The sequence below is a fragment of the Streptomyces chromofuscus genome (genome assembly GCF_015160875.1).
In the GTDB taxonomy this organism is placed as follows: domain Bacteria; phylum Actinomycetota; class Actinomycetes; order Streptomycetales; family Streptomycetaceae; genus Streptomyces; species Streptomyces chromofuscus.
The window spans coordinates 6,484,661-6,946,033 of the sequence record NZ_CP063374.1 but is presented as its reverse complement, the minus strand read 5'-3'; the positions used below and the strand labels follow the sequence as shown (position 1 = coordinate 6,946,033).

At 71.7% G+C, this 461,373-nt stretch carries 374 protein-coding genes, 1 tRNA gene and 29 pseudogenes (2 of these 404 only partly in view); 179 read left to right on the top strand and 225 right to left on the bottom strand.

The genetic code is table 11. From position 1 onward, the window contains the following. From IPT68_RS31080 to IPT68_RS31070, 3 genes are all read right to left on the bottom strand, one after another. Positions 1-700: the 5' portion of a glycosyltransferase family 4 protein gene (locus IPT68_RS31080; protein ID WP_189698127.1), read on the bottom strand. Its footprint begins 473 nt before the window's first position; the window shows 700 of its 1,173 coding nt (coding positions 1-700); it begins with the start codon at positions 698-700; its stop codon lies beyond the left edge, outside the window. Beyond that, positions 697-1,095: a 6-pyruvoyl trahydropterin synthase family protein gene (locus IPT68_RS31075; protein WP_189698128.1), complete on the bottom strand. Its 399-nt coding sequence runs from the start codon at positions 1,093-1,095 to the stop codon at positions 697-699. Before IPT68_RS31075 ends, IPT68_RS31080 begins: the two co-directional genes overlap by 4 nt. A gap of 89 nt (positions 1,096-1,184) precedes the next feature. Then, the gene (locus IPT68_RS31070; protein WP_189698129.1) at positions 1,185-2,180 is read right to left on the bottom strand and encodes a zinc-dependent alcohol dehydrogenase; all 996 of its coding nucleotides are present in this window, start codon (positions 2,178-2,180) and stop codon (positions 1,185-1,187) included. 107 nt (positions 2,181-2,287) lie between these two features. On the opposite strand from IPT68_RS31070, the gene IPT68_RS31065 reads away from it, so the two are divergent. The 5 genes and pseudogenes from IPT68_RS31065 (at position 2,288) to IPT68_RS31050 (ending at position 9,876) form a co-directional block, all read left to right on the top strand. Next, positions 2,288-3,079, top strand: coding sequence for a CDP-alcohol phosphatidyltransferase family protein (locus tag IPT68_RS31065; RefSeq protein ID WP_189698260.1), 792 nt, complete (start codon positions 2,288-2,290; stop codon positions 3,077-3,079). A 492-nt stretch (positions 3,080-3,571) separates the two neighbouring features. After that, positions 3,572-6,436, top strand: a complete 2,865-nt coding sequence (locus tag IPT68_RS31060; protein ID WP_189698130.1) for an ABC transporter substrate-binding protein — start codon at positions 3,572-3,574, stop codon at positions 6,434-6,436. A 34-nt stretch (positions 6,437-6,470) separates the two neighbouring features. Further along, positions 6,471-6,623 (top strand): annotated as a pseudogene (locus IPT68_RS35260) (hypothetical protein); the annotation flags it as partial. 185 nt (positions 6,624-6,808) lie between these two features. Next, positions 6,809-6,955, top strand: a complete 147-nt coding sequence (locus tag IPT68_RS31055; protein WP_189698131.1) for a hypothetical protein — start codon at positions 6,809-6,811, stop codon at positions 6,953-6,955. 374 nt (positions 6,956-7,329) lie between these two features. Further along, the gene (locus IPT68_RS31050; RefSeq protein ID WP_228040048.1) at positions 7,330-9,876 is read left to right on the top strand and encodes a glucosidase family protein; all 2,547 of its coding nucleotides are present in this window, start codon (positions 7,330-7,332) and stop codon (positions 9,874-9,876) included. 162 nt (positions 9,877-10,038) lie between these two features. Here the strand turns inward: IPT68_RS31050 and IPT68_RS31045 are convergent, their stop codons facing one another. The 5 genes from IPT68_RS31045 to IPT68_RS31025 all read right to left on the bottom strand — a co-directional run bounded on the left by IPT68_RS31045 (position 10,039) and on the right by IPT68_RS31025 (position 16,047). Then, a complete protein-coding gene (locus tag IPT68_RS31045; protein ID WP_373300560.1) occupies positions 10,039-11,088 on the bottom strand; it encodes an alpha/beta hydrolase in 1,050 nt (349 codons plus the stop codon). 391 nt (positions 11,089-11,479) lie between these two features. Further along, a complete protein-coding gene (locus IPT68_RS31040; RefSeq protein ID WP_189698132.1) occupies positions 11,480-12,838 on the bottom strand; it encodes a GH1 family beta-glucosidase in 1,359 nt (452 codons plus the stop codon). Between the two features lie 29 nt (positions 12,839-12,867). Then, positions 12,868-13,707, bottom strand: coding sequence for a carbohydrate ABC transporter permease (locus tag IPT68_RS31035; RefSeq protein ID WP_189698263.1), 840 nt, complete (start codon positions 13,705-13,707; stop codon positions 12,868-12,870). A gap of 7 nt (positions 13,708-13,714) precedes the next feature. Continuing rightward, entirely contained in the window at positions 13,715-14,716 is a 1,002-nt protein-coding gene (locus IPT68_RS31030; RefSeq protein WP_189698133.1) for a carbohydrate ABC transporter permease, read from the bottom strand. Positions 14,717-14,730: 14 nt separating this feature from the next. After that, positions 14,731-16,047 carry an extracellular solute-binding protein gene (locus tag IPT68_RS31025; RefSeq protein WP_189698134.1) on the bottom strand — a complete coding sequence of 439 codons (1,317 nt, stop codon included), beginning with the start codon at positions 16,045-16,047 and terminating at the stop codon, positions 14,731-14,733. A gap of 477 nt (positions 16,048-16,524) precedes the next feature. Between IPT68_RS31025 and IPT68_RS31020 the strand changes: the two are divergent. Continuing rightward, positions 16,525-16,922: pseudogene (locus IPT68_RS31020) on the top strand (coagulation factor 5/8 type domain-containing protein); the annotation flags it as partial. Between the two features lie 113 nt (positions 16,923-17,035). Here IPT68_RS31020 and fusA read toward each other — a convergent pair. Together fusA and IPT68_RS31010 are read right to left on the bottom strand one after the other, a co-directional pair. After that, the gene (gene fusA / locus IPT68_RS31015) at positions 17,036-19,063 is read right to left on the bottom strand and encodes an elongation factor G (RefSeq protein ID WP_189698136.1); all 2,028 of its coding nucleotides are present in this window, start codon (positions 19,061-19,063) and stop codon (positions 17,036-17,038) included. A gap of 429 nt (positions 19,064-19,492) precedes the next feature. After that, entirely contained in the window at positions 19,493-20,197 is a 705-nt protein-coding gene (locus IPT68_RS31010; protein WP_189698137.1) for a nucleotidyltransferase domain-containing protein, read from the bottom strand. Between the two features lie 235 nt (positions 20,198-20,432). Here IPT68_RS31010 and IPT68_RS31005 point away from each other — a divergent pair, with 235 nt between their 5' ends. From IPT68_RS31005 to IPT68_RS30990, 4 genes are all read left to right on the top strand, one after another. Further along, a complete protein-coding gene (locus IPT68_RS31005; protein WP_189698138.1) occupies positions 20,433-21,500 on the top strand; it encodes a glycerophosphodiester phosphodiesterase family protein in 1,068 nt (355 codons plus the stop codon). Between the two features lie 46 nt (positions 21,501-21,546). Beyond that, positions 21,547-21,798, top strand: coding sequence for a hypothetical protein (locus IPT68_RS31000; protein WP_194074028.1), 252 nt, complete (start codon positions 21,547-21,549; stop codon positions 21,796-21,798). 40 nt (positions 21,799-21,838) lie between these two features. Beyond that, on the top strand, positions 21,839-22,846 hold the full coding sequence (locus IPT68_RS30995; protein WP_228040047.1) for an endonuclease/exonuclease/phosphatase family protein: 1,008 nt from the start codon (positions 21,839-21,841) through the stop codon (positions 22,844-22,846). A 337-nt stretch (positions 22,847-23,183) separates the two neighbouring features. Further along, positions 23,184-23,774: a flavodoxin family protein gene (locus tag IPT68_RS30990; protein ID WP_189698140.1), complete on the top strand. Its 591-nt coding sequence runs from the start codon at positions 23,184-23,186 to the stop codon at positions 23,772-23,774. A gap of 788 nt (positions 23,775-24,562) precedes the next feature. Here IPT68_RS30990 and IPT68_RS30985 read toward each other — a convergent pair. The 9 genes from IPT68_RS30985 to IPT68_RS30945 form a co-directional block, all read right to left on the bottom strand. Further along, positions 24,563-26,323 (bottom strand): Hsp70 family protein, encoded by a 1,761-nt coding sequence (locus IPT68_RS30985; protein ID WP_189698141.1) that lies wholly within the window; start codon positions 26,321-26,323, stop codon positions 24,563-24,565. Further along, positions 26,320-27,129: a hypothetical protein gene (locus tag IPT68_RS30980; protein WP_189698142.1), complete on the bottom strand. Its 810-nt coding sequence runs from the start codon at positions 27,127-27,129 to the stop codon at positions 26,320-26,322. The genes IPT68_RS30985 and IPT68_RS30980 overlap by 4 nt, the downstream gene beginning before the upstream one ends. Continuing rightward, positions 27,126-28,868 (bottom strand): hypothetical protein, encoded by a 1,743-nt coding sequence (locus IPT68_RS30975; RefSeq protein ID WP_189698143.1) that lies wholly within the window; start codon positions 28,866-28,868, stop codon positions 27,126-27,128. Before IPT68_RS30975 ends, IPT68_RS30980 begins: the two co-directional genes overlap by 4 nt. After that, complete coding sequence (locus IPT68_RS30970) at positions 28,868-34,333, bottom strand: DEAD/DEAH box helicase (RefSeq protein ID WP_228040045.1); 5,466 nt, start codon at positions 34,331-34,333, stop codon at positions 28,868-28,870. The genes IPT68_RS30975 and IPT68_RS30970 overlap by 1 nt, the downstream gene beginning before the upstream one ends. Then, on the bottom strand, positions 34,330-35,322 hold the full coding sequence (locus tag IPT68_RS30965; RefSeq protein WP_189698144.1) for a hypothetical protein: 993 nt from the start codon (positions 35,320-35,322) through the stop codon (positions 34,330-34,332). The genes IPT68_RS30970 and IPT68_RS30965 overlap by 4 nt, the downstream gene beginning before the upstream one ends. Next, positions 35,319-37,379, bottom strand: a complete 2,061-nt coding sequence (locus IPT68_RS30960) for a hypothetical protein (RefSeq protein ID WP_189698145.1) — start codon at positions 37,377-37,379, stop codon at positions 35,319-35,321. Before IPT68_RS30960 ends, IPT68_RS30965 begins: the two co-directional genes overlap by 4 nt. A gap of 508 nt (positions 37,380-37,887) precedes the next feature. After that, positions 37,888-38,931: a DUF3644 domain-containing protein gene (locus IPT68_RS30955; protein WP_228040043.1), complete on the bottom strand. Its 1,044-nt coding sequence runs from the start codon at positions 38,929-38,931 to the stop codon at positions 37,888-37,890. Positions 38,932-39,086: 155 nt separating this feature from the next. Next, positions 39,087-40,709, bottom strand: coding sequence for an RNase H family protein (locus IPT68_RS30950; RefSeq protein WP_189698147.1), 1,623 nt, complete (start codon positions 40,707-40,709; stop codon positions 39,087-39,089). Between the two features lie 178 nt (positions 40,710-40,887). Next, entirely contained in the window at positions 40,888-41,715 is an 828-nt protein-coding gene (locus IPT68_RS30945) for a hypothetical protein (RefSeq protein ID WP_189698148.1), read from the bottom strand. A 309-nt stretch (positions 41,716-42,024) separates the two neighbouring features. On the opposite strand from IPT68_RS30945, the gene IPT68_RS30940 reads away from it, so the two are divergent. From IPT68_RS30940 to IPT68_RS30925, 4 genes are read left to right on the top strand one after another with little or no spacing between them, the layout of a single operon-like run. Beyond that, complete coding sequence (locus IPT68_RS30940) at positions 42,025-44,232, top strand: N-6 DNA methylase (protein WP_228040040.1); 2,208 nt, start codon at positions 42,025-42,027, stop codon at positions 44,230-44,232. Then, positions 44,229-46,220, top strand: a complete 1,992-nt coding sequence (locus IPT68_RS30935; RefSeq protein WP_189698150.1) for a type I restriction-modification system subunit M — start codon at positions 44,229-44,231, stop codon at positions 46,218-46,220. Before IPT68_RS30940 ends, IPT68_RS30935 begins: the two co-directional genes overlap by 4 nt. Next, complete coding sequence (locus IPT68_RS30930; RefSeq protein ID WP_189698151.1) at positions 46,217-47,518, top strand: restriction endonuclease subunit S; 1,302 nt, start codon at positions 46,217-46,219, stop codon at positions 47,516-47,518. The genes IPT68_RS30935 and IPT68_RS30930 overlap by 4 nt, the downstream gene beginning before the upstream one ends. After that, positions 47,515-50,697 (top strand): type I restriction endonuclease subunit R, encoded by a 3,183-nt coding sequence (locus IPT68_RS30925; protein WP_189698152.1) that lies wholly within the window; start codon positions 47,515-47,517, stop codon positions 50,695-50,697. The genes IPT68_RS30930 and IPT68_RS30925 overlap by 4 nt, the downstream gene beginning before the upstream one ends. A 57-nt stretch (positions 50,698-50,754) precedes the next feature. Here the strand turns inward: IPT68_RS30925 and IPT68_RS30920 are convergent, their stop codons facing one another. Together IPT68_RS30920 and IPT68_RS30915 are read right to left on the bottom strand one after the other, a co-directional pair. Next, the gene (locus IPT68_RS30920; protein WP_189698153.1) at positions 50,755-50,961 is read right to left on the bottom strand and encodes a DUF397 domain-containing protein; all 207 of its coding nucleotides are present in this window, start codon (positions 50,959-50,961) and stop codon (positions 50,755-50,757) included. After that, positions 50,958-51,821 carry a helix-turn-helix domain-containing protein gene (locus tag IPT68_RS30915; RefSeq protein WP_189698154.1) on the bottom strand — a complete coding sequence of 288 codons (864 nt, stop codon included), beginning with the start codon at positions 51,819-51,821 and terminating at the stop codon, positions 50,958-50,960. Before IPT68_RS30915 ends, IPT68_RS30920 begins: the two co-directional genes overlap by 4 nt. Positions 51,822-51,940: 119 nt before the next feature. On the opposite strand from IPT68_RS30915, the gene IPT68_RS30910 reads away from it, so the two are divergent. The 6 genes from IPT68_RS30910 to IPT68_RS30885 all read left to right on the top strand — a co-directional run bounded on the left by IPT68_RS30910 (position 51,941) and on the right by IPT68_RS30885 (position 63,553). Then, on the top strand, positions 51,941-52,432 hold the full coding sequence (locus IPT68_RS30910) for an ATP-binding protein (protein ID WP_189698155.1): 492 nt from the start codon (positions 51,941-51,943) through the stop codon (positions 52,430-52,432). Between the two features lie 102 nt (positions 52,433-52,534). Next, positions 52,535-54,127, top strand: coding sequence for a serine/threonine-protein kinase (locus IPT68_RS30905; protein WP_189698156.1), 1,593 nt, complete (start codon positions 52,535-52,537; stop codon positions 54,125-54,127). A gap of 80 nt (positions 54,128-54,207) precedes the next feature. Beyond that, on the top strand, positions 54,208-56,349 hold the full coding sequence (locus tag IPT68_RS30900; RefSeq protein ID WP_189698157.1) for a UvrD-helicase domain-containing protein: 2,142 nt from the start codon (positions 54,208-54,210) through the stop codon (positions 56,347-56,349). 454 nt (positions 56,350-56,803) lie between these two features. Then, entirely contained in the window at positions 56,804-57,340 is a 537-nt protein-coding gene (locus IPT68_RS30895; RefSeq protein WP_189698158.1) for an EcsC family protein, read from the top strand. A gap of 542 nt (positions 57,341-57,882) precedes the next feature. After that, positions 57,883-61,410 (top strand): HelD family protein, encoded by a 3,528-nt coding sequence (locus IPT68_RS30890; protein ID WP_189698159.1) that lies wholly within the window; start codon positions 57,883-57,885, stop codon positions 61,408-61,410. Positions 61,411-61,603: 193 nt separating this feature from the next. Further along, entirely contained in the window at positions 61,604-63,553 is a 1,950-nt protein-coding gene (locus IPT68_RS30885) for a GmrSD restriction endonuclease domain-containing protein (protein WP_189698160.1), read from the top strand. A 1,069-nt stretch (positions 63,554-64,622) separates the two neighbouring features. Here IPT68_RS30885 and IPT68_RS30880 read toward each other — a convergent pair. From IPT68_RS30880 to sucC, 4 genes are all read right to left on the bottom strand, one after another. Continuing rightward, positions 64,623-64,707: transfer RNA gene (locus IPT68_RS30880), tRNA-Leu, on the bottom strand. A gap of 173 nt (positions 64,708-64,880) precedes the next feature. Beyond that, positions 64,881-66,458, bottom strand: a complete 1,578-nt coding sequence (locus IPT68_RS30875) for an aldehyde dehydrogenase family protein (RefSeq protein WP_189698161.1) — start codon at positions 66,456-66,458, stop codon at positions 64,881-64,883. A gap of 163 nt (positions 66,459-66,621) precedes the next feature. After that, complete coding sequence (gene sucD, locus IPT68_RS30870; RefSeq protein WP_189698162.1) at positions 66,622-67,506, bottom strand: succinate--CoA ligase subunit alpha; 885 nt, start codon at positions 67,504-67,506, stop codon at positions 66,622-66,624. A 10-nt stretch (positions 67,507-67,516) separates the two neighbouring features. Further along, entirely contained in the window at positions 67,517-68,647 is a 1,131-nt protein-coding gene (gene sucC / locus IPT68_RS30865; protein WP_189698163.1) for an ADP-forming succinate--CoA ligase subunit beta, read from the bottom strand. Positions 68,648-68,823: 176 nt separating this feature from the next. Between sucC and IPT68_RS30860 the strand changes: the two genes are divergently transcribed. From IPT68_RS30860 to IPT68_RS30845, 4 genes are all read left to right on the top strand, one after another. Next, positions 68,824-70,506, top strand: a complete 1,683-nt coding sequence (locus IPT68_RS30860; protein WP_189698164.1) for a thiamine pyrophosphate-binding protein — start codon at positions 68,824-68,826, stop codon at positions 70,504-70,506. A 48-nt stretch (positions 70,507-70,554) separates the two neighbouring features. Beyond that, a complete protein-coding gene (gene frc, locus IPT68_RS30855; RefSeq protein WP_229818422.1) occupies positions 70,555-71,748 on the top strand; it encodes a formyl-CoA transferase in 1,194 nt (397 codons plus the stop codon). 4 nt (positions 71,749-71,752) lie between these two features. Further along, entirely contained in the window at positions 71,753-73,897 is a 2,145-nt protein-coding gene (locus IPT68_RS30850) for an acetate--CoA ligase family protein (protein ID WP_189698266.1), read from the top strand. Positions 73,898-74,020: 123 nt separating this feature from the next. Then, a complete protein-coding gene (locus IPT68_RS30845) occupies positions 74,021-75,406 on the top strand; it encodes an OFA family MFS transporter (RefSeq protein WP_189698166.1) in 1,386 nt (461 codons plus the stop codon). A gap of 126 nt (positions 75,407-75,532) precedes the next feature. Here the strand turns inward: IPT68_RS30845 and IPT68_RS30840 are convergent, their stop codons facing one another. From IPT68_RS30840 to IPT68_RS30755, 19 genes and pseudogenes are all read right to left on the bottom strand, one after another. Next, complete coding sequence (locus tag IPT68_RS30840; protein WP_194074027.1) at positions 75,533-76,723, bottom strand: sugar phosphate isomerase/epimerase family protein; 1,191 nt, start codon at positions 76,721-76,723, stop codon at positions 75,533-75,535. A 114-nt stretch (positions 76,724-76,837) separates the two neighbouring features. Next, on the bottom strand, positions 76,838-78,232 hold the full coding sequence (locus IPT68_RS30835; protein WP_189698168.1) for a nucleotide pyrophosphatase/phosphodiesterase family protein: 1,395 nt from the start codon (positions 78,230-78,232) through the stop codon (positions 76,838-76,840). Then, positions 78,229-79,398 carry a metabolite traffic protein EboE gene (gene eboE, locus IPT68_RS30830; protein WP_189698169.1) on the bottom strand — a complete coding sequence of 390 codons (1,170 nt, stop codon included), beginning with the start codon at positions 79,396-79,398 and terminating at the stop codon, positions 78,229-78,231. The genes IPT68_RS30835 and eboE overlap by 4 nt, the downstream gene beginning before the upstream one ends. Before the next feature lie 3 nt (positions 79,399-79,401). Continuing rightward, complete coding sequence (locus IPT68_RS30825; protein WP_189698170.1) at positions 79,402-80,250, bottom strand: TatD family hydrolase; 849 nt, start codon at positions 80,248-80,250, stop codon at positions 79,402-79,404. Next, positions 80,250-80,996 (bottom strand): EboA domain-containing protein, encoded by a 747-nt coding sequence (locus IPT68_RS30820; RefSeq protein WP_189698171.1) that lies wholly within the window; start codon positions 80,994-80,996, stop codon positions 80,250-80,252. Before IPT68_RS30820 ends, IPT68_RS30825 begins: the two co-directional genes overlap by 1 nt. Continuing rightward, complete coding sequence (locus IPT68_RS30815; RefSeq protein WP_189698172.1) at positions 80,993-82,021, bottom strand: sugar phosphate isomerase/epimerase family protein; 1,029 nt, start codon at positions 82,019-82,021, stop codon at positions 80,993-80,995. Before IPT68_RS30815 ends, IPT68_RS30820 begins: the two co-directional genes overlap by 4 nt. Continuing rightward, positions 82,018-82,983 (bottom strand): SCO3242 family prenyltransferase, encoded by a 966-nt coding sequence (locus IPT68_RS30810; protein ID WP_189698173.1) that lies wholly within the window; start codon positions 82,981-82,983, stop codon positions 82,018-82,020. The genes IPT68_RS30815 and IPT68_RS30810 overlap by 4 nt, the downstream gene beginning before the upstream one ends. Positions 82,984-83,435: 452 nt before the next feature. Continuing rightward, a pseudogene (locus IPT68_RS30805) lies at positions 83,436-84,551 on the bottom strand (inositol-3-phosphate synthase); the annotation flags it as partial. Positions 84,552-84,635: 84 nt separating this feature from the next. After that, positions 84,636-88,357, bottom strand: a pseudogene (locus IPT68_RS30800) (ThuA domain-containing protein). A 267-nt stretch (positions 88,358-88,624) separates the two neighbouring features. Then, a complete protein-coding gene (locus IPT68_RS30795) occupies positions 88,625-89,623 on the bottom strand; it encodes a sugar phosphate isomerase/epimerase family protein (protein ID WP_189698175.1) in 999 nt (332 codons plus the stop codon). Between the two features lie 12 nt (positions 89,624-89,635). Then, entirely contained in the window at positions 89,636-90,841 is a 1,206-nt protein-coding gene (locus IPT68_RS30790; RefSeq protein ID WP_189698176.1) for a Gfo/Idh/MocA family protein, read from the bottom strand. A gap of 85 nt (positions 90,842-90,926) precedes the next feature. Next, a complete protein-coding gene (locus IPT68_RS30785) occupies positions 90,927-91,967 on the bottom strand; it encodes a substrate-binding domain-containing protein (protein WP_189698177.1) in 1,041 nt (346 codons plus the stop codon). 17 nt (positions 91,968-91,984) lie between these two features. Further along, complete coding sequence (locus IPT68_RS30780; protein WP_189698178.1) at positions 91,985-93,004, bottom strand: ABC transporter permease; 1,020 nt, start codon at positions 93,002-93,004, stop codon at positions 91,985-91,987. After that, on the bottom strand, positions 93,001-94,518 hold the full coding sequence (locus IPT68_RS30775; protein ID WP_189698179.1) for a sugar ABC transporter ATP-binding protein: 1,518 nt from the start codon (positions 94,516-94,518) through the stop codon (positions 93,001-93,003). Before IPT68_RS30775 ends, IPT68_RS30780 begins: the two co-directional genes overlap by 4 nt. A gap of 259 nt (positions 94,519-94,777) precedes the next feature. Further along, positions 94,778-95,959, bottom strand: a complete 1,182-nt coding sequence (locus tag IPT68_RS30770; protein ID WP_189698180.1) for an ROK family transcriptional regulator — start codon at positions 95,957-95,959, stop codon at positions 94,778-94,780. Positions 95,960-96,301: 342 nt separating this feature from the next. Continuing rightward, entirely contained in the window at positions 96,302-96,979 is a 678-nt protein-coding gene (locus IPT68_RS30765; protein WP_189698181.1) for a GntR family transcriptional regulator, read from the bottom strand. Positions 96,980-97,149: 170 nt separating this feature from the next. Continuing rightward, entirely contained in the window at positions 97,150-98,088 is a 939-nt protein-coding gene (locus IPT68_RS30760) for a beta-ketoacyl-ACP synthase III (RefSeq protein ID WP_189698182.1), read from the bottom strand. A 197-nt stretch (positions 98,089-98,285) separates the two neighbouring features. Beyond that, a complete protein-coding gene (locus IPT68_RS34685) occupies positions 98,286-98,420 on the bottom strand; it encodes an MFS transporter small subunit (protein WP_265583851.1) in 135 nt (44 codons plus the stop codon). After that, the gene (locus IPT68_RS30755) at positions 98,389-99,729 is read right to left on the bottom strand and encodes an OFA family MFS transporter (protein WP_189698183.1); all 1,341 of its coding nucleotides are present in this window, start codon (positions 99,727-99,729) and stop codon (positions 98,389-98,391) included. Before IPT68_RS30755 ends, IPT68_RS34685 begins: the two co-directional genes overlap by 32 nt. Positions 99,730-99,932: 203 nt before the next feature. Between IPT68_RS30755 and IPT68_RS30750 the strand changes: the two genes are divergently transcribed. From IPT68_RS30750 to fdhD, 5 genes are read left to right on the top strand one after another with little or no spacing between them, the layout of a single operon-like run. Continuing rightward, positions 99,933-100,904: a 2-dehydropantoate 2-reductase gene (locus IPT68_RS30750; protein WP_189698184.1), complete on the top strand. Its 972-nt coding sequence runs from the start codon at positions 99,933-99,935 to the stop codon at positions 100,902-100,904. Next, the gene (locus tag IPT68_RS30745) at positions 100,901-102,823 is read left to right on the top strand and encodes a molybdopterin oxidoreductase family protein (RefSeq protein WP_189698185.1); all 1,923 of its coding nucleotides are present in this window, start codon (positions 100,901-100,903) and stop codon (positions 102,821-102,823) included. The genes IPT68_RS30750 and IPT68_RS30745 overlap by 4 nt, the downstream gene beginning before the upstream one ends. A gap of 5 nt (positions 102,824-102,828) precedes the next feature. Further along, on the top strand, positions 102,829-104,646 hold the full coding sequence (locus tag IPT68_RS30740; protein WP_189698186.1) for an NADH-ubiquinone oxidoreductase-F iron-sulfur binding region domain-containing protein: 1,818 nt from the start codon (positions 102,829-102,831) through the stop codon (positions 104,644-104,646). Further along, positions 104,643-105,503, top strand: coding sequence for a 2Fe-2S iron-sulfur cluster-binding protein (locus tag IPT68_RS30735; protein ID WP_189698187.1), 861 nt, complete (start codon positions 104,643-104,645; stop codon positions 105,501-105,503). The genes IPT68_RS30740 and IPT68_RS30735 overlap by 4 nt, the downstream gene beginning before the upstream one ends. A 7-nt stretch (positions 105,504-105,510) precedes the next feature. Then, complete coding sequence (fdhD, locus tag IPT68_RS30730; protein WP_189698188.1) at positions 105,511-106,359, top strand: formate dehydrogenase accessory sulfurtransferase FdhD; 849 nt, start codon at positions 105,511-105,513, stop codon at positions 106,357-106,359. An 87-nt stretch (positions 106,360-106,446) separates the two neighbouring features. Here fdhD and IPT68_RS30725 read toward each other — a convergent pair. Beyond that, positions 106,447-106,810: pseudogene (locus IPT68_RS30725) on the bottom strand (MarR family transcriptional regulator). A gap of 239 nt (positions 106,811-107,049) precedes the next feature. Between IPT68_RS30725 and IPT68_RS30720 the strand changes: the two are divergent. Further along, positions 107,050-108,927: a sialidase family protein gene (locus IPT68_RS30720; protein WP_189698189.1), complete on the top strand. Its 1,878-nt coding sequence runs from the start codon at positions 107,050-107,052 to the stop codon at positions 108,925-108,927. 11 nt (positions 108,928-108,938) lie between these two features. Continuing rightward, positions 108,939-110,165 (top strand): DUF4185 domain-containing protein, encoded by a 1,227-nt coding sequence (locus IPT68_RS30715; RefSeq protein ID WP_189698190.1) that lies wholly within the window; start codon positions 108,939-108,941, stop codon positions 110,163-110,165. Here IPT68_RS30715 and IPT68_RS30710 read toward each other — a convergent pair. Further along, the gene (locus IPT68_RS30710) at positions 110,101-111,141 is read right to left on the bottom strand and encodes a bile acid:sodium symporter family protein (RefSeq protein WP_189698191.1); all 1,041 of its coding nucleotides are present in this window, start codon (positions 111,139-111,141) and stop codon (positions 110,101-110,103) included. The genes IPT68_RS30715 and IPT68_RS30710 overlap by 65 nt on opposite strands. A 146-nt stretch (positions 111,142-111,287) precedes the next feature. Here IPT68_RS30710 and IPT68_RS30705 point away from each other — a divergent pair, with 146 nt between their 5' ends. From IPT68_RS30705 to IPT68_RS30695, 3 genes are all read left to right on the top strand, one after another. Continuing rightward, positions 111,288-112,166, top strand: a complete 879-nt coding sequence (locus IPT68_RS30705; protein WP_194074026.1) for a LysR substrate-binding domain-containing protein — start codon at positions 111,288-111,290, stop codon at positions 112,164-112,166. A 254-nt stretch (positions 112,167-112,420) separates the two neighbouring features. Beyond that, complete coding sequence (locus IPT68_RS30700; RefSeq protein ID WP_189698193.1) at positions 112,421-114,247, top strand: AMP-dependent synthetase/ligase; 1,827 nt, start codon at positions 112,421-112,423, stop codon at positions 114,245-114,247. 96 nt (positions 114,248-114,343) lie between these two features. Further along, positions 114,344-115,177 carry an aldo/keto reductase gene (locus IPT68_RS30695; protein WP_189698194.1) on the top strand — a complete coding sequence of 278 codons (834 nt, stop codon included), beginning with the start codon at positions 114,344-114,346 and terminating at the stop codon, positions 115,175-115,177. Between the two features lie 64 nt (positions 115,178-115,241). Here the strand turns inward: IPT68_RS30695 and IPT68_RS30690 are convergent, their stop codons facing one another. From IPT68_RS30690 to IPT68_RS30680, 3 genes are all read right to left on the bottom strand, one after another. Beyond that, the gene (locus IPT68_RS30690; RefSeq protein ID WP_189698195.1) at positions 115,242-115,943 is read right to left on the bottom strand and encodes an SDR family oxidoreductase; all 702 of its coding nucleotides are present in this window, start codon (positions 115,941-115,943) and stop codon (positions 115,242-115,244) included. Positions 115,944-116,015: 72 nt separating this feature from the next. Continuing rightward, positions 116,016-116,918, bottom strand: coding sequence for a class I SAM-dependent methyltransferase (locus IPT68_RS30685; RefSeq protein ID WP_189698196.1), 903 nt, complete (start codon positions 116,916-116,918; stop codon positions 116,016-116,018). Between the two features lie 393 nt (positions 116,919-117,311). After that, positions 117,312-118,280: a helix-turn-helix transcriptional regulator gene (locus IPT68_RS30680; protein ID WP_189698197.1), complete on the bottom strand. Its 969-nt coding sequence runs from the start codon at positions 118,278-118,280 to the stop codon at positions 117,312-117,314. A 39-nt stretch (positions 118,281-118,319) separates the two neighbouring features. Between IPT68_RS30680 and IPT68_RS30675 the strand changes: the two genes are divergently transcribed. Next, complete coding sequence (locus IPT68_RS30675) at positions 118,320-118,814, top strand: hypothetical protein (RefSeq protein WP_189698198.1); 495 nt, start codon at positions 118,320-118,322, stop codon at positions 118,812-118,814. An 80-nt stretch (positions 118,815-118,894) separates the two neighbouring features. Here IPT68_RS30675 and IPT68_RS30670 read toward each other — a convergent pair whose 3' ends face one another. After that, a complete protein-coding gene (locus IPT68_RS30670; RefSeq protein ID WP_189698199.1) occupies positions 118,895-119,638 on the bottom strand; it encodes a class I SAM-dependent methyltransferase in 744 nt (247 codons plus the stop codon). A gap of 7 nt (positions 119,639-119,645) precedes the next feature. Next, positions 119,646-119,951, bottom strand: a complete 306-nt coding sequence (locus IPT68_RS30665) for a 4a-hydroxytetrahydrobiopterin dehydratase (RefSeq protein WP_189698200.1) — start codon at positions 119,949-119,951, stop codon at positions 119,646-119,648. Between the two features lie 219 nt (positions 119,952-120,170). Between IPT68_RS30665 and IPT68_RS30660 the strand changes: the two genes are divergently transcribed. Further along, positions 120,171-121,001, top strand: a complete 831-nt coding sequence (locus IPT68_RS30660) for a helix-turn-helix domain-containing protein (protein WP_189698201.1) — start codon at positions 120,171-120,173, stop codon at positions 120,999-121,001. On the opposite strand, the gene IPT68_RS30655 is transcribed toward IPT68_RS30660, so the two are convergent. Beyond that, entirely contained in the window at positions 120,983-121,408 is a 426-nt protein-coding gene (locus IPT68_RS30655; protein ID WP_189698202.1) for a hypothetical protein, read from the bottom strand. The two genes, IPT68_RS30660 and IPT68_RS30655, sit on opposite strands and share 19 nt — an antisense overlap. A 234-nt stretch (positions 121,409-121,642) precedes the next feature. Between IPT68_RS30655 and IPT68_RS30650 the strand changes: the two genes are divergently transcribed. Further along, positions 121,643-122,509, top strand: a complete 867-nt coding sequence (locus tag IPT68_RS30650) for a helix-turn-helix domain-containing protein (RefSeq protein WP_189698203.1) — start codon at positions 121,643-121,645, stop codon at positions 122,507-122,509. A 50-nt stretch (positions 122,510-122,559) separates the two neighbouring features. Further along, positions 122,560-123,360 (top strand): SAM-dependent methyltransferase, encoded by an 801-nt coding sequence (locus tag IPT68_RS30645; RefSeq protein WP_189698204.1) that lies wholly within the window; start codon positions 122,560-122,562, stop codon positions 123,358-123,360. Between the two features lie 174 nt (positions 123,361-123,534). On the opposite strand, the gene IPT68_RS30640 is transcribed toward IPT68_RS30645, so the two are convergent. From IPT68_RS30640 to IPT68_RS30605, 8 genes are all read right to left on the bottom strand, one after another. Beyond that, positions 123,535-125,898 (bottom strand): SpoIIE family protein phosphatase, encoded by a 2,364-nt coding sequence (locus IPT68_RS30640; protein ID WP_189698267.1) that lies wholly within the window; start codon positions 125,896-125,898, stop codon positions 123,535-123,537. 412 nt (positions 125,899-126,310) lie between these two features. After that, positions 126,311-130,588: a HAMP domain-containing protein gene (locus IPT68_RS30635; RefSeq protein ID WP_189698205.1), complete on the bottom strand. Its 4,278-nt coding sequence runs from the start codon at positions 130,586-130,588 to the stop codon at positions 126,311-126,313. A 191-nt stretch (positions 130,589-130,779) separates the two neighbouring features. Continuing rightward, positions 130,780-132,645 carry a molecular chaperone DnaK gene (gene dnaK, locus IPT68_RS30630; protein WP_189698206.1) on the bottom strand — a complete coding sequence of 622 codons (1,866 nt, stop codon included), beginning with the start codon at positions 132,643-132,645 and terminating at the stop codon, positions 130,780-130,782. A 205-nt stretch (positions 132,646-132,850) separates the two neighbouring features. After that, positions 132,851-133,276 carry an OsmC family protein gene (locus IPT68_RS30625; RefSeq protein ID WP_189698207.1) on the bottom strand — a complete coding sequence of 142 codons (426 nt, stop codon included), beginning with the start codon at positions 133,274-133,276 and terminating at the stop codon, positions 132,851-132,853. A 73-nt stretch (positions 133,277-133,349) separates the two neighbouring features. Next, on the bottom strand, positions 133,350-135,149 hold the full coding sequence (locus tag IPT68_RS30620) for a vWA domain-containing protein (RefSeq protein ID WP_189698208.1): 1,800 nt from the start codon (positions 135,147-135,149) through the stop codon (positions 133,350-133,352). Further along, positions 135,146-136,207: an ATP-binding protein gene (locus IPT68_RS30615; RefSeq protein WP_189698209.1), complete on the bottom strand. Its 1,062-nt coding sequence runs from the start codon at positions 136,205-136,207 to the stop codon at positions 135,146-135,148. Before IPT68_RS30615 ends, IPT68_RS30620 begins: the two co-directional genes overlap by 4 nt. Positions 136,208-136,530: 323 nt before the next feature. Next, positions 136,531-138,675 carry a phage holin family protein gene (locus IPT68_RS30610; RefSeq protein ID WP_189698210.1) on the bottom strand — a complete coding sequence of 715 codons (2,145 nt, stop codon included), beginning with the start codon at positions 138,673-138,675 and terminating at the stop codon, positions 136,531-136,533. Between the two features lie 92 nt (positions 138,676-138,767). Next, positions 138,768-139,169 carry a hypothetical protein gene (locus IPT68_RS30605; protein ID WP_189698211.1) on the bottom strand — a complete coding sequence of 134 codons (402 nt, stop codon included), beginning with the start codon at positions 139,167-139,169 and terminating at the stop codon, positions 138,768-138,770. An 82-nt stretch (positions 139,170-139,251) separates the two neighbouring features. Here IPT68_RS30605 and IPT68_RS30600 point away from each other — a divergent pair, with 82 nt between their 5' ends. Both IPT68_RS30600 and IPT68_RS30595 read left to right on the top strand, forming a co-directional pair. Beyond that, on the top strand, positions 139,252-140,025 hold the full coding sequence (locus tag IPT68_RS30600; RefSeq protein ID WP_189698212.1) for an MBL fold metallo-hydrolase: 774 nt from the start codon (positions 139,252-139,254) through the stop codon (positions 140,023-140,025). Next, on the top strand, positions 140,022-140,648 hold the full coding sequence (locus IPT68_RS30595; protein ID WP_189698213.1) for a DedA family protein: 627 nt from the start codon (positions 140,022-140,024) through the stop codon (positions 140,646-140,648). The genes IPT68_RS30600 and IPT68_RS30595 overlap by 4 nt, the downstream gene beginning before the upstream one ends. A 48-nt stretch (positions 140,649-140,696) precedes the next feature. On the opposite strand, the gene IPT68_RS30590 is transcribed toward IPT68_RS30595, so the two are convergent. The 4 genes from IPT68_RS30590 to IPT68_RS30575 all read right to left on the bottom strand — a co-directional run bounded on the left by IPT68_RS30590 (position 140,697) and on the right by IPT68_RS30575 (position 144,976). Beyond that, positions 140,697-141,785: an MBL fold metallo-hydrolase gene (locus IPT68_RS30590; protein WP_189698214.1), complete on the bottom strand. Its 1,089-nt coding sequence runs from the start codon at positions 141,783-141,785 to the stop codon at positions 140,697-140,699. After that, a complete protein-coding gene (locus tag IPT68_RS30585; RefSeq protein ID WP_189698215.1) occupies positions 141,782-143,029 on the bottom strand; it encodes an aminotransferase class I/II-fold pyridoxal phosphate-dependent enzyme in 1,248 nt (415 codons plus the stop codon). Before IPT68_RS30585 ends, IPT68_RS30590 begins: the two co-directional genes overlap by 4 nt. A gap of 145 nt (positions 143,030-143,174) precedes the next feature. Then, positions 143,175-143,933: a hypothetical protein gene (locus IPT68_RS30580; RefSeq protein WP_189698216.1), complete on the bottom strand. Its 759-nt coding sequence runs from the start codon at positions 143,931-143,933 to the stop codon at positions 143,175-143,177. Between the two features lie 236 nt (positions 143,934-144,169). Then, positions 144,170-144,976: an RNA polymerase sigma factor SigF gene (locus IPT68_RS30575; protein WP_189698217.1), complete on the bottom strand. Its 807-nt coding sequence runs from the start codon at positions 144,974-144,976 to the stop codon at positions 144,170-144,172. A gap of 243 nt (positions 144,977-145,219) precedes the next feature. Here IPT68_RS30575 and IPT68_RS30570 point away from each other — a divergent pair, with 243 nt between their 5' ends. The 4 genes from IPT68_RS30570 (at position 145,220) to IPT68_RS30555 (ending at position 148,542) form a co-directional block, all read left to right on the top strand. Beyond that, a complete protein-coding gene (locus IPT68_RS30570; protein WP_189698218.1) occupies positions 145,220-147,013 on the top strand; it encodes a thiamine pyrophosphate-requiring protein in 1,794 nt (597 codons plus the stop codon). A 98-nt stretch (positions 147,014-147,111) separates the two neighbouring features. Continuing rightward, entirely contained in the window at positions 147,112-147,492 is a 381-nt protein-coding gene (locus IPT68_RS30565) for a DUF2795 domain-containing protein (RefSeq protein WP_189698219.1), read from the top strand. Next, positions 147,492-147,950, top strand: a complete 459-nt coding sequence (locus tag IPT68_RS30560) for a CBS domain-containing protein (RefSeq protein ID WP_189698220.1) — start codon at positions 147,492-147,494, stop codon at positions 147,948-147,950. Before IPT68_RS30565 ends, IPT68_RS30560 begins: the two co-directional genes overlap by 1 nt. A 49-nt stretch (positions 147,951-147,999) precedes the next feature. Continuing rightward, positions 148,000-148,542, top strand: coding sequence for a type 1 glutamine amidotransferase domain-containing protein (locus tag IPT68_RS30555; protein WP_189698221.1), 543 nt, complete (start codon positions 148,000-148,002; stop codon positions 148,540-148,542). A gap of 59 nt (positions 148,543-148,601) precedes the next feature. Here the strand turns inward: IPT68_RS30555 and IPT68_RS30550 are convergent, their stop codons facing one another. Then, complete coding sequence (locus tag IPT68_RS30550) at positions 148,602-148,949, bottom strand: DUF6158 family protein (RefSeq protein WP_373300565.1); 348 nt, start codon at positions 148,947-148,949, stop codon at positions 148,602-148,604. Between the two features lie 56 nt (positions 148,950-149,005). Here IPT68_RS30550 and IPT68_RS30545 point away from each other — a divergent pair, with 56 nt between their 5' ends. Then, complete coding sequence (locus tag IPT68_RS30545) at positions 149,006-150,121, top strand: baeRF2 domain-containing protein (protein ID WP_189698222.1); 1,116 nt, start codon at positions 149,006-149,008, stop codon at positions 150,119-150,121. A gap of 222 nt (positions 150,122-150,343) precedes the next feature. On the opposite strand, the gene IPT68_RS30540 is transcribed toward IPT68_RS30545, so the two are convergent. Together IPT68_RS30540 and IPT68_RS30535 are read right to left on the bottom strand one after the other, a co-directional pair. After that, complete coding sequence (locus tag IPT68_RS30540; protein WP_189698223.1) at positions 150,344-151,963, bottom strand: ABC-F family ATP-binding cassette domain-containing protein; 1,620 nt, start codon at positions 151,961-151,963, stop codon at positions 150,344-150,346. A 42-nt stretch (positions 151,964-152,005) separates the two neighbouring features. Beyond that, positions 152,006-152,671, bottom strand: coding sequence for a histidine phosphatase family protein (locus IPT68_RS30535; protein WP_189698224.1), 666 nt, complete (start codon positions 152,669-152,671; stop codon positions 152,006-152,008). Between the two features lie 69 nt (positions 152,672-152,740). Here IPT68_RS30535 and IPT68_RS30530 point away from each other — a divergent pair, with 69 nt between their 5' ends. Both IPT68_RS30530 and IPT68_RS30525 read left to right on the top strand, forming a co-directional pair. Further along, positions 152,741-154,237, top strand: coding sequence for a bifunctional phosphatase PAP2/diacylglycerol kinase family protein (locus tag IPT68_RS30530; protein WP_189698225.1), 1,497 nt, complete (start codon positions 152,741-152,743; stop codon positions 154,235-154,237). A 102-nt stretch (positions 154,238-154,339) separates the two neighbouring features. Beyond that, entirely contained in the window at positions 154,340-155,161 is an 822-nt protein-coding gene (locus IPT68_RS30525; protein ID WP_189698226.1) for a methyltransferase domain-containing protein, read from the top strand. A gap of 102 nt (positions 155,162-155,263) precedes the next feature. Here IPT68_RS30525 and IPT68_RS30520 read toward each other — a convergent pair whose 3' ends face one another. The 13 genes from IPT68_RS30520 to IPT68_RS30460 all read right to left on the bottom strand — a co-directional run bounded on the left by IPT68_RS30520 (position 155,264) and on the right by IPT68_RS30460 (position 164,964). Continuing rightward, the gene (locus tag IPT68_RS30520; protein ID WP_180686887.1) at positions 155,264-155,548 is read right to left on the bottom strand and encodes a gas vesicle protein K; all 285 of its coding nucleotides are present in this window, start codon (positions 155,546-155,548) and stop codon (positions 155,264-155,266) included. Further along, positions 155,545-155,733, bottom strand: a complete 189-nt coding sequence (locus IPT68_RS30515; RefSeq protein WP_189698227.1) for a gas vesicle protein — start codon at positions 155,731-155,733, stop codon at positions 155,545-155,547. The genes IPT68_RS30520 and IPT68_RS30515 overlap by 4 nt, the downstream gene beginning before the upstream one ends. Continuing rightward, positions 155,730-156,536 (bottom strand): GvpL/GvpF family gas vesicle protein, encoded by an 807-nt coding sequence (locus IPT68_RS30510; RefSeq protein WP_189698228.1) that lies wholly within the window; start codon positions 156,534-156,536, stop codon positions 155,730-155,732. Before IPT68_RS30510 ends, IPT68_RS30515 begins: the two co-directional genes overlap by 4 nt. Next, positions 156,533-156,859 carry a gas vesicle protein gene (locus tag IPT68_RS30505; RefSeq protein WP_189698229.1) on the bottom strand — a complete coding sequence of 109 codons (327 nt, stop codon included), beginning with the start codon at positions 156,857-156,859 and terminating at the stop codon, positions 156,533-156,535. Before IPT68_RS30505 ends, IPT68_RS30510 begins: the two co-directional genes overlap by 4 nt. Continuing rightward, the gene (locus tag IPT68_RS30500; protein ID WP_189698230.1) at positions 156,856-157,956 is read right to left on the bottom strand and encodes an SRPBCC family protein; all 1,101 of its coding nucleotides are present in this window, start codon (positions 157,954-157,956) and stop codon (positions 156,856-156,858) included. The genes IPT68_RS30505 and IPT68_RS30500 overlap by 4 nt, the downstream gene beginning before the upstream one ends. Continuing rightward, positions 157,953-158,642, bottom strand: coding sequence for a DNA primase (locus tag IPT68_RS30495; protein ID WP_189698231.1), 690 nt, complete (start codon positions 158,640-158,642; stop codon positions 157,953-157,955). The genes IPT68_RS30500 and IPT68_RS30495 overlap by 4 nt, the downstream gene beginning before the upstream one ends. Then, entirely contained in the window at positions 158,639-158,902 is a 264-nt protein-coding gene (locus tag IPT68_RS30490; RefSeq protein WP_189698232.1) for a gas vesicle protein GvpG, read from the bottom strand. Before IPT68_RS30490 ends, IPT68_RS30495 begins: the two co-directional genes overlap by 4 nt. Positions 158,903-158,906: 4 nt before the next feature. Beyond that, positions 158,907-159,680, bottom strand: coding sequence for a GvpL/GvpF family gas vesicle protein (locus tag IPT68_RS30485; protein ID WP_189698233.1), 774 nt, complete (start codon positions 159,678-159,680; stop codon positions 158,907-158,909). After that, complete coding sequence (locus IPT68_RS30480; protein WP_189698234.1) at positions 159,677-160,102, bottom strand: gas vesicle structural protein GvpA; 426 nt, start codon at positions 160,100-160,102, stop codon at positions 159,677-159,679. The genes IPT68_RS30485 and IPT68_RS30480 overlap by 4 nt, the downstream gene beginning before the upstream one ends. 46 nt (positions 160,103-160,148) lie before the next feature. Further along, positions 160,149-160,502, bottom strand: coding sequence for a gas vesicle protein GvpO (locus IPT68_RS30475; RefSeq protein ID WP_189698235.1), 354 nt, complete (start codon positions 160,500-160,502; stop codon positions 160,149-160,151). A 135-nt stretch (positions 160,503-160,637) separates the two neighbouring features. Beyond that, complete coding sequence (ligD, locus tag IPT68_RS30470; protein WP_189698236.1) at positions 160,638-161,564, bottom strand: non-homologous end-joining DNA ligase; 927 nt, start codon at positions 161,562-161,564, stop codon at positions 160,638-160,640. Continuing rightward, positions 161,561-163,408 (bottom strand): transketolase, encoded by a 1,848-nt coding sequence (locus IPT68_RS30465; protein ID WP_189698237.1) that lies wholly within the window; start codon positions 163,406-163,408, stop codon positions 161,561-161,563. Before IPT68_RS30465 ends, ligD begins: the two co-directional genes overlap by 4 nt. After that, the gene (locus tag IPT68_RS30460; protein WP_189698238.1) at positions 163,405-164,964 is read right to left on the bottom strand and encodes an NAD(P)/FAD-dependent oxidoreductase; all 1,560 of its coding nucleotides are present in this window, start codon (positions 164,962-164,964) and stop codon (positions 163,405-163,407) included. The genes IPT68_RS30465 and IPT68_RS30460 overlap by 4 nt, the downstream gene beginning before the upstream one ends. Positions 164,965-165,127: 163 nt before the next feature. Between IPT68_RS30460 and IPT68_RS30455 the strand changes: the two genes are divergently transcribed. Next, on the top strand, positions 165,128-166,090 hold the full coding sequence (locus IPT68_RS30455) for an LLM class F420-dependent oxidoreductase (protein ID WP_189698239.1): 963 nt from the start codon (positions 165,128-165,130) through the stop codon (positions 166,088-166,090). A 142-nt stretch (positions 166,091-166,232) separates the two neighbouring features. On the opposite strand, the gene IPT68_RS30450 is transcribed toward IPT68_RS30455, so the two are convergent. From IPT68_RS30450 to IPT68_RS30400, 11 genes and pseudogenes are all read right to left on the bottom strand, one after another. Beyond that, positions 166,233-166,769, bottom strand: a complete 537-nt coding sequence (locus IPT68_RS30450) for a phage holin family protein (protein WP_189698240.1) — start codon at positions 166,767-166,769, stop codon at positions 166,233-166,235. 360 nt (positions 166,770-167,129) lie between these two features. Continuing rightward, on the bottom strand, positions 167,130-167,681 hold the full coding sequence (locus tag IPT68_RS30445; protein ID WP_189698241.1) for a GNAT family N-acetyltransferase: 552 nt from the start codon (positions 167,679-167,681) through the stop codon (positions 167,130-167,132). Positions 167,682-167,755: 74 nt separating this feature from the next. After that, a pseudogene (locus IPT68_RS30440) lies at positions 167,756-168,227 on the bottom strand (CocE/NonD family hydrolase C-terminal non-catalytic domain-containing protein); the annotation flags it as partial. 261 nt (positions 168,228-168,488) lie between these two features. Further along, entirely contained in the window at positions 168,489-169,412 is a 924-nt protein-coding gene (locus IPT68_RS30435) for a S66 peptidase family protein (RefSeq protein WP_189698242.1), read from the bottom strand. Continuing rightward, complete coding sequence (locus tag IPT68_RS30430; protein ID WP_189698243.1) at positions 169,409-171,373, bottom strand: S9 family peptidase; 1,965 nt, start codon at positions 171,371-171,373, stop codon at positions 169,409-169,411. The genes IPT68_RS30435 and IPT68_RS30430 overlap by 4 nt, the downstream gene beginning before the upstream one ends. Positions 171,374-171,377: 4 nt before the next feature. Continuing rightward, complete coding sequence (locus IPT68_RS30425; RefSeq protein ID WP_189698244.1) at positions 171,378-172,682, bottom strand: M20/M25/M40 family metallo-hydrolase; 1,305 nt, start codon at positions 172,680-172,682, stop codon at positions 171,378-171,380. After that, complete coding sequence (locus IPT68_RS30420) at positions 172,675-173,508, bottom strand: M55 family metallopeptidase (protein ID WP_189698245.1); 834 nt, start codon at positions 173,506-173,508, stop codon at positions 172,675-172,677. Before IPT68_RS30420 ends, IPT68_RS30425 begins: the two co-directional genes overlap by 8 nt. Positions 173,509-173,709: 201 nt before the next feature. Then, positions 173,710-174,435: a class I SAM-dependent methyltransferase gene (locus tag IPT68_RS30415; protein WP_189698246.1), complete on the bottom strand. Its 726-nt coding sequence runs from the start codon at positions 174,433-174,435 to the stop codon at positions 173,710-173,712. 150 nt (positions 174,436-174,585) lie between these two features. Continuing rightward, positions 174,586-177,033: an ATP-binding SpoIIE family protein phosphatase gene (locus IPT68_RS30410; RefSeq protein WP_189698247.1), complete on the bottom strand. Its 2,448-nt coding sequence runs from the start codon at positions 177,031-177,033 to the stop codon at positions 174,586-174,588. Between the two features lie 145 nt (positions 177,034-177,178). After that, positions 177,179-179,566, bottom strand: coding sequence for an MFS transporter (locus IPT68_RS30405; protein ID WP_189698248.1), 2,388 nt, complete (start codon positions 179,564-179,566; stop codon positions 177,179-177,181). Positions 179,567-179,716: 150 nt separating this feature from the next. Further along, positions 179,717-180,160, bottom strand: coding sequence for an SRPBCC family protein (locus IPT68_RS30400; protein ID WP_189698249.1), 444 nt, complete (start codon positions 180,158-180,160; stop codon positions 179,717-179,719). Positions 180,161-180,340: 180 nt separating this feature from the next. Here IPT68_RS30400 and IPT68_RS30395 point away from each other — a divergent pair. Next, positions 180,341-180,564: pseudogene (locus IPT68_RS30395) on the top strand (Rv2578c family radical SAM protein); the annotation flags it as partial. Between the two features lie 2,341 nt (positions 180,565-182,905). Here IPT68_RS30395 and IPT68_RS30390 read toward each other — a convergent pair. After that, positions 182,906-183,229, bottom strand: a pseudogene (locus IPT68_RS30390) (IS701 family transposase); the annotation flags it as partial. Positions 183,230-183,329: 100 nt separating this feature from the next. Between IPT68_RS30390 and IPT68_RS30385 the strand changes: the two are divergent. Then, positions 183,330-184,185: pseudogene (locus IPT68_RS30385) on the top strand (ISAzo13 family transposase); the annotation flags it as partial. 724 nt (positions 184,186-184,909) lie between these two features. Here IPT68_RS30385 and IPT68_RS30380 read toward each other — a convergent pair. From IPT68_RS30380 to IPT68_RS30370, 3 genes are all read right to left on the bottom strand, one after another. Continuing rightward, complete coding sequence (locus IPT68_RS30380) at positions 184,910-185,932, bottom strand: alcohol dehydrogenase catalytic domain-containing protein (protein WP_228040038.1); 1,023 nt, start codon at positions 185,930-185,932, stop codon at positions 184,910-184,912. A gap of 582 nt (positions 185,933-186,514) precedes the next feature. Then, positions 186,515-187,891 (bottom strand): IS1380 family transposase, encoded by a 1,377-nt coding sequence (locus IPT68_RS30375; RefSeq protein WP_189702455.1) that lies wholly within the window; start codon positions 187,889-187,891, stop codon positions 186,515-186,517. A gap of 486 nt (positions 187,892-188,377) precedes the next feature. Further along, positions 188,378-188,518, bottom strand: a complete 141-nt coding sequence (locus IPT68_RS30370) for a hypothetical protein (RefSeq protein ID WP_194074127.1) — start codon at positions 188,516-188,518, stop codon at positions 188,378-188,380. Between IPT68_RS30370 and IPT68_RS30365 the strand changes: the two are divergent. The 4 genes and pseudogenes from IPT68_RS30365 to IPT68_RS30350 all read left to right on the top strand — a co-directional run. Next, positions 188,475-188,799, top strand: a pseudogene (locus IPT68_RS30365) (Rv2578c family radical SAM protein); the annotation flags it as partial. The gene IPT68_RS30370 and the pseudogene IPT68_RS30365 sit on opposite strands and share 44 nt — an antisense overlap. Positions 188,800-189,001: 202 nt before the next feature. Further along, positions 189,002-190,570 (top strand): alpha/beta hydrolase, encoded by a 1,569-nt coding sequence (locus tag IPT68_RS30360; protein ID WP_189699794.1) that lies wholly within the window; start codon positions 189,002-189,004, stop codon positions 190,568-190,570. Between the two features lie 55 nt (positions 190,571-190,625). Then, positions 190,626-191,087 (top strand): RidA family protein, encoded by a 462-nt coding sequence (locus IPT68_RS30355; protein WP_189699795.1) that lies wholly within the window; start codon positions 190,626-190,628, stop codon positions 191,085-191,087. After that, positions 191,084-191,599 (top strand): annotated as a pseudogene (locus IPT68_RS30350) (N-acetyltransferase family protein); the annotation flags it as partial. The gene IPT68_RS30355 and the pseudogene IPT68_RS30350, both read left to right, overlap by 4 nt. A gap of 121 nt (positions 191,600-191,720) precedes the next feature. On the opposite strand, the gene IPT68_RS30345 reads toward IPT68_RS30350, so the two are convergent. Next, positions 191,721-192,302, bottom strand: a complete 582-nt coding sequence (locus tag IPT68_RS30345; protein WP_189699797.1) for an adenylosuccinate lyase — start codon at positions 192,300-192,302, stop codon at positions 191,721-191,723. A gap of 368 nt (positions 192,303-192,670) precedes the next feature. Between IPT68_RS30345 and IPT68_RS30340 the strand changes: the two genes are divergently transcribed. The 10 genes from IPT68_RS30340 (at position 192,671) to IPT68_RS35255 (ending at position 204,038) form a co-directional block, all read left to right on the top strand. After that, entirely contained in the window at positions 192,671-194,476 is a 1,806-nt protein-coding gene (locus IPT68_RS30340; RefSeq protein ID WP_189699798.1) for a 3-hydroxyacyl-CoA dehydrogenase family protein, read from the top strand. 160 nt (positions 194,477-194,636) lie between these two features. Then, entirely contained in the window at positions 194,637-195,446 is an 810-nt protein-coding gene (locus IPT68_RS30335) for a TetR family transcriptional regulator (RefSeq protein ID WP_189699799.1), read from the top strand. Between the two features lie 419 nt (positions 195,447-195,865). Beyond that, on the top strand, positions 195,866-197,203 hold the full coding sequence (ccrA, locus tag IPT68_RS30330) for a crotonyl-CoA carboxylase/reductase (protein ID WP_189699971.1): 1,338 nt from the start codon (positions 195,866-195,868) through the stop codon (positions 197,201-197,203). 10 nt (positions 197,204-197,213) lie between these two features. Further along, the gene (locus IPT68_RS30325) at positions 197,214-199,241 is read left to right on the top strand and encodes a protein meaA (protein ID WP_189699800.1); all 2,028 of its coding nucleotides are present in this window, start codon (positions 197,214-197,216) and stop codon (positions 199,239-199,241) included. Then, entirely contained in the window at positions 199,238-200,200 is a 963-nt protein-coding gene (locus tag IPT68_RS30320; protein WP_189699801.1) for an HpcH/HpaI aldolase/citrate lyase family protein, read from the top strand. The genes IPT68_RS30325 and IPT68_RS30320 overlap by 4 nt, the downstream gene beginning before the upstream one ends. 5 nt (positions 200,201-200,205) lie before the next feature. Beyond that, positions 200,206-200,718 (top strand): MaoC family dehydratase, encoded by a 513-nt coding sequence (locus IPT68_RS30315; protein ID WP_189699802.1) that lies wholly within the window; start codon positions 200,206-200,208, stop codon positions 200,716-200,718. 2 nt (positions 200,719-200,720) lie between these two features. Further along, a complete protein-coding gene (locus IPT68_RS30310) occupies positions 200,721-201,926 on the top strand; it encodes an acyl-CoA dehydrogenase family protein (protein WP_189699803.1) in 1,206 nt (401 codons plus the stop codon). A gap of 171 nt (positions 201,927-202,097) precedes the next feature. Continuing rightward, a complete protein-coding gene (locus IPT68_RS30305) occupies positions 202,098-202,754 on the top strand; it encodes a phosphatidylserine decarboxylase (protein WP_189699804.1) in 657 nt (218 codons plus the stop codon). 58 nt (positions 202,755-202,812) lie between these two features. Then, positions 202,813-203,595, top strand: a complete 783-nt coding sequence (gene pssA, locus IPT68_RS30300) for a CDP-diacylglycerol--serine O-phosphatidyltransferase (RefSeq protein ID WP_189699972.1) — start codon at positions 202,813-202,815, stop codon at positions 203,593-203,595. Positions 203,596-203,708: 113 nt separating this feature from the next. Beyond that, positions 203,709-204,038, top strand: a complete 330-nt coding sequence (locus IPT68_RS35255) for an aldo/keto reductase (protein WP_189699973.1) — start codon at positions 203,709-203,711, stop codon at positions 204,036-204,038. 99 nt (positions 204,039-204,137) lie between these two features. On the opposite strand, the gene IPT68_RS30290 is transcribed toward IPT68_RS35255, so the two are convergent. Continuing rightward, a complete protein-coding gene (locus tag IPT68_RS30290) occupies positions 204,138-205,286 on the bottom strand; it encodes a glycerate kinase (protein ID WP_189699805.1) in 1,149 nt (382 codons plus the stop codon). Between the two features lie 169 nt (positions 205,287-205,455). On the opposite strand from IPT68_RS30290, the gene IPT68_RS30285 reads away from it, so the two are divergent. Continuing rightward, positions 205,456-206,529 (top strand): ADP-ribosylglycohydrolase family protein, encoded by a 1,074-nt coding sequence (locus IPT68_RS30285; RefSeq protein ID WP_189699806.1) that lies wholly within the window; start codon positions 205,456-205,458, stop codon positions 206,527-206,529. Positions 206,530-207,209: 680 nt separating this feature from the next. After that, positions 207,210-207,701: an NUDIX domain-containing protein gene (locus tag IPT68_RS30280; RefSeq protein ID WP_189699807.1), complete on the top strand. Its 492-nt coding sequence runs from the start codon at positions 207,210-207,212 to the stop codon at positions 207,699-207,701. An 11-nt stretch (positions 207,702-207,712) separates the two neighbouring features. On the opposite strand, the gene IPT68_RS30275 is transcribed toward IPT68_RS30280, so the two are convergent. Next, complete coding sequence (locus IPT68_RS30275; protein WP_189699808.1) at positions 207,713-207,913, bottom strand: type II toxin-antitoxin system VapB family antitoxin; 201 nt, start codon at positions 207,911-207,913, stop codon at positions 207,713-207,715. Between the two features lie 56 nt (positions 207,914-207,969). Between IPT68_RS30275 and IPT68_RS30270 the strand changes: the two are divergent. The 3 genes and pseudogenes from IPT68_RS30270 to IPT68_RS30260 form a co-directional block, all read left to right on the top strand. Further along, a pseudogene (locus IPT68_RS30270) lies at positions 207,970-208,161 on the top strand (NAD-dependent deacetylase); the annotation flags it as partial. Positions 208,162-208,300: 139 nt separating this feature from the next. Next, positions 208,301-208,525, top strand: a pseudogene (locus IPT68_RS30265) (transposase); the annotation flags it as partial. Between the two features lie 26 nt (positions 208,526-208,551). Then, on the top strand, positions 208,552-208,758 hold the full coding sequence (locus IPT68_RS30260; protein ID WP_228040036.1) for a DUF317 domain-containing protein: 207 nt from the start codon (positions 208,552-208,554) through the stop codon (positions 208,756-208,758). A 194-nt stretch (positions 208,759-208,952) separates the two neighbouring features. On the opposite strand, the gene IPT68_RS30255 is transcribed toward IPT68_RS30260, so the two are convergent. Both IPT68_RS30255 and IPT68_RS30250 read right to left on the bottom strand, forming a co-directional pair. Continuing rightward, positions 208,953-209,798: a helix-turn-helix domain-containing protein gene (locus IPT68_RS30255; RefSeq protein ID WP_228040033.1), complete on the bottom strand. Its 846-nt coding sequence runs from the start codon at positions 209,796-209,798 to the stop codon at positions 208,953-208,955. Beyond that, on the bottom strand, positions 209,795-210,592 hold the full coding sequence (locus tag IPT68_RS30250) for a peptidoglycan-binding protein (protein ID WP_189699809.1): 798 nt from the start codon (positions 210,590-210,592) through the stop codon (positions 209,795-209,797). The genes IPT68_RS30255 and IPT68_RS30250 overlap by 4 nt, the downstream gene beginning before the upstream one ends. 313 nt (positions 210,593-210,905) lie before the next feature. Here IPT68_RS30250 and IPT68_RS30245 point away from each other — a divergent pair, with 313 nt between their 5' ends. The 4 genes from IPT68_RS30245 (at position 210,906) to IPT68_RS30230 (ending at position 213,952) form a co-directional block, all read left to right on the top strand. After that, the gene (locus tag IPT68_RS30245) at positions 210,906-211,361 is read left to right on the top strand and encodes a peptidoglycan-binding domain-containing protein (protein ID WP_189699810.1); all 456 of its coding nucleotides are present in this window, start codon (positions 210,906-210,908) and stop codon (positions 211,359-211,361) included. A gap of 179 nt (positions 211,362-211,540) precedes the next feature. Next, the gene (locus IPT68_RS30240; protein ID WP_189699811.1) at positions 211,541-212,083 is read left to right on the top strand and encodes a hypothetical protein; all 543 of its coding nucleotides are present in this window, start codon (positions 211,541-211,543) and stop codon (positions 212,081-212,083) included. A 348-nt stretch (positions 212,084-212,431) separates the two neighbouring features. Further along, on the top strand, positions 212,432-213,214 hold the full coding sequence (locus IPT68_RS30235) for a hypothetical protein (protein ID WP_189699812.1): 783 nt from the start codon (positions 212,432-212,434) through the stop codon (positions 213,212-213,214). A 324-nt stretch (positions 213,215-213,538) separates the two neighbouring features. Next, positions 213,539-213,952 carry a hypothetical protein gene (locus tag IPT68_RS30230; RefSeq protein ID WP_189699813.1) on the top strand — a complete coding sequence of 138 codons (414 nt, stop codon included), beginning with the start codon at positions 213,539-213,541 and terminating at the stop codon, positions 213,950-213,952. Positions 213,953-214,046: 94 nt separating this feature from the next. Here IPT68_RS30230 and IPT68_RS30225 read toward each other — a convergent pair whose 3' ends face one another. From IPT68_RS30225 to IPT68_RS30215, 3 genes are read right to left on the bottom strand one after another with little or no spacing between them, the layout of a single operon-like run. Then, entirely contained in the window at positions 214,047-214,529 is a 483-nt protein-coding gene (locus tag IPT68_RS30225) for a methylated-DNA--[protein]-cysteine S-methyltransferase (protein ID WP_189699814.1), read from the bottom strand. Between the two features lie 9 nt (positions 214,530-214,538). Beyond that, positions 214,539-216,020, bottom strand: coding sequence for an AlkA N-terminal domain-containing protein (locus IPT68_RS30220; protein ID WP_308438805.1), 1,482 nt, complete (start codon positions 216,018-216,020; stop codon positions 214,539-214,541). Positions 216,021-216,069: 49 nt separating this feature from the next. Then, the gene (locus tag IPT68_RS30215; RefSeq protein ID WP_189699976.1) at positions 216,070-218,016 is read right to left on the bottom strand and encodes a heavy metal translocating P-type ATPase; all 1,947 of its coding nucleotides are present in this window, start codon (positions 218,014-218,016) and stop codon (positions 216,070-216,072) included. Between the two features lie 57 nt (positions 218,017-218,073). On the opposite strand from IPT68_RS30215, the gene IPT68_RS30210 reads away from it, so the two are divergent. Then, complete coding sequence (locus tag IPT68_RS30210) at positions 218,074-218,430, top strand: ArsR/SmtB family transcription factor (protein WP_228040031.1); 357 nt, start codon at positions 218,074-218,076, stop codon at positions 218,428-218,430. 7 nt (positions 218,431-218,437) lie between these two features. Here the strand turns inward: IPT68_RS30210 and IPT68_RS30205 are convergent, their stop codons facing one another. From IPT68_RS30205 to IPT68_RS30160, 10 genes and pseudogenes are all read right to left on the bottom strand, one after another. Next, complete coding sequence (locus IPT68_RS30205; RefSeq protein ID WP_189699815.1) at positions 218,438-218,872, bottom strand: DUF7144 family membrane protein; 435 nt, start codon at positions 218,870-218,872, stop codon at positions 218,438-218,440. Positions 218,873-219,052: 180 nt separating this feature from the next. Continuing rightward, positions 219,053-220,465: a dihydrolipoyl dehydrogenase gene (gene lpdA, locus IPT68_RS30200; RefSeq protein ID WP_189699816.1), complete on the bottom strand. Its 1,413-nt coding sequence runs from the start codon at positions 220,463-220,465 to the stop codon at positions 219,053-219,055. A 242-nt stretch (positions 220,466-220,707) separates the two neighbouring features. Continuing rightward, positions 220,708-221,028 carry a DUF6343 family protein gene (locus tag IPT68_RS30195; protein ID WP_189699817.1) on the bottom strand — a complete coding sequence of 107 codons (321 nt, stop codon included), beginning with the start codon at positions 221,026-221,028 and terminating at the stop codon, positions 220,708-220,710. Between the two features lie 172 nt (positions 221,029-221,200). Further along, positions 221,201-221,842, bottom strand: coding sequence for a phosphoribosyltransferase (locus IPT68_RS30190; protein WP_189699818.1), 642 nt, complete (start codon positions 221,840-221,842; stop codon positions 221,201-221,203). 118 nt (positions 221,843-221,960) lie between these two features. Then, complete coding sequence (locus IPT68_RS30185) at positions 221,961-222,473, bottom strand: O-acetyl-ADP-ribose deacetylase (RefSeq protein WP_189699819.1); 513 nt, start codon at positions 222,471-222,473, stop codon at positions 221,961-221,963. Further along, positions 222,470-223,879, bottom strand: a complete 1,410-nt coding sequence (locus IPT68_RS30180; RefSeq protein ID WP_189699820.1) for a phytoene desaturase family protein — start codon at positions 223,877-223,879, stop codon at positions 222,470-222,472. The genes IPT68_RS30185 and IPT68_RS30180 overlap by 4 nt, the downstream gene beginning before the upstream one ends. A 179-nt stretch (positions 223,880-224,058) precedes the next feature. Next, positions 224,059-224,904, bottom strand: coding sequence for an inositol monophosphatase family protein (locus IPT68_RS30175; RefSeq protein WP_189699821.1), 846 nt, complete (start codon positions 224,902-224,904; stop codon positions 224,059-224,061). Positions 224,905-225,038: 134 nt separating this feature from the next. After that, complete coding sequence (locus IPT68_RS30170; RefSeq protein WP_189699822.1) at positions 225,039-226,868, bottom strand: gamma-glutamyltransferase family protein; 1,830 nt, start codon at positions 226,866-226,868, stop codon at positions 225,039-225,041. A 204-nt stretch (positions 226,869-227,072) separates the two neighbouring features. Further along, positions 227,073-227,732: pseudogene (locus IPT68_RS30165) on the bottom strand (response regulator transcription factor). Then, positions 227,699-227,983, bottom strand: a pseudogene (locus tag IPT68_RS30160) (ATP-binding protein); the annotation flags it as partial. The pseudogenes IPT68_RS30160 and IPT68_RS30165, both read right to left, overlap by 34 nt. 246 nt (positions 227,984-228,229) lie before the next feature. Between IPT68_RS30160 and IPT68_RS30155 the strand changes: the two are divergent. Then, positions 228,230-228,892 (top strand): hypothetical protein, encoded by a 663-nt coding sequence (locus IPT68_RS30155; protein ID WP_189699823.1) that lies wholly within the window; start codon positions 228,230-228,232, stop codon positions 228,890-228,892. A 27-nt stretch (positions 228,893-228,919) separates the two neighbouring features. On the opposite strand, the gene IPT68_RS30150 is transcribed toward IPT68_RS30155, so the two are convergent. The 9 genes from IPT68_RS30150 to IPT68_RS30110 form a co-directional block, all read right to left on the bottom strand. Further along, complete coding sequence (locus tag IPT68_RS30150) at positions 228,920-230,464, bottom strand: NCS1 family nucleobase:cation symporter-1 (RefSeq protein WP_189699824.1); 1,545 nt, start codon at positions 230,462-230,464, stop codon at positions 228,920-228,922. A gap of 166 nt (positions 230,465-230,630) precedes the next feature. Beyond that, entirely contained in the window at positions 230,631-231,650 is a 1,020-nt protein-coding gene (locus tag IPT68_RS30145) for a TIGR03842 family LLM class F420-dependent oxidoreductase (protein ID WP_189699825.1), read from the bottom strand. Positions 231,651-231,661: 11 nt separating this feature from the next. Next, the gene (gene hydA / locus IPT68_RS30140) at positions 231,662-233,062 is read right to left on the bottom strand and encodes a dihydropyrimidinase (protein WP_189699826.1); all 1,401 of its coding nucleotides are present in this window, start codon (positions 233,060-233,062) and stop codon (positions 231,662-231,664) included. 40 nt (positions 233,063-233,102) lie between these two features. Next, entirely contained in the window at positions 233,103-233,945 is an 843-nt protein-coding gene (locus IPT68_RS30135; RefSeq protein ID WP_189699827.1) for a nitrilase-related carbon-nitrogen hydrolase, read from the bottom strand. A 164-nt stretch (positions 233,946-234,109) separates the two neighbouring features. Next, positions 234,110-235,678, bottom strand: a complete 1,569-nt coding sequence (locus tag IPT68_RS30130) for a PucR family transcriptional regulator (protein ID WP_189699828.1) — start codon at positions 235,676-235,678, stop codon at positions 234,110-234,112. Between the two features lie 200 nt (positions 235,679-235,878). Further along, the gene (locus IPT68_RS30125; protein WP_189699829.1) at positions 235,879-237,165 is read right to left on the bottom strand and encodes an aspartate aminotransferase family protein; all 1,287 of its coding nucleotides are present in this window, start codon (positions 237,163-237,165) and stop codon (positions 235,879-235,881) included. Further along, positions 237,162-238,004 carry a nitrilase-related carbon-nitrogen hydrolase gene (locus IPT68_RS30120; RefSeq protein ID WP_189699830.1) on the bottom strand — a complete coding sequence of 281 codons (843 nt, stop codon included), beginning with the start codon at positions 238,002-238,004 and terminating at the stop codon, positions 237,162-237,164. The genes IPT68_RS30125 and IPT68_RS30120 overlap by 4 nt, the downstream gene beginning before the upstream one ends. A gap of 126 nt (positions 238,005-238,130) precedes the next feature. Further along, complete coding sequence (locus IPT68_RS30115; protein ID WP_189699831.1) at positions 238,131-239,873, bottom strand: hypothetical protein; 1,743 nt, start codon at positions 239,871-239,873, stop codon at positions 238,131-238,133. Between the two features lie 137 nt (positions 239,874-240,010). Continuing rightward, entirely contained in the window at positions 240,011-240,262 is a 252-nt protein-coding gene (locus tag IPT68_RS30110; RefSeq protein ID WP_189699832.1) for a helix-turn-helix domain-containing protein, read from the bottom strand. A gap of 32 nt (positions 240,263-240,294) precedes the next feature. On the opposite strand from IPT68_RS30110, the gene map reads away from it, so the two are divergent. Together map and IPT68_RS30100 are read left to right on the top strand one after the other, a co-directional pair. Beyond that, a complete protein-coding gene (map, locus tag IPT68_RS30105) occupies positions 240,295-241,071 on the top strand; it encodes a type I methionyl aminopeptidase (protein ID WP_189699833.1) in 777 nt (258 codons plus the stop codon). A 253-nt stretch (positions 241,072-241,324) separates the two neighbouring features. Beyond that, entirely contained in the window at positions 241,325-243,859 is a 2,535-nt protein-coding gene (locus IPT68_RS30100) for an ATP-dependent Clp protease ATP-binding subunit (protein WP_189699834.1), read from the top strand. Positions 243,860-244,110: 251 nt separating this feature from the next. Here IPT68_RS30100 and ggt read toward each other — a convergent pair whose 3' ends face one another. Continuing rightward, entirely contained in the window at positions 244,111-245,913 is a 1,803-nt protein-coding gene (gene ggt, locus IPT68_RS30095; protein ID WP_189699835.1) for a gamma-glutamyltransferase, read from the bottom strand. A gap of 126 nt (positions 245,914-246,039) precedes the next feature. Here ggt and IPT68_RS30090 point away from each other — a divergent pair, with 126 nt between their 5' ends. Next, positions 246,040-246,789: a hypothetical protein gene (locus IPT68_RS30090; RefSeq protein ID WP_189699836.1), complete on the top strand. Its 750-nt coding sequence runs from the start codon at positions 246,040-246,042 to the stop codon at positions 246,787-246,789. 380 nt (positions 246,790-247,169) lie between these two features. Here IPT68_RS30090 and IPT68_RS30085 read toward each other — a convergent pair whose 3' ends face one another. Then, a complete protein-coding gene (locus tag IPT68_RS30085) occupies positions 247,170-247,577 on the bottom strand; it encodes a DUF6278 family protein (RefSeq protein WP_189699837.1) in 408 nt (135 codons plus the stop codon). A 168-nt stretch (positions 247,578-247,745) separates the two neighbouring features. On the opposite strand from IPT68_RS30085, the gene IPT68_RS30080 reads away from it, so the two are divergent. Continuing rightward, complete coding sequence (locus IPT68_RS30080) at positions 247,746-249,509, top strand: SGNH/GDSL hydrolase family protein (protein WP_189699838.1); 1,764 nt, start codon at positions 247,746-247,748, stop codon at positions 249,507-249,509. A gap of 16 nt (positions 249,510-249,525) precedes the next feature. On the opposite strand, the gene IPT68_RS30075 is transcribed toward IPT68_RS30080, so the two are convergent. From IPT68_RS30075 to IPT68_RS30060, 5 genes are all read right to left on the bottom strand, one after another. Beyond that, complete coding sequence (locus tag IPT68_RS30075) at positions 249,526-250,305, bottom strand: exodeoxyribonuclease III (RefSeq protein WP_189699839.1); 780 nt, start codon at positions 250,303-250,305, stop codon at positions 249,526-249,528. A gap of 51 nt (positions 250,306-250,356) precedes the next feature. After that, positions 250,357-250,992: an MBL fold metallo-hydrolase gene (locus IPT68_RS30070; RefSeq protein WP_189699840.1), complete on the bottom strand. Its 636-nt coding sequence runs from the start codon at positions 250,990-250,992 to the stop codon at positions 250,357-250,359. A gap of 62 nt (positions 250,993-251,054) precedes the next feature. Further along, positions 251,055-252,353: a bifunctional 3-oxoadipate enol-lactonase/4-carboxymuconolactone decarboxylase PcaDC gene (pcaDC, locus tag IPT68_RS30065; RefSeq protein WP_189699841.1), complete on the bottom strand. Its 1,299-nt coding sequence runs from the start codon at positions 252,351-252,353 to the stop codon at positions 251,055-251,057. A gap of 13 nt (positions 252,354-252,366) precedes the next feature. After that, positions 252,367-252,633, bottom strand: a complete 267-nt coding sequence (locus tag IPT68_RS35115; RefSeq protein WP_407699467.1) for a hypothetical protein — start codon at positions 252,631-252,633, stop codon at positions 252,367-252,369. A 92-nt stretch (positions 252,634-252,725) separates the two neighbouring features. After that, positions 252,726-253,978 (bottom strand): IS3 family transposase gene (locus tag IPT68_RS30060; protein ID WP_189699842.1). Its coding sequence is split into 2 segments (ribosomal slippage): positions 252,726-253,696 and positions 253,696-253,978, totalling 1,254 coding nucleotides; the frame shifts between segments, so codons are not numbered across the junction. A 49-nt stretch (positions 253,979-254,027) separates the two neighbouring features. On the opposite strand from IPT68_RS30060, the pseudogene IPT68_RS30055 reads away from it, so the two are divergent. After that, positions 254,028-254,630 (top strand): annotated as a pseudogene (locus tag IPT68_RS30055) (site-specific integrase); the annotation flags it as partial. 116 nt (positions 254,631-254,746) lie between these two features. On the opposite strand, the gene IPT68_RS30050 reads toward IPT68_RS30055, so the two are convergent. The 3 genes from IPT68_RS30050 to IPT68_RS30040 form a co-directional block, all read right to left on the bottom strand. Continuing rightward, the gene (locus IPT68_RS30050) at positions 254,747-255,250 is read right to left on the bottom strand and encodes a hypothetical protein (protein WP_189699844.1); all 504 of its coding nucleotides are present in this window, start codon (positions 255,248-255,250) and stop codon (positions 254,747-254,749) included. 12 nt (positions 255,251-255,262) lie between these two features. Continuing rightward, on the bottom strand, positions 255,263-255,586 hold the full coding sequence (locus tag IPT68_RS30045) for a hypothetical protein (RefSeq protein WP_189699845.1): 324 nt from the start codon (positions 255,584-255,586) through the stop codon (positions 255,263-255,265). A gap of 642 nt (positions 255,587-256,228) precedes the next feature. Continuing rightward, positions 256,229-256,618 carry a winged helix-turn-helix domain-containing protein gene (locus IPT68_RS30040; RefSeq protein WP_189699846.1) on the bottom strand — a complete coding sequence of 130 codons (390 nt, stop codon included), beginning with the start codon at positions 256,616-256,618 and terminating at the stop codon, positions 256,229-256,231. 369 nt (positions 256,619-256,987) lie between these two features. Here IPT68_RS30040 and IPT68_RS30035 point away from each other — a divergent pair, with 369 nt between their 5' ends. The 3 genes from IPT68_RS30035 to IPT68_RS30025 are packed head-to-tail and all read left to right on the top strand — an operon-like array spanning position 256,988 to position 260,216. Continuing rightward, positions 256,988-258,724, top strand: a complete 1,737-nt coding sequence (locus IPT68_RS30035; protein ID WP_189699847.1) for a replication initiator — start codon at positions 256,988-256,990, stop codon at positions 258,722-258,724. Further along, a complete protein-coding gene (locus tag IPT68_RS30030; protein WP_189699848.1) occupies positions 258,721-258,909 on the top strand; it encodes a helix-turn-helix domain-containing protein in 189 nt (62 codons plus the stop codon). Before IPT68_RS30035 ends, IPT68_RS30030 begins: the two co-directional genes overlap by 4 nt. Then, entirely contained in the window at positions 258,909-260,216 is a 1,308-nt protein-coding gene (locus IPT68_RS30025) for a tyrosine-type recombinase/integrase (protein WP_189699849.1), read from the top strand. The genes IPT68_RS30030 and IPT68_RS30025 overlap by 1 nt, the downstream gene beginning before the upstream one ends. Before the next feature lie 908 nt (positions 260,217-261,124). On the opposite strand, the pseudogene IPT68_RS30020 reads toward IPT68_RS30025, so the two are convergent. From IPT68_RS30020 to IPT68_RS30005, 4 genes and pseudogenes are all read right to left on the bottom strand, one after another. Beyond that, positions 261,125-261,340: pseudogene (locus tag IPT68_RS30020) on the bottom strand (helix-turn-helix domain-containing protein); the annotation flags it as partial. A gap of 35 nt (positions 261,341-261,375) precedes the next feature. Continuing rightward, positions 261,376-261,714, bottom strand: coding sequence for a helix-turn-helix domain-containing protein (locus IPT68_RS30015; protein ID WP_189699851.1), 339 nt, complete (start codon positions 261,712-261,714; stop codon positions 261,376-261,378). Continuing rightward, positions 261,711-262,094 carry a type II toxin-antitoxin system RelE/ParE family toxin gene (locus tag IPT68_RS30010; protein WP_189699852.1) on the bottom strand — a complete coding sequence of 128 codons (384 nt, stop codon included), beginning with the start codon at positions 262,092-262,094 and terminating at the stop codon, positions 261,711-261,713. The genes IPT68_RS30015 and IPT68_RS30010 overlap by 4 nt, the downstream gene beginning before the upstream one ends. A 783-nt stretch (positions 262,095-262,877) precedes the next feature. Further along, positions 262,878-263,531: a TetR/AcrR family transcriptional regulator gene (locus tag IPT68_RS30005; protein WP_228040028.1), complete on the bottom strand. Its 654-nt coding sequence runs from the start codon at positions 263,529-263,531 to the stop codon at positions 262,878-262,880. A gap of 244 nt (positions 263,532-263,775) precedes the next feature. On the opposite strand from IPT68_RS30005, the gene IPT68_RS30000 reads away from it, so the two are divergent. The 4 genes from IPT68_RS30000 (at position 263,776) to IPT68_RS34405 (ending at position 268,967) form a co-directional block, all read left to right on the top strand. Beyond that, positions 263,776-266,997 (top strand): bifunctional cytochrome P450/NADPH--P450 reductase, encoded by a 3,222-nt coding sequence (locus IPT68_RS30000; RefSeq protein WP_189699854.1) that lies wholly within the window; start codon positions 263,776-263,778, stop codon positions 266,995-266,997. A 160-nt stretch (positions 266,998-267,157) separates the two neighbouring features. After that, entirely contained in the window at positions 267,158-268,204 is a 1,047-nt protein-coding gene (locus IPT68_RS29995) for a zinc-binding dehydrogenase (RefSeq protein ID WP_189699855.1), read from the top strand. Between the two features lie 114 nt (positions 268,205-268,318). Next, on the top strand, positions 268,319-268,537 hold the full coding sequence (locus tag IPT68_RS34410; RefSeq protein ID WP_228040026.1) for a TetR/AcrR family transcriptional regulator: 219 nt from the start codon (positions 268,319-268,321) through the stop codon (positions 268,535-268,537). A 55-nt stretch (positions 268,538-268,592) separates the two neighbouring features. Continuing rightward, positions 268,593-268,967: a hypothetical protein gene (locus tag IPT68_RS34405; protein WP_228040023.1), complete on the top strand. Its 375-nt coding sequence runs from the start codon at positions 268,593-268,595 to the stop codon at positions 268,965-268,967. On the opposite strand, the gene IPT68_RS29985 is transcribed toward IPT68_RS34405, so the two are convergent. Then, positions 268,933-269,571, bottom strand: a complete 639-nt coding sequence (locus IPT68_RS29985) for a TetR/AcrR family transcriptional regulator (RefSeq protein WP_189699856.1) — start codon at positions 269,569-269,571, stop codon at positions 268,933-268,935. The genes IPT68_RS34405 and IPT68_RS29985 overlap by 35 nt on opposite strands. 137 nt (positions 269,572-269,708) lie before the next feature. Here IPT68_RS29985 and IPT68_RS29980 point away from each other — a divergent pair, with 137 nt between their 5' ends. From IPT68_RS29980 to IPT68_RS29940, 9 genes are all read left to right on the top strand, one after another. Then, positions 269,709-270,854: a VOC family protein gene (locus IPT68_RS29980; RefSeq protein ID WP_189699857.1), complete on the top strand. Its 1,146-nt coding sequence runs from the start codon at positions 269,709-269,711 to the stop codon at positions 270,852-270,854. Then, positions 270,851-271,828 carry a fumarylacetoacetate hydrolase family protein gene (locus IPT68_RS29975; RefSeq protein ID WP_189699858.1) on the top strand — a complete coding sequence of 326 codons (978 nt, stop codon included), beginning with the start codon at positions 270,851-270,853 and terminating at the stop codon, positions 271,826-271,828. The genes IPT68_RS29980 and IPT68_RS29975 overlap by 4 nt, the downstream gene beginning before the upstream one ends. Continuing rightward, on the top strand, positions 271,825-273,420 hold the full coding sequence (gene mhpA, locus IPT68_RS29970) for a bifunctional 3-(3-hydroxy-phenyl)propionate/3-hydroxycinnamic acid hydroxylase MhpA (RefSeq protein WP_189699859.1): 1,596 nt from the start codon (positions 271,825-271,827) through the stop codon (positions 273,418-273,420). The genes IPT68_RS29975 and mhpA overlap by 4 nt, the downstream gene beginning before the upstream one ends. Before the next feature lie 16 nt (positions 273,421-273,436). Then, complete coding sequence (locus tag IPT68_RS29965; protein WP_189699860.1) at positions 273,437-275,455, top strand: acetoacetate--CoA ligase; 2,019 nt, start codon at positions 273,437-273,439, stop codon at positions 275,453-275,455. 114 nt (positions 275,456-275,569) lie between these two features. Further along, positions 275,570-276,187: a malonic semialdehyde reductase gene (locus IPT68_RS29960; RefSeq protein WP_189699978.1), complete on the top strand. Its 618-nt coding sequence runs from the start codon at positions 275,570-275,572 to the stop codon at positions 276,185-276,187. Between the two features lie 112 nt (positions 276,188-276,299). Continuing rightward, positions 276,300-276,626, top strand: coding sequence for a DoxX family protein (locus tag IPT68_RS29955; protein ID WP_189699861.1), 327 nt, complete (start codon positions 276,300-276,302; stop codon positions 276,624-276,626). A gap of 44 nt (positions 276,627-276,670) precedes the next feature. Then, complete coding sequence (locus IPT68_RS29950; RefSeq protein ID WP_189699862.1) at positions 276,671-277,552, top strand: universal stress protein; 882 nt, start codon at positions 276,671-276,673, stop codon at positions 277,550-277,552. Beyond that, complete coding sequence (locus IPT68_RS35110; RefSeq protein ID WP_228040021.1) at positions 277,549-277,950, top strand: cation-transporting P-type ATPase; 402 nt, start codon at positions 277,549-277,551, stop codon at positions 277,948-277,950. Before IPT68_RS29950 ends, IPT68_RS35110 begins: the two co-directional genes overlap by 4 nt. A 155-nt stretch (positions 277,951-278,105) precedes the next feature. Then, on the top strand, positions 278,106-278,456 hold the full coding sequence (locus tag IPT68_RS29940) for a cupin domain-containing protein (RefSeq protein WP_189699863.1): 351 nt from the start codon (positions 278,106-278,108) through the stop codon (positions 278,454-278,456). A 39-nt stretch (positions 278,457-278,495) separates the two neighbouring features. Here the strand turns inward: IPT68_RS29940 and IPT68_RS29935 are convergent, their stop codons facing one another. Together IPT68_RS29935 and IPT68_RS29930 are read right to left on the bottom strand one after the other, a co-directional pair. Next, positions 278,496-279,488 carry an Acg family FMN-binding oxidoreductase gene (locus IPT68_RS29935; protein WP_189699864.1) on the bottom strand — a complete coding sequence of 331 codons (993 nt, stop codon included), beginning with the start codon at positions 279,486-279,488 and terminating at the stop codon, positions 278,496-278,498. 560 nt (positions 279,489-280,048) lie between these two features. Beyond that, complete coding sequence (locus tag IPT68_RS29930; protein WP_189699865.1) at positions 280,049-280,672, bottom strand: DoxX family membrane protein; 624 nt, start codon at positions 280,670-280,672, stop codon at positions 280,049-280,051. Positions 280,673-281,567: 895 nt separating this feature from the next. Between IPT68_RS29930 and IPT68_RS29925 the strand changes: the two genes are divergently transcribed. Beyond that, positions 281,568-282,149: an Rv1733c family protein gene (locus IPT68_RS29925; RefSeq protein ID WP_189699866.1), complete on the top strand. Its 582-nt coding sequence runs from the start codon at positions 281,568-281,570 to the stop codon at positions 282,147-282,149. 209 nt (positions 282,150-282,358) lie between these two features. On the opposite strand, the gene IPT68_RS29920 is transcribed toward IPT68_RS29925, so the two are convergent. Further along, complete coding sequence (locus IPT68_RS29920) at positions 282,359-283,282, bottom strand: carbamate kinase (protein WP_189699867.1); 924 nt, start codon at positions 283,280-283,282, stop codon at positions 282,359-282,361. A gap of 741 nt (positions 283,283-284,023) precedes the next feature. Between IPT68_RS29920 and IPT68_RS29915 the strand changes: the two are divergent. Further along, positions 284,024-284,412: pseudogene (locus IPT68_RS29915) on the top strand (polyphosphate kinase 2); the annotation flags it as partial. On the opposite strand, the gene IPT68_RS29910 reads toward IPT68_RS29915, so the two are convergent. The 3 genes from IPT68_RS29910 to IPT68_RS29900 form a co-directional block, all read right to left on the bottom strand. Beyond that, positions 284,400-285,305, bottom strand: coding sequence for a universal stress protein (locus IPT68_RS29910; protein WP_189699868.1), 906 nt, complete (start codon positions 285,303-285,305; stop codon positions 284,400-284,402). The pseudogene IPT68_RS29915 and the gene IPT68_RS29910 sit on opposite strands and share 13 nt — an antisense overlap. A 26-nt stretch (positions 285,306-285,331) precedes the next feature. Continuing rightward, on the bottom strand, positions 285,332-286,237 hold the full coding sequence (locus IPT68_RS29905; RefSeq protein ID WP_189699869.1) for a universal stress protein: 906 nt from the start codon (positions 286,235-286,237) through the stop codon (positions 285,332-285,334). A 623-nt stretch (positions 286,238-286,860) separates the two neighbouring features. Continuing rightward, a complete protein-coding gene (locus IPT68_RS29900) occupies positions 286,861-287,037 on the bottom strand; it encodes a hypothetical protein (protein WP_189699870.1) in 177 nt (58 codons plus the stop codon). A gap of 172 nt (positions 287,038-287,209) precedes the next feature. On the opposite strand from IPT68_RS29900, the gene IPT68_RS29895 reads away from it, so the two are divergent. After that, positions 287,210-288,397, top strand: a complete 1,188-nt coding sequence (locus tag IPT68_RS29895) for a spore photoproduct lyase family protein (protein WP_189699871.1) — start codon at positions 287,210-287,212, stop codon at positions 288,395-288,397. Positions 288,398-288,517: 120 nt separating this feature from the next. On the opposite strand, the gene IPT68_RS29890 is transcribed toward IPT68_RS29895, so the two are convergent. After that, positions 288,518-290,428, bottom strand: coding sequence for an SWIM zinc finger family protein (locus IPT68_RS29890; RefSeq protein WP_228040632.1), 1,911 nt, complete (start codon positions 290,426-290,428; stop codon positions 288,518-288,520). 45 nt (positions 290,429-290,473) lie between these two features. On the opposite strand from IPT68_RS29890, the gene IPT68_RS34400 reads away from it, so the two are divergent. Next, positions 290,474-290,770 carry a hypothetical protein gene (locus IPT68_RS34400; protein WP_228040747.1) on the top strand — a complete coding sequence of 99 codons (297 nt, stop codon included), beginning with the start codon at positions 290,474-290,476 and terminating at the stop codon, positions 290,768-290,770. A gap of 533 nt (positions 290,771-291,303) precedes the next feature. Here the strand turns inward: IPT68_RS34400 and IPT68_RS29885 are convergent. The 7 genes from IPT68_RS29885 to IPT68_RS29855 all read right to left on the bottom strand — a co-directional run bounded on the left by IPT68_RS29885 (position 291,304) and on the right by IPT68_RS29855 (position 299,850). Beyond that, positions 291,304-294,117, bottom strand: coding sequence for a DEAD/DEAH box helicase (locus IPT68_RS29885; RefSeq protein ID WP_373300665.1), 2,814 nt, complete (start codon positions 294,115-294,117; stop codon positions 291,304-291,306). Between the two features lie 155 nt (positions 294,118-294,272). Further along, on the bottom strand, positions 294,273-294,866 hold the full coding sequence (locus IPT68_RS29880) for a sugar kinase (protein ID WP_189699873.1): 594 nt from the start codon (positions 294,864-294,866) through the stop codon (positions 294,273-294,275). After that, positions 294,863-296,008, bottom strand: coding sequence for an ROK family glucokinase (locus IPT68_RS29875; RefSeq protein WP_189699874.1), 1,146 nt, complete (start codon positions 296,006-296,008; stop codon positions 294,863-294,865). The genes IPT68_RS29880 and IPT68_RS29875 overlap by 4 nt, the downstream gene beginning before the upstream one ends. A 105-nt stretch (positions 296,009-296,113) precedes the next feature. Then, positions 296,114-296,935 carry an ATP-binding cassette domain-containing protein gene (locus tag IPT68_RS29870; RefSeq protein ID WP_373300667.1) on the bottom strand — a complete coding sequence of 274 codons (822 nt, stop codon included), beginning with the start codon at positions 296,933-296,935 and terminating at the stop codon, positions 296,114-296,116. Further along, entirely contained in the window at positions 296,902-297,930 is a 1,029-nt protein-coding gene (locus IPT68_RS29865; RefSeq protein WP_189699876.1) for an ABC transporter permease, read from the bottom strand. Before IPT68_RS29865 ends, IPT68_RS29870 begins: the two co-directional genes overlap by 34 nt. Further along, complete coding sequence (locus IPT68_RS29860) at positions 297,927-298,943, bottom strand: sugar ABC transporter substrate-binding protein (protein ID WP_444545035.1); 1,017 nt, start codon at positions 298,941-298,943, stop codon at positions 297,927-297,929. Before IPT68_RS29860 ends, IPT68_RS29865 begins: the two co-directional genes overlap by 4 nt. Positions 298,944-299,112: 169 nt before the next feature. Continuing rightward, positions 299,113-299,850 carry a GntR family transcriptional regulator gene (locus IPT68_RS29855; RefSeq protein WP_189699981.1) on the bottom strand — a complete coding sequence of 246 codons (738 nt, stop codon included), beginning with the start codon at positions 299,848-299,850 and terminating at the stop codon, positions 299,113-299,115. A gap of 130 nt (positions 299,851-299,980) precedes the next feature. Here IPT68_RS29855 and IPT68_RS29850 point away from each other — a divergent pair, with 130 nt between their 5' ends. Then, a complete protein-coding gene (locus IPT68_RS29850) occupies positions 299,981-301,003 on the top strand; it encodes a Gfo/Idh/MocA family protein (RefSeq protein ID WP_189699878.1) in 1,023 nt (340 codons plus the stop codon). A 94-nt stretch (positions 301,004-301,097) separates the two neighbouring features. Here IPT68_RS29850 and IPT68_RS29845 read toward each other — a convergent pair whose 3' ends face one another. The 4 genes from IPT68_RS29845 to IPT68_RS29830 form a co-directional block, all read right to left on the bottom strand. Then, positions 301,098-302,282, bottom strand: coding sequence for a cytochrome P450 family protein (locus IPT68_RS29845; RefSeq protein WP_189699879.1), 1,185 nt, complete (start codon positions 302,280-302,282; stop codon positions 301,098-301,100). A gap of 222 nt (positions 302,283-302,504) precedes the next feature. Then, positions 302,505-303,176 carry a response regulator transcription factor gene (locus tag IPT68_RS29840; protein WP_194074025.1) on the bottom strand — a complete coding sequence of 224 codons (672 nt, stop codon included), beginning with the start codon at positions 303,174-303,176 and terminating at the stop codon, positions 302,505-302,507. A gap of 71 nt (positions 303,177-303,247) precedes the next feature. Continuing rightward, complete coding sequence (locus IPT68_RS29835; protein WP_228040019.1) at positions 303,248-304,426, bottom strand: hypothetical protein; 1,179 nt, start codon at positions 304,424-304,426, stop codon at positions 303,248-303,250. 114 nt (positions 304,427-304,540) lie between these two features. After that, positions 304,541-305,809, bottom strand: a complete 1,269-nt coding sequence (locus tag IPT68_RS29830; protein ID WP_189699881.1) for a sensor histidine kinase — start codon at positions 305,807-305,809, stop codon at positions 304,541-304,543. A 171-nt stretch (positions 305,810-305,980) separates the two neighbouring features. On the opposite strand from IPT68_RS29830, the gene IPT68_RS29825 reads away from it, so the two are divergent. Then, positions 305,981-306,181 carry a hypothetical protein gene (locus IPT68_RS29825; RefSeq protein WP_189699882.1) on the top strand — a complete coding sequence of 67 codons (201 nt, stop codon included), beginning with the start codon at positions 305,981-305,983 and terminating at the stop codon, positions 306,179-306,181. Between the two features lie 120 nt (positions 306,182-306,301). Here the strand turns inward: IPT68_RS29825 and IPT68_RS29820 are convergent, their stop codons facing one another. Both IPT68_RS29820 and IPT68_RS29815 read right to left on the bottom strand, forming a co-directional pair. Beyond that, positions 306,302-306,928 (bottom strand): dihydrofolate reductase family protein, encoded by a 627-nt coding sequence (locus IPT68_RS29820; protein ID WP_189699883.1) that lies wholly within the window; start codon positions 306,926-306,928, stop codon positions 306,302-306,304. Positions 306,929-307,030: 102 nt separating this feature from the next. Continuing rightward, on the bottom strand, positions 307,031-307,855 hold the full coding sequence (locus tag IPT68_RS29815) for an AIM24 family protein (RefSeq protein WP_189699884.1): 825 nt from the start codon (positions 307,853-307,855) through the stop codon (positions 307,031-307,033). Positions 307,856-307,956: 101 nt separating this feature from the next. Here IPT68_RS29815 and IPT68_RS29810 point away from each other — a divergent pair, with 101 nt between their 5' ends. Beyond that, positions 307,957-308,724, top strand: a complete 768-nt coding sequence (locus IPT68_RS29810; protein WP_189699885.1) for an SDR family oxidoreductase — start codon at positions 307,957-307,959, stop codon at positions 308,722-308,724. Positions 308,725-308,809: 85 nt separating this feature from the next. On the opposite strand, the gene alc is transcribed toward IPT68_RS29810, so the two are convergent. Then, positions 308,810-309,925: an allantoicase gene (gene alc / locus IPT68_RS29805; RefSeq protein ID WP_189699886.1), complete on the bottom strand. Its 1,116-nt coding sequence runs from the start codon at positions 309,923-309,925 to the stop codon at positions 308,810-308,812. 32 nt (positions 309,926-309,957) lie between these two features. Beyond that, positions 309,958-311,292: an allantoinase AllB gene (allB, locus tag IPT68_RS29800; protein ID WP_189699887.1), complete on the bottom strand. Its 1,335-nt coding sequence runs from the start codon at positions 311,290-311,292 to the stop codon at positions 309,958-309,960. Between the two features lie 281 nt (positions 311,293-311,573). On the opposite strand from allB, the gene IPT68_RS29795 reads away from it, so the two are divergent. Then, positions 311,574-312,371 carry an IclR family transcriptional regulator gene (locus IPT68_RS29795; RefSeq protein WP_189699888.1) on the top strand — a complete coding sequence of 266 codons (798 nt, stop codon included), beginning with the start codon at positions 311,574-311,576 and terminating at the stop codon, positions 312,369-312,371. A gap of 291 nt (positions 312,372-312,662) precedes the next feature. Here the strand turns inward: IPT68_RS29795 and IPT68_RS29790 are convergent, their stop codons facing one another. Beyond that, on the bottom strand, positions 312,663-312,983 hold the full coding sequence (locus tag IPT68_RS29790; protein ID WP_189699889.1) for a DUF5955 family protein: 321 nt from the start codon (positions 312,981-312,983) through the stop codon (positions 312,663-312,665). Positions 312,984-313,168: 185 nt separating this feature from the next. Between IPT68_RS29790 and IPT68_RS29785 the strand changes: the two genes are divergently transcribed. Then, positions 313,169-313,771, top strand: a complete 603-nt coding sequence (locus IPT68_RS29785) for a nucleotidyltransferase family protein (protein ID WP_189699890.1) — start codon at positions 313,169-313,171, stop codon at positions 313,769-313,771. 183 nt (positions 313,772-313,954) lie between these two features. After that, entirely contained in the window at positions 313,955-315,580 is a 1,626-nt protein-coding gene (gene aceB / locus IPT68_RS29780) for a malate synthase A (RefSeq protein WP_189699891.1), read from the top strand. A gap of 3 nt (positions 315,581-315,583) precedes the next feature. On the opposite strand, the gene IPT68_RS29775 is transcribed toward aceB, so the two are convergent. From IPT68_RS29775 to IPT68_RS29765, 3 genes are all read right to left on the bottom strand, one after another. Further along, on the bottom strand, positions 315,584-315,862 hold the full coding sequence (locus IPT68_RS29775) for a SelT/SelW/SelH family protein (RefSeq protein ID WP_189699892.1): 279 nt from the start codon (positions 315,860-315,862) through the stop codon (positions 315,584-315,586). Next, positions 315,859-316,773, bottom strand: coding sequence for a HipA family kinase (locus IPT68_RS29770; protein ID WP_189699893.1), 915 nt, complete (start codon positions 316,771-316,773; stop codon positions 315,859-315,861). The genes IPT68_RS29775 and IPT68_RS29770 overlap by 4 nt, the downstream gene beginning before the upstream one ends. A 175-nt stretch (positions 316,774-316,948) precedes the next feature. Then, positions 316,949-318,370 (bottom strand): aldehyde dehydrogenase family protein, encoded by a 1,422-nt coding sequence (locus IPT68_RS29765; protein WP_228040016.1) that lies wholly within the window; start codon positions 318,368-318,370, stop codon positions 316,949-316,951. A 119-nt stretch (positions 318,371-318,489) separates the two neighbouring features. Between IPT68_RS29765 and IPT68_RS29760 the strand changes: the two genes are divergently transcribed. Further along, positions 318,490-319,029: a MarR family winged helix-turn-helix transcriptional regulator gene (locus IPT68_RS29760; protein ID WP_189699894.1), complete on the top strand. Its 540-nt coding sequence runs from the start codon at positions 318,490-318,492 to the stop codon at positions 319,027-319,029. Here IPT68_RS29760 and IPT68_RS29755 read toward each other — a convergent pair. Both IPT68_RS29755 and IPT68_RS29750 read right to left on the bottom strand, forming a co-directional pair. Next, positions 319,002-320,429, bottom strand: coding sequence for an MFS transporter (locus IPT68_RS29755; RefSeq protein WP_189699895.1), 1,428 nt, complete (start codon positions 320,427-320,429; stop codon positions 319,002-319,004). The genes IPT68_RS29760 and IPT68_RS29755 overlap by 28 nt on opposite strands. A gap of 151 nt (positions 320,430-320,580) precedes the next feature. Continuing rightward, positions 320,581-321,693, bottom strand: coding sequence for an NAD(P)-dependent alcohol dehydrogenase (locus IPT68_RS29750; protein ID WP_189699896.1), 1,113 nt, complete (start codon positions 321,691-321,693; stop codon positions 320,581-320,583). Between the two features lie 330 nt (positions 321,694-322,023). Between IPT68_RS29750 and IPT68_RS29745 the strand changes: the two genes are divergently transcribed. From IPT68_RS29745 to IPT68_RS29730, 4 genes are all read left to right on the top strand, one after another. Then, complete coding sequence (locus tag IPT68_RS29745) at positions 322,024-323,088, top strand: MBL fold metallo-hydrolase (protein WP_189699897.1); 1,065 nt, start codon at positions 322,024-322,026, stop codon at positions 323,086-323,088. A 180-nt stretch (positions 323,089-323,268) separates the two neighbouring features. Beyond that, positions 323,269-325,137 carry an FAD-binding protein gene (locus IPT68_RS29740; protein WP_189699898.1) on the top strand — a complete coding sequence of 623 codons (1,869 nt, stop codon included), beginning with the start codon at positions 323,269-323,271 and terminating at the stop codon, positions 325,135-325,137. Between the two features lie 10 nt (positions 325,138-325,147). Then, entirely contained in the window at positions 325,148-326,050 is a 903-nt protein-coding gene (locus IPT68_RS29735; RefSeq protein ID WP_189699899.1) for an LLM class flavin-dependent oxidoreductase, read from the top strand. A 37-nt stretch (positions 326,051-326,087) separates the two neighbouring features. Continuing rightward, positions 326,088-326,471 carry a winged helix-turn-helix transcriptional regulator gene (locus tag IPT68_RS29730; RefSeq protein ID WP_189699900.1) on the top strand — a complete coding sequence of 128 codons (384 nt, stop codon included), beginning with the start codon at positions 326,088-326,090 and terminating at the stop codon, positions 326,469-326,471. On the opposite strand, the gene IPT68_RS29725 is transcribed toward IPT68_RS29730, so the two are convergent. Beyond that, complete coding sequence (locus tag IPT68_RS29725; RefSeq protein WP_189699901.1) at positions 326,443-326,655, bottom strand: DUF397 domain-containing protein; 213 nt, start codon at positions 326,653-326,655, stop codon at positions 326,443-326,445. The two genes, IPT68_RS29730 and IPT68_RS29725, sit on opposite strands and share 29 nt — an antisense overlap. Before the next feature lie 2 nt (positions 326,656-326,657). Continuing rightward, a pseudogene (locus tag IPT68_RS29720) lies at positions 326,658-327,128 on the bottom strand (Scr1 family TA system antitoxin-like transcriptional regulator); the annotation flags it as partial. Between the two features lie 214 nt (positions 327,129-327,342). On the opposite strand from IPT68_RS29720, the pseudogene IPT68_RS29715 reads away from it, so the two are divergent. Both IPT68_RS29715 and IPT68_RS29710 read left to right on the top strand, forming a co-directional pair. After that, positions 327,343-327,552: pseudogene (locus IPT68_RS29715) on the top strand (hypothetical protein); the annotation flags it as partial. Continuing rightward, positions 327,549-327,776, top strand: coding sequence for a hypothetical protein (locus tag IPT68_RS29710; protein ID WP_189699902.1), 228 nt, complete (start codon positions 327,549-327,551; stop codon positions 327,774-327,776). The pseudogene IPT68_RS29715 and the gene IPT68_RS29710, both read left to right, overlap by 4 nt. Positions 327,777-327,844: 68 nt before the next feature. Here IPT68_RS29710 and IPT68_RS29705 read toward each other — a convergent pair whose 3' ends face one another. Next, the gene (locus IPT68_RS29705) at positions 327,845-328,495 is read right to left on the bottom strand and encodes an FMN-dependent NADH-azoreductase (protein WP_189699903.1); all 651 of its coding nucleotides are present in this window, start codon (positions 328,493-328,495) and stop codon (positions 327,845-327,847) included. A 228-nt stretch (positions 328,496-328,723) separates the two neighbouring features. Between IPT68_RS29705 and IPT68_RS29700 the strand changes: the two genes are divergently transcribed. Together IPT68_RS29700 and IPT68_RS29695 are read left to right on the top strand one after the other, a co-directional pair. Beyond that, complete coding sequence (locus IPT68_RS29700; RefSeq protein WP_189699904.1) at positions 328,724-329,155, top strand: hypothetical protein; 432 nt, start codon at positions 328,724-328,726, stop codon at positions 329,153-329,155. 139 nt (positions 329,156-329,294) lie between these two features. After that, complete coding sequence (locus IPT68_RS29695; protein WP_228040014.1) at positions 329,295-329,768, top strand: MarR family winged helix-turn-helix transcriptional regulator; 474 nt, start codon at positions 329,295-329,297, stop codon at positions 329,766-329,768. Between the two features lie 250 nt (positions 329,769-330,018). On the opposite strand, the gene IPT68_RS29690 is transcribed toward IPT68_RS29695, so the two are convergent. Continuing rightward, a complete protein-coding gene (locus tag IPT68_RS29690) occupies positions 330,019-330,495 on the bottom strand; it encodes a MarR family winged helix-turn-helix transcriptional regulator (protein ID WP_228040013.1) in 477 nt (158 codons plus the stop codon). Between the two features lie 133 nt (positions 330,496-330,628). Here IPT68_RS29690 and IPT68_RS29685 point away from each other — a divergent pair, with 133 nt between their 5' ends. The 3 genes from IPT68_RS29685 (at position 330,629) to IPT68_RS29675 (ending at position 332,158) form a co-directional block, all read left to right on the top strand. Continuing rightward, the gene (locus IPT68_RS29685; RefSeq protein WP_189699905.1) at positions 330,629-330,982 is read left to right on the top strand and encodes a DoxX family protein; all 354 of its coding nucleotides are present in this window, start codon (positions 330,629-330,631) and stop codon (positions 330,980-330,982) included. Positions 330,983-331,078: 96 nt separating this feature from the next. Then, positions 331,079-331,720 carry a TetR/AcrR family transcriptional regulator gene (locus tag IPT68_RS29680; protein ID WP_189699906.1) on the top strand — a complete coding sequence of 214 codons (642 nt, stop codon included), beginning with the start codon at positions 331,079-331,081 and terminating at the stop codon, positions 331,718-331,720. Positions 331,721-331,975: 255 nt separating this feature from the next. Then, positions 331,976-332,158 (top strand): hypothetical protein, encoded by a 183-nt coding sequence (locus tag IPT68_RS29675; RefSeq protein ID WP_189699907.1) that lies wholly within the window; start codon positions 331,976-331,978, stop codon positions 332,156-332,158. Positions 332,159-332,361: 203 nt separating this feature from the next. Here the strand turns inward: IPT68_RS29675 and IPT68_RS29670 are convergent, their stop codons facing one another. Next, on the bottom strand, positions 332,362-333,876 hold the full coding sequence (locus tag IPT68_RS29670) for an IucA/IucC family protein (protein ID WP_189699908.1): 1,515 nt from the start codon (positions 333,874-333,876) through the stop codon (positions 332,362-332,364). A 110-nt stretch (positions 333,877-333,986) separates the two neighbouring features. Between IPT68_RS29670 and IPT68_RS29665 the strand changes: the two genes are divergently transcribed. From IPT68_RS29665 to IPT68_RS29655, 3 genes are all read left to right on the top strand, one after another. Continuing rightward, positions 333,987-335,480 carry an IucA/IucC family protein gene (locus IPT68_RS29665; RefSeq protein WP_189699909.1) on the top strand — a complete coding sequence of 498 codons (1,494 nt, stop codon included), beginning with the start codon at positions 333,987-333,989 and terminating at the stop codon, positions 335,478-335,480. Positions 335,481-335,568: 88 nt separating this feature from the next. Continuing rightward, positions 335,569-336,837 carry a VWA domain-containing protein gene (locus IPT68_RS29660; RefSeq protein WP_189699910.1) on the top strand — a complete coding sequence of 423 codons (1,269 nt, stop codon included), beginning with the start codon at positions 335,569-335,571 and terminating at the stop codon, positions 336,835-336,837. Continuing rightward, the gene (locus IPT68_RS29655) at positions 336,837-337,616 is read left to right on the top strand and encodes a hypothetical protein (RefSeq protein ID WP_189699911.1); all 780 of its coding nucleotides are present in this window, start codon (positions 336,837-336,839) and stop codon (positions 337,614-337,616) included. Before IPT68_RS29660 ends, IPT68_RS29655 begins: the two co-directional genes overlap by 1 nt. A gap of 51 nt (positions 337,617-337,667) precedes the next feature. Here IPT68_RS29655 and IPT68_RS29650 read toward each other — a convergent pair whose 3' ends face one another. Further along, entirely contained in the window at positions 337,668-338,294 is a 627-nt protein-coding gene (locus IPT68_RS29650; RefSeq protein WP_189699912.1) for a winged helix-turn-helix transcriptional regulator, read from the bottom strand. Between the two features lie 85 nt (positions 338,295-338,379). Here IPT68_RS29650 and IPT68_RS29645 point away from each other — a divergent pair, with 85 nt between their 5' ends. The 4 genes from IPT68_RS29645 to IPT68_RS29630 are packed head-to-tail and all read left to right on the top strand — an operon-like array spanning position 338,380 to position 341,403. Further along, positions 338,380-339,588 (top strand): pyridoxal phosphate-dependent aminotransferase, encoded by a 1,209-nt coding sequence (locus IPT68_RS29645; RefSeq protein ID WP_189699913.1) that lies wholly within the window; start codon positions 338,380-338,382, stop codon positions 339,586-339,588. 21 nt (positions 339,589-339,609) lie between these two features. Then, positions 339,610-340,212, top strand: a complete 603-nt coding sequence (locus tag IPT68_RS29640) for a histidine phosphatase family protein (protein WP_189699914.1) — start codon at positions 339,610-339,612, stop codon at positions 340,210-340,212. A 47-nt stretch (positions 340,213-340,259) separates the two neighbouring features. Further along, positions 340,260-340,928, top strand: coding sequence for a hypothetical protein (locus IPT68_RS29635; protein ID WP_189699915.1), 669 nt, complete (start codon positions 340,260-340,262; stop codon positions 340,926-340,928). A 52-nt stretch (positions 340,929-340,980) separates the two neighbouring features. Continuing rightward, positions 340,981-341,403 (top strand): acyl-CoA thioesterase, encoded by a 423-nt coding sequence (locus IPT68_RS29630; RefSeq protein WP_189699916.1) that lies wholly within the window; start codon positions 340,981-340,983, stop codon positions 341,401-341,403. Between the two features lie 15 nt (positions 341,404-341,418). On the opposite strand, the gene IPT68_RS29625 is transcribed toward IPT68_RS29630, so the two are convergent. After that, a complete protein-coding gene (locus IPT68_RS29625; RefSeq protein ID WP_189699917.1) occupies positions 341,419-341,820 on the bottom strand; it encodes a winged helix-turn-helix transcriptional regulator in 402 nt (133 codons plus the stop codon). Positions 341,821-341,912: 92 nt separating this feature from the next. Here IPT68_RS29625 and IPT68_RS29620 point away from each other — a divergent pair, with 92 nt between their 5' ends. Continuing rightward, positions 341,913-343,358: an MFS transporter gene (locus tag IPT68_RS29620; protein ID WP_189699918.1), complete on the top strand. Its 1,446-nt coding sequence runs from the start codon at positions 341,913-341,915 to the stop codon at positions 343,356-343,358. Between the two features lie 27 nt (positions 343,359-343,385). On the opposite strand, the pseudogene IPT68_RS29615 reads toward IPT68_RS29620, so the two are convergent. The 7 genes and pseudogenes from IPT68_RS29615 to IPT68_RS29585 form a co-directional block, all read right to left on the bottom strand. Further along, positions 343,386-343,661, bottom strand: a pseudogene (locus tag IPT68_RS29615) (purine permease); the annotation flags it as partial. A gap of 333 nt (positions 343,662-343,994) precedes the next feature. Then, on the bottom strand, positions 343,995-345,374 hold the full coding sequence (locus IPT68_RS29610) for an 8-oxoguanine deaminase (protein WP_189699919.1): 1,380 nt from the start codon (positions 345,372-345,374) through the stop codon (positions 343,995-343,997). Positions 345,375-345,504: 130 nt separating this feature from the next. Next, positions 345,505-346,428, bottom strand: coding sequence for a factor-independent urate hydroxylase (gene pucL, locus IPT68_RS29605; RefSeq protein WP_189699920.1), 924 nt, complete (start codon positions 346,426-346,428; stop codon positions 345,505-345,507). A 7-nt stretch (positions 346,429-346,435) separates the two neighbouring features. Further along, positions 346,436-346,828: a hydroxyisourate hydrolase gene (gene uraH / locus IPT68_RS29600; RefSeq protein ID WP_189699921.1), complete on the bottom strand. Its 393-nt coding sequence runs from the start codon at positions 346,826-346,828 to the stop codon at positions 346,436-346,438. 7 nt (positions 346,829-346,835) lie between these two features. Continuing rightward, positions 346,836-347,345 (bottom strand): 2-oxo-4-hydroxy-4-carboxy-5-ureidoimidazoline decarboxylase, encoded by a 510-nt coding sequence (uraD, locus tag IPT68_RS29595; RefSeq protein WP_189699922.1) that lies wholly within the window; start codon positions 347,343-347,345, stop codon positions 346,836-346,838. 186 nt (positions 347,346-347,531) lie between these two features. Next, positions 347,532-347,894, bottom strand: a complete 363-nt coding sequence (locus IPT68_RS29590) for a helix-turn-helix domain-containing protein (RefSeq protein WP_189699923.1) — start codon at positions 347,892-347,894, stop codon at positions 347,532-347,534. Continuing rightward, the gene (locus IPT68_RS29585; protein ID WP_189699924.1) at positions 347,891-348,142 is read right to left on the bottom strand and encodes a hypothetical protein; all 252 of its coding nucleotides are present in this window, start codon (positions 348,140-348,142) and stop codon (positions 347,891-347,893) included. Before IPT68_RS29585 ends, IPT68_RS29590 begins: the two co-directional genes overlap by 4 nt. 276 nt (positions 348,143-348,418) lie before the next feature. Here IPT68_RS29585 and IPT68_RS29580 point away from each other — a divergent pair, with 276 nt between their 5' ends. The 4 genes from IPT68_RS29580 to IPT68_RS29565 all read left to right on the top strand — a co-directional run bounded on the left by IPT68_RS29580 (position 348,419) and on the right by IPT68_RS29565 (position 351,807). Next, positions 348,419-349,240, top strand: coding sequence for a TIM barrel protein (locus IPT68_RS29580; protein ID WP_189699925.1), 822 nt, complete (start codon positions 348,419-348,421; stop codon positions 349,238-349,240). 26 nt (positions 349,241-349,266) lie between these two features. Continuing rightward, on the top strand, positions 349,267-350,157 hold the full coding sequence (locus tag IPT68_RS29575; protein ID WP_189699926.1) for a 2-hydroxy-3-oxopropionate reductase: 891 nt from the start codon (positions 349,267-349,269) through the stop codon (positions 350,155-350,157). 576 nt (positions 350,158-350,733) lie between these two features. Next, positions 350,734-350,982: a hypothetical protein gene (locus IPT68_RS29570; protein ID WP_189699927.1), complete on the top strand. Its 249-nt coding sequence runs from the start codon at positions 350,734-350,736 to the stop codon at positions 350,980-350,982. Between the two features lie 162 nt (positions 350,983-351,144). Beyond that, positions 351,145-351,807 (top strand): TIGR04222 domain-containing membrane protein, encoded by a 663-nt coding sequence (locus IPT68_RS29565; RefSeq protein ID WP_189699928.1) that lies wholly within the window; start codon positions 351,145-351,147, stop codon positions 351,805-351,807. A gap of 73 nt (positions 351,808-351,880) precedes the next feature. On the opposite strand, the gene gcl is transcribed toward IPT68_RS29565, so the two are convergent. Beyond that, positions 351,881-353,665 carry a glyoxylate carboligase gene (gcl, locus tag IPT68_RS29560; protein WP_189699929.1) on the bottom strand — a complete coding sequence of 595 codons (1,785 nt, stop codon included), beginning with the start codon at positions 353,663-353,665 and terminating at the stop codon, positions 351,881-351,883. Between the two features lie 167 nt (positions 353,666-353,832). Here gcl and IPT68_RS29555 point away from each other — a divergent pair, with 167 nt between their 5' ends. Then, the gene (locus tag IPT68_RS29555; protein WP_189699930.1) at positions 353,833-354,480 is read left to right on the top strand and encodes a hypothetical protein; all 648 of its coding nucleotides are present in this window, start codon (positions 353,833-353,835) and stop codon (positions 354,478-354,480) included. Between the two features lie 67 nt (positions 354,481-354,547). Here the strand turns inward: IPT68_RS29555 and IPT68_RS29550 are convergent, their stop codons facing one another. The 7 genes from IPT68_RS29550 to IPT68_RS29525 all read right to left on the bottom strand — a co-directional run bounded on the left by IPT68_RS29550 (position 354,548) and on the right by IPT68_RS29525 (position 362,963). Next, complete coding sequence (locus IPT68_RS29550) at positions 354,548-355,633, bottom strand: lytic polysaccharide monooxygenase (RefSeq protein WP_189699931.1); 1,086 nt, start codon at positions 355,631-355,633, stop codon at positions 354,548-354,550. An 87-nt stretch (positions 355,634-355,720) separates the two neighbouring features. Next, positions 355,721-357,946 carry a glycoside hydrolase family 6 protein gene (locus IPT68_RS29545; RefSeq protein WP_189699932.1) on the bottom strand — a complete coding sequence of 742 codons (2,226 nt, stop codon included), beginning with the start codon at positions 357,944-357,946 and terminating at the stop codon, positions 355,721-355,723. An 800-nt stretch (positions 357,947-358,746) separates the two neighbouring features. Next, positions 358,747-359,880: a GH12 family glycosyl hydrolase domain-containing protein gene (locus IPT68_RS29540; RefSeq protein WP_189699933.1), complete on the bottom strand. Its 1,134-nt coding sequence runs from the start codon at positions 359,878-359,880 to the stop codon at positions 358,747-358,749. Positions 359,881-361,104: 1,224 nt separating this feature from the next. Further along, a complete protein-coding gene (locus IPT68_RS29535; RefSeq protein WP_189699934.1) occupies positions 361,105-361,938 on the bottom strand; it encodes a helix-turn-helix domain-containing protein in 834 nt (277 codons plus the stop codon). Continuing rightward, positions 361,935-362,450, bottom strand: coding sequence for a DUF6879 family protein (locus tag IPT68_RS29530; protein ID WP_189699935.1), 516 nt, complete (start codon positions 362,448-362,450; stop codon positions 361,935-361,937). The genes IPT68_RS29535 and IPT68_RS29530 overlap by 4 nt, the downstream gene beginning before the upstream one ends. Then, positions 362,434-362,640, bottom strand: a complete 207-nt coding sequence (locus IPT68_RS34395) for a hypothetical protein (RefSeq protein ID WP_228040012.1) — start codon at positions 362,638-362,640, stop codon at positions 362,434-362,436. Before IPT68_RS34395 ends, IPT68_RS29530 begins: the two co-directional genes overlap by 17 nt. A gap of 128 nt (positions 362,641-362,768) precedes the next feature. After that, positions 362,769-362,963, bottom strand: coding sequence for a hypothetical protein (locus IPT68_RS29525; protein ID WP_189699936.1), 195 nt, complete (start codon positions 362,961-362,963; stop codon positions 362,769-362,771). A 283-nt stretch (positions 362,964-363,246) separates the two neighbouring features. Between IPT68_RS29525 and IPT68_RS29520 the strand changes: the two genes are divergently transcribed. The 3 genes from IPT68_RS29520 (at position 363,247) to IPT68_RS29510 (ending at position 364,839) form a co-directional block, all read left to right on the top strand. Continuing rightward, positions 363,247-364,194 (top strand): hypothetical protein, encoded by a 948-nt coding sequence (locus IPT68_RS29520; protein ID WP_189699937.1) that lies wholly within the window; start codon positions 363,247-363,249, stop codon positions 364,192-364,194. A gap of 103 nt (positions 364,195-364,297) precedes the next feature. Then, positions 364,298-364,480 carry a hypothetical protein gene (locus IPT68_RS29515; protein ID WP_189699938.1) on the top strand — a complete coding sequence of 61 codons (183 nt, stop codon included), beginning with the start codon at positions 364,298-364,300 and terminating at the stop codon, positions 364,478-364,480. A 161-nt stretch (positions 364,481-364,641) separates the two neighbouring features. Then, the gene (locus tag IPT68_RS29510; protein WP_189699939.1) at positions 364,642-364,839 is read left to right on the top strand and encodes a hypothetical protein; all 198 of its coding nucleotides are present in this window, start codon (positions 364,642-364,644) and stop codon (positions 364,837-364,839) included. On the opposite strand, the gene IPT68_RS29505 is transcribed toward IPT68_RS29510, so the two are convergent. The 4 genes from IPT68_RS29505 to IPT68_RS29490 all read right to left on the bottom strand — a co-directional run bounded on the left by IPT68_RS29505 (position 364,812) and on the right by IPT68_RS29490 (position 367,884). Further along, complete coding sequence (locus tag IPT68_RS29505) at positions 364,812-365,351, bottom strand: restriction endonuclease (protein WP_189699940.1); 540 nt, start codon at positions 365,349-365,351, stop codon at positions 364,812-364,814. The genes IPT68_RS29510 and IPT68_RS29505 overlap by 28 nt on opposite strands. A gap of 142 nt (positions 365,352-365,493) precedes the next feature. Then, complete coding sequence (locus tag IPT68_RS29500) at positions 365,494-365,952, bottom strand: hypothetical protein (protein ID WP_189699941.1); 459 nt, start codon at positions 365,950-365,952, stop codon at positions 365,494-365,496. Positions 365,953-366,382: 430 nt separating this feature from the next. Beyond that, positions 366,383-367,441: an SDR family oxidoreductase gene (locus IPT68_RS29495; RefSeq protein WP_189699942.1), complete on the bottom strand. Its 1,059-nt coding sequence runs from the start codon at positions 367,439-367,441 to the stop codon at positions 366,383-366,385. A gap of 14 nt (positions 367,442-367,455) precedes the next feature. Next, positions 367,456-367,884 (bottom strand): MerR family transcriptional regulator, encoded by a 429-nt coding sequence (locus tag IPT68_RS29490; protein ID WP_228040011.1) that lies wholly within the window; start codon positions 367,882-367,884, stop codon positions 367,456-367,458. A 312-nt stretch (positions 367,885-368,196) separates the two neighbouring features. Here IPT68_RS29490 and IPT68_RS29485 point away from each other — a divergent pair, with 312 nt between their 5' ends. The 4 genes from IPT68_RS29485 (at position 368,197) to IPT68_RS29475 (ending at position 372,793) form a co-directional block, all read left to right on the top strand. Further along, positions 368,197-368,436, top strand: a complete 240-nt coding sequence (locus IPT68_RS29485) for a DUF5999 family protein (RefSeq protein WP_228040009.1) — start codon at positions 368,197-368,199, stop codon at positions 368,434-368,436. 34 nt (positions 368,437-368,470) lie between these two features. Continuing rightward, on the top strand, positions 368,471-369,067 hold the full coding sequence (locus IPT68_RS35105) for a DUF6302 family protein (protein WP_228040007.1): 597 nt from the start codon (positions 368,471-368,473) through the stop codon (positions 369,065-369,067). Then, complete coding sequence (locus IPT68_RS29480; protein WP_189699944.1) at positions 368,979-371,795, top strand: helix-turn-helix transcriptional regulator; 2,817 nt, start codon at positions 368,979-368,981, stop codon at positions 371,793-371,795. The genes IPT68_RS35105 and IPT68_RS29480 overlap by 89 nt, the downstream gene beginning before the upstream one ends. A gap of 212 nt (positions 371,796-372,007) precedes the next feature. Then, a complete protein-coding gene (locus tag IPT68_RS29475) occupies positions 372,008-372,793 on the top strand; it encodes a S1 family peptidase (protein ID WP_189699945.1) in 786 nt (261 codons plus the stop codon). Positions 372,794-373,022: 229 nt separating this feature from the next. Here IPT68_RS29475 and IPT68_RS29470 read toward each other — a convergent pair. After that, positions 373,023-373,205: pseudogene (locus tag IPT68_RS29470) on the bottom strand (winged helix DNA-binding domain-containing protein); the annotation flags it as partial. A 149-nt stretch (positions 373,206-373,354) separates the two neighbouring features. Between IPT68_RS29470 and IPT68_RS29465 the strand changes: the two are divergent. Then, positions 373,355-374,476 (top strand): annotated as a pseudogene (locus IPT68_RS29465) (magnesium and cobalt transport protein CorA). A gap of 304 nt (positions 374,477-374,780) precedes the next feature. On the opposite strand, the pseudogene IPT68_RS29460 reads toward IPT68_RS29465, so the two are convergent. Further along, a pseudogene (locus IPT68_RS29460) lies at positions 374,781-374,916 on the bottom strand (integrase); the annotation flags it as partial. Between the two features lie 141 nt (positions 374,917-375,057). Between IPT68_RS29460 and IPT68_RS29455 the strand changes: the two are divergent. Next, positions 375,058-376,200, top strand: a complete 1,143-nt coding sequence (locus IPT68_RS29455) for a universal stress protein (protein ID WP_189699946.1) — start codon at positions 375,058-375,060, stop codon at positions 376,198-376,200. Positions 376,201-376,320: 120 nt separating this feature from the next. Here IPT68_RS29455 and IPT68_RS29450 read toward each other — a convergent pair whose 3' ends face one another. From IPT68_RS29450 to IPT68_RS29415, 8 genes are all read right to left on the bottom strand, one after another. Further along, positions 376,321-376,998, bottom strand: coding sequence for a response regulator (locus IPT68_RS29450; RefSeq protein ID WP_189699947.1), 678 nt, complete (start codon positions 376,996-376,998; stop codon positions 376,321-376,323). After that, positions 376,998-379,577 (bottom strand): sensor histidine kinase, encoded by a 2,580-nt coding sequence (locus IPT68_RS29445; protein WP_189699948.1) that lies wholly within the window; start codon positions 379,575-379,577, stop codon positions 376,998-377,000. Before IPT68_RS29445 ends, IPT68_RS29450 begins: the two co-directional genes overlap by 1 nt. Before the next feature lie 60 nt (positions 379,578-379,637). Next, positions 379,638-380,321, bottom strand: coding sequence for a response regulator (locus IPT68_RS29440; RefSeq protein ID WP_189699949.1), 684 nt, complete (start codon positions 380,319-380,321; stop codon positions 379,638-379,640). Positions 380,322-380,440: 119 nt separating this feature from the next. Beyond that, positions 380,441-381,109: a potassium-transporting ATPase subunit C gene (locus tag IPT68_RS29435; protein ID WP_189699950.1), complete on the bottom strand. Its 669-nt coding sequence runs from the start codon at positions 381,107-381,109 to the stop codon at positions 380,441-380,443. A gap of 6 nt (positions 381,110-381,115) precedes the next feature. Beyond that, on the bottom strand, positions 381,116-383,254 hold the full coding sequence (gene kdpB / locus IPT68_RS29430; RefSeq protein ID WP_189699951.1) for a potassium-transporting ATPase subunit KdpB: 2,139 nt from the start codon (positions 383,252-383,254) through the stop codon (positions 381,116-381,118). Then, positions 383,251-384,915 (bottom strand): potassium-transporting ATPase subunit KdpA, encoded by a 1,665-nt coding sequence (gene kdpA, locus IPT68_RS29425; RefSeq protein WP_189699952.1) that lies wholly within the window; start codon positions 384,913-384,915, stop codon positions 383,251-383,253. Before kdpA ends, kdpB begins: the two co-directional genes overlap by 4 nt. Before the next feature lie 8 nt (positions 384,916-384,923). Further along, positions 384,924-385,013, bottom strand: a complete 90-nt coding sequence (gene kdpF / locus IPT68_RS29420; protein WP_037659531.1) for a K(+)-transporting ATPase subunit F — start codon at positions 385,011-385,013, stop codon at positions 384,924-384,926. 276 nt (positions 385,014-385,289) lie between these two features. Continuing rightward, a complete protein-coding gene (locus IPT68_RS29415; RefSeq protein ID WP_189699953.1) occupies positions 385,290-387,131 on the bottom strand; it encodes an APC family permease in 1,842 nt (613 codons plus the stop codon). Positions 387,132-387,443: 312 nt separating this feature from the next. On the opposite strand from IPT68_RS29415, the gene IPT68_RS29410 reads away from it, so the two are divergent. The 4 genes and pseudogenes from IPT68_RS29410 to IPT68_RS34380 all read left to right on the top strand — a co-directional run. Further along, a complete protein-coding gene (locus tag IPT68_RS29410; RefSeq protein ID WP_308438806.1) occupies positions 387,444-387,998 on the top strand; it encodes a hypothetical protein in 555 nt (184 codons plus the stop codon). Between the two features lie 148 nt (positions 387,999-388,146). Next, positions 388,147-388,806, top strand: coding sequence for a DUF1707 SHOCT-like domain-containing protein (locus IPT68_RS29405; RefSeq protein ID WP_189699954.1), 660 nt, complete (start codon positions 388,147-388,149; stop codon positions 388,804-388,806). Further along, a pseudogene (locus IPT68_RS34385) lies at positions 388,803-389,177 on the top strand (SDR family NAD(P)-dependent oxidoreductase); the annotation flags it as partial. The gene IPT68_RS29405 and the pseudogene IPT68_RS34385, both read left to right, overlap by 4 nt. A 153-nt stretch (positions 389,178-389,330) precedes the next feature. Then, a pseudogene (locus tag IPT68_RS34380) lies at positions 389,331-389,510 on the top strand (hypothetical protein); the annotation flags it as partial. A gap of 200 nt (positions 389,511-389,710) precedes the next feature. Here IPT68_RS34380 and IPT68_RS29400 read toward each other — a convergent pair. Together IPT68_RS29400 and IPT68_RS29395 are read right to left on the bottom strand one after the other, a co-directional pair. Continuing rightward, on the bottom strand, positions 389,711-390,118 hold the full coding sequence (locus tag IPT68_RS29400) for a YunG family protein (RefSeq protein WP_189699955.1): 408 nt from the start codon (positions 390,116-390,118) through the stop codon (positions 389,711-389,713). 167 nt (positions 390,119-390,285) lie between these two features. Beyond that, positions 390,286-390,558 carry a DUF6059 family protein gene (locus IPT68_RS29395; RefSeq protein WP_189699956.1) on the bottom strand — a complete coding sequence of 91 codons (273 nt, stop codon included), beginning with the start codon at positions 390,556-390,558 and terminating at the stop codon, positions 390,286-390,288. Between the two features lie 221 nt (positions 390,559-390,779). On the opposite strand from IPT68_RS29395, the gene IPT68_RS29390 reads away from it, so the two are divergent. From IPT68_RS29390 to IPT68_RS29375, 4 genes are all read left to right on the top strand, one after another. Further along, the gene (locus IPT68_RS29390; protein ID WP_189699957.1) at positions 390,780-391,580 is read left to right on the top strand and encodes an AfsR/SARP family transcriptional regulator; all 801 of its coding nucleotides are present in this window, start codon (positions 390,780-390,782) and stop codon (positions 391,578-391,580) included. A gap of 110 nt (positions 391,581-391,690) precedes the next feature. Beyond that, positions 391,691-392,464: a thioesterase II family protein gene (locus IPT68_RS29385; RefSeq protein ID WP_228040005.1), complete on the top strand. Its 774-nt coding sequence runs from the start codon at positions 391,691-391,693 to the stop codon at positions 392,462-392,464. A 175-nt stretch (positions 392,465-392,639) separates the two neighbouring features. Continuing rightward, positions 392,640-393,053 carry a DUF4260 family protein gene (locus tag IPT68_RS29380; RefSeq protein ID WP_189699958.1) on the top strand — a complete coding sequence of 138 codons (414 nt, stop codon included), beginning with the start codon at positions 392,640-392,642 and terminating at the stop codon, positions 393,051-393,053. A 155-nt stretch (positions 393,054-393,208) separates the two neighbouring features. Continuing rightward, entirely contained in the window at positions 393,209-394,447 is a 1,239-nt protein-coding gene (locus IPT68_RS29375; protein ID WP_228040003.1) for a cytochrome P450, read from the top strand. Between the two features lie 303 nt (positions 394,448-394,750). Here the strand turns inward: IPT68_RS29375 and IPT68_RS29370 are convergent, their stop codons facing one another. Further along, positions 394,751-396,010: an FAD-dependent oxidoreductase gene (locus tag IPT68_RS29370; RefSeq protein ID WP_189699959.1), complete on the bottom strand. Its 1,260-nt coding sequence runs from the start codon at positions 396,008-396,010 to the stop codon at positions 394,751-394,753. A gap of 176 nt (positions 396,011-396,186) precedes the next feature. Here IPT68_RS29370 and IPT68_RS29365 point away from each other — a divergent pair, with 176 nt between their 5' ends. The 10 genes from IPT68_RS29365 (at position 396,187) to IPT68_RS29320 (ending at position 409,966) form a co-directional block, all read left to right on the top strand. After that, positions 396,187-398,121 (top strand): HAD-IIIC family phosphatase, encoded by a 1,935-nt coding sequence (locus IPT68_RS29365; protein WP_189699960.1) that lies wholly within the window; start codon positions 396,187-396,189, stop codon positions 398,119-398,121. Between the two features lie 119 nt (positions 398,122-398,240). After that, the gene (locus IPT68_RS29360) at positions 398,241-400,028 is read left to right on the top strand and encodes a fatty acyl-AMP ligase (protein WP_189699961.1); all 1,788 of its coding nucleotides are present in this window, start codon (positions 398,241-398,243) and stop codon (positions 400,026-400,028) included. A gap of 1 nt (position 400,029) precedes the next feature. After that, a complete protein-coding gene (locus tag IPT68_RS29355; RefSeq protein WP_189699962.1) occupies positions 400,030-401,823 on the top strand; it encodes an acyl-CoA dehydrogenase family protein in 1,794 nt (597 codons plus the stop codon). Next, positions 401,823-403,613, top strand: a complete 1,791-nt coding sequence (locus IPT68_RS29350) for an acyl-CoA dehydrogenase family protein (RefSeq protein ID WP_189699963.1) — start codon at positions 401,823-401,825, stop codon at positions 403,611-403,613. Before IPT68_RS29355 ends, IPT68_RS29350 begins: the two co-directional genes overlap by 1 nt. A gap of 89 nt (positions 403,614-403,702) precedes the next feature. Next, positions 403,703-403,990: an acyl carrier protein gene (locus tag IPT68_RS29345; protein ID WP_189699964.1), complete on the top strand. Its 288-nt coding sequence runs from the start codon at positions 403,703-403,705 to the stop codon at positions 403,988-403,990. After that, entirely contained in the window at positions 403,990-407,055 is a 3,066-nt protein-coding gene (locus IPT68_RS29340) for a type I polyketide synthase (protein WP_189699990.1), read from the top strand. The genes IPT68_RS29345 and IPT68_RS29340 overlap by 1 nt, the downstream gene beginning before the upstream one ends. Beyond that, the gene (locus IPT68_RS29335; RefSeq protein WP_189699965.1) at positions 407,052-408,074 is read left to right on the top strand and encodes a 3-oxoacyl-ACP synthase III family protein; all 1,023 of its coding nucleotides are present in this window, start codon (positions 407,052-407,054) and stop codon (positions 408,072-408,074) included. The genes IPT68_RS29340 and IPT68_RS29335 overlap by 4 nt, the downstream gene beginning before the upstream one ends. Continuing rightward, on the top strand, positions 408,071-408,337 hold the full coding sequence (locus IPT68_RS29330; RefSeq protein ID WP_189699966.1) for an acyl carrier protein: 267 nt from the start codon (positions 408,071-408,073) through the stop codon (positions 408,335-408,337). Before IPT68_RS29335 ends, IPT68_RS29330 begins: the two co-directional genes overlap by 4 nt. Further along, entirely contained in the window at positions 408,334-409,194 is an 861-nt protein-coding gene (locus IPT68_RS29325) for a 2-oxo acid dehydrogenase subunit E2 (RefSeq protein WP_189699992.1), read from the top strand. Before IPT68_RS29330 ends, IPT68_RS29325 begins: the two co-directional genes overlap by 4 nt. Then, positions 409,100-409,966, top strand: coding sequence for a 4'-phosphopantetheinyl transferase family protein (locus tag IPT68_RS29320; protein WP_189699967.1), 867 nt, complete (start codon positions 409,100-409,102; stop codon positions 409,964-409,966). Before IPT68_RS29325 ends, IPT68_RS29320 begins: the two co-directional genes overlap by 95 nt. Positions 409,967-410,125: 159 nt before the next feature. Here IPT68_RS29320 and IPT68_RS29315 read toward each other — a convergent pair whose 3' ends face one another. From IPT68_RS29315 to IPT68_RS29285, 7 genes are all read right to left on the bottom strand, one after another. Next, positions 410,126-412,834 carry an AfsR/SARP family transcriptional regulator gene (locus tag IPT68_RS29315; RefSeq protein ID WP_228040631.1) on the bottom strand — a complete coding sequence of 903 codons (2,709 nt, stop codon included), beginning with the start codon at positions 412,832-412,834 and terminating at the stop codon, positions 410,126-410,128. A 38-nt stretch (positions 412,835-412,872) separates the two neighbouring features. Beyond that, positions 412,873-413,877, bottom strand: coding sequence for an AfsA-related hotdog domain-containing protein (locus IPT68_RS29310; RefSeq protein ID WP_189699969.1), 1,005 nt, complete (start codon positions 413,875-413,877; stop codon positions 412,873-412,875). A 150-nt stretch (positions 413,878-414,027) separates the two neighbouring features. Then, the gene (fdxA, locus tag IPT68_RS29305; protein ID WP_189699970.1) at positions 414,028-414,348 is read right to left on the bottom strand and encodes a ferredoxin; all 321 of its coding nucleotides are present in this window, start codon (positions 414,346-414,348) and stop codon (positions 414,028-414,030) included. Then, the gene (locus IPT68_RS29300) at positions 414,345-415,427 is read right to left on the bottom strand and encodes a 2-oxoacid:ferredoxin oxidoreductase subunit beta (RefSeq protein ID WP_194074024.1); all 1,083 of its coding nucleotides are present in this window, start codon (positions 415,425-415,427) and stop codon (positions 414,345-414,347) included. Before IPT68_RS29300 ends, fdxA begins: the two co-directional genes overlap by 4 nt. Next, positions 415,420-417,264 (bottom strand): 2-oxoacid:acceptor oxidoreductase subunit alpha, encoded by a 1,845-nt coding sequence (locus tag IPT68_RS29295; RefSeq protein ID WP_194074023.1) that lies wholly within the window; start codon positions 417,262-417,264, stop codon positions 415,420-415,422. Before IPT68_RS29295 ends, IPT68_RS29300 begins: the two co-directional genes overlap by 8 nt. A 193-nt stretch (positions 417,265-417,457) precedes the next feature. Continuing rightward, entirely contained in the window at positions 417,458-418,066 is a 609-nt protein-coding gene (locus IPT68_RS29290) for a response regulator transcription factor (RefSeq protein WP_189701456.1), read from the bottom strand. Positions 418,067-418,141: 75 nt separating this feature from the next. Further along, positions 418,142-419,077: a sensor histidine kinase gene (locus tag IPT68_RS29285; RefSeq protein WP_189701455.1), complete on the bottom strand. Its 936-nt coding sequence runs from the start codon at positions 419,075-419,077 to the stop codon at positions 418,142-418,144. 684 nt (positions 419,078-419,761) lie between these two features. Here IPT68_RS29285 and IPT68_RS29280 point away from each other — a divergent pair. The 11 genes from IPT68_RS29280 (at position 419,762) to IPT68_RS29230 (ending at position 431,703) form a co-directional block, all read left to right on the top strand. After that, the gene (locus IPT68_RS29280; protein ID WP_189701454.1) at positions 419,762-421,048 is read left to right on the top strand and encodes an activator-dependent family glycosyltransferase; all 1,287 of its coding nucleotides are present in this window, start codon (positions 419,762-419,764) and stop codon (positions 421,046-421,048) included. A gap of 55 nt (positions 421,049-421,103) precedes the next feature. Continuing rightward, entirely contained in the window at positions 421,104-421,700 is a 597-nt protein-coding gene (locus IPT68_RS29275; RefSeq protein WP_189701453.1) for a dTDP-4-dehydrorhamnose 3,5-epimerase family protein, read from the top strand. A gap of 16 nt (positions 421,701-421,716) precedes the next feature. After that, complete coding sequence (locus tag IPT68_RS29270; protein ID WP_189701452.1) at positions 421,717-422,784, top strand: glucose-1-phosphate thymidylyltransferase; 1,068 nt, start codon at positions 421,717-421,719, stop codon at positions 422,782-422,784. Continuing rightward, complete coding sequence (gene rfbB / locus IPT68_RS29265; RefSeq protein WP_189701451.1) at positions 422,781-423,767, top strand: dTDP-glucose 4,6-dehydratase; 987 nt, start codon at positions 422,781-422,783, stop codon at positions 423,765-423,767. The genes IPT68_RS29270 and rfbB overlap by 4 nt, the downstream gene beginning before the upstream one ends. Next, a complete protein-coding gene (locus IPT68_RS29260; protein ID WP_189701450.1) occupies positions 423,754-424,758 on the top strand; it encodes an NAD-dependent epimerase/dehydratase family protein in 1,005 nt (334 codons plus the stop codon). Before rfbB ends, IPT68_RS29260 begins: the two co-directional genes overlap by 14 nt. Continuing rightward, entirely contained in the window at positions 424,755-426,059 is a 1,305-nt protein-coding gene (rfbH, locus tag IPT68_RS29255; protein ID WP_189701449.1) for a lipopolysaccharide biosynthesis protein RfbH, read from the top strand. The genes IPT68_RS29260 and rfbH overlap by 4 nt, the downstream gene beginning before the upstream one ends. 42 nt (positions 426,060-426,101) lie before the next feature. Beyond that, on the top strand, positions 426,102-426,845 hold the full coding sequence (locus IPT68_RS29250) for an NAD-dependent epimerase/dehydratase family protein (RefSeq protein ID WP_189701448.1): 744 nt from the start codon (positions 426,102-426,104) through the stop codon (positions 426,843-426,845). A gap of 43 nt (positions 426,846-426,888) precedes the next feature. After that, complete coding sequence (locus IPT68_RS29245) at positions 426,889-428,286, top strand: NDP-hexose 2,3-dehydratase family protein (RefSeq protein ID WP_189701447.1); 1,398 nt, start codon at positions 426,889-426,891, stop codon at positions 428,284-428,286. Then, entirely contained in the window at positions 428,283-429,278 is a 996-nt protein-coding gene (locus IPT68_RS29240) for a Gfo/Idh/MocA family protein (RefSeq protein WP_228040001.1), read from the top strand. The genes IPT68_RS29245 and IPT68_RS29240 overlap by 4 nt, the downstream gene beginning before the upstream one ends. A gap of 68 nt (positions 429,279-429,346) precedes the next feature. Beyond that, on the top strand, positions 429,347-430,528 hold the full coding sequence (locus IPT68_RS29235) for a macrolide family glycosyltransferase (RefSeq protein ID WP_189701446.1): 1,182 nt from the start codon (positions 429,347-429,349) through the stop codon (positions 430,526-430,528). 101 nt (positions 430,529-430,629) lie between these two features. Further along, complete coding sequence (locus IPT68_RS29230) at positions 430,630-431,703, top strand: alpha/beta fold hydrolase (protein WP_189701445.1); 1,074 nt, start codon at positions 430,630-430,632, stop codon at positions 431,701-431,703. A 322-nt stretch (positions 431,704-432,025) separates the two neighbouring features. On the opposite strand, the gene IPT68_RS29225 is transcribed toward IPT68_RS29230, so the two are convergent. Beyond that, positions 432,026-434,170 carry a SpoIIE family protein phosphatase gene (locus IPT68_RS29225; protein WP_228040629.1) on the bottom strand — a complete coding sequence of 715 codons (2,145 nt, stop codon included), beginning with the start codon at positions 434,168-434,170 and terminating at the stop codon, positions 432,026-432,028. Between the two features lie 948 nt (positions 434,171-435,118). On the opposite strand from IPT68_RS29225, the gene IPT68_RS29220 reads away from it, so the two are divergent. Together IPT68_RS29220 and IPT68_RS29215 are read left to right on the top strand one after the other, a co-directional pair. Next, entirely contained in the window at positions 435,119-437,185 is a 2,067-nt protein-coding gene (locus IPT68_RS29220) for a SpoIIE family protein phosphatase (RefSeq protein ID WP_189701444.1), read from the top strand. Between the two features lie 47 nt (positions 437,186-437,232). Next, complete coding sequence (locus IPT68_RS29215) at positions 437,233-438,171, top strand: polysaccharide pyruvyl transferase family protein (protein WP_189701443.1); 939 nt, start codon at positions 437,233-437,235, stop codon at positions 438,169-438,171. Positions 438,172-438,300: 129 nt separating this feature from the next. Here IPT68_RS29215 and IPT68_RS29210 read toward each other — a convergent pair whose 3' ends face one another. Both IPT68_RS29210 and IPT68_RS29205 read right to left on the bottom strand, forming a co-directional pair. Further along, a complete protein-coding gene (locus tag IPT68_RS29210; RefSeq protein ID WP_189701442.1) occupies positions 438,301-438,837 on the bottom strand; it encodes a D-glycero-alpha-D-manno-heptose-1,7-bisphosphate 7-phosphatase in 537 nt (178 codons plus the stop codon). Next, complete coding sequence (locus IPT68_RS29205) at positions 438,834-439,835, bottom strand: glycosyltransferase family 2 protein (protein WP_189701441.1); 1,002 nt, start codon at positions 439,833-439,835, stop codon at positions 438,834-438,836. Before IPT68_RS29205 ends, IPT68_RS29210 begins: the two co-directional genes overlap by 4 nt. Before the next feature lie 93 nt (positions 439,836-439,928). Here IPT68_RS29205 and IPT68_RS29200 point away from each other — a divergent pair, with 93 nt between their 5' ends. Then, positions 439,929-440,369: an SRPBCC family protein gene (locus tag IPT68_RS29200; RefSeq protein ID WP_189701440.1), complete on the top strand. Its 441-nt coding sequence runs from the start codon at positions 439,929-439,931 to the stop codon at positions 440,367-440,369. Positions 440,370-440,764: 395 nt separating this feature from the next. On the opposite strand, the gene IPT68_RS29195 is transcribed toward IPT68_RS29200, so the two are convergent. The 5 genes and pseudogenes from IPT68_RS29195 to IPT68_RS29175 form a co-directional block, all read right to left on the bottom strand. Next, complete coding sequence (locus IPT68_RS29195) at positions 440,765-441,919, bottom strand: XdhC family protein (RefSeq protein WP_189701439.1); 1,155 nt, start codon at positions 441,917-441,919, stop codon at positions 440,765-440,767. A 53-nt stretch (positions 441,920-441,972) separates the two neighbouring features. Continuing rightward, positions 441,973-442,428: pseudogene (locus IPT68_RS29190) on the bottom strand (solute carrier family 23 protein); the annotation flags it as partial. Between the two features lie 9 nt (positions 442,429-442,437). Beyond that, positions 442,438-444,864: a xanthine dehydrogenase family protein molybdopterin-binding subunit gene (locus tag IPT68_RS29185; protein WP_189701438.1), complete on the bottom strand. Its 2,427-nt coding sequence runs from the start codon at positions 444,862-444,864 to the stop codon at positions 442,438-442,440. Between the two features lies 1 nt (position 444,865). Next, on the bottom strand, positions 444,866-445,447 hold the full coding sequence (locus IPT68_RS29180) for a (2Fe-2S)-binding protein (protein ID WP_189701437.1): 582 nt from the start codon (positions 445,445-445,447) through the stop codon (positions 444,866-444,868). After that, a complete protein-coding gene (locus IPT68_RS29175) occupies positions 445,447-446,337 on the bottom strand; it encodes an FAD binding domain-containing protein (RefSeq protein WP_189701436.1) in 891 nt (296 codons plus the stop codon). The genes IPT68_RS29180 and IPT68_RS29175 overlap by 1 nt, the downstream gene beginning before the upstream one ends. A gap of 366 nt (positions 446,338-446,703) precedes the next feature. Here IPT68_RS29175 and IPT68_RS29170 point away from each other — a divergent pair, with 366 nt between their 5' ends. Together IPT68_RS29170 and IPT68_RS29165 are read left to right on the top strand one after the other, a co-directional pair. Beyond that, positions 446,704-448,377 (top strand): PucR family transcriptional regulator, encoded by a 1,674-nt coding sequence (locus IPT68_RS29170; protein ID WP_189701435.1) that lies wholly within the window; start codon positions 446,704-446,706, stop codon positions 448,375-448,377. A gap of 128 nt (positions 448,378-448,505) precedes the next feature. After that, positions 448,506-449,279, top strand: a complete 774-nt coding sequence (locus IPT68_RS29165) for a hypothetical protein (protein WP_189701434.1) — start codon at positions 448,506-448,508, stop codon at positions 449,277-449,279. Between the two features lie 461 nt (positions 449,280-449,740). On the opposite strand, the gene IPT68_RS29160 is transcribed toward IPT68_RS29165, so the two are convergent. Next, the gene (locus tag IPT68_RS29160) at positions 449,741-450,598 is read right to left on the bottom strand and encodes a GntR family transcriptional regulator (protein ID WP_228039995.1); all 858 of its coding nucleotides are present in this window, start codon (positions 450,596-450,598) and stop codon (positions 449,741-449,743) included. Between the two features lie 166 nt (positions 450,599-450,764). On the opposite strand from IPT68_RS29160, the gene IPT68_RS29155 reads away from it, so the two are divergent. The 4 genes from IPT68_RS29155 to IPT68_RS29140 all read left to right on the top strand — a co-directional run bounded on the left by IPT68_RS29155 (position 450,765) and on the right by IPT68_RS29140 (position 455,853). Further along, positions 450,765-451,613, top strand: a complete 849-nt coding sequence (locus IPT68_RS29155) for a (2Fe-2S)-binding protein (protein ID WP_189701462.1) — start codon at positions 450,765-450,767, stop codon at positions 451,611-451,613. 312 nt (positions 451,614-451,925) lie between these two features. Beyond that, positions 451,926-452,969 carry a DUF2637 domain-containing protein gene (locus tag IPT68_RS29150; protein ID WP_189701433.1) on the top strand — a complete coding sequence of 348 codons (1,044 nt, stop codon included), beginning with the start codon at positions 451,926-451,928 and terminating at the stop codon, positions 452,967-452,969. Between the two features lie 1,088 nt (positions 452,970-454,057). Then, entirely contained in the window at positions 454,058-454,738 is a 681-nt protein-coding gene (locus IPT68_RS29145) for a serine/threonine protein kinase (RefSeq protein ID WP_228039994.1), read from the top strand. After that, positions 454,735-455,853 carry a serine/threonine-protein kinase gene (locus IPT68_RS29140; RefSeq protein WP_228039992.1) on the top strand — a complete coding sequence of 373 codons (1,119 nt, stop codon included), beginning with the start codon at positions 454,735-454,737 and terminating at the stop codon, positions 455,851-455,853. Before IPT68_RS29145 ends, IPT68_RS29140 begins: the two co-directional genes overlap by 4 nt. Positions 455,854-455,931: 78 nt before the next feature. Here IPT68_RS29140 and IPT68_RS35250 read toward each other — a convergent pair. From IPT68_RS35250 to IPT68_RS34370, 3 genes and pseudogenes are all read right to left on the bottom strand, one after another. Continuing rightward, a pseudogene (locus tag IPT68_RS35250) lies at positions 455,932-456,003 on the bottom strand (hypothetical protein); the annotation flags it as partial. A gap of 86 nt (positions 456,004-456,089) precedes the next feature. After that, positions 456,090-456,236, bottom strand: a pseudogene (locus tag IPT68_RS35245) (IS630 family transposase); the annotation flags it as partial. A gap of 52 nt (positions 456,237-456,288) precedes the next feature. Beyond that, on the bottom strand, positions 456,289-456,636 hold the full coding sequence (locus IPT68_RS34370; RefSeq protein WP_228039990.1) for a transposase domain-containing protein: 348 nt from the start codon (positions 456,634-456,636) through the stop codon (positions 456,289-456,291). 172 nt (positions 456,637-456,808) lie between these two features. Between IPT68_RS34370 and IPT68_RS29125 the strand changes: the two genes are divergently transcribed. Continuing rightward, on the top strand, positions 456,809-457,447 hold the full coding sequence (locus IPT68_RS29125) for a transposase (protein WP_189701432.1): 639 nt from the start codon (positions 456,809-456,811) through the stop codon (positions 457,445-457,447). 131 nt (positions 457,448-457,578) lie between these two features. Here IPT68_RS29125 and IPT68_RS29120 read toward each other — a convergent pair whose 3' ends face one another. After that, entirely contained in the window at positions 457,579-458,340 is a 762-nt protein-coding gene (locus tag IPT68_RS29120) for a nucleoside 2-deoxyribosyltransferase domain-containing protein (protein WP_189701431.1), read from the bottom strand. A gap of 124 nt (positions 458,341-458,464) precedes the next feature. Beyond that, positions 458,465-461,373, bottom strand: the 3' portion of a protein-coding gene (locus tag IPT68_RS29115) for a non-ribosomal peptide synthetase (RefSeq protein WP_189701430.1). It continues 319 nt past the right edge of the window; 2,909 of the gene's 3,228 nt are visible here — the last part of the coding sequence; its start codon lies off the right edge, out of view; the stop codon is at positions 458,465-458,467.

Sequence of the window (461,373 nt, the reverse complement as noted above, 5' to 3'; positions counted from 1 at the left end):
CGCACTCGCAGCTCCACGGCAGGTCGGTCACCTGGGCGAGCGCCTCCACCAGCCGGTGCTGCCCCTTGCGCGGGGTGACGGCGGCGACGCACAGCAGACGGGAGACGCCGTCGGTGCCGGAGGCGAGGGGCGCGATGTCGGCGCCGGGGGCGGCGACATGGACGCGCTCGGGGAGGAGGCCGTGGTGGGCGACGAGCCGGCGGACCGCCCAGTCACTGGTGGCGATCACGGCGGCGACGGCCCGCAGGACCGTGCGTTCCCGGGCGTGCAGGTCGGCGGCCACCGCGGGTTCGAGTCCCGTCTCGTCGCCGAGCGGCAGGTGCACCAGGACGGCGAGGCGCAGCCGTTCGGCCTCGGGGACGACGATCTCCGGTAGGCCGCAGGCGACCAGCCCGTCCAGCAGCACCACCGCGCCGTCCGGCAACTCCCGCAGTGTCCGGGCGAGTTCCGTGCGGGCTGCGGCGCCCGGCCGTGGCCAGGCGCCGTCCACCGGCTGCTTGTGGACCCGCCAGCCGAAGGCGGCCAGGTCCAGGCAGACCCGCCGGTCGTAGGCGTTGCCGCCGCTGGGCGCGGCCGGGTCGTCCACGCCGCCCGGCATGACGAAGTGCACGGTGCGCAGGGACATGGGGACGATCTCGCCGTTCCTGGGGGCCGCCTGGGCGGGCACGTGGGAGAGCTTCCGCACGGTCGTGTCGGTCACAGGCCACGCTCGTAACTCGCCCAGGCGACATGCGACTCGTGCAGGGTGACTGTGATGCCCGCGAGTCCCTTGGCGCCCTCCCCCAGCGCGCCCTTGTGCACGCGCTCGGCGAGCCGGTCGGCGACGACCTTCGCCAGGAACTCGGTGGAGGTGTTGATCCCGGCGAACTCGGGCTCGTTGTCGAGGTTGCGGTAGTTCAACTCGGCTACGACGGCGCCGAGTTCCCGCGTGGCCAGTCCGATGTCGACGACGATGTTGTCGTCGTCCAGCTGCTCCCGCCGGAACGTGGCGTCCACCAGGAACGTCGCTCCGTGCAGGCGCTGCGCGGGCCCGAAGACCTCGCCGCGGAAGCTGTGGGCGATCATGATGTGATCGCGGACGGTGACACTGAACAACGGACGACCCTCCAGGTGCGGGGCATGGATGCCGAGTAGTACGGCTCCTGTCCTTCCCTTGTTCAGCGGCTCCTACGTCTTTTCTGAGGTCAGACGGTTCCGGGTCGGGCGTCGTCCGGGTACCGCACCCGGTGGCAGAGCGCCGGGATCTCCCCCGAGGCGAGCCGGGGCAGTACGTCGGGGAGTTCCGCGAAGTCGCACTCCCCGGTGACGAGCGCGTCGAGCGCCGGGTCGGCGAGCAGGTCCAGGGCGAGGGCGAGCCGGTCGGCGTACGTCCGGCCGGGTCGGGCCGGGGAGACGGTGCCCACCTGGCTGCCGCGGATCGTCAGGCGCCGGGAGTGGAAGGCCTCGCCCAGCGGCAGGGCGACGCGCCGGTCGCCGTACCAGCTCAGCTCGACGACCGTGCCCTCGGCGGCGAGGAGTTCCAGTGACCGGGCGAGGCCCTGCTCGGTCGCGCTGGCGTGCACGACGAGGTCGCACTCACCGAGGGCGGCGGCGGGTTCGGCGAACCCGACGCCGAGCGCCTCGGCGACCTGAGCCCGCCCCGGGTCGGCGTCCACCAACTGCACGCGCACGCCGGGGAAACGGGCCAGCAGCGCTGCCACCGAGCAGCCCACCATGCCGCCGCCGACCACGGCGATCCGGTCGCCGACCAGCGGCGCCGCGTCCCACAGCGCGTTGACGGCGGTCTCCACGGTGCCGGCGAGGACGGCACGGGCGGCGGGCACACGCTCCGGCACCGGGGTCACGGCGGCGGCGGGGACGACGTACCGCGTCTGGTGCGGGTACAAGCAGAAGACGGTACGGCCGACCAGGTCCGCCGGTCCCTCCTCCACCACGCCGACGTTGAGGTAGCCGTACTTCACCGGCCCCGGGAAATCGCCCTCCTGGAACGGCGCCCGCATGGCCGTGTACTGGCTGCGCGGCACACCGCCCCGGAAGACCAGCGTCTCCGTGCCGCGGCTGACGCCGGAGAAGAGCGTGCGGACCAGCACCTCGTCCTCGGCGGGATCCGCGAGCGCGACGTCCCGGATCTCCCCGCGCCCCGGGGAGCTGAGCCAGAACGCACGTGCGGCGCGGATCATCGGCGGTCCTCCTGAACGATCGGCGAGCGGTGCACGTACCGAGGTGCACAGGCCGCGCAGAGTACGCGGCCTTGATCGACTCTGTCACCTGGCCGGAGGAATGTGCGGTGGCCCTGAACAACACGTGTGACGCGAGGCTGGTCCAGCAGGAGACCGCGGTGGGCGCGGGCGTGCAGATCCTGTTGCTGGCCCTGCTCGGATCGGCGATCGGCATGGGACCGGCGGGCTGGCTGACCGGCCTCGCCTTCGCGATCGCCAGCTGGGCGGTGCTCTCGCGGGCCCTGCACCGGTCGCAGCTGCGGTCGTTCGGCCCGGCCAACCGGGTCACCCTCGGCCGCGCCACCCTGGTCGGCGGGGTGACCGCGCTGGTCGCCGACTCCTTCGAGAGCGCACCGCCCATGGCGCTGCTGGTCGGCCTGACGGCGGTGGCGCTGATCCTCGACGGGGTGGACGGCAAGGTCGCACGGCGCACGGGCACGACGTCGGCGCTGGGGGCGCGGTTCGACATGGAGGTCGACGCGTTCCTGATCCTCGTGCTGAGCGTGTACGTCTCGATGTCGCTGGGGCCGTGGGTGCTGCTGATCGGCGGTATGCGCTACGTCTTCGTCGCCGCCGCCCGTTTCCTGCCGTGGCTGAACGCGCCCCTGCCGCCGAGCACGGCACGCAAGGCGGTGGCCGCGGTGCAGGGTGTCTTCCTGCTGGTGGCGGGCGCCGACCTGCTGCCGTGGGTGGCGAACGCGGCGGTGGTGGCGCTGGCGTTGGGGCTGCTGGTGTGGTCGTTCGGGCGGGACGTGCTGTGGCTGTGGCGGACGTCGCGGGTCCGGCGGGCGGCGTTCCGCCCGCCGGCGCGGGGCGGGGAACGCACGGGCGGCTCACTTCGGTACGAGCACAGCTACTGAACCGGTCGACGGGTTCAGGGACTGCTGAGCCCGCCCTCTCCGCTCCCGGGGCAGGAGCGGGGACCCGTTGCCGTGCCGCCTCACCGCTCCTCGTGGCCGTCGCGTCGAGCAGCCGGACCCGGTCTGGACACCTGCCCGAACAGGTGGGTCGGTCGGCCGTCATCAGCACCATGTGGCCGACGGTCTTCCCCGCCCGCCAACAGTGGTCGCACCGCAACCGGCGGTTGCCGACGCCCAGGCTGTTCGTCACCGACCGCGCGCGGCGGACGTCCGCGACGACACAGGTGGGCGCGACCCCACCACCATGAGCGACCGCACCCTCCGGCCTGTGCACCACCCCCCACGGACGCCGTTCCCGCAGGGAGCGGTTGTACGGGGCAAGCGCTATCCTCACAAAGCGCTTGCGACACATGCGTCTTACGACCATGGGGGGTGTCCATGCACGGCCGTGGCCAGAGTTTTCCTCAGGACTGTCCGGGCGGTCACCCCGGCATGTCGACCGAGGCGGGAATCGACGTCCAGCGGCAACTGGAGTCTTTGATCCAGGACTTCCGGACCAACGACCCCTTGATGCCGGTCATCGTGCTGCACGCCGAGGACCCCGCCGACGACGACCGCGTCACCGAACTGGTCGACGAGCTGCGCGAAGGGCAGCAGCGTCACGGTACGCGCCTCGCGGTCGCCCCGACCGAGCCCCAGCCGGGCGACCTCGATCCCACGGCCCGGGCCGGGCGGCTCCTGTGCGATCTCGGCGACTCCGGGAAGTGGGGCGACCGGTCCGCCGCCTACCGCCCCTACGCCTTTCCCCGCCTCAATCTCGTCCGTGCTCTTCAAGAGGCCACCGACGACCCGGAGATGCGCGAGCACTGGCCGACCGCCCCCGTCGGCACTCCGGACGGGAACGCCCAGCGGGAGCAGGCTCAGACGCACCTGCTGCGCATCCTCGCCCGGCAGCGCTGGCGTCCCCGCAGACCCTCGCGCCGCCAACGGCAGACGCTGCTCACCGATGTGCAGCAATTCCTCCCCATGGGCGTCCTGGGCGCCTTCACCGCGCTGCTCACCCGCCCCGAGTGGTACATCGCCGCTCTGGCGGGCATCGGGCTGATGATCCTGCTCGCGGTCCTGAACCACGTCCCCGGACGCGCACCCCTCTTCCTGTGGCTGCGCAGGGAGAGCCGGTGGTTCCTGACCACGACGTTTCTCCAGTCCGCCGCCCGCCGCCGGTCGACCAGCGTGCGGCTGCTGCGGCCCGTCCGGTCCTGGAGAGCCATAGCGGCCCGCGCCTACGACGTGGCCGAGGCCATGCGGGAGGGCGGTCCGTTCCCCCTCCAGTTGTACGTGCTGGCGCTCTTCGAGGACCTGCGCGACAACCACCGGCGCGGCAGCTGGGACTTGCGGGGGTTCAAGAGGACCCGTCCGCCGGTGCTGTTCCTGCGCCGGATAAGCCGCGAGAACGGCGGAATAGAACTGATCAGGGCGGTCAGCGACGTCCGCAGCCGACGCAGTGAACTCGACCCGCTGCTGATCGTGGCGGGCGTGGCGGCGGACGACGCGGCACTGCTCGACCGGGGTGCGGACGGAGGTCCGCCGGCCGCCCTGCCGCAATCCCCGCCCCTGCCCCCGCGCCTGTCCCCGCGCCTTCAGCAGCGGTTGGGGCACTGGTACGACGAATGGGCCGGGAACCTCCGGGCCGACCAGTCGCCGAGCAGGACCAACGCCCTGCCCTGGGTGCTCAGGATCCCGCTGCCGCGTGAGGAACTGGTGCAGCTGCGGCAGGCGGACTGGCGGTGTGTCAGGGCCCGGAACCGGCCACCCCTGGCTCGCGTGGTGTGGTCGGCGTACAGCCTGCTCCTCGTCCTCGTCCTCGCCGTCACCGCGGGTGTCGTCCACTCCCGCGAGCTGCACCGGACGTACTGCTCGGCCGGCCTGCTGACCGCCGATCGCGACACCGAGAGGCGCCCCGCGCCCGGTGGGGGCACGGAGTGCGTCGGGATAGCCACCGGAGACGTCCGGTTCGGTGCGCAGCTGCGCGGCGGGGCCGACGAGGAGGGCCGGAGGCTGCGCGATCTCGAAGAGCTGGTGCGCGAAGAGAACGCCGAGGTGCTGCGCGGCCGTCCCGGCACCTACGTCACGGTGGTGTACGCGGGCCCGCTGAGCTCCTCCCCGGTGGACCCCTCACTGGTCAAGGGGGCCGAGGAGCTGGCCGGCGTGTACCTCGCCCAGCGCGTGGTCAACGAGAACTACACGGTGAAACTGCGGGTACTGCTCGCCAACGGCGGCGCCGACATGGGGCACCAGCGCGTCACGGCCGACGCGATCGCCGAGTACGCCGACCGCGACCCGACCGTCGTCGGTGTCGTCGGCTTCGGCCGTGACCTGCAGAGCAGCCCCGACGTCACGCGTCGGCTGCACAGGGTGGGGCTGCCCATCGTCTCCGGCACCAACTCGGCGACCTACCTGCCGAAGGACTTCTCCAACTGGTTCAGCCTCGCGGCTCCGGACGAACACCAGGCGGACGCGCTCGGTCTCGTCGCCCGGCAGCTTCGCACCCTGGACAGAGCCCCGCGCGCCCTGGTGCTGGCCCGCGACACCGAGGAGTCGCAGGACCGTTACACCAGCGAACAAGCCCTCTACGGCGGGGAGATGCTGAAGCGGGAGGGCTTCCGGCTGCTGCCCGCGCAGAACTACCGGGTGGCGAACGGCAAGCCCGAACTCCGGCTGCACGCGGAGAACATCTGCCGGGGCGAGAGCGTCCCCTCGGTGATCTACTTCGCCGGACGGGTCGAGGACATCGGTCCGCTGATGACGCAGCTGAGCACCGAACCTGGTTGCGCAAACAGGGAGATCTCGATCCTCACGGGCGACGACCTGAGCAAGGCAAGGTTCTCCGGCGCGGGCGGCCGTGACGGCGTGGCCCCGCGGATCACGCTGTACCACGCGGCCCTGGCCGAGCTGAAGGAGGCCGCGTCCGGGACCGCCTTCTACGAGGACGCCGCCAAGCACCTCCCGTGGATGCGCAACGGGGAGGCCACGTACGACGCCGCCGACTTCGCCAGCGGGCAGACGGCCCTCTCCCACGACGCCACACGCGCGCTGTACTGGGCGGCCAGCCTCGGGGACGTACGCCAGAGCCGCGCGGCGACCTGGGTCAACCTCAGAAGCGTCAAGCTCGACGGGATGGCCACCGGAACGATCGATTTCACCGACGCGCCCCTGTACGGCGAACGGCGCGGCCACAGCATCGTCCTCAAGCGGGTCCGGAGAACGCCGGAGGGCATCTCGGAGGCTGACGTCCTGTGCAGCAGGCCGGCCGGCGACACCGAGCCGCTCGACGTGAGGGAGTGCGCGATCGAGTGAGGGGAAGCGGACCGCGGCACCGGAAGGCGGGCGGGTGAGCCCGGACCAGCGGTTGTTACGCTCCCCGGGTGAGTATTCCGGGACCCGGAGAGATCCGCGCGATGTTCCGCCGGACCCCGTGTCCTGTGCCGGCGAGCAGGCGCAGGTCCAGGTGACCGCCACCGACACGGCCTGCCCCACCGGCTATGGGAAGTCGTACTGGAGTTACCGGTCCTCCACCACCGGCGACACCACGAAGCTCTGCCTCAGCCGCGTCTACCACGCCAACTACTGCCTGCTCGGGCAGCAGTCCGGCGACGCGATCTCCCTCGCCCTGATGACGGCCGTGGCCTGCCGACGCGAGCCGGTGCCCGCGTCCCGTACAACCAGATCATGCACATCACCGGCGTCTACCGTGCCCCGGCGGGCGCCGACGCGAACAACTGCCGCCGGGTGGCCGGCGACCAGACGCGCTACTGGGCCGCCCTGGTGGACGACGGCGCCACGCTGCTGTGCACCACGATCTACCAGGGCGGCTGACCGACAGCTCAGCGCTCCCACCACCCTCTGCGCCGAGCCGAACGACTGAGAAGGCGTCCTCGGAGCCGACAACATCGCCAAGACCACCCGGGCGGTCCGCGACGACCCCAAGGAGCGTTCCCCATCCTGGTCATCACCAACGATCCGGACGCCTACGGAACTTGATCAAGCCCTGCTGACGGCAGGCGACGGATCCACGCTCCATGATTGACGTGGACTCGTCGGAACAAGTTGACTGTCGCCGCTCACCTGTTCCACACAGTCCCTTTCCCGTGTTCCGCGGGGTCCCGACGGACCGGCGGCGACGGAAAGACACTTTCGAGGTGATAATGCGGCCACGAACAGCACTTCTCCTGGCGGCCACCGGAGCCCTCGTGTCCGGTGTGCTCAGTGCTCCCGCCAACGCCCAGCCCGATCGCGAGACCCACGCCGACCTGCCGCGCTCTGCGGAGCTGTCGGAGACGACCCGCCTGGCCGACCGCCGTGCGGTCAGCGTCGGCAGCCGATTCTACTCCGTGGGTACCGCGGACGGCCTCTACCCGGCTGCCGGCTGGCACATTCGCGGGGAGATGGGCGGTATGTGGACCCAGTCGATCAAACTGCTCGACGGCATGTGGTTCGGTCTGAACGGCGCATGGCTGGGTGGTCAGGCCAAGGCGGAGAAGTTCACCAGCGGCTGGGGTTACACCCGGATCGACTATGCGGCGACGGCAGGGGTCAGCGCGAGCCGGACGAACTTCGCACCGGACGGCCTGCGTGCCGGGCTGGTGGGGCTGACGCTCACCTCCGAGCGGGACTCGAAGGTGAAGCTCGCCCTCGACGCCCACTCGGAGCTGATGAACTCCTACCCCTGGGGCTGGACGCAGCCGGACCAGCTGAAGTTCAACCTCCCCGACGAGGGCTCCTACTCCGGAAAGACCCTCGTCTTCCGCGAGAAGGGCACCCCGGACGTTCCCCACGCCGATGCGCATGACTATGCGGCCGTCGTCGGCAGCAGACTGACTCCGGAGACCCACCAGCTGGGTCCGGACCACCGTGGTCCGCAGAGCGATCCGGTGATCTGCCCGGCCACCGGCGAGGCGCCGAAGAGGTGCGACGACAGCGAGGCCGGCAAGGGCACCGGCGGCCGGATGAACTACAGCGTCGACTTGAAGGCCGGCACGCCGACGACACTGTGGTTCGCGGTCGCCGGCTCGGAACAGGGGCCGAAGGACGCCCGCACCCAGTTCGACCGGGCGCTGGCCGACCCCGAGCAGCTGCTGGAACAGAAGATCGCCGAACGGCGCGCGGTGGCGGCCCGCACCTCGGTCGAACTGCCCGGTGACAACCTGCTCCAGCGCAGTGTGGAGTGGTCCAAGCAGAACCTCGCCGACTCCGTGCAGGAGTCCCACGGCCTGCGACTGCGTCTCGTCGATGAGGGCAGGCAGTACCCCGCACCGACCGGCGAGCTGGCGTCGGCCCGTTGGCTGGGGGCGGGCTGGCCCGACTACCCATGGCTGTTCGGGACCGACGGCGAGTACACCGCGTTCGCCAGTGTGGCCATGGGCCAGTTCGACGACATCATGGCCCACCTTCGGTCGCTGAAGGACGTCAGCGAGCTGGTCAACGAGGGCAGCGGCAAGGTCATTCACGAGATGACGCCGGACGGCTCGGTCTACTACGGCGCCAACGACGATCCCGGAAACACCGACGAGACCGCGAAGTTCCCGAGCGCCGTCGCCCTGTTGTGGCGTTGGACGGGGGACGACGCGTTCCGCGATGAGATGTACGACTTCGCCGTGCGCAACATGAGGTTCATCTACCGCACACTCGACAAGGACGGCGACGGATGGCCCGAGGGCACGGGCAACGTCGAGCGATCCGGCATGGGTGCGGAGAAGCTCGACAACGCGGTCTACACCGCCCGCGGCCTTCGTGACCTCGCGGACATGGCGCACAGCAAGCACGACTCCACGACGGCATCATGGGCGACGAAGCGCGCCGAGAAGCTGGAGCAGCGGTTCGAGCGCACCTGGTGGGCCGGTGGTGACACCGACCAGTACGGCGACTCACTGCAAGACACGGACAACAGCCCCATGTTGCAGCGCCACTGGATCGGTGTGACGCCCATGGACGCGGAGCTGGTCCGTCCCGGCAGGCCCACGGTGCCGCTGGCCTCGTCCGAGCACGGCCGACTGGCACTGGCCAAGCGCCAGGAGAGCTGTTACTCCGGAGAGTTCGGGCTCTATCACACGGGTACCGGTCCCACCTCGGCCGAGGGCGGCAACAAGGGTCCGTCCTGCGACAGCACGGTGTCCGCCGTGCAGAGCGAGCGCGCCATCTACTCCCTCAACACCGCGATCATGGCGGTCGCCGAGGGGAACTACGGCCGCCTGGGCCACCACGAGCAACAGCGCTACACCACCGCGAACGCACGGATCCAGCTCGATCCCTCGGTCTGGGAGATGCCCGGTGCGATGCCGGAGATCGCGCCGAGCCCGGACGCACCGGCGAATATCGAGCGTCCCCTCACCGAGCGTTCGATGGCGCTGCAGGCCTGGGGCGCGTACGGCGTGCTGTGGCCGGTGGTGCACCAGCAGCTCGGGGTCTCGCCCGACCTGGGCCGAAACCGGGTCTCCGTCGTCTCTCAGGTGCCCACGGGCCAGGAACGGATCGCCGGCAGCAACATCAGGCTGGGGAAGGGGTCGGTCGACGTCCGCGCCCGGCATGTGAGCAAGACCTTCACCACCGAGGTGACCCGGCACCTGGAGGCCGACCTGTCCATCGGCCACGTGGTGCCGCCGGGCTCGGAGATCGATTCGGTGACGCTCGACGGTCACCCCGTGCAGTACCGGACCTTCACGACCGCACGCGGCCAGCAGGTCATCGTCTCGGCGCCGAGCGGTGAAGGCCGCACCACCCTGGTAGTCACGCTCAAGTGACCGACCGAGGCTGGGAGGGCGGCGTACCGCGGTACGCCGCCTGACCCTCCCGGCGACCCGCCGTCGGCTGGGCGTACTGACGGAGCAGGCCCGGAGCAGATGCCGCCGACTCCCGTCAGGTGCTGCACGTGTTCGCGACGGAGTCCCGGCGGGCGCCCAGGTTCAGTCGCCGCGCAGCGCGCCGAGCAGCATCGGCAACGAGGCGTGCAGTTCGCGTTCCCAGTACGGCCATGTGTGGGTGCCTGGGCCGTAGAGGTGGGTGGTGACGTGGCGGGCGCCGACGTGCTTCAGTTCCGCCGCCAGCGCCAGGTTCTGGCGGTTGAAGTCGGCCTCCAGGGCGCTGGTGGCGCCCGGTGGGTCGAGGGGGCCGGGGGTGCCGTCGCCGCACGACAGGTAGACGGGGAGCGACTTGAGTCGCTTGGCCAGGTGGAAGGGGTCGTGGGCCTGCCAGATGCGGCGCTGCGCCACCGGGTCGCCCCAGACGCGCAGCGGGTCGTTGCCCTGGCCGGCGAGGAGGCCCATGATGCGGTCGGTCGACTCCTCGTTCAGCAGCGGGTGCGCCGAGCCGGAGTACGCGGCGGTCGCCTTGAACATGCCGGGGTGCCGTGCGGCGTACATCAGGGCACCCTGGCCGCCCATCGACAGGCCGGCCACCACACGGTCGCTGCCGGCACCCCAGTCACGCTCCAGGAGCCTCCGGAGTTCCCTGGTGTGGAACGTCTCCCACGCGGGGTCGCCGCCCTCGCCGTGGTTCCACCAGTCGCTGTACCAGCCGTTCCAGCCCGCCTCCGGCATCACCACGAGGACGTCGCGCAGGCCGGCGGTCTCCGCGACGTCGGTCATGCGGGTCCACGAGGTGTAGTCGCCGCAGCAGCCGTGCAGCAGCCACAGCGTCGGCCAGTGCTGCCGCCGGTCGGCGGGGTTCCAGCCGTCGGGGGTGAGCAGACGGACCTTGACCGTGTGGCCGCCCAGTGCGGCGGACCGCACGGACAGGTCGACCTGCCGGTCGGCGACCTGGGTGACGGCCACGACCTCGGCGCCGCCGGGCTTCCCCGACCGGACGGCTCCCGCGGCGGTGGCACCCGGCGCCGGGCTTTCGGCGACGGTGGCGAGCGACGGCGTGGCCGGGGCGAGGGCGGCGAGCAGTACGGCGAGGACGAGCAGGACACGGGGCCGAAGGGAGGTCAGGGCGGCGGTCACGGTCGTGATCACAGCGGCTCCTCGCGGTGTGATGGCCTGCTGCCCGAACGGTTCGGCGCGGTCGTGCCGGAGCGCGGCACGGCTGTGGGTGATGGTGCCACCGAACGGAAGCGGGCGGGAGACGCACCCCGGTGCTTTCGGCCAACTGCCCTGCCCTGCACGGCTGCTCAGCCCTTCTGCTCCCTCCGCACCCGGTCCACCTTCGCCTGTACTCGTGAGCGGCGTTCCTTCCGAGCATGCGGACATAGCGGCCGGTGGCGGGGGACGAGATGCGGACGTCAGGTCGTGGGGCCGTGCGGCCGTGGGGCCGTGCGGCCGTGGGGCCGTGCGGCCGTGGGGCCGTGGTGGGCGCGGGCTCCCTCCGCGCCCACCACGGGGTCGTACGCCCCCTCCGCCGGCCGCCCTACGCGGCCTTGCGCGCCCGGCCCTGGTGGTCGCGGACGATCTCCGCGTACCGGTGGCCGGAGCCCTTGATCGTGCGGACCTGGGTGGCGTAGTCGACGTGGACCAGCCCGAAGCGCTTGTCGTAGCCGTACGCCCACTCGAAGTTGTCCAGCAGCGACCAGGCGAAGTAGCCGGCCAGCGGGGCACCCTTGCGGGCCGCCGACGCGCACGCCGCCAGGTGCCCCTCCAGGTAGGCCCGGCGCTCGGGGTCGTCGATCGTCCCGTCCGGGCGGACCACGTCCGGGAAGGAGGAGCCGTTCTCCGTGACGTACAGCCTGCGCGGGCCGTACTCCGAGGTCAGGCGCAGCAACAGCTCCTCGATGCCGCTCGCGTCGATCTCCCAGTCCATGCCGGTGCGCGGCACGCCGTCGCGGCGGACGTCGCGGACGAACGGGGCCGGGGCGGTGGGGTCGTCGGCGACCGTCTGCGGGAAGTAGTAGTTGAGGCCAAGCCAGTCCAGCCGGCCCCCGATGACCGCCGCGTCGCCCGGCTGCTCGGGCAGGTCGACGCGGTACACCTCGCGCATGTCCTCGGGGAAGCCGCGGCCGTGCACCGGGTCCAGCCACCAGCGGTTGGTGTGGCCGTCCATGCGGCGGGCCGCCGCCAGGTCCTCCGGCCGGTCGGTCGCGGCGTGGATCGTGGAGAGGTTGTTGACGATGCCGACCTGGGCGTGCGGCGTCGCCGCCCTGATCGCCTGCATGCCCAGGCCGTGGGCGAGGAGCAGGTGGTAGGAGGCGCGGACCGCCGCAGTGAGGTCCGTCCAGCCGGGGGCCATCGTGCCTTCCAGGTGGCCGATCCAGGCCGAGCACAGGGGTTCGTTGAGCGTCGTCCAGTGCGTCACGCGGTCGCCGAGGCGCTCGGCCACCACGGCCGCGTACGCCGCGAAGTGCTCGGCCGTCTCCCGCTCCGGCCAGCCGCCGCGGTCCTGCAGCGCCTGCGGCAGGTCCCAGTGGTAGAGGGTGACGGACGGGGTGATGTCCGCCTCCAGCAGGGCGTCGATCAGTTCGTCGTAGAAGGCGAGGCCCTTGGCGTTGACCGGGCCGTCGCCGCCGGGGACGACGCGCGGCCAGGCGATGGAGAGCCGGTAGGCGTTGGTGCCCAGGCGGCGCATCAGGGCGATGTCCTCGCGCCAGCGGTGGTAGTGGTCGCAGGCGACGTCGCCGTGGTCGTCGTTCGCGATTCTGCCGGGGGTGTGCGAGAAGGTGTCCCAGATCGACGGCGAGCGGCCGTCCTCCGCCACGGCTCCCTCGATCTGGTACGCCGAGGTGGCCGTGCCCCACAGGAAGTCGTGCGGGAGTGCGGCGAGGTCGATGGTCACGGAAGTCCCTTCGGATGCGGATGCGTTGGTCACTTGACGGCCCCGGCCGTCAGCCCGGCGACGAGGTAGCGCTGGAGCAGCAGGAAGCCCGCGACCACGGGGACGCTCACCACGAGCGAGGCGGCCATGATCTGGTTCCAGTACACGTCGTTGAGCGTGGCGTAGCCCTGCAGGCCGACCGCGAGGGTGCGAGTGGTGTCGTTGGTCATCACCGACGCGAACAGCACCTCGCCCCAGGCGGTCATGAAGGCGTAGACGGCGACGGCGACGATGCCGGGGATCGCGGCCGGCACGACGACCCGCACCAGGGCGCGCAGCGGTCCGCAGCCGTCGACCAGCGCCGCCTCGTCCAGGTCGCGCGGCACCGAGTCGAAGTAGCCGATCAGCATCCAGATCGAGAACGGCAGCGAGAAGGTGAGGTACGTCAGGATCAGGCCGCCCCGGGAGCCGAACAGGGCGATGCCGGTGGCGTTGCCGATGTTGACGTAGAGCAGGAACAGCGGGAGGAGGAAGAGGATGCCCGGGAACATCTGCGTCGACAGCACGGTGACCGAGAAGACGCGCTTGCCGGGGAAGTCGTAGCGGCTGACGGCGTACGCGGCGAAGACCGCGATGACCACCGAGCAGACCGTCGCCGCGCCCGCCACGATGAGCGAGTTCACGAAGTACTTGGCGAGCGGGACCGTCGACCAGATGTCGATGTACGGGCGGATCGTCAGCTCGCTCGGCAGCCAGCGGAACTCGCTCGACACGTCCTGCAGCGGCTTCAGGGAGCTGGAGACCATGACGTACACCGGCAGCAGCACGAAGCCGGTGAGCAGGGTCAGGAAGATCCGGCGGGTCCACAGGAAAGAGCGGGGGGCCGCCATCGGAGACCTAGGCATGGGTGGACCTCCGGCCGCGCGACGTCAGCAGCAGGTACACGCCCGTCACGACGAGCAGGAAGAGCAGCAGCAGGACCGACATGGCGGAGCCGGTGCCGAAGTTCCAGGTGACGAACGACGACTGGTAGATGTGGATGGAGATCAGGTCGGCGGCGGCGGGCGCGGCCTTGCCGAACAGGACGTAGGGCGTGTTGAAGTCGTTGAACGTCCACAGGAACAGGACCAGGATCAGCACCTGGTTGACCGGACGCAGCGACGGCAGGGTGATGCGGCGGATCTGCTGCCAGACGCCGGCGCCGTCCAGGGCCGCCGCCTCGTACAGGTCCTTGGGGATGTTCTGCAGGCCGGCCATCACGATCAGGAAGGCGAACGGCCAGCCCTTCCAGACGGAGACGACGAGCAGGGCGACGAAGCTGTTGTCGCCGATCAGCCAGAAGGAGGGCTTGTCGGTGAGGCCGAGCTGGTCGTGCAGGACGTGGTTCACCAGGCCGTTGTCGTGCTGGAACATGAACGCCCAGGTGATGACGGCGGCGTAGACGGGCAGCGCGTACGGCACCAGGAACAGCGCGCGCAGCAGGCCCCGGCCGCGGAACGTGTCCTGCATGCAGATCGCGGCGGCCGTGCCGACGAACCAGCACAGGCCGACGGACAGGACGGTGAAGCCGCAGGTGACGAGGAACGAGTGGAGCAGTGCCTCGCCGACGGGGGCGTCGAAGTCCACCGAGATGCGGTAGTTGTCGACGCCGGTCCACGGGGCGATGCTCCAGTCCCGGATGTAGAACTGGGTGAGTTCCTTGAAGCTCATCACGATGCCGATCACCATCGGCACCAGGTGGACGAGGAGTTCCAGGACCAGCGCGGGCAGGAGCAGCAGGTAGGGCAGGCCGATCCGGCGGATCCGCCCGGTGCGGCGGCGAGGACCGCGCGCCGCACCGGGGGAGCTCTTGCCGACCGTCCGCTCACCGGGCCGTGCCGAGGCGGTGGTGGTGGTCATGGTGGTGTCCGTGCTCACTTCGTCGGCATCTGCTGCTGGGCCTTGGCGAGTGCCGCCTTCACCGACTCGGTGGTCACCGGGCGGCCGGCCGCGGCGTCGGCGAACAGCTCCTTGACCGCCGTGCCGACGGCCGTCTCGAACTGGGACTCGTCAGGGACCTGGGGGAGCGCGGTGGCGCTGGTGGCGAGGGTGTCGCGCAGGACGGCCGTGGCCGGGGAGTTGAACGCCGGGTCGGACTGGGCGGCCTTGACCGGCGGGATGGAGCCGTAGGCCTTGTTGAGGATCTTCTGCTCGGCGTCGCTGGTCATGAACTTCACGAACTCGGTGGCGCCGTCGATGTTGTCGGTGTTCTTGAAGACCGCCATGTTGATGCCGGCGACCATGGAGTTGGTGTTCGTGCCGGTGCCGGGTTCACCGGACTGGACGGGGGCGGGGGCGACACCCCACTCGTCCTCCTTCATGCCCATCGACGCGAAGGTGGCCGAGGCGGTCTGCCAGAGCACCATCGCCGTCTTGTCCTTGGCGAAGTCGCTCAGCGACTGGTTTTGCGCGTACTCGGCGTTGCCGGGCGCGATGATCTTGTCCTTGGCCATCAGGTCGACGTACTGCTTCACGGCCGCGACCGCGCCGTCGGAGGTGAAGTCGGGCTTGCCGTCGGCGGTGAAGAAGTCGGCGCCGTGCTGTTTGCCGAGGACGAAGACCTGGTGGATGTTGTTCGACAGGTTCGAACCCTCCGCGCCCAGGGCCCACTTGCCGTCCTTGGAGATCTTGCGGCCGACCTCGACCAGCTCGTCCCAGGTGGCCGGCGGCTGGGTGACGCCCGCGTCGGCGAACATCTTCTTGTTGTAGTAGAGCGCGTACGCCATCGAGTACAGCGGCACGGCGGCGGGGTCCTGGCCGTGGACGCCGGTGGAGCCGAGGGCTGACCCGACGAAGCGGTCCTTGCCGCCGATCTTGTCGAAGTTCTTCTCGTCCCAGGGCAGCAGCGCGCCGGTGGCCTGGAGGGAGGCGCTCCAGGTGTTGCCGATGTTGAGCACGTCCGGGCCCTGGCCGGAGGTGGTGGCGGTGAGGATGCGGTTGAGCAGGTCGGACCAGGGCACGACCTCCAGCTCCACCTTGATGCCGGTCTGCTTCTCGAACTTGTCGAGTTCGGGCTGGAGGACCTTCTTGTCGACCTCGACGCTGGCGCCCTGGTTGGAGGCCCAGTAGGTCAGCGTCTTGGGCGAGTCGTTGGACCCGCCGCCCGAGGCGGAACCGCCTCCGCAGGCCGAGGCGGCGAGAGCGAGAGACAGGGTGACGGCGCCTACGGCCGCGGCTCGGATGCTGCGCATGGCTCCTGGTGTCCCTTCCGGGAGTCGAGAAGTCCGAGGACGGTTCGGAGGCGCGCGACGCCCGTTCGCGTTCACGCCCCGAAGCCCCTCATGGCTTAATTTAGGACGTGAGTTAAACCTCAAGAGAAAGGCCCGTCAAGATGTGCGGCACCGTCTCTTGACGGGTGCGGCGGGGCGCGGGGCGGCGGGCTGTCCCGGAGCGGCGGCTGAACCGGCCACGACCTGCGGCGATGGGGCGACCCCGGGCGGCGCGGGCCGGGGTGGTGTTGTGCAACGGTTGGGTCTCGGCCGGGGGTTGGGGGTGGGGTGGGCCAACAAGGTGTGTAGGGCGGTGCGTGGGAGAGGGCCTGTCGGAGGCGGTTGCTCGGCCCGCCGGCAGCTCGTTCCGGTGGCGCCTGCTCCGGCGGGCCCGGGCTCGGGGCCCGTGGCGGTGCCCCGGTGGCGGATCGGCCGCGCGCTCCTTGCCTTGGCCACTGTGCCACCGGCCTGTTCGTGGAGCACTTCAACCAGTACGCCGTGCAGTGGTTCGGGCAGCGGGGCCGCACGTCTTCTTCCGGAACGAGAAGGCGTACGACGCCCCGAGCCGGGCCGCCGTCCACAACGGCCCGATCCTGGGCTACGCCGTCCACCGGATCGGCGACAACGTCACCGAGCACGAGGGCCGGGACCTGGGCAGCCACTGCTACGACGACGTCGCCCGGACGATCGTGCAGCACCACGGCTTCGCCGCGCCCGTCCGCCCGGGCGTGCGCTTCCACGGCCTGCTGGTCGTCTCCCTCGGCGGCAACGGGCAGTACGCGCACGTCATCAACGACACCGGGGCTCCGACGTCGGGAACGTCGACGGTGTTTTCGACGGTGGTGTCGTACCCCTGACGGCGCTGACGTCGCGCGTACGGGCACGGCGGCCCCGCCCGTGCGTGGACGGGGCCGCGGTGGTGCTACCGGGCGGCCGGCGCCGTAGTGCTACCGGCGGCCGGCGCCTGGTGTTACCGGCCGGCCGGCGCCGGCGCGTACCCGGTGGGCCGGGCGGTGAAGGTGCCGCGGCCCTGAGTGCGGCTGCGCAACCGGGTCGCGTAGCCGAACAGTTCGGCGAGCGGCACGGTGGCGGTGACGACCGCCGCGCCGGCCCGGGTGACCGAGCCGGTGACCCGGCCGCGCCGGGCGGCGAGGTCGCCGAGGACCCCGCCCACGGCGTCCTCGGGCACGGTCACCGTGACCTCGACGACCGGCTCCAGCAGCGCCATCCCGCTCACGCGCAGGGCACCGTGCAGGCCGGCCCGGCCGGCCGTCCGGAACGCCATCTCCGACGAGTCCTTCACATGCGTCGCCCCGTCGGTCAGCGTCACCCGCACCCCGGTCACCGGATGCCCGCCCAGCGGTCCCTCCGCCAGGGCGTCCCGGCAGCCGGCCTCGACGGCGCGGACGTACTCCTGCGGCACGCGCCCGCCGACGACCGTCGAGCGGAACTCGAACCCGGCCTCCAGGGGCTCGACGTCCAGGACGACATGGGCGAACTGGCCCGCGCCGCCGTCCTGTTTGACATGCCGGTGGACGTGCCCGGTCACCCCGCGCACGACCGTCTCCCGGTACGTCACCCTGGGCCGGCCGACCTGGACGTCCAGCCCGTGGCCGCGCCGGATCTTCTCCACCGCCACCTCCAGGTGCAGTTCGCCCATGCCCGACAGCACGGTCTGCCCGGTCTCGGGGTCGGTCCGCACCACCAGCGACGGGTCCTCCTCGGTCAGCCGGGCGAGAGCCGTGGCCAGCCGGTCGGTGTCGGCGGACGTACGGGCCTCGACGGCCACGGAGACGACCGGTTCGGCCGTGCTCGGCGGTTCGAGGACGAGCGGCGCGTCCGGCGCGCACAGGGTCGACCCGGCGTGGGCGGACTTGAGCCCGACCACGGCCACGATGTCCCCGGCGACCGCCCGGTCCACCGGCGCGTGCCGGTCGGCCCGCACGCGCAGGATGCGCCCGATCCGCTCGGTGCGCCGCGCACCCGCCTCCCACACGGTGTCCCCCTTCTCGATCGTCCCCGAGTACAGCCGGACGTACGTCAGCCGTCCGGTCGGCGTGGCGCTCACCTTGAACGCCAGCGCCGCGAGCGGCGCCCGCGGGTCGGCGGGGCGTTCCTCTCCGCCGGTGCCGCGCACGGGAGGCACGTCCAGCGGCGACGGCAGATACGCCACGACCGCGTCGAGCAGCGGCTCGATGCCGCGGTTGCGGTACGCCGAGCCGCACAGGACGACGACGCCGTCGCCGGTGCGGGTCAGGTCGCGCAGGGCCGCGGCCAGCGTCCGCTCGGACAGCGCCCCGGCCGTGCAGAACTCCTCCAGCGCCTGCGGATGCAGCTCGGCGACCGACTCCTCCAGGAGCCGTCTGCGCCGCCGCGCCTCCTCGCGCAGGTCCGGCGGCACCGGTTGCGCCACGGCCGTCTCCGCGCCGTCGGCCCAGATCAGCGCGCGCAGGCGCACCAGGTCGACGACGCCGGTGAAGCCGTCCTCCGCGCCGATCGGCAACTGCACGACCAGCGGGGCCGGGTGCAGCCGGTCGCGGATCGAGGCGACGGCGGTGTCGAGGTCGGCGCCCGCGCGGTCCAGCTTGTTGACGAAGGCGATCCTCGGTACGCCGTGCCGGTCGGCCTGCCGCCACACGGACTCGCTCTGCGGCTCGACGCCCGCGACGGCGTCGAACACCGCGACCGCCCCGTCGAGCACCCGCAGCGAACGCTCCACCTCGTCGGCGAAGTCGACGTGCCCGGGGGTGTCGATCAGGTTGATCCGGTGCCCGTCCCAGGCGCAGCTGACGGCCGCGGCGAAGATGGTGATGCCCCGGTCGCGTTCCTGCGGGTCGAAGTCGGTGACGGTGGTGCCGTCGTGGACCTCGCCGCGCCGGTGCGTGGTGCCGGTGGCGTAGAGGATCCGTTCGGTGACGGTGGTCTTGCCGGCGTCGACGTGGGCGAGGATGCCGAGGTTGCGGACGGTGGTGAGGTGTCGGTTCAGTGCGGTGCGCACGGCCCTTGGCCTTTCGGGGTGATGCGGTGGAAGGGGGCGGCGCGATCGTCCGGACGGACGGGAGCGGGCGGGCCGGCTGCGGTGCCGGCGAGGCGGTGTGACTCACTCGTGCCGGCGGCGGCAGGTGGCGCTGTGCCGGCGAGGTGGTGCGACTCGTCGGCGCCGGCAGCGGGCAGGTGCGCGCTGTGCCGGCGAGGCGGTGCGGCTCGCTTGCGCTCAGATGTTCGTCACGGTCCTCCGGTGCCGGCCGCGCAGCGGGCACCGGGCGGCCGGAGACACGAGGATCACCTCGTAGCGGGAGCGGGGAACGACGACAGCGGTGCGGTCACGCACGGCCCGGCTCCCCTCACTCGACTCGCTGTTCGACAACGAGGCGAGTGTAGGGAGACGGGTCCGTGCACCGCACGGGATTTTCGAACGGTGCCGCCCTTACGCCGGCACGGCGTCCGGCGACGCGTAGAACCGCTGCCGGACCCGCCGCAGCCACGCCTCGGCGGGCCCCTCGTCGGGCTGTTCGGGAAGCACGCCGCGCGTCCCGTCGAACGCCGCCTCGAAGTGGCGCAGCAGCGGCAGCGCGGCCGACGGGTCGGCGGCGACCCGCTCGCCGAAGGCGTGGTAGCCGTCGGGGTCGTCGACCCGGATCGTCAGCCGGCCGGTGGTGTAGAGCTCGTAGCCCTGGGTGCACAGCCGCTTGAGGTGGCGGGCGTGCTTGGCGGTGCGCCTGCGGGTGTCCGCGGAGAACGTGCCGTCGCCGCGGCTGGTCAGCTTGCGGAACTGCTGCGTGGCGTACCCGAGGTAGGCGTCGCGGACCCGGCGGGCGCCGAGGAAGGACGAGCGGATTCCGATCAGCTCGTCGCCGAGGGGTGTCCTCACCTCGTACAAGTCGTCCGGCAGCCAGACGAGTTCCATGACGGTCGGGTTGCCGCCGAGCGCGAGGCGGCACCATTTCGCCGCCTCGTGGAGGGTGCGGTCGGGGTGGGTGGAGACGTGGGACTCCTTCGGGCCGTGCAGGCCGTGCAGGGACTCGGTGGGCGCGGCGAACAGGCCGAGCCGGTCGACGTCGGAGCCCTCGCGGGCGAGTCCGTACGCGGTCGAGCCGACGACGCCGGACAGCAGGATGTTGGTCACGGTCACTGGGCCCCCGGGTGCGTTCGGTCGCGAGCCCTCGTGATGGCGAGGGCGGCGTGGCGGACCGTCATGATGCCGCGTCCACCCGCCGCACGGCCTGCTGTTTTCCGGGCACCGGCTCCTGTGACCCCACCCTGGGGTTCCTCCAGCGTTCACAGCCACATCACATGCAGGTTCACTGGGCGCGACCGGAGTCGAACTAGCGTCCTGAATCGCCCCATCCCGAACGAGTGAGGTTGCAATGTCCGCACGACAAGTCCTTGCCGGCCTGGCCCTGGTGCCGGTGCTCGCCGTCCCGACGGCCGCCCAGGCGGCCACGGAAGCCCCCGGTCCGTCCGCCCACGAGGCGCACTTCGACCTGCAGGCCCACCGCGGCGGCCTCGGCATGACCACCGAGAGCACCCTGGAAGGGTTCGGCAAGGCGCTGCGGCTGGGCGTGTCCACGCTGGAGCTGGACACCCAGGTCACCAAGGACCACAAGGTCGTCGTCACACACGACCGGCAGGTCAGCGCGCAGAAGTGCCGGGACACGGCGCCGGCCGTGCCGGGCGACCCGATGTACCCGTACGTCGGCAAGTACATCAAGGATCTGACGCTGGCGCAGATCAAGACGATGGACTGCGGTTACCAGCAGTTGCCGGGCCACCCCGAGCAGGAGCAGGTCAAGGGCGCCCGGATGGTCGAGCTCCGGGACGTGCTGAACCTGGTCAAGAGCTACAAGGCCAAGAAGGTCACCCTCAACGTCGAGACGAAGGTCGAGGCGGGCGCGCCCGAGCAGACCGCGCCGCGCGAGCTGTTCGTGCGCCGTGTGTTCGAGGAGATCCGTGACTCGGGCCTGGAGCGCCAGGTCACCATCCAGTCCTTCGACTGGGGCGCGCTGAAGGCGATGCACGAGCTGGCGCCGAAGTGGCCGCTGGTGGCGCTGACCAACTACGACTTCCTCCAGGTCGGCAAGCCCGGCGCCTCCCCGTGGCTGGGCGGCATCGACGCCGACGACTACGACGGCGACTTCGTGAAGGCCGCCGCGGCCGTCCCCGGCGTCAAGGCCCTCTCCCCCGTGTACGGCTTCCCGCAGAACGGCAAGATCGGCGACCCCGGCTTCCGCTTCTACCCCGACCGCACGATGATCGCCGACGCGCACGCCCGGGGCCTGAAGGTCGTCCCGTGGACCTGCGACGACCCGGCCACCGTGGAGGCGCTGATGGACATGGGCGTCGACGGCATCATCACGAACTACCCGGACCGGGTCCGCGAGATCATGGCCGACCGCGGGATGGGGCTGCCGAAGCAGTACTTCCCGCGCCACTGAGCGAGGGCGTCCCGTGCGGGCCGGCACAGCCCGGTCCGCACGGGTCGTGATCGCCACCGCGCCGCGCACCACAGCGCGGAGACGCGCCGCGCACGACAGCGCACGGAGACGCCGCGCGCCGCAGCACGGCCTGGTCTACGACGACACCGCGTTCACCGCCTACGCCTGCGGCATCTGGGTCATGAGCCGGCGCCAGGTCACCCTGCCACCCGGTGCGTCCTTCACCCTGCGGCGGCGTATCGTCGCCGTCGACAACCAGGGCTCGACGGATCCCTTCGCGGTGCTCGACCGGCTGTGATCGCGAGGGCGGGCCGGCAGGCCGTACGGCAGGGTGGAGGGTGGCCATCGGAAAGGCCGATGTCGCGGGGTTCCGTGGCTGGGGGCGGCTGGATGCGAGCGGGTGGACGACGTTCACCCGAGGACGCGTGCCCGCGGCCCTGGCCCTCCTGGTCACCCTCCTCCTGCTGTTCCCCTCCCTCGTGCCCAGCACACCGGGGAATCCGGGCGGTCTGATCGAGAACTTCCTGCCCTGGCTCGGAGTGCCGATCCTGGCGCTGCTCGCCGTGGCGGTCCTGCGCCGCTCGGCGAGCGCGCTGTTGGCGGTCCTCGCGGCGGCAGCGGTCTGGCTCGCCGTGTTCGGCCCGTCCCTGCTGCCGCGGAGTCCCGGGGAGCACGGCCTGACGGTGGTCCAGCACAACGTGAGCGACGTGAACGGGGACCCGGCGGCCACTGCCCGCACGATCGTCGACGCCGACCCCGATCTGGTGGCGCTCGAGGAGCTGACGCCGTCGGGTGTCGCGGCGTACGAGAGGGCGTTCCAGAGCCGTTACCCGCACCATGTGGTCGTGGGGACGGTCGGGCTGTGGTCCCGCTTCCCGTTGACGGACACGGAGAAGGCGGACATCAGGCCGGAGGCGGTGACGGGCGACTGGAGTCGGGGACTGCGGGCGGTTGTCCGGGTGTCACCGGATCGCGACATCGCCGTCTATGTGGCGCATCTGCCGTCGGTGAGGATCAGGCCGGGCAGCGGATTCGACACGCGGTGGCGTGACGAGAGCGCGGGGCTGCTGGGCCGGAAGATCGCCGGCGACGACTCGGCCACGGTGATCCTGGCGGGCGACCTCAACGGCACCACCCGGGACCGCGGCCTCGCACCCCTCACCTCGCGACTGGGCACGGCGGACGAGGACTTCGCGTTCAGCTGGCCCACGGCCTTCCCCGTCGCCAGGATCGACCAGGTGCTGGCGCGGGGGGCCGCTGTCGTCGACGTGCGAACCCTCCCGGAGACGGGCAGCGACCACCTGCCCGTCGTGGCACGGATCAGGCTGGACGACCATGCCTCGTAGGGCCCGTTCCGGGTCGTGCTCATAGGTACCTGCGAGCGAGCTCAGGCCGGCTTCTGATCGTCGGCATCGACGATGGCATGCATCGCCAGTCGCTACACGCGTCCAGCAGTGCCCGGTGGCGCTGCGTCGTCATGGCCGGCAGGCGTTCGTGGACGACGTCGCACGTCTGCTCGCCGGCCGTGGTGATGTGCTTGAGGATGCCTTGCGGTGTCACGGATGCGGAGGCTGTCCGGTCTGGAGGGCGTACGGGTCGACTTCACGCCGCCGCGCCGGGTGAGCGTCGGCCCCCGGCTCCCGAAGGGAGTCAGCCCCAGTCCACTGCCAGGAGGAGAACTTCATGAGCACCCCCGTCGTCTCGATTGCCTACCACTCCGGCTACGGCCACACCACCGTCCTCGCGGAGGCCGTGCGTGACGGCGCCCTGGAAGCCGGGGCCGTCGTCCACCTGGTCAAGGTCGACGAGATAACCGAAGAGCAGTGGGAGCAGCTCGACGCCTCCGACGCGATCGTCTTCGGTTCGCCGACATACATGGGCACGGCCTCCGGTGCCTTCCACCAGTTCGCCGAAACCACCTCGAAGCGCTGGTTCGTCCACTCGTGGAAGGACAAGCTCGCCGCCGGCTTCAGCAACTCGGGCGCCAAGAGCGGCGACAAGCTCCACACGCTCCAGTACTTCACTGTCCTGGCGGCCCAGCACGGCATGACCTGGGTGAATCTCGGCCTGCACCCGGGCTGGAACAGCACCACCGCCTCCGAGGAGGATCTCAACCGCCTCGGCTTCTACCTGGGGGCGGGCGCCCAGACCCACACCGACCTCGGCCCCGAGGAGGTCCACAAGTCCGACATCGCCACCGCCGAGCACCTCGGTCGCCGTGTCGCGGAGCAGGCGCGCGTCTACATCGCCGGGCGGGCAGCCGTCGGCGCCTGAGCCGACGGCTCGGGGCCTGCCCCGCTCCGCTCGGGCCTCCCCGCTGGTCCGCGGGCTGCGGATGCGGCGGGAGAGCCCTTGGCGGGCGGCGCAGTGACCGCCCGGGCCGCGCGGGACCCGCGCGGCCCGGCCGCGGAAGGTCGGCGCGACCACCCTCGACGAGCCGGTCGCGGAATTAAGAAGATCACGAAAGCGGTCCACTGCACGCTGTAGACGCTGTCGGGCTGCACCCGCAGTATCGACAGGGCAATCATCGCGCCCGCTGCTCCCGTGCTGAGGGCGGTCAGCCAATGGATCAACGACGCACGGAGAGACACCGGGGCGGCGCGCAAGACGCTCGACCGGCTCCCCATCGTCACCCGGAAGTAGACGTCTCCACTTGACGCGCAACAGATCCGAGAGATCTCTGACAGTGTTCGAGACGTCGCACAGCGCATCCACACAGCCGACGCCGAAGGCCCACTCCACGAAGCTCTCGGCATCACCATCGGCCAAGAAAACGCAACGAGGACCGCGACCGTAAGGTCGAGGTCCTGGTGACCGTATCGTCGGTCATTGTGTCCGAGGGGGACGCAACCCCACAGGACCTGCGACGACGCACCAGGGTGAGTCGCTCCTGGCGCACGGGCAGGCCGGAGTCTCCAACAGAGTCGGAGCGGTGCATCAAAGCCGGCGAGCCGGACCGATCTCAGCGGCCATAGACGGGATCCATCGGCTGCCGACACCTGCCGCCGCAGTGGAGCGAGCTACTGGCGCACCCGGATATTGCCCCGGAGTCCAGAAGCCGGTCAGAGTCCTCCCGTCACCACGCCCTGCGGCTCGCCGTTGACCGTTACCGCCGGATCCGCCGCCACCACGCGCACGGACATGTCGATCGGTGCGGGGCGTGCGTTGGCCGTTTCGGCTGCCGAGAGATGCCGGACGCTGGAGGAGCCGTCGGCGAACGGGCGAACGGTGTGGGCCAGGAGGCGGGTCAGCTCGTCGTCGAGGCCGTGCTGCAGCGGGGTGCCGTCGGGACCGAAGGAATCGATCTCACGCTCGGCGAGCACCACGCCGGTGGCCACGTGGGTGGCGGTGAAGCGCAGGATGCCGCTCTCGTTGTAACGGAACCTGATCTCGATCCTGTTCCGGTGGACGTCCTGTTCGCGGGTCGGGAGAGGCACTTCGATGTTGGCCAGGGGGAAGGCCCGGTCGCTGTCGGCCCGGGAGCCGAACTCTCCCTCGATCACCGGCACGCGCACGAAGGAAGCCCGCGGCGTGTCCGGGTAGAAGTTGGCGGAACCTTCCGCTGGGAGCGTGGCGTTGCGTCGGATGATGGCGCGGAAGCCCTTCTGTTCGCCCGCGCTCACGGCCGTGCCCAGGTCGTAGCTGGTCACCAGGGAGAAGTCGCTGTCGTCGCCGAGTTCACCGTCGAGGGAGGCCGCGTAGATGGCCGCGCCTCGGGCGACGGCGGTCATGGGCCGGCACAGGCCGCTGTCGACGATGCGGTCGTGGCCGAGGAGCTCGCCCAGGGCGTGACGCACCTGGGGGATCTGCGAGGTGCCGCCGATCATCAGGACGGAGTCGATGTCTTCCGGGGTAATGGCCAGGTCTTCCAGGGCCTGCTGGACCGCCTCCAGGGCGCGGGTGATGAGCGGGGTGATCGCCTCGGTGTACTCGGCCGCGGTGATCCTGACCTCACGCTTCGAGTTCGAGGGGGCGAGGCCGACCGGGAGGTCGAAGAAGAGCGCGCCGTCCATCGGCACGGACGACAGGGCGATCTTCGTCAGCTCGACCGACCGGCGCCACCGACGTCGTTCGGCCTTGGTGAGCTGGTCTGCGGTAAGGCCGATCTTCTGCTGGATCAAGTGGGCCAGCGCGTTGTCGAACTCCAGGCCTCCTAGGGCGGTGATACCGCGGGAGGTCTGCTCCTCGAAGAGTCCGTCGTCGTATTCGAGGACGGTGACGTCGATGGTTCCGCCGCCCCAGTCGAAGACGAGGAAACGGCCGGGGATCGGGACGTCGCGGACGTACGAGATCGCAGCCGCGGTGGGCTCGTTGAGCAGGGCCCGGACCCTCACTCCGCCGAGCGCTGCCGCGGCACGGGTGCGGTAGCGGGCGCCGCCCGTCGCCTTGGCGGGGACGGTGACGACCGCGTCGGAGAGGTCGAGCAGTTGGGCGGAGACACCTTCCTTCATGCGGCTGAAGAGGGAGGCGGCCGCGACCGTGCTGTGGAACTTCTCCGAACCGACCCAGGCGTGGTGTTCCTCGAGCTGGGCGGCGACCTTGAGGCCGTCGACGTCGCCGTCCTTCTTGGCACCGGAGCGGGTGCCGAGCATGCGCTTCACGGCGTCGAGCGGCTCGCTGGTGCCGGTCTTCGCCTCCCAGCCGAAGCAGAGGGTGCGCTGGAGGTCGCGGACGGACAGCACAGAGGGGAAGAGCTGCTCGAACTCCGACATCTGCCACTGGGCGGGCACGTTGCTACCGTCGACCGGCAGCACTTCGGTGGTGTGCCCGTTCCAGTGGGCCACCACGGAGTTGCTGGTGCCGAAGTCGATACCGAAAGTCATCGCGTTCCCCTTTGCGTCATGCCAAGTCGCCTGCTCACCGCAGCACGCAGCGTCTGCCTGTAGGTCAGCACCGGAGCCGGGTCCTCCACACGTGTTGCAGCACTGGGATCGACAATCCCTGGCGCCGGAGCTTCCTGCCCGGCAACGGCCCGCAGCCAGCCGCGTTCGACAAGCTGTCCGGACTCCTTGTCGACGTAGGCCGGCGCAACGAGTTCAAAGGTGACCGGGCCTCCATGCATCACGCCAGGCTGGTCCTCCACGACGTTGAACAGCGACTGATCGCCGGTGTCGCCGACGATCTGCAGGCCGGCCTTCGCCGCCTCGTGGTCGAGGCGGGTCAGCACCACCTTCAAGGTCTTCGCGTCCAGCGCCTGCCGGTGCAGGACGGCCAGCTGGGCCAGGTGCATCTGGCGTGTGCGGATACTCTCCAGCACACCCTTGCGCACTGCTTCGGTGAACTGGGGAAGCACCCGGCGCATCAGCTCGGTCCGGAGGGCGGAGACCAGATCGGCCTTGGTCTCCTTGTCGGCCAGAGCTGCGCCCAGTTTCTCCGTCGCCTCCTCCAACTCCTTCTCCACTACGGGCAGGAGCGTCTCGTTGACCGACTCCAGGATCGCGGCGGCGTCCAGGGTCCCCGGGGTGAACTCGGCCAGGTGGCTCTCGGTGAACCGCCAGGGAGCAGCCTCGGCCGCCCTGCGCTCCCCACGATTCCGCACGCTTCCGCTGTTCGGCCCGCGACCCCGGTTCCGCCGGAATCCGTCACGGGGGTCAGAACCACTGTCGCCTTTACCGGCTTCGTTGCTCACGATGTGCTGCTCTCTGGGTCTTCAAGGGCTGCGGGGTCTTCAGCAGCCGGGTAAAAACGTTCTGTCGCCCTGGTGATTATTTCTCGGGCCGCCTCGGTGCGAGACCACGCGCGGTCGCTGTCCGTGGGCGGCTCGGTGAGCCTGTGCAGAGGCTCGGGCGGGAGTTCCAGCCGGTGGCTCGTGCCGGTGGGGTCCTTCCAGCGGTGCGGGGCGAGCGGGACGGCGAACCGGGGTACTTCCTGCTGCTCCCGCTCGGCCTTCTCGATCATGTCCTTGGCGCGGTTGATCCGGACACGGCCGCTGTCGTCGAGTTCCTTCCTCAGGGCTCGCCAGGCCTTCTTCCAGTCGTCCGCCCCGTCGGGCACGCCGAGCACCAGATAAGGGTTGAGCGGCTGGTCGCGTTCTCCGAGGGGCCGGTCCTCCAGGAAGCCCCGGTTCTTCCGCAGCGTGACCACGGCGCCTCCGCCGAGCTGGTCCCGCACCGGGGGACGGCCTTCGGCGTCCTGCTCCAGGAGTTCGAGGGACTCCGTCATCTCCTGGCCGGCACGCAGGTAGGCCTGGATGTTCTGGGCTTCCCAGCGCACCGGCTGTGAGTGGTGCCGGAGCCTCGCGGCCATGGTGAGCGCCGCCTTCCTCCGCTGCTCCGCCGTCTCGTCGTCCCCGCGGAGGAGGGCATGGTGCATCTGCCGCACGGCCCTGATCAGGGTCCGCACGCCGATCCAGCCGTTGAACTTCTTGTTGCTCGCGCTGCGCACGCGGGGGTGGATCCGCTCCAAAAGGACCCACAGCCGCTCGTCGGCGACGAGGTCGTCCGGGACCTCCCCAGTCCGCCGCACCTCGCGCAAGGCGTCGAGGAGCTTCTGTGTTGGCGGAAGGAGGTCGGTCCACTCCTCCGCGATGGCCTTGGCCTCGTTGGCCTGCAGTCTCACCAGCAGGCGCCAGTCCTGCGGCCAGTCACGGCCGGGTTCCGTTCCCGGGCCGGCCTCCCGGCGCTCCCGTTCCAGGGGCCAGGCCAACAGGTCCATCTCCTCATCGGTGAGGGACGCCGGGTCCAGGCGGGCACGGAAGTAGGCGGCACGGGAGGTGCCGTCGCGCTCGGGGACCGCGCCGATCCACTCCTCGTCGATGTAGTCGTCGAGAAGCGGCCGGGGAAGCTTCGCCAGGAGCGCCCTCTGCCGAGGGGCCGGCAGGTTGATCTCCATCAGACGACGGTCGTCCTGGTAGATCTGCCACATGCTGCCCGGCTCCCCCAGGAGCGGCAGTGGCTTGTCCTCCAGCAGGGCGCGGGCGCGGTCGTCGAGCCGGCCGTTGAAAACGTCCAGTCCGTGGTCCTGTGCCATGACGAGCAGGGAGACGCCCTCGACCGGGTCGTCCTGCCGGGACGCTGCGTCGGCCGCGGCCAGGGCCAGCTTCTGCGCGGAGAGTGTTCCGGTCTCCGCCTTCAGAGCGTCGGGCAGCATGAGTTCGGCGAAGGAGCGGGCGCGCTCCCAGGCCTCCCGGTCGGCGAATCCTTCGGGGACCGGCTGGGGCACGACCGGTCCCGGCTCCGGCTGCTTCTGCGGCGGAACGACCGGAGCGGGGCTGCCGGCAGCTTCCGCGACCTCCGGAGCTTCCCCAACGGTCCGGCCCTGGGCGCGGGCCTGGCGGAGGGCGAGGCGGCGGGCGATCTCGCGCTGCCGCAGCTCCTCCAGTCGGGCCTGCTCGTCGTGGCCCGCTCCCAGCGGGATTCCTGCCGTCATCAGAGCTCCTCCGCGAACATGTGCACCTGCTCGATCACCGCGGCAGGGGTCCGGTCCAGGCTGTAGGAGTCGGCGAAGGCGATCCTGGTGGCGAGGCCACCGGCACGGACCTCGTGACGCAGGGCCTGGAGCCGTTCGTTCCCGCACTCCTCGGTGGCGGACTCCAGCGGATGCTTGACGGCGACCGCGACAGGCTCGCCGGTGAAGTCCGAGGTGAAGAGCGCCACCGGTCCAGCGGGGGTCTCCTTGAGGCTGACGGTGGGCTCCTCGTCCGCCCAACCCTTCAACAGGACGGCGTGCTCGTTCGGATCGATCTGCAGTTTCCGGCCGCGCAGGGCATCGGTCAGGTCGCGGGCGAGCCGCCAGTCGTACAGCGGGTGGAGGCGCATGTTGGAGTAGTCGCGCAGGCAGGCGTAGCAGGAGCTGCGGCAGTTCTGCGCATGATGGTCGGCCTCCAGGTCGTGCACGTACCGGTCGACCGCCTGAAGGAACTCCTCGATGTGTTCCTCCGAACCGAGGTAGGTGCTGAAGCCTGCGCCGTTGTCGAGGCTGTCCGCCAGGTAGGCCATGACGGGAGCGGCCACCGGGGCGTCCGAGCCGTGGATGCCACTGAGGAGTTCCTCCGGCTGCACGTCCAGGTGCGGGGCGGCGGCGCGGCGCAGCAGGGCCGCCAGCGAGTACCAAGCGGCGCGCCGGCCGTGGTACGCCTCGGGAAAGCCGTCGATCTGCTGGGACTTCGAGATGTCGAAGCGGAGGCCCCGGCTCGTGTCGAGGGCGCCCTTGGCCCCGATGAAGAGCATGTCGGTGTGCTGGGTGGCGCCGAGGGCGATCTCCAGGTCGGCTTCCGCCTTGGGGTGGTCCAGAGCGACGTATCCGCCCCAGGGCCCGGTGTTCTTGACGAACCGGAAGAGCTTTCCGGCGTTGGTGTTGACGATGTAGCGGTCGCCGCTTCCGGTGTGGACGACCATCCAGTCGTCGGCGGCACGGTGGATGCGCGGGGCGGTCTTCTCCAGGTCGGTGGCGGTCCGCGCGCTGGTGGCGTTGGAGCCGAGCTCCCGGTAGCCGTCGTAGTCCCGTGCTTCGTGGGCGGCCCGGAAGCCTGCGGGCTCCCGGAAGGGGACGGCCTTGTAGTACTTGCTCTCCGCGCCGCAGGCGGGGCAGGTGCCGGCGCCCCCGGTTTCCGGGTCGACGGCGGCCTGCGGGTCCACGTGGGAGCAGATCCGGCACATGGCGACCAGCTGTTCCGGTCCGAACGGGTCCTCGGCGGCCTGTACTCCGCGCCCGCTCGGGACGAGGGAGACCACTCCCTTGGAGCGGAGCAGACGGCCGTCCTGCGGGGTTTCGCTGCCCGGTGCGAACTTGCTGAGGGCGACGGCCAGGTCGCGGTTGACGGAGTCGGCCGGCGGCCAGGGGAAGGTCTTCCGCGGGATGCTCCGGTAGAGGAGGCGGGAGCGGGTCGGGAAGCCGAACATGGGCAGGAGACCCGCCTCTGCCAGACGCTGGCTGAGGTCGGAGTGGCCGACCGTCCGGGCTGCCACCTCGTCGACCTGGCCGAGGAGTTCGCCGATGGCGGCCACCGGATCGATGGCGGCGATGCTCTCCGGTGTTCCGGCCTGGAGGGCGGCGGCAGCGGCTCTGATGCGGTCCGGGTGCTCGGCGATCCAGCGGCGGACGGCACCGCGATGCATCGGCCAGTCGGCGGCGAGGCCGAACTGTCCGTGGACGTTGGTCGTCATGTCCGGCCCCTTCCGGCGGTCCTCCGGCTGCAGGGGCTCGAAGGCCTGGCGCAGGATCTCTCCCAACAGGACCCGCCGGAAGACGGAGACCATGCCGAGGACCAGGTAGGGCGGCGGAGTCGGGTCGTTGGTGATGGCTTCCGGGCGGGCGAAGTAGTGCTCGTCGTGACTGCGGCCGCGGCAGACGGTGAGGGCCACGGCGACCGGGCTGTTGCGTCGGCCCGCGCGCCCCACCCGCTGCTGGTAGTTGAAGCGGGTGGGCGGCATGTTGGCCATGATCACGGTGTTGAGGGGGCCGATGTCGACGCCGGCCTCCATGGTCGTGGTCACGGAGAGCAGTTCCAGGCCGTCCGCCTGCGAAACGTCGTTGTCGCCGAGGAAGACGTCCTGGAAGAGGCTCTGCCGGCGCTGGGCCTCCAGCCGGTCCGTCTGGCCGGTCAGCTCCGCCGTGCGCAGGGGGAAGTCACCGGTGCGGTGGGCGGCCTTCCACGCGTAGTAGTCGTCTTCGAGGACTCCGCTGTACTGCTGGGGCATGGCAGGCAGCGGGGTCAGGCACTTGGTGCACAGCCCCGTGCCCGGGTGAAGGTGGGGCCGGTGGCAGGAACGGCACGTCCAGGTCTTGTTCTCGCCGGGGCGGAGCGCCGCCTTCTCCGGCTTGATGACGTAGTCGACCACGGCGTCCTTCCAGACGCCGAGCACCCGGTCCTCGACCGTCCGCACATCGGTGCCCTGGCGTTCGGCGACCTGCTTCCAGAAACGCTTCAGAGGCGCAGGCGGCCTCTGCAGAGAGGCACGTATCCGGGTGAAGCGCCGCATCAAGCCGAGAATCCGCAGACTGGCACGGGCCACGGCCTGATCGCTGTCCGGGCCGATCTCTTCAGGCGAGCGGTCATCGCGCAGGCAGAGCCAGCCGAGTCCGAGCGATTCGAAGTCACGGCCGCCGCCGGAGAAGAGGCTTCCGATGGTCTCGAGGCGGAGGCGGGAGCGGATGCGGCCCAGCAGTTCCTCCTGTGCCTGGGTCTCCGCCACCGCTTCCCGGTTCCGCTCCCAGTTGTAGAGCGCGGTCCAGGGCTGTCCGGCCGAGGTCTGCTGGAGCGAGGCCGCGGGACCGGCGGGGTTGGTGCCGTACTGCAGCAGCATGCCTTCGAGGTCGGAGGCGAGGTCGTCCAGCGAGGGCAGTTCGGAGAACTTCCGCTCCAGGTCGGGCAGGATTTCCGGTTCGGCGTCGAGGTCGTCGACAAGGATCGCCTTCAGGCGCCCCCAGTCCGCCGGGTTGCGGTCCCGCAGCCGTTCCATGGCGGCACGGGCGGCCGCACGATCGACCGACTCCCCGGCGTAGTGGGCCTTCACCAGCTGAAGGTCTCCGAACGGATCTCCCTGGTTGTCGACGGCCCGGGCGCTGAGCAGGCGGAGAAGGTCCTGGTGGTGGCGCAGGGCAAGACCGCTGGCGAGCTCGGAGGCGTCGTCACGGCTGTCGGAGAAGGCGATCGCCTTGCGCCGGCCGTCGGGGAGGTGGCCGAGGGCCTCGGTCACCAGCACCTGGTTGATCTTGTAGAAACCGGTGCGCATCCGCCGGACCGGCGCGTTGCGCAGCCGGTCAGGAGATTCCAGCGGGATGAAACGGCCGTCGCGGTCGTACTTGATCTCCCAGTCGTCGCCGCAGGCGGGGCAGCGGGTGGGGAAGGCCTGCAGCCGGGCCGGGTCGTAGGCCGACTTCTTGCCCTCCTTGTCCAGGGGCACGGAGATGTGGAACGACCATCCGGTGTGCTGGACGTCCCGGTTCTCCAGGCGGCCGGTGGCGGGCTGGTAGGCGCTGCGGCGGAACTCGAACTCGACCTGCGGCCCGCCGTCGGACAGGCCCGCGTGCCAGCCGGGATCGTCGAGGCCGAGGCCCTTGGTGCGCGGCCAGTACACGACGTAGTTCGCCGCGGTGGGTGCGCCACTGGCCTCGTCGGGGAGCAGGTCCAGGTCCGGGAAGTCGGTGTGGAGGGCACCGGTGAACTTGCGCCGCTGGGTGTCCTTGGGGCTGGCGTACCCGCCGAGCATGAGGTCGCCGCAGGCCTGGCAGGAGAGAAGTTCCAGTACGCGGGCGCCGCAGGTGCAGCGGGACGTGGGCTCGGCGAAGAGCCGGCCGACCCGCCGTTCGGGGCCGTGCTCCACGGGGATGTCCGGGCACTGCGGGTCGGAGCAGGCCCAGATGCCCTCGATGTTCCGGAAGAAGAAGTGGGCGCGGAGCTGGGGAAGTTCGGGGTCCTGGGCGGAGCCGAGTATGCGCAGTACGCCGTGGAGCGCGTCCTGGCGCTGTTCCTCGGGGACGTCCGGGAAGAGGTTCTTGGCCAGTGCGGGGGCGGGCAGGGCACGAGGCCTGCCGTCTGGAGTGAGTGCGCGCTGGAGCGCCGGGCCGAGGCCTGTCTCCCGGGCCAGGGCGACGGCTTCGTCCTGGGTGACGGGGGCCTTCGCGGCCTGCGCGAGGCGTTCGGCGTGTGCGGCCACGCCGCCCTCGCCGTGGATCTCCTTCGCCTTTCCAGAGATGATCACGCGCCGGGATCCGGGCAGGGCGAAGAACCCGTCGAGGAACTCGTCGTCCCGGCCGGCCTCCAGGGAGGCGGATGCGGCGAGCACACGGAACTTCTCGGGGCTCTTGTCGAGGCCGAGACGGTGGCGGAGGTTGCGCAGCAGGTAGGCCACCTCGGTGCCGGCCGTACCGCGGTACATGTGGAGCTCGTCGAGGATCAGGGTGAAGCGGGCGTCCGGGGTCTCCTCCAGCCACTTCCTCGTGGCGCTGAAGATGTGCTCCTCCTGCTTGCGGAGCAGCATGATGTTCAGCATCGAGTAGTTGGTGACCATGATGTCCGGCGGCGCGGCCTGCATGTCCCAACGGGCGTGCATCTCCGCTCCGCCGAGGCGCGGGATGAAGGGCCGCAGCTCCTCGCCGAGCTTCTCGTCGGCCTTGCGCTGCCGCTCCTCGACCTCCCGCAGGTACTGCCGGAGACGGAAGTTCGCGGGCTCGGAATCGCGGCTGCCGGAGACAGGGGTGGCTCCGGTGTAGCGGCCGAAGTAGAAGCGGTGTCCGTTGCGTTTCCGGTCCAGCCATTCGTGGGCCTCGCGGCTGTCCAGCGACTTCCGGAGTCGGACCAGCTGGTCGTCGGCGAGGGCGTTGGTGGGATAGAGAACCAGCACGCGCAGGGCGGCGGGATGCCCGTGCTCGCTCTGTCGGCTGGGCACGTGGTCGCCGTCTTTCTGCCACCATTCCCGCTGCACCGCACGGGTGCCCTGCCAGTGGGCGGACTCGGCGACCAGGTCGGCGAGGACGGGCAGCAGGAAGGACTCCGTCTTTCCGGAACCGGTGCCTGCGGTGACCACGAAGTCCTTGCCCTCGCAGGCGGCGACCAGGGCGTCGTGCTGATGCCGGTAGAGGCTGGTCACGCCGTCGGGGAGCGTGAACCGGGCGAACTCGGCCGCGTCGGGGTGCGCCCCTGCTTCGGCGAAGGAGTCCGCGACGCTGACGCCCCGGGAGGCGTACTGCGGGCGCAGCTCGATCAGCGGGTCACGCCAGGCCCCGTTGTCCCGGTTCAGGAGGGCGCGCCGTTCCTGCATGACGGAACGGTCATCGACGCCGAACGGGGTGTCGTAGTAGCGGAAGAGCGCGCTGCGCAGGTCGTCGAAAGTGCCCATGACGTCCTGGACATCGGTGTTCGTCACCGCCGCTGTCTGCTGTTCGACGCTCACTTGGTCCTCCCGCCGGTGGCCGCCACCGGTCGCGGCATGATCTCCAGGTTCTGCTGCAGCGAGGCCGCGATCGCCTCGGCGAGCGCCCTCGGCACGTTGTCGTACGCGCGGGTCTGCGTCTGCTTGCCCATCGAGGGCGGGAAGCCGCTGCACAGGACGGCCGCGCGTTCGTGCAGGGCGGGCAGGGGCGCGTACCGGTCGACGAAGAGCCGGCCGATGCCGGCACGGCCCTTGCCGGATTCCGGCCGCCAGCGCATCGCGCCGGTGCGGTGACGGGCGAGCTCCAGGTAGATGCCCGTCTCGCGTTCCACCGCATGGAAGACGCCGTTGCGGCGGACGCGGGTCAGGCGTGCGTAGTCGGCTCCGCGCCACCGGTACAGGCCGTCCTCGTCGTCCCTTTCCGCGGGGACGAACCGCTGGAGGCGCAGCTCGTACTTCTCCAGCGTGCTGGCGGTGCTCCCACCGGGCGGTGCGGACTCGGGGCCCGGCGCCGCCTGCGGAAGCAGCACCGTCAACTGCAGGGCGGCGCAGGGCACGTAGCGGGCCCCGAGGAGCTCGGCGGCTTCCTGCAGGGTCCGCAGGTCCTCGTACTGGAACAGGAGGGTGTCGGGCAGCGGCGCCTCACCGGCCTCCGGCCGGTGAGGGACGGTGATCAGCTCCATCCACTCCTGTGCCGCCTCCTCGATGCGCGTGCTGATCCGGGCGGTGCGCGCGCCGGTCAGCAACGCGAGGCCGTCGGCGTGGGGCAGCCGGGTCAGCACCGGCGGGGCCACCGACCAGCGATCGGCGCGCAGGTCCACGTCGATGAAGCCGAGGGCGGTGGCCTTGCGCATCCAGTCCCAGTCGGCGTACTCCTTCAGCTCCAGGCCCCATGCCCGGGCCTGGCCGCGGACCCCGTCGCGCAGTGCGGACGCCTTGCCGCTGCGGCTCTCGCTCAGCCAGCGCAGGAGGATCCCGCCGAACTCGTTGCTGCTCATCGGTCCCGTCATCGGTCCAGCTCCTTCGCTGCCTGCACGTACGCGGCCCACGAGGGCTCGACGGACGCCTGCTGGGCGTTGAGGACGGCACGGGCCCATGCCCGCGGGTTGCCGGCGCTCTTCGGCTTCGGCGTTCCGGGGTTCACCGGGCGGCCCTTCCAGCGTCCGCTCCGGCGCTCCAGGAGCCAGCCGCCGATGCCGTGGAAGTCGGCCTCGAAGCGGAGCGGGGCGGGGGTGCCGGGGAGGCGTTCCGTCCACCAGTCCGGTTGCTCCGGGGCCTGCAACGTCCACAGCCGTCCGTCGGCCGCCGCGAACAGCACCTCGTCCGCGTCCCGACGGCACAGCTCCATGACGGCTGCCGCGCCCCGGGCCGTGGCGCCCGTGCAGTGGGCGCCGGTGACGCCGGTCGGCAGGGTCTGCTCGACGAGGAGGGAGGGTGACTCCGAGGCCGTGCCGTCCACGACGATGAAGCCGCAGACCTTGGTCATCTTCGGCTCGACGACGGCCTGGTCCGCGGTGGCGAAGTCGATCTCCACGCCCGCGTAGCTCACCGTGTGGCGGCCCGGCTCCAGCCGGAGCACGGCCAGGGGGACGGGACGGCCCGCGGCGACCGCCTTCCTGAGCTCGGGCCGCTCCTTTCCGTCGACCAGGAGGGCGCCCGTGCCCTCCGTGGCGTCCGGGAGGACCACCTGGGGCTCGCCTCCCCGCAGATACAAGTGGGAATCGAGCGAGGGTGCGAGCTTCAGTCCGCCCTCGAGGCGGAGCTTGAACTGGGCCGGGGGCTGCAGGAGGCCGACCGCGCCCTGGACTTCCTGGAGCGACCGGCGCAGGGTGACCGCGTCGTCGAAGGTGACAGGCTTGTGCAGGGACCAGCCCTGCGGCACCCAGGCCAACTTGCTGGTGTCGGCGCTCCGGCCCGTGGTCGCGGCCTTGTCCAGCAGCCGCTGCACGTCCCGCTGCGCGGTGGGGGCGGCGAGCACCACGTGTGCCTCGCCCGGGCGGAAGCCGTCGGTGCCGGCCCAGACGCCGAGCACGTCGTCCCGTGCGAGCACCAGGACGGAGGAGGAGGGGCGGCTGAGCACCAGGTTGTCCCCGTCGCGGCGGATGCCCCTGGTGAGGGTGTCCGCGCTCGGGGCGGGCAGGCCCGTCACCTCGTAGTAGGCGGTGTCGCCGAGCTGTTCGAGGACGACGCCGTCCTTGAGCTCGATACGCTTCTTCTGCTCCGCGGACCGCAGGCGCGCCACCCAGCTGAGACGCCCCGCGTCCAGCCGCACCAGGAGTTCGGCCCGGGTGACACCGGTGGGCACCAGCTCGTCCGAACCGTCCCAGGAAGCGGCGTAGTTGCCGATCAGCTTGGCGAGGAAGGGGCGGAACTCCTCCTCCTGCAGAGCGTTGCGGAAGCCCTTGGAGAAGTGCTGTTCCATGCCCCGGATCTCGATCTGGGCCAGCAGCGTCTCCCCCGGCAGCGGCCAGGTCGTGCCGTGCTCCCGCAACGACCGGAAGAACTTCGGCATGAAGGACCGGTCCGCGCCGCTGAGGAGCGCCTGGGACTGGGCGAACCCGATCATGCTGCGGTTGGAGGGCAGGTCGGCGGGGGCGGGGATGGTGCAGAGGCCCCGCGCGCCCTTCTGGCTGTGCTGCCAGGAGGCCAGCACCTGCCACATGCGGGAGACGGGCTCGTAGTGGTGGCTGCCCAGTTGCTTCTCGTGGCCGGTCAGCAGCTCGGAGAAGCGGGCGTGGTAGGCGGTGGCCCGGTGGTTCCGGTCGTGCACCATCCGGGACGCGGCCATCACCGAGCAGGCCAGCAACGGCAGGAAGGCGGGCACGCCGTCCCTGTCCTGCTGCCGCTTGCGCCAGCGGTAGTCCTCCAGCGCGCTGTACGGTTCCGCGGTCCCCAGCCGCAGGAACTTGCCCACGCACTGAGCCAGGGGCTCCTCTATGCCGTATCCGTGCCTGAGCTCCTGCTCCACGTCGTCGTCGACGTAGAACAGCGTCGGGTGGCCGGCGTGCTGCCGTCCGAAGAACTCTTCGGCCAGCACTTCCTGCCACGCCTGATAAGAATCGTCCACTCTGTCCCCAAAAGAGATGTTCCAACGCCCTCTTCGTGAAATTCCCCGGCATGGAACGGTCTTCCGCGTCACCCTAAACCCGCCGCCGATGGCGTCGGCACCGAACGCCCTCTCGGACTCAGCCCTCGACTGCCACTGCCCGACGTAACCCCACGACGCGCAACTCGAGGAAACGCCCCCACCTATCCCCCAACCGTTTCCAGAAGAACGGCAGTGCTCGCAAAAGCACCCGAAAGAGATGGCCAGAGCATCACCGCCAGTTACGCACCCACAGTGATCGCAGGGGTACCGCGACTGCCCCGACATAGAAATCGATGCACCCCGCAAGCAAAGGTTGCCTGTGTAGATGATGTGATTGAAATGTGGAGGTCGTCAATCGTTCTGGTACCGAAAGGTGCGCTCTGGGCACGCGCGTTGAACGACGGTGACGCCGGTCGCCTGCACACCCAGCGGCGATCGCCCCGGCGTTTGCCGTCCAATCCGCCCGGCTTCTGGCACACGACGCCCTCTACGCCGCGTCCCCCGACGCGACGGCCCCCGTCTTCATGCGCGGCTCCCTGCCGAAGAACGCGCGGTACTTTTCGACCGTCCCGATCTCCTTTAGGATCCTTCTTATCCATGCTTGGGTGTAGACGTATTGGTCGAAGGCTTCGTTGTACGAGCAGTACCTGGCGACGGTGGCATAAGGGTTGTCGGTGCCCTTGACCGGACGGATCCCCAGCCGCTTCCACATCTCCGCGTGTTCTCTGGATGCGCCGAAGCGGAAGGGCAGTTGCTCCTCGATGCGCGCGGCGACCTGCGTCGGGCGCATCCTGTTCAGGTCCGCCACCTCGACATGGCGGTCCCGGGTGATGACGGTTCCCTTGCGCCCGGCCTGGACCATGATGCGTCGCTCGTCCTCGCTCAGGTCGTCGAGCTTGACGAAGTTGATCGCCAGGTCGGCGTCAGTCTTGGAGCCGGTGATGGGCACCAGCCGTACGCGGTAGTCGTACCTGGGGTCGTCGAGGACGGACGGATCGATGCCCGCCTCGTACCTGGCCACCAGGTCACGGGTCTTCCTGGGCAGCTCCCTCGCGGCCTTCCGCATCTCCTCGTATCCGTCTGCGGTCAGCGCATGGACGGAGAGCGGGAAGCGAAGCCGGTCGGCGAGGCTGTAGCCGGCGCCGAAGTGGCTGGTCATCTCCTGCTCGTAGTTGATCACGTAGGCCTGCGCCCTGCCGCCCGTGACGATTCTCAGGTTGTGCTCGTAGCGGTGTTCCACCTTGTTGCGCAGGGCGACGAAGAGCTCCGCGTTGAGGCGCACCGTGTCGCCGCTGTCGGGAAAACGCTCCTTCAGGCACTTCTCGAGGTCCCAGGCCTTGGATTCGCCGTCGATCATCTGGTGGCGGGCGGTCTTGGGATCCCGGTAGTGGTAGTCGATCTCGGCCTTGTGGAATTCCGCGTGGAGCAGGTAGTGCCAGGCCTTGTGCATGTGGGTGAGGAAGTCGCTGTAGTCGCCGCTGGAGCAGTTCCATTCGTCGAGCGCCTTGAGGGCGTGACGCTGGGACTCCATAAGGATGTGGTGCCACCGGGGATGGGCCATGAAGAGCGTCGCTCACTTTCGTCCGGGGATGGGGAGATCGGTTCGCAGGGTGGTAGGGCTGTCCGCAGACGGCGTGATGTGGGCTGCCCCGCGTCACCTGCGGCTGTCCGCCTCGGGCCATGGGCTCAGGCAGCGGCCGAGAGGGGACCGGCCCCGGAGCCGAGCGAGCGCAGGATCCGCACCTCCTCCTTCCGGGCGGCGGAAGGAGGGATTCGGCCGGTGGCGCGGCGGAGGGCGAGGCGGGCGAAGGCGTCGGCGGTTTCGTTGAGGTCGTGTCCGATGTGGCCTTTGAGCCAGCGGACCTGGACGCGGTGGCGGTGGCGCAGCAGACGGTCCATCAACTGCCGGCTCTCCGGGAAGAGAAGCGTGCGGTGGGCGACGGTCGGGTCCGCGGAGCGCAGGGTCGAGTCGACTGCCTCGACGCTGTCGCACAGGAGGACCACGGGTGCGTCCTCGTGGTGCTCGAGGAGGCTGAGGGCGGCCGCGCAGATACCGATGACTTCGGCTTCGCCACTGCTCGAGGCCAGGGAGTCGCCGTATCCGGTGGTCCCGTCTTCGGCAGCCCAGCCGTAGCCGCACAGTGCGGACTCGTCACCGACGGCGGCGTCGGCGACGGCCACGACGGCGGTGTCGGGAAGGTCGGCGAGCACGGCGTAGCGATCCACGTCGGCCGGAACCGTTGCCGTCGGATGTTCGCCGTCGCCGTCCTCGCCCGTGTCGGCAGGATGGACGTCGGTGAGGAGGGCGGCGAGAGCGCGGTGACAGCGCGGACAGCCGTCCGCCTGTTCGGGGCAGTGCGCCTGGTGCCTCACGGTCAGCTCACGCACGCCGTGCCACAACTCGGGCTCGGCGTCGGCGAAGCGCGCCAGAGCCGCGGCGCGACACTGCGCGATGAGCTCCGCGAAAGGCCCCGTGGTCACGCAGGCCCACATCCGGTCGTGGAGTTCCGTGACCCGGAGCAGGGCTTCACGGGAGCGGGCAGCGAGAACCGCGGTGTCCTGGTAGGCGTCGTCCAGAGCGTCGAGTCGGGTGCGCCGTACGGAAGGGGCACAGGCGAGTACGTCCCGTTCGGCCTGGCCGATCGCGTAGCGGCCCCAGGCCAGCGCGGCACGGGCGTGGCGGCTCCACCGTTCGACCACCGCGTCGTGCGGGAGGTACGGGTTCTCTTCCTCCCGGGCATCGCGCAGGAGGGCCTGGACGAAGGCGTCGTCGTCGCAGTCACGCAGTTCACGTACCGGTGCCGGCGGTTCGCCGCCTGCCGCTTTCCGGTCCCAGACCCACTGGGCGAGGTCGCTCTCCGGCGCCTGCGGTGTGCCGTCCGGCAGTCCCCTGGCGCGGAGTTCCTGCCGCAGGGCCTCGGCGAAGGACGCCGGGGATGCCATGCGCGCCACCCTCAGCTCCAGCATGTCCACCGGCCGGGAGCGGCCGACGAGGCAGCGGGCACGCTGCTCCTTGCACACGGCCTCCGCCTGCGACCGGGCCTGTCGCACCCTGCGCGCGTGTGCGCGCAACCGTCGCAGCCGCTCGGGGGGTTGAGCCGAGAGTTCCGCGCGCCGGACGGCCCCGCGAGCGAGGACGTCGGCGTGGGCGAGAGCGATGGTGATGGGACCGGCGAGCGAGGCGTGTTCCAGGGCCGCGGCGATCTCCGGAGCGCAGATCCCGTTCATGCGGGCGAGGACGGCCTCCTGCAGGGCGGTGAAGTCGTCGGCGAAGCGACGGATCAGCTCTGTGCGCTCAGTGATCGTCACGATGGCCTTCCAGGTCGCGGGTGGTGGTGAGCGGGGCCGCACAGGGTGTGTGGTCGGGTGTGGATGCGGGCGGGCCCGTGGGCCCGGCATCGGGGTGCACCCGATGCCGGCGGAAGCGTGAGCCGCCGCCGTGCGGAGACGCGGACGGCACCCAGCCGGGTCCCGTCCGCGGTCCGGGCTACTGCACCTGGCCGGTGAAGATGGCCGTGCGGTACCAGCCGGAGCCGGAGGTGTCGGTCGGTGTGATCTCGATCTGGGCGCTCCTGGCCGTCTTGGGGAACACGCAGGCCGCCTTCCAGGTCTGCGACTTGCCCGGCAGCAGGTGCGTGTCCGGCGTACCGCTGAAGCCCGCGTCCGTGTCGAAGATCTCCTCGGCGCCGTCCGGGCAGGACAGGCTGACCATGCTCAGGTCGATCGTGGACTTGGAGCCGTTCTGCATGGTGACGGAGAAGGCCAGGTAGGCCTTGCCGGACGGGCTGGCGTACTCGCCGGAGGTGCCTCGGCTGAAGCCGCTCAGGTGCGCCTTGACGCCGTTGTTCCACGTGGCGGTCTTGTCCAGCGCGACGGTGAAGGTGTCACTGTCGGAGTCGTCCTGGGTGTCCTGCGCACCCTCGGCGCTCTGGGTGTCCTGTGAGGCGCTGACGGTGGCCGCAGGCGGCGCGGTGTCGGTCTGGGTGCCGCCGGTGGTGGAGCAGGCGCACAGGGAGCAGCCCACGGCCGTCGCGGCAACGGCGAGGACGGTCCTGCGCGCACGGGCCAGGGGCACCGCGATCAGTGCGAGGAGCGTCGAGGCGCCATGGGTGAGCCGCGCTCCGCACCACGACGGCTTCCTCCCGGCTGACGGCTGCGCGGCTTCGAGGGCGCGCGGGTCCTCCTCCTGACGCGGTGACGGCACGAGGCGTACCAGCGTCACGAGGGACATGGTGCCGATGACCGCGTCCTCGCGGAACGGCATGACGGTGAGCGGGATTCCTTCCGGGGTGCCGCTCGGCATGGTCAGACGCATGGGTTCCCCGTGGTGGTGGTCGATCGGCCGTTGCCTGGTTCCGAGGCGTCGCACGTCGCCCGGCATCCCGCCAAGAGAGAGGGCGGGGCGGCACGAAGGGCTGGGCGCTCAGGGACATGGCTGCGGCAAGGGACGTGACGCTTCACGCCGTAGAGGGCCACTCTCCGCCGGAAGCGACTACATGTAAGCACGACCGTGAAAGCATTGTCCAACAGCTTGCGGGAGTTGACTCGTGCTGTAGGGTGTGACCACGCCGACCATCGGAGCCAGGACTCACCCATGCCGCAGCCACCCGCACCATCCGCCCAGGTGACAGCCGCCGAGATCTCCCGCATCGCGGGCGTCACGCGCGCCACCGTCAGCAACTGGCGCCGCCGGCACGAGGACTTCCCGGCACCCTCGGGCGGCACGGACAGCAGCCCGCTGTACGACCTGGAGGAGGTCCGCGCCTGGCTCGCCTCACGCGGACAGCACACGGCGGCCACGCCCAGCGGGGAGCTGCGCACGACCCTGCGCCTCCGCGAGCCGGCCGGTGCCGGCGCGTCCGACCTGCTCCTGCTGGTCCTGGCAGCGGCCCGCCGCCTCGCGGACGACCTCACCGGTCTGCTCGCGCTGCCCGACGACGACCTGGTGAAGCAGGCGAACGACGCAGCGGCCGGGGTCGCGGACGTGGTGCCGGACACGCAACCCGTCCAGTTCACCGCCGCCGACACGGCGATCCTGCGCGCCCTGCTGCTCTGCGTCCGCGACGAGGGCGCGCAGACGGCGCTGGGCGTACTGGCGGAGAGGGAGCTGGAGGACAGCGCCGCCAGCGGCGCCTACCGGACGCCGGCCCCGCTCGCCGACCTGATGGCCCGCCTGATTCTGGACTCTCCGGCCCGGGCTCTCGACCCCGCCTGCGGCAGCGGCACCCTTCTGACGGCCGCCGCCGCGCGCGGCGCGCGCGAGCTGTACGGGCAGGACAGCCTTCCGGTTCAGGCTCGGCGCACCGCGGTCGGCCTGACCCTGACGGCCGGGGAGAACGCGGACGTCACCGTGCGCACGGGCGACAGCCTGCGCGCCGACGCCTTCCCGGACCTCACCGTCGACGCCGTGCTGTGCAACCCGCCCTACGGCGACCGGGACTGGGGCCACGACGAACTGGCCTACGACTCGCGCTGGGCGTACGGCTTCCCGCCCCGTGCCGAGTCCGAACTGGCTTGGGTACAGCACGCGTTGGCCCACCTCGAACCGGGCGGCCACGCCGTGCTGCTCCTCCCGCCGGCCACGGCGTCCCGCTCCTCCGGCCGCCGCATCCGCGCCGAGCTGATCCGCAGCGGCGCACTGCGGGCGGTGGCGGCCCTGCCACCGGGGGCGGCGATCCCGCTGCACATCGGCCTGCAGGTGTGGGTGCTGCAACGGCCGGAGCCGACCCGGCCGGCGTACCAGACGGTGCTCTTCGTCGACACGGCGGGCGAGCCCACGGCTCCGGGGCGCGGCGGGAGCCGTGCCGGTGCGGTGGACTGGGCGCGGGTGACCGAGCAGATCGTCTCCGCATGGACGGCGTACGCCGAGGATCCGGACGGGTTCGAGGCGCAGGCCGGTGTGGCGCGGGCGGTGAGCGTGGTCGACCTGCTCGACGAGGTCGTCGACGTGACCCCGGCCCGGCAGGTGCGTGCATCCCAGGCGGACCTGGACCCGCGGGAGCTGGCCGACCAGGACGTCGCGGCCCGGGAGGCGCTGACGGATGCGGCACGGTCGGTCGCACGGCTGGCCGGCACAGAGCGGTGGGACGCCGCGGGCGCCTCGCCCCGGCAGTGGCGTTCGGCCACGGTGTCCGACCTAGCCCGGGGCGGCGCGCTGAAGGTCCTGCGAACAGCCCCCGCGTCGCCAAGGCAAGCGGACAGCGAGGGCGATCCGGAGGCGAGTAGCGGGACGAGCCGACCTGCCCTCACCGGCGGCGACATCGCCAGCGGAAGCGGGCCGACGGGGCGGATCGAGGAGGGGCAGGCAGCTGACCAGGTGCCTGAGATTGCCGCGGGCGACGTGTTGGTGCGTGGCCTGATCGGCGGCCGGGGCCCCGTCGCGCGCGTCGCGGGCGAGGACGAGGCGGGCGTACTGCTCGGTTCGGGCGTTCACCTCTTCCGGCCCGACCCGGCGCGGCTCGACCCATGGTTCCTTTACGGCTTCCTCGGCTCGGAGGCCAACCTGACCGGCGCCTCCACCGGCAGCTCCACACTGCACCTCAGCCCGGGCCGGCTGCGCGTTCCCTTGCTGCCGCTGGAGGAACAGCGACGGTACGGGGAGGCTTTCCGGCATGTTGCCGCACTGCGCGAACAGTCCCGCCGAGCCGAGGAGTTGGCCGAGGAGACGGCACGGCTCGTGGCCGACGGCCTCACGGGCGGGCAGCTCGTCCCGAGCGAACCCGAGACTGTCGAGCTCCACTCACTTCTGATGCGGATGGACGAGGACCCCACCCTCCCGCCGCGCTCCACGTCATCCGTACCGGCCCTTGAAGGGAAGCGGAAGAAGTCTTGAACAGCATCAAGCACACGGAGTTGGCGAACCACGCATGGTCTGTCGCCGACCTCCTGCGGGGGGACTACAAGCAGTCCGACTACGGCAAGGTCATCCTGCCGTTCACGGTGCTGCGGCGACTGGAGTGCGTGCTGGAACCGACCCGCGAGAAGGTCGCGGAGATCGCGGAACAGCACAAGGACAGCGGGATCGACCCGGACCGCTTCCTGCGGCGGGCCTCGGGCCACGCCTTCTACAACAGGTCCAGCCTGACCCTCAAGAAAATCGCTGCGGACCCGCAGAACGCGGCCAAGAACCTCGCGGTGTACGTCGGGGCGTTCTCCGACAACGCCCGCGGCGTCCTGGACCGCTTCGAGTTCGCCCAGCAGATCAAGCGGCTCGACAGCGCGGGGCTGCTCTACCAGGTCATCGGCAAGTTCACCGACCTGGACCTGCGTCCCGAGATCGTGCCCAACCACAACATGGGCTACATCTTCGAAGAGTTGATCCGCCGCTTCTCCGAGCAGTCCAACGAGACAGCCGGTGAGCACTTCACGCCGCGCGAGGTCATCCAGCTCATGGTGCGGCTGCTCGTCGCCCCCGACGGCGACGCGCTCCAACTTCCGGGCGCGGTGCGCACGGTCCTCGACCCCGCGTGCGGCACGGGCGGCATGCTCTCCGCGATGGACGACCTGATCACGGAGCTCAACCCGGACGCAACGGTGGAGGTGTACGGGCAGGAGCTCAACCCCGAGTCGTGGGCGATCTGCCGGTCCGACCTCATGATCAAGGGCCAGGACCCAGAGAACATCGCGTTCGGCAACTCCTTCTCCGACGACGGCCACAAGCGCAAGACCTTCGACTACATGCTGGCCAACCCGCCGTTCGGCGTGGAGTGGAAGAAGGTCAAGGACGAGGTCGAGGCCGAGCACAGGCAGCTCGGCGACGCCGGCCGTTTCGGCGCGGGCCTGCCGCGGATCAACGACGGCTCGCTGCTGTTCCTCCAGCACATGATCGACAAGATGAAGCCGGTCGACGTGAACGGCGGGGGCGGTTCGCGGATCGCCATCGTCTTCAACGGCTCGCCCCTCTTCACGGGCGCGGCCGGCTCGGGCGAGTCGGAGATCCGCCGCTGGATCCTGGAGAACGACTGGCTGGAAGGCATCGTCGCCCTGCCGGACCAGCTCTTCTACAACACCGGCATCTCGACGTACTTCTGGATCCTGACCAACCGCAAGAGCCCGGACCACAAGGGCAAGGTCGTGCTGCTGGACGCCCGGGACCAGTGGGAGAAGATGCGCAAGTCGCTCGGCGACAAGCGCAAGCAGCTGGGCGCGGACCACATCGCCACGGTGGTCAAACTGTACGGCGAGGCCCTTGCGGTGGCGGGGGACGCGGAGCACCCGCTGCACGGCAAGGTGAAGGTCTTCTGGAACGAGGACTTCGGGTACCAGCGGATCACGGTGGAGCGGCCGCTGAAGCTGCGGTTCGAGGTGACGGAGGAGGCGCTGGCCGCGCTGGAGGCGTCGAAGGCGATCCAGAAGCTGCCGCAGGCTCCGGTGCTGGCAGACGCCTTCAAGACCCTGATGGGCAGCAGTTGGGGTACGAAGCAGGAGGCCTGGCTCGCCCTGAAGGACGCGGTGGTCACGGCTGGCTCGACATGGCCCACAGGTGCGCCCTTCAACAAGGCCCTGCGCGACGCGATCGGGGTACGTGATCCGGAGGGTGAGGTCCAGCTCATCAAAGGGCAGCCCGAGCCGGACGCGGAGCTCCGGGAGTACGAGAACGTGCCGTTGGGTGAAGACGTCGAGGAGTACCTGAAGCGGGAGGTCCACCCGCACGTGCCGGACGCGCGGATCGACCACAGCAAGACGAAGATCGGATACGAGATTCCGTTTACGCGGCACTTCTACGTATACGAGCCGCCTCGGCCGCTTGCGGAGATCGACGCGGAGCTGAAGGCGCTGGAGGCGGAGATTCAGGGACTGTTGAGCGAGGTGACGGAATGACGACGATCCCATGGCTCGGCCAAGTTCGTCATCCTGTCGGAGCTGCAAGGCACGCCTTCAAGATCACGCTCGGCAAGATGTTCCAGGCATCGCCGTCCAATTCGACGGATGTCGAGGTTCCCTACTTCAAATCCATTTCTGTCCAGTGGCACGGAGTGCAGCTCAGTCAGGAAATCCGCATGTGGGCAACACCAGCCGAACGTCGCGATTTGGCAGTTCGGACCGGCGACCTGCTGATTTGTGAAGGTGGCGACGTTGGGCGATCAGCTATCTACGACGGACCGGACGGTTTCATTTTCGAAAAATCCGTACACCGAGCACGACCTATCGACGGCTCGAGCACGCGCTACTTCTGGTACGTGCTACAAGCTTTGCACGGTAGCGACTGGCTTGACGTCTTGTGCAACAAGGCTACGATCCGACATCTGACAGGCGAGAAGCTGGCGTCATTGGAAATACCGATTCCCCCACAGGAAGAGCAGCGTCGCATCGCACACTTCCTCGATGCCGAGACTTCCCATATCGACAGGCTCAGGGCCAAGCGGCGTGAACAGATGGAACTGCTGGACGAGCGCCGCACTGCCGCATTGGCCGAGTGTGTCTCGTTGAGTGGACCCGACTCGGTTCGGCACCCCCTTGTGGGCACCGTGTCTCGCTCTTGGCCCGTACTGCCTCTGCGTCGGGTCATTCCTGCAGTGAACGTAGGCGTCGTCATTAACCCGTCAACGTACTTCGAGGAAGACGGCGTTCCCTTCATCCATGGATTCAACGTGCGGTCTGGATGGATTGATCCTCATGGCATGAAGTTCATGTCGTCAGACAGCAATGAGGAGCTGGGCCGGTCACGCGTCTATAGTGGTGACGTCCTGGTAGTCCGTGCCGGCTCTCCAGGACGGGCCGCCGTGGTGACCGAAGAATACGACGGAGCGAACTGTGCATCCGTCCTGATCCTACGGCGCGGCCAAGCAATGCTGCCTCAGTTCCTGTCGGCTTTCATCAATTCACCGGCAGGACAGGGCCAGGTGCAGCTGTCCCAGTACGGAGCTGCACAGGAGGTCATCAGTGCAGCGCAGGCCCTCTCCTTCGTGGCCCCTGTTCCGAATTTGGCCGAGCAACAATACCGAGTGGACCGCTTGAATGCGGCCTTGGAAGCCCAGAACCGCGTCCTCAGCAAAATTCAGCATCAGGCTTCTTTGCTCAGCGAACGCCGCCAAGCCCTCATCACCGCCGCCGTAACCGGCCAATTTGACGTTTTCACCGCCAGCGGCCGCAACGTAATCGAAGGAGTAACCGTATGAGCCCCGTGCACGGCGAGTCCTCCTTCGGGTCCGCCATTGTGGCCGCCCTGTGCGAACGGGGCTGGCGGGAGGTCAGCCCCGAGGCCTACAAGGCCGATCTCGGGCTCGACACCGACGAGCTGTACGAGTTCGTCCGCGAGACCCAACCCGACGAGTGGAGCGAGCTCCTCACCGTCTACGGCGGCAACTCCGACGAGGCCGAGCGCGGCTTTGCCCAGCGCCTCGACCGGGCCATCGCCGATGACGGCCTCCTCCACGTCCTCCGCAACGGCGTCAAGGACCGAGGCGTCCGTCTCCGTGTCGCCTACTTCAAGCCCAACCTCATCTCCGCCGACTCCGTTCGCGACGGCTACCGGGCCAACCGCCTCACCGTCGTCCGGGAACTGCGTTACGCCACCAAGCAGGCCGACTGGGGCCACGAGCTCGACCTGACCCTGTTCCTCAACGGCATCCCGCTCGCCACCGCCGAGCTGAAGAACCCGCTCACCGGTCAGGGCGTCGAGCAGGCCAAAGAGCAGTACCGGACCGACCGCGACCCGACCGAGCTGATCTTCACGCGCCGCGTCATCGCGAACTTCGCGGTCGACCCGGACCTGGTCTTCGTCACCACCCAGCTGCGCGGCAAGAGCACCCGGTTCCTGCCATTCAACACCGGCTCGAACGGCCCCGGTCAGCCCGGCGGGGCCGGCAATCCGGCGCCGACCGCCCACGGCAAGTACGCCACGTCCTACCTCTGGGAAGAGGTCTGGCAGCGGGACAACTGGCTGGACCTCCTCCAGCGTTTCGTGCACCAGCAGAAGCACAAGACGCCCGGCGGCGGCACCACCAAGTCGACGATCTTCCCCCGCTTCCACCAGTGGGACGTGGTCCGGAAGCTCACCGCGCACGCGTCCGTGCACGGCGCCGGCCAGAACTACCTGGTCATGGCCTCCGCCGGCTCCGGCAAGTCGAACACCATCGGCTGGCTGGCCCACCGCCTCAGCGACCTGCACGCCCGCCGCGATCCGCACGTTCTTCGACCCGACGCCCTCGCCGACGGCCGCATCAAGCCCGGCGAACCGGTCTTTGACAAGGTCATCGTCATCACCGACCGGCGCGCACTGGACGCCCAACTCTCGGCGACCGTCGGCAGCTTCTCGCAGACCGACGGCCTGGTCGTGAAGATCGACGAGAAGCACGGGGCGAAGAGTGAGCAACTGGCTCGTGCCCTCTCCCGGGACACCGGGAAGATCGTCACGGTCACCCTGCACTCGTTCCCCGCGCTGCTGGACTACATCAAGCGCAACCCGACCGAGATCAAGGGCACCCGCTTCGCGATCATCGTGGACGAGGCGCACTCCTCCCAGTCCGGCGACGCCGCCACCGCCGTGAAGTCGGCCCTGCGTGACCTCGGTCTGGACGCCGACTCGGACGACGAGGGTACGACCAAGGTCACCGTGGACGACAAGCTGAAGGCGAAGGCGGTCGAGCGTTCCCAGGCCGCCAACCTCTCCTACTTCGCCTTCACGGCCACTCCCAAGTCGAAAACGCTCGAACTCTTCGGCACAGAAGGCGTGGAGAACGGCAAGACCGTCTACCGCCCCTTCCACACCTACTCCATGCGCCAGGCCATCGAGGAGGGCTTCATCCTCGACCCCCTGCGCAACTACGTCACCTACAACACCTACTGGAAGCTCGCGAACCTCAACCACGACGAGAAGGAGGTCGACCCCTCCAAGGCGAACAGCCTGCTCGCCCGGTTCGCGCTCATGCACGAGCACACGGTGTCCCAGCACGCCCAGGTGATCGTCGAGCACTTCGTCGCCCACACCCGCGGCCGGCTCGGTGGGCGGGCCAAGGCCATGGTCGTCACGGCGTCCCGCCACTCCGCCGTGCAGATGGCCCGCGCCATCCGCAGCTACATCGCCGACCGCGAGTACGACACCAAGTACCCGGACCTCGGCGTCCTGGCCGCCTTCTCCGGCTCCCTCACCATCGACGGTGAGGAGACCACCGAGAGCAAGGAGAACGGCGGTCTGCCGGAGAGCGCGCTGCCCAAGGCGTTCGGCTACACCCGCGCCGACGACAAGGCCGCGAAGGCCGGCGGCAAGGGGCAGCAGGAGTACCGAATCCTGGTCGTCGCGGAGAAGTACCAGACCGGCTTCGACCAGCCGCTCCTCACGACGATGTACGTCAACAAGACGCTGACCGGCATCGCCGCCGTGCAGACGCTCTCGCGCCTCAACCGCACCGCCGACCGTAAGTCGCAGGCCGACCTCGCCGTCCTGGACTTCGTCAACGATGCCGAGGACATCCAGGACGCCTTCCGCCCGTACTTCGAGGAGGCGCACACCCTGCCCTCCGACCCGAACCTCCTCTACACGGCCCAGAGCCGGGTCATGTCCGCGCCGATCATCTCGGAGCAGGACATGGACGAGTTCGTCGCCGCGTACTTCGAGGCGCAGGAGAAGGCCGGCGGCTCCCAGGCCAAGTGGGAGAAGCTGCACGCCGACCTGTACCGGCTCCTCTCCCCCGCCGTCACCCGTTTCAGCACTCTCCTGGAGAGCGAGGAGGAGGACGACGTAGAGGCCGCCGAGGAGTTCCGGGCCCACCTCAACGACTACGTCCGCAAGTACGGCTTCCTCGCGCAGATCGTCCCCTACCAGGACGCCGACCTGGAGCGCCTGTACCTGTACGGGCGTTACCTGCTCAACCGGCTGCCCCGCCTCGCCGACGGTGGCGTCGACATAGGCGAGGTCGACCTCAGCCACCTGCGCGTCGAGAAGACCGGCGAGCACGACAAGTCCCTGCTTCCCGAAGGCGCTGCCGAACTGAAGGGGTTCGGCGACGGGGTCGGCGGCGGCAGGGACGCCGAGAAGTCGCTGCTGTCCGAGCTGATCGAGAAGTTCAACGCGAAGTTCGGCACGGAGTTCACCGAGGAGGACGTCCTCCCGGCCTTCAACGCGACGAAGAAGGACCCGAAGGTCCGGGCCGCCGCCCTCGTCAACGACGAGGAGAACTTCGGCGTCGTCTTCGACAAGAAGTTCGAGGAGAACATGATGGACCATGTCTCCACGATCGACACCCTCGGCAAGCGGTACTTCGGCGCGGACCGGGACTTCAAGTCCAACCTGGACCGCAGTGCGCGCCGCGCGGCCTGGCGCATGATCCGCCGGGAGGAGGGGCTGGACGATTTCTGACAGCGGCTGGAGCCCGGCGCCCACTCGGTGCCGGTGCCCCGGACGCGCCTACCTGCCTCAGCCGCGCGCGGCCCGCCTCACGAACTCGGCCCAGGCCTTAGGCCCGAGCGTCAGAACGGGCCCTGCGGAGTGTTTCGAGTCTCGGACCAACACAGCGTTGGGAGCGGCAGCGACCTCGACGCATTCACCGCCGTTGCCCGTGCTGTAGCTGCTCTTGAACCATGCGACATCGCCTACAGACGGCTCGGTCCGCTGGGCGCTCATGTCTCTCCCATCAGTTGCACAATGAACGCTGCCGACTCGCTCGGGGTCAGCGCCTGTGACCGGAGGATGCCATAACGCGCTTCAAGCGTGCGTACATACTTGGCGTCCGTATGAAGACGGCTGTGGTCCTGCACTTCGGCGTACGCGATCCGCTGATCGTCATCAGTGTCGATCAAGGTGAAGGGGCCTCCGAGCGCACCATGGTCGGCACGCCCGGTCGGCATGACCTGGATCTCCACGTTCCGGGACTGACCGAGAAACAGGATGTGCTCCAGCGCCTCCCGTAGAACTTGCGCCCCGCCCAGTGGCCTCCTGAGGACCGCCTCCTCGATGACGAAGCTCATCAAGGGAGCCGGCCGACGACTGAAGATCTCTTGTCGTTGCAGGCGCGCTTCAAGCCCTTCCTCGATCACCTCGTCACTGAGCAGAGGGCGTTCCATGTGGAAAACAGCCCGGGCGTAGGACTCGGTCTGCAGCAAGCCAGGTACGGCGTAGACGGCGTACACGTTCAGCGCGGACGACTTTGCCTCGAGCCGGGCGGCATCCTGGAAGAAGACGGGATACCGCGCCCGGCCGACTTCCTCCTTCAGCGCCATCAACACCCCGCCCGTGCCCAGCACTTCGTCCGCCTGCTCAATGAACCGCGGCTGCGGTACCCGACGCCCCTGCTCGTACGAGGCGATGGTGTCCGGCGAGTACCCGACCCGTTTGCCGAACTCCGCCCGGTCGAGCCCTGCCCGGGTCCGCATCAGTTTTAGCTGCCGCCCGAACGCTCCGATCAGCCCACGGCCAGCCTCGTCCTCGATGCGCCTCTGCCCCGGCACCTCACCGTCGCCCTCACCCAACGCCACACACCCCACTTTCGCCGTCGCGCACGTAGCCGTACCGCCAAGTACACGGGGAGCGCCCTCAGGTACTCCCCACCGCGTCCGCGCGTCACCGCTGGTCACGCTATGCCACGGCCCGGGACGCTGCGTACGTGAATCACACAGAACAACCCGCACCGGCGACCCCCGCCCACGCCTGCTTCACCCTCCGCTTCAGCTCCACCCCACGCGGCGCGCGGCTGGCCCGTCGGCTCTGCTCCGAACGGCTCGACTCCTGGGGCGTGCCCTACGGCAGTGACGACCACGACGTGCTGAGCCTGCTCGTCTCCGAGCTCGCCACCAACGCCGTCACCCACGGCCACGTGGCCGGCCGCGACTTCCGCGTCCACCTCCTCGCCCTCTCCGCGCCTGCCGCCGCATCCCTCACCGTCCGCGTGGAGGTCACCGACACGCGAGGCGACAGACTCCCCGCGCCCGCTGCCGAACCCGCCACCGGGCACGCCCATACCGGCGGACGCGGTCTGCTCCTGGTCGAAGCCCTCGCGGATCGCTGGGGTTGCGAATCGCGTCCGGACGGCCCCGGCAAGACGGTCTGGGCCGAGTACACGGTGGCGCGATACGCCTCGTCCGCCGCTCCCTCGTAGGACCAGGCTGGACGCACTGATCCCTTTCCGGGGAAACTGGCCGCGAACCAACGGGGCTCGGGGGACGAGCGAGCGCGAGCGCAGGACGCGGGGCGGGGACAGGTGCCGGACAGACCGATCGCGGGCCGCTACGAGCTGCTGGAGCAGCTCGGCAACGGCGGTATGGGCGACGTGTGGCGGGGCTACGACGCGGTCCTTGACCGGCCCGTCGCCGTGAAGCGGATCCGGCCGCAGGCCGTCGCCGCCACGCCCCAACTGGCCGAGGAGCTGGAGCGGTGCTTCCGCCGCGAGGCACGGATCACCGCCCGCATCCAGCACCCGGGCGTGCCGCAGGTGTACGACGCCGTCCTCGACAGCACCTACGAGCACCTGTTCCTCGTCATGGAGCTGGTGGAGGGCGTCCCCCTCACCCGGTACGTGCACGAGGAGCGGCCCCTGCCGGTCAGCTGGGCGGTGGCGGTCGCCGCACAGGTCGCCACCGTGCTGTCGTACGCGCACGACGTGCCCGTGGTGCACCGCGACCTCAAGCCGTCCAACATCCTGGTCGCGCGGGACGGCACGGTGAAGGTCCTCGACTTCGGCGTCGCGGCGATCCTGCAGACCGACGTCACCAGGCTGACGGCATCCGGTCGGCCCATCGGCACGCACCAGTACATGTCGCCCGAGCAGGTGCGCGGCACCCGGGTCACCCCGCGCACCGACCTCTACGCCCTCGGTTGCGTGCTCCACGAGCTCCTCTGCGGCAAACCGCTGTTCAGCGCGCGCAGCGACTTCGAGCTGATGGACCGGCACGTCCGGGCCGCGCCCACCCCGCTGCGGCGTCTGCGCGCCGACGTGCCGGAGGAGCTGGAGGCGCTGGTCCTGCACCTGCTCCGCAAGACACCGGAGAGTCGGCCGGTGGACGTGCAGGAGGTGTACGAGCGGCTGATGCCATTCCTGCCGGCCCCCGGAGAGTCCTCCGCCCTCGGGGAGGCCGGGCCGCCCGGGGCGCCGGACCCGACCGGGCTCTACCGCCGCCCCTACGCGCCCCGCGCCCGGGTCGAGAGCCGCCCCCGGGTCGCCCCGGACACGGCGGCGCCCGGCCAGGTCGCCGAGTACGTGGTCTCGCCGCCCGAGCGGGAGCTGCTGCGGGCCCAGCTGCGGGAGGTCGACGAGCACTACATCGCCCTCATGGAGGAGGAGCGCTACACGCAGGCCGCCGAGGTCGCGGGCGAGATGATCGAGCCGCTGGCGCGGGCCCTGGGCGCCGAGAACAAGGCCGTCCTCCGGCTGCGGCGCCGCCGGGCGGTCAGCCGGCAGCTGGCGGGTGACCACCGGGCGGCCCTGCCCGAGTTCGAGGCGCTGGCCGAGGCGTACGGCCGCATCAACGGGCCGACCGACGAGGCCGCCCGCGACTGTCGCGCCCAGGCCGCCCGCTGCCGCGGCGAACTCGGCCAGGTGACCGAGGCGCTGGCGGAGCTGCAGGGCGTCCTCGAGGTGGAACGGGCCGTCGAGAGCGACGTCAGCGACGCGGCCGTGGAGCTGCGCCGTGACATCGGCATGCTGCTGCTCAGCCAGGGCAGCCCGGAGGAGGCCCGGGCCTGTCTGGAGGCCCTGTACGAGGACGTCGTGCTCGTCCACGGCCCGAGCCACGACGTGGCCGTCGAAGCCGCGGAGGTCCTGGCCATGCTCCGACGGGAACTCGACGGCGAGTGACCGGCGGAGTCCGACCGGAAAGCCGGTGAACGAAAGCCCGAACGGCCTGCGGCCACACCGTGGCGGCCTAAAATCCCGTCATGCCGCACCTCGCCTTCGACATAGCCTTCTGTCAGCAGCTGGAGAAGCTCGAGAAGCACGTCAGGAACGGCGTGTTCGACGCCTGGGAGAAGTTCGAGCGGCTCACCCTCGACCAGCTCTTCAAGGACCCGGGCCTGAAGCTGGAATCCTTGAAGGGCGCCAAGGACCGGCAGATCCGGACCATCCGGATCACCCAGGGGTACCGCGGCGTGGTCCTCGCGCCCGAGACGGGGGACACCTTCGTGCTGCTCCGGGTCGGCCCGCACGACGAGGCCACCGAGTGGGCGGTGAAGCAGAAGGCGACCATCAACGCCGTCACCGGTGCCGTGGAGCTCCGCGAGATCGCCACCCTGGAGGAGCTGACCCCCACCTACGAGCGCATCGCGCCCGCCGAGGAGCGGCGGCTCTTCGCGAAGGTCTCCGACGGGGAGATGGCCGCGCTCGGCATCGACGCCACCACCCTCGCGCAGGCACGCGTGCTGACCAGCCTGGAACAGCTCGACGTCTTCGGGCGGTTCTTCCCGCCGGACCAGTACAAGGTGCTGGAACACCTGGCCCTCGGCGCGGGTGTCGAGCAGACGTGGCAGGAGGTCGTCGTGCCGGCGTTGGCCGACGCGGCCTCGCAGGAGCCCGTCGACACCTCCGACTACGCGACCGCCATCGCGCACACCCGCACCCGGATCGCCGTCGTCGCGGACGCCGACGAACTGCGCGACATCCTCGACAAGCCGTTCGCCGCCTGGCGGATCTTCCTGCACCCCGCCCAGCACAAGGTCGCCTATCGTCCGTCGTACTCCGGCCCCGCGCAGGTGACCGGCGGGCCCGGTACCGGGAAGTCCGTCGTCGCCCTCCACCGGGTGCGGCACCTGCTGCGGCACCTGCGCGACGGGGACCGGATCCTGCTCACCACCTTCACCAACGCCCTCGTGGACTCCCTCAACGAAGGGCTCTCCCTGCTTGTCGACGATCGGGACCTGCGCGACCGGGTCGACGTCATGACCGTCGACGCCTTCGCCGGACGCGTGGTCAACACGTCCCGTCGGCCGCTCACCGGGTACGAGGAGACCGCCCGGTGGGAACAAGCCGCGGAAGCCACCGGCTTCACCGGCACCCCGCAGTTCCTCGCCCAGGAGCACAAGCACGTCCTCCTCGCCCAGGACATCCGCAGTCGGGAGGAGTACGAGCGCTGCGAACGGCGGGGCCGCGGCAGCGCGCTGCCGGTCTCTGCCCGGCCGCTGGTGTGGCGGACCGTGGAGGAGTTCGTCCGGCGTCTGACCGAGGACGGGCTGCGCACCTACCTCGGCACCTGCGTGGAGGCCACCGACCTGCTGACCGAGCAGGGGCCGTGCTACCGGCACGTCGTCATCGACGAGGCCCAGGACCTCCACCCGGCCCAGTGGCGGATGCTCCGCGCGGCCGCCCCGCGGCGCCCCGACGACCTGTTCGTCGCGGGCGACCCGCACCAGCGGATCTACGACAACCGGGTGTCGCTGAAGTCCCTCGGTATCAGCGTCGCCGGCCGTTCGACCAAGCTGCGCAAGAACTACCGCTCCACCCAGGAGATCCTCAGCTGGGCGACGGGACTCCTGCTCGGCCGCCCCTTCGCCGAACTGGCCGACAGCGGACGGCACGACACCCTGATCGGGTACAGCTCGGCCCTGCACGGTTCCGGGCCGCGCGTCCACGCGGCGGAGACGGAGGAGGACGAACTCGAGGCCTTGGTCGAGCAGGTGCGTGAGTGGGTGGGCGGCGGTGCCGCGTACGGGGAGATCGGGATCTGCGCGCGGTTCAACAAGACCTGCGAGAAGGCCAAGGAGCGTCTGATCGCGGCCGGGGTCCCCGCCAGCCGGGTCCGCGCGGGAGTCGCCCGCACCGACGACGCGGTCAACGTGGGCACCATGCACACCTTCAAGGGGCTCGAGTACCGCTACACCGCCGTCGTCGGCGTCAACGACCGTGCCCTGCCGAACCCTTCGGCCATCACCCCGGAGGAGGCCGACCGGCTCCAGCACGAGGCCGACCTCGCCGCGGAACGCTGCCTGCTGTTCGTCGCCTGCACCCGGGCCCGGGACGGCCTGTACGTCTCGTGGACCGGGCAGCCGAGCCCGTTCCTGGTGGAGGCCGGCTGCGGGGCAGGGTAGCCGTCGGCGAGCTTCCGCCAGTTCTGTACAGCAGTTTGACGACGCTTTCACTCTCATGGGAAAGTGTGACCGCTTCAGCTCGCTGAGGGCGGCGCGACGGCGAACGTCGCGACGCGAGGGGTGGACGGGCGGTAGCGAAGGGGGGTGGCTTCGGCCGTCCGCAGCCAGGCCCGAGAGGCCTGCACCGGGTCCCTTCTCCTGCCCGCAACGGTGCGGGGTGCCCCTTGGGCGGGGTGCTCACGAAAGGGGACGCGTAATGACTGACGAAAAGACTCCTGACGAGGGCGCGGTCGAGAAGACCGGGCAGTGGATCGCCGGTCTCGCAGAGAAGGTCATAGTCCACGGCGTAGGGCCGGTCACCGGGTCGGCGACCTGGGCCGAGGACCGCCTCGCGCGCCGACAGGGCGCTGACTACAGGGCGCCTGAGGACGAAGAGCGCCGCTCCCCGCAGGACATGAAGGACGACATCGACGCAGTCGTGGCCCGCCTCATCAAGGAATCCGTCGCCGCGGCCGGCACTCAGGGCTTCATCACCGGGCTTGGGGGTCTGGTCACCGCCGGCGTGACCATCCCGGCGAACGTGGCCGCGTCCCTCGCCATCAACCTGCGGATGGCCGGTGCCATCGCGCACCTCCGGGGGTGGGACGTCCGCGACCCTTACGTGCGGAGCGTCGTGATGATGCTCGGAATCGGGATGAGCGCACAGAGCGCGGTGGCTGCCCTTGGGGTGAAGGTCGGCCAGAAGATCGGTGAGCAAATGATCAAGAAGCTGCCGATGGCGATCATCCACAAGATCAACAAGCTGGTCGGCTTCCACCTCGTCGCGAAGTTCGGAACGAAGCGTGCCGCGATCACGCTCGCCAAGGCGATCCCGATCCTGGGAGGCGTGGTCGGAGGAGCGGTGGACGCGGGAGCGACCGCTCTCATCGGACGGGCGGCGGACAGGGCCTTGCGTGACGGCGCTTTGCAGGGAGGCGACGAGCCGGAGTAACGAAGAAGCGAACCAGGTGGACGAGCGCTCGCCGTTCGTCGCCGCGCATGGAGGAACAGCGCGCGGACTTCCGGCACTTCCCGTGCTCGTCGCCGCCTGACCTTGTCACGCCACGCCCCGCCGCAATTACACGTGACCGCGCCACGGCCGCGTCCGCCTTCACCGACTGGGTCCCCTTCGTCGCCGCCTCCGGTCTCCCGTGGCGGAAGTTGCCCGCGGGCTTCCCGCACTGGGACCGGATTCTCAAGCCCCCGCCCCTGGCGCGGGTCTCAGGTTGCGTCCGTGGCGGATGAGCACGCTCTCGGTGTCGTGCCGGCCGAGTCGGTCGGCTGCTCCGGCCGCGACAGGGATCGGGTGCCGAAGGAGCCGATAATGTCCCGGCTTCTGTCCTCATACCCGACGGACCATCCCTGCCGCTTCGCGAGCTGAGGGATTGGACGGGGCTGATGCCTTGTCAGCGAAGCGTTTCTGATGAATGTTTCCACTGGGTACGGGCGTATCGCCCGTAGCGGTGCCGGGGAGCACCGTGGGGAAGGACGTACATGAGCACCACACGTGAGGAAGTCATCGCCCTCGAGCAGAGGGCCGTGGACCACGCGTACGACTGCTACGAGGCGCGGCTGGCCGACATGAGCGGGAGCTCCGCCGCCATGGCCTCGGCGAGCGGCAAGGACAGCATCGCCGTCCGCAAGGCGGCGGAGGCGCGGGCCGAGGAGTATGGGGGACTCGGCAACGAGGCGCTGGTCTTCGCGCGTGTCGACGCTCCGGAGGAGCCGGGACAGGAGCCCCGCCCCTGGTACATCGGCCGCCGCAGTGTGCTGGACTCGGAGCGGGACCCGGTGGTGCTGCTGTGGACCAGCCCGCTGGCCGACAGATGGACCAGGGTGCTGCCCGAGAAGCCGGGGGATGTGGTTCTGCGCCGACGGCTGCAGTGCGCGCGGCGTGTCGTCGAGGGCTACGTCGACGAGATCGCCGTCTCCCGGCCCGCCCTCGACCGCCCCTCCGTCTCCGGAGATCCCGTCCCCGCCCTGACGCGGATCCCGAAGCCGCGGCCGGCGGCCGACGACCGGGGCGAGGTGGAAAAGCCGCAGGACTCGAACGTGGCCGATCCGTCGGCACCGGCCCCCGAATCGGTCCCGGAATTGGTCCCGGAAGAGGTCGCAGAGCCCGGTGGCTCGCGGCCCGGGCGGCGCCCGCCGGCCCCCACGCCGGGTGACGTGGCGCGTGTCCGGCGGCGCAAGCCGCTTCAGCCGGACGAGTTGCTGCTGCGTGAGCTGCAGCGTTCGCGCAGCGGCCGGATGCGGGACATCGTCGAGACGATCCGCCGCGACCAGATGGACCTGGTGACGGGTTCCCCGACCGACATTCTCGTCGTACAGGGTGGCCCGGGAACCGGCAAGTCCGCGGTCGGTCTGCACCGGGTCACCTGGCTGGTCAACAACGAGCACTTCAAGGCTCAGGACATCCTCGTCATCGGCCCTCACCAGCGGTTCCTGGAGTATGTCGGCCAGGTGCTGCCCACCCTCGGCACCAGGGACGTCAACGCCGTCCAGCTGTCCCGTCTCTGGGACGCCGACACGCCTGGCACCGACACCGTGCAGGCGCGCCGGGTGAAGTCGGACGAGCGGATGGCGGCCGTGCTGCGCAACCGCGTCGAGAGCGAGTTCCGCCCCGAGGCCCTCGACGACCTAACCGCTGCCCCCGCCTTCGAGGGTGACGAGCCCGCCCTCATGGTCACCGCCGCCGGCACGACCTTGCGCGTCCCGCGCTCCCAGGTCCTCGACCTGCTCACCGCCGCCCAGGACGGCGGCGGCCCGTACCGGCAGCGCCGGGACCGCTTCCGCACCCTGCTCGTCGACCTCCTCCTGCGCGAGCTCACGGACATCGCTCCGCGCCGCGGCCAGTCGCCCACCATCCGCAGGGAGTTCGAGCGCAACCGCCGGGTGGAACGGCTCGTCGAAAGGATCTGGCCGTCCCCGAGCGCCAGGGAGGCCCTGCGCAGCCTGTACGACTCCCCCGACCTGCTCCGGTCCTGCGCCGACGGCATCCTCGACGAGGACGAACAGGCGGTACTGCACCGGCCCCGCGCCGCCACCGCCGATGCCGAGCCCTGGACCCTCGACGACCACGTCTGCCTCGAGGAACTGGAATTCCTCATCAGCGGCGAAGTCCCGCCCCGCTACGGGCACATCGTCGTCGACGAGGCCCAGGACCTCACTCCCCTGCAGGCACGCGCCCTGCGCCGCCGCTGCGCGGCCGGAGGCTCGATGACCGTCCTCGGCGACCTCGCCCAAGCCACCGGTCCGCACACCCACACGAACTGGGAGCGCCTCGGCACGCTCCTGTCCGACCAGGGCGACTGGCGCGTCGCCGAGCTCACCACCAGTTACCGCGTACCCGCGGAGATCATGGAGTTCGTCGCCCCGCTCGCCCGCGCGGTCGCCCCCGGTCTGCCCTACCCGCGGGCGGTGCGCGAGGTGGGCGAGGACGCGGTACGGACCGTGGAGACCGAGCCGTGGAAGCTCCTCGAGGACACCATCACCCACGTGACGCGCCTCGTCGGTTCCAGCGACGACGGGAACAACCTGCGCTCCATCGCCGTCATCGTCCCCGACGACTCCATGTGGCTGGACGAGATCACCCGCCTCCTGGACCGGAACGACGACCTCACCGGCCCCCGTCGCGAAGCGGTCTCGGTGCTGGCCGCCGCACAGGCCAAGGGCATGGAGTACGACCACGTCCTGGTCCTGGAACCCGCCACCATCGCCGCCCGCGGTCCGGCCGGCCTGCGCCAGCTCTACATCGCTCTCACCCGCAGCACGCAGACCCTGACCGTGCTGCACACCGCACCGCTCCCGGAGGCCCTCGCGAACACCGTCCCCTCCCCTGCCCTCGCCGGAATCCCCAGCTCCTCTCCCGCCGAGGTCCGGCCGGACCACGAGGCCGCCGTCCCGGAGATCGGCACGGACGTCCGGGTGAAGGTCGTCGGCCCCGGCCCCGGCGGCCGCTACAAGGTCACCGCCCTGGCCCCGGCCCTCGACCGCCCGATGATGCTCACGGTCCGGCACGGTTCCACCCCTCCCCGCACCGGCGACGAGCTGGACTGCTGGGTGTTCGCCAACGAGACCAACCAGACCGTGCTCACCACTGACCAGCGTGGCCGTATGCCGATCTCGCCCACCATGGCGCCCCGCTACATCGCGGCCCTGGGCGTACTCGACGAACTGGTGTCGGTCACAGGCGGCGAGCCGCAGGACGCCCGCGCCCGCCTGTCCGAGCTGAAGGGCATGGCCAACCGCATCCTCCGCCGCGACCAGGCGGACTGGGTGGACGTACGACGCGTCCTCGGATCGCCCGACAGGCAGCGGTTGAGTCTGCTGCGCGATCTCGCCGCGGGCACCCACCGAGCGCTCAAGGACGGCACTCTGGACATCGCCGCCCTCCGGGACCGGCTCACTGGGTCCGGCTGGGCCGACGCCCTCCTAGAGGCTCGCGACACCCTTCGCGCCCGCATGGACGACGCCACACCCACCGCCCCGGAAAAGGCACCCAGCGCCGCTCCCACTCCCGAGCGGCAGCCTGAACAGAAGGAAACCGAACCCGTGCCCGCCTCCGAAACAGCGCCCGCCGCGCCCGTCACCGCCTCCGAGACCGTGGAGCAGTCCGCCCTGCTTCAGGCGCTCGAGGCCTGGGCCACGGCCGACCGCACCTGCAAGAAGCACCAGGCGGTCCGCCACGCCCTGAAGGCGGCCCTGTTGTGGGCGGACCTCGAGCCGGTGGACTCCCCGATCGTCGACGTCAGTTGCGACACCGACCAGGGTCTGCACCTGTACGAGGTGCTCGGCGCCGGCCGTTCGACCTACCAGGACCTCCGTGAGGGGGCGACGCGTCTCCTCGAGATCAAGCACACCCTGCACGCCCAGGCCACCGGCCTCTACCTCGTCCTGTGCGAACCCCCGGCCGAGGACTGGGCCGCCGAAGCCGTCCGCGACATCTTCACCGTGCACGTCCTGTGGCGCACCCCGGACGGCTGGGGCGGCGAGGTCGTCGGCACGGCGCTCGGAGGGTGATCCGCTCCGTCCCCTTCCGACAGCGCCGACATGCCGGGGAGCATCGGCGCATGAAGTGGCGCCGGTGAGTCAGGCCGTGGCGTACGAACAGCCGTCACCCGTCGCCGGCACCAACCTTCGGGCGCTTCGGCACCGTTACTCAGGAAAGACAACCCCGTACGGAGTACCGGCGGGCCGACCGAAAAGGCACGGCATGCAGATTTCGCAGATCCTGCACAAGATCGATTCCGGGGACATCGCCCTTCCGGAGTTCCAGCGCGGCTACGTCTGGACCCGTGACCAGGTTCGTGCGTTCTTCCAGTCGCTGTACCGCGGCTATCCGATCGGGGGGTTCCTCACCTGGAGCGCCAAGGCCGACAGCACAAGCACCCGCGGAGGCGGCCCGGAGAAGGACGGCACCGTACAACTGCTGCTCGACGGTCAGCAGCGGGTGACCACCCTCTACGGCGTCACCAAGGGACACTCACCTCGCTTTTTCGAGGGCAACCAGGCGGCACTGACCGGGCTGCACTTCCATCTGGAGACCGAGACCTTCGAGTTCTACGCACCGGCCAAGATGAAGGACAACCCTCTCTGGGTCGACGTCACCGCCCTTTTCCAGGGCGGTCTTGGCACGCTGCTGCCCTCCATCACCGCGCTGGCCGGAAGTGACGGGTCCCTGGTGGCGGCCTACATCGAGCGCCTGAACCGGATCACCCAGATCAAGGACCGCAACATCCACATCGAGGAGGTCACGGGTAAGGACATGACCATCGACGTCGTCGTGGAGATCTTCAACCGCGTCAACTCCGGCGGTACCAAGCTGTCCAAGGGCGATCTCGCGCTGGCAGCGATCTGCGCGTCCTGGCCCGACGCCCGCCCGACCATGAACACCGCTCTGAAGAACTGGTCGGACGCCGGTTTCGCCTTCAAGCTGGACTGGCTGCTCCGCAACGTCAACGCCGTCCTGACCGGTGAGGCCCAGTTCTCCAAACTGGGCGACGTCGAGATGCCGGAGTTCCGGACCGGCCTGAAACAGACCATCGAGTCCATCAGCTACCTGCTCAACGCCCTCGGCGGCCGCCTGGGCCTCGACCACGGGCGGGTACTGAACGGCCGGGCCGCCTTTCCCGTCATGAGCCGTCTGCTGCACCACCACTCCGGCAAGTTCCCCGACGCCATGACCCGCGACCGGCTCTTCTACTGGTTCATCCACAGCTTCCTCTGGGGTCGGCACACCGGCGCCACGGAGACCGCCCTCAACCAGGACCTCGAGGCGGTCGACGCCGGCGGGGTCGACCGGCTGATCGAGACTCTGCGGCAGGCCCGCGGCGGCCGGCTGGAGGTCCGGTCCGACGATTTCCAGGGGTCCAGCATGGGATCCCGTTTCTACCCGCTGCTCTACATGCTAACCCGGGTCCACGGGGCACAGGACCTGGGCAGCGGGGTCCCGCTGAAGGACGGCATGCTCGGAAAGCTCAGCTCCCTCCAGGTCCACCACATCTTCCCCAAGACCCTGCTCTACAAGCACGGCTACGACAGGGCCGAAGTCAACGCGGTCGCCAACTTCTGCTTCCTCACTCAGGACACGAACCTGCAGATCAGTGCCAAACGGCCGGAGGACTACCTGCCGGAGATCGCCCAGAAGGTTCCGGGTGCCCTCGAATCGCAGTGGATCCCGACCGACCCGGAGCTGTGGCGCATCGATGCCTACCGCTCGTTCCTCGCCGCCCGACGCGAACTCCTCGCCGAGGCTTCGAACAGATTCCTCACCAAACTGCTCGAGGGACCGTCTCCCGTCGGCTTGGCCGCATCCGGCCACACTACGGTCCTCAGGTCGGCCGCCGCTCCGGTACCCGCCGCTAACACGGACGAGGACATGCCCGGCCTGGCCCAGCTGCTGGAGGACCTGCGGCGGCAGGGCTTCGCCGAGCCCGAGCTGGACAGCGAGGTGACCGACCTGGTCCCCGGCAGCCCCGTCCTCGTGGCCACCGCGTTCTGGCCCCAGGGCCTGCAGGAGGAGGTGGGCGGCCCCGTGGTCCTCGTCCCGGAAACCACCCCGGACGAGCAGGCCGCCCTCGAGGCGAGTGACTACCGCGTCTTCCACAGCGTGGACGCCTTGCGGCGCTACGTCGGCAATCTTCACGAGGACCAGGCGGCGTGACAACGGCGGGGCTCACGACCACAGATCGCTGGGTCAGGGCGTGGCCACGTGATCCGGGCAGGCCGCCACACACCGGCCAACCGGACGCCCCTGTCACACTTGAACCGCCGACTTGTACAGGGGTAGCGGACGCGGCCGGGTTGGCCGCTCGTAGCGTGCCGTAGGACGCCGTGCCGGGTGACTCGTGAACCGTCTGCCGCTCTTCGGGGCCGGCTCTCCCCGGGTATGTCGCCGGTCCGGTGTCCGTCCGCGGTCTCACTCGACACAGGCGTGTCCGGGTCATCTGGTTCCGGAAGTCGGCGTGTCGACCGTGGCTGCCCTGTCGTCCGACCGTAAGGAGCACAGCCCCGTGATATTGCTGGTGTCGATCTCCACAAGTCCACCCACCACGCCACGGCAGTCGAGCCGGAATCGAATCAGCAGGTCGGCACGGTGCGGATCGAGGCCAGCCTGACGGAGTACCGGCGGCTGCCGGCCTGGGCCAAGCGGTGGCCGCAGCTCAAGTGGGCTGTGGAGAACGCCAACGGACTGGGCCGGCATCTCGCCCAGTGGCTCATCGCACGCGGCGAGAGCGTCGTCGCGTGGTCTGCCACGTCCTGGACCGGTACATCACCCGGGCCTTCGCCCCCGACCGGCTCACCGCCACCCTCGAAGCCCTCCCCCACGCCGGCGCCACAGCAATCACAGCAGGGACCCACACACCCGGGCAGGCCCAAGCACGCAAGACGGTCGAGGAGTGCGAGCGGCGCCTCGCCCGCTACCCGGCCGCCCTCGAAGCCGGCGCCGACCCCACCGTCGTCACCCAATGGATCAACGAGGCACAGGCGGACAAGGAGACAGCACGCAAGAAACTCGACCCGCCACCCGAAAGAAGAAAACTCCGCTCACAGCCGGCCAGATCCGCGAGATCACTGAGAAACTCGGGAACATCGCACAACGCGTGCACACCGTCGACGCCGAGAAGAAGGGCTCACTCTACGAAGAGCTCGGCATTACGGTCAGCTACAAACATGCAGGCAGAGCCACGACCGTAAGGTCGAGGCCCTCATCCGCGTATCGCTGTAACGAGTGTCCGAGGGGGGACTTGAACCCCCACGCCCGATAAAGGGCACTAGCACCTCAAGCTAGCGCGTCTGCCATTCCGCCACCCGGACCAGGTGTCTGCCGCCTTGCAGGAGGTGTTCCGCGCGGCGACAGAGACAACAATACCAAGGTTTCGGAGTGCCCTTCACCTGCGTTTCCGTCCCAGGTCGGGCCCGGGTGGGTGACGGAGGGTGCCCGCTATGTCACAACCACGGGCACCCCTCCGGCGGACGCCACCGGCGCCCTACGGCATCAGGTGGTACTCCGGGAAGTTCCCCGGCAGCCGCTCCCCCGCGGGGCCCTGCGTCACCGCCCGCACCAGCAGCTCGCCGCCCACGAAGGCGCCCCGCCAGGACGCGCCGAAGCCGCCGAACAGCTCGTCGCGGTCGCCCCGGGAGCGCGGCTTGCCGTGGCCGGTCTTGAAGGCGCGGATCTGCGGGGCCAGCCGTTCGTACGTCGCCCGGTCGTCCGTGGACAGGGTGGCGACCAGCGCGCCGTTGGACGCGTTCATGGCGGCCAGCAGCTCGGCCTCGGTGTCGACCAGGACGATGGTGTCGACCGGGCCGAAGGGTTCCGCGTGGTGCAGCGGGGAGGACGGCGGCGGGTTGAGGAGCGTGACCGGCTGGACGTACGCCGAGGTGTCCTGGCCGGGCAGGAAGCGCGCGTCGCCGAGCTTGCCGCGGTGCAGCGGAACGGCGCCGCGGTCGACGGCCTCGGCGACCTGGTCGTTCAGCTCCTTGGCCTTGGCGGCGTTGATCAGCGGTCCGAAGTCCAGCGCCGGGTAGGGGTCGTCGCGCTGGTCCACGGCGAGCGGGTGTCCGACCCTGAGCGTGCGCACCGCCGGGAGGTACGCCGCCAGGAACTCGTCGAACAGCGTGCGCTGGACGACGAAGCGCGGGTAGGCCGTGCAGCGCTGTTTGCCGTAGTCGAAGAGCTTGGGCACGACCGCGGTGAGCGTGTCCCAGTCCGAGTAGTTCCAGATGCCCCAGGTGTTGAGTCCCTCCTGTTCGAGGATGTGCCGCTTGCCGAGGTCGGCGACGGCCGTGGCCACCGCGGCGCCGGTGTCGCGGCCGCCGACGAAGGAGACGCAGCCGATCTCGGGCGCCCGTACCAGCACCTCGGACAGCTCGCCTCCGCTGCCGCTGACGAGGGTGACGGGCAGTCCCTCGCGGGCGGCGAGCGCACAGGCCAGGGTCAGACAGGCGACACCGCCGTCGGTCGGGGTCTTGGCGATGACCGCGTTGCCCGCCAGTGCCTGTACCAGCATGGCGTGAACGAGCACGCTCATCGGGTAGTTCCAGCTGGCGATGTTGGACACCGGCCCGTCGAGCGGGGCCCGCCCGGCGACCATCGGCTCGATGCCGTCGACGTACCAGCGGACCCCGTCGATGGCCCGGTCGACGTCCGCCTGCGCCAGCCGCCAGGGCTTGCCGATCTCCCAGACGAGCAGCAGCGCGAGCAGTTCACGATGCTCGGTGAGCGCGTCGAGGGTGGCGGCGACGCGGGCGCGGCGTTCGTCGAGCGGGACGTGCCGCCAGGTGCGGTGCTGGTCGAGCGAGGCGCGCACGGCCGCGTGGGCGGTGGCGCGGTCCAGGCGGGGCGGGCCCGCGATGGGGGTGCCGTCGACGGGCGTGGTGGCGGGCAGGGCGCGGCCGTCCGCCTGCCAGCCGGCGTTCCAGAGGTTGAGTACGCGGTCGTCCCGGAAGGCCTCGGGGGCGACGGCGAGGCAGCGTCGCCAGGCGTCGGCCCAGGCGGTGCCGGCTTTCAGGGTGAGGGCCTGCGGTCCGGTGCCGTGGGTACCGGGGGTGAGGGTGGGTGCCATCGTTTCGCTCCGCTCTCGGTGCACAGTCGGGCGGGAGGTGCATGGCTGCGCCGCGCAGGGCTCGCACTGCCGTGCGCGGCGCCGTACTTCGAGGGTGTCGCAGAAGGAAGCTACTGACGAGTCAAGAAGCGCGACAGTCACCGGCCGGCGACTATGAGTGACGTCACTTCGTGGCTTCCAGCGCGGCCAGCACCAGGCGGGCCGTCTCGGTCGGCGTGCTCCCCACCCGTACGCCGACCGACTCCAGCGCCTCCTTCTTCGCCTGCGCCGTGCCGGACGAGCCGGAGACGATGGCGCCGGCGTGTCCCATCGTCTTGCCCTCGGGAGCCGTGAAGCCGGCGATGTAGCCGACGACCGGCTTGGTGACGTGCTCGCGGACGTACGCGGCGGCCCGTTCCTCCGCGTCGCCGCCGATCTCGCCGATCAGCACGATCAGCTCGGTGTCGGGGTCGTCCTGGAAGGCGGCCAGGCAGTCGATGTGCGTGGTGCCGACGACCGGGTCGCCGCCGATGCCGACGCAGGTCGTGAAGCCGATGTCGCGCAGCTCGTACATGAGTTGGTAGGTCAGCGTGCCGGACTTCGACACCAGTCCGATCCGGCCGGGCTTGGTGATGTCGGCCGGGATGATGCCCGCGTTGGACTGGCCGGGGGTGATCAGGCCGGGGCAGTTGGGGCCGATGATCCGGGTGCCCTTCTGTCGCGCGTACGCCGTGAAGGCGACCGAGTCGTGGACCGGGATGCCCTCGGTGATGACGACCGCGAGGCCGATGCCGGCGTCGGCGGCCTCCACGACCGCCGCCTTGGCGAAGGCGGGCGGCACGAAGACGACCGTGACGTCCGCCCCGGTCGCCTCCATGCCCTCGCGCACCGAGCCGAAGACGGGCACCGCACGGTCGTCGAAGTCGACGGTGCGGCCCGCCTTGCGCGGGTTGACGCCGCCCACGACGTCGGTGCCGGCGGCGAGCATGCGCCGGGTGTGCTTCATGCCCTCGGCGCCGGTCATGCCCTGGACGAGGACCTTGCTCTCCTTGGTGAGGTAGATGGCCATGTCCGTCTCCTTAGGCGGCGTTGGCGAGCTCGGCGGCGGTGCGGGCGGCGCCGTCCATGGTGGTGACCTGCTGGACCAGGGGATGCGCGCGCTCGTCGAGGATCGCCCGGCCCCGCGCGGCGTTGTTGCCGTCGAGCCGGACGACCAGCGGCTTGGTCAGCCGGACGGTGTCCAGCGCCTGCACGATCCCGTCGGCGACCGCGTCGCATGCCGTGATGCCGCCGAAGACGTTGACGAAGACCGACTTCACGGCCGGGTCGGAGAGGATGACGGACAGGCCGTCGGCCATGATCCGGGCTGAGGCGCCGCCGCCGATGTCGAGGAAGTTGGCGGGGCGGGCGCCGCAGCCCGCGACGACGTCGAGCGTCGACATGACGAGTCCGGCGCCGTTGCCGATGATGCCGACCTCGCCGTCGAGCTTGACGTAGTTGAGGCCCCGCTCGGCGGCCACCGCCTCCAGCGGGTCGTCGTGCTCCGCGCCCTCGGCGCCCCAACGGGTCTGGCGGAAGCGGGCGTTGTCGTCCAGGGTGACCTTTCCGTCGAGCGCGAGGATCTGCCCCTGGGCGGTGCGGACCAGCGGGTTGACCTCGACGAGCAGGGCGTCCTCGCGGACCAGCACCTCCCACAGCCGTACGAGGACGTCGACGGTCTGCGGCGGCAGTCCGGCCGCCTCGGCGATCCGGCCGGCCGTGGCGGAGGTGACGCCCTCGGCCGGGTCGACGGGGATGCGCGCCACGGCCTCGGGCCTGCTCGCGGCGACCTCCTCGATGTCCATGCCGCCCTCCGCGGAGGCGATGGCGAGGAAGCGGCCGGCCGCCCGGTCGAGGACGTAGGAGACGTAGAACTCGGTCTCGATGTCGACGGGCTGGGCCAGCATCACCTTGCCGACCGTGTGGCCCTTGATGTCCATGCCGAGGATCTGGCGTGCCGTCAGTTCCGCCGCGGCCGGGTCGGCGGCGAGCTTCACGCCGCCCGCCTTGCCGCGCCCGCCCGTCTTGACCTGGGCCTTGACGACGACCCGGCCACCGAGCCGGCGGGCGATCTCACGCGCCTCCTTGGGTGAGTCGGTGACCTCGGCCCGCGGCACCAAGATGCCGTGTTCTGCGAAGAGTTCCCTTGCCTGGTGTTCGTACAGGTCCATCTCGGCTCCTGACTACTGAGTCATCCGGGGCGACGCCGAGACTCCCGAAAACTGCCGCACGCCCCCTGGACACCACCCACCGGATGCGGGATAACAAGCTTCATACAGTATTCGTCGACTGTATGCAATGTACCGCGAGAGCGTTCCAACCCCCTAGGAAGGGACAGGACTTCGCCATGCCCGACGACACCCAGGACGTCATTTCCGGCGGTCATCTCGTCGCCAAGGCCTTGAAGGCCGAGGGGGTCGACCGCATCTACACCCTGTGCGGCGGCCACATCATCGACATCTACGACGGCTGCGTCGACGAGGGCATCGAGGTCGTCGACGTCCGTCACGAGCAGGTCGCCGCGCACGCCGCCGACGGTTACGCGCGGATCACCGGCAAGCCGGGCTGCGCGGTCGTCACCGCCGGCCCGGGGACGACGGACGCCGTCACCGGAGTCGCCAACGCCTTCCGGGCGGAGTCGCCGATGCTGCTGATCGGCGGTCAAGGCGCCCTCACCCAGCACAAGATGGGGTCCCTCCAGGACCTGCCGCACGTCGACATGATGACGCCGATCACCAAGTTCGCGGCGGCCGTGCCGGACACGGCGCGCGCGGCGGACATGGTGTCGATGGCGTTCCGCGAGTGCTACCACGGTGCGCCCGGCCCCTCCTTCCTGGAGATCCCGCGCGACGTCCTCGACGCCAAGGTGCCGGTGGACAAGGCACGCGTGCCGAAGCCCGGCGCCTACCGCGCCTCGACCCGTTCGGCCGGCGACCCCGAGGCGATCGAGAAGCTCGCCGACCTGCTGGTGCACGCCGAGAAGCCCGCGATCCTGCTGGGCAGCCAGGTGTGGACGACCCGCGGCACCGAGGCCGCCATCGAGCTGGTGCGCACGCTGAACGTCCCGGCGTACATGAACGGCGCCGGCCGCGGCACCCTGCCGCCCGGCGACCCGCACCACTTCCAGCTGTCGCGCCGCTACGCCTTCTCCAACGCCGACGTCATCGTCATCGTCGGCACGCCCTTCGACTTCCGCATGGGCTACGGCAAGCGGCTGTCGCAGAGCGCGACCGTCGTGCAGATCGACCTCGACTACCGCACCGTCGGCAAGAACCGCGACATCGACCTCGGCATCGTCGGCGACGCGGGACTGGTACTGAAGTCGGTGACCGAGGCGGCCTCCGGGCGCGTCAACGGGGGCGCGTCCAAGCGCAAGGAGTGGCTCGACGAGCTGCGCGCCGCCGAGCAGACCGCGCTGGACAAGCGGCTGCCGCAGCTGCGCTCGGACGCCTCGCCGATCCACCCGTACCGGCTGGTCAGCGAGATCAACGACTTCCTCACCGAGGACTCGATCTACATCGGCGACGGCGGCGACATCGTCACCTTCTCCGGGCAGGTCGTGCAGCCCAAGTCACCGGGTCACTGGATGGACCCGGGCCCGCTGGGCACGCTCGGCGTCGGGGTGCCGTTCGTGCTCGCGGCCAAGCAGGCGCGGCCCGACAAGGAGGTCGTCGCCCTCTTCGGCGACGGCGCGTTCTCGCTCACCGGCTGGGACTTCGAAACCCTGGTCCGCTACGACCTCCCCTTCGTCGGCATCGTCGGCAACAACTCCTCCATGAACCAGATCCGCTACGGCCAGGCCGCGAAGTACGGCAAGGAGCGCGAGCGGGTCGGCAACACCCTCGGCGACGTCCACTACGACAAGTTCGCGCAGATGCTCGGCGGTTACGGCGAGGAGGTCCGGGACCCCGCCGACATCGGCCCGGCGCTCAGGCGCGCCCGCGAGTCCGGCAAGCCGTCGCTGATCAACGTCTGGGTCGACCCGGACGCGTACGCCCCCGGAACCATGAACCAGACCATGTACAAGTGAGGTGATCCGGTGACCGCAAAGGCTCTCGAAGGCATCCGCGTCCTGGACATGACCCATGTCCAGTCGGGGCCCTCCGCGACCCAGCTCCTCGCCTGGCTCGGCGCGGACGTCGTCAAACTGGAGGCGCCGACCGGTGACATCACGCGCAAGCAGTTGCGTGACCTCCCGGACGTCGACTCCCTCTACTTCACGATGCTCAACTGCAACAAGCGGAGCATCACCCTCAACACCAAGACCGAGCGCGGCAAGGAGCTCCTCACCGAGCTGATCCGGCGCTCCGACGTCATGGTCGAGAACTTCGGACCGGGCGCGGTCGACCGCATGGGCTTCACCTGGGACCGCATCCAGGAGATCAATCCGCGGATCGTCTATGCCTCCATCAAGGGGTTCGGCGACGGCCCGTACACCAACTTCAAGGCGTACGAGGTCGTCGCGCAGGCCATGGGCGGGTCGATGTCGACCACCGGCTTCGAGGACGGGCCGCCGCTGGCGACGGGGGCCCAGATCGGGGACTCGGGGACAGGTGTGCACGCCGTGGCGGGCATCCTCGCAGCGCTGTACCAGCGGGAGCACACCGGGCGCGGGCAGCGGGTGAACGTGGCCATGCAGCACGCGGTGCTCAACCTCTGCCGGGTGAAGCTGCGCGACCAGCAGCGCCTGGCACACGGCCCGCTCGCCGAATATCCCAACGAGGACTTCGGCGACGAGGTTCCCAGGTCCGGAAACGCGTCCGGCGGAGGACAGCCCGGCTGGGCGGTCAAGTGCGCGCCGGGCGGCCCCAACGACTACGTGTACGTCATCGTGCAGCCCGTCGGCTGGAAGCCGATCAGTGAGCTCATCGGCCGGCCCGAACTGGCCGACGACCCCGAGTGGTCGACGCCGGAGGCGAGGCTGCCCAAGCTCAACAAGATGTTCCAGCTGATCGAGGAGTGGTCCTCGAGCCTGCCCAAGTGGGAGGTGCTGGAGCGGCTCAACGCGCACAACATCCCGTGCGGGCCGATCCTGTCCACCAGGGAGATCATCGAGGACGCCTCGCTCGCCGCGAACGAGATGGTCGTCCGGGTCCCGCACCCCGAGCGCGGCGAGTTCGTGACCGTGGGCAGCCCGCTGAAGCTGTCCGACTCCCCCGTTGACGTGACCAGTTCGCCGCTGCTGGGCGAGCACAACGCGGAGGTGTACGTCGGCGAGCTCGGCCTCGGCGACGAGGAGCTGCGCCTGCTCAAGTCGAACGGAGTGATCTGACGTGATGGCCGAAGACCGGATGCTGAGGGTGCGCACGCTCCTCGACACCGTCCGGGCCGAAGGGCGTACGGCGCTGACCGCTCCCGAGGGCAAGGTGGTCGCGGACGCCTACGGGATCGCCGTGCCCGGCGAGGAGCTGGCGACCGACGTCGACGAGGCCGTCGCGTACGCGGCGCGGTTCTCCGGGCCCGTCGTCATGAAGATCGTCTCGCCCGACATCCTGCACAAGACCGACGCCGGCGGGGTGATCGTCGGAGTCGAGGGCGCCGCCGACGTACGGGCCGCGTTCCACACCATCGTCGACAACGCGCGCGCGTACGACGCGAACGCCCGTATCCAAGGCGTACAGGTGCAGGAACTGCTCCCAAAGGGGCAGGAGGTCATCGTCGGGGCGGTGACCGATCCGACGTTCGGGAAGGTGGTGGCCTTCGGGCTCGGCGGGGTGCTCGTGGAGGTGCTGAAGGACGTCACCTTCCGGCTCGCTCCGGTGGACGCCGACGAGGCGCTGTCCATGCTGGACTCGATCCGGTCGGCGGAGATCCTGCGCGGCGTGCGCGGCGCGGCGGGCGTGGACCGGTGGGCGATCGCCGAGCAGATCCGCCGGGTGTCCCAACTCGTCACGGACTTCCCGGAGATCGCCGAGGTGGACCTCAACCCGGTGATCGCCACCCCGGAGGGCGCGGTCGCCGCGGACATCCGGGTGATCCTGTCCGAGGCGCCGGTGAAGCAGCGCCGCCGCTACACGCGCGAGGAGATCCTCACGTCCATGCGCCGGCTGATGCAGCCGCGCGCGGTCGCCGTGATCGGGGCCTCCAACGAACAGGGCAAGATCGGCAACTCGGTGATGCGCAACCTCATCGACGGCGGTTTCTCCGGGGAGATCCACCCGGTGAACCCCAAGGCCGATGACATTCTGGGCCGCAAGGCGTACAAGAGTGTCACGGACGTTCCCGGTGAGGTGGATGTGGCCGTGTTCGCCATCCCCGCCAAGTTCGTGGCCGCTGCGCTGGAGGAGGTGGGGCGCAAGGGGATCCCGAACGCCGTGCTCATTCCCTCCGGGTTCGCGGAGACCGGCGAGCACGAACTCCAGGCGGAGATCGTGGCGATCGCCGAACGCCACGGCACCCGGCTGCTCGGCCCGAACATCTACGGCTACTACTCCACCTGGCAGGACCTGTGCGCCACGTTCTGCACGCCGTACGACGTCAAGGGCGGCGTCGCGCTGACCTCGCAGTCGGGCGGCATCGGCATGGCCATCCTGGGCTTCGCCCGCACCACCAAGACGGGCGTGTCGGCGATCGTGGGCCTCGGCAACAAGTCGGACCTGGACGAGGACGACCTGCTGACCTGGTTCGGCGAGGACCCGCACACCGAGTGCATCGCCATGCACCTGGAGGACCTGAAGGACGGCCGCGCCTTCGTGGAGGCGGCGCGCGAGACCGTGCCGAAGAAACCGGTGGTGGTCCTGAAGGCGGGCCGCACGGCGGCGGGCGCGAAGGCCGCCGGCTCGCACACCGGCGCCCTCGCGGGCGACGACGCGGTGTACGACGACATCCTGCGGCAGGCGGGCGTCATCCGGGCACCCGGGCTGAACGACATGCTGGAGTACGCACGCGCGTTGCCGGTGCTTCCCACCCCCAAGGGCGACAACGTCGTGATCATCACCGGGGCCGGCGGCAGCGGCGTGCTGCTCTCCGACGCGGTGACCGACAACGGCCTGTCCCTGATGGAGATCCCGCCGGACCTGGACGAGGCGTTCCGCACGTTCATCCCGCCCTTCGGAGCCGCGGGCAACCCGGTGGACATCACCGGCGGCGAGCCGCCGTCGACGTACGAGGCGACGATCCGGCTGGGCCTTCAGGATCCGCGCATCCACGCGCTCGTCCTCGGCTACTGGCACACCATCGTCACCCCTCCCATGGTCTTCGCCGAACTCACCGCGCGCGTGGTGGCCGAGTTCCGCGAGCGCGGGATCGAGAAGCCGGTCGTGGCGTCGCTCGCGGGCGACGTCGAGGTCGAGAAGGCGTGCCAGTACCTCTACGAGCGGGGCGTCGTGGCGTACCCGTACACGACGGAGCAGCCGGTGGCCGTGCTGGGCGCGAAGTACCGGTGGGCGCGCGCGGCGGGGCTGTTGGGGGGCGGTTCATGACGTGAGGTGAGGGGGGAGCCGGCCGACGGTGCGCGTCGGCCGGCCCCGGGACCCGCGCGCGCACGAAAGGCATTGGACAGGGGGCGCTGGCCAGAACTTTCGACGCAAGGGGTGCAACACATCGTGACAACTACTGACGTTCCACAGGTCGTCTCCTACCGGGAGGTGACCGACAAGAACGGACGCGTCTATCGGGTCGGTGAGTCCGACATCGACATCATGGGGCGCAAACGCAAGTGGATGGTGATCCTGCCCTGGGTGGGCATGATGGGCATCTCCTCCGCGGAATACGCGTTCGCGTCCGCCGAAGAGACGATCCACCAGGCCCACCACTGGTCCGAGAACAGCATCTTCTGGATGCTGAGCGTCTGGGTGTTCTTCCAGGCCGCGGTGGCCTTCCCCGCGGGACGGCTGCGTGAGACCGGCAAGCTGCCCGCGCGCTGGGCGATGATGCTGGGCGCGGTCGGCACGCTGATGGGCTATCTGTCACTGGCCTACGCACCGCACGTCATACTGGCCTTCGTCGGCTTCGGTATGTTCAGCGGTATGGGCGCGGGCATGGTGTACGCCACCTGCGTCAACATGGTCGGCAAGTGGTATCCGGAGCGAAAGGGCGGCAAGACCGGCTTCGTCAACGGCGGCTTCGCCTACGGCTCGGTGCCCTTCGTCTTCCTGTTCACCACGGTGATGGACCTCTCCAACTTCAAGGTCATTCTGGTCACCGTCGGCTGCTTCCTCGCGCTGACGGTCGCCGTCGCCGGCTTCTTCTTCCAGGACCCGCCGAAGAACTGGTGGCCTCCCCACATCGACCCGCTCAACCCGCCGGACGATCCTCGCGCACGCCGTTCCCTGGAGAAGAACCCGCCGGCCGTCCACCAGTACAGCCCTTCGGAGGCCTGGAAGACCGGCCGTGTGGCGCTCATGTGGTTCTGTCTCGCCTGCACCTCGGGGGTGAACATCTTCGGTATCGCCTTCCAGGTCGAGATCGGCGAGCACGCGGGATTCGCCGCCGGAATCGTGGCCACGGCCATGTCACTCAAGGCGATCGTCAACGGCACCGGACGCGGCGTCATCGGCTGGCTCTCCGACCTGTACGGCCGCAAGCAGTGCCTGCTGTACGTCTGTGTCATCCTCGGCCTCGCCCAGTTCGGCATCATCTGGTCGGCCGAGATCAAGAACCTGCCGCTGTTCCTGTTCTTCTCCGCGGTCTCCGGCTTCGGTGGCGGCGCCATCTTCCCGATGTTCGCGGCGATGACCGCGGACTACTTCGGGGAGAACAACAACGCGACCAACTACGGCATGGTGTACAGCTCCAAGCTGGTCTCCGGCCTTGGCTCCGGCATGGGAGCCGTCGTCGTGACGGCCTGGGGCCTCAACGGCGCCTTCATCCTGGCCGGCTCCATCTCGTTCTTCGCCGGCTTCGTGGCGCTGTTCCTCAGCCCGCCGGGACGGCCCAAGAACAAGCGCATCACGCCCAACCCGCAGCCTCTCGGCGAGGAGACGGCCTGACCGGACGCGTTCGCGACGCCGCACACCGTCCCTGCCCCGCACCGACCGACTCGAGAGTTTCGTGCACACGGACCGGGCGGCCCTTCCCGCAGCACGCGGGAAGGGCCGCCCGGTCCGTCGTGCGGTTCAGTGGCGCCGCTTGCGCAGGGCCGCCATGTTGTCGTAGCCGATCTTGGCCTCGCGCAGCGACTGGCCGGGGTCGGTGGCGCTCGGGGCGTTGTCGTCCTCGATCATCGGGTTGTGGTAGTTGCGCTGCCCGACCCGGGAGAAGAACGTCGTGTAGTCGATGACGCCGGTGCCGAAGGGCACCATCTCGTACCCCATGCCGTTGGTCGTGCTGACGACGCCGTCCTTGGCGTGGAACAGCGGGTAGCGCTTGTTGTTGCGGGCGACCAGACCCGCCGGGTCGAAGACGCTCCTGCGGGTGGAGCCGTCGTGGGCGGTGTACGTGTGGAACTTGTACTGGGCGACGTGCGCCCAGAAGATGTCCATCTCCAGCCAGACGACCCTCGGGTCGGTGATCCGCAGGAAGTACTCCAGCTTCCGGATGCCTGAGCTGCGGGTCGGCCGGCCCTGGTCGTCCAGCGGACCGCCGTCGAGCAGGAAGCCGTACGCGCTGTCGTGGTTGTGGGTGTAGAGCTTGATGCCCTCCCGCCGGGCGATCTCGCCGAGGGCGTTCCACTTGTCGGCGGCCACGTCCCAGTCGGCGCGGTAGGAGCTGCCGGTGGGGTCGCCACCGGTGCCCATGTGGTCCATGCCGATGATGTTGGCGATCTCCAGGTGCTTCTTGAAGGTGTCCAGGTCCGCCGTGGTCAGCGGCCAGGACGGCGGGATGAAGCCGTGGTTGCCCTGGGCGCGCAGCCCGTATTCGTCGAGCCAGGAACGCAGCAGCCTGGCGCCCTCGACGGTTTCCAGGTTGGCGCCGCCGGGCGCGTTCGCGTGCTGGCGGTAGCCCGCGAACTCCACCTGGCGGTAGCCGTGGCGGGCCAGTTGCTGGAACACCTCGCGGAAGCCGGAGGGCAGGTCGGTGGAGAGGGGGTCGCGGCCGGTGGCGTCCCGGACGGTGTAGAGGATGATGCCGCGCTTGTGCGGCGGGACGAGCACCTGCCCGCCGTGGTCGTGGTCTCTGTCCTGGTCCTGGGCCAGGGCGGGGGCCGCGCCGAAGACGGGGGCGGCGACGGCTCCGGCCGCCACGGCGGTGCAGGTGCTGAGGAACCGGCGCCGGTTCACGCCGAGGCTGCGGCGCAGTCCCTCGTCCGGGGAGTCGGCGGCGGATGCGGCGGCCTCGGTGCGGGAGGGGTCGGAGTGCAGGGTCACGAGTGTCTGCCTTTCCGGTCGTGGCCGGTTCCGGTGCCGCCGGGACCGGCCATTGTCAGTGCCGTGTGTTTCACTCTCGGTAGCTGGATCTCGGAGGTCGCACGTGGTGGTGCGTCAGCCGAGACCGGCCAGGTGGAGCAGCAGTGACTTCACGTCGGTGGCCGCCACACGGTCACCGACGGCGCGGGGGGTGGAGCAGATGAGGAGCGGACCGTCGTCGTCGCTCGCGGGAAGGCGGCCGTGGCTGCCTCGAATAGGTGAGGGATCCAGCGGCACGACCGCCATGCGGTAGCGCATGCCGAGCTTCTTCCGGGCCAGCGCGGTGGCCGCCTTCACCTTGACGTAGGGGTCGAGGGGATCCATGAACAGTTCGACCGGGTCGTAGCCGGGTTTGCGGTGGATCTCGACGAGCTGCGCGAAGTCGGGCGCCCGGGCGTCGTCGAGCCAGTAGTAGTACGTGAACCAGGCGTCCGGCTCCGCGACGGCGACCAGCTCGCCGGCCCGCGGATGGTCGAGGTGGTGGGCCTTCTTGCCCTCGTCGTCGAGGAGGTGCTCGATGCCGGGCAGTCCGTCGAGCGCCGCGCGGGTCGCGTCGAGGTCCTCGGGGCGGCGCACGTAGACGTGGGCGATCTGGTGGTCGGCGACGGCGAACGCCCGGGACGCCATCGGGTCGAGGTACTCCATGCCGTCCTGGGTGTGCACTTCCAGCAGGCCGGCGCGGCGCAGTGCGCGGTTGATGTCGACGGGCCGGCTCACCCGGGTGATGCCGTACTCGGAGAGCACGACGACGGTACGGCCCTCCGCGCGGGCGTCGCCCAGCAGGGGAGCCACGGCCGCGTCCAGGTCGGCGGCGGCCCTCAGGGAACGCGGGTCGTCGGGGCCGAAGCGTTGCAGGTCGTAGTCGAGGTGAGGGAGGTAGCACAGGGCCAGGTCGGGGTGCCGGGTGCGCAGGATGTGACGGGTCGCGTCGATGATCCACCGGCTGGAGACGAGATCGGCTCCGGGGCCCCAGAAGTGGAACAGCGGGAAGGTGCCGAGCTCCTCGGTGAGTTCGTCGTGGAGGTCCGGCGGGCGGGTGTAGCAGTCGGGTTCCTTGCGGCCGTCGGCGTAGTAGATCGGACGGGGGGTGACGGTGATGTCGGTGTCGGCGCCCATGGCGTACCACCAGCAGATGTTGGCGACCGTGTAACCGGGGTGGGCGCGGCGGGCGGCGTCCCAGAGCTTGTCGCCGGCGACCAGACCGTTGTGCTGGCGCCACAGCAGGACGTCGCCGAGTTCGCGGAAGTACCAGCCGTTGCCGACGATACCGTGCTCGGAGGGCATGGTGCCGGTCAGGAACGTGGACTGGGCGGCGCAGGTGACGGCGGGCAGGACGGTGCCCAGTGGGGCGTGGGAGCCGGACTGGGCGAGGGTCTTCAGGTGGGGCATGTGGTCGAGGAGACGGGGGGTGAGGCCCACGACGTCGAGGACGAGGAGCGGGGTGGGGCGCGCTGTGCCGGGGGCGTTCACGGCAGCTCCTTCAGTCCGAGGTCCGTCAGCAGGTCGCGGGCGAGGGTGAGTTCGGCCGCGATGCCGTCCGTGAGGTGGTTGCGGGCGCGGGGCCGCAACTGCGGTGGGAGGGCCTGCCAGGTGTAGGTCTCGACCTCCAGGTGGTGGGTGAGCGGGCCGGGGCCGCCGACGAGGCGGGCCAGCGCGGTCTTCAGCACGTCGAGCGTGGAGGTGAGGGGCGCGGCGGGGGCCGCGTGCAGCGGGACGTGGAAGTGGGCCCGCCAGGGCGAGGCGTCGGGCAGGGCGTCGTCCATGAGGGCCGGGCCGAGGTCGTCGGTGCCGCGCAGGCCGGCGGCGGTGGCGGTGCGGGTCTGGTGCAGGAAGCGGGGTTCGTCGAACGCGGCGAGGGCTCGGCGGACCTCGGGGAGATGGGGGTGTTCGGCGTGCAGTGCGGCGGAGAGCTGCGACTTGACGACGGGAACACCGGCCTGGACGAGGGCGTCGAGGGCGGTGCGCGGGTCCTCGAAGGAGGTGGCGAGGTGGCAGGTGTCGACGCAGATGCCGATGCGGTGGTGGGCGATCGCGGTCAGCGGGGCGATGGCGTCGCCGGTGGTCTCGATGACACACCCGGGTTCCGGTTCCAGGCCGACGCGGATGGAGCGGCCGGTCAGCTCCCGCAGGGCGTCCAGGCGTTCGCCGAGGGTGCGCAGCGCGGTGTGCGCGGCGTCGGCCCGCCGGCTGTCCTGCGCGGTGCGCCAGGCGAGCGGGAGGGTGGAGATGCTGCCCTCGGTGACGTCGTCGGGGAGGAGGCCTGCGAGGAGGCGGGCGAGGGCGGTGGTGTGGTCGAGGCGCTCGGGGTCGGCCCAGTCCGGCCGGTACACGCGGTACTTGACCTCTTCGGCGCCGAAGCCCTCGTACGGGAAACCGTTGAGGGTGACGACCTCGAGGCCGCGCCGGTCGAGTTCGGTGCGCAGGGTGCGCAGCGCGGACGGGTCGGTGACGAGGGCGCGGGCGGCGTCCCTGGCGAGCCACAGGCCGATGCCGAGCCGGTCGCGTCCGAGGCGGCGGCGGACGGGTTCGCAGTGGTCGCGGAGCTGGGCGAGGACACCGTCGAGGGTCTCGGCGGGGTGGACGTTGGTGCAGTAGGCCAGGTGCACCGTGGAGCCGTCGGGGTGGCGGAAGCGCATGGCTCACTCCCCGCCGCGCAGGATGGAATTGCCCTCGTGGGTGGCGTCGGTCGCGGTGATGTCCAGGTTCAGCCGGCCGCTGATCCCGTAGAACGCGACGGGGTTGCGCCACAGCACCTGGTCGACGTCGTCCTCGGTGAAGCCCTCGGCCAGCATGAGATCGCCGACCTTGCGGGTCTTGAGGGGGTCGCTGCGCCCCCAGTCGGCGGCGGAGTTCACCAGGACCTGCTCCGGGCCGTGGGCGCGCAGGATCGCGACCATCCGGTCCTCGTCCATCTTGGTGTCCGGATAGACGGAGAAGCCCAGCCAGCAGCCGCTGTCCTTGGCCTCCTTGACGGTGGTCTCGTTGAGGTGGTCGAGCAGGACGCGCTCCGGCGGCAGGGCGGACTCCCGCACCAGGTCGAGGGTGCGGCGCAGACCGGCCGCCTTGTCGCGGTGGGGGGTGTGCACGAGCGCGGGCAGCTCGTGGTCGGCGGCGAGCTGGAGCTGGGCCGCGAGGGCGGTGTCCTCGGCCGGCGTCATCGAGTCGTAGCCGATCTCGCCGACGGCCACGACCTGGTCCTTGACGAGATAGCGGGGCAGTTCGTCGAGGACGGGGCGGCAGCGCGGGTCGTTCGCCTCCTTGGGGTTCAGGGCGATCGTGCAGTGGTGGGCGATGCCGTACTGGGCGGCGCGGAAGGGCTCCCAGCCGAGGAGGGAGTCGAAGTAGTCGAAGAAGGTGGCGGGCGAGGTGCGGGGCTGGCCCAGCCAGAAGGCGGGTTCGACGACGGCACGGACGCCGGCGGCGTGCATGGCCTCGTAGTCGTCGGTGGTCCGGGACGTCATGTGGATGTGGGGGTCGAAGATGCGCATCAGGACTCCTTGCCGTGGGGGGTGTCCGATCCGTCCGCTCCGTGCGGTGCCGGCGCGGGCTCGGTCAGGGCCAGGACGCGGTGCAGGTCCTCGGGTACGGGACGGCCCGCGGCGGTCCGTTCGGCGGCGTAGTCACCGAGCATGCGGGCGAGTTCGGCGTCGGCACGGGCACGGCGTTGCAGCTCGGCGACGTGGTCGACGGGGACGCCGGTGAACAGGCACTTCAGTACGGCGTGACGCCAGGCGTGGGCATCGAGGTGCCGGGCGGCGTAGGGGCCGACGGCGGCGGCGACGAGCCGGGTGTCGTTGGTGCGCAGGGCGTCCTCGATCAGCGGGAGCGCGTCCGCGCCGGGCACCAGGTGGGGCAGGGAGTACAGGACGGCGCGGCGCTCGGCGGCGGTGCCCTGGCGGTAGACGCGGCTGAGCGCGGCCGGGTCGGCGTCGGCGGCGTTCAGGACCAGCACCCGGGCGGCGTCGGCGTACTCGTCCCCGCAGCGCCGGCCCGCCTCGGCGACGCGCAGCTCCCACACGGAGATGGGGCCGTGCGTGCCGGGGTGGGCGGCGGCCTCGGCGAGGGCCTGGTCGAGCCAGGCGCGGGCCGCCCCGGGGAGGTGGGCGTCGAGGTGCGTGTGCAGGGCTTCGAGGGGGGTGCGGGCGGGATCGGAGGGGTCGACGGTGTCGGTGCGCGTCGTCGCGTCGCCGGTTCTCGCCGCCGGGGTCGCCGGGCCGGCGTGGGGCTGCTTCACGGGGTGCTCCCTTCAGGGGTGGCGGAGGGTTCGCCGAGGGGGGAGACGGGCCGCGTCGGTGGTGGGACCGGCCCGTCGGGTGGCGCGGCGGCGCGCAGGAACGGCAGGGAGAGCCCGGCGTGGTGCGGTCCCGCGTGGGAGTGGCGGGGCAGTTCGACGACGGTCAGGCCCTGGTAGCCGGTGGCGGCGAGGGCCTCAAGGACGGGCGGGAAGTCGATCTCGCCCTCGCCGAAGGGGAGGTGTTCGTGGACGCCGCGGCGCATGTCCTCGATCTGGACATGCCGCAGCCAGGGTCCGGCGGCGCGTACGCAGTCGGCGGGAGGCAGGGGTTCGAGGCACTGGCAGTGGCCGATGTCGAGGGTGAGACCCAGGAGGCCGGGGTCGCCGAGGGTGCGGCGCAGCCGGTGAAAGTCGTCGAGGGTGGCGAGGAGGTGACCGGGCTCGGGCTCGACGGCGAGCGGGACGCCGGCGGCGTCCGCGGCGTCCAGGACGGGGCCGAGGCTGTCGGCGAGGCGTTTCCAGGCCGTGTCCTCGTCCGTGCCGGGCGGGAGGATCCCGCTGAAGCAGTGCACGGCGTGCGCGCCGAGGTCGGCGGCGACCCGGACGGCCCGCAGCAGCAGGTCGACGCGGCGGGCGCGGTCGTCGGCGTCCGGGTCCAGGAGGGAGGGGCCGTGTTTGCGGCGCGGGTCGAGCACATAGCGGGCGCCCGTCTCCACGGTGACGCCCAGCCCGAGCGCGGCGAGCCGGCGGGCGACTCGTTCGGTGCGGGCGGGCAGGTCCGAGGCGAGGGGGTCGAGGTGCATGTGGTCGAGGGTCAGGCCGACGCCGTCGTAGCCGAGGTCGGCGAGCAGGGCGAGGGCGTCGTCGAGGCGGAGGTCGGCGAGGCCGTTGGTGCCGTAGCCGAAGCGGAGCGGATGGGACGGGGCTTGGGCACGGGCAGGGGCTTGGGCGTGGGAAGGGGGATGGGGAGGGGGAGGGGCCGACGGTTCGCCGGGGTCGTGCGCCGGGTGGGACCGGGTGCTCACGTGATGCTCACCTTCCTCGCGTACTTCCGCCCGATCGGGGCGAGCGCGGCGATGGCCACGGCGGTGAGGCCGGCGCCGGCGCGGGCGGCGAGCGCGGCCTGGAGGGGGATCGTGGCGCGGATGCCGCCGCCGACGGCCCGCTGGGTGAGCGGGGGTGAGGGGTTGAGGACGGCATGACCGTACGGGCGGCCTGCGGTGGCGGCGTAGGCGGTGGCGAGGGCGGTGCGCAGGACGCCGTCGAGCGACGGGCGGACCCGGTCGTCTCCGGGCGACACGGCATCGGGGGTCGCGGCACCGGGAGGTGCGGAACCGGGCGACACGGCACCGGGAGGTGCGGGCGTCGCGGGGCGGGCCGCGCCGCGTGCCACGACCCCGCTGAGCAGGGCGGTCGCGGCCAGGGCGGCCAGGGGCGGCAGGGACGAACCTCCCTGGGTCTCCCGGCGGGAGACCACGGTCACCGCGAGGGTGTGGGTGCCGAGGAGGGCGGCGGAGGGCAGGGCCCCGCCGGGGCGGCCGGTGGTGGCGGCCGCGCCCAGCAGGTGGTCCAGGCCCCGGGCGGCGGCCATGGCCACCGGGCCGGCCGGGGTGTGCTTCAGGGCGAGGTCGTACGCCCAGACGGTGGCCGCGAGAGGGGCGGCGACGGCCAGGGCGGGGCGGCCTGCGCGGGCGGCGAGGGCGAGCCCGGCGGCGGTCAGGGCACAGGACGCCGCGAGGGCGGCGGCGGGCCGGATGCGGCCGGAGGGCAGGGGGCGGCCGGGGCGTTCGGCGGCGTCCTCCTCGCGGTCCGCCCAGTCGTTGAGGGCCATGCCGGCCTCGTAGAGGCAGAGGGAGGAGGCGATGGCGAGCGCGGTGCGCGCGTTGGGCCGGGCGCCGGTGGCGACGGCACCGCTCAGGGCGTCGCCGGGCACGGTGAACAGGGCGGGGAGCCGCAGGAGTTCGGCCCAGGCGCGGCTACGGCTCATGGCCGCTCTCCCCGGGACGCCTCGCCCTGGACCTGCCGCTCGGTCGTCTCCACCCGGGCGACCGCGACCGCGTCCACGGCGGCACCGCCCGGCTCGCTACCGGCATCGCCCGGCTCCAACCCAGCGCCACCCGTCTCGGTACCGGCACCGCCCGTATCCAACCCGGTGGCACCAGCCCCCGAACCGGCACTCCCCGTCCCCACACCGACAGCACCAGCCCCCGAACCGGCACCCCCCGTCCCCACACCGACAGCACCAGCCCCCGAACCGGCACCCCCCGTCCCCACACCGACAGCACCAGCCCCCGAACCGGCGCCACCTGTCTCCCCACCGAGGCCACCGGTTTCCCCACCGGGGCCACCTGCTTCCCCACCGGCACCCCCCGAGTCCCCACCGGCACCATCCGCCGCCGCACCGGTACCCCTGCCGAGGTCGGCAGCGGCAGCCCCGCCTCCCAGGCGCTGCGCCAGTCGGCCCAGTGCCGCGTACTGGTCGGCCAGGCCCGCCGGGCCCTCGCCCACGGGGTCCTTGAAGTAGAAGCCCAGTTCGCCGAGCGGGCCGGTCAGGCCGGCCTCGTGGGCCCGGGCGGTCAGGCGGGCCAGGTCCAGGACCAGGGGTGCGGCCAGGGCCGAGTCGCAGCCCTGCCAGATCGTCTGGAGGATCATGCGGGTGCCGAGGAAGCCGTCGAAGGCGATGTGGTCCCAGGCGGTCTTCCAGTCGCCGAGGGCCGGGACGTCGTCGATGTGCACCTCGCCCTCGGGTACGGTGCCGAGGGTGTCGGCGAGGACGCGTTCCTTGCCGGCGTTCTTCGCCGCCGCGGCGGCCGGGTCGGCGAGGGCCGCGCCGTCCCCGCCGCCGAGCAGGTTGGCGCCGGACCAGGCCCGTACGGTCAGCGCCCGCTGCGCGAACATCGGGCCGAGCACGGCCCGCAGCAGCGTCTGACCGGTCTTGCCGTCCCGGCCGGCGTGGGGCAGGCCGCTCCGCTCTGCCTCGCGGGCGGCGACGGGGTGGTGCATGCCCTCGGAGGGCGTGAAGTTGACGTAGGGGCAGCCCGCGCGCAGGGCCGCCAGGGCGTACAGGGTGCTGGCCGGCAGCGGGGCGCCGGGCCCCTGGGAGGCGGGTTCGGTGGAGGCGACGTTCACCACCACGGCCCGCTCCAGCTCGTTGCGGTGGACGAAGTCGCGTATGTCGTCGGCGAAGGCCGTGATCAGTTCGGCCTCGCTCCTGGTGTCGCCCGGGGTGGGACCGCCGGGCCTGATCTCCCGGTCGGCGGCGGCGAGTTCCGCGGCGACGGCGGCGGCGACGCCCGGTGGGAGGACGCCACCCGCGGTCAGGGTCTCGGCGCGTTTGGGCAGGGAACAGTCGACGGTGTCGTGGCCACCGAAGACGAGGTCGGACAGGGCGGGCAGGCCGCTGCCGGTGAACGCCGGCGTCTCGGTCACCATGCCGGTGGGCGGGTGCAGTCCCGCGGTGACGGCGGCGCACCCCGTGACGACGGTGGTGGCGACGGAGCCTCGGGCTCCGATCAGCCACACCCCCACACGCGGTCGGGAGAGGGACGCGGACATGGGCAGCCTCCTTGTCGTGCGCGATCCCCGGGGGGAGGGACAAAGACGGCGGGCGGGGGTCCGGCGTCCCCCGCCCGCCGCCGTTCAGTCGCCCGTGACGGGCAGTTCCTTGAGCTGGATGTTGCGGAAGGAGACCTGGTCGTCGGCGCCGTGGTTCTGCAGGCCGATGTAGCCGTCGGTCAGGCTCCGCTGGGGGTCCTTGTTGGTGAAGTCGTTGATCTTGACTCCGTTGAGGAACACCTGGAGGCGTTCGCCCTGGACCTTGATCTCGTAGGAGTTCCACTGGCCGGGCGGCCGCAGGACCTGGTCACGGGCCGTGATGTTCGCCGACTTGAACGAGTAGACGGAGCCCGTGGTGCGGTCCGGCGCGTCCGTGGCGTCGATCTGGATCTCGTAGCCCTTGTTCACCGCGGACCAGGGGTCGTCGGAGGCGGGGAAGCCCACGAAGATCCCGGAGTTGTCGTCGCCCCGCATCTTCCAGTCGAGCTTCAGGGAGTACGACTTCAGCTCCTTGGCCTGGTACCAGAGCAGGCCCATGCCGCCCTCGGACTCCAGGGTGCCGTCGACGACGTTGAACTTGCCGGGTCCGGCCTGCTTCCAGCCGTCCAGAGTCTGGCCGTTGAAGATCTTCCGGTAGCCCGTGGTCGGCTTGCAGTCGGCCTTGACCTGGCCGGTGGCGTACTGCAGGCCGCCGAGCAGATGGGCCCGGAAGGCCTCCTCGGCGTAGGACTCCTTGGTGTGCCCGCCGCCGGTGTAGAAGGAGCGGCCGCCGCCGTAGCTCTGGCACCAGGCGATCGGGTGGTCGCCCTTCATGGTGCCGCCCTGGTAGGTGGTCTCGTCCAGGGTGGCGAGGACCTTGGCCTGCTCACGCGGGTTGGTGCGGTAGTTGTACCACTCGTCGGTGCGCTCCCAGGCGTCCTCCAGGTGCGCGGTGGACGGGTGGTCGTGGTCCTCGACACGGACCGTGGCCTGCTGGATGGCCGGGTGCGAGGCGAAGTAGGCGCCGACGAGGCCGCCGTAGAACTCCCAGTCGTACTCGGTGTCGGCGGCGGCGTGGATGCCCATGTAGCCGCCGCCGTTCGCGACGTAGTTCTCGAACGCCTTCTGCTGGTCGGCGTTGAGCACGTCACCCGTGGTGGACAGGAAGGCCACCGCGTCGTACTTGGCGAGGTTGGTCGTGGTGAACTGCCGGGCCTCCTCGGTCGCGTCGACCGTGATGCCGGCCGGGGCGCCGAGCTCCTTCAGGGCGGCGATGCCGGCCGGGATGGAGTCGTGCCGGAAGCCGGCGGTCTTGGAGAAGACCAGGACCCTCTTGCCGTTCGTGAACGGCTCCTTGGAGAACTCGAAGTCGTCCACGTCGTACAGCGCGCCCTCGCCGCCCTTGAAGACCAGGTAGATCTTCGTGGTGCCGCCGGGCAGCGACCGCAGCGGCACGTCGACGTTCTGGAATGTCTCCCAGCTGCCGGTCGGCGGGATGTAGGCCGAGCCGTGCAGCGGGCCGTCGGGCGAGCCGGTGCGCAACTCGATGAAGCCGCCCGCACCGCCGGAGGACGCCCGCACGGTCATCTTCTTCTGCCCGTCGAACCGGTAGGGGCTGAAGGAGATCCAGTCGCCGTCGTTGATGTCGCCGACGGTCTTGCCGCCGTTGGCGGCGGCCTTGTCGTAGGTCCTGATGCCGGACTGGGTGGTGAAGTGCTCGGCCTGGCGGTGCAGCGGCTGGAGCACGGCCCGCGCGGTGCCGGTCAGGGCCTCCTGGCCGTTCGCCCCGCCGTCGGTGTAGCTGGCACCGACGACACCGTAGATGTTGGCGTTGGGGTCGTGACCGCCGTCGCCGGCGGGCGGCTTCAGGGTGCCCTCGCAGCCCGTCTCGCTGGTCAGCTCGTGGGCGTGGGAGTCGTGGCCGAGGCTGTAGGAGACCTTGACCTTGGAGCAGTCGATGGTCTCGTCGGGGTCGGTGACGGTCACCTTGAAGGGGACGGGCTCGCCGAAGGCGGCCAGGGTGCCGTTGCCCGGGACGTCGATGCGCACCTTGGGCTCGGTGTTGCCGACCACGATCCGTACGCTGGCGTTGCCGGTGTTGCCCTCGGGGTCCTCGGCGGTGAAGGTGGCGGTGTAGGTGCCGACCTTCTTGTACTGGTGGGTGGGGTTGAGGCCCTCACCCGTGGTGCCGTCGCCGAAGTCCCAGCTGTAGGTGAGGTCCGGGGAGTCGGCGTCCGTGGCGGAGCCGGTGAACGTGACCTTCAGCCCGGCCGCTCCGGACGTCTTGTTGGCGCTCACCTCGGCGATCGGCGAGAAGCCGTCCTCGGCGTTCTCGATCCGGTACAGCGCGGAGTGCTCGTCGCCCTGGAACCAGGAGACGCCGTAGTCGAGGACGTAGAGCGCGCCGTCGGGGCCGAACTCCATGTCCATGATCTGGGTGCCGGTCCACGGGAAGTCGTTGATCTTCGCGACCGAGCCGTCCTCGTTCTGCTCGATCCGCTTGATCCACCGGCGGCCGAACTCACCCGCGAAGAAGTCGCCGTCGTACGCCTCCGGGAACTTCACCTCGGAGTCGAGGTCGGGGTCGTAGCGGTAGACGGGGCCGCCATCGGGGACTCCGAGCCGCTGCCGAACTCGGGCACCGAGCCGCCGTCGTAGGGGATCCAGGCGGCCTGCGCGGGCGGCAGGTCGACCAGGCCCGTGTTGTGCGGCGAGGTGTTCTTCGGGGCGGCGCAGTCGAACTTCTCGCCGGAGGTGCCGGTGGCGAAGTCGTAGTCGATGTAGGCGTCGTTGTTCCCGGTGCAGAACGGCCAGCCGAAGTTGGCGGCCTTGGTCACCTTGGCGAACTCGACCTGTCCCGCCGGGCCCCGGCTGGGGTTGGCGGCGCCCGCGTCGGGACCGTAGTCACCGACGTACACGATGCCGGTCTTGTCGTCGACGCTCATCCGGAACGGGTTGCGGAAGCCCATCGCGTAGATCTCGGGGCGGGTCTTCTCCGTGCCCGGGGCGAAGAGGTTGCCCTCCGGGATGGTGTACGAGCCGTCCTCGGCGACCTTGATGCGCAGGATCTTGCCGCGCAGGTCGTTGGTGTTGCCGGAGCTGCGGCGGGCGTCGAAGGCCGGGTTGCGGTTCGGCCGGTCGTCGATCGGCGTGTAGCCGTCGGAGGCGAACGGGTTGGTGTCGTCGCCGGTCGACAGGTAGAGGTTGCCGTCCGCGTCGAAGTCGATGTCGCCGCCGACGTGGCAGCAGATGCCGCGGGAGGCCGCGACGTCCAGGACCTTCTTCTCGCTGGCCAGGTCCAGGGTGCCGTTGGGGTTCAGGACGAAGCGGGAGAGCCGGTTGACGCCGTCGAACTTCGCGAAGTCCTCGGCGGTGCCGGTCTCCGGGGCGTCGCCCGCGGGGGTGTCGAGCGGCGGGGCGTAGTAGAGGTAGATCGCCCGGTTGTTCTCGAAGTCCGGGTCGATGCCGACGCCCTGCAGGCCCTCCTCGTCGTGGCTGTAGACGTCGAGCTTGCCGGCGATCTTGGTGACGCCGCCCTGGTCGGTCAGGCGCAGCGTGCCGTCGCGCGAGGTGTGCAGGACGCTGCGGTCCGGGAGCACGGCGAGCGACATCGGCTCGCCCGTCTCGGGCTCGCCCTTGGCGAGCGGCACTTGCTGGAACTGCCCCTCTGCGGCGGCCGGTTCGGCGTGTTCCGGGTGGCCGGGGTGGGCGCCGGCGACGGTCGCCGGCGTGCCCACGGCCAGCAGCAGGCCGGTGAACAGGGCGACGGCGGTGCGAAGTGTGGGGCGCTTCGGGGCGCGGGTGGTGCGGAGTCTGGTTCTGTGCACGAAGTCCCTCCGGGAACGGGGTGGGCCGTACGGGATGGGTCGAAGACGTGCGGTGCGGGCGCCGGGGTGCGCCGTCACCCCGGAGGCGTGTGTGTCTGTCCTGAACACTTCAGGGACGGTAACCGCGTCCCTCCGGGGATGAACACCCCTTGTGCCAGGATCGGTTGAACTTTCTCCCATCACAGGACAAAGCCGGATCAGGGCAGGCCGGAGGGGGGACCGGCGGTTGTTCCGGTCCCCGTCCCCGACCTGCGCCGGGTGCGCGCTTCAGCTGTTGAACGCGGCGTCGAAGGACGCGCTGGGCGGCTCGAAGTCGAAGGCCTTCAGGCGGGACAAAGCCTCGGGGGCGCCCTGGAGCCGGTCCATTCCGGCGTCCTCCCACTCGACGGAGATGGGGCCCTGGTAGTCGATGGAGCGCAGCATGCGGAAGACGTCCTCCCAGGGGACGTCGCCGTGGCCGGCGGAGACGAAGTCCCAGCCGCGCCGCGGGTCGCCCCAGGGCAGGTGGGAGCCGAGCCGTCCGTTGCGGCCGTCGAGGCGCTTGCGGGCCTCCTTGCAGTCGACGTGGTAGATCCGGTCGCGGAAGTCCCACAGGAACCCGACCGGGTCGAGGTCCTGCCACACGAAGTGCGAGGGGTCGAAGTTCAGCCCGAACGCGGGACGGTGGTCGACCGCCTCCAGCGCACGCTGGGTGGTCCAGTAGTCGTAGGCGATCTCGGAGGGGTGCACCTCGTGCGCGAACCGCACGCCCTCGGCGTCGAAGACGTCCAGGATCGGGTTCCAGCGCTCGGCGAAGTCCTCGTAGCCGCGGTCGATCATCGACTCGGGAGCGGGCGGGAACATCGCGACGAGGTGCCAGATGGCGGAGCCGGTGAAGCCGATGACGGTGTCGACGCCGAAGGCGGCCGCGGCACGCGCGGTGTCCTTGATCTCGGCGGCGGCACGCTGCCGTACGCCCTCCGCGTCGCCGTCGCCCCAGATCCGGGCGGGCAGGATGGCCTGGTGGCGCTCGTCGATGATGGCGTCGCAGACGGCCTGGCCGACCAGGTGGTTGGAGACGGCCCAGCACTTCAGGCCGTACTTGTCGAGGAGCTGGTGCCTCGACGCGATGTAGGAGGGGTCGTTGAGTGCCTTGTCGACCTCGAAGTGGTCGCCCCAACAGGCGAGTTCGAGACCGTCGTAGCCGAAGTCGCGGGCCAGGCGGCAGACTTCCTCGAGGGGCAGGTCGGCCCACTGGCCGGTGAAGAGCGTGAACGTACGCGGCATTGCCGACGCCTCCTAGACCGCGATCGGGGTGTAGACGGAGTTCTTCTCTGCGCTCTCCTCCACCGCGGCGAGGACGCGCTGCACCTGGAGCCCGTCGGCGAAGGAGGGTTCGGGGCGGCGGCCCTCGGCGACCGCGTGGACCAGGTCGCGGGCCTGGTGGACGAAGGTGTGCTCGTAGCCGAGGCCGTGGCCGGGCGGCCACCAGGCGTCCAGGTAGGGATGGTCGGGTTCGGTGACGAGGATGCGGCGGAAGCCGGCCCGGGTGCCGGGCTCGGTGCCGTCGTGGTACCAGAGCTCGTTGAGCCGTTCCAGGTCGAAGGCGAGCGAGCCGCGCTCGCCGTTGAGTTCGATGCGCAGGGCGTTCTTGCGTCCGGTGGCGTACCGGGTGGCCTCGAAGGAGGCGAGCGCACCGGAGGCGAAGCGGGCGGTGAACAGGGCGGCGTCGTCGACGGTGACCTGCCCGGTCCCCTCGGCGGAGACGGCGCCCAGGCCACGGGCGGCCCCCGCGAGCGGCCGTTCCCGGACGAACGTCTCGGTGAGCGCCGACACCCCCGCGAGCTGCTCCCCCGCCAGGTACTGCGCCAGGTCGACGATGTGCGCGCCGAGGTCGCCGAGCGAGCCGGAGCCGGCCAGTTCCCTGCGCAGCCGCCACGTCAGCGGGGCCTGCGGGTCGACCAGCCAGTCCTGGAGGTACGTCACCCTGACGTGCCGCAGGGTGCCGACGCTGCCCTCGGCCACCATCCGCCGGGCCAGCGCGGTGGCCGGCAGCCGGCGGTAGTTGAAGCCGACCATCGCCAGCTGACCGCGTGCCTGCGCCGCCTCGGCCGCGGCGGCCATCGTCTCGGCCTCCTCGACGGAGTTGGCGAGGGGCTTCTCGCACAGGACGTGCTTGCCGGCGGCCAGCGCGGCCAGCGCGATCTCGGCGTGGCTGTCGCCGGGTGTGCAGATGTCGACCAGGTCGACGTCGTCCCGGGCGATCAGCGCCCGCCAGTCGGTCTCGGCCGCCGCCCAGCCGTGCCGGCCGGCCGCCGCGCGTACGGCCGCCTCGTCCCGCCCGCAGATCACGGCGAGCACCGGCTGCCGGGGCAGGTCGAAGACGCGGCCCGCGGTGCGCCAGCCCTGGGAGTGGGCGGCGCCCATGAAGGCGTAGCCGACCATGCCGATGCGCAACGGGGGCTTTTCGGCCTCGGTCCCTTCGGGCGCTTGCGGCTGTGCCATTCGGATGTCCTCCTCGTCGTCGTGGCGCGGTGGGGGGTGGGGGCCCGGCCCGTTCAGGAAGGCCGGGCCCCTGGAGCGGGGCGCCTCACTCGAAGCCGGTGGACATGTACTGGTCGACGTTGGTCTTGTCGACGACGGCCGAGTACAGCGTGAGCGACGCCGGGATCTCGAACTCGGCGAGGCCTCCGACGCCCTTGCCCTGGCCGAGGGCGCGGGCGAGGTCGATGGCGGAGGCGGCCATGGTGGGCGGGTAGAGGACGGTCGCCTTCAGCACGCCCTCGTCCTGCTTGATGGCCTGGAAGGCGGAGAGCGCGCCCGCGCCGCCGACCATCAGGAAGTCGTCGCGCCCGGCCTGCTCGATGGCGCGCAGCGCGCCCACGCCCTGGTCGTCGTCGTGGTTCCACAGCGCGTCGAACTTCGACTGCGCCTGGAGCAGCTGGGCCATCTTGGCCTGGCCGGACTCGACGGTGAACTCGGCAGCCTGGCGGGCCACCTTGCGGATGTTCGGGTAGTTCTTCAGCGCGTCGTCGAAGCCCTGGGTGCGCTGCTTGGTCAGCTCCAGGTTGTCCAGGCCGGCCAGTTCGATGACCCGGGCGTCGGACTTGTCCTTGAGCTTCTCGCCGATGTAGTGGCCGGCGTTGAGGCCCATGCCGTAGTTGTCGCCGCCGATCCAGCAGCGGTAGGCCTGCGGGGTGTTGAAGATCCGGTCCAGGTTGACCACCGGGATCCCGGCCGCCATCGCCTTGAGCCCGACCTGGGTGAGCGCCTTGCCGTCGGCGGGCAGGATGACCAGGACGTCGACCTTCTTGTTGATGAGGGTCTCGATCTGGCCGATCTGCGCGGCGGTGTCGTTGGAGCCCTCGGTGATCTCCAGCGTCACGTCCTCGTACTTCTCGGCGCGGCTCTTGGCGTTGGAGTTGATCGCGGCGAGCCAGCCGTGGTCTGCCTGCGGTCCGGCGAAGCCGATGGTGACCGGCTTTCCGGGCTTGTCGTCGGCGGCCGGCTGTGGGTCGGCGGCCTGCTCCTTCTCCTTCGGCTCGTTGCTGGTGCACCCGGCGAGGAGGGCACCGGCCGAGACAGCGGCGGTCCCGAAGAGCAGTCCTCTGCGACTGGTGAGTTGCGACATGGCGGTGAACCCTTTCCTCAGGTCGTGCTCGCGGTACGGCGCTGGACCAGCACGGCGGCGACGATGATCGCGCCCTTGGCGATCTGCTGGACGTCGCTCTGCAGGTTGTTCAGGGCGAAGATGTTGGTGATGGTGGTGAAGATCAGGACGCCGAGCACGGAGCCGACGATGGTGCCGCGGCCCCCGCTGAGCAGCGTGCCGCCGATGATCGCGGCCGCGATGGCGTCGAGTTCGTAGAGGTTGCCGTTGGTGTTCTGACCCGAACCGGACAGGATGATCAGCAGGAACGCGGCGATGCCGCAGCACAGCCCGGAGAGCAGGTACAGGTACAGCCGCTGGCGGCGTACGTCGATGCCCGCCAGCCGCGCCGCCTCGGCGTTGCCGCCGACGGCGACGGTGCGGCGTCCGAAGGTGGTGCGGTTCAGCAGCAGCCAGCCGATGACCGTGACGACCGCGAAGACGAGGACGAGCGGCGGGATGCCGAGCACGTACGCGTCGCGCTCGCCCAGGTCGAGGATGCCGTCGACCGTCACGATCTGCGTCCGGCCGTCCGTGATCTGCAACGCCAGTCCGCGCGCCGAGGCCAGCATGGCGAGGGTCGCGATGAACGGCACCATCCCGCCGTAGGCGATGAGCAGTCCGTTGACCAGGCCGCAGCCGAGGCCCACGAGCACCGAGGTGAACAGGATGCCGCTGAAGCCGAACTCCTGGGTGGCGACGGTGGTCGCCCAGACGGAGGCGAGGGCGACGATCGCGCCGACGGAGAGGTCGATGCCGCCGGAGACGATGACGAAGGTCATGCCGACGGTGACGACGCCGATCACGGAGGCCTGGGTCAGGACGAGTTGCAGGTTGCGGGTGTCCAGGAACTCGTCCGGCTTGGTGATGCCGCCGATCAGGATCAGGGCGGCGAGCACGCCGAGCAGGGACAGGGTGCGGACGTCGGCGCGGACCACCCGGCCGCGCCAGGCGGGGGGTCGAGCGGCCGACGGCGCCTTGTCGGCGCTGTCCCGCGGCGGGGAGACGGGCTGCGTCATGACGCCGGGCTTCCTTCCATCACGAGGTCGAGTACGCGGTGTTCGTCCAGCTCATGGGCGGGCGCGGTGTGTACGACGCGCCCCTCGCGCAGCACCAGCACGCGGTCGGCGAGGCCGAGCACCTCGGGCACCTCGCTGGAGACCAGCAGCACCGCGAGGCCCTCGTCGGCGAGACGCCGCACGACCGCGTACAGCTCGGCGCGGGCGCCGACGTCGACGCCGCGGGTCGGCTCGTCGAGCAGCAGGACCCGGCAGCCGCGCAACAGCCAGCGGGCGAGGACGGCCTTTTGCTGGTTGCCGCCGGAGAGGGTGCGGATCGGCACCGACGGGTTGTCGGGGCGCAGCGACAGCTCGCGGGTCGCGGCCCGTGCCGCGCCCAGTTCGGCGCCGCGGTCGATCCAGCCGCCGCGCGAGAAGCGGGACATGGAGGAGACCGAGACGTTGCGGGTGACCGACTCCAGCATCAGCAGGGCCTGCGCCTTGCGTTCCTCGGGGGCGAGCCCGAGTCCGGCGTGGACCGCGGCGCGTACGCTGCCCGGCCGCAACTGCCGTCCGTCGACCAGGACATGGCCAGCGGAGGGCTTGCGGGCGCCGTAGATCGTCTCCAGGATCTCCGAGCGCCCTGAGCCGACCAGCCCCGCAAGGCCGACGATCTCGCCGGGACGCACGGTCAGGTCGAAGGGCTCGAACTCGCCGTCCCGGGCCAGTCCCCGCACTTCCAGCACCGGCTCCCCGCCCCCCGGTGAGGCCGGCCGCTCGGGGAAGACGTACTCGACGTTCCGGCCGGTCATCAGCGCCACGACCTCACGGGTCGGCGTCGACTTCGCGGGCAGCCCGCCCGCCACCGCGCGCCCGTCCTTGAGCACGGTCACCCGGTCGCCGATCCGGCGGATCTCCTCCAGGCGGTGCGAGATGTAGACGACGGCGACGCCCTCGGCGGTGAGGTCGCCGACGATCCGGAAGAGGTTGTCGACCTCGTCGGGGTCGAGAGCGGCGGACGGCTCGTCCATCACGATGAGCCGCACGTCGTGGGAGAGCGCGCGGGCCATGGAGACGATCTGCTGCTGGGCGGCCGACAGTTCGCCGACGAGACGCGCCGGGTCGATCTCCGGATGACCCAGTCGCTTCAGGAGCTGGGCCGTCGACGCCTTCGCCGCCTTGCGCCGTACGACGAAACCGGCGGCCGTGGGCTCATGGCCGAGGTGGACGTTCTCGGCGACCGACAGGTGCTCGACCAGGTCGAGTTCCTGGTAGATGGTGGCGATGCCGAGGCGCATCGCGGCGATCGGCGAGCGCAGGGTGACCGGCTCGCCGCGCCAGCGGATCGTGCCGGTGTCGGGCTGGTGGGCGCCGGCCAGGACCTTGATGAGGGTGGACTTGCCGGCACCGTTCTGGCCGAGCAGACAGTGCACTTCACCGGCCTGGACGTCGAGGTCGACGCCGTCCAGGGCACGGACGCCGGGGAACGACTTGGTGATGCCGGACATGCTGAGCAGCGGTGGTTCTGGTGCCATGTGGGTTCCCCTTGGCTGGCGTACGGGGGCCGGATTCAGGGCAGCGCGGAGCAGCGCACGGGGCGGGAGGCTGTGCGGAACGCCGGGCCGGGATGCTTCGCGGGACGCTGGGTGGGTGCGGTGCGGGACGTCGTGCCGGTCGTGCTCGGGTGGGACGCTGTGCCGGTCGTGCTCGGGTGGGTAAGAGGTGCCTACGCGGGTGAGTACGAGGTGCCTACGCGGGTGAGTACGAGGTGCTTACACAGGGAGTACGAGGTGCTTACGCGGGTGAGAACAGGTGGTCGCTGATCAGCCGGGCCGCGCCGATGACGCCGGCGGTGGGCCCCAACTCACCAAGGACGATGGGCAGGTTGCCGGTCGCCAGCGGCAGCGACTGGCGGTAGACCTGGGTGCGGAGCGCGGCGAGCAGCGTGTGGCCGAGGCCGGTCACCCCACCGCCGATCACCACCAGGCCGGGATTGAAGAAGCTGACCAGGCCGGCGATGACCTGGCCGGTGCGGTTGCCGCCCTCGCGGATCAGCTCGAGCGCGGTCGCGTCCCCCGCGGCGGCCGCGGCGGCGACGTCGACGGCGGTGAGCGTGCCGTGCGTCTCCAGCCGTGCCGCGAGTTCGGGTGACAGTCCCTGCTGGGCGGCCTCCACGGCGTCACGGGCCAGCGCGGCGCCGCTGAAGTGGGCCTCCAGGCAGCCCCGGTTGCCACAGGCGCACGGACGTCCGTCGGGCACGGCCTGGATGTGCCCGATGTCGCCCGCGGAACCCGTCGTACCGCGGTGCACGGCGCCGCCGACGACGATGCCGCAGCCGATGCCGGTGCCGATCTTGACGCAGAGGAAGTCGCCCACGGAGCGTGCGACGCCCGCGTGCATCTCCCCCATCGCCATCAGGTTCACGTCGTTGTCGACCATGACCGGGCAGCCGAGCTCCTGGCTGAGCGCCTCCCGCACCGGGAAGCCGTCCCAGCCCGGCATGATCGGCGGTGCCACGGGGACGCCCTCGGGGAAGCGGACCGGCCCCGGGACGCCTATGCCGGCGCCGTCGAAGCCCTCCGCGAGCCCGGAGGCCCGCAGCTTGGCGGCCATCGACAGCACCTGCTCGAAAACCGCGACGGGTCCCTCGCGCACTTCCATCGGCTGGGTGATGTGCCCCAGGATCTCCAGCTCCGCGTTGGTGACCGCGACGTCGATGGAGGTCGCGCCGATGTCGACGCCGAGGAAGCGCAGGTTCGGTGCCAGCCGGATGTTGTGCGAGCGGCGTCCGCCGCGCGAGGCGGCGAGTCCGTCGGCGACGATCAGGCCCGTCTCCAGCAGCCGGTCCACCTCCACGGCCAGCTTGGACCGCGAGAGGTCGACCCGATCGCCCAGCTGGGCCCGGGAGTTGGGCCCGCCGTCACGCAACAGCTTCAGCAGCCTTGCCTGATGGGCGTTCGCGGGTCGCGCCGTCATGCGTCTCACGAGCCCCTCCCCGCCTCGAATCGGCCGTCGCTGTCCGGCTTTCGAAGGGAAAGTAGCAGCGGCTGCCGGGAGTGGGAAGAAGGTGCGCACGAATTACCGCTGACTTTTTCCACTCACAGGACAAAGAGCGGGGCGTGGGCGCGCCGAGGGAGGGGGTTTGGGGTGGGTTGGGCGGTGAGATCGCCAGAGAACGCGGACGCGAAGCGGGCGGTGAACAGGCGTGTCAGGGCGCTCCACGCGCGGGACGACCGAGGGCGGCGTCGCCGCCGCCCCCATCCCTGCCGTCACGACGCGGGCGCGCCAGGCGACTGACGCGGCTGCCGCAGGCGAACGCTAGGAACGCGGGCGTGCGTGGTACGACTTGCGCGTGTGCTCGGTGTGCGCGCGCATGATCTGCGTCGCGCGCCCCTCGTCCCGTGCCGTGATCGCGGCGATCAGCTCACGGTGCTCGATCCAGGACTGCTTGCCGCGCTGCCGGGCGACCGGCGTGTAGTACCAGCGGACCCGCCGGTCCACCTGCGCGGCGAGTTCGGCGAGGACGGCGTTGCCCGCCAGCTCCATGATCTTCGCGTGGAAACGGGCGTTGAGCGCGACCGCGCCGTCCACGTCGTCGGCGGCGACGGCGCCCTCGCCCTGCGCGCACAGCTCCTCCAGCGCGGCGACGCCGGCGCTGCCCGCGTTGGCGGCGGCGAGCCGGGCCGCCTCGGCCTCCAGCAGCGTACGGACTGTCAGGAGCTGGTCGGCCTCCTCCTCGGTCGGCTCGTGCACGAACGCGCCCTGCGCCGGACGCAGATCGACCCATCCCTCGGTGTTGAGCCGCTGCAACGCCTCGCGCACCGGCTGCCGGGACACGCCGAGGTGCCCGGCGAGTTCACTCTCGACGAGGTGCTGGCCGGGCTGGAGGGCGCGGGTGGTGATGAGTTCGAGCAGCGCCTCGTAGACGCGGTCGCGCAGCGGGCCGGGACGTTCGAGCTTGGGCACCGCACCTTGCGGCAGTCCTGTCGACAACATCGGTCCCCCTCCTGGCAGGGCCGGGCACGGCGGACGGCGACGCGAGAGCAACCTCGGAGCCGTAAAGCCCTGGGAAAGACAGTATCAATTGCCTTTTGTCTACAGTCTACGGCGCACAAGGGCCAGCAGAAACGACAGTTGACCTCGTCACACTCCCGCGCGAGCGGCGCTCATGGACACCGGACGACCTGCCCGGCGTACGACAGGTTCCCCCCGAACCCGAACAGCAGCACCGGATCGCCGGTCGAGACCGCCCCCTGCTCCACCAGCTTGGACAGGGCGAGGGGAATGCTGGCCGCCGAGGTGTTCCCGGAGTCGGCGACGTCGCGCGCGATGACCGCGTTCACGGCGCCCAGCTTCTCGGCGAGCGGTTCGATGATGCGCAGGTTGGCCTGGTGCAGCACCACGGCGGCGAGGTCCTCGGGCGCGTACCCGGCGCGCTCGCAGGCCTGCCGGGCGAGCGGCGGCAGGCGGGTGGTCGCCCACCGGTAGACGCTCTGCCCCTCCTGGGCGAACCGCGCCGGCTCCCCCTCGATGCGCACCGCGTGTCCCATCTCGGGCACCGAGCCCCAGAGCACCGGACCCACGCCCGGCTCGTCGCAGGCCTCCACGACGGCGGCCCCCGCTCCGTCGCCGACCAGCACGCACGTCGTCCGGTCGGTCCAGTCGGTGACGTCGGACATCTTGTCGGCGCCGATGACCAGCGCCCGGGTCGAGGCCCCCGCCCGGACGGTGTGGTCGGCGGTGGCGAGGGCGTGGGTGAAGCCGGCGCACACCACGTTGACGTCCATCGCGGCGGGCCGGGGGATGCCGAGCCGTGCCGCGACCCGGGCGGCCATGTTCGGGGAGCGGTCGACGGCCGTCGACGTGGCGACGAGGACCAGGTCGATGTCCGCGGGCGTCAGCCCGGCCGCCGCGAGCGCCTTGGCGGCGGCGTGCGCGGCCAGTTCGTCCACCGGTTCGTCGGGGCCGGCGATGTGGCGGGTGCGGATGCCGACCCGGGTTCTGATCCACTCGTCGCTGGTGTCGACCAGGCCCGCCAGGTCCTCGTTGGTGAGCACCTTGGCGGGCTGGTAGTGGCCGACGGCGGAGATGCGCGAGCCGTTCATGGGGGTCCCCTCGTTGCTGCTGCCGGAAGCGGGACTCACCAGTCTGGTCAGCGACTCACGAGTAGCGGTGCAGGCAAAGGCACAGGAATGGGACCGCCGGCTTGTCGGTTTCCGCAGGCCGCCGGACGCCCAGTCCGGCGGATCGGCCACGTGCCGCCGCCGTCGCGGCGGCTCGTGGGCCGTGGGTCCCCGGCGCCTCACCCGGTGAACAACTGAGTGGCCTTACGCACGAGTTCGTACAGGCCGTACGCGAGCGGCGCGCCCACCCACACCCAGGCGAGCACGATCAGCGGCCGCCGGTCAGGCGGACTCTGACTGCTGTCGTTCGACATCGACGGCCTCCTGCCGGGGTGCGGGGACGTGGTGGTGGCGGGCATGCACCGGGCGGACGAGTTCGTTGGCGACGAAGCCGACGGCCAGCAGGCCGATCATGATGGTGAACGACAGCCCGTACAGGGACGCGCCGTGCTTGCCGGCCTCCTCCTGCCGGTCGGCGATCCAGTTGACGATCAGCGGTCCGAGCACGCCGGCCGTGGACCAGGCGGTGAGCAGCCGCCCGTGGATCGCGCCGACCTGGTAGGTGCCGAAGAGGTCCTTGAGGTACGCCGGGACCGTCGCGAATCCGCCGCCGTAGAAGGAGAGGATCACCAGGGCGCACAGGATGAACAGCGGCTTGGAGGAGTCGCCGAACAGCGCGATGAGCAGGTACATCAGCGCGCCGACGCCCAGGTAGACGCGATAGATGTTCTTGCGTCCGATCAGGTCGGACGTCGACGACCAGGCGATGCGGCCCGCCATGTTCGCCGCCGAGAGCAGGGCGACGAAACCGGCGGCGGCGGTCGCCGTGACCGGTGTGGGGGTGTCCGCGAAGAAGTCGGTGATCATCGGCGCGGCCTTCTCCAGGACGCCGATGCCGGCGGTCACGTTCATGCAGAGCACGACCCACAGGCACCAGAACTGGGGCGTGCGGATGGCCTGGTTCGCGGACACCTGAGGGCCGGTGGGGGCTTGTCGCGCGGTCCCCGGGGCCTCGGGAGCACTGCTCGGGACCCGCACCAGGAGAACGCCCAGCAGCATGAAGACGGCGTAGGACAGGCCGTGCACCAGGAACGCCAGTGCCAGGCCGCCGCTGTCGGATCCGAAGGACTCCAGCATCTGGGCGCTCCACGGCGAGGCGATCAGCGCGCCGCCGCCGAAGCCCATGATGGCGATGCCGGTGGCCATGCCGGGCCGGTCCGGGAACCACTTGATCAGCGTGGAGACCGGTGAGATGTAGCCGATGCCGAGGCCGATCCCGCCGACGAAGCCGTAGCCGAGGACGATCAGCCAGTACTGCTCCGTCGCCGCGCCGAGCGCGGACAGCAGGAAGCCCGACGAGAAGCACACCAGCGCCACGGTCATCGCCCAGCGCGGCCCGTTGCGTTCCACGAGCGTGCCGCCGAAGGCGGCGGACAGGCCGAGCATGACGATGCCGAGCTGGAAGGGCAGCGCGCTCTGGGTGCCGCTGAGACCGAGCGCGGATTCGAGGGGCGGCTTGAACACGCTCCAGGCGTAGGCCTGCCCGATGGAGAGATGGACGGAGAGCGCGGCGGGCGGCACCAGCCAGCGGCTCCATCCCGGGGGTGCGACGGGGGGACTCATGGACCTTGGACGGTAGGAAGGCTCAAGGGAGTTGAGAAGGTCGCGCGTCGACCGTATGCGGTGAGCGGTATGCAGCGTGCGCCGAACGGTCATGGTGCGCAACCCTTGTCGACCCAACCTCCATACTGTAGACAATATTTCGTCGACATAAGCCGTACGGCCGTCACCTCCGCGGTATCCCTCAAACCGAACGGAGTGTTCCCGTGAAAGTCGCAGTCCTCGGCGCCGGAGCGATCGGCGCCTACGTCGGTGCCGCGCTCCACCACGCGGGCGCCGACGTCCATCTCATCGCCCGTGGACCGCACCTGGCGGCCATGAGGCAGCACGGCGTGCAAGTGCTCAGCCCCCGCGGTGACTTCACCGCTCGCGCCCATGCCACCGACGACCCGGCCGAGGTGGGCCCGGTCGACTACGTCTTCCTGGGCCTGAAGGCCAACTCGTACGCGGCGTGCGGGCCGCTGATCGAGCCGCTGCTGCACGACGGCACCGCGGTGATCGCCGCGCAGAACGGCATCCCCTGGTGGTACTTCCACCGCCACGGCGGCCCCCACGACGGCCACCGCATCGAGAGCGTGGACCCCGGCGGAGCGGTCAGTGCGGTGCTCGCGCCCGACCGGGCCATCGGCTGCGTCGTGTACGCGGCCACCGAACTGGAGGCGCCGGGTGTCGTACGGCACCTGGAAGGCACCCGGTTCTCCATCGGCGAGCCCGACCGCAGCGTCTCCGCGAGGTGCTCGGCCTTCAGCGAGGCCATGCGGGCCGGCGGCCTGAAGTGCCCGGTCGAACCGGACCTGCGCAACGACATCTGGCTGAAGCTGCTCGGCAACATCTCCTTCAACCCGATCAGCGCGCTCGCCCGCGCGACGATGCGCCAGATGTGCCTGCACGGCGGCACCCGCAAGGTCATCGAGATCATGATGACCGAGACGCTCGCCGTCGCCGAGGCCCTCGGCTGCGAGGTCGGCGTCTCCATCGAGCGCCGCCTCGCGGGCGCCGAGAAGGTGGGCGACCACCGCACCTCCACGCTCCAGGATTTGGAGCGCGGCAAACCGCTCGAACTCGACGTGCTGCTGGCAGCCGTCGTCGAGTTGGCGGAGATCACCGGCGTCGACGTGCCCACCCTGCGCACCGTGCACGCCATCTCGGACCTGCTCGCGCTGAGGAGCGCCGCATGAGGAAACGCCAGCCCCCGAAGAACTACACCCGGCTCACGCACCCGCTCGTCAGGGACGCGCGCGACGCCCCGTTCCGCCCGGCCACCTGGGACGAGGCCCTCGACCGCGCGGCGCGCGGACTGAGCGCCGCCCGGGGCGCGTTCGGGATGTTCTCCTGCGCCCGCGCCACGAACGAGATGAACTACGTCGCGCAGAAGTTCGCCCGGGTCGTCATGGGCACCAACAACGTCGACTCCTGCAACCGCACCTGCCACGCCCCCAGCGTGGCGGGCCTGTCCGCCGCCTTCGGCTCGGGCGGCGGGACGTCGTCGTACGAGGAGATCGAGCACACCGACGTCATCGTGATGTGGGGCTCCAACGCCCGCTTCGCGCACCCCATCTTCTTCCAGCACGTGCTGAAGGGGATCAGGAACGGGGCGCGCATGTACGCCGTCGACCCGCGCCGCACCTCGACCGCCGAGTGGGCGGAGAGCTGGCTGGGCCTGAACGTCGGCACCGACATCCCGATGGCCCACGCGATCGGCCGCGAGATCATCCACGCGGGGCTCGCCAACGAGGCGTTCATCGAGCGGGCGACCACCGGCTTCGAGGAGTACAAGGCGCTCGTCGAGCCGTGGACGCTCTCGCTCGCCGAGAAGGTGACGGGCGTACCGGCCGCCGCCATCCGCGAGCTGGCGCACGCCTACGCCCGCGCCGAGCGCGCCCAGCTGTGCTGGACCCTCGGCATCACCGAGCACCACAACGGCACCGACAACGTCCGCGCGCTGATCAACCTGTCCCTGCTGACCGGCCACGTGGGCCGCTTCGGCTCCGGCCTGCAGCCCCTGCGCGGCCAGAACAACGTGCAGGGCGGCGGCGACATGGGCGCGATCCCCAACCGCCTCCCCGGCTTCCAGGACATCCTCGACGCGGGCACCCGGCTGAAGTTCGAGTCCGCCTGGGACACCGTCATCCAGCCGCACTACGGGCTGAACCTCACGGAGATGTTCGAGGCGATGGAGGAGGGCACCCTCCGGGCCGTCTACTGCATCGGCGAGAACCCGGCCCAGTCGGAGGCGGACAGCGAGCAGGCGGTTCGCCGGCTGAAGGCCCTGGACTTCCTCGTCGTGCAGGACATCTTCCTGACGAAGACCGCCGAGCTGGCCGACGTCGTGCTCCCCGCGACCGCCGGGTGGGCCGAGACCGACGGCACGACGACCAACAGCGAGCGCCGCGTCCAGCGGGTGCGCCGCGCGGTGACCCCGCCCGGTGAGGCCCGCGAGGACATCGACATCATCTGCGACCTGGCGGCGCGCCTGGGCCACGACTGGAAGTACGCCGACGCCGAGGCCGTCTGGAACGAGCTGCGCTCCGTCTCTCCGGACCACTACGGGATGACGTACGACCGGCTCGAGGAGCACCAGGGCATCCAGTGGCCGTGCCCGAGCACCGACCGGCTGGAACCGACCTACCTGCACGGCCGGTTGTGGGAGACGGACCCGGTCAGGCGCGGCCGGCCGGCTCCCTTCGGGCTCGTCCAGCACGACCCGCCCGTCGACCTCACCGACGACGAGTACCCCGTCCGGCTCACCACCGGCCGCCGGCTCGACTCCTACAACACCGGTGTGCAGAGCGGCAGTTTCGCCTCGCCGCTGCGGCGCGGCGAGTACGTGGAGCTGTCCCCGGAGGACGCCGAGCGCTACGGGGTCGTGGTGGGCGAGGAGGTCCGGGTGACCTCCCGGCGCGGCTCCGTGGTCGCGCCGGTGTGGGTCGACACCGCGCTGCGGCCCGGGCTGGCCTTCATGACCATGCACTTTCCCGACGAGGTGGACACCAACCAGCTGACGATCGAGGCGAACTGCCCGATCGCAGGGACGGCGGAGTTCAAGGCGTCGGCGATCCGGATCGAGAAGCTTCCCGTCGCGACCATCGTGAGGTGACGTAAGTGGACCTGCACTTCGGCGACAGCAAACCGACGGACGACGAGCGGGCGGCCGTCGACGCCCTCCTCGGCCCGCCCGAGTCCTCCTGGGAGGGCGCCGACCGCTCGGATGCCGACCTCAGGTGGGCGCGTGGCGGGCGGGAGGCCCGGGACCGCCGCGACCTGCTGTTGCCGGGGCTGCACGCGATCAACGACCGGATCGGCTGGATCAGCGAGGGCGCCCTGGACTACCTGTGCCGGCGGCTGACCGTGCCGCCGGCGGAGGCGTACGGGGTGGCCACGTTCTACGCGATGTTCTCGGTGAAGCCGCGCCCGGCGACCGTGCTCCACGTCTGCACGGACCTCGCCTGCGCGGCCGCCGGGGCACAGGAGCTGTCCGCCGGGGTCGAGGCGGGTCTCGGTCCCGGCGTCCACGTCGAGCGAAGCCCCTGTCTGGGCCTGTGCGAACGCGCCCCGGCCGCGCTCGCCATCAAGGCGGGGGACCCGGTGCGCACGGCGGTCTGCGCGCCGGCGACCGTCCGCGACGCGGTCCTCGCCGCGACGTCGCCGGACTCCGCGCCCGAGGAGCCGCCGGCCGTGATGGCGGTCCCGCAGGCCGGCTCCCCCGACCTGGTGCTCCTGCGTCGCGTCGGCGTGGTGGACCCGTCGAGCCTCGACGACTACCGCGCCCACGGCGGCTACACCGCCCTGCGCCGGGCCTTCGAGCTCGGCCCGGCCGGAGTGATCCGTGAGGTCACCGACTCGGGCCTGGTCGGACGGGGCGGCGCCGCATTCCCCACCGGCCGCAAGTGGCAGGCCACGGCGTCCCAGCCGGACCACCCGCACTACGTCGTCTGCAACGCCGACGAGTCCGAGCCGGGCACGTTCAAGGACCGCGTGCTCATGGAGGGCGACCCGTACGCCCTGGTGGAGGCGATGACCGTCGCGGCGTACGCCACCGGCGCGCACCGGGGCTACCTCTACCTGCGCGGCGAGTACCCGCGCGCCCTGCGCCGCCTGGAGCACGCCATCGCCCAGGCACGCGCGCGCGGCCTGCTCGGCGACGACGTCCTCGGCCAGGGGTACGCCTTCGACATCGAGATCCGGCGGGGCGCCGGCGCGTACATCTGCGGCGAGGAGACCGCCCTGTTCAACTCGATCGAGGGCTACCGGGGCGAGCCGCGCTCGAAGCCGCCCTTCCCCGTGGAGAAGGGTCTGTTCGGCAAGCCCACCGTCGAGAACAACGTCGAGACGCTGGTCAACGTGCTGCCGATCCTGACGATGGGCGCCCCGGCGTACGCGGCGATCGGCACGGCGACGTCGACCGGTCCGAAGCTGTTCTGCGTGTCGGGGAGCGTGGACCGGCCCGGCATCTACGAACTGCCGTTCGGCGCGACACTGGGCGAACTGCTGGAGCTGGCGGGGGTGCGCGAGCGGTTGCGCGCGGTCCTGCTCGGTGGGGCGGCGGGCGGCTTCGTGCGGCCCGACGAGACGGACATCCCGCTCACCTTCGAAGGCACCCGCGCGGCCGGCACGACGCTCGGCTCGGGCGTGGTGCTGGCCTTCGACGACACCGTCCCGCTGCCGCGGCTGCTGCTGCGCATCGCCGAGTTCTTCCGTGACGAGTCGTGCGGGCAGTGCGTGCCGTGCCGGGTGGGAACCGTGCGGCAGGAGGAGGCGCTGCACCGGATCGTGGAGCGCACCGGCGCCGCGGCCGCCGACGACATCGCGCTGCTCAGGGAGGTCGGCCGCGCGATGCGGGACGCCTCGATCTGCGGTCTGGGACAGACCGCGTGGAACGCCGTGGAATCCGCCATCGACCGTCTGGGGGCCTACGAATGACCGCGATACCGCTGGGTGTGCCGCGCCGGCTGGTCGAGTTCACGATCGACGGGGAGGAGGCCAGGGTCCCGGAGGGCTCGACCGTCCTGGACGCCTGCCGGGCCGCCGGGAAGGACATCCCGACCCTCTGCCACGGCGACACCCTCACGCCGAAGAACGCCTGCCGGGTCTGCATGGTCGAGGTCGAGGGTTCGCGCACCCTCGTCCCGGCCTGCTCCCGCAAGGCGGAGCCGGGGATGACGGTCCGCACCGACACGGAGCGGGCCCGGCACAGCCGCAAGCTCGTGCTGGAACTGCTCGCCTCGTCGGTCGACCTGTCGACCACGCCGCAGGTCGCGGCGTGGCTCAAGGAGTACGAGGCGAAACCGGACCGTTTCGGACCCGAGGCCGCCCGCCTCAACGAGGAACCGAGGATCGACAACGATCTGTACGTGCGCGACTACGACAAGTGCATCCTGTGCTACAAGTGCGTCGACGCCTGCGGCGACCAGTGGCAGAACACCTTCGCGATCTCCGTCGCGGGCCGGGGCTTCGACGCCCGGATCGCCGTCGAGCACGACGCCCCGCTGACCGACTCGGCGTGCGTGTACTGCGGCAACTGCATCGAGGTCTGCCCCACGGGGGCGCTGTCGTTCAAGTCGGAGTTCGACATGCGGGCGGCGGGTACGTGGGACGAGTCGCAGCAGACGCAGACGACGACGGTCTGCGCCTACTGCGGAGTGGGCTGCAATCTCACGCTCCATGTGCAGGACAATGAGATCGTCAAGGTCACCTCGCCGCACGACAACCCGGTGACCCACGGCAACCTCTGCATCAAGGGCCGTTTCGGCTACCAGCACGTACAGAACCGGGGCTGATCAGGACATGGGACGAGTCACGGAACGACGCAAGGTGATCCGCATCCGGGACGGCGCGGTCTCCACGCGCCCGGACACGCTCGTCGCCGAGGAACCCCTGGAGATCCGGCTGAACGGCAAACCGCTCGCGATCACCATGCGCACCCCCGGCGACGACTTCGCGCTCGCGGCCGGGTTCCTGGTGAGCGAGGGGGTGCTCGGCGGGCGGGGCGATCTGCGCAACATCGTCTACTGCGCGGGCGCCACCGTGGACGGTTCGAACACGTACAACGTGGTGGACGTGACGACGGCGCCGTCGGTCGTGATCCCGGACATCACGCTCGAGCGCAACGTCTACACGACGTCGTCGTGCGGACTGTGCGGCAAGGCGAGCCTGGACGCGGTGCGCACCACGGCCCGCTGGCCGATCGCCGACACTCCCCCGGTCCGGGTGGAGCCCGAGCTGCTCGCCGGCCTCCCCGACCGGCTGCGCGCGGCTCAGCGGGTCTTCGACCGGACCGGGGGTCTGCACGCGGCGGCGCTGTTCACGGAGGACGGCGAGCTGGTGGACGTGCGGGAGGACGTGGGCCGGCACAACGCGGTCGACAAGCTGGTCGGCCGTGCCCTGCAGAACGGTGACCTGCCGCTGTCCCGCGCCGTCCTGCTGGTCTCGGGCCGCGCGTCGTTCGAGCTGGCGCAGAAGGCCGTGATGGCGGGCATCCCGGTGCTGGCGGCGGTCTCGGCGCCCTCGTCGCTGGCGGTGGACCTGGCCCAGGAGACGGGGCTGACCCTGGTGGGCTTCCTGCGGGGCAGTTCCATGAACGTGTACGCGGGCGAGGACCGGATCGCTCTGCGGACCGCGGCCGCCCAGGGCTGACGGTCCCCCGCGGCACGGCGGCGGGGCCCCGAACGGCGGGGAGCGCCCCCTGCGCCGCAGGGGTCCCGCCTCAAGCCCGGTACGGCGTCACCGCGTACCGGAGATCCTGCTCAACAGCTCCATGAACCAAGCGCGTTCGGCCGGTGTGAGCGGGGCCGGCAGCGCGTCGTGGGCGGGCCGGCGGACACCATGGCCCGCGGCCCGGAGGTCGTCGAGGACGCCGACCACGTCCTTGGGGTCGAGTCCGACGCTCCGGCCTGGGTCGGCCTGCGCGACCCGCGCCGAGGTCACGGACGGCGACCCGCACCATGTGGTGCCGCATCCGCATGCCCTCCGCCTCCGGGGCCTCCGCCACCGGGGCCTCCGCCACCGGGGCGCGCCCGCGGGGCGCGGCACGGCCGAGCACCCTGCTGGGCAGCAAGCGGATCGCGGAGAGTAGTGCTTCGGCCATGGATCCGGCCCAGTGCGGATTTCGTTGGTTTTGCGCATGACCTGATTTATCGTTGGGCCTCCGACGATCTCACGAGGTCCCGATCGGTGCGCACCCCCTGACGTCACGTCAGGCTGTCTGAGCATCACCCCCGTTACCCCCTCACGCCGGTTGCGGTGTGTCGCTGCCGCCAACTACCGTCTGGCGCGCGTAGGTTGGACGTGGGATGTCCAGATGTCCAGACAAATGAAGGGTCATTCATGCCGTCGAGACTCCGCGCACGCCTGAGAGCCACCCTCACCGCGGGTACCGTCCTGACGGCCGCCGCCGCCCTGCCGGGCCCCGCCCACGCCCAACCCGCCGCGGCGGCACCGCTGTTCGAACAGCAGGTCCTCTTCAGGCCCTCGCAGGACCCCGGCTACGCCTGCTTCCGCATTCCGACGGTCGTGCGGACCACGAAGGGCACGCTGCTCGCGTTCGCCGAGGGACGGGTGCTCAACTGCGGGGACGCCACCGACATCGACATCGTACTGAAGCGCTCCACCGACGGCGGCCGCACCTGGGGCCCGTTGCGGGTCGTCAACGACGGCGCGGGCGACACCCACGGCAACCCGACCCCGGTCGTCGACCAGGAGACCGGCCGGATCCTGCTGGCGGAGACGCACAACACCGGCCGTGCGGACAGCGAGCACTGCGACATCCCCTGCGACCGCACCCCCCATCTGCAGTACAGCGACGACGACGGCGTCACCTGGACCAGCCCGCGCGACCTCAGCCCGCAGATCCTGCCCTCCCAGTGGAACTCCTGGTACGCCACCGGCCCCGTGCACGGCATCCAGCTCACCCAGGGCGCGCACGCCGGCCGGCTGGTCTTCGGCGTCAACACCGAGACCTGGGACGGCAACCGGGTCACCGCGAACCACGCCGCGCTCATCCTCAGCGACGACGGCGGCACCACCTGGCGGGTCGGCGCCACCGACTCCTGGCCGCTGTCGGCCGACGGCACCTTCCGCCAGAAGCCCTCCGAGATCTCCATGACCGAGCGCTCCGACGGCACGATCCTCGTCAGCGGCCGCGAGCAGGAGGGCACCGACCTCGGCCACCGCTCCCAGGCCGTCAGCAGCGACGGTGGCCAGAGCTTCAAGGGCCCCTTCGAATCCCTCCCGGACCTCTACGCCCCCCAGGTCCAGGGAGCGACCCTGCGCCTCGGCGACCGTATCCTGCTGGCCTGCCCCGGAGACCCCGACCGTCGCCGGACCATGATGATCCGCTCCTCCTACGACGGCGGCGAGACCTGGGACAGCGTCGACCGGGGCACGGTCGTCACCCGCGACTGGGCCGGCTACTCCGACCTGGTGCACATCTCCGGCACCACGGTCGGCCTGATGTACGAGGGCGGCACGGCCGACGCCCGCGACGAGATCCGCTTCGCCCGCTTCGACGAGGAGTGGCTCACGCCCCGCCGCGGCGCCGACCCGACCACCCCCGACCGCGCCCTCCTCGCTCCCGGGGCGAACGTCCTGGGCGGCGCCTCGACCGTCGCCGGCGTGCTCAACAACGCCGTCACCTTCGACGGCACCGACGACGCCGTACGCCTGCCGTATCGCGACGAACTCCTGCTGGGCAGCGAGGACTTCACCGCCTCCCTGTGGTTCCGGTACACCGCCACCACCGGTGAGCAGCCGCTGCTGTGGATGGGCGGGGCGGGCACCAGCCAGCCACAGGTGTGGCTGCGTGCCGAGCCCGCGAGCAACCGCGTGCGCGGACTGATCACCACCCGGGAGGGCGTCCGCACCGTCAACACGGCCGCCGTGCAGGCGACCGGCGCCCACAACGACGGCACCTGGCACCACCTCGCGCTGCGCCGCGGCGGCGGACGGCTGACCCTCTTCCTCGACGGCACGCCGGTCAGCACCGAGGACGTGCCCGGCTCGGTGAGCCGCAACGCGCCGTTCGGGGTGCACGTCGGCCAGCGCATGGACAGCCGCGCCTTCTTCACCGGCGCGATCGACGAGGTCCGCGTCTGGGACACGGCCCTGTCCGACCAGGAGATCGACCAGGTCCGCCGCACTCACACCGGCCCCTATTTCCACACCGTCCTGTGGCTCCCCATGGACCAGGTGACCGCCGCCCGCTAACGTCCCGGAGCGTGCCCGACGAACGCCGAGCACGACACCACGCGGGAACCTGGGCCGGGCTGCTGCTGGCCCTGGTGCTCACGGCCGTGCTGCTCACCGCCCTCCCGGACGGCGACCGGGAGGGCGGCGGCGCGTGCACGGGCCGTACGGTCGACGCCTGGTCGCCGGCCGACGCGCTCACCGGCGAGTTCGCCCGCTACGGCGACGACGCCGGCCGCACCGACGACTGGACCGGCGGCGACGGCACCCACTCGCTGAGGCTGCCGGACGGCAGGGTGCTGTGGCTGTTCTCCGACACCTTCCTCGGCCCGGTCCACCCCCCGCCCAACCCGTCCGGCGAGTCGTACGCCTGGCGCGACACCACCGCCCCGATGGTGCGCAACTCGGCGGTCGTGATGTCCGGCGGCCGCCTGCGCACGACCCTGCCCGCGCCCCTCTTCCCCGACCCGGCCCCCCACCAGTGGCGCTGGCCCGTCGCCGCACGCGTCGAACCGCGCTCCCCCGGCGCGGCGGAGCGGGTCGTACGGGTGGTGCTGTGGACGCGCGCGGCCGGCCGGGCGCCATGGATCTACGGGGTGCCGCTGGCCACCGAGGTCGCCACGCTGTCCCTGCCGGAGCTGCGGGTCGAGTCCGTCACCGAGGTCCTCGACCAGCAGTCGGTCCCGGATCCGTCCCGGCGGGTGCTGTTCGGCACCACGCTGGTGGCCCGGGACGGCTGGACCTACGTCTTCGGCGGCGACGACGGGCAGGCCGTGTCGCGCCCGGCCTCGTCGGCGTACGTGGCGCGGGTGCCGGACGGCGGGCTCGCCGACCCGGCCGCCTGGGAGTACTGGGACGGCTCCGCCTACGTCACCGGCACCCGCCCGGCCCCGGTGCTCGGCGACGAGCGCCGCACCGGGGTGGGCAGCGCGTTCTCGGTGGTGCGGGACGGGGACACGTACGTGCTGTTCACCATGGCGGCGGGCGCGGCCGGGCTGGGCACGGTGACGTCGTACTGGGCCTGCTCCCCCACCGGGCCCTGGCACGGGCCGGCGCGCGGCTTCAGCCCGCCGCTGCCGTCCGCCGGCGTCGCCGCGTACAACCCGCAGGCGCACCCCGGCGTCGGCGGCGACCGGCGCCTCGTCCTCAGCTACGACGTCAACTGGCTGGAGGCGACGGGCGCGCCGGCGGCCGTCAGCCGGAACGTGACCCTGTACCGACCGCGGTTCGTGACCCTGAGGCTGAGGCCGGTGGAGTGAGCCGGTCGGCCGGGTCGTGGGAGCGGCGCTTGGCGATCACCGCGCACACCATCAGCTGCATCTGGTGGAACAGCATCAGCGGCAGCACGGCCAGCGAGGCCTGCGCGCCGAACAGCACACTGGCCATGGGCAGCCCGGACGCCAGCGACTTCTTCGAGCCGGCGAACTGGATGGCGATGCGGTCCTCCCGGCCGAACCCCAGGGCCTTGGAGCCGTACCAGGTCAGGGCGAGCATCACGGCGAGCAGCACCGCCTCCACGCCGAGCAGCCCGGCCAGTCGGACGGGGCTGACCTGGTGCCAGACGCCGTGCACCATGCCCTCGCTGAACGCGGTGTACACGACCAGGAGGATCGAGCCGCGGTCGACGTACCCGAGGCCCTTCTTGTGGCGGGCGACGAATCCGCCGATCCAGCGGCGCAGCAGCTGCCCGGCGAGGAACGGCACCAGCAGCTGCAGCACGATCCTGACGATCGAATCCGCCTGGAACCCGCCCGCGCTGCCGCCCAGCAGCGACGCCGCGAGCAGCGGCGTGATGACGATGCCCGCGAGGGAGGAGAAGGAGCCGGCGCAGATCGCGGCGGGCACGTTGCCGCGGGCGATCGAGGTGAAAGCGATCGACGACTGGATGGTCGACGGGACCAGGGTGAGGAAGAGCAGGCCGGTCCACAGGGAGTGGGTCAGGAACACCGGGACCAGTCCGCGGGCGGCCAGCCCGAGCAGCGGGAAGACGACGAAGGTGCACGCCAGCACGGTGACGTGGAGCCGCCAGTGGCGGAGTCCGTCCAGCGCCTCACGGGTGGACAGCCGGGCGCCGTAGAGGAAGAACAGGAAGGCGATCGCCGCGGTGGAGGCGCCGGAGGCCACGTCGGCGGCCGTACCCCGCGCGGGCAGGAGCGCCGCGAGGCCCACCGTCCCGAGCAACAGCAGGACGTACGGGTCGATCGGCAACCAGGACGGCCGGGGCAGGCGTTTCACGGTGCTCCACTTGTTCGGGCATGGGGCGCGGTTCTCGGGCCCGGTACAGGGTCACGGGTCCCCGTTCCATCTTGCTCCCTCACCTGCCGATCGTGAATCCGGCATACCACTCTGACTGTCATCGTGATTCGCGATAACCTCGCCACGTGTACGACCCCTCGCACCTGCGCACGTTCCTGGCCGTCGCCCAGACGCTGAGCTTCACCCGGGCCGGGCGGCGGCTCGGACTGCGCCAGTCGACGGTCAGCCAGCACGTACGGCGGCTCGAGGACGCCACCGGACGGCAGCTGTTCAGCCGGGACACGCACTCCGTGGAGCTGACCGAGGACGGCGAGGCGATGCTGGGCTTCGCGCGCCGGATCCTGGAGGTGCACGAGCAGGCCACGGCGTTCTTCACCGGCACCCGGCTGCGCGGCCGGCTCCGTTTCGGCGCCTCCGAGGACTTCGTGCTCACCCGGCTGCCGGAGATCCTGGAGGCCTTCCGGCACGACCACCCCGAGGTCGACCTGGAGCTGACCGTGGAGCTGTCCGGCACCCTGCACGAGCAGCTGGCGTCCGGGAAGCTGGATCTGGTCCTGGCCAAGCGGCGTCCCGAGGACCCGCGCGGTGAGCCGGTCTGGCACGACCGCCTGGTGTGGATCGGCGCGGAACGCCTCCGCCTGGACGCCGACCGTCCGGTCCCGCTGATCGTGTATCCACCGCCGGGCATCACCCGCGCCCTCGCCCTCGAGGCGCTTCAGCGCCAGGGCCGCGAGTGGCGCATCGCCTGCACGAGCGGCAGCCTCAACGGCCTGATCGCCGCCGCCCGCGCGGGCCTCGGCGTGATGGCCCACTCCCTGGGTTTCGTCCCGCCGGGCCTGGTCCGGGTGCCGGACCGCCACGGTCTGCCCGAACTCGGGCAGGTCGACTTCGTCCTCGTCCACGGCCGGCGCCGCCCCTCGGCCCAGGGCCCGGCGGACGCCCTGGCGGCGGCGATCCTGGCGGCGGGCGACCGCCTCCACCCACGCGGCCGCGCCGACGGCTGAGGCCGGACCCCGGGGCCGGGGCGCACCCCGGTGACCGGGGCGTACAGATTCGGTGGAGATTACGGCGTCGAACCTTACTCCGCCGTCAGGAATGTGTCCGCCTCTTCCCCATGTGTATGCATTTGCTCCTGCCGACCGGCGCCCGCCCCAGCGGTCCCCGCATGTCGCGGCCCTCCCGTCACGACCAGCCGTGGGGTAGCTTTCACGGCCTGTGCGGGCGTCACAGGGACCGTCACAGGAAGCGGGGACGGGGTTTGCGCGAGTTCACCAATCCTCCGTTGGCGTTGGCACCCCCGGTGGGCGGTCTGGCCGACGTCGTCTTCGAGCACGCCCAGGACGACCCGGCGCACATCGCGCTCGGCCGCAAGGACGACGCCGGGCGCTGGCGGGACGTGACCGCCGCCGGGTTCCGCGACGAGGTACTCGCCCTCGCCAAGGGACTGCTCGCCGAGGGCGTCCGGTTCGGCGACCGCGTCGCCGTCATGTCCCGCACCCGCTACGAGTGGACGCTGTTCGACTTCGCGCTGTGGACGATCGGCGCCCAGGTGGTGCCCCTCTATCCGACCTCCTCCGCCGAGCAGTGCTACTGGATGCTGTACGACGCGGAGGTGACGGCCGCCGTCGTGGAGCACGAGGACCACGCGATGACCATCGCCACCGTCATCGACCGGCTGCCGAGGCTGCGCCGCCTGTGGCAGCTCGACTCGGGCGCGGTCCAGGAGCTGTACGACGCCGGCGCCCACCTCGACGACGAGGTCGTGCACCGCCACCGCAAGGCCGTCACGCCGGACTCGGTCGCCACGGTCATCTACACCTCCGGCACCACGGGCCGCCCCAAGGGCTGTGTCATCTCGCACGGCAACTTCATGTACGAGGCGGACACCGTCATCGAGCGCTGGGAGCCGGTGTTCCACTCCAGGAAGGGCGACGAGGCGGCGACCCTGCTCTTCCTGCCGCTCGCGCACGTCTTCGGCCGGATGGTGCAGGTGGCCGCGATCCGCGGCAAGGTCCGCTTCGGCCACCAGCCCCAGCTCAACGCGGCGGCCCTGCTGCCGGACCTCGCGGCGTTCCGGCCGACGTTCTTCCTGGCCGTGCCCTACATCTTCGAGAAGGTCTTCAGCGCGGCCCGCCGCAAGGCCGAGCGGGAGGGCAGGGCGGGGCCCTTCGAGAAGGCCGTCGACGTCGCCGTGCGCTACGCGGACGCGCTGGAGGCGAAGGCCTGGGGCATCGGCCCCGGACCGTCGGCGGCGCTGCGCGTGCAGCACCAGCTGTTCGACAAGCTCGTCTACTCCAAGGTCCGCGAGGCGATGGGTGGCCGGGTGCGGCACGCCATGTCCGGCGGCTCGGCCATGGACCGGCGGCTCGGGCTGTTCTTCGCGGGCGCCGGCGTGCAGATCTACGAGGGGTACGGCTTGACCGAGTCCACCGCGGCCGCCACGGCCAACCCGCCCGAGCGCACCCGCTACGGCACGGTCGGTCAGCCCATCCCGGGGGTGGCCGTGCACATCGCGGACGACGGCGAGATCTGGCTGCGCGGCGCCAACGTCTTCCAGGGCTACCTGAACAACCCCAAGGCCACCGGCGAGACCCTGCAGGACGGCTGGCTGGCCACCGGCGATCTGGGCAAGCTCGACGAGGACGGCTACGTCACCATCACCGGCCGCAAGAAGGAGATCCTGGTGACGTCGGGCGGGAAGAGCGTGGCGCCGGGGCTGCTGGAGGAGCGCGTACGGGACCATCCGCTGGTCGCCCAGTGCATCCTCGTCGGCAACGACCGCCCGTACGTCGCCGCCCTGGTCACGCTGGACCAGGAAGCCGTCGACCACTGGCTCCAGATGCGCAACAAGCCCCGGCTCACCCCGGCCGAGCTGGTGCGCGACGCGGACCTGGAGACGGAGGTGCGGCGAGCGGTGGTCACCGCGAACACGCTGGTCTCGCAGGCCGAGTCGATCCGCACCTTCCGCATCCTGGCGCAGCCGTTCACCGAGGAGCACGGGCTGCTCACGCCGTCACTGAAGCTGAAACGGAAGGCGATCGAGAAGGCGTACGCCCAGGAGGTCGAGGCGCTGTACCGGACGTGAGCGGCTTGCGGCTATTTTCCCGTCAGGAATGCATCATGGCCCGTGATCGTTGACGATATGAGTACCACCTGACGACAACCGAAGGATCAAGAGCTCGTGAGCAGCAAGGTCCCCCCGATCATCCTCAACAACGGCGTCGAGATGCCCCAGCTGGGTTTCGGCGTCTGGCAGGTGCCGGACGACGAGGCGGAGCGAGCGGTCGCCACGGCGCTGGAGGCCGGGTACCGCAGCATCGACACAGCGGCGATCTACGGCAACGAGGAGGGCACAGGCAAGGCCCTCGCCGCCTCCGGCCTCCCCCGCGAGGAGCTTTTCGTCACCACCAAGCTCTGGAACAGCGACCAGGGGTACGACGCCACCCTGCGCGCCTTCGACGTCTCCCTCGACAAGCTCGGCCTGAACTACGTGGACCTGTACCTGATCCACTGGCCGATCCCGTCCCGGAACACGTACGTCGACACGTACAAGGCGTTCGAGAAGCTCCACTCGGACGGCCGGATCAAGGCGATCGGCGTCTCCAACTTCCTGCCGGAGCACCTCGAGCGGCTGATCGGCGAGACGTCCGTCGTCCCGGCCGTCAACCAGATCGAGCTGCACCCGCACCTTCAGCAGCACGCCGCCCGGGAGTACCACGCCGAGCAGGGCATCGCGACCGAGGCCTGGTCACCGCTGGGCTCCGGCAGGGGCCTGCTGGAGGTCCCGGCGATCGTGGCCATCGCCCGGAAGCACGACCGCACGCCCGCCCAGGTCGTGCTGCGCTGGCACCTCCAGCTCGGCAACGTGGTGATCCCGAAGTCCGTGACGCCGTCCCGGATCAGGGAGAACATCGACGTCTTCGACTTCAGCCTGGACACCGAGGACCTCGCGGCGATCAGCGCCCTGAACGAGGACCGCCGGCTGGGCCCGGACCCGGCCACGTTCATGGGCTGACGCCCGGCGCGACGGACAGGCGCCCCGGGACCGCACCGGCCCCGGGGCGCCTTGCTTGCGCGCGTCAGTTGGGCTGCCCGACCGGCCGTACGACGACCGTGTTGACGTCGACCCCCTCGGGCTGCCCGATCGCCCAGACGATCGAGTCGGCGATCTGGTCGGCGGTCAGCAGCTGCCCGGGCGGCAGGCTCCCGTAGCCGTCCCAGAACGGCGTCTCCACCCGGCCCGGCGCGACCAGCGTGACGCCGATCCCCCATGCGGTGACCTGGCGCCGGGTGTTCTCGGCGAGCCCGGTCACCGCCCACTTGGTCGCCCCGTAGATGTTGCCGGCCGTCGGCACGAACCCGGCGACGCTGCCAACGAGCACGATCCGCCCGCGGGTCTCCTTCAGCGCGTCGACGGAGGCACGGATCAGCAGCGCCGGACCGAGCACGTTGGTCAGCACCATCTCGGTCCACCCGGCCGGGTCGCCGTCGGCCACCGCGTCATGGGTGGCGAATCCGGCGTTGGCCACGACGGTGTCGAGCCGCCCGAACTCCTTGAGCGTCGCCTCCACCGCCGCCCGCACGTGCCCGTAGTCGGCCGCGTTCCCGCGCACCGTCAACAACCCCTCGGGCCGACCGAGTTCCTCGGCAAAGCGGCGCAGCCGCTCCTCACCGCGCCCCGTGACGGCCACCCGGTGCCCGCCGTCCAACAACCGCCGCGCCACCGCGGCACCGATACCACTGCCCCCGCCCGTGATGAGCGCGACCGGAGTGTCGCTCATGATGTGCCCCCTGTCTGCCGGTGATGGCCGGGAGTTCATCACTTCGAGCGCTCTCCAGGTCAAGGCCCGCACTCACATGGCCCTGCTCGCCGTGTGCACGGTCTGGGCCGCCAACAGGAACAGGTCCGGGCGGTGGTGGACGCTCGCCTTGTCCTCGGGGTCGAGGAGGCGGTCGAGGGTGGCGAGGTCGGTGGTGTCGAGGCGGTCGGCGAGGGCCTCGCGGAAGCGGGTGAGGGTCGCGGCCACGTAGGCGCGGGCCCGGTCGGGGGCCGGCGCGGGCAGGTCGAGCAGGAAGCTGCGGGTGCGGGGGTGGGCCAGGCCCGCGGCGGTCAGCAGCGCAGGCCAGTCCTCCGTCTCGTCGACCGTGCCGGGCAGCGCGGCGCGCATCTCGGTGAACCACTCCTCCTCGAGCGCGTTCAGCCGGGCCTGGAGCCCCGGGCGGCCGATGCCGATGTCACGCGGCAGGAACCGCGTGGGCAGGCCGCCCTCCACGAGCGCCAGCGTGCCGCCCGGCGCCAGCCGTTCGGCGAAGGCGGCCAGAGCGGCCCCCTGGTCGCCGAGGTGGTGCAGGCTGCGGCTGGCCCACAGCAGGTCGGCGGGGTAGTCGAGGTCGTCGAGGACCTTGGGCAGGTCACCGGCCAGGGTGCTGAACCGGTCGGCGAGGCCGAGGCGGGCGGCGCGGTCGCGGGCCCGCGCGAGGAGCGGCTCCGAGCCGTCGACGGCGACGATCCGGGCGCCCGGGAAGGTCTCGGCGAGCAGACAGGCGACGACGCCGGGGCCGCTGCCCGCGTCGACGACCAGACCGGGGGCGGTCTGCTGCTGCGCCAGCCAGGCCAGCGCCCGCTCGTACAGGGGTGAGAACAGTTCGGCGCCCGCTTCCAGCAGCGGGGCCATCTCGGTCCAGTCGATGTCGGCGTGGTCGTGACCGTGCCGGTGCTCGTGCTGGTGGGTGGGGTGGTGGTGGTCGTGCGCCATGGGGGTCAGCCTCTCCTCCGGGTGCGGCCAGCCTGCGACGGCGGACCGGCGGGGGGCAAGTGAGGTTGCCAGAACAGCAACCTCACTTGCCCTCCGCCGGTGAACGGGCCCCGCCGGAACAGGCCGACCGGACAGGCCGACGGGGCTGCCCGGGTGGTGGAGAGCGCGGCGCCGGGGAGCGCGTCGGTGGGCCACGGGGGCTGGTCCGGAACGAACGCGAAACCGGCTTTCCTCGACGTCGGGGAGCGGACCTGCGCGGTGAGTCGACCGAGCGAGGGCGCGTGCCGGGGACGGTGCGCGCCCTCCGTAGGATCGCCGCGTCAGACCGTCGCGGTGCTCGCGCGGGCGCGTCACGTCACGTGCCTCCGGGGAAGGGCGGGCGGGTTCCGTGTGTCAGTCGCCGCCGGGAGCCGGTGCGTTGCCGTAGGTGCGGGCCAGTTCCGCGACCGTCCGGGCGATCCTGTCGCGCAGTGCGGCGGGCGCCAAGACCTCGACGCCGGTGCCGAGCCGCAGGAACTCGGCGTGCGCGTGGTCGACGGACTCGACGGGAACGGTGGCGAGTGTCCAGCCGTCGTCCTGGAGCTGTCCGCCCGCCCGCACGGCCGCGTCCGCCGGCCCGCTCAGCCGTGTGCCGGGCGCGAGCCGTACGACCGCCTCGGCGCGGTACAGCCGACGGTGGAAGTCCCGCTGGTACGCCGTCCAGTACGCGGTCAGGTCGAAGTCGTCCGGGTGCGTGAACTCCTCGTCTGTCGCGCTGAGTTCCAGGATCCGGTCGACGCGGTAGGTACGCGGTCCCGGGCCCGCGACGACGTACCACCGGCCCGCTTTCAGCACCATCCCGTACGGCTCCAGACGGCGCTCGACGTCGGTGGGCTCGCGCCAGCGGCGGTACGTCACGTGCAGGACGCGCCCGGACCAGACGGCGTCCGCGACGGCGGAGAGGTACGGCGTCTCGTCGGCGTCCGCGTACCACCCGGGGGCGTCCAGGTGGAAGCGGCCGCCGATCCGGTCGGCGTGCGCGCGCAGTTCGGCCGGCAGGGCGGCGCGGACCTTCAGCCGGGCGGCGGCCAGGACCGGGCCGAGGCCCAGCTGGGCGGCGGGGCCGGGCGGCACGGCGAGGAGGAGCGCCCGGGCCTCGTCGGCCGTCAGGCCCGTGAGACGGGTGCGGTACCCCGCGAGGAGACGGTAGCCGCCCGCGTGCCCCGCGTCGCCGTAGAGCGGAACGCCGGCCGCGGCGAGCGCCTCGACGTCCCGGTAGACCGTGCGGACCGAGACCTCCAGCTCCTCGGCGAGCTGGGCGGCCGTCATCCGGCCGCGGGTCTGGAGCAGCAGCAGGACGGACACGAGCCGGCTCGACTTCACTGACACAGGATGTCAGTGGAGCGGTCCTAGCGTCTCGGTATGACCTTCGAGGAGCAACCGTCCTTCACCGAGAAACTGCTCACCGTGCCCCCGCCCGTCGAGGTCGCGGGCCGGCGCGTCAAGCGCTACCACGTCACCGCGGACCCGGCGGGCATCGCGCCCGAGGTCGAGAAGGCCGCGTACGCCGTCCTTCCCGAGCTGCTGCCGGAGCCGGACGGCACCCCGCCGGCGACGTTCGTCGTGCTGCACCGGGGCGGCGACAGCGGCGCGTACCTCAACGCCTACAGCTGGGTGTGGGACAACGTGCTGCACTTCCGGGGCGCCGCGGCGGGCCAGCCGGTCCTGGGCTGCCCGGACACCGACCCGGCGCACTTCGTCCCCACCGAGCGCCCCTGGATCGGCTGCGTGTGGGAACTGCCGCCGGTCCTGCACGAACGGGACGCCTGGGTACGGCACGTGCTGGCGCCCCGCGTGCCGGATCTGGAGGCGTACGTGGCCGACAGCATGGCGGAGGGGACGACGGGCGATCGCTGAGCCGGGACGGCGCCTTCCCGGGCGCGCCGTGGCGGACGGTCTTCCGGGGCGGCGTGGCGCACGGTCTTCCGGCCGCCGTGTCAGGGGGTCTTGCGGAACGCGCGGAGGGTGAACCACGGGTCCGGGCGGGGGCGGTCCTGGTCCGGCAGCGCGGCGAGGCGGGCGGCGAAACCGTCGGCGAGTGGGTGGCCGGGCGGCAGCGTCACGAACCAGCCGCGGCGCAGGTCGGCGACGGTGCGGCGGGGACTGCGGCCCTGGCCGCGGCCCGGGAAACGGGTCAGTCCGGCGGGCAGCAGACCGTGTTCCGCCGCGTACGACCCGACGGCCGACGACGTGTCGGGGACGGGGCTGCGGGGACGGGATGCGAGGACGGCGTCGATGTCACTGCCGACGTTGTGGGCGGCGGCCTTGTCGACCGTCGTGACGTAGACGCCGCCGGGGCGCAGCACGCGCGCGCACTCCGCGACCGCGGCCCTGACGTGCTCCGGCCGTTGCAGCAGGTGCAGCAGCCACACGCTGGTGACGGCGTCGAACTCCCCGTCTCGGAAGGGCAGTCGGCGGCAGTCGGCGAGGACGACGGCGCCGGGCAGCCGGGCGGCGGCCTGCCGGGCCATGGCGTACGTCAGGTCGACGCCCGTCACCCGCATCCCGGCGCGGGCCGACGCGAGCCGCCGGGTCACGATGCCGGTACCGCAGGCGACGTCGAGCAGCCTGCGCGTCTGACGCGGCAGAAGACTGAGCACGCCCTCCGCGGCGGCGGCCGCCCGGGGCTCGCCGCCGCGCGAGGCGTCGTACCGCTCGGCCTCGTCGGTGTAGTCCAGCACCGCGGGCTCAGCCGACGCCGTGCGCCGGGGCGAGGGCCTCCACCCGCTCGGCCAGCGCGAAGTCCTTCTCCGTCACCTTGCCGCCGGCGCTGTGCGTGGTGACCGTCAGGGAGACGGTGTTGTAGCCGAGGGTGAGGTCGGAGTGGTGGTCGAGCTCCTCCTGCACCTGGGCGATGTGGACGACCAGCGCCGTCGCGGCGAGGTGCGAGCCGAGCCGGTAGGAACGGGAGAGCCGGTCGCCGTCGAACGACCAGCCGGGCAGCTCCGCCAGCCGTTCCTCGATCTCCTTCTGCGACAGCGGTGCGACGGGCATGGGCTCGCTCCCTTCGGGGATGTCGCGTACCCGTTCAGCGTGCCACAGAGGGAGGGTCGCGGGCCTGGTCAGGAGGCTTTTGGCGGACAGCCGAGCACATCGGGCCGTCCAAGCCGCCGCTGCAGACGGCCGCGCACGCCCGCCCGCTGCACCGCCCGCGCCTCCCGGGGCGGCTGCCACGCCTCGTTCCTCCGTGCCTCCTGGACTACGGTCGTACGCATGACCACTCTCCCGTCCGCGCCCGGCACGTCCCCCGTCACCCCCGCCGACCGGGGCGTCGGCCCGCTGCTGCGGGCCTGGCGGGAGCAGCGGCGGGTCAGTCAGCTGGACCTGGCGCTGCGCGCGGGCTCCTCGGCGCGGCACATCAGCTTCGTCGAGACGGGCCGCTCCCGCCCCAGCGAGGAGATGGTGCTGAGGCTCGCCGAGCACCTGGACGTCCCGATGCGGGAGCGCAACGCCCTGCTGCTGGCGGCCGGTTACGCCCCGCGCTATCCGGAGACGCCCCTGGACGACCCGGCGCTGGATGCGGTGCGCGCGGGCATGGAACGGCTGATCCAGGGCTATGAGCCGTACCCGGCGCTGGTGGTGGACGCGCGGTACGACGTGCTGGCCGCCAACCGGGGCATCGCCGTGCTGCTGGAGGGCCTGCCGGAGTCCTTGCTCACGGACCCGCCGAACGCGATGCGCCTGACGCTGCACCCCCAGGGCCTGGCGCCGCGCATCCGCAACTTCCGGGAGTGGCGCGGTCATCTGCTCGCCCAGATGGAGCGGCAGATCGCGCTGCGCCGGTCGGCGGCCCTGCGGGAGTTGTACGAGGAGGTGACCGCGTACCCCGTCCCCGAGTCGGTGCCCGAGGGCGAACCGGCGGAGCCCGTCGCCTACTTCGCGCTGCCGCTGCGGATCGAGCACGGCGGCCGGATCCTGTCGTTCGTCTCGTCGATCTCCACGTTCAACACCCCGATGGACGTGACCGTCGCCGAGCTCGCCATCGAGACACTGCTCCCGGCGGACCCGGCAACGGTCAAGTACCTTCAGGAACTGCTGCCCTGACGTTCCCTCAGCGCGATGTACTGCAACGCGGCGAACCCGGCCACGGTGAGGGCCTGGAGCACCCCCCACACAGCGCCCGCGGTGCTCGGCGTGAGCCACAGGACGAGGGCGAGGAAACTGAGCGCCGCCCAGGCGAGGTTGGTCTCGATCACCGCCCGCACGGGCAGCGCCGCCGGACGGGGCCGGGCGGCGAGCAGCGCGACGCCCGCCGCGTACGCCATCAGCACCGCGCCGAGCACGAGCAGCAGTCCGGAGTCCACGCCGAGGAGCCGCCCGAGCGGCCCGGAGGCGACGAGGTAGGCGACGCCGTTCACCCCGGTCACCACGGCGTCCAGGGCCAGGAAGCGGCGGAGCGCGGTCTGCGGCTCGGTGGTGCGGGCGAGAGCGGCGAGCTGGGATGCGGACATGGCGGATCACCCTCCGTCGAGTTCGAGTTGGCCGGGCCCGGGTGCCGGGCCGGAGTGCGCCGGTCCGGCACCCGGTACGACCACGATGGACCGCACGGGCGACATGGTCGATTACCTCGGAGGTCATGCCACGGGCATGGCCGGGTGGCGCAGACCGCACCGCCGCACCCGTGTGACCGCAACCGGAACATGACACACTGCACCCGTGCTTTCGGCGCGTAGGGGAGGCGTGGCGTGAGTGAACGGCGGGCCGCGCCCACCGTGGGCCAGGTGGTGCTCGGGAAACGGTTGCAGGAGCTGCGCGAGGCGGCGAACCTCAAACGCGAGGAGGCGGCACGCGTCCTGCGCGTGGCCCCGGCGACCGTGCGGCGGATGGAGACGGCCGAGGTCACGCTGAGAATCCCGTACCTCCAGATCCTGCTGCCCGCCTACGGCGTGCCCGAGGACGAGGTGACGGCGTTCGTCGCGCTGGCCGAGGAGGCGAACCAGCCGGGCTGGTGGCAGCGGTTCAGCGACGTGCTGCCGGACTGGTTCAGCCTGTTCGTCAGCCTGGAGGGCGCCGCCCGTCTGATCCGCTCCTACGAACCGCACTTCGTGCCCGGACTGCTCCAGACCGAGGACTACGCCCGAGCCGTGCTGAAGGCGGGGACGATCGGGCGGTCCGGCGGCGCGGAGGCCATCGAGCGGCACGTGTCGCTGCGCATGGCCCGGCAGGAACTGCTACGCCGCCCCGACCCGCCGCACCTGTGGGTGATCATGGACGAGACGGTCCTGCGCCGCCCGGTGGGCACCCGCCCCGAGGTGATGGGCGCCCAGCTGGACCGGCTGATGGAGGCCGCCGAGAGCGACCGGGTCACCCTGCAGGTCGCCGAGTTCGCCACGGGCCCGCACCCGGGCGCCTACGCCCCCTTCTCCCTGTTCCGCTTCGCGGAGCCGGAGCTGCCGGACATGGTGTTCACCGAGTACCTGACCGGTGCGCTGTACCTGGACTCGCGCCGCGAGGTCTCCGCGCATCTGGAGGTGCTGGACCACATGACGGCGCACGCCGCGTCGGCGCTGCGCACCAGGAAGATCCTTCAGGAGTGCCGCGGGGACCTGTGACCCCGCCGCTGCCCAGCCACGCCCGACCCACGACGAGGAGACCGCACCGCATGACCGGATCCGAGGCCCACTCCCCCAGGATCGACACCAGCCGGCCGCACCCGGCCCGGGTCTACGACTGGTGGCTGGGCGGCAAGGACAACTACCCGGTGGACGAGGAGCTGGCCCGCCGGATCCTCGCCGTGGACGGCACGGTGCTGCGCGGGGCACGCGCCAACCGCCGGTTCATGCACCGGGCCGTGCGCACGGTCGCCGAGGCCGGGATCCGCCAGTTCCTGGACATCGGCACCGGTATCCCCACCGAGCCCAACCTGCACCAGGTGGCCCAGGACGTCGCGCCGGAGGCCCGGGTCGTGTACGCGGACAACGACCCGATCGTCCTCCGGCACGCGCAGGCGCTGCTGCACAGCTCCCCGCAGGGCGCCACCACCTACGTCCACGCCGACGTGCGCGACCTCGACACCCTGCTGCGGCGGGCGGGCGAGACACTGGACTTCGGCCGGCCGGTCGCGCTGTCGCTGGTCGCCCTCACCCACTACCTCGACGACGAGGCGTACGGCCTGGTCAAGACGTACGTCGACGCGCTCGCCCCGGGCAGCCACCTGATCCTGTCCCAGGTCACCCCGGACCTCACCCCCGAGGCCGTGGAGAAGGCCGCCGAGCACTTCCGGCGCACCGGCACGCCGTTCTTCCCCCGCACCCTCGCCGAGTTCTCCCGCTTCTTCGACGGTCTGGAACTGCTCGGCCCCGGCGTGATCCCCGTCCACGGCTGGCGGCCGGAACCGCAGGACGTGGCCGCCCAGGCGGAGGGCGTCGTGCCGGTGTACGCGGGCGTGGCCCGCAAGGCCTGAGGGGCCCCGGGACCACGCGGGCGTACGCACGGCCCGAGGGCCCCGGGGACGTCTCCTGGTCGACGCGGACGCTAGTGCCGCGACAGGCAACGTTCACCCCGTCCCGACGCCCGGCACGCCCTCTCGCCGCACCGGACGCCGCTCCTTGCCGGGCAAACGTTGCCTGCCGCGGCACTAGTCGACGCGGACGCCGACGAGGCAGGTGTCGTCGTCCGTGTCCGACTTGCTGTAGGTCAGCAGCCGGTCCAGTTGCTGGTCCAGCGTCTTCGGCGCCGTGCTCGCCGTGGTCAGCAGGTGGGTCAGCGACTCCTCCACGGAGCGGTCACGGCGTTCGACGAGGCCGTCGGTGTACATCAGCAGCGTGTCCTCGGGCGCGAGCTGCACCTCGGCCTCCTCGTACCCCGCCTCCGGCACCGCGCCCAGCAGGATGCCCTTGACCAGGGGCAGCGGCGCGGCCTTCGTGTCCCGCACCAGCACGGGCGGCAGATGGCCCGCCCGCGCCCAGCGCAGCACGCGCCGGTCGGGGTCGTACAGGGCGCACACCGCCGTCGCCGTGACGGCTCCCGTGAGGTGGTGCGCCACGATGTTGAGCCACGACAGGAGCTGGCCCGGTCCGGCGCCGGTGACGGCGAGGCCCCGCAGCGCGTTGCGCAGCACGACCATGCTCGTGGCGGCCTCTATGCCGTGGCCGGCGACGTCGCCCACGCACAGCAGGACCCGCCCCGACGGCAGGACCACGGCGTCGTACCAGTCGCCGCCGACCAGTTGCTCCGTCTCCGCCGGCCGGTAGCGCACCGCGACCTCCAGGCCGGGCATCTGGAGCGGGGCCTGCGCCGGGGGCATGATGGCGTGCTGCAACTGCAGCGTCAGCCGGTTGCGTTCGGCGGCCTGCTGCTCGGTGTGGGCGAGCTGGTCGCGGGTGGCCGCCAGCGCCACCTCCGTCCAGTGCTGGGCGGAGATGTCCTGGCAGGCGCCGCGGACGACGAACAGCCGGCCGTCGGTGTCGAGGACGGGCTCGGCGACGACCCGGATGTGCCGGTTGACCCCGTCGGGCCGCTGGAGCCGGAAGGCGGCGGACGCGGGCCGGCGGTGGTGCAGCAGCGTGCGCAGGAACCGGCCGATGGCCACCGCGTCGTCCGGGTGCGCGTGGGCGGGGAGGTCCTCCAGCGACACCGGCGGGCTCGTGGTGGAGCGGCCGTACAGGTCGAACATCTGGCTGTTCCAGGTGATCCCGCCGGTCAGCAGGTTCTCCTCGAAACCGCCGATGCGGCCGAGGCGCTGGGCGTGCTGGAGCAGGCTCGCCAGCCGTGCCGTCTCGTCCTCGATGCGCCAGATCAGCAGCACACTGCCGCCGTGCCGGCTGATGCTGATGTCCGCCACCGCCGACAGCGGCACCTGGTCGACCAGCGCGGTCAGATGCATCCGGCGCGCCCGGAACGGCTCGCCGGTGGCGTACACCCGCTCGATGCGCTGGAACAGTTCGCTGTCCCCGGCCGTCATCGGGTACGCCTCCAGCAGCAGCGCCCCGCTCACCACCGCGCGGGGCCGGCCCGCGGGGTCGAGGAAGCGGGTGTTGACGTGCTGGATGCGGAAGTCCACCAGCTGCCCGGAGTCGTCGACGTGCGGCACGAGGACCAGCGCGGGGTCGTGCAACCCGTCGGCGAGGTCGGTGAGTTCCGCGGCGTCCGGCACGATCCGCGGCTCCTGCACCGCGTCGGGGCGCGGCGTGTACGTCTCCAGGGTGTGCGCGCACAGCTCCGCCAGCGCCTCCACCTGCCGGACGACCTGGGGCGGCTGCGGCTCCAGCGGCCCCGGCCAGGCGATCTCCAGGACCCCGTGGATACGCCCTCCGGTGCCCGCCGGTACGGCGACCCGGCCGCCGTCGGGGTGGTGATGCCGGCCGACGGTGGGCAGCCCGGTCTCGGCCAGCGACGTGAACCACTGGCCGCTGCGCTCGGTGAGTCCGCGGCGCGCCACCGTGGCCACGTCCGGCGGCACGTAGCGCCAGCGGGAGGCCTCCGTCGGGGCGAACCCGGCGCTGCCCGCCAGGGTCAGCGAGCCGTCCGCGCCCGCGGCCCACACGGCCACGGCCACCGCGCCCAGCGGGCGCAGCGCGTGCTCCAGCAGCGAGTCGGCGACGGCCTGCGCGTCGGACGCGGCGAGCGCCCCGCTCTCGGCGGCGCGCAGGCGTACGGCGGCGCGGTCACGCTCCGCCGAGCGGGCGCCGTCGGCGGCGGCCGCGAGGAAGGCGTCCGTGACCTCCGACATCCGGTCACGGGCGGCCTGGTTGATGACCTCGACGGCGAATTCCAGCGGGCTGACCCGGGCCTGCTCGGTCAGCTCCGCGAGTTGCCGGGCGGCCTGCGCCGGGCCGCAGCCGAGCCGCTCGACCAGGATGCCCTTGGCGAGTTCGATCAGGGCCCGGCCCTCCGCCTCGGCCTGCGCCGCCCGCACCTCCCGGCGCAACCGCTCGACGGTGGCGGCGAGCCTGCCGACGGGGGACGTCGCGGAGACGCCCGCGAGATCGCCCGACGACACCGCCCGCCCGGCCGGGGCCGCGCCGCCTCCGTCCGGAGCGGTGGCGGGGTCGCGTCCGCCGGTGAGGTCGAGCGCGGCGGTGAGGTCGGCAGCGTCGAGGTCGAGCGCGCCGGTGAGGTCGGCAGCGGCACGGTCGAGGTCGAGGGCGCCGGTGAGACCGGGAACGGCAGCGTCGAAGTCGAGCGCGCCGGTCGAGTCGGAGGCGCCGGTCGGGCCGGGCGTGCCCGCGGGGTGCGTCGTCGGCCCCGGTACGTCGGTGATCCGCTCGGGGCCGTCCGGCGGCTCGGCGGGCCGGTCGGCGTGGTGGTCGGACGTGCTCACGATGCGGGTGCTCCTCGGCGGGACGCCCCTGGGGCGTGGACGGTCGGGCCGGGCCCGCCCCGGCGGGATGCCGGGGCGGGCTGCGGCGCGGTCACGGGGCCAGCCAGCGGCGGACGCACGCGATCAGATCGTGGGTGTCGACGGGCTTGGTGACATAGTCGCTCGCCCCCGACGCCAGGGACTTCTCCCGGTCACCGGGCATCGCCTTGGCGGTCACGGCGATGATGGGCAGGTCGGCGTACCGGGGCATGCTGCGGATCTCGGCCGTGGCGGTGTAGCCGTCCATCTCCGGCATCATGACGTCCATCAGCACGAGGGCGACGTCCGGGTTGTCGACGAGCGTCTCGATGCCCTTGCGGCCGTCCTCCGCGTGCAGCACCCGGAAGCCGTGCAGCTCCAGGATGCCGCTGAGGGCGAACAGGTTGCGCGCGTCGTCGTCGACGACCAGCACGGTGCGGCCGGCGAAGGAGTCGTCCACGACGTGCGACGTGAGGTTCTGCGACTCCTCCGCCCTGACCAGGGTCAGGACGTCGCCGGGCTCCTCGGCGGACAGGTGCAGCGCGATGCGCTCGCGCAGCTCGTCGAGGCTGGACAGGAACTCGAGTGCCCCGTCGTCCGTGCGGGAGCGCAGCGCCTCCGCCCGCGCCACGTCCGGCCGGTGACTGCTGTGCACCAGGACGGGCACGTCCGCGAGGGCCGAGTCCCCGTGCAGCGCCTCCAGGAAGCGGGTGGCCGCACCGTCGGGCATGTCCAGGTCGAGGACGACGCAGTGGCACGGTTCGGCGGCCAGCGCACCGGCCGCCTCCTGCGCGCTGACGGCGGTGATCAGGTCGACGTCGGGCCGCGGGACGGCGTCCTCCGGGCTGAGGCGTGCCACGTCGGCGACGACGCTCTCCGCGACGAGGGTCAGCAGACCCCGGGGCCGCTCCTCCACGACGAGCACCCGGCGGCGGCGCCGGCGCCGCCCGTCCGGGCCGGGCCGCGGGGCCTCGAGGACGTCGACGGCGCTCTGCGGGGCGGGCAGTTCCGCGGGCTTCTCCGGGGACCGGCCCGCCAGTTGCTCGAAGTCGGGCCGGGCCACCGGGAGGAACAACGTGAAGGTGCTGCCCCGGCCGGGCGTGCTGTCCACGGTGACCGCGCCGCCGAGCAGATGGGCGATCTCGCGGGTGATGGACAGACCGAGGCCCGTGCCGCCGTACTTGCGGCTGGTGGTGCCGTCGGCCTGCTGGAAGGCGCCGAAGATGGACTCCAGCTGCTGCTCCTGGATGCCGATGCCGGTGTCCTTCACGCGGAAGGCGACGACGGCACCGCCCTTGACCACCTTGTCGGGCACCTCCTCCTCCGCGGCCGGCTGGATGATCAGCTCGACGCCGCCCTGCTCGGTGAACTTCACCGCGTTCGACAGCAGGTTGCGCAGCACCTGACGCAGCCGGGAGTCGTCGGTGAGCAGGTCACCGGGCGCGCCGGCGGCGGTCGTCACCGTGAAGTCCAGGCCCTTCTGCGTCGTCATCGGCCGGAAGGTGGCCTCGACGTACTCGATGAGCTGGCGCAGCGACACCCGCTCCGGGGCGACGTCCATCTTCCCGGCCTCGACCTTCGACAGATCGAGGATGTCGTTGATCAGCTGGAGCAGGTCGGAGCCCGCGGAGTGGATGATGCCCGCGTACTCCACCTGCTTCTGCGTCAGGTTGCGCGAGGGGTTCTGGGCGAGCAGCTGGGCGAGGATGAGCAGGCTGTTGAGCGGGGTGCGCAGCTCGTGGCTCATGTTCGCCAGGAACTCCGACTTGTACTTCGAGGCCAGCGCCAGCTGCTGCGCGCGCGCCTCCAGTTCCTGCCGGGCCTGCTCGATCTGGAGGTTCTTGCCCTCGATGTCGCGGTTCTGCGCCGCGAGCAGCGAGGCCTTCTCCTCCAGTTCGGCGTTGGAGCGCTGCAGCTCCTCCTGCTGCGCCTGCAACTCGGCCGAGCGGACCTGCAGTTCGGCCGTCAGTCGCTGCGACTCGCCGAGCAGCTCGTCGGTGCGGGCGTTGGCCACGATGGTGTTGACGTTGACGCCGATCGTCTCCCGGAGCTGTTCCAGCAGGTCCCGGTGGATCGGGGTGAAGGGCGTGACGGACGCCAGCTCGATGACACCGAGGACCTGGTCCTCGAAGAGGATCGGCAGCAGGAGCAGGGCGGTGGGCACGGTCCGGCCGAGGCCCGAGGAGATGGTGACGTAGTCCGGCGGCAGCTCGTCGACCGAGATCGTGCGGCGGCTGCGGGCGGCCTGGCCGACCAGGGAGCGGCCGAAGGGGATCCGGGCGGGCCGCGTGTCGTCCTCGGGGCGGCCGTAGGAGCCGACGAGCCGCAGCTCGGGGCCCCTCTCGCCGTCCTCCGCGAGGTAGAACGCGCCGTACTGGGCGGACACCAGCGGCACCAGCTCGTCCATGATCAGCTCGGCCACGACGGGCAGGTCGCGGTGGCCCTGCATCAGACCGGCGATCCGCGCCAGGTTGGTCTTGAGCCAGTCCTGCTGCTGGTTGGCCCGCGTGGTCTCGCGCAGGGACTCCACCATGGAGTTGATGTTGTCCTTGAGCTCCGCGACCTCGCCGGAGGCCTCCACGGTGATCGACCGGGTCAGGTCGCCCTCGGCGACGGCGCTGGCCACCTCGGCGATCGCGCGCACCTGCCGGGTCAGGTTCCCGGCCAGCTCGTTGACGTTCTCCGTCAGCCGCTTCCAGGTCCCGGAGACGCCCTCCACCTCGGCCTGGCCGCCGAGGCGTCCCTCGGTGCCGACCTCGCGGGCCACGCGAGTGACCTCGTCGGCGAACGCGGAGAGCTGGTCGACCATCGTGTTGATGGTCGTCTTCAGCTCCAGGATTTCCCCGCGGGCGTCGACGTCGATCTTCTTCGACAGGTCGCCGCGGGCCACCGCCGTCGTGACCAGGGCGATGTTGCGGACCTGGCCGGTGAGGTTGTTGGCCATCGAGTTGACGTTGTCGGTGAGGTCCTTCCAGGTGCCCGCCACGTTCGGCACCTGGGCCTGGCCGCCGAGGCGCCCCTCGGTGCCGACCTCGCGGGCCACGCGGGTGACCTCGTCGGCGAACGCGGACAGCGTGTCCACCATCGTGTTGATGACGTCCGCCAGGGCCGCGACCTCGCCCTTGGCCTCAACGGTGATCTTCTGCGACAGGTCGCCGCGGGCGACCGCGGTGGCCACCTGGGCGATGGAACGGACCTGGCTGGTCAGGTTGGACGCCATCACGTTGACGTTGTCGGTGAGGTCCTTCCAGGTTCCCGACACGCCGCGCACGTGCGCCTGGCCGCCGAGGCGTCCCTCGGTTCCGACCTCGCGGGCGACGCGGGTGGCCTCGTCGGCGAACGCGGACAGCTGGTCGACCATCGTGTTGATGGTGTTCTTCAGCTCCAGGATCTCGCCCCGGGCGTCCACCGTGATCTTCTGCGACAGGTCGCCCTTGGCCACGGCGGTGGCGACCTGGGCGACGTTGCGGACCTGGGAGGTCAGGTTGCCCGCCATGAAGTTCACCGAGTCGGTCAGGTCGCGCCAGGTGCCCTTGACGCCCTTGACGTCCGCCTGGCCGCCGAGGCGTCCCTCGGTGCCCACCTCGCGGGCGACGCGGGTGACCTCGTCGGCGAACGCCGAGAGCTGGTCGACCATCGTGTTGATGGTGTTCTTCAGCTCCAGGATCTCGCCCCGGGCGTCCACCGTGATCTTCTGCGACAGGTCGCCCTTGGCCACCGCCGTCGTCACCTGGGCGACGTTGCGGACCTGGGAGGTCAGGTTGCCCGCCATCAGGTTGACCGAGTCGGTCAGATCGCGCCAGACGCCCGCGACCCCGGGCACCTTGGCCTGACCGCCGAGCCGGCCCTCGCTGCCGACCTCGCGGGCGACGCGGGTGACCTCGTCGGCGAATGCCGAGAGCTGGTCGACCATCGTGTTGACGGTCTCCTTCAGCTCCAGGATCTCGCCGCGCGCGGGTACGTCGATCTTCTGGGAGAGGTCGCCCTTGGCCACCGCCGTCGCCACCTGGGCGATGTCGCGGACCTGGGTGGTGAGGTTGCCCGCCATGGCGTTCACCGAGTCGGTCAGGTCGGCCCAGGTGCCGGAGACCCCCGGCACCTCCGCCTGGCCGCCCAGCGTTCCCTCGGTTCCCACCTCACGGGCGACCCGGGTGACCTCGGAGGTGAACACGGACAGCTGGTCCACCATGCCGTTGAAGACCGTGGCGATGTCACCCATGAGACCGTCGGCGTCCTCGGGCAGCCGCGTGCCGAAGTCGCCGTCCCGCACCGCGGTCAGGCCCGCCAGGAGCCGCCTGAGCTCCTGGTCGCCCGGCACCGTCTCGGCGACCTCGCTGGTACTGCTGGTCATGCGCACCCTTGTTCCCCTCCCAGGGGCATTGCCGACTGTTCGTTGCTCGACGACAAATACGCCGCAGGTTAACAGCCCGAACGGTGCACACAAAGTCTTCGACCAACCCGCACACGACGGCCTCATCCGACCGGAAACAGACCGTGGACGTGCGGCTACCCCCGTTCCCGAAGCCCACGCGCGGTGCGCTCCTAGGCCGCCCCTCCCTTGGTGTCCTTGTCGTCGTCGACGATCTCCGCGTCGACCACGCCCTCCTCGTCCTGCGGCGCGGTGCGCTCACCGGCGGCGCCCTCGGTCGGCGTCTGCTGGGCCTGCGCGTACATGGCCTGGCCGACCTTCTGGCTGACGGTGGCGAGCTTCTCCACCCCGGTGCGCAGCTCGCTGGTCTCGGCGTTGCGCTCCAGCGACTGCTTCAGGTCCGTGATCGCCGACTCGACCTCCGCCTTGGTGTCGGCCGGGACGCGCTCCTCGTTGTCGCGCAGGAACTTCTCCGTCTGGTAGACGAGCTGCTCGGCCTGGTTGCGGGTCTCGGCGGCCTCGCGGCGCCTGCGGTCCTCCTCGGCGTACTGCTCGGCCTCGCGCATCATGCGGTCGATGTCGTCCTTGGGGAGGGCCGAGCCGCCGGTCACCGTCATCTTCTGCTCGCGGCCCGTGGCCAGGTCCTTCGCGGAGACGTGCATGATGCCGTTGGCGTCGATGTCGAAGGCGACCTCGATCTGCGGGACGCCGCGGGGGGCGGGCGGCAGGCCGGTGAGGTCGAACGTGCCGAGCTTCTTGTTGTACGCGGCGATCTCGCGTTCGCCCTGGTAGACCTGGATGCCGACCGAGGGCTGGTTGTCGGCCGCGGTGGTGAAGATCTCCGAACGCCGGGTCGGGATCGTGGTGTTGCGCTCGATGAGCTTGGTCATGATGCCGCCCTTGGTCTCGATGCCCAGGGACAGCGGGGTGACGTCGAGGAGCAGCACGTCCTTGACGTCGCCGCGCAGGACACCGGCCTGCAGGGCCGCGCCGACGGCCACGACCTCGTCCGGGTTGACGCCCTTGTGCGGATCCTTGCCGGTGAGTTCCTTGACCAGGTCGGTGACCGCGGGCATCCGGGTGGAGCCGCCGACGAGGATGACGTGGTCGATCGCGGAGAGCTTGACGCCGGCGTCCTTGACCGCCTGGTGGAAGGGGGTCTTGCAGCGGTCGAGGAGGTCGGCGGTGAGCTCCTGGAACTGGGCGCGGGTGAGCTTCTCCTCCAGGTGCAGGGGGCCTTCGGCGGATGCGGTGATGTAGGGCAGGTTGATCGACGTCTCCGACGAGCTGGACAGCTCGATCTTGGCCTTCTCGGCGCCCTCGCGCAGCCGCTGGAGCGCCATCTTGTCGTTGCTGAGGTCGATGCCGTACTGCCCCTTGAAGCGCTTGACGAGGTACTCGACGATCCGCTGGTCCCAGTCGTCACCGCCGAGGTGGGTGTCGCCGTTGGTGGCCTTGACCTCGATCACGCCGTCGCCGATGTCCAGGAGCGAGACGTCGAAGGTGCCGCCGCCGAGGTCGAAGACGAGGACGGTCTGCTCCTCGCCCCGGTCCAGGCCGTAGGCGAGGGCGGCGGCGGTGGGCTCGTTGATGATCCGCAGCACCTTCAGGCCGGCGATCTCCCCGGCCTCCTTCGTCGCCTGCCGCTGGGCGTCGTCGAAGTAGGCGGGCACGGTGATCACCGCGTCCGTGACGTCCTCCCCGAGGTACGCCTCGGCGTCCCGCTTCAGTTTCTGCAGCACCCGCGCCGACAGCTCCTGGGCCCGGTAGCGGGTGCCGTCCACGGAGCCCTGCTCGGGGAACCGCCAGTGCGCGTCGCCCATGTGCCGCTTGACGGAGCGCGCGGTGCGCTCGACGTTGGTCACGGCCTGCCGCTTGGCGACCTCGCCGACGAGCACCTCGCCGTTCTTGGCGAAGGCCACGACGGACGGCGTGGTCCTGGCCCCCTCCGCGTTGGCGACGACCGTGGGTTCACCGCCCTCCAGGACGGCCACCACCGAGTTCGTGGTCCCGAGATCGATACCGACCGCGCGTGCCATCGCTGTCCCCTTCCGCCAGGGAGCCTCTTCACGTTCAGCACAAAACCCGAGTGGGCTCTTGTCAATGGGGCCCTTGGTTCATTCAGGCACATACCCGACGAGGGCCGGGGTCAGTCCGCGCTCGGCGCCGGCGTGGGAGCGGCCACGGCGGAAAAACGGTCAGGCCGCCCCCGGAGGGACGGCCTGTGTCCGGTTCCGCGCGCCCTCAGGCGAGCTTCGCCGACAGGGTGATCGGGACGGCCTTCAGGGCCTGGCTGACGGGGCAGTTGGCCTTGGCGTCCTCGGCGGCGGCGACGAACGCGTCGTCGTCGAGGCCGGGGACGGTGCCCTCGACGGTGAGGGCGATGCCGGTGATGCCCTCACCGGGCTGGAAGGTCACGTCGGCGGTGGTGACGAGCTTGGTGGGCGGGGTGCCGGCGCCGGCCAGGCCGTGCGACAGCGCCATGGAGAAGCAGCTGGAGTGGGCGGCGGCGATCAGCTCCTCGGGGCTGGTCTTGCCGTTCGCCTTCTCGGCGCGCGACGGCCACGACACCGGCTGCTCGCCGATGCCGGAGGAGTCGAAGGTGACGACGCCGCTGCCCTCGAGCAGGTTGCCTTCCCACACGGTGTGTGCGGAGCGCGTGGTTGCCACGGTTGTTCCTTTCACATGCTCTCGGTGCGACCCCGTTCAAGGGGATCCTGGCCCTATCCGATCACATTCCGGCTCACCGCACGCGAAACACCGGCCCGCGAGCGGTGAACGGCAGCCGGGCGCCCTGGGGAATCAGGTAGGCGTGCTCGCGCCGCACCCGCAGCACGTCGCACCAGCCGTCGGTGATCACCAGCACCGGCGCGCCCGGCGGGAAGTCCTCCGCCCGGTGCAGCAGATCGATCCCGGGCTGCAGGACCGTACCGCCGCGCCCGTGCACCCGCACCCGCCCGGCGATCTCACCGACCGGCAGATAGCCCGCGTCGTGGGCGGCCGCGTCGCAGAAGACGACCCGCGCGGCCGGTACGTCACGGGCCTCGGCGTACGAGGCGATGGCACCCAGCGCCTTGCCGAGCAGCGTCCGCTCCATGGAGCCGGAGGTGTCGAGGACGACGCCGAAGGTGCAGCGGGCGACCTCCTCGGGCGGGAAGTGGCGGCCCGCGCGCGGGATGTCGGGCGTGGACGCCTGCCGGCGCGCGGGACGGGCGTACGAGCGCACCGGCTCCGGACGAGGCACGAACTCGTCGAACCAGCGGGCCAGCCGGGCGTCCCACGGCAGCGGTGGATGGCTGAGGGCGCGGATCTCCTCCACCAGCCCGCCGGGCAGGAAGCCGCGCTCCTGGTGCTGGTGCAGGTCGAGGCCGCCGGCGAGGCCGCGCCGGTAGAACTCGTCGAGGTCGACGTACGCGCCCGGCGGGCCGAGCGGGGCGCCGAGGACGTCGGGGCGTCCCCTGCCGCACAGCGTGGACAGGCGGCGCATCCGGCGCAGGTCGCCGGCGATGCGGTCGTAGACCTCCTCCGCGGACAGGCCGGCCAGGTCCTTGTCGTGGAGCAGCCCCTCGGGCATGGTGCCGACCTGCATCTCGCACAGCCAGCCGTTGATGACGTAGTCGCAGGCGACGTTGAACAGGTAGGGGTCGCGGGTGCCGCAGCGGTCGCCGTGCCGCAGGGCGGCGTGCAGCATCTCGTGGGCGAGGACGAAGCGCCACTCCTCGTCCTCGAACTGGCGCAGCGGGTTGATGTAGATCTCCCCGGCCTCGGCGTTCACGGCCGCGACGGAGATGCCGTGGGCGCGGGTCAGCTCGGCGTCGGCGACCAGCTTGATGCCGGCCGCGATACCGCCGAGCAGCGGGTACGAGGAGATGAACCAGCGCAGCGCCCGCTCCCAGGGGCGGGCCGGGACAAGGGTGCCGTCGAGGGAGTCGCGGCGGCCGCCCGCCATGTCCAGGGCCGCGGACATGGTGCGGGTGAGCGCGTTCGCGAAGGCGAGCGGCCAGTCGGGCGGCTGCCCGTACCAGCCGCGCCAGGTGAGCAGCAGCTGGTCGGGCTCCGCGCCCGCGGTGCCGCACCGCTCGTACGCGGCCGGGAGGCCGTCGCGCCGCCACCGCCGCGTCAGCTGTTCCTCGTCGCCGTCGGGGTAGGAGCCCGGTAGGTGCTCGGGGGTCCGGCCGACGGGGAACGTGAGCAGGAAGCGGTTGACGACCGCGCAGCGGGCGGCCAGTTCGTGACGGTCGGGCTGGACGCGGTCGCCCTTGGCGGCCGGGACGTGGCCGAAACCGAGATGGATCACGGCGTGTGCGATGGCCCAGGCCCAGTCGCGGCCGTCGGCGACCCGGTCGGGGTGGGAGTGCAGCACGCCCTCGGAGTCCACGCGGATCAGGCCCTCCCGGGGCGCGAGGTCGCAGTTCTCGTCGCGGCAGGTGTCGAAGTCGACGGCCTTGAGTGCCGGGTTGGCCAGCACGAGCCGCATGCCCTCCGCGTACGCCTCGCCCGCCAGGTCCCGCTTCTTGCCGCCCTTGCCGCGGGTGCGGCTCACCGCCGCGCCTCCACCAGACGCGGCATGTCGCGGGCCGCCTCGATCAGGAACCAGGCGGGCAGGACCGGGTTGCCGTCGGCGTCGGAGGCGATCACGCTCTGCGCGACCTCGACGGAGATCTCGGCGAGCTGCACCAGCAGCGACTTGGCGCGGTACGCCGTCTCCCGCCCCTGCGCCGACATGTGCTCCTTGCTCGCGGGCAGTTCCTTGACCAGCCGGCCGCGGAAGGACTCGGCGAGGTAGTAGAGCAGATCGCGGTCCTCCAGGCGGTGCGGCCAGCGGGCTTCGCCCTTGAGGATCGCCTCGATGCCGAACCGGCTGCGCACGATCTTGACGTAGCCGCAGAACGCGGTCGCGTGCGCGGGCGTCAGGGTGCCGTGCGCGAGCACCTTCAGCGTCTCCTCGTCGAGGTCGCGTCCGAAGGAGTGCAGCGCGTCGGAGAGCATGTGCCAGGAGCGGGGCGTGGAGAACGGCTCCTCGGTCTTGGGCGGCCGGGACCACAGGTGGTCGGGCCGGTCGGTGAGGTGGTCCAGGATCCACGGGTGGATGCCGTTGTTCGCCGCCCACACCAGCCAGTCCTTCGGGGACGCCTCCAGGTGCACGTGCGCCAGGCGGTTGACCAGCGCGGAGGCGATGGGGCGGGCGAGGGCGTTGTCGGTGGCCCGGTTGCCGGCGCCGATCACGATGGAGCCCTTGGGCAGTTCGTAGTCCCCGATCCGGCGGTCCAGGATCAGCGAGTAGAACGCCTTCTGCACGTCCGGCGTGGCCGCGTTCAGCTCGTCGAGGAACAGGCAGTACGGCTCGTCGCGGGCGATCGCCTCCGGCGGGCAGAACACCGACCGTCCGTCGCGGATCTGCGGCACGCCGATCAGGTCCTCGGGCGCGAGCTGCGTACCGAGCAGGCTCACGCACTCCAGGCCGAGCGACTCGGCGAACTCCCGCACCAGGGACGACTTCCCGATGCCGGGGGCACCCCAGAGGAAGACCGGCCGGACGGTGGCGAGGCCGAGAAGGAGGTCGGGGACGCGGGCGGGGGTGACGGTTATGGCTGCCTGCACGCGTCCAGTGTGAGCGGCGGGTTCCGGTGGCGCAGCCGAATTTCTCACGACGGCTGTTGTGCGTCTACTGGTGCGTCGGGGCTGGTCGCGCGGTTCTGCGCGCCCCTTCGGCCTGCTGCCATCACGGCGTACACCAGTACTCCGGCAGCAGCGTCCAGCCGTTGAGGCAGCCGGTCATGGAGACCAGCGCGGTGTTCGCCGGTGCCGGCGGGGGTCTGCCGGGCGGGGGCGGGGGCGGCCGGGGTCTCAGCCTCTCTTCGAACTGATGCCCGGGATCGCCGGGACGGCGCCCATGGTCGGGCATGGCCTGACATCGCTCCACATCACACGATTTTGTCCTGTGTGGGCAGGTCCGGCACCGCAAAAGGTGTGGCGTCGCGGACCGTGAGCCGGGAATCGTCCAGCGGCACCTGGGGCCCGTTGCACTCCCGCAGCCAGCGACGCAGCACCCGGTGGACCTGCTCCGCGCCGACCGGTTCCGCCCCGTCGGCCACCGGCGCGGACAGGGCGACCGGCGACAGCAGGAAGGGACGGCTCTGGCAGCCGCCGAGGCCGCCGTGCGAGCCGATCTGCTCCTCGAAGGCGAGGACCTCTCCGTCGGCGGGGTCGTGGAAGGAGTTGACCATGATGTCGGCGGTGTGCGGGAAGGAGTGGGTACGGAGCACCGCCTGGGCGGCGCCGGGCCCGTACCCGGCGAGCGGCCCGGGGTGTTCGTCGGAGAGTTCGTCCACGGGGACCTCGGCGCCGTTCGCGCCGAGCACCACCCCGCCGTGCTCCTCGCTGCGCACGAGGAGGAACCCGATGCCGGGGTGGTTGGCGAGGGTCGGCAGCAGCGCGGGATGGCGGGCGTCGATCTCCTCCCTGCTCATCCGGTGGGGCACGGCCGGGAACGAGACCAGGCCGAGATTGCCGGAGGCCAGGACGATCGGCTCCGAGCGGCGCGACGGGCGGCGCTGGTCGTGCTCCTCCTCCACCGGCCTGCGCAGGGCGGCCCGGACGGCCGCGCGGGCCTCCGCGCCGCTGCGGGTGCGCTCCGCCCGGCGCGGCACGGGCAGCCCGCAGCCGGCCCGGACCAGGTCGCCGAGGGTGAGGCCGTAGCGGGCGCGAAAGGTCTCGCCGGGGCTCTGGCCGTGGTCGGACAGGACGACGATCCGGTAGGGGCGGGGGGCGTGCTCGGCGACCTTCTCGATCAGCGCGAGGGCCCGGTCGAGGCGTTCCAGGACCTTCTCGGCGTCCCGGCTCGTCGGCCCGGAGTGGTGCGCCACCTCGTCGTACGCGACCAGGTCGGCGTAGACGGCGGTGCGCCCGGCGAGCAGGTCGCCCATCACCGCGGCGACGACGACGTCCCGTTCGACGACGGTCGCGAAGGCGCGGACGAACGGGTAGAGGCCGCCGCGGGAGACGCGCGGGCGGACCTTGCGCATCCGGGCCCGGGTGGACTGGGCCACCTCGCGGCCGGTCTCGGCGACGAAGGACAGGGCGGTGCGCACGGCGTTGGCCGGGTCGGAGAAGTAGGCGAAGTAGCCCGCGCGGGAGCGGGTCTCGCGGCTGCGCCGCCGGGTCGTGATGGACAGCACGAGGGCCTGCTCGTCGGCTCCGCCGCTGAACAGGTTGCCGCGGCTGGCGCCGTCGACGGTGAGCAGTCCGCCCTCGCCGGTGCGTTCGACGGCGCGGCGCTGGAGTTCGGCGGCGCTGGTCGGCCGGTTGCTGACCATCACCTCCTGGGTGTCCTTCTCGTACCACCGGAACGCGGGGACGTCGAAGGTGCTGCCGTGCAGGATGCCGAGCTGGCTGGCGCCGGTCTGGCTGGACCAGTCGGTGCGCCAGGGGGTGAGGTGGTGGGTGGGCCGGCCCGGCCCGTCGGCGGATCCGCGGCCGAGCCAGCGGGCGACGGTCGGCATCAGCCCCTTGCCGACGGCGGCCGTCAGCACGTCGTGCCCGACGCCGTCGAGCTGGACGAAGACGATGCCGGGGCTGACCGGCCCGTGCGCGGGGGTGCGCCGGCGCCGGTCGGCGAGACGGTACAGGCGGCGCCGGTAGGCGTCGTCGTCGCGGACGGCGAGGGCCGCGCCGGTGGCGGAGGCGACCGCGGACATCACGGCGGCGACGACCACCGCGGTCTCCGGGTCGACGGCGCCGCGTTCGGCCGGGTCCAGACGCAGGGCGAGCAGGAGCAGCGCGCCGTTGAGGAAGAACACCAGCAGGCCGAGCACGAGCGCGGGCACCAGCAGCAGGAGCCGCACCAGCAGCGGCCAGACCACGGCGGACAGCAGTCCGAAGGCGCCGGCGGCGGACGCGGCGGTCACCGCGATGGTGGTGGCACTGTCCCCGTCGGGGCTCTGCAACTGGAAGTCCGGCAGAATTCCGGCGAGCACCAGCATCGTGACCGTGCTGACGGCCCACACCGCGACGCTCCGCCCCACCTGGCTGACGATCCGCCGCCAACGCCCTCCGAGCACTCCCCGCACACCTCACGTCCCGGCCCGCCGCCGGAACGGGCCTGCGTCCACAGTGTCACAACGCGGGCCGGAACCGTCGCCTCCCCGGGGACGGGCGAAGGTCAGCGTCCGTCGTACCCGGCGGTCGGCATCGACAGCCGCCGGTGCACCCGGGCCTTCATCTGCGCGTCGTACGACGGCTCGGCCCGCCCCACCGTCTCCACCCGCACCCCGCGCCGCGCGCACTCCGCGGTGAACTCCTCGACGTCCGACAGCGCGCTCTCCAGCACGCGGCGGCTCGGCGCGACGAAGACGTCGCGTCCGGGCCGTACGCCGTCCCACAGGGCGCTGTGGTCGGGGCGCAGTCCGCGCACCAGCAGCTGACGGGCGACGACGTAACCCCGCTCCGCGGCCCACCGCGCGCACATCGCGTGCTGGCTGCGGGAGTCGACCAGAAAGGGGTCCGCGTCCAGTTCCTCCAGCGGCGTCAGACTGGCGATCGCCGTGACGCGCAACGCTCCCATGGCGCCCCCTCACCTCCGGGTTTCGCCGCCGACCCTACTCCTGCCCGTAGGCTTCGGGGAGTCGCGCGAAGGAGGCAAAGAGGTGCCGGTGGAGATCACCTGGTGGGGGCACGCGACGTGCACGGTCGCGGACTCGCACATACGTGTGCTCACCGATCCCCTGTTCGCCCGCAGGCTCGCCCATCTGCGCCGCCGCCGCGGCGCGCCGCCCCCGCCCGCCGCCTGGCGCGCCGATGTCGCCCTGGTCTCCCACCTGCACGCCGACCACCTGCACGTGCCGTCCCTGTCCCGCCTCGCGCCGGGCACGCGCCTGCTCGTGCCCCGGGGCGCACTCCGGGCGGTACCGGCGCTGCGCCGGCTCGCCCATCTGCGCCTGACCGAGATGGCCCCCGGCGACACCACCCGGGTGGCCGACCTGGTGGTGCGGGCCGTCCCCGCGCGGCACGACGGACGGCGGCTGCCGTTCGGCCCGCACCACTGCCCCGCCCTCGGCTACGTCGTCGAGGGGGAGGCCCGCACCTACTTCGCCGGGGACACCGGGCTGTTCGACACGATGGCGGCGGAGGTGGGACCGGTCGACGTGGCCCTGCTGCCCGTCGGCGGCTGGGGACCCCACCTCGGCCACGGGCACCTGGACCCGCGGCTGGCCGCCGAGGCGCTGGCCCGGCTGGCGCCGCGCAGCGCGGTGCCGGTGCACTTCGGGACGTACTGGCCGATCGGCCTGGACGCCGTGCGCCCGCACGAGTTCCACGCGCCCGGCGACGAGTTCGTGCGCCTCGCGGCCCGGCGGGCGCCGCAGGTGGCGGTGCATCTGCTGAGGCACGGGGAGAGCGTGCGCCTGGAGGTCGCCCGGTGAGCTGGCTGGCGGCCGTCACGACGCCCCTGCCGACGGAGTCCACGCAGCAGGCGATCGGCTATCCGTCGCTGTTCCTGCTGGTGCTCGTCGGGGCGCTGGTACCGGTCGTGCCGACGGGCGCGCTGGTGAGTTCGGCAGCGGTGGTCGCCTTCCACCAGACGGCGCCCTTCTCGCTGGCGCTGGTGTTCGTGACGGCGTCGCTGGCCGCGTTCCTCGGCGACGTCACGCTGTACTGGCTGGGGCGGCGCGGCCTGAAGTCGAAGAACGGCTCCCGCTGGCTGGAGGCGATCCGCGCGCGGGCGCCGGAGGACCGGCTGGCGCAGGCACAGGAGAAGCTCGCCGGGCACGGTGTCGCCGTGCTGGTGCTGTCGCGGCTGGTGCCGGCGGGCCGGCTGCCGGTGATGCTGGCCTGCCTGCTGGCGAAGTGGCCGATGCGGCGGTTCGCCCGGGGCAATCTGCCCGCCTGTCTGGCGTGGGCGGTGACGTACCAGCTGATCGGCATCCTCGGCGGGTCGCTGTTCCCCGAGCCGTGGGAGGGCGTGGTCGCGGCGGTGGCACTGACGCTGGTGGTCAGCGCGGTGCCGAGTGTGTGGCGGCGGGTACGCGGGTGGGCGGCCGGCTGAAAGGGGCCCGCGGGCCGTTGCGGGCTGGTCGCGCACGTCCCGCGCCCCTCACGGGGCGTCGCTCTCGAGGATTTTGGAGGATCCCACCGGCAGGTCCCACAGGTCCTCCCGGTCCAGCCCCGCCTCCTCCCATGCCGTGCGCACACGCGTGAGCGGTTCCAGGACCGGCTCGGCGGAGAGCACGAACGTCGCCCAGTGCATCGGCGCCATCCGCCGCGCGCCGAGGTCCCGTACGGCCCGTACCGCCTCCTCCGGGTCGCAGTGCACGTCGCTGAGCCACCAGCGCGGGTCGTACGCGCCGATCGGCATCAGCGCCAGGTCGATGCCGGGGTAGCGGCGGCCGATGCGCGTGAACCAGTGGCCGTACCCCGTGTCGCCCGCGAAGTAGACCCGCCTGCCCTCGCGGCCGGTGAGCACCCAACCGCCCCACAGGGTGCGGCAGGTGTCGGTCAGGGTGCGTTTGGACCAGTGATGGGCGGGGACGAAGTCGAAGCGGACGCCGTCCAGTTCGGCAGCCTCCCACCAGTCCAGCTCGGTGACGCGCGTGAACCGGCGGCGCCGGAACCAGCGCCCGAGGCCGGCCGGGACGAACACCGGCGTGTCGCGCGGGAGTCTGCGCAACGTGGGGGCGTCCAGGTGGTCGTAGTGGTTGTGGCTGATGACCACCGCGTCGACGCGCGGCAGTTCGCTCCACGCGACCCCGACCGGTGTGATGCGGGCCGGGGTGCCGAGGATCCGACGGGACCAGACCGGGTCGGTGAGCACGGTGAGCCCGCCGATGCGCACCACCCAACTGGCGTGTCCCGCCCAGGTGACGGCGACCGTGCGGGCGTCGACGCGGGGCAGCGGACCCGGTTCGAAGGGGAGCCGGGGGATGTCGGCGAGGCCCTCCCGGCCGGGCCGTACGGCTCCCTCGCGGGCGAACCGGGCGAGGGCCTTGATGCCCGGCAGGGGGGCGGTCAGCCGGTCGTGGAAGGCACGTGGCCACACCCGCCGTTCGCCCAGCGGGCGGGGCTCGGCGAGCGGCGGGAACGGGGGCGCGAGCGGCGGCGCGGCCGATGCCGCCGACGACCTGGCCGCCGGGTCGTCGGCCTCCTCGGCGGGGGTGGTCGTGGTCGACTCGGACTGCTGCGTCATCGAGGAGGCTCCCGTCGCTGAGCGTCGTCTCGGAGATCGTCAAGTACCGACTTCAGATGGATCAACGCCCTCTTCACGTGCGGCAGTTCCAACGGCGCGGGTGAACCGAGACATTCCGCGCGCTCGGCGTCCGTGCGGCCCAGCAGGGGGCTGGTGGACAGGCGCACGCGCAGTGCGCCCAGGTCGTCGCCGAAGCGGTGCCCGCCCGGTGCCGGCATGCGGAGCCGGGCGGCGAGGAAGTCCTCCAGTTCCTGCGCGTCCCCCACGTCGTGCGCGGCGAGCCCGGAGCGCAGCGGGCCGAGGTCGACGTACAGGTGCCGGCCGGCCTGCGGTGGCGGGGCGAGGGCGCCCGCCGCGACCACGGCGTGGTGCGCGGCCCCCGCCACCCGCGCGTGCAGGAGCACGGCGGCGGCCACATGGGCGCCGAGCGGCTCGGGCTCGCCGAGCGCGTAGGTGGCCGCGGCGGCGACGGGGCCGGCGACGCGCGCGTCGAGCGCGGTCAGCACGTCCAGCACGCGCGCGTGCAGCCCGTCCCCGGTCGCGCCGACGGGGAAGCGGGCGACCGCGGCGGGCCAGCCGGGCGGCAGCAGAGCACCGGCCAGGTCGGTGACGACGGTGACCCGGTCGTGCAGCATCTCGGCCGGGCTCAGCAGCACCGTGTCGTGCGGGGCGTGCAGCGTGTCGCGCCAGGTCTCGTCGCTGACCAGGTGCAGCCCTTCGTCGGTGGCGGCCTCGACGGTCTCGTGCAGCAGCTCGGGCGGCGCCACCGTGGCCGTCGGGTCGTCGGCGAGGGACAGCACCAGCAGCCGCGGGTCCCCGCCCTCGGCGCGCACCCGGCGCACCGTCTCCAGCAGGGCGTACGGATCCGGTACTCCCCCGCACTCGGCGGGCGTCGCCACATGGAACACCGGCCGGCCCAGCAGGCGTGCGTACGGCGCCCACCAGGCGGCACAGGGCCGCGGCACCAGCACGTCGCCGCCGAGCGCGGCGGTCAGCGCCAGCAGCAGCGCGGGCGCCCCGGGAGCGGCCACGACATGCTCGGGGCCGGTGGCGAGCCCCCGCCGCTCCCAGTACCCGCACGCCGCGTCCAGCAGCGCGGCGCCCCCGCCCACGGGCTCGCTCCCGGCACGGCCCGCCGCGGCGGCGAGCACGGCGGACAGCTCCGGGAGCACGGGCAGGCCGTCGTCGGGGAGGGGCGGCCCGTAGCGGACGGGGCCGTGCCCTTCCGGTTCCGTCCGCCGCATGCGTACCTCCGCGCAGTTGCCTGGTGCCGTGCCGGTGCCGTGTCGTGTCGTGTCGCCCTCGGGCCGAGTGAACTCGTCGGTCGGTGCGTCGTCCGTACGGTGCCGGTCGTGCTCTCGCGCTCTGCGTACCCAGGCGGGCCCCGCCTCAGGCGTCCCCTCGCGTGTCCCTGCGCCACAGCCGGTGTGCGGCGGCACCGAGCGCCCCCGCGATCAGCAGCCCGCCGGCGACCAGCGCGGGCACGGAATCGTTGAACGCGCCGCCCCGCCCCGCCTGGACGCCGCGCTGCAGCGTGGGACTGCCGCAGGACTCCGGCGGCCCGGAGCAGGCCGGCCAGTCGCCGCCCTCCTCGCGGGTGGCGGTGAACGAGGCCCTCCAGGGCTTGCCCTGCCCGCCGGGCTCCGCCGGGCAGGTGCCGTCGACGGTCCACGGCGATTTCCCGCCCGCGTCCCACCCCGACTCCCCGCCCGCGGGGTCCCCGGCAGCCTCGGGCCCGCGCACGGGGTCCCCGGCAGCCTCGGACCCGCCCGCGTCCCACCCCGACTCCCCGCCCGCGGGGTCCCCGGCAGCCTCGGGCCCACCCGCGGGGTCCCCGGCGGACTCGGAGCCGCCCGCGGTCAGGGTGCGGGCACTGCCCCGGTACACGGGCCCGGCCGCGGCGTCGTCGCCGGGCACACGGCGCAACGACACCGAGCCCCCGGCGAACGCCTCGGAGGCCGCGTCGATCACCTCGGGCGGCGCCCCGCCGACGGGATCGCAGACGACGGCCACGGTGACGGTGTCGCCCGGCCGGGCGGCGGCCGGGGAGACCTCCGCGGCCGGTTCCGCGGAGGCGAGGGGTACGGCCCCACCCAGGGCGACCGCCGCCATGGCGGCGACTGGCAGGACACGGGCGCTGCGACGCATGGAAGCTCCTCGGACCGGCGAGGGGGCACGAGGCCGCACCCCCACAGCCATCACAGCCCGCCGCCACTGCCGCTGCCCGCGCCCGGACCCATTCGCGGGAACGAGACACCCGACCAGGTGAACCCCCACCGGGGCGGCGCGGGGAACCGCGTGCCCCGCCACGCACGCCCCGACCCGGCGGCGCACCACAGCAGCACACCCCTCCTGCCGTCCGGGACCCCCGCCCTCCGGTGCCGCTAGGCGGCGCCGCGCATGACCTCCTCGCGCACCCGGTCGCACGACCGGCTGATCAGCCGGGACACGTGCATCTGGGAGATCCCCAGCTGCTCGGCGATCCGACTCTGCGTCATGTCGCGGAAGAATCGCATGTACAGGATCGCCCGCTCCCGCTCGGGCAACGCGGCCAGCCGGGGCTTGACGGCCTCCCGGTCCACCACCGTCTCCAGCGCGGGATCGGCGGCCCCGAGCGCGTCGCCGAGCGAGTAGCCGTCCTCGCCGCCCGGCAGCTCGGCGTCCAGCGACAACGCGCTGAAACTCTCCAGCGCCTCCATCCCGGCGCGAACGTCCGCCTCGCTCATGTCGGCGTGCTCGGCGATCTCGGCCACACTCGGCTGCCGCCCGGAGGGGCCCTGGAGGCCCGACGACAGCTCCTGCACGGCGATCCGCACCCGGTTGCGCAGCTCCTGCACCCGCCGGGGCACGTGCAGGGTCCACATGTGGTCACGGAAGTGCCGCTTGATCTCACCGGTGACCGTGGGCACGGCATAGCTCTCGAACGCGTGTCCACGCGCGGGGTCGTACCGGTCGACGGCCTTCACCAGCCCGAGGGCGGCGACCTGGCGCAGGTCCTCATGGCTCTCGCCGCGGCTGCGGAACCGTCCGGCCAGCCGGTCCGCCATGGGCAGCCAGGCCTCGACGATCTCGTCGCGCAGCGCGTCGCGCTCGGGCCCGTCGGGCAGTGCGGCGAGCCGGCGGAAGGCGTCGGCGGTGTCGGGGGCGTCGTCGTGGCGGTGGTGCTTCGCGCTCGCTGGGGCGGTTCGCATGATGCGTCGCAACTCCCTGGGAAGTGCCGTGCGTTGGACGGTCACCGTGGAAGTGCGCGCAGCGTCCGGACGTGCGCGCGCGGGGCCGCGACGGCCGCTCCCACGGACGTGCCTCCGGTCCGAAGCACTCAGTCGCGCCTGCCCCCGGCCCCCGGGGGCAAACGCCGGGGCGGTGTTTTCCGGGTGCCCGGGGGGTGACTCGTAGGGGGTGCGCCCCTGTCCTCACGTCCTGGAGGTCACTCCATGAGCACCAAGGTTGCCGACCACGTCCTGCAGCGGCTGCGCGAGTGGGGTGTGCAGCAGGTCTTCGGTTACCCCGGCGACGGCATCAACGGCCTGCTGGCCGCCTGGGGCCGCGCCGAGGACCGCCCGGCCTTCGTCCAGTCCCGGCACGAGGAGATGTCGGCGTTCCAGGCGGTGGGTTACGCCAAGTTCAGCGGCCGTCTCGGGGTGTGCGCGGCCACGTCGGGACCGGGGGCGATCCACCTGCTCAACGGCCTGTACGACGCCAAGCTCGACCACGTGCCGGTGTTGGCGATCGTCGGTCAGACGCACCGTACGGCGATGGGCGGCTCGTACCAGCAGGAGGTCGACCTGCACACGCTGTTCAAGGACGTCGCCTCGGACTTCCTGGAGACGGTGACGGTGCCCGAGCAGCTGCCGAACGTGCTGGACCGGGCGATCCGCACCGCCTACGCGCGCCGCGCCCCCACGGCGGTCATCATCCCCGGGGACGTGCAGGAGCTCGACTACTCGCCGCCGACGCACGAGTTCAAGATGGTGCCCTCCAGCCTGGACCGCAGCGCGTGGACGGCGATCCCCTCCGAGGAGTCGCTGCACCGGGCGGCGGAGGTCCTCAACGCCGGTGACAAGGTGGCGATCCTGGTCGGTCAGGGCGCCTCGGGGGCCCGCGCGGAGGTGGAGCGGATCGCCGAGCTGCTCGGCGCGGGAGTCGCCAAGGCCCTCCTCGGCAAGGACGCGCTGAGCGACGAACTGCCCTACGTCACCGGCTCGATCGGCCTGCTGGGCACCCGCCCGTCGTACGAGCTGATGCGTGACTGCGACACGCTGCTGACCATCGGCTCCTCCTTCCCGTACTCGCAGTTCCTGCCGGAGTACGGCAAGGCGCGCGGGGTGCAGATCGACATCGACCCGCACATGGTCGGGATGCGCTATCCGTACGAGGTGAATCTCGTCGGCGACGCGAGGGAGACGCTCCAGCGGCTGATCCCGCTGCTGGACGCCGACCGCGGGCGCGAGTGGTACGAGACGGTGTGCGACAACGTGCGGCACTGGCGTGAGGTGATGGAGCGCCGGGCGGAGCTGTCGGCGGACCCGATCAACCCCGAGTACGTGGCCCGGGCGCTGGACCCGCTGCTGCCCGAGAACGCGATCGTCACGTCCGACTCGGGTTCTACGGCCAACTGGTACGCCCGCCATCTGACGATGCGCGGCGGCATGCGTTCCTCGTTGTCCGGGACGCTGGCGACGATGGGCTGCGGGGTGCCGTACGCGATCGGCGCGAAGTTCGCCCACCCGGACCGGCCCGCGATCGCGCTGGTCGGCGACGGGGCGATGCAGATGAACGGGCTGACAGAGCTGATCACGGCGGCGAAGTACCGGGATCGCTGGCAGGACCCGCGCCTGGTGGTCGCGGTGTGGAACAACCACGACCTGAACCAGGTCACCTGGGAGCTGCGCGCCATGGGCGGCGCGCCGTCCTTCCTGCCCTCGCAGGAGCTGCCGGACGTGCAGTACGCCGCCTTCGCCCGCTCGCTCGGCCTGACCGGGGTCCGGGTGGAGAAGCCGGAGGACGTCGAGGCGGGCTGGCGGGCCGGGCTGGAGGCCGACGGCCCGGCGGTGATCGAGTTCCTGACCGACCCGGCGGTGCCGCCGGTCCCGCCGCACGCGACGTGGGAGCAGATGGAGGCGACGGCCGCGTCGATCCTCAAGGGCGACCCCGACCGGGGCGCCATGGTCAGGCAGGGTTTCAAGGCGAAGGTGCAGGAGTTCCTGCCGGGGCGGCAGAGGAAGTAGAGGCTGGAGAAAGAGGCCGAAACGCGGCCGCGCGCACCCTGTGTCGCCGCCCGCCCTCCGGGTACGCGGTGCGCGACCCCGACGATCTGGAGCACGACATGCAGCGAGGCAGTGACCGGCTGAGCGTCCACCGGGACGAGGAGATGAAGCACGAACTGCAGGGGCTGCTCAGGTCGGGCCACCCCACCCGTACGGAGGAGTGGCACGACCCCGAGCCCACCGCGGAGGACGACCCGCGCATCGCGGGCGGCCCGGCCATGCCGGGCTCGCTGGCGGAGGCCCGGCTGGAGCTGGGCCGGATCCTGGGCCGCAGCGCGTTCCCCGCGGGCCCGGGCGAGCTGATGAGCGCCCTGCGTCGGCGCCACGCGCCCGACGCCCTGATCGAGCCGCTGCGGCAGCTGCCCCGCTCGGCCCGCTACGGCAATGTGCAGCAGCTGGCCGAGGCCCTGACCAGCGGTGAGCGGCGGAGGGAGACCTGATGACGGCCGACTATGTGCGAGAGGTGATGACGCCTGGGGTGGTGGCCGTCCGTCCGGACGCCTCGCTGGTGGAGGCCGCGCAGCTGATGCGCGCGCAGGACATCGGCGACGTCGTGGTGGCCGACGGGGAACGCGTGGTCGGGGTGCTGACCGACCGGGACATCACCGTGCGGGCGGTGGCCGAGGGCGTCGACCCGCTCGCGGCGAGCGCCGCGTCGGTGTGCACACCGGACCCGGTGGTGGTCGGGCCCCACGACCCGGTGTCGACGGCGGTGGCGCTGATGCGCGAGAGGGCCGTGCGCCGGCTCCCGGTCGTGGAGGACGGCCTGCCCGTCGGGATGGTCAGCCTCGGGGACCTCGCGGTGGCCCAGGACCCGGACAGCGCGCTCGCCGACATCAGCAGGGCCGCGCCGGACACCGCCGAACGTCCCGCCCCCGACATCCGGGGACCGGTGTGAGGCGGGACCACGCGCAAGGAAAGAGCACATGGAAGGACGCTGAGACACCATGCGTATCGCGTTTCTGACCGCGCCCGAGGGGGTCGAGCAGGTCGAGCTGACCGACCCGTGGAAGGCCGCCTCCGACGCCGGGCACGAACCCGTGCTCGTGTCGACGAGGAGCGGTGAGATCCAGGCCTTCCACCACCTGGACAAGGCGGACACGTTCCCCGTCGACGAGGTGGTCGGCGAGGCCTCCGCCGACTCCTTCGGCGGTCTGGTGCTGCCGGGCGGGGTCGCGAACCCCGACTTCCTGCGGATGGACCCGAAGGCCGTGGCCTTCGTGCGGCAATTCTTCGAGCGGGGCCGCCCGGTGGCCGCGATCTGCCACGCGCCGTGGACGCTGGTCGAGGCCGACGTCGTACGGGACCGGGTGCTGACCTCCTGGCCGAGCCTGCGGACCGACATCCGCAACGCCGGCGGCACCTGGGTGGACGAGCAGGTCAAGGTGTGCGACCACGGCGCCAACAAGCTCGTCACCAGCCGCAAGCCGGACGACCTCGAGGCGTTCTGCGAGACGTTCCTGGAGGTGTTCTCGAAGGAGACCGGCTGACAGGACGCAGGGCACCGGGCCGGGCCGGGTTCCGCGACGCGGGCCCGGCCCGGCCTCGGTCATGCGCGGGGGCCGCGGTCCGGGCTCGGGTCCTGGGCCGCCGCGCCGCCCGGGCCCCACTTCCCCACCGGGGTCTGCTCGTCGCGGGGCCCCTCGGTGGCGCGTTCCCGTGCGCCGTCGCGGGTACGGCCCGGGGTGACGAAGCGGCGCGGGTTGCGACGCAGGTACTCGCCCTCCAGCTGGGCCATGCGTTCGTTGTGCGCGCGCAGCGCGTCGTTCGAGCCGTACAGCAGGGTGTCGTGGCGGGTGCGGTGGATGGTCTCCAGCTCTTTCATCAGCTGCTGGTCATCCAGGCGGCCCGGGTCGACTCCGGTCATCGTGGTGCCCCGCTCGTCGTGTTCTCTCATGCGGTACGGGTACCCGCCCGGGAAGCACTACCCCGAGCGGCATCCGGGAGGGAGCCATGGATCTCGCGTTCCTGCATCCACTCTACGAACATCCGGGCCCCTGGGCCTCTGTGTACGTGGACCTGTCACAGCACGGGGAGGACACGCCCCACGAGCGGCATCTGACGGCGGAGGCGATGTCCCGGGAGCTCGCGGGGCAGGGCGCCGACGAGGGGACCTGCCGCGCCGTGCGGGACGCCATCGAGGAGCTGAAGCACTCGCCGGAACCGCACGGCCGGGCGCTGTTCGCCCGTGCGGGTGAGGTGGTCCTCGATCCGCCGCTGGCCCGCGCCCCGCGGCGCAGCCGGGCCGCGTGGGCACCGCTGCCCCGGGCCACCCCGCTGCTGGACCTGACCGGCGAGGACGCGGTGGCCGTGGTGGCGTACATCGACCGCAGGGGCGCGGACTTCGAGCTGCGCAGCGCGCTGACCCGGGAGAAGGCGGGTACGGTCACCGGGCGCCAGTGGCCCGTGCACCGCACGAGCAGCGCCGACTGGTCGGAGCGGCACTTCCAGCTGCGGGTGGAGAACACCTGGGACCACAACGCGGCGGAGATCGCCGACGCACTCGCCGTGTGCCAGGAGGAGACCCGCGCCGACCTGCTGATCCTCGTCGGTGACGACCGGGAGCGGCGCGCCGTGCACGAGCGACTGCCCAAGCGGCTGCTCGACCGCGTGGTCGAGTCCGCGCACGGCGCGGGCAGCCGGCTGCTCGACGGGGACGTGGAGGAGGCCCGTGCCACCCATGTGCGCCGGCACGCCGAGGCGGAGCTGGAGCGGTTCCTGGCCGCCCGCGCCCCGGACGACGAGGGCCGCACCGGGACGGTGGAGGGCGTGCCCGCGCTGGTCGAGGCGGCGCGGGAGCACCGCATCGACGAGCTCGTGGTCCGCCCGGACGGCGGCGACACGCACCGCGAGGTGTGGATCGGCGAGGACGCCGACCAGCTGGCGGTCCGCCGTACGGATCTGAAGATCCTCGGCGAGCAGACCTCCTGGTCCGCCCGCGCGGACGACGCCCTGATCCGCTCGGCGGTGGCGACCGACGCCCCGGCGATCTCGCTGGCCCCCGTGGAGGCGGCGCGGGAGCGGGACGTGCCGGTGGGCGGGCTGGGCGCGCTGCTGCGCTGGACGTGACGGCTCCGGTCCGCCGGGCAGGCGGGTTGCGGTGGGCCCGCTCGCGACGGGCGGGCTCCAGTGCCCCAACAGGCGACGTTCGCCCTGTCACGACGCCCGGGACGCCCTCTCGCCGCACCGGCCGAAAGCCCAGGTACGTCCAGTACGAGGACTTCCGGCCGGCGCACCGAGAGTACGCACCGGACGCCGCTCCTCGACGGGCAGACGTTGCCTGCCGGGGCTCTAGCGGGCCCGCTCCACCCGCCGCTCGTCCCACACCGGCTCCGGTGTCTCGCGCACCCGGCCGTCGCTGCCGAAGACCAGGAAGCGGTCGAAGGAGCGGGCGAACCAGCGGTCGTGCGTGACCGCCAGGACCGTGCCGTCGAACGCCTCCAAACCCTCCTGGAGCGCCTCGGCGGACTCCAGGTCGAGGTTGTCGGTCGGCTCGTCCAGGAGCAGGGCGGTGGCGCCCCGCAGTTCCAGCAGCAGGATCTGGAAGCGGGCCTGCTGCCCGCCGGAAAGCCGGTCGAAGGTCTGTTCGGCCTGCCCGGTCAGCTCGTAGCGCCGCAGCCGGGACATGGCGGCGCCGCGGTCCTGGGCGTACTCGCGCCACAGGACGTCCAGCAGGGTGCGGCCCATGAGCTCGGGACGGGCGTGCGTCTGGGCGAAGTGTCCGGGCACGACCCGCGCCCCGAGCTTCCACTGCCCCGTGTGCGCCACGTCGTCGCCGGCGAGCAGTCGCAGGAAGTGCGACTTGCCGGAGCCGTTGGAGCCGAGCACGGCGACCCGCTCCCCGTAGTAGACCTCCAGGTCGAACGGTTTCATCAGGCCGGTGAGTTCGAGTCGCGCGCAGGTGAGGGCCCGCACGCCGGTGCGGCCGCCCTTGAGCCGCATGGTGATGTCCTGCTCGCGCGGCGGCTCCGGCGGCGGGCCCGCCTCCTCGAACTTGCGCAGCCGGGTCTGGGCCGCCGCGTACCGGGACGCCATCTCGTGGCTGACGGCGGCGGCCTGACGCAGGTTCAGCACCAGCTTCTTCAGCTGTGCGTGCTTCTCGTCCCAGCGTCTGCGCAGCTCCTCGAAGCGGGCGAAGCGTTCACGCCGGGCCTCGTGGTAGGTGGCGAAGCCGCCCCCGTGCACCCAGGCGTCGGCGCCGGCCGGGCCGGGTTCCACGGAGATGATCCTCTCGGCGGTGCGGGCGAGGAGCTCGCGGTCGTGGGAGACGAAGAGCACCGTCTTGCGGGTCTCGGCGAGGCGTTCCTCCAGCCAGCGCTTGCCGGGGACGTCGAGGTAGTTGTCCGGCTCGTCGAGCAGCAGCACCTCGTCGGTGCCGCGCAGCAGCGCCTCCAGCACGAGCCGCTTCTGCTCGCCGCCGGACAGCGTCCGCACCCGCCGCCACTGCGCCTTCTCGTACGGCATCCCGAGCGCGGCCGTGGTGCACATGTCCCACAGCGTCTCCGCCTCGTAGCCGCGCGCCTCGGCCCAGTCGGCGAGCGCCTGCGCGTAGGCCAGCTGGGCGGCCTCGTCGTCGACCGTCATCAGGGCGTGCTCGGCGGCGTCCACGGCCCGCGCGGCCTCGCGGATGCGGGGCGGCGCCACGGACACCAGAAGGTCGCGCACGCTCGTGTCGTCCCGTACGGAGCCGACGAACTGCCGCATCACGCCGAGCCCGCCGCTGACGGTGATGGAGCCGCCGTGCGGTTTCAGCTCGCCGGACAGCAGCCGGAGCAGCGTGGTCTTCCCGGCGCCGTTGGGCCCGACGAGGGCGGCGACGGCGCCCTCGCCCACCCGGAAGGACACATCGCCGAGCAGGGCCCTCCCGTCGGGGAGGTGGTACTCGATGTGCGCGGCTTCCAGATGTCCCATGGGGTCGCATTGTGCGGGCGGTCGGCGAGCGGGGGCAAACGGTTATGCCGGATGCCCGCCGTCGTCGACGGGCTCCCCGGTGGGGTCGTCCTCGCCCACGGGGCCGACCGTGGCGCCCGCCCAGGTCAGGGCCTTCCAGCCGTCGGACGGGGAACCCTCGAGGACGACGACACCGGTGTTGTGGAGCGGGTGGGCGGCGGCGAAGGCCACGTCGACGTCGTCCGCGCGGGCGGCCGTCCACATCCGGATCGCGGCGCCGTGGCCGACCATGGCGACGGTGCCGGCGCCGTCGGCGGCGGCCTCCGCGACCAAGGCGTCGTACCGCCCGAGGGCCTCGGCGCCGCTCTCCCCGCCCGGCATCCGCAGGCCGGTGTCCCCGGCCGCCCAGGCGAACACGGTCCGCATGTACTCCTCGCCGCGCTCCGAGTCGCCCGGCAGCGTCTCCAGGTCGCCCGCCGACACCTCCCGGATGCCGTCCCGCACGGTCACCTCCAGGCCACGGGCCGCGGCGCGCGGCGCGGCGGTGAGCCGGGCGCGCTCGAGCGTGGAGGCGTGGACGGCCTCGACGTCCTCGTCGGCGAGCGCGGCCGGCAGGGCGGCGGCCTGGCGTTCGCCCAGCTCGGTCAGGCCGGGTCCGGGGTCCGCGGTGTCGAGCAGGTGGGCGACGTTCGACGGGGTCCGGCCGTGGCGGACGAGCAGCAGGCGCATCGGGGGCCTCCGCGTGCCGGTCGGCGCCGACCGGACAGAAAACGGCCACTTCAGGGTACCCGCCCTGATATGAGCCCAGACGTCGACCTGACCGCCCTGAAACCCGGCCGCCACGCCCTGCGCGACTGGCTGCTCGCGCTGGACTGCCGGCTGTTCGAGTTCGCCGCCGCACGGCACTGGCCCGCCGCCGAGCCGATCCTGCCCCGGCTGAGCCGCAGCGCGAACCACGGGCTGCTGTGGTTCGCGACCGCCGGCGTCATCGCGGCCGGCCGCACCCCGAGGGCCCGCCGGGCCGCCGTCCGCGGGGTGGCCTCCCTGGCCCTCGCCTCGGCCACCATCAACACCGTGGGCAAGCGCAGCGTGCGCCGCTCCCGGCCGGTCCTCGACCCCGTGCCGGCCGTCCGCCATCTGAAGCGGCAGCCGATCACCACGTCCTTCCCGTCCGGCCACTCCGCCTCCGCCGCGGCGTTCGCCACCGGCGTGGCCATGGAGTCCCCGGCCTGGGGCGCGGTCGTCGCGCCGGTCGCGTTCTCGGTGGCCATGTCCCGCGTCTACACCGGCGTCCACTTCCCGAGCGACGTGCTGGCCGGCGCGGCCCTCGGCGCGGGTGCCGCCTTCGCCGCGCGCGGGCTGGTGCCGACCCGCGACCGGGCCGCGCTGCCGGCCCGGCCGCGCGCCGAGGCCCCGGCGCTGCCCGAGGGCGAGGGGCTGGTGGTCGTCGCCAACACGGCGGCGGGCAGCTCCGACCGGGTCCGGGCGCTGCGGGCCGGGCTGCCCCGGGCGGAGGTCGTCGAGTGCCTGCCCGAGGAGGTGCCGGACGAGTTGGAGAAGGCGGCCGCACGGGCCCGGGTGCTCGGCGTGTGCGGCGGCGACGGCACGGTCAACGCGGCTGCCGGGACGGCCCTGCGCCACCGGCTGCCGCTCGCGGTGCTGCCCGGCGGCACGCTCAACCACTTCGCCTACGACCTGGGCGTCGAGGACGCCCGGGCGCTGGCGCGGGCGGTCCAGCAGGGTGAGGCGGTCCGCGTGGACGTAGGCCGGTTCGTCTGCGGCGAGAAGCAGGGCGTCTTCGTCAACACGTGCAGCCTGGGCGTCTATCCGGAGCTGGTGCGCGAACGGGACCGGTGGGCGCACCGGATCGGCAGCTGGCCCGCGGGGGTGCTCGCGGCGCTGCGCGTGCTGCGCGCCGACCGGCATCCGCTGGAGGCCGAAGTCGGCGGCAGGGCGCGGCCGTTGTGGCTGCTGTTCGCCGGTAACGGCACCTACCACCGGATGGGACTGGCGCCGGCCCGCCGGATGGATCTCGCGGACGGGCAGCTCGACGTCCGGGTGGTGCACGGCGGTCGCAGGCCCGCCCTGCGGCTCCTCGCCGCCGCCCTCGCCGGCCCGCTGACCCGCTCCCCCGCCCACGCCGCCGTCCAGGTCGGCCGGCTGCGGCTCGCCGGTGTCGCTCCGGGGACGCTGCTCGCCTACGACGGCGAGGTCACCGAGGTGGAGGGCGAGGTGACGCTGGAGAAGGTGCCGGAGGCGCTGGCGGTCTACCGGCCGCTGCCGCAGCGGAGCTGACCTTCAGCCAGTCCATACTCTGAAACCTTCTGTCTCATCATTCGGCCCGGCGCGTACGGTGGGCGCGGCACGTGAACCGGTCCGACGAGAAGGGGTACCGCCATGCCGAAAGCGCAGGAGACCGCCGTCTACACGCACGGGCACCACGAATCCGTGCTCCGTTCGCACACCTGGCGGACGGCCGCCAACTCGGCGGCGTACCTCCTGGGCTCCCTGAGGCCGCACATGCGCATCCTGGACGTCGGCTGCGGTCCCGGCACCATCACCGCCGACCTGGCCGCGCTGGTCCCGGACGGACACGTCACGGGTGTGGACCGCGAGCCGGGCATCCTGGAGCAGGCGCGGGCCACGGCGGCCGAACGAGGGCTCACCAACGTCGACTTCGCGGTCGCCGACGTCCACGCGCTGGACTTCCCGGACGACACGTTCTGCGTCGTGCACGCCCATCAGGTTCTGCAGCACGTCGGCGATCCGGTGCAGGCGCTGCGCGAGATGGCGAGGGTGACGGGACCCGGTGGATTCGTCGCCGCCCGCGACGGGGACTATGCCGCGATGACCTGGTACCCCGCCTCACCCGGCCTGGACGACTGGCTCCGGCTGTACCGGCGGGTGGCCCGCGCCAACGGGGGCGAACCGGACGCCGGACGGCGGCTGAAGGCCTGGGCGCTGCGGGCGGGGCTCACCGACATCACGGCCACGTCCAGCACCTGGACCTTCTCGACGCCGGACGAGCGGGCGTGGTGGAGCGGCCTGTGGGCCGACCGGACACTGGCGTCGGACTACGCCCGGCGGGCCACCGAGGGCGGTCACGCCACCGACGAACGGTTGCGGGCCGTGGCGGAGGCCTGGCGGGAGTGGGGGAAAGCGGCCGACGGCTGGTTCGGCGTCCTGCACGGCGAGATCCTGTGCCGCAAGGAGGGCTGAGGGCTCCTCGGATTCCCGGTCCGCGGCACGACCGCGTCCGGCGGCAGGGGCCGCTGCCGGCGGTGGTGAACCGGCCCCGGGGTGTCCCTCCCGCGGCGGCTGTCACTCCCGCGGCAGCAGGGGTCCCAGCGGCCCGAGGTCCAGGTTCAGGTCCTCGGGCCGCAGACCGTAGCGCTCCCGCAGCTCCGTCATGCGGTCGTCGAGCAGCATCAGCGTGAGACCGATCCGCTCCTCCTGCTCCTCGCTCAGGTCGCCCTCGTCGAACCGGCGCAGCGCCTGCCGCTCCATCAGCTGGCGCAACAGCTCCACGACGGTCAGGACCAGCTTGACCAGGTCACGTTCGACCGTGTCCGGCTCCAGGTCGAGCCGCTTGCGGGGAGCCGTCACGTCGGATCACCCCAGGGGGAGGGCACCTGGGCGTTCACGGAGCTGATCAGCGCGTTGAGGTCGACGCGGACCAGGTCGACGTCCGCGATGCGCAGCGTGATGTCGCCGGTGATGACCACACCGCCGGCCAGCAGCCGGTCGAGCAGGTCCACCAGGGCGATCTCACGGCGTTCGATCACCGTCACGGCTTCTCCCCCGCGAAGGAGTAGGCCGCCCAGGGGCCGGTGAGCTCCACCCGGATTCCCGGCATCTCGTCCTTGGTGCGGTCCACGATCTCCACGAACTCCTCGGACTCGGCGCGCGGCACCAGGTAGGCCGCGTTCAGCACGTTGCGGCCCGAGGCCCCGGACAGCTGGGCGCTCTGCGGCGCGTGCAGCCGTGCGTCCTCGGCGTGCGCGGCGAGCCTCTCGTGCAGCCGTTCCGCGAACTCCTCCGCCTTGCGCAGCCCCGACTCACGTTCCCTGACACTCCTGCTGCGCCGTCGCAGATAGTCCCGCCCGGACATGGGCGTCCCGGCCGTCCGCCCGCTCTCCACGCCCGGGCCCGGCGGCGTCGCGGCGGGCTCGCCGGCCTCCGCGGACTGGCCGGGCGCCGGTTCGGCGTACACCTTCACGCCCCACTCCACCCGGCCCGTCAGCCGGTCCAGGGTGCGCAGGAAGTCGCCCTCGCGGGCCTCCAGCATCATCCTGACGCCGCTGTCGTCCCGGAAGACCGTGCCCAGCCGGAGCGGCAGCGGCGTCGTCACCGTGGTGAGCGCGTCGATGACGCCCTGGTGGGCACGGGCGGTGGCGGTGAGCCAGTCCAGGTCCTCCAGGTGGGCGTGCAGCGGCTCCTCGGCGAAGTCCCGCTCCGGCACCGAGCTGACCACCGCGACCAGGCCGCGGTGGTGCAGCAGCTTGGGCGGTGCGCCCGCGACACCCGTCAGCTGGGACTGCAGAGCCGCGCCGAAGGGGCGGCAGACGGCGTACACGTACCGCAGTCCGGTCATGGGCTCTCCTCCTGTGCGCGGCCGGTCTCCAGCGCCGCGAGCCGCTCGCGCAGCTCGGCGTTCTCCCGGGCCAGTTCCTTGCGGCGGGCGCCCGACGACAGGGCCGGGTCGTCCTCCCACCAGTCGATGCCCATCTCCTTCGCCTTGTCGACGGAGGCCACGATGAGCCGCAGCTTGATGGTGAGCAGCTCGATGTCGAGCAGGTTGATCCGGATGTCGCCGGCGATGACGACGCCCTTGTCGAGCACCCGCTCCAGGATGTCGGCGAGGTTGGCGCCGCCGTCGTGGCCGTAGGGGTCGGGCAGGCGGGTCGGTGACGTCATCGACGGCTCCGGGCCTCGGCGTACTCGTCCCGGTACTCGTCGTCGGTCTCCTCGTGCTCCTCGGGTTCCTCGTTCTCCTCGGTCTCGTTCTCCGGTCCGTGTTCCCCTTCCGCACGGGGTTCCCCGTCCTCGTACTCCTCCTCGGGTTCCCGGTCCTCGTCGTACTCCTCGTACTCGTCGTACCCGTCGTACCCGCCCTCGTCCCGCTCGGCGTCCTCCTCCTCGGCGACCGCCTCGTCGTGTCCGCGGACGACCTCGCCGTCGCGGATCTCCCCGCGCCAGCCGTCCTCCGCCTCACCACGCAGGGTGATGTGGCGGGCGAAGTTCTTCAGGTCGAGCCGGGCACGGCGGCCCTGGGCACGCCAGAGGTTGCCGGTCTTCTCGAACAGGCCCTTCGGGTAGTACTCGATCACCAGCAGGACCCTGGTGAGGTTGTCGGCGAGCCGGTGGAAGGAGACCACGCCCTTGGTGGTGCCCTTGGCGCCTTCCGAGGTCCAGGCGATCCGGTCGTCGGGGACCTGCTCGGTGGTGCGGGCCTTCCAGCTGCGGTTGGACCAGAAGACCTTCAGCTGCCAGTCCGAGGTGGTGTCGTCGGCGCGCTCCGCGCTCTTGACGCCCTTGGCGAAGGTGCTGAAGTCCTGGTAGCGGGTCCACTGGTCGTACGCCGTGCGCAGCGGCACCCCGACGTCGACGTACTCGATGATCACGGTGGGCCGGTGGCCGGAGCCGCCCATGCGCCCGCCCTTGCCGCCGGTCATGTTCTTGAACGCGCCGACCACGTTGTCCTTGGCCCGTGAGGCGCCGAGCTCCAGCGCCGCGCGCAGCGGGCCCTTGCCCTCGGCGAGCTTGCGGCCGCCGTCGAGGGCGAGCTTGGCGAAGCCGGGGCTGCGGCCCTCGGCGATGTCGTTCAGCCTGCCGGTGGTCTCGCCCAGCTTGCGGCCGAGGCCGGTGAGCACCCGGGTGGTCTGCGCGGCGAGGTACTCCTGCGCCTCCGCCTTCAGCCGGTCGGCGGCCTCGCTGTGGGCCACCTCGGAGAGCGGGTTGCCGCGGGCCGCACGGCCCGCCGTGGACGTGGCCGATCCGAGGGTGTCGGTCATCGGTCACCGCCTCCCTTCGGTATCCGGGCGGCGCCGCGCGCGGAGGCCGTCTTCCGTGCCGCCGTCTTGCCCGAGGCGGCGGTCTTGCGGGCGGCGGTCCGCTTGGCGGCGGCCTTCTTCGCCGGGGCCGCCTTGCGCGCGGGCGCCTTGTCGGCGGCCTTCTTCGCCGCCCCCTTCTTCGCCCCGGCCCGCTCGGCCGGGGACTCCTCCGGATCCGCCGTGCCGCGAGCCTCGTCACGGGAGCGTCCGGCGTCCGGTTCGTCGTCGTACCGCTCGTCGTCGTCCGGCTCCGCGTGGCCCTCGTCGTCGTAGCGGTCCTCGTCGTAGCGGTCCTCGTCGTCGTAATCGAGTTGCCGTCGCCCCGGCACGACACCGCTCAGCCGCTCCCGCACGCCCGCCGTCCGGTCGTGCAGACGGTCGGCGAGCGCGTCGAGCCGCCGCTCCACCAGGGCGCCCGTCGCCGCGCCGCCCACGCCCCGCAGGTCCTGACGGAGCTGGTCTCCGATCTCCTTGAACTGCGGATTGTCGCGCAGCTGCCCGGAGACCAGTTCCGCGAGCGCCCGCGGGCCCAGGTTCATCCGCTTGCCGGCGACGAGCGTGCCGACGGCGAACGCCAGTTTCAGTTTCCTCGTCCGTCCGAGGACGTATCCGGCCCCTACCGCGAGGCCCAGTCCCACTCGGTTCATGGTGTTGTCCCGTTGCCCGTTCCCGCGCGGTTGCGCGAAGCGATCTCCAGCCGGTCGAGGAGTTCGTCCTCCTCCCGGTCGAACTCCTCCTCACTGATCTCCCCGGCCTCCAGCCGTTCCTCCAGCCGGGCCAGCTCGGCCCGGATCGTGGCGGGGTCGTAGTAGATCCGCTCCGCCTCGTGGAGCACCTGTCCGATGGCCCAGGCGCTGCCGCGCACCGGGGCGAACGGCAGCAGCAGCACCTCCGAGATCAGGCCCATGTCCTCACCCGGCCCCGGTCTCCGCGCCGCCGGCCGTGCTGCCCGCCGGCTCGGCGGGGCCGGGCTCGACGAAGCTGTACGGGGGCAGCGGGCCGTTCACCCGCACCTCCAGGTGCGGCAGGTCCTTGCGGGCCTGCTCCACGGCGGCCAGGAAGTTCTCCGCCGACCCCCGGTCCACGAGGAACGACACGTTGGCCAGCCAGCCGGTGGACTCCGGGCCCACGCTGACCGCCTCCGCGACCGGCTCCAGGGCCTGCTGGAGCGCGTGGGCGTCCCCGGCCTCCTTGGCCTTGACCGCGGCCGCGACCATCTCTCCGAGCCGGATCTTGTCCTCGTAACTGCCGCCCCCGGACGTGCGGTTGGCCTCGGCGAGCGCGCGGATCTCGGGGCTCTCGGCCATCACGTGGTGCAGGACCGCTTCCTCGACGTGGTTGGCCTTGATGTTGTACTCGATGCGCCCGTCCAGTGCTGTCAGGCGCTCCTTGTAGTGCTCGGCGCGCTCGGCGAGCACGCCCGTGACCGCCGTGTCGTCCTGAGCGACGCTGCCGAACCGCATCGGCAGCACGCATCCGGCCGACCCGGCCTCCGCGAGCACGTTCTGATGGGCCAGCAGATCCTTGCGCTTGGGGCGCAGCCCCTCGGGCGCGTCGCTGACGATCGCCGCCAGGTCGCCCTCCTTCAGGATGCGCACGGGCCGGGCCGGGTCGCCGACGCCGCCCATGCCGTCGGGGAGGGCGGGGTGCGCGCTCGCGGTGATGCCGTAGACGTAGGTGCTCACTCCTGCTCCTCCCTGCGGCGCGTGGACGTGGTCCTGCGGGCGCGCGGCCGGGGCTCGGCCTCACCCTCGTCGCGGGCCTGCTTGAAGGCGTCGGATATGGTCTGCGCGGCGCCGGACAGCGCGCCCTTGGACTTGCCGCGCGCGCCGGACTCGGTGATCTGACCGACGACGTCGGGCAGGCCGGGGCTCTTGCGCGGGCCGGCCTCCAGGTCGAGCCGGTTGCACGCCTCGGCGAAGCGCAGGTAGGTGTCGACGCTGGCGACGACGACCCGGACGTCGATCTTCAGGATCTCGATGCCGACCAGGGAGACGCGGACGAAGGCGTCGATCACGAGCCCCCTGTCGAGAACGAGTTCAAGCACGTCGTAGAGGCCGCTGCTGCCGCCTCCACCGCCGGTCTGCTGTGCCGGTACAACGGTCATGCCGGCTGTTCCTCCTATCCGTTGGGTGTGGCTCCGGGTGGGCGGCCTAGCGGCCGCCCGGCCTGTGTGAGTCGGCCCGCCCGCGCTCGTAACGGCGAACGCGCCGGTAGCCGGTGAGCTGTCCGTCGGGGTCCAGGTCGACCTGGTAGCTCGCCATCAGGCTCATCGTGTCGGGCACCCGGGGCAGTTCGAGGACCTCGACCTCCAAGGACCAGCCGTCCTCGGTCTGTTCGAAGGACGACACGTTCTCGGGGGCCATACCGGTGAGCTCCGCCAGCTGAGTGCGCGCGTTGCGCAGTACCTGCATGGGGCTCGGCCGGTCGTCCGCCGGACTGTCGTCCTGCTCCTTGGGGGAGTTACGTGAATTCTGCGAATCTGACGTGTTCTTTGTGTTCGACATGGCCACCTCGAACTTCGGGTGGCCGCTGCTTCGTTGGCCAAACCTTCTGAAGGCGCACGCTTTCGCGGCCGGGCGCATCACGCCTGCGCAGGGGCGGTGCATGTGTCGCCCACGCACACCTGGTGCTGCGCGGGTTCAGCCGCGCAGGGCGTTGAGCCTGCGCCGGGCCGGCCCGAGGGAGCGGCCGCGGTTCGGCACGCCGGCCCAGGGGTTGGTGCGTGCCTGGTCGACGGCGTCGGCGAGGGTCCAGCGGCGCGGGCCGAAGCCAGGGTGGTCGAGCTGGTCCCAGGCCACGGGCACGGCGACCGGCGCGCCGGGCCGGGCCCGTACGGAGAAGGGCACGACGGCGGTCTGCGCGTAGCCGTTGCGCTGCACGTCGAGGTAGAGCCGCTCGCCGCGGTCCTTCTTGCGGGCGGCGGTGGTGAGCCGGTCGGGGTGCGCGGCGGCCAGGGTGTCGGCGACGTCCCGGGCGAACGCGCGCACCTCGTCGAAGTCGTGGTGCCCGTTGAGCGGCACGACGACATGCAGTCCGCGCGAGCCGGTGGTCATCAGCGCCGACGGCAGCCTCAGTTCGTCGAGCAGGTCCGCGAGCTGCCAGGCGGCCTCGCGCACGGGCGCGAAGGAGTCGCCGGAGGGGTCCAGGTCGAACACCATGCGGTCCGGCCGGTCGAGCCGGTCGGACCGGGAGAGCCAGCGGTGCAGCGTGAGGCACGCCTGGTCGGCGAGGTGGACGAGGGTGGCGGCGTCGTCGCAGACGGTGTGGCGGACGGTGCCGCCCTCCTTGGGCACCTCGACGCGGGTGATCCACTCCGGGTAGCTCTCCGGCGTGTTCTTCTGCATGAATTGGGGGCCGTCGAGGCCGTCCGGATGCCGCTGGAGCATCAGCGGACGGCCCCGCAGGTGCGGCAGCATGAACGGCGCGACGGCCCGGTAGTAGTCGACGAGGTCCCGCTTGGTGTACTCCTTGGCCTCGCCGCCGCCGGGGAAGAGCAGCTTGTCCGGCCGGTGCACCTCGACCGTGCGCCGGCCCGCCCGCACGGTGACGGCGTCGGCACCGCTCACCGTACGACCGCCTGCTCCACCAGCAGTTGGACGGCGGCGGCGATGGACTCGGCGTCGATGCCCGCGGCGTGCAGCTGCTCGTCGGGCGCGGCGGACCCCGGCATCGTCCGCACCGCGAGACGCACCAGCCGGGGCACGGGACGGCCGTCGAGGAAGGCGTCGAGGACCGCGTCACCGAGACCGCCCTCCTCGTGGTGGTCCTCGACGGTGATGAGGCAGCCGGTGTCCTCGGCGGCCTGACGCAACGTCAGCCGGTCGACGGGCTTGACCGAATACAGGTCGATCACCCGCACCTGGATGCCCTCGCGGTCCAGCGCGCCGGCGGCGGCCAGCGCCTCGGGGACGGTGACGCCCGCCGCGACCAGGGTCAGCCGGTCGGTCCCGGAGGAGCGCAGCACCTTGCTGCCGCCCACCGGGAACTCCTCGTCGGGTCCGTAGATCACCCTGCTCCTGCCGCGCGAGGTGCGCAGGTAGCGGATGCCGTCCAGGTCGGCCATGGCGGCGACGAGCCGGGCGGTCTGGTTGGCGTCGCACGGGTACAGCACGGTCGAGCCGTGCACGGCCCGGAACATCGCCAGGTCCTCCAGGCCCATCTGCGAGGGCCCGTCCTGCCCGATCGCGACGCCCGCGTGCGAACCGACCAGGTTGATCCCGGCCCCGCTGACGGAGGCCATGCGGACGAAGTCGTACGCACGCGTGAGGAAGGCCGCGAACGAGGAGGCGTACGGCACCCAGCCGCGCGTGGACAGGCCCACCGCGGCGGCGACCATCTGCTGCTCGGCGATGTAGCACTCGAAGAAGCGCTCGGGGTACTCCTTGGCGAAGGCCTCGGCCCGTGTGGAGTCGCTGACCTCGCCGTCGAGGGCGACGACGTCCTCGCGTCCGGCGCCGAGGGCGGCCAGTGCCTTGCCGTAGGCGTCCCGGGTCGCCACCTCCTCGCCCAGGTCGAAGCGGGGCAGCTCGACGTGCTTCTCGCCGACGGCGTGCAGCAGGCGCGCGGCGGGCGGCTCCTGCACCGTGACGCGCAGCTCGCGGCGGCCGCCGAGTTCGGCGATGGCCTCGTCGGCGTCGGGCAGCGGCTTGCCGTGCAGCCCCTCACGGTCCTGGACGGCCTCGACGCCCTTGCCCTTGAAGGTGCGGGCGAGGACGGCGGTCGGCTGGCCCTTGGTCGAGATGGCCTCCCCGTACGCCCGGTCGATCGCGTCCACGTCGTGCCCGTCGATCTCGATGGTGTGCCAGCCGAAGGCCTGGAAGCGGCGGGCGTAGGCGTCGAGGTCGTGGCCGTGCCGGGTGGGTCCGCGCTGGCCCAGCCGGTTGACGTCGACGATCGCGGTGAGGTTGTCCAGGTGCTCGAACGCGGCGTGCTCGGCGGCCTCCCACACGGAGCCCTCGGCCAGCTCACTGTCCCCGCACAGCACCCACACCCGGTAGTCCGTGCGGTCGAGCCGCCCGCCGGACAGGGCGATCCCCACGCCGACCGGCAGGCCCTGCCCCAACGATCCGGTGGCCGTCTCGACCCACGGCAGCCGCTGCGGTGTCGGGTGCCCCTCGAGCCGGCTGCCCAGCGCCCGGAAGGTGAGCAGCTCCGCGTCGTCGACGGCGCCGGCCGCCTTGTAGGCCGAGTACAGCAGCGGCGAGGCGTGTCCCTTGGACAGCACGAAGCGGTCGTTGCCCGGGTGGTCCGGACGCTCGAAGTCGTAGCGCAGGTGGTTGGCCAGGAGTACGGCCATCAGGTCGGCGGCGGACATCGACGACGTCGGATGCCCGGAACCTGCGGCGGCGGAGACCCGCACGCTGTCCACGCGCAGCTGCTGGCCCAGCTCGACGAGTTCACGGGTGTTCATCGGTCTCCTTCGTCGGGGGTGTCGGTGCGCTTCACGGGGCCCGGGGCGGGGTGGTCCGCGCCGGGCTCGCCGGCGGGCCCGCCCTCGGGCGGCTCCTCGCCGGGCTGGTTGCGGGCCGGTTCGCCGCCGGGCTGGTTCTTCGCGGGCTCCTGTCCCGGCCGGTTCCTCGCGGAGTCGGCGTCGGCGTCGGGGGACGCCGCGGCGCCGGGTCCCTTCCGGGCGCCACCGGCGGTCCCGGACCGCGGCTCCGCCCCGTTCGGCACGCGCACCAGCTCCGGCGACGACGTGTCCAGCGGCACCGACCAGGAGCGGACGAGCCCCAACTGCACGGCCTGGCGCGGCAGCATCGCGTCCAGCAGCCAGTCCGCGGCCACCCGCACCCGGTTCCCCGGCATGGCGGCGAGGTGATAGCCGCGGGTGACCGCGCCGGCGGCGATCCCGGACAGCGGCACGCCCAGCGGGTTCGCCGCCGCCTTGGCACCGCCCAGGTCCACCACGAAGCCCAGGTCCCGGTGCCGGTAGGCCCGCCGCTCCCCCACCCCGAACGACGCGGCGATGTTGAGGGCGCACACCTTGCCGTGGCGCCAGGCGTGCTGTGCCGTCATCGGCGTGTACTGACCGGGGTTGTCGAGGTCGGGCACGGCGGCGGCGTCCCCGACGGCGAACACCTCGGGGCGGCCCGGCACCTGCAGGTACGGGTCGACGAGCAGCCGCCCGCGTTCCATGGGCAGTTCGAGGGACTGGGCGAGGGGGTCGGGCCGGACGCCCACGCACCACACGAGCGTGCGGGTCTCGACGTACTCGCCGTCGGTGAGCAGCACCCCGCCGTGCGTGGCCTCCTTCACGGAGGTCCCCATCCGCACGTCGACACCGCGCTGCCGCAGCACCCGGTCGGCGGTGCGGGAGAGCCGTTCGTCCAACTCGGGCAGGACCCGCGGGGCGATGTCCAGCAGGATCCAGCGGGGCCGCATGCCCTCGCGCAGGGGCTGCTTGCGCACCTGCGCGTCGGTGAACATCTGCCCGTGCGCGGCGACCTCGGTCCCGGTGTAGCCGGCGCCGACCACCACGAAGGTGCAGCGAGAGGCACAGCTCTTGGGGTCGGCGGCGGCGGCCGCCAGTTCCACCTGCCGGGTCACGTGGTCGCGCAGGTACAGCGCCTCGGGCAGGCCGCGGAAGCCGTGCGCGTGCTCGGCGACGCCGGGGATGGGCAACAGTTTGTTGACGCTGCCGGCGGCGAGCACCAGCCGGTCGTACTCCAGCGTGCCGCTCCCGCCCTCGGGGTCGGAGTAGTGCACGGTCCGCGCGTCGAGGTCGATGCCGTCGGCCTCGCCGAGGACGAGCCGCACCCGTGGCAGGGTGCTGGAGATGGAGACGGTCACCCGGCGCGGCTCCAGGATCCCGGCGGCCACCTGGGGCAGCAGCGGCAGATACAGAAAGTAGTCGGTCGGGTTGAGCAGGGTGATGTCGGCCTTGCCCCGGGACAGCCGCGACAGTTCGCGGGCCGTCCGGTAGCCGGCGAAGCCGGCACCGACGATCACGATGCGGGGTCGACTCACGGTTTCGCCTCCGGCGGTCGTCTCGTACGAGGTTTTCCGCGTCCCCCTGGTCAGGGCACCCAAACCCGGGCGGACCCCCCGTTCGGCCGGGCGTTTGCCGCCCCGGAGGCCGGTTACCCGGCCGGCGACCTGCCCCGCAGCGCCTGACGCGGAGGTGCCGCCCATGCCCGAGTACGGCTGTTTCCTGTCCTGTGAGGAGTTCGGCCCCGCGGAGTTGGTGGAGCAGGCGCGGATGGCCGAGCAGGCCGGATTCGAGTCCCTGTGGATCTCGGACCACTACCACCCGTGGAACGACGCCCAGGGGCAGAGCCCGTTCGTGTGGTCGGTGATCGGCGCGATCTCCCAGGCGGTGTCCCTGCCGGTCGAGACGGCGGTGACCTGCCCGACGGTCCGCATCCACCCGGCGGTGGTGGCGCAGGCCGCCGCGACCAGCGCGGTGCTGACCAACGGGCGGTTCCGCCTGGGCGTGGGCACGGGCGAGGCGCTCAACGAGCACATCCTCGGCCACACCTGGCCGCCCGCCTCCGTCCGGATGGACATGCTGGAGGAGGCCGTCCAGGTGATGCGCAAGCTGTTCACGGGCGACGAGATCAGCCACTACGGGACGCACTACACGGTGGAGAACGCCCGCCTGTACACGGTCCCCGACGAGCCCGTCCCGATCGACATCTCCGGCTTCGGCCCGAAGGCGACGGCCCTCGCGGCGCGCGTGGGCGACGGCTACATCACGATGACGCCGGAGCAGTCGATGGTGGAGCAGTTCCGCAAGGGCGGCGGGGGCGGGAAGCCGGTGAGCGGCGGGACGAAGGTCTGCTACGGCACCGACCGCGACGAGGCGGTCCGCACGGTCCGCCGACTGTGGTCGAACGAGCTGCTGCCCGGCGAGATGGGTCAGGTCCTGCCCTCGCCGCGCCACTTCGAGCAGCTCCAGCCGCTGGTCACCGAGGACATGATCCGGGAGAACACGGTCTGCGGCGACGACGTCGACGAGCACGTGCGCGCGCTCGGCGCGTTCGCCGAGGCGGGCTTCGACCGGATCTACGTCAACCAGATCGGCCCGGACCAGCGCGCCTTCTTCGACTTCTACCGCGCGAAGGTGCTGCCCCAACTCCAGCAGAGCCGCTGACCGCGGACCGGCCGGCTGCGACGGGATCGCCGGCGACAGGGTGAGCCGGTCGCCCCGCGCGACGGAGCCGCCGCCGTGGCCCGGCCCGCTCTCCGGTCACGACGACGGTCAAGCTCCGTTCGGTGGGTCTGCGCACCCCCTGTCAGGCCCGGTGGTGCGGGTTCTCGGGGTCGATGCGGTCCGGCCGCAGCAGCGGGCCCGGTGCCGGGGCGCCCGGCCCCGGCGTGTCCGCCCCCGGCGCGTCGGTCGGCGCGGTGGCCCGCCCGGGCGGGGTGGGCGGTGCGGACGGCACCGGCGGGTACGGCGCGTTGCCGGGGCCGACGGGCGGGGCGGCGCCGTGCGCGCGGTCCGCCGCCATTTCGGCGCGCCCGTGCGGCGTCCCGGGGGCGTGCGGCCTGGCCGCGCCGCGCAGCAGGTAGGCGACCACGGCGAGGATCGCCGCGGTGATCAGCGCGGCGGCCCAGTCGGGCAGCACGGCGGCGAGCGCCAGGCCGACCGCCAGGGCGACGGCCGCGCCCGCGTACAGCGCGACGGCTCCGGACGCGGCGTACAGCGTGGCCTTGCGCCGCTGCTTGCGGGTCTGCTGTCGCAGTTCGTCGCGGATCGTCTCCCGCGCGACCTGTGCCAGCTCGTCCACCAGGTGCTTGTCCAGGTGCTCCAGATGATCCATGCGGTCCATGGCGGTCGGGTACCCGTGGCCACCTCCGCGTAACGCCACCTCCCGGGGGGTATGCGCCCCGCACGCCCTGGCCGGGGCGAGACCGCGCCTGCCCTCCCTCAGGACGTGGGACGCGGCGGGCCTGCCCTCCCTCAGGACGTGGGACGCGGCGGGCCTGCCCTCCCTCAAGGCGTGGGAGACCGCGTCCGGAAGTCGTACCGTCCGGGCGGCGGGCGGCAGCAGCCCGGCCTCGACGAGCGCGAACCGGCCTCCGGCCCCAACGCGGCGGCGGTCAGGATTGCGCAACGGCGCCCGCGCCTGCGTCCGTGCGCCGCTCGCCCGCCGTGCCCTGTTCGGTCACCGGCCTCGACGCCGGTTGGATCAACTGCCGTGGCGCATCTCGGCGGTGAGCGCCCAGCGTTCGTGGTCCCGCCAGGCGCCGTCGATGAAGAGCATGTTCGGCGAGAAGCCCTCCAGGCGGAACCCGCAGGCGCGGGCCAGGGCGATGGACGCGGCGTTGCCGGGCTGCACGTTGATCTCCAGCCGGTGCAGCCGCAGCGGCCCGAAGGCGTGGTCGATCACCAGGTTCAGCCCTTCGCGCATCAGGCCCCGCCCGGCGGCGTGCGCGAAGGCGCCGTATCCGAGAGCACCGCTCTGGAACGCGCCGCGGACGATGTTGTTGATGTTGATGTATCCGGCGAGGGCGCCCGTGTCCCTCTCGCAGACCAGGAACCCGGCCTTCGTCGGGTCCTTGATCAGCCGGCCCGCGTAGTGGATGTAGTCCTCGGCGGTGTCCGGCGGGAAGAGCCACGGCTGGTGCAGGTCCTTGCTCTCGCGGACCCGCGCGGTGAACTCCGCGCCGTCCTCGTGGGTGAAGTGGCGTATGCCCACGCGGGGGCCCTGCGCCAGGTAACGGGACGCGATGTGCGGCATTCCGCCACCCTACGACCGGCCGTGGACCGCCGCCCCGCCCGGTGACCGGCAGCCCGGCACAGCGCGCCGACGGGTCAGTCGCGGACCACCGGCAGCCGAAGCACCCCGGTGTCGTCGGGCGCGCCGACCACGGTCACCGGTTTGACGCCCCCGTTGCCGAAGTACGCCCCGTCACTGGCGGCGATCAGGAATCGCAGCCGGTGCCCCCGCTCGTGGCGGTGCACGATCGTCGGCAGCGTCACCGTGAACGGCTTGCGCACGTCCGGCACCCGGACCGGCGCGACCAGCCGGTGGACCGGTCTGGGTGCCGTCCGGGGCGACGTCGTACAGCTTGGCGAACAGCACCAGCTTGTCGGCGGCGTCGCCGGACGTCTGCGTCCGCTCGGCCTGCGGCGAGAGGACCCTCAGCCTGGCCCGGGGCGCTCCCACGACGTCCACGGCCCGCGCGAGCGGCGCACCGGTCCAGGCCAGGTAGGTGCCCCTGGTGTCGTACGGCGCCGGGTCCGGCAGCCCGATCAGCCCGGCCAGGGAGGCCTCCGAGTGGCTGGGTGCACTGGCCGGTCGCGGCGGTGGCGGGAACGGTGAGGGCGAGGGGTGCGGTGAGCACGGCGCCGAGGAGGGCGGCGCGGGACCTGGGCACACGTCGGGACACGAGACCTCCACGCTGAGGACAACCCGCACACCGGCCCGTGCGGACTGGCCGGTTGTCATGCTGTGACACGTGTCAGACGGGGTGAATCACCGTAAAGGACGTTTCTTGACGGCGTTTCAGTTCCGTCGGCTCGACGACGCCTCGGTCGCACCGGCTCACCGCAGGGCCGGCGCGTCCAGGGTCAGGGTGCCCGCGTCCGCGTCGAGTTCGCCCGCGACTCCGAACGGAATCGTCAGCGCCCCCTCACAGTGGCCGAACCCGAACTCCTCCACGACCGGCACCCCGAGCCCGCCCAGCCGCTCGGCGAGCAGGGCGCGCACCCGGTCGTAGGGACCGCACCGCTCCCACGACCCGAGCAGCACCCCGCGCACCCCGTCGAGCACGCCCGCGCGCAGGAGCTGGGTGAGGCAGCGGTCCAGCCGGTACGTCTCCTCCCCCACGTCCTCCAGGCAGAGCAGTCCGCCCTGTGCGCCGGCCCGGGCGTGCGGGGTGCCCAGTTCGGCGGCGAGCAGGCTCAGACAGCCGCCGAGGAGGACGCCCCGCGCCCGACCGGGAACCAGCGCGGCACCGCCGGAGGCGATCGTGCGGACCGTCTCCGGCGCGAACAGCGTGGCCTTCAGGTGCTCCTGGGCCCGCGCGTTCTTGATGAAGTCGACCCCGGCCGCCATCGGCCCGTGCAGGGTGACCAGGCCGAGCCGGGTGGCGAAGGCCTCGTGCAGGGCGGTGACGTCACTGAAGCCGACCAGCACCTTCGGTCCAGCCGCCCGCAGCGCCTCCCAGTCGAGCAGGTCCACCATCCGCTGCGCCCCGTACCCGCCACGGGCGCACAGCACGGCGGCCACCGACGGGTCGCACCAGGCGTCCTGGAAGTCGGCGGCCCGGTCGGCGTCCGTGCCCGCCAGGTAGGGGAACTCGCCGTGCCGGTCCAGCACATGGGGTGCCACCACCGGGTCGAGGTCCCAGCCGCGCAGCACGTCGAGCCCGTTCTGCAGCCGTTCCTCGGGCACCGGACCGCTCGGCGCGACGACGGCCACCCGCGCCCCGGGGGCCAGCCGGGGCGGTCGTACCAGCTCTCTCACTTGGTCAGCTCCAGCGTCGGCACCCCGGGCGGATTGAGCCCGAACACCTGGGCGTACAGGGAGAGTTCCGCCTCCAGCGCACGGATCATGGTGTCCGCCCGCCGGAACCCGTGCCCCTCGCCCTCGAACGCGATGTACGCGTGCGGCACGCGCCGCCCCTCCATCCGGTCGAGGAACCGCTCGCACTGGGAGGGCGGGCAGATCACGTCGTCCAGGCCCTGGAGCAGCAGGAACGGCGCGGTGATCCGGTCGGCGTGCTCGGCGGGCGAGCGCTGCGCGTACCGCCCGGGCACCTCGGCGAGCGGTCCGACCAGGCTCTCCAGGTACTGCGACTCGAAGTCGTGGGTCTCCCCCGTCGCCCAGCCGGTGAGGTCGAGGATCGGGTAGATGATCGTGCCGCAGGCGTACACGTCGGTCATGGTGAGCGACGCGGCCGTGGTCCAGCCGCCCGCGCTGCCGCCGCGCACCGCGAGCCGGCCGGGGTCGGCGGTGCCCTCCTCGGCGAGGGCCAGCGCGACGGCCGCGCAGTCCTCGACGTCGACGACGCCCCACTGTTCGCGCAGCCGCTCCCGGTACTCCCGTCCGTAGCCGGTCGAGCCGCCGTAGTTGACCTCGGCGACCCCGATGCCGCGCGAGGTGAAGTAGGCGATCTGGAGGTCCAACACGAGCGGGGCGCGGCTGGTGGGCCCGCCGTGCGCCCAGACGACGTACGGCGGCAGCTCGGCGCCGGGCGGGGTGCAGCCGGGGTGGTGCGGCGGGTAGACGTGCGCGTGGATCTCGCGTCCGGCGGGTCCGGTGAAGGTGCGGATCTGCGGTTCGGGATAGTACGCCGGGTCCACCACGTCGTCGTGCTCGGCGCCGATCACCCGGGCCCGGCCGGTGCGGGCGTCCAGTTCGACGACCTCGTAGGCGCTGCGCGGGCTGGCGCCGACGGCGACGACCCGCTCGCCGTGCACCGCGAGGGCGGGTGCGAACTCGGTCCAGGGGCCGGCCGCGTCGACGACCTCGCCGGTCTCCGGGTCGAGTATGCCCAGGGCGGTGGCGCCGCGGCCGTGCACGACGGCGACGAGTCCGCTGTCCAGCGGCGCGAACCAGCGGTGGCCGATGCGCCACAGCGGCCCGCCGAACTCCTCCTCGCGCGGGCACAGCGGTTCGCCGTCGCGGTAGAGGTTCCACCAGCCGGTGCGGTCGCTGACGTACAGCAGGGCGCCGCCGGCGTCGAACTCCGCCTGCGCTACGGCTTCCTCGGGGCCGCCGGCGACCGTGCGGGGCGCGGTCAGCGTGCCGTCGTCCGTCACGTCGGCGAGCACCAGTTCCGTACCGTCCCACGGCATGCGCGGGTGGTCCCAGGCGAGCCACGCCGCGCGCCGCCCGTCGGGCGAGAGACGGGGGCCGGTGACGAAACGGTGCCGCTCACCGGCGAGTTCGCGTACGGCGGCCCGGTCCTCGGCGGCGGAGCCGTCCAGCGGCACGGCCGCCAGGACGCGCCGCACGTCGGTGGGTCCGTCGCCGGTGAACTCCTCCAGCACGCACCACACCTCGCCGCGCTCCACGCGCAGCTGCGGATCGACCCACCGCAGCCCGCCGCCCACCGGCGACACGGGGGTCAGCGGACGCGGCTCGCCGCCCTCCTCGTACCGGTACAGCCGCTGGTCGGCGAAGTGCACGAACACCACCACGGGGCGCCCGTCGACGAGGGTGCCGGCCCAGGGCTGTCCGCCGTACTCGATGACCCGGCTGCGCACGTTCCACGGCGCGGGCAGCACGGACTCCTCCGTGCCGTCGGCGTGCCGCCGCACCAGCGTGCGCCGGCCGCCCTCGGTGGGCCGTGGCTCGGTCCACCACGCCTCGTCGCCGACGAAGCCCACGAACTCCGGGTGCCCGTCGTGCGCGGCGGCGAGCTCCGCAGCGATGGGCGACGGCCAGGAACCGTACGGCAGGGTGTGCACGTTCTCCCCCATGTGGTCAGGCGTCCCGCAGGAAACGGTCGAGGACGCGGACGCCGAAGTGCAGTGCCTCGACGGGCACCCGCTCGTCGACGCCGTGGAAGAGGGCCTGGTAGTCGAGGCCCTCGGGCAGCTTCAGCGGCGCGAATCCGTAGCCGGTGATCCCGAGCCGGGAGAACTGCTTGGCGTCGGTGCCGCCCGACATGCAGTACGGCACGACGTGCCCCTCGGGCGCGAACTCCTCGACGGCCGCCCGCATCCTGGCGTACGTCGGCGAGTCCAGCGGCGCCTGCAGCGCCACCTCGCGGTGCTCGAACTCCCAGTCCACGTCCGGCCCGGTGAGGAGGTCGAGGGTGTCCCGGAACTCCTCCTCGCCGCCCGGCAGGTAGCGCCCGTCGACGTGGGCCACGGCCTCGCCCGGGATGACGTTGATCTTGTAACCGGCGTCCAGCATGGTCGGGTTGGCGCTGTTGCGGACGGTGGCCTCGACGAGCTTGGCGGCCGGGCCCAGCTTCTCCAGCAGCCGGTCGACGTCGCTCAGGTCGGTGTCGATGCCGTACAGCGCGGCGAGTTCGGTGAGCGCCGCCCGTACGGTCGGGGTGAGCCTGAGCGGCCACTCGTGCGCGCCGATCCGCGCGACGGCGGCGGCCAGTCGGGTCACCGCGTTCTCCCGGTTGACCTTGGAGCCGTGCCCGGCGCGACCGCGCGCGGTGAGCCTCAGCCAGCCCGTGCCGCGCTCCCCGGCCGCGATCGGGTAGATCTCCCGGCCCGCGCCGTCGTGGAAGGTGAACGCCCCGGACTCGCTGATGCCTTCCGTGCACCCCTCGAACAGCGCGGCGTGCCGGTCGGCGAGGAAGCCGGAGCCGTCCTCGGCGCTGGCCTCCTCGTCCGCGGTGAACGCGATGACGAGGTCCCGCCGGGGCCGTACGCCCTCGCGGGCCCAGGACCGTACGACGGCCAGGATCATCGCGTCCATGTTCTTCATGTCGACCGCGCCCCGGCCCCAGACGACACCGTCGCGGACCTCTCCGGAGAACGGGTGCACGCTCCAGTCGGCGGCCTCGGCGGGCACGACGTCCAAGTGGCCGTGGACGAGCAGGGCATCGGCTCCCGGATCCGTGCCCTCGATGCGGGCGACCACGTTGGTCCGTCCCTTGGTGCGCTCCAGGAGCGTGGGCTCCAGGCCCGCCTCGGCCAGCCGCTCGGCCGCGTACTCGGCGGCCGGCCGCTCCTGGCAGTCGCCGCCGCCCCGGTTGGTGGTGTCGATGCGGATGAGGCCGGAGGTGAACTCCACGACCTCGTCGAGCGCGCGCTGGTCAGCCATACTGCTCCTCCACGGCAGCCGAGACGACGGTGGTGACCGCCTTGAAGGTGCGGATCCCCTCGTACATGGTCGCGCAGGTGTACGCCACCTTCCGCTCCCCGGTCCGTTCGACGCCCGGCACCACGGTCGCCGCCATGGCGAGATGCTCGGCGTCGAACTCGACCGCGACGGTGTACGGGCCGGACGCGACCGGCTCGTGGCGCACCGCCAGCGCCGCCGCCTCCTTGGCGGCGGCGCGGATGTCGGCTGCGGTCCTGGCCGGCGTCCGGCACACGGCGGCGTACCGCGACACATGGTCCTTGACGGCGACCTTCAGCGCCTCGGGCGCGTACCCGAGCGCGTCCTCGCACGCCACGTCGTCGCCCGTCACCAGCACCACGGGCACCCCGTACTCGGCGACGACGTGCGCGTTCAGCAGCCCTTCGCTGGCCCGTACGCCGTTCAGCCACACGCCGGTGATGGAGTTGGCCAGGTACGTGTGCGCGAGGACGCCCTCCGCGCCCGCACCCGCGTGGTAGCCGACGAACGCGATGCCGTCCACGTCGCCGTGCTGCACGCCCTCGACCATCGACAGCGACTTGTGCCGCCCGGTGAGCATCTGCACCCGCTCGTCCAGGTGCTCCAGCAGCAGGTTGCGCATCGTCCAGTGCGCCTCGTTGACGAGCACCTCGTCGGCGCCGCCGTCGTAGAAGCCGAGCGCGGCGGCGTTCACGTCCGAGGTGAACATGGACCTGCAGCGCTCCCACTGGGCTGTCCCGGGCAGCACGTCGGCCGGCCAGGTGACGCCGGTGGCGCCCTCCATGTCGGCGCTGATGAGGATCTTCATGGTGCGTCACGTTACGCGTTGATCCGACGGGCGGCCAGGACAGGGTGCCGTTCACCGGCCGCTCGGCCGGTGCCGGTGTCGGGACGCACCGTCACGGTGACGCGCCGGGGACGGGCGGTGGCCCGCTTCGGACCTCCGCCGCCGCGCCCCTCGCGCACCCGGGCCGGCCCGCCGCCGGCCTGTGGCGTCGTGCGGGCCCCGTCACCCGGTGCGGCCCGCCACCAGCCACTTCGACGGCAGCTCGATCCGGGCGCCGTCGGGCCCGTACTCGGTCGTGGTCAGCGGCAGGTCCCCGCTCGCGAGCACGGTGAGCCCGGCCGCGGTCAGGAACTCGGGCACCGCTGCGTCGGCCACCTCGCCGGGCGCGATGCCGTGCCGGAAGACCGGGGCGAGCTTGGCGGGCGGCCCGTCCTGGCTCTGTGCCAGGCCGCGCAGGACGAGCCCGGCGGCCTCGGCGAGCTCGACGAGGAAGACCCGGCCGCGCCCCCCGGCCAGCGTCGCCATCCCGTCGACCAGCGGCTGCCGGTCGGCGGGCTCGCACTGGTGCAGGACGCCGCGCATGTACACGTTGGCGTCGCCGAGCTCCGCGTGCAGCGCCTGCGCCTCGGTCTTGTCGGCGGCGTCCAGCACGCGGTACGCCGCCTGTCCCGCCGGGTCCGCCTGCCCGGCGTGGTCGACGGCCGCCGCGGACAGGTCGACGCCGAGCACGCGCGGGAAGCGGCCCGCGAGGAAGCGGGTCTGGGTGCCGTTGCCGCAGCCCAGGTCGACCATGGGCAGACCGGGGTCGGTCAGGTGCGGTTCGAACAGGGCCACATGCCGTCCCGCGGTCAGCGCGGGCTCGGCGTCCCAGAACACCGAGCCCTGCTCGCCGGGCGCCTCGCGCCAGAACCCCTCCCAGGCCTCCCGGTACCGACTCGTCACGCTCATGGCCAACTCCCCAGGTCCGACGCCGCTTCCCGCCGTGGGTGACGGGCGAGTACGGTCTATCGCGCCCGGGGCGCGGCCACAAGGACACGGCGCGTACACGGCGTACACCTTCACGGCCCGTTCGACCGGCGTACGCCCCCGGCGGACGAATCAGCGGCGCGGCAGCGTGAGTTCGAACCAGACGGTCTTGCCCGCTCCCCTGCGGCTGGCACCCCACTCGCGCGCGAGGGTGCTGACGACCCGCAGTCCGCGCCCGGTCTCGTCGCCGGGCCCGGCGCTGAGCAGCGTCGGCAGGTCGTGTTCGTCGTCGTCCACCTCGCACAGCAGTGTGTCGCCGCGCACCAGGCGCAGCTCGACCGGCCCGCGGTAGGAGTGCCGTACGGCGTTGGTGACCAGCTCGCTGACCATCAGCTCGGCGTTGTCCGCGAGCTTCGGCAGGCCCCACGCGTGCAGCTGCTCACGGACCACCGCGCGCGCCCGGCCCACCTCGGCCGGGTCCGCGGCGAACCGCCACTCGGCGACGTCGTCGGGCTCGATGCCGCCCAGGCGGGCCATCAGCAGGGCGACGTCGTCCTTGCGGCCGCCGCGGGTGTTGAGGGCGCGGATGATCGTGTCGCAGGCGTCGTCCATGGACGCGGCGGGGTGCGCGGCCGACTCGCACAGCGTGGCCAGTCCGACACCGATGTCCTCGCCGCGCATCTCGACCAGCCCGTCGGTGCACATCACGAGCCGGTCACCGGGCTCCACGCGCACGCGTACCGCCTCGAACGGGACCCCGCCGACGCCGATGGGCGCCCCGGTGGGCAGGTCGAGCAGTTCGCTGCGCCCGTCGGCGGCGCGCACCAGCACGGGCGGGATGTGACCGGCGTTGGCGAGGTGCAGCTCGCTCGCGATCGGGTCGTACACGGCGTACAGGCAGGTCGCGAGGTAGCCGTCGCCGAGCCGCTGGGCGAGGTCGTCGAGGTTGCGCAGCAGCTGGGCGGGCGGCAGGTCGAGGGCGGCCATGGTCTGCACGGCCGTGCGCAGTTGGCCCATCATGGCCGCCGAGTTCAGGCCGTGGCCCATGACGTCGCCGACGACGAACGCGGTGCGCGCGCCGGGCAGCTTGACGGAGTCGAACCAGTCGCCGCCGACGCGTCCCAGCATGGTGCCGGGCAGGTAGCGGGTGGCGATGTCGCAGCCCGCCATGCGCGGCGGGATGTGCGGCAGCATGCTGTCCTGGAGGGTCTCGGCGACGCTCTCCTGGAAGGTGTACATGCGCGCGTTGTCCAGCACGAGGCCCGCGCGGGCGGCGAGTTCGGCGCCGGTGACCTTGTCCATGTCGTTGAACTCGGCGCGCTCCGGATGCCGCAGCAGGATCATGAAGCCGAGCACCACATGACGCGCCTTCAGCGGGACGACGAGCATGCTGCGGCCCGTGATCAGCGGCCGGATGTCGCGCTTTTCGAACTGCGAGGCGATGGCGTGGCCCATCTGCTCGCTGATCCGGGGCACGAGGACGGGCTCGCCGGTGGTCATGCACTGGAAGAACGGCGTGTGCGCCGGGAACGGCATGGCCTCGCCGACCGGGACCACGTCGTCCCAGCGGCCGGGTTCGTCGGTGTGCTCGAGGGCCACCCGGTGCCACATGGTGGTCGTGTCCGGCACTCCGTCCGGGAAGCCCTCGCCGGCCACGACCTGCTCGCGCAGATAGGTGCCGGCGACGTCGGTGAAGCGCGGTACGACCGCCTTGCTGACCTCGACGATCGTCCGTGCCAGATCGAGCGAGGTGCCGATCCTCCCGCTGACCTCGTTGAGGAACTCCAGGCGCTCCCGCACGGCCACGTACTCGAGGTCCTCGGCCTCGTCCCGCAGTTCCTCCGGCACGGGCTCACCGTTGGCCACGGCCCGGACGAGCCGGGCGCGCCGCGCCTTGCGCTCGGCACGCCGGGGCACGCCCCAGTCCGGGGTGACCGGCACACGGTCGTTCTGACTGAACTCCAGGATCGGGTAGCCGAGTTCGAGGACCTGCCCGACGATGCGGGCGCTCTCCTCGACGCTCATGCTGGGCAGGATCTCGGGGAGCCTGCGGGCCAGTTCGTCGGCGCCGGGGAAGTCGGTGTGCAGGGCGAAGGCGGGCGCGATCCGCTCGACGGCGGCGTCCTCGTCCGTCTCGTGCGGGCGCAGCGCGGCCGCGTCGGCGGCGAGTACCAGCAGCCGCTCCGCGCCGGGTCCCACCAGCGGATACGCCCACCACAGGACGTCGACCCGGCCGCCGTCGGGCACCGTGACGCGGGCGCTGCCCGCGGCCGGGTAGGACAGCCCGCCGTCGAGCGAGACCCCCAGGTCCGGGCCGGGACCGTCGTGCGCCCCGTAAGGCCCGTACGGGGACTGCTCCTGCTCCGCGGGCAGTGCGCCGGAGACGGGCAGCAGGTCGCCGGCCGGGCGGCCGATCGCGGACTCCCTGGCGGTGCCGAACAGCCGCCGCGCGCCGGTGCTCCAGTGGGAGACCAGGCCCTCGCGGTCCACCACGACCACGGCCAGCGGGACACGTCCCGTCGGCACGGTGCTCCCGGCCAGGTGGCTGGGAGGTGCTCCCCGGTCGGTGCCACGGTCCATGGCCCAGGCCCTCTCTCCCCACGGCTGTGCAAGATCTGTGCCCCCGGGTCACCACCGTACGGCTCCGCCCGTGCGTGGTGGGCGGCAATACGGGAATTGATGTCCCGGGGCGCGCGGGCGCACGATCGCGCGCCCCCCGGGCTGCTCAGTCCTCGTGCCCCAGCTGGAGGTCCCGCTCCGTGCGCCCCCCGCCGGCCACCTGGAGCACGGTGGCCACGGGCGGATACCCGGCCGCGATGACCGTGTACTCGCCGGAGGACAGGTCGACGAACCGGAAGGTGCCGTCGGGTCCGGTGGTGAGCGTGTCGACGACGTTGCCCGCCGCGTCGAGCAGGGTCACGCGCGCGTCCTCCACGGGCCGTCCGCCGCTCGCCCGGACGGTGCCGCGCAGCACGGCGCCGCCGGCGAGTTCGACGTCCTGCCGGGTCTCGCGGGCGGCCTGGACGCTGACCGGGAGGGCGGTGGGGCGGAACGCGGGCGCGCCGGCGGCGAGGGTGTACTCACCGGCGACCAGGTCGGTGATGACGTAGCCGCCCTCGCGTCCGCTGCGGGTGCTGGCGACGACCTCGCCGTGCACGTTGGTGAGGGTGACCGTGGCGTCCCGCACGGGTGCGCCGTCGGCGGTGACCACGGCCCCCGCGAGGCGTCCGGCCCCGCCGAGGACGACGTCGAGCTCGACGGGGCGTTCGCCGACGGTCACGGAGACGGCCTGGGGCTGGTGACCGCCCGCCGCCGCGATCAGCACGTAGGAGCCGGAGCCCGGCGTGGCCAGCGCGTAGCGGCCGTCCTCGCCGCTGGCGCCCCGCCCGATCTGCTGTCCGGCGACGTCGATGAGGGTGAGCGCCGCGCGCGGGACGACGGTCCCGTCGGGGTGCTGGACCGTGCCGCAGACGGCGATTCCGGCGGCGTGCGGCGAACGGGCCTGCGGGATCGTTGCGTTGACCGTCCGGATGTCCGTCTCGGGGGTGTGGTGGGTCACCAGGGGTTTCTCCTTGAGGAAGAACGCGAGGACCAGGCCGACGACGAGCACGGGCACGAGGTACAGGAAGATCCTCGGCATGGCGTCGGCGTAGGCCTGGATGTAGCCGTCGCGCAGTGCCGGGGGCAGGGCGTGGACGGCTTGCGGGGTGATGGACTCGGCATCGGGCAGGGCGGCGCCCGCGCGCGCGGGCAGCCGGTCGGCGAGGGCGTCGGTGAGCCGGTCGGCGAACAGGGTGCCGAAGACGGCGGCGCCGACGCTGCCGCCGATCTGCCGGAAGTAGTTGTTGGCGCTGGTGGCGGTGCCCAGGTCGGCGGGGCGCACGGAGTTCTGCACGGCGAGGATCAGCACCGGCATCACCATGCCGATCCCGGTGCCGAGGACGGCCATCCAGACGCTGTAGTGCAGCCGGGGCGTGTCGGCCTCGAGCCGGGAGAGCAGCCACATGCCGAGGACGGACAGGGCGCTGCCGAGGATCGGGTGGGCCTTGTAGCGGCCGGTGGCGCTGATGAGCTGTCCGCAGACGATCGACGCGCCGACGATGCCGCCCATCATCGGCAGCATCAGCAGCCCCGACTCGGTGGCGCTGGCGCCGTCCACCATTTGCAGGAACGTCGGCAGGTAGCTGGCGGCGCCGAACAGCGCGACGCCCACCACCAGGCCCACCAGAGAGGTGATGTTGAAGACCGAGTCGCGGAACAGCCGCAGCGGGATGAGGGGTTCGGCGGCGATGTGCTCGGCGACCAGGAAGAGCACGGTGGCGGTCACGGCGCCGGCCGTCAGCCCGAGGATGACGCGGGAGCCCCAGGCGTACTCGGTGCCTCCCCAACTGGTCAGCAGCACCAGGCAGGTGGAGGCCGCGGTGAGCAGCAGGGCGCCGAGGACGTCGAAGCGGGGCTTGGCCGTGGGCTTGGGCAGGGTGAGGGCGACGGCGACGACGGCCATGGTGACCAGGCCGAAGGGCACGTTGATGTAGAAGCACCAGCGCCAGGAGAGGTGGTCGGTGAAGTAACCGCCGAGCAGCGGTCCGGCGACGGAGGCGAGACCGAAGGCGGCGCCGATCAGCCCCATGAACTTGCCGCGCTGCCGCGGCGGCACGACGTCCGCGATGATCGCCTGCACGCCGATCATGAGGCCGCCCGCGCCGACGCCCTGCACCGCGCGGAAGGCGATCAGCTGGTCCATGGTCTGCGCGCGGCCCGCGAGGGCGGAGCCGATCACGAAGACGACGATGGCGAACTGGAAGACGCCCTTGCGGCCGAGCAGATCGCCCAGCTTGCCGTAGATCGGCAGTCCGACGGTGGCGGTGAGCAGGTAGGCGGTGATCGCCCAGGACATCTTGTCCAGGCCGTGCAGCTCGCCGACGATCTTCGGCAGCGCGGTGGCGACGATCATCTGCTCCAGGGCGGCCAGGAGCAGGGCCAGCATCAGGGCGAAGAAGACCAACCGCACGCGGCGCGGGCCGAGTTCGACGGCCTGGGCGGGCGGTGGCGCCGGCAGCTGCGGGGGCGCCGCCGCGACCGGTTCGTCCTTCACCAGAGTGGTCCCGCCCACGTGCCGCTCCCCTCGTCGCGCTGCTGCACAATTCCCGCGTAAAAGCGACAACTACCAACAAGCGCGACGAGTTACGGCATCATGCCTTCCGGCGCGGAGATCACCCGAAACGGTGAGAGGCCAACGGCCTTTGGCCACCGGCCTCTTGGGTCACTTCTCCACTTCGGCGGCGAGCCTGGCGAGGACCACGTCGTAGATCCGGCCGAGCCCCTTGGGCGCGAAGGTCCTCTCGAAGAAGCCGCCGATGCCGCCGGCGCCGGACCAGGTGGTGGTCACCACGACGCGGGACCTGCCCTCGCCGGCCGGGGTGACCCGCCAGGTGGTGACCATGGAGGAGTTGCGGTCCTTCTCGACCAGCTCGCCGTCGGTCGGCTCGCTGACCTCCAGGAGGCAGTCACGGACGCGCTTGCTGGTGGCCTGGAGCTTCCAGTGGACGAGGGTGCCCTCACCGTCGCCGCCCTCGCGCACCTCGTACTCGCTGAAGTGCTCGGGCAGCAGCTTCGCGCGCGTGCCGCTGTAGTCGGCGAGGGTGTCGAACACCTTCTCCGCGTCCGCCGCGACGACCCGTTCCGTTGTGGCCTCGACCTGCGCCATGGAGTTCCTCCAGCACCTGAGTTCTCGGGGTTGGGGCAAGCCAACCACCCCGCCGACCGGCCCCCCAAATCGGGGGCCGGATGTGATCGATCGGGTTTCGCCGCGCGATCGGACGTGAACGGTCACACGATCATGGGAACACCTGTTCTATTGTGGGGGCAGTGCTACCGAGGAGGCGTCATGCGCTGGGAGAACCTGACCCCGGGATCCGGCGACAGCCCGGCCGACCCCGCGCTGTTCGGCGCGGACGCGGTGATCACCCGCATCTTCGACACCCCCGAGTTCGCCGGCATCACGTTCCACGAGGTGCGGACCCGCTCGATCATCAACCGGGTGCCGGGGCCTCCCGCATGCCCTTCGAGTGGACGGTGAACCCCTACCGGGGCTGCACGCACGCGACTATTACTCGGGGAGGTTCGATGCCCAGCTCACCGCGCGCAGACAGGGCCTGGAAAGCCATGGCTGCGTCGATCCCAGCTGAGGAGCACCCGGGCGGGGGACCCGCTCCGAGGGAGGCGGGGAAGGCAGCCTACGCCGCCCTCCTACAGGGCGAGGGCGCACCGCGCCCCGCTTCCGCCGGTGCAGTTCCATGGCTCTTGCTGCGCGATCAGACCAGGCATCGCGCAGCCACATAGTGAGCTCCCGCCGCGTCGCGGGCCCGCAAGCCCGCGGCGCGGCGGGCCCTGAGGCCGTTCACGAGAACGGCGGACACAGAAGACCGCCCTGCCGGAAGCTTGCGGACTTCCAGCAGGGCGGACGCCTCGCATTTTCACCCGGCGAGGCAAAGAATCTTCCGCCGGCGTCCAGACGACTGCGCCTTGCCCTACGCGCGAGGCACTACGCACACCCGCGCGCCCTCGCCGCCACTGAGATACCGAGCATCTTCGTCGTGGTCTTGTGGGTTGACGCCATCACGACTACCTGGGCAAAGGGAAATCTCTGGGCTCCACTGAAACCCTTCACTGAAGCGCCCGTAGACGGATGGGAAGCGATCCGGAGCGGACACTTCGACACGGCTTCGGAGACAGTGGTCGCCTCTACCGTGGTCCCGTTCATCGGACTGGCCGTCTTCCTGACCCTTTGGGTCGCACCCCTCGGGCCGGCCTTCGCAACCGCGGCCGGCCGCGGCTTGCCCCTCTCCAAGTCGACACCTACGGCAAGGCGGTTCCGGTCCGTCAGCGCGGCTACGAACGCAGTCTCCGCATGCGCTCGCGCGAAGAAGGCAAACTGGCAGAAGCGGCCAAGGGAGCTCCGTGGCCTGGCAAGCGCGTTGACCGGCGTAGAGGACGAAGTAATGCGACTTCACCGTTCAAGCGTGCATCTGCCTCCGATCTCACAGGCGACAGCAACTCAAGGGGCGCGCCGCGCTCGTCGTGGCGGCACTGCGGTGCGCACAGTCCCGGGTGGACAGCGAAGGAAACCAGGCTCTCGCACCTCCAGCCGACCAGCTCGTCACGCTCGGCGAGCGTGTTGCCGAAGGGCGGATCGGTGCACTGCTGGACGATCGGCACTTCGATCCGGACCTGACACCAGCCCGGGACCTGGAGCCAGTCCGCCTTGCGGCCGCGGCCACACTCGTGGCTGGGTCTGCTCATGACGCCTGATTCGCCGTGGAGTAGTGCTGGCTGGCACTTCAAGTGCCCTGGGTGCACTATGAAAAGTAGGTCTTTCGAGGATGCAAGCCGCCTAGGGTTGCAACGAATCGGGGCCTCAATACCGGGGTGGACTTGTCTGCCTGATCTCGTGCAGGCGCCACCCACTGTTCACCGGCACTGCCGTGTAGCCACTGGCGACTCCGCTTGTGGCACACGAGCGAGGTGGTGCACATGAAGCGTTGCACTAGGCGCCAGTCACCTCGTGCATGGCGGCGCCCTCGCAGGCTCAGCCTGTGTGAACGACGTATCGAGGTGGGCTCCGACGCCGTGATCACACCGGTCACAACCTGAAACGAGGCTCGGCATGCGATTCGGACGTTTCGTAGCGACTGCCGCCCTGTTGGCTCCCATTCCCTTTGCGGGCATGACGGAGCCCGCTTCAGCAGCTGTACAGCACATCATCGTTGTCCAAGGCAAGATCGGGGCACGTGACGGGGTTGATGTCTGGGGGGGTAGCTCCGTCCGGAATGAAAGTCCGATCCGGGAAACATTCGCTCTCACACACAACGACCGATCGTGGAGAAAGACCTTCAAAGTGTGTGCAGGCGATGAAGCCAGAGCCGTTCTGTCTGTGCGGGCATTTCTGCGTGACGACGAACAGGTGTCTGTGCGACCCAACGTGTGGCTGTATGAAGGCCATGACTGCGAAAGCAGTGATCTCGATGCGAACGTCTGGCCCCAGTCCCAAGCGATGCCCGGAGGCCGAGGCAGCCGCTCATGGGAGATATGGCTGCCATCTGATGAAGACCTTGGTGCGTGGGGGGATGCGGCCTTCGCAACGGTTACGTTCACCCATGCCCTTTTCCCGTGAGGGCTTGCGATACACCGCAGGCAGCATGGGCGACTCCATCGACTTGCGCATTCACATGGGGTTCTACGCCCTTAAGAGGGTCATCACCTGTAGCCACCCTCTTAGTACTCCAGCAGAACTTTGACGTTTTCCCTGTTCAGGTGCGGTCTGGGTGAGTGTAGAGGGCTGAGTTCCGGCCTGTGTTCTCTTTCCCGGGCCGCCCCTCGATCGTGTGCAGCCGCCGCAGATCGTGACAGCGGCGGGCGACAGCTTGGCGTCGTCTGCGCCAGTGCGACCATCTCAGTGCCCGTGCACTGATGAAGGGCTGGTGAACGGCGAGGCTCGAGTCGCCAGTTGCCAGGAGCCGCCGAACTTCTGCCACGGTGAGGGGCGCAAGGCAGGAACCGTTTCTGCTGCCCCTTTTACCGCGGCGTCGGTGGCCATGACGGCCAGGAAGGCGTGCGCCAGCATGGCCAGGGTGATGTGCCGCATCCAGCCGGTGTAGCGGCGGACCTCGTACTGGTCGAGTCCGCATTCGTTCTTCGCGGCCTGGAAGGCTTCCTCGGTGGCCCAGCGCGTCCCGGCGACGCGGACCAGGTGCTCGACCGCGGTGCCGAGCGGTGCGTCACAGAGGGGAGCCGTACGGAAACAAGCCGTCGCTTCCGGCGGTGTGTCCCGTTGACCTGGTACGGCGTTTCCGGAAGGGGAACACGGCCAACTCGCCGTGCGGTTTGAGGTCTTGCTGCCGCATCTGGACGAACGGCAACGGCGTCTGCTGCTGGGGGCCGAGGCGAGGCTGCTGGGGCATGGCGGTGTCCGGACCGTCGCGCGGGCCACGCGGGTGAGCGAGACGACGGTCCGCAGGGGTGTTTTCGAGCTGGAGGTGGGTGAGGCTCGGCCGCCTGTGGGACGGATGCGGAGACCGGGCGGTGGACGCAAGCGTGCGGAGGAGGTTGATCCGGCCCTGCTGCCTGCGTTGATGGCGCTGGTCGAGCCCGATGAGCGGGGCGATCCGATGTCACCGCTGCGGTGGACGACCAAGTCGCTGCGGAATCTCGCCGACGAGCTGACGCGTCAAGGCCATCCGGTCTCCGCGATGACGGTGGGTCGGCTACTGGAGGACAACGGCTTCAGCCTCCAGGCCCAGGCCAAGGCCCTGGAGGGCGAGCAACACCCCAATCGTGACGCCCAGTTCCACTACCTCAATGAGCAGGTCAAATGGCATCAGGCCGAGGGGGATCCTGTCATCAGCGTGGACACGAAGAAGAAGAAAATGATCGGGCAGCTGCCGAACCCCGGCCGTCAGTGGCGGCCGAAGGGTGACCCGATCCGGGTCGATGACCACAGCTTCTTCTCCGGGCCAACACATCACGATGAACTGGCGAGGGCGTCCGTTGACCAGCCATGACGTCGTCGTCAACGCCATTGCCGCGACCCGGACCCGCAGCGGACTGCGTGTTGAAGCTCAACTTGACACCCGCCGCTACCCCCTGGGCATCTCGATCAGCAAGGCTCAGCTGAAGATCTTGCCGATCGAGTACCACGACACGCACGGCTCCTGGAACTACACCGTCCGGCCTGACGGCCACCTCAACGACGCGCCTGCGCAGGTCACAGACCATGACCCAGCCCGCCAACGGGTGCTCGATCTGCCGGCCGAGCCTGCCCTGACCAGGATGAGCCGCGAGGAGACGGCAGCCCTGGCCGCGGAGCTCGCACCCGAGCTGGGCTCCCTGCGTGAGGAACGCCTGCACCGCAAGCGAGGCGGCCACCGCCGCCACGGTGCCGGAGACAACAAGCGTCCGGTCCTCACTCCCGCAGACCGGGTCCTGCTGAGCGTGATCTACCTCCGCCACGTGTGCTCGCAGAACGTCCTGGCTGAGATGTTGGGCTTGTGCCAGCGCGCCATCAACAACGAAGCGGAGCACCGACTCCGTCGGCGGCCCGTAGAGGAAAGATCGAGGTCAGCCAGGCGTGCTTGACCCGAAGGTTTGATGACGGTCGGTTCCCATCAGGCGTAGTATCCGGCCTCGGCGACATGAAGCATCCGGGAGGACCACTTCGCCGGCAGGTATTTGCGGGCCCTCAGGCGGGTGGCCTCGAACCGCCTTTTTAGGAACTTCACCTCACCCACCGGTTTCGGCAGCACGGCCGGTAGGCAGCCAATGTGGCCTCCAGCTCGGCGGCCCGCAAGCGCATTCAGCACCTCCGTCACGCGACGGCCGGGCCACCAGTCCACCCAACTTCCTGAACGAGTCGGAGGGGTCCGTCAGCAAGCTGCCGGACCCCTATGAAGGATCGAGGTTAGGCGTACTTGACGACGGCGCGGAACCGCAACTGCCCGTTGATGAGGCGGTTGTATGCCTCGCCGACCTCCTCCTTCGGGAAGACCTCAATCATGGGCTTGACATCCCCGCGTGCAACGATCTCCAGGGCTTCAGCCAGATACTCCGGCCCGTTGTGGGCAGATCCGATGATTTCGAAGCTCTGCCCGGTCACGGCAAGGGCAGGGATCGGGAAGGTGTCCTCAGCCGAGATGCCCATGAGGATGATCTTTGCCCATGGACGGAGTCCCTGCATCGCATCAATGGCAGGGTCGTGAGTCGGGGCAGTGTGGAGCAGCACATCCGCGCCACCTGCCTCTCGAAGCTCGGCGCCGTTCGCTACCACATCATCCGCACCCAGCTCCCTTGCCAGATCGTGCTTGTCGGGAGAGTGCGTTACCGCGATAACGTGACATCCTGCGGCTTTGGCGAACTGGATTCCGAGATGTCCGACGCCGCCGATCCCGACGACAGCCACCCGTGCACCTGGCTTGGCATTCGCACGACGAAGGGCTGCCCACACGGTGTAGCCCGCACAGACGGTGGGCGCCGCCAGCTCATACGACAACCCCTCGGGCAACAGGACCGTGCCCTCCTCGTCCGCCACAACATACTCGGCCTGGCCACCGTCAACATTCACACCTGTCAGCACAGGCGCGGCACAGTTATTCGCGGTGACGAAGCTGTTCACATGCCGTTCCCGGCAGAAGTCACACCGACCGCACGCTCTCTGGGTGATGGGGAGTCCCACCCTGTCCCCGATCTTGCGTGACGTCACACCGTCACCTACGGCGACGACCTCGCCGACGCCTTCGTGCCCGAGCACCATGGGAAACTCGCGCATCTTGAGCGTTCCCTGAGCCAGCAGTGCGTCGGTGTAGCACACGCCACAGGCATGGATCTTGACGAGGACCTGGTGAGCGCCGGCTTCCGGCTTCGGGACATCTTGCAGCACCCAAGGGGCGTTAACCTCGCTGACGACAGCAGCCTTCATCGTTGCCATTTCCCGGCTCCTTCGCAATTTCCGAGTGGGGGGTGCTTATTGCGATGGCCCTTGTTTCTGAGACCTGTATTTACTGAAGGTCACCCCACAGGCCTCAGATTCAGTTGCACATGCGTCACTACAAGGTTTAGCACGTGCAAGTACGAGCCAACCTGAGAAACGCTGGAGACAAGTCAGATGCAGCAAGCCTCACGCCGACACGGATGTTCCATTTCCTGGCACCCTCGCTCCATCTCGGCGAGAACCCGCCTCAGAGCGCCCTCTCGACGGAGAGAGGCTCCCGAAAATTCGACTCACTTGGCCCAATTGGGGCCGCTGGCGATCATCCCAAGCCGAGAGGGCTCCCAGAATCGACAATCGTTTCCAAATGGATCTTGACTGAAAACCTGACTGTTCCGCATGCCGTTTACCCTGATGTATTAACCTCGATCTTTCTTGATGGTCCGCTGACGGAGTCGGCGGACCATCTTGTTGCGGGTGGCGGAGGCTGGGCAGGCTGAGGGCCCGAGTGTCGTCTCGGGGGCGCCGGGTTCCACTGCTCCGGGTGGTGAGGTGCTGTAGTAGGGACGGGGAATTTGCTGGTCAGCCGGGGTTCGGCAGGAGTGCGAGCCGTTCGAGAGCGGCGGTGAGGTGGCTGGTCCAGGGCCAGTGCCCGGCCAGGCGGAGGATCCGCCGGCGGCCGGTGGTCACGAGCTGTCCGGCCGCGGTGAACAGGCAAAGCCGTAGTCGGCGGGGCTCCCAGAGGCGGGCCTTGCCGGTCAGGGCGAGCATCGGCATCCAGGCCAGCAGCTCGAGAGCGATCTGCACGATCTCCAGCCAGATCCGGTTCTGGGCCGTGCGGTGGAGGGGCAGGTTGCGCAGGCCGGTGGCCCGGGCGGCGCGGATGCGGTCCTCGGCCCGGGCCCGCAGCCGGTGACGGAGCTCGAGGGCGGCGATCGGCCGGCCCGAGGTGTTGGTGGCGAAACAGGTCAGCCGCATGCCGTCGGCATCCGTGAGCCGCAACTGGGCTCCAGGATGCGGTCGTTCCTTCCTGACGATCAGCCGCATGCCCTCCGGCCAGCCGTCCAGGACGTCGCCGGTGAGTTCAGCGACCCAGGCGCCGTCGCGGATCTCGCCGTCCGCCTCGACGGCTGCCGTCCAGGCCGATGCCGGAACCTTCAGCACATGCTGGTGGATCGCCTCGGTGATCACCATGCCGACCGAGTAGGACAGCCACCGTCCCCGCTGGGCGAGCCAGGCGACGAAGTCGTGGGTGCCGCCCGCGGAGTCGGTGCGGATCAGGGTCCGACGTCCGCGCCGGTACTTCTTCGGCAGCTGGGCCAAGGCCAGTTGGGTGGCGGTGATGTGGTCGGTGGCCGTGTTCGAGCCCGCGTTGCCCGGTCTGAGCAGGGCCGTGACCGGTTCACCGGTGCCGCCTGGTCCGTGGTCGACGAACCCCATCAGCGGGTGGTGCCCGTAGGTCCGCTTCCACGTGGGTGCGGCGTCCTCCTTGTCCGAGTGCGCGATCACCAGCACCCCGTCGAGGTCGACGGTCACCGTGCCGCCCGCATCAGGCGCTTCCCGGCCGGCCAACCACCAGACACGTTGCCGGACTTCGGCCCGCGCGGCCCGGATAGCCCGCAGGGCCTTCTCTCCGGAGGCTGCGAGGGTGTCGATGAGGCGGGAGACCGTCGGGTCGGAGGCCACCGGCCCGAACACTGCCGGCTCGGCCCGCAGCATGGCGACATCCGCGAGGCAGTCCCCGCCCAGCGCAATCGCCAGGGCCACGTCCAGCAGGATCTTGCCCGGATCGTGCACCGCACGAGCCTTCCGCCACGGCGTCAGCGCCGCTGATATCGCGGTGTCCAAGCCGGCCTTGCGGACGGTCTCGACCAGCAGCACGCCCCCTGCCTGGGAGACCACCTGGCGGCCGCCGCCCTCGATGCGGACACGCGGGTAGGACCCGATACGCTTCTTCACCTGGAGAGTGCTTCTTTCAGTGCAGCCGACAGGACCCTAGACAAGTCCCATCGTTGCAGGTCAGGAGCACTCTCCGCTTATTTGATCAAACCTCGGACACCCCACCTCGTGAAAGCGCGAGGTTAAGGCTTGCAGGGAATCAAGGTGTTGCTTCCCGTCCTGGGGCTCGTTGGCGTGGTATGCGTGTCGGGCCGTGGCGCAGGCCGCTGTGGTCAGCGAGACGACGTCCGCAAGGGCGTGTTCGAACTGGAGGCCGGTGAGGGGCCCCTGGGGCGGGTGCGGCGTCCGGGCGGGGGCCGCAAGCGGGTCGCCGTGCTCGCGCTGGTCGGCGGCGGGTGTCCATGGTGAAGATCGTCTGCCCTGTCGGCTGAGGCGGTTCTCGGGTTCCGCTGCGCTCGTCCCCGGGACCACTCCTACGATCCGTGACCGGGACGGGTACGCGGTGAGATCGCGGGAGGGTGCAGGGTATGGGAGACCTGGAGCGGATCATCGCTCGCCGGAGCGAACTAGTGCCGCATCAGGCAACTTGATCTCCCGGCGCTCGGGGAGGGTGAACGTCTTGGGCCGGCCGCCCTTGTACTGGGCCACCGTGCGGGCCATCGCGGCCTCCCGGGCCACCTCGGTCACGCCGCTGGTGCTGCATCTGCGTCCGGGCGCGCGCGAGTGGTTCATGGCCTGGGCTCGGCCGTGAGCACCCACACCTGGTGGGCCGCTACGAGCGGCTGTACGCCGACGGCGCCTACGCCCCGAAGTGGTACCAGCGCCGGATCACCCGTCAGGTGCACGATCTGGCCGAGGAGTACGGAATCGGCCCCACGCGCGCCGGGACGCACCGCCGGATCCGGGAGCCGGAGCCGGCCCCGACGCCTCCGGCCATGACCGAGCCGACCCAGCTTTCACTCATCTGAGACCGTTCTCCGCTTTCGCTCGTCCGTCGCTCGTTGAGACCGTTCTCCGCCTTCACGTGCCTTGAGATCGTTCGAGCGCAACTCTCGATCCAATCGGGTCAAGTATCGGCGGAAGACGTTCTCGCACGTGCCCTGCCCGGGACGATGCGGCGAGGGCCGCGGGACGCGCGGCCCCGCGCCACCCTCCGTCCTGGGAGGACCCATGAAGAAACGCGCAGCCGCGCTCTGCGGCGCCGCCGTCGTGGTGGCCGGGACGTTCACGGCCGTCCCCGCCCGGGCGAGCGCCCCGCACGCCGCCCCGCACGACGCCCCGCTCACCTGGAAGAAGTGCGGCACCACCGACTACCCCACGCTCCAGTGCGCGTCCCTGAAGGTCCCGCTCGACCACGCGGACCCCGGCGGGCGCAGCATCACTCTCGCCCTGTCCCGCGTCCCGCACACCGCGAAGAAGTACCAGGGGCCCCTGCTGGTCAACCCCGGCGGGCCCGGCGGCAGCGGTCTGACCCTCGCCGGATACGTCGCCTCCTCGCTGCCCCGGGCGGTGGCGGCCCAGTACGACGTCATCGGCTTCGACCCGCGGGGCGTCGGCGCGAGCGAGCCGGCGCTGAACTGCGCTCCCGGCCACTTCAGGCCCGTACGCCCCGGCTCCGTGCCGGCCGCCCCGGCCGCCGAGCGGGCCCACCTCACGCGCGCGAGGTCCTTCGCCGACGCCTGCGGCAAGAAGTACGCGCGCGTGCTGCCGTACATCGACACGCGCAGCACCGCCCGGGACCTGGACCGGATCCGGCGCGCCCTCGGCGCGCCGCGGATCAGCTACTTCGGCTACTCGTACGGCACCTACCTCGGCGCGGTGTACGCCGGGCTGTACCCGGACCGGGTGCGGCGCATGGTCCTCGACTCGGTCGTCGACCCCACCGGCGTCTGGTACGACAACAACCTCACCCAGGACATGGCGTTCGACGACCGGCACCGGGCCTTCATGGCGTGGGTCGCGCGGCACGACGCCAGGTACCGGCTCGGCACGGACCCGGAGCGGGTCGAGGACAGGTGGTACGCGATGCGGGCGGCGCTGGCCGAGAAGCCCGCCGACGGCACGGTGGGCGCGGCCGAGCTGGAGGACACGTTCCTGCCCGGCGGCTACTACAACGGCTACTGGCCCCACCTCGCCGAGGCGTTCGCCGCGTACGTCAACGCCGAGGACCCCGACCCGCTGGTCGAGGCGTACGAGACCTTCGGCGCGGTCGACGCCGCCGGGGAGAACGGCTACAGCGTCTACACCGCGGTGCAGTGCAGGGACACGAACTGGCCGCGCGACTGGCGGCAGTGGCGCAAGGACAACTGGGCGGTGCACGCGCGGGCACCGTTCATGACCTGGAACAACGCCTGGTACAACGCACCGTGCGCGTTCTGGCCGACGCCCTCCCTGCGTCCGGTGAACGTGGCCAACGACCGGCTGCCGCCGGTCCTGCTGTTCCAGGCGACGCACGACGCGGCCACCCCGTACCGGGGCGGCGCGGCGGTCCACCGGCTGCTGCGCGGCTCCCGCCTGGTGGTCGAGGAGAACGGCGGCAACCACGGCATCACGCTGAGCGGGAACACCTGTCTCGACCGGCACCTGGCGGCCTACCTGACCGACGGCACCGTGCCACGCGGTCGCGACGGGGCCGACGCGGTGTGCGCGGCGCAGCCCGACCCCCGGCCACTGACGGCGAAGGCCGCCGGTCAGTCGCGGGGTTCGACGCTGCACGGGCTGCTGGGCTTCCGCGGCTGAGGCACGGTGACGGCCCGTCGGGGGCGTCGTCGCACCCATGGTCCACCATGGACGCATGAGTGAGCCGACGAGGATTACCGCCCCCGACGGGGTCGCAGCCGCCACCCAGTACGCGCACGTGGTCATGGGCACCGGCCGTTTCGTCGCCGTCGCCGGGCAGCTCCCGCTCGACGAGCGCGGCGAACTGGTCGGTGCCGGCGACCCGGCCGCCCAGGCCCGTCAGGTCTTCGAGAACCTGCGCCGCTGTCTGGCCGCGGCTGGGGGTACCTCCCACGCCCTTTGTGGCAGTGGGGGAGCCACGTTCGACGACGTCGTCAAACTCACCTACTTCGTCACGGACATGGCGCACATGTCCGCGGTTCGCGCCGCCCGCGCCGAGCGCATACCGGACGACCGCCTCCCGGCTGCGTCGGCCGTGCAGGTCGCCGGGCTGGTGCGGCCCGAGTACCTGATGGAGATCGAGGCTCACCCACTGCCCAAGGGCGTGGGGGCACCCCCAGCGGTGGTGGCCGCGTGAGCGGGCCGCACGTCCGGGAGCTGACCCTGGCCGACTGCGAGCGGGTGGCCGAGATCCGCGTCGGCGGCTGGCGGACCGCGTACCGGGGCCTGATGCCGCAGTCCTACCTGGACGCGCTCAGCGTCGCGGAGGACGCCGCACGCCGCCGGGCCCGCTTCGGGCAGGGGGACGGCAGTGTGGTGAACCTGGTCGCCGAGCTCGACGGCGAGGTCGTCGGCTGGGCCTGCCACGGCCCCTACCGGCACGACGAAGGCCTCACGTCCGACGCCGAGTTGTACGCGATCTACGTGGCTCCCGGCCGGTACGGCGAGGGCATCGGGCAGGCGCTGCTGGAGGAGTCGGTGCGCCGCTGCCGAGCCGCGGGCCGCCCGCGCATGCTCCTGTGGGTCCTCCGGGACAACACCTCCGCCCGCCGCTTCTACGAACGGGCGGGCTTCACCGCGGACGGAACGCAGGAGCCGTTCGAGGTGGACGGGGTGGCGGTCCCGGAGGTGCGGTACGCACGGGACCTGACGACCACGGCCGGCGGCGCACCGGAGCGGGTGGACACCGCCATGCGCAAGCCGGCTCACACCGACCCGCGGGAGTCTGCGGACACCCGATGAGGCAGGGCGCCGCGGTCCCCCGGGGCGCTCACCCCGGTCGCGGGCCGGCAATGCGGTGCAGTGCCGCCACCGCGGCCTCCGCCAGGGCCGGGTGCGCCAGGGCGTCGGTCAGGACGGGCCTGGCCCGGGCGTCCCCCAGGGCGCCCAGCCCCTCCACGCACGCGAGGGCCACCCGGCGGTACGGGTCGTGCGGGCGCAGCCGGCGTCGCAGGGTGGTGACCAGCGCAGGGACGGACTCGGGGGCCCGCAGCGCGACGAGCAGGCGTACCGGGTGCAGGGCGTAGGCGACGCGCAGTTCGTTGGTGGCGAGGGCCGCGGCCGCGCGGGCGGTGCGCGGGTCGCCGAGTCGGGCGAGGGCGTGGGCGGCGGAGGCGCAGCGCGGTGGATCACGGTGGTTGAGGAGGAGGACGAGGGACTCGAAGGCCCGCCGGTCGCCCGCGAGGCCCAGCCGGAACGCGGCCAGTTCCCTGGCCCACAGCGGCTGCCCCGGCGCGGTGAGCACCGCGGCCAGTTCGTCGTGGTCCCCGCTCGCCGCCAGGCGCTCGAACTCGGCCGAGTCCTCGGACTCCCGCCGTAAGCGCTCCGTGAGTGATCGCAACTCTTCGTCCATGACGCGAGCGTACAAACCGCATCGCCGCAAAGGACCTACATCACAGAGTCAGGGGGCTGGCGCGCTCGTTACCCGCGAGTTAAGCTCATACGAGCGAGTTACCCACTCGCACCCTCCTCGCGACGGCCTGGTGACGCAGCCGCCGCGAGAGCAGTCGGTTCGGTACGTCAGGTACCGCTTCACGACTCGGCCCCGGGACAGGGCCGGTCGGTCGTCCCCGTACCTCGGACGTGTGCACGTCCGCGGCAACGGCAACCGGGCGTGTGCGCCTGCAGCCCGGCATCACCCGCACTCCGCACGCACCCGGTGCGCCCCTCGGCGCACCCGGTCGTGTTCCCAGTCGTCACCCTCATTTCCAGGAGTCCGCGATGGCCACTCCCCTGTCCGACAGCTCTCTGTCCCCGCTCAAGACCATTGCCGTCGTCGGCCTCGGCACCATGGGCACCGGCATCGCCGAAGTCCTGGCCAAGGCCGGCCGCGAGGTCGTCGGCATCGACATCAGCGAGGCCCAGGTGGTGCGCTGCGTCGCCGCCCTGGAGTCCTCCACCGCCCGCGCGGTCGAGCGCGGCCGCCTGACCGAGGAGGAGCGCGCGCAGGCCCTCGCCCGCGTCCGCACCTCCACCGACCTGGGCGCCGCGGCCGACGCGGACCTGGTGATCGAGGTGGCGCCGGAGTCGTACGAGATCAAGCAGCAGATCTTCCGCGAGCTGGACGGCATCGTGCGCCCGGAGACCGTCCTGGCGACCGGCACCAACGCCCTGTCCGTCACGCGCCTGGCCGCCGACTCGGCCCGCCCTGAGCGCGTGCTGGGCCTGCACTTCTTCAACCCGGCCCCGGCGATGCGGCTGGTCGAGGTGGTCTCCTCGGTGCTCACCGCGCCGCAGGCCGTCGCGGCGGTCACCGACCTCGCGATCGAGCTGGGCAAGGAGCCCGTGGCGGTCGGCGACCGGCCCGGTTTCGTCGCCGACGGGCTGCTGTTCGGCTACCTCAACCAGGCCGCCGCGATGTACGAGGCGAAGTACGCCTCCCGCGAGGACATCGACGCCGCGATGCGGCTCGGCTGCGGCCTGCCCATGGGTCCGCTCGCCCTGCTCGACCTGATCGGCATCGACACCGCGCGCACCGTCCTGGACGCCATGTACGCCGCCTCCCGCGACCGGCTGCACGCCCCCGCGCCCATCCTCAAGCAGCTCAGCGAGGCGGGCCTGACCGGGCGCAAGGCGGGCCGCGGCTTCTACACCTACGAGGCTCCGGGCAGCGCCGTCGTCGTGCCGGACGCGCTGACCCCGCGGGACGGCGAGCACCTCACGCCGGGCCGGCCGGTCCGCTCGGTCGGTGTCGCGGGCTCCGGGACCATGGCGTCCGGCATCGCCGAGGTGTTCGCGAAGGCGGGCTACGAGGTGGTCCTCGCCGCCCGCAGCGCGGAGAAGGCGCAGGCGGCCAAGGCCCGCATCGGAAAGTCGCTGTCGCGTTCCGTCGACAAGGGCCGGCTGACCGCGGAGGCGGCGGCGGGCACGCTGGACCGGATCACCCCGGCCGGCTCGTACGACGCCTTCGCCGACGTCGACCTGGCGGTCGAGGCGGTCGCCGAGGACCTGGAGGTCAAGCGGCAGCTGTTCGCGGCCCTGGACAAGGTCTGCAAGCCCGGCGCGGTGCTGGCGACGACCACCTCGTCGCTGCCGGTCGTCGCCTGCGCCCGCGCCACCTCGCGCCCGCGGGACGTCATCGGCATGCACTTCTTCAACCCGGCGCCGGCGATGAAGCTGGTCGAGGTCGTCCGCACGGTGCTCACGGCCGACGACGTCCACTCCACGGTCCGCGAGGTCTGCGTCAAGATCAGGAAGCACGCCGTCGACTGCGGCGACCGGGCCGGGTTCATCGTGAACGCCCTGCTCTTCCCGTATCTGAACAACGCGATCAAGATGGTCCAGGACCACTACGCGTCCCTCGACGACATCGACGCGGCGATGAAGCTGGGCGGCGGCTACCCCATGGGCCCCTTCGAACTGCTGGACGTGGTCGGCCTGGACGTCTCGCTGGCCATCGAGAAGGTCCTGCACCGCGAGTTCCGCGACCCCGGTCTGGCCCCGGCGCCCCTGCTGGAGCACCTGGTGGCCGCGGGCTGCCTCGGCCGCAAGACGGGCCGCGGCTTCCGCGAATATGCCCGCCGCTGACCGGCCCGGCGACTGGTTCAGGCCCGGCGACGAATGGGGCGGGCTGCTGGAGCCGGGCAGCCGCGCCCCGGCCGCCCGGCGCGGCGCTCCCCCGCCCGTCAGGGGCGGGGGAAACCCCGGACCTGCGCATCGAGCTGCGCGCATGCAGTACGTTCAGGGCATGCCCCAGCCCGCCAAGTCCTCACGTACACCAGCCACGCCCGACCCGCCGGAGAGTGCCGCGGGCAGCCGCGCCGCCGCCCAACGGCTCAAAATGCGCCGGGAACTGGCGGCCGCGGCCATGGAGCTGTTCGCGACCAAGGGCTACGAGGCGACCACCGTCGACGAGATCGCGGCCCAGGCCGGGGTCGCCCGCCGTACCTTCTTCCGTCACTTCCGCTCCAAGGAAGAGGCGATCTTCCCCGACCACGACGACACCCTGATCCGCGCCGAGGCGGTGCTCAATGCGGCACCCGCGCACGAGCACCCGCTGGACACGGTGTGCCGCGGGATCAAGGAAGTCATGAAGATGTACGCGGCCCGGCCGGAGATCTCGGTCGCCCGCTACAAGCTCACGCGCGAGGTGCCCACCCTGCGCGAGGCCGAGATCGCCTCGGTGGCCCGCTACGAGCGCCTGTTCACCCGCTATCTCCTGGGCCACTTCGACGAGCACGCGCACGACGACGACGCCAACGACGACCCGCTGCTGGCCGAGGTCGCCGCGTCCGCCGTCGTCACCGCCCACAACCACGTCCTGCGGCGCTGGCTGCGCGCGGGCGGCCAGGGGGACGTGGAGGCACAACTGGACCACGCCTTCGCGATCGTGCGCAAGACGTTCGGGGCAGGCATCGGGATAGGCCGCTCCACGGCGCCCAAGCCGCCCCCTACGTCGGTCTCCGCGCAGGGCGAGGTGCTGGTGACGGTCGCTCGCACCGACGCCCCGCTGGACGAGGTCATGCGGACCATCGAGGCGGCCCTGAAGGACCGCTGAGCGCCCGCGACGTTGTGACAACGGCCACCCTGCCCGGGTGGCCGTTTTGGCATGTCAGGGCCCTTTTTCGCCGCGTTCCGAACCGCCATACGATCGATCATCGCTCATTTGTCACGTAAAGATTTCGTCTGAGCGCAATTTCTGGCACCCAGTGCCTTGCCAGGTGACACGGGGTGCCATACGTTGATGTTGTCCGGGCGGCCGGCGTGCAGCGACCTCTCGTACGCCGGCTGTCCCCGCAAGCCGACGGCCTGCGCGCCCGGACGCCTGCGTCACAGGCAACCTCCCGCGCCACAAAGCGCTGCCGGACAGAGCACCACCCGCCGAACCGACGGCAACCCTCATCCCTCAGCAGCACCGACGTAACCCTCAGCGCCCTTCCCTCGAGGACGCTCACCGCCGGAGGCAACACCGTGACCGTGAAGGACATCCTGGACGCGATCCAGTCGCCCGACTCCACGCCGGCCGACTTCGCCGCTCTGCCGCTCCCCGAGTCGTACCGCGCGATCACCGTGCACAAGGACGAGACGGAGATGTTCGCGGGCCTCGCGACCCGCGACAAGGACCCCCGCAAGTCGATCCACCTGGACGAGGTGCCGGTGCCGGAGCTCGGCCCCGGCGAGGCCCTGGTGGCCGTCATGGCCTCCTCGGTGAACTACAACTCGGTGTGGACCTCGATCTTCGAGCCGCTGTCCACCTTCGGTTTCCTGGAGCGCTACGGCCGGCTCAGCGAGCTCACCAAGCGCCACGACCTGCCGTACCACATCATCGGCTCCGACCTGGCCGGCGTCGTCCTGCGCACCGGCCCGGGCGTCAACTCCTGGAAGCCCGGCGACGAGGTCGTCGCGCACTGCCTGTCCGTCGAGCTGGAGTCCAGCGACGGCCACAACGACACCATGCTCGACCCGGAGCAGCGCATCTGGGGCTTCGAGACCAACTTCGGCGGCCTCGCCGAGATCGCGCTGGTGAAGTCCAACCAGCTGATGCCCAAGCCCGCCCACCTGTCGTGGGAGGAGGCCGCCGCGCCGGGCCTGGTGAACTCCACCGCCTACCGGCAGCTGGTCTCCCGCAACGGCGCCGGGATGAAGCAGGGCGACAACGTCCTCATCTGGGGCGCTTCCGGTGGCCTCGGCTCCTACGCCACGCAGTTCGCGCTGGCCGGTGGCGCCACCCCGGTCTGTGTCGTCTCCAGCGAGCAGAAGGCCGACATCTGCCGGGCCATGGGCGCGGAGGCGATCATCGACCGCAACGCCGAGGGCTACAGGTTCTGGAAGGACGAGCAGACCCAGGACCCCAAGGAGTGGAAGCGTTTCGGCAAGCGCATCCGCGAACTCACCGGCGGCGAGGACATCGACATCGTCTTCGAGCACCCCGGCCGCGAGACCTTCGGCGCGAGCGTCTTCGTCACCCGCAAGGGCGGCACCATCACCACCTGCGCCTCGACCTCGGGCTACATGCACGAGTACGACAACCGCTACCTGTGGATGTCGCTGAAGCGGATCATCGGCTCCCACTTCGCCAACTACCGCGAGGCCTGGGAGGCCAACCGCCTCATCGCCAAGGGCAAGATCCACCCGACACTGTCGAAGGTCTACCCGCTGGAGGAGACCGGCCAGGCCGCCCACGACGTCCACCGCAACGCCCACCAGGGCAAGGTCGGCGTGCTGTGCCTGGCGCCCGAGGAGGGCCTGGGCGTGCGCGACCACGAGATGCGCGCCAAGCACCTCGACGCCATCAACCGCTTCCGGAACGTCTGAGGAGCGATGCATGACTGAGCGTCAGAAGGACCGGCCGTGGCTCATGCGCACGTACGCCGGTCACTCCACGGCCGAGGCGTCCAACGAGTTGTACCGGCGCAACCTCGCCAAGGGGCAGACGGGTCTGTCGGTGGCGTTCGACCTGCCGACGCAGACCGGCTACGACTCCGACCACATCCTCGCCCGCGGCGAGGTCGGCCGGGTCGGCGTGCCGATCGGGCACCTCGGTGACATGCGCCGGCTGTTCCAGGACATACCCCTGGAGCAGATGAACACCTCGATGACCATCAACGCCACGGCCATGTGGCTGCTGGCGCTCTACCAGGTCGTCGCGGAGGAGCAGGGCGCGGACATCACCAAGCTCCAGGGCACGACCCAGAACGACATCGTCAAGGAATACCTCTCGCGGGGGACGCACGTGTTCCCGCCGGGGCCCTCACTCCGGCTGACCACGGACATGATCGCGTACACGGTCTCCCACATCCCGAAGTGGAACCCGATCAACATCTGCAGCTACCACCTGCAGGAGGCGGGCGCCACGCCGGTGCAGGAGATCGCGTACGCGATGTCCACCGCGATCGCGGTTCTCGATGCCGTGCGCGACTCGGGGCAGGTCCCCCAGGAGAAGTTCGGGGACGTCGTGGCCCGTATCTCCTTCTTCGTGAACGCGGGCGTCCGCTTCATCGAGGAGATGTGCAAGATGCAGGCGTTCGGGCGGATCTGGGACCAGATCACGCGCGAGCGGTACGGCATCGAGAACCCCAAACAGCGCCGCTTCCGCTACGGCGTCCAGGTGAACTCCCTCGGCCTGACGGAGGCGCAGCCGGAGAACAACGTCCAGCGCATCGTCCTGGAGATGCTGGCCGTGACGCTCTCGAAGGACGCACGCGCGCGTGCCGTGCAGCTGCCCGCCTGGAACGAGGCCCTGGGCCTGCCCCGCCCCTGGGACCAGCAGTGGTCCCTGCGCATCCAGCAGGTGCTCGCACACGAGAGCGACCTACTGGAGTACGACGACATCTTCGAGGGCTCGAAGGTGATCGAGGCGAAGGTCGGCGAACTCGTCGAGGAGTCCCTCGCCGAGATCGACCGCATCCAGGAGATGGGCGGCGCGATGGCGGCCGTCGAGTCCGGCTACCTCAAGTCGCAGCTGGTCGCCTCGCACGCGGAGCGCCGGGCGCGCATCGAGTCCGGCGAGGAGAAGATCGTCGGCGTGAACATCCACGAGACGACCGAGCCGAACCCGCTGACCGCCGACCTGGACACCGCGATCCAGACGGTCGACCCGGCGGTCGAGGCCCGGGTCGTCGCCTCGCTGCAGAACTGGCGCGACACCCGGTACCAGCCGCCCTTCAACCACCCCCGCCCCTGCAAGGCGCTGGAACGGCTGAAGGAGGCCGCCAAGGGCACCGGCAACCTGATGGAGGCCACCCTGGAGTGCGCCCGCGCCGGGGTCACGACCGGCGAGTGGGCCGGGGCGCTGCGCGAGGTGTTCGGTGAGTTCCGCGCGCCGACGGGCGTGTCGTCGGCGCCGGTGGTGGTCGCCGCCGAGCAGGGCGGCGCGCTGTCCGAGGTGCGCCGCACGGTGGAGCTGACGGCTCGGGACCTGGGCGTCGGCAAGCTGCGCTTCCTGGTCGGCAAGCCGGGCCTGGACGGGCACTCCAACGGCGCCGAGCAGATCGCCGTCCGCGCGCGTGACGCCGGCTTCGAGGTGGTCTACCAGGGCATCCGGCTGACGCCCGAACAGATCGTGGACGCGGCCCTCGCGGAGGACGTGCACGCCGTGGGCCTGTCGATCCTCTCCGGCTCGCACGCCCAGCTGGTGCCCGACGTGCTGGAGCGACTTCGTGTGGCCGGTGCCACAGATATACCGGTGATCGCCGGTGGCATCATCCCGAATGGTGACGCCGAACAGCTGCGGGCCGCGGGAGTCGCCGCGGTCTTCACTCCGAAGGATTTCGACATCACCGGGATCATCGGCCGGATCGTCGACGAGATCCGCAAAGCGAACAAGCTCGACCCCCTGGAGGTCCCCGCATGACGACCGTCAACCGCCTTCGCCCCCGGCGTTCCTGCCTGGCCGTACCGGGCTCGAACCCGCGGTTCCTGGAGAAGGCGCAGGGCCTCCCGGCGGACCAGGTCTTCCTGGACCTGGAGGACGCGTGCGCCCCGCTCGCCAAGCCCGAGGCGCGGCACACCATCGTCAAGTTCCTCAACGAGGGCGACTGGACGGGCAAGACCCGGGTCGTACGCGTCAACGACTGGACGACGGAGTGGACGTACCGCGACGTCGTCACGGTCGTCGAGGGCGCGGGTCCGAACCTGGACTGCATCATGCTGCCGAAGGTCCAGAACGCCCAGCAGGTCGTCGCGCTGGACCTGCTGCTGACGCAGATCGAGAAGACGATGGGCTTCGAGGTCGGCCGGATCGGCATCGAGGCGCAGATCGAGAACGCGCAGGGCCTGAACAACGTCAACGAGATCGCGCAGGCCTCTCCGCGCATCGAGACCATCATCTTCGGCCCGGCCGACTTCATGGCGTCGATCAACATGAAGTCGCTGGTCGTGGGCGAGCAGCCGCCCGGCTACCCGGCGGACGCCTACCACTACATCCTGATGAAGATCCTGATGGCCGCCCGCGCCAACGACCTCCAGGCGATCGACGGCCCCTACCTGCAGATCAAGAACGTCGACGGCTTCCGCGAGGTGGCCGGCCGCGCCGCCGCGCTCGGCTTCGACGGCAAGTGGGTGCTGCACCCGGGGCAGGTCGAGGCGGCCAACGAGGTGTTCTCGCCCTCCCAGGAGGACTACGACCACGCCGAGCTGATCCTGGACGCGTACGACTACTACACGTCCGAGGCGGGCGGCAAGAAGGGCTCCGCGATGCTCGGTGACGAGATGATCGACGAGGCCAGCCGCAAGATGGCCCTGGTCATCGCGGGCAAGGGACGCGCCGCCGGCATGCGGCGCACCAGCACCTTCGAGACCCCGGAGGCGTGACGGCCATGCAGTTCGGACGCACCTACGAGGAGTTCGAGGTCGGGGCGACGTACAAGCACTGGCCGGGCAAGACGGTCACCGAGTACGACGACCACCTGTTCTGCCTCCTCACCATGAACCACCACCCGCTCCACATGGACACCAACTACGCGGAGAAGACGACGGACTTCGGCAGGAACGTCGTCGTCGGGAACTACGTCTACTCCCTGCTGCTCGGCATGTCCGTCCCGGACATCTCCGGCAAGGCGATCGCCAACCTGGAGATCGAGTCGCTCAAGCACGTGGCGCCGACCTTCCACGGCGACACGATCTACGGCGAGACGACCGTGCTCGACAAGTGGCCGTCGAAGTCGAAGAACGACCGCGGCATCGTCCACGTCGAGACCAAGGGGTACAAGCAGGACGGCACGCTGGTCTGCGTGTTCCGCCGCAAGGTGATGGTCCCCACCGAGACGTACATCAAGGAGCGCGGCGGCGAGCAGCCGGGCCGCCCCGAGCTGAGGGAACAGGGGAAGTAGCGATGGCGCGACTCGCCCAGACCGCCGGTCTGACCGACATCCAGCAGGAGATCCTGTCCACCGTCCGGGACTTCGTGGACAAGGAGATCATTCCGGTCGCCACGGAGCTGGAGCACCGCGACGAGTACCCGCAGGCGATCGTCGACGGCCTCAAGGAGCTGGGCCTGTTCGGCCTGATGATCCCCGAGGAGTACGGGGGCCTGGGCGAGTCGCTGCTGACGTACGCCCTGTGCGTCGAGGAGATCGCCCGCGGCTGGATGTCGGTGTCCGGCATCATCAACACGCACTTCATCGTGGCGTACATGCTCAAGCAGCACGGCACGCAGGAGCAGAAGGACCACTTCCTGCCCCGGATGGCGGCCGGCGAGATCCGCGGCGCCTTCTCCATGTCGGAGCCGGGTCTGGGCTCGGACGTGTCGGCCATCACGTCGAAGGCCGTCCGGGACGGGGACGAGTTCGTCCTGAACGGTCAGAAGATGTGGCTGACCAACGGAGGGACGTCGTCCCTCGTCGCCGTTCTGGTGCGAAGTGACGAAGGTCACCCGGAGGGCACCGCGCCGCACAAGTCGATGACCACCTTCCTGGTGGAGAAGGAGCCCGGCTTCGGTGAGGTCCGCCCCGGTCTGACCATCCCCGGCAAGATCGACAAGATGGGGTACAAGGGCGTCGACACCACCGAGCTCATCATGGACGGCCTGCGGGTTCCCGCGGATCGCGTGCTCGGCGGGGTCACCGGACGCGGCTTCTACCAGATGATGGACGGCGTGGAGGTCGGCCGCGTCAATGTGGCGGCGCGTGGCTGTGGCGTCGCTCAGCGTGCGTTCGAGCTCGGCGTCCAGTACGCCCAGCAGCGTCACACGTTCGGCAAGCCGATCGCGCAGCACCAGGCGATCCAGTTCAAGCTGGCCGAGATGGCTACCAAGGTGGAGGCCGCGCATGCCATGATGGTGAACGCTGCGCGCAAAAAGGATTCCGGGGAGCGCAACGACCTCGAGGCAGGGATGGCGAAGTACCTCGCCTCCGAGTACTGCAAGGAGGTCGTGGAGGACGCCTTCCGGATCCACGGCGGCTACGGCTTCTCGAAGGAGTACGAGATCGAGCGTCTCTACCGCGAGGCCCCGATGCTGCTGATCGGTGAAGGTACCGCCGAGATCCAGAAAATGATCATTGGGCGGAGGCTGCTCGAAGAGTATCGGTTCCAGGGCTGACATGTCCGGAAGCGGGGTGCTTTCTTCGAGAAGAAGATCACACCCCGTAGGCACTCTTCGGCCGCCGACTCGGCTTCCTGGCTTACCCAGTTGTGGCGCTTAGCCGCTACGATCGCCGGAAAGCCGCCGTCCCCCGTCAGAGCGCGGCATCATCCGCTACGAAGGTCATCCATGCCCCACAGCCAAACCTCTGCACCTCGCGACAGCCTGGTCGGCGTACGCCTCGCGCGCGGAGCATCGCCGTGGCTTCTGCCGACCGTCGCCACCGCAGCCCTCAGCCTGGCCCGCGCCCGCCGCTCCGGCGCGGCCAAGGCCGTCGCCGTTCCCGCCACCGCGCTCGCCGCGGGGATGCTGTGGTTCTTCCGCGACCCCGAGCGCGAGATCGCCCAGGGCCGGGTCATCTCGCCGGCCGACGGTGTGGTGCAGAGCATCATGCCGTGGAAGGACGGACGCACCCGCGTCGCGATCTTCATGAGCCCGCTCAACGTCCACGTCAACCGCGCCCCCCTGGCCGGCACCGTGACGTCGGTCGAGCACGTCCCGGGCGGCTTCGTTCCCGCTTTCAACAAGGAGAGCGAGAACAACGAGCGGGTCGTGTGGCACTTCGACACCGAGCTCGGTGACATCGAGATGATCCAGATCGCCGGCGCCGTGGCCCGCCGCATCGTCCCCTACATCCCGCAGGGCACGAAGGTCGAGCAGGGCGAGCGGATCGGCCTGATCCGCTTCGGCTCGCGCGTCGACCTGTACCTGCCGGAGGGCGTAGAGGTCGCGGTGGAGGTCGGCCAGAAGACCGTGGCTGGGGTGACTCGCATTGACCGTGACTGATCCCGGGACGCAGCCGGGCTGGGTCCCGGAGGCGGCGGTGGAGGACGAAGAGGAGGAGATGCCCCTCTCTCTGCGCCTGTCGATAGCGGACACCCTCACTCTGGGCAACGCCACCTGCGGTTTCATGGCGGTGTACTTCACCACCACCGGCATCCTGATCCCGCACCTCACCGGCAGCCAGGAAACCGGCATGGCCCGCCACAGCGCGGCCACGGCGGTCATCCTCATGCTCTGCGCCGCGGTCTTCGACCTGTTCGACGGACTGGTCGCGCGCAAGCTGCGCTCCTCCCCCATGGGCGCCGAGCTGGACAACCTCTCGGACCTGATCAGCTTCGGCCTGGCCCCGGCCTACTTCGTCCTGGTCTACGGCATGGTCGCCGACGACGCGCACCAGCGGGTGGCGGCGGTCGGCGCGATCGTCGTGCTGCTCGCCGTGGTACTGAGGCTGGCGAGATTCTCCTGCGTGACGCCGACGAACGGCATGTTCCAGGGCATGCCGAGCCCCTTCGGCGCGCTGACCGTCGTGGCGATCGTGCTGCTGGAGCTGCCCTTCGCGGCGACGCTGCTGGCGATCCTGGGCACCGCGTGGCTGATGGTGAGCCGCGTCGAGTACCCCAAGCCGCGGGGCCGCCTGGCCGGCGCGATGCTCGCCTGGATCGTGCTGAGCATGGGCATGCTGGTGGCCTGGGCCCTCGGCGCCCCCAGCGGCCAGCTGCTGCTGCAGACGGGGTGCGCGTTGCAGCTGGTCATGGGAGCGGTGATCCCCCTGTTCGCCACGGCCCGCCGGGTGAACAACTTCCGTGACAACCGGCGCGAGGCGCGGGCGGCGCAGCTGCCGTAGGCGGAGACACGTTGAGGAAGGGCCCCGGACCGCTGCGGTTCGGGGCCCTTCACTGTTCGTGGGCCGGCTCGTGCGCGGGCCGCTCACGACGCGGGGCGCTGAGGCTGCCGAGGATGGTGAGCAGCTCGGCGCTGCGGCTGCCGGGTTCGGCGGCGGGGAAGACGACCAGGACGAGGCCGTCGGCACCGTCGACGGAGAGCTTGTCCGAGTGCAGGCCGAGGTCTGGCCTGCGGATGGCGCAGCCGAGGGTGGCCGCGTCGCTTGACGCGTCCCCGCAGCAGGTAGCCCTGTCCTGGCTCCTCCACCGGTCCCCGGCGGTCGCCCTGATCCCGGGGACGTCGTCGGTGGCCCACCTGCGGGAGAACCTGGCGGCGGCCGACCTGGACCTGCCGCCGCAGGCCAGGGCGGAACTGGACGGCATCGGGGACCTGCCCGGCACATGACCCGGGCCCGGCGGCGGCCGACCGTGACCTGCCCGGCGCGGACCGCAGGGACGGGCGGGGCGGCGGAACGCGAGGTGAACCCGGCCTTTGGGCAGGGCCTCAGAGCAGGTGGTCCCGTGCGATCCGCTCCGCCGTCCGCTCCAGGAGCGGCCCGGCCTCCGCGATGGCCGTCGCCACGTCGGGCGCGATCTCCGTCAGCGGGTACGCCCGCCGGATCCCTGCCCCCTCCAGGGCCTGGGGGGTCAGCGTGAGCCGCCCGCACACGGCGACGACCTCCTTGCCCGCCGCCCGCGCCGCCGCGGCGACGCCCGCGGGGGCCTTGCCGTGCAGGGTCTGCTCGTCCAGCGAGCCCTCACCCGTGATGACCAGGTCCGCGCGCTCCAGTGCGGGCGCGAAGCCCAGAACGTCGAGCATGACCTCGATCCCGGGCCGGAAGCGCGCGCCGAGCAGCATGGCGCCGAACCCGATGCCGCCGGCCGCACCGGCGCCCGGCGCTCCGGCGTACTCCGCCGTCTTGGGCCCGACGGCCTCCTCCAGCACCTTCGCGAAGTGCCCCAGCGCCGCGTCCAGCGTCGCCACGTCGTCCGGCGAGGCCCCCTTCTGCGGCCCGTACACCGCGGGCGCGCCCTTCGGCCCGGTCAGCGGGTTGTCGACATCGCTGGCCAGCACCAGTTCGACCGAGGCGAGCCGCGCGTCGAGCCCCGACAGGTCGGCGGACGCCAGCTCGCCGAGGCCTCCGCCGCCCGGCGTCACCGGCTCACCGTCGGCCGTCAGGAACCGCGCCCCGAGCGCGGCCAGCATGCCCGCGCCGCCGTCGGTGGTCGCACTGCCCCCGACCCCGAAGACGATCGTGCGCGCGCCGGCGTCGAGGGCGGCCCGCAGCAGTTCGCCGGACCCGTACGTGGAGGCCGTCAGCGGGGCGAAGACCCCCTCCGGCAGCCGCTGCAGCCCGCTCGCCTCGGCCATCTCCACGACCGCGGTGCCGCCGCGCAGCGCGAACGCCGCCGTGACCTCGTCGCCGAGGGGTCCCGCGACCCGTACCTCGCGTCGCTCGAACCCGGCCGCGACCGCCGCGTCCACGGTCCCGTCGCCGCCGTCGGCCACGGGCAGCGCCTCCACGGCGAGGTCCGGCACGACACGGCGCAGCCCGGCCGTCACCCGTTCGGCGACCTGTACGGCCGTCAGCGACCCCTTGAACTTGTCCGCGGCGATGAGTACCCCGCGGGCACCGTCCACAGCGTCAGCCACCTTGTCTTCCCCTCGCTTTCCGGGCCCCGCGCACGTCAGAGCCAGTCGCGCCGCTGCGACCTTAACCGCAGGACGCCCCCGCCGTCATGCCCCGCCCGGTCCCTGGGATCCCCGGGCAACCGGATGAGGACGGTCTGTGATGACGGCCGGAAATGGGTAGACCGGAGCTATGACCCCTGTGGGCACTGAGCCAGAGCTCGCCGACCGCGTCCTGGGGGGCTGGCTGGGCCGGATCGCGGGCAACATGCTCGGCAAACCGGTCGAGCAGGGCGACCTGTGGACGCGGGACCGCATCGACGACTACCTGCGGCAGACCTCCGCGCTGCCCCTCACCGACTACCTCCCCGAGCCGCCGCCCGGCGGAGGCGCCATCGAGCTGCGCCCGGAGTGGCGCCAGTGCGTCCGCGGCCGTATCCACGGCAGCTGCCGCGACGACGACGTCGACTACGCGATCCTCGGCCTGGACCTGCTGGAGACGCACGGCTTCGGCTTCAGCACCGAGCAGGTCGGCGACCTGTGGCTGCTGCGGCTGCCGTACCTGCAGACCTTCACGGCCGAGCGGGCGGCGTACCGGAACCTGGCGAGTGGCCTCAAGCCGCCGCTGACGGCGACGTACGACAACCCGTACCAGGAGTGGATCGGCGCCCTGATCCGCGCCGACATCTACGGCTGGACCTGCCCCGGCGCGCCCCGCCGCGCCGCCGCGCTGGCCCGCCGGGACGCGGTGCTGTCGCACACCGGTAACGGCGTCTACGGCGCCATGTGGGCGGCGGCGCTGATCTCGGCCGCGTTCACCGCGCCCACGATCCGGCAGGCGCTGGACGAGGCGCTGGCCGTCGTCCCGGCGAGCAGCCGTCTGGCCCGCACGGTCCGCCGGGTCGTCGCGCTGCACGAGACCCGCATGCCGTGGGAGGACACGCTCACCACGGTGGCCGAGGAGACCGCCGGGCTGGGCTGGATCCACACCGTCCCGAACGCCGCCGTGCTCACCGCCGGGCTGCTGTACGGCGACGGCGACTTCACCCGCACCATCGCCCTGACCGTCCGCGGCGGCCTGGACACCGACTCCAACGGTGCCACGGCGGGTTCGGTGGCCGGCGTGCTGACCGGGGCGGAGGCGATCCCGGGGCAGTGGAAGGACCCGCTGGAGGACACGGTCCGCAGCGCGGTCTTCGGCTTCGACGGCGTCCGCATCAGCGAACTGGCGGAACGAACCCTGCGCCTGACACAGGCGGAGGCCTGAGGGGTTCGTTCGGGGGCGGCTGGGCAGGGCTTGGCGCTGGGGCGGGCTGCGCGTTCGGGACGACCGGGTGCGGGCCGGCCCGGCAAGCGGGCCGGGGCGTCATGGCCGGGCGCCCCCTTTGCCAGGCGGCCCGTCCAGCAGCACGAGCGGCGCGAGCAACGGCCCGACGGGCCGTCGAACGCCCTCGGCGGCGCGTTCGACGGCCAGGGCAGCGCGGCGGGCGAACCCAGGCAGGCACGGCAAGCGGACCCGGGCAAGCGCGGCCGGCGAACCGGGCAGGCGCGGCAGGCGAACCGGGCAGGCGCGGCAAGCGGGCCGGGGCGTCACGGCCGGGCGCCCCCCTTTGCCAGGCGGCCCGACCAGCAGCACGAGCGGCGCAAGCAACGGCCCGACGGGCCGTCGAACGCCCTCGGCAGCGCGTTCGACGGCCAGGGCAGCGCGGCGGGCGAACCCGGGCAGGCGCGGCAAGCGGACCCGGGCAAGCGCGGCGGGCGAACCGGGCAGGCACGGCAGGCGGCCGGAGTGGGTCGTCCAGCGGCCCGGGCGGCGGTGTCCAGCGGCCGGAGCGGCGCAGCCGGCGGGCGGGCGGCGCGTTTTCGGGCGGGTGTGGCGTGGCGCGGCGCCTTCGGGGTGGTGTGCGCCGGAGAAGGCGGCACCGTGCGCTGGTTACCCTGTCCAGGGTGACCACTCCTGACTTCGCCGCGTACATCGCGAGCCTGCCCCGCGTCCTCGCCGGTGCCGCCGCACTCTTCCGTGACGCCGAGGGCCGTGTGCTGCTCGTCGAGCCCAACTATCGCGAAGGCTGGGCGCTGCCGGGCGGCACGATCGAGTCGGACGACGGCGAGACCCCCCGGCAGGGCGCGCGCCGCGAGACCGCCGAGGAGATCGGCCTAAACCGGGAACTCGGGCGGCTGCTCGCCGTCGACTGGGTGCACGGGACGGCCCGGCCGCCGCTAGTGGCGTACCTGTACGACGGCGGCGTGCTGACCGAGGAGGACATCAAGGCGATCCGGCTCCAGGAGGAGGAGCTGCTGTCGTGGCGGTTCGTCCCGCCCGCCGAGCTGCCGACCCACCTGCCCGGTGCCACGGGCCGCCGTGTGGTCGCCGCCCTCGACGCCCTGGTGAACGGCTCGGAGACGGTGGAGCTGGAGAACGGGCACCGGGTCGCCTGACCCGGCCGGCGTCAGCCCTCCACGTCCCGTGGCTTGGCGTCGACCTCGCGCAGCGCCTCGTCCCGCCGGGCGGTCCTGGCCTCCGTGCGGTGGCCGCGCTCGACGTAGTCGCGCAGGACGAGTTCCACCGCGTCCTGCGGGGTGCCGACACCCGCGAGCACCATGGCCTCGACGACGAGTTCGGAGTCGAGCGAGACGCTGATCCTTGGCATGCGCGGACCCTAGTAGACTGTCGCGGCTAAGTGTCGTTCTGGTTGGTGGAGTTGGGGTCTTCGTCGCCGTCGGCACCAGCCTCCAGGTCCAGCCCGCCGCCGGCCTCGCGGGAGTCGCCGCCGACCACGGCGCCCGTCTGATCATCGTCAACGCCGAGCCGACGCCGTACGACGACCGGGCCGACGAGGTCGTGCGCGAACCCATCGGCGCCGCGCTGCCGAAGCTGCTGCGCACCCTCGCCGGCTAGCGCGGGCCGCTTGGGCCTGTCGTTCGGATCAGGTCGCAGGGCGCCGACGGTGCTGATCGGTGGCGTGATCCGAACGACGGGCCCTAGTAGTGCTTCATGACGTCGGGTGATCTCGCCTGGTGATGGGCATCTTCCTCAGATGAGGCTGGGGGAGGTGGAACGACTCCGGGGTGAGTTGTCGGAGTTCGTTGCCCATGTGTTCGGGTCGTTGCCGCGGCGGGATCAACGGCGGTGGGGCGCGTGTTATCTACGGGGTCTGATGCTGGATGGCCGCCGTAAGTCGACCCAGCCGATGGCCGAGCGGCTGCCTGACGGCAACATGCAGGCCCTGCAACAGTTCGTGAAACGGACGGCACACAGACCTTCCTCCCACCGGACGGCCTCGGCGGCGTGAGCCACCGGTACGCCACCACCGGTTCCGAAGGCCCTATCTGGCGGGCCTGGGGCGGATACCCGAGCGAGCCGCACTGGCAGGCCCGGTTCTCTGTCGGCGCGCCCACCGCCCTCGCCGCGGCTTTCACCGCCTCGCTGATCTCCACCGAACCGCTGCACCGGGACGTGAAACACATCCCCTTCCACACCCGTCGTCACCTCTAGGTCGCACCCGCTGGGACCCCGCAGGCACTCAACCGTTCGACCCCCCGCGATACCACCGTCCGCCCCGCTTCATAGTCCGGTCCGGCAGTAACGGCTCGATCCTCGCCCACTGGGCACAATCAACGACACACATCAACCAACGGTCAGATGATCCGAAGGAAACGCCCTAGCAGTGGGAGGGAACGACTCTGAGGCTACGGCCGCGTTGTGGTTGCGGCCTCGCCTACGCGGGCCTCGAAGCACTCCTTTTCACCGTCGCCCGCGGCAGGTCGAAAGCAGGTCCGGACAGTGCTGCCGGGGCGGGCTTCGGCCATCTCGGTGTAGGCGTAGGTCTCCGTGTTGTCCTTGTCCCTGATGTGCACGTCGTGGGTCGGACCGCCCGCGGTGACCTCCACCCGGTCGCCGATCCGGGTCCCCCAGGCCCGGGCCCAGCTTGCGCCGCACTTCTCGCTGTAGCGCAGCTCCACATGGGCACCGGTGGCAGTGCGGTACGTGGTGAGGGTCTCGGGGCCGATGCCGCACATCAAGCGCATCGGGTCTCGGCCCTCGCAGGCGGCTCCATTGCATTGGGGAGCGAGCGAGTACGGGACGGAGGCCGACCGCGGTTCGTCCTCCGCCGTGTCCCGAGCCGGCAACAGGAAGAGCACCAGTGCCACGCCCCCGACGAGCAGGATGTACACCGACGCCAGCACGACCATGAGCCCGCGCCTGCGATCGCGTGGCCCCCAAGCCTCCGGTGGCTGCGGCGCTTCCTGTAACTGTTGCCGCGGCACCTCGGCGGCAGGGGCGACGACCGCCGCGCGTCCGCTCGCGTCCGACTCCGCGATCTCCCACAGGGCCAGCAGCCGCCCGTTCGGTTCGTTCGCGACTCGGCACAGGTCCTGTACGGCCTGACGAGGGGGCAGGCTCTTGCCGTTGAGATAGCGCTCCCAAGAGGACTTGCTGTACGTCGTTCGCTCCGCCAGCGCCGCCAGGCTCAGCCCCGTACGGGCCCTCAACTCCCGCAACATCGCAACCAGCCGGGCATGTTCCGCAGTCACTTGGGTGCCGCCTCCCGTAGGGACTTCCAGGTATGCGGTCCAATGACACCGTCCACGACCAACCCGTCCCGTTTCTGAATGCGCTCAACCGCGCGTTGCGTCTTCGGGCCGAAGATGCCGTCAATGTCACCTGGCGGAATGCCGGTCCGGCGTAGCAGGCACTGCGCCTCGGCCACTTCGGGCCCCACGTAGGTGTACGCCAGGATGGCGTCCGTCGTGCGGCTCAAGCCCGCGTACCAGCGGCCGTCACGCTGCTCCAGCCGGCAGGTGTAGGTGACCGGCACCAGTTCCCCCGACACGGTGGCCGGGTCCCCCGCGCTCGTAGCGGCGCGGGCGTCCGCGAGCTCGGCGCGGGCGTCGGCGAGTCGCACAGCCAGCAGGAGCGCCGCGGAAACGGACAGCACCAGGGTCACCGCACCCGCCGTTATCACGGCGCGTAGGTAACGCCCGTACGGCTGCTGGCCCGTGGGCGTGTGTGCCCGCATCGCCGGGGCGTCTTCCGGAGTTTCGGAGGAAAGTACGCGTCCTTGCGCCCAGCGTTCGGCGGCGATCTCGTGCAGCACCAGCAGCCGGGTCGGATCGTCACCGCCGACGCGGGCCGTCGTCTCGACGGCCTCCCGGGGCGGCAGCGATCGGCCATTCAGATACCGCTGCCATGACCTCGCGCTGTACCCGGTCCTCGCGGCCAGTTGACGCGTGCTCAGTTCACTGCGGTCCTTCAGCCTGCGGAGACGCACGATCAACTGATGAACCTCTGCCGGCAGTTCAGCAGGCAACTCTTTCCAACGCGACATGTCACCCCCCTTCGCGTTCAGGACCGTTGGTCCGGCCCCCCGGTGTCCCGGCCTCATTCTGCATCAGCAGTCACGGCGTTCACGGAACGGGGTCCCGCCCTCCTACAGAATCAGCCACCACCCGCTCGTCGTCGTCCCGCACTACCGACTCGGCAGGCAACGTCCCAGCAGGTCAGCGAGTTGGACGTCCCGGGACGACGCCACCTCTGTGTCAAACGTGGCCGAACATCGCGCTGAACCCTCATTCTCGTTGCGGAGCTGGCCGATGGGGGCGGTTCCGTTCATCGAACGTCAACGGAGGCGAACGACACGCATGCGAGCTCTCACGAAGGCCTTCGTCAGTGTCACCGCCGCGGTCGGGGTCACCGCCGGTGGTCTGACCGCCGCAGGCACGGCCATGGCGGCTCCCGCACCGGCCCAGCAACAAGTGATCAGTACCGAGGCCGTCGCACCGCTCGCGGTGGTCAACCTGGGACTGAGCACCACCCGGGCGCAGCGCTGGCAGTGCTTGCTGCAGGAAATCGGTTACAACCCAGGCACGATCGACGGGCAGCTGGGCACCAAGAGCTGGCAGGCGGCGCAGGAATGGTTCAACGACCTGGGCCTCGGCGCCGGTGCAGAGGACGGATTCGTCGGACCCAAGACGATCACTGCGTTGCAGAAGTTCCTGAACCGGTACGCCAAAGCCGGCCTAGAGGTCGACGGGATCGCCGGACCCAGGACCCAGGACGCGTTCTGGGACTTCAACGGTGTCAACTTCTGCGCCTGAGTGACCGTCCGGCCCCCGCTTCTCCCGGGCCGGCCGAGCGGCACCGACCCCGCCAACCGGGTCCGACAGCACCCTCCCCAAGGAACGTCATTCACCACCCCGCTCCATGAGGTTCGGCCCGACATACACTCACGACCGCACCGCCCAGCGATGGCGAAACCGAGGAGAAGACACCGTCCGTGCATGACTACAACGACCCGGCTTGGGGGCCGCTCCCTGTCCGCCCGGCCGTACTGCGCTGGCTGCTGCTTCTCCCCCTGACATTGCTCTTTCTGCCGTTGTGGTGGGTCGTGTGGGTCTTCTTCGCCGTCTGTTTCTACGGCGTGGCGTCGGTGGCACAGCTGATTGTCTACATGGTGCCTGGTGCCGAGAACGGCGCGGTACGGGTTCTGGACGCCACTCTGAGCCGGATGCCATTTGTCCCGCTCTGGTGCGTGACTCCGGTGGCACTGATACGCGAGGGCAACACGGCGTACTACCAGGCGCGCGTGGACCGGCGCGTCGAGAAGCAGACCCGCCGGGTTGAGACATCACAGCACAGTCACGAGCACCACCGGGACCTGGACCTCGGAGCACACTTCTTCCGGGGCTCTGGTGCCGGCTACGTTCTGCGCGTCGCCTCGCAGCATGGGTGGAACCTCCATCCGCTGCTGCGCTCGCATCCACGTCGTCGGCTCCGCCTGCGCCACAACGGTCGGCCACGATCGAACTTCGGGAATTGACGGCCCCGGACTGTGCTGTTCAAGGTGGCCCTCAGGACCCGTCAACCACCGGTGAACCAGTCGGCCCTCTCCGTCCGGAGCGGGTGCCGTCTGCCGCACCAATGGATGCGGTCACCTGACCGCCGACAGCGCCGAACTGACGAGGCGGCAGAACGTATTTCTCGGGAACCCGCCGATCTGCATGTGCAGTTCGCCACCAACGAGGCAGAACTGCTCCCCGTCCACGGCAGAACCCATGGGCTGGAGCTGGTCGTAACACCCGTAGTCCGAGTCTGGGACTGACCGGCCCTGGCAGGCTCAACCGCTTTCAAGGAGACGGCCCTGAGAACAAGCGCCCTGAGGTCGCTGATGCCCATCACCGTGCTTGTGCTGGGTCTGACCTTGTTGACTGGCTGCGCCATCGACAAGGGCACAGCACTCGCCGAGGATTTCGAAAGAGACTGGACCGGTACGCCGGACGTGGCAAACATCGGCACCACGAAGAACAACACGCTGCCCTTCCGGGGAGCTTCCACTGGCACACTGACCCTCAAGGACGGCACCTCGACCGACCGAGTAACCCAGCTGGCGGGCGAGATGAGGGACTACGTCGCCCGTCACAACAAGATCACCGGTCGGATCACGGCGGACGGCGTCACCTTCACCGTTGTCGCGGATGAGGAGCGCACCGGCCAGGTCCTGGCACTGTGGCGGGCGATGACGACCGACAGCCAGATGACGGCGGCCGACATCCATGACGCCCCCCGGAAAGAGGCAACCGACCGCTGGCGGATCGAGGTCGCCGCCGTCGATGCCACCAGCGCATTGACGGTATTCAAGGACATGCTCGCCGAGGGAGACCGGTACCGGCCGCTCGCCGGCGTGACGGTCCTGAAGATCAAAAGCCCGGGGCTCCTGGTCGAGACCGACTTCCACGATTCCTATCCCACCGCGGCGATCGACGCATACGAGGCGGTGCTCGCCCAGTACGCGGTCGTCCGCGCGACTGTGCGACGCGATCCGGTATCTGGATCGGCGGTAACCATCGTCGTGGCGGACAGCGCGGACCGAGACCATGCCGGCGAACTCGCCAGAGGGGCGGCACCGAACCTCGGTTCCGCCATCAAGGTCACCAGCGACAACAGCGACTGATCTTTGGCCTGCACCAACCAGCGCTACGAACCGGCGTGGTCTTGACGGGCGGATGGCAGGCCGTCCAACAGTTGCGACTCATCAACGGTTGGATTGCCGATGAGGATGGGCGCGAGACGGTGCGGCGCCATGACGAGAAGGGCCGCCCGAACCTGCTGAACTCGCTGATGCAGTAGGACCCCATGTTGGCCTCTGTCTGTCTCCGGCATGCCCGGACACGAATTCCCCGCCACCCGGCGGGGCACTCCCATGCGCCGAGCAACCGCCCAGCGCCGTCGCGTGTCTCACACGGACGAACCCATACCCACCCTGGGGGACCACACCTTGAAACGCACCATCACCGTCGCCGTCCTGCTCGCCGCCCTGGCCACGCTCACCGCGTGCACCAGCAGCGACGACAGCAGTGACAGCCAGACCAACGCCCGGCCGCCCGCCGGCAGCACCCCGACGAAGGAGGCCACCGAGGAGGCCGCCCCGTCCGTCGGACTCCCCCCTGAACCGACCGGGAAGGTACGCGACGGCCTGCTTGCCGCACTCTTCGACATCAACCCCGCACTCACCACCGACGAGAACGACGCCATCGACAACGCCCGCAACCAGTGCATGGCCATCAACGGCGCAGCACAGAATCTCGACCGGACCGCGCAACAGCGGTTCAGCAGCGGCAAGCACGCGGTGACCGCGGCCGAAGCCAAGCAGATCAACATCGCGCTCACGGACTTCTGCAAAACCGCCTAGTAGGACTCCGTTAGGCGTGTTTGCCGCTTGTGTCCGGTCTGGGGGCACAAGCGGCAACAACGACCGGATTGCACGTAAGTTACCGGTATTGCTTCTAGAAGAGGGCCTCGCCGCGCTCGAAGTCCAGCAGGCGCTGCTTGCGCTCCAGGCCGCCGCCGTAGCCGGTGAGGCCGCCGCTCGCGCCGATCACCCGGTGGCAGGGGACGATGATGCCGATGGGGTTCTTGCCGTTGGCGAGGCCGACCGCTCGGGAGGCGTGGGGGTTGCCCAGGGCCTCGGCCAGTTCGCCGTACGTGCGGGTCTCGCCGTACGGGATGCGGCGCAGCTGGTCCCACACGGAGCGCTGGAACGGCGTGCCGTTGAGGCGCAGGTCGACGGTGAACTCCTTCAACGCACCGCCGAAGTAGGCCATCAGCTGGTCGGCGGCCTCACCGAAGGGCGTGTCGTCCGGCTCGCCGAAGGTCTCCTCCGCGGGGCGGTGGCGCTGGTCGCTCATGTAGAGGCCGCACAGGACGCCGTCCTCGGCGACGAGGGTGAGGGGGCCGTACGGGCTGTCGACGACGGTGTGCTGTCGCATCGTGGGTCCTTACACGGGAAGGAAGTTGATCGGGTGGCTGTCGGTCGCCCACAGGTACTGCACGGCGTACGCCCGCCAGGGGCGCCACGCCGCCGCGCGCGCGGTGAGCGCGGCCGGCGTGGACGGCAGGCCCAGCTGCCCCGCCGCGCGGCGGATGCCGAGGTCGGTGGGGAGGAAGGCGTCCGGGTCGCCGAGCGCGCGCATCGCGATGACGTCGGCCGTCCAGGGGCCGAAGCCGGGCAGGGCCAGCAGCTGGGCGCGGGTCCTGGGCCAGTCGCTCGCCACGCCGAGGTGGAGCGATCCGTCGGCGAGCCGGCCGACAAGGGTGGTGAAGGTCGTCCGCCGGGTGCGGGGCATGGCGAGCGAGGCGGGGTCGACGGCGGCCAGCGCCCGCGGTGACGGGAACAGGTGGGTGAGGCCGCCCTCGGGGTCGTCGACCGCCTCGCCGTGCGCGGTGACCAGCCGGGCGGCGTGGGTGCGGGCGGCGGCGGTGGAGACCTGCTGGCCCAGCACCGCCCGCACGGCGAACTCGGCCTCGTCGACCGTGCGCGGCACCCGCCGTCCCGGCGCCTTGTCCACCAGCGGCGCCAGCACCGGATCGGCCCGCAACTGGTCGTCGACGGCGGCCGGGTCGGCGTCCAGGTCGAGCATCCGGCGGCAGCGGCTGATCGCGACGGGCAGATCGCGCAGGTCGGCGAGGGTCAGGCGGCAGGCGATGTGGTCGGGCCGCGGGGTGAGCGCCACGATGCCGTGGCCGTAGGGCAGGCGGAGCGTGCGGCGGTAGGCGCCGTCGCGCCATTCCTCGACGCCGGGCACGGCGGTCGCGGCGAGGTGGCCGAAGAGGTTGTCGGGGTTGAGCGGGGCGCGGAACGGCAGGCGCAGGGACAACGCCCCCGGGGTGCCCGCCGCGAGCCCTCGTGGGCTGCGTGCGCGCAGGTCGCTGGGGGTGAGGGCGTAGACCTCGCGGACGGTGTCGTTGAAGGTGCGGATGGAGGAGAAGCCGGCGGCGAAGGCGATCTGCGCCATGGGCAGGGCGGTCGTCTCGATCAGCAGCCGGGCCGTCTGGGCGCGCTGGGCGCGGGCCAGGGCGAGCGGGCCCGCGCCGAGTTCGGCGAGCAGCTGGCGTTCGATCTGCCGGGAGCTGTAGCCCAGCCGGGCGGCGAGGCCGGGGACGCCCTCGCGGTCCACGACGCCGTCGGCGATCAGCCGCATGGCGCGGGCCACCAGGTCGGCGCGCTGGTTCCACTCCGGGGAGCCGGGGCTGGTGTCCGGGCGGCAGCGCTTGCACGCCCGGAAGCCGGCCTGCTGACAGGCCGCCGCGCTCGGGTGGAACACCATGTTCCGCGGCTTGGGCGGGACCACCGGGCAGCTGGGCCGGCAGTAGATCCCGGTGGTCAGGACGGCGGTGAAGAACCAGCCGTCGAAGCGCGCGTCCTTGGCCTGGACGGCGCGCAGACAGCGATCGGTGTCGGTGTGCATCCCCTGGTGCATGCGTCCAGCTTCCGCCACCGCGCGCACGAAGGCTGGCGAGAATCCGACATCAACCTTTCCTGTCCAGGCCCGGCCCGGATCGCCACGCCGACTCGCGCAGCAGCCGCAGCCCGTTCAGGCCGACCAGCACGGTCGAGCCCTCGTGCCCGGCGACGCCGAGCGGCAGCGGCAGATGGCCGGCCAGGTCCCAGACGACCAGCACGGAGATGAACGTACCGGCGATGACCAGGTTCTGGACGACGAGGCGGCGGGCGGCCCGGGACAGCCGTACGACGGCCGGGACGGTGATGAGTTCGTCGCGTACCACGACGGCGTCCGCGGTCTCCAGCGCGAGGTCGGAGCCCGCGCGCCCCATCGCCACGCCGGAGTGGGCGGCGGCGAGGGCGGGCGCGTCGTTGACGCCGTCGCCGACGAAGAGCACCGTGCGGCCACTGTCCTGCAGTTCCCGCAGGGCCTTCACCTTGTCCTCGGGCAGCAGGCCCGCGCGGACGTCGGTGAGGCCGGTGGCCTCGGCGACGCGGGCGGCGGTGCGGGCGTTGTCGCCGGTGAGCAGGACGGGCGCGGTGCCGGTCAGGGCGGTGAGCGCGGCGGCGGTCGCGGGGGCGTCGGGGCGGAGGCGGTCGGTGAGGGCGAGGGTGCCGACCTCGGTGCCGTCGCGCAGCACCCGCACGACGGTGGCGCCGTCGTCGCGGCCCGCGCCGGCCTCCGCCCGGCCGACGCGCACCTCGCGCCCGTCCACCACGGCCGTGACCCCCCGCCCCGGCAGGGCGGTGAAGCCCGCGGCGGCGGCGATCGGCAGCCCCTTGGCCCGGGCCGCGCCCACGATCGCGCGCGCCAGGGGGTGCTCGCTGGGGTGCTCGGCCGCCGCGGCGAGCGCGAGCAGCCCGTCCTCGTCGAGCCCGGATCCCGGCAGCGGCGACACGTCCGTCACCTCGGGCGCGCCCTCGGTCAGGGTGCCGGTCTTGTCCAGAGCGGCGGTGTCGATCTCCCCGAGCCGCTCCATCGCCACCGCCGACTTCACCAGCACGCCGTGCCGCCCGGCGTTGGCGATCGCCGACAGCAGCGGCGGCATGGTGGCCAGCACCACCGCGCACGGCGAGGCGACGATCATGAAAGTCATCGCCCGCAGCAGCGCGTCCGTGAGGTCGGCGCCGAAGGCGAGCGGCACGGCGAAGACGGCGAGCGTCGCGGCCACCACGCCCACCGCGTAACGCTGTTCGACCTTCTCGATGAACAGCTGTGTCGGCGCCTTGGTCCGGGACGCCTCCTCGACCAGCGTCACGATCCGGGCGATCACCGAGTCGGCGGGGTCGCGTTCCACGCGGACGCGCAACGCGCCGGTGCCGTTGAGGGTGCCCGCGAAGACCTCGTCGCCGGGGCGCTTGAGCACCGGCAGGGGCTCGCCGGTGATGGTGGCCTCGTCGGCCTCGCCGGTGCCGTCCAGCACCTGGCCGTCGGCGCCGATCCGCTCCCCCGGCCGCACCAGCAGCACGTCACCGACGGCCAGCGCGGACGTCGGCACGGTCTCCTCGTGCCCGTCCGCCGTGATCCGGGTCGCGACCGCGGGGGCGAGGTCGAGCAGGCCGCGCACGGAGTCGGCGGTGCGGGCGGTGGCGAGCGCCTCCAGCGCGCCGGACGTGGCGAAGATGACGATCAGCAGGGCTCCGTCGAGGACCTGGCCGATCGCCGCCGCGCCCAGCGCCGCGACGATCATCAGCAGGTCCACGTCGAGGGTCTTCCCGCGCAGGGCGCGCAGCCCTTCCAGCGCCGGTTCCCAGCCGCCCGTGACGTACGCGACGGCGTACAGCGGGCCGAACGCCCAGGCGGGGGCGCCGCCGAGGTCCAGGGCGAGGCCGAGCAGGAAGGCCACCAGCGCGGCCAGCGCCCAGCGGGCCTCGGGCAGGGCCAGGACGCGGGTGCGGCGGCGGGGAGCCGGCAGGGTGCGGGACGGGGGCGCCGTTCGCGGCGTGAGAGTCGCTGACACGCGGGCCACCATACCGGAACACATGAAGACTCGTTCATGCGTTCATATAAGACGGGTACGATACCGGTCATGGGTCATGGAGCCGCCGCCACCTCAGCCGCCGAGCGCGTACGCCTGGACGAGGGCAACGTGGCGAAGGTGGCCACCACCCTCCAGGCGCTGTCCACCCCCTCCCGTCTGCTGATCCTGGCGCGGCTGCGCGAAGGGCCGCTGCCCGCCACGGAGTTGGCCGCCGAGGTGGGCATGGAGCAGTCGGCCTGCTCGCACCAGCTGAGACTGCTGCGCAACCTCGGTCTGGTGGTCGGCGAGCGCCATGGCCGGTCGATCGTCTACGCGCTGCACGACCACCATGTCGCCGAACTCCTCGACCAGGCCGTCTATCACGTGGAGCATCTGCGGCTGGGCATCAGCGACGCGACCGAGTAGGGCCGTTTCAGCGCACGGGCTCCCGCCAGGAGGCCAGGGCCCAGATCACGAAGACGTCGATCGCCATCATCACGACCGACCAGACGGGCTGGTACGGCAGGAAGAGAAACTGCAGGATCAGGCTGATCGCGGCCAGGGTGATACCGGCGATGCGCGCCCAGCCGGCCCCCATCAGCAGGCCCCAGCCGGTGACGGCCACCAGGACGCCGACGACCAGGTGGATCCAGCCCCATCCGGTGAGGTCCAGCTCGTAGACGTACGTGCCGACGCGGGCGTAGACGTCGTCCTCGGCGATCGCCGCGATGCCCTGCAGCACCGACAGCACACCGCCGACCAGCATCAGCACTCCGGCGAACATGACGCCGCCGGTCACCCATCCCGCGCGGCGGCCCGTCGGACCGGTCTGCGGGGTTCCCGTCTGATGTGCAGCGTGCTGAGCCATGGCGGCCGTCCTTCCGTCCCCGAGGTGTCACGGTGCGGTGTCCCCGTGGGGATCTCCCCATGTGGGTGACTACCAGCGTCCGGGTGCGTCGCGGGTGCCGCCATCCCGGTTACGCCGGCCGGGTGACGTCCGCGGAGCCCGCAGCCGCACGAAAGCGCACGTGAACCCCCCGGACGGCGCTCACAGGTTGATCATGTGACCGGCCAGGCCGTGCACCGCCTCCTTCACGGCCTCGCCCAGCGTCGGGTGGGCGTGCACGTTGCGCGCGACCTCGTGGACGGTCAGGTCCCACTGCTGGGCCAGGGTCAGCTCGGGCAGCAGTTCGGTCACGTCCGGGCCGATCAGATGGCCGCCGAGCAGCTCCCCGTACCGGGCGTCGCTGATCAGCTTCACGAAGCCGGTGGTGTCGCCGAGACCGTGCGCCTTGCCGTTCGCGGTGAACGGGAACTTCGCGACCTTCACGTCGTGGCCCAGCTCGCGCGCCTGCGCCTCGGTGTGGCCGAAGCTCGCGATCTGCGGCCGGCAGTAGGTGGCGCGCGGGATCATCGTGTAGTCCAGCTCCATCGTCTCGGCGTCCGCGAGGGTTTCCGCGGCGACCACGCCCATCGCCTCGGCCGCGTGCGCGAGCATCAGCTTCGCGGTGACGTCGCCGATGGCGTAGATGTGCGGCACGGACGTGCGGCAGCGGCCGTCGACGTCGATCGCGCCGCGCTCGGTGACGCGGACGCCGGTGTTCTCCAGGCCGTAGCCCGTGACGTTCGGCGCGAAACCGATCGCCTGGAGCACCTTGTCGGCCTCCAGGACCTGCTGCGAGCCGTCCTTGGCGGTGACCGTGACGCGGACCTGCGGGCCCGACTCGTCGACGGCGTCGACGCGGGTCGAGGTCATCACGTCGATGCCCAGCCTGCGGTACTGCCGGGCCAGCTCGGCCGAGACGTCGGCGTCCTCGGTCGGCGCGACGCGGTCCAGGAACTCGACGACGGTGACCTTCACGCCGTAGTTGTGCATCACGTAAGCGAACTCGACGCCGATCGCCCCCGCGCCCGCGATGACGACCGACCGCGGCAGGTCCTCGGCCAGGATCTGCTCCTCGTACGTCACCACGCGCGAGGTGCGCCGCGTGCCGGGCAGCAGCTTGGGCGTGGCGCCGGTGGCGATGATGCAGTGCTCGAAGCCGATGGTGCGGGTGTTGCCCTCGTGGTCGGCGACCCGGAGCGTGTGCGGGTCGAGGAACGTGCCGCGGCCGTCGAACTCCGTGATCTTGTTCTTCTTCATCAGGTAGTGCACGCCCTTGACCCGGCCGTCCGCGACCCGGCGGCTGCGCCGGAACGCCTCGCCGTAGTCGAAGGAGACCTCGCCGTCCACCTTGATGCCGAAGGTCCTGGCCTCGCGGGTGACGATGTGCGCGAGCTCGGCGTTGCGCAGCAGGGCCTTGGTGGGAATGCAGCCGACGTTCAGGCAGACGCCGCCCCAGTACTTCTCCTCCACGACGGCGACGCGCTTGCCCAGCTGGGCGGCCCGGACGGCCGCGACGTAACCGCCGGGGCCGGCTCCGAGAACGACGACGTCGAAGCGCTCGTCCTGCTCGTCCATGCGTCAGGTCCCTTTCGGTGCGTGAGGAGCGGCCGGCCCGGTCTCGTCCGGTGCGTGAGGAGCGGCCGGCCCGGTCTCGTCCGGTGCGTGAGGAGCGGCCGGCCCGGTCTCGTCCGGTGCGTGAGGAGCGGCCGGCCCGGTCTCGTCCGGTGCGCAAGGAATGCTCGCGTTCTCCGGCGTGCGCGAGGGATTTTTCCGCCCTGCCCCGCTCGTCGCCACACCGATCGGACATGACTCCGGTCTCAGACCCGCCGCCCGGCGCGCTCCTGCCGCATCCGGCGCCGTACGACCACCCGGTCCAGGGCGGGGACCAGGGCCGGCGCGCCGCAGGCGACGGCGAGGCCGGTCAGTGCCTCGGGACCGGGTGAGTCGGCGGGCGAGGAGTTCGCGGCCCAGACGGCGAACAGCACGGTCGCCGCGGCGAAGACCGGCAGGAAGACGGCGGTCAGCAGCAGGCGCAGCCGAAGCGCGCTCCGGGCGGTGCGGGGTTCGGTGCCGGTACGGGGCCGGCGGCGACCGGTCGTGCCGGACCGATCGCGGGGCACCGGCTGTCCGTGGGTCATGGCGGTGCGTCCCTTCGGTGGTGCGGGTCGTCGGGGTGGGGGGCGGCCGCCCGGCCGAGGTCCGCCGGGCGGAGTGCCGGGTCGTCCGTGGTGGTGGGGGCATCGACGCGGCGCCCGGGGGACGTCACGTGACCTGCGTGCCAGGTCGTGTACGCCTCCCGGACCCGCCGGATCAGCCGCCGTGCAGCGCTTGCAGCACGTCCTCGTCCGTCAGCTGTTCGAAGTCCTCGTACCAGAGGCCGACCGCGTGGAACGGGCTCGGCCGCATCAGGCACACCACGTCGTCGGCCTCGCCGCGCAGCAGTTCGACGGCCTCGTGCGAGCAGACCGGCGCGGCGACGACCACCCGCTCGGGCTCCCGGTGCCGCACCGCCCGCACGGCGGCCCGGGCGGTGGATCCGGTGGCCAGTCCGTCGTCGACGAGGATGGCAGTGCGTCCGCGCAGTTCGGCGGGGGGCCGGTTCTGGCGGTAGCGCTGTTCCCTACGGTGCAGCTCCGTCCGCTCCCGGGCCACGATCGGGGCCAGCTCGGCCTCGTTCAGACCCAGCTGGTCCAGGGCCCGGGTGTCGAAGAACGGCGGTTCGTCGCCCGCGATGGCGCCGACCCCGAACTCCTCCTGGAACGGCGCTCCGATCTTGCGGACGACCAGCACGTCCAGCGGCGCGCCCAGGGCCCGCGCGACCTCCCGGGCCACCGTGACACCGCCACGGGGCAGGGCGAGGACCACGGGGTCCGGGAGCGTCCCCTTCTCCTGGAGGATGCGCAGATGCCCGGCCAGTTCCCGGCCGGCGTGCGCACGGTCACGGAAACGCATGTGCTCCCCTTCCGCCACGGGGGCCTTCTTCTCGCCCTGTGGAGGTACGGGTTTCCCCCATGCGGCACCCGACACGCGGATGGTCGGCTCCCGGCCGACCTCGTCGGCGTCGTGAGGGTCAGCCCATCTGTCGCGCGAACGCCTCGTACGCCCGTCGGTCGAAGAGCACGAACCTGATCTCCTCGACCGACGTCCGCGTGGTCCGCACCGTCTCGATCGCGATCCGCGCGGCGTCGTCCATCGGCCAGCCGTACACGCCCGTGGAGACGGCGGGGAACGCGACGGTACGGGCGCCCAGGTCGTCGGCGACGCGCAGCGACTCCCGGTAGCAGGACGCCAGCAGCTCGGAGCGGTCCTCCTCGCGGGAGTGGACCGGTCCCACGGTGTGGATCACCCAGCGCGCGTCCAGTTCGCCCGCCGTCGTGGCGACCGCCTGTCCGGTCGGCAGGCCCTTGCCGTACCGGGCGGCGCGCAGCCTGCGGCAGTCCTCCAGGATCGCGGGGCCGCCGCGCCGGTGGATGGCGCCGTCCACGCCTCCGCCGCCCAGCAGCGAGGAGTTGGCCGCGTTGACGACGGCGTCGGCGCTCTGCTCGGTGATGTCGCCCTGGACGAGCGTGATGGTGGGGGTCATGTCTGCCGCAGCCTCCGCCACACGGCCTTCGCCGCGTTGTGCCCCGACATGCCGTGCACGCCCGGTCCCGGCGGGGTGGCGGAGGAGCAGATGTACACGGCGGGATGCGGCGTCCTGTACGGGTGCAGGGACAACCTGGGCCGCAGCAGGATCTGCAGTCCGCTGACCGCGCCGGAGGCGATGTCGCCGCCGACGTAGTTGGCGTTGCGGGCGGCCAGTTCGGGCGGTCCGGCGGTGGCGCGGGCGAGGACGCGGTCCCTGAACCCCGGGGCGAAACGCTCCAGTTGGCGCTCGACGGCGTCGGTGAGGTCGCCGGTCCAGCCGCTCGGGACATGGCCGTACGCCCAGAAGACGTGCCGGCCCTCGGGAGCCCGGGTGGGGTCGACGACGCTGGGCTGCACGGTGATGAGGAACGGCCGGTCGGGCGCGCGGCCCAGGCGGGACGCCTCGCGCAGGGCGGTACCGATCTCCGCGCTGCTGCCGCCGATCTGCACGGTCCCGGCCGCGCGCGGCTCCTCGGCGGTCCACGGGACCGGGCCGTCCAGCGCGTAATCGATCTTGAAGACGCCGGGGCCGTACCGGAACCCCTCGTAGTAGCGGCCGAAGCCCGCGATGCGGGCCAGGGCGGTGGGCGAGGTGTCGAAGACGTACGCGCGCGCGGGCGGCAGGTCGTCGAGGCGCTTGACCTCGTAGTCGGTGTGGATCGTGCCGCCGAGGTCCTTCAGGTACGCGGCGAGCGCGTCCGAGATGGACTGGGAGCCGCCACGGGCCACGGGCCAGCCCCGGGCGTGCGCGGCGAGGGCGAAGACCAGGCCGATCGCGCCGGTGGCGAAGCCGGTCAGCGGGGCCATCACATGGGCGACGAGGCCGGCGAAAAGGGCCTTGGCGCCTTCGTCGCGGAAGCGGCGGGTCAGCCAGGTGGACGGGGGCAGGCCGACCAGGCCGAAGCGGGCGAGGGTCACCGGGTCGCGGGGCAGCGCGGTGAGCGGCAGGGACATGAAGTCGCGGGCCAGCGTGTCCCAATGGGGCAGGAAAGGCTCGACCAGTCTGCGGTACGTCCCCGCGTCGCGCGGTCCGAGGGAGGCGGCCGTCTCACCGACCGAACGGGACAGGACGGCGGCGGTGCCGTCCGGGAAGGGGTGGGCCATGGGCAGCTCGGCGTGCAGCCACTCCAGGCCGTAGCGGTCCAGGGGCAGGGCCCGGAACGCCGGGGAGTTGATGCCGAGGGGATGGGCCGCGGAGCACGGGTCGTGGCGGAAGCCGGGGAGCGTGAGCTCCTCGGTGCGGGCGCCGCCGCCGATCGTGTCCCGCGCCTCGAACAACGACACGGAGAAGCCGCGGCGGGCCAGCTCCACTGCGGCGGTCAGTCCGTTCGGCCCCGCACCCACCACGACCGCATCGAGCATCGACGGCACCTTCGGACTCCTTCGTCAGCCGATGGCCACTCAGGATCAGGATATGCCGGGGGACTGACACTCCTGGGTGACGGGTCACGTCGTGAGGGGGCGGGGGTTGGGGCTGGGGGTGGGGGTTGGTGGTGGGGCGGGGCCGGTGGTCCGCGGGCGGGACCTGCAGCCGTGTGGGTTCAGACCCCCGAGGCCAGCAGTGTCGCCACCCGTCGGGCCGTGGCCGCGTCGCGGGCCGCGGTGAAGGGCAGGGTGTTGCCGCCCGTGATCCGGAACGGCTCGCCCGTGCGGGTCAGGTGGGTGCCGCCCGCCTCCTCGACCAGCAGCAGGCCCGCCGCATGATCCCACGCCGCTTCCCAGGAGAAAGCAGTTGCGTCCGACTCGCCCCGGGCGACGGCGAGATACTCCAGCCCGGCCGAGCCGCACTCGCGCGGGGCGACGCCGTCCGTCCACAGGCCGAGCAGCGCGCGCTTCTCCTCGTCGGTCGTGTAGTCCGGGTGGGAGGTGGCGACCCGCAGGTCACGCCCCGGGGTGGGCGGGCCGGCGAACAGTCGCTCGCCGTCGAGGAAGGCGCCCTGGCCGCGGACGGCCGTGGCCAGCTGGTCGCGGGCGGCCGCGTAGGTCCACGAGGCCAGCACGACACCGTGGTGCGCGAGGGCGACCAGCGTGCAGAAGCCGTCGTCGCCGTGGACGAACTGCCGGGTCCCGTCGACGGGGTCGATGATCCAGACCGGGGCGTCCCCGCGTATCGCCTCGTACGTCGCCGGGTTGGCGTGCACCGCCTCCTCGCCGACCACCACGGAGCCGGGGAGCAGGGCGCCGAGCGCCTCGGTGAGGTGCCGCTCGGCCAGCCGGTCGGCGTCCGTGACCAGGTCGTGCGGGCCGCTCTTCTGGTCGACCTCGTGTGCGGCCAGCTGCCGGAAGCGCGGCATGATCTCGGCCGCGGCCGCCTTGCGCACGGCGTCCTCGACGTCGGCCGAGTGACGGGCGAGAAACTCGTCGATGGTTTCCGTCTCTTCGAACATGCCCTCCATGAGAGCACGCGGCACTGACAATCCACACCTGCCCGGTGCACTCCGGGTGGACTCGGGATGAACTCCCGGTTCCGGGGTGCGGCGGATCACCGCCGCACCCTGGGGCGGATCGCCGTCGCCGCGCGTCACCTTCCGACCGCGTACCCCTGCATCCCGCGCGGATTGGCCGCCGCCGACAGCACGCCCGTCTCCGGGTCCCGCGCCACCGCGCACAGCCGCCCCTCCGACCAGTCGTCACTCACCGTGACGCGATGACCGCGGCGTCGCAACTCCTCGACCACGCCCGGGGAGATCCGTCCCTCGACCGTCACGCTCCCGGGGCGCATCCCGCGCGGGTAGAAGGAGCCGGGAAAGCTGTCGTTGTGCCAGTTCGGGGCGTCGATCGCGCCCTGGAGGTCGAGCCCGCCGCGGACCGGGGAGCGCAGGGCGACCGCCAGGAAGAAGTGCAGCTGCCACTGGTCCTGCTGGTCGCCGCCGGGCGTGCCGAACGCCATCACGGGCACCCCGTCACGCAGCGCGATCGACGGTGTGAGCGTGGTCCTGGGCCGCCGCCCCGGCGTGAGCGAATTCGGCAGCCCTTCCTCCAGCCACGTCATCTGCAACCGCGTGCCCAGCGGGAAGCCCAGCTCGGGCACGACGGGGTTGGACTGGAGCCAGCCCCCGCTGGGCGTGGCGGCGACCATGTTGCCCCACCGGTCGACGACATCCAGGTGACAGGTGTCGCCGCGGGTGCCGCCGTCGCCGGCGACGTCGGGCTCGCCCGGTACCGGGGAGGTCGGGCTCTTGGCGACGGTCGGCTCCCCCACGCCCATCGGGCTGAAGCCCGCGTCCTCGGGGGCCGGCACGTGCGCGTGGGCGCACAGCCGCGGGGTGCGCCCGCCAGGGCTGCCCGGCCGCAGCTCGTACGACGCCCGGTCCCCGACGAGGCTGCGCCGCCGTGCGTTGTAGGGCGCCGACAGCAGGTCGTCGAGCGGCACCTCGCGCGCGTCCCCGTACCAGGCCTCGCGGTCGGCCATGGCCAGCTTGCCGCCTTCCACCAGCAGGTGGACGTAGTCCGCGGAGCCGTACTCCGGCAGGTCGTCCGGCAGCAGGGCGAGCTGCTGGAGCAGCACCGGGCCCTGGCTCCAGGGGCCTGCCTTGCACACGGTCCAGCCGTTCCAGTCGTACGTCGCCGGTGTCTCGTAGGTCGCGGACCAGCCGGCGAGGTCGGCGGCCGTGAGCGTGCCGCTCTGGTGCTCGCCGCTGGTGTCCAGCGTGGGCCGCGCGGCCTGCCGTACCAGTGCCTCGGCGATGAACCCGGTGCGCCACACCTCCCGGGCCGCCTCGATCTGCGCCTGACGGTCCCCGGCGCCGGCGACCTCGGCGAGCAGCCGCTTCCAGGTGGCGGCGAGGGCGGGGTTGCGCAGCAGTTCGCCCGGACGCGGTGCCCTGCCCCCCGGCAGATAGACCGCCGCCGACGAGGTCCACTCCGTCTCGAACAGCTCACGCACGGTCTCGACGGTCTCGCCGACGCGCTCCACGGGCGCGTGCCCGTGCTCCGCGTACCCGATGGCGTACTTCAGGACGTCGGCGAGCGGCTTCGTGCCGTGGTCGCGCAGCAGCAGCATCCAGGCGTCGAAGGCGCCCGGTACGGCGGCGGCGAGCGGACCGGTGCCGGGAACGAGGTCGAGCCCGAGCCCCCGGTAGTGGGCGACGCTCGCTCCGGCGGGCGCCACACCCTGGCCGCACACCACCCGTACCTCGCCGCCGGCGGGCGCGATCAGTATCGGCACCTCCCCGGCGGGACCGTTGAGGTGCGGCTCGACGACATGCAGCACGAAGGCCCCGGCCACGGCGGCGTCGTAGGCGTTACCGCCGTCCTCCAGCATGGCCATCGCGCACTGCGAGGCGAGCCAGTGGGTGGAGGACACCATGCCGAAGGTGCCCTGGAGGGTGGGGCGGGTGGTGAACCGCATCTGTCACCTCACGGAGTGCGCACGCCGTCGGGAAAACCTGATCACCCAGCAGGCTAACGACCGCAGACGAATCCCCCGCGGGCGGGCCTCCCCCCTCCTTCGCCCACACACAGTGGCTTCGCCGCCGACGGGTTCTGAACTTCCAGTGCTTTCCGGTGCCGAATGAGCCCGGCCCGCGGCAATCCGCCGGAAGCGGTCCGGCGGTCAGCCGTTGCGCACCGACACCAGACCCGACTCGCAGGCGAAGACCACCAGTTGGGCCCGGTCGCGGGCGCCGGGCTTGGTCATCGCGCGGCTGATGCGGGCCTTCGCGGTGAAGGGGCTGATGACCATGTGCGCGGTGATCTCCTCGTTGCTCGGGCCGCGCGCGGCCAGGGCCGTGACCCCGCGTTCGCGGCGGGTGAGGTGTTCCAGGCCGGGGACGCAGGCGCGGTCCGGGGCCGGGAGACGAACGCGCCGATGGGGGTGCGGGTGACCGACGGGGACAGCAGGGCCTCACCGCGCGCCACGACCTCGATCGCCTGGAGCAGACCGGCCGGTTCGGTGTCCTTCAGCAGGAAGCCCGCGGCGCTCGCGCGCAGCGCGTGGAAGACGTACTCGTCGAGGCCGTAGTTGGTGAGGATGACCACGCGGACGCCGTCGAGGGCGGGGTCGGCGGCCGATCCGGCGGGTCGCCTGGATGCCCGTCATCACGGGCATCTGCACGTCGATCAGTGCCACGTCGGGGACCCGCTCCCGTACCAGTGCGAGCCCCTGCTCGCCGTCCGCCGCCTCGCCGACCACCTCGATGCCGTCCTCGGCGTCGAGCAGCGCGCGGAAGCCGGCCCGCATCAGGGCCTGGTCGTCGACGAGGGCGACGCGCATCGTCCCGTCTCCTTGAGGAGGGCCGTGGTGAGCGGCAGCCGGGCCCGGACCGAGAACCCGCCTTCCGCGCGCGGGGCGGCGTCCAGGGTGCCGCCGAGGGCCGTCACCCGCTCGCGCATGCCGGTGAGTCCGGTGCCCGGCAGCGGCGGCCGGGCGGGGTCGGTGGTGCCGTCGTCGTCCACGCGGACGGTCAACTCCTCGCTGCCGTAGTGCAGCCGGACGCACACCTCGGCGGACCCCGCGTGCCGTGCACGACCACTGTCCGGTGCACCTCGTCGCGTACGGGGCGTTCGCGGCGGTGGACCGGATCGAGTCGGCGTGGACCCGACGCCCCGTGGGCACATAACCGGACACACAACCCGGCGACAATAAGCGACAGTTACCGCTCAAGTACGGAGCGAATTGGCACTTTCGCTGCACAGGGAGTCGTGTGACACTGGCGTCCCGTCCGCAGTGCGGACCTCCCTCCGCACCATCCCCCACGAGAAGTGTGCGCCGTGCGTTCTCTTCCCCTGCCGCTCGCTCTCATCGCGCGCCTGACTCCGGTCGCCGTGCTCGCCTGCGCGGGCTGGGTGCTCAACTCGGGCCCGGAGTCCGCCGCCCCCGCCGCCCAGGACAAGACGGCGCAGAGGACCGGGACCCAGTCCGCCTCGGCACCGTCCACGACGGCCGTGCCGAAGACGTACACCGAGGCCCCGGCTCCCTGCGACAGCCTCGCCGAGAAGACCATCACGTCGCTGGTGCCGGGCGCCAAGGCGGCCGGGAAGGAGATCGCCTCGACGGACTCGTCGGTGCGCCGCACCTGCTCCTGGAACGCCCTCAAGGGCTACGACTACCGCTGGCTCGACGTCTCCTTCGAGATCAGCGACTCGGACGACGAGGCGCGCGAGCAGTACGAGGAGCGCGTCGAGGAGAAGAACGGCGGCGGCGAGGTGCCCGGCCTGGGTGACGCGGCCTACTCGGTCGTGAACCTCACCACCGAGGACGACCAGAAGACGCGCGAGGGCGTGGTGGTCGTGCGCGCCTCCAACGCGCTGGTGGTCGTCACCTACAACGGCTCCGACTTCGAGTCGAAGGAGGCGCCCAGCTCGGACGAGATGAACAAGGGCGCGATCAAGGCCGCCAAGGAGGCGGTGGCGGCGCTGGAGGGCGGCCGGTAGTCCGAACCGCCCTCCGCCGGCGGCGCGTCAGGAGGCGGTGCGCTCGCGCGGCAGCATCAGCGCCGCGTACAGCAGCAGCGAGGTCGCCAGGCCCACCGCCCAGCCGTAGTCCGCGAGGGGTCGCAGGAACGGGATCATCCCGTCCGCCGGGAAGGGGCCCGATGTCACTCCGTCCGCGTTCACGGTGGAGTACGACCCGCCGACGGCCAGCACGCCGCCGACCGCGAAGGCCACCAGGGCCCGCCAGTTCCACCCGGCGGTGTACCAGTAGCGCCCGCCCGGCGTGTACAGGTCCGCGAGGTGCAGGACCGTGCGCCGGACGATCCAGTAGTCGGCGATCAGGATGCCGGCGACCGTGCCGAGCAGGCCGCCGACCACGCCGAGCCAGGTGAAGATGTAGAACTCCGGCGTCGAGATCAGCTCCCAGGGGAAGATCAGGACCCCGATGACGCCCGTGATCAGCGCTCCCGTACGGAAGTTGATGAATTTCGGCGCGAGGTTGGCCAGGTCGTACGCCGGGGAGACCACGTTCGCCGCGATGTTCACGGAGACGGTGGCGATCAGCACGGTGACGAGCGCGAAGAGCAGGCCGAAGGCGTTGTCCGTCTTGGCGGCGAGGGCGACCGGGTCCCAGATCGCCTCGCCGTAGACCACTTCGGAGCCGGAGGTGACCAGCACCGCCAGGATCGCGAACAGGGTCATCGTGGTGGGCAGGCCCAACGACTGGCCCCAGGTCTGGGCGCGCTGGCTCGCGCCGAAGCGGGTGAAGTCGGGGATGTTGAGCGAGAGGGTCGCCCAGAAGCCGATCATGCCCATGAGGGACGGGAAGAACACGGGCCAGAAGTCCGCGCCCCAGCCGAGCTTCGAGGGCTGCGACAGCAACTCGCCGAATCCGTTCGCCTCCACCGCGATCCAGATCAGCAGTACGAAGGCCCCGACGATCACGAAGGGCGCGGCCCAGTTCTCGAAGTGCCGCAGGAAGTTCATGCCGCGGTGGATGATGGCGATCTGCACGGCCCAGAACAGGACGAAGCACAGCCACAACGGCCACGGGTTGCCGGCGATCTGCCCGGCCTTCTCCCACTCACCGCCGGTGAGCTTGGAGCCGAGGGCGAAGATGCCGCTGCCGCCGATCCACGTCTGGATGCCGAACCAGCCGCACGCCACCGCCGCCCGGATCAGCGCCGGGACGTTGGCGCCACGCAGTCCGAAGGAGGCGCGGGCGAGCACGGGGAACGGGATGCCGTACTTGGGTCCGGCGTGGCCGGTGGCCAGCATCGGCAGCAGCACGATGACGTTGGCCAGGGCGATGGTGAAGACCGCCTGCTTCCAGTCCATGCCGAGCGCGACCAGGCCGGAGGCCAGGGTCCAGCTGGGGATGCAGTGCGCCATGGAGATCCACAGCGCCGCGAAGTTGTACGTCGTCCACGTGCGCTCGGCGACCGGGACGGGACGCAGGTCCTCGTTGGCGAACGGGCTGTCGGTGGGGAAGGCCTCGGGGGCCAGCTCTATTCGGCCGTCTCGGTCGGCGGTCCGGGCGGCGGGCGACCCCGTGGGGACTGTTTCGGTCATGGGCAGGCCAATCGACAAGGGGGACGGGAAAGGCCGTGCGGGGGCCGGCCGGGCCGGGGAAAAGGGCGGCGTGGGGGCGTGTCCGCCCTTCCCGGCTCCGCCTCCCCTCCCCGGGACGGCGGGGAGGGGAGGCGAGGTGTGGGGGTCGGAGTGCCGGCCGGTTCCTTCAGGAACCGACCGCGGGGATGATCCGCGCGCCGTACGCGTCGATCACCGCTTCCTGCGCGTCGTGCATGTCGTAGACCGCGAACTGGTCGACACCCAGCTCGCGCAGCGCGTTGAGCTTCTCGATGTGCTTCTCGGCCGGCCCGACGATGCAGAACCGGTCGACGATCTCGTCGGGCACGAACCGGGTGTCGGGGTTCCCGCTGCGGCCGTGGTGGGAGTAGTCGTAGCCCTCGCGGGCCTTGATGTAGTCGGTGAGTTCGTCGGGCACGGCGGCGGAGTGCTCGCCGTACTTGGCGACCAGGTCGGCGACGTGGTTGCCCACCATCCCGCCGAACCAGCGGCACTGCTCCCGCGCGTGCGCGAGCGCCTCGGGCGAGTCGTCCTCGGTGACGTAGGCGGGGGCGGCCACGCAGACGGTCACCTCGGCCGGGTCGCGCCCGGCGGCGACGGCCGCGTCCTTGACCGCCTTGACCATGTACTCGGTGAGATACAGGTCGGCGAGCTGGAGGATGAAGCCGTCCGCCTCCTCGCCGGTCATCTTCAGCGCCTTGGGCCCGTACGCGGCCATCCACACGGGCAGCCGGGCGCCCGGCTTGATCCACGGGAACCTGATCACCGTGCCGCCCAGGTCGGCCTCCTGGCCGCTGCCCAGCGCACGGATGACCTTCATGGCCTCGCTGATCCGGGCCAGGGTGTTGGGCTTGCGGCCGGCCACCCGCATCGCCGAGTCGCCGCGGCCGATGCCGCACACCGTGCGGTTGCCGAACATGTCGTTGAGCGTGGCGAAGGTGGAGGCGGTGACCTCCCAGGTGCGGGTGCCCGGGTTGGTGACCATCGGGCCGACCGTCAGCCTGGTGGTGTGGGCCAGGATCTGGCTGTAGATCACGAACGGTTCCTGCCACAGCACGGCCGAGTCGAAGGTCCAGCCGTACCGGAACCCGTTGCGCTCGGCGCGCTTCATCAGGGAGACGACCCGCGAGGCCGGCGGGTCGGTCTGCAGCACGAGTCCGAAGTCCATGGGCTCCGCTCCTAGGTGAGGTACTGACAGGTGGAGCGGGGGATGTAGGCGCCGTGCCCGGCGTGCCCGGTGTACTCCCGCTCGGTGATGACGGGGACGCCGCGCGAGAGCACGGTCTCGACGCGGCCGGTGACGCGCTTGCCCTCGTACGCCGAGTAGTCGACGTTCATGTGGTGCGTCCCGGCGGACAGGACCTGTTCGGCGTGCGGGTCGTAGATCACGACGTCGGCGTCGGCGCCCGGGGCGAGGGTGCCCTTCTTCGGGTACATGCCGAACATCCGCGCCGGGGTGGCGCAGGCGATCTCGATCCAGCGGCGGCGGGTGATGTGCCCGTCGACGACGGCCTGGTGGAGCAGGTCCATCCGGTTCTCCACGCCCGGCAGCCCGTTGGGGATCTTGGAGAAGTCGCCGCGGCCGAGTTCCTTCTGCCCGACGAAGCAGAACGGGCAGTGGTCGGTGGACACCACCTGCAGGTCGTTGGTGCGCAGGCCCTGCCACAGCTTCGCCTGGTGCTCGCGGGGCCGCAGGGGGGTGGAGCAGACGTACTTGGCGCCCTCGAAGCCGGGTTCGGCGAGGTTGTCGGTCGACAGGAACAGGTACTGCGGGCAGGTCTCGCCGAAGACGTTCAGCCCCTCGTCCCGTGCCCTGGCCAGTTCGGCGACCGCCTCCGTCGCGGAGACGTGCACGACGTACAGGGGCGCTCCGGCGACCTGCGCGAGCCGGACGGCACGGTGGGTGGCCTCGGCCTCCAGCAGGGCCTTGCGGACCTCGCCGTGGTACCGGGGGTCGGTCTCCCCGCGGGCCAGCGCCTGTTCCACCAGCACGTCGATGGCGATGCCGTTCTCCGCGTGCATCATGATCAGCCCGCCGTTGTCGGCGGAGCGCTGCATGGCGCGCAGGATCTGGCCGTCGTCGCTGTAGAAGACACCGGGATACGCCATGAACTGCTTGAAGGAGGTCACCCCCTCCTCCACCAGCAGGTCCATCTCCTTGAGCGTCTCCTCGTTCACATCGGAGACGATCATGTGGAAGCCGTAGTCGACGGCGCAGTTCCCCTCGGCCTTGGCGTGCCAGGCGTCCAGCCCCTCGCGCAGGCTGTGGCCGACGCTCTGCACCGCGAAGTCGACGATCGTCGTGGTGCCGCCCCAGGCGGCGGCCCGGGTGCCGGTCTCGAAGGTGTCGGAGGCGAAGGTGCCGCCGAACGGCAGCTCCATGTGGGTGTGGACGTCGACGCCGCCCGGGATCACGTACTTCCCGGTGGCGTCGATCACCTGCTCGGCCGTCCAGGCCTCGGCGGCCGGGGTGCCGGAGGCGGCGAGGGCGGCGATTCGGCCGTCCTCGATCAGGACGTCGGCGTGCATCTCGTCGGACGCGGTGATGACGAGGCCGCCGCGGATGACGGTACGGCTCATGCTCCCTCTCCCTCTCCCTCTCGTGCCGTGACGGGTGCTGTCAGGGCGCGGTCAGCGGCGTGTACGCGCCCGGCGCCCGGTCGCGGTAGAACTGCCAGCGGTCGCGCACCTCGCGCAGCCTGGCCATGTCCAGGTCCCGGACGACGAGTTCGGTCTCCTTGTCGCTCGCCGGCTCGCCGACGAACTGGGCCTCGGGGTCCACGAAGTACGAGGTGCCGTAGAAGTCGTTGTCGCCGTACTCCTCGACCCCGACCCGGTTGATCGCGCCGACGAAGTACTCGTTGGCGACGGCAGCCGCCGGCTGCTCCAGCTGCCACAGGTAGCCGGAGAGCCCGCGCGAGGTGGCCGACGGGTTGAAGACGAGCTCGGCGCCGGCGAGGCCGAGCGCCCGCCAGCCCTCCGGGAAGTGGCGGTCGTAGCAGATGTAGACGCCCACCTTGCCGACGGCCGTGTCGAAGACCGGCCAGCCACTGTTGCCGGGCCGGAAGTAGAACTTCTCCCAGAAGCCCCTCACCTGCGGGATGTGCGTCTTGCGGTACTTGCCGAGGTAGGAGCCGTCCGCGTCGATCACCGCGGCGGTGTTGTACAGGACGCCGGGCTGCTCCTCCTCGTACATCGGCAGCACCAGGACGATGCCGGCTTCCTTGGCGAGGGACTGGAAGCGCCGGACGATCGGGCCCTCGGGGATCTGCTCGGCGTACTCGTAGAAGGCCGGGTCCTGCACCTGGCAGAAGTAGGGCCCGTAGAACAGCTCCTGGAAGCACAGGACCTGGGCGCCCTGCGCGGCGGCGTCGCGCACGGCCTGCTCGTGCACCTGGATCATCGACTCCTTGTCGCCGGTCCAGGCGGTCTGGAAGACGGCGGCGCGGATCACTCGGCTCATCGGGACCTCCGGTCGCTCCGGTAGCTCGGTGTGCGGCGAGCCTAGGAAGTCCCCACGTCGTCGTTGAGGTGCACCGTGTCACGTCTGCGGGGGCGCGGCGTGCCACCGTGTCACCCTTCGGCAGGCCCATGTTTCACCGCCGTTTTACCAGGTCGCCGCATGTTTCACCCCTGTTGCGCGTCGTGGGCGAGGAGCGCGATGTGCACCGACGCCGCTTGTTCGAAGTCGTCGAGGTCCACCCCCAGGCGTGCCTGTATGGCCTCCAGACGGCGGTACAGCGCGGGCCGCGAGACGTGGTGGAGCTGGGCGGTGCGGGACTTGTTGCGGCCGGTGGCGAGATAGGTGCGGAGCACGGCGAGCAGGGCGGCCGCCTCGTCGTCCCGTCCGCACAGCAGCCCGTCCAGCTCCCGCTCCGCGAAGGACTGCACCTGCGGGTCGTCCCGCAGCAGCCGGATCAGGCCCCTCAGGTGCACGTCCCTGAGACGGACGACGGCCGGAAGGTCCAGGGCGGCCGAGGAGTCGGCCACGGCGTCCGCCACGTGCTGCGCCTCGCGCAGGCCCGCGGGGACCTCGTCCCAGGCGACGCGCGGGTCCGCGGCGGCCACGACGGACCGCGACGTGGACCGCAGCCGTGCCGCGAAGTGGGCGGTGAGCGCCTCGGCGTCCTGGTCCCGGGCGAGGCTGAGCAGCACCGAGGTCGCGCCGTCGGCCAGTTCGGCGGCGATTCCGGGCAGCCCCAGCAGGCGCATCACGCGGTCGACTCCGTCGGGTTCCCGGTCGCGCACGACCAGCGGAACGAAGGTACGCCGGTTCACCGGCAGCCCGGCCGCCCGCGCCCTGGGCAGCAGTTGCCGTGCCGGTACGACGCCGCCGACCAGGTCCGTCAGCAGGCTCTGCGCCGACTGTTCCTCCCAGCTGCCCGACGAGCCGCCGAGCATGCGGTGCAGCACGAGGGCCTCGGCGGCGCGGTCGGCGAGCAGCCGCCCGGCGGCGGCGTCCCCCCGGTATCCGCACAGCACGATCCGTCCCCACCGCTCGCCCCGCCCGCCCAGCTCGGCACGGATCCAGCCGTCGCCCTCGCCGCCGCCGGCCTGGCGGGCGATGCGCTCCCAGTCGCGCAGCACGTCGTCGACGGCCGACCGCTCCCCCGCCGTGGCGAGGACGCGGTGGGCGAGGTTGGTGAGGACGACGGGGCAGGCGCCGTGCCGGGCCACCTCGTCCAGCAGGCGCTGCAGCGGGGCGCCGGAGGTGATCAGCGCGGTGAGTCCGGTGCGTACCGCCTCGGAGAGGCTGACGGCGGCGAACTTCCGCCGCACCAGCCGGGACTGGACCTCCTCCGTGAGCTGGGCGAAGGGGAAGGGGCGGTGCAGGACGACCAGGGGCAGCCCGCACCGCTCGGCGACCCGCCGCATCGCGTCCGGCGCGGCGGGGAAGGCGCGGCCGAGGCCGAGCACGACGGCCGCCGCCTCCGCACGGTGCAGCGACCGCACGTACTCGGCCTGCTTGTCCGCGTCACCGGCGAGCAGCACGCCGGTGGTGAGCACCATCTCGCCGCCGCTGAGCATCACGCCGACGTCGGCGGCCTCGGCGACGTGCACCCAGCGCACCGGCCGGTCCAGCCGGCTCGCGCCGGCCACCACTTCGGGCTCCCCGGCGAGCACCCGTTCCAGCCTGAGGACCTGACGGACCGACAGGGCCGGTTCCAGGGACTCCCAGGGCTGGGGGGTGGTCATGGCGGCGTCTCCCCTTCGTGTGGCCGGGCTCGGTGCTGGTGCCGCGACAGGCAACGTTCACCCCGTCCCGACGCCCGGCACGCCCTCTCGCCGCACCGGCCACAAGCCCAAGTACATCCAGTACGAGGGCTTCCGGCCGGCACGTCGAGAGCACGCACCGGACGCCGCTCCTTGCCGGGCAAACGTTGCCTGCCGCGGCACTAGCCGATGCTCCTCAGAGCGCGTTCCAGGACGCCGGCGCCCTCCTCGGCCTCGGCGACGGTCAGCGACAGCGGCGGCGCGATGCGCAGGGCGCTGGTGTTGTGCCCGCCGCCCTTGCCGATGAGCAGTCCGCCCTCGCGGGCCGCCTCCAGCACGGCGGACGCGGCCTGCGGATCCGCCTCGTCCGTGCCGGGCCGGGTCACCTCGATGCCGATCATCAGCCCGCGCCCCCGCACCTCCCGTACGGCCGGCACCTGCGCGGCGACGGCCCGCAGCCGCTCGATCAGCAGCCCGCCGACCCGCCGGGCGTTGCCCTGGAGGTCGTGTTCCAGCAGGTAGGTGAGGTTGGCCAGGCCCGCGGCCATGGTGATCTGGGTGCCGCCGAACGTCGAGATGCTGTTGGCGTCGAGGCAGTTCATGATCTCGGCGCGGGCGACGACGCCGCCGATGGACATGCCGTTGCCGATGCCCTTGGCGAAGGTGAGCATGTCCGGCGGACCGCTGCGGCCGTGCGCCTGCCAGCCCCAGAAGTGCTCGCCGGTGCGGCCCCAGCCGGTCTGCACCTCGTCGGCGATCCAGAGGATCCCGCGCTCGTGGAGCACCTCGCGGAAGGCGGCGTACAGCCCGTCCGGCGGGGCGGTGAAGCCGCCGACGCCCTGAACGGGCTCGGCGATCAGCGCGGCGGGCGGGCGGGTGTGGCCGAGCAGGTCGGTCAGGTCCTCGACGCAGGCGGCGATGAACTCGTCGTCGTTCAGGGCGGCGTACGGGCCCCGGGTGCGCATGCCCCCGTGGACGTACAGCGTCTGCAGCGGCGACAGCGAGGTCGGCGACCAGCCGCGGTTGCCGGTGATGCCGACCGCGCTGAAGGAACGGCCGTGGTAACTGTTGCGCATCGCCAGGATCGTGTTGCTGCGGCGATAGGTGGTGGCCAGCAGCAGGGCCGTGTCGTTGGCCTCGGTGCCGGACGTGGTGAAGAAGACGCGGGCGTTCGGGATGCCGCTCAACTGGGCAATGCGCTCGGCGAGTTCGACCATGGGCCGGTTGAGGTACAGGGTGGACGAGTGGATGATCCGTCCGGCCTGCTCGCTCACCGCCTTGGTCACCTCGGGCAGCGCGTGCGCGGTCATCGTGGTCAGGATGCCGCCGAAGAAGTCGAGGTACCGGTTCCCGGCCGCGTCCCAGACGTGCCGGCCCTCCCCGTGGGTGATCTCGATCGGCTCGTCGTAGTAGAGCGCCAGCCAGTCGGGGAGCACGGCCCGGTGGCGTCCCAGCAGGTCCTTGGTCACGGCTGCACCAGCCCTTCGTAGGCGTCGGGGCGACGGTCGCGGTAGAAGGCCCACTGCTGCCGCACCTCTTCGATGACGTCGAAGTCGAGGTCCCGCACGAGGAGTTCCTCGGCCTTGTCGCTGGCGACCTCCCCCACGAACTGCCCGCGCGGGTCGACGAAGTAGCTCGTTCCGTAGAAGTCGTTGTCGCCGTACTCCTCGACCCCGACGCGGTTGATGGCGGCGACGAAGTACTCGTTGGCGACGGCGGCGGCCGGCTGTTCCAGCCGCCACAGGTAGCCGGACAGGCCGCGGTGCGTGGCGGACGGGTTGTACACGAGCTGGGCGCCGTTCAGGCCGAGTTGCCGCCAGCCCTCCGGGAAGTGGCGGTCGTAGCAGATGTAGACGCCCACCTTGCCGACGGCGGTGTCGAAGACGGGCCAGCCGAGGTTGCCGGGCTTGAAGTAGTACTTCTCCCAGAAGCCGCGCACCTGCGGGATGTGGTGCTTGCGGTACTTGCCGAGGTAGGAGCCATCGGCGTCGATCACGGCCGCGGTGTTGTAGTAGAAGCCGGACTGCTCGACCTCGAACACCGGCACGACGATCACCATGCCGGTCTCACGGGCCAGGTCCCGCATACGGCGCACGGTCGGCCCGTCGGGCACCGGCTCGGCCCACCGGTAGTGCTCCGGCTCCTGGACCTGACAGAAGTAGGGGGCGTTGAAGACTTCCTGGAACCCGATCACCTTGGCGCCCTGCCGGGCCGCCTCGCGGGCGTGCTCCTCGTGTTTCGCCACCATGGACTCGGTGTCGCCGGTCCAGGTGGCCTGGACCAGAGCGGCACGCACGACGTTCGCCATGAGCTGCTCCTTCGACGGGACGTCAGCGCCTCTACGCCCGTAGAGCGGGCCGTAGAGGCACGAACGTATGCCTACCCGGAGGCCTTGCCAAGACCATCGTCGTCAACCCGCGGAGTCGGTCGTGTTTCACACCCCTGTGGGTGATCTTCCCGGGGGTGGTCGACGGTCCTGGGCGGGGTGGCCGGCGACCCGCAGGGCGTGCAGCAGGTCCCAGTGCCGCTCGGCGGAGACGCCCTGCGCGGCCTGGAGCAGGAGCGGCGCCAGGGTCTGCGGGTCGGGTTCGGCGCTGCGCGCGGCCTCCTCGGGGGTGCGGACGCGGACGTACGCGTCGAGGAGCGCGCGCAGCTCGCGGTGCCGGCCCTCGCGGGCGAGCCCGAGCACGGCCCGGCCGATCTCGCCCGCCGGCCGTCCCACGCCCTGCCGCAGGATCTGCTCCCCGTCGGCGTCCCGGCCCGCCGCGACCAGCGCGTCCGCCGCGGCCACCAGCCGCTCGGCGGGCAGCGAGGCGGCCTCCCACAGCAGCGTCGCCCAGTCGGCGCCGAGCCCGGCCCGCGCCATTTCGGCGGCGAGCAGCGGGAAGCGGTCGGCAGGCCAGTACGCGGCCTCCGCCAGCAGGACGTGCGCCTCCCCCGTGCGTCCCTCGCCGCGCAGCCGCACCAGCGTCCCGACCATCCCGGCCGTCTCCCGCCGCGCCGCCGCGTCCACCGGCTCGGCCCGGGGCTCCGTCCGCCCGGCCGACTCCTCGGCCGCCCCCGCGAAACGGGCTCCGCGCGGGGTACGTCCGGTGGCGGGGGCCGGAGCGGGCAGTACGGGTACGGCGCCCGGGGGTAGGACGGCGGGGACGGCCTCCTCGTCGGCCATCCCGGCGAAACGTGCACTGCCCCGGCGGCGCTTGCGCGGCTTGGGGGCGGGGCGGGAAGCCTCGGGGGCACCGGCGGGATCGGGCGCCGTGGGGGGCGGGGGCTCTTGGGCCGGGGCGGGGTCTTGAGACGGGGCGGGATCGTAAGGCGGGGTGGGCTCGTGGCCCGGGGACGGAGCGTGGGCCGGGGACGAAGCGTGGGCCGGGGACGGAGCACGGGTCGGGGCGGGATCGTAGGGCGAGGCGAGCTCGCGGCTCGGGGACGGCGCGTGGATCGGTGCCTGGGCGTGGGGCCAGTACGTCTCGCCGGCCGAGGACAGGGCGTGCGTCGGCGCCGGGGCGTGCGTCGGTGCCGGGGCGTCGGTCGGTGCCGGGGCGTGCGTCGGTGCCGGGGCGTCGGCGGTGAGCCGTGCCGCCCGCGTCACCTGCCCACCGTGCACCTGTCCGCCCGGCACCTGCCCGCCCTGCATCTGTCCGCCCTGCATCTGCCCGCCCGCCGCCGCTCGGCGCTCCAGCTCCGCCATGCGCGCGCGGAGTTCGGCGCACCGTGCCGTCGCCCGGTCGTGGTCGTCGCGGGCCCAGGCCAGGTCCAGGCGGATGGCCTCGGCGGCCTCGCGGGTCGCGGCGGTGGGCAGCAACCGGCCCAGCTCGGCGAGCCGTTCGGCGGCGTAACGCTGCTCGCGGAGCATGACGTCGAGCCGGTCGTCGAGGGCCTCCCGGCCGCCGGGCCCACTGTCGTACGCGACGATTGCGGCGGCGTGCAGGGGACGGGCCCGTTCCCTCTCCGCGGCGGCGGCCTCGGGACCGTACTCGACGGCGAGGTCCTGCAACAGCGCCTCGACCACGTCCCACGGCGGCACCTCGCGTCCGTCGAGGCAGGCCCGCATGCCGTCCGGGTCGCGCTGCCAGAACACCGCGCACCACCCACCGCCCTGATCCAGGCGGGACAGCAGGCCGTCCAGGTAGCTCGCGAACTCCCGGATCCGGACCGGGAGTTGTTCCACTGCCATCGCGCAACCCCCGTAAGGACCGGAGAACTCCGGGCCGTAGACAACACCAGTTGTGTTACGGGGCCGCTACGGGGAGTTTTCGCAAGGGACGCAGAGGTCTCAGACCGGCCGCGCGACGGCGGTGACATCCGCGGGCGTCAGACCTCCAGCGGCGCGCAGGCGCCGGCGAGTTCGTCCATGGACAGTCCGAGCGCGCGGGCCAGCGCGGCCACCGTGAAGAAGGCCGGCGTCGGGGCGCGGCCGGTCTCGATCTTGCGCAGGGTCTCCGCGGAGACGCCGGCGTCGGCCGCCACGTCGGCCATGCTGCGGCCGCCGCGGGCCTCGCGCAGCAGCCGGCCGAGCCGCTCGCCGCGTTCACGCTCTTCGGGGGTGAGAGGGGTGCGCACCATGCCGTCATTCTAATACCGGTATAGTAATTGGCATGGTGGAACTGAAGACGGACACATCGATCGACGCCATGCACGAGGCGGGCCGGGTCGTCGGCCGCGCCCTCACGGCCGTGCGCGAGGCCGCCGCCGTGGGCGTCTCCCTGCTGGAGCTGGACGAGGTGGCCCGCGCGGTGCTGCGCGAGGCCGGCGCGACCTCGCCCTTCCTGGGCTACCGCCCATCCTTCGCGCCCACGCCCTTCCCGGCCGTCATCTGCGCCTCGGTGAACGACGCGATCGTGCACGGCATCCCCACCGGCTACCGGCTGCGCGACGGCGACCTGGTCTCCATCGACTGCGGCGCCGAGCTGGGCGGCTGGGTGGGCGACTCGGCGATCAGCTTCACGGTCGGCCGCCCCCGCCCCGCCGACCTGCGCCTGATCGAGACCGCCGAGCGCGCCCTCGCCGCCGGCATCGGGGCGGCGGTCGTCGGCAACCGCATCGGCGACATCGCCCACGCCATCGGCACGGTCTGCCGCAAGGCGGGTTACGGCATCCTGGACGGCTTCGGCGGTCACGGCATCGGCCGCCGGATGCACGAGGACCCCTCGGTCCCGAACGAAGGGCGCCCGGGGCGGGGCCTGCCGCTGCGCAAGGGCATGGTGCTGGCCATCGAACCGATGCTCATCGCGGGCGGCCGGGACGACTTCCACACGGCCCCCGACGGCTGGACCCTGCGCACGAACGACGGCTCCCGAGCGGCCCACGCCGAGCACACGGTGGCGATCACGGAAACGGGACCGCGCATCCTGACGGCCAGGTCAACGCCGTGAAGCGGCGCGGGGCTGCATCAGTGTGCGGCTCCGCCGAGCGGGGCTGCATCGGTCTGCGGCTCCGCCGCGTGGGCGCGGCAAACCCCACACGACCCACGCCACGCCGACCCACAGACATCCCCGAACCGCAGGCGCCCCACATGCCGCCCACGCACGTTCATGCCAAGGTGATTACGAGCGCTCCCCACGTTTAGCCGCGCCGCGCCGGCGCACTCGTGCACACCGGTACGCCGATCAGCGAAACGGAACTGTGATGACCAGCGGCTTCCCCGGCCCGGAGGGCATGAACTCGGACCCGTTCGGAGAATTCCTGGCCCGCTTCTTCGGCGGACCCCGCCCGGGCCCCCGGCAGATCGACATCGGCCGGCTGCTCAGTCAGCCGGCCCGGGACCTCGTGCGCGGCGCGGCCCAGTACGCCGCCGAGCACGGCAGTCGCGACCTCGACACCCAGCACCTGCTGCGCGCGGCCCTCGCCAGCGAGCCCACCCGCAGTCTGCTCAGCCGCGCCGGCGCGGACCCCGACTCCCTGGCGTCGGAGATCGACGAGCGCTCGGGCCCGGTCCAGCACCCGCAGGGCGAGGCCCCGCCGCCCACCTCCCTCTCGCTCACCCCGGCCGTCAAGCGCGCCCTGCTGGACGCGCACGACCTGGCCCGCGCGAGCGGCACCGGCTACATCGGCCCCGAGCACGTGCTCAGCGCGCTGGCCGCCAATCCGGACTCCGCCGCCGGGCACATCCTCAACGCGGCCCGCTTCGCCCCGTCCGGCATGCCGCCCGAGGCGCCGGACGCCACCCAGGCCCGCCCCGAGCATCCCCGCCCGGCGGCCACGCCGACGCTCGACAAGTACGGCCGGGACCTCACGGAGCTGGCCCGTGAGGGCCGGATCGACCCGGTGATCGGGCGGGACGCGGAGATCGAGCAGACCATCGAGGTGCTCTCCCGGCGCGGCAAGAACAACCCCGTGCTCATCGGTGACGCGGGTGTCGGCAAGACCGCGATCGTGGAGGGGCTGGCGCAGCGGATCGCCGACGGCGACGTGCCGGACGTCCTGACCGGGCGGCGGGTGATCGCCCTGGACCTGCCCGGTGTCGTCGCGGGAACGCGGTACCGGGGCGACTTCGAGGAGCGGCTCAACAACATCGTGGGGGAGATCCGCGCCAATTCCGACCGCCTGATCATCTTCATCGACGAGTTGCACACCGTCGTGGGCGCGGGCGGCGGCGGGGAGGGCGGCTCCATGGACGCCGGCAACATCCTCAAGCCGGCCCTGGCCCGTGGCGAGCTGCACATCGTCGGGGCCACCACCCTGGAGGAGTACCGCCGGATCGAGAAGGACGCGGCCCTCGCCCGCCGCTTCCAGCCGATCCTGGTGCCCGAGCCGACCGCCACGGACGCCCTCGAGATCCTGCGCGGGCTCCGGGACCGCTACGAGGCCCACCACCAGGTCCGCTACACGGACGAGGCCCTGGTCGCCGCCGTCGAGCTGTCCGACCGCTACCTCACCGACCGTCGCCTGCCCGACAAGGCCATCGACCTGATCGACCAGGCGGGTGCGCGCGTGCGGCTGCGCGCCCGCACCAAGGGCACGGACGTACGGGCCATGGAACGGGAGGCCGAGCAACTGGCCCGGGACAAGGACCAGGCGGTCGCCGGCGAGCAGTACGAGCAGGCCACGCAGTTGCGGGACCGGATCGTGGAGCTGAAGCGGCGGATCTCCGCGGCCACCGGCGACGGGGAGGCCGACGAGGGGCAGAACCTCGAGGTCACCGCCGAGGCAGTCGCCGAGGTGGTGTCCCGGCAGACCGGCATCCCGGTGAGCAGGCTGACCGAGGAGGAGAAGGAACGGCTGCTCGGCCTGGAGGAACACCTGCACGAGCGGGTCGTCGGCCAGGACGAGGCGGTCCGGGTCGTCTCCGAGGCGGTCATGCGCTCCCGCGCCGGGCTCTCCAGCCCCGACCGGCCGATCGGCAGCTTCCTGTTCCTCGGCCCGACCGGCGTGGGCAAGACGGAGCTGGCGCGGGCCCTCGCCGAGGCGCTGTTCGGCAGCGAGGAGCGGATGGTCCGCCTCGACATGAGCGAGTACCAGGAACGGCACACCGTCAGCCGCCTGGTCGGCGCGCCGCCCGGGTACGTCGGCCACGAAGAGGCCGGGCAGCTCACCGAGGTCGTGCGCCGGCACCCGTACTCACTGCTGCTGCTCGACGAGGTCGAGAAGGCGCACCCGGACGTCTTCAACATCCTTCTCCAGGTCCTCGACGACGGCCGCCTCACCGACTCCCAGGGCCGCACGGTCGACTTCACCAACACGGTGATCGTGATGACCAGCAACCTGGGCTCGGAGGCGATCACGCGGCGCGGCGCCGGCATCGGTTTCGGTGCGGGTGACGCCGAGGCGGACGAGGAGGCGCGCCGGGAGCAGATCCTGCGGCCGCTGCGCGAGCACTTCCGGCCCGAGTTCCTGAACCGGATCGACGAGATCGTCTACTTCCGCCAGCTCACGCCGGACCAGTTGCACCGCATCACCAACCTGCTGCTGGAACGCACCCGCCGGCTGATGCACGCCCAGGGCATCGCGGTCGACTTCACCGACGCGGCCGTCGACTGGCTGGCCCGCCAGGGCTACCAGCCGGAGTACGGCGCCCGCCCGCTGCGCCGCACCATCCAGCGGGAGGTCGACAACCACCTCTCCCGCCTCCTCCTGGACGGCCGGGTGAAGGAGGGCGACCGGGTGCGGGTCGCCGAGGAGAACGGCAGCCTGACGTTCCGAACCGAGCCCACGACGACGTAGCCGGCCCGGGGACGCCGCGTCCTGGTCCCTCGGCTCCCGGTGCAGCCGCCCCGGCACGAACGGTCCCGGAGCCGGACGCTGCACAGCCCCGCGTCGGTGAGTGCGCCGACGCCGTGCCCTGCGCGGCGACGACGCAGCGCCTCGCGGGGCGCGACACGGCGTGGTCCCGCGTGCGCGTGCGCGCCCGCCGATCCGCCGAGCGGCACGAATCGGTGCCGCCTCCGCACCGCCCTCCGGGTGACCGTATGGGGTCAGCGCACCGGACGTACCACCATCGCCGATCCGCCGCCGCGTCGCGTCGTCTCCGTCGCCGCGAGCCACTTGCCGTCCGGCAGTCGCTGCACCGCCGTCACCGCGCCGATCTCGGGGTTGAGGCGGAAGGAGTGGCCGATGTCCTGCAACCGCTTCCGCACCTCGTTGTCGTCGTACAGCCCGGGCTCCAGCTCGGTCTGCGCGGCGTTGCGCTGGCTGGCCCGCGGCGCGGCGATGGCGTCGACCAGTGGCAGCCCCCGGTCCAGGAACCCGGTGAGCGTCTGCAGCACGGTGGTGATGATGGTCGCGCCGCCGGGCGAACCCAGCGCCACCACCGGTCTGCCGTGCCCGTCCAGCACGATCGTCGGCGACATCGAGGAGCGCGGGCGCTTGCCCGGGCCCGGCAGGTTGGGGTCGTGCACCGCCGGATTGGCCGGGGTGAAGGAGAAGTCCGTCAGCTCGTTGTTGAGCAGGAAGCCGCGTCCCGGCACGGTGATGCCGCTGCCGCCGGTCTGCTCGATCGTGAGCGTGTAGGAGACGACGTTGCCCCACTTGTCGGCCGCGGTGAGATGGGTGGTGCTGTCGCCCTCGTACATCGTCGGGGCCGCCGTGCCGCCCGTGGCGCACGCCGCCGGGTCACGCGGGTCTCCCGGCGCGACCGGGCTGGTCAGCACCGCGTCGTCCTTGATGAGGCACGCGCGCGAGTCGGCGTACCGCTGCGACAGCAGCTCCTTCGTCGGTACGTCCTCGAAGGCGGGGTCGCCCACCCAGCGCCCCCGGTCCGCGAACGCGATCCGGCTCGCCTCGATGAAGCGGTGCAGGTACCGCGTTTCGCTCAGCCGCGAAAGGTCCGTCCCCTCCAGCATGTTGAGCGCCTCGCCGACCGTGGTGCCCCCCGACGAGGAGGGCGCCATGGAGTACACGTCGAGGCCGCGGTACGAGGTTTTGCTGGGCGCCTGGTTCTTGGTGCGGTAGGCGGCCAGGTCCCTCAGCGACAGGTCGCCGGGGCGGGCGCGGTAGCCGGAGGCCGGGTCCACGGGGGGATCGTTGACGGTGTCGACGATGTCCCGCGCCAGCCTGCCGCGGTACAGCGCGTCGACGCCCTCGCGGCCCAGCTCCTCGTAGGTCTGCGCGAGGTCGGGGTTGGTGAAGGTGGAGCCGACGGCGGGCAGTTCCCCGGCGGGCAGGAACAGCTTCGCCGTGTCGGGGAAGTTCCGGAACCGCGCCTCGTTGGACGCGGTCTGCGCGCGGAAGGTGGCGTCGACGGTGAAGCCGTCGCGGGCCAGCCGTTCGGCGGGCTTGAGCAGGGTGCGCAGCGGTTTGCTGCCCCAGCTGCTCAGCGCCGTCCGCCAGGTGGCGGGGGTGCCGGGGGTGCCGACGCTCAGGCCGCTGGTGACCGCCTCGGCGAACGGGATCGCCTTGCCGCCTTCCGTGAACAGGTTCTTGTCGGCGCTCAGCGGCGCGGTCTCACGGCCGTCGATCGTGTGCACCGAGCGGGAGCGGGCGTCGTAGTAGACGAAGTAGCCGCCGCCGCCGATCCCGGCGGAGTACGGCTCGGTGACACCCAGCACGGCGGCGGTGGCGACGGCCGCGTCGACGGCGTTGCCGCCCTTCCTCAGGACCTCGATGCCGGCGGCGGACGCGTCCGCGTCGACGCTGGCCACCGCGCCGCCGTGGCCGACGGCGACCGGGACCTTCTCCATCGGTGCCGTCCGTGATTCCGAGGGCGCCGCGGCCCCCACCGACACGACGGCGGCCGACACCGCGGCAACCGTCAGTTTCCTCACGACAGGGCGACGCATCCGCACCTCCAGTCCGGGACCGTTCGCGCAGCCTAATAGATGGGCATGCCCGCGTCAGGAGCGCGAGCGCGGCCCCCTCCCCACCACTCGAACACGGTTTCCCTGCGCCCGCTACCATGCGCGCCCATGACTGACGACGTGCGCAACATCGTCCTCGGCGTGATCGCGGCCGGCCTCAGTGCCACGATCGGCTGGCTGGCCCGCACCTACTTGTGGAAGCGCAAGCTCCGCCGCAAGCAGGCCTTCTTCGGACTGCCCGACAACTCCGAGTCGCTGCTGGTGGTGAACCGGGACGCCGGGAGCCCGGACCTGGCGGTGCACCGCTTCGACGTGTTCGCTCTGCTGGAACTCTCCGCCCTCATCAAGGACTGCGGGGCCAACACCCAGGTCGTCACGCAGGACGCGGCACAGCAGGGCTTCGGCGAGCGGACCGAGTTCTGCGTGGGCGGCCCGGGCTCCAACCGGCGGATGCTGGCCCACATGTCGGCGATGCTGCCGGGTGTGCGCATCAACATCGACCCCGAACCCGGCCCGGACCGCGGCGCGTTCCAGATCGGCTCCGAGCGGTACCGCCTGGAACCCGGGGTCACCGAGTACGTCCTGCTGGCCCGCATCATCGCGGGCGAGTCCAGACCGGTGTTCCTCTTCTGCGGACAGCGCGCGATCACCAATCAGGCCGCCACCCGCTACCTCGCCCGCAACCACGAACGGCTGGCCCGCAAGCACGGCAACCACACCTTCGTGCTGCTGCTGAAGGTGGTGAACTCCCAGGCGTACGGGCCGGACGTGGTGGAGCTGGTCGCGGACGTGACCCGGGCCGCCCAGGCACCGCTCCCGGCGGCGGCCGACACCCGCACCTCGCACCGCGCGTCCTAGGTCGTGCACGCTTCAACCCGCGCTACATCGAGCACAACCCGTCCGGCGCGCGGCTGACCTTCTCCTCACCGGCGAACGACTCGTCGTACGTGTCGATTCCGCCGCGCGAGCAGTGATCTCCGGCCGCCGCCGGACGGGCCTGGCTCGGGGCACCGCCGCCCCCTGCGGCCGAACGGCCGTGGGGGGACCCGGCACAGGGCTGAACGGCACATCGTAGTCGAGGTTCCGGCGCGGTGAGTTGCCCGGCCGTTTCCCGCCGGCTCCGGCGCGGAGGGCGCAGGGCACGAGGGCGGTGCGAAAGCTTTGTGCGGCAGAGCAGTTGAGCAGGACACGCGCGTTCGGGCTTCAGCCGTCTGTACGACGCGGGACCGGGGCGCGGGTCAGGACTCGGCGACTTCCGCGTACAGCTGCGACAGCTCGGGCACCCCGCTGGTGGCCCACTCCTGACCGGAGGCCACGACGTCGAACTCGCGGCCGGACTCCAGCCGTACCACCGGCTGGCCGTCCGGCCAGATCTCCCAGATCGCCCCGGGCACCGTGCGAACGATCACCGTGCCCAGGTACAGACCGGCGTCGTTGCCCAGCCAGGGCAGGATGTCCTCGTCGTCCCGCCAGCGCGGCAGCAGCTGGTCGAGCGCCTGCAACGAGTCCACGGTGTCGTCGAGTTGGACGCCCGCCCGGCCCGCCTGGGAACGTAGCAGCTCGCACTCCGCCAGGAGTTCGGCGATGCCCTCGGGGTCGAAGACCCCGGGCCTCTGGCGTCGGTGGCCCAGGAAAGGGATGTTCATACCTCCAGCCTGTCATTCGCACCCGCGTGCGCACCACAGGCGCGCGGACGGTCGCATCCCGTCGTTCGGGCGGTTCCACGCCGTGTTCGCCCAAGGTGCGTTGACCCGCCCCCGCCGCCTCCCTAGCTTCACGATCACCGCTTCGCCCGAGGAGAGCAGGAGAGCCGCTTGGTACGCCGAGGTGCCCGGGGGGTCGCGGTCGTCCTCGTGCTGATCGCGTCCGTGCTGCCCACGGCCTCGGTGCAGGCCGGCCACGACGACGCGGCGGCACCGCTGCCGCTCGAGCTGCTTTTCGACAACACCGCCGTCAGCGACGACGGCAGCCCCGCCGAGGCCGACTTCGACGGAGCCGGCGCCTCCCTGTCCGTCCAGGACCTCACGGCCGCCGGCTGGACGCCCGGCCGCGCGCTCACCGTGCAGGGCGCCACGCTGACCCTGCCGGACCGGGTCGCAGGCGAACCGGACAACGTGCGGGCCGACGGCCAGAGCGTCGCACTCGGCGGCCGGGGCGACGCGCTCGCCTTCCTGGTCGCGAGCACGTCCGGCGCGGACCTCACCGCCTCCGGCACGGTCTCGTACGCCGACGGCACCCTCTCCCCGTACGTCCTCACCGCGCCCGACTGGCGGCGCGGTCCGCTCGCCACCAAGGCGGTGGCGTTGCCGCACGTCAACACGCCCGGCGGCCAACTCGCAGAGAAGGCACGGCTGTACGTGGTGACCGTGCCGGTCGACGCCACGCACGGCATCCCCTCGGTGCGGTTGCCCGTCGCCCCCGACCTGCATGTCTTCGCCCTGTCGGTGCGCGCCGCCACGACCGGCTGGACGGGCAGCTGGGCCACGGCGACCTCCGGGCAGCCGACCGTGGGCCCGTGGACCGACCGGACGCTGCGGCTGGTGGTGCACACCTCGGTGGGCGGGCCCCGGGTGCGGCTGCGGTTCGACAACACGTTCGCGGCGGCGCCGGTGCGGATCGGTGGCGCCACGGTGGCCGTGCGGGACACCGGCGCCGCGGCCAGGACGGTGCCGGCGCGGCTGACGTTCGGCGGGGCCACCGGCGCCGAGATCCCGGCGGGTGCCCAGGCGTACAGCGATCCGCTGGCCTTCGACGTGCCCGCGGGCGCCGATCTGCTGGTCAGCTTCCATCTGCCCGGCCCGGTCACGGCGGCGCCCGTGCACCGGCTCGCGCAGCAGCGGTCGTACCTGAGCGGTCCGGGCGACCACACGGCCGACGGGACGGCGACCGCGTACACCGACGTGGTGACCACCTGGCCGCTGCTGACCGGTGTGGACGTGTCCGGCGGGCCGGGTTCCGTGGTGATGGTCGGCGACTCGATCACCGACGGAGACACGTCCACCGTGGACGCCAACCGGCGCTGGCCCGACGTGCTGGCCGAGCGGCTGCGGGTGCAGAGCGCCGTGCCGCAGTACGGGGTGCTCAACCAGGGCATCGCCGGCAACAGCGTGATCGCCGACCGCTACCCCGGGGACGGGGTCTCCACGGACGCGGCCGGGGTGAGCGCGCTGCACCGGCTGGACCGGGACGTGCACGCCCAGACCTCGGTGCGCACGGCGGTCGTCCTCGAAGGCATCAACGACCTGCTCGCCGGCCGGAGCGCGGAGCAGCTGACCGAGGGTCTGGAGGAGATCGGCGACCGGGCGCACGCGCGAGGGCTGCGCGTGCTGGTGGCGACCCTCCTGCCGTGCGGCGGCGAACCCCGCTGCACGGACGCTCTGGAGAGCGAGCGGACCGCCGTCAACGCGTGGATCCGGCAGAACGACGTCTTCGACGGGGTGCTCGACTTCGACGCGGCGGTGCGGGATCCGGCGCAGCCGACGCGGATGCTGCCCGCGTACGACAGCGGGGACCATCTGCATCCGGGGGACGCGGGGCTGGCGGCGCTGGCGGAGTCGGTGGACCTGACGCTGCTGTGAGCCCGCCCAGGCGTGCTCAGACCTCCAGGTCCACCACCACCGGCGCGTGGTCCGACGCACCCTTGCCCTTGCGTTCCTCGCGGTCCACGTAGGCGTCCTTGACCGCGCTCGCGAACGGCGTGTTGCCGTAGACCAGGTCGATGCGCATGCCGCGGTTCTTGGGGAAGCAGAGCTGGCGGTAGTCCCAGTACGTGAACGGGTGGTCGTACTTCAGGGGGCGCGGGACCACGTCCGACAGGCCCGTCTCGCGCAGCGACGCGAGCGCGGCGCGCTCGGCGGGGGTGACGTGGGTGAGGCCCTCGAACGCGGCCACGTCGTAGACGTCGTCGTCCGTCGGCGCGACGTTGAAGTCGCCGAGCACCGCGAACGGGCGGGTGCCGGCGGCATCCCCGGCGACGGTCGCCTTCAGCGCCTCCAGCCACTGGAGCTTGTACGCGAAGTGCGTGTGGTCGACCTCACGTCCGTTCGGCACGTACACCGACCAGACGCGGACCGGGCCGCAGGTCGCGGCGATGGCGCGGGGCTCCACCGAGCCGTCGTAGCCGGTGTCGCCGGGCAGGCCCTTGACCACGTCCGCGATGCCGACGCGGGAGAGCACCGCCACGCCGTTCCACCGGCCGGTGGCGTGCACCGCGGCCTCGTAGCCCAGGTCACGGAGCTGCTCGAACGGGAACTGCTCCTCGGCGACCTTGGCCTCCTGCAGGCACAGCACGTCGGTGCCGCTGCTCTCCAGCCAGGCCAGCAGCCGGGGCAGACGAGCGGTGATCGAGTTCACGTTCCAGGTCGCGATGCGCATGTCTCACAACCTACCGGGCGGGTCCGACAACGCGGCCCCGCCCGTCTCCCGTCACAGCCGTGCGGACTCCCCCGGCGTCAGCCGCAGGTGCTCGCAGCCGCCCAGGGCGCCGATCTGCCGGTCGTAGATCGGCCGGGCCAGGTCGGTGAGCAGGGCGTCGTGGACGTCGTAGGCCCGCTGCGGCTTGACCTCGCGGACGTAGTCGATCACCTCGGAGATCTTGCTCCACGGTGCCATCACCGGCAGCATCAGCGTCTCCACCGGACGGTCGGGGACGGTGAGGGCGTCACCGGGGTGGAAGACCCGGCCGCCGTCGATCAGGTAGCCGACGTTGGTGATGCGCGGGATGTCCGGGTGGATCACGGCGTGCAGTTCGCCGTGCACCTGGACGTCGAAGCCCGCGGCGGTGAACGTGTCGCCGTGGCCGACGGTGTGCACGCGGCCCGGGAACCCCGTGGAGATCTGCTCCGCGACGGCCTTCAGCGTCCAGATCTCGACGTCCGGGTCGGCGTCCAGGGCGGTGCGCAGCCGCTCCTCGTCGAAGTGGTCGGCGTGCTCGTGCGTGACGAGGATCGCCTCGGCGCCGACGGCGGAGTCCCGCTCGCTGAAACCGCCCGGGTCGATGACGAGCGTCCGGCCGTCCTTCTCCAGGCGGACGCAGGAGTGCGACTTCTTCGTGAGCTTCATGTCTCCATCCTGCCCGGGGGTGCGGGGGCGGGGCCCACTCGTGAGGTCGGGGGCGGGGCGGCTCACTCGTGAGGTGTGGTCTCCTCCCTGATGACCTGCTGGGCGACCTTGAACGCGCTGTTCGCCGCCGGTACGCCGCAGTAGACGGCCGCCTGGAGCAGCACCTCCTTGATCTCGGCCGGGGTGAGGCCGTTGCGCAGGGCGGCGCGGACGTGGAAGGCGAGTTCGTCCAGGTGGCCGCCCGCGACGAGGGCGGTGAGCGTGATGCAGCTGCGGGTACGGCGGTCCAGGCCCGGCCGGTTCCAGATCTCGCCCCAGGCGTAGCGGGTGATGAGCTCCTGGAAGTCCGCGGAGAAGTCGTCGGCCTGGGCCAGCGCCCGGTCCACGTGCGCGTCGCCGAGCACCTCGCGCCGCACCTTGATCCCGGCGTCGTACGGATCGGGCCGCCCGTTCGCCCACGGCTCCACGACGGGCGGGGCGATCTCGGCGACGGGCGTGACCTGCGGGGGCGGCGTCGCGGCGAGGGCCGGCTTGACCGGGGCCGCCGCGATGGCCATCTGGCCGGTGGCGTCGAACGCGGGCTGCCAGGCGGTGGAGAAGTGCGTGACCAGCAGGTCGGTGACGGCGGCGGGCTGCTCGACGGGGACCAGGTGCGAGGCGCCGGGGACGACGGCGAGGCGGGCGTCGGGTATCCCGGCGACCATGGTGCGGGCCTCGGCGGGGCCGGTGACCTGGTCCTCCGAGCCGACCAGGACCAGCGTGGGCACGCCGACGCGGCCCAGTTCGTGTCGTACGTCGAAGGTGGCGAGCGCCTCGCAGTCGGCTATGTAGCAGCCGGGGTCGGTGGTACGCACCATCTGCACCGCCCACTCGGTGATCGCGGGCTGGGCGGCGGCGAACCCGGCGGTGAACCAGCGGTCCGGCGCGGTGCGGGCGATCGGGTCGAGCCCGTTCGTCCGGACGATCACACCGCGCTGGCGGAACTCGTCGGCGGTGCCGAAGCGGGGCGAGGCGGCGATCAGCGCGAGGGAGGCGAGCCGCTCCGGGTGGCGCAGGGCCAGCTCGACCCCGATCGCGCCGCCGAGGGCGCAGCCCGCGTAGCCGAAGCGGTGCACGCCGAGGCCGTCGAGGGTGGTGAGGAGCCGGGCGGTGAGTTCGGCGACGGAGCCCGCGGGGTAGGCGGGGGCGCCGCCGTGGCCCGGGAGGTCGAACCGGAAGACACGCCACTGCTTCATCAGCTCGGGGACCTGCCGGTCCCACATGTGCCATGTGGTACCCAGTGAGGGACCCAAGATCAGGACGGGAGCCTCTTCTGGCCCGTCAAAGCGGTATTGCAGGGTGTTCGACGGTGTCTCACTCACGCCCCAGACCCTCTCACGTCTCACGAAATCTCACACAGTCCGGGGAACCCGGCGGCTCCTGACCCTCTCGGCGCGGCACGTCCGGCACTGCCGGAACCCTTGGGGATCCAGATACGAGTTCTCCGGGGTGTACGTCGTGGCCGTGGGGAGAGTGCGTCCTCCTGCCTCGCGCGCTCTCCCAGTCCCTGCGCCGCAGAGCTTCCTTCTTCGGCACGGCTTCCAGGTAGCCCGGGTTGCAGCAAAGAGTAAAGTGCCGTCCCCAAGGATCGGCATGACGCACCTGGAAGCCCTCCGGAATCTCACCGACCAGCAACCCGAACACCACACGGTGGACAAGCTGTGTCTTGAACCGCCGCGGGTTCGGTAGAGATCTCAGATTATGGTTGTGACCTGGGGTTTCGTGGATTCCATGTAGTGGTTGGCCTCGTACTCGACGGGTGGAACGTGGCCTATCTCACAGTGGAGTCTGCGGTGGTTGTACCAGTCGATCCATTCGGCGGTGGCCAACTCGACCTGGGAGAGCGACCTCCAGGGGCGTTGAGGTTTGATCAACTCGGTTTTGTACAGGCCGATCGTCGATTCCATCAGGGCGTTGTCGTACGCGTCTCCGACTGATCCAATACTCGCGGCGATGCCTGCCGCGTCGAGGTGTTCGGCGAGCTTGAACGATGTGTACTGGCTGCCGGCATCGGAGTGGTGGATCAGCTGCCCTGGAGTGTGCGGGCGGTCCTCGCGGTCGCGCTGCCACAGCGCCATCTCCACTGCGTCCAGGACGAGTTGGGTCTCCTTGGAGGCGGAGGCGGACCAGCCGACGATGCGCCGGGAGAAGGTGTCCACGACGAAGGCGACGTAGACGACCCCGCTCCAGGCGGCGACGTGCGTGAAGTCGGCGACCCAGCAGCGGTTCGGGGCACTGGCGACGAAGTCGCGGTCGACAAGGTCCGGGGCTCGACCGGCGGCCGGGTCGGTGATCGTCGTGATCACCCTCTTTCCGCGGACGGCGCCGGTGATGCCGAGTTCGCGCATGAGGCGCTCGACGGTACAGCGGGCCACGGCATGCCCCTGCCGGTTCAGCTCGCGCCAGATCTTCCGGGCCCCGTAGACGCGGTAGTTGGACGTATAGACCTCCTGGATCCGCTCTTTGAGTTCCTCGTCGCGCACGGAACGGGCGGAGGGAGTTCCGAGGCGTTTCTTGTGGGCGTAGTAGGTGGAAGGGGCGATCTTGCAGTCGTGCCCGGTGAGGGTTCTGCAGATCGGCTCGACGCCGCCGAAGCGGTCCCGGTGCTCATCGATGAACGCTACGAGCGTGTGTGTGGCCGGTCGAGCTCGGCCGCGAAGAAACTTGCCGCGGCCTTCAGGATCTCGTTGGCCCGCTTGAGTTCGGCGTTCTCCTTCTTCAACGCCTTGAGCTGGGCGGACTCCTCCGTCGTCGTCCCCGGACGCCGGCCCCCGTCGATCTCGTGCTGCTTCACCCAGTTCCGCAGCGTCTCGCGGGAGCCGATGTCGAGCTTCTCTGCCACCGCCTGCAGGGCGGCCGTCTCGTTCGGGTAATCGTCGCGCACCTCGGCGACCATGCGCACCGCACGACGGCGGAGCTCAAGCGGGTAACGGGAAGGTCGTGCCATGACTCGATCCTTTCATGAAATCGAGTCTCCATTCGAGCCGGGGCGGTTCACTCTTCACACTGGGCTCCGCAAGGGCGAACTCCTCGGCCTGCGCTGGGGGGACCTCGACCTCAGCGCAGGCACCGCTGCCATCCGCCGAACCTTGCAGCGCACCACCGCAGGCGGGCTCACCACGCTGCCCACCAAGACGCGGGCCTCCGAACGCCGCATCGCCCTCCCCACCCGCTGCCTCCACTCGCTGAAGCACCACCACGAGCAGCAGCAGCGCGATCGGGAAGCCGCAGGCACCACGTGGCAGGACAGCGGGCACGTGTTCGCCACCGCGCAGGGCAGAGCGATCGACCCGACCAACCTCACCCGCGCCTTCACCACGCTCCTGCGCAAGGCCGACCTCCGCCGCATCCGCTTCCACGACCTCAGACACTCCACGGCCACCCTGCTCCTGGAACAGGGCGTCGAGCTCGTCGTCATCAAGGAACTCCTCGGCCACGCCCACATCGGCGTCACCGCCACCGTCTACGCCCACGTCCGACTCCGCCTCCAGCGAGACGCCATCGACACCCTCAGCACCGCTCTTGATCGTCCCGTCAACGACGAGTCGCCCCGCGACGACGGCGACGACCCGCAGCTGTGCGGAGCCACCGTCCACTGACGTTGCCGTCAACTACTGCCGTCACCCACCGCAGAAGCCCCGCCAGGACGCACCTGACGGGGCTTCAACTTTGCTGCTGCTACCCAGCGCGAGGGTTGCGGGATCGGGCAGCGAGGCTACACCTCACCCTCCAGCCACCGTTCGAATGGCGCGACCTCCGACAGTTCAGAATTGATCGCCTTCAACCCTCTGGCGAAGTCTTCGGCCAATTTCGAGAGCATCGCGACTAGCTCACTCCGTGCAATGCTCTCGCGCTCTGGATTCGGAACCCAATTGGTCCGCGAATCGCAGTGAATCATCACGAGATCCCCGCTTGGACGGAAGGTCAAAGTCCTCTCGATACCCTGCGAGTAGAGATCCACCTCGACTTCGCGACGGTCGCGCACACCCACCAGAAGCGACGGGAGCTGCTCCATGAAGGCAGACAAGTCATACGCGACATCGAGCGGCCACTCATCACTCCCGAAGCCGCCAATGTGGAATGTGCCTCCAGCGTCAGAGAGGACGCTACACGCCTCCATGACCAGGGTTTCGTAATCGTCACCCGGCTCCAGACCCGCTGAAGCAAGAGCCACAGCACCAGACGGCACGGCCGGATTGAACGACACAAAGAAGCTCATCTCTCCAGCCTCCTAGTTCGGGCCAATGATCGGGAATCCCGTCTTGTACAGCCCATTTGGACTCGGGATGATGGTAGCTGCCCGTGCTTGGACGATACTCCCATCCGGCATAATCACCTGCCCCAATCCGTCCGGAATGCGCACCGACCTGGGCCCGGCTCCTTCGATATGGAGTCCCTTCAAGAACTCTGCAGCGGCATCGTTATCCAGCCACTGACCTTGCTGATTATTGGTGCTACGAGCGCGATCGGTCAGGGCCTTCGTGTTCTTCGCTCCGGCGCCATGAGTCTTGAATGTATGACCCCACGTTTTAACGCTGTTGGAGGCCCAGTTCACGCACCCATTGCTGTTGTGAACCAGGACCGGCGTTGCCCCCGCCAGCACATAGTACGTGTGCTACGCGACCCCTCTCTACCTGCGTTTTCGCAGGTCAAGCGGTATTCGGCGGTTCGCTGGGGTGCGGGTTCGGTCGTGGTTGTTCGTGGTTGTTGCCGTCACTACTGCCGTCAAGGGTCTTGACCGATCAGGCAGGTCGGGCACTCCGCGCGGCGGCTCGGCGGTCGGCCGCCGGGTGGGCCCTCGGCCAGTGTGTCGCGACTCGGCCAGGCAGCGCGGGAGCCTTGCTCCCCACCGGAGGCGACGCTGGCCACCGCCCTCGGTGAGCCCGGCGACGGACGTGAAGGGTCGGCCCCCTGGTCGGCCCTGTGCCTGCGATCCGGCCGTAGGACGGTCGTAGGCGACAACTTGCTCCGCCAGGAGCCCGGTTCTGGTCGGGTCGGCCCTCGGGCCGACCCGACGCCCCTTCGGCCCTGGACCGCACCCCGGCCGCCGGAACGGCTCACCGCCCGCGACGCGGCCGACCTCCCCGGCGCGCGGCGGGCTCGTCGGCGACGGCGGCCCGCCCCGGCGGGCGGTGCCCGCCTTGAAACCTCGTAGAGAAAATCTGAACGCAGGCCCCGGGCCGCCCGGCGCGGCGGGTTAGCGGCCCCGCTCGCCGCCACCCGTCTCCAGCGCCTCGACACGGGCGCGAAGGTCGGCCAGCTGCTCGACGGCCTCAGCCAGTGCCCGTTCGAGCGTTTCGACGCGAGCTGCCGTCCCGCCGACGGGGTCCGTCGTCTCCGAGCCGTCGAGGCCATCAGCGTCGTCGGCTATGTGGTCGTGGTGGGCGACGAAAGCGCCCTTGCCGGGACGGGAGACCGCCCACCCGTCCTGCTTCAGCAGGGCCATGGCCTTCTGCACGGTCAGGCTCGACGCCCCGAACTCCCGCATCAGCACGGTCTGCGTCGGCAGTGCGTCGCCCGGCCGCAGCCCACCAGAGCGGATCCGCTCCCGCAGGGTCCCGGCGATCACCTCGAACGTCAGCTGCACCCTGCTGTTCCCCGGCCTGCGCCCACGCCGCCCCACGACCGTCACCGCAGTTCACCCCGTCCTTCGCGCCCTTTAACGCCGGAATCCGGCCCGTCCAAACCCGGAAACCGGCCTCACACTACCCGCGTCGATCACCACCAGAAACAGATCAGGAGGGATGCACTTGAATGCGCCCGTGAAGCGGTGCTACCGTCACGCACCGCCGGTGATCAACACCGTGCCCGCCGCCCGGACCAGCTGGCCCTGGTCCCCGCGCCCACGCCCGCCCTGCGGCGCCTCCCTTCCCCTGTGAGCCGGTAAACCCGGCTGCCGCGACGCCGTCTTCGTCGTCCTCGCTCTCTCCCTTCTCCCGCCGAAGGTCTCTCCCGCATGCCCGAACAGCTCCAACTTCCATCCTCCGCTGCCACTTTCATCCCGGCCACCTGGGCGTTCACCGCGCCAGCTGGCACCACCACCCCGACCCACAACACCACCGACGCATCCGCCGGTCAGCGTTCGGCGCTGGAGCGCCGCGCAAGGCTCACCGCCAAGCTGGCGAAGCTCGCCGCCACCGGCCAACTCCCACCCCTCGCACGACAGATAGCCGGTCTCGGCGGCTGTGCGCACCCGATCCGCCTCACCGGGCACCGCACCCACCTGGACAGCGCGACCGGTGAGGTTCTCGACCACTTCGACTCCAGTCGGCTCCCGGCGGGCGAACTGCTGGTCCGCTGCGGCAACCGCCGCGCCACCCGCTGCCCCGCCTGCTCCACCGTCTACCGCTACGACACCTACCAACTCATCGCCGCCGGACTACGCGGCGGCAAAACCGTCCCCACCAGCGTCGCCGCTCACCCCCGCGTCTTCGCCACCCTCACCGCACCCGGCTTCGGCCCCGTCCACAACCAACCCGACACCGGCCGCTGCCACTGCGGCCACACCCACCCCGACGACGACCCCCTCCTCGGCACGCCGCTCGACCCCGAGCAGTACGACTACGCGGGCGCGGTGCTGTGGAACGCGCACGCCCCAGCCCTATGGGCCCGCTTCACCACCCACCTACGCCGGGAGATCGCGAAAGCGGCGGGGCTGACGCAGCGCGTCCTGAGCCACCACGCCACGCTCTCGTACGCCAAGGTCGCCGAATACCAAAAACGCGGCCAGGTCCACTTCCACGCCGCCATCCGCCTCGACGGACCCACCGGCCCCACCAGCACCCCACCCGCCTGGGCCACCACCCAGCTCCTCGACGATGCCGTCCGCGCCGCCGCCCAACGCACCCGCGTCCACCACGAGGGCCAACCGCCAAAGCAACCGCAGCCGCCCGGGGACATCCCCGCGTCCCCGCCCCAAGACTCAGACCGGGCGAGGCGGTTGGTGTTCCGGTTCGGGCGGCAGATAGACGTCCGCGCGATCCGCAGCACGGACTTCACCGGTGGCGGCCCGGTTACCGACCGGCACGTCGCCGGATACATCGCCAAGTACGCCACCAAGGGAGCCGAAACCACCACCGGCACCCTCGACCGCCGACTCCGCTTCCTCGCCGAACTCGCCACCCACGACATCACCGACCACGCCCGCCGCATGATCCACACCGCCTGGAACCTCGCCACCAACCGCCAGCACTCCCACCTCCGCCTGCGCCAATGGGCCCACATGCTCGGCTTCCGCGGCCACTTCGCCACCCGCACCCGCCACTACTCCACCACCCTCACCCACCTCCGAGCCGAACGCACCGCATGGCGTCTTAATCGACCCGACACCCAGACCCCCGCCCCGGCATCGGCTGAGACGCAGGCCGGTCAGACAGGCGGCAGGCCGGTCGGTGACCACGCCGAACACTCCACTCACCTGGCCGCCGGTCACCGTCTTGGTCACGGCAACATCGCCGGTCAGCGCGTGGACTCGGACACGACGCTAGTCATCTCCCACTGGCAGTACGCCGGAACCGGCCTCCTGCCCGAACTCGAACACCTCGGCGACCTCCTGACCGCGACGCGACAGACCCGACCCGAGCAACCAACCCGAACCCGGCACTCGGAGCGCCCAAGTGACCTCGCCGGTCACCCGGTCGGTCACTCCATTCATCGGCTGACCGGTGCTGTCCGGGCGGGGGCCGTCGCGTGACCGCCGGCACCGAACTCCTCACCGTCCCCCAGGTCATGGCCCGCCTCCAACTCGGCCGCACCGCCGTCTACGACCTGATCCGCACCCGCCAGCTCACCTCGATCACCCTCGGCCGCGCCCGCCGGATCCCCGCACACGCGCTGGCCGACTTCATCCGCACCCGCCTCGACCAGGAAGCCGCCTGATGACCACGCCTCGCAACACCAGCTCTTCCCGCCGCGTCCGCGCCAACGGTGACGGCACCGTCTACCAGCGCAAGGACGGTCGCTGGGAGGCCGCCGGATACGTCCTCGCCTCCGGCAATACACGGAAGCGCGTCCGCGTCTACGGCACCACGCGCACGGACGCCCTGGCCAAGCTCACCGAGAAGACCGCCGCGAGCAACCGCGGCCTCCCCGTACCCTCCGCGCAGGGCACCCTCGGCGCGTACCTGACGTACTGGCTGGAACACGTCGCCGTCCACCACCTCCGCGAGAACACCCACACCCGCTACACCGCGTGCGTCGACCGATACCTCATCCCGGGCCTCGGCAAGAAGAAGCTCACCAAGCTCACCGCCAAGGACATCCGCACCTGGCTCAACCAGCTCCGCACCACCTGTCAGTGTTGCGCCCGTCGCATCGACGGGGGCCGCGATGAGCCCCGTTGCTGCGCCATCGGCCAGTGCTGCCGCAAGCTGCTCTCTCCTCTGACGCTGACCTACATCCACTCCGTGCTCAAGTCCGCCTTGGAGCACGCCATCCGCGAGGAGGAGATCCCGCGCAACGTTGCCCGCAATGTCCGCACCGGCACTCCACGGCCTCGACGCTTTGCCCCGCTCACCGCCGACGAAGCCCGTCAACTCCTCACCACCACGCAAGGTCACCGACTCCACGCGCTGTTCGAACTGGCCCTCCACACCGGGCTCCGCAAGGGCGAACTCCTCGGACTGCGCTGGGAAGACCTCAACCTCGACGCGGGCACCGCCGCCATCCGCCGCACACTTCAGCGCACCAGCACGGGCGGGCTCACCACTCTGCCCACCAAGACACGGGCCTCCGAGCGCCGCATCGCCCTCCCCACCCGCTGCGTCCACTCGCTGAAGCACCATCACGAGCAGCAGCAGCGCGAGCGCGAGGTCGCTGGCCCTGCGTGGCAGCACAACAGGCACGTGTTCACCACTGCGCAGGGCGGAGCGATCGACCCGACCAACCTCACCCGCGTCTTCACCACGCTCCTTCGCAAGGCCGGCCTCCGCCGCATCCGCTTCCACGACCTCCGCCACTCCACCGCCACCCTGCTCCTGGAACAAGGCGTCGAACTCGTCGTCATCAAGGAACTCCTCGGCCACGCCCACATCGGCGTCACCGCCACCGTCTACGCCCACGTCCGGCTCCGCCTCCAGCGCGACGCCATCGACACCCTCAGCACCGCCCTTGACGGGCCTGTCAGCGACGAGTCGACCCGCGACGACGGCAACGACCCGCCGCTGTGCGGAGCCACCGTCCACTGATGTTGCCGTCAACTACTGCCGTCACCCACCGCAGAAGCCCCGCCAGGACGCACCTGACGGGGCTTCAAATTCGCAGAGGTGAACGGCACACAGCTCGTCAGTGGGATGCTGCCTGCAGTCGTCAACCCCCTTACAGCAACCCGAGGACCTTGTAGGGGGATTCCATTTCCGGCTCCCCCAGGAGATCCAGGAACAGCTGATACTGAACGAAATTGCCGCGATCAATTAGTCCATCTTCAGGCCAGATTGCATCGCATTCCGGGCACTTCGCGAACCTGATCGAGAATCGCGTTGCCTGCACCCTCTCAAGGAGTGCCTGTCCGCAACGAGGGCACTCCACCGATTGCCTTCCTTTTTCAGTAGGGATATGCACTGATCACCTCCGTTGTTCCCGGCTTCACAATGATTCGGACCGACGTCTGACCGCCGTCGCCAATCACCCGTCCCATAGGCACCACGTAGGCCGCCGGGTCATTTGGCTCCGGCGCACCACGCCTCGTCCATGCTTCATCGACAAGTTCCAAAGGACTCTGCTGGCCGGTGAATATGCTGTGATTCTTCTTCCCGGCCTTCAGGCTGTCCGCGGTGTGCGCTCCGACGTGGAAGATTCGATGTCCTTCCCCACCCTTCATAGGCCCATAGATGAGGCCAGCAGGCGTTTGAAGCTTCCCTCCACCAAGATCAGTCAACTCGCAGTTGCTGTTGTGAACGAGGACGGGTGTCTCGCCCGCCAGCACATAGTACGTGTGCAGGCCAGGCCGCTCCTACCTGCAAGTTTGCTGGTCAGCGGGCGATTTGACAGTCGCCGGATGTTCGTGCGCGTGCGCTGGAGTCTGCTGGTGTTGCCGTCAACTACTGCCGTCAGTGGTCTACACCGCCTGGGGAATTCCAGGAATTCCGAATGCGTGTCAAGCGGCTTCGTCGTGCGGGGTGAGGCTGATGGTCAGGTCGGCGCCGAGAGCCTGAGCCAGGCGGCGCAGGAGGGGAAGCGTGGGCACGGTCCCGCCGCCCTCGAAGCGGGAGATCTGCGGCTGCTTCATCCCGCACCGCTCCGCCAGCTCGGCCTGGGACAGCCCGAGCTCGATACGCCGGTCCTGGACGAGCTGCCCGAGCTCACGGGCGAGCGCGGAAGGCGGGTCCTGCATGGTTCCTCCCCGCCTCAGGCCGCTGGGGCGACGATGGTGACGGTGGGCTCGTCTCCGCCGGCGAGGTGCACGTCCACCGTCAGGTCCAGTGCGCGGGCCAGGCGCATGATGACCGCGATGGGCGGCAGCTCGGTGGCCGTCTCGATGCCTTCGATGTCATCGACGTCGACGTGCATGCGCTCGGCGAGGTCGGCCTCGCTCAGGCCCAGCTGCTTACGCCGGTCGTAGACGGCCTTGCCCAACGTCATGGCGAGGCCGGCCTCTTCGTAGACCCGGTCGTACTCGGGGTCAGCGTCCAGGGGTTCGCCCAGCAGTTGACGGTGGCGGCGGGTCCTCCATTCACTGTGGTTCATCGGTTCTCCTTGAGGTTGCGGCTGTAGAGGTCGTGCTCGGCGGCGGCTTCATGCTCTGCCTCGCACAATCGCTGTGCGGCGTGGGCGCGGTCCACTTCGGCCTGCTCGCGCATCTTGGTCTTGCGGAACACGGTGAGCAGCACGACACGTCGGCCGGGCGCCGGCCAGTAGGTGATCCGCTGATGGGCATCGCCGAGGCGGAAGCGCAGCTCGCGGAGCTTGCCGCCCAGATGGCGGGAGTGCGGTTCGTCGAGGGTGGTGGGCTGCTCGGCGAGCAGGTCGGCGACGCGCTCGGCCTGCTTGTAGTGATGGGCGGGAATGTTCTCCAGCCACAGCCGCACCTCCGGCTCGATCTCGATCGAGTACCTCCCGCTGTCCATATCGCCGATGATATATGGCACGGGGTGCGAGAGCGCGAATACGTAGTTCAGGTCGTGTGCCGTCGCCGCGACCGCAGCCACTCCAGCGTCGCGCACCCCCGTACTCCCCCTCTTCGTCCTGATGCCACGGCGCCGCCCGCAAACCAGCGGCAACCTGCCGAGGCGGCGCAGGGTCGGCTTCTTTCGGCAGGATCAGGCCCGAGCGGGAGAGGCAGCGTACGGCCGGGCTGGTGCGTCGCCAACGAGCGGTGAGGCCGGGTGCTGCTGGAGTCGGTGACCTCGCAGACCAGAACGCTGTGGCGGATCAGCCGCAGCTCCACCGGCTGACGGCAGAGCCGCCCCGGCAACCCGGACCGCGGTGCTGCTGTGACGACCGCGGTCGTCAGACCCACTTGCTCACGACCGTTGCCTCAGGTCGGGCGGTCACCGTGCGCCGGTGTGGAACAAGCGGCGAGCGTTGCGGGTGGTGAGGTCTCGCCAGGTGACGGTGGCGCACGGCTAAGTACTGGGCGGCGTGGCCGCCTCGGTGAACGGATGGGTGAGGCAACTCGACGAGGCCGGCGATCTCCCGCTTCGGGAGGGAGATCGGGAACAAGCCGACGTCTGTGGTCATTTCACGGGTCAGCGTCATACGGCTGCCGCGCAGAGGCTGCGGAACCACCCCGCCGGGCCGTGTTCCCCGGTGTGACGAGGGTGGCTCCCGCATGTCGCAGCCTGAGATCACCCGGCTGCGGGCGCAGCTCAGGGCCAGTGCCTGCGGCGGAGCGCCTCAGCAGGCGTGGCTCAAAGGCCGGCGTCCCGGCCGTCGCGATCGCCGGTGAGCCGGCTTTCCAGACCCGTGATCAGCGTGTCCATCACAAGGCGGAACATGTGGTCCTGATCAGGGCCTTCAGAGGCTGTGTCCGCAGAGTCGGGGTCCGCGTCCCCGTCACCGCCTTCAGCATCGTCAGAGCCGGGGGGCTTGAGGGTCGACCACTGGTGGAGCGAGCCGTTGAGTTCGGCGGCGAGGACACCGATGACGACGGCGACCATCAGCGCCGCGATCTCCGAGACCTCTGACTGCGGAACCCCGGCAGCCTCCATGATCGCCGTGAGCGCGGTCCAGAACGGGTCGTCCGGCTGGATGAAGTCGGGCTGGTGGCTGAACGAGTAGGCCATCAGTTCGGGGTGACGATGCGCCAGGGTCCGGAAGTCGGTTGCGAGCAGGCGGATGCGCTCCTGCCAGGGAGCGTCCTCGAGCGTCACGGTGCGGAACTGGGCGCCGACCATTCTTGTCACGCCGCGCAGCACCGCTTCCTTGTTCGGCACGTGGTGGTACAGCGACATCGGGTTCGCGTCGAGCTCGGTGGCGAGTTTGCGCATGGTGAGCGCCTCGACACCGTCCGCGTCGATCAGCCGCAGGGCGGCGGCGTAGATCCCGGCCTCGGTCAGAGGCACGTCCCTCTTCCTCGTTCCCCGTGCAGGACGTCTCACCTTCTTTTCCATACCCCGTACGGTATCAGTTTCGTACGCCGTATGGAAATGACCTGGATCACAGCGCTCACCAGGGCGACCGCGCTTGCGTCACGTTTCCATACGTCGTACGGTACTAATTTCATACGGCGTATGTTTCCGTACGGCGCCACGGCATCGACCTGCGCAGCGCGCCCTTGCCCATCCCCTCCACGCAGAGGAGCAAGACATGACCACGCACTCCGCGAACGACCTTCGCCCCATCCGGTCCCCGCGTGGGATCCCCCTCCTCGGCAACACGCCGCAGATCCCCAGCACCAACCCGACCGAGTACTTCGCCGAGCTGTCCAAGCAGTTCCCCGAGGGCATCTACGGCTTGGACATCGCCGGTATCGAGCAGATCTTCGTCTACGACCCGGACCTGGTGGCCGAGGTCTCCGACGAGACGCGGTTCTTCAAGCAGATCGAGAAGACGCCGCTGCAGCATGTCCGGGACTTCGCGGGCGCGGGCCTGTTCACGGCACACCAGCACGAAGAGGAATGGGGCATGGCACACCGTGTCCTGCTGCCGGCGTTCAGCCAGCGGGCCATGAGGGCCTACTACGGGCAGATGCTGGAGATCGCCCAGAACCTGGTGGGCAAGTGGGAGCGCAAGGCGGGTCAGCCGGTCAACATCACCGACGACTACACCCGGCTGACGCTGGACACCATCGCCCTGTCCGGGTTCGGCTACCGGTTCGACTCCTTCGCCAAGGAGGAGCTGCACCCCTTCCTCAACGCGCTGCTGGGCGCGCTGGTGGAGTCGCTGCGGCGCTCGCAGGAGCTGCCGATGATGACCAAGCTCCGCAAGGCCGATGCCAAGAAGTACGCCGAGAACGTCCAGCTGATGCAGGACCTGGTCGAGAGCGTGATCAAGGAGCGCCGCGAGGGCAAGGGCACCGGTGAGGACGACCTGCTGGGCCTGATGCTGGAGGCCACCGACCCCGAGACCGGCAAGCGGCTGTACGACGACAACGTCCGCGACCAGGTGCTGACGTTCCTGATCGCCGGCCACGAGACCACCAGCGGCCTGCTGGCGTTCGCCACGTACTCGCTGATGCGCAACCCGCAGGTGCTGGCCCAGGCCTACGCCGAGGTGGACCGCCTGCTGCCCGGCGACACCGTCCCGGACTACGACACGATCATGCAGCTGGACGTCATCCCGCGGATCCTGGACGAGACCCTGCGCCTGTGGGCTCCCATCCCGGCGTTCGGCAAGACGGCGCGGGAGGACACCGTCATCGGCGGCCGCTACGAGCTGAAGAAGGGCGCGAAGCTCCTCATCCTGGAGGGCCCGCTGCACACCCACCCCAAGGCCTGGGACCGTCCCGACGAATTCGACATCGACCGCTGGCTGCCGGAGAACCGCGTCCAGCACCACCCGCACGCCTACAAGCCGTTCGGCAACGGTGTGCGTGCCTGCATCGGCCGCCAGTTCGCGCTCACCGAGGCCCGCCTGGCCCTCGCGCTGGTGCTGCAGAAGTTCAAGTTCTCCGACACCAACGACTACAAGATGGACCCCCGGGAGGCGCTGACGCGCAAGCCCGGCGACTTCAACCTTGTCGTACGGACCCGCCAGGAGCACGAGCGGACCGTCTTCAGCGCCGAGGCCCTGCAGACCGACGACACGCAGGCGCAGGCCTCGGTCAGCGGTGTCGGGGTCAACATGACCATCGCCTACGGCTCCAGCCTCGGCTCGAGCGAGGACCTGGCGCGCACCATCGCCGACCGCGGTGAGCGCTCCGGGTTCGGCACCACGCTGATGAGCCTGGACGAGCTGGGCGAGAACCTGCCCACCGAGGGCCTGCTGGTGGTGGTGGCCTCCAGCTACAACGGCAAGGCCCCCGACAACGCGCAGCGCTTCGACGACCTGCTCGCCGCCGGGCTGCCGGAGGGCTCCCTGTCCAACGTGCGGTTCGCGCTGCTGGGCGCCGGCAACACCCAGTGGGTGGCCACCTACCAGGCATTCCCCAAGCGGATCGAGGAAGGTCTGCTGGCCGCCGGCGCCACCCCCGTCGTCGAGCGCGGCATCGCGGACGCCGCCGGTGACTTCGACGGCATGGCCACGCGGTGGATGAACAACCTGTGGGCCACCCTGGCCGAGGAGTACGCCGCCGACACCTCCCAGGCGAGCGGCCCGCGCTACCAGGTGCAGCTGCTCACCGAGTCCGACGTGCGCCCCGCCATCGTCTCCGAGCAGGCGTACCCGCTCACCGTGGTGGCCAACGAGGAACTCGTCGCCGACGCGACCGGCCTGTGGGACTTCAGCATCGAGCCGCCGCGCCCGTCCGCGAAGTCCATCACCTTCGAGCTGCCCGACGGCGTCACCTACGACACCGGCAACCACCTGGCCGTCTTCGCCAAGAACGAACTCGCCCTGGTGGAGCGCGCGCTGAGGCGGCTCGGCGTCGACTACGACCAGGTGCTCCGGCTCGACCAGCCGGCCGGTGGCCGCACCCACCTGCCGGTCGGCATCCCGGTCACCGCCGGCATCCTGCTCACCGAGTTCCTGGAACTGCAGGACGTGGCCACCCGCTCCCAGATCCGGACGCTCGCCGAGTACACCGAGTGCCCGTGGACCCGGCCGCAGCTCCAGGCGTACACCGCCGACACCCAGGAGGCCGAGGAGCGCTATCAGAAGGAGATCCTCGGCAAGCGCATCTCGGTGCTGGGCCTGTTGGAGCGGTTCCCCGCCGTCGAGCTGCCGCTGGCGGTCTTCCTGGAGATGATGGGCCCGATCCGCCCGCGCTTCTACTCCATCTCCTCCGCCCCGTCGGCCAACCCGCGCCACGTGCGCCTGACCGTCGGCCTGCTGGAAGGCCCGGCCCTGTCCGGCGACGGCCAGTACCGCGGCACCTGCTCCTCCTACATCGCGGCCCTCGAGCCCGGAGACGTCGTCTACGGCTACGTCCGCGTCCCCTCCCCGACGTTCGCCCCGCCCGCCGACCCCGCCACGCCGCTGATCCTCATCGGCCCCGGCACCGGCATCGCGCCGCTGCGCGGCTTCCTGGAGGAGCGGGCGACGCAGCACGCGAACGGCACCCAGGTGGGCCTGTCCCAGGTGTTCGTCGGCTGCCGCCACCCGGAGCACGACTACTTCTACCAGCAGGAGATGCAGGACTGGGAGCAGGCCGGCATCGCCCAGGTGCACACCGCCTACTCGGCGGTGACCGGCCACCCGGCCCGGTTCGTGCAGAACGCCATCGCCAATGCCGCCGACACGGTGTGGCAGGCCATCGAGGACGGCGCGTACATCTACGTCTGCGGTGACGGCCGCCGCATGGCCCCCGCCGTCCGCGAGGCACTCGCCGCCATCCACCGTCAGAAGACCGGCAGCGACGACGCGAGCGCCCAGCAGTGGCTCGCCCAGCTCGAAGCGGACGAGCGCTACCAGCAGGACGTCTTCGCCTGACCGTCGCACGCCGTCAAGGCGCGCCGGCCCCCAGCCGCCGGGAGGCGTGCGGACGTCCTGCCTCCCCCGCACCCCTCCCGGCCCCACCAGCCATTCCGACACCCCATGGCACCCATGGCCCGGACCACCGGACCGTGCCGCTCACAGAAAGCAGATCACCATGGACACCATGCTCGCCGGACGCTTCCACCTGGACAGCAAGAAGTTCGCCGTGGAAGAGGTCCCGATCCCCGTGCCGGGCCCGGGCGAGGTCCTCATCGAGGTCAAAGCAGCCGGCGTCTGCCTCTCCGACGTCCACCTGCTCGACGGCTCCCTCGTGCCGATGTTCGCCACCTCCGACACGGTCACCGTCGGCCACGAGGTCTCCGGTGTGATCCACACGCTCGGCCCCGACCTCAAGCGCGGCCTGCCCGTCGGCACCCGCGTCACCCTGGAGGCCGGCAAGACCTGCGGCACGTGCGCCGGCTGCGTGCGCCACCGCCCCTGCACCCAGGTGCTCACCGCCGGCATCGACTACGACGGCGGCTGGGCCGAGTACATGATCGCCCGCGAGGACACCCTCATCCCCATCCCCGACAGCCTCCCCTTCGACCAGGCCGCGATCATCCCCGACGCGGTCTCCACCCCCTACGCCGCCGTCGTCGCCACCGCGGGCGTCCGTGCCGCCCAGTCCGTCGGCGTCTGGGGCGTGGGCGGAGTCGGCGCCCACAACGTACGCCTCGCCCGCCTGGTCGGCGCCGCCCCGATCATCGCCGTCGACCCGCTGCCCAGCGCCCGCGAGCGCGCCCTGGCCTTCGGCGCGGACCTCGCGCTCGACCCGGCAGCCCCCGACTTCGCCGACCAGGTCCGCGCAGCCACCGGCGGACGCGGCCTCGACTTCGCCTTCGACTGCGCCGGCGTCCCCGCCGTCCGCGACCAGGCCGCCTCCGTGCTCGGCCTGGGCGGCTCCCTCATCCTGGTGGGCATCACACCCCGGCCACTGACCATCACCGAGGGCCTGACCTTCAACTACCTGCAGAAGCAGGTGCGCGGCCACTACGGCGGCTTCCCCGAGTCCGTCTCCGAGCTGGTGCAGCTGACCGCGGCCGGCCGCCTCGACCTGGCCCCCTCCATCACCGACCACGTCCCGCTCGTCGAGGCCGCCGACGCCGTCCACCGACTGGAGAACAAGATCGGCGACCCGATCCGCCTCATCCTCGTCCCCTGACGCCCATCAGCAGGACGACAAGCCACCCTGGGCAGGGGTGAGTGGGCGCCGGTGCGTGAGGGAGCACCGGCGCCCACGGCTATTCCGGCAACCGGAACTCGCGAAGACGGAACCATGCAGACGACCGACACCCCGGGCCGTACTCCGCAGCGCAAGGACGCTCACTCCAACCGCCGACGCATCCTCGCGACCGCCCGGCAGAAACTGCGGAGCGACCCCGACACGAGTCTCGACAGCATCGCTCAGGCGGCCGGCGTCGCCCGGCGCACCCTCTACGGACACTTCCCCAGCCGGCATGCGCTGATCGCCGACCTGACACAGGGCAGGCCATGAACTCCGGCCGGCGTTCGCCAGAGCCCGTACCGCGGATGCCGACCCGATCGAGGCGATGACACGGATGGTGCTGGCGGCATGGACGGTGAGCGACCACTGCCGCATGCTCATCACCTTGGGACGGCGCCATCTGGGAGAGGACGAGATCCGCACCCCCCTCGCACCGGCCCGCGCAGAAGCCGTCGCAACCCTACGGCGCGGTCAGCGCGAAGGCGTCTTCGCGGACCACCTTCCGGCACCCGTCCTCGCCCAAGCACTGGAGGCACTCATGCCGGCCCTCGCCGAGGAGAACGCCGCATGCCCGTGGGCGGACCCCACTGGCGAGGCCGCGGCAACCGCGTTCCTCGTCGCCGCCGGCGTAGCACCACCAAGAGCCGCGCTTCAGGTGCAGGAGGTCATCGGGCGAGTTCAGGCAGCGGGCGACGGGTGACCTCGTGGGCGTCGTCCGCGGCGAGGCCGAGCATGCGCAGGACCATCTCGGCCAGGTCGGAGGCGGCCTCGTCGCCGTCGAGGTCCGGGCGGTCCAGCCGGAGAGCCACGAGGGACAGCAGGGTGCCGCCCAGGGCGGACAGGGCGGTGGTGGCGTTGCCGCTGGTGAAGCGGCCTGAGGCGATGCCGATCTCCAGGTCGCGCAGGGCGCGTGGGGCGAGGCCGCGGTCGGAGTGGATGTGCGACAGGCCGCGGTCGCGCAGGATTCGCATGAGTTCCGGGTGGGAGTCGGCCATCCGGGCGGTGAGCCGGAAGCCGGCCGCGACCAGCTCGGCCGGGTCGTCGATGCCTTCCACACGCGCGTCGATGACCTGCCCGAACTCCTCCAGGGCGTCCGTTACCGCCGCGTCGAACAGCTCCGTCTTCGACTCGAAGTGGTTGTAGAAGGACCCGAAGCCCACATCGGCGCGCTCGGCGATGGCCTGGATGCTGGCGCTGGTGTCCCCGGTTTCCGCGAGGATCTGCCGGGCCGCGCGGACGAGCGCCTGGCGGGTCTCGGCACGGCGTCGCTCGAAGCGGTTCTTGGGCGGGGCTGACGTCGGCATACGGCCCAGTGTAACGGTCGCCACGATGACACTGGCATTACTGATGAGATCCTCAATTTTTCGGCTGTCCCCATTGACGACGGGAACCAGCAGAGTTGATGATTTCCTCATTACGGCAGTGTTGCTTGGAGGACACCATGTCCCACATCCCCGTTAACAAGGGCGGTCCTCTGACGCCCCACCAAGACCTCCACAGTGAGCAGGGCGCCCTGCGCGGTGAACACCCCGGACGAGCCCGGAATCCGGTGATCAAAGTGGCGGATCTGGCCTGGCTGGAGTTCGAGAAGCCGGACCTGGACCGGGCCGAGGTGTTCGCCCGTGACTTCGGCTTCGCGATCGCCGCCCGCACCGATCACGAGCTGTGGCTGCGCGGCACCTTCGCGGGCACACCCTCCATGGTCATCCGGCGCGGGCGTGCGTCCCGCTTCGTCGGGCCGGCGTTCCGCGCGGCCGAGCGGGCCGATCTCGACCGGCTGGCCCGCGCCACCGACAGCGCCGTCCGGGACATCGCCGTACCGGGCGGCGGGCAGTCGGTCAGCATGCTCGACCCCTCGGGCCTTCCGGTCCGGGTCGTGCACTGCGCCGAACAGCTGCCCGCCTTGCCCGAGCAGGAGCCGCTGATCCTCAACTTCGGCACCGGACACCGCCGCACCAACGCCACCCAGCGTCCGCCCCGTGAGCCGTCCCGTATCCAGCGCCTGGGCCATGTGGTGCTGGAGACGCGGACGTTCACCCGCACGCTGGACTGGTACCTGGACACCCTCGGCATGATCGTGTCCGACTTCCTGTTCCTGGACGGGCAGCGCCGGCGCGGGCCGACCATGGCGTTCATCCGCTGCGACCAGGGAAGCGTCGCGGTCGACCACCACACGCTGGCCCTGCACCTGGGTCCGGGCAACGGCTACGTCCACTCCGCCTACCAGGTCACCGACCTCGACGCGATCGCCGCCGGCGGCGAGTACCTCGCCGAGCGTGGCTACCAGCGCAGCTGGGGAATCGGCCGGCACATCCAGGGCAGCCAGCTCTTCGACTACTGGCGCGATCCCGACCACTTCATGCTGGAGCACTTCGCCGACGGCGACCTGTTCTCCTGCGACCTCGAACCCGGCTGGGCGCCGATGTCGGCGAGCGGTCTCGCGCAGTGGGGGCCGCCGGTCACCCGCGACTTCCTGGGCGCCAACCCGTCCCCCGCCAAGCTCCGCGAGGTCATGACGGCCCTGCGCGGCGACAACGAACTCGACCCCGCCCGCCTGCTGGGCCTGATGAAAGCGATGAGCTCATGAGTACCAACGTGCTGCGCACCGCCGACGGCTGGTGGGTCGTCCTCCCCCAAGCTCTCGACTCCGCTCGAGCAGGGGGGACCCCCACCGACCGCGCCGTCCGCATCGACACCAAGGCCGTCACCACCGCCGAGCTGCTGGCCGACCGGGCCGCGATCCGGGAGGCCGCCGCCTCCGGCGAGAGCGGCACGCCCGTCGCCGACCTGGTGGCGCTGCCCCCGGTCACCACCCCGTGCCGGGTGGTCGCCCAGATGGTCAACTACCGCAGCCACGCCAAGGATTCGGGCTTCACCGGTGACATTCCGCCCACCTTCTTCCGCAAGGCGTCCGGCTCGGTCAGCGGCCCGCACGACACCATCGTCCGCCCCGCGCACGTGAACTTCCTCGACTACGAGGTCGAACTCGGCCTCGTCATGGGCGAAACCCTGCCCGTCGGCACCGTCGTCGAGGAGCAGGACCTGCCGCGCTACGTCGCCGGCCTGGTCCTGACCAACGACGTCAGCGCCCGCGACGTCCAGCTGACCAAGACCCAGTTCTACGAGAGCAAGTCCTACCCGACCTTCACCCCGACCGGTCCGTACCTGGCCCTGCTGGAGCCCGAGGACTTCGCCCACCTGCTGAACCTGCGACTGCGGCTGAACGTCAACGGCGTGCCGCGCCAGGACCGCACCCTGGCCGACATGATCGTACGACCGGCGCAGGCGCTCACCCTGCTCGCCCGCTTCCAGACGCTCGACCCCGGCGACCTGCTGCTCACCGGCACGCCCGGCGGCACCGCCCTGAAGGCCCCGCCCAAACCGGTCGCGAAGATCAGTGCGCTGCTCCCGCCCGCGGTGAAGTGGAAGGCGTTCTTCAAGGGGCAGGCCAAGAACCCCCTCTACCTGCGCGACGGTGACGTCATCACCGCCACGATCGCCACCCCCGACGGGCGGATCGACCTCGGCGAGCAGCGAACCGCCGTGGCGGACGCGAGGTGAGCGCGGCAACCCGGCGACCGGTGGTGATCATCGGCGCGGGCCCCGTCGGGGTCACGGCCGCGCTCCTGCTTGCCCGACGTGGGGTACGCAGCGTCGTCCTGGAACGCCACCAGGACATCTACCCCCTGCCACGCGCCGTCGCCGTGGACGACGAGATCCACCGGATCCTGCAGAGCGTCGGTGTCCACGAGGAGTTCACAGCCCTCGCCCGCCCCGAGCTCGGGCTGCGGCTGCTCGACGCCCGGCGCCGCGTGATCGCCGAGTTCCCGCGGTCCCTGGACGGACACCACGGCTTCCCCCAGACCAGCATGTTCGACCAGCCCGAACTGGAACGCCTGCTGCGCGACGCCCTGGCGCGCCGCCCGGAGTGCGAGCTGTGGGGCGGGGTGGAGGTCGTGTCCGTCACCCAGCCCACCGACGGCACGGCTCCCGTCCGGGTCACCTTCCGCCGCGACGGCAGTGACGAGGAGGAGCACCTGTGGGCCGATGCCGCCCTCGGCTGCGACGGCGCGGGCAGCCTCACCCGCGACGCCGTCGGCGCCGCCTGGGAGGACCTGCACTTCCAGGAGAGCTGGCGGGTCATCGACGTCCGCACCAGCCTCCCGGTGCGCACCTGGGACGGCGCCGAGCAGATCTGCTGCCCCAACCAGCCGGCCACCTTCATGCGCATCAGCGAGGACCGCTACCGCTGGGAGTTCCGGCTGGCCGACGACCAGAATCTGGAGGGCCCGGACGGATGGGAGCGCCTGCGTGAGCTGGTCGCCCCCTGGGTGGACCTGCCGGCCTCGCAGAGCGACGACTTCGAGGTGATCCGGCAGGCGCGGTACACCTTCCGGGCCCGCCTCGCCGACCGGTGGCAGCGGGGGCGCGTCTTCCTGCTGGGCGACGCGGCCCACCTCACGCCGCCCTTCGTCGGTCAGGGGCTGTGCGCGGGTCTGCGGGACGCCTACAACCTGACCTGGAAACTCGCCCGTGTTCTCCAGCAGGGTGCGGACGAGCGACTGCTGGGCACCTACGAGCGTGAGCGCAAGCCGCACGTCCGCCACGTGATCAGGGTCGCGGTCGCCGTCGGCTGGGTCATGACCGGTGGACAGGACCGCGGTGCGGCCATCCGCCGGGCCGTGGTGGGCACGGCCTGCCGTATCCCTGGCGTGACCGCGGCGGTGAGCCGCGACCTCAGTCCCGCACTGACCGCCAATCCGCTGGTACGACGCCGCCCCCGGCTGACCGGCCGCTCACTGGCGGGCACCCTCTGCCCGCAACCCTGGGTGATCGTCGGCGGCAGGCGAGAGCGCCTCGACGACATCCTCGGGGACTCCTTCGCCGTGCTGACCGCCGTGCCGCCCACGGCACGGATGACGGGCGTGGCCGCGGCCCTGGGCGCATCCGTGATCCATGTCGGCGACCTGGACGACGACGGAACGCTGGCCGCCTGGCTGGCAGGCGGCTGGGCGGACGCCGTCCTGCTGCGCCCCGACCGTGTCGTGATGGACACCGTCCCCGCCGGCACCGGCGACTTCACCGACGCCGCCGCCTGGGCTCCCCTGCTGCACACGGCCCGCCGCCCCGCCGAAGCCCGGCCCGCACCCTGACGAGGAACACCACAACATGACCACCCAGCACTCCACGCCTTGTCCGGAGCCCTTCCTTCCGCCCGACCCCCAAGCGGCCGCCAGTAGCCGCATCGCGGACCTCGCCCGCTGGGCCGCCCGGCACCAGGGCGCCGACGGCATCCAGGATCCCACCGACTACCAGGCTTTGCACCACTGGTCCGTCACCGACCTGGAGGCGTTCTGGGCGGCGGTGTGGGAGTACTTCGAGGTCGACGCGACCACTCCGTACAAGCGCGTACTGGCCGAGGAGACCATGCCCGGCGCCCGCTGGTTCCCCGGCGCCACCCTCAACTACGCCCACCACGCGCTGCGCAACCTGCACCCGGACGCGCCCGCGATCACCGCACTGGACGAGACCGGAGCCGCCTACGAGATCACAGGCCGGCAGCTGCGCGCCCGGGTCGCCTCCGTCGCAGCCACCCTGCGCGACCTGGGCGTCGGACAGGGCGACCGGGTGGTCGGCTACCTGCCCAACACCCCCCACGCCGTCATCGCCTTCCTCGCCACCGCCAGCCTGGGCGCGGTGTGGTCGGTGTGCGGCCAGGACTACGCCCCCAAGGCCGCCGCCGACCGCTTCGCCCAGCTCGAACCCACCGTGCTCATCACCGCGGACGGCTACCTCTTCAACGGCACCCGTCACGACCGCCGCGCAGCCTCCCTCGAACTGGCGGCCGCCCTGCCGACACTGAAGGCCACGGTGCTCGTGGACCACGTCGGCCTCGGCCGGCCCGAGGACAGGGGCACACGGCTGACAGTGCCTTGGGAGGAGGCGGCCGGCCGCGTCGAGTACCTCACCACCACCCCGGTGCCCTTCGATCACCCGCTGTGGATCGTGTTCTCCTCCGGCACCACCGGCCTGCCCAAGGGCATCGTGCACGGGCACGGCGGCGTCCTGCTGGAGCACCTGAAGATCCTCGGCCTGCACTGTGATCTGGGCGTCGGGGACCGACTGCTGTGGTACACCACCACCCACTGGATGATGTGGAACCTGGTCGTCTCCACCCTGCTGACCGGCGCCACCACCTGCACCTACGACGGCAGCCCCGCGCCGGTGGCGCGCCCGGACGTCCTGTGGGAGCTGGCGGCCCGCCACAAGGTGACCGTCTTCGGCACCAGCCCCCAGTACCTGCTGGCCATGGCCAAGCTGGGCATCGAACCCACCGTGCATGACCTGTCGGCGATCCGCGTCGTCGGCTGCACCGGCTCCGCCCTGCCCGCCTCCGCCTACCCCTGGGTCCGCGACCACGTGGGCGCGGGCATCCAGCTGGCCTCCACCAGCGGCGGCACCGACATCGTCTCCGGCTTCGCCGGCAGCGCCCCCACGACCCCCGTCTGGGCGGGCGAGCTGTCCGCCCCCAACCTGGGCGTGGCGCTGGCGGCGTACGACGCCGAGGGCCACCCGGTCGTCGATCAGGTCGGCGAACTGGTCGTGACGCGTCCCATGCCGTCGATGCCGCTGTACTTCTGGAACGACCCCGACGGCAGCCGCTACCGCGACGCCTACTTCACCGCCTACCCGGGCGTGTGGCGCCACGGCGACTGGATCACCCACACCTCCCACGGCTCGGTGATCGTCCACGGCCGCTCCGACGCCACCCTCAACCGCAACGGCGTACGGCTGGGCAGCGCCGACATCCACGACATCGTCGAACGCCTTCCCGAGATCACCGAGGCCCTCGTCATCGGCGCGGAGGAACCCGACGGCGGCTACTGGATGCCGCTCTTCGTGGTCCTCGCCGACGGCGCCACCCTGGACGACTCCCTGCGCGAGAAGATCCGCGACGCCATCCGCGACGGCGCCTCACCCCGCCACGTCCCCGACGAGATCCTCGCCGTGCCGGGCATCCCGCACACGAAAACCGGCAAGAAACTCGAGGTTCCCGTCAAGCGCCTCCTCCAGGGCGCCCCCGCCGAGCAGGTCCTCAACCCCTCCGCGGTCGACAACCCCGAACTCGTCGCCTACTTCGCCCGCCTGGGCGCGGAGCGAAGCGAGCGGTCAACCCACCACACATGACCGTCGGCCAGCCAATCGGCTCCACAGACCCTGTGCCGCCGAGTGGTGCCGGGGCGGAGACCCGCCCCGGCACCACACCATCCGAAACACCGAAGTAAGAGAGAAACCGTGAGCATGATCGACCGTGAACCGCAGGCCCTCGATGTCCTGGACGACGCCGGGCGGAAGCTGCTGTTCACCGAGGCCCGTACCGCGAACACCTTCGCCCAGGCGGCCGTCACCGACGACGAACTCGCCCTGATCTGGGAACATGCCCGCTGGTCGCCGAGCTCCGCCAACAGCCAGCCGCTGCGCGTGCTCTTCGTGCGCACCCGCGAGGGCAAGGAGCGACTGGTCCGGCATCTCGACGAGGGCAACAGGGCCAAGACGCTTCAAGCGCCGGCCGTGGCGGTTCTGGCGTACGACGTCGACTTCCACGAACAGATGCCGACCGTCTTCCCGGCCCGCGGCGAGATGCTGCGCGCGGCGTACGCCGACCAGACCGAGCAGCGCGAGGCCCTCGCGGCCTACAACTCGGCCCTGCAGACCGGGGTCTTCCTGCTCGCGGTGCGCGCGGCGGGCCTTGCGGCCGGTCCCATGGCGGGCTTCGACAGGGCCGGCGTGGACGAGGAGTTCTTCGCCGGTACCAGCTGGCGTTCGCACCTGGTGGTCAACATCGGTCACCCCGGTGCCGACCCTTGGTTCCCGCGCCTGCCCCGCGTGCCCGTCGAGGACGCCGTCGCCTGGGCCTGACGGCACTGCCGCCGCCCGGTCGCGCGGCAGCGGCTGCCCATGCCGCCACAGCAGTGCTCCTGTTCCGCTGGGCCCGTGCCCCGCATTCCCTCACCGCACCGCACAGGAATCCATGTACCTCTACGCCGCTCTGATCTGTCTCATCGTGTTGATCTTCGCCCTGCTTGGCGTGGCCGAGCTCCTGGCCCTGGGGCCCATGCCTGAGCTGGCTGCACATGCCGGTTTCCGTACCGCGGCCTACCGCGTCATTGGTGCGCTGGAGCTGGCGGGCGCCGTCGGCGTGGCAGTCGGCCCGGTCATGCCGCTGGGCGGAGGCCTGGCCGCTTCCGGGTTGAATGATCGCCAGTGTTTCGACCGCTCGACGGCTGCGGCAGGGCCGAGTGGCCCGGAAGGCGGCCTGGTGGGCCCTGTCCGCGGCAGGCACCTGGGCCGAGGCTGAGAGCCGAGGGGCCACGTCGGCGGCCTCGAGAATGGGAGAGCGCAGTGAGTGAACCGGTGATCGTAGGAGTGGACGGCTCCGCCTCGAGCCTCGACGCCGTCGACGCCGCGGCCCGTGAGGCACATCTGCGGGGTGCGCCGTTGCGGATCGTGCACGCCTTCGGACGTCCGTCCGCCCGTGTGCCGTCCGGTGCGCCACCGTGGAGTCCGGTCGACCACGGCCTGGAGCCGATGGTGCACGGAGGGCCGGCCCAGGCGGAGCAACGGGCGCACGCGGCTGCACCGGGGATCGAGATCACGCGCTCTGTCGTGGCTGGTGAGGCGCTGGAGGTGTTGGAGATCGAGTCGCGTTCGGCCGCGCTGGCGGTGGTGGGCAGCCGGGGCCTGTCCGGCTTCTCGGGGCTGCTGCTGGGCTCGACGGCGGTGCATCTGGCCGCGCACGGCCACTGTCCGCTGATGGTGGTGCGCGGCCGTCCCGACCCGGCCGGTCCGGTACCGCTGGCCGTGGACGGCTCCCCGGCCGGGGAGGCGGCGGTGGAGTTCGCGTTCGCCGAGGCGGCACTGCGCGAAGCGCCGCTGGTGGCCCTGCACGTGTGGAACACCTGGAGCGAACGGGCCCACGAAGGTCCCGGAGACCCGCTGACCGCCGTCGTGGCTGACGCCGACCGGCTCCGCGACGCCGAGCAGCACCTGCTGGAAAAGGCGGTGGCCTCATGTCAGAAGGCGTACCCGCGGGTCGCCGTGGAGCGGCGCCTGGTGCGGTCCCGGATCCGCAGCGCACTGATCGACACCAGTCAGGAGGCCCAACTGGTGGTGGCCGGTGCCCGGGGCCGCGGCGGATTCACCGGCCTGCTGCTCGGCTCGGTCAGCCAGGCTCTGCTGCACCATGCGCACTGCCCCGTCACCGTCGTCCGCGGCAAGGAGTGACCCTCGACCCAGCAGACCCCCACGCCTGCACGGGCCTCCACTCCTTCCGCCGCGCCACTGGCGGAGCCGGCCGACGCACACCGGCGGCAGACCACCGAGGGGCCGGACTGCTCGGCGCAGCCCCGGAAGCGGGCCTGACCTCGGCGGAGGTCGAGCAGCGGATCGCGGCATGCGGGGCGAACGAGCCGGCCGAACGGGCCCGCAGGCCGCAGTGGCTGCGCTTGCTGGACCAGTTCCGCAGCTGGCTGATCGGCATTCTGCTCGCCGCCGCCGTCGCCGTCGTCGTCATCGGTGAGGGCCGCGTGCTGGGACACCGACGGGGGCGAGCTGCCCGACCGCCTCCCCGTCGTTCTCGAGTTCGCCGCCCTGGCGGGCACCAATGGACGACGAAGGGCTGATCCCCGCCCTGCGTATCGCCCAGCGCGCCCTGCGAGACCCGGTCGCCCTGCGCCGTGTCCTGCACATGCGCCGCCTTCCGACGCCACAGCGCCCACCTCGGCGCGATCAGCCTGCTCGCTGTTCCCACCCCGACCCAAGCCTGAGGAGGCACCTCATGCCTGCCACCGTGATCACCGACCTGGCTGCCGAGCTGACCGTGCCCGAGGACGGCACTCTCAGCCGGGTCCTGTACCGCGACGACCGCATGCGCGTGGTCGGCTTCGCCTTCGCCGCCGGCCAAGAACTGACCGAGCACACTTCCGCCCTGCCCGTGGTCATCCAGGTCGTCTCCGGCCGCCTCGACCTCGTACTGGGCGACGAGGAGACCGAGGCGACGCCCGGGAGCTGGATCCACCTTCCCGCACGGCTGCCGCACACCGTGCACGCCACCGAGCCCAGCGTCATGCTGCTGACCATGCTGCCCGCCCCGTATCCGTCCGAATCCGGGGTACCGTCCGCACCCTGACCTGCGCCCGGCCGCATGGGAGAACAGGTGCACGTCCGGCTACGCGAGATCCAGAATGTCCCGTACCGGGCGGCGAGGCGTGGCCGGACCCCTCGGGCCGTAGCCGAGGCGCAGCACCATCTGCACCTGGCCCACGCCCCACGCGGGGTCGCGGGTCAGCAGGCGCAGCGCGCGGTCCTCCAGCGCGTGAGATGTCAGGGAGGTGGCCAGGTCGGCCAGGGTCGCTTCCAGCAGGACGCGCTCCAGCGCCTGCCCCGCGCGCAACCAGTCGGCCGGTCCGTCACCGCGCGTGCTCAGCAGGGCCAGGTGCGGGGTGTGCTCGAACACCGTGGTTCCGCGGTCCGCGACACGCCGGCGCCCGGCGAAGTCGCGCACGGGAGCCTTGCCGTCCCGCTTACGCGGCCCGAACGCGTACTCGGGGACGCCGTCGACAGCCGTGTCCGCCTCCGGTCCGAGCCGGGTCCAGCGGACCAGGTCCTCGCTCGCGTCCGGGTCCAGGGTGTCGCGGCTCTCCGCATCGTGGATCAGGTCGAGTACGGTCTCGGCGTGCCAGGGTCCGGGGAAGAGCAGCACGGCCCCCTCACGCTCGGCCGCGTCCTGCAGGGTGGCCCGCACATCCTCGGGAATGTCCTTCTCGGCGAAGGGGTGGCGGCTGGTGTGACGCCGGCGGATGGCGGGGTACAGCCGCGCCAGGCCCTGGCCCTGCGGGCGCCCGGCATCCTCGGTCAGATGAACGACGGCAAGCAGCAGCGGGTCCTGTGGCTCGGGCAGCAGCCGTGTCTCGGAGACGAGGCCCGTGTGCGCGGCGGCGACGCGCAGGTTGAACAGTGCCGCCCCGCAGCCGATGTGCAGGGCGCGGTTGTCGGGGTCGGACCGGGGCATGGCCCGATCGGGGTCGGCGCACAGCAGCAGAGCATGCTCGCTGGTCAGGTAGCGGAAGCGCCATGGCTGCGCGTTGTGCATGGAAGGCGCCGCGGCGGCCTCGGCCACCAGCCCCGTTACGGTCTTCTCATCAAGCTGCCGCGAAGCCATGGAATCCTCCTCACATGCCGCGGACACACCGCGGGGCTGCCTGAGCGTGTACCTCGATCAGCCAGGTGGTGACGAGTCGGTACCGAGGTCACGACGCGACGGCGATCGGTCGCCCGACGAGCCAGTTCCAGTGTCCGCCCGACGGGCACCGGGCGTCCCACGGAATCGTGGACTCCACCGCGGGTCCGTATGCCGACGACACGCCCACAGGACGACGGACCGCGACCGCGACACGCCAGACCCCGAGGCGTGGTCCCCGGCCCCCGCTCTGTCAGATGCGCGGCAGCGTGCGGGCGACGTACTCCGTCAGGTCGAGCAGCCGGTTGGTGCAGCCCCACTCGTTGTCATTACCACGGTCCTGGCACCGCACTGTCGATGCTCGTCGCCTGCGATGCCTGCCGGGAGGGCCTGTGGGCGTAGCCGAGACACGCCATCCGTCCCTGCAAGCCGGGGCGTTGGGCCCGGTCCGGGAACAGACCTCACCGCCGAGCCGGCCACGACACGCGACCGGGGCACCCCTGCCGATGAGCGGGGTGCCCCGGTGGACAAGTCTGCGGCTCTCACACCAGCCAGCGGTTGCGGCTGACGAAGGGCAGCCGCGCCCAGGCCCTGCCCAGGCCCCAGGTGGCGCCGGCGCCCGCGGCCGCGAGGGCGACGAGGACGACGGCGTAGATGAAGTGGTAGTCGGCGAACGGGTTGGTGGACATGCTCGGCGACCCGTCGGACAGGTGCTTGGCCGGCGGCCACTCCGCGATCCACATGAGCGCCATCATGGCGGTGCCGGCGATCGCGGCGAGCCGCAGGCCGATGCCCGCGATCAGCGCGAGGCCGATGCCGAGCAGGCCGAGCATGAACAGCCAGTCCGCCCACGCGGCGCCCGCCCAGTCGTGGAACGTCGACTCCATCGGGCCGGCCGCCACACCGCTGAGGAAGCCCTTCGTCGGCGACCCGCCGTCGATCCAGCCCTTGCCGGACGGGGTGGCGTAGCCGAAGCCGAACGTCTTGTCGAGGAACGCCCACAGGAAGACGAAGCCGGTCAGCAGCCGCAGCCCGGCGAACACGTACGCGCGGGTCGCCGTCTCCACGGCGGTCGCCTCGTCGGCGGAGGCCGGAGCCGTCCCCGCCCTGCGCAGGGACGGGAAGCGGAATACCGGATGCCGGTGGGGGTGGTCGTGCACTGCCATGATGCTCATCCCTTTCGAGGGGTGCGACGCGCAGAAGGTGGACGACTCTCGTTGCGCCTTCAATGTCCCGCCTCGTCACCGCCCGGTGGAGGGGCTGCAGGGCCCGGCAAGTGGGCCGAACGGCCCCCTGTCCGGGTCGCGTTGGCAGCGGTCGGCCGTCACGGGACGAACTTCGCCTGGCCGTGCGGGTGTTCGGGAATGGCGCGCTGCCTGTCCCTACCGCGTCGCGATCACGCCCCGCCCACGACGAAGCCCCTGCTCATCGAACAGGGGCTCCCTTTGCCACAGCGCACTCAACACTCCCGAATTGCCAGGGGTCTTGTTTCTGAAGGATCAACGCACCGTGATCATCCATCCGTTTGTCGGACGCACCAGCACTTCAGCGGCGGCTGCCCCGCGTAGACGTCGTCAGCCTTGTCGTCGAACCATGAGGGCACCTGCGGCCACCACGTATTCGGCTGGGTCGATCGGTGAAGTCCCGCAGGGGAAGACGTTCGCGGGCGTCCTGGGGGCCGAGCACCGCCTGCGACAGGCCACATCGGGAGTCGGCCGCAGGTCGTGGTGCACCCGGCGGTTGCTCTCCGCAGCGCGGTCGGCATCGATGCGGTTGCGGCGTTCGGCCTCCGCCGTCAGACGGAGCAGCCGCGCCGTCTCGACGGGGTCGGGGAACCAGTCCCGCCGCCGGGCCCGGACGGGCCACACGTCACCGAGTGAGCGGCATACCGGACCCTGCCGTTCCTCTCCTCCGGCCACCGTCCGCGTACTGGCTGAACGTCCCGACAGCGGCTGCGAGTTGGCCCCGATCGGCCCTCCGGTGCCGCCTGGTCGGCCCATGCCCGGGCTCTCCGGCGACTGTCACCTTCGTCACGTCACGATGCGGAGGAGGGGCGGACCGATGGATGGCAGCAGGCGTGCGAAGCAGAGGTTCTGGCGATGGCGGAACAACCCACTGCGACGGCGCGGTGACATCGTCGAAGCGTGGGTCGTGCTGGCCGTGTGGGTGGTCACGGCGGTGGGCGGTGCGGTCGTCGGTCTGGTGACGGCCCACGCAGCCGACGAGGTGTTCGCACGGCAGCGCGCCGAACGCAGTCCCGTGCGCGCTGTGCTCCTCGCCGACGTGCCGCGGAGCGTGGCGGGGGTCGGGACCAGTAGCGACAAGACCGCCGCTCGAGTCCGCTGGACGGACCCCGACGGTTCCGTCCACACCGACAGGACCTTGGTGGACACCGGTCTGAAAGCCGGGTCCAGGATCGTTGTCCGGACGGACGGGCGGGGCGAGATCACCGGTGAGCCGCCGAGTCGCACGGAAGCGGCTGTCGAAGCCGGTGTCCTGGCCACCGGGGCCGCGCTCGCCTTCGCCGGCCTCGTCTGCGGCGCCGGAGCCCTCGCACGGTGGAGGCTCGAGAGGCAGCGCATCGAGCAGTGGGGCCGGGAGTGGGACCTGGTCGGGCCGCAGTGGGGTCACAAGACCGGATGATCCACGCGTGGCCGCGCCCGCCAGAGTATGGGCAGGGCTGACGAGGACACGGGTGGGCGGCTCCGCCTCTACGGTCCCCCTGCCGCGGGCGGGCGATCCGGCCCTGTGACGTGCTTGGCGAGCGGATCAGCGTCCTCCAGGATCAACTCAGCTGCCCGCCCTTGGGGCAGTGCCCTGTGGGCCGCCTCCTCCCCACATGGCGAGGCATCTCAGCCGACGGTCGGGTCAGGGCGCACCAGCGTCCCCGACCTCCCGTGAACGATCTCGTACGCGGCGTCGAGTGCTCCGATGGCCGCCAGTCCTCCGGTGCGCTCGACGAACCGGGCGGCGGCCTCCGCCTTGGGGCCCATGGAACCGTCGGGGTAGCCTGCGCGGCGCATGTCGTCGGGCGTCGCGCCGAGGACGGGCCGCTGGTCGTGGGTGCCATAGCCGGCATAGACGCACGGGACGTCGGTGAGGATGAGCAGGAAGTCGGCCTTGAGGTCCTCGGCGAGCACAGCCGCCGCGAGGTCCTTGTCGACGATCGCGTCGATGCCGGTCAGGGCACCGGTGTCGTGGTCGGCGGTGACAGGGACGCCTCCGCCGCCGGCGCACAGGACCACGGCGCCGCCGCCGATCAGGTCGTGGATGGTCTCGGTCTCCAGGATGCGTTCGGGCGACGGTGAGGGGACCACGCGACGCCAGCCTTTGCCGTCCTCGGCGATGTGCCAGCCGTGCCTGCGGGCCAGCCCTTCAGCGATCTTGCGGGAGTACGCCCGGCCGACGAACGTCGTGGGCCGGTCGAAGGCCGGGTCGTCAGCCTGCACGAGGGTATGTGTGACCAGCGCGGCGATCCGGTGCCCCGGCAGCACGTCGTACAGTGCGCGGACCAGCAGCGTGCCGATCATCCCCTGTGTCTGGGCACCGAGCAGGTCCAGCGGGTAGGGAGCCCTCAGCGCCGGATCGGCGGCGCTCTCCTCGACGAGGAGACCGAGCTGCGGCCCGTTGCCATGGGTGACGACGATCTCGTGTTCCAGGGCCAGGCCGGCGATCGCAGTGGCCACCCGGTCGATATTCGCCACCTGAACGTCCGCGTCGGGACGATCACCCCGGCGCAACAGGGCGTTGCCGCCGAGGGCGACGACGATACGCATGGTTCGGACCTCCATGGTGTCCACGAGCGCAGCGCTGATGGTGCGCGGCCGGTTCTGCGCCTGGTCGAGGCGATACAGGGGGGTGCGGAGAAGACCTCGGTCGAGCAGGCCGGCTGCCGGCACCCGGACATTCGGGAGGTCGGTGGCCGCTCGACGTCGTGCCACTGACCGGATGACGCGGATCCGCGCCTGCCCCACTCACGGCTCGTTGCTCACCGATCTACCGGCATCCGATCCGGCCGGCGGCACACCCTCGCCGCCCCCGCAACGGCCGGTCGACGGCCGGCACGGTGCCGCAGCGTCCGCAGAAACAGCGCGTCGAGCACCGAACCGAGCTGAACAGCGACTGCCGTCGAGACCACCGGAAGATCCACCAACAGCCTCCGGAACTCCGAGGTCAATGACGCGCCACAACTGCACACCCCCTTCCGTCCGAAGTCGTCTCTCACCTTCATCGAACATCCGGAACCGTTCCGGCACAGGGTGCCGATGGACCCGGACGCGATGCCGGTCGGCCCGGCCATGGGGCCGAGCGGCCCATCGTCCGGCACACGGCGCGGGCGCGTCTGGAAGTGGCCGATCCCATGACGCTCTGACTGGCGGCACGTCATGACCCTCTCGCCCCGGCCGGCATGCTGCGGGCGTCGCCGATGTCTGCAGGGCCGTGGCCCGCCCGGCCACCGAAGGCTGGACGGCCGACGAGCAGGCCGAGTCCGTCGGGGAGCCTTCGGCCGGCTCGGCAGGATTGCTCTGCGCCAGTGCCCGATCTTCGAGCGAATGCTGGTGAAGACCGGGATCCTGCCGCGCGACTACTGGTTCTCGGTGAGCGACACCGAGCAGCAGGAGCGGTTCCGGCGGTGGCTGGAGCGTTCGGTGCGGCGGTGGAAGCTTCGCCGATGGACCTGGAGTCGATCAACCGCTGGAAGGCTGGTCGAGAGCGACGACACGCGTCGGGCCCGGCTGAACCTGATCGCCCCTCCGCTGTCTTCGGTGCTGTATCAAAGGGTGCCGTCGCCGGAGGGGCCGGAGCGGCCGCCGTCGATCGGCTATGAGCGCCCGCCGCGCGATCTGCGGACCACGTCCCCGATCACACGGCGAGCCTCCGAAGGCGTTTCCGTCAGGCGTCGTGACCCTGGTGCGGCACGATCGCGACCGGGCAGGCCGAGTGGTGCAGCACCGCGTGGGCGACGCGGCCGAGCTGGAGCCCGAGGTGCCCCTCGCGGCGCCTGGCGCCGACAACCAGGAGGTCGGCACTGTGGGAGGCGTCCGCCAGCACCCGGCGGGCGTGGCCCTCGACGGTGCGCCGCTGCACATCGACGCCCGCGGGGAGGTCCTGCAGCGCCGCGTCGAGTTCCTCGACGGCTCGCGCCTCATGCAGCCGGGCGGGCTCGCCGGCGAGCAGCGGGTGATCGGTGGTCTCGTGCGCGGGGCAGCGCCAGGCCCGTACGGCCTCCAGGGGCACCCCGCGTCGCCGGGACTCCTCGGCGGCGTACCTCACCGCCGCCGACTCCTTCGGGTTCTCGCCGACGCCTACGACAACCCGCCCGTGGACCGGCGGCGTCGCCCGGTTGTCGTGACTGCCCCGCAGCACGATCACCGGGCAGTCGGCATGCGCGGCGACGGCCAGGCTGACGGAGCCGAGCAGCGTCTCGGCGATGCCGCTGCGCCCGCGAGTGCCCACGACCAGCGCGGAGGCGTGCCGGGCCTCGCGGACCAGGGCGTACTCCGGTTCCTCGAACACCACTTCGGCGCTCACCTGCAGACCGGGGTGCCGGCCGCGGGCCCGCTCAGCGGCAGTGCCCACCACATCCTGGGCCAGGGGCAGCTCGGTCGCCCTGCCGATGTCCCGGGCCAGGACGGCACCCTCGTACCGCTCCCACAGGCAGGCGTACACCACCCGCAGCGGCACTCCGTGCAGCACGGCCTCGTCGGCCGCCCAGTCGACGGCCCGCAGACTCGGCTCGGAACCATCCACGCCCACGACCAGGGCCCCGCCGTGGGCCCGCTCGACACCTGCGTTCATGATCTCCACTCCTCTGCCGAACTCCTTCAGTCGTGCGCGACGACGGCCACGGGGGCGGCGGCGTGGTGCAGTACCGCGTGCGTGACGGGGCCGACATGGACGCCGAAGGGGCTGCGGCGGACTCGGCGACCGACGACGACCAGGGACGCCTCACGGGAAGCGTCGATGACGTGGTTGGCAGGGCTGCCGGACCGGGACTCCTCGACGACCTCGACATCCGGGTACTTCTGCCGCCAGGGCCGCAGCACCGCGGTGAGGGCGGCGGCCTCCTGCCGCCCCAGTTCGGCGTGGAACTCGAGGTCGGCGGGCATGCCGTAGGCGAAGTAGGGCGGAAGGCTCCATCCGTGCACGACCCGCAGGGCGGTGTCGCGGCGGGCGGCCTCCTCGAAGGCGAAAGCGATCACCGTGTCATCGGGGTGGCCGGTGTCGAGGCCGAGCACCACGGGACGGTACGGCGTGGCGGCGGACGGGATGCCGGCGGGGTCCTTCTCGTGCTCGTCGGCGGCCTGCTCCCCGGCCCGCACCAGGACGACGGGGGTGTCGGTGTGCGCGATCACGGACATGCCCACGGACCCGACGAGGAACCCTCCGATCCCGCTCAGCCCACGCGACCCGAGAACCAGCAGCTCGGCGGCCTTCGACGCCTTGACCAACGCGTCCATCGGCCCTCCGGGAATCTGCTCCCTCTCCACCCGCACGCCGGGGTGGCGCAGGCGGAGCCCTTCGGCCGCCTCACGCGGAATCCGTTCACTCCAGTGCGCTTGCGTCTCGGCACCCAGCAGCGGGGCCTGCGCCATGGGCTCCGGGACGGGCTCCCAGACGTGCACCAGCCGCAGCGGCAGGCCGCGCAGCTTCGCCTCGCGGGCCGCCCACTCGGCAGCCGCACGGCTCTCCGACGAACCGTCGAGGCCCACGGTCACGTTGCGGGACATGCTGTCCACCTCCTGAATCGGGGTTCCGCTGCCAGGGTGGTGGCGAGGGGAGGCCATGGTGCAGAGACCGCAGGTCCCCGATCCGGGGCCGATGGTCCCCACGGACCCTCAACCGGCGTTCCCGCCGCCCCGGCTGACCCCCGCGACGACGACCGGAGACAGACGGCGCATCCGAACAGAGCCGTGTCAGCGTTGAGCGGACCGAGCGTCACGCACCCGATCCACGCAGAGTCGTGCGCAAAGAGCCGGTTCGGCAGAGGCGGCAACGCCAACACGCCAACCCCGATCCGCGTGCGCATGCGCGGACGGTGCCTCGAGAGGTGTCGACTCGCTCCCCGTCGCGGCGACGAGCAAGGGCTTGCTGGCCGACGGCCCGCCGCCGCGCCGGATACCGTGCACCGCCGGTAATCCGGAGTGCGATCAGCCGACGTGTCCCCGACGGCAGCACGGATTCGGACCCCGTTCCGGCATCGCAGCCCGGCGCACCTGCTGCGGTCAACGGGCGGCGACCGTCCTTTCCGGCCGGTGTGGCGGCACACCGGCCGGCGGACCCGTCCTGGCAGACGTTTTCAACGCGTTCAACCGACTGCCTCCACCCCCACGCCGCCGTGCCTTCCGGCCGGTCAGCGCCTGCGGCCCCGTGCCGCCCAGCCGCTGCCGACACCCGCGACGTGCAGGGCGAGCAGTGCGAGCCCGATCAGCATGACGTTCATGGAGGTGAAGACGTCGTTCGTCGCTATCTCCGCCGCGTTGATGAGGAAAGCGAAGAAGAACAGGACCGCCGCGATGATGGCCAGCACGGTGTGCCTCCTTGGGAAAGGGGATCGGCCGAGGGTGCCGTGTCTCGCGTATTCCCCCGTCGGTCCCGTGCACACGGGGCCGGCGCGTGGGCAGGCGGCCTGCGGTGCGTGCCCCGTACAGTGGAATGACCGTTTCCTCCCGCCCCCCGCACCACCTCGAACGGGAGCACTCATGCACCACCCGTCCAGCACCCCGGACGACGACTCCGGCGTGCTGTTCGGGCTCGACGCCCTCGGTCCCGGACCGGCCGACGCCGACCAGCGCCCGTCATTCCGCCCGTCCTTCCGCGACTCCGCCGCGGCCCGCCGTCTGCTGCCCGTGCGCGAGATCCTCGCCGAACCCGCGGCGGCCGCGTCCCCGCGCGGCCGGCAGGTCATCGCCCGGTTCCCCGAGGCGCGGGTGACCACGGTCGAGTCCCACTGGCGCATCCCCGGGCTGCACGGCAACGAGGGCAACGTCGACCGCTGGGTGCGCATCAAGGGGGAGACGCTGGTGCTGGGCGAGAAGAAGACCCTCGCCACCCGCCCCAACGGCCGCTCGGCGGACTGGATCGCCCCGGGCACCTCCAACGGATGCGCCATGGCCTGCGCCTACTGCTACGTGCCGCGGCGCAAGGGGTACGCCAACCCCGTCACCGTCTTCACCAACATCGACCGGATCGTGGCCCACCTCGCCCGGCACGTGGCCCGGCAGGGGCCCAAGACCGAGCCGAACCAGTGCGACCCCGAGTCCTGGGTGTACGACATCGGCGAGAACGGCGACTGCTCGGTGGACGCGTTGATCTGCGACAACACCGCCGACCTCGTGCACGCCTTCCGGCAGTGGCCCACCGCCAAGGCGTCGTTCGCCACCAAGTTCGTCAACCCCGACCTGCTCGCCCTCGACCCGCGCGGCCGGACCCGCATCCGCTTCTCGGTGATGCCGCCGGACGACTCCCGGTTGCTGGACGTGCGCACCTCGCCCGTCGCCGAGCGCATCGGCGCCGCGGCGGACTTCCTGGACGCGGGCTACGAGGTGCACTTCAACCTCTCCCCCGTGGTCGTCCGCCCGGGCTGGAAGGACGCCTGGACGGCGCTGCTGAGCCACCTCGACGACGTACTGCCGACGCGCGTGAAGCGGCAGGCCGCCGCGGAGGTGATCATGCTCACCCACAACCGTGAGCTGCACGAGGTCAACCTCGGCTGGCATCCCCGTGCCGAGGACGTCCTGTGGCGGCCGGAGCTCCAGCAGGCCAAGCGCTCCGAGAGCGGCGCCCTCAACGTCCGCTACCGCAACGGGGTCAAGCGGGAGGCCGTGGAGACCCTGCGCACCCTCATCGACCGCCACGCGCCGTGGCTGCGCGTGCGCTACGCCTTCTGAGCGGTCGCCTGCGACGCCCTTCGATCGGCCACGCCCCGGACCGGAGGACTCCGGCAGGTCGGGCGGCGACGCCTCGGCACGCGCCGCGGCGCGCTTCCGGCCGGCTCGCTTTCCCCCGGCTCACAGTTCGTCGCCGGCGCCGAGGCCCGTGAGGGCGCCGACCGGGTCGGGGTCGGGGGTGCCTCGCGGCCACCAGTCGTCCCGGCCCGGTTCGGACTCGTAGGCGTACCAGAGGGCGTCGCGGCCCAGACGGAGCTGGACGTGGCCGCCCGGGTGGGTGAGGCGGTTGCGCCAGGGGCGGAAGGCGGGCAGGTCCGCGGCGAGCAGGAGCGGGCGGGCGCGGTCGAAGCGGCCGGCCGGTGGGTCCCAGGGTTCCTCCAGTACGGCCAGGCCGTCGAGGCCGCCCTGCCGCCAGGCGGCGACGGCCCGGGCGAGCTCCGCCGGGGTACGGCCGACGGCGGCGGCCAGTGAGGAGTACAGGGCGCGTGTGCCGGCGGTGAGGCCGGAACCGGGGCGGCCCGCCGCGAGCCGCACGGCGTCCTGCCACAGCGTCAGCTCCGCCACCGGGTCACGGCCGGTGACGAGGAACGCGTGGGCGCGGGCGGCGGCGTCGGTGGCCAGCTGGTCCAGCGCGAACGGGTCGGGGCCGCCCGGGGCAGCGGGGTGGACCGGGGGCTGCTCGGGGTGCGCTGGGGCGGGCAACGGACGGGGAAGCGGCGGCAGTTCGCGCTGCCGGGCCAGGGCGTCGGTGGCCCGCACGCCGGGCAGTGGGGCCGGTTCCCGCTCCTGGGCGGCGCGGGCCGCGCGGGTGGCGTTGCGGCGGGAGAGGGCGTCGAGCAGTGCGCGTTCGCCCCGGCCGCGCAGCAGGAGCAGGACGAAGGGGTCGGCGTCGAGCAGGCGGGCGGTCTGGTAGCAGAGGGCGGCGGCGTGCTTGCAGGGGTGGCCGCGGTCGGGGCAGCTGCAGTGCGGTTCGAGGTCACCGGGGCCGGGCAGCAGCGGGACCGTGCCCTCCGCCAGCGCATGGGGCATCTCCTTGTCGAGCAGCGCGGCGATGTGGCCGGGGCGGTCGGCGGCGGCGTCCAGGAATCGCTCCCAGTCCGCGTCGTCCAGCGTGCGCAGCCGCACCTGCACACGGTACGGCCGGGGGCGACTGCCACGGACGTACGCCAGGACCAGGCCGGGGGTCACCGTGATGGCGTCCACATGACCCTGCTGGGCGTAACCCCGGCCTCTGGCCAGCCGCTTGACGTCCAGCGCGCCTCTCTCCAACGCGCTGATCCAGGCGTTGCCCCACCAGCTCTCGGCGAAGGGCGCGTCGTCGTCCGAGGGGCGGGGCGGGAAGGCGGGAAAGGTACGACGCAGGTCACCGTCACGCCGCGGGGACGCCATGGAGCGGGGGACGTGGGGGGTGGCGGCGGGGGATGCGGAGCCCTCCGAGGGCATGGAGGGGGATGCGGGGTGGGGGGTGGTGGTCCCGTAGGGGGTGGAAGGGGACGTGGGAGGCGTGGCAGGGGACGCCGGGTGCGAGGTGGTGTCTCCGGGGGGTGCGTCCTGGGGTGGCGCGGGGGGCGTCGTGGGCTGTGAGTCGTCGGGTGCGGCGGGGTGTTCGTGCGTCGGGTCGGCCGATGGCGGCGACTGGAAGGCGTTGCCGAGCAACTCACCCAGTTCACGCGGGCGTCGGGATTGAGCAGCCTGGTGGCGTCGCATGGTGGGGCGCGGCGAGGTCGATGCGGTTCGGTACGCCGAACGGGGCGTCGGTTCGACGCCCGTGGTCCCGATGTCCTCCCTCGCCTGCTGCGCCTGGGCCTCCCGCTCACTCCGGGCAGCACGCAACGCGTCGCGCGCGGCATCGGCGGGACGGGTCGAGGGCCGGGCCGTTGCCGAAGTGGGTCCCTCGGGGACGTCGCCGGATGTGTCGGCGGCACCGGCATCGGTCAACTCGCCAGGAGCCGGGTCCGATGCGCCCCTCGACCCCCCGGCCGTCCCGGTGTCCTCGGCGACGTCCCGCCGAGCCGACACCGCCCGCCGCAGCGCGGCCCGAGCGGCGTCGCCGGGCCGGGACCCCTGACTCCCGGAATGGCCTGTTCCGGCAGCGGCGGCCGGCCGCCGGTCACCGGATTGCGGGCTCACGTCCTCCGGACCACCCCGCTCACCCCGCTCACCCCGCTCACCCCGCTCACCCCGCAGACCCTGCCCGTCCGAGGCATCGCCGCGATCACCCACGCCCTCGCACCGGTCCCCCGTACCCCCCGAATCTTCCTCGCGGCTCCCCCGCCCTCGAGCAGCCCGCAGAGCCCGCCGCGCCACATCAGCGGGCCGCTCCCGCGCCGACGTGCCTTCCAACTCGCCCTGCTGCTGCCCGGACCCCCCTGAGCCCAGGGCACCCCGCTGCCGCGACTCCCCCGAGCCCACGACCTCGCCCTGCTGCCCGGGCTCAGCCGAGCCCACGACCTCGCCCCGCTGCCCGGGCTCAGCCGAGCCTTCCGCCTCGCCCCGCTGCCCCAGCTCCCCCGGACCCAAGCCCTCGCCCCGCTGCCCGGGCTCAGCCGAGCCTTCCGCCTCGCCGCGCTGCCCCAGCTCCCCCGGACCCAAGCCCTCGCCCCGCTGCCGCGACTCCCCCGAGCCCACGACCTCGCCCCGCTGCCCCAGCTCCCCCGAGCCCAAGCCCTCGCCCCGCTGCCCCAGCTCCCCCGAGCCCACGACCTCGCCCCGCTGCCCCAGCTCCCCCGAGCCCACGACCTCGCCCCGCTGCCCCAGCTCCCCCGGACCCAAGCCCTCGCCCCGCTGCCGCGACTCCCCCGAGCGCTCAGTCGCACCCGACGCCCCCGCCCTTGCCTCGCCCGACTCCCGGACCGCATCGGGACCTTCACCCTCATCCCACGCCCAAGACCGCCCCCTCTCCCCCGTCATGACATCCTCCGCAGCGACACGAGGTCGGCGAGTTCGCGGTCCGTCAGCTCGGTGAGGGCCGCCTCGCCGGAGCCGAGGATCGCGTCGGCCAGGGCGCGCTTGGACTGGAGCATCTCGGCGATGCGGTCCTCCACGGTGCCCTCGGTGATGAGGCGGTGGACCTGGACGGGCTGGGTCTGGCCGATGCGGTAGGCGCGGTCGGTGGCCTGTTCCTCGACCGCCGGGTTCCACCAGCGGTCGAAGTGGACGACGTGGCCCGCGCGGGTGAGGTTCAGGCCGGTGCCGGCGGCCTTGAGGGACAGGACCAGCACCGGTGTGGCGCCGCCCTGGAAGCGGTCCACCATCCGTTCGCGCTCCGGCACCGGCGTGCCGCCGTGCAACAGGTCCACCGGGACGGCCCGTGCGGACAGGTGGGACGTGATCAGGCGGGCCATGCCGACGTACTGCGTGAAGACCAGCGCCGAGCCGTCCTCCGAGAGGAGCGTGTCCAGCAGTTCGTCCAGCAGGGCGAGTTTGCCCGAGCGTGCGGCGAGCCGGTCACCGGCGTACGGGCCGGTCTCCTCCTTCAGGTACAGCGCCGGATGGTCGCAGACCTGCTTCAGCGAGGTCAGCAGCTTGAGCACCAGGCCGCGGCGCGCCATGCCCTCGGCCGTCTCGATGGCCAGCAGGGACTCCCGCACCACCGCCTCGTACAGCGCGGCCTGTTCACGGGTGAGCGGCACCGGGTGGTCGGTCTCCGTCTTGGGCGGCAGCTCGGGGACGATACCGGGGTCGGACTTCTTGCGGCGCAGCAGGAACGGCCGGACGAGGCGCGCGAGCCGGGTCACCGCCTCCTCGTCCTCTCCGGTCTCCACCGCGCGTGCGTGCCGGGCGCGGAAGGACTTCAGCGGGCCGAGCAGGCCGGGCGTCGTCCAGTCCAGCAGCGCCCACAGCTCGGAGAGGTTGTTCTCGACGGGGGTGCCGGTCAGGGCGACGCGCGCGGGCGTCGGGATGGTACGCAGGGCCTTCGCCGTCGCGGAGTACGGGTTCTTGACGTGCTGCGCCTCGTCGGCGACGACCATGCCCCACTTCTGCCGGGCCAGCGTCGCCGCCGCCGACCGCATGGTGCCGTACGTGGTGAGGACGAAGCCGCCGTCGAGGTCGTCCAGGGTGCGTTCCGTGCCGTGGTACCGGCGCACGGGGACGCCGGGGGCGAAGCGCTCGATCTCCCGCTGCCAGTTGCCGAGCAGCGACGCCGGGCAGACGACCAGAGTCGGTTCGGTGCGGGCCCGTTTGAGGTGGAGGGCGATGACGGTGACCGTCTTGCCGAGTCCCATGTCGTCGGCGAGGCAGCCGCCGAGGCCGAGGGAGGTCATCAGGTCGAGCCAGGCCAGGCCCCGGAGCTGGTAGTCGCGGAGGGTGGCGCACAGGCCGGCGGGCGGTTCGGCCGGCCTCACCCCGGCGGTGAGGCGGTCGCGAAGCGCCGCGAGCGCGCCGACGGGAACCGCCTCGACCTGCTCGCCGTCGACCTCCGCGGTGCCGGTGAGCGCGACGGACAGCGCGTCCACAGGGTCGAGCAGGCCCAGTTCCCGTTTGCGGGCCTTGCGCACGAGCGCCGGGTCGACCAGGACCCACTGGTCGCGCAGCCGTACGACGGGGCGGTGGGCCTCGGCGAGCGCGTCCATCTCCGCCTCGCTGAGCGGCTCGCCGCCGAGGGCCAGCTGCCAGCGGAACTGGAGCAGTTCCTCGCTCTCGAAGAAGCCGGTGCCGTCGGTGGCCGAGCCCGGCGCCGGGCGTACGACCGCCGCCGCCGTCAGGTCCCGTGCCAGGTCGCGGGGCCAGTGCACGGCGACGCCCGCCGCGGCGAGCCGGGAGGCCGCCGCACCCAGCAGGTCGGCGAGCTCCGGCTCGGACAGGGGGAGCACGTCGGGCACGTCCTGCTCGGCGAGCCGGTCCAGCGGCGCCCACACGCGCGCCGCGCGCCGGACCGCGAGGGCGGCGTCCACGCGCGCGCGGGGACCGAAGTCGCCGTCCGCGTCCCCCGCCCACAGCGCCGCCGCGTCCACGACGAGCGTCGGGTCGGGGAGGCTGTGCACCTGGACGATCGCCGCGCCCGCCCGGCGCACCCGGTCGCTGTCCTCCCCCGCGTCGAACAGGTCGTGCGCCGCCAGGTCCAGGCGCAGCGAGATCCGCACGCCCGCGTCCATCCCGGCGGCGACCTCGGCGGCCCATTCGTGGGCGGCGGGCAGGGGCTGGGGCGCGCGGGCCGCGAACGGCCTGCCGCAGGCGTGCTCGGCGGCGGGGGTGCGCGGCAGGGTGTCCGCGACCGCGTCGAGGAAGGCCCGCATCAGCGCCTCCGGCTCGGGCAGCCGCAGCGGTCCCGGGCCGGGCAGCGGCACCGCGTGCCCCTCGTACGGCAGCGCCGCGGCCACGGCGCGCAGGTGGGCGATGTCCTCGGGGTCGAGGGGGCCGGCCCGCCAGGCGTCGTGCCCGGTGGGGGTCAGTCCGGGGAGGAGACGGCCACGGGCCGTGAGTCGCAGCGCGTGCAGGGCAACCGCGCCCCAGCACGCCGCGGCGGGGTGGGCGGCCGGATCGTGCCGGGCCCGGACCAGCGACGGCAGCGCCTCGGCGACCGGCAGGGTCAGCGCCGGGATCTCCTTGCGGCGGACCCCGGCCCCATGGGGTCGTACGACGGTCAGCCGCGTGAGCGTGAGGCCGGGCGCCGTCGACGTGTCCTCGCCGTCCGGGTCCCAGAAGGCCACCCGCCCCTCCCGGGGCACCGGCGCGGGCAGGAAGACAGCCGCCAGCCGCACGGGCACGGATCCACCCATACGTCCTGCCACCTCCCGCCCGCACATCGGATCAGTCGTCTTCGACTCTACGGGCGGGGTCTGACAATCGGCCCTCACAGCCGGGATCGGCCATGACAGCGGGCAGAACAGGATCAGCGTGAAGGAGGCAGCCGGAATCGGACGAGCACGATCGCTCAGGGAGTCAGGCGCGAGACGACGTACACCATCGGATACGTCGGATTGCCCGTGTTCACCACGATGTCCTGCGTCGGTTTGGGGTTCTTCTGCACGTGCACCAGGCCGAAGTGCGCGCCGGGACGGGCGCCGGGGCCCGAGAACCTCCAGCCCGTGACGTGCCGGTCGCGCGCGCCGATGGTGATGGCGCCCTTCGTGAGGTCACCCCGGGTGACGCCGACGTCGGCGAGGAAGGCGTCCAGCCCCGCGTGCGTGGTCTGGAACTGCACGTAGAGCCGGCTGGTCTTCCAGTTGTTCGTCTCGTACCAGGCGACCTTGTTGGCCGGATGCGGTATCGGCACCTGGTACAGCCTCCGCTGCACCTTGGAGGGCCAGCCCACGGTCAGCCCCCGCGCCGAGTACTTCTCCTCCTTGTCCTTGCCGCTGGCGCGGCTCTGGTTGGCGGAGATCACGAGGTATCCGGCGGGGATGCCGATGAGCAGGACGATGATGAGCAGGGTGAGCGCCCGGCGGCGGATCACATGGCGGCGGTCCTCGCCCGGCGCCGGCGGCTCGTCGTTGGGGCCGGGCTGCTGCGGCAGGGCACTCGTCACAGCGACTCCTGACTTCGGCGGGCCTGCGCGTACCGCTCGTAGCGTTCGTGCCGCTCGACCCGGCGCCGTTTCGCGCGCCGGAAGCGGCGGGCGACCAGCCGGGCGAGGTCGGCGGCGCCGACCATGCCGGCCTCGGGGCCGAGCTGGGCACGCACGATCCGGGCCTCGGGGCGGTAGCCGCGGCCGGTGAGGTGCCGCTTGAAGGCGTCCCGGGCGGGGCCGATGAGCAGGTCGTCGGCGGCCGAGACCCCGCCGCCGATCACGAAGCAGGACGGGTCGAGGGCGGCGGCCAGGTTGGCGATGCCGACGCCGAGCCACTGGCCGATGTCCTGGAGCAGCTCGATGCACATCGCGTCGCCCTCGCGGGCCAGCTCGGTGATCATCGGGCCGGTGATGTCGCCGACGCTGCCCTTGACGTGCTCGATGATCCCGTACGCCACCGGCGAGTCGGCGGCGGCCAGCTCGCGGGCCTCCCGCACCAGCGCGTTGCCGGAGCTGTACTGCTCCCAGCAGCCGCGGTTGCCGCACGGGCAGCGGTGGCCGCCGGGCACGACCTGCATGTGACCGAACTCGCCGGCGACGCCGAACTTGCCGCGCTTGACCTGGCCGTCCTCCAGGATCGCGCCGCCGATGCCGGTACCGAGCGTGATCATGACGAGGTGGTCCTCGCCGCGGCCGGCGCCGAAGCGCCACTCGGCCCAGGCGGCGGTGTTGGCGTCGTTGTCCACCAGGACGGGGACCGCGAGGCGGCCGGCGATGCGGTCGCGCAGCGGCTCGTTGCGCCAGGACAGGTGCGGGGCGAACAGGACGCGGTTGCGGTCGGCGTCGACCCAGCCGGCCGCGCCGATGCCGACCGCGTGCACGTCGTGCCGGTCGGACAGGTCCAGGACCAGCTCGACGATGGTGTCCTCGACGACCTTGGGGCTCTTGGACTTGTCCGGGGTCTCCGTGCGGAGCCGCTCCAGAATGTTGCCGTCGGCGTCCACGACGCCCGCCATCACCTTGGTGCCGCCGATGTCGATGCCGACGGTGGGCACGCGCGGCGCGGTCAGATGGGAACGGCGTTCCCGCGTGCCGACGGTGCGCAGCGCTGTCGCGCGCCGTGAGCCGATGGGGGCGTTGAAGGTGCCGTAGGTGCTCATCGCCGCCGATTCTGCCTCACGAGGGTGCGGAGTGCCGAACCGCCGGGTTCCGGTTCGTCGCCGGGTGCGACGCCGCGGGCCTCGTCGCGCGGTGCCCCGCGTCCCTCAGCGGCGTTGCAGCTCGTGGCGCAGATCCGCGAGGTCACTGCCGCCCGCCATCTGCTCGGTGAGCTCGTCCAGAGTGATCTCGTCGCGCGTGTGTCGGCCCACCGTCGTCCCTCGGCGCAGCAGTACGAACCTGTCTCCCACCAGGTACGCGTGATGCGGGTTGTGCGTGATGAAGACAACGCCCAGGCCCTCGTCCCGGGCGGCCGCCACGTACCTCAGCACCACACCCGACTGCTTGACGCCCAGCGCCGCCGTCGGCTCGTCCAGGACGAGGACCTTGGCGCCGAAGTGAACGGCGCGGGCGATGGCCACGCACTGGCGCTCGCCGCCGGAGAGGGTGCCGATGGGCTGGTCGACGTCGCGCAGGTCGATGCCCATGCGCAGGAGTTCAGAGCGGGTGGTGCGGCGCATGAGGTCGACGTCCATGCGCTTGAAGGGGCCGACGCCCTTGCGGGGCTCGGAGCCGAGGAAGAAGTTGCGCCAGACCGGCATCAGCGGGACGACGGCCAGGTCCTGGTAGACGGTCGCGACACCGCGGTCCAGGGCCTCGCGCGGGGAGCCGAAGCGGGTCTCCTCGCCGTCGACGCGCAGGGTGCCGCCGTCGTGCTGGTGCAGCCCGGCGATGATCTTGATGAGGGTCGACTTGCCGGCGCCGTTGTCGCCCAGCACGCAGGTGATCTCCCCGGCGTGCACCTCCAGGGAGACCCCTTCGAGGGCGCGGACATTGCCGTAGTTCTTGCTGACGCCGGACAGCTCCACGAGTGCCGTGCGTCCCACCGCTTCAGTCACTTGGTCGCCTCCGCGCGCTTGCGGACCCAGACGTTGAGCAGGGTCGCGAGGAGCAGCATCGCCCCGAGGAAGAACTTGAACCAGTCGGGGTTCCACTCGGCGAAGACGATGCCCTTGCTGGTCATGCCGAAGAGGAACGCGCCGACCGCCGAGCCGACCGCGCTGCCGTAGCCGCCGGTGATCAGGCAGCCGCCGATGACGGCGGCGATGATGTAGATCAGCTCGTTGCCGACGCCCTCGCCGGACTGGACGACGTCGTAGCTGAAGAGCAGGTGCTGGCCGGCGATCCAGGCGCCGAAGGCCACTCCCATGTAGAGGCCGATCTTGGTCCGGGTGACCGGGACGCCGACCGCGCGGGCCGCGTCCTCGTTGCCGCCGACCGCGAAGATCCAGTTGCCGGCGCGGGTGCGCAGCAGGATCCAGCTGGCGAGGGCGACCAGTGCGAACCACCACAGGATCGTGATTTTGAAGTCGACGCCGCCGAGGGTCAGCGTGGAGGCGAACACGTCGCGGGCGGTGGGGAAGCCCTCCATGTCGGCGATGGTCTTGGTGGAGACCGTGCCGGAGATCAGCTTGGTGAAGCCGAGGTTCATGCCGGTGAGCATCAGGAAGGTGCCGAGCGTGACGATGAAGCTCGGCAGCTTCGTACGGGTGATCATGAAGCCGTTGAAGGCGCCGACGGCGAGGGTGACGAGCAGGGAGACGGCGACGCCGACCCAGACGTTCGCCGTCATCTGGTAGCTGAACATCGACGAGACCAACGCGGACGACGTCACCATGACGCCCGCGGACAGGTCGAACTCGCCGCCGATCATCAGCAGCGCGACCGGCACCGCCATGATGCCGATCGTGGAGGACGCGTAGAGGACCGTGCTCAGGCTCGCCGTCTTCAGGAAGCTGTCGGCGGCGAGGGCGAAGAAGAGGAAGACGGCGGCGGCGCCGACGACCGAGCCCAGTTCCGGGCGGCCGAGCAGCCTGCGCAGCGGGGAGCTGTGCAGAATCCTTTCGTCAGTGATCGCGGTCATCGGGTGCCCCGCTCGGTGTACTCCGCCAGGGCGCCCGCCTGGTCCTTGGTGATGATCTGCGGGCCGGTGAGCACGGGCTTGCCGCCGCCGAGCACGTCGGCGTTGTACTTGTACAGCCACAGCAGGTCGACGGCCTCGTAGCCCTGGAGGTAGGGCTGCTGGTCGACGGCAAAGCCGAGGGTGCCGTCCTTCAGCCCGGCGGCCACCTTGGCGTTCAGGTCGAAGGTGTCGATCTCGGCGTCGCTGCCGGCGCTCTCCTTGGCCTTGACGGCCGTGTCCGCGTACGGGGCGCCGAGGGTGACGACGGCGTCGACCGAGCTGTCGGACTGGAGCCTGGCCTCGACGGCGGACTGCACGTCGGGCATGTTGGTGCCGGTGACGTAGAGGTTCTGCACGGTGCCGTCGAAGGTCTCCTTCAGGCCGGCGCAGCGCTGCTCGTGGCCGACGTTGCCCTGCTCGTGCAGGATGCAGAGCGCCTTCTTCTTCCCGCGCCTGTTGAGTTCCTCCCCGACGGCCTGGCCGGCGATCGTCTCGTCCTGGCCGATGTGGGTGAGCGCGCCGAATTCCCGGGACTCGGCGGAGCCCGAGTTCACCGTGACCACCGGGATGCCCGCCTCGACCGCGCGGGCGACGGCGGCCTTCATCGCGTCGGGCTTGGCGAGGGTGACGATGATGCCGTCGACCTTCTTGTCGACGGCCGCGTCCACCAGCTGCGCCTGCTGCTGGGCCTCGTCGTCGTGCGAGTACAGGAAGTTGATGTTGTCCTTGACGGCGGCCTGCTCCGCGCCGCTCTGGACGATGTCCCAGAAGGTGTCGCCGTCGCCCGAGTGGGTGATCATGGCGAAGGTCCAGCGGGGGGTGTTCACCGCCGCCTTCCCCTGCGCGGCCGCGGCCTTGCGGGCGTCCTCGGCGCGCTTGCCGCCGGTGCTGCTGCACCCCGCGAGGGACGCGCACAGCGCCCCTGCCACCGCGATGCCTGTCCAGGTCCGAAACCCGGTCCAAAACCGTGCCACGAGGCCGTGCCCTTCTTGCTGTGTTCTCCGGTACGCGGGGGCCGGCCGTCACGCCGACCCAAACGCCCCAGTATCGAACACAGGGATCATCCGGCTCACGACCGGGGAGCGCGACCCGGTCGCATTGTCCGGACATTGCGACGAAGCACCCGGCACGGCGGCGCGCCTCTCAGGGCCGCACGAGCAGCTGGAACTCGAAGGAGTAGCGGGCCGGGCGGTAGGTGTGCGTGCCGTACTCGACCGCGCGGCCGGTGTCGTCGAACGTCGTGCGCTGCATGGTCAGCAGCGGGGCGCCCTCGCTCTCGCCGAGCCGCTCGGCCTCGGCGGCGGTGGCGGCGCGGGCGCCGATGGACTGCCGGGCGCTGTGGAGGGTGATGCCGGCGGCCCGCATCAGCCGGTACAGGCCGGTGGCCTCCAGTTGATCGGTGTCCAGCTCGATCAGGCCGGTGGGCAGGAAGTTGCACAGGTACGCCATCGGCTCCCCGTGCGCCAGGCGCAGCCGTTCGACGCGGTGCACCTCGCCGGCCTCGGCGACGCCGAGCGCGGCCGCGACCTCGGCGGACGCCGGGACGACGGTGTTGACCAGGACCTTCGTGGCCGGACGTTGCCCGGCCGCCTCGAGGTCGTCATAGAGGCTGCTCAGTTCCAGGGGCCGCTTGACCTGGCTGTGCACGACCTGCGTGCCGACGCCACGGCGGCGCACCAGCAGGCCCTTGTCGACCAGGGACTGGATGGCCTGGCGGACCGTGGGGCGGGACAGGCCCAGCCGGCCGGCGAGCTCGATCTCGTTGCCCAACAGGCTGCCGGGCGTGAGCGCGCCGTGCTCGATGGCGGCCTCCAGCTTCTGGGACAGCTGGAAGTACAGCGGAACGGGCGAGCTGCGGTCCACGCTCAGGTCGAGCCGCACGGTCGGGTCCACGTCTGATTTCGGCACGCGCCCGAGCGTAGCTCCGTGACGGGTTGACGGGAAGTCGTGAAGTCCGATTGTCCGGACATAAGCATTGACAGTGCGGTGGGTCGGACTCCACTTTGTTCTCATGCGCATCGGGGTCATCGGGACGGGCCGCATCGGCACCATTCATGCGAATACGCTCAGCCGTCACCGTGACGTGGGCTCCCTCATCCTCACGGACGCGGACCCCGCGCGGGCGCAGGAGCTGGCGCACCGGCTCGGGGAGACGGCCGCGCCGGGCATGGACGAGATCTTCCGCTGGGGCGTGGACGCGGTGGTGATCACGACGGCGACCGCGGCCCACGCGGAACTGATCGGCCGGGCGGCCCGCTCCGGACTGCCGGTGTTCTGCGAGAAGCCCATCGCGCTCGACCTGCCCGGTTCCCTGCACGCGATCGCCGAGGTCGAGACGGCCGGCACGATCCTGCAGATGGGCTTCCAGCGCCGCTTCGACGCGGGGTACAAGGGCGCCCGCGAGGCGGTCCGCTCCGGGCGGCTCGGCCGGCTGCACACCGTGCGGGCGACGAGCTCCGACCAGGTGCCGCCGCCGGCGACGTACCTTTCGCTGTCCGGCGGGCTGTACCGGGACACGCTGATCCACGACTTCGACATCCTGCGCTGGGTGACCGGGCACGAGGTGACGGAGGTGTACGCCGCCGGCTCCGACGCCGGTCCCGCGATGTTCCGCGAGGCCGGGGACGTCGACACCGCGGCCGCCCTCCTCACCCTCGACGACGGCACCCTCGCGACGGCCACCGCGACGCGGCTGAACGGCGCGGGCTACGACGTGCGGATGGAACTGGCCGGGGAGCTGGACCAGATCGTGGTCGGGCTGGACGACCGGACGCCGATCGCGTCCACCGAACCGACCGGGCCGCCGGCCGCGAGCAAGCCGTGGACCACCTTCCTGGAGCGGTTCGGGCCCTCCTACGAGGCCGAGCTGAACGCCTTCGTGGAGGTGGTGCGGGGTGAGCGGGCCAACCCCTGCGACGGGCGCGAGGCGTTGCAGGCCCTGCGGATCGCCGAGGCCTGCGAGCTCTCCCGCCGGGAGCACCGACCCGTCCGGCTCGCGGAGCTGCCGGGCGGGGCGGAGCCGGTGCTGCGGTAGCGCTTCGCCGGGCTCCTGTGCGTCGCCGTGCGCGGGTGCGTCGTGGCTGGTCACGCGGTTCCCGGCGCCCTTTGGGCCTCGGTGCGCCGGCGCGCTACCAGCGCATCGGCAGACTGCGCATCCCGCGCATCAGCATGCCCGGCAAGTAGGGGCCCGGCGGGCCCTCCAACGCCAGGTCCGGGGCGCGCTCCAGGAGGGTCCTCAGTGCGATGCGGGCTTCGAGGCGGGCCAGGGGTGCCCCCAGGCAGTAGTGGATGCCGTGCCCGAACGCGAGGTGGGGGCGGGGGTCGCGGCGTATGTCGAAGCGGTGCGGGTCCCGGTAGCGGGCCTCGTCGTGGTCGGCCGCGGTGAGGCCGACCAGCACGGTCTCGCCCTTCTCCACGGGCACGCCCGCGATCTCCAGGGGCTCGGCCGCGTACCGGAACGTCGCCGTCTCCACCGGACCCTCGTAGCGCAGCATCTCCTCGATCGCGCCGTCGAGCAGACCCATGTCGGCGCGCAGCGCGGCGAGCTGGCCGGGATGGGTGAGCAGGGCGTACACGCCGTTGGTGAGCAGGTTGACGGTCGTCTCGTGGCCGGCGATCAGCAGGATGTACGCCATGCCGCGCAGCTCCGTGGGGGAGAGCCGGTCGCCGTCCTCGGCGGTGGTGCGGATCAGGTCGCTGAGCAGGTCGTCGGCCGGTCCGGCGCAGCGCTTGTCCTCGATCAGCTCGGTGAGGTACTCGCCGAGGGCCACGACGGCCTCGTACTCCCGGTCGCCGTCGGTGGGCGCGACCACCTCCGTCGACATCGCGCGGAACGCGGCCCGGTCCAGCTCGGGCACGCCCAGCAGTTCGCAGATCACGGTGATCGGCAGCGGGTACGAGAACGACTCCACGAGGTCGGCGCGGCCGTGCGGGAGCATCGTGTCGAGCAGTTCGCCGGTGATCTGCTGGATCCTGGGTCGCAGCGCCGCCACCCGGCGGGCGGTGAACGCGCGTGAGACCAGGCCGCGCAGCCGTGTGTGCTGCGGCGGGTCGGCGGCCAGCAGGTACTGACCGATCAGCTCCTCGTCGAGGAAGGTCATGCCGATCCCGGCGCCGTCCTTGGACAGCCGCGGGTCGGCGAGCGCGGCGCGCGCCTCCTCGTACCCCACCACGAGCCAGGCCACGCGATGCGCCTCGTGCCCCGGCAGCCTCACCCGGTGCACCGGCCCGCGGGCGCGCAGCTGCGCGTACACCGGGTGCGGGTCGGTCAGGAAGTCAGCGCCGTACTCCCCCAGGTCGACCACGTCCGCCATGTCGCTCCCCCTTCCCGCCCTTCCCCTTCACCGCGACAACGGACGGCCGCGCCGACTCGTGCCGCGGCAGGCAACGTTTGCCCGGCAAGGAGCGGCGTCCGGTGCGTGCTCTCGACGTGCCGGCCGGAAGCCCTCGTACTGGATGTACTTGGGCTTCCGGCCGGTGCGGCGAGAGGGCGTGCCGGGCGTCGGGACGGGGTGAACGTTGCCTGTCGCGGCACTCTAGTGCCCGTCCCCTTCCAGCAGACCCGCGTCGTACGCCAACAGGGCGATCTGCACGCGGTTGTTGAGGTCGAGCTTGGCGAGGATGCGGGAGACATGGGTCTTGACGGTGGCCACGCTCATGAACAGCTCCGTCGCGATCTCGGCGTTGGACAGGCCCCGGCCGACCGTGACGGCGACCTCGCGTTCGCGTTCGTTGAGGGCGGCGACGCGCTCCCGCGCGCGGGCGCGCCGGGTGTCGGCGGCGCCGCCGGCCGCGTGCTCCATCAACTGGCGGGTGACGGCGGGCGACAGCACCGGGTCACCGGCGGCGACGCGGCGCACGGCGTCGACGATCTCGGCGGGCGGGGTGTCCTTCAGCACGAATCCGGCGGCTCCCGCGCGCAGCGCCCGCAGCACCTGGTCGTCGGCGTGGAAGGTGGTCAGGACGACGACCTGCGGGCCGTCCGGGCGGGCGCGCAGCCGTTCCGTGGCGGTGAGGCCGTCGACCGTCGGCATCCGGATGTCCATCAGGACGACGTCCGGTCGGGTGCGGTCGACGAGCGCCTCGACCTCCCCGCCGTCGGCGGCCTCGCCGACGATCCGGATGTCGTCGGCGCCGCCCATCATGAAGGACAGCCCGGCCCGCACCAGGGGGTCGTCGTCGACGAGCAGCACTCTGATCGCAGTCATGGCCCTCACGTAATCACGAGCTTCGTGTCATGACGGTCCCGCCGCCGGGACACCGGCCTGGTCCCCCGGGGTCAGCCCCGCAGCCGGATCCCGTACCGCTCGCGGAGCCGGCCGATCTCCCACCAGGCCACCGCGGTGACCGACGCCGGGCCGCCGAGCAGCGCGAGGAGCTGGACCAGCGGCGGACCGGGCGGCGTCCCGCCCGCGGCCAGGCTGAGAGCGGCGAACTCCCACACCAGGACGCCGGTGAGCAGCGCGGGCAGCGCGGCGTGCACCTCGGCGGCGTTGAAGCCGCTGCGGATCGCGGGGCCGGTGGCGAAGCCCAGGAAGAACAGCAGCCACACCATCGGCAGGGCCAGGGCCGGCGTCAGCACCGTGCTGTACCAGGGGTCCTGCGCGGCCGTCGAGCCCCGGTCGGCCAGGGTGATGCCCACCAGGCACAGCGGCACCGTCGTCACGGCGCCGACGTACCACAGGGCCGTCCGCCCGGCTGCGCGCACCCGCGCCCGCATCTCGGCCCTGGTCTGCGGCGACGCCACCCGGAACAGCAGCGCGATCACCACGGGGGCGCTGACCAGCAGCAGGGGCGGGGTGGCGGCCAGCCGCAGCATGTACTGCTGCTGTGCCTCACCGAAGTCCTCCGGCTTGCCGTACACGAGGAGCAGCAGCACGGACATCGCCGCCGCGGTCCAGGCGCGCGCCTTCTGCACGCGCCACACCTGGGGGTCGTCGAAGCGACGGTGGGCGTTCACCGGGAAGAGCCGGTGGGCCCGCAGGCGCGCCGAACGGGCGAACGAGTAGCAGAGCAGCAGCGGTGGAATCACGAACCAGGTGCACGGGAAGAGCACCAGCACCCACACACAGCCGTGGATGCGCGGCCGTCCGGCCCGCAACAGGTCGCGCAGCGGCGGCCATTCGGCGCCGCGCAGTCCTGTGATCAGCGACCAGAGGGAGTCGTTGCGCGACGGCGGGTACGGCTGCCAGGGGTACGGCTGCGGCGGGAAGCCCGGCGGGTGGGGCCGGTGGGGCGCGTACGGATGGTTCGGCGGCGGGTACGGCCCGGGGTTCGTGGGCGGGGGAACGTACGGTCCGGTGTGCGGCGGCGGTGCGTACGGCCCCTGGTTAGGGGGCGGGACGTAGGGTCCCTGGTTGGGCGGTGGTGCGTACGGTCCCTGACTGGGGGGCGGCGGCTGAGGTCCGCCGTTGGGTGGCCAGTGCGGCTGGTACGGATCGGGTCCCCCGAAACTCACTGTGCTCTTCCCTCCCGGCACGCGCGCCACTGACGGCCGCACCGATGTCGGCCCGTCGTCTCGCCCGACTCAACTGCCGTCTCTCGGCAGCGACATGGGAGGATACGTGATCGGTCACGGGCCGTGCGCGCCCCACGGCAGCCAGGCCCGCACCTCGAAGCCGCCGTCCTCGCATGCCCCGTGCTCCAGCCGTCCCCCGGCCAGCGTGGCGCGCTCGGTCAGGCCGATCAGGCCCTGCCCGGAGCCCGGGACGTGCGGGACGTCGCCCTCGGCCGCGGGGTTGCGCACCAGAATCGTCAGGCCCTCGCCCGGCGTGCCCGTCACCGACACCGTGACCTCGCTGCCGGGGGCGTGCTTGCGGGCGTTGGTCAGGCACTCCTGGACGATGCGGTAGGCGGTGCGGCCGGCAGCGGCGGGGACGGCGGCCGGGTCGGTGACCCGCAGGTCGAGGGCCACCTCGGTGCCGGCCTCGCGCGACGCGGCGACCAGCGCGTCGAGGGCGGCGAGCGAGGGCTGGGGGCGGCCGGCGTCGTCGGGCTCTCCCGCCCGCAGCACCCCGATGATCTCCCGCAGGTCCTGGAGCGCCTCGTGCGCGCTCTCCCGGATGACACCGGCCGCCCGCGCCATCTCCTCGCGGGGCGCGTCGGGCCGGAACTCCAACGCGCCGGCGTGCACGCTCAGCAGCGTCAGCCGGTGCGCCAGCACGTCGTGCATCTCGCGGGCCATCGCCTCGCGCGCGAGTCGCTGTGCCCGCTCGGCGCGCAGATGCGCCTCCCTCTCGGCGCGCCGGGCGCGATCGCGCAGACTGAACATCAGCCGGCGGTGGGAGCGTACGAGCAGGCCCCAGCCGATGACGCAGACGCTGAGCAGCGCGGTGAACGCGACGGCCACCACATAGGGCATCTCGGGTTCGGGGCGCAGCCAGAAAAAGACCGGGATCAGGGCGAGGGAGATGCCGCCGATCCAGGCCACGTGGCGGAAGGGCCGGTGCACCGCGAGCGTGAAGAAGGCGACCAGGCCGGCGCCGCCCGCGGTGTTGGAGACGAGGCCGACGGGGAGCATCGCGACCGCGAGCCCGACCGGCCACCGGCGGCGCAGCCACACCGCCGCGCAGGACAGGGCGCCGAGCCACTGGTCGACGACCAGGAGGGCGGGCGGGGTGTTCTCGGGGGTCATGGAGTCCGCGGCCAGCAGGCCGACGACGGCGGCCAGGTGGAAGCAGGAGAAGTCGACGATCCAGTCGCGCGCGGTGCGCCGGGGCCGTCGGCCGGGCCGTCCGGTGTCCGGGTCGAGCGCGTGGACCAGCGCGGACGGCAGGAGCCACCGGCGCCCCTCGAACGCCGCTGCCGCCGGTATCGCCCTGTCGTCTGTCACGGTCGACAAATCTACGCAGGGCGGGACCGGTGCCACCTCCCCGAACGGGGGATCGCCGACCGAAGTCGCGCCGCCCGCTACTTTCGGCGCGGCGGCGGAGCGGGATCACCGACTTCGGTGGGGCCGGCCTCGCCCCGCGGCCGATGTCCGTGGGGGGTCCGCGGGGCGAGAGTCATGTCCATGAAGCAGTTGCTGGAGTTGCTCGGGTTCATCGCCCTGGTGCAGGGCGCGATGGGTCTGGTGCACGAGTTCACCGACTGGCACATCGGGCTCGTGCAGCGCATCGGTGTCCTCGACGGGTACGAGATCTACGCGAGCGTCGCCCTCGTCGTGCTGGCGTTCGCCCTGTTCGCCGCGGCAGAGAGCCGCAGGTCCGGGTGAACCCGGTGGTCCGGCGGCCGCTCAGCAGCCGTCGTCGATCAGGTCGTCGGCGGCACCGTCTCGGCCGCCGCCGCATGACGGGAGTTGACGAAGCAAACCCCACGTGCGACTCCCGTCGGACTACGCGTTGTCGGGCAGTTCGTAGGTGCCGTACTCGGGACGCCCCGCCAGGTCGTACGTCTGGATCGACACGCCCGCCGAGGTGATCCGGCCGCCGGTGTGGCGGAAGGCCGTCGGGACGGTGCCCTCGGCGAACAGGCGGCGGCCGGCGCCCAGGACGACCGGGAAGGTCAGCAGATGCACGGTGTCGATGAGGCCGAGGTCGAACAGGGACCGCGCCAGGGCGCCGCTGCCGTGCACCTGCAGCTCGCCGTCGGTGTCCTCCTTCAGGGCGGTGACCTCCTTGGCGAGGTCGCCGCCGATGACGGTGGTGCCGGACCAGCGGGGGTCGGTGAGGGAGGCAGAGGCGACGTACTTCGGCAGGGTGTTCAGCCGCGAGGCGACCGGGTCGTCGGCGTCGGTCACCTTCGGCCAGTACGAGGCGAAGATCTCGTACGTGCGGCGGCCGAGGAGGAAGGCGCCGACGCGCTGGAAGACCTCGTCGATGAACCGCCCGAAGTCCTCGTCGCCGTACGGAACGCTCCAGCCGCCGTGCTCGAAGCCGTCGCGGGTGTCCTCCTGGCGGCCGCCCGGGGCCTGGTAGACGCCGTCGAGGGTGACGAAGCTGGTGAGGACGAGCTTGCCCATGGCGGGTGCCTTCTTCCTGGATGACCCTTGCGGGGTGGGGTCTGCTTTCATCAGGTCAGACCCCACCGGCACCCGCAACTCATCGCTGGGCGGCGGAGAGACTCATCCGGAGTGCGTCGAGAACAGTCCGCCCGTCGGGCCCTGCTTGTCGCCGCCCTGCGCCTTCTTCAAGGCGTTCGCCAGGCCCTCGATCGTCATGGACTGCAGGATGACCCTGCCGCTGCCCTCCAGGGTGGCCAGGGACAGGCCCTCGCCGCCGAACACCGCGTTCATCAGACCCTGCCGGTTGAGGCCGCCCACGCGCTGGACGCCGTACTGGATGCCCTCCTCGAAGGCGACCACGCAACCGGTGTCGACCTCGATGCGGCCGCCGAAGTCGGCCGGGTCGAGGTCGATGAAGTTGCCGGCGCCCGCGATGATCACCGTGCCGCGGCCGGTGAACTTCTCCAGGACGAAGCCCTCGCCGCCCTTCATGCCGGTCCGCCCGCCCTGGAAGGCGATGCCGAACTCGACGGTGGACTCGGCGGCCACGAAGGCGTCCTTCTCCGCGAACCACGCGCGCGTGCCGTCGAGTTCCAGGGCACGCATCTCACCGGGCAGGACGCCCGCGAAGCCGACGGTGCCCTCGCCGCCCTGCGCGGTGAAGTACTGGAACGCCAGCGACTCGCCCGCCAGCGCCCGCTGGCCGACCTGCATGGCGGTCCCCACCGCCTGACGCAGCAGGCCGCCCATGCCCGCCGCCGCGGCGCCCGAGGCACCGCCCTGCGCCGAGCCGCCGCCCGACGGGCCGGACAGCCGGGTCTCCATGGTCACGTTCGCCGTCTTGAACAGGAACTTCCCCGCCTCGCAGTACACGGTCTGGCCCGGGCGCAGGGTGACGACCGCCATCTGCATGGCGTTGCCGACGATCTCTTGCTGAAGTGTCACGTGAGGAGAACGCGGGAGACGAGGCCGCGAGTTCCGGGCGTGCGACCTCGGTGTCCGCTCGCCGCCGGCAACCTCGTGGGGGCGCTCGCTGGAATGGGCGTATGACTTCTCAAGCGACGCACACCGTGACCACTCCGGCGCCCTTGGAGGGCAAGGTCGCCCTGGTGACCGGCGGCAGCCGCGGCATCGGTGCGGCGACCGCGCTGCGGCTGGCGCGGGAGGGCGCCGACGTGGCCGTGACGTTCGTGAACGGCAAGGAGGCCGCCGAGGACGTGGCCGGGGCCGTCCGGGCAATGGGGCGCCGGGCGGTGGCCCTGCGGGCGGACGGCGCCGACCCGAACGAGGCGGCGGGTGCCGTGCGGCGCACGGCCGAGGCCCTCGGTGGGCTCGACGTGCTGGTGAACAACGCGGCCGTCGGCGTGCTCGGGCCGTTGGAGAGCCTCTCGCTCGCCGACGTGGACCGGGTGCTCGCGGTGAACGTCCGGGGCGTCTTCCTGGCCTGTCAGGCGGCCGCCGCGATCATGCCGGAGGGCGGCCGGATCGTCACCGTCGGCAGCTGCATGACCCAGCGGGTGCCGGGGCCCGGGGGCACCCTCTACGCGACCAGCAAGGCGGCGCTGACCGGGCTGACCAAGGCGCTGGCGCGGGAGCTGGGCGGGCGCGGGATCACCGCGAACGTCGTGCATCCCGGGCCGATCGACACCGACATGAACCCGGCCGACGGACCGTTCGCGGCCGGTCAGGCGGCGATGACCGCGCTCGGCCGGTTCGGGGCGGCGGAGGAGGTGGCGTCGACGGTCGCCCACCTCGCCGGTGCCTCGTACGTCACCGGCGCCGAGTTCTCGGTCGACGGGGGGCACGCGGCGTGAGCCACGCGGGGCGCACCGGTGCTGTCCGGGCCGGGGCGCCCCGCGCGTCGCCACGGGCGTCGACCGCCCGGGTTCCTGGTGTGCGTCAGCCGCCGAGCTCCTGGTGGCGTGCCGCCAGGCGCGTCGCGCCCTCCTCGGTCAAGGAGCCGAACAGGCGCAGGCGGGAGATGCCGCCGTCCGGGAAGATGTCCACGCGCGCGTGCGTGCCGACGGCGGGGGCCGGGAGCACGAAACGGTGGTTGGTGTCGGGCTGGAGGCGGGTGCGGGGCAGGATCTCGGTCCACTCGCCGTCCTCGCCGTCCCGTACGGACACCGACGCCCAGCCCGCGCTGTTGCCCTTGAGGCAGGCGGTGTCGATCTCGATCGCGCGGATCCGGGACTGGGCCACCAGCCGGTAACGGATCCAGTCGTGTCCGCGGTCGCGGCGGCGGCGGGTCTCCCAGCCGTCGTCCATCTTGCGGGAACGGCCCGGCTGGATGGTGTGGGTGGCCGGCGAGTAGAAGCGGTCGGAGGCGTCCTCGACCCGGCCGCCGTTCTCCAGGGCGACGACGTCGAAGGTGCCCACCGCGGACAGCCACTCGGGGTCGGGTGCCACCTCGCCGTGCACGCGCAGGCGCGCTATGCCGCCGTCCGGGTGCTGGTTGACCCGCAGGTGCGTGAAGCGCTGTTCGGCCGAGACGGCGAAGCCGTTCGCCGCGTGGCCGCCGACCGGCGTGCGCGGGACCAGGGTCGTCCACTTCACGTCGTCGCGGAGCAGTTCGTCCGGCGACGGGGAGCCGGCGACGGACGCGCCCTCGATGGACACGGACTGCGGGTAGTTGCCGCGGAAGTGGGCGGTGTCGACGACGATCCCGCGGATCACGCCGGGCGCGCCGAGGCGGATCAGCGCCCAGTCGTGGTCCTCGGCGGTGGGCCAGGGGTGCTCGGCGGACGCGCCCCGGCGGCGCCGGGTCTCCCAGCCGTCCATGATCTTGCCCTTGTGCCCGAAGTGCTCGGGGTCGAACTCGGCGCGCTCGGGCACCAGCAGGTTCTCGCGCTCGGCGAAGAACTCGTCGTTGGCGGCGACGACTCCGGCGCCCAGCCGACGGTCGGCGAGGTCGGCGTACTGGGTGAAGGGGAAGTCGGCGGTGCGGTAGTCCGCGTACGGGTCGCCGCCTCCGTAGGGGTGCGCGTCGCCGGTGAAACTCGGTGTCGCCGTCACGGTGATCTGGTCTGCCTTTCGGACGTCGGGATTCAGAGGGTGCGGGTGAGCAGTCGCCCCTTCGGGTCGGTGAACTCGCCGTCTGCCACGATGCGTTCGCCGCGCAGCCAGGTGGACTTCACGACCCCGCTGAGGGTGCGCCCGGCGTACGCCGTGACGCGGTTGCGGTGCTGGAGGGCGACCGGGTCCACGGTGAACGTCTCGTCGGGCGCGAGGACGGCGAAGTCGGCGTCCCGGCCGGCCTCGATGGCGCCCTTGTGGCCGAGCCCGACGAGTTCCGCGGTCCGCGTGGACATCCAGCGGACGACGTCCTCCAGGGTGTGGCCCCGCTTGCGGGCCTCGGTCCACACCGCCGGCAGGCTCAGCTGGAGGCCGGAGATGCCGCCCCAGGCGGTGGCGAAGTCGTTCGTCTTGAGGTCGGCCGTCGACGGGGAGTGGTCGGTGACCACGCAGTCGATCGTGCCGTCGGCCAGCGCCCGCCACAGCAGGTCCTGGTTGGCGGCCTCGCGGATGGGCGGGCAGCACTTGAACTCGCCGGCCCCGTCCGGAACCTCCTCGGCGGTCAGGGTGAGGTAGTGCGGGCACGTCTCGACGGTGACGCGCACACCCTCCGCGCGGGCGGCGGCGATCAGCGGCAGCGCGTCGCCGGAGGACAGGTGCAGCACGTGCACGCGCGCGTGGAGGCGTCTCGCCCGGGCGATCAGGGTGGCGATCGCGGTGTCCTCGGCGTCGCGCGGACGGCTGGCGAGGAAGTGGGCGTACTTGGGGCCACCCTGCTGCGGGGCGGCGGCGAGGCGGTGCGGATCCTCGGCGTGCACGATCAGCAGGCCGCCGAACCCGGCGATCTCGGCCATGGACCGGGCAAGCTGTTCCTGGTCGAGGTGCGGGAACTCGTCCACGCCGGAAGGGGACAGGAACGCCTTGAAGCCGAAGACCCCGGCTTCGTGCAGCGGGCGCAGGTCCTTGACGTTGCCGGGGAGCGCGCCGCCCCAGAAGCCGACGTCGATGTGCGCCTTGTCCCGGGCCACCTCCTGCTTGGTGCGCAGGTTCTCGACGGTGGTGGTCGGCGGCAGCGAGTTGAGCGGCATGTCGACGAGGGTGGTGATGCCGCCGGCCGCCGCGGCGCGCGTGGCGGTCCAGAAGCCCTCCCACTCGGTGCGGCCGGGGTCGTTGACGTGCACGTGGGTGTCGACCAGGCCGGGCAGCAGGACGTGCTCGCCGACGTCCTCCAGCCGGGCGCCCCCGACCGGGGTGTCGTACGGCAGGACGGCGGTGATCCTCCCGTCGGCGACCGCGACGGACGCCGGGCGCGTCCCCCCGGGCGTGATGACACGCGTCGAGCGCAGCACCAGTTCAGCGTCGGACACCCGGACCCCTCTCTGCCGCCGTCCCGGCTCCCGAGACCTCCGGGAAACGGGAGGTACTTCCACGCCACGGAATTCAACGTTCTGTTGAAGAAGTCTTCACTCCCGTTCGCACACCGTCAAGAGGCACACTTCTCCACAGTGCACCCGCGACGCCCCATCTGGACGTTTCCACAAAGCGGAATGAGAATTCCAGCAGGCAGAACGTAGCTATGCACAAACGGGGAGTCAACCGGCCGCCGGGTAGGCTTCTGCCCTCCCGTCAGTCCCGAAAGGAACGCGCCGTGCCGACGTCCAGCGCCAGCACCACCGACTCCGCCAAGTCCGCCAACGGCGGTGGCGTCCAGTCCCTCGAGCGCGCCTTCGACCTGCTGGAGCGGATGGCGGACGCGGGCGGCGAGGTCGGCCTGAGCGAGCTCTCCGCGAGCAGCGGGCTGCCACTGCCGACCATCCACCGCCTGATGCGCACCCTCGTCGCGTGCGGGTACGTCCGTCAGCAGCCCAACCGGCGCTACGCGCTCGGCCCGCGCCTGATCCGGCTCGGCGAGTCCGCCTCGCGGCTGCTCGGCACGTGGGCCCGCCCCTACCTGGCCCGACTGGTCGAGGAGACCGGCGAGACGGCCAACATGGCGCTGCTCGACGGAGACGAGATCGTCTACGTCGCCCAGGTGCCGTCCAAGCACTCGATGCGCATGTTCACCGAGGTGGGCCGGCGGGTCCTGCCGCACTCCACCGGCGTGGGCAAGGCGCTGCTCGCGAGCTTCCCGGACGAGGAGGTGCGCGCCCTGCTGGCGCGCACCGGCATGCCCGCCGCGACGGAGAAGACGATCACCACACCGGACGGCTTCCTCGCCGCGCTCGACGAGGTCCGCAGCATGGGCTACGCCGTCGACGACAACGAGCAGGAAATCGGCGTGCGCTGCCTGGCGGTCTCGGTGCCCGACTACCCCACCGCCGCCGCGATCTCCATCTCGGGCCCGGCGGGCCGGGTGACGGAGACCGCAACGGAGCGGATCGTGCCGGTGCTCCAGCAGATCGCCGCCGAGCTGTCCGAGGCCCTGGCCAGCCAGAACCTGGCGTGACGAGCCCGCCCCGGCGACCCGGCCGGAAGCACCGGCCGCCGAGCCTGACGGCCGGCCACTGACCCGCGCCGCCGCCGGGAAGCGCCCGGGCGTGCCTCCCCGCGGCGAGGGCCTGTCGTTCGGATCAGGTCGCAGGGCGCCGACGGTGCTGATCGATGCCGGTGAGCGGGTTCCGGTGCGTGCGGCTGCAGGGCGGAGGAGGGAGTCGACGCGAAGCGGCGGCGACCGACGACAACGCGGCAGCGGCGCGTGCCGGACCCCGCGTCCGCGGCGTGATCCGAACGACAGGCCCTAGCCGTGACGTCGTGGCGGGTCGCCGAACAGTTCCACCGCGTCCCGCACCTGCGACAGGCCCCGCGACAGCGCGCTCACCGAGCCGATCGCCCCCGCGATCAGCAGCAGCGAGCGGCGCAGGCGGGGGATCTCGGGCGTGCCGTCGGCGGTCATCGCGGCGAGCGCCGCGAGTTCCTCCTCGGCGACGGCACGGTCGGGGAAGTCCGCGGGATGCGCGGCGAGTTCACGGCGCAGTCGGGACACGGCGGTCCGCAGTTCCGCCACCTTCGGATCCTCGCCGCTGCCGGTCACTGGCCTCTGCCCCAAGCTCCGCAACACAGCTCTCCCCCCTGGCACACCGTTGTGCACAGCCCCACCCTGCTCCCCGCCCGCCCCATCGCGCCGGTCGTGCGCCGGGGACGCGGGCCAGTAAACGCCACCGGATGCCGATCCGCCACCACGGGGACCGAAATTCAGTCCCCGGGCGCCGTCCGGCCCGCGCGGGGGTCAGGTATGCAGGACCCATGACGGATCAGAACCAAGCACCGGTCGCCGCGCTGCTGCTCGCCGCGGGCGGCGGGCGCCGGCTCGGCGGCCGGCCCAAGGCGCTGCTCGAACACCGGGGCCGCCCACTGGTCGAACACGCCGTCGCGGTGCTGCGCGCGGCCGGCTGCACGCGCGTGCACGTCGTGCTGGGGGCGCGCGCCGACGCCGTACGGGACCGGGCGGAGCTGCCCGGCTGTGTGCTGGTGGACAACGCCGAGTGGGAGCGGGGCATGGGTTCCTCGCTGCGCGCGGGGCTGGACTCGCTCGCCGGGACGGGGGTGCGGGCCGCACTGGTGTCGCTCGTCGACCAGCCCGGCATCGGACCGGAGGCGGTCGCCCGCGTCCTGGCCGCCTACACGGACGAGTCCTCACTGGTCTCGGCCGCCTACGACGGCGTACGCGGTCATCCGGTGCTCCTCGGCGCCGGGCACTGGGCGGGCATCACGGCGACTGCGACCGGCGACCGGGGGGCACGCGCGTACGTGAAGGAGCACGCGGCCGCGGTCCGTCTCGTGGAGTGCGGCGACGTGGCACGGCCGTACGACATCGACACGGCGGCCGACCTGAGCCACCTTGAGTGAACGGGGTGGCACCGAGCGCCACCCTGCCTCGACCCGGAGAGTCTCGACATCAACAAACCATTGAAGTTCCATGATAAGGAAACTAATATCCACTGCCCAGAGGCACCCGACCGTACAGCGGGTGTGGAATCTCCCCTGCGTGCCGACCGGCACCGGTGCCACCGCTGAAGGAAGTGACAGCTCATGTCCGCACCAGCGCCGTCTCCGCCGGCCATCGTCGACGCCGAGCCCCTGCCCCGGCAGGAGGAGGTCCTCACCGACGCGGCGCTCGCCTTCGTGGCCGAGCTGCACCGCCGGTTCACGCCCCGGCGTGACGAACTCCTCGCCCGCCGCGCGGAACGCCGCGCCGAGATCGCCCGCACCTCCACGCTCGACTTCCTCCCGGAGACCGCACCGATCCGCGAGGACCCCACCTGGCGCGTCGCACCCGCCCCGGACGCGCTGAACGACCGCCGGGTCGAGATCACTGGTCCCACCGACCGCAAGATGACCATCAACGCCCTCAACTCGGGCGCAAAGGTCTGGCTCGCGGACTTCGAGGACGCCTCCGCTCCCACCTGGGAGAACGTCGTCCTCGGCCAGCTCAACCTGACGGACGCCTACGCCCGGAACATCGACTTCACCGACCCGGCGTCCGGCAAGTCGTACGCGCTCAAGGCCCCCGAGGAGCTGGCGACCGTCGTCATGCGCCCGCGCGGCTGGCACCTGGACGAGCGGCATCTCGTCGACGCCGAGGGCACCCCGGTCCCCGGCGCCCTCGTCGACTTCGGCCTGTACTTCTTCCACAACGCCCAGCGCCTGCTCGACCTCGGCAAGGGTCCGTACTTCTACCTGCCGAAGACCGAGTCGCACCTGGAGGCCCGCCTCTGGAACGAGGTGTTCGTCTTCGCGCAGGAATACGTCGGCATGCCGCAGGGCACCGTCCGCGCGACCGTCCTGATCGAGACGATCACGGCCGCGTACGAGATGGAGGAGATCCTCTACGAACTGCGCGACCACGCCTCCGGCCTGAACGCCGGCCGCTGGGACTACCTCTTCTCCATCGTCAAGAACTTCCGGGACGGCGGACCGAGGTTCGTGCTGCCGGACCGCAACGCGGTGACGATGACCGCCCCCTTCATGCGCGCGTACACCGAACTGCTGGTCCGCACCTGCCACAAGCGCGGCGCGCACGCGATCGGCGGCATGGCGGCGTTCATCCCGTCCCGCAAGGACCCCGAGGTCAACAAGGTCGCCTTCGAGAAGGTCCGCGCCGACAAGGACCGCGAGGCGAACGACGGCTTCGACGGCTCCTGGGTCGCCCACCCCGACCTGGTCCCGATCGCCATGGAGTCCTTCGACAAGGTCCTCGGCGACAGGCCCCACCAGAAGGACCGGCTGCGCGAGGACGTCGAGGTCGAGGCGGAGGACCTGATCGCCGTCGACTCCCTCGACGCCAAGCCGACGTACGCCGGTCTGGTCAACGCCGTGCAGGTGGGCATCCGGTACATCGAGGCCTGGCTGCGGGGCCTCGGCGCGGTCGCGATCTTCAACCTGATGGAGGACGCGGCCACCGCCGAGATCTCCCGTTCGCAGATCTGGCAGTGGATCAACGCGGGCGTCGTCCTCGACAACGGCGAGCGGGTCACCGCCGAGCTGGCCCGCAAGGTCGCCGCCGAGGACCTGGCGGCGGTGCGCGCGGAGATCGGCGAGGAGGCCTTCGCGGCCGGGACCTGGCAGCAGGCCCACGACCTGCTGCTGAAGGTCTCGCTCGACGAGGACTACGCCGACTTCCTGACGCTGCCGGCGTACGAGCAGCTCAAGGGCTGACGCTCAGCGTTCCGAGTGGCCCAGGGACTTCCCCGGGGCCACCCGGTCGCGTACGGCCGTCTTCACGGCCGTCGGTTCCGGGAAGCCCTGCTCGCGGCGGTCCCACACGACCTCGTCGTTCACGCGGACGACGAACACCCCGCCCGTGCCCGGCTTCAGGGCCAGTTCGGTCAGCTCCACCCCGAACGTCGTCAGCAGTTCCTGTGCCAGCCAGGCGGCGCGCGGCAGCCAGCCGCACTGGGTGCAGTACTCGATCTGGACGCGCTGGTTCCCGGACGTCATCCCAGGTGCACCGACCAATCCTGTTCCGCGGCCGGTTTGCCGTGCAGGTCGGGGACCTGCTTGAGCCATTTCGGCCTGCCTTGCTGTGTCCTCGCCGCGCGCAGGGCCTGCTCGGCGGCGATCTCCTCACGGCTGGGGAAGTCCGTGGGCAACCAGTCCCCCGAGGCCCGCACGCGCGCGAGCAGGTACTCCACGTAGGCGTCCCGGGCCGCGACGGGCGTGGCGAAGTCCGTGTCGTGGGCCAGCCAGGCGTCCGGCACCTCGGCGAGCACCTCGCGCAGCAGGTCCTCGGTCACGCGTGGGGCCAATTCGGCGTCGGCGGCCCGCACGTCCGGCCCGTAGTGACCGAGGGCGTGGTGGCGGAAGTCGTACGCCTTCTCGGGGGCGGAGGTGTCCCAGCGGTGGTGGAAGACGAGGGCGGCGCCGTGGTCGATCAGCCACAGACGCGGGGGCGCGACGCCGAGCGTGGGCCAGACCATGAGGTTGGAGCTGTGCACCGTCCGGTCGACGTTGACGGTGAGCGCGTCCAGCCAGACGATGCGTCCCGCCTCCAGCGGGTCGACCGGGAAGGTCTTCGCGACCTCCGGCGTGAAGTCCCGGGCGCCCGGCAAGTAGTCCATCCCCAGATTGACCCCGGCGCTGGAGGCGTGCAGGTCACGGACCTCCTGGTGCTCCTCGTGCCCGGCGATGCCCGGGTCGAAGTGGACCAGCACCAGCTCGGGGAAACGCAGCCCCAGCGCGCGCGCCAGTTCCCCGACGATGACCTCGGCGACCAGCGCCTTGCGGCCCTGCGCCGAGCCGGTGAACTTCACGACGTAGGTCCCGAGGTCGTCGGCCTCGACGACGCCGGGCACCGAGCCGCCGGAGCGCAGGGGCGCGACGTAGCGGGTCGCGGTGACGTTCCTCAGCATCTTTCGAGGCCTCGCAGAGTGTCCGCCCTACATGTCATCGCCAGCTCCTACGGGTCTCGTCCGAGGAACCCTACTCCGCCGTGAAGTGCCCGGCGCGTCCTACCCGGCCGGCCCGCCTCCGGGACGCCGGGGCGCTGAGCCGTGAGGCGGCCTGCCGGCGGCCTCTGCCCGGTGCTCAGCCGGTGATGGCCCGCGGCTCGAGGTAGGACTCGAGTCCGTAGGTGTGGTGGTGGCGCCCGATGCCTGACTGCTTCATACCGCCGAAGGGTGCCTCGGGATCACCGAAGATCCTGTTGATGAGAACGGTTCCCGCTTCGAGTCGCTCGGCCACGCGGCGAGCCCGCTGGGCATCGCTCGAGAAGACGTGCGCCTGAAGGCCGAAGGGGGTGTCGTTGGCGATGGCGACCGCCTCGTCGTCGTCCCGGTAGGAGATGACGACGAGCACCGGGCCGAATATCTCCTCGCGTGCGATGCGCATGTCGTTGCGGACGCCCGTGAAGACGGTGGGCTTGACGAACCAGCCCTTGTCCAGGCCCTCGGGCCGTCCCTCACCTCCGGTGAGGAGGTGCGCGCCTTCCTCCTTGCCCAGCCGGATGTAGCCCTGGACCCGGTCGAACTGCGCCTGACTGACCACGGGGCCGACGCCCGTCGCCGGGTCGGTGGGGTCACCCGCCGCGAACGCGGGCATCGCGGACTCGATGGCCTCGACGACTTCGTCGAGTCGGCTCTCCGGCGCGAGGATGCGGGTTCCGGCGAAGCACGTCTGACCGTTGTTGAGGAAGCCCGAGGTGAGCGCGGCGCCGACGGCGGCGGGGATGTCGGCGTCGTCGAGCAGGACGGTCGGGCTCTTGCCGCCGAGTTCGAGCGTCAGGCGCTTGAAGGTGTCGGCGGCGTTGCGCATGATCTGCCGTCCGACCGCGGTGGAGCCGGTGAAGTCCACCTTGGCGACGTCCGGGTGCGAGGTCAGGGTGTCACCGACGGTCGCGCCCCGGCCCGTGACGACGTTGACCACACCGGGCGGCAGGTCCGCGGCGTCGAACGCCTCCGTCATGATCTGCGTCTGCAGCGCGCTGAGTTCGCTGGGCTTGACGACCACGGTGCACCCGGCGGCAAGGGCCCCGGCGACCTTCTGCGCCACGAAGACGGCGCTGAGGTTCCACGGGGTGATCGCGACGGCGACGCCGAGCGGATCCATGGAGACGGTGGTGCTGCCGCGGGTCTGGCGGAACTCGTAGGACGCGAGGAGTGCGGCGGCCTCGTCGAACATCTTGGGGGCCAGCGGCAGCAGACCCTCGACGATGCCGCGCACCGCTCCGTACTCCTCGGTCATCGCCGTCTTGAGATCGTCGAGCCGGTCGGCGAACGCCGAGCTCAGTCGCTCGAGCAGGGCAATGCGCTCCCGCTTGGTGGTCCGGGAGTACCCGGCAAGGGCCCGCTTGGCAGCGGCGACCGCCGCACGGGCGTCGACTTCGTCGGCGAGCCGCACCTCTCCGACGACCTGCTCGGAGGCGGGGTTGTACAGGGGGGCGATCTCGGTCCCGTGGGGAGTGACGAAGTGCCCGTCGATGTAGACCTGATGAATCTTGCGCACGGTCATGCTTTCCCATTCCACTTGCGTGTTGCGTCGACGCTTGACGCACCTAATTAATTGTTATTGTTCAATGGTCTTGGTGGCAACCTATGTGTTGATCAACACACTCCTGTTACGCTTCCGGCATGTCCACTGCCACGAACCGGCCCCAAGAGCAGGAACACCTCACACGTCAGCGAGGCACCAACTTCGGCTGGTCGCTCGGTATGGTGCTGCGCCGCTGGCACGAGTACGTCGAGGTGGCGCTGCAGGACCTGCCGCACGGCAGCCGCGGGTACCACATCCTGGCCGTGGTCGTGCACGAAGAGGTGCCCACGCAGGGAGCGCTGGCCACCCGTCTGGTGATCGACCGCAGCGTGATGACCTACCTGATCGACGATCTCGAGTCCGCCGGTCTGATCGAGCGGCAACGCGACCCGCGCGACCGCCGAGCGCGGCGCATCGTGGCCACCGAACTGGGTCGGCAGGCGCTGGCCGCCGCCGAGGCGCGGGTCGCCCACGCGGAGGACCAGGTGCTGCGCGGGCTGCCGGAGGAACAGCGGGACATGTTCCGCGACGCGGTCGAGCGTGCCGCGGAACACATCGTCACGGTCACACCGGAGACGGACCCGTGCCTCGCCGTGGAAAGCGTGTTGCCTCAGCCGGAGGGAACCGCCGGCCCCTGAGTCGTCGCCCCGGGTTTCGGTACGGGGATCAGAGAGGCGACCAGCAGGGCGGCGACGCCCGCGACCGCCAGAACCGCGAACCCGTAGGTGTAGCCGCTCTCGGACGGAAGGCCGTCGGCGGGCGTGTGCGCGCCGAGGATGCCGCTCATCACGGCCACCCCGACCGACCCCCCGATGGTGCGGACGTTCGCGGTGACACCGTTGGCCACTCCGGTCTGGTCGGGCCGGACGGCGGCGACGATGACATTGGACATCGTCGAGAAGGCGATGCCGAGGGACACCCCCATCAGGGCCAGCGCGGCGGCGATTTGCCAGCGCCGGTCGTGCTCGACGGCGAGGGCGACCACCGCCACGACGTTCAGCGCCGAGGCGGTGACGAGTACCTGCCGCGCCCCGAACCTCCCGGCCAGCCTTGCCGAGCCGAGCCCCGCGAGGAACATGGTCACGGTCATCGGCAGGAGCAGCAGTCCGGCCTGTGTGACGCTCGCGCCGAAGCCGTATCCGGCCTGCGGCGGCGTCTGCACGAAGATGGGCAGGAAGGCCATCACGGCGAACAGGCTGACGCCGAAGAGCAACGAGACGAGATTCGTCGTCCACACGGCGGTGCTGCGCAACATGCGCATGTCGATCAGCGGGCGGTCCGAGCGCTTCTCCACGACGACCCACCCGGTGGCCAGTGCTGCGGCGCCCAGGAAGGGGACGATCACCGCGGGGGACGTCCAGCCCCACCGGGACGCCTGGGCCAGCGGCACGAGCAGCGCCACCAGCCAGCCGGCCATCAGCACGGTGGCGAGCCAGCTGACGGGCGTGGGGTTCCGGGCGGGCGAGGGCGGTACGACGACCCGGGAGGCTACGGCGGCCACGACGATCAGCGCTGCCGGGATCCAGAACAGCGACCGGATGCCGAAGGCGTCGGTCAGCGGCCCCGCCACGACGACGCCCACCCCACCGCCGACCGCGGCCAGGGCGGCGGCGACACCGATGGCGCCAGGCGTCTTCTCCCGCGGCAGCTCGTCACGGATGATGCCAAAAGTCAGCGGCAGTACTCCACCGCCCACGCCTTGCACCACCCGGCCGGCGAGCATGAGGGAGATGTCGGGTGCCGTCGCCGAGACAACCGCGCCCGCCGCCAGGGCGATGAGGGAGGCGACAAGGACGCGGTCCTTGCCGTAGCGGTCGCCGAGGCGGCCGACGACGGGCGTACAGACCGAGGCGGAGAGCAGAAAGGCCGTCATCACCCAGGCGATCAGGTTCTGCGTCGTGTCGAGGTCCTCCTGCAACGCGGGCAGCACCGGGTTGATCAGCGACTGCAGCAGGGCGAACGCGAAGACGGCGAGGAGAAGGACCAGCAGGGTGGTCCGAGGCTGGAAGGAGCGGGAAGAGGCCACGAGTGGGGGCACGGGTTCACCTGAGTAAGCAGCGGGACGTCACCGCCCGGGGGCGTCCTTGCGACGGCTCCCGGCCGGTCGGTGTGTTGGAGGCTCGGTGCGTGGAGGCGGGACGAAGGCTCGCGGCCCCGAGGGCTGCGGGCGAGACGGGTCCCCCGGGTCGTCAGCCGAGGGGGTCGGCGATGCGCAGGACCGGCTTGATGACGTCACCGCGTGCGGCGTCGGCGAACGCGGTGTTGATGTCGTCGAAGTCGTAGAACCGCACCAGGCGGTCGACCGGGAAGCGACCGGACCGGAACAGCTCGACCAGCTGAGGGATGAACCGCTGCGGGACGGCGTCGCCCTGGACGATTCCCGCGACGCTCTTGCCCAGGGCGAGCTCGGCCACGGGCACGACCGCCTCCGGTGATCCGCCCGCTACGAGTCCGACCCGGCCCATCGGCGCCAGGGACGCGATCGCGTGACCGAGCATCTCCGGACGGCCCGTGGTGTCGAGCACGAAGTCGACACCTCTGGCCGCGACGGCCCTGATGGCCGCCGTCACGTCCTCCTGGCGGGCGTCGACGACGTGGGTCGCGCCCAACTCCTGGGCCAGCGCCAGACGTTCCGCGTGGACGTCCACGGCTATGATCTTCGCCGCGCAGGCCACACCCGCCGCCATCAGGGCACCGAATCCGACCGCTCCGGTGCCCAGGACGGCGATGCTCGCTCCCGCCGGGAGGGCGAACGAGTTCAGCACGGCACCGGCACCGGTCTGCAGCCCGCAACCGAGGGGAGCCAGCTGCTCCAGCGGGGCGTCCTTGGTCACCTTGACGGTGTTCGAGGCGCTCGTCAGGGCGTGCGTGGCGAACGACGACTGCCCGAAGAAGTGCGCGTTGACGCCGGTGCCCGCGCCGCGGGTGCGGCGCAGGCCCCGGCTGCCGTCGAGCCGTGCGCCGGAGAAGTTCGCCGCGAAGGCCTTGTCGCAGTACGCCGGGTGACCGCCGAGGCACGGCTCGCACCGTCCACATGACTGGAACGACAGGACGACGTGGTCACCGGGCTCCAGTCCGTCGACCGACGCTCCGACCCTCTCGACGACGCCCGCGCCCTCATGTCCGAGCACGTGCGGCAGCGCGACCGGGATGCGCTGGTGCCAGGCATGGGCGTCCGTCTGGCAGATGCCGGTGGCCACGAGGCGGACCAGGACCTCGTCCTCCCGCGGTTGGTCGAGTTCGAGCTCCTCGATCACCAGCGGCTGACTCCGGCCCTCGGCCACTGCTGCCCGGATACGCATGACGGGTCCTTACCTGTTCGGCGACATCTCATCGCGGCAACTCAATCGTTGACGCAGATGAACGATGTAACCCCAAGAACTTCTTGTCAATCAAATGTGTCTCTGACCACACATCTACCGAAACTCTTCGCCACAGCCCGCTACCCACCGGCATACATGCAGCTCAGAGCCGCACAAAGCGATCCGATTCGAGCCTCGATTCCAGTTCGCAGCGTCAATCGTTGAGATTGACAAACGTTTTGTGCCGCAACAAGCTTGCCCCGCAAACGTTCCACGAAGGCGGGGAAGCCCCGAGAGGGACCTCCGCCCAGTCACAGTCAAAGGACGACCATGGCGACCAAGTACGGCGACTTCTACCCGACGAAGTGGGGCTTCCCGAAGGCCCTGCCCGATGGGCACATGCCGTCCCCACAACAGTTCATGCCCGAGTACCTGAACGACCCGTCCTTCTACGAGAAGGGCTACCACCTGGAGAACGTCGGCGACGGCGGCAACTTCTACTGGGTCACGAGCCCGGCCGGCTACGACGGGGGCTTCGTCGTCACCGGCAGCGGTGTCATAGTGATCGACGCCCCGCCCGGGCTCGGCGAGAACATCCAGTCAGCGGTCCGCTCCGTCACCCGGGAGCCGATCACGCACCTGATCTACAGCCACTGGCACTCCGACCACATCGGCGCCGCCTCGCAGTTCGGGCCCGAGGTCAAGATCGTCGCGCACGACATCACGCGCGAGCTACTGACCCGCTTCCCCGACAAGTACCGCCCGCTGCCCACCGAGACCTTCCACACGGACGCGGAGCTCGAGGTCGGCGGCGTCAAGTTGGAGCTGTCGTACAAGGGTGCCGACCACTGCCCGGGCAACATCTACATCTACGGCCCCGAGCAGAAGGTCCTCACCAAGATCGACATCGTGAGCCCCGGCTCCGTGACCTTCATGCACTGCGACGTCTCGGAGAACATCAGCGGCTTCTACCAGGCCCACGACGACATCCTGTCCTACGACTTCAAGGCCCTGATCGGCGGTCACATCTCCCGCTGGGGCACCCGCGAGGACGTCGAGATCGTGCGTGAGTACTGGCACGACCTGCTCAAGTACGCGGAGGAAGGCCTGCGGGAGATGAGCAACGCCGAGGCGCTCCAGGGCTTCGTGGTGGGGCTGGGCCGCGAGTACCAGATGGTCGGCGCCGAGAACTGGATCAACTCCATCGCCAACTACGCGACCGAGAAGACGCTGACCAAGACCACGTCCAACGGGCAGACCTGGCCGGAGCGGCTCGCCGGCGCCACCGTGTTCACGAAGTACCACGCCTGGACCGTCGCGGAGACCTTCCGCACCGAGCGGACCCACTTCGGCTACCAGAAGGAAGGCAACGGCGGCCCCTTCTACATCGCCTGAGCCGTGACCTTCCGCGAGTGCGGCCGTCCCGGGCGGCCGCACTCCGCAGCCGGATGCACCACCGGCCCGGTCCATGACGTGCGATCCGGCACTTTCCTTGGTCGCGTCAATCGTTTATGTGTTTATATTGTTGAGCCTGCAAAGCTTTTTGACGGCTCGTTTCAGGGATGGGACAGCGGTATGGAACTGGGAATCAGCCTTGACCCGGCGGAGTCCGGCTCCGTCGACGGCGGGTGGGTCGAGCTCGCCAGGCTGGCAGAGGAACGCGGCCTCGCGCTGGTCGTCGTCGACAGCTCCCCCGCGACCGGACCGGTCGGGGTCGACCCCTGGACGGCTGTCTCCTGGCTCGCGGGCAAGACGGACCGCATCAGTCTGGGTGCGGCTCTCGCCGACACGGGAGGGTCCTCGCAGCGGGACGCCACGGTGCCCTACCGGACCGTCGTGACGAAGGCCAGGGAAAGCCTGGATGTCCTGGCACCGGGCAGGATCGTCACCGATGCCGCCGCCTGGGTGACCGCCTCCCGGGGGGCGTCGGGCGAGGAACTGGCTGCCCTGTCCGAGGGCGGCCTGCCGGTGGTCGTTCCCGTCGGCTCGGCCGAGGACGTCGAGCGGCTGGCGGACCTCGCGCGCGCCGCCCGCACCGCCCGCCCGCGCCGCTCCCCGGCCGCGCGGGCACGCCGCAGTCCCGGTATCGACTACGACGCGATACCGGAATCCCTCACCCGCCACGCGGTGGAGCCGGGAGACCCCGGCTATCGCGGTGTCTCGTCCAACTACCTGCGCGGCGGCGCGCCAGGACTGGTGCTGCGGCCCGGGACGGCCGAGGAGGTCGCGGACGCACTCGCCTTCGCGCGGCGCCACGCCCATCTGCCGCTCGGCATCCGCAGCGCCGGCCACGGGGTGAGCGGCCGCTCGACCAACCACGGCGGCCTGGTCGTCGACGTGGGCCGGATGAACGGCATAGAGGTGCTGGACCGTGCGGAACGCCTGGTGCGGATAGGGCCGGGGGCGACCTGGAAGCAGGTCTCGGCCGCCCTGCACCCGCACGGCTGGGCGCTCGGCTCCGGCGACTACGGCGGTGTCGGCGTGGGCGGGCTGGCGACCGCGGGCGGGATCGGCCTGCTCGGCCGGGCACACGGGCTCACCATCGACCACCTGCGCGCGGTGGAGCTGGTGCTCGCCGACGGCAGTCGCGTCCGGGCCGACGCCGAGGAGCGTCCCGACCTGTTCTGGGCGGTGCGCGGCGCGGGGGCGAACTTCGGTGTCGCCACCACGTTCGAGTTCCAGGTGGACGAGGTCGGCGAGGTCGGTCATGCCCAGCTGGGGCTCGTCACCACGGACATCGCGCAGACGTTGTCCGACTTCGGCAGGACCGCCGCCGAGGCGCCCAGGGACACCACCGTCTTCCTCATCACCGGCCGCCCCCGGCAGGACCATTGGAGCGTCCAGCTCCTCGGAGTCGTCGACCATCCGGATCCCGACGTCATCGTGGAGCGTCTGACGCCCTTCGCACAGATCGGGATGCTCGCCCGGCAACAGGTCGTCGTCACCCCGTACGCCGGCGTCATGGCTTCCGCCGCCGACGTGGGCCCCGAGGGGCACCACGGCTTCGGTGAGCCGGTCTCTCGCTCGGCGTTCCTGCCCAAGCTCACTCCCGAGTTCGCCCGGGACGCCGCGGACCTGCTGCGCACCGGACAGGTGTACTTCTTCGAGCTCCGCGCGATGGGCGGGGCCATCGCCGACGTCTCCTCCGACGCGATGGCCTTCCCCCACCGCGGGGCCGCCTTCCAGGTGACCGCCATGGGAGCGGACAGCGAGGCTCTCGACCGGGTGTGGGACCCGCTGCGGAAGCATTTCGACGGCCTCTACCTCAGCTTCGAGACCGACACCCGGCCCGAGCGCCTGAACGACGCCTTCCCGCCCGCAGTCCTGCAACGGCTGCGCGAGGTCAAGCGACGTTACGACCCGGACAACCTGTTCCGGGACAATTTCAACATCGACCCCGACGCGCACCCGCAGGTTCCCTCGGCGGGCACACGCGAGATTTAAGGAGCTTCCCGTGAGCGATTACGGACATGGTCTGCTCTTCGGCTCGTTCATCACCCCCGCCGCCGGGGCGGCCAAGCAGGTGGTCGACCTGGCCGTCACCACAGACCGTGCGGGCCTTGATCTGGTGACTTTTCAGGACCACCCTTACCAAGCCTCCTTCCTGGACACCTCCACGCTCCTCGCCTACGTGGCCGCCCGCACGGAGAACGTCCACATCAGCGCCAACGTCACCAGTCTGCCGCTGCGTCCGCCGGCCGTCCTGGCGCGCGCGGCGGCCTCGCTGGACATCCTCTCGGGCGGCCGTTTCGAACTGGGCATCGGCGCGGGGGCGTTCTGGGACGGCATCGCGGCCATGGGCGGCCGTCACCTCACGCCGGGGCAGGGCGTGGAAGCCCTCCGTGAGGGGATCGGCGTCATCCGCGAGATCTGGGACACCGACACCCGCGGCGGCGTCCGTCATCACGGCCGGTACTACGAGGTCGACGGGGCAAAGCGCGGTCCTCGGCCCGTGCACGACATCGCTGTGTGGGTCGGGGCGTACAAACCCAGGATGCTCGCCCTCACCGGCGCGGTGGGCGACGGCTGGCTGCCGACCATCGAGTACCTGCCCCGGGGGGTGGATTCACTTCCCGAGATGAACGCCCGCATCGACGAGGCGGCCGGGACGGCCGGGCGCTCCCCTTCCGCCGTCCGCCGGGTGATGAACTTCATGCAGGTCCGGTTCTCGGCCACTTCACGGGGCCTGCTCGACGGGCCTGCCGAGGCATGGGCCGAGCAGATCGCCGGTATGGCCCTGGAGCACGGCGTCAGTGCCTTCGTCATCGGTGGCGACGACGCGCCGACGATCGAGCGGTTCGGTGCCGAAGTGGCCCCGGCCGCGCGCGATCTCGTGGCCCGGGAGAGGGGTTACTGACGGAGTGGGGCAGCCAGGTGAGGAAGGCCGCCGATGGATGACGGACCGCATGGCGGGTGCCGGGGAGGAAGACGACCCGTGCGAAGGCATCGAGCCACTGTTCGAGCTTCTGGGTAAGCGCTGGACCGGGCTGATCCTGGCCGCACTGATGCACAAGCCGGCCTTCTTCGCCGAGTTGCACCGGTCCGTCGTGGGCATCAGTGCGCGGATGCTGACGGAACGGCTGGCCGAGCTCTCCGCCCATGGTCTGGTGGTGCGGGAGGTCGGCGCAGGCCGTTCCTGCCGTGTCTCCTACCGGCTCACCGACGCAGGCGCCGCCCTCGGCCCGGCCTTCGCGATGCTCAGGCGATGGGGTGTGGAGCATCTGACCGACACCGCGCTGGTCTCCGACGTCAGCGGGGAGTCAGGCCCCCGTCCTTGACGCCGGTGACGAAGGCGGCCCAGCCGGTCGCCGGGAACATCAGCACGGGTCCCTGCGGGGCTTTGCTGTCCCTCACGGGGACGACGCCGTCGAAGTCGTCGGAGACCTCGACGCAGGCTCCGCCGTCCTGGTTGCTGTAGCTGCTCTTGCGCCAGGATGCGGCGGTCAGGTCGCTGGGTCGCACGTCGCTTCCTCCGACATCAGCAGCTCCCGTCGCCCCATTCGCGCGTCGACCTGCTGGTCGAGTTCCTTCCCCCGCAGCCGGCCCGCGGCCAGCACCTCACGGGCGTAGCCCGGCGTCTGCATCAGCCCCGGCAGGACGCTCACCGCGAAGTGCCACAGGCTCACCGCCTCCGACTCCAGTGCCATGTACCGCCGGTAGCGCTCCCGGAACCGGGTGTGGTCCCCGGCCACCAGTTCCCACAGGGCCAGCAGCGGACCCGGGGTGCCGTAGTGGGTGTCCAGGGCCTGGACCACCTCGGGGCTGCCGAGCGTCTCGCCCTTCTCCATCTTGCCGAACAACGACCAGTCCCAGCCCGGCCGTTCGCCGAACTGCCGCAGGCTCGTCCCGCTCCCGGCGCGCAGGGTGCGCAGTTCCTCGGCGAACCGCTGAAGCGGTTCCTGGCTCCGACCGGTGACGACACGACGCTGCGGCATACGGCTCGCTCCGTTCCTGGCGGGTGCGGGAGCGGTGTGGAAGGTGTGGAACCGGACCCGGCCGACGAAGGAAGCAGCGCCCAGTCCACGGCGTGACCGGGCACGTCCGGGCGCATCTTCGTCACGTCCGGACTACGCGGCGTAATCGACTCGCGTAGTCCGTTCAGCCGATCGACGGAACGACCAGACCTAGGACGCGCATGCCTTCCGTACCGCAGAAGACCAGGAAGCCCTCGACGCCCGCGACGCCCTCGCCTCGGCGCTCAGTCGGGCGGGCATCCAGTTGCCCGCGATGGACATTCGCACGCCGTGGGCGGACGACCGCGAGGGCGAGGCCCGGTACGCGCTCGTCCACCTCGGGGTGTGCTCCGCGCCCGTGGCGCCGATGCTCGCCGAGGTGATCCTCAAGGGGGTCGCCGGATGACGGCCGGCGACGGGGTGCCGGGCGTGGGCGACGCCGTCCACGACACGCACCGCGACCGGTTCGGGAGGGTCATGGGGCACGAGGGCCCGTATCTCCAGGTCCGTCCGCCGGCCGGCGGGCGGGAGTGGGATGCGGAGCCATGGCAGCTCCGCCTCCTCGGACAGCGCGAGCTGCTGCGCGTCCTGGTGTCGGAGGCGAACGCCCGCAGCAGAAGGAGGGGCTGACATGACGTCAGCCCGGTCGAGGTGAGACCCCGGCCGGGCTGCCGGCGGCCGGTTCGCCGCCGGTCCGATCAGGCGGCCAGGCGCTCGGCGAGCTGCTTGGCCTTGTGGGCCGCCTCCTCGAAGGCGCGGTCCCGGGAGGCCTCGAAGAGCGGCACCAGCTGGGCCATCGCCGGGTTGTGCGGGGCCATGGTGAGCTCGGGGACGATGAAGTCGAGGTCCAGGGCGAGGGTGTCGCTCAGGATGGCGCGCAGGTAGTTCTGCACGTACTCGAAGGGCTCCTTCGGGGTGCCCGGTGCGTAGGAGCCGCCACGGCTGGCGACGACGGTGACCGGGGTGCCCTTGGCGGAGGGGTTATCGCCCGCCGTGCGGCCGAAGAGGATCACGTTGTCCAGCCACGCCTTCAGCGTGGACGGGATCGTGTAGTTGTACATCGGCGCGCCGATCAGCAGGGCGTCCGCCTGCTCGACTTCCTCGATCAGCCGCATGCGCTGGGCGAAGACGGCGGCCTGTTCCGCGCTGTGGCTGCCCGGGTCGGCGAAACCGGCGGTGTGGGCGTCGGCGGTGATGTGCGGGACGGGGCTGGCGGCGAGGTCACGGTAGATCACCGTGCCGTCGGGGTGCTGCTCCTGCCAGGTCCTGCGGAAGGCGTCCGTGACGGCCCGGGAGGACGACGCCTCGCTCGGGAAGACGGACGAGTCGATGTGCAGCAGCGTGGCCATGCGTTTCTCCAGTACAGCGGGGAGCCCGGGCGGTACGCCGAGGGCCAAGTTTTCGTACGTGACTATTGATAGCACGGCTACTTACTTTTCCTCACTCCCATACGAGTGCATGAGACAACCATCACGCTTGGAGAATCATTGAGACACCTCAATTATTCGCTAACTTGAACTCAACGGACGGAACCGTCGCTCGGCGCCCAAAGGCGGGCGCAGCAAGGAGTCACGAACATGAGCAAGCTGATACGACGCGTCGCCACCTCCGCCGTCTCTGCGGCGCTGGCCGGCATCGCCCTGGTCGGCACCGCGGGCTCGGCGTCCGCGGAGCCGCTCCCCGCCCCGGGGGATCGGCAGGGCGTCGGTGTCACGGAGCGGCGCGCCACGGTCGGTAACGTGCCGGTGCGGGACGACGGGCGTTACTACCGGGACGGAAGGCGTCACGATCGCAACGACCAGTGGCGTCGGCACGACGGCGTGGACGACCACGGCTTCCGGTACTACGACCACGACCGCCGGCATCACTACCGTTACGACGGCCATCGCCTCGTCCGCCGGGTCGGCGGTACGTGGGTCGTCGTCGTGGTGACGGACCGCCGGCACGCCGTGGACTGGTACCTCGACCAACTCCGGTTCGCCGGCCGGTACGACAGCCACCGGGGCTGACAGCACGTCCTGGCCCCGACGACGTGGCCAGGACCACGCCGTTGGACAGTGCCCAACGGGATGTCCATCGCAGGGAAATGATGGGCGCAGGTCAATGATGGGTATGGGCTGACGATTGACCTCTTGCTAGTATCACGGGGTGATCGACGACGCGCGGCTGACCGAAGACGGGGACACCGGCCTCCTGGACCGGCTCGGATTCCTCCTGGCCCGGCACGGGGCCGCGGCGGACAGCCGGATACGCCGCGCTCTGGAGGGCTTCCGGCTGACACCCCGGCAGGGCACGGCCCTGATCCTGCTGGGCCAGTCCGGCTCCATGGGCCAGCAGGCACTCGCCGCGGCGCTCGACGTCGACCCGAGCGTCATGGTCGGCATCCTCAACGACCTGGAGGCCGCCCGGCTCGTGGAACGCCGGCGCGACCGGTCGGACCGTCGCCGGCACATCGTGGCCATCACGGACGAGGGCGACTGCCTGCTGGCCAAGACCCGGCAAGCCGTGACCGACGTGGAGCAGGAGATGTTCGGCCGACTTTCACCGGAGGAGGTCGCCACGCTGCGCGGGCTGCTGCTCCGCATCGAGACGTCGCGGAACGAGCCCGCCTGCACGGAGTAGCAGCCGCGGGAAGCAGGAACGGCACCGACCAGGACGTCGGGGACTCGGCCGCCAAGGGCTCAGGGAGACGGGCGTCGGCGGACTGGACGCCAAGGGTTCACGGAGACAGGCGTCCGGGGACTGGACGCCAAGGATGTTTGGGGACCGGGCCGTCCAGGGTGGACGTCGGAGACGGACGTCCGGGACTTGGCGACCCCCGACTTGCCACCGATGGGGCCGCCCAGCAGATCACGCCAGCGCCCCGCGTCGATCAGTCCTCGGCGCAGGCCGGGTCACCCGGGGTGGTGCGGACGCGGGCCAGGAGATCCCGCAGCGTGGCGATCTCCTCCGGGGACAGGTCGGCGAAGAGTCCCCGCTCGACCTCGACCACGGCGTCCTGGGCCTTCGCCAGGACACCGCGCCCCTCCTCGGTGATGGCCACGATGTGGCGCCGCCGGTCGGCGGGGTCCCGACGGCGCTCCACGAGGTGGGCGGACTCCAGGTCGTTGAGGATCCCCACCATGACGCTGGGATCCACTTCGAGCGCCGCGGCCAGGGCCTGCTGGCTCATGAACCCGGTCCTGCCCAGCAGCATCAGCGTGGCGCCCTGACGGGGCGCCAGTCCACTGGAGACGAAGGCGGCGTGCACCCGGCTGTTCGCGATGGCGCCGTTGCGGGCCAGCAGGAATCCGAGCCGGCTCAGAGGGTCACTCTCGGCCGCCTCGGCCACGGACTCGTTCACGCTCATGCACCCACACTACCAAGGAGAGAATCATCACGATGGATGAATCATTGATGAACGCATATCGTTTCCGGCGATCAATCTTATTTCTTCGCACGGGGCGGGAGCGTCGTGCGACAACGAACGACTGGAGCATCCGATGTCCCTCGCCACCGTGCCGCTGTCCTGCGCGCTCGCGGCCTTCATGACCTTCGCCGGAGCGCCGAAGCTCGCGGGCCACCCGAAGACCCGGGACATGGCCCGGCCTCTGCGGGTGCCTGCCGCGCTGCTCCGCCTGGTCGGGCTGGCGGAAGTCGCCGCCGCGATCGGGCTGCTGGTGGGCCTGTTCGAGACCTGGGTGGGCGTGGCCGCGGCCGTGAGCCTCGTCGTCCTGATGCTCGGCGGGACCGCGTCCCACCTGCGCGTCAAGGACGACTTCACGGCGACCGCACCGGCCCTCGCCTCGGCCGCCGCCGCGGCGGGCGTCCTGCTGCTGCACCTCGCCGGCGACTGACCGCCCCGCCGGGCGTTCCCCACCGGCACCGCACCCGCCGGCCGCACCCGCCGGGCAGTAGGCCCACCGGGGTGGGCGGGTTTCTAGGATGAGCCCATGGCTTCCACCACTCGACGACGCTCCAGCGCGGCCGACCGGAGGTCCGCTCTCGAGAAGCGGATCCTGTCCGTCATCGACGAGCTGCTGCGCGACGGTGTCACCTACACCGAGCTCAGCGTCGAGCAGATCGCGAACGCCGCCGGGATCTCCCGTTCCACCTTCTACCTGTACTTCCGCGACAAGGTCGACGTCCTGCTCCGGCTGAGCGGCTCGCTGAAGACGGAGAGCCACGCCATCGCCGCTTCCTGGTGGCCCTGCGGCCCGGGAGGCGGGCTCGACGGCCTGGCCCGCACCTACGAGCTGATCCTGCGCCACTACCGCGAGCACGCCACCCTGCTGTCCGCGATCAACGAAGTGGCCGCGTACGACCCGGCGGTGCGGCAGGCGTGGACCGCCGACCAGGGCCGCTTCGTCGACCATGTCGTCGCCGTCCTCGAAGAGGAGCAGCGGGCCGGCCGGACACCGGCGGACATCGACCCGCACGTCGCCGCCCGGGTCATCGTCCAGGGAGGCGGCCAGGTCATCGCCCAGCAGGTGGCCGACAGCGACGGCAGCGACGACGACGACGTCGCGCGCGAACTGGCGAACGGTTACTGGTTCGGCGTCTATCGCCGCGCCCGGGCGACGACCGCCGACTGAGGCTCGGCGGCGCCACGCCCCTTCCGAGGGCCCGTCCACACGAAGTCCCCCGAAGAGGCAATCATCACACCCTCAAAACCATTGATCCCATTCAATCATCTGATAGCTTCAATGCAAGCCAAGGGTCACAGCCGACCAGGACCACATCCGGGCGGCGCGCACCACGGCAAGGGCGGCTGCCGGCACCGACACAGCCACGACAGCCGTCGGCACCATCACCGGCCGCAGCGGCCGCAGAGCGTTCCCGGAGTTCCCATGTTCAAGACCACCCTTTTCCTGGCCGTTCAGCACCTGCACCCGACGGGGGACGCCGCCGGCGGCGGACGCCACCGCGGTCGACGCGCCCACGAGCGCCTCGTTCTCCTCGGGCTGCCCGGCAGCGGCAGGCACCGCCGCGTCATGGAGGCCGAGCTGCCGGGGAGTGACGCCCAGGCCTGAGAAACAGGCCGGTCACACCGACACCTGCACCGCATCGGGTGGCGATGGGTGCAGGGGCCCCCGCGGAGCGGAGCGGGCGGCCATGGCGGGCGGCTGTCGCCGTGCCCGCGGGGCGGTGCCCACACGCGCCTATGGGGAGTGCGCGGTGGGCACCACCCTCCTTTTTTGTGCCCCGGCTTGCTGGGCCCCGGCCGACTCCCGGATCAGTCGCGGGCCAGCGGGTTGGGCAGCGGCCGGTAGCGGGCGGCGGCCCCGTCGGCTCCCGTCCAGCGCAGCAGCAGGTTCGTCTTGGCGGGGAGCGTCGGCGCGGTGAGCAGCGCGGCGACCTCGGGCAGGTCGTGCCGGACCAGTTCGGCGCGGACGGCGGGCCAGGGGTCGAGTCCCGGGTGACGCTCGGCGAGCGCTCCGGCCAGTTCGGCCAGGTGGTTGACGACCAGGCAGTACACCAGCCGCTCCCACCCGGCCGCACGCGAGACGTCCGGCAGCAGCTTCACCCCCTCCGCGTCCCGGAACAGCGCCTGCACCGGTGCCCCCTCGCCGTCACAGGCGACGAGCGAGTTCTGCAGATGCGCCTCCAGGACGACGCCGTGGTCGGCGAAGGCCGACAGGACCGGGGGCACCACCTGGCGCAGATACGCCTCCCACCAGCGCACCGGGTCGACAGGACCGTCCAGCGGGCTGCCCGCGAAACCCTCCACCAGCCCGGCGGTCAGGAACGGGGTCGCCCCGGGCAGGACGGCGCCGCCCAGTCCGTCGCGGACCAGGACGGCGAGTTCCTCGAAGGCGAAGTCGGCGGTGCGGTACCCCCGGTCGCTCAGCCAGGCCGCCGGACCGCCCGCGAAGGCCCTGCCTACGGCGGCGTCGGTGCGGCGCAGCTTCAGCAGGTCGTGCCGCCACAGCCTCCGCACGTCATTGGTGATGCGCACGTCGAGGCTGAACTTGAGGAACAGGTCGCGGTCCGGGGCGTACACCGTGCGGATCGCGGCCGTCGGCCAGACCGGGGAGGCGGTGGTGCCCAGCCGGACCAGCCGGCCGTCGGCGAGGGCGGGGGCGAGGTCGTGGGCGGCCAGATCGAGCTGCCAGGGGTGGGCGGGCAGCAGCCGGTATCCGGGCGGGGGCGTGCCGAGGCCGTCCAGCGCCGAGGTGTCGCCCTCCTCGACGACGGTGTCCTCGCGCAGTCCGAGCAGCACGAGGGGGAAGCGGGCGTGCGCCTCGGGCGCGTACGGCAGCCAGCCGGCGACCGGGCCGCCACCGCGCGCCTTGGGTGCGGGGTGGTGGGGGTGGCCAGTGACCAGGGACTGCTCGGAGCGCAGATAGGGGTCGTCGGGCGGGGTGGCACGCGCGCGTGCGGCGAGGATGGCGGCGACGGCGTCCCGGCTGTCGAGCATCTCGGCGGGCAGTTCGTGGTTGGACAGACCGGTGTGGCGGCGCAGTTCCTCGGTGACGAGCTTGACGAGTTCGGCGTGGCCGAGACGGCGCCAGCCGTGTGGCGTGTACACCTCGGGTGCGGTGGGCCGCCGTGTGCCGCGCACCCGTAGCAGCCGGTCACCGCCGGGCAGCCGGTAGACCCCCTCGCGGCCGGGCAGCGGCAGCGCCACCTCGCGCAGCAGGCAGTTGAGCAGCGGCGCGGCCGCATGGGCGTCGGCCAGATCGGCGACGTCCACCAGTGCTGCGGCGTCGGAGCCCGCGGGCGGGGGGATGAGGTCCACGCGTTCCACTCGTTCCCTACGGTTCTTTGGTGCGGAGGCGATCAGTATCGCTGTCGTCACCGGCCGCCGTGACGCCCAGGTCGCGCCGTTCTGCCCCGACTCGTCCCGAGGAGCCACCCGTGCACCGTCGTCCCACCGCCGAGGCCGAGGTCGCCGACGAACTGTCCGTCGTCCGCCCGGACCTCACCGCGCGGTACGCGGCCGAACTGCCCGGGGCCCGGGCGGCCGTGCTGACGCGCCTGTGGCGTGCGCTCACCCATGAGCCGCTCCCTTGGATCGAAGGCCGCGCCCCGAGCCGGGACGGCGTCACCCTGCGCCTGCGCGACGGCCGCCTGCTGCACGGCCCCGCCCCGGACCCGTACGCGACCGTGGCCTACGTCACCGCCGTACGACTCGGCGACGTCGAGCACGACCGTCCGGCACGGCTGCTGGCGGACCTCGCGGTACCGCACGGCGCGGACCTCGCCGCCGAACTCGATCACAGCGTCGCCTCACTGGCCCTGTCCAGGGCCGGACAGCCGGCTCACCCGCAGGAGTGGCCGGGAACCGACTGGGAATGGGAGCAGCGCGTGGTGGACGGTCATCCGTACCACCCCAACTGCCGTTCCCGGCCCGGCTTCTCGGTCGCCGAGCAGTTGGCCTACGCGCCCGAGCACCGCCCGCTGGTGGGGCTCGGGCTGGTGCCGGTCCCTGCGGAGACGTGCCTGGTGACGGGGGCCTGGCCGGAGCGGATGCGGGAGCGGGGGCGGGTGCTGGTCCCGGTGCACCCGTGGCAGGCGGCGCACGTGCTGAAGCGGCCCTGCGAGTCACGGCTCACCGGCCACCCGCTGATGTCCCTGCGCACCCTCGCCCTGAGCGACGGCACGCACGTCAAGACCGCGCTCAGCGCACGCCTGACGTCGTCGGTGCGGGACATCTCGGTGGCGTCGGTCGCCGCGTCCATGACGCTGTCGGCGTTCGCGGAGGAACTGGCGGCGCGCACGGACGGCCTGCTGCACGTCACGCGTACGCTGGGCGCGGTCACGGACGGGTCGCCGGACCTGGCGGCGGTGCTGCGGGAGTCGCCGCAGGTGTACGCCGGGCCCGGCGAGCGGGTGCTGCCGGTGGCCGCGCTGGCGACCACCGAGCGGGCCGGGTCGGCAGACTGGTCGGCCGCGTTCGCCCGGCTCGCGCTCGGCGTCGGACTGCGGCTGCTCGACCTGGGCGTGGCGCTGGAGGCCCACGGCCAGAACCTCCTCGTCGTGCTGTCCGCGACCGGCGCCCCGGTGCGGCTGGTCTACCGCGACCTGGCGGACATCCGCCTCAGCCCGGCCCGGCTGGCGCGGCACGGCATCAGGCTCCCGGAGCTGCCCGCCCGGATCGTCACGGACGACGTGACGGCGCTGCGGCGCAAGCTGTTCGGGTCGCTGGTGGCGGGGGCGCTGGCCGGGACCGCGGGGTCGGGGGCCGTTCTGCGGGCGGCGCTGCAGGCCGCCGTACGCGAGCTGCCGCGCACCCCCGACCTGGCCGCGCTGTGCGAGGAACCCCTGCCGGCCAAGGCGTTGACGCTGATGCGGCTGTCGCGGGGAACGGCCGGCGACCTGTGGGCGGAGCTGCCCAATCCGCTGCGGTGATCCTTGTTCGGAACCGTGACGTTCTCCTGCCCGGCCCCCACGGTCTTCCGTTTTGGACCACGACACCTCCGATCAATAAGATCCGCCGATGATCACAAGACAACGGCCGGCGGCGGGAGTCTGGGCCCTGCTCGCCGCGCTGGCGGCCGGGATCGCCCTCCCGTCGACGGCGCTCGCCGACGAGACCACGGCCGCCGCGCCCAAGGTCAACCTGGTCCTGGACGTCAGCGGTTCGATGCGGGCGCGGGACATCGACGGGCAGTCGCGGATGGCGGCGGCGAAGCAGGCGTTCAACGAGGTGCTGGACGCCACCCCCGAGGACGTGCGGCTCGGCATCCGCACGCTCGGCGCGAACTACCCCGGCGACGACCAGAAAAGGGGCTGCAAGGACACCGCGCAGCTCTATCCGGTCGGCCCGCTGGACCGCACCGAGGCGAAGGCGGCGGTGGCCACGCTGACGCCGACCGGCTGGACCCCGATCGGCCCGGCGCTGCTCGCGGCGGCCGACGACCTCGACGGCGGTACCGGTTCCAAGCGGATCGTGCTGATCAGCGACGGCGAGGACACCTGCGCGCCGCTCGACCCGTGCGAGGTGGCCCGCGAGATCGCCGCCAAGGGCATCGGTCTCACCATCGACACGCTCGGCCTGGTGCCCAACACCCGGATGCGGCAGCAGCTCAGCTGCATCGCCGAGGCGACGGGCGGCACGTACACGTCCGTGGAGCACACGGACGAACTCACCGACCGCGTCAACCAGTTGGTGGACCGGGCGGCCGATCCGGTGGTGACCCCGGTAGCCGTCGAGGGGGCGGAGCGGTGCGCCGAGGCACCGGTGCTGAAGTCCGGCCTTTACACCGACCGCGAGGAGTTCGGCCGGCAGCGCTGGTACCGGGTGGAGGTGCTGCCCGGTCAGGAACTGCGCGCGTCCGTGAGCGTGTCGGCGGACCGGGACGTGAATCCGGCCTACGGGGTGCTGCTGCGGGCGGTCACCGTCAAGGGCCGCGAGATCGTGCGGGGCGAGGCGGCCGGGAACGGGCGCACCGACGTGATCTCCACGGGGCTGCGTCACCCGAAGCGCGAGAGCGACGACGACGAGGACGCGTCCGTGGCCGAGACCGTGTGTCTGCAGGTCACCCACTCCTTCTCGGCGGCCTCCGGCGTGCAGACCACGCCCGGACTGCCGCTGGAGCTGACGGTCGACGTCGTCGACGGACCCTCGCCGTCGCACGACGTGGCCTCCTTCGGTCTCGGGCGCGGCTGGTGGCTGCTCGGCGCCCTCGTCCTGGCCGGTTTCGTCGCCGGTCTGCTGTGGGGCTGGCTGTCGCGCTGGCGGGTCGCGGTCTGGAGGACCAACTGATGCGTATCGTGAAGGCTTTGGGCGCGGCCGTGCTGGCGCTCGGATGGGCCGTCTCCCCGGCCGCGGCCGACTCCCCGTCGCCGAGTCCGTCGGACGACGGCGCGGCGCCGGTCCAGGCGGGCACGTCGTTCCGCACGGCGGCCGAGTTCGACGAGGGCGTAACGGCCACGGCGGACGCCTCGGCGGGCGACTACCTGTACTGGTCGTTCCCCGCGGACGCCGGTCGGCGGCCCACCGTCAGGGCGACGGTGAAACTGCCCGAGGCGCACGCCGCCGAGACCTGGCAGATCGACGTGTACGACGGTCTGCGGCGCCGCCAGGCCTGCCAGTACGGGGCCCAGACGCGCACCGCCGCGGCGGACGCGGCCTCCGTGGAGCTGGCCTGCACGCTGCGCACGGTCCGCGCCTGGTCGGAGCCGTGGGCGAACGACCCGCTGCCGGGCACGTACTACATCCGCCTCACGGCGGTGGGCCTGCCGACGTCCGACCTGGGTCTGCCGGTGAGCGCCGAAGTACGGGTGGAGTCCAAGGAGATCGGCGGCGCCGCGGCGGTGGACGGGGCGCTCGCCGAGCCGCTGGTGCCGGGGACCGCCGTCGCGTCCGAGGAGACGGAGCAGGACGCGGCGGTGCTGTCGAGCATCGAGCCCGAGGACGGCTGGACGTCCGGCTGGTGGTCCGACCGGTGGGTGTGGACGGCGGTGGGCGGCGCGCTGGCGGCGCTGGCCGGGGTCGGCGGGTACGCGCTGACGCGGGGATCGGGGCGGCCGACCGGCGTCTGATGCCCTGACGTCCCCTCAGGAGGCCCGCCCGGTGCGGGCCTTCTGCCGTTCTCAGGTCTCCCGCAGCGCCTTGGCCACCGCGCCGTCGCCGGTCACCGTGATCCGTCCGTCCCGTACGGCGTCCGTCACGCTCACCTCGCCGCGGGCGACCGCCGCGCAGGTGTCGGCGCCGAGGACCAGCACGGCGTCGGGTTCGCGCGGCGCCGGGCCGTCACCGTACACGGGACCCTCCTCGGCGCCGACGTACAGGTGGAAGTGCCCCTCCTCCAGCCGCACTTCGACGAGTCCTTCCCCGTCCAGGGCCCGCAGCAGGGGCAGCGCGAACCAGTGGGCGCGGACGGCGTCGGTCGGCCGTCGCTCGCCGAGTTCGGCCTGCCCCCAGGCGCCGAGCGCCTGCAGGACCGGCAGCAACTCGCGTCCGCGGGGCGTGAGTTCGTAGACGTTCGCCGCTCCGGGCGGCGGCAGCCGCCGCCTGGTGGCCAGCCCGTCGCGTTCCATGTCCTTCAGCCGTGACGCCAGTACGTCCGTGCTGACGCCCGGCAGATCCGCGTGCAGGTCCGTGTAACGGCGCGCGCCGGCGAGGAGTTCACGGACGATCAGCAGGGTCCAGCGGTCGCCGACGACATCGAGCGCGCGGGCGGCGGAGCAGTACTGGTCGTAGCTTCGACGAGGTGACATGCGACGCAGTCTAGACATGTCGTTGGACTTTCCAAGCTCGCACTTGGTAAAACCAAGCATCACCACAACCGGAGGGGCGCACCGCATGGAGTTCCGGCAGTCGAACAAGCTGAGCGAGGTCTGTTACGAGATCCGCGGCCCGGTGATCGAACACGCCAACGCGCTGGAGGAGGCGGGCCACAGCGTGCTGCGCCTGAACACCGGCAACCCCGCGCTGTTCGGCTTCGAGGCGCCGGAGGAGATCCTCCAGGACATGATCCGGATGCTGCCGCAGGCGCACGGCTACACCGACTCGCGCGGCATCCTCTCCGCCCGCCGCGCGGTCGCCCAGCGCTACCAGACCCTGGGCCTGGAGGTCGGCGTCGACGACGTCTTCCTCGGCAACGGCGTCTCCGAGCTGGTGTCGATGGCCGTGCAGGCGCTGGTGGAGGACGGCGACGAGATCCTGATCCCCGCCCCCGACTTCCCGCTCTGGACGGCGGTGACCACCCTCGCGGGCGGCAAGGCGGTGCACTACCTCTGCGACGAGCAGGCCGACTGGTACCCGGACCTGGACGACATGGCGTCGAAGATCACGGACCGGACGAAGGCCGTGGTGATCATCAACCCGAACAACCCCACCGGCGCGGTCTACCCGAAGGAGATCGTCTCGGGCATCCTCGACCTGGCCCGCCGGCACGGCCTGATGGTCTTCGCCGACGAGATCTACGACCAGATCCTGTACGACGACGCCGTGCACCACTCGGCCGCCGCGCTCGCGCCCGACCTGGTGGTCCTGACCTTCTGCGGCCTGTCGAAGACGTACCGGGTGGCGGGCTTCCGCTCCGGCTGGCTGGTGGTGACGGGCCCCAAGCAGCACGCCAGGGACTATCTGGAGGGCCTCACCATGCTGGCCTCCATGCGGCTGTGCTCCAACGCGCCCGCGCAGTACGCCATTCAGGCCGCCCTCGGGGGCCGGCAGTCCATCCACGAGCTGACCGCGCCCGGCGGCCGGCTGCACGAACAGCGCAACGTGGCGTGGGAGAAGCTCAACGAGATCCCGGGCGTGTCGTGCGTGAAGCCCCAGGGAGCCCTGTACGCCTTCCCCCGGCTCGACCCCAAGGTGCACCGGATCCACGACGACGAGAGGTTCGTCCTGGACCTGCTGCTGCGGGAGAAGATCCAGGTGGTCCAGGGCACGGGCTTCAACTGGCCGACCCCGGACCACTTCCGGATCCTGACGTTGCCGCACGCGGATGATCTGGAGGCGGCGATCGGGCGGATCGGGCGGTTCCTCGGCGGGTACCGGCAGTAGCGACCGCTTAGCGTGGGTCGCATGGGTGATCTACTGCTGGTGCGGCACGGAGAGACCGAGTGGTCCCGGTCCGGGCGGCACACCGGACTGACGGACGTCCCGCTGACCGAGCGCGGCCGGGAGGAGGCGCGCGGGCTGGTGCCACTCATCCGGTCGCACCGCATCGCAGCCTGCTTCGTCAGCCCCCTGCAGCGGGCGCGGGAGACGGCCGAGCTCATCGGGCTGCACGGCGCGGTGCGGGTGGACGCGGATCTGGTGGAGTGGGACTACGGGGACTACGAGGGGGTCACGACCGTCGAGATCCAGCGGGAGCGGCCCGACTGGTTCCTGTTCAGGGACGGGGTGGCGCCCGGGCCGCCGGAGCATCCCGGGGAGACCGTGCAGCAGGTCGGGGCGCGGGCCGACCGGATGCTGGGCAAGGTGGAGGCCGCCCTCGCCGACACGGAGGGCGTGGCGGTGCTGGTGTCGCACGGGCACTTCCTGCGGGTGCTGACCGCGCGGCGGCTCGGGCTGCCGCCGCAGGACGGCGCGCTGTTCCAGCTGGCGACGGGGGCGGTGTGCCGGCTGGGCACGGAGCACGGGCGTCCGGTGATCGCGGGCTGGAATGTCAGAGCCGGGTCGTAACCTTCGAAGCGGTGGGAACCTCGCCCAGCGCACGGAGGGAGCACGCCGTGACCCGACCGCCGACCGCCGCCCAGCGGCGTGTCATCGACGCCGCCGATCCGGTGACCGGGCGGCTCAAGGGCACGGAGGCGCAGCTCGCGGCGCTGGTGAAGCGGGGCCTGGCCTTCCGGCATCCACGACCGCCGCACGACCACTTCCTGACCCCGGCGGGCCACCGGACACGGGAGGCGGGCCACCGGACACGGGAGGCGGGCCACCGGACTGGGGAAACCGAGGCCGAGAGGCCCGGGCCGGAGCCCTCCGTGAACACGGGTGTGTTCGTCGCTCGCGTCGGGGGCGAGGAGGCCGGGCCGGACACCGGTGGGTCCCGCGTCCGCGAGGTGCACAGCGCCTGGCAGGGACTGCTGGAGCTGCGCCGGATGACCAATCCCGACGGTGCCACGGACCGGCCGTGCGGCTGGGAGCGGACGCACCTGGTGCGGGCCGCCGCGCTCGCGCTGGAGGCCGCCGGGCACCGTCCGGCCGGCGAGGATTCCGCTTCCGGCTACCGGGTGCGGGCGACCCCGCAGCCGGAGGCCGTCGCCGTGCACGAGCCGGACGCCGAGGCGCTGCGGGCCTGCGCCGCCACCCTGGAGAGGGCGGGCTGGCAGGTGGGCGAGCACACCGAGCCGCGTACGCGGACGCGGTATCTGCTGGCGTCGCCGCGGAGGGCATGATGAGCATGGCGCGAACCAGGGTGCCGAGCGCCGACCACGACAGGGGGAAGCCATGACCGAACCGTTCTCCGTCCGGGTGACGGTCCGCGGATACGAGACCGACGTGCAGGGCCACCTGAACCAGGCGGTCTACCTGAACTACGCGGAGCACGCCCGCTGGTCCCTGCTGCGGGCGGCCGGGATCACCCAGGCGGGCCTGGTGGCCACGGGCGTGGGCCCGGTGGCCCTGGAGACCACGATCCGCTACCTGCGCGAGCTGACGGCGGGCGACGAGGTCGACGTGACGTGCGTCTTCGAGTGGGGCAAGGGCAAGACGTTCAGGATGCGGCAGACGATCCGCAGGACCGACGGCACGGTCGCGGCCGAGCTGGTCGGGGTCGGCGGGTTGCTGGACCTGAAGGAGCGCAGGCTGCTGCCCGACCCACAGGCGTACTTCAAGAAGCTGGCGACCGACCCGAGCCTGTTCGGGCTGTAGCGAGCCCGGTCGGTCTCACGCGCCGACCAGCTCCGGATCGTGCTCGGCGTCGTACGCCGCCCGCGCCTCGGCGATGTACATCCGGTTGCGCTCGGCCCAGTCCGTCAGCCGTTGCAGCGTCTCGTGCAACTCACGGGCGACAGGAGTGAGTTCGTACTCCACCTTCGGCGGCACCGTGGGATGCACGGTCCGTACGACGAGCCCGTCGCGCTCCAGATTGCGCAGGGTGAGGGTCAGCATGCGGCGGCTGATCCCCTCGATGCTCCGCTCCAACTCGGTGAAGCGGATCGGCCCGTGCGCGGCGGCGACCAGGATCTGGACCGCCCACTTGCCGGCCACCCTGTCAAGAACTTCCCGCACCGGGCAGGCGTGTGCGTTCACGACCTGGACGGTAACACCGGTGTTCCCCTGGGACATCGAAGTGCCTCCTTACGCCGACCTCCATGGTCACCCACGATGTTCCCCGTTACAAGTCGTGCACCTATGGAGACTGCGGAGGAGACCCGGCCATGTCGTCCCTGACCGAGAACGCGGCGGAAGCCGTCAAGCGCCCTCAGGAGCGAACGTACGCCCGTTGGGCGGCCCTTGTCGTGCTGTGCGCGGGGACGCTGATGACGATTCTGGACGGCAACATCGTCACCGTGGCGATGCCCGCCATCCAGAGCGACCTCGGTTTCAGCGGCCCCGGCCTCGCCTGGGTCGTCAACGCCTATCTGATCCCCTTCGGCGGGCTGCTCCTGCTGGCCGGCCGGCTGGGCGATCTGGTGGGACGCAAGCGGATGTTCACGACGGGACTCGCGGTGTTCACCGTGGCGTCCGTGCTGTGCGGGCTGGCCACGAGCCAGGGCCTGCTGATCGCGGCGCGTGCCGTGCAGGGCGTGGGCGGGGCGATGACCTCGGCCGTGGTGCTCGGCATGCTGGTCGCGCTCTATCCGGAGCCGCGTGAACAGGTCCGCGCCATCTCGGTGTTCAGCGCGGTCGGCGCCGCGGGCGGGGCGCTCGGCACATTTCTCGGCGGGGCGCTGACGCAGGCCCTGGGCTGGCACTGGATCTTTCTGATCAACCTGCCCATCGGTGTCGTCGCGTGGCTCGCGGCCGTGCGCGTCCTCGCCCCGGAGCGCGGCGCCGGGCTCGGCAAGGGCGCGGACTACCCGGGGGCGGCCCTGGTCACCGGCGCCCTGATGCTCCTGGTCTATGTGATCATCGGCGTCGGCGACCTCGGCCCGACCGCCACACTCCTGCTGGCCGGGCTCACCGCCGCCCTGTTCACGGCGTTCGTCGTCCGCCAGGCCCGCGCCGAACGCCCGCTGCTGCGGCTGCGCCTGTTCCGCTCCCGCCTGCTGACCGGCGCGAACGCGGTGCAGATCCTGATGATCGCGACGATGTACGGCTTCCAGTTCATCGGCGCGCTCTATCTGCAACGCGTCCTCGGGTACGACGAGTTGACCACCGGCACGGCCTTCCTCCCGGCGCCGATCGCGATCGGTCTGCTGATGCTGGGGCTGTCGGCCCGCACGATCGGCAGGTTGGGCGCGTACCGGGTCCTGCTGGCCGGGCTCGTGCTGATCACCGCCGGCATGGCCCTGCTCAGCCGGGCCCCCGTGGGTGGCTCCTACGTCACCGACGTACTCCCGCCGCTGCTGCTGCTCGCCGCCGGGTTCGCGGCCGCCATGCCCGCGCTGACCGGGCTCGCCATGTCGGGCGCCCGTGACGAGGACGCGGGCCTGGCGTCCGGGCTGTTCAACACGACGCAAGTGGTGGGCGGCTCACTGGGCCTGGCGGTGCTGTCCACGCTCGCGGCGAGCCACACCGACGGGCTGCTCGCCCACGGCGCGGAGCAGGTGGGGGCCACGGCGGAGGGCTACCAGCTGGCGTTCCGGACGGCGTCGGTGATCGCGGTGGGGGCGCTGGTGCTGGCCGCGGTCGTACTGAGGCCACGCCCCGAGCGGCCCTGAATGAGCAGGCCGAGCTGTTCGCCGACCTCATGGCGTGGCGGGGGCCCGGGTCGGCGCCCCGGTGATCTCCTCCCCCGCCTCCATCGGATGGGTCACGTGCTGCGCGTCCCGGCCCTTGCCCAGGTGGTTGAAGACCAGGTTCAGCAGGACCGCCGCCCCACACCCGGTCGAGATCCCCGAGTCCAGGACGATCTTCGCGGTCTCCGGGAAGGCGTGGTAGAACTCCGGCGCGGTGATCGGGACGATGCCGACGGCGAGGGAGACGGCGACGACCAGGACGTTGTTGTCCTTGTCGAGGACCGCGTACATCGCGGCCACGCGCTGAAGGCCCGTGGTCGCCATCTTCAGGGCGGGGAGTTTCTCGTCGACGGGATGTACGGCGCGCTGCTCGGGGACGGTGGGCGGCGGCATCGGGCTGAGCGGCCACGGCGGCTCCTCCGGTCGGGTACGCGGCCGCGCGGGAACGCTGCCGTGGGTTCCAGGGAGGTGGTGCGCCGGTCGTGCGGGACCGGGGTGACGGGGACCGGTCCGGGGCGAACGCGTCCACGCCCGCCCCGGAGTCGGCCGCCGTGGACCCCGCTCGGGTCCACGGCTGCCGGCCGGGAGCCGTCCCTCCCGGCCGGAGTCTTGAACTGGTCAGCCCTGGGCGGCGATGCGCGCCAGCCGCTGCGCCTCGTGACGCGTGGAGCGGGCGATCGCGTCCTCGTCGACGTGCAGCAGACGGCCGTCCTCGACCACCGGCTCGCCGTTGACGAGGGACAGCGTGACCGGGGCCGCCGCGCCGAAGACCAGCGCGGTCACCGGGTCGGCGATGGAGGCGTGGGCCAGGGTGTCCAGCTTCCACAGCACCAGGTCGGCCAGCTTGCCGGGCTCCAGGGAGCCGATCTGGTCGGCGCGGCCCAGCACCTGGGCGCCGCCGTGGGTGCCGAGGCGCAGCGCCTGGCGGGCGTTCAGGGCGGCCTCGCGGTGGGCGCCGAGGCGGTTGATCAGCAGGGCGTTGCGCAGTTCGGTGTGGAGTTCGCCGGACTCGTTCGACGCGGTGCCGTCGACGCCGAGGCCGACGGGCACGCCGGCGGCGAGCATGTCCGGCACCCGGGCGATACCGGCGGCCAGCCGGGCGTTGGAGGAGGGGCAGTGGGCGACGCCCGTCCTGGTCCGGGCGAAGGCGGCGATGTCGGAGTCGTTCATGTGGACGCAGTGCGCCATCCACACGTCCTCGCCGAGCCAGCCGGTGGACTCGAAGTAGTCGGTCGGCCCCATGCCGAACAGTTCGTGGCAGAACTTCTCCTCCTCCACGGTCTCCGAGCCGTGCGTGTGCAGCCGTACGCCGAGACGGCGAGCCAACTCGGCTCCCTGGCTCAGCAGTTCGGTGGAGACGGAGAACGGGGAGCAGGGGGCGACGGCGACCTGGGTCATGGCGTCGAAGGAGGCGTCGTGGTGCTGCCTGACGGTCTCCTCGGTCGCGGCGAGCGCGCCGTCGAGGGTCTCCACGGCGAAGTCCGGCGGCAGGCCGCCATCCTTCTCGCTGCGGTCCATGGAGCCCCGGGCAAGGGTGAAGCGGACACCCGTCTCACGGGCGGCGCGGATGATGGAGCCGGACAGGTCGCCGGAGCCGTGCGGGAAGACGTAGTGGTGGTCCATCGCGGTGGTGACGCCGCCGCGGGCCATCATCGCCAGTGAGCCCTGCGCGGCCGCGTACGTCATCTGCTCGTCGATGCGCGCCCAGATCGGGTACAGGGCGACCAGCCAGTTGAAGAGGTTGTGGTCCGTGGCCATGCCCCGGGTGATCCACTGGTAGAAGTGGTGGTGAGTGTTGACCAGACCGGGGGTCACGAGGTGGCCGGAGGCGTCGATGCGCCGGACGACGTTCGCCAGGCCCTCGGGGGCCCTGCCCGAGCCGAGCGCCTCGATGCGGTTGCCGGCGACGACGACGTACCCGGAGGCGTACTCGGTGTCGTCGGCGTCGACGGTCGCGATCGCACAGTTCTCGATGACGATGCGCCGGGCTGCTGCCATGGTTCGTCCTTTTCGCTCAGTGGACTCTTGTGGAGAGGGCACGGCAGGACCCTGGGGATGTTGAGTGCCGCGGCCGGGGAGTGCGAACGCCTGCGTCTCCGCCGGCCGCGGGTGCCGAAAGTGGGGTGGATCAGAGGTTGGTGAGGTCCACCGGGATCCTCGCCTCGCAGCCGTCCCGCAGGATGGTGGCCTCGATCAGGCCGTAGGGGCGGTCGGCGGCGAAGTAGACCTCGTTGTCGTTCTTCAGCCCGAACGGCTCCAGGTCCACGAGGAAATGGTGCTTGTTCGGGAGGGCGAAGCGGACCTCGTCGATCTCACTGCGGTAGTTGATGATGCGGGCGCCCATCTGGTACAGCGTCTGCTGCAGCGACAGGGAGTACGTCTCGGCGAAGGCCTGGAGCATGTGCTGCCTGGTCTGCTCGTAGGACTTCTCCCAGTTGGGCATCTTCTGCTCGTCGTCGCTCCAGTTGAACCGCCAGCGGCCGGAGACCTGGGTGGCCAGGATGCGGTCGTGGGCCTCCTTGAGCGTGGTGTACCTGTCCTTGACGTAGCCCCAGAACTCGGAGTTGGTCGAGTTCATCACGACGAGGTCCTTCAGGCCCGAGACGACCTCCCACTTGTCACCGTCGTAGGTGATCTGCGTCAGCCGGGTCTCCTGGCCCTTGCGGACGAAGGAGTGCTTGACCTCGTCCGCGCCGATGAGCCTGGAGTTGGCGTCGGAGGTCTCGATCCGCTCCCAGGCGTACTCCTCGATGCGGATGCGGGCCCGGTGGATCGGCTCCTGCGAGGTGACGAAGTGGCGGGCGAGGTGGATGCCGAACTGTTCGGCGGACTCGATGCCGTACTCCTTGGCGAACGCGTACACCGTGTTCTTGGTGGTGTCGGTCGGCAGGACGTTGGCGTTCGAGCCGGAGTAGTGGACCTCGTCCATGTCGCCGGAGAGGGCGACGGAGACGTTCAGGTCCTTGATGTGGTGGGTGGCGCCGTCCCGCGTGATCTTCACGACTCGGTTCTCGGCCTTGCCGTACTGGTTCTGTCCCAGGATCGTGGGCATGTGTCTGCTAGCTCCCTCGGTATACGGAGTAGCCGAACGGGTTGAGCAGCAGCGGCACGTGGTAGTGCTCCCCGGGCTCGACGGCGAAGGTGATCGCCACCTCGGGGAAGAACACGGCACCGCTGTCCCGATTCGCGGGGGCGTCCTGCTGCGCATCGGCTTGCTTCTTCTCGAAATACGGCTCCACGGCGAAGTCGAGCCGTACGTGGGTGGTCCCCTTCGGCAGCGCCGGCAGGTCCTTGCACCGCCCGTCCGCGTCGGTCGCGGAGCCGCCGAGTGCCTGCCATGCAGCGTCCCGGCCACTGCGGGCCGCGAGCTGAACGGCGACGCCCTCGGCGGGGCGGCCGACGCTGGTGTCCAGGATGTGCGTGGACACCGAGGCGGTGGTGCTGGTGCTCATGGCTGGGTCAGTCCTCTTCGACGAGTCGGGCGAGCCGGATACGGTTGATCTTGCCCAGCTCGGTGCGGACGATCTCCCGCTCCTGCTCCGGCGAGTTCCCGATCCGCTCCTTGACCGCGTCGCGCATCTGCTCGCCGGTGCGGCCGGTGGCGCAGATCAGGAAGACATGGCCGAACCTCTCCTGGTAGGCCAGGTTCAGCTCCAGCATCTGCGCCTCGAGGTCCTCGGGGGCGCCGGCCATGCCGCGCTGTTCCCGGGCCGAGGTCGGGTCGCCCGGCTTGGGGCGGCCGATCGGCGGGTGCCCGGCCATCGCCTCCTCGAGGTCCTCGGTGGTCAGGTCGGCCGTGGCGGCGTCACTGGCGGCGTAGAGGTCCTCGGGCGTGGCGTACGGGCGGGCGGCGAGCAGCCGGCTCGCCCAGGCGGTGGAGGCACAGGCCTCGTGCAGTGCCGTGAAGGCCGCCTGCTCCTGAAGGGCGTTGAAGCGGGCCAGGCCCGGCGGCGTGGAAGTGGACGTCACGGGAGCCTCCGTGGCCTTGTCGGCCTTCGTGCTGGACGGGCTGCGGACAGCTAACGCCCTCCGAAACATCACGTCAACAGTCTGTTGAAAATTCGGGGTAACGAAACCCGCCGCCCCGAACGCACGGGACGGCGGTCGCACACCGGGGCAAAGCCCTGGTCGGCGCACCCGGGGCAAGGCCCTGTTTCAGGCCTCTTTCTCGCGGTTCAGATAGTTGTAGACCGTGAACCGGCTGACGCCGAGCGCGCTCGCCACGGTCTCGACGCCGTGGCGCACGGAGAAGGCGCCCCGCGCCTCCAGTATGCGCACCACCTCCTGCTTGGACTTGCGGTCCAGCTCGGACAGCGGCTTGCCCTGCTTGCGCTCCATGGCCGCGAGGATGTGGTCGAGGGAGTCGGCGAGCTGCGGCAGCCGTACGGCGACGGCGTCGGTGCCCTCCCAGGCCAGCACGACGTCGTCGGCGCTCGCCTCGTCCGGCGCGATCAACGTGCCGCCGATGGCGTCGACCAGTGGCTTCACCGCGGCGATGAAGGACTCGTTGCCGGTCACCTATCACCGTCCCCGACCACGTTCACCTGCAATGAGACGCGGGTGGCGCCGGCCTGGAGCGTCCTGCGGAGCAGGGCGTCCACGGCGGTCAGCACCGCGTCGGCGCCGCCCTCGGCGGTGTTGCCGAAGGGGCCGACGTCGACGGCGTCCAGCTCGGCCGCCTCGATGACCTCGCGGGCCACCAGCGCGTGCGCGGGTGCCTCGTCGAGGTCGAAAGGTTCCGTCGTGAATTCCACTTTCAGTCGCACTGTGCCCCCAAGGCGTCCATGACCCGCATCCTCTCAGCCCTCCGGTCCAGAGGACACCTGCAGGCACATTGTGCCGCCCGGCCGGTGACCGGCGAACGCCGTGAGCGCCGTCGACGCGCTCCGAACCACCACCGCCTCCCAGCGCCCCCGACAGGGGGCGCCACTTTTCGGGCCGCTCTTGACAGCGTTCGCCCACCACGGCAGTCTTCCGTTAGATAGAAATCAACTTCCGCAATGCGGAATTATATGGAGAGCGGGAAGGGAGCGCCGACCCCGATGGGATTCGCAGACCAGCGCTTCAACGTCAACCTGTCGATCCTCTTCACTGAACTCCCGCTCCTGGAGCGCCCGGCCGCGGCGGCCGCGGCGGGCTTCACCGCGGTCGAGCTGTGGTGGCCCTGGGTCGACTCCCCCACCCCCGAGCCGTCCGAGCTCGACGCCCTGAGGCAGGCCATCAAGGACGCCGGCGTCCAGCTCACCGGGCTCAACTTCTACGCCGGGCAGCTCCCGGGCCCCGACCGCGGCGCCCTGTCGGTCCCCGGCGAGGAGTCGGAGCGGTTCCTCGCGAACATCGACGTGGCGGCCGGCTTCGCCGCCTCCCTCGGCTGCAAGGCGCTCAACGCGCTCTACGGCAACCGGGTCGAGGGCGTCGACCCGGCCGAGCAGGACGCTCTCGCGCTGGCGAACCTGGTCCTCGCGGCCCGCGCCGCCGACCGGATCGACGCGGTCCTGCTGATCGAGGCGCTCAACCGGCCCGAGTCGCCGCTGTACCCGCTGGTGTCGGCCCCGGCGGCGGTCGGCGTCGTCGACGAGGTCAACGAGGCGACCGGCCTCGGCAACGCGCGGTTCCTGATGGACCTCTACCACCTGTCGATGAACGGCGAGGACCTGCCGACGGTGATCGAGCAGTACGCGGCGAAGACCGGCCACGTCCAGATCGCCGACAACCCGGGCCGCGGCGCGCCCGGCACGGGCTCACTGCCCCTCGAAGACCTCCTCGACCAGCTCCGCAAGGCCGGTTACGACGGCTGGGTCGGCCTGGAGTACAAGCCGGGCGACCGCCCGAGCGCCGAGGCCTTCGACTGGCTGTCCCGCTGATCCCCCGCACCGAGAGGCATCCCGATATGAGCCACCTCCCCAAGATCGCCTGGATCGGCCTCGGCATCATGGGCTCCCCCATGTCCGAGAACCTGCTCAAGGCGGGGTACGACGTCACCGGCTACACCCTGGAGCAGGAGAAGCTGGACCGGCTGGCCGCCGCCGGCGGCACCGCCGCCTCCTCGATCGCCGAGGCCGTCCGGGATGCCGACGTGATCGTCACGATGGTGCCGGCGTCGCCTCAGGTCGAGGCCGTCGCATACGGCCCGGACGGCATCCTGGAGAACGCGAAGTCCGGCGCGCTGCTGATCGACATGTCCTCGATCACCCCGCAGACCTCGGTCGACCTGGCCGCGGCCGCCCGCGACAAGGGCGTGCGGGTACTGGACGCGCCGGTGTCCGGCGGGGAGGCCGGCGCCGTCGAGGCCGTGCTGTCCATCATGGTCGGCGGCGAGCAGGCCGACTTCGACCAGGCGAAGCCGGTCTTCGAGGCGCTGGGCAAGACCGTCGTGCTGTGCGGTCCGCACGGCTCCGGCCAGACCGTGAAGGCCGCCAACCAACTGATCGTCGCCGTGAACATCCAGGCGTGCGCGGAGGCCGTGGTCTTCCTGGAGAAGTCCGGGGTGGACCTGAAGGCCGCCCTCGACGTCCTCAATGGCGGGCTGGCCGGCTCCACCGTGCTGACCCGCAAGAAGGACAACTTCCTGAACCGGGACTTCAAGCCCGGCTTCCGGATCGACCTGCACCACAAGGACATGGGCATCGTCACCGACGCGGCCCGCAACGTCGGCGCGGCGCTGCCGGTCGGCGCCGTGGTCGCCCAGCTCGTGGCCTCCCTGCGCGCGCAGGGCGACGGGGGCCTGGACCACTCGGCCCTGCTGCGGGCCGTGGAGCGCCTGTCCGGCGCCCAGGTCTGATCCCCTTTCGAGACCTCCGGGCGGCGCGACCGCTGACACCTGTCCTGTCGCGCCCAGGCGGTGGCGCCGCCCGGAACCACCCTCGACTTCGACCAACTCTTGACATCGCGATCGCCCCGAAGTGATCGAAAGCACCTGGCCCACCGACCCCAAGGGCCGCGTCCGGAGCCTGACGGGATGTCAGGGATTCGGACGCACAGCCCGCCACGCCATCGGCGACCCGGACGAGGGGTGGTCGACCGGTGCGAGGCGGGCACGGCGAGGACCGCGGCGGCGTGCGAGCCAGTGCGGTGGTGAAGGTCCCGAGTCTCCTTCTTCGACCTGAGGGAAGGAACCCGGTGCCGTCGCCTGCCGCCGCGGTCCCAGCCACACCGACTCCGTCCGGCGGCGCGAACGTCCTGACGCGCCCGGCCTCGCACCGCCGGACGGCCACGACGACCGGAGCGCCGGGAAGAACCCTCACCTTCCCGGCGCCCGTCGCCGTGCCCGGCCCCGACGAGGGCGGTGCACGGCGACGGGCGGCGCGCCGGACCCGGCTGACGTGCGGACACACCCGGCCGGCAGCAACCTGGGGACATGGCACACCCCACACAGCCCCCGCATGTCGTAGTGCATCCCCCGGCCCTCGACGGCTCCCGCAGGGTCACCGCCGGGGACGAGACGCTCGGTATCGCCACCCATCTGGACGACGTCGTCGAGATCCTTCGGCTGGCCGATCTCGACACCATCGAGGTCGAGGAGAGCGACCTCGTCGAGTGGCAGGGCGGCGGGCCGGACGACTGGCCCGGGCTGTCGGAGCACCACGAGCCGCCCGGTGCGGGCTGACCCCGCGTACGCCAGGGGGCGTACGCCGGGTACGGCTCCCTCAAATCAACCTCTGAACCCGCCCCGGCACGCTTCGAGTGCCCCCTGACGCGGGCACATACCCTTCGGACACCGGGACCCGCCGGCACGGGGGCGGCGGGCCCCGGGTGACGGGGGTTGGCTGTGACGAGCGACGAGGCGACGACGGGGCGGCCGGGGCCGCACGAAGCCGGTTATCTGCGGGGTGGCCCACGGGCCGCCGTCACCGTGGCCGTGCTGGGCCTGCATCTGCGGGGCCTGGTCGAGGCGGGGCGGCCCGGGACGCTGCGCAAGGCGGCCGCGTTCCCCGCACCCGACCACCCGCTGGAGAAGGCGGTACGCGTCGGTCTCCACCGGCCCGCCGGACCGCGGGAGTTGCCGGGCCGCGCGGCCGTTCGCCTCGCCCTCGCCCGGATGCGCGGGGACCTCACCTCGGCGGGGCTGCTGCGCTCGGGACTGCCCGGCCCGACCCGCGCGGGACGCCGGCACCTCACCGCCCTCCGGGCCCGCCATCCGCTCCCCACCGGTCCGGACGGCCTCACCGACGAGGAGATGCTGTTCGCCGTCGCGCTCCACGGCGCACGGGCCCTGACGGCGCTCGTACCCCACTTCGCCCGCGCCTCCGGGCTCGCCGGCCGCGGCGCCCTGGCGGACGAGGGACGCTTCCCGTTCGGCCGGGGCACCGACCTGCGCCGGGCCTACGGCGCCGAGGAAGGCCACGAGCCGGGCGACACCGCGTCGGGCGGCCATCACCACTACGGCGGCGGCGGATACGGCTGCGGCGGGGGCGGGGGCGGCGGCGACTGAGCGCGGAACGACGTCGGGGCGGCCCACCCCTCGGGGTGAGCCGCCCTCGGCCTGCGGACCGTGGGGAGCCGCGTCAGACCTTCAGCGTCCTGATCGACGTCGGCGCGTGCCCGGGCTCCGTCGCGATCTCCTCGAACTCCACCACGTTGCTGATGTCGTTGGTGCCGGACATGGAGATGTTGGTGATCCGCTCCAGGACCGCCTCGACCACCACCGGCACCCGGAACTCGGCGGCCAGCTTCTTGGCCTGCTCGAAGGCCGCGCCCAGTTCGCGGGGGTCGGTCACCCGGATCGCCTTGCAGCCGAGGCCCTCGGCGACCTTGACGTGGTCGACGCCGTAGACGCCGAGCTCCGGTGAGTTGAGGTTCTCGAACTCCAGGTTGACCTGGAAGTCGATCTCGAACGCCCGCTGCGCCTGGCGGATCAGGCCCAGGTAGGAGTTGTTCACCAGGACGTGCACGTAGGGGATCCGGTGCTGGGCGCCGACGGCCAGTTCCTCGATCATGAACTGGAAGTCGTAGTCGCCGGAGAGCGCGACCACGGAGGCCTCCGGGTCGGCCTTGGCGACGCCCAGCGCGGCCGGGACGGTCCAGCCCAGGGGGCCCGCCTGGCCGCAGTTGATCCAGTGCCGCGGCCGGTAGACGTGCAGCATCTGGGCGCCGGCGATCTGCGACAGGCCGATGGTGGTGACGTACCGCGTCTCCGGGCCGAAGGCCTTGTTCATCTCCTCGTAGACGCGCTGCGGCTTGATCGGGATGTCGTCGAAGTGCGTACGGCGCTGCAGCGTCGCCTTCTTCTCCTGCGCCGACGCGGCCCACGCGGAGCGGTCGGGCAGCCGGCCGGCCGCCTTCAGCTCGCGGGCCACCTCGACGAACAGCTTCAGCGCGGCCCTGGCGTCGGAGGCGATGCCGTAGTCGGGTGCGAAGATCTTGCCGATCTGGGTCGGCTCGATGTCGACGTGGACGAACGTGCGGCCGGCGGTGTAGACGTCGAGCCTGCCCGTGTGGCGGTTGGCCCAGCGGTTGCCGATACCGAGGACGAAGTCGGACTCCAGGAAGGTCGCGTTGCCGTAGCGGTGCGAGGTCTGCAGGCCCACCATGCCGGCGTTCAGCTCGTGGTCGTCGGGGACGGTGCCCCAGCCCATCAGGGTCGGCACGACCGGAGTGCCCGTCAGTTCGGCGAACTCCACCAGAAGGTCGGCGGCGTCCGCGTTGATGATGCCGCCGCCGGCCACGATCAGCGGGCGCTCGGACGCGTTCAGCATCCCGATCGCCTTCTCGATCTGGGCCCGGGTGGCGGCCGGCTTGTAGACGGGCAGCGGCTCGTACGTCTCCGGGTCGAACTCGATCTCGGTGAGCTGGACGTCGATCGGCAGGTCGACGAGGACGGGGCCGGGGCGGCCGGAGCGCATCAGGTGGAACGCCTGCTGGAAGACGCCGGGGACCTGCGCGGCCTCCAGCACGGTGACCGCCATCTTCGTCACCGGCTTGGCGATGGAGGCGATGTCGACGGCCTGGAAGTCCTCTTTGTGGATCACCGCGGTCGGCGCCTGGCCGGTGATGCACAGGATCGGGACGGAGTCGCCGGTCGCGGAGTACAGGCCGGTGATCATGTCGGTGCCGGCCGGGCCGGAGGTGCCGATGCACACCCCGATGTTGCCGGGGTGGGTGCGGGTGTAGCCCTCGGCCATGTGCGAGGCGCCCTCCACATGGCGGGCGAGGGTGTGGCTGATGCCGCCGGACGCCTTGAGTGCCGCGTAGAACGGGTTGATCGCCGCGCCCGGCACGCCGAAGGCGTCCGTGACGCCCTCGCGCTTGAGGATCTCGACTGCCGCGCGGGCAGCGGTCATACGAGCCATTGAGTACTCCTGCTTCGGCTGTCGGATGCGTACTCCCGCCGCGCCCCGCCGGTGAGCACTTCCGCATAACGGAAAATAAATTCTACTATCTGGAAGCAAGGTAAGGGCGCGGCTCGAATGCCGTCAAGGGACGGACAGACAGCCGGCGGGAGGAGCACGATGTGGCCATGCCCGAGAGCCTGCCGGTGCGCTGCCCGGCCTGCCGTCGTGAGCTCCTCTACACCGCGCCGTCGTATCCCTGCGCCTGCGGCGCCCCCACCGGCCCGCCGCTGGACCGCTGCGCCGCGCCGCAGCCCGTCACCCGGCGCAGCTGGGACGAGGAATGGGTCGAGGTGCGCTGCGTCCCCTGCGGCCGGCGCAACCAGTGGCCGCGCCCCGAGCTGGGTTGCCCCTGCGGAACGGTGCTGCGCCTGCCCGTGGCCGCGCCCGGCGCCGGCCGACGGCGACCGGTCACCCTGCGCACCGCCCTGGACGCCGTCACGGCGGCCGCCCTCTATCTGCACCGCCTCGGCCACCGTGACCTGCGCCGCGCCGACCAGCGGCCCCCGTCCGGGGTGGCCCTCGCCGCCCGCGGCCTGGTCGCCCAGGTCGACCCGTCCGCGCGCCCGGCGTCGGTGCGGGACGTGGAGTGCCTGTGGCTGACGGCCATGTCGGAGTCCGCGCAGTGCGTGTACTTCTCGCTCGCCGGGTACGCCGCCGGGGCCCGCGCCCGCGCCGACGCGCTCGGCGTGCCGCTGTTCGTCGTGGACGGCGGCACCGGCGTCCCACGCCCGGTGAACCAGCCCGCCGACACCCTGCACTCCACGCTGGTCTGAGACGGCGTACGGCGGCGCCGTTCCCGCTCGCCGCGGGATCCGGCGCCGCCGCACGGGCGGAGGCCGGCTAGGGGTTGACGCAGCCGATCGATCCGACGGGGAAGTCGTTGCCGGTCGAGGTGGCGGTGAAGCCGAAGGTGACGCTGCCGTCCGGCGCGACGGTCCGGTTGTGGTCGACGTTCCCGACCGTGACCGTGCCGTCGGAGCCGGTGCTCAGCGAGCCGTTCCAGACCTGGTTGATCCTGGTGCCGGAGCCCGGCTGCCAGCGCACGGCCCAGCCGTTCAGCGGTGCCGTGGTGTGGTTCATCACCTGCACCGAGCCCTGGAAGCCGCCGCTCCAGGAGTTCGTCACCGAGTAGACGGCCATGCACCCGGTGTGCGGGCCGGTGGGCGTCGGTGTCGGCGTCGGTGTCGGCGTCGGCGTCGGGGTGCCGTTCGAGCCGCGGATGCCGGTCACCTCGCCGTTGCCGCCGTCGAAGACGACGTCGGAGCAGGAGAAGAAGTTCTCCTGGCTGTCCGAGCGCACCCACTGGATGAACATCACCGCGTCACCGGAGCGCCCGGAGGGCAGCCTCAGGTCCCAGTAGTAGTGACCGGAGTCGCTGCCCACCGAGCCGGACTGGGGCGGGTTGGTGACCGTCTGGATCAGTTCCAGGTCGTCCCAGCCCAGCTCGGTGGAGGGCGAGTAGCCGGGCTTGGACAGATACACCCGGAAGTCGCCGGGGTGCGCGGCCCAGTTGCTGTACTTGACCCGCATGGTCGCACCCGAGGTCAGGTGCGTGCGCGGCCAGTCGGCGCGGGTGGCGTTGTAGCCGGTGAAGTTGTACGGGGACCGGTCGCCGGCGCTGCACAGCTTGCCGTCCGGCACGTAACCGGGGCCCCGGCCGCCCGCGTGGGAGTCGAGCACGGCGAACCAGTTGTACAGCGCGGTCGCGCCGCTCTCGGCGAGGGCGGCCTCGCACGCCGGGTTCGTCGGGTCGAGTGCGCCGGTGCTGGTCTTGGCGTCCAGATAGCAGAGGTGGGTCCGCGATCCGGGCATCATCGCCACACCGTGCGCCTGCGCGCTGCCCTGGCCGATCAGGGCCAGGCCGAGCCCGGCCAGGAGGGTGGCCAGCACGGCCGCCAGCGAGATGAGTCGTCTGCGTCGAGCCATGTCTTCGTGTCTCCTGTCTGGTTGGCACTGGAGCCCCCGCCCGTCCCGGGGAGGGTGCCGCCGGACGGGCGGGGGAGCGTGGGGGGATCAGGCGGGCGGCGTGCCCCAGGCCAGTACGGTGCCGACGTAGGCGGGGACCGCCGGGGCGTCGGCGTACGACGTGGCGGTGGTGCGGCTGTAGTCACCGGCCTCGTTGAAGGCGGACCAGTCGGACTTGGCCATCCGGAGCTGGATGTCGCCGGTGTCCCGGCCCGCGGCCAGCGTGCCGGTGGAGAAGCCGACCTCGAGGTAGGCGTCCGCGCCCGCCACCGGTGTGCTCAGCGGGACCACCCGCAGCCTGACGTCGGCGCAGCCCACGGCCGCGTAGTCGCACCAGGCGTTGACGGTCGGCGAGCCGCCGTCCCGAGTGAAGTAGTAACGGGCGGTGACCTTGGTCAGGTCCAGCGGGCCGCTGCCGGTGTTGGTGACGCGCAGACCGGGCCGGATGGCGTTGTCCGTGGCCGAGGAGTCGTTGTTCTTGTAGGCGACCTTGACGCCGCCCGCCGGGTCGGGATTGCCGCCGCCCGCGTCGGTGGTGACGCTCAGCCCGGCCGAGGCCGCGGAGACGTTCCCGGCGGCGTCCCGGGCCCGGACGGTGTAGGCGTACGCCGTGGCGGGGCTCAGCCCGGTGTCCGTGAACGTCGTCGCGGTGCCCGGCGTGGAGGTGATCCGGGTGCCGTCGCGGTACACGTCGTAACCGGTCACGCCCACGTCGTCGGTGGCCGCGGTCCAGGCGAGGGAAACGCTGGTGGCGCTCCTCGCCGTGGTCCTCAGGCCGGTCGGCGCGGTCGGGGCGGTGGTGTCGCCCGGATCACCGGGGTCGCCGCCGCCGTCGGTGGGCACGGCCGGGTACGCGTTGCGCACCAGCATCGCGAACTGGTTGTGGAACCAGTGGCCGGCCAGCGGCGCGTCGGGCATCGCGCCGGTGGGGTTGTTGCCCGCGTTGGGCGCCGTGTAGTCCGGGTTGCACATCGGGTCCGGACGCTTGCCCTCGTCGTTCGGGATGTCCTCGCTCGCGCCGTCCGACTCGCCCGGCGGCTTGATCCACAGGAACGCGTCGAGGTGCGCGTCCGGATGACCGGCGGGCGAGGCCTGCGGGGGATGGCCCAAGCCCGCGCCGTTGACGTTGCACCACAGGCCGCGGTGCGCCCGCCGGTCCACCTTGGACTGGCTGACGTAGGTGTCGAGGACCGTGCTCGTGCCCTCTGCGGTCGGCCGCCCGGCGCCGCCCCAGCCGTTGCGGGAGGTGTCGACGACCATGCCGGTGGAGGCCGGCCAGCCCTGGGCCACCAGCGCGGCGTGCACGGCCTTGGTGAAGTCCGACTCGTCGAAGTTCGGGTTCCACTCGTAGTACTTGCCCGACTTGATCATGTTGCCGCCGACCGTCTTGTTCGGGTCGGTGAGGAACGGCTCGGCGAGCGGCGTGTAGTTGGAGACGTTGGTGACCAGGCCGTCCACGCTGCCCAGCCCCGCCGTGGTGCCCCTGACGACGTCCGTGTACAGCTGGGTGGTCTGGGAGAGGTTGGTGTCCCAGCCGAGCCAGCCGGAGTGGGCGAAGTCCATGTACGTGTACACGTTCGGAACGGCGTGCAGCTTGTTCAGCGCGTACCGGATGGCATCGACCTGGACGCCGCTGCTCTTGGCCTGGGCGCATTCGGGGTCGGACAGGTTGGTGACCAGGTTCGGCAGGCCGTCCGGTTCGATGACGGTGGTGATCCGGATGTCCTGGTACTTCGGGTCGGCGAACACCTCGGCGATCTCGTCGATGTACTCGGTCTTGTAACGCGCCAAACCGACGGCGGTCAACGGCAGTTCGCCGTTGGAGGCGAGGGCGGAGCAGTCCCGGCCCGGGAGGTCGTACACGACAAAGGTGGCGACGAGGGGCTGACCGGGCTTCTTCTGCGCGAGCGCCAGGTCGAGGTGGTCGGCGAGGCTCTTGCGGCCCGCGTTGGCCGCGCCGCCGTGGATGGCGGCGATGCGGTCCAGCCAGACGGCCGTCGGATAGCTCTTGACCTTCTCCATCCGGGCCTTGAGCGTCGCGTCGGTGGTCTGGGCGATGGACCCGTCGACCAGGCGGGCGTAGTCGGGGTTGACGTAGAACGAGGCTCCGGCGAACGGGTTGTCCACGTGCGGCTCGGCGGCGGCCGCCGGCTGCGCGGAGAGCTGTCCCGCCGCCCCGAGCAGCAGCGTCGCCAGGGTGGTGGCCAGGGCGGACGTACGGCGTCGTCGTGGTCGGTGCGGGCGTGCGGCTGCGGGTCCGAAGCGGTCTGGCATGCCTACCTCCAGATGCGTGCGGTACGGGTGCGGAATGCGGAGCGCGCCGGGACGGCGCCCGGTGCGTCGTGCCGGTGGTGCGGTCAGGGGGTGCCGGCCCACTGCGGGGCGGGCGCCGTCACCGCCGCCCGCGGTGGAGCCGAACGAGGGGCGGTGGGCAGTTCGGGTGTCCCCACCGCGCCGCGAGCGGGGTGCTCAGGGCGGTGTGTTGCAGCGAGTCGTGGGGGTCGGCCCACGCAGTGGCGCCAGGTCGGCGAGGCGTTCGGGTACGGGACGGGAGGGGTCCTGGTACGGGAGTACGGCGGCGGCCGACGGGGAGGTCGCCGGGGCTGATGTCGCTGCGGTGAGGCCGGCGAGGACCGGCGTCGTGGTACAGACGACGGGGCGGGCGGGGCGCCGGAGGCGCGGGCGGGTCAGTGCTGAAGGGCTCATGCGGACGGGCCTTCCGGGCGGTCCGAAGGGAGCGGTGCGGGGGGTGTTGCGGGGCCGACCTGCACACGGGGAAGAGGACGGACGGCCTCGGAGGTGGGGGGCGGGGTGCCGGTGCGGTGGTGCAGCGTGCCGTCGTGCCGGGACAGTGGTGCACTCTGCGGTGGTGCTGTGGCAGGGGCGCCGGTGCCGTGCGCGGGGCCGGCGGACGGGTACGGCGGCCTGTCGGCCGGGCGCCCGGCCGGCGCGACGGAACGCGCCGGAACCCGTGGCGTACCGGTGGAGCGCCCGGCCGTGCGGGTCGCGTCCGGGTGCGTCCGGGTGCGTCCGCGTGGGCCAGCCGGCCGCCCGCGCGAGCGGCGCCGGTGCCGTCACGCGGTGACGCAGGCGGTGCCGTTCAGGCTGAACGCGTCCGGCTCGGCGAACGCGCCGCTGTGGACGCCCTGGAAGCCGAAGCTCTGGCTGCCGCCGGGGGCGATCCACGCGTTGTGCGCGGCGTTGCTCGCCACGACCGCTCCGGAGGACGGGGCGACGGTGGCGTTCCAGGCGTTGGTGACCCGCTGCCCGGACGGCAGGGTGAACCCGAGCTTCCAGCCGTCGACGGGGGCCGTGCCGGTGTTGGTGACAATGACCTCGGCGGTGAAGCCGCCCGGCCAGACGTTCGCGGAGTACGTGACCTCGCAGGCGGCGTCGCCGGGCTCCCCCGGATCGCCGCCACCGCCGTCACCGGTGTTGACGGTGGAGGAGAAGGAGTTCACCGCGAGGCCCACGCCGTCCTGCCAGGGCTCGAAGCCTGCCTGAACGCTCGTCAGATACCAGTTGTTCTGGGCCATTCCGCGGGAGACGGCCTGCCGGACGAAGTCCATCACGTCGAAGCTCCAGCTGCCGATCGCCGACGGGGCGACGAAGGACAGCACGTCGTTGAAGCCGTTGCTGCCCTGCCACACCTGCCAGAAACGCCCACCGACGGTGACCGTGCCGATCTGGGAGCCGATCGGCTGGATCGGGCCTACCCGGTTGAACCAGATCATGATCTCGGTCCGGTTGACGCCGTCGGTCCGGGGCGTCGGGTCCAGCCAGATGTCGTACGAGGCGTTGTACACGGCGTTGCCGACATAGCCGTACGAGATGCTGGAGGGCGCGCTGGAGATGGTGCTGACCTGCGCGGGGAGGTTGGTCCCCGGTGAGCAGTTGGTGTAGTGGCAGCCGTCGAAGACCGACGGGTACGACTTCGGGGCCCCGTTGGTGGGCACCGAGCCGTCGGCCTGGGTGACCCGGAAACCTGTGTCGGTGGCGGTGACGCACTGGGTGGCGTTGGTGCCCCAGCGGTTGTTCTGGGCGACGTAGCGTCCCTGGATGACGGTCGATCCGAACGGTTCGCAGATCGTCGTGTCCGCCTGGGCCGGCGGAGCGGCGGCGACGAGTGCCGCCAGGGTGGCGAGTGCGGTGAGCAGCGCGCCCAACAGGCCGCGCCCGGTGGGGGGGTGCGTCGATAACGGTCGCATGCGGGTGCCTCTCTGGGAGGAACAGCCGGTTTCGCCAGGGATGGGCTCGGCTCGGGAGCGCGCCCGTCCGCCAGGGTGGGAGCGCTCCCACTCCTCTGGTTTCGAACCGGACTGTAGGAGGCGTTCATGTCCCTGACAACCCTGCGGGGAGGATGGGTCGAAGGAGTCTCGAATTAGCTGTTCAGGGAGGTGCGCTCGCCCTCTCGCCCAACCGGCGCGTGGCAGGCGCGTGGTCAATGCATCTTGGGAGCGCTCCCGAAGCCGTTTTCCGCACGCCGTGCGACGGGCATGCCGAGGGTCCCGCCGTCGGCGGGGTCGTGCCGTGCGCGGAGACGGCCCGGCGGGGGCCGGCTCGCGCGGGGGCGTGGTGGCGGAGATGCTCACCGGCTGAGCCTTCCGACCACTCTCCGTTCAGTCAGCCGTCCCCCCTGAGTGACCGAGACCCCGTCAGCCCATACCGGCCGGCGGGTTCACTGCGTTCGGCTACTCGGCTCGCTCGACGAGAGCAAGCGACGTACACAACCGGCGGAACGTCGCGTGCGCTGTCCGGCCGGTGTGGCTCATGGCTCATGCACTCGACGTCAACCGTCGCGCCGTCTGTCGACGGCTTCGCGTTCCAGTCGCACGTCATGCATTCGGCCTCGAACGTTCGCGCAAGTGTCCGGTTGCTGCGTGATCCGGTGCTTCACGTACCGAAGGACGGAGCGGGTCACTGCGCACCCCCTCGGGCTCTCATAGCCTCGGCCATCCGCTCAGCCACGTCCGCACGCACCAGGCCAACGTGCACGTACGCCGTCCCCCTGTGGGTGACGACAGGGCGCACGGTCCCCCACACGCTCTCTGGGATGCCGAGGGAGGCAAGGGCCGCCCGCAGTGTCTCGGTCGCTTCAACGGCCGTAGCTCGGCCGTCTCGCCACGTCTGCATGTCCATCACTCGGCCCCGTGGTCTTCCCGCAGGTGCGTACGGAGCACGACGTTCGCGTCCGACACCTTCGAGTAGTCGCCGACCGATCGGGCGTTGGCCCGAGTCACGGCGTGGCCGAGGCATTCCCGGCAGCTTCCTACGGGTTCCGGCTCCTGATCCGGGGCCGTCAGGTGCACCGGTCCCGTGATCGTCGTCTTCGGTGTACTCATTCCGTACGGCCTCCCGGACTTCGTATCTGCCGAAGCATGATCCCGCGAAATGCGCACCGAGCCTCGGTTCATGCGCGTTGTCCACTGAAGTCATGCACGGCAGGCAGCCGACCACTCGGCGAGCCTCGCTCGAAGTTCCTCACCGAACAGTGCGCATTCCTCGTATCCCGCGAATTCCTTCAAGTAGGTCTGCACATCTCGGCCGTCACGCAGTACCAGACTTCCCGCCGAAGTTTCGATGGTGACCAACGATGCGTCGTAGATCGTGAAGGCATTCAGTGGCACCCGAGGGGTTACCGACCCCACGGGAATCACACCGATACAGATATTCGGAAGGTAAGACAGAGAAGACAAGCGGTCCATCTGTTCAGCCAAAGCCAACGGCGAAACGACAGGCCAGCGAACGGCCTGCTCGGTCAGCAGAAACGTGAACTGCTTCGAAACGTCGTAGAGAACGGCTTGCCGCTCCAGCTTTCCCGCGACTGCCTTACTCGTATCCGCCGGGGAGTGAGCGAGGCTCGCCCTCACGTATTCTGGCGTGGCGAGGAGACCGGTAATCATCGAGAGCAGGAAGTAGCGCATGTGCGCCGAGGACGCTTCGAGCCCTTTCAGCTCTGCCTGTCGTGTTCCGAGTCCCTTACGGCGAAGCTCCCGCAGGTTCCGCCATTCCGTGTTGGCCATCCTGGCGAGCGCGGACGCCTGGGCGACCAGTTCGGGCGGCGCCTCCAACGCTCTGAGGATCGCCTCCACGTCGACCAGGGACGGCCGCGTCCGGCCGTTTTCGATCCGGCTCACCTTGGACTGAGACATGTTGCAGCGCGCGGCGAGCCGATCCTCTGAGAGACCGGCTCGCTTGCGTAGCTCTCGGAGCAGTGAGGCAAGTTCAGGGCCGGACTCGCCGAGCTGCCCAGCTTCGAACGTCACCCCTTCACGTACTCCAGGAACGGGACCGACTCAGCGATGGCAATGCGCTGGTATGCGATGAAGTCGGCCGGCTCGCTCTCGAACAGCTCTCGACTCACCTGCGTGCCGTCGTCCTCGTAATGCATGAGAACGACCGTCGAGCGATCGAACATCCAGAAGTCTTGGACTCCGGGCAAGGGATTCTCTCGCTCGGTCACGTCGAGAATTCGAATGTCTTCCCCGGCGAGTACGTGCGGGACGTAGTACCGAGAGAACTCGAATTGTAGATACTCGGAGAGCGGCCGAGTCAGGATGTGCACTCGCCCCTTACGCTTCCCCTCGCCGCGAAGCCTCTTCAGGTCTTCCGTGTATGGCGACGAGTAGGTGTCCGGGTCGACTCGCTTACCCGCTCGGAAGTCTTCGAGCTCTCCGGATTCCTGCGGTACGAGGTACTGCGGGAGGGTCTCCAGTCGCCATGCCTCAAACTGAAATCCCCGAATGGTTGCCTTCCAGTCGTCACCATCCAAGAGCACGAACGACCCCCCGAAGAACGCTCTCGGGAATCTCCACAAGCCCTTCCCCCTGCGGCGGAGCGAAGGCCCTGGAAACGTCTCCCTGCACGACGAACGTTCCCCGCTCGGTCCGGTAAACATTCGGGCAGTCGTCTTCGCCGCACTCGCCGTTTCCGTTGCCGGTAAGCCGAGTCAGTTCTTCGCGTGCCATGCGAAACCCCCCTTGTCTGTCGGCCCTGTCGGGCCGTTGGACACGACCGTACGAGTGTCATGCCCGGCCGTCCATGCACGTTCGTGGGTATGCACGTTGTTGCATGAAGTGCCTGGCACGGCGCAGCTTCACGGGAGCAGAGGGCACCCCTCATGCGCAGCCCTGATGTGCTCAGGCTTCAGCGCGTCCTCGCCGTACCGGGCGGTGAACTCCCGCACGCGGCCGAGGGGGGAGTCTGGCGGAGGCGGCTCCTCGCTCACCGTGCCTCCGAGAATCAGGGCGCCGAACGCGGCGCCTACGTCCTGCGGGTCGTTCATGTCCATGCGAGGACGGTAGGCCGAGGGACTGACAGTCGAGTGACCGGCGTCACGGCTCGGACTCGTTCCGGAAGGACCCGCAAGCTCCGTATCAGTAAGTGAGGGTCCTCCACTCCCGGTCTTCGAGTGATCAGCCTCACGCCTCGGGCGCCGCAACAGAGCTTTGATCAACTCCTACCAGTAAGTGTGGGGGTAGCTCCCCTCCCAGACCTCATGGGCGCGTCCTCCTGCGCGCTCCCCGCACGCTCCCTCTGCCTCACCGGTTCCCTCACTGGCCGGTGGGGCGTGGGTGACGCACACAGCACAGGATCACCTGTCCGGCATCCTCGGCTCGTTCAAGCGCGGCAACGACACCTACACCGCCGCCGATCTGGCCGAGGCTCGCGCGGCCGTCGAGCGTGCCGCCCTGCTGGCCGAGGGGCAGAAGGCCAAGGCAAACCGGCTCGCGAAGGATGCCCCGAACGTCGACAAGAGCCTGTCGGTCCTGGTGGCCGAGGCCGTGGCGAAGGTGGTCCCCTACGCGGCCGAGGTGATCCCCTCGTTCCTCCATCCGGCCGAGGTGCCCGAGAACCTGGCCGCTGGCCCGGTCGTCGTCATCACTCAGGAGGGTACGGCCGTCGAGAAGGGCGGCATCCTCACGGCTGAGATCACCATCCGCAGCTTTCGCCTCCCGCACTTCCAGCAGATCGACAAGCGCGACATGATCCGGGAGTTCGACGCCCGAGGGTGGAACATGCGCTTCGAGCCTACGCAGAGCACCGACCGACAGGACGGGTTCACCGTCGATGTGATCCGAGTGCAGCAGCTCGGCGCGTACGCCTTGGTCCCGGTCATCACGAAGGAGCCCGTCAAGCGCGACGTCAAGGCGATCGTCGGCACCCTGTCCATCGAAATGGTCAAGGCGTTCCCGATTCACGGTGAGATCGCTGGTGGCCTCACCGTGTCCCCCGGCGGTGGCGTCTCGTCCCCTGACATGAGCGCTCGCCCCGAGTCGAAGCGGTTCACGGCCACGGCCAACGGCAGTGCCCGAACCGTCGTTGTCGAGGCTCAGTACAAGGTTCGCTCCAACACCCCGAACTTCCCGATCGACTCCGTGCGCGCTGCTGCGAGCAAGGGTGCTCAGTCGATGGTGGGCAAGTTCTTCCCCGGCGTCGGCGTGGTCGAGAAGGTGTCGCGCTTCGAGGCGCAGACGGGCAACCCCGAGAGCATCGGCGTGCGCGTGGTGCTGGCGAGCTAGACCGCGTGACGCTGGCCCGCTGAGCGTCGTCCCCGAGTGGTCCGCCTCGGGGACGGTGCTGAGCGGTCCACCGTGGATCGCCGGTCCCGAAGGAGCACGCCCCATGACCGTCGCCATCGCCGCCCTGTACGTCGCCCTACTCGTCGAGGTCTTCACCCTCGCTCGCGTCGGCGTCAACGTCTTGTCCCCCGCGAAGCCTGTCGGCCGAGGAGTCCCGTACTCCGGCGCGTTGCTGCGCCACATGGCCCACGACCGCTACGTCCGCGAGTCGACTCGCAACGCCTGACCATCCCGGCCGCGTACGTCGACCGCATGCCCGGTCACGTACGTACGTTTCCCACTTGACGTACCGGGCGCCGGTCGAGGGCGCCTCATCGAAGGAGGATCTCCCCTTGCCCCACCCAGCGTCGCACGGTCAGTCCGGCGTGCGCAGAGGGGCTCGGACCGGTGCGGCCGGCGGCACCTGCCACCCCTACGGCGAAGAGAGTTGCTAATGTCGCACTGCTCGTCTGCCTGCTCATCGTCGCCGCCCTCGCGTTCGTCTCCACCTTTCCCGCGGCTCTCGCCGCCGCCTACTGCTGGGCCGCTCAGCCGGCCTCCGCTGTCGCCGTCGCCGACTACAAGAAGGAGCTCGGGATGGAGTAGTCATGCCATCGGCGACGCACCTGCGACATGCGTTGATCCCACCAGGTTGGGGCGTCCGGATCCATGCAGTCTTCCTCGAACGCCTTCTCCAAATCGAGGTACGTGGGCTTCTCCCGGTGCCAGAGGTAAAGGTCGATGCTGGGATGAAGGACCCCGGCAAGGCGCCTGTATGCGGCGGGGGTTACGTCACCGAAGACGCACAGGACTCCACGGTCCACGCGCAGGTCTTGGAGCTTGCCGATGAACTCCTCGGCGGTCCCGATACCCACGGCGCGCTTGTAGAGCTTGCACTCGAAGGCGATTCGCATGGTTGCGCCGATGGCTGGCACTGACGCAAGCACGTCGATCTGGCGCTCGATCTTGCTGTGGACGCCGACCAGCTTCGCGTCATGTTGGACAGTCGCACTGGAGTCGAGCTTGCTCACCTCGTCCGCTACCAGCCGCTCGAACGATTGCCAGTTGTCGGCGTCGCTGGCCGAGAACGGCATCCTCAAGTACATGACATTGCCCACGCGGTAAGGGTAAGCGCAGGGTCCGACAGTCGACCCAAGTGCGCCTGCCCCCATCAACTCGACGGGGGCAGGCGGCGGGTCACTCTCGCTTCATCTTGATCTCGTCCCACACCTCGCGGACGGACCGGATCGCGCAAGGGACTTACTTCGGCGCTGTCGCACGGGCCCAGTACTCGCGGACCACGGCCAGGTTGCCTTCGAAGACCTTATCGCCGCGACGGCTGGTGAAGATCCCCGGGATCGCAAGCGATCGTCCTCTCGCCCGATACACGCGCACCTCCCACCAGGCCCCGCCGCGTGTCTGGTGGCTGCGCGGCTCAATGCTGGTGATCTCACTCCACGGGATCGCTCGTCGGCTGACGAGTGTGGAGAACTGCATCCGATCAGGTGCGAGGAGCGTTCGGCCATATCCGCGGTTGATCATATAGAAGAGCGAGACCAGCCAAAGGACGCCGACGACGCCAGCCCACCACCAGCGGCCCGTCGTGGCCGTCGACTCCGTCGCCACTGCCATGCCCGCGAACAGCAGCGACAAGAACCTGGTCCACCACCAGTTCCTACGCCGGCCAGCAACGTCGCGACCGATCCATATCTCCGGCACGCGCTGATGCTACAGACAGCCAGGATGAGACCCCATCCACAGTTCTTGACAATTCCTCCACTCGTCTGCGGCGTTGTGGGAAGCGGACGAGTCCGCCGTCTCGGGTGTGGCTTCGGTGGGTGGCCGCACCGCTGCCCGGGCGGCTGGCCTGGGTGAACCAGGCGGCCGCCCGCATCGCCAGGTACTTCCTGTGGAGCGAGAGCGAGGTTCGTACCCGGGAGGGAGCCGTCTTGGGGGAGCTCGTGCCCATCGTTGGGGGTCGGCGCCCAGGGCCGGGGCGCGCCGCAGCGGGTTCACGCGACGACGAGCTGTATATGACGGATCGGCTACTGGCATGCCGCGGCGCCATGCACCACAGAAGGGCCCGGCACCGCTCCGGTGCCGGGCCCGCAGACCGCTGTTCTCAGGATCGTCACGACCGGAAGCTGCTCTATTCGGTGAGACGGACGACGTCCAGCTCGATCAGCGCTTCGGCGGTCGCAGTGATGGTGTCGGTGATCTCCCTGGGCTCCCAGCCCAGCACTGACCGTGCCTTGTCGTTGCTGATGACGGGGATCCGGCCTTGCAGCACCGCGGCCTCCCGCAGGGCGGGCTCGGTCTTCGCCGCCTCGTGCACCTCCTCGATGGTCAGCTCCTTCGCAGGCAGCTTCTCGGCGAAGGCGGGGAAGCGCTCACGCAGGATGTTCGCCAGGCCGAAGAAGCTGGATGATCCCTTGTTGGCGATGAAACGCTCGCCCGCCGCCTTCGGGTGCACCATCGCGCGCAGGTGCAGGTCCACGACATCACGGACGTCGACGACGCCGAAGTGCATGACGGGTACCACAGGCATGTCACCGTTCAGCATGGCCTTGATCAGGCCGATCGAGCCGGAGGGCCGGTCCACCAGCTGAGGGCCGAAGATGCCGGTGGGGTTGATGACTACGAGTTCGATGTCTCCGTGAGTGCGGACGTAGTCCCACGCCGCCGCCTCGGCCAGGATCTTGGACTTGTGGTACGCGGGCAGGCCCGGGGTTTCCGGGTCGGTCCAGTTCTCCTCCGTGTAGTGGTCGTCAGGTGTCCTCGTGTACCCGATCGCGGCGTAGGAGGACGTCATGACGACCCGCGCGATGCCGGCGTTTCGAGCCGCTGTGATGACGCGCAGGGCCCCGTCGCGGGCAGGGAGGACAACCTCGTCCTCCGTTTCAGGCGGAGCGACCGGGAAGGGCGAGGCGTGGTGAAGAACGTGGGTGACCCCGTCCATGGCCTGCGCCCAGCCCGCGTCGGCGCTGAGGTCGGCGACGGCGAACGTCAGTCGGCCTGCTGGATCGACGCCGGCCTGCTGGAGCGCTGCCAGCGTCTGGGCCTCCTGTGCAGGTCCGCGAACTGCCACCCGGGTCCGATGGCCTGCGCGAAGCAGCCCGACAACCGTGTGGCTGCCGACGAAGCCACTGCCGCCGGTGACCAGAATCGTCGCGTCCTCGGGGATGGATGTGGGGTCTTCTGTGGTCATGATGTCTCGGTCCTTCAGTGGCTGAACTGTTGTAGCAGGTGCGTGATCTCTTCGACTGCGCGGTTCTCGGCTGCGGTGTCGCCGCGAACGCGGGCGTCCCACATATCGGCTTTGCCGCGCAGATATGCCAGACGTAGCTGGAGCTGCTCGATGTCGGCGGCCAGCCTTTCCGCTTGAGCGGCGAACAGGTCCCGCAGATCACCCGCCGCGGAATCTCCGCGGGCGAGCAGGTCCAGGTAGCGACGCATTCCGCTGACCGTCACACCTGACGAGCGCAGGCAGGACAGTGCCTCGACGCGCTCCACGGTTGCTGGTTCGTATCGGCGATGACCGCTGGCTTTGTCCCGCGCAACCGTTCCCAGCAGGCCGATCTTCTCGTAGTAGCGCAACGTGGGTTCAGTGAAACCAGACCGCCGCGCCATCTCCTGAATGGTCAGACCCACTGCGTGCTCTCGGGTTGCTCCTGGCATATGGGAAGCCTCCAATGCTTGAAGCGCTTGAAGTCAAGCCGCGACGCGCTGGAATGTGTTGCATGTCACTACTGGGATCGGAGAATCAGTACCGACCGGATCCCACAGCCAACTGTCTCGAACACCCCAGAGCCACCCCGCCGGCTGTCACGTCATCGGCGGCGTTGCGGGCGGAGGCGTCCGGAGCTCGACGCGGCGCTCACCGCGGCCCGGAGGGTCGCCGACGCGGACGTGCCGACGCGGTACCTGGACGCGCGGAGGCATCTGCGGACGCTCGCGACTGCGGTGGCCAGGGTCATCACCGCGCTCGGCGCAGCTGGTCTGGTGTGCGGCCACTCGGTCGCATGCCCGCCTGCGAGGGCGCGGGACTGCGAGACAGCCAAGATCCGCGTTCACCGTCCCAAGATCGAGTGCAGCGAGCTGTGCAACGGCGTGCTGATCTTGGAGGGCACCGGATACCTCCTGCCGTCCGGTGACGTTGTCGGCCTGCGGCAGCCGCTGCCGCGCGAGGCGGTGACGACATGACCTCCTTCCGCACGCGGCCGGGCCGTACCTGGGCGTGCAGCTTCTTCCCGCTTCGGCTGCCTGTGACCTCGACTACTGGAAGGCCAGGCTCGCGAACCCCCACCTCCTGCTCGGCGCGGTGGCCGTGGCGCTGCACCGGCTTCCGCTGCCGGCGGTCCCGGTCGGCGCGGATCGCCACGGCGGGTTCATGGACATGGCCGGCCCTGTCTTCGCCGAGGCGCTCGCCTGCGCGCCGACCTCGGTAAGGGGCCTCGCAACCACACCGGTCCGGGGCCCGGGCCCCCCGCCCCAGCACCCCGGCCACACCACAGCCCAGCGCCACGCCAGCACCTTCGCCCGGCGCCCCGGCCACAGTGCGGCGCCACGCCAGCGACGGCGGGGCGGGGTGCCGGCGTGGGTGTGGAGCCGTGCGGGCATTCATGGGAAGCCCCGCCGAATTTCACCGTGCGCCGTCGCTGTTATATCCCTCACCGTCCCGTCACTCCGGATTTCAATGAGTTGTTGCCTAGAATTTGGCCAGGACACGACACTCGGAAGGAGCGGTGACCGTGCGACGGGACTTCAAGGAGCCTGCCAGAAGCCGCCCCGACCTGGTCATCGGCCGGGAGGAACTGTTCACGGCGGCACGTGAGCAGGTCGGTCACGGCGGCAGCGTGCTGCTCCACGGGCCCGCGGGAATAGGAAAGTCGACCGTGCTGCGGGCATTGGCCGCGGATTACGCCGAAGCGGCGCGGACCGTGTTGCGCTGCTCGGCGACGGAGTCCGAATCGCATCTGCCGTTCCTGGCCCTGGCCGACCTGCTCGGCCTGGTGCTGGACGAGGTGTCCGGCAAGCTGCCCGCCGCCCAGCGCACGGCGCTGGAGTCGGCGCTCACCGGCCGCGGCGAGTCCACCCTCCAGCGCGACGGCCTGGCGCTGCGCCTCGCCGTGCTGTCCGCGCTGCGCGCGCTGGCCGCCGAGGGGCCGGTCCTGGTCGTCGCCGACGACGTGCAGTGGCTGGACCCGGCCAGCGCGGAACTCCTCGGCTTCGCCGCCCGCCGCCTCGGCGACGCCCCCGTCACGATGCTGTGCGCGGTGCGGACCGAGGGCCAGGAGTACGACCGTCACCTGCGCATCTCTCCCCCGGACACCCTCGCCGTCCGGCTCGGCCCGCTCTCCCGCACCCAGGTCTCCGCGCTGCTCGACCACCGCGGCTACACCGGGCTGCCGCGTTCCACCGTCCGGGACATCCACCGCACCAGCGGCGGAAATCCGCTGTTCGCTCTGGAGCTGGGCCGCGCCCTCGCCGAGAACCCGACCCCGCCCCGCCCGGGCGAGCCGCTGCCCGTGCCGACGTCGCTGCGGGCGCTCGTCCTCAGCCGGCTGGAGATGCTCTCCGCCGAGGCCCGGCACACCCTCCTCGTGGCCAGCGCCGGCGCCCGGCCCACGCTGTCCCTGCTGCACGCGGCCGGCCGGGAGAACGCCGAGGCCGAGACCGTCCGGGCGGCCGAGCTGGGTCTGCTGGCCACCGAGCCGGAGGGACCCGCCGTACGGTTCGCGCATCCGCTGGTGTCGGCCGCCCTGTACGCGGAGGCGCCGGCCCACCAGCGGCGGGCCGCGCACGCCGCCCTGTCCACGGCGGCCTCCGATCCGATCGAGCGGGCCCGGCACCTCGCCCTGGCCACGACGGGTACCGACCCGGAGGTGGCGGCGCGGCTCGCCGGGGCCGCCATCCTGGCCCGGGACCGCGGGGCGCCCTCGGTGGCCGCCTCCCTCGGACTGCTCGCGGCACGGCACGCGCCGGCCGACAGCGTGCCGGGGCCGGACGAGCGGCGGTTGCAGGCGGCCGAGGACGCGATCACCGCCGGTGAGGTGGACCTCGCCCGCGACATCGCGCGGGAGGTGTTGACCCGGGCCACGGTCCCCGCCGAGCGGGTGCGGGCCTGGATGGTCGTGATCGAGTCGGCGGGGCAGGCGCTCGGGGAGGTCGACGCCGTCTTCCCGCAGGCGCTGGCGGACGCGGGCGACGACCCGCGGCTGCTGGCCCTGGTGCACTACCAGCTGGCCTGGCGGGCACTGGTCGTCGAGGGCGACTTCGCCGAGGGCCGCGAGGAGGCCGCGCACGCCGCGGGCCTGGCGGCGCGGGCCGGGGACCGGCGCACCGAGCTGCTGGCGCTGGCCTTCCAGGCACAGGCCGAGACCCTGATGGGCCACCCGGACGCGCCCGCGACCATCAAGCGGGCGCTGAAGGAGCCCCAGGACCCGCAGGTGGCGTGCCACCACAACGGGGCGGGATCCACCCGGTTCCGCTGGCTGCTGATGAGCGACCAGCTGCCGGAGGCACGCAGCACGGTCACCGCGCTGCTGCGCGAGGTGCGGCGGCGCGGGATGGTCGAGTCCGAGGTGCACTTCCTGCGGCTGCTGGCCGAGACCGAACTGCGGTCCGGGCACTGCGGCCGCGCCCTGGACCTGGCCCGCGAGAGCCTCCGGCTGGCCCGCGACTCCGGGATCGGCGAGGTGGCGTCCGCGATGCTCGCCTCGCTCGCGGAGGCCTCGGGCGGCAGTGTGGAGCAGGCGCTGGCGCTGGCGCGGGAGGCGGTGGAGCACGCCGAGGAGGACGGCGACCAGATCTACGTCTCGCGCGCGCTGGCCGCCCTCGGGTACGTCCAGCTGGTCGCCGGGGACGCCGAGGGCACGGTCCGGTCGCTGCGCCGGGTGCGGGAGCTGGAGAACGGGCTCGGAGTGACCGATCCGGCGCGCGGCCGCTGGCACGGGGACCTCGCGGAGGCGCTGGTGCGCGTCGGCGAGCTCGCGGAGGCGCAGGACGTCATCGACGTGACGCGTGAGCAGGCGCTGCGGCTGGAGCGGGAGAGCGTGCTGGCCGTGCTCGACCGGGCGGAGGCGCTGGTGCGCGCGGCGGGCGGGGACCTCGACGCGGCGGTGGGTCGGTTGACGTCGGTGCAGGACCGGCTGGGCAAGCTGGGCTACGGGCTGGAGGAGGCGCGTGCCGCCTTCGAGCTGGCGCGGTTGCGGGCCCGGCGGGGGCCCGGGCCGGCGTCGTACGACGAGGCGGCGCGGCTGTTCCGGCGGTGCCGGGCGATGCCCTGGCTGCGGCAGGTCGACGCGGCGGTGGCGGCGGGGGCGGCACCGGATCGCCGCCCGGCCCCGGTGCCCGAGCCGGCCGCGCTGGAGGGGCTCGCCTCGATGGAGCGTCAGGTCGCCGCGCTGGTCATGGAGGGCGCGACCAACCGGGAGATAGCCGGGCGGCTGTTCATCAGCGTCAAGACGGTCGAGGCGACGCTCACCCGGGTCTACCGCAAGCTGGGGATCCGGTCGCGGGTGGACATCGTCCGACTGGCGGCGGGGCGGCACGTCACGTAGGGCCGGTGCGGCGGACGTTCCGGACGAGGGACGCCGCACCGAGGGTTTTCCCTGCCCAACTCCCTTAGGGAGTTCCCTGATTGGGGCAGGTCGGCGCCCGGCCCTAGCTTAGTCCCGTGCCGCTCGCCGGGCACACGGGGGTCGGTCCCGAGGCGCCCGTGCTCCACCCCCCACCCGCGCGACCCCCCACCGGCAACCGCTTGAGGAGACTCATGTTCGGGCTCACCCGAGCGAGAAGGACCGCCGCCGCCGCCGCGACCGTCGCCGCCGCGACCGCGCTGCTCACCGCCCCCGCCGCCGTCGCCGCCCCGCAGCCCGTCGTCGGCGGTACGACGACCACCACGACGGCGTACCCGTTCATGATGCAGATCACGGACGCCTCGCAGAACCAGTTCTGCGGCGGCACGCTGGTCTCCCCGACGAAGGTCGTGACCGCCGCGCACTGCATGGTCGGCGAGACCACCAGCAGCGTCCGCGTGGTCGGCGGCCGCACGTACCTCAACGGCACCAACGGCACGGTGAGCCGGGTCAGCAGGATCTGGATCCACCCCGGCTACACGGACGTCACCAACGGCGACGACGTGGCCGTGCTGACGCTGTCGACGTCGATGCCGTACACCACGGCGAAGTACGTCACCTCCACGCAGACCTCCGTGTACGCGGCCGGCACCACGGCCCGGGTGCTCGGCTGGGGCACCACCTCCCAGAACGGCGGCTCCTCCAACCAGCTGCGGACCGCGACCGTGCCGACCGTGTCCGACTCCAGCTGCGCCGGCTCGTACGGCTCCGACTTCGTGGCGAGCGACATGGTGTGCGCCGGATACACCTCCGGCGGCGTGGACACCTGTCAGGGCGACAGCGGCGGTCCGCTGCTCATCGGGGGCGTCCTGGCAGGGATCACCTCCTGGGGCGAGGGCTGCGCGCTGGCCGGCCATCCGGGTGTCTACACCCGGATGGCGACCTTCTCCAACCTGGTGACCGCGCAGGTCAACTCGTAGCTGCCACAGGACTCCTGAGGATCACTCAGGTGAGCAAGCCAGGGGGCGTTGCGGGCCTCCACGAGCGGCCCGCAGCGCCCCCTCTCCATGGGCTCGGGCGCGTCTCACGGCAGGACGGTTCCGAACCGGATGTCGTACGACGATCCCTGGTACAGCACCTGGAGCACGCGCTCGGCCTCGTCGGTCACCTCCCGGCGCCGGGCCCGGGTGAGCCCGTCGAACGGCTCGACGACCAGCCGTCGAGGCGGGCGGCGAGCGCGTAGTACGGCTGCTTGACCTCCTGGGCCTGGAGTCCGACGAGGTGCTCCACCGCCGCCTTCGCGGACAGCGGCGCGCGGTGCAGGAGCAGCTGCCGGTCGAGGGTGGCGCGGTTGAGGGCGCGGGTGCCGAGCACGGGCGTCGTCTTCGTCATGGACCGCACGCCAACGGCGCTTGCGGACAGGTTCGGTCCGCAAGGGAGACGGGATCCGCGCCGTCCTGATGCCGTTTGCCCCGTATATCCTGTTGTACGATCACACCGCCGCAAGCCGACCAGGGAGGTGCCCCATCGCCTGGAAGAACATGCCCAAGAGGTCCGGCCGACGGCGCGCGCTTCCCCCGCGGCCACTGGTGGACGGCCCGTCCCCCGTCGTGCATCCGCCGGCCGCGCAGCCCGTGGAGATCGGCAGCGTGGTCCAGGCGGCGCTGTACGAGGACGGCGTGCGGGTCTCCTCTCCCGCGACCCTCGCCGACACCTACCGCGCACTGCGCGCGAAGCCGTCCGGCATGGCCTGGATCGGCTGGCCCGCCCCACGGCGAGCGAACTGCTCTCCTTGGCCGAGGAGTTCGGCCTGCACCCGCTGTCCGTCGAGGACGCGATGGAGGCGCACCAGCGGCCGAAGCTGGAACGCTACGGCGAGACCCTCTTCGTCGTCCTGCGGGCGGCCCGCTACCTCGACGCACCAGAGGAGGTCGACTTCGGCGAGCTGCACGTCTTCGTCGGCCCCGACTTCGTGATCACGGTCCGCCACGGTGCGGCGCCGGACCTCTCCGCCGTGCGGCGCCGCATGGAGGAGACGCCGGAGCTGCTGAAGCTGGGCCCGGAGGCGGTGCTGTACGCGATCCTCGACGCGGTCGTCGACGGCTACGCGCCGGTCGTCGCGGGCGTCCAGAACGACGTGGACGAGATCGAGACGGAGGTGTTCCGCGGCGACCCGAGGGTCTCCCGGCGCATCTACGAGCTGTCCCGCGAGATGGTCGAGTTCCAGGGCGCCACCCGTCCCCTAGGTGGGCATGCTGCACGGCCTGATGGCGGGCTTCGCCAAGTACGGCACGGACGAGGAGCTCCAGCGCTACCTGCGGGACGTCGCCGACCACGTCACCCACACCAGCGAGCGCGTCGACGGCTTCCGCCAGGCTCTCACCGAGATCCTCACCGTCAACGCGACCCTCGTCACCCAGCAGCAGAACGCGGAGATGCGGGCGCTGGCGGAGGCGGGGTTCGAGCAGAACGAGGAGATCAAGAAGATCTCGTCCTGGGCGGCCATTCTGTTCGCCCCGACGTTGGTCGGGACGATCTACGGGATGAACTTCACGCACATGCCGGAGTTGCACTGGGTGTTCGGATACCCCTTCGCGATCACCCTTATGGCGATCGTTTGCACCAGTTTGTATGTCATCTTCAAGTACCGAGACTGGCTCTGAGTAATCACTGTGGGAGCGACCGCTCTGCAGGACGGAGACCCCGATCGTAGGCGTCTCGAACGTCTCTGAGGCCGCTGGGGAGAATCCGGGGAGGATGAAACGCGCTCCGCTTCGCCGCCTCACTCCCCAACTGCAAGCGCCGGCACCGATCAGCCTCTCCGCAGCACTCAGCCCTGGGGCCACCGAGCGACACTCAAGGTGAGCAGTCCGCCGGGGCCACGAAGCGCCGAGGAGGGCGCAGCGATACCGCGCCCTCCTCCTCACGGACTGTAAAGAATCGTTTCTTCTGTGCAGCCGCAGCGGCCTAGGCAGGTCGGCCCAGCAGGGCGTCGTTTGCCCTTCGCTCCCTCACCGCCGGCCTCGGGCATGAAGTGGGCGTAGTAGTCCAGGGTGATGGTCGGGCTCGAGTGGCCGAGCCAGCGAGCCAGGGTGACAACGGCGAGGTCGCCTGCGATCGCACCATCCGGCGCGTTGAGGACGACCATGGTAGGGAGAACGACTGCCCTTCGGCCGACGTCCAAGCGGCGTTCGGGACGCCGCACATCATGCAGTGGGGGCAGCTCGTCCGGAAGGAGAGGCGCATGTCACGCGGCAGGCTGCGGGTCTACCTCGGCGCGGCCCCCGGGGTGGGCAAGACGTACGACATGCTCAGCGAGGGTCAGCGGCGCGCCGGCCGGGGCACCGATGTGGTCATCGGGTTCATGGAGGACTACGGCCGACCGCTGACCCGGCAGATGGCCGAGGGGCTGGAGACCGTGCCCCGCAAGAGCGTGCCCTATCGGGGGACGTCCTTCACCGAGATGGATCTCGACGCCGTCCTCGCCCGCAAACCGGGGGTTGCCCTGGTCGACGAGCTCGCCCACACCAACGTCCCCGGCTGCCGCAACGAGAAGCGCTGGCAGGACATCGAGGAACTGCTGGACGCCGGCATCGACGTCGTCTCCACCGTCAACATCCAGCACCTTCAGTCGCTCAACGACGTCGTGGAGCAGATCACCGATGTCAGGCAGCATGAGACCGTTCCCGACGACGTGGTCCGTAGGGCCGATCAGATCGAGCTGGTGGACATGTCCGGTGAGGCGCTGCGCCGCCGCATGGTGCACGGCAACATTTACCCACCCGACAAGATCGACACGGCGCTGTCCCACTACTTCCGCCTGGGCAATCTCACCGCCCTGCGGGAGCTGGCCATGCTGTGGGCCGCCGACCGTGTCGAGGAAGCCCTGCTGCGATACCGGCAAGGCCATGGCATCCAGCAGCCGTGGAGCACCCGGGAACGGGTGCTGGTCGCCCTGTCCGGCGGGCCCGAGGGCGACACCCTCATCCGGCGCGCCAAACGGACCGCCTCACGCGGGGCGGGCGGCGAGTTCCTCGCCATGCACGTCGAACGCAGCGACGGGCTCGCCACCGCCTCCCCCAAGCTCCTGGACCGCCAGCGGGTCCTGGTCGGCGAGCTCGGCGGCAGCTTCCACACCGTGACCGGGGACGACACCGCTCAGGCGGTTCTGGACTTCGCCCGCCAGGTCAACGCCACCCAGATCGTCATCGGCGCCACCCGGCGCAGCCGCCTGAAGGAGCTGCTCTCCCGAGGGGTGGGCGAGAGCATCATCGAAGGCTCCGGTGATGACATCGACGTCTATGTGGTGACCCACGCCGAAGCCGCGCACGGCCGGTTCCTGCACCGCCGCACACGTTCGTCCGGAGCCGATGACGCCGTGCAGTGACCGGAGGCGGTCGGCGGCCATTGGCCGGCTCCGACGTCTTCTCGAGCGGTGGCACATCCTGCACGCGCACCCTGGCAGAGACACTCGGGCCTGGTTGTCCCGTCTGGCCCCCCTCGCACCTCACCTCTCAAAGCGGTACCCCATCCCCGGCTCCGTGATGAAGCGCTTCGGATGCGACGGGTCCGCCTCCAGCTTCCTGCGCAGCTGCGCCATGTACACCCGGAGGTAGTTCGTCTCCTTTCCGTACGACGGCCCCCAGACCTCCTGCAGCAGCTGCTTCTGGCTGACCAGGCGGCCGGTGTTGCGCACGAGCACCTCCAGCAGCTGCCACTCGGTCGGCGTGAGCCGTACGTCCTCACCGCCGCGGTTGACCTTCTTGGCGGCCAGGTCGACGGTGAATTCGTCGGTCTCCACCAGGACGTCGTCGTCGCCGGTGGGCTCCGCCCGGCGTACGGCTGCCCGCAGCCGGGCCAGCAGTTCGTCCATGCCGAAGGGCTTGGTGACGTAGTCGTCGGCGCCCGCGTCGAGCGCCTCGACCTTCTCGTCGGAGGTGTGCCGGGCGGACAACACGAGGATCGGCACCCGGGTCCAGCCCCGTAGTCCCCTGATCACCTCGACACCGTCCATGTCGGGCAGACCCAGGTCGAGGACCACCACGTCGGGATGGCAGGCGGCGGCGAGCCGAAGGGCGGTGGCGCCGTCGAACGCCGCGTCGACCTCGTACGTGCGCGCCTTGAGGTTGATCACCAGCGCGCGCACGATCTGCGGCTCGTCGTCGACAACGAGCACCCGGGTCATCAAGCCTGCCTCTCGGTTTGCGCCGAATGTTCCGGGCGTGTGGTCCCTGCCGGCACGGACTGTGGAAGCTCGGTGCCCGATCCTGCCGCGCGGAGGGTGAGGACCATCGTGAGGCCGCCGCCGGGGGTGTCCTCGGCGGTGAGGGTGCCGCCCATGGCCTCCGCGAAGCCGCGGGCGACCGCGAGGCCGAGGCCGACGCCGTTGCCGCGCGGGGCGTCGCCGTAACGCTGGAAGGGCGCGAAGATGCGGTCCTTGGCCTCGTCGGGGACGCCGGGACCGCGGTCCACCACCCGGACCTCCACCCGGTCGGCCAGGGCGCTGGCCGAGACCAGCACCGGTTCGTCGGCGGGGCTGTACTTGACGGCGTTCTCGACGACGTTGGCGACGACCCGTTCCAGGAGCCCTTTGTCCGTGGCGACCATGGGCAGGCTCTCCGGCACGTCCAGGACGACCGCGGACTCGGGGTCCGGTATGCCGCCCATCGCCATGGGGACGACCTCGTCCAGGTCGATCTCGCGGATCAGCGGGGTGACGGTGCCGGTCTGGAGGCGAGACATGTCGAGGAGGTTGCCCACCAGGTGGTCGAGCCGGTCGGCACCTTCCTCGATCGCGGCGAGGAGCTCGGCCTGGTCCTCCTCGGACCACTCCACGTCGTCCGAGCGCAGGGACGTCACCGACGCCTTGATCCCGGCGAGGGGGGTGCGCAGGTCGTGGCTGACGGCGGCCAACAGCGCGGTGCGGCTACGGTTGCCCTCGGCCAGCTCCTTGGCCTGGTCGGCCTCCTGCTGCAGGCGCTGGCGGTCCAGGACCACGGCGGCCTGGGCCGCGAAGGCGGCCAGCACCCGGCGGTCGGAGGCGGGCAGCACCCGCCCGTGCAGCGCGAGCGCCATGTGGTCGCCCACGGGCATGTCGACGTCCGCGTCCTCGGGGCACTGAGCGGGACGCGGCCCGACACTGCCCGCACAGGTCCAGGGATCGACCTCGCTCGTCCGTTCCAGGAGAGCCGCCGACTCCATGCCGAAGGTCTCCCGAACGCGCTCCAGCAGCGCCTCCAGGCTGGCCTCGCCACGCAGCACGCTGCCGGCCAGGAAGGACAGGATCTCCGACTCGGCACGCAGCCGGGCCGCCTGATGGGTGCGCCGGGCCGCCAGGTCCACGACCGACGCCACCGACACCGCGACGCCGACGAAGATCGCGATGGCGACGATGTTCTTCGGGTCGGCGATCGTGAGCGTGTGGACAGGCGGGGTGAAGAACCAGTTCAGCAGCAGGGAACCCACCACAGCCGAGGCCAGTGCCGGGTACAGACCGCCGAGCAGAGCCGCCGCCACCGTCAGCGTCAGAAACAGCAGCATGTCGTTGGCCAGACCGGCGTCGGGCCCGACAGTGAGCAGCAGGGTGAGCAGTACGGGCCCCACGACGCCGGCGAGCCAGCCCCAGATGATCCGTGCCCGGCCCAGCCGCGCCCCCCGCGCCACCGGCAGCCCGCGCCCCTTGCCCGCCTCGTCGTGCGTGATCAGATGCACGTCCAGGTCGGGACCCGAGTCCCGGGCCACCGTCGCACCCACGCCCGGCCCGAACACGTACTGCCAGCTCTTGCGGCGCGAGACACCCAGCACGATCTGGGTGGCGTTCACCCCGCGCGCGAAGTCCAGCAGGGCCACCGGGATGTCCTCACCCACCACGTGGTGGAAGGTGCCGCCCAGGTCCTCCACCAGGGTGCGCTGGACGGCCAGCTCCTTGGGCGAGGCCGAGGTCAGCCCGTCACTGCGGGCGATGTAGACGGCCAGCACCTCGCCGCCCGCGCCCTTCTCCGCCAGGCGGGCCGCCCGCCGGATCAGCGTGCGGCCCTCGGGACCGCCGGTCAGCCCGACCACGATGCGCTCCCGCGAGCCCCAGATCTTCGACACCCGGTGCTCGCTGCGGTACTCCGTCAGGTACTCGTCGACCCGGTCGGCCACCCACAGCAGCGCCAGCTCCCGCAGCGCGGTCAGATTGCCGGGCCGGAAGTAGTTGGACAGCGCCGCATCGACCTTGTCCGGCTTGTAGATGTTGCCGTGCGCCATTCGCCGCCGCAGCGCCTGCGGGGACATGTCGACCAGCTCGATCTGGTCCGCCCGGCGCACCACCTCGTCCGGCACGGTCTCGCGCTGCCGCACCCCCGTGATCGACTCCACCACATCACCGAGGGACTCCAGGTGCTGGATGTTCACCGTCGATATCACGTCGATCCCGGCCGCCAGCAGTTCCTCCACATCCTGCCAGCGCTTGGTGTTTCGCGAGCCGGGCACGTTGGTGTGGGCGAGCTCGTCCACCAGCGCCACCTGCGGATGCCGCGCCAGGACCGCGTCGACGTCCATCTCGGTGAAGACCGTGTCGCGGTACTCCAGCTCCCGACGCGGGATCTCCTCCAGGCCGTGCAGCATCACCTCGGTGCGCTGCCGCTTGTGGTGCTCCACGAAGGCCACCACGCAGTCGGTGCCGCGCTCGATCCGGCGGTGTGCCTCGGACAGCATCGCGTACGTCTTGCCGACGCCCGGGGCCGCACCGAGGTAGATCCTGAGTTTCCCGCGTGCCATGTTCTCGTCTCTGCTCTCGTCGGCTCTCGTGTGCGGTCCCGGCGGTGGGGAGGGACGGGCTCACGCCTCGAAGCGGTAGCCCATCCCCGGCTCGGTGATGAGGTAGCGGGGGTGGGAGGGGTCCGCCTCCAGTTTGCGGCGGAGCTGCGCCATGTAGACGCGCAGGTAGTTGGTCTTGTTACTCTGAGTCACCCCCCACACCTCCTGGAGCAGGTCCTTCTGTGTGACGAGGCGGCCGGGGCTGGTGATCAGGATCTCCAGCAAGTGCCATTCGGTCGGTGTGAGACGTACGTCGTGCCCCTGCCTGGTGGCCTTCTTGGCCACCAGGTCGACGGTGAAGTCTTCCGTCCTGATCAGCGTCATCTCGGGTGCGAGCGGCACGGACTCCGTGCGGCGCACGGCGGCGCGCAGCCGGGCCAGCAGCTCCTCCATGCCGAACGGTTTGGTGATGTAGTCGTCGGCGCCCGCGTCCAGCGCGGCCACCTTCTCCTCGGAGGCGCTACGCGCCGACAGCACCAGGATGGGGACGCGGGTCCAGCCGCGCAGGGCTCTGACGACGTCTACGCCGTCCATGTCGGGCAGGCCGAGGTCGAGCATCACCACGTCGGGCTGGCGTGCGGCCGCCAGCCGGAGGGCCGTGGTCCCGTCGGGGGCCGCGTCAACGCCGTAGTGGCGGGCCTGCATGTTGATGACAAGCGCGCGGACGAGCTGGGGGTCGTCCTCCACGACCAGCACCCGGGTCATCGGTGTGCGCCTTCCTGTCGTGCACGGGCCGGATCGGTCCGCGGGCCTTCATGGCGGTGGGGGCCGGCGGATCCGAGGGTGCCCCGGCCGCCGACCCCGCATGGTTCGGTTCGAACCCGTCAGCTCTTCGCGACGAGTTCCTTGAGCGCGATGTTGAGGTCGAGGACGTTCACCCGGGGCTCACCCAGGAAGCCGAGCGTGCGGCCCTCGGTGTGCTCGTCCACCAGTTTCTGGACCTGGGCCACGGACAGGCCGTTCCTCTCGGCGACCCGGTGGACCTGGATGTCGGCGTACTCGGGCGAGATGTCCGGGTCCAGGCCGGAGCCGGAGGAGGTGACCGCGTCGGCGGGCACGTCGGACGGCTTCACCGTGTAGCCCCGTGTGGAGTTGTCCTTGATGACGGCCGCCTGGGCGTCCTTCACCCACTGGATCAGCTCTTTGTTTTCCGCGGAGCGGTTGGTGGCGCCGGACAGGATCAGCTTGTACTGGGTGTTGACGCTGTTGGCGCCGAGGCCGTTCTGCGGGCGGCCCTGGAACCACTTCAGGTCCGGATCCGGGGTCTCCTGCCCCTCCTTCAGCGGCAGGTTGTACGCCTGGCCGATCAGGGACGAACCGACGACCTTGCCGTCCGCCTCGATCTCCGAGCCGTTCGCCTTGTCGTTGAACAGCGCCTGGGCGATGCCGGTCACGACCAGCGGGTAGATGACGCCCGTCACCAGGGTCAGCACGAGCAGGGCACGCAGGCCCGCGCCGAGCAACCGGGCGGTGTTCGCGAGGGAGTTGTTCATGATCCTTCACCCGATCCCGGGGATCAGAGAGATGAGCAGGTCGATGATCTTGATGCCGATGAACGGGGCGATCAGTCCACCCATGCCGTAGATGGTGAGGTTGCGCCGGAGCATCTTGTCGGCGCTGACCGGCCGGTACTGCACGCCCTTCAGGGAGAGCGGCACCAGCGCGATGATGATCAGGGCGTTGAAGATGACGGCCGACAGGATCGCGGAGTCCGGCGAGGACAGGCCCATGATGTTGAGCTTGTCCAGGCCCGGGTGGACGGCCGCGAACAGCGCCGGGATGATCGCGAAGTACTTCGCGACGTCGTTGGCGATGGAGAAGGTCGTCAACGCGCCCCGGGTGATGAGGAGTTGCTTGCCGATCTCGACGATCTCGATGAGCTTGGTCGGGTTGGAGTCGAGGTCGACCATGTTGCCGGCCTCCTTGGCGGCCGACGTACCGGTGTTCATCGCCACGCCGACGTCCGCCTGCGCGAGGGCCGGGGCGTCGTTGGTGCCGTCACCGGTCATAGCGACCAGCTTGCCGCCGGCCTGCTCCCGCTTGATCAGCGCCATCTTGTCCTCGGGAGTGGCCTCCGCGAGGAAGTCGTCCACGCCCGCCTCCTCGGCGATCGCCTTGGCGGTCAGCGGGTTGTCCCCCGTGATCATGACGGTCTTGATGCCCATGCGGCGCAGTTCCTCGAACCGCTCCCGCATGCCGTCCTTGACCACGTCCTTCAGGTGGATGACACCCAGGACGCGGGCGCCGTCGGTGTCCTCCACAGCGACCAGCAGCGGGGTACCGCCCGCCTCTGAGATGCGGTTGGCCAACGTGTCGGCGTCGTCGGTGACCATTCCGCCCCGTTCCTGAACCCAGGCGATGACCGAACCTGCCGCGCCCTTGCGGATCTTCTGGCCGTCCACATCCACGCCCGACATCCGGGTCTGGGCGGTGAAGGCGATCCACTCGGCGTTCGCCAGCTCGCCCTGGTGGCGCTCCCGCAGCCCGTACTTCTCCTTCGCCAGTACGACGATGGAGCGTCCCTCGGGCGTCTCGTCGGCCAGCGACGACAGCTGCGCGGCGTCCGCGACCTGGGCCTCGGTCGTACCGCGCACCGGCACGAACTCGGACGCCTGCCGGTTGCCGAGCGTGATGGTGCCGGTCTTGTCCAGCAGCAGAGTGGACACGTCACCGGCGGCCTCGACCGCCCGGCCGGACATCGCCAGGACGTTGCGCTGCACCAGCCGGTCCATGCCCGCGATGCCGATCGCGGAGAGCAGGGCGCCGATGGTGGTCGGAATGAGGCAGACCAGCAGCGCCACCAGCACGACCATCGTCAGGTGCGTGCCCGCGTAGTCCGCGAACGGCGGCAGGGTCGCGACGGCGAGCAGGAAGACGATCGCCAGCGAGGCGAGCAGGATGTTCAGCGCGATCTCGTTGGGCGTCTTCTGCCGGGCAGCTCCTTCGACCAGGTTGATCATCCGGTCGATGAAGGTCTCGCCAGGCTTCGTCGTGATCTTGATGACTATGCGGTCGGACAGCACCTTCGTACCGCCGGTGACCGCCGAGCGGTCGCCGCCGGACTCGCGGATGACCGGCGCAGACTCACCGGTGATCGCCGACTCGTCGACGGACGCGACGCCCTCGACGACGTCACCGTCGCCGGGGATGATGTCGCCCGCCTCGCAGACCACAAGGTCGCCGATCTTCAGATCCGTGCCCGGGACCTGTTCCTCGGAGCCGTCCTTGAGGAGCCGCCGGGCCACGGTGTCGGTCTTGGCCTTGCGCAGTGTGTCGGCCTGGGCCTTGCCACGGCCCTCGGCGACCGCCTCCGCCAGGTTGGCGAAGATCACGGTCAGCCACAACCAGGCGCTGATGGTCCAGCCGAACCAGTCGCCCGGGTCCGTGAACGAGAAGACGGTCGTCAGGGCCGAGCCGATCCACACCACGAACATCACGGGCGACTTGATCATCACCCGTGGGTCGAGCTTGCGGAAAGCGTCCGGCAAGGACTTGATGAGCTGCTTGGGATCGAAGAGGCCCGCGCCGACACGGCCCTCGGGAGTCTTGTGCCCGGTGGGTACGTCGCTGTGCGGCGCCCGGGTCGGAGTGGTGGCTGTGGACATCGAGTCCTCTTGCTTCTGTGTACGCGTGGTCATGCCGCCAGCCCCTCGGCGAGCGGGCCCAGCGCTAGCGCCGGGAAGTACGTCAGACCGGTGATGATCAGGATCGCGCCCACCAGCAGGCCGGTGAACAGCGGCTTCTCGGTGCGCAGAGTGCCCGCGGTGGCCGGGATGGGCTTCTGCTCGGCCAGCGAACCCGCCAGTGCCAGGACGAACACCATCGGCAGGAAGCGGCCGAGCAGCATCGCGAGGCCGATCGTGGTGTTGAACCACTGGGTGTCGGCGTTCAGGCCGGCGAAGGCCGAGCCGTTGTTGTTGGCGCCCGAGCTGTAGGCGTACAGGATCTCGGAGAACCCGTGCGCCCCGCTGTTGGTCATCGAGTTGCCCGGGGTCGGCAGGGCCATCGCGAACGCGGTGAAGATAAGCACCAGTGCCGGGGTGATGAGGATGTAGCAGGCGGCCAGCTTGATCTCACGGGTGCCGATCTTCTTGCCCAGGTACTCGGGCGTACGGCCCACCATCAGGCCGGCGATGAACACGGCGATGACCGCCATGATCAGCATGCCGTAGAGGCCGGAGCCCACACCACCGGGTGCGATCTCGCCCAGCTGCATGCCGAGCAACTGGATGCCGCCGCCGAAGCCGGTGAAGGAGGAATGGAAGGAGTTCACCGCACCGGTCGAGGTGAGGGTCGTGGAGACCGCCCAGATCGACGAGGTGCTGACACCGAAGCGGACCTCCTTGCCCTCCATCGCGCCGCCCGCGATGTCGAAGGCGGGGCCCGGGTGGGCGAACTCGGTCCACATCATCAGGGCGACGAAGCCGAGCCAGATCACGCCCATCGTGCCGAGGATCGCGTACCCCTGCTTCACCGAGCCGACCATGACACCGAAGGTGCGGGTCAACGAGAACGGGATGACCAGGATCAGGAAGATCTCGAACAGGTTGGAGAACGGAGTGGGGTTCTCGAACGGGTGGGCGGAGTTGGCGTTGAAGTAGCCGCCACCGTTCGTCCCCAGCTCCTTGATCGCCTCCTGGGACGCCACCGCGCCGCCGTTCCACTCCTGCGAGCCGCCCATGAACTGGCCGACCTCGTGGATGCCCGAAAAGTTCTGGATCGCGCCGCAGGCCACCAGGACGATCGCGGCGATCACCGAGATGGGCAGCAGGATGCGGGTCACACCGCGCACCATGTCGGACCAGAAGTTGCCGAGCTCACCGCTGCGCGACCGTGCGAAGCCCCTGACGAGCGCCACGGCGACGGCCATACCCACGGCCGCGGAGACAAAGTTCTGCACGGCCAGACCGGCCGTCTGCACGACGTGGCCCATGGCCTGCTCGCCGTAGTACGACTGCCAGTTGGTGTTCGACACGAACGACGCGGCGGTGTTGAACGCCTGGTCCGGGTCGATGGCGGAGAAGCCCAGCGAGCCGGGCAGAACGCCCTGGAGCCGCTGCAGCAGGTAGAGGAAGAGGACTCCGGCAGCCGAGAAGGCCAGCACACCGCGCAGGTACGCGGGCCAGCGCATCTCCGTACTGGGGTTGGCGCCGATGCCCTTGTAGATCCACTTCTCCACGCGCCAGTGCTTGTCGGAGGAGTAGACCTTGGCCATGTAGTCGCCGAGGGGACGGTAGGCGAGCGCCAGTGCCGCGACGAGCGCGAGCAGCTGGAGCACGCCGGCAAGTACGGGACCCATATCGCTGCTCAGAACCTCTCCGGGAAGATCAGGGCGAGGACGAGATAGCCCAGCAGGGCGACGGCCACGATCAGGCCGACGATGTTCTCGGCGGTCACAGCTTCGTCACCCCCTTGGCGACGAGAGCCACCAGCGCGAACGCCGCGATCGTGGTGACGACGAAGGCCACGTCGGCCATCGCGAACTCCTAGATGAGGTTCGGAAGTGAATCGGACAAGTAGAGGAAAGTGCCTCTCTGGCCGGATTCGGCCGCCGTTGACGGGTCTCTTACGGCGGCCGGGACATCTTTGACACATCTCTTACGTCGCCCCTTCACCCTGCGGAAACGGCGTACGGCCCGCACGGCGAGGTGCGGGCCGTACGGGTGAATGCCGTCAGGACAGGCGGAACCTCAGTCGGCAGATCACCGCCTTTGTCTCCCGTCGCACCGCGTGGGCCACCACGGCACCCCGCTGGTTCTGCAGCAGCCGCTGCCACAGGCGCTCCGGCTCGACCTCGGGGATGAGGACGGTGACGCGGGTGCCGGGCTCGGCGGCGGCCGTTTCGCGGACGTACGCGGCGATCGGGCGGCCCAGGGACCGGCGCTCGGAGGGGAGGGGGATGAGCGGTACCGCGGGGTTCCACTCGGCCCAGGCACGCTCCAGGGCATGGGCCTGCGCTCGGTCCTCGGCATCCGGATAGCAGACGGTGACCGCACGCACCTCGTCGCCGAGCGAGGCCGCGGCGTTGAGCGCTTCGCAGGTCAGCCGGGAAAGGCCCGACACCGGCACGATCACGACGGACCGGTCACGGTGCGGCGGCTCGGGGATCCGGCCGAGGCCCAGCCGCTCGCCGATGCGCGCGTACGCGCGGTGGACGGCCTCGAAGGCGGCGACCAGCAAGGGCAGCGCGATCACGATCAGCCACGCGCCCTCCTCGAACTTGGTCGCCGTGACGACGACAGCCGAGATCCCGGTGAGTGCGGCCCCCAGTCCGTTGAGCAGCGCCTTGCCGCCCCACCCAGGACCTCGCTCTTTTCGCCAGTGCCGGACCATGCCGACCTGGGCGATCGTGAAGCCGACGAAGACGCCGATCGCGAACAGCGGCACGAGGGTGTTGGTGTCACCGCCGGAGAAGACCAGCAGCGCGGCGGACACGAGGGCCAGGGCGAGCACGCCGTGCCGGTGGACCTGCCGGTCGGCCTTGAGCGCGAAGACGTGGGGCAGGTAGTTGTCGCGGGCCAGCAGCTTCAGCAGCACCGGCAGACCGCCGAAGGAGGTGTTCGCGGACAGGGCCAGCAGGATCATCGTCGCGAACTGGATGACGTAGAACCCCCAGTTGTGGCCGAGGGAGGCGTCCGCGAGCTGGGCGAGGACCGTGACGCCCTCCACCGGCTGGAGGTGGAAGCGGGAGATCAGCACCGACAGACCGATCAGCATCACGCCGAGGACGGCCCCGAGAGCGACCTCCGCGCGCTGGGCCCGCTTGACGCGCGACACCCGGAAGGACGGCACCGCGTTGGCGATCGCCTCGACACCGGTGAGCGCCGAGCATCCCGAGGCGAATGCTTTCAGCAGAAGCAGCGCACCCACGGTGGTGGCGTTGTCCGCGAGCACGGACGCATGCCCCGCGGCGGTGGCGGTGCTCACCGGCTCGGACCTGAACAGGCCGGCACCGATCAGCACGAGGATCGAGCCGACGAAGACGACGGTCGGCACGATGAACGCCCGCGCGGACTCCACGATGCCGCGCAGGTTCACACCGGTGACCAGCGCGAGCACGACGAGGCACAGCCACAGCCGGTCGCCGTAGAGGGACGGGAAGGCCGACGTCAGCGCAGCGACGCCGGCTGTCACGGCCACGGCGACGTTCAGCACGTAGTCCAGCACCAGCGAGGCGGCCGCCACCAGGCTCGTGCGCCGCCCCAGATGGGTCTTGGCCACGGCGTACGATCCGCCGCCGTCCGGGAACGCGGCGATGACCTGCCGGTACGAGGCGACCAGCACCGCCAGCAGTCCGGCGATGGCGAGGGTGACCGGCAGGGTGAACCCGAGCCCGTGCGCGCCGGCGGCGGCCAGCACCAGGACGATCGCCTCGGGGCCGTACGCCACCGACGCCATCGCGTCCAGCGACAGGGCGGCGAGGCCGGTCAGGGCGGTCAGGCGGTGGCGCTCACCGGTATCCGGCGGCTCCTCGTCGGCGGGGGCCGGGTCCCGCTCGTAGGTCAGGACGGACATGGGCCGCGTACTCCTTCACAAGGGTCGAGGCCCGCGCACGCGGGGAGGCGGTGCGCGGGTACGCCCAGGTTCTGTCCGTTCCCGGCCGCACCAGAGCGCTCCTTGCGCGTTCTTCGCACCGAAACGGCAAGCTTTGACGCAGTCCTGACGCGCGTGTGATCCGCACCGCTGGCTGCATCCGTGTGGCGCCAGTCGGGGGGAACGCCTCCCGACAGCCGTGAGACCGGACGGCGTAAAGGAGAGGCAGAAAGTCCGTCAGAGGGGCGTCAGGGGCACGCGCGGGAAGCCCCATCGCTGCCTACCGTCGCCTCCATGGGACGCCGCAACGACATGGGCAGTGGGACCGATGCCTGCGCGCAGCCGCCTGCCGAAGCGGCTCACGACCGCCACTGGGCGAAGGACGTGCGCAGCACGATCCAGTGCTCCACCACCCTTTGGGTCCTCCTGCTGCTGATCGACTGGGGCGCGGGCAGCCTCACGCCGGGCCGCTGCGCGCTGTGGGTGGCGCTCGCCGCCCTGCTGTTCGTGATCCTCTACCCGAACCGGGTCTGCGTCGGCGAGGGCTGGCTCGTCTCGCGCGGTCTTCTGCGCACACGGCGGGTGCGCACCGACCGCCTGGTCTCCGTACGCTGCCTGGACGGCGTCTCCCAACGCCTGGTCCTGCGGGACGCCTTCGGCGGTCGCGTCGAGATCGACCCGAAGGTCCTGGTCGCCAATCCCCCGCTCTGGTACCGGCTGGACGAGGACGCCCGCCTCTCGACCGCCCGGGGGTCGCTGACGTGTGGTGAGACGGCCCTGCGCCGGGTCGGGGTCCGCATCGACCGCGAGACGGCACAAACCGTCTTCAAGGTGTCCGGGTTGGAGTGATCGGGGGCCGCACGCCCCCGTCCCGCATCCCTGCCGGGCCTCCCACTCTGCGCCCCACCCTGGATCCATGTCGCGATATAGCGTTAGTCTTCTGCTTGCGCCGCTGCCTGCGTCGCGCGGAGACGTTCGACAGGACCAGGACGGAAGCATGTCGGGAGAGATCTCGCCCACCGGGAAGCGCTCCGGCTCCGGCTCGTCGCCCGAGCTGCGAGCCTCTCATGCCGACCGGGACCGGGCGGTGGATGTGCTGCGCATCGCGGCGGGGGACGGCCTGCTGACCGCGGACGAGTTGGACGAGCGCCTGGAAGCCGCCCTGTCGGCGCGGAAGGTGAGCGAACTGACTGCGCTCACCGCTGACCTGCCGCCCGTATCGGCTACGGCCGGCGCGACCGTGCCAGAGGTCAAGGACATGGTTCGGATCGAACAGGTCCACAGCGGCGCGGTCGAGCGCGTGGGGCGCTGGGTGGTGCCGCGGAGGCTGGAGCTCGCGGTGACGTACTGCGAGGTGACGCTTGACTTCACTGACGCAGTGATCACGCACGACACGTTGCGGATCAACGTGACCATGACGGGGAAGACCCTGACGCTGGTCACGAGGCCAGGCATCGTGGTCGATACTGATGGTCTGCAGCTGGTACACAGCAGGGTCAAGTACCGTCAGACTCCGACGAGTCGTGATACGCCGGTCATTCTGCGAGTGGAGCTGGTCGGTCAGAAGGCCCACGGCCGCGTGGTGGTGCGGCCCCCGCGTCGCACGTTCGGGCAGTGGCTGCTGCGCAGGCCCGCGTCCCTCTCTGCGGGCGCTTGACTCCATCGTTGCACCGCACGGCGTCCATCCAGTGGTCCGACCCCCACCGCGCCCGCCGCTACTCCCGGTTGGCCGCCTGCGCCCAGTCCCAGCTGGCCCTCACCGTCTTCGCGGCCTACCCGCGCTTCACTGCGGCCTCCGTGCACCCCGGCGTCTGCGACACCGCCCTGCTGCCGCTGTACGCCCACGAGGGCGTTACGCCCGCCGAGGGCGCCGCCCACGTGGTCCGGCTGTGCGACCCGGCCGTCGAGATCGTCAACGGCGCCTACTACGACCGCGGCCAGCACGTGGACCCGGCCCCGGCCGCCACGGAGGACCGCACAGTCGAGCGCCTCGACAAGCTCGCCGACCTCCTCGTCAGCCGTTCCGCTTGGACGTCGCTCATTGTCAAGGGAGTTGATCCAGGTGTCGAAGCGCGCCCGGAGGAAGAAGGCCCGCCGCAAGAAGAAGGCCAACCACGGCAAGAAGGCCGACCAGCGCTGACCCCGACCGACGGGGACGGGCGGACGACATCGCATACCGGGCGCATGGGCATGTACCGCACCGTCCTGCGCGAGGGCCTGCACGACGACATGCCCCGCTACCTCAACCGGGACCTGCTCCTCCAGCTGTGGCCAGTCCTGCGAACGCTCGTCGGTCGCACCGTGCGCACCGTGTGGGAGGAAGCCTTCCCCCGGCTCGCCTCCCTCACCCGGGCAGTCGCACGACGGAGATGCCGGAGCTCCGCATGCGCGGCTTCCGGCGGATGTGATTGCCCTCGAATGCGAGGACACTTCGGACGTCGCCGGCCGATGAACGCGCACGCGAGGGTGAGGAACCTGGCGCCACGATCCCATGGGGCCGTGCGGGACAAGAGCGCGTGGACCGGCAGCGCCCGGGCGGCCGTCGACCCGGACACCGGGGGTCAGGCAGCCGGCTCCGGGAGGTGGCCGAGGTGCTTGATGACGCGCTCACGCAGGAGGAGGTACTCCTCCCAGCGCCGGGGCAGAGGTCCCGGGGGGCGTGTGACGACACGTGCCGCGGTGATCGTCTGGCCATCCCGGAACTGCTCGCGGGTCAGGTCGAGTTCGACGCCGGTGGGCAGCCGGTTCCACCAGTGATGGCCGTGCTGTTCCCCACCGGAATGGACCTCGCCGACCATGAGGTCGCCTCCGAAGATGTCGTTGACGATCAACGCCGTGATGTCGCAGTGGCCCCACGCAGGATTGCTGGGCAGCCGGCCGGCACGAGCCAGGTCGTCCGGGGAACGGGTGTCGGCGGCCCAACCGGCACGCAGGGCCCTGTCGAGATCGATCAACTTCCAAGGAATCATGTCGGCAGCATCGCAGCCGCCGCTTGCGTCTGCCGGCTCTGCTCGGGAGCCGACCGTCCCGGTACTGCCAGGGCGGCGAAGCGGCGAGTGGGCCGGTGGGAGCCGTCCGCCGGCTCAGGCATCGGTCGACCACGACGCTCCGCCCCGCTCCGGGTGCTCATGCCGCGTCAGTGTCGGGTGACGTCCTCGTCGATGCCGAGGTCCGCCCACAGCCGCCGTTCCATCGGGGTCGGTGGGGTCGTGCAGGGGCGCTCCGGGTGTCCGGCCGGGGGACCCTGTGGGCGGCCGTCCGCCCCGTCCGCGGATCGCGGCGACGGCTCGTCCGGGCCGGGGTCGGGGTAGTGGATGCCGGGCAGCGGTCCGGTGAAGAGGGAGCCGAACTGGATCAGCGGCTCGAGCACGGCGCGGGCCCTGCCGGGCCGGAACCACCTCATCCTCATGCCTGGCCTCTCTCCGGAACCGGTCCCGAGGCCCTCCCGGGACGGTCTCCCCCATGGTCGCCACCGGCGCTGTAGCGCCGCTTAAAGCCGGGGAGGAGTGGGGGTGGTGAAAATCTCATGCCGAAGGCAGACGGATTCCTGGCCGAAATCATGATCGGGTAAGTGTCGTCACCACCGGCACACGTGCCACTGTTCCGACATCGGTCGGAAGGAGCCGTGGCATGGAGATAGGAATTCTCGGGCCACTCAGCGTCAGCATCGACGGCACCTCGGTGGTGCCGACTGCCGCCAAGCCGCGGCAACTGCTCGCGCTGCTGGCGGTCAACGCGGGCCGGCACGTAAGCATGACCACCCTGACGGATGAACTGTGGGACGGCGCTCCCCCCAGCGGGCCCGCCAGTGTCGTGCAGACCTACGTCAAGCAGTTGCGCCGGGCCATCGCACTCGCCCTGGGACCGGACCGGGAGTGCGCGCCGAAGGACGTGCTGTGCCGCGGCTACGCCGGATACGCGCTGAACCTGCCCGCGCCCGTCGTGGAGGCCGACGTCTTCCAGCAGCTCAGCAACCGCGGCCTGCGCGCCCTGGCCACGGGGAACGACGAGGCGGCTTCCCGGCTGCTCGGTGAGGCGCTCGGCTTCTGGCGGGGTCCCGCGCTCGCCGACGTCCGCATCGGCCCGGCTCTACGCGCGGAGATGCTGCATCTGGAGGAGGCGCGGCGTTCCGCGCTGGAGGGCCGGATCACCGCCGACCTGCGGCTGGGCAGGCACGCGGAGGTGATCGGCGAACTGCGCGCGCTCACCGAGCGCTTCCCGCTCCAGGAGAGCCTGCACGCGCTGCTGATGCTGGCGCTCTACCGGTGCGGACGCTCGTGGCAGGCGCTCGAGGCTTTTCGGAAGCTACGCGCGTCGACCATCCGTGAGTTGGGCATCGAGCCTCCGCTGCACGTCCAGAAGCTGCACCGGGCGATTCTGGCCGCCGATCCCGAACTCGATCTGGACACCCACAGTTTGGCGGCTCTTTAGCGGCGTCGACCACCGTGGCAGCGACGTCGGCCAGGACCGCCCGCACCCGCACCCGTCGACCCACCGCGGACCCGACCCGCTCCCCCTGGACGGAACCGAGACGGAGCACCATGACCCGATACCTGTCCCGGAAGCGCCCGGACGGCGAACCCGAGGCCATGACACGCCTGTTCTGCTTCCCCTACGCGGGCGGCGGAGCCTCGGCGTACCGGCGCTGGCAGCGCGCCCTGGACGCCCACGACGCCGGAGTGCGGGTGATGCCCGTGCAACTCCCCGGCCGCGAGGAGCGGTCCGGCGAACCCCGGTTCACCGATCTCGACGCCCTCGTCGCCGACCTGGACGCGCAGCTCGACGAGGAACTGACGGCACCGCACATCTTCTACGGGCACAGCATGGGCGCGCTCGTCGCCTACTCGCTCGCCCGGCGGCGGCAGGCGCGCGGCGCGGACCTGCCCCGGGCACTCGTGCTCAGCGCCTACCGTGCCCCGCACCTGGCGGCACCGGCGATCGCCGACCCGGACGCCCCGGACGAGGAGTTCGTGGCCGGGCTGACGGCACTCGGCGGCATCCCGCGGCCGCTGCTCGGCCATCCCGAGTTCCTCTCCGCGCTGCTGCCGGTGGCCCGGGACGACCTGCGGCTGTGCATGGACAGCGTCGCCCCGCGTCCCGAGCCGCTGCGGGTACCGCTGCACCTGTTCGCGGGACGCGAGGACCGGCTGGTCACCGTGTCCGAGATGCTGGCCTGGCGGCAGCACGCGGGGCGCGGCTGCGAGGTGCGCACCATGCCCGGCGGTCACTTCTTCGTCAAGTCGGACGAGGATGCCTTCCTGCGTGAACTCGCCGCCCTGACCCGCCGCTACGCCGTGGAGCGGGTCGCGGCGTGACCCGCCGGTACGGCGACCATGGCGGGCGGGCCGCGGGCAGACCGCGCCCTCGGGTCTCCCCCGCCGTCAGTCCGGGCCCCGGCGGTGCCCTCCCGCCCGTCGGCCGGCCGAACCCACGCAGCGGTCGGCGGCGGGTCGCGCCGCCGTCCCCGGAACCGGAACAAGGAGCAGTCCCGTGACGCACGACACCGCACCAGGCGCCGTCAGGAGCTCGGCCTCCCGGAAGGTCCGCACCGCCTGGGGGGTGCTGGCCGTCCTGCTGCTGGCCTGGGCGGTGTTCGAGACGGCGAAGTACGGGGGATGGGTGATCGTCGCGGCGGTCGCCGGTTTCCTCGCACCCGACCTGTCGTTCCTCCTCGGTCTCTCCGGCCCGCACCAGCACGGCCGGCTGTCCCCCAGGGCCGTCCCCGCCTACAACCTCGCGCACCGGCCCGTCACCGCCGTCGTCGTCATGCTGACCTGTCTGCTGCCCGAGTCCCCGGCCGTCGCCGTCCCCCTGTTCAACTTCGGTCTGGCCTGGCTCGTCCACATCGCCGCCGACCGGGCCCTCGGATTCGGCCTGCGCACCCCCGAGGGCTGGCAGCGCTGACCGCCTCCCGAGGGCCGCTTTAGTCCCGGACAAGCCCTCGCTGCCAGGCTCGCCCGGGTTCCCCGACCGCGCTCCGGGCCGATCGTCCGGCCGCGCCTCGGATGCCCGGACCACCGCACACGTAACCACTGAGCACCTGTTGCCGGAGGAATCGCATGGAGACGACGGACACGACGCAGGGCGGCGCACCGGAGACCGGCAGTCCTCTCATGGACTACCCCTTCCACCGTCCTTCGGCCGTGGAAGTTCCCCCTGTCTACGAGGAGTTGCGGGCCACGTGCCCCGTCGCCCACGTCCGGCTGCCGAGCGGCGACGAAGGCTACGTGGTGACGCGTTACGACGACGTGCGCACCGTGCTCGCCGACGCCCGGTTCAGCCGGGCCGCCACCATCGCCCCCGACGCGCCGCAGCTCACCGCGACCCCTCCGGTGCCGGGCAGCCTGTTCACCACCGACGCGCCCGAGCACACCCGGCTGCGCCGGCTCGTCTCCCGGACGTTCACCGCCCGCCGCGTGCAGGACATGCGTCCCCGGATCCAGGAACTCACCGACGGCCTCCTCGACGAGATGGAGAAGGCCGGCGGGCCGGTCGACCTCAACACGGCCCTGGCCTTCCCGCTGCCGGTGATGGTGATCTGCGAGCTGCTCGGTGTGCCGTTCGAGGACCGTGACCGCTTCCGCGAGTGGTCGGACGCGTTCGTCTCGCTGACCGCGCACAGCCCGGAGGAGACCACGGCGCAGCGCCAGCAGATGCTCGGGTACCTGGCGGAGCTCGTCAAGCGCAAGCGCGAGGAGCCCACGGACGATCTCATCGGGGCGCTCGTCGCCGCCCACGACGAGGAGGGCAGCCTCAACGAGTACGAGCTGATCGTCATGGCGGCCACCATCCTCGTCGCCGGTCACGAGACCACCGTCAGCATGATCGGCAAGTGCGTGCTCACCCTGCTGCGCCACCCGGAGCACCTGGCCGCGCTGCGTGAGCACCCCGAGATGCTCGACCACGCCGTCGAGGAGCTGCTGCGCGTCAACCCGATCGGTGACGGCGGGCCGCTGCGGATCACCCTGGAGGACGTCGAGATCGGCGGCACCGTCATCCCCCAGGGCAGCGCGGTCCTCGCGGCGGTGTGCTCCGCCAACCAGGACCCCGAGCGCTTCCCCGGTGTGCGGGACAACGAGTTCGACCCCACCCGGGCCGAGGCCGTCCACCACGTCGCCTTCGGCCACGGCCCGCACTTCTGCGTCGGCGCGTCGCTGGCCAGGGCGGAGCTGCAGATCGTCATCTCCTCGCTGCTGCAGCGGTTCCCCGGACTGCGGCTGGCGGAGGACGTCGAGTCCCTGGAGCTGACGACCGGCATGATGGTCCACGGCCTGACGCGGCTGCCCGTCACCTGGTGACGGACCTCCCGTGCAGCGCCGCCCCGGCCGCCGAACAGTGGCGACCGGGGCGGCGGCATCTCCGGCCCTCCCCCGGGCCGGCCCGAAGGCTTTCCCTGCCGCTGCCCGCGCTCGACCCCGGTACACCGTGCCCAACGCGGGCCCGCAATACCCCGGCACACCGGTGCCCCGCACGATGCGCCGCCCGGAGCGACGGCCCCCCTCACAGCCGAAGGCCGCGCCCCGCACTCCCTCGTGCGGGCCGCGGCCCGATGTTCTTCCCCTGGGTCCCCGTCCGGCCCCGCCGGACGGCCGACGCGCCGGTCAGACCCGCGTGGCGGCCGGCTGCGCCTCCACGACGTGTGGTCCGGGCTTCTGCAACTGGAAGTAGGCGCCCGCCAGCACCCGCTCCTTCAGCCTCTGGCTGCGGTCGACCACCCGGTACAGCGAGCGTCGGGCGACACCGCCGGCGCCGTGCAGCGAGAACAGCCGTTCCTGTCTCAGCTGCAGCCCGCGCGACCGGGCGACCGACTCCTCCCGCGTCCGCTGGAACTCCTGGCACGCCGACAGCAGCGCCGCCTCGCTCCCGCCCGCGGCGAACGCGTCGCGCACCAGCGGCGCCAGCGTCACCGCGTCGATGATCGCGTGGTTGACGCCCTGCCCGAGGATCGGCGTCAGGGTGTGCGCCGCGTCGCCGGTCAGGACCAGGCCCGGCATGGACCAGCGCGGCACCAGCGTGGTGAAGATGTCCAGCATCGAGGTGTCGGACCAGGAGCGGATCTCGGCGCGCACCGACCCGGCCAGTTCGGGGGCGAGCCGGTCCAGCCGCTCGTACAGCGCGGGCAGCCCCTCGGAGCGCAGCTCCTTCAGCCCGCCCTTGGGGATGTTGAATCCGACGCGCACGCTGTCCGGGTGGGTCGGGATGAACAACCCGTGCTGGTCGCCGCGGATGCGGATGCGGTACGTACGGTCGTCCCACTCGGCCGGGAACGGCAGCTTCAGCCACACCACGTCACGTTCCAGCGGCAGCTTCGTGTACGGCAGGCCGGACATCTCGCGGACCTTGCTGAACCGGCCGTCGGCCGCCACCGTGAGCGCCGCGCGCACGGTGACCTCACCCTCCGGCGTGCGGGCCACCACCCCCGTGACCGGACCGTCCTCGCCGTCCGCGCGCAGCAGCCGGGTGGCCGTCGCCCGGCGCACCAGGGTGAAGTGGTCCGGGTGGTCCTCCTGCCCGAGGTCCGCGAGGGCCGACAGCAGCGCCGGCTGGGCCAGCTCCACCGGGTAGGGGTGCGGGTACGGGAAACGGCGGAAGTCGGCGCGCAGCACGGTACTGCCGGAGTCGACGATCTCCATCCGGTGCATCTGCCGGTAGGCGCCGTCCAGCCGGCCGAGGACGCCCAGCCGGTCGAGCAGCCACACCGAGTCGGGTGAGACCGACTCGCCGCGGAACGACCGGTTGAAGTGACCGCTCTGCTCCAGGACCACGACGGAGACCGAACGCCTGGCGAGCTCCACGGCCAGCGTGAGTCCCGCCGGGCCTCCCCCGACCACACACACTTGCGCGGACAGCTCAGTTGTCATCGTCAGCGCCGCCTTTCGAAACGGGTCGTCCTCCCGATGGTCCGCGGCGCGCCTAAAGCAGCTCTTGCGGACGGCCCGTGCGTCGGCGTGCCTTCCCGCGGGGCGCAAGCCCGTCTTTAGAGCGGGGGCGCAAGCTCCCGGTGCACGTCCGCCCCGGCAGAGAGGCGAAACCGACCGTGAGTACAGCAGTGACGACGTCCGACCCGGAGCGCACCGGACCGGCCGGCCCCCTGGACCGGCTGCGCGCTCTGCACGGCGAGCAGCGGCTCGCCGCCGAGTACCCGGCGGTGCTCGGACTGCTGGCCGAACTCGCCCAGCGGGACGACGGCCTCGCCCAGCTGTCCCGCGCGGGCCGGCTGCTCGCCAAGGTCGCCGTCGAGGACATCACGCGGCGGCATCCGGGCGTCGTACCCGCCACCGTCGCCGTCACCGGGCACGGCACCGTCGACGCGCTGACCGCCCCGCTGACCGCCGAACTCGCGCGGCACGGCATCCCGTTGCGGGCCGGCACCGGCGACCACGACGCGTGGGTGCGCGACCTGCAGGACACGGGGAGCCACCTGTACGCCCCCGGCACGGAACTCGCCCTCTGCCTGCTCGACGCGCAGATCGTCTTCGACGAACTGCCGCTGCCCTGGACGGTGGAGGACGTCACCCGCGCCGCCGCCGGCACCCTCGGACTCCTCGACGGGCTCGCCGCACGCTACGACGAGCACGGCACCGGCACGCTCGTCCTCAACACCCTGCCGCTGCTGCCCCAGCACACCCGGCAGCTCGTCGACCACCGCTCCCGAACCGAACTGTCCATCGCCTGGCGGGAGTTCAACACCGGTCTGCTGCGGCTCGCCGCCGCGCACCCCCGGGTGCACGTCGTCGACCTGGATCCGCTGATCGCCGAGGGCGGCCCGGTCCGCGATCCGCGGCTCGCCGCCTACGCCCAGGTGCACCTCGGCGAGGAGGTCCTCGCCCGGTACGCGCGTCAGGCGGCTCACCTGCTGCGCACCCTGCGCGGCCGGACCAAGAAGGTCCTCGTCGTGGACCTGGACAACACGCTCTGGGACGGCGTCCTCGGCGACGACGGACCCGACGGCATCGCCGCCGCCACCACCTACCGGGGCGAGGCCTTCGGCCGGTTCCAGCGGGTGGTCAAGCAGATCGGCAGCCAGGGCGTCCTGCTCGCGGTGTGCAGCAAGAACGACCTGCGGCCGGTGCTGGAGGTGCTCCGCGACCACCCGGACATGACCCTGCGCGAGAGCGACTTCGTGCGGATCAGCGCCGACTGGGAACCCAAGGACGGCAACATCCGGGACATCGCCGCCGCGCTCAACCTCGGCACCGACAGCTTCGTCTTCGCCGACGACTCGCCCTTCGAACGCGGCCTGGTCGCCTCCTCGCTGCCGGAGACCGCCGTGGTCGCGCTCGACGGGGAACCGGCCCTGCACGTCGACCGGCTGCTCGCCGACGGCTGGTTCGACGTGCGGGAGCTGACCAGCGCGGACCGGGAGCGCGGCACGCAGTACCGCCAGGAGGCGGAGCGGCGGGACCTGCAGCGGGCCACCGGTTCGATGGAGGAGTACCTGCGCGCCCTCGGCGTCACCGTGGAGGTCGGCCCCGTGCGCGACCACGAGGTGGGCCGGGTCGCCCAGATCACGCTGCGCACCAACCAGTTCAACCTCACCACCCGCCGCCTCCAGCCGGCCGACGTCCGCGAACGGCTCGACTCGCCGGACCACCTGGTGCTGGCCGTGCGTTCCCGTGACCGCTTCGGCGACAACGGCGTCGTCGGCGCCGTGTTCGCGCACCGCGAGGACGCGGCGCTGCGCATCGACAACATGCTGCTCAGCTGCCGGGTCTTCGCCCGGGGCATCGAGCAGGCCACCGTGGCCGCGCTGCTGCGCCACGCCGTCGACTCGGGCGCGTCCGAGGTGCGGGCCGGCTACCGGCCCACCGCCAAGAACCACAAGGTGCGCGACTTCTACCCGTCGCTCGGCTTCGAACCGGCCGCCGAACCGGCGCACGGCGCCCTGGAGTTCCGGCACCGGCTGACCGAACTGCCCGACGTGCCCGAGCACGTGAGCCTGGAGGCGGACTTCCGCAACGGCGCGGAATGAGCCGAATCGGGGACCGGAACGCACAAGCGTCTCCTTAGCGCCCCGGACGACGATCGACAAGTCAGAGCACCCCGTGCCGGCGCCACGCCGGCGGGTCTCGCAGAGGTCGGAGAAAGACGTTGACGAACTTCCGAACCTTCACCGAACTGGTTCTGGAACGCGCCGAAGCCCGCGGTGCCGCGGATGCCTACATCTTCCTGCCCGACGACGCCCGCGGCTCGGTGCCCCAGCACCTCACCTCAACCGCGCTCGACCGGGAGGCGCGCCGGATCGCGTCCTGGCTCCAGGAGCGCGGGGCCGCGAACCGGCAGGTCCTCCTGCTCTACCCGGCCGGCCTGGACTTCATCAAGGCGTTCACCGCCTGCCTGTACGCCGGTGCCGTGGCCGTCCCCGCCCCGCTGCCCACGGAGCAGGGCCGGCAGTTCTCCCGGGTCACCGGCATCCTGCGGGACGCCGAGGCGTGCGCCGTGCTCACCGACTCGGCCAACGCCCCCGAGATCTCCGCCTGGCTGGCCGCGGAGGGCTTCACCGACGTGCCCTGCCTGGCCACCGACGCCCCGGACGAGGGCGACGCGGACGCCTGGCACGCGCCCTCCCTCACCCCGGACAGCCTGGCGTTCCTGCAGTACACCTCCGGGTCGACCAGCGACCCCAAGGGCGTCGCCGTCTCCCACCGCAACCTGCTGGCGAACGAGGCGGCGATCCAGCGGTCGATCGGTACCGGCCCGGAGTCCGTGGTCGGCGGCTGGCTGCCCTTCTACCACGACATGGGCCTGATCGGGCACATCCTCCACCCGCTCTACCTCGGCGTGCCCAGCGTCCTGATGGCGCCGTTCACCTTCCTCAAGCGCCCCGTGCGCTGGCTGAAGATGATCGGCGACTACGGCATCACCACGGGCGGCGGCCCGAACTTCGCCTACGACCTGTGCGTGCGCAGGGTCACCGACGCACAGCTTCAGACGCTCGACCTCTCCTCCTGGACGACCGCCTGCAACGGCGCGGAACCGATCAGGGCGGAGACGGTCCGCGCCTTCACCGAGCGCTTCGCGCCCGCGGGGTTCCGCCCCGAGGCCTTCTTCCCCTGCTACGGCATGGCCGAGACGACCCTCCTGGTCTCCGGCATCCCGCGGGCCGCCGCCCCCCGGGTGCTCGACGTCGACGCCGAGGCCCTGGAGCGCGGCGAACTGGCCGGCCCGCGACCGGACCTGCCCACCCGCTCCCTCGTCAGCAGCGGTGTCGCACGGGACTTCGAGGTCCGCGTCGTCGACCCGGACACGCGGGTCGAGAGGCCGGAAGGACACGTCGGCGAGATCTGGCTCAAGGGCGACAGCGTCTCCGGCGGCTACTGGAAGCGGCCGGAGACCAACAAGGCGGTCTTCGACGCGGTGATCTGCGACGGGACGGGCGAGCAGGACGCGGGTGGCTGGCTGCGCACCGGCGACATGGGCGTACTCCACGACGGACAGCTCTACGTCACCGGCCGGCTCAAGGAGCTGGTCATCCTCGCGGGCCGCAACCTCTACCCGCAGGACGTCGAACGGGCCATCCAGTCCAGGGACAAGGCCTTCGGCAGCGGCGCGGGCGCCGTCTTCGCCGTCGAGTCCGACCGCGAGCACCTGGTGGCCGTCCAGGAGGTGCGCCCCGGCAGCGTCTCGACCGACCTGCACACCCTCGCCTCCGGCGTGCAGCGCTACCTGGCCGAGGAGTTCAACATCCCCGCCGGCAACATCCTGCTGGTCCGCCCGGGGACCGTGCGCAAGACCACCAGCGGCAAGATCCAGCGGACCCTGATGCGCAAGCTGTTCCTCGAGGGCCGCATCACCGCGCTGCACGAGGTGCTGGAGCCGGCCGTCCGCGAACTGATCGCCCCCGCCGAGGCCGGCCGGTCGCTCGAGGCGGTGGTCTGACGTGGAGCACCCGCCCTACCGGCTCGCGGAGGAGTTCGACCGCTTCCTCGGCGACCCCGACGACCCCGGCGAGGTCTTCTCCTACGCGCGGTGCGCGGAACTCGACGACAAGGAGGAGTTCCCGGCCGAGATCTGCCGCCGCTTCGAGGAGTGGGGCCTGCCCGACCACTACGTACCGGTGGAGCACGGCGGCAGGTTGCGCGACTACGAGCACGTGCTCCAGCTCGTCCGGGCCGTCGCCCGCCGCGACCTGACCTGCGCCGTCGGCCACGGCAAGACCTACCTCGGCGGGGTCTGCGTGTGGGTGGCGGGCTCGGCGGAGCAGGGCGCCCGGCTCGGCGCGGACATCATGGCCGGGGTCCCGGTCTCCCTCGGGCTCACCGAACGCGCCCACGGCAGCGACCTGCTCGCCGGTGACGTGCACGTCGGCGCCGGTCCGTCGGACGCGGACCACTGGCTGGTCACCGGCGAGAAGTGGCTGATCAACAACGCCACCCGGGGCTCGGTGCTGTCACTGCTGACCCGCACCCGCCCGGACGGGGGGCCCCGCGGCTTCAGCGTCCTGCTCGTGGACAAGCGCGAACTGGACGAGGTCACCTACCGTCACCTGCCGAAGGTCCGCACCCACGGCATCCGGGGCGCCGACATCTCCGGGATCGCCTTCGACGGCGCCCGGGTGCCGCGCGGCGCCCTGGTGGGGGCGGAGGGCGCCGGCCTGGAGATCGTGCTGAAGGCGCTCCAGCTCACCCGCACCATGTGCGCGGCGCTGTCGCTCGGCGCGGGCGACCACGGGCTGCTGCTGGGCCTGGACTTCGCCGAGCGGCGCGAGCTGTACGGGCGGCGTCTGGTCGACCTCCCGCAGGCCCGGCAGGTACTGACGGGCGCCGCCGCCGACGTCCTGCTGCACGAGGCGGTCGCCCTGGTCGCCGCCCGCGCCGTGCAGGCCCAGACCGCGGAACTCGGCATCGTCTCGGCCGTCACCAAGTACCTGCTGCCCACCGGTACCGACGAGGTCCTCGCCGACCTGACCGGGCTGCTCGGGGCCCGCGCCTTCCTCAAGGGCGTCCACGCCGAGGGCCGTTTCCAGAAACTGCAGCGCGACCACCGCATCGTCGGTCTCTTCGACGGCAACACCCTGGTCAACCTCAATTCCCTGGTGAACCAGTTCCGTACGCTGGTGCGCGGCTTCCGGCGGGGCACCGGCGACACCGCGGGCGCCGGCACCGCCTGCGACCTCGCCGCGCCGCTGCCGCCCCTGGACCCCTCGAAGCTGTCGCTGGTCGCGCGGCACGGCAGCGGACTCATGGCCGGGCTCGCCGCGTCCGTCGAGGACGTCACCCGGCGCGCCGAGCGCAACCCCGCGCTCGGCCCGGTGGCCGAGGCGGCGCGCAGGCTGCTCGCCGTGACCACCGTCGTGCACACGGAGATGGAGGAGTACCAGGGCGTGCTCACCGAGGTGCCGCCCGCCGCCTTCGAGGTCGCGCGCCGCTACACCCTGTGCTGGGCGGGGGCGGCCTGCCTCGGTCTGTGGACGCGCAGCGCCGGCCACTTCCGCGACGACGCGGCGACCGGGCCGTTGTGGCGCGACGGCCTGTGGCTGCACACCGCCCTGGACCGGCTGCTGGTCCGCCTCGGTGAACCGGCCGCGGCCGGCCGCGAGACCCATGACGAACTGCTCGGCGCCCTGCGCGCGGCCCGCTCCTCGGGCCGGCTGTTCTCGCTGCTGACGCAGCGGGGCCCCGAGCGGCGGCCCGCGACGTGCGACGCGGCCGCCGGCGAGAGGGAGACGACGTGATGCCGACCCGCACCGGGTCCCAGGACGCCCACCCGGTTGCCGCACCGGCCCCGGACGCCCTCGGGCCGACGGGACAGGAGGCGCGGGCCGCGGCACGCGTCGCCGAACTGGACCGGCGGCTGGGCGACCCCACCGACAGCGCCAACCCACTGTCCTACGCCCGGCTGGTCGAGGCGGACGAGGCCGGTGTCCTGCCCGCGGACGGCGAGCGCGCGCTCGACGAACTGGGGCTCGGCGCCGACTTCGTGCCGCACACCGAGGGCGGCCGGCTGGAGCGGCTGGACACGCTGGTACGGGTCATGCGGCAGGTGTTCCGCCGCGACGTCGCCCTCGGCCTCGGCTACGGCGTGACCTCCTTCATGGCCGGGGTGAACGTCTGGACCTCGGGTGACGCCGCGCAGCGCGCCCGCCTCGCGCGGATCCTGACCGGCGGTGGCAAGGTGTCGGTCGCCTACCACGAACTCGCCCACGGCAACGACTTCCTGCGCAACGAGTTCGAGGCCCGCCCGACGGCGGACGGCGGCCATCTGCTGAACGGCTCCAAGCAGGTCATCAACAACGCCGACCGCGCCGAGGCCTGGGTGCTGTTCGGCCGTACCAGCCCCGCGCCGGGCAGCCGCAGCCACTCCGTGCTCCTCGTCGAGCGCGACGGGCTCGACGCGGACACCTGGCGGGTGCTGCCCCGCTACGACGCCGTCGGGGTGCGCGGCTGCCACCTGTCCGGGCTGCGGTTCGACGACACGCCCGTGCCCGCCTCCGCCCTCGTCGGCGAGCCGGGCAGCGGCGTCGAGACCGCGCTGCGCGCCTTCCAGGTCACCAGGGCGGCGCTGCCCGGCATGGCCGTCGGGACCGCCGACACCGCCCTGCGGACCGTGGTGCGCTTCGCGCTGGGCCGACGGCTCTACCGGACGTCCGTCATCGACATCCCGCACGCCAGGGCCACCCTGTCCGAGGCCTTCACCGACCTGCTGGTCTGCGACAGCCTGTCCCTGGCCGCGACCCGGGCGGTGCACCTGCTGCCCGAGCAGAGCGGCGTCCTCGCCGCCGCCACCAAGTACCTGGTGCCGAAGCTGCTCGCCGAGGTCATGCACGACCTGTCCGTGGTACTCGGGGCCCGCTTCTACCTCCGTGAGGGCGAGCACGGCATCTTCCAGAAGCACCTGCGCGACCTGCCGGTGCTCAGCCTCGGCCACGCCGGCTCAGCGGCCTGCCAGGCGACGATCGTGCCGCAGCTCTCCCGGCTCGCCCGGCGGTCCTGGTTCCGCGACGACCCGGCCCCGACCGACCTCTTCGCGCCGCGCGCCGAGCTGCCGGACCTGCCGTTCGACCGGCTCACGCTGGCCGGCGGACGCGACCGGCTCACCGCGACCCTGGTCGCCGCCCGGGACGAACCGGCCGGCGCGGCCCCCGAGGAGCGGGCCGTCGGGGAACTGGTGGGGCACCTGGTGGAGGAGCTGCGGCAGGTGCAGGAGGCGTGCCGCGCGCTCACACCCCAGGACCGCACGGCACTCGCCGGCCCGGCCGCCTTCGCCCTGGCCGACCGGTACGCCGTCCTGCTCGCCGCCGCCGCGGCGATCGGGGTCCGGCAGCGGGCGTCGCGCGACCGCGGTGACGCGTTCCTCGCCGACCCCGCCTGGCTCGCCGCCGCGCTGCACCGGCTCGTCCGGCGGCTCGGCCGGCGACCGGCCGCGCTCCCGCCGTCCGTCGAGGCCCGGATGCACGAGGAGGTGCTGCGCAGGTTCCACGCGCGCACCGGCTACGACCTGTACGACACCCCGCTCACCGGCTGACGCGCACCGGCTCCGGCCGCCGCGCGCCGACCGCCGGACGACTCGACCCCAGCACGCGACAACCGCTCATCCCCGCCGAGGAGTGCACCATGACCGTTCCGACCGCCGGACACACCACCGAGTCCCTGACCACGTGGCTGGCCGAGCGCATCGCCCTCTACCTCAAGCGCGAGCCCGCCGACATCGACCCGGACGTGCCCCTCGCGGAGTACGGCCTCGACTCCGTCGCGGCGCTCAGTCTGTGCGGGGACATCGAGGACGACTTCGACCTCGTGATGGAGCCGACGATCGCGTGGGACTACCCGACCGTGCGGGCGCTCGTCGGCCACCTCATGGAGGAGCTGGCCGCGGACACCGCGCAGGGCGGCGGCGCTTGATGGAGCCCGTGGCCATCGTCGGCATCGACTGCCGGTTCCCGGGGGCACCGGACACCGGCGCCTACTGGGACCTGCTGATGCGCGGCGCGGACGGGGTGGGCGAGGTGCCCCGGCAGCGGTGGGACGCCGCGGAGTTCCACTCGCCGGCCGGGGAGGAAGGACGCGCCAACACCACCGAGGGCGGCTTCATCGCCGACCCGGACGCCTTCGACAACGAGTTCTTCACCACCTCGCCGCGCGAGGCCGCCGCCATGGACCCCCAGCAACGGCTGCTGCTGCAGTCCGCGTGGCGGGCGGTGGAGGACGCCGGGATCGCGCCGCGCGACCTGGCCGGCACCCGCACCGGGGTCTTCGTCGGCATCATGGGCAACGAGTGGGCGCAACTGCACCTCACCGACTACGACAACGTCACCGCACAGGTCGGGTCCGGCAACGGCTACTGCATGACCGCCAACCGGATCTCCTACCACCTCGACCTGAAGGGCCCGAGCCTCGCCGTCGACACCGCGTGCTCCTCCTCGCTGGTCGCCACCCACCTCGCGGTGAACGCCCTGCTGTCCGAGGAGTGCGACCAGGTGCTCGTCGGCGGCGTCAACGTGGCCCTCACCCCGGCGCTGTCGATCTTCTACACCCAGGCTGGGCTGTCCGCGCCCGACGGGCGCTGCAAGCCCTTCAGCGCGGAGGCGAACGGCATCGGCCGCGGCGAGGGCGTCGGCGTGGTCGTGCTGTGCAGGCTGCGCGACGCGATCGCCGACGGCCGACGGGTGTACGCCGTCATCCGGGGCACCTCCGTCAACCAGGACGGCCGCAGCAACGGGCTGACGGCGCCGAACCGCTGGGCCCAGCAGGAGGTGCTCGCCGCCGCCTACCGCCGGGCGGGGGTCGAGCCGTCCGACGTCGTCTTCACCGAGGCGCACGGCACCGGCACCGCCCTCGGCGACATGATGGAGGTCAGGGCGCTCGGCCACCACCACGCCGGGCGCGTCGGCAAGCCCATGGCGATCGGCTCGGTCAAGGGCAACCTCGGGCACACCGAGGGCGCCGCCGGGATCGCCGGGCTGATCAAGGTCGCCCTGTCCCTGCACCACCGGGTGGTGCCCGCCAGCCGCTTCGCCGCCAAGGAGAACAAGCAGCTCAAACTGCGCGACCACGGGCTGCGGCTGCTCAAGGCGCCGCTGCGGCTGCCCGCCGGTGCGACCGTCGCCGGACTCAGCAGCTTCGGCATGGGCGGCACCAACGCCCACGCCGTCCTCGAGTCGGCGCCCGCGCGCGCCGCGCGCCCCGAACCGGTCGGCGCCGCAGCACCGGGCGGCATCGGCGCCGCCGTGTTCACCCTGACCGCACCGAACGCCGAGGCCCTGCGCCGCAACCTGCTGGTCCAGGCGGACGCGGCGGCGGCCCGCCGTACTGCGCTGGGCCCGCTGGCCCGGTCCAGCAACCGCGTCAAGGCGGGCCACCGCCTGCGTTTCGCGGCCGCCGCCACGGACACGGCGGAACTGGTCGCGACCCTGCGCGAGGCCGCCGCGGACCCGGAGCGGCTCACCCGGCTCAGTGCCCGGCCCGCCGGCCGGACCCGCACCGCCTTCCTGTTCACCGGACAGGGGTCGCAGTACCCGCGGATGACGGCCGCGCTGTACGAGCGGTCGCCGCTGTACCGGGCCTTCCTCGACGAGGCCGACGCCGCGCTGCTGCCGCACACCGGACGCTCCGTGCGGGACCTGGTCCTCGCCGGCGACGAGGCGGTGCACAGCACACGGTGGACGCAGCCCGCGTTGTTCGCCGTCGGCTACGCCCTGGGGCGGACCCTGAGGGAACTCGGCGTGCGCCCCGGCATGCTCCTCGGCCACAGCGTCGGCGAGTTCGCCGCCGCCGTGCTGGCCCGGGCGCTGCCGCTGGAGGGCGCCGCCCGGCTGGTCGCCGCACGCGGCGCGCTGATGCAGGAACTCCCCGCGGGCGGCGGCATGCTGGCCGTGCGGGCCGCCCACACGGACCTCCGGGCGCGCATCGAGTCCGAGCCCCGGGTGGGGGTCGCCGCGGTCAACGGCCCCGCCGCCACGGTGCTCTCCGGTGATCTGACGGCCCTGGAACGGATCGGCGCGGCGCTGGAGGCCGAGGGCGTCACCACCCGCGGGCTCCAGGTCTCGCACGCCTTCCACTCGCCGCTGATGGAGCCGATGCTGGCCCGCTTCGCGGAGGTCGCCGACGAGATCGGCGGGTCGGTGCCCGAGATCCCGCTGTACTCGACGGTGCGCGGCCGGGTGCTCGACGGCGAGGCGATGGACGCCGCCTACTGGGTGGAACACGTCGGCGCGACCGTCCTGTTCGCGGACGCCGCCGGCGCGCTGCTCGACGCGGGCCCGACCCACCTGGTGGAGGTCGGTCCGCAGCCGGTGCTCTCCGGGATGGCGCGCCGCCTCGACCGGGCGGCCGGCGACGGCCCGGCGCACGTCCTGCCGGTGCGCGGTCCCGAGTCCACCGGCCGGGACCTCGCCGAGGCGCTCGCCGAGCTGTACCGGGGCGGTGTGGAACCCGCCTGGGACGCCGTGTACGCGCCCGAGGAGCGCGTCGCACACCCGCTGCCGCCGTACGCCTTCTCCACGGAGCACCGCTACTGGGCGAGGAATCCGGTGCGGCGGTCCGCCCAGCCGGGCGCCGTCCGGCAGGAACGCCCCGCGGCGTCCGCCGCCGAGGGACCCCACGAGCCGGGAAGCGCCCCGTCGCTCGCCCCGGTCCGGCCCGGCACCCCGGCGGACCCCGTCGCGGACGCCGTCCTGGCAGCCGTCGGCCTGGTCGGCGGCTACACCGACGCCGAAGTCGGCCCGCACGACCGGCTCTACGAAGACCTGGGCTTCGACTCCGTGATGGTGATGGAGCTGAAGAACCGGCTGGAGTCACGCCTCGCCGGCATCGGCACGCTGACGGTCCAGGACCTGCTGCCCCGGCTCTCCTCCGTCGGCGATCTCATCGCCTACCTGCGCGAGCTCGGCGCGACGGTGCCCGCTGCCGCGCCCCGCGGCGACGCCGGGGAGGACCGGGCGCTCCCGCATCAAGAGAGGACGGCATGACCACTGCGACGACCCACCTGGCCTCCCTGGGCACCGCGCTGCCCGGGGACCCGGTGGACAACGCCACCCTGGCCAAGGTGCTCGGCATCAACGAGGAATGGATCGAGGTCTTCATCGGCACCCGGACGCGGTACTTCGCCCGGGACCTCGGCACCGGAGTGGTGCGCTGGTCGCTCGCCGACCTGTGCGCGCAGGCGGCCGAGCGGGCGCTGGCCGCCCCCGGCGTCGACCCGTCCGAGATCGAGTTCGTCGTCCTCGGCACGGCCACCCCCGACCACCTGATGCCCGCCACCGTCAACCATGTCGCCGACCAGCTGGGCCTGGACCAGGTGCCGACCTTCCAGCTCCAGTCCGGCTGCGCCGGCGCCGTCCAGGCCCTCGACGTCGCCCGGACGATGATCGCCTCCGGCCAGTACCGCACCGGCCTGGTCATCGGCGGCGACGTGTGCAGCAAGCACCTCGACCTGGGGCGCGACCTGTCCGCCGCCGCCCCCAGCGACCTCGTCAACTACGTGCTGTTCGGCGACGGCGCCGGGGCGGCCGTCCTGACCGACGAGCCGCGCGGCCAGGGCGTGGCGCTGCGCCACGTCCTCAACCGCTTCACCGGGCTGGGCCGCAGGCCCGGTCAGGTCATCGAGTGGTTCGGGCTCGCCGACCGCCACGACGACCGGCAGGCCGTCGCCGAGGACTACAAGGCCATCGAGGAGTCCGTGCCCGTCATGGCCGTCGAGATCCTGTGGGAGCTGCTGGGCGAACTCGACTGGGAGGCCGACCAGCTGGACTATCTGCTGCCGCCCCAGCTCTCCGGCCGGATGACCCGCCGTATCACCGAGGAACTCGACGTGCCCACCGCGCGCGAGATCTCGTGCGTCGCCGACACCGGCAACAACGGGAACGCGCTGCCGTTTTTGCAGATGGAGAAGTTGCTGGAGCGGATGTCCGGCGGCGAGCGGGCCCTCGCGGTCGCCGTGGAGTCCAGCAAGTGGATCAAGGCCGGTTTCGCCCTGGAGAAGATATGACCACCGACAGCGCCGCCGCCGTTCCCGCCACGGGCGGCTTCACCCTCGACGACTACGTCCGGCTCGTCACCGAGGAGATCGGCATGCCGCTCGCCCCCGGGCAGGTGGCCGCCGACTTCGACGAGCTTCCCGAATGGGACTCGCTGCACCTGCTCAGGCTCGTCACCGCCCTGGAGCCGGCCATCGGCCGCAGGGTCCCGGTCGGCGAGGTGCTGCAGGCCCGCAGCCTGAAGGAGATCTACGACCTGGCGGTGACCGGGTGAGCTCCACCGCCACCGACGTACGGCGCCGCCGTCACACCCTGTACTTCCTGGAGTGGGCGGCGGACCAGCGGCCCGTGTACCTGGACACCGACGTCGACATGACCCGTGTCCAGGCGCACCGCGCCGCCGCCCGCGACCACGGCAGGCGCTACTCGCTCGTCAGCTACCTCCTGTACTCCGCCGGACGGGTCCTGGACCGTCACCCGGAGGCCAACGCCGTGCTGGCTCCCGGCTGGCCGGGACTGCTGCGGCGCCCGAAAATCGTCCGCTTCGACGGCGTCACGGCCAAGGTCGCCCTGGACCGGAAGGTCGAGGGCGAGCGCACCGTGCTCTCGGCGCTCGTGCCCGGCCTGGAGACGGCCAACCTGCGCGAGATCCAGGAACGCATCGACCGCTACCGGGGCGACCAGGCGGCGGACCTGCCCGAGTTCAAGGGTGTACGGATGCTGGGTCGGCTGCCGGTGGCGCTCGGCCGGGCCGCCTTCGCCGCGGCGCTGCGCGCCCCGCAGCGGCGTCCCGGCGTGTTCGGCACCGTCTCGGTGTCCTCGCTCGGCCACCGGACCGTCGACGGCTTCCACTCGGCCGGCGGCACCGCCGTCACCCTCACCATGGGCCGGGTCGTGGACCGTGCGGTGGTCCGTGACGGCGTGGTCGTCCCCGCGCCGATGATGCGGCTGGGCCTCACCTTCGACCACCGGGTGATCGACGGCGCGACCGCGGCCGACGTGCTGACCGATCTCCACCACATGCTGGAGACCTTCGATGAGGGCACCCCGTCGCCGGACGCCGGGCCGGACCCTCGGGGAGCCGATCACGATCGGCGGCTCCTCGACGGACTGGAGCAGGGTACGCACTGACCTGGACCGGCACGGGGCCGCGCTGGTCTGCGCCCACGAGGACGACTGGCGCCCGGACCGTGCGGGCGCCGCGCGGCTGCGTGCCCTGCTCGGCCACGACTGGGAGCGGTACCAGGAGCTGACGCAGCCGCAGGCCCGGGCCCGGTTCGCCGCCTCCCGCGTCCTGCTGAAGTGCGCCGCGGCGGCCGCGCTGGGCGTGCCGCCGCACTCCGTCGAACTCGGCTACGGCCTCACCGGCCGTCCCGGCCTGCGCGGCTACGACGGCCTGCACATCAGCCTCAGCCACACCGACGGCCTGCTGCTGGCCGGTCTCGCCACCGACGGCCCCATCGGCGTCGACGCCGAGCGCGGCGACCGCCCCCTGTACGGCGCGGGGCTGTGCCGCCAGATGTGCACTCCGCACGAGGCGGAGCGGATCGAGGCCCTGCCGCCCGCGGAACGCAACTCCGCCGTGGTGCGCGTGTGGACGCTGAAGGAGGCGTACAGCAAGGCCGTCGGTCTCGGCCTGCGGCTGGGCTTCACCGAATTCGGCTTCGGCCCGGACGGCGCCCCCACCGACCTGCTGCTTCCCGACGGCACCCCCGGGACGGTCGGCGCCTGGACCTTCCACACGCTCACGTTCGAGGACACCTACACCATCGGCGTCGCCGTCGGCGACGCCGGCTTCGGCCGCACGACGGACCTCGCGGCGGCCACCGCGCTCGACCCCTCCATCGTCGACGCCGTGCTGGCTGCAGCGGACGAGGAGGAACGGGCCGCCGCCGCGTGGTGAGGCGGGAGCGGGTTGCCCTCGTGTGGCGACGAGGCGGGAACCGGGCGACGTGCCGCCCGGTGGCTGCCGGAGTGACCGACCCCCGCCCCCGGGCCTGCCCGGCCGGCGACGACGCCCCGGCCGGGCAGGGATGTCCGGCAGGGCGAGCCGCAGCGGACCTCACGCGGCCCGCTGGTCCGGCCCCGGCGGGTGGAACAGCCAGACACCGGGCCGTACTTCGAGTGGGACGGCGTGCTCCGCGCCCGGCCCGTCCGACGCGAGTGCCATGCGCAGGGCACTCGCCGTGCGTCGCGCGTACTCGGTCCAGCGGCCGTCGCCCGCCGAACGCGCGGCGCTCTCGCACGCGTCGAGGTGGGCCAGCGCCTCCTCCTGCTCGCCCTGGCTCCGCGCCACCAGGGCCAGTCCGCGCAGCGCCTCGGCCGAGCCGCGCGCGTCGCCGGCCGACCGGCACTCCGCCAGGGCCCGGGCATAGGCGTGTCCGGCGTGGTCGGCCCGGCCCAGGGCGAGCAGCACGTCCGCCTCGGCGGACAGGCAGCGGCCCGCCCCCGCCCGGTCACCGTGGCGGGTGAACAGTTCCCGGGCCAGGCGGTACCGGTCGAGCGCCGGTGAGGTCCGGTGGCGCTGCCAGGCGAGGTCGCCGAGCGACCGCAGGACGACGGCCTCCGCGTGGACGTCACCGGCCGCGCGGGCGGCGTCCAGCGCGAGGTCGTGCGTCGACTGCCACTCGTCCCACAGGGCGCTCGCCTCGTAGTACCCGGCCGCCGCGGAGGCGAGGGCACTGCACAGCCCCCACCGCCCGGCCGCGTGGGCCTGCCGTACGGCCTCCGACAGACCGGCGGACTCCTCCTGGAACCAGCGCAGCGGGGAACTGCCGATCACCTGGCGGGGGACGACCCCGGGCACGGGCTCGACGTCGTACGCCAGCCGGTCCCGGCCCGGCGCCATCCGCGCGTCCGCGTGCCGGGCCAGCGTCAGGAAGGCCCGGCAGAGCCGTTCCACGGCGGCGACGCCTTCCTGGGGGCACTCCTCGGCGAGCGTGTCCAGGGCCAGTGAGCGCAGCAGGGTGTGGAAGCCGTAGCGCACGGGGGTCAGTCGCCCCGGGCGCCGCCGCGCCTCCAGCAGATGGGCCGCCACCAGTTCCTCGGTGAGCCGTTCGGCCCGAGCCGGGTCCGTGCCGAGGAGCGCGGTCGCGGTCCAGGGGGCGAAGTCGGGCAGCGCGGCCTGCCCGAGGACGCGGAAGGCGTGCCGGGACTCCTCGCCCACGTCGTGGTAGGCCGTCAGCAGCGTGCTGCGCACGTCGAGGTCACCCAGCGCGAGCGCGTGCAGCCGGGTCCGCTCGTCCCGCAGCCGCCGCGCGAGCCCGGCCGCCGTCCAGTGCGGGCGGGCGGCGAGCCCGGCGGCCGCCACCCGCAGCGCCAGCGGCAGCCTCCCGCACAGTCCGGCGATCTCTCCCGCCGCCTCCGGGTCGTCGCGCATCCGCTCGCCGCCGCACGCCGTCAACAGTGCCTCGGCCTCGGGCCGGGACAGGACGTCGAGGGTCAGGTGCCGCACGTTCTCCAGCGCGCCGAGGACCTGCCGGCTCGTGACGACGACGGCGCAGTCGGACAGGGCCGCCAGCACCGGGCGGACCTGCGCCTCGGAGACGGCGTCGTCCAGGACGACGAGCATCGTCCGGCCCTCAGTGCGTGCGTGCAGCAGCTCCGCGAGTTCCGTCTCGCAGGACGGCAGCGGTACCGCGCCGCCGTCCGCGCCTGCTCCCACACCCCCTCCCGCCGCCTGCGGTCCTCGCAGCCGGCGCAGCAGGGTCACCATGGCGGTCCTGGGATCGACGGCCCGCCCGCCGGCGTCCCGCAACGTCACCAGGACGCGTCCGCCGGGGAACCGGTCGGCGGCACCGTGGGCCAGCCGTACGGCCAGCGTCGTCTTCCCCACGCCCGCCCGGCCCGACAGCGCCAGCACCTTGGTCCGTGCCGTCGGGGCCTGCGCCAGGAGCCGCCCGCCGACGGCCAGTTCGTCCTCGCGTCCGACGAAGTCCGCGACGGCCGGCGGCAGCCACACCGGAGGCCCCGCGGGCCGGCCGGAGGAGCCGCCGGCCGGGCGGTGGCCCGGTCCGCCGGCGGGCGCCGGCCTGCGCTCGGGCTCGCCGTGCCAGGCCAGCGAGGGGTCGGAGGCGAGGATCCGCTCGTGCAGCCGGCTCAGCACCGGCCCGGGTTCCACCCCCAGCTCGTCGACGAGTGCGCGCCGCGCCTGGTGGTAGACCTGCAGGGCGTCGGACTGCCGGCCGGACCGGTAGAGCGCCACCATCAGATGACAGCGCAGCGTCTCGCGCAGCGGATGCTCGTGGGCCAGCGCCATCAGCTCACCGACGAGCTCCTGGTGCTGCCCGAGCCGCAGGTCGGCGGAGATCCGCTGTTCCAGTACCTCCGCGCGCAGCTCGTTCAGCCGGATCGCGGAGGTCTGGAGGGAGGGGCCGTGCGGGATGCCCGAGAGCGCGGGCCCGGTCCACAGCCCGAGCGCACGGCTCAGCGCCCGGGAGGCGTCCGCGTACTCCTGCCGGCCGTACGCGGCCCGGCCCTCGGCCCGCAGCGACTCGAAGACCGTCAGGTCCAACTCGTCCGGGGCGACCCGCAGCAAATAGCCGGGGGACCGGGTCAGCAGGGGCTGCGCGGCGCCGCCGGTGTCGTCGTCCAGGAGAGCCTTGCGCAGTTGCGACACGTAGACCTGGAGGGTGGTGGTGGCGGTGCGTGGGGGTTCGGCGCCCCACAGTTCGTCGATCAGGGTGTGGGTCGAGACCACCGTGTTGCTCTGCACGAGCAGGGTGGCGAGGACCGCGCGCGGCTTGGCCGCGGACGGTGTGCGAGGCGTCATGTGCACGGGGCCGAGTACGCGGTATCTCATCGCGGGCCTCAGCAGTCCTGGAGCACGGAGGCGGAGATCCGCGCCACGACACGGCTGCCCTGGAGGAACGTCAGGCGCAACTCCGTCACGGGCCGGCCCTCCGCGTCCCGGCGCACCCGCCCGTCCGTGCGGCGCACGCCCTCCCGCACCGTGCAGCGCAGCGGCAGTCCGGGCTCGGCGAAGCCGCGGAACGTGGCCTGCCAGCGGGACAGCACGGCGTGCGAGGGGACGAAGCCGCGCAGCTCCGCGGCGGCGAGCAGCCCCGCTTGGCGGGACACCTCGAGGAACAGCAACGGGGGCACCTCGTCGGGTGCGTCGGCCTCGAACCGCAGCCCGGCGGCCGCCTCGGCGTCGACGGGGAACGACAACTCCGCATCGGCTTCCGTCCCGGTCCGCTCGGGAAGGCCGACCAGGACGTTGCCGGCGTGCAGGTGACCCACCTGCCCGGGCAGCGGCAGGCCCGAGGAGGACGGAGCGGCGTACCCGGCGGCGGACTCCTCGCTCTGCCGCCGCCCCGTCTCGCGGTGGTTGCGGTAGACCCCGTCGAGGAGGAAGGCCAGCCGGGACGCGGCCGTGCCGCAGCGCTCGCCGTCGATGAGGACGGCGGCCTCGCACTCCAGGCCGCGCGGCACGCCGCCGACGACGTCGAGGGGCGTCATGACGAGTTCCAGCACGATCCCGGCCCGCGAGTCGCTGCGGCGCCACGCCTCCAGGCCGGTGATCGCGGCGCTCGCCGAAGCCACCACGGCGTGCCGGCTCGCCGGCACCCTGAAGTAGCGGAGCGCCGCGAAGAGCATGGACTGGCGCAGTGACGCCAGCGGGATCAGCGGATCGTGGAAGTGCGACGGGGAGTCACCGAACAGGGGGTGGGTGACGGGGAGTTCCCCGGAGAACGCGAACGACTGTCGAACCGGCGGGGCGGCCGTCAACAGGAAGGCCTCGGGGCTGGTGGGCCGGTGGACCAGGTGGTGGGGTCCGAGGAGGGCGGGGAACGGAGCGGTGTTGGTGGCCATGTTGTTCCTCTGCGGCAATGTGTCCGGCGGCTCTGCGGATACGCTGGCTGGGCACGTGCGCTTGACGGGATGCACGTTGCCGGACTCCGCTGAAGGACCAGGGAAGCCGCACTGAAGAACCGGCCACCGACGGCCCCGTTCCCCCGGGGTTCAGCCGACTCGAACCGGTTCGTCCACCACCGTCGGGTGGTCCAGCGGCAGCGGCCCCGCCGCGCTCGCCCCGCCGGGCGCTCCGGTCGCGGCGAAGACCTCACGGTCGGCGGTGCGGTAGCCGGACCACTCGTCGGGCAGGTCGTCCTCGTAGAAGATGGCCTCGACCGGGCAGACGGACTCGCAGGCGCCGCAGTCCACGCACTCGTCGGGGTTGATGTACAGCTTGCGCGGGCCCTCGTAGATGCAGTCGACGGGGCACTCGTCGACGCAGGCCCTGTCCTTGACGTCCACGCAGGGCTGGGCGATGACGTAGGTCATGAACTCTCCACGGTCCAGGTGTCGTTGCCGGTGAGCAGTGCGGCGAGGTCGCCCTTGCCGTGGTGTTCGACGGCGGTGTCGAGCTGGTCGGCCATCTGTGTGTCGTAGACGGGGCGGTCGACGGAGCGGAAGACGCCGATCGGGGTGTGGTGCAGGGTGTCGGGGTCGGCGAGTCTGCTGAGGGCGAAGGCGGTGGTCGGGGAGTCGGCGTGCGCGTCGTGGACGAGGACCTGGTCCTCGTTCGCGGGTGTCACGGTGACGACTTTGAGGTCGCCGGTGTGGTGGTCGCGTACCACGCCGCGGGTGTCGTCGCGGCCGAAGCGGATCGGCCGGCCGTGTTCGAGGCGGATGACGGCTTCCTCGGCCTGCTGTTTGTCCTTCAGGGCGTCGAAGGCGCCGTCGTTGAAGATGTTGCAGTTCTGGTAGATCTCGATCAGCGCGGTGCCGGGGTGGGCGGCGGCCGCGCGCAGGACCTCGGTGAGGTGTCTGCGGTCGGAGTCGACGGTGCGGGCGACGAAGGAGGCTTCCGCGCCGATGGCCAGGGACACCGGGTTGAAGGGGGCGTCGAGCGAGCCCATCGGGGTCGATTTGGTGATCTTGCCGACTTCGGAGGTGGGGGAGTACTGGCCCTTGGTCAGGCCGTAGATGCGGTTGTTGAACAGCAGGATCTTGAGGTTGACGTTGCGGCGCAGGGCGTGGATGAGGTGGTTGCCGCCGATGGACAGCGCGTCGCCGTCACCGGTGACGACCCAGACGGACAGGTCGCGGCGGGAGGTGGCCAGGCCGGTGGCGATGGCGGGGGCGCGGCCGTGGATGGAGTGCATCCCGTAGGTGTTCATGTAGTACGGGAAGCGGGAGGAGCAGCCGATGCCGGAGACGAAGACGATGTTCTCCTTCGCCAGGCCCAGCTCGGGCATGAAGCCCTGTACCGCGGCGAGGATCGCGTAGTCGCCGCAGCCGGGGCACCAGCGCACTTCCTGGTCGGTCTTGAAGTCCTTCATCGACTGCCGGCCCTCGGCCCTGGGGACCAGGGAGAGCGCTTCGACGGTGCCGGTGCCTTCCAGGGACGTCTCAGCCATCGATGGCCTCCTTCAGCGCCGTGGCCAGCTGCTCGGCCTTGAACGGCATGCCGTTGACCTGGTTGTAGGAGTGGGCGTCCACCAGGTACTTCGCCCGGATCAGCGTGGCGAGCTGACCGAGGTTCATCTCGGGGATCACCACCTTGTCGTACCGCCGCAGGAGCGCGCCGAGATTCCGCGGGAAGGGGTTGAGGTGGCGCAGGTGCGCCTGCGCGACGGAATACCCGGCCGCACGCAGCCGCCGTACCGCCGCGGTGATCGGCCCGTAGGTGGATCCCCAGCCCAGGACGAGCAGCCTCGCGCCGTCCGGGTCGTCGGCCTCGATGTCGGGGACGTCGATGCCGTCGACCTTGGCCTGGCGGGTGCGGACCATGAAGTCGTGGTTGGCGGGGTCGTAGGAGATGTTGCCCGTGCCGTCCTGCTTCTCGATGCCGCCGATGCGGTGCTCCAGACCCGGCGTGCCCGGCACCGCCCACGGCCGGGCCAGGGTGTGCGGGTCACGCTTGTACGGCCAGAACACCCTGCTGCCGTCACCCAGCGTGTGGTTCGGGCCCTGCGCGAACTGCACACTCAAGTCCGGCAGCTCCCCAAGCTCCGGGATCCGCCACGGCTCGGAGCCGTTGGCGAGGTAACCGTCCGACAGCAAGAACACCGGGGTGCGGTAGGCCAGCGCGATCCGCGCCGCCTCCAGCGCCGCCCCGAAACAGTCCGCCGGCGTACGCGGCGCCACCACCGGCACCGGCGCCTCACCATTGCGGCCGAACATCGCCTGCAGCAGATCCGCCTGCTCCGTCTTGGTCGGCAACCCCGTCGACGGGCCGCCGCGCTGGATGTCCACCACCAGCAGCGGCAGCTCCAGCGACACCGCCAGCCCGATCGTCTCGCTCTTGAGCGCCACCCCCGGACCGGACGTCGTCGTCACGGCCAGCGAACCACCGAACGCCGCACCCAGCGCCGCACCGATCCCCGCGATCTCGTCCTCCGCCTGGAAGGTCCGCACCCCGAAATTCTTGTGCCGGCTCAGCTCGTGCAGAACGTCCGACGCCGGCGTGATCGGATACGAGCCCAGAAACAGCGGCAGATCCGCCTGCCGGCTCGCCGCGATCAGCCCGTAGGCCAGCGCCAGATTCCCCGAGATGTTGCGGTAGGTGCCCACCGGGAACGCCTTCGCCGCCGGCGCGACCTCGTAGGAGACGGCGAAGTCCTCCGTCGTCTCACCGAAGTTCCAGCCCGCCCGGAACGCCGCGATGTTCGCCGCCGCGATGTCCGGCTTCCTCGCGAACTTCGACTGCAAAAACTTCTCCGTGCCCTCCGTCGGCCGGTGATACATCCACGACAGCAGACCCAGCGCGAACATGTTCTTACTGCGCTCGGCCTCCTTGCGGGACAGGTCGAAGTCCTTCAACGCCTCCACCGTCAGCGTCGTCAGCGGCACCGGATGCAGGTGGTAGCCGTCGAGCGAGCCGTCCTCCAGCGGGTTGGTGTCATAGCCGACCTTCTGCATCGCCCGTTTGGTGAACTCGTCCGTGTTGACGATCACCTCCGCACCCCGCGGCAGATCCCCCACGTTCGCCTTCAACGCCGCCGGGTTCATCGCCACCAGCACGTTCGGCGCGTCACCGGGCGTGAGGATGTCGTGGTCGGCGAAGTGCAGCTGGAACGACGAGACACCCGGCAACGTCCCGGCAGGCGCCCGGATCTCGGCGGGGAAGTTCGGCAGCGTCGACAAGTCGTTGCCGAACGACGCCGTCTCCGAGGTGAAGCGGTCACCGGTGAGCTGCATACCGTCACCCGAGTCCCCCGCGAACCTGATGACCACCCGGTCGGCACGACGCACTTCGTGAACCGGAGGGTTCGTCGCGTCCGTGTCTCCCGAGGCGCCCGGGTCACTCGCACACTGCGTGTCAACGGCCACCGCCGCTCCTTCCCGTCGAGGCAGCTGGCTACCTGCCGCCGCACGGTAGTGAGCGCACCTTGTGACCGGCCAAAGCCGGGCGGGTCGCGGCCCGGCCGGCCACCGGCGAAAACGGTCACGGCAGCCAGTCCGCGTCCCTGGCGATGCGGATGGCGTCGATGCGGTTACGCGCGTTGAGCTTGGTGACGACGGCGGTGAGGTAGTTGCGCACCGTCCCCGCCGACAGCCGCAGCACGGAGGCGATCTCGGCGGCCTCGGCGCCCTCCGCCGCCAGCCGCAGCACCTGGGTCTCCCGGTCGGTGAGCGGGCTCTCGGACTCGCCCCAGGCGGCCAGCGCCAGCTCCGGGTCCACGGCTCGGTGTCCCGCCGCCACCCGCCGTACGGCGGCGGCGAGTTCACTGGACGGGGCGTCCTTGAGCAGATAGCCGGAGACCCGGGCCTCCAGAGCCCGGCGCAGGGTCCCGGGGCGGCCCAGGCTGGTGAGGATGAGGACCCGGCACTGAGGAAGTCGCCGGCCCAGCTGGGCGGCTGCCGCCAGCCCGTCGATCCCGGGCAGGTCGATGTCGACGATGGCGACGTCGGGCCGGTGCTTGAGCGCCATGTCGACGACTTCGTCGCCACGGGCCACCTCGCAGACCACTTCGAGATCGTCCTGGATGTTCAAGAGGGCGGCCAGCGCGCCACGGACCATGTTGACGTCCTCGGCGATCAGTATCCGTATCACAGCACTCCCGTCTGCGGTCCGCGAGGGATCGCAGTGTGGCGAGGTATCGGGTCCGTACGTGTGCTCGATGTGCGGTCAGGCAGCGGTTCCGTTGGGCGGGAACCATGTCTCGTACAGGTCCGTCGGCGCCTTCCCCGCCGCCTTGACGGGCGCTTCCGCGGCGAGCCGGAACCGGCCGTCCTCCGTGCGCCCGGATTCCAGGCGTCCGCCCAGCGCGGACAGGCGGGTGCGCAGGTTGCCGAGTCCGTTGCCGCTGTGCGGCGCCGCGTTGTGGTAGGCGGGGTCGACACCGTCGTTCTCGACCACGAGCCGGACCCAGCCGTCGTGCTGGGCGGCCTCGATGCGGCAGCGGGTGGCGTTGCTGTGCCGCAGCAGGTTGGTCATGGCTTCGCGCAGCGTGACGGCGAACGCCGTGTCGATGTGGGGCGCGAGTGAACCGAGCGACAATTCGGTGTGCACCTGCACGCCCGCGGCATGCAGCATCGACTGGGCTGTCTTGATCTCCTGTCGGAGGGAGAAGGAACGGTATCCGCTCGCGGCTTTGCGCACATCCGTCAGGGACTGCCCCGCGATGGTGAGGATCTCGTCCACCTCCTTCAGGGCCCGGCCGGGCTGGGTCGGGATGAGCTGGTGGACGAGTTCGCTCTTCAGCGTGATGGCGGAGAGGCTGAAACCGAGCAGGTCGTGCAGGTCCCGGGCGAAGCGGAGCCGTTCCCCGGTGACCGCCTGGCGCGCGAGTTCGCCGCGGGTCGTGTGCAGCAGACTGATCAACTGCGACAACCTGGTCAGCGTGTACATCACGAGCCCGGTCAGCAGGGTGGTCAGGCCGAGTTCGGCGCTCTCGGCGAGACTGCGGCCGTACAGGAGCGGGGTGGTCAGCATGCCCAGCACCAGGGCGGTGTACAGGGGCCAGGCGGCACGCGGTGGCAGCAGCAGCAGGAGCGACCCGGCGAGATAGCCGGCCATGGTCTGCCAGAAGGCCTGGAAGAGCATCAGCGGCAGAAACGTCAAAAGCCCCTGGACGGTCAATGTCAGGCATATGAGAGGAAGGGATCGACCGCCTGAGCACGGGAGGCAATGGAAGAACTGAAGAACCAGGAGCGGAGGCAAAAGGATCAGACCGAGCGCCTCGGCCGCGGCGGACAGCTCCGAGGTCAGGATACTGGCGACGGTGAGAAGCGCGTGTCCCAGCAGTACGGCGACGAGCGAGGTACGTGCGATTCTCGGGGCGGAAAACCGGTTGACTGCTCTCGGCGGGGCTACCGCCTCGGGTCTGTGGCCCCTCGACTCGTCCGCGGTTTCGGAACGGTCGCTGCTGTCCATCATTCGACGGCCTTTCACAGCTCTCTGCCCATCTTGCCGGGATGATAATTCAACGTCGTAAAGGCTGAGCGGCAGACAGGGTCACCGAAGCGAAATCTACGGAACGAACGTTCTGCGACTAAGAGTTGAAACCCGCTCACCTTTTTCTCCCCTTTCTCCGCGGGTACGTCCTTTTCAACAGGCGTACCGGGCCGACTGGCTGTACCGCGCGGGCTCGCCGGACAGCGCGCCCGGCAGTGCCCTACCCGGGCTGCGGCCTCCCTGCACCGGTTCGGGGAAGCGGTGCACAAGCGGCTCTTTAGAGCCCCCTCACAGGATGCCGAGCGGACAGCACCCGTCGGCGCGGGGCCGGCAGAATCGGAGAGGTCAACGATGCGCGTTCTCTTCACCATCTTTCCGACATCGGCACATCTGTATCCGGCCATCCCCCTGGCCTGGGCGCTGCAGAGCGCCGGACACGAGGTCGTCGTGGCGAGTCCGGAGGGTGTGGTCGACCCGAAGGTGATCGCGAACATCACCTCGGCCGGCCTCACCGCGGTCTCGCTCGGCGGCAAGGAGGAGCTCACCGCCTCGCTGGGACCTCTGATCTCCGCCGCCGGCCCCGACCGGCCCACCCTGGCGCTCGACCCGGACGACGAGAACGCCTGGCGTACGGCCAGGGCCGTGCTCGCGGGCATGTTCCAGGCCTACTACCCGCCGCCCCCGGCCGAAGGCGGGCGTCGGCCCATCCTCGACGCGCTGGTGGAGTTCGCCGAGGCCTGGCGCCCGGACCTGGTGCTGTGGGACCCGCTGGCGCCGACCGGAGCGGTGGCCGCCCGCGTCTGTGGCGCCGCCCACGCGCGGCTGCTGTTCGGCATGGACAACATCGGCCTGATCCGCGCGCGGACGCGGCAGGAACGGGCCGATCCCGCCTCCGGCCCGGCCGAGGACCCGTGGATGCCGTGGCTGGGCCCGGTGCTGGAGCGCTACGGGCTCGACTTCACCGAGGAGACCCTGGTCGGCCAGTGGACCCTGGACCTGACCCAGTCCCGGATGCGCCATCCGCTGGACCTGACGTACGTCCCGGTCCGCCGCATCCCCTACAACGGGGCCGCGACACTCCCCCAGTGGCTCCACGCCCGGCCGGAACGGCCCCGGGCCGTGCTCACGCTGGGAGTGAGCCGCCGGCTGCTCGCCGGCCGGCACAGCGGCTTCCCGATGCGCGAGTTCTTCGACTCCGTGTCCGGTCTCGACCTGGAACTGGTCGCGACGCTGAACAGCGAGCAGCTCAGCGCCGTGGGCACGCTGCCGGACAACGTCCGGGCCATGGACTACGTCCCGCTCACCCAGGTGCTGCCCACCAGCTCGGCGATCATCCACCACGGCGGCGGCGGGACCTTCGCCACCGCCGTCGCCTTCAAGGTGCCGCAGTTCGTGGTGCCGCTGCCGATGTGGGACGAGATGGTCACGGCGCGGTACGTCGTCAGCCGCGGCGCCGGGCTGGCCGCCGACCCGGCCGCGATCGACGTCGACAGCCTGCACAAGGACCTCGTCCGCCTCCTCGAGGATCCGTCCTTCCAGCTCGGCGCCCGCGGCCTGTACGAGGACATGCTGGCCGCCCCGGCGCCGAAGGACGTGATCCCGGTCCTGGAGCGGCTGACCGCGGAGCATCGCGGCTGATCCGTCCCCGTCCGCCCAGCACGAGTCGACCGCACCACGAAAGGCCAGGCGAGCCGTGCGCATCGAGGAAACCACCATCCCCGGCACGTTCCTGATCGAACCCGAGCCCGTGTCCGACGAGCGGGGCGTGTTCTACGAGTCGATGCGGTCCGACGAACTGGAGCGGCACGCGGGGATCGTCTTCCAGCCCCGTCAGATCAACTACTCGGTGTCCAGACGCCACACCCTGCGGGGCATCCACAGCGTCAGCATTCCCCCGGGGCAGGCCAAGTTCGTCACCTGCGTCCGTGGCGTGCTGCGCGACATCGTCGTCGACCTGCGGGTGGGTTCGCCCACCTTCGGCAGGCACCGGGTGACGGAGCTCGACGCCGCGTCGGGCCGGTCGGTGTACGTGCCGGAGGGCGTCGGTCACGGGTTCCTGGCGCTCACCGACGACGCCTGCATCTGCTACGTCGTCTCCAGCACGTACGTCCCCGGCACACAGATCGACATCAACCCGTTCGATCCCGACCTGGACCTGCCCTGGGACTGCGCCGGGACACCGCTGCTCTCGGACAAGGACGCGAAGGCGCAGACGCTGGCCGAGGCCCTGGCAGCGGGCGTGCTGTCCCCGTTCGACGGCGCACCAGACCCAAGCGGCATCACCACATGAATCGAGAGGACCTGCCATGAAGGCTCTGGTGTTGGCCGGCGGATCGGGCACCCGCCTACGGCCGTTCAGCTACTCCATGCCCAAGCAGCTCATCCCCATCGCGAACACCCCGGTCCTGGAGTACGTGCTGAGGAACATCCTGGACCTGGGCGTGCGTGAGATCGGGGTCGTCGTCGGCGACCGCGCCCCCGAGATCCAGGGCACGATCGGGGACGGGTCGCGGTTCGGGGCGCGGCTGACGTACATCCGGCAGGAGGCCCCGCTCGGCCTCGCCCACACCGTCGCCATCGCCCGGGACTTCCTCGGCGACGACGACTTCGTGATGTACCTCGGCGACAACATGCTGCCCGAGGGGATCACCCAGGTCGCCGAGGAGTTCGCGGCGCACCGCCCGGCCGCGCACGTCGTGGTGCACAAGGTCGCGGACCCGCGGGCCTTCGGCGTGGCCGAACTCGGCCCCGGCGGCGAGGTGCTGCGCCTGGTGGAGAAGCCGGAGCAGCCGCGCAGCGACCTGGCCCTGATCGGCGTGTACTTCTTCACCGCCGCCATCCACGAGGCGGTGCGGGCCATCGAGCCGAGCGCCCGCGGCGAACTGGAGATCACCGACGCCGTCCAGTGGCTGGTGGCCGCGGGAGCGGACGTCCGGGCCGGCCGGTACGAGGGCTACTGGAAGGACACCGGCAACGTCGAGGACGTCCTGGAGTGCAACCAGCACGTCCTGTCGGGCCTGCGGCACTCGGTGGCCGGCGAGGTCGACGGCGCCAGCGAACTGGCGGGGCCGGTCGTGGTGGAGGCGGGAGCCCGGATCGTGCGCTCCCGCGTCGAGGGACCGGTGATCATCGGCGCCGGCACCGTCGTGGAGGACAGCCACATCGGGCCGCACACCTCCGTCGGACGCGCGTGTGCCATCACCGGCAGCCGGCTGGGCTACTCCATCGCCCTGGACGGGGCGTCGGTCACCGGCGTGCAGGGCCTGCGCAGTTCCGTCATCGGCCGCTCCGCCTCCGTCGGCACCACGGGGCAGAGCACGGACCCCTACCGCCTGGTCGTCGGAGACCACACCCGAGTGGAAGTCGCGGCATGAGGATCATGATCACCGGCGCCGCCGGGTTCATCGGCTCGAACTTCGTCCGCAACCTCCTCGCCGACCGGTTCGCGGGGTGGGAGGGCGCCCGGGTCACCGCCCTGGACAAGCTGACCTACGCGGGCAACCGCGCCAACCTGCCGGACTCCCACCCGCGCCTGGAGTTCGTCCGCGGTGACGTCTGCGACCCGGGCCTGCTGCGCGAACTGCTGCCCGGACACGACGCCGTGGTGCACTTCGCCGCGGAGTCCCACGTGGACCGCTCGCTGGAGGGGGCGGGCGAGTTCTTCCGCACCAACGTGCTGGGCACCCAGACGCTGCTCGACGCCGTGCTGCACACGGGCGTGGAGCGGGTGGTGCACGTCTCCACCGACGAGGTGTACGGCTCGATCGCCGAGGGCTCCTGGACCGAGGACTGGCCGCTGCTGCCCAACACCCCGTACGCGGCCTCGAAGGCCTGCTCCGACCTGGTCGCCCGCACCTACTGGCGCACGCACGGGGTGAACCTCTCCGTCACGCGCTGCTCCAACAACTACGGGCCGTACCAGCACCCCGAGAAGCTGATCCCGCTGTTCGTCACCAACCTGCTGGAGGGCCGGCAGGTACCGCTGTACGGCGACGGGAGCAACATCCGCGAATGGCTCCACGTGGACGACCACTGCCACGGCATCCACCTCGTGCTGGACCGCGGACGGGCCGGTGAGATCTACAACATCGGCGGCGGCAACGAGCGGACCAACCGCGCCATCACCGAGCACCTGCTGGAACTGACCGGCTCGGGACCGGAGATGATCCGTCACGTCGCCGACCGCAAGGCGCACGACCTGCGGTACTCCATCGACGAGTCCAAGATCCGCGAGGAGCTGGGCTACCTGCCGCAGGTCGGGTTCGAGGAGGGCCTGGCCGCCACGGTGGCCTGGTACCGCGACAACCCCGGCTGGTGGAAGGCCGTCAAGTACGGGGCCGAACGTGCGGACGGCTGAGAACGGCGGACCGGCCGGGCCGCGTGTCGTGGTGCTCGGGGGCAGCGGCTACCTGGGCCGCCGCATCGGCGCGGCGTTCGCGGCCGACGGCGCCCTGGTGCACCTGGTGTCCCGGAGCCCGGCGACCGACGGCCCGGCACAAGCGCGCTCCGTCCCGATGGACCTGCTGGCGGCCGGCCGGCGGGAACTGACCGGCTTCTTCGCCTCGGTGCGGCCCGACGTGGTGGTCAACGCCGCCGGCCGGGCCTGGCGGGCGGACGAGGCGGAGATGACCGCGGGCAACGCGGACCTGGTCGCCCGGGTCACGCAGGCGCTCGCCGGCCTGCCCGGCCCGCCGCGGCTGATCCAGCTCGGCAGCGTCCACGAGTACGGCGCCGGTACGCCGGGTGCCGGCACCTCCGAGGAGCAGCAGCCCGCTCCCGTCACCCCGTACGGCCGCACCAAGCTCCTCGGCACGCGGACCGTCCTGCGGGCCACGGCGGAAGGCGGCGTGGACGGTGTGGTGCTCCGCCTCGCCAACGTGATCGGTGCCGGGGTGCCGGCCGGCAGCCTCTTCGGCAGGGTCGCCGCGCACCTCGGTGAGGCCGCCCTCGCCCGGTCCCGGGGCGGCACGCCGGACGAGCTCGGGCTGCCGCCGCTGCGCGCCCACCGCGACGTCGTAGACGTGCACGACGTCGTCGAGGCCGTCCGGTCGGCCGCCACCGCGCCGCGGGCGGACGTCGGCGGCCGGGTGGTCAACATCGGCCGCGGCGAGGCCGTGTCGATGCGTGCGCTGATCCACCGCATGGTCGCGCTCAGCGGCGTGGACCTCCCCGTCGTCGAGGCGGACCCGGGCCCCTCCCTGCGCACCGACGTGGAGTGGCAGCAGCTGGACGTGTCACGGGCGCTGCGGCTCCTGGGATGGCGGCCGCGGCGCTCCCTCGACGACTCGCTGCGCGACCTGATCGCGGCCGCCGTGCCGGCACCAGTCAACGGAAGGAACGGACGATGAGCGACCACAAGCAACTGGTGCTGGACGAAGTCCGCACGTACCACCGCGAGACCGCGCCCGACCGGGAGTTCGTGCCCGGCGTGACCGAGATCTGGCCGTCCGGCGCGGTGCTGGACGAGGAGGACCGCGTCGCCATCGTGGAGGCGGCGCTGACCCTGCGCATCGCCGCCGGTCCCAGCTCGAAGAAGTTCGAGTCCGCCTTCGCCAAGCGCCTGAAGCGGCGCAAGGCCCACCTGACCAACTCCGGATCGTCGGCGAACCTCCTCGCCGTCTCGGCCCTCACCTCGCACCAGCTCGGGGAGCGACGGCTGAAACCGGGCGACGAGGTGATCACCGTCGCGGCCGGCTTCCCCACCACCGTCAACCCGATCCTGCAGAACGGGCTCGTCCCCGTCTTCGTGGACGTGGACCTGGCCACGTACAACACCACGGCCGACCGGGTGGCGCGGGCGATCGGCCCCAAGACCCGGGCGATCATCATCGCGCACGCGCTCGGCAACCCCTTCGAGGTCGCCGAGGTGGCCCAACTCGCCCGGGACCACGACCTGTTCCTCATCGAGGACAACTGCGACGCGGTCGGCTCCACCTACGACGGGCAGATCACGGGCACCTTCGGCGACCTGACCACGGTCAGCTTCTACCCCGCGCACCACCTCACCATGGGCGAGGGCGGCTGCGTCCTCACCTCCGACCTCGGCCTGGCCCGCATCGTGGAGTCGCTGCGCGACTGGGGCCGGGACTGCTGGTGCGAACCCGGGAAGAACAACACCTGCTTCAAGCGGTTCGAGTACCAGATGGGCGACCTGCCCGCCGGGTACGACCACAAGTACATCTTCTCCCACGTGGGTTACAACCTGAAGGGCACCGACATCCAGGCGGCGCTGGGCCTGTCCCAGCTCGCCAAGCTGGACGGCTTCATCGAGGCGCGGCGACGCAACTGGCGCCGGCTGCGCGAGGGACTGGACGGCGTGCCGGGCCTGCTGCTTCCGGAGCCGACGCCGCGGTCCGAACCGAGCTGGTTCGGCTTCGTCATCACCGTCGACCCCGAGGCCCCGTTCTCCCGCGCCGAGCTGGTGGAGCACCTGGAGGAGCGGAAGATCGGCACCCGGCGACTGTTCGCCGGCAACCTCACCCGGCAGCCGGCCTACATCGGCCGGCCGCACCGCGTCGTCGGCGACCTCACCAACAGCGACGTCATCACCGAGCACACCTTCTGGATCGGTGTCTACCCGGGGCTGACCGACGAGATGGTCGACTACATGACCGCCACGGTCAAAGAGTTCGTGGCCCGGCACGGCTGAGCCGGACACCCGCCCCCATCCCCGAGACACAGGACGACGACGATGGACATTGTGGGAACCGGGTTCCTGGCACGGAGCCTGCGTCCGCTGGCCGGCCGTCATCCGGGCACCCTGGCCCTCGCCGCGGGGGAGTCCAGGACGAGCGGCGCCTCGGAGGCGGACTACCAGCGGGAGGCGGCGCTGCTGCGCGACGTCACCAAGCAGTGCACGGCCTCAGGACTGCGCCTGCTGTTCTTCTCGACCGCCGCGACCGGGATGTACGGGCTCGCCGAGGGCCCCGGCCGGGAGGACGCCCCGGTGACGCCCTGCAGCCCCTACGGCGCGCACAAGCTCGCGCTCGAGGAGCAACTGCGCGACTCCGGGGTCGACCACCTCATCCTCCGGCTGGGACATCTGGTCGGTCCGCACGGCCGGCACCACCAGCTCATCCCCACGCTGCTGCGCCAGGTGCGCGAAGGGGTGGTGACCATGCACCGGGGGGCCGCCCGCGACCTGATCGCCGTCAGCGACGCGACCACGATCATCGACCTGCTGCTCGCCGCGGACAGGAAGTCGGAGACGGTCAACGTGGCCTCCGGATTCGCCGTCCCGGTGGAGGACATCGTCGACCACCTCGCCCGGGCACTGCGGCTGGAGCCGCGCAAGGAGTACGTGGACACCGGCGTCCGGTACGCCATCTCCACGGAGAAGCTGCGCGCCCTGGTCCCCCAGGTGGCGGACCTGGGCTTCGGGCCCGACTACTACCGCCGGGTCCTGAACGACTTGATCGCGGCCGGCCATGCCTGACCCGGCCGCGTCCGCACCACGAGAAAGGCGGGGAGGCCAAGCGATGCCGTCCCACATCCTGCAACGGCGCGAGAACGAGAGCACGGCGGCGCGCATCGCCCTGTCGGCCGCCACCACCCGAGGCGCGCACCTGCGCACCGAGGACTTCGGCGACTGGCTGGCCGAGCGCCGCAGGACCCATACCTTCCGGGTGGAGCGGATACCGTTCGCGGAGCTGGACGGCTGGTCGTTCCAGGCCTCCACCGGGAACCTGGTGCACCGCAGCGGCCGGTTCTTCACCGTCGAGGGCCTGCACGTCACGGAGGACGGGGAGCCGTACGGCGACGGTCCCCGCGCCGACTGGTACCAGCCCATCATCAAGCAGCCCGAGGTGGGCGTCCTCGGCATCCTCGTCAAGGAGTTCGACGGGGTGCTGCACTTCCTGATGCAGGCGAAGATGGAGCCGGGCAACCCGAACCTGCTCCAGCTCTCCCCCACGGTCCAGGCGACCCGCAGCAACTACACCAAGGCCCACCGGGGCGCGGACGTCAAGTACATCGAGTACTTCGTGGGGCCCGGCCGGGGCCGGATCGTCGCCGACGTGCTGCAGTCCGAGCACGGATCGTGGTTCTACCGCAAGTCCAACCGCAACATGGTCGTGGAGGCGGTCGGCGAGGTGCCGCTGCTCGACGACTTCTGCTGGCTCACCCTCGGCCAGATCAACGAGCTGCTGCACCGCGACCATGTGATCAACATGGACTCCCGGACGGTGCTGTCCTGCCTGCCCTTCGGGGACGCGTCGCACGGCGCGCTGCTGTCCGACACGGAGTTGCTGTCCTGGGTCACGGGGGAACGCACCCGGCACAGTGTGCGGGCCGAGCGCGTCCCGCTGGACTCCGTACCGGGGTGGAAGCGCGGCGAGAGCGCGATCGAGCACGAGGAGGGCCGCTACTTCAGGGTCGTGGCAGTGTCCGTACAGGCCGGGAACCGTGAGGTGACGGGTTGGACGCAGCCGCTGTTCGAGCCGGTCGGGCCCGGTGTCACCGCCTTCCTCACCCGCGACTTCGACGGTGTGCCGCACGTGCTGGTGCACGCCCGGGTCGAGGGCGGCTTCCTCGACACCGTCGAGCTCGGCCCGACCGTGCAGTACACGCCGGAGAACTACGCCCACCTGCCGGCGGAGGAACGCCCCCTGTTCCTGGACACGGTGCTGCGCGCCGGCCCGGACCGCATCCGCTACGCGGCCGTGCACTCCGAGGAGGGCGGTCGCTTCCTCAACGCCGACAGCCGCTGCCTCGTCGTCGAGGCGGACGCGGCGGACGCCCCGCTCCAGGCGCCGCCCGGCTACGCCTGGGTCACCCCCGCGCAGCTCACCTCTCTGGTCCGGCACGGCCACTACCTCAACGTCCAGGCCCGCACGATGCTCGCCTGCCTGAACGCCGCGGCGGTGGGGAACCGGTGACCGGCCCGCTGCGCGTGGGCGTGATCGGGTGCGCGGGCATCGCGGTACGCCGGATGCTCCCCGCCTTCGCGGCCTCACCCGACATCGAGATCGCGGCGGTGGCCAGCCGTGACCCGGACAAGGCGCGGCGGGTCGCGGAGCGCTTCGGCTGCCGGCCCGTCCACGGGTACGGCGAACTCCTCGAACGGGACGACGTGCAGGCGGTGTACGTGCCGCTGCCCGCGGCGCTGCACGCCGAGTGGACGCAGGCGGCGCTCGACACGGGCCGGCACGTCCTGGCCGAGAAGCCCGTGACCACCGACCACCTGCGCACCGCGGAACTGCTCGAACTCGCCGCGGCCCGGGACCTGGTGCTGATGGAGAACGTCATGTTCGTCCACCACCGCCTGCACGGGGCCGTGCGACGCCTGCTCGCCGACGGGGCGATCGGCGAACTGCGCTCCCTCGGCGCGGCGTTCACGATCCCTCCGCTCCCGGACGGCGACATCAGGTACGACCGGGAGCTCGGCGGCGGTGCCCTGGCGGACGTCGGGATCTACCCGCTCCGGGCCGCGCTGCACTTCCTGGGTCCCGGGCTCGGCCTCGTGGGCGCGCGCCTCACACGGGGCGGGGGGCGGCGGGTGGAGACCTCGGGCGCCGCCCTGCTGAGCACTCCGGACGGCGTCACCGCCCAGATCGCCTTCGGCATGGAGCACGCCTACCGCTCGTCGTACGAACTGTGGGGCAGCGAGGGCGGCATCACCGTGGACCGGGCGTTCACCCCGCCCGCCGACCACGTGCCCGTGATCGGCCTGCACCGCGACGGCAAGACCGAGGAGATCCGGCTCGCACCGCACGACCAGGTGGCGGCCACCGTCGCGGCCTTCGCCGCCGCGGTGCGCTCCGGCGTCCGCACGGACCCCGGCACCACCCTGCGGCAGGCGGAACTCCTCGACGAGATACACCGGTCCGCCTCGTACGGGGCGCCCGTCGCAACTGTCGGAACTGGCTGAACGCCCGCCGCACCGTCCCTCGGCGACGACCGGCCGAAGGACGGGGCGGCGCATCGGAGGAGAGATTCGTGCAACGCCACATCGCTTTCTTCAACTTTCCGGCCGTCGGCCACGTCAACCCGACGGTCGGCGTGGTCGAGGAACTGGTGCGACGGGGGCACCGGGTCACCTGCACGGTGACCGAGCACTTCGCCCCCATCGTCAAGGCCACCGGCGCCGAACCGGTCCGCTACGACTCGGCCTTCGGGGACTTCTACCGCGTCCCCCTCACCGCCGAGGAGGTCGCGGGCGAGGGCCTGCGCGTCCTGGACGAGGGCCTCGGACTCGCGGCACAGGTCACGCCGTTCTACGAGGAGAACCGCCCGGACGTCGTCGTCCACGACTTCATGGCGTGGGGGGCCCGCTTCTTCGCCGCCCCCAGGGACCTTCCGCTGATCCGGCTCTATCCGGTCCTCGCGGCGAACGAGCACTTCTCGATCCGGGAGAAGTTCCCGGTGGCCGAGCTGAACGACCCGCGGATGATCGAGGCGGTGCGGCGACTCGGCGGTTCGCTGCCCCGGTTCGGTCTGCCCGCGGACCCGATGGCGTTCCTGACGGAGATCGAGGAACTTGCCCTCGTCTTCCTGCCGCGCGAGTTCCAGTACGCCGGTGAGACCTTCGACGAGCGGTTCGTCTTCACCGGGCCCTGCATCGCCGAACGCCCCTACCAGGGCACCTGGCAGCCGGCCTCGGCCGACCGGCCCGTCGTGCTGATCTCGTTGGGGACCTCGGCCAGGGGCTGGCCCGAGTTCTTCACGATGGCCATCGAGGCCTTCGGCGACTCCGAGTGGGACGTGCTGATCACCGTCGGCGAGCACACCGACCCCGCCGGCCTCGGGCCGCTGCCCCCCAACGTCGACGTGCGCCGGTACGCGCCGCAGCTCGACGTGCTGCGCCACGCCCGTCTGTTCATCCATCACGGCGGCATGAACAGTGTCATGGAGTCGCTGTACAACGGCGTCCCCATGGTGACCGTGCCGCAGACGAACGAGCAGCGGGCGAACTCCCTGCGCGTGCAGGAACTGGGCCTAGGTCGTCTGCTGGCCCGCGAGGACGTCACGGTCCGCAGCCTGCGCGAGAGCGCGGACCAGGTGACGGGCGACGCCTCGCTGGCCGAGCGGGTGCGGGTCGCGCGGGACCGGATGCGGTCCGTCGACGGTCCGGCCGTGGCGGCCGACGCGATCGAGGCCCGCCTGGCCGGCCGGGTCTGAGCACCCTCAGCACCGCCGCGGCGACGTGTCGCGCGCGGCGGGCCCACCCGTTCCGCGCCGTCCCGACGGCGCCCGAACCGACCGGGGACGGTACCTCCACCATGGACCATCTGGAAGAGCTCAAGGAATTCGCCCGTCTGCACGCCGGGGGCCAGGGCATGACGGTCGAGCACGCCACGAGCGTGCTGGCCCGCATCACCGGCGACGCCCCCGGGGACCCGCACTCGTGGGCCGCGGTGTGGACCGCCGAGGGCCGGGCCGCCGCGGACCGCGGCGACCTCCTCGACGCCTGCCGGCACTACGCTCTCGCCCGCTTCCCCCACCACGGCGACGCCGAGCGCCGGACCGCCCAGCGGCTCTGTGTCGACACCTTCGACCAGTGGCGCCGGGGCCAGAATGGCATCGAGCGACTGGAGTTCGAGCACGCCGGCGGCACCGTGGCCTGCTGGGCCGCCGGACTCGACGCCTCGCGTCCGCTGCTGCTCGTCATGGGCGGCATCGTCAGCGTCAAGGAGCAGTGGGCTCCGCTGCTGCCGCTGCTGCGCAGGCTGGGCTTCGCCGCCGTCGTCACCGAACTGCCGGGGGTGGGCGAGAACACCGTCCCGTACGGCCCCGACTCCTGGCGCATGATCGGCACCCTGCTCGACCGGCTCGCCGGCCGCGCCCGGGTCGGCGACACCTCGATGCTCGCGCTCAGTTTCAGCGGCCACCTCGCGCTGCGGGCCGCCGCCGAGGACCCGCGCATCCGCCGGATCCTCACCGTCGGTGCGCCCGTCGCCGGCTTCTTCACCGACGAGGACTGGTGGCCTCGTGTGCCGGGCATCACGGCCGACACCCTGCGCCGGCTCACCGGCAGCGAGGACCTCGCCGCGCTGCGGACCCTGCTGCCCGCCTTCGCGCTCACCCCCCAGCAGCTCGGGCAGGTGCGCGTACCCGTCCGGTACGTCGCGAGCAGCCGCGACGAGATCATCCCGGCCACGGAGCAGGCGTTGCTGCTCCGCACGCTCCCCGACGTCCGCTTCCGCACCTTCGACGACGTGCACGGTTCGCCGGCCCACCTCGGCGCGATGCGGCGCTGGCTCATCTCCCAGCTGCTGTGGCTCCGCTTCGCACGCCCCGGCCCCCGCCCGGCGCCGCTCGCCGTCCTGGACGGGCGTCCCTCGGGACGGAGGTGAGCGCGGACCACACGGCCGCTGCTCCCGGAACGGACGGCGGAGGCGTCCTCCCGGGCCGCCGCGCGTCCGGCGCGCCCCGGACGCGGGCCGCGGACGGCGACCACCGTGCCGCGGAGCGCGCCGAGTCCGTCCGACCTCCCGGCCGCCCCGCCCCGGAGGACCGCGGCGGCGCCTGCCCACGGGTTCCGGACGCGCCGGCTCACTTCTTGCGGACTTCGCGGCGACCGCCGTCGGGGCCACGGCGTCGACCACCGTCCGGGCCCGCTCCTGAGGCACTCCGGACGCGCTGAGCCACGGCGACGGCGAGGACCGTGCGCGTCGGCTACTCCCCCGGGTGCCGCTCGCCGTCCCCCGCCGGCCGGTGCTGCAGCACGAGCAGGGCGGTGTCGTCGGTGCGCCGGCCGTCGGGGCCGGCCTGCCGCAGCAGGGCGTCGACCAGCGCGTCCAGGTCCCGGTCGTCGGCATCGGCGAGGTGCCGTGCCAGGCCGTCGATGGCCTCGTCGACGTCGACGCCCGGCCTTTCGATGAGGCCGTCGGTGTAGAAGGCGAGCGTCAGCCCCGGCGTGAGCGGCATCTCGGTCACGGGGAACACGGCGTCGGGGTCGATGCCGAGCAGCGGGCCGGGCGCCAGCTCGACGGGCCGGGTGTCGCCGTCGGGGAGGCGCCGCAACGGCGGCGGGTGGCCGGCGCCGGCCAGCGTGACCCGCCGGTGGGCGAAGTCGAGGTGGGCGTAGAGGCAGCTGGTGAACAGATCGGGGGCGAGATCGACCAGCAGCCGGTTGGTTCTGGCCAGGACCTGGTCGGGGCTGGTGCCGAGGGTCGCGTGGACGAGGACGCCGCTGCGCACCTGCCCCATCAGCGCGGCGGCGGCGACGTTGTGGCCCTGCACGTCCCCGATGACGGCCGCGGCGGCCGTGTCGCCGAGCCGGATCAGGTCGTAGAAGTCCCCGCCGATGTCCATGCCCCGGGTGGCGGGCAGATAGCGGGCGGCGACCCGCAGCTCGGCGATCGTGGGCAGGCTGCGCGGGAGCAGCGCCTGCTGGAGGCCGTGGGCGAGTTCGTGCTTGAGGTCGTAGAGGCGGGCGCGGTCGAGGGCCTGGGCGACGAGACCGGCGAGCGAGGTCATGACGGCGCGTTCCTCGGCCGGGAACGTGTGCGGTCGGTCGTAGGACAGGATGCAGATGCCCACGGGCCGGCCGGAGACGATCAGCGGCAGAAACGCCCAGGCCTGCTTGTCGCTCATCAGCGGGGCCTGGGGGTAGATGCGCCGCATCTCGTCCGGATCGCCGAAGAAGGCGGGGATGCCGCCGGCGATGGCCTGCCCGGCCGGGGTCAGACCGGTGTCGAGGGGCAGGCCGTCGAGCCGCTCGATGACGTCGGCTGCGTAGCCGCGGTAGCCGGTGATCCGCAGCCGGCCCGCGTCGGCGGCGGACAGCACCATGCCCTGGGCGCCGAAGGCGGGCATGATCTGGTCGGCGACCAGATCGATGACGTCCTGGACGCCGACGACCTCGGTCAGCCCCGCGGCCAGGTGCATGAGCTGGTACAACCGGCCCGCGCGGGCGAGTGCGGCGGGGCGCGCGGGGTTGCGGGGCGCCGGTGCGGGCGGGGGCTGCCCACCGCACGGGACGATCCGGACGCTGATGCCGCTGGCGTCCGGGTACAGGTGGATGTCCAGCCAGTGGTCCGGCGGGCGGCACGCGGTGAAGGCGACGGGCTCGCGGCTGATGACCGCGCCGCGGTAGCGGTCCTCGTAGACGGGGTCGTCGAGCCAGCGCAGGGACTGCCACGGCACCGTGCCCAGCAGCTGATCGGCGTCGCGGCCCAGCAGGTCGCAGGCTCCGCTGCTGACGAAGGTGAAGCGGCCCTCCAGGTCCAGGGCGCAGCTCCCGCCCGGCAGGCGCTCCACGAAGTCGGCGACGGCCATCGTCGGACTCACGGGCCGGCGGTCGGTGCCCGTCAGGACGACACGCGGCCCGTCGGCGGGCGAGGGCAGCCTGCCGTGTTCCGCGGCTTCCTCCAGCAGCCGGGCCAGACGCCGGCAACTGGCGGCGATGTTCCCCCGCTCCCGTGCGGTCATGTACGGCGGACGGGTGGCGGGCCACATCAGCATCAGTACGCCCCAGCGCTGGACGCCGGTGACCGGCGCGGCAACCAGGGCCAGCGGGTAGGGAACCACCATCGCGGTGCGCGGATAGGCGCGGGACATCTCCTCCTGGCTGCCCACCCACACCATGCGGTCCTCACGGACCGCGACGGCCACCGGCATCGGAGCGGCCAGCGGCACCCTCACCCACGGCGCCGCGAAGTCGGCCGGGACGCCGCTCAGCACGTCCAGGCAGAGCACCTGCTCGTCCGGTGCGAGCAGGTAGAGGGCACCGATGGACGCGCCGGTCCGGCGCACCGTGTCCGCGAACGCGGCGTCCCGTTCCTCCGCGTCGGTGGCCGCCCCGCCCGGGCCGCTCACCGGGTACCTCCCGCACCGCGGGGGAGCCCTCGGGACGGTCGCGGGCGACCGTGCGCCTCCCCGCGCGCGGCGTCCGCCCGCCGCACATACCCGACCTCGCCCATATGGGGACGTTACGCCCACGGCGAGCGGTCGGCTACGTAGTGCCGGACGACCGGCCGAGCGCCTCGGTCCGCGCCTCGACGGCCCGGATGACCGACACCACGTCCAGCCGTCCGTTGCCGAGGGCCACGCTCTCGCCGTACAGCTCGCCGTTCGGTCGAGCAGCGGGGCGGAGATCCCCGCCGCGCGCGCCGCGTTCGCGATGAGCCGGGTGTCGGCGAAGGCGTCGGACGTGGCCGCCTGCACCGAGAAGTCCCGCGCGACGAGCATGGGGCTCTGCACCCGGGTGAGGTCGCCGACCGGCGGGCCGGCGTCGACGACGGCGCGGAAGGTGTCGAGGCCGAGGCCGTAGCGATCGGCGACGTGCACGACCTCGGCCAGGCCGGCGAGCCTGGTGTCCAGGTACAGGTTGACCGCCGGCTCCATCACCATCCCGTGGCCGACCGGACCGCAGTACACCGTCTCCCGGCACAGGGGGTCGAGCAGCGGACGGATCTCGGCGACGGTGTCCGGATCGCCGCCGAGCATCGCGACCGGCTGCCCCGCCTCGGCGGGCTTCTTCGACCACGACACGGGCGCCCGGGTCCAGCCGATCACCACACCGGCGACGCCGCGTCGGTGGACGCGTCGAAGACATGGCGCCCCTCAGCGGGCGGCGGAGCTCCGGAACCGTGTCGGGCGGAGTCCACGAGGTCCCCATCCTCTGCACTGCCATGTTCCTGCTTGTCCGTCCGAGCGCACGGCGCGGGCCATGTCGACGGCCCCTCGGACTGGGCAAGGCACGGGGCCGGGGGCAGCATGGAAGAACACGCGTCGCTTCCGCCGGCCGGTGGAGGAGGATCAGGGATGACAGCCGAATCCTTCCAGTCCGACGAGGACGAGTACACGGCGGAGCAGCCGAGACCGATCGGCCTGCTGGACGTGCTGAGCGTGGCGGCGGTCGTGGTCGACGCGGACGGACGCATCCTGTTCTGGACCCCGCAGGCCCAGGAGCTCTTCGGGTACTCGGCGGAGGAGGCGCTCGGCACCTACGCGGCACGTCTGTTCGTCCATCCCGAGCACCTGCCGGCCGTGACGAAGCTGTTCGCGGAGGTGCTGGAGACCGGCCGGAGCTGGGCCGGCGCGTTCCCGATCCGGCACAAGGACGGCAGCAGCCGCCTGACGGAGTTCCGCAACATGCGGCTGCTGGACGATCTCGGTGACGTCTACGCCCTGGGTCTGGCCGCCGACCACAACCTGCTGCAGCGCGTCGAGACCGACCTCGCGCTGTGCGAACGGCTGATCAACCAGTCCCCCATCGGCCTGGCCCTCATGGACCCCGAGCTGCGGTATCTGCTGGTCAACCCGGCGCTGGAACGGCTCGACGGGGTCCCGGCCGAGGAGCACATCGGCCGTCACCTCAGGGAGACCCTGCACCTGCCGGACGTCGACACCATCGAGGCGTGCCTGCGTCAGGTGCTCACCACCGGCACCCCGCTGCTCGACCAGTACCACGTGGGCCGCCCGCCGACCGACCCCGAGCACGAGCACGCCTGGTCCCTGTCGTTCTACCGGCTGGAGGACCCCGGCGGGCGGGTCCTGGGCGCGGCCACCTCGGTCGTCGACGTCACCGAACGGCATCGCGCGGCCGCCGAGGCCGACCGGGCCCGTCGGCGCCTCGCCCTCATCGCCGACGCCTCCGCCCGGGTCGGCACCACGCTGGAGGTGGAGCAGACCGCGCTCGAACTGGCGGACATCGCCGCCTCCGAGCTGGCCGACGTGGTCGCCGTGGACGTGCTGGACTCGGCGCTGGCCTGTCGCCGCACCCGCGCCCCGCACCACGGGCCGGAGCTGTTCCGCGCCCTCGCGCTGAAGGCGGCCCACCCGACCGTGGCGGTGCGCGCCGCCGACTCACCCGGAGACCTCGCCGCCTACGAGGGCGACCGCCTGGTCACCCTGTGCGTGCACACCGGCCGGCCGGTCCTGGTACGGCATGTCGGCGACCGTGATCTGCCGCGCATCGCCCGCGACGACGAGGCCGTCGCGCTGCTGGCGCAGGCCGGGGTCCACTCGTATCTGGCCGTGCCGCTGATCGCGCACGGCGAGGTGCTGGGCGCCCTCGACCTCAAGCGCACCCGCAACCCGCTGCCGTTCGACCAGGACGACGTCGTGCTGGCCGGTGAGCTCGCCAGCCGCGCCGCCGTGGCCATCGACAACGCCCGCTGGTTCCAGAGCGTGCGCAACACCGCGCTCACCCTCCAGCGCAGCCTGCTGCCCGACCACGCGCCGCACCACACCGGTCTGGAGCTCGCCTCCCGCTACCAGCCCGCCCAGGCCACCAGCGAGGTCGGCGGCGACTGGTACGACGTGATCGGTCTGAGCGACGACAAGACCGCCCTGGTCGTCGGTGACGTCATGGGCAACGGCATCGACGCCGCCGCCACCATGGGCCGGCTGCGCACCGCGACCTGCGCCTACGCCGACCTCGACCTCGACCCCGGCGCCGTGCTGCAGCACCTCGACAAGATCACCTGCGATCTGGAGCACTACATCGTCACGTGCCTGTACGCCGTGTACGACCCCCGCACCGGTCAGTGCCGCATCGGCAACGCGGGTCACATGCCGCCCGCGCTGGCCCGCCCCGGCCGGCCCCCCGAGCTCCTCGACCTGCCCGCCGGGGCCCCGCTCGGCATCGGGGGCATCGGGTTCGAGCCCACCACCGTCGACCTGGCCCCCGGCGACCTGCTGGTCCTCTACACCGACGGCCTCGTCGAGACCCGCCACCACCCCATCGACGACCGTCTCAACGCACTCCTGACGTTCCTCGACGAACCCCGGCGGCCCCTGGAGGAGACCTGCGACCTCCTCCTGTACGGCCTGCGCCTCCCCGACGACCACGACGACGTCGCCCTCCTCGTCGCGCGCGCCCTGTAGGCCGCGCGGCGATTGACCGACGGGAGCTCAGGGCACCCGTGCGCACCATGGAACAACCGCAGCGGATCCTGCTCGTGGGCTGGTTCAGCTTCCGCGACGGCGAGGCCACCGCCGGGGACGTACTGGCCCTGCGGCGGGTGGAGGACGTCCTTCGGCGGGCCGGACTGGCGTACGACGTCGCCTGGAGCCCGGGCTTCAGGCCGGGGGCGCTGCATCTGGAGGGGGTGCGGGCCGAGGCGTACTCCCATCTGGTGTTCGTGTGCGGGCCGGTGCACGGGCCGCAGGTGGAGGAGCTGCACCGGCGGTTCGCGCACTGTGTGCGGATCGCGGTCGGCACCTCCGTCGTCGATCCGGCCGACCCGGCCGCCGCCGGCTTCCACGAGGTGCTGGCGCGGGACGCCCCGGGCGCCGAGCCGCGCGTGGACCTGTCGGCCCGCGCGCCCGCCGTCCCTGCCCGGCCGGTGGTGGGGGTGATCCTCACCCACGGGCAGCACGAGTACGGCGGCCGGCGGCGGCACGCGGAGGTCGCCGCGACCGTCACCCGCTGGCTGGCCGGGAAGGACTGCGCGCGGCTGGAGCTGGAGACCCGGCTCGACATCCACGACTGGCGGCTGAGCACCACCCCCGCCCAGCTGTCGTCCGTGCTCGACCGCCTCGACCTCGTCGTCACGGACCGGCTGCACGGGCTGGTCCTGGCGCTGCGGGCCGGGACGCCGGCGCTGGCCGTCGATCCGGTCACGGGCGGCGCGAAGGTGACGGCGCAGGCACGCGCGTGCGGCTGGCCCGCCCTGATCCCGGCCGAGCGGCTCGACGTCGAAGGGCTGGAGCGGTGGTGGGAGTGGTGCCTGACCGCCGGACGCGGGGCGGCCCGGCGGACCCGGGACCGCTTCCGCGAGGGCACCGGCGTACGGGACGGCGCGGAAGCGCTGACGGCCGCACTGGGGATCCCGGGGACGCGCCCGGCGACAGGTGAGCGGCGCAGGTGAGCCCCGGGCGGGAGGGCCGCCGGGCGGCGTACGAGCTCAAAGGCGGCGGAGGGACCGGACCGGAGACGATCCGTACTCGGGCCCGAGGCGAGCATCAGCCGACGTGCGAGAGCCCGGACCGCAGGCGGGTCACCTCCCCGTGCGGGGCACCGGCGTGTCCGGCACCAGGGACCGTACCGCCGTGATCAGGTCCGGTGCGGTGTCCCCGGCGGTCTGCCGCGGTCGTGTCCGGGCGGTCGGTACGAGGACGCCGTGCGCGCCCGCGCGGCGGGCCGCCTCCAGGTGGGCGTCGGTGTCGCCGACGACGGCCCACTCGGCGGGGGCCGTGCACAGCCGGCCGGCGGCCCACAGGAGCAGGCCCGGCTCGGGCGGGCGGCAGTGGCAGCCGTCGGCCGGCGCGTGCCGGCACACCGCGCGGATGTCGAACGGGCCGAGGAGTTCCTCGACGCGGGCGTCGACCCTGCGCACGTCGGCCTCCGTGACGTCGCCCCGTGCGACGCCGGGCTGCTGGGTGAGGAAGCCGGTGCGGACGCCGTGGGCGCGCAGCAGTGCGAGAGCCTCTTGGGCGCCCTCGACGGGGCGGACGCGGTCGGGGTCGGCGTTGTCGGGGACGTCCTCGACGAGGAGGCCGTCGCGGTCGAGAAGCACGGCGCGGATCCGCGTCACGGCGCCACCTCCCGCCACGCGGGCGCGCCCCGGTACCGCCACAGTCCGCTCAGCCAGTGCCAGCCGGCCGTCGGGGGGATCAGCGCGCTGGTCGCCAGCAAGGTGGTCACCTCGTCGCGGGTGCGCGGCCCGGGCGCGATGCGCGCCCAGGCGAACTCGGCGGTGCCCGCCGCCCAGCCCAGCGCGGCGACAGCGGCGGCCGTACGGTGCCCGGCGCCCGCGAGGACGCACGCCCCCGCGCCCGCCGCCGTCACGGCGAGGTGGCCGCGGATCCGGCCGCGTCGCGCGAGCGCCTTGTACCACCAGCCGGCGCCGTGCAGCCGCAGCATGAGCGCGTCGTCGGCGTGCCCGCGCTGGGCGGCGAGCGACGCCCAGCGGCCCGCCGGGTGCACCGGGTGCCGGGTGGTGCGCCGCCCCTGCCGGATGCCCCACCCGGCGTCGAGCAGCCGCAGGGCCAGGTCGACGTCCTCCCGGTGGGCGCGCAGGAAGCGCTCGTCGAAGCCGCGGGCCTGCTTGAGGGCGTCGGTGCGGTAGGCCATGTCGGCGGTGCCCCAGCGGGCGCGCGCACGAGCCACCGATTCGCGTTCCCAGTCGGTGGGGCGGCGTCCGCCGGGCAGCGGTACGGCGATCACGCCCTGCACGCCCGCCGTGTCGGGACCCGCGGCGGCCAGGTCCTGGGTGAGCTGTTCGCACCAGTGCGGGCCGACCTGCACGTCGTCGTCGAGGAAGGCGACCCACGGCGAGGCGATCGCGCGCAGTCCGGTGTTGCGGGCGGCGGCCGGGCCGCGTCCGCCGCCGTGCAGCACGGTCGTGCGGTCGCGCAGGTCGCCGAGGACGCTCAGGGGGTGCTCCAGCGGGCCCGGATCCGGGACGGGCCGGTCGTCGACGAGGACGATCTCGCGCGGCCGGGGGCCGGTCGCGGCGGCCAGCGCGGCGAGACAGTCGGCCAGCGTGTCACGGACGAGCGTGGGGATCACCACGGCGTAGGCGGTGGTCATGTGTGGCCGGGTGCCAGAGTGGGGCCGCCTCAAACACTCCGGGCCCCGTGAAGCCTGCCGGACGGCGCGGCGGGGCCTGCCTAAGATCCTCCCGTGGCCACCTTCCTGCTCGAACGCACGGCTCCGCTGTCCCCGTCCGAGGCCTGGCGCCGGCTGACGGACTGGCCCCGCCACGGCGACGCCGTCCCGCTGACCCGTGTCACCGTGCTCACCCCGGCGCCGACCCACGAGGGCACGGTGTTCGTGGCCCGGTCGGGCCTCGGGCCGCTCGCCGTCGACGACCGGATGGAGGTCACCGTCTGGCAGCCGCCGACCGACGACGCCCCCGGCCGGTGCCGCCTGGAGAAACGCGGCCGGGTGGTGCTCGGCTGGGCGGAGATCGAGGTCGGCCCCGGCCCCGGCGGGCGCGCCCGGGTGAGCTGGCGCGAGGAGATCCGCGTACGCCTGCTGCCGCCCTTCCTCGACGGCCCGCTGGAGCGCGCGTCCCGCCTGGTGTTCGGCCGGGCGGCCAACCGTCTGCTCCGGGGGCGGTGACCGGCGCTCACAGCGGCCCCCGCGCCGGCCGAACAGCGCTTCAGGCCCGCCGTGGAGTGCGGTGCGCACGCACGCACACGGACACAGACTGCGCACCCCCAAGGCCGAACGCGCCCGCCGCTGGTTCGTGAACCGGGCGCTGCCACGGCGAACTGCCCTGTGCACAGCCCGGTCGTGCCCGTCGAGTACGACGCCCGGTCGCCGCTTGCCCAGGGCAACAAGGACGGCGGCGGCATGGGCGGCGTGAACGGCACGCCCACCCAGCAGCACATCCCCACGGTCATCCGCACCCCCAACGGCGGCGACCACGGCGTGGACCTGCTCGAACTGGACCTGGAGAACGACCACTGGACCTGCCCGGCACCGGCCTGCCCGTCCGCCGGGCGGGTCGCGGGTCAGGCCACCGAACCGATCCGTCCCGTCGGCGCCGACGGCGTGTCGTGGTGGATCGGGGTGTGCGCGCCGGTCAGCGACACGCCGCTGCCGCCGCGCCGGCCCGCGACGATCTCGGCGGCGATGGACAGGGCCGTCTCCTCCGGGGTGCGGGCGCCCAGGTCCAGGCCGATGGGCGAGCGCAGGCGGGCCAGCTCCAGGTCGGTGACCCCGACCTCGCGCAGCCGCCGGTCGCGGTCGAGGTGGGTGCGGCGCGAGCCCATGGCGCCGACGTACGCCACCGGCAGCCGCAGTGCCCGCTGCAGCAGGGGCACGTCGAACTTGGCGTCGTGGGTCAGCACGCACAGGACCGTGCGGGCGTCGACGGCGGTGCGCTCCAGGTACTCGTGGGGCCACTCGACGACGATCTCGTCGGCCTCGGGGAAGCGGACTCGCGTCGCGAAGACGGGGCGGGCGTCGCACACCGTGACGTGGTAGCCGAGGAACTTGCCGACGCGGACCAGCGCCGAGGCGAAGTCGATCGCGCCGAAGACGATCATGCGGGGGGCCGGCACGGACGACTCGACCAGCACGGTGAGCGGTGCTCCGCACCGAGAGCCCTGCTCTCCGATCTCCAGGGTGCCGGTGCGTCCGGCGTCCAGGTAGGCGCGCGCCTCGGCCGCGACCGTGCGGTCCAGCTCTGGATGGGCGCCGAAGCCGCCGTCGTAGGACCCGTCGGGGCGGACCAGCAGCGCGCGGCGGCCCGTCGACTCGGCCGGGCCGGTGACGATGCGGGCCACCGCGGCGGGCTCGCGCCGGGACGCGGCGGCGACCGCGGAGGCCACCACCGGCCGGACGGGATCGCCCGCCCGGACCGGGGTGACCAGGATGTCGATGACGCCGCCGCAGGTCAGGCCGACCGCGAAGGCGTCGTCGTCGCTGTATCCGAAGCGCTCCAGGACCGGCTGCCCGTCCCGCAACGCCTGGTGGCACAGCTCGTAGACGGCGCCCTCCACACAGCCGCCGGAGACCGAGCCGATCGCCGTGCCGTCGGTGTCCACCGCGAGGGCGGCGCCGGGTTGGCGTGGGGCGCTGCCGCCGACGGCCACCACGGTGGCCACGGCGAAGTCGCGTCCCTGCTCGACCCACCGGTGCAGCTCGTCGGCGATGTCCAGCATGTCTCGGTCTCCTTCACGGCGATTCACAGCGGTGGTGTGCGGGGGCGGGGCGCCTAGTGGACGCCCATCCAGCTCTCGATGGGGTTGAGGGCGAAGAACACGACGAAGATCACCGTCAGCGCCCACATGAAGGCGCCGACCTCTCGGGTTTTGCCCTGAGCGATCCTCATGGCTACGTAGGAGATGACGCCCGCGGCGACCCCCGCGGTGATCGAGTACGTGAACGGCATGATCACGACGGTCAGGAAGACCGGGACCGCGGTGGCACGGTCGGACCAGTCGACGTGCCGGGCGTTCGTCATCATCATGGCGCCGATCACCACCAGGGCGGCGGCCGCGACCTCGCCCGGCACGATCGCGGTCAGCGGCGTGAAGAACAGGCAGGCCGCGAAGAACAGACCGGTGACCACGGACGACAGGCCGGTGCGGGCGCCTTCGCCGACGCCGGTCGCCGACTCCACGAACACGGTCTGGCCGGAGGCGCCCGAGACGCCGCCGATCGCGCCGCCCGGAGAGCTTCACGCGGTGCCGGTGAGGTGCTCGGGGCGGACCGGCGTCCTGTTCAGCTCCAGGCCGGTCGCGTCGCGGATCGCCGCGAGGACCGCCGGAGTCGAGGACAGGGTGGGGGCCTCGCCGATGCCGCGCAGCCCGTACGGGGCGTGCTCGTCGGCGAGTTCGAGCACGTCGACCGGGATGGTCGGCGTGTCGAGGATGGTCGGGATCAGGTAGTCCGTGAAGGAGGGGTTCTGCACCTTCGCGGTCTTCGGGTCGACGACGATCTCCTCCATGACCGCCACACCGAGACCCTGGGTCGTACCGCCCTGGATCTGGCCGATGACGGACAGCGGGTTCAGTGCCTTGCCGACGTCCTGGGCGCAGGCCAGCTCGATCACCTTGACCAGGCCGAGCTCGGTGTCGACCTCGACGACGGCGCGGTGCGCGGCGAAGGAGTACTGGACGTGGCCGTTGCCCTGACCGGTGCGCAGGTCGAAGGGCTCGGTCGGCCGGTGCCGCCACTCCTCCTCGACCTCGACGGACTCGCCCTCCAGGACGTCCACCAGGTCGGCCAGCACCTCGCCGCCGTCGGTGACGACCCTGCCGCCCTCCAGCAGCAGCTCGGCGGTGGCCCACGCGGGGTGGTAGGAGCCGAACTTGCGGCGCCCGAGGTCGAGGACCTTCTCACGGACCAGCTCGCAGGCGTTCTTGACGGCGCCGCCAGTGACGTACGTCTGCCGCGAGGCGGACGTCGAACCGGCGCTGCCCACCTGGGTGTCGGCCGGGTGGATGGTCACCTGGGCGACGCCGAGCTCGGTGCGGACGATCTGCGCGTGGACGGTGACTCCGCCCTGGCCGACCTCCGCCATGGCCGTGTGCACGGTGGCGACGGGCTCGCCGCCGACGACCTCCACGCGCACCTTGGCGGTGGAGTAGTCGTCGAAGCCCTCGGAGAAGCCGACGTTCTTGATGCCGACCGCGTAGCCCACACCGCGCACGACGCCCTCGCCGTGCGTGGTGTTGGACAGGCCGCCGGGCAGCTGCCGTACGTCGGCGCCCTCGCTGGACTCCCACTGGCGCTCCGGCGGCATCGGCATCGCCTTGACGCGGCGCAGCAGTTCGGCGACCGGGGCCGGCGAGTCGACGGGCTGGCCGGTCGGCATGACGGTGCCCTGTTCCATGGCGTTGAGCTGCCGGAACTCCACCGGGTCCAGGCCGAGCCTCTTGGCGAGCTTGTCCATCTGTGCCTCGTAGGCGAAGCACGCCTGGACCGCGCCGAAGCCGCGCATGGCGCCACAGGGCGGGTTGTTGGTGTAGAGGGCGATGGCCTCGATGTCGACGTCGTCGATGACGTACGGGCCGACGCTCAGCGAGGAGGCGTTGCCGACGACCGCCGGGGAGGCGGAGGCGTAGGCGCCGCCGTCCAGGACGATCCGGCACTTCATGTGCGTGAGCTTGCCGTCCTTGGTGGCGCCGTGTTCGTAGTACAGCTTGGCCGGGTGGCGGTGGACGTGCCCGAAGAAGGACTCGAACCGGTTGTAGACGATCTTGACGGGCTTGCCGGTGCGCAGCGCCAGCAGACAGGCGTGGATCTGCATCGACAGGTCCTCGCGGCCGCCGAACGCGCCGCCGACGCCGGCCAGCGTCATGCGCACCTTGTCCTCGGGCAGGCCGAGCACGGGCGCGATCTGGCGCCGGTCGGAGTGGAGCCACTGGGTGGCGATGTAGAGGTGGACGCCGCCGTCCTCCTCCGGCACCGCGAGACCGGACTCCGGGCCGAGGAAGGCCTGGTCCTGCATGCCGAAGGTGTACTCGCCCTCGACGATCACGTCGGCGCGCCTGCGGGCCTCCTCCACGTTGCCGCGGACGATCGGCTGGCGGTGCACGATGTTCGGGTGCGGGACGTGACCGGCGATGGGGGTCCCCCCTGGACCGGAGCTCGTCGCAGGCCCTTGGGGGAGGTCGTCGCGGCCCTCGTGGACGAGGATCGCGTCCGGCGCCGTCGCCGAGGCCTCGTCGGTGATCACCGGCAGTTCGCGGTAGTCGACCTTGATCTTGGCGGCGGCGCGGCGGGCCGTCTCCGGGTGGTCGGCGGCGACGACCGCCACCGGCTCGCCGTGGTGGCGCACCTTGCCGTGCGCGAGGACCGGGGTGTCCTGGATCTCCAGGCCGTAGTGCTTCACCTCGGTCGGCAGGTCGTCGTACGTCAGCACCGCGTACACACCCGGCGTCGCGAGCGCCTCGGAGGTGTCGATCGAGACGATCTCGGCGTGCGCGACGGTGGAGCGCAGGATCTGGCCCCACAGCATGTCCTCGTGCCACATGTCGGACGAGTACGCGAACTCGCCGGTGACCTTCAGGGTGCCGTCCGGACGGAGCGTGGACTCGCCGATGCCGCCCTTGGTCTGCGACCCCTGCGTGATCTTCGTAGGTGCGCCGTTGGCAGGCATGTCAGACCCCCTCGGACTGGCGGGCGGCCGCCAGGCGGACCGCGTCCATGATCTTCTCGTAGCCGGTGCAGCGGCACAGGTTGCCCGACAGGGCCTCGCGGATGTCCGCGTCGCTCGGGTTCGGGTTCTTCTCGAGCATCTCGTCGGCGGCGACCAGCAGACCCGGCGTGCAGAAGCCGCACTGGACGGCACCGGCGTCGATGAACGCCTGCTGGACCGGGGAGAGCTCGCTGCCCTCGCCGGTCTGCGAGTCCTGCCCCTTCGCGGCCCAGCCCCGGGCGTCCTGCAGGGAGGTCCCGCGGGCGCCGGACGCGCAGCCGCCCTCGGAGCGCTGCCTGGCGAAGTCGGCGAGCCCTTCGACGGTGACGACCTCGCGGCCCTCGACCTGCCCGGCGGCGACCAGGCACGAGCACACCGGCACGCCGTCCAGCCGCACGGTGCAGGAACCGCACTCGCCCTGCTCACAGGCGTTCTTGGACCCCGGCAGACCGAGCCGCTCGCGCAGCACGTACAGCAGGGACTCGCCCTCCCAGACGTCGTCGGCTTCCTGCGGACGACCGTTGACGGTGAAGTTGACGCGCATCACGCAGCTCCCTCGGTGGTGCGGCGGCCGCCGCGGTAGGACTCCCAGGTCCAGGTCAGCGTCCGACGGGCCATGACGCCGACCGCGTGCCGGCGGTAGCTCGCCGTGCCCCGGACGTCGTCGATCGGGTTGCAGGCGGCCGAGCACAGGTCCGCGAACTGCTTGGCGACCGACGGGGTGATGATCTTTCCGTTGTCCCAGAAGCCGCCCTCTTCGAGCGCGGCGTTCAGGAACTCCTCCGCGACCTTCGCCCGGACGGGGGTGGGGGCGGCCGAGCCGATGCCGGTGCGGACCGTACGGCTGTCGGGGTGCAGCGCGAGCCCGAAGGCGCACACGGCGATGACCATGGCGTTGCGGGTGCCCACCTTGGAGTACTGCTGAGGGCCGTCCGCCTTCTGGATGTGCACGGCGCGGATCAGCTCGTCGGGCGCCAGCGCGTTGCGCTTCACGCCGGTGTAGAACGCGTCGATCGGGATGCGCCGGGAGCCCCGTACGGACTCCACCTCGACCTCGGCGCCGGCGGCGAGCAGGGCGGGGTGGGCGTCACCGGCCGGGGAGGCGGTGCCGAGGTTGCCGCCGACGCCGCCGCGGTTGCGGATCTGCGGGGAGGCGACGGTGTGCGAGGCGAGGGCCAGGCCCGGCAGCTCGGCGCGCAGGTGCTCCATGATCCGGGCGTACGGGACGGAGGCGCCGAGCCGCACGGAGTCCTCGCCGACCTCCCACTCGGAGAGTTCGCCGATGCGGTTGAGGTCCATGAGGTACTTGGGCCTGCGATGGTCGAAGTTGATCTCGACCATCACATCGGTGCCACCCGCAATCGGCACAGCGGTGGGGTGCTCGGCCTTCGCGGCGAGCGCCTCCTCCCAGCTGGCGGGGCGAAGGAAGTCCATGACCGGCTCTCTTCTTCGAATCGTGGGTCGTACAGATGTGAGCCAATCCGTGTGCGGCGGGTCCGGCTCGTTCATGTGCCGTTGACGGGGATTGGCGTCAGTACACAGCCCCGTGCTCCAACGGGGTCAGTCACCGAAACCATGAAGGAGTTGGCTGGCCAAGGCGGTCATCTTGTAGATTCGTATGAACGGAGGCCATCGGTAACCTCCGCGATTTCCTGGGGAAACGTCCGGCACAGCCCGCGTGACCTGGGACACAGCACGGGAGACGGCGAACACGCTCGGCCGGCCACCGCACGGGCCACTCACCCACGGACCCGTCAAGATCCATCGTAGTTTTCGAGACAAAGAACGGCGGCGACGAGAATGCGGCTGCGCGCACTGCTGGACACCGACGCGCTGGGCCTCAAGCTGCTCGGCGGCGAGGACGAGCTGGACCGCACCGTGCGGGGCGTGATGACCACCGACCTGCGGGATCCCAGCCGCTACCTCTCCGGCGGTGAACTGGTGCTGACCGGCCTGGCGTGGCGCCGGGACGCGGCCGACTCCGAGCCCTTCGCGCGGATCCTCGCGCAGGCCGGCGTGGCGGCCCTCGCGGCCGGCGAGGCGGAGCTGGGCGACGTGCCCGAGGACCTGGTCCAGGCGTGCGCCCGGCACCGCGTCCCCCTGTTCGCCGTGCACGAGTCGGTGGCCTTCGCGACGATCACCGAGCACGTCGTACGGCAGGTCTCCGGCGAGCGCGCGGGCGACCTGGCCGCCGTCGTCGACCGGCACCGCCGCATGATGACGTCCGGCCCGGCGGGCGGCGGCCCGGACGTGGTCCTCGACCTCCTCGGCTCCGACCTGGACCTGCGCGCCTGGGTGCTCTCCCCCACCGGCCGCCTCATCGCGGGCCCCAAGGTCGGCGGCCCGGCGCTGCCCGCCGAGGCCTGCGCGAAGCTGGCGGCCGAACACCTGGCGGCCGCCCGCACCGGCCGGCGGGGCCCGCACCGCCTGATCCTCGGCACCACGACGTACTCGCTCTTCCCGATCCACAGCAGCGGCCGCTCCCCGCAGGACTCCCGGGACGTCCGCGAGACGGTGCTGTCCGACTGGCTGCTGGCCGTCGAGGCGGACGCCGGCGACTGGGCGGAGGAGCGTCTGGACCTCCTCCACGGTGTCACGCAACTCATCGCCGTCGAACGCGACCGCCGCGACGCGGCCCGCACCGTCCGACGCCGCCTGGCGCAGGAGGTCCTGGAACTCGTCCAGACGGGCGCCGCCCCCGCCGAGATCGCGGCCCGCCTGCGCGTCGCCGCGCCGGTCCTGCTGCCCGGCCTCGGCGCGGCCCCCCACTGGCAGGTGGTCGTGGCCCGCGTCGAGTGGGACGGCTCCGACATCGAGACCGGCCCGGTGGCCCAGTCGCTGCTGGAGGAGATCCTGGTCGACCCGCTGGCCACCGGCCCCGAGCCCTCCGACCGCATAGCGGTGGCCCACACCGGCGACGAGGCGATCGCCCTCGTCCCCCTCCCGGCCGTCTCGGCGGAGCACGACGGCTCGGAGACCGGCGTCCTGGCCGACGCCCTCCTGCAGTCGGTAGGCGCCCCCCTCTCGGCCGGCCTGGAGGACGACGGCCGGGTGACCCTGGGCGTCAGCGCGGCCGTTCACTCGGCGGAGGGCCTGCGCGGCGCCCTGGAGGAGGCCCGGCACGCCCGCCGGGTGGCGGCGGCCCGCACGGGCCGGGTCTGCGCGGCGGGCCACCAGGAACTGGCCTCCCACGTCCTGCTCCTGCCCTTCGTTCCCGACGACGTGCGCCGCGCCTTCACCGCACGTCTCCTGGACCCCCTGCGCGACTACGACCGCCGCCACCGCGCCGAGCTCATCCCGACCCTGGAGGCGTTCCTCGAGAGCGACGGCTCCTGGACGCGCTGCGCCTCCCGCCTCCACCTGCACGTCAACACCCTGCGCTACCGGGTCGGCAGGATCGAGCAGTTGACGAGCCGCGACCTGTCGCGGCTGGAGGACAAGCTGGACTTCTTCCTGGCGCTGCGCATGAGCTGAAACCCCATGGGCCGAGGGATCCCACGACTTTGTGAAATCCTTCACCCACCCTCTTGGCCCGGCAGCTGAATTGGTGTTGGAATGCCGCCACCACTCAACAGCTCAATGGCGCGCTCGGGGAGGGCAACGTGGCGCATACCGCCATGTCTGGTACCGGAACGACCTCAGACGACGATCCCCTCCAGACCGCGGTATGGCGGTTGCGCTCACGGGCCTGCTGGGCCGACGCGGCGGCCCTGCTGACCCCGACCACGCCGTCGGCTGCGCTGCAACGCGCCGCGCTGCTGGTCGAGCGCTGCCTCTACACCGAGCGGGGCTGGGAGGAAGCCGAGGACGCCCTGCGCACGGCCGAGGCGCTGGCCCACACCGACGAGGAACGCGGAGCGGCCGCCTGCGAACGCGGCCAGCTCGCCTACGCGGCCACCCTGCACACCGTCCGCGACCGCGCCGACGAGGCACGAGCGGCCCTGGGCAGGGCGGCGGCCCTGATTCCCCCCGGCTCCCCGGTCCGCCCCCTGCTGGACTTCCGCCGCGGCCTGCTCGCCGAGAACCTCGCCCACTCCCCCCAGGCCGCCCTCGCGGCCTACCGCCGCGCCCATGCCGGCGCCACCGCCCACGCCAACGCCCTCCTGCTCTCCTTCACCTGGCGCCACCTCGCCGGACTGGCCCTCAGGGAAGGCGAGTTGGCCGAGGCTCGCCACGGCTTCGCGGAGTCGCTGCGCATCCGCGAGGAACTGGGCTACCTCGTCGGCACTGCCCCGGCACTGGCCTCCCTCGCCGACACGGAACCCGAACCGGAGGCAACCCGCCTACGGGAGGAGGCCCGCCGTCTGTACCGCCTGCTGGGCGGCGTCCCCACCTGGCTGGCGACCCAGCTGACGCCACCGGCGGCGACCGCGTAGGCACCACCCGCGATCCGCAGTCGCCCACGACGGGAAGGGGCCGTGCCGGGGGTGTCCGCCCGCAGCGGTTGGCGCGTCAACCCGGGCGCGTTGGTCAGAGACCGATTCCGCGCCGTTCCGAGGACGGACACCCCCCGGCGCGGCCCCGACGACGCACGCACCGCAGGCGCCACAGCAACCACGCAGACACCCGCACAGGCCGCCGCAGGCACCACCGCAACGCACGACCCGCACAGGCCGCCGCAGGCACCACAGCAACCCCGCAGGACCCGCACAGGCCGCCGCAGGCACCACCGCAACCCCGCGCAGGCCGCCGCAGGCACCACCGCAGGCACCACCGCAACCCCACACGACCCGCACAGGCGACCGCAGGCACCCCGCACGACCCGCACAAGCCGCCGCAGGCACCCCGCACAGGCCGCCGCAGGCACCCCGCACGCACCCGCGGCCCGCCCCGCCCGTCACCGCCCCACGGCGAAGTGCCCCTCCACCAGCGTCCGCACCGCATCCAGATCGCGCACCGCCAGCGCGTCCAGCAACGCCGCGTGCTCGGCCGCGTCGGCCACCAGTTCCGTCCGCCCCCACGACACTGCCACCGGCGGCCACTGCGCCCGCCGGTGCACGTCATCGGCGATCCGCACCAACTGCGCGTTCCCCGCGAGGGACAACACGGCCCGGTGAAACGCCCGGTCGGCCTCCCCGTACGTGGCCCGGCACCCGGAGGTGGCCGCCCGCACCGTCGCCTCGGCCAACGGCCGCAACTCCGCCCAGCGTTCCACGGACACCGTACGGGCCAACCGCAGAATGACGGGAGTCTCGATCAGCCCCCGCACCTCCGCCAGTTCGGCCAGCTCACGCGTGTCCCGCTGCACCACCCGGAAGCCCCGGTTGGGCACCACCTCGACCGCGCCCTCCAGGGCCAACTGCTGCATGGCCTCCCGCACCGGCGTCGCGGACACCCCGAAACGCTCGCCCAGCACCGGCGCCGAGTAGACCTCCCCCGGCCGCAACTCCCCCGTCACCAGCGCCCCGCGCAACGCGTCGAGGACCTGCCCCCGCACGGACGCCCGCTGCACCACCGCCCGCACGGGCTGCTCGCCGTGCGTGTGCTCCCCCCGCACACCCCCGGCGGCACCACCCCGTCCGACGTCAGCACCCCGCTCACGCCCGCGCACCCTGTCCCGGTCCTGCTCCCCCCGCGGCTCCCGTTCCCGGACCCGGTCCACGTCCCCGGCCCGGAACTGCGCCGGCACCCGCACCTGCGGCACGGGAAAACCCGCACCCCCCGCCTCGGCGGAGCCCTGCGCGCCTGGCTTCACGGGGTCCTCCTCCGGACGTGTCGGTACTTGAGGTCATTACGGCGGCTTGTTACTCGTCCGTCAAGCACCTTAGGCGTACAGCCCACCAGTTCACATCCCCAATCTTTCGGGTAAGGTAAGCCTTACCTCTGACGGCCCCTAACATTTCCGGATGGGTGGTCCCCGCATGCCCGCGCCCGCCTCGGCCACAGCAGACGCGTACGCCCGCCTCACGGAACTGCTCCCGAGCCTCGGGATCTTGGAACTGGGCCCCACCGAGCCCTTCCCCTCCGCCCCCGGATGGATCACCAGCGCGTCCCTCGCCGCAGGCAGCACCGCCCTCGACGACTTCCTCGCGCACGACGACGCCCAGGTCGTCCGCGACTACGGCCTGCGTGCCCGCCCCGACGTGATCGCCAGCTTCGGCCTGCACCGCTACGCCTGGCCGGCCTGCCTGCTGATCACCGTGCCGTGGTTCCTCGGCCGTCGCGTCCCCCGCTTCCCCGTGACGCATGTCTCGTACGACCGGACCGCCCCCGGCCTGGCCCTGGGCCGCCTGGCCGTCCGCCCGCACGGCTTCGCCTGCCTCCCCGGCGACCCCGCCGCCGCTCTGCCCCGCGCCACCGTGGTCCCCGACGAGGAGGCCCTGCGCGCCGAGGTGCGCGCGGCGGTCGCCGAGCACCTCGAACCGGTCCTCGCCGCCTTCGGCCCCCGGATGCGCCGTCGCGGGCGCGCGCTGTGGGGCATGGCGACGGACGAGATCGTCGAGGGCCTGTGGTACGTCGCACACCTGCTCGGCGAGCAGGACCGGGCGCGCCGGGAACTGGAGCGGCTGCTGCCGGGCGCCACCAAGCCGTACGCCGGCTCGGCCGCCTTCCGCGAGCTCAAGGGCCCGAACGGCGAGACGCTGCCCACCCGGGACCGGGCGAGCTGCTGCATGTTCTACACCCTTCGCCCCGAGGACACCTGCGCCACCTGCCCGCGCACCTGCGACGCGGACCGCGTCACCAAACTGCTGGCCACGACCGGCAGTTGAGGCGCCACGACGACAGGCGAGGCCCTTCTCGCCCCGTAAGATCATCCACGCACGACCCACCCGTACGGCCACGCGTGGACAGCAACTTCACAACTTCCTCACGCGCCGCAGGAACTTTCCGCGGAACCACTCGCACGGGTAGTCTTATTCGAACGCAACTTCCGCCCCTCACACGGTAGTTCGAGCAGAACGCCGTCCCGGGCATCCCCTTGCACTTCGTTGGCGGCCTCTTGCCCCGAAACCCCCTGAGGGCCGGCGGGATTGGGCCACCATGGCGGGCGTTACGCCCTATCCCAATGCAAGGGACCCCAGATGAGATTGACCGACATATCGCTGAACTGGCTGCTACCGTGCGCCGTACTGCTCGCGGGCATGCTGACGGCGGTTGCGGTGCTCCAGCGCGGCAAGCGTTCCGCGGGGAAGGACACGAGCGCGGACGACTCGTGGGAGCGTATGGAGGAGCGCCGCAGGCGCAAGGAAGCCATATACGGCACCGCTTCCTATGTGCTCCTGTTCTGCTGCGCCGCGGTCGCCGCGGCCCTCTCCTTCAAGGGCCTCGTCGGCTTCGGCCAGCAGAACCTCGGCCTCTCCGGCGGTTGGGAGTACCTGGTGCCGTTCGGCCTGGACGGCGCCGCGATGTTCTGCTCGGTGCTCGCGGTGCGCGAGGCCAGCCATGGTGACGCCGCGCTCGGCTCCCGGATCCTGGTGTGGACGTTCGCCGGGGCGGCGGCCTGGTTCAACTGGGTGCACGCCCCGCGCGGCCTCGGCCACGACGGCGCCCCTCACTTCTTCGCGGGCATGTCCCTGTCGGCGGCGGTCCTCTTCGACCGCGCCCTGAAGCAGACCCGCCGGGCCGCGCTGCGCGAGCAGGGCCTGATCCCGCGTCCGCTGCCGCAGATCCGCATAGTCCGCTGGCTGCGGGCGCCGCGTGAGACGTACAAGGCCTGGTCGCTGATGCTGCTGGAAGGCGTCCGCACCCTCGACGAGGCGGTCGACGAGGTGCGTGAGGACAAGCGGCAGAAGGAGACGGCGCGGCTGCGGCGGCGCGAGCAGGAGCGGCTGGAGCGGGCGCAGCTGAAGGCGATCAGCCGGGGCCACGGACGCGGCTTCGTCGGCCGGGGCGGACGGCAGGTCAAGCTGCCCACGGTCGAGCAGGGCGCCGAGCGCATCACCGCGGAGCCTGCCATATCCACCGCGGAGCAGCTGCCCGTCCGCGCACGGCCCTCACTGCAGCCCGTCCGCAGCGGCTCTGAGCCGCTCACCGTCGACCTCACCGCGGAGGACGACACCATGGCTCTCCCGCGGCTCGACTCCCTCGAGCGCAAGCTGAAGGACCTGGAGCAGCAGTTCGGCTAGTGTCCTGCGCCGGAAGTCCCCAGGCAGTTCCGGGCGGGCTGCGGACAGTCGACATGCCTGGTCGGCCGCCGGAGCCCAGCCGACGGGACGCGGGGGATCCGCCCAGGGATTTCTGGCGCATGACCTGATCGGCAGCAAGGCCGGGAAGTGTGCTGCTGAGTCACGTCTTGCGTCAGCAGTGCGGCCAGGACGTGGCGGCCGACGGTGCCGACCAGGTCGATGACGGTGTCGGTGATGACGCCCGTGGCCAGGATGATCCGGTCGCGGGCGGCTCGCCGGGCGATGCTGAACCCGGCCCGGTCCGGGATGGGTGCCCGGCCGGGTGCCGGTCGCGTCTTTGATGGCGGTCCGCAGCAGTTGGGGTCCCACGAGCAGGGCCTGGATCTCCTGGTCGATGCCTTCGGGGTGCGGGCACGCAGGACACCACTTCCGCCGGGGGAGGCGCAACGGGCCTCCCCCGGCCCGCCACCACCCTGCTCGACCACCACCGCCACCTGGCAGCCGAACTGACCGCGCTCCATCACCGGCGCTGGGTAAGAGAAACGACCTACCCTTGAACCGAAGTCGACCGTGCGCTCCGGCCGTTCGCGAGCCGCACCCCGACCGCGGCTCCGGTGGCCGCGATGCCGGCCAGGAGAGACCGCGTCGATGAGGGCACGGGTGCCGCAGGCGATCAGCGACCGGATCGGTACCGCCGCACCCCGCCGAACAGCGAGGTCTCCCCTCCGCTTGATCCTCCGCTCGTCGTCCGTGACGGCAGACGCAGGGTCGACTCGGTGCCGGCCGTAGCGGCCGCGCAACCGAGGCTCGTACCTGACCACGTTCACTTCGAGCCGGTAACGATTTCACCAGAGACCCTGCTATGCGGTGGCGAGCAAGCAGTCTGTCAGGTGCACGCCTGAAGTGCATACGGGTCCTGTCGACAGGTGCGCAGACGCCGGTCAGGCATCAGGAGCAGAACAAGCGAACGGAGGATCGTTTGGAGACGGTGCTGGTCCACTTACCGGCGTTGGCCACGGACGGCCCTGAGTCCCAGGCCCGCTCCCTGTCGTTGCTCGCGCTTCGGCCGCGGCATTCCGGAGTGCCCCGTGGACATCGCCCTACCGGATCCGGCGGTGCCCCGGCTGGCCGGGGAGATCCTGGCCGTCGACGTCTACTGGCAGCTGAGCAACCTCAGCGGCGGTTCCATCCTGCTGGTGGAGAACCCCGAGGGCGCCGGTGAGTTCATCCGCGTCCCGCCCCGAAGGCTGGCCGCCCCGATCCCGTTCGAGTTCAGCAGGGTGGTGCTGGTCACCCGTGGCGGCACCGTCGGCTTTCAGGTCTTCGCCCCCCGCCACAGCCACCTGGAGGCGTCCGAGGAAACCGTGGAGTGGGGCACCGTGACCACGACCCCTTACGCCCTGGACCCCAACGCGACGTACTTCAAGGTGCTGGTGGCGCTGTGCGAGCCACGTCTGCGGGACGCCTCCACGGCGGGGGTCCCCTCCACGGCCAACGTCGTGGCCCGGCTGCGGTCGCATCCGGACCACCAGAAGCTCAGCACGACCGCCGTGGACTTCCACATCGACTACCTGGCCGGCACCAAGCTGCGGCTGCGGCCGCCCGGTTCGGGCACCGCCGGGCTGAGTTGGAAGCGGGAGACGCTGGTGTCCACCGCACTGCGTTTCGGGCTGGTCGGGGAGGAGCATCTGTCACTGCTGCCTCCGCGAGGAACCGCGGCAAGGGCACGGCAGGCGGGACGGATCGCAGCGGCGGAGGACTCCGCATGACCTCCGGGCTGCGCAACACCGGGGCAGGCGGCGACTGGGCGGTCGCCGTACCGACGGGCTACCGGGTGGGGCCCTGGGAAGTGGTCTCCCCCCTCGCGTCCGGCAACTGGGGCAGCGTCTACGCCGCACGACGGGTGTCCCCCGGCGAGGACCCCGGTGGCGAGACGGCCGGATCACCACCGGTTGAGGTGGCCTTGAAGTTCGTGGCCACGGCCGCACTGGGACCGGGCCGCTCCCGCCAGTTGCAGCAACTGGCCCAACGCGAGGTGGAGTTCAGCCGGAACACCGACCACGACCGGCTCATCCGGGTCCTGCAGACTTCCGTGGTGGCCGACGAGGAGCGGCCCGAACTGGACGGTGCCGTCGTCCTTGTCATGGAGCGCGCCGCAGGAAGCCTGCAGGACCGGCTTGACGCGGTATCGGGTTCCGAGCCCCTCGCGGACGCCGCCCGGACGATCACCCAGATCTGCGAAGGCCTCGTCCACCTCCACGCGGAGGGCTGGGTGCACGGCGACCTCAAGCCTGCCAACGTGCTGATCATGCCCGACGGTTCGGTTCGCCTGGCCGACTTCGGCCTGGCCTCCCGCCTGGAGGGCACCCATGGATACGCGCCGCCCCTCGGATCGCCGGACTACCTGCCGCCGGAGCGTTGGCAGGACGGGCTCGGCGAGCGCGGAGTCCCGGTACGCCCCACCGCCGACATCTGGGCGCTGGGCGTCACCGCACACCAGATCCTCACCGGGGGGTCCTTTCCCTTCGCCGGTTCCACCGCCGGGGCACGCACGGCGACGGCCCAGGAGTACGCGTCCGGAAGAGCGCCGCTGCGCCTGCACCCCGGTCTCGGCGACGCCTGGCGGGACTTCGTCACCCGTTGCCTTGCCCCCGAGCACGCAAGCCGGTCTTCGACCACCGCCGACCAACTGTTGGCCGTGGCCCGTGAGTTGGCCGACACGGGTGCCCGGCGCCGGCGCACTCGGCCCGGGCGGCTCGCCGTCTCCGCGGTAGCGGCCGCCGCCGTACTGACCACCGGAACCGCCGGGGGTTGGTGGTGGTTCCTCGGACGGGACGGAGGCAGCTCCGCGAAGGTAGGCGCCACGGCGCGGATCACCGTCTAGATCCTTCCGCCGCAGCGGGGCCATAGATGCGACAAGGCTGCGTGCGACACGGATGAAACCGGTGAGATTGGTGGCGGTCTGGCGCTCGCTCTGAGCGTCGCTGGCCTCCTCCGCGGCACCGAACAGTCCGTATCCGGCGTTGTTGACCACCACATCGAGGCCACCGAAGCTGGCAGCCACTCGGTCGACAACTTGACGCCCGATCGGCGCTGTGTCGCGGTACTGACTTCGGCGTGGTAGGCAGACTTCGCACTCACCCGCAGGCGCCGCGCGACCTCCGGCACCTTGGTTTTCTGCTCGAACAGCTCGGCCGCCTGTATCCGCACCGACTCCCGGCGCCGGCGCCCCTCGGCGGTCAGACCGCCCCCATCGCCATATCTCACACACCACCGGATACAGCCACCGTTCTGATCCCATCAGGCACTTCGCCGAGATTCACCCTGGCGAGCCGAAGTCAGTAAGCGGCGCCGACCCCACCCGCCTGCGGGCCTGCAACAACGCGCCGCCAGTGGGAGACGCCACCGGGATCCCCTCCAGCCCCGCGACCAGCCGCTGCCACACCTGCCGCCACCCCAGTCCCGGAAACAGACACCCGGCCATCAGCAGATACACCACGACCCGGGACGGCAGATCCCGCACCCGTGCCTGCATCCCGCCGGCTCGGGCCAGTGCCTCATCGACCATCTCGAACGGAACGATTCGGGTCAGCTCACCGAGATGGCCGGGCGCGAACGCCCCTTCAGCAACGACAACCTCACGAGAGATGGCAGACTTGGCGCCCACGGAGCTCCTTGCAGAACAGTGATCTTGGTCGACACGGTTCTAGCAGGAGCTCCGTTCCTGCAGGCGACTTGACACACCCGCCCCACGCCTAACTACACGGCATTGGATCTAGGGCACCGACGGGGAGCGGATCTCCTACCAGGTCGCCGAGCTGATCGGGGTGCGAGACCTCATGGGCCGGCCGGAGGGGATGCGGCTGATCGTGGGCCAGGTCAAGCCCTCGCGCCGGGACGCGAAGAAGCTGACCGCGTTCGAGCAGCGCACCGGATGGCACTACCAGATCGTGGCCACCAACGTCCCAGCCCGCCAGGGGCTTTCCCGGGCCCTGGGCTCCGGACAGGTCTGGTTCGTCGACGCCCTCTACCGCGATCACGCCGAGGTCGAGGACCGCGTGAAAGCGATCAAGCGGGTTGGGCTCGGGCTGCTGCCCTCGACGTCCTGGCAGCTGAACGCCGCCTGGGTGCTGGCCGCAACCCTCGCCGCCGACCTGGACGCCTGGACGCGGCTCCTCCTCCTGCACGATGAGCCAGCACTCGCCGCGGCCGAGCCGGAGACGATCCGCAGAAAGCTCTACCACCTGCCTGCCCGCCTCACCACCCACGCCCGCCGCCGCACTCTGCACCTCGATCGCACCTGGCCTGGGCCGACGCGTTCACCACGTCCTGGAGGCGCGCCACCGAACTGCTGGCCTGCACCTTACGGCCGCCCACCACCCCGACGGCACCGCAGAGGAGAGAACCGCAGCACCCTCGGGCCCGTGGAACCCGACGCGGCCACCCCGGCGCGCAGGTCGTCGACGGCCCGGTCGTAGGCGTGCCGGTAGTCGGCCGCGGCCGTGGGGTCGCCGCCGGCCGCGAGATCGGCCGCGGCGGCGAGGGAGGGACTGCCGCAGGCCGTGAGGTCGGAAGCGGGGAAACCGGCGCCGCGCAGCACCACGTCGCGTCACACGGACCAGCCGGTCGAGCCCAGTGGGGCGAGGTGCCCGGGGTGCGCGGGCGGAGGTTCCCCGGCCCGGGAGGCCAGCTCGGTGCGCTCCCGCCCGGTGGCGGCCGACCGCAGCCGGGCCTCGAACACCCAGTCCGTGACGGGGTTGCCGCGGCTCCACAGCAGCCGCCCGCCGGTCAGGGCGTCGCCGCGCCCGGCCAGTCCGGCGTGCCAGGCGCGGAACTCCGGGGACCGCCACAGGGCGAGCGGGACGTGCCGGTCGGCGCCCTCGCGGCGGTCGCCGGGGCCGGCCAGGTCGAGGGCCGCCGCGACCACGCCGGGCAGGTCGTGGGCGACCGGGACGGAGAGGAGCTCCGCGAAGTGCAGCAGGTACTCGTTGCGCTGGGCGTCGGGCGGCGAGCCGAGCACCGCCCGCCCGCAGTCGTGCCAGGCGCCCCACTTCACGTTGGTGACCAGGCCGGGCAGGGTGGCCAGGTCGCGGGGGACGTAGAAGAGGATGGCGTCGGCCGCGTGCATCGCCGCCTCCTCCCAGGCCACCTGCTGCGGGTACGGCGGTTCGGACCCGCCCTCGGGAGCCTCGGGCAGGAAGACGGCGAGCCGGCCGTCGGCGGTCCAGTGCTCGCGCAGCAGGCGTTCGGCGCGCGGCCGCCAGGACTCCATGGCGGGGTCCCGGGGCGTGGGGCCGCACAGGTAGAGGGACACGGACCAGTGCTCGGGCCAGGGCTCGCCTACGTGGACCACGGTGACGTCGCCGGACACGGGGGCTCCTCTCGGAAGAGTGTAAGGCGGGAAGCGGGACGGAGGCAGGGCGGGACGGGGGGAAGCGGGGAGGTGATCGAGCCGGGGGTCCGGGCGGCGCGGTGCGGGCGCCGCCCGGGACCGGTCAGCCCCGGCCGCCCGGGGCGGGAGTGGCCTGGTCGGCGAGGGCCCGCATGTCGGGCAGGTCGAAGACGTCCTCCACCTCCAGATGGAAGCCTTCGGCACGCACGAGTGCGGTCAGCCGGAGCGCGGTGAGGGAGTTGCCACCCAGGTCGAAGAAGTTCTCCTGGCCGCCGACCGCCCGGTGGAAGATCTTCTCGGCCGCGGCGAGCACCGCGCCCAGCGCCGGGTCCGGCGCCCCGCCCGCAGCACCGGCGCCGCGCCCGTCCGCCGTGCCGGGGTCGTCGGCGGAGGCGGCGCGCGGACCGCGGTCGGGCACCGGCCCGCCGGCCGGCCCGTGCGTCCCGGCGGAGGCCGCCTCGCAGGCGGTCCGCACGGCGAGCCGGTCGGTCTTGCCGTTGGTCAGCCGCGGCAGCGCGTCCAGGACGACGAGTTCGGCGGGCAGCATCGCCTCCGGGACCTCGGCCGCAAGCCTGCGCCGGGCGTCCGCCGGGTCGAAGGAGGCGGATCCGGCCACTGTGACGGCGGCGGCCAGCCGTACCCGCTCGGGATCGTCGGCGTCCAGCACCACGGCAACGGCCTCGCGGACGCCGGGCAGGGCCAGCAGCCGCTGCTCCAGTTCGCCGGGTTCCACGCGGTGGCCGCGGATCTTCACCTGGTCGTCGTCGCGTCCCCGGAAGTACAGGAGCCCGTCCGGGCCCGAGCACACCAGGTCACCGGTGCGGTAGGCGCGCGCCCCGCCGGCCGTGGCCGCCGGGACGAACCGCTGCCGGGTCGCCTCGGGGCGGTTCAGGTAGCCGGCCGCCACCGAGTCGCCGATGACGAGCAGTTCGCCGACGACGCCCTCGGGCACGTCGTTCCCGTGCGGGTCGGTCACCAGCACCCCGCTGTTGGGCAGCGGCCGGCCCAGGGGCACATCCGCGCCCTCGTCGCCGCGGACCACGTGGTAGGTGGCCCACACGGTCGCCTCGGTGGGGCCGTACATGTTGACGAAAACGGTGTCCGGGTAGGCCGCGCGCAGCCGTCGCAGGAGCGTGCCGGGCAGCCGTTCGCCGCCGAGCAGCCAGTAGCGCGGCGCGACGTCCCAGCGGCCCAGCGAGTGGCCCAGCTCCCGCGCGGTCAGCAGTTGGCCGGCGCGGGCGGGCGTGCACTGGCGGTGCTCGAACGGGCGCCGGTCGGCGGGGTTCTCGCGAGCGTCGGGCGAGCGGAGCTGGACATGCCGGCCGTGGGTCAGCGGCCAGAACATCTCGACGAAGGAGATGTCGAACGACGGCGAGGTCTCGGCCAGCCAGTCCCCCTGCGCCGCGCCGGGCAGGGCCAGTGTCATCGCCCGCAGGAACCCGGCCAGGTTGTGGTGGGTGACGGTCACGCCCTTGGGGCGGCCCGTGCTGCCCGAGGTGTACATCAGATAGGCGGGCTCGTCCGGTCCGGGACGGCCGCCGGGCGGCGCGGTACCGCCGTCCGGTCGCGGGGGCAGGGCGTCGGTGGTGAGGACGTCCCGCTCGGGCGTCCCGGCCAGGAAGGGGGCACCGGTCGTGCCGGGGCCGCACACCAATAGCGCGGACGCCGAGTCGGCGAGCACGAACCGGTTGCGTTCGGCGGGGCCACGGGGGTCCACCGGCACGTAGCACAAGCCTTCCTGCCAGACCGCCAGCGCGGTCGCCACCTGCCAGACGTCGTGGCCGCAGGCGGCGGCGACCCGGGCGCCCAGGGGCAGATCCCGGGACCGCAGCGCGGCCCGCATCCGGACCACGGCGTCCGTCAACTCGTCGTAGCTCCAAGCATGTTCGTCATCACTGACGGCCGGGGCGCGGGGCGCCAGGGCGGCGGCGCGCTCGACGAGTTCGATGACGGAGGGCGCCAGTGCGCCGTCCGTCGGCGGGTGGCCGCCGAGGCGCCGCCGCACCTCGGCGGTGCTCGCGGTGTCCAGCAGCGCGAAGTCCCCCACCCGCAGCTCGGGACGCGCGGGCAGCTCGGTCAGGGCCTGTACGACGGCCGAGGCGAGCTGCGGGGCGGGCGGCCAGGGGACGAGCCCGCTGCGCCAGTCGAAGAGGATCAGTCCGTCCTCGGGGCCGAGCACCACTTCGACGTTGAGTGGGACGCCGGGCTCCGCGGACCGCCGGGCGGCCGTCGCGCGCTCGTCGGTGCCGGGCGGGAGGGAGCCGTCCCGGAAGGCGAGCACCAGGTCGGCGTAGGCACGGTTGCCGGGCCGTCCGGGGCGGGCGACTCCGTCCGCCGCGGCGAGGTCGCCGACGGACGCGAACTTGCGGCCGTGCAGGGCCAGCGACTCGGCGCGGACCCGTTCGACGAGTTCGCCGAAGGTGTCGGCAGCGGAGCAGGGGATCGTGGTGGGCACGACGTTGAGGTAGAGGCCGACGGCGCCGAAGCCGACCGCACGCAGGTCGCGCAGGGTCATCGGCACGCCGACGACGGGGGTGCGGTCCGGCGCCAGCCGGTGCAGCGCGGCCAGGACGGCCGCGTGCGCCACGGAGACCGCGGAGGCGCGGGCCCGCCTGGCGGTCCCCCGCAGCGCGGCGACCGTCCCGGGTTCCAGCCGCACCGCGTGGTGCGCGCGCTCCCGGGGGTCCCCGCCGGGACGGCTCAGCAGGGGCGCGTCCGCCGCGCCGGGGTCGGCCGGCCGGGGCGGCGCCGGGTCGCGCGGGCGCGGCGGCAGCTCCCTGTGGGACGCGTCCAGCAGCGCCTCCTGGGCGCGCCGGTAGTGGTCCGCGTCGTCCTCGGGGACGGCGTCGGGGTGGGCGAGGAAGTGCCGCAGCGCCCGGCCGACGAGCAGTACGGAGTGCTCGTCGACGAGGGCGTGGTGAACGCGCAGTGCCAGCACCGGGCCGCTGCCGCGCAGGTCCAGACGGGCCGTCAGCAGGACGGGCCCGAACGGCTCGAGACCGTCGGCGTCCG

Bases quoted from the DNA above. Each gene is read 5' to 3' on its own strand.
- IPT68_RS31070 (WP_189698129.1), bottom strand. From the start codon at position 2,180: ATGATCCGCGCCGCACGTGCGTTCTGGCTCAGCTCCCCGGGGCGCGGG.
- IPT68_RS31060 (WP_189698130.1), top strand. From the start codon at position 3,572: ATGTCGACCGAGGCGGGAATCGACGTCCAGCGGCAACTGGAGTCTTTG.
- IPT68_RS31055 (WP_189698131.1), top strand. From the start codon at position 6,809: ATGCACATCACCGGCGTCTACCGTGCCCCGGCGGGCGCCGACGCGAAC.
- IPT68_RS31035 (WP_189698263.1), bottom strand. From the start codon at position 13,707: ATGGCGGCCCCCCGCTCTTTCCTGTGGACCCGCCGGATCTTCCTGACC.
- IPT68_RS31030 (WP_189698133.1), bottom strand. From the start codon at position 14,716: ATGACCACCACCACCGCCTCGGCACGGCCCGGTGAGCGGACGGTCGGC.
- IPT68_RS31025 (WP_189698134.1), bottom strand. From the start codon at position 16,047: ATGCGCAGCATCCGAGCCGCGGCCGTAGGCGCCGTCACCCTGTCTCTC.
- IPT68_RS31005 (WP_189698138.1), top strand. From the start codon at position 20,433: ATGTCCGCACGACAAGTCCTTGCCGGCCTGGCCCTGGTGCCGGTGCTC.
- IPT68_RS30990 (WP_189698140.1), top strand. From the start codon at position 23,184: ATGAGCACCCCCGTCGTCTCGATTGCCTACCACTCCGGCTACGGCCAC.
- IPT68_RS30985 (WP_189698141.1), bottom strand. From the start codon at position 26,323: ATGACTTTCGGTATCGACTTCGGCACCAGCAACTCCGTGGTGGCCCAC.
- IPT68_RS30975 (WP_189698143.1), bottom strand. From the start codon at position 28,868: ATGACGGCAGGAATCCCGCTGGGAGCGGGCCACGACGAGCAGGCCCGA.
- IPT68_RS30965 (WP_189698144.1), bottom strand. From the start codon at position 35,322: ATGACGGGACCGATGAGCAGCAACGAGTTCGGCGGGATCCTCCTGCGC.
- IPT68_RS30955 (WP_228040043.1), bottom strand. From the start codon at position 38,931: ATGGAGTCCCAGCGTCACGCCCTCAAGGCGCTCGACGAATGGAACTGC.
- IPT68_RS30945 (WP_189698148.1), bottom strand. From the start codon at position 41,715: ATGCGTCTGACCATGCCGAGCGGCACCCCGGAAGGAATCCCGCTCACC.
- IPT68_RS30930 (WP_189698151.1), top strand. From the start codon at position 46,217: ATGACGACGATCCCATGGCTCGGCCAAGTTCGTCATCCTGTCGGAGCT.
- IPT68_RS30925 (WP_189698152.1), top strand. From the start codon at position 47,515: ATGAGCCCCGTGCACGGCGAGTCCTCCTTCGGGTCCGCCATTGTGGCC.
- IPT68_RS30920 (WP_189698153.1), bottom strand. From the start codon at position 50,961: ATGAGCGCCCAGCGGACCGAGCCGTCTGTAGGCGATGTCGCATGGTTC.
- IPT68_RS30900 (WP_189698157.1), top strand. From the start codon at position 54,208: ATGCCGCACCTCGCCTTCGACATAGCCTTCTGTCAGCAGCTGGAGAAG.
- IPT68_RS30895 (WP_189698158.1), top strand. From the start codon at position 56,804: ATGAAGGACGACATCGACGCAGTCGTGGCCCGCCTCATCAAGGAATCC.
- IPT68_RS30890 (WP_189698159.1), top strand. From the start codon at position 57,883: ATGAGCACCACACGTGAGGAAGTCATCGCCCTCGAGCAGAGGGCCGTG.
- IPT68_RS30885 (WP_189698160.1), top strand. From the start codon at position 61,604: ATGCAGATTTCGCAGATCCTGCACAAGATCGATTCCGGGGACATCGCC.
- IPT68_RS30875 (WP_189698161.1), bottom strand. From the start codon at position 66,458: ATGGCACCCACCCTCACCCCCGGTACCCACGGCACCGGACCGCAGGCC.
- sucD (WP_189698162.1), bottom strand. From the start codon at position 67,506: ATGGCCATCTACCTCACCAAGGAGAGCAAGGTCCTCGTCCAGGGCATG.
- sucC (WP_189698163.1), bottom strand. From the start codon at position 68,647: ATGGACCTGTACGAACACCAGGCAAGGGAACTCTTCGCAGAACACGGC.
- IPT68_RS30860 (WP_189698164.1), top strand. From the start codon at position 68,824: ATGCCCGACGACACCCAGGACGTCATTTCCGGCGGTCATCTCGTCGCC.
- frc (WP_229818422.1), top strand. From the start codon at position 70,555: ATGACCCATGTCCAGTCGGGGCCCTCCGCGACCCAGCTCCTCGCCTGG.
- IPT68_RS30850 (WP_189698266.1), top strand. From the start codon at position 71,753: ATGGCCGAAGACCGGATGCTGAGGGTGCGCACGCTCCTCGACACCGTC.
- eboE (WP_189698169.1), bottom strand. From the start codon at position 79,398: ATGCGCTTCCGCCACCCCGACGGCTCCACGGTGCACCTGGCCTACTGC.
- IPT68_RS30825 (WP_189698170.1), bottom strand. From the start codon at position 80,250: ATGCGCATCTTCGACCCCCACATCCACATGACGTCCCGGACCACCGAC.
- IPT68_RS30810 (WP_189698173.1), bottom strand. From the start codon at position 82,983: ATGAGCCGTAGCCGCGCCTGGGCCGAACTCCTGCGGCTCCCCGCCCTG.
- IPT68_RS30795 (WP_189698175.1), bottom strand. From the start codon at position 89,623: ATGCCGCGTACGTTCACGCTCTTCACCGGCCAGTGGGCCGACCTGCCC.
- IPT68_RS30790 (WP_189698176.1), bottom strand. From the start codon at position 90,841: ATGGCACAGCCGCAAGCGCCCGAAGGGACCGAGGCCGAAAAGCCCCCG.
- IPT68_RS30785 (WP_189698177.1), bottom strand. From the start codon at position 91,967: ATGTCGCAACTCACCAGTCGCAGAGGACTGCTCTTCGGGACCGCCGCT.
- IPT68_RS30780 (WP_189698178.1), bottom strand. From the start codon at position 93,004: ATGACGCAGCCCGTCTCCCCGCCGCGGGACAGCGCCGACAAGGCGCCG.
- IPT68_RS30775 (WP_189698179.1), bottom strand. From the start codon at position 94,518: ATGGCACCAGAACCACCGCTGCTCAGCATGTCCGGCATCACCAAGTCG.
- IPT68_RS30770 (WP_189698180.1), bottom strand. From the start codon at position 95,959: ATGACGGCGCGACCCGCGAACGCCCATCAGGCAAGGCTGCTGAAGCTG.
- IPT68_RS30765 (WP_189698181.1), bottom strand. From the start codon at position 96,979: ATGTTGTCGACAGGACTGCCGCAAGGTGCGGTGCCCAAGCTCGAACGT.
- IPT68_RS30760 (WP_189698182.1), bottom strand. From the start codon at position 98,088: ATGAACGGCTCGCGCATCTCCGCCGTCGGCCACTACCAGCCCGCCAAG.
- IPT68_RS34685 (WP_265583851.1), bottom strand. From the start codon at position 98,420: ATGTCGAACGACAGCAGTCAGAGTCCGCCTGACCGGCGGCCGCTGATC.
- IPT68_RS30755 (WP_189698183.1), bottom strand. From the start codon at position 99,729: ATGAGTCCCCCCGTCGCACCCCCGGGATGGAGCCGCTGGCTGGTGCCG.
- IPT68_RS30745 (WP_189698185.1), top strand. From the start codon at position 100,901: ATGAGGAAACGCCAGCCCCCGAAGAACTACACCCGGCTCACGCACCCG.
- IPT68_RS30735 (WP_189698187.1), top strand. From the start codon at position 104,643: ATGACCGCGATACCGCTGGGTGTGCCGCGCCGGCTGGTCGAGTTCACG.
- fdhD (WP_189698188.1), top strand. From the start codon at position 105,511: ATGGGACGAGTCACGGAACGACGCAAGGTGATCCGCATCCGGGACGGC.
- IPT68_RS30720 (WP_189698189.1), top strand. From the start codon at position 107,050: ATGCCGTCGAGACTCCGCGCACGCCTGAGAGCCACCCTCACCGCGGGT.
- IPT68_RS30690 (WP_189698195.1), bottom strand. From the start codon at position 115,943: ATGAGCGACACTCCGGTCGCGCTCATCACGGGCGGGGGCAGTGGTATC.
- IPT68_RS30685 (WP_189698196.1), bottom strand. From the start codon at position 116,918: ATGGCGCACGACCACCACCACCCCACCCACCAGCACGAGCACCGGCAC.
- IPT68_RS30675 (WP_189698198.1), top strand. From the start codon at position 118,320: ATGACCTTCGAGGAGCAACCGTCCTTCACCGAGAAACTGCTCACCGTG.
- IPT68_RS30665 (WP_189698200.1), bottom strand. From the start codon at position 119,951: ATGCCCGTCGCACCGCTGTCGCAGAAGGAGATCGAGGAACGGCTGGCG.
- IPT68_RS30660 (WP_189698201.1), top strand. From the start codon at position 120,171: ATGACCACTCTCCCGTCCGCGCCCGGCACGTCCCCCGTCACCCCCGCC.
- IPT68_RS30655 (WP_189698202.1), bottom strand. From the start codon at position 121,408: ATGTCCGCATCCCAGCTCGCCGCTCTCGCCCGCACCACCGAGCCGCAG.
- IPT68_RS30645 (WP_189698204.1), top strand. From the start codon at position 122,560: ATGACCGGATCCGAGGCCCACTCCCCCAGGATCGACACCAGCCGGCCG.
- IPT68_RS30635 (WP_189698205.1), bottom strand. From the start codon at position 130,588: ATGACCAGCAGTACCAGCGAGGTCGCCGAGACGGTGCCGGGCGACCAG.
- dnaK (WP_189698206.1), bottom strand. From the start codon at position 132,645: ATGGCACGCGCGGTCGGTATCGATCTCGGGACCACGAACTCGGTGGTG.
- IPT68_RS30605 (WP_189698211.1), bottom strand. From the start codon at position 139,169: ATGGGAGCGTTGCGCGTCACGGCGATCGCCAGTCTGACGCCGCTGGAG.
- IPT68_RS30590 (WP_189698214.1), bottom strand. From the start codon at position 141,785: ATGACGCAGCAGTCCGAGTCGACCACGACCACCCCCGCCGAGGAGGCC.
- IPT68_RS30585 (WP_189698215.1), bottom strand. From the start codon at position 143,029: ATGCGGCGGACGGAACCGGAAGGGCACGGCCCCGTCCGCTACGGGCCG.
- IPT68_RS30580 (WP_189698216.1), bottom strand. From the start codon at position 143,933: ATGCGTCGCAGCGCCCGTGTCCTGCCAGTCGCCGCCATGGCGGCGGTC.
- IPT68_RS30575 (WP_189698217.1), bottom strand. From the start codon at position 144,976: ATGCGAACCGCCCCAGCGAGCGCGAAGCACCACCGCCACGACGACGCC.
- IPT68_RS30570 (WP_189698218.1), top strand. From the start codon at position 145,220: ATGAGCACCAAGGTTGCCGACCACGTCCTGCAGCGGCTGCGCGAGTGG.
- IPT68_RS30565 (WP_189698219.1), top strand. From the start codon at position 147,112: ATGCAGCGAGGCAGTGACCGGCTGAGCGTCCACCGGGACGAGGAGATG.
- IPT68_RS30560 (WP_189698220.1), top strand. From the start codon at position 147,492: ATGACGGCCGACTATGTGCGAGAGGTGATGACGCCTGGGGTGGTGGCC.
- IPT68_RS30555 (WP_189698221.1), top strand. From the start codon at position 148,000: ATGCGTATCGCGTTTCTGACCGCGCCCGAGGGGGTCGAGCAGGTCGAG.
- IPT68_RS30550 (WP_373300565.1), bottom strand. From the start codon at position 148,949: ATGAGAGAACACGACGAGCGGGGCACCACGATGACCGGAGTCGACCCG.
- IPT68_RS30545 (WP_189698222.1), top strand. From the start codon at position 149,006: ATGGATCTCGCGTTCCTGCATCCACTCTACGAACATCCGGGCCCCTGG.
- IPT68_RS30540 (WP_189698223.1), bottom strand. From the start codon at position 151,963: ATGGGACATCTGGAAGCCGCGCACATCGAGTACCACCTCCCCGACGGG.
- IPT68_RS30535 (WP_189698224.1), bottom strand. From the start codon at position 152,671: ATGCGCCTGCTGCTCGTCCGCCACGGCCGGACCCCGTCGAACGTCGCC.
- IPT68_RS30530 (WP_189698225.1), top strand. From the start codon at position 152,741: ATGAGCCCAGACGTCGACCTGACCGCCCTGAAACCCGGCCGCCACGCC.
- IPT68_RS30525 (WP_189698226.1), top strand. From the start codon at position 154,340: ATGCCGAAAGCGCAGGAGACCGCCGTCTACACGCACGGGCACCACGAA.
- IPT68_RS30510 (WP_189698228.1), bottom strand. From the start codon at position 156,536: ATGACCGGACTGCGGTACGTGTACGCCGTCTGCCGCCCCTTCGGCGCG.
- IPT68_RS30505 (WP_189698229.1), bottom strand. From the start codon at position 156,859: ATGACGTCACCGACCCGCCTGCCCGACCCCTACGGCCACGACGGCGGC.
- IPT68_RS30500 (WP_189698230.1), bottom strand. From the start codon at position 157,956: ATGACCGACACCCTCGGATCGGCCACGTCCACGGCGGGCCGTGCGGCC.
- IPT68_RS30495 (WP_189698231.1), bottom strand. From the start codon at position 158,642: ATGAACCGAGTGGGACTGGGCCTCGCGGTAGGGGCCGGATACGTCCTC.
- IPT68_RS30490 (WP_189698232.1), bottom strand. From the start codon at position 158,902: ATGGGCCTGATCTCGGAGGTGCTGCTGCTGCCGTTCGCCCCGGTGCGC.
- IPT68_RS30480 (WP_189698234.1), bottom strand. From the start codon at position 160,102: ATGACCGTTGTACCGGCACAGCAGACCGGCGGTGGAGGCGGCAGCAGC.
- IPT68_RS30475 (WP_189698235.1), bottom strand. From the start codon at position 160,502: ATGTCGAACACAAAGAACACGTCAGATTCGCAGAATTCACGTAACTCC.
- IPT68_RS30465 (WP_189698237.1), bottom strand. From the start codon at position 163,408: ATGAACACCCGTGAACTCGTCGAGCTGGGCCAGCAGCTGCGCGTGGAC.
- IPT68_RS30455 (WP_189698239.1), top strand. From the start codon at position 165,128: ATGCCCGAGTACGGCTGTTTCCTGTCCTGTGAGGAGTTCGGCCCCGCG.
- IPT68_RS30450 (WP_189698240.1), bottom strand. From the start codon at position 166,769: ATGGACCGCATGGATCATCTGGAGCACCTGGACAAGCACCTGGTGGAC.
- IPT68_RS30445 (WP_189698241.1), bottom strand. From the start codon at position 167,681: ATGCCGCACATCGCGTCCCGTTACCTGGCGCAGGGCCCCCGCGTGGGC.
- IPT68_RS30430 (WP_189698243.1), bottom strand. From the start codon at position 171,373: ATGGGGGAGAACGTGCACACCCTGCCGTACGGTTCCTGGCCGTCGCCC.
- IPT68_RS30425 (WP_189698244.1), bottom strand. From the start codon at position 172,682: ATGGCTGACCAGCGCGCGCTCGACGAGGTCGTGGAGTTCACCTCCGGC.
- IPT68_RS30420 (WP_189698245.1), bottom strand. From the start codon at position 173,508: ATGAAGATCCTCATCAGCGCCGACATGGAGGGCGCCACCGGCGTCACC.
- IPT68_RS30415 (WP_189698246.1), bottom strand. From the start codon at position 174,435: ATGAGCGTGACGAGTCGGTACCGGGAGGCCTGGGAGGGGTTCTGGCGC.
- IPT68_RS30410 (WP_189698247.1), bottom strand. From the start codon at position 177,033: ATGGACCGTGGCACCGACCGGGGAGCACCTCCCAGCCACCTGGCCGGG.
- IPT68_RS30400 (WP_189698249.1), bottom strand. From the start codon at position 180,160: ATGGCGCAGGTCGAGGCCACAACGGAACGGGTCGTCGCGGCGGACGCG.
- IPT68_RS30380 (WP_228040038.1), bottom strand. From the start codon at position 185,932: ATGGCAACGATGAAGGCTGCTGTCGTCAGCGAGGTTAACGCCCCTTGG.
- IPT68_RS30360 (WP_189699794.1), top strand. From the start codon at position 189,002: ATGAAGAAACGCGCAGCCGCGCTCTGCGGCGCCGCCGTCGTGGTGGCC.
- IPT68_RS30355 (WP_189699795.1), top strand. From the start codon at position 190,626: ATGAGTGAGCCGACGAGGATTACCGCCCCCGACGGGGTCGCAGCCGCC.
- IPT68_RS30345 (WP_189699797.1), bottom strand. From the start codon at position 192,302: ATGGACGAAGAGTTGCGATCACTCACGGAGCGCTTACGGCGGGAGTCC.
- IPT68_RS30340 (WP_189699798.1), top strand. From the start codon at position 192,671: ATGGCCACTCCCCTGTCCGACAGCTCTCTGTCCCCGCTCAAGACCATT.
- IPT68_RS30335 (WP_189699799.1), top strand. From the start codon at position 194,637: ATGCCCCAGCCCGCCAAGTCCTCACGTACACCAGCCACGCCCGACCCG.
- IPT68_RS30325 (WP_189699800.1), top strand. From the start codon at position 197,214: ATGACTGAGCGTCAGAAGGACCGGCCGTGGCTCATGCGCACGTACGCC.
- IPT68_RS30320 (WP_189699801.1), top strand. From the start codon at position 199,238: ATGACGACCGTCAACCGCCTTCGCCCCCGGCGTTCCTGCCTGGCCGTA.
- IPT68_RS30315 (WP_189699802.1), top strand. From the start codon at position 200,206: ATGCAGTTCGGACGCACCTACGAGGAGTTCGAGGTCGGGGCGACGTAC.
- IPT68_RS30310 (WP_189699803.1), top strand. From the start codon at position 200,721: ATGGCGCGACTCGCCCAGACCGCCGGTCTGACCGACATCCAGCAGGAG.
- IPT68_RS30305 (WP_189699804.1), top strand. From the start codon at position 202,098: ATGCCCCACAGCCAAACCTCTGCACCTCGCGACAGCCTGGTCGGCGTA.
- pssA (WP_189699972.1), top strand. From the start codon at position 202,813: ATGCCCCTCTCTCTGCGCCTGTCGATAGCGGACACCCTCACTCTGGGC.
- IPT68_RS35255 (WP_189699973.1), top strand. From the start codon at position 203,709: ATGGTGAGCAGCTCGGCGCTGCGGCTGCCGGGTTCGGCGGCGGGGAAG.
- IPT68_RS30285 (WP_189699806.1), top strand. From the start codon at position 205,456: ATGACCCCTGTGGGCACTGAGCCAGAGCTCGCCGACCGCGTCCTGGGG.
- IPT68_RS30275 (WP_189699808.1), bottom strand. From the start codon at position 207,913: ATGCCAAGGATCAGCGTCTCGCTCGACTCCGAACTCGTCGTCGAGGCC.
- IPT68_RS30250 (WP_189699809.1), bottom strand. From the start codon at position 210,592: ATGTCGCGTTGGAAAGAGTTGCCTGCTGAACTGCCGGCAGAGGTTCAT.
- IPT68_RS30245 (WP_189699810.1), top strand. From the start codon at position 210,906: ATGCGAGCTCTCACGAAGGCCTTCGTCAGTGTCACCGCCGCGGTCGGG.
- IPT68_RS30235 (WP_189699812.1), top strand. From the start codon at position 212,432: ATGCCCATCACCGTGCTTGTGCTGGGTCTGACCTTGTTGACTGGCTGC.
- IPT68_RS30225 (WP_189699814.1), bottom strand. From the start codon at position 214,529: ATGCGACAGCACACCGTCGTCGACAGCCCGTACGGCCCCCTCACCCTC.
- IPT68_RS30220 (WP_308438805.1), bottom strand. From the start codon at position 216,020: ATGCACCAGGGGATGCACACCGACACCGATCGCTGTCTGCGCGCCGTC.
- IPT68_RS30215 (WP_189699976.1), bottom strand. From the start codon at position 218,016: ATGGTGGCCCGCGTGTCAGCGACTCTCACGCCGCGAACGGCGCCCCCG.
- IPT68_RS30210 (WP_228040031.1), top strand. From the start codon at position 218,074: ATGGGTCATGGAGCCGCCGCCACCTCAGCCGCCGAGCGCGTACGCCTG.
- IPT68_RS30205 (WP_189699815.1), bottom strand. From the start codon at position 218,872: ATGGCTCAGCACGCTGCACATCAGACGGGAACCCCGCAGACCGGTCCG.
- lpdA (WP_189699816.1), bottom strand. From the start codon at position 220,465: ATGGACGAGCAGGACGAGCGCTTCGACGTCGTCGTTCTCGGAGCCGGC.
- IPT68_RS30195 (WP_189699817.1), bottom strand. From the start codon at position 221,028: ATGACCCACGGACAGCCGGTGCCCCGCGATCGGTCCGGCACGACCGGT.
- IPT68_RS30190 (WP_189699818.1), bottom strand. From the start codon at position 221,842: ATGCGTTTCCGTGACCGTGCGCACGCCGGCCGGGAACTGGCCGGGCAT.
- IPT68_RS30185 (WP_189699819.1), bottom strand. From the start codon at position 222,473: ATGACCCCCACCATCACGCTCGTCCAGGGCGACATCACCGAGCAGAGC.
- IPT68_RS30180 (WP_189699820.1), bottom strand. From the start codon at position 223,879: ATGCTCGATGCGGTCGTGGTGGGTGCGGGGCCGAACGGACTGACCGCC.
- IPT68_RS30175 (WP_189699821.1), bottom strand. From the start codon at position 224,904: ATGTTCGAAGAGACGGAAACCATCGACGAGTTTCTCGCCCGTCACTCG.
- IPT68_RS30170 (WP_189699822.1), bottom strand. From the start codon at position 226,868: ATGCGGTTCACCACCCGCCCCACCCTCCAGGGCACCTTCGGCATGGTG.
- IPT68_RS30150 (WP_189699824.1), bottom strand. From the start codon at position 230,464: ATGACCGAAACAGTCCCCACGGGGTCGCCCGCCGCCCGGACCGCCGAC.
- IPT68_RS30145 (WP_189699825.1), bottom strand. From the start codon at position 231,650: ATGGACTTCGGACTCGTGCTGCAGACCGACCCGCCGGCCTCGCGGGTC.
- hydA (WP_189699826.1), bottom strand. From the start codon at position 233,062: ATGAGCCGTACCGTCATCCGCGGCGGCCTCGTCATCACCGCGTCCGAC.
- IPT68_RS30135 (WP_189699827.1), bottom strand. From the start codon at position 233,945: ATGAGCCGAGTGATCCGCGCCGCCGTCTTCCAGACCGCCTGGACCGGC.
- IPT68_RS30130 (WP_189699828.1), bottom strand. From the start codon at position 235,678: ATGACCACCCCCCAGCCCTGGGAGTCCCTGGAACCGGCCCTGTCGGTC.
- IPT68_RS30120 (WP_189699830.1), bottom strand. From the start codon at position 238,004: ATGGCGAACGTCGTGCGTGCCGCTCTGGTCCAGGCCACCTGGACCGGC.
- IPT68_RS30115 (WP_189699831.1), bottom strand. From the start codon at position 239,873: ATGGCAGTGGAACAACTCCCGGTCCGGATCCGGGAGTTCGCGAGCTAC.
- IPT68_RS30110 (WP_189699832.1), bottom strand. From the start codon at position 240,262: ATGGTGCGCACCCCTCTCACCCCCGAAGAGCGTGAACGCGGCGAGCGG.
- map (WP_189699833.1), top strand. From the start codon at position 240,295: ATGGTGGAACTGAAGACGGACACATCGATCGACGCCATGCACGAGGCG.
- IPT68_RS30100 (WP_189699834.1), top strand. From the start codon at position 241,325: ATGACCAGCGGCTTCCCCGGCCCGGAGGGCATGAACTCGGACCCGTTC.
- ggt (WP_189699835.1), bottom strand. From the start codon at position 245,913: ATGCGTCGCCCTGTCGTGAGGAAACTGACGGTTGCCGCGGTGTCGGCC.
- IPT68_RS30090 (WP_189699836.1), top strand. From the start codon at position 246,040: ATGACTGACGACGTGCGCAACATCGTCCTCGGCGTGATCGCGGCCGGC.
- IPT68_RS30085 (WP_189699837.1), bottom strand. From the start codon at position 247,577: ATGAACATCCCTTTCCTGGGCCACCGACGCCAGAGGCCCGGGGTCTTC.
- IPT68_RS30075 (WP_189699839.1), bottom strand. From the start codon at position 250,305: ATGCGCATCGCGACCTGGAACGTGAACTCGATCACCGCTCGTCTGCCC.
- IPT68_RS30070 (WP_189699840.1), bottom strand. From the start codon at position 250,992: ATGAAGCTCACGAAGAAGTCGCACTCCTGCGTCCGCCTGGAGAAGGAC.
- IPT68_RS30050 (WP_189699844.1), bottom strand. From the start codon at position 255,250: ATGAGCTTCTTTGTGTCGTTCAATCCGGCCGTGCCGTCTGGTGCTGTG.
- IPT68_RS30035 (WP_189699847.1), top strand. From the start codon at position 256,988: ATGCCCGAACAGCTCCAACTTCCATCCTCCGCTGCCACTTTCATCCCG.
- IPT68_RS30025 (WP_189699849.1), top strand. From the start codon at position 258,909: ATGACCACGCCTCGCAACACCAGCTCTTCCCGCCGCGTCCGCGCCAAC.
- IPT68_RS30015 (WP_189699851.1), bottom strand. From the start codon at position 261,714: ATGAACCACAGTGAATGGAGGACCCGCCGCCACCGTCAACTGCTGGGC.
- IPT68_RS30010 (WP_189699852.1), bottom strand. From the start codon at position 262,094: ATGGACAGCGGGAGGTACTCGATCGAGATCGAGCCGGAGGTGCGGCTG.
- IPT68_RS30000 (WP_189699854.1), top strand. From the start codon at position 263,776: ATGACCACGCACTCCGCGAACGACCTTCGCCCCATCCGGTCCCCGCGT.
- IPT68_RS29995 (WP_189699855.1), top strand. From the start codon at position 267,158: ATGGACACCATGCTCGCCGGACGCTTCCACCTGGACAGCAAGAAGTTC.
- IPT68_RS34410 (WP_228040026.1), top strand. From the start codon at position 268,319: ATGCAGACGACCGACACCCCGGGCCGTACTCCGCAGCGCAAGGACGCT.
- IPT68_RS34405 (WP_228040023.1), top strand. From the start codon at position 268,593: ATGACACGGATGGTGCTGGCGGCATGGACGGTGAGCGACCACTGCCGC.
- IPT68_RS29985 (WP_189699856.1), bottom strand. From the start codon at position 269,571: ATGCCGACGTCAGCCCCGCCCAAGAACCGCTTCGAGCGACGCCGTGCC.
- IPT68_RS29980 (WP_189699857.1), top strand. From the start codon at position 269,709: ATGTCCCACATCCCCGTTAACAAGGGCGGTCCTCTGACGCCCCACCAA.
- IPT68_RS29975 (WP_189699858.1), top strand. From the start codon at position 270,851: ATGAGTACCAACGTGCTGCGCACCGCCGACGGCTGGTGGGTCGTCCTC.
- IPT68_RS29965 (WP_189699860.1), top strand. From the start codon at position 273,437: ATGACCACCCAGCACTCCACGCCTTGTCCGGAGCCCTTCCTTCCGCCC.
- IPT68_RS29960 (WP_189699978.1), top strand. From the start codon at position 275,570: ATGATCGACCGTGAACCGCAGGCCCTCGATGTCCTGGACGACGCCGGG.
- IPT68_RS29955 (WP_189699861.1), top strand. From the start codon at position 276,300: ATGTACCTCTACGCCGCTCTGATCTGTCTCATCGTGTTGATCTTCGCC.
- IPT68_RS29940 (WP_189699863.1), top strand. From the start codon at position 278,106: ATGCCTGCCACCGTGATCACCGACCTGGCTGCCGAGCTGACCGTGCCC.
- IPT68_RS29935 (WP_189699864.1), bottom strand. From the start codon at position 279,488: ATGGCTTCGCGGCAGCTTGATGAGAAGACCGTAACGGGGCTGGTGGCC.
- IPT68_RS29930 (WP_189699865.1), bottom strand. From the start codon at position 280,672: ATGGCAGTGCACGACCACCCCCACCGGCATCCGGTATTCCGCTTCCCG.
- IPT68_RS29925 (WP_189699866.1), top strand. From the start codon at position 281,568: ATGGATGGCAGCAGGCGTGCGAAGCAGAGGTTCTGGCGATGGCGGAAC.
- IPT68_RS29920 (WP_189699867.1), bottom strand. From the start codon at position 283,282: ATGCGTATCGTCGTCGCCCTCGGCGGCAACGCCCTGTTGCGCCGGGGT.
- IPT68_RS29910 (WP_189699868.1), bottom strand. From the start codon at position 285,305: ATGAACGCAGGTGTCGAGCGGGCCCACGGCGGGGCCCTGGTCGTGGGC.
- IPT68_RS29905 (WP_189699869.1), bottom strand. From the start codon at position 286,237: ATGTCCCGCAACGTGACCGTGGGCCTCGACGGTTCGTCGGAGAGCCGT.
- IPT68_RS29895 (WP_189699871.1), top strand. From the start codon at position 287,210: ATGCACCACCCGTCCAGCACCCCGGACGACGACTCCGGCGTGCTGTTC.
- IPT68_RS34400 (WP_228040747.1), top strand. From the start codon at position 290,474: ATGGCCTGTTCCGGCAGCGGCGGCCGGCCGCCGGTCACCGGATTGCGG.
- IPT68_RS29885 (WP_373300665.1), bottom strand. From the start codon at position 294,117: ATGGGTGGATCCGTGCCCGTGCGGCTGGCGGCTGTCTTCCTGCCCGCG.
- IPT68_RS29875 (WP_189699874.1), bottom strand. From the start codon at position 296,008: ATGAGCACCTACGGCACCTTCAACGCCCCCATCGGCTCACGGCGCGCG.
- IPT68_RS29865 (WP_189699876.1), bottom strand. From the start codon at position 297,930: ATGACCGCGATCACTGACGAAAGGATTCTGCACAGCTCCCCGCTGCGC.
- IPT68_RS29850 (WP_189699878.1), top strand. From the start codon at position 299,981: ATGCGCATCGGGGTCATCGGGACGGGCCGCATCGGCACCATTCATGCG.
- IPT68_RS29845 (WP_189699879.1), bottom strand. From the start codon at position 302,282: ATGGCGGACGTGGTCGACCTGGGGGAGTACGGCGCTGACTTCCTGACC.
- IPT68_RS29840 (WP_194074025.1), bottom strand. From the start codon at position 303,176: ATGACTGCGATCAGAGTGCTGCTCGTCGACGACGACCCCCTGGTGCGG.
- IPT68_RS29825 (WP_189699882.1), top strand. From the start codon at position 305,981: ATGAAGCAGTTGCTGGAGTTGCTCGGGTTCATCGCCCTGGTGCAGGGC.
- IPT68_RS29820 (WP_189699883.1), bottom strand. From the start codon at position 306,928: ATGGGCAAGCTCGTCCTCACCAGCTTCGTCACCCTCGACGGCGTCTAC.
- IPT68_RS29810 (WP_189699885.1), top strand. From the start codon at position 307,957: ATGACTTCTCAAGCGACGCACACCGTGACCACTCCGGCGCCCTTGGAG.
- IPT68_RS29785 (WP_189699890.1), top strand. From the start codon at position 313,169: ATGACGGATCAGAACCAAGCACCGGTCGCCGCGCTGCTGCTCGCCGCG.
- aceB (WP_189699891.1), top strand. From the start codon at position 313,955: ATGTCCGCACCAGCGCCGTCTCCGCCGGCCATCGTCGACGCCGAGCCC.
- IPT68_RS29775 (WP_189699892.1), bottom strand. From the start codon at position 315,862: ATGACGTCCGGGAACCAGCGCGTCCAGATCGAGTACTGCACCCAGTGC.
- IPT68_RS29770 (WP_189699893.1), bottom strand. From the start codon at position 316,773: ATGCTGAGGAACGTCACCGCGACCCGCTACGTCGCGCCCCTGCGCTCC.
- IPT68_RS29765 (WP_228040016.1), bottom strand. From the start codon at position 318,370: ATGACCGTGCGCAAGATTCATCAGGTCTACATCGACGGGCACTTCGTC.
- IPT68_RS29760 (WP_189699894.1), top strand. From the start codon at position 318,490: ATGTCCACTGCCACGAACCGGCCCCAAGAGCAGGAACACCTCACACGT.
- IPT68_RS29750 (WP_189699896.1), bottom strand. From the start codon at position 321,693: ATGCGTATCCGGGCAGCAGTGGCCGAGGGCCGGAGTCAGCCGCTGGTG.
- IPT68_RS29745 (WP_189699897.1), top strand. From the start codon at position 322,024: ATGGCGACCAAGTACGGCGACTTCTACCCGACGAAGTGGGGCTTCCCG.
- IPT68_RS29740 (WP_189699898.1), top strand. From the start codon at position 323,269: ATGGAACTGGGAATCAGCCTTGACCCGGCGGAGTCCGGCTCCGTCGAC.
- IPT68_RS29730 (WP_189699900.1), top strand. From the start codon at position 326,088: ATGACGGACCGCATGGCGGGTGCCGGGGAGGAAGACGACCCGTGCGAA.
- IPT68_RS29710 (WP_189699902.1), top strand. From the start codon at position 327,549: ATGACGGCCGGCGACGGGGTGCCGGGCGTGGGCGACGCCGTCCACGAC.
- IPT68_RS29705 (WP_189699903.1), bottom strand. From the start codon at position 328,495: ATGGCCACGCTGCTGCACATCGACTCGTCCGTCTTCCCGAGCGAGGCG.
- IPT68_RS29700 (WP_189699904.1), top strand. From the start codon at position 328,724: ATGAGCAAGCTGATACGACGCGTCGCCACCTCCGCCGTCTCTGCGGCG.
- IPT68_RS29690 (WP_228040013.1), bottom strand. From the start codon at position 330,495: ATGAGCGTGAACGAGTCCGTGGCCGAGGCGGCCGAGAGTGACCCTCTG.
- IPT68_RS29685 (WP_189699905.1), top strand. From the start codon at position 330,629: ATGTCCCTCGCCACCGTGCCGCTGTCCTGCGCGCTCGCGGCCTTCATG.
- IPT68_RS29680 (WP_189699906.1), top strand. From the start codon at position 331,079: ATGGCTTCCACCACTCGACGACGCTCCAGCGCGGCCGACCGGAGGTCC.
- IPT68_RS29675 (WP_189699907.1), top strand. From the start codon at position 331,976: ATGTTCAAGACCACCCTTTTCCTGGCCGTTCAGCACCTGCACCCGACG.
- IPT68_RS29660 (WP_189699910.1), top strand. From the start codon at position 335,569: ATGATCACAAGACAACGGCCGGCGGCGGGAGTCTGGGCCCTGCTCGCC.
- IPT68_RS29655 (WP_189699911.1), top strand. From the start codon at position 336,837: ATGCGTATCGTGAAGGCTTTGGGCGCGGCCGTGCTGGCGCTCGGATGG.
- IPT68_RS29650 (WP_189699912.1), bottom strand. From the start codon at position 338,294: ATGTCACCTCGTCGAAGCTACGACCAGTACTGCTCCGCCGCCCGCGCG.
- IPT68_RS29645 (WP_189699913.1), top strand. From the start codon at position 338,380: ATGGAGTTCCGGCAGTCGAACAAGCTGAGCGAGGTCTGTTACGAGATC.
- IPT68_RS29640 (WP_189699914.1), top strand. From the start codon at position 339,610: ATGGGTGATCTACTGCTGGTGCGGCACGGAGAGACCGAGTGGTCCCGG.
- IPT68_RS29630 (WP_189699916.1), top strand. From the start codon at position 340,981: ATGACCGAACCGTTCTCCGTCCGGGTGACGGTCCGCGGATACGAGACC.
- IPT68_RS29625 (WP_189699917.1), bottom strand. From the start codon at position 341,820: ATGTCCCAGGGGAACACCGGTGTTACCGTCCAGGTCGTGAACGCACAC.
- IPT68_RS29620 (WP_189699918.1), top strand. From the start codon at position 341,913: ATGTCGTCCCTGACCGAGAACGCGGCGGAAGCCGTCAAGCGCCCTCAG.
- IPT68_RS29610 (WP_189699919.1), bottom strand. From the start codon at position 345,374: ATGGCAGCAGCCCGGCGCATCGTCATCGAGAACTGTGCGATCGCGACC.
- pucL (WP_189699920.1), bottom strand. From the start codon at position 346,428: ATGCCCACGATCCTGGGACAGAACCAGTACGGCAAGGCCGAGAACCGA.
- uraH (WP_189699921.1), bottom strand. From the start codon at position 346,828: ATGAGCACCAGCACCACCGCCTCGGTGTCCACGCACATCCTGGACACC.
- IPT68_RS29580 (WP_189699925.1), top strand. From the start codon at position 348,419: ATGGGATTCGCAGACCAGCGCTTCAACGTCAACCTGTCGATCCTCTTC.
- IPT68_RS29575 (WP_189699926.1), top strand. From the start codon at position 349,267: ATGAGCCACCTCCCCAAGATCGCCTGGATCGGCCTCGGCATCATGGGC.
- IPT68_RS29570 (WP_189699927.1), top strand. From the start codon at position 350,734: ATGGCACACCCCACACAGCCCCCGCATGTCGTAGTGCATCCCCCGGCC.
- gcl (WP_189699929.1), bottom strand. From the start codon at position 353,665: ATGGCTCGTATGACCGCTGCCCGCGCGGCAGTCGAGATCCTCAAGCGC.
- IPT68_RS29555 (WP_189699930.1), top strand. From the start codon at position 353,833: ATGCCCGAGAGCCTGCCGGTGCGCTGCCCGGCCTGCCGTCGTGAGCTC.
- IPT68_RS29550 (WP_189699931.1), bottom strand. From the start codon at position 355,633: ATGGCTCGACGCAGACGACTCATCTCGCTGGCGGCCGTGCTGGCCACC.
- IPT68_RS29545 (WP_189699932.1), bottom strand. From the start codon at position 357,946: ATGCCAGACCGCTTCGGACCCGCAGCCGCACGCCCGCACCGACCACGA.
- IPT68_RS29540 (WP_189699933.1), bottom strand. From the start codon at position 359,880: ATGCGACCGTTATCGACGCACCCCCCCACCGGGCGCGGCCTGTTGGGC.
- IPT68_RS34395 (WP_228040012.1), bottom strand. From the start codon at position 362,640: ATGGCACGCGAAGAACTGACTCGGCTTACCGGCAACGGAAACGGCGAG.
- IPT68_RS29525 (WP_189699936.1), bottom strand. From the start codon at position 362,963: ATGGACATGAACGACCCGCAGGACGTAGGCGCCGCGTTCGGCGCCCTG.
- IPT68_RS29515 (WP_189699938.1), top strand. From the start codon at position 364,298: ATGACCGTCGCCATCGCCGCCCTGTACGTCGCCCTACTCGTCGAGGTC.
- IPT68_RS29495 (WP_189699942.1), bottom strand. From the start codon at position 367,441: ATGACCACAGAAGACCCCACATCCATCCCCGAGGACGCGACGATTCTG.
- IPT68_RS29475 (WP_189699945.1), top strand. From the start codon at position 372,008: ATGTTCGGGCTCACCCGAGCGAGAAGGACCGCCGCCGCCGCCGCGACC.
- IPT68_RS29455 (WP_189699946.1), top strand. From the start codon at position 375,058: ATGTCACGCGGCAGGCTGCGGGTCTACCTCGGCGCGGCCCCCGGGGTG.
- IPT68_RS29450 (WP_189699947.1), bottom strand. From the start codon at position 376,998: ATGACCCGGGTGCTCGTTGTCGACGACGAGCCGCAGATCGTGCGCGCG.
- IPT68_RS29445 (WP_189699948.1), bottom strand. From the start codon at position 379,577: ATGGCACGCGGGAAACTCAGGATCTACCTCGGTGCGGCCCCGGGCGTC.
- IPT68_RS29440 (WP_189699949.1), bottom strand. From the start codon at position 380,321: ATGACCCGGGTGCTGGTCGTGGAGGACGACCCCCAGCTCGTCCGCGCG.
- IPT68_RS29435 (WP_189699950.1), bottom strand. From the start codon at position 381,109: ATGAACAACTCCCTCGCGAACACCGCCCGGTTGCTCGGCGCGGGCCTG.
- kdpB (WP_189699951.1), bottom strand. From the start codon at position 383,254: ATGACCACGCGTACACAGAAGCAAGAGGACTCGATGTCCACAGCCACC.
- kdpA (WP_189699952.1), bottom strand. From the start codon at position 384,915: ATGGGTCCCGTACTTGCCGGCGTGCTCCAGCTGCTCGCGCTCGTCGCG.
- IPT68_RS29415 (WP_189699953.1), bottom strand. From the start codon at position 387,131: ATGTCCGTCCTGACCTACGAGCGGGACCCGGCCCCCGCCGACGAGGAG.
- IPT68_RS29410 (WP_308438806.1), top strand. From the start codon at position 387,444: ATGGGACGCCGCAACGACATGGGCAGTGGGACCGATGCCTGCGCGCAG.
- IPT68_RS29405 (WP_189699954.1), top strand. From the start codon at position 388,147: ATGTCGGGAGAGATCTCGCCCACCGGGAAGCGCTCCGGCTCCGGCTCG.
- IPT68_RS29400 (WP_189699955.1), bottom strand. From the start codon at position 390,118: ATGATTCCTTGGAAGTTGATCGATCTCGACAGGGCCCTGCGTGCCGGT.
- IPT68_RS29395 (WP_189699956.1), bottom strand. From the start codon at position 390,558: ATGAGGATGAGGTGGTTCCGGCCCGGCAGGGCCCGCGCCGTGCTCGAG.
- IPT68_RS29390 (WP_189699957.1), top strand. From the start codon at position 390,780: ATGGAGATAGGAATTCTCGGGCCACTCAGCGTCAGCATCGACGGCACC.
- IPT68_RS29385 (WP_228040005.1), top strand. From the start codon at position 391,691: ATGACCCGATACCTGTCCCGGAAGCGCCCGGACGGCGAACCCGAGGCC.
- IPT68_RS29375 (WP_228040003.1), top strand. From the start codon at position 393,209: ATGGAGACGACGGACACGACGCAGGGCGGCGCACCGGAGACCGGCAGT.
- IPT68_RS29370 (WP_189699959.1), bottom strand. From the start codon at position 396,010: ATGACAACTGAGCTGTCCGCGCAAGTGTGTGTGGTCGGGGGAGGCCCG.
- IPT68_RS29350 (WP_189699963.1), top strand. From the start codon at position 401,823: ATGCCGACCCGCACCGGGTCCCAGGACGCCCACCCGGTTGCCGCACCG.
- IPT68_RS29345 (WP_189699964.1), top strand. From the start codon at position 403,703: ATGACCGTTCCGACCGCCGGACACACCACCGAGTCCCTGACCACGTGG.
- IPT68_RS29340 (WP_189699990.1), top strand. From the start codon at position 403,990: ATGGAGCCCGTGGCCATCGTCGGCATCGACTGCCGGTTCCCGGGGGCA.
- IPT68_RS29335 (WP_189699965.1), top strand. From the start codon at position 407,052: ATGACCACTGCGACGACCCACCTGGCCTCCCTGGGCACCGCGCTGCCC.
- IPT68_RS29330 (WP_189699966.1), top strand. From the start codon at position 408,071: ATGACCACCGACAGCGCCGCCGCCGTTCCCGCCACGGGCGGCTTCACC.
- IPT68_RS29320 (WP_189699967.1), top strand. From the start codon at position 409,100: ATGAGGGCACCCCGTCGCCGGACGCCGGGCCGGACCCTCGGGGAGCCG.
- IPT68_RS29315 (WP_228040631.1), bottom strand. From the start codon at position 412,834: ATGACGCCTCGCACACCGTCCGCGGCCAAGCCGCGCGCGGTCCTCGCC.
- IPT68_RS29310 (WP_189699969.1), bottom strand. From the start codon at position 413,877: ATGGCCACCAACACCGCTCCGTTCCCCGCCCTCCTCGGACCCCACCAC.
- fdxA (WP_189699970.1), bottom strand. From the start codon at position 414,348: ATGACCTACGTCATCGCCCAGCCCTGCGTGGACGTCAAGGACAGGGCC.
- IPT68_RS29300 (WP_194074024.1), bottom strand. From the start codon at position 415,427: ATGGCTGAGACGTCCCTGGAAGGCACCGGCACCGTCGAAGCGCTCTCC.
- IPT68_RS29280 (WP_189701454.1), top strand. From the start codon at position 419,762: ATGCGCGTTCTCTTCACCATCTTTCCGACATCGGCACATCTGTATCCG.
- IPT68_RS29270 (WP_189701452.1), top strand. From the start codon at position 421,717: ATGAAGGCTCTGGTGTTGGCCGGCGGATCGGGCACCCGCCTACGGCCG.
- rfbB (WP_189701451.1), top strand. From the start codon at position 422,781: ATGAGGATCATGATCACCGGCGCCGCCGGGTTCATCGGCTCGAACTTC.
- rfbH (WP_189701449.1), top strand. From the start codon at position 424,755: ATGAGCGACCACAAGCAACTGGTGCTGGACGAAGTCCGCACGTACCAC.
- IPT68_RS29250 (WP_189701448.1), top strand. From the start codon at position 426,102: ATGGACATTGTGGGAACCGGGTTCCTGGCACGGAGCCTGCGTCCGCTG.
- IPT68_RS29245 (WP_189701447.1), top strand. From the start codon at position 426,889: ATGCCGTCCCACATCCTGCAACGGCGCGAGAACGAGAGCACGGCGGCG.
- IPT68_RS29230 (WP_189701445.1), top strand. From the start codon at position 430,630: ATGGACCATCTGGAAGAGCTCAAGGAATTCGCCCGTCTGCACGCCGGG.
- IPT68_RS29220 (WP_189701444.1), top strand. From the start codon at position 435,119: ATGACAGCCGAATCCTTCCAGTCCGACGAGGACGAGTACACGGCGGAG.
- IPT68_RS29215 (WP_189701443.1), top strand. From the start codon at position 437,233: ATGGAACAACCGCAGCGGATCCTGCTCGTGGGCTGGTTCAGCTTCCGC.
- IPT68_RS29205 (WP_189701441.1), bottom strand. From the start codon at position 439,835: ATGACCACCGCCTACGCCGTGGTGATCCCCACGCTCGTCCGTGACACG.
- IPT68_RS29195 (WP_189701439.1), bottom strand. From the start codon at position 441,919: ATGCTGGACATCGCCGACGAGCTGCACCGGTGGGTCGAGCAGGGACGC.
- IPT68_RS29185 (WP_189701438.1), bottom strand. From the start codon at position 444,864: ATGCCTGCCAACGGCGCACCTACGAAGATCACGCAGGGGTCGCAGACC.
- IPT68_RS29180 (WP_189701437.1), bottom strand. From the start codon at position 445,447: ATGCGCGTCAACTTCACCGTCAACGGTCGTCCGCAGGAAGCCGACGAC.
- IPT68_RS29175 (WP_189701436.1), bottom strand. From the start codon at position 446,337: ATGGACTTCCTTCGCCCCGCCAGCTGGGAGGAGGCGCTCGCCGCGAAG.
- IPT68_RS29170 (WP_189701435.1), top strand. From the start codon at position 446,704: ATGCGGCTGCGCGCACTGCTGGACACCGACGCGCTGGGCCTCAAGCTG.
- IPT68_RS29155 (WP_189701462.1), top strand. From the start codon at position 450,765: ATGCCCGCGCCCGCCTCGGCCACAGCAGACGCGTACGCCCGCCTCACG.
- IPT68_RS29150 (WP_189701433.1), top strand. From the start codon at position 451,926: ATGAGATTGACCGACATATCGCTGAACTGGCTGCTACCGTGCGCCGTA.
- IPT68_RS29140 (WP_228039992.1), top strand. From the start codon at position 454,735: ATGACCTCCGGGCTGCGCAACACCGGGGCAGGCGGCGACTGGGCGGTC.
- IPT68_RS29125 (WP_189701432.1), top strand. From the start codon at position 456,809: ATGGGCCGGCCGGAGGGGATGCGGCTGATCGTGGGCCAGGTCAAGCCC.